The sequence below is a fragment of the Gaoshiqia sp. US2 genome, from assembly GCF_059705485.1.
The window spans coordinates 1,787,383-2,248,755 of sequence record NZ_AP048550.1; the positions used below are offsets into that span (position 1 = coordinate 1,787,383).

Sequence of the window (461,373 nt, forward strand, 5' to 3'; positions counted from 1 at the left end):
TGGATTTCGAGTGCGGCATTCCACAGCGATACAGGTGAATTCTGCAACAACTCTTCCGTCATTTTCCAGTTTGGCAGTCCTTCAAAGTTTTGCATGCCCGAATTGTAGTCAAACAGGTAGTGTTCCTTCCCGTTCAGATTGATATACCCGGCGATCATGTGATCGGATATGGGGCGTCCGGTGCTGATTTGGGGCGGCTGCATGCTAAAAGCGTCAAGTACCGCACCGGTCGGGATATCCCAAATGAAGAGCCCGCTGAATGAGCCGACCAGGTACCTGCCTGGCGCCGTTTGTTCCAGTACATTGCAACCCATTACGCTCACCGGAGGTTGTATATTTATCCTTTTCAGCGGTTGTGTCAGCGATTCGTCAGCTATAAAGAAGCCGTCGGACGCGGAGATCAGGTAACTGTTCAGTTTTTCATCCCAGCTGGCCCGGCGAAGCTTGTCGAACCAAGGATTGGGATTGTCCAGGTGAGTGCCGGGTATCAGACCTACTTTTTTATGGGCGATAGGGATCAGCAACGGGGGCCTCAAAAAGATACCGGCCGTGGTGTTAATGATCAGAAAAGCAATGAAGATATAGCCCACTACGTTGTGCCATCGCAGGTTCAGCCGTCGTGTGGCCGTGAGGCGGCTGTTATCTTTTTGCCTGGCCTTTCGTCGTCTGGCTATTTTTGGAAAAAAGAAATGCAGCAAACCGGTAACCGAAAGCAGGATGGTAACCAATCCAAGCAGGTCGACAATTAATTTGCCTGTCAATCCAAACAATTCGCCGCTATGCAATTCCCACAGCGTGTTAAACAGCCCGGTTTCGCGGATATAGTTTTCAGGCTCCGGCAGCTGAATCGTCGTAAAGTTTGACCCGTCGGCCGATTTCAAAAGAAAATGACGGCTGAGGACCATCAGGCTGTCCTGTTTGATAAACAGATCTGTAAGCCGTTCTTCGCTCAATGGAAGAGGGACTTTTGCCCATCGATCGCCGGAGAGGGAGCGCTGGTATAAACCAAAATGGGTAGCGGCAAACAGCGATTTGTTCTGAAACGAAACGACCGTGTAAATTTTACGCTGATCGATGCCTTTCGGGAACCCCTGGTTGAAGTCGCTGATTTCGTCGCCGTTCTTTTTCCAGATGCCAATATTCCCGTAAATCAGGTGATTGACCGAATCGAGCGAAATTCCTCCCCGGACGGCGCTCATGTTCCAGTTTTTATACTGATAGCCGGGAGGCATCAGTTTCCGGCTGACATCGACTCCTGAAAATAGACTCCGGTGGTTTAAAATGATACCGGAAAATGCAAACAATATGGCCAAAAAGGCAATGACAATACCCGGCCATTTGTGTAGTTTGCGAAATAATTTTAACGATTTGTTTTCCACAATTATCCTTCCAATCATATTCATCTTCCGGCAATAATCAATCCCCCGCAATACGATCAGAGAGCCTGCCAGGTACTTTTTTTAAATCAATGATCTTGTTTGTTTAACAAACGGTTATTTGATAAAATTTGGCGTTACGCTAAGCATCAACCAACCCCAATAATTGGCCGCCGATTTGTCGCCGCCTTTGAGCAGTTCCATGCTGTCTCCGGCAAACATGTACGAGAAACCTCCGGTAATCATGGCTTCGGGACTGATTTTCCAACCGGCGCCCAGGTCAAGTTCGGTTCCCAGGTAGTTTTCAGCATCGGCATTTATTTTTGCCGCGGCCGAGAGATAATGGAGTTGGGCATTCAGATTCAGTTTCTCTTTGGTGTAGTCGTAACGCAGGTAAATATCATTTAACCCGACATTATTGAGATGATTTCCGACATAAAAATAGTCCATATGCCCGTTGAACTTATGGTTGGTGCCATACAAGGGGTTGAACGACTTATTTTTGTCGTCGTTGTAAGCTGTCCCGGATAAACGCTCATATCCCCAGGTTATCCCTCTTGGGCAGGTGGCTTCGAGCAGGAGGTTGTAAGCGCCGAGATCGTTTCCGGCAGCATCCTTCCCGGTTTGCAGGTAAGCGTTGGCCGCCAGTTTGTATTTTCCGATCATAAAATTGCCGTGCCCGCCCAGGGTTTGGCTGTAATTCACTTCTTGTCCGTCGGTCGTATTCAGGGGTACGCCGTTATTCAGCGCCAGCAGGCTCAGGCTTACTTCTTCCCACTTCTTGTTAAACCAGACAAATTGCATGTCTTTGTAAGCATCGTCTCCGTCGAACAGGTTATTGGTGATGTCGTTGTTCTCGTGATGGGCAACGGCCAGATGGAGATCAAAATCTTTCCGGTACTTCAGGATCGCCACATCGTGCGACCGGGCCTGTTGGGCCCAGGCTACATTGCCGAAAATGCGCTGGTCGTCGTACACCAGTTCCTGTCGTCCGGCTTTTAACGAAAGTTCGGTAGTGAAAAATACTTCGGCCCAGGCCTGGTGTACAGAGGTGGCAAAATCTTCGTTACCGACCAGTTGGGACTGGCTTCCCCAAATCCGCACGTCTTGTAATACCAGTCCGGTTTCAATTTTTTCAGACTTGTACAGCGCATTTAAACGGGTGCGTTGCGAAGTGAAAACAGAAACATCCTGATCTTTCAGGGCCAGGCTTTTGTTGGCGTGGCTTATTTCTGTCCGGGGACGGAACTCGCCGCTTAACGAAAATTGTGCCAGGGCGCTCGAACCGCTCATTGCGAACAGAATGACCAATAAGAATATGATTGTTTGTTTCATTTTTAACCCGATTAGTTGATTGAAATCTCCCAGGCCGATTCCCGTTCGTTGGCTTCTCTCAGCCATTCGGGAACAATGGTTCGTTTGAATTCTTCTTTTTCTTTGTTCCGGAACTCCATGTCCAGCCCGATAAATTGCTGGGCTTTGGCTTTTGTTGAAATATCCGGGTAGGGGAGTTCTTCATTAAAACCTTTTGATGCCAGCAGGCGGGCCAGTTTGATACGGGTTTCCTGCGCAATGGTCAGTCCTGTTGAAATAATACGTCCGGTTTCAATGGGGGCGTGGAATGCATTTCCGTGACCTGCTGCCGAATAATCCCAGCGCCATTGGGCATGACGGATACCGGTGAGGATGTCTTTCATTTCAGTTTCGGTAGCTCCCAGGTCCCAGGCTTTTTTTGCTTCCAGATGGGCGCGAACCAGCAGTTTCTCCAGTTGTTCGCGGTTTTCGATGATTTTATCCTGCCGTTCGTACACGCTTTGAACCAGTTTCATGGTTTCTTCGCGGTGGCAAACCTGGCACGAGTTGGCCACATTATTCAGAGGCGACTGGATATGGTGGTCGGTGAATTTCTGGCCGCCTTCCGATTTATAAGGCATGTGGCAATCGGCACACGAAACTCCGCGTTGCGCATGGATTCCCTGGTGATAAACTTCGTAATCGGGGTGCTGAGCTTTCAGCATGGGCGCTTTGCTCAGGGCGTGGGTCCAATCGCTGAAATTAATGGCATCGTAATATTCTTCCGCTCCTTCCACGGTCATGCCGTTTACCCAGGGGAAGGTGAGGTATTGGGCGCCCTCCACCTTATTTTTATCGAAATAGTATTCGACATGACACTGGGCGCAAACCAGGCTGCGCATTTCCTGATGACTCGCTTTGTTGATGTCCCTGCCCATCGCTTCGAAAGCTTCAACCAGCGCCGGCCGGGTAATCCGCAGGTTCATCGTGTTGGGATCGTGGCAATCGGCACAGCCAATCGGGTTAACTACTTCGGCGCCCAGACCGGCCCATTTCCCCTTGTAAAATTCACTCACGCCATTTTCTTTCATCAGGCGGGGAACATCCGGACTTTTACAGGTCCAGCAGGCCGATGGTTGAGGGCCTTCATTTTTATTTTTTGGACCGCCGGTACGTAAGGTATTCACAACATCCTCAATTGAATAATAATGACCTCTTCCCTGGTTGTAATCCCACGAGAATCCGTATCCGGCCCAAAGCACCACGAGTTCGGGAGCCTCTTCCAGCATATCTACTGTCGCGCTGCCGTTATATTTGCTCCTGAACGTCGTGTCGGCTGTTTGGTAGTACGACTGAAACTCGCGGGGGAAATTGGTCCCCCAAACAGCATTCCGGGGTTCAAAGTCCGAAAGTTTTACCTTGGGGATATTGACAAAACTGGCTTCAGCTCTTCGTTCCATAATCGACGAGGCTAACAGTCCGAGTAAAAATACGACAATGAGCGTACCCAGAAAAAGTAGCCAGCCAATAATGGGTTTTTCTTCGATGGTGGTTTTTAATGGTTTCATATTTTTGAGCGTTTAGTTGTTTCTGAAATTCTTGATCCAGTCGGGTACCGGGCTTTCCGGCAGCGGAACCCGGGCATAAGGTGTGCTCGACAGGCTGTTTACCCGCCCGTGGGGTACTTCGCGGTGGCAATCCCAGCATTTACGCGAGGTCCGGTTTTCTTTGTAATTGGCGATACAGGCCGATTGCCTGGCGTCCATCAATTGATTCTCGTGGCAGCGCACACAGTTCTGATGCACGACTTCAGCGCCTTCTTCCTTGATGAAAATAACCTGAGGCTCTTTTCTTAAGGTGAATATGGTGGCATGACGCAAACCATCCTTTGCTTTAAAATAATAGGTATTGAATACGTTGTCGTGCGGCACATGACAGTCGTTGCAGGTAGTGGCCTCCCGGTGCGAACTGTGGCTCCAGGTGGCATACTGCGGCGCCATGATATGACAGTTGACACAGGTCGCCGGATTATCGGAAATATAGGAATGGGCTTTGGACAAATAAACTGACAGGGCGAATAATCCGGAAAAAATTCCAAGTGCAATAATGACCGGAATTCGCCAGATTCCGGGAGGATGAAATTTTCGAATCATATCAGGTTGTTAATTGATTATATAAAACTACAAGGTATAATTCGTAAAAAATGTAATTGATGTTACAAAAACGGAAGATTTTTATAAAAAAAAACACTATTATCCGACTAACATGCAGATTTGAGATTTTTGATCTTTAATTGCATGATAATCAATTGTTATTATTTCTATTTCAAAAGTCACCCCCTGCTAAAAAGCAAGACTGGTTTGCATATTTGATATTGGTGACCCTCTTTGTTTCAAGTATTCTCGGTTAGTACTTCGAAGCAATTCAAATACATCAAGCAAACTAATCAGATGTATGCGAACTAACGAAGCCACAACTGAAAATGCTTTTTTTGTTTGGGCCATCTTTTGAATCACTGTCATTAGCAATTGTGCAATTAAGGTGCACCAAACCTGTGTGCGAATGGCATTCTCGTTTTCCCCGTAAAAGTAATGAAGCTGAAAGTTCTGTTTCATTTTTTTGAACAGCAGCTCGATGCCCCACCGTTTTTTGTATAAGAACGCTATTTCTTCGGCCGTACTATCCATGCTATTGGTGATAAACTCATAATACCGGTTCTTTTCATCCTGATAGCATACTTTTTTCAGGCGAAGGGTTTTCTTCTGCTTTGTTTGTTTTTTGCCATTTTCATCTTCAGGAGAGTACTCAATTTCTATGATTTCCTCCCGAAGTACCATTGCTTTTCCTTTCTGTTTTTGATGTTCCTGCAACACTTCAATGACCGTATAAAGGGCATTTTTCTTGATCCGGGTAACAAAAAAGACCGATTTACTTGTCCACAAGGCAAACTGATGGTAATAGTTATAGGCCCGGTCGAAAACAACCATACTGTACGAGATCAGTTCCAGTTCCTTCAAAAAGTTTTTGTCGTGTACTTTGGCTTCGGTTATTTTAATAAACCGTCCAACCGATTGTACTGCATCAATGAGCATATGAACCTTTAGCCCGCCTTTCTTTTTGCCATCGTTCTTGGGATTGCGTCCAACTCCTTTCAGAATATCACTGAATAACCGGATCGTGGTCGAATCGATCAGTAAGACTTCTTTAAAGGTGAGGCCAAAGGTTCGGCTGTCCGACAAAAAACTTTGATAATGGTGTACCAATTTAAAATAAACATCTTCAAAGAACTTGTTGTCCCGGTTGCGCATCCCATCGCAAGCGGTACTTTTGGCTGGCGCTTCTTCAAGCCCCAAATGGTTCAGCTTTCCGCCCAAAGCCCGCAGCCCTTCACATATCTCGGTCATCGAGTCGCACCGGCTAAAGATGCCAAAGAGAACCGTGATCAAATGTGTCTTTGCCTTAAAAGCTTTATAGTAATAATCAGCATTGTGCTTCTTTACTATACTGGTCAAACTGATGCCCTCTATTAAACTAATCACTTGTTTGAAAATCGGCTGTCCGACAAAATTTATTTCTGTATTTTTGCTCATGTTGAAGTTTTTTCGCAAAACAAACTTACAACATGGGGCCAAACCTTCGGGGAGTAACCCCTATTTATTTTTTTCCCCGTTCAGTAGTGAAAAAAAAACGGAAGATATTTCAAAAATCGATTCCCTTGTGTTTATTCAAACTGATTATAAATTACAACAATTTCAAATTATTAAAAATTGAGGCAGGCAGCTTACAATTGCTTGTTTTTTCGGCCCTTTTGCTTGTTAAATATCGTTGGTTGACATCTGTTTATAACCGATTGATTTTTTGAAACGCTTGAACAAAGCTTGTTTTGTTATATTTTTGGTTCCCAATCAACTAAAATGACGCTGACTAACCTTTGAATACCTTTCTTTTTGAACTGTATTTTAACTTGGGAGCGCAGTTGCCGCCATTTTGTTTTAGTTGGATATTGTTACTCATAAAAAACCGAATATCAACATGTTAAAAACTTTTTTGGGCGTGCTCTGCCTGCTCGTATGGGTTCATGGTTTATTTGCTCAGGAGAAACCCGCCAATAACCTGAACCTTAATTTTTATGGTTTTATTCGCAACGAATTTTTTGTGGATACTTATAAAGGCCTTGATGCGGCGTATGAAGTATTTTATTTGGTTCCCCTGTATGTCGGTCAGGACGCCAATGGCGAGGATATTAATCAACAGACAAGTTCCTATTTGTCTGCGCTTGCCTCCCGCCTTGGTGTAAAAATTGACGGCCCTGAAATTTTAGGGGCAAAAACCAGCGGAAATATCGAGTTTGATTTTGGGGGTATTGTAAAATCAGAACCAACCTTATTTCGTATCCGGCATGCCAACATGGTTTTTTCATGGGAGAAATCGCGGCTGTTGCTTGGACAAACCTGGCATCCGTTCTGGGGGGGAGGTGTTTTCCCGGCTGTTGCCGGACTGAACACCGGCGCGCCGTTTCAGGCATTCAGCCGAGCGCCGCAAATCCGCTACGATTTGTTAGCCGGCAAGTTCACCTTAAGCGCCACGGCTGCTTATGAAAATCAATATACGACCAAGGCGCTGGAATCCAGCAACTATGTTTCGCCTAACCAGGCTCAGCGAAACGGGGTTTTGCCCGAGTTCATCCTGTCAGCCGAATACCGCAGCAAAGCGCTGACCCTGGGGGCCGGAGCATTGAGCAAACGCATTAAACCGGCGATGACAACAACCGGTACCGCCGGGCTTTATAAATCGGATGAATACCTGACCAGCACCGGTTTTATGGCTTATCTGGCTTATAAGGCAAATAAACTGAACGTAACCGCCAAAGGATATTACGGACAAAATATGACCCATCTGACTTTCCTCGGAGGATACGGGGTGGCCTCGAAAGATGAATCAACCGGCGCAATGACTTATACCAATTTTACCAATTATACCAGTTTGCTGAATATTGTATATGGTAAAAAGTGGCAAGCCGGACTGATGCTGGGATATGGCGGGAACCTGGGAACAGGCGATCGGTTGTACCAGGACGAGGCGACCGGGAAAGCCATTACGGCAGGTTTGTTGCCCAATGTGATGGATATGGCCCGTGTTACACCGAATCTGGCCTTAAATATTTCCAAACTCCGGTTTGTGGCTGAATATGAAATGACCACGGCGAATTACGGGGCAGGAAGCTTTGATTTTTCCGACGGGTTGTATCGTGAAAAACACCGGGCAACCAACCATCGTGCCATATTGATGATGATGTACATGTTTTAATCAGGATGCTCATGTATTGGGAAAGAGAGATAGAGACCTTACCGAAAGGCGATTTAAAAAGGCTGCAGGTTGAAAGGCTGAAGGAAACCATCAACAGCGCGATCAGATCGCCGTTTTATAACCAGGTATACCGGCAGAAAGGGATTTCTGCCGACCGCATATCCTGCCTGGAAGATATTCGCGAGTTGCCCTTTACAACCAAACAGGATCTGCGCGAACATTTTCCGTACGGGTTTTTAAGTATGCCGAAAAAAGACATTATCCGCTTGCACAGCTCGAGCGGTACAACCGGTAACCCGACAGTCATTTTTCACAACCGGCACGATATAAACAGCTGGGCCAATCTGATGGCCCGCTCGCTTTATTGCGCCGGGATTCGCGATACCGATGTCTTTCAGAATATTTGCGGTTACGGCCTGTTTACCGGAGGTTTAGGATTTCAGTACGGTATCGAACGGTTAGGCTGTCTGAGCATTCCGGCCGGCGCCGGGAACAGCCTTCGCCAGATCAAGTTGATGCGCGATTACGGAACCACTGCTATTCATGCCATTCCCAGTTATTTGGGCCGTTTGTACGAGGTGTTTCAGGCCGAAGGGCTTGATCCTCGAAAAGACACTGATTTGCGCATCTTCGTGATTGGCGCCGAGCCCCATACCGAGGAACAACGCCATCGCATTGAAGAGATGTTTGGCGTAAAAGCATTCAACTCTTTCGGCTTATCCGAAATGAACGGGCCGGGTGTGGCTTTCGAGTGTACCCAACAAAATGGGTTACACATCTGGGAAGATGCCTATATCGTTGAAATCCTCGATCCGGATACCCTGGAGCCGGTACCCGACGGCGAACTGGGCGAACTGGTGATGACCACCCTGGACCGTCAGGCGATGCCATTGATTCGTTACCGTACCCGCGATCTCACCCGCATCATTCCCGGACCATGCGCCTGTGGCCGTACCCATGCCCGTCTCGACAGGATTGCCGGCCGCAGCGACGACATGTTCATCATTAAAGGATGTAATGTTTTCCCGATGCAGATTGAAGGCGTGTTGCTGCGCATCCCGGAAGTTGGTTCAGATTATCGTATTATTCTGGAGGAAATTAACGGATCCGATGAAATGATTGTTGAGGTAGAGGTGAAAAAAGACTGGTTTACCGGCGATATCTCACGGCTGGATAAGCTCAGCCGGACCATTACCAACCAGATCCGGGATGAGGTTCTGGCCAAACCCCTGGTGAGGTTGGTCGAACCCGGTACGATTCCTAAAACCGAGGGAAAAGCCATTCGGGTGGTGGACAACCGGAAACGATCATCGGCAGCAATCAAGTTATCTTAAAAAATACGATCATGGCCTATCATGTATCCATCTTTTTAGAAAATAAAACCGGTCATTTTGAACGGGTTACCCGCGTATTGAGAGACAATGGCATTAATATCCGTTCCATGACCCTGACCCATACCGTAAGCGGATGGGGCATTCTGAATCTTTTGGTCAATAAGCCCGAAATAGCATGTGAGGTTCTGAACAATGCCGGTTTGTCGGCCGCTTTGCGTAAAGTGCTTGCTTTTGGCATGGAAGACCATCCGGGCGGGTTGGACGAGATTCTGATGAAAGTGGCTTCGGCCGGGATCAATATCCTGAATGCCTATGGTCGCGTGATCAGGCAAAACGAACAGGCCCTGTTATTTATTGATGTGGACGATTACGATCAGGCGTTGGCGACTTTGGCCGCCGAAGGGCTCTATCCTTTAGCGGATAAACTGGTTTACGGCGAATAACAGGAATCTGAGACTAAAACAGAATCGAACTAAAACTGATAATATGCTTGGAATTGACGATCCCGGAATTTACCTGGGCTATTTGCTGGCCCTGTTCAGTTTGCTGGCCTGCGTGTGGTACGGGGCTAAAAACTGGAATAAAGGAGCAGAACCCGGTCCCGACGAATTGAAACGCGACATGGATTGGGAAGAACAGGAAGAAAAGATCAACGAACAACTTTAAATCTGATTTATGAACACATTTACACTCGGGCTCATTGTTGTTATTTATCTTTTACTCATCGCCTACCTGGGCTATGTTGGATTCCGAAAGACTAAAACAGCCAAAGATTACCTGTTGGGCGGTCGCGAAATCCATCCATTTGTGATGGCTGTTTCGTATGGCGCCACCTTTATTTCAACCTCGGCCATCATCGGTTTCGGCGGCATCTCAGCCGTATACGGTATGGGAATGATCTGGCTGACCTTTCTGAATATTTTTGTCGGGGTGTTTATCGCTTTCATCTTTTTCGGACGCCGTACCCGTAAAATGGGCCATAACCTGGATGCCCACACCTTTCCCGAATTTATAGGCGCCCGTTTCGGGTCGAAAGGCATCCAAATGCTCAGCGGAGCCATCATCTTTGTGGCCATGCCCTTGTATGCGGCGGTGGTATTGATTGGCGGCGCCCGTTTTATCGAAAGTATTTTCCAGATTGACTTTGGCATTGCCCTGACTTTCTTTTCCGTGATTATTGCCGCTTACGTGGTGGCCGGGGGTTTAAAAGGGGTGATGTATACCGATGCGCTTCAGGGAGGAATCATGTTTTTGAGCCTGTTCTTCCTGCTCATTATGACCTACATTAAACTGGGAGGAGTTACCGGGGCGCACGAAGCGCTGACAAGCATGGCCAACTTAGTCCCGGACGGATTGAGGCAGCAGGGTCACCAGGGATGGACTGCTTTTCCTGCCCTGGGTTCGGTCTGGTGGTGGACCTTAACCACCAACCTGATCCTCGGTGTCGGTATCGGGGTATTGGCCCAGCCGCAGCTGGTCGTTCGTTTTATGACCGTGAAAAGTAACCGCGAGTTAAACCGGGCGGTGCTGATTGGCGGTATTTTTATTTTTGTGGTGACCGGCTTTGTTTATACCGTCGGGGCTTTGTCGAACCTGTATTTTTACCGCGAGAGCGGTCAACTGGCCATTGCTTCGGCCGGGGGCAATGTTGATCTGATCATCCCGAAATACCTGAATGCAGCCATGCCCGAGTGGTTTGTTTACCTGTTTATGCTGGCTTTATTGTCGGCAGGCATGTCAACCTTAAGTTCGCAGTTTCATACGATGGGAACATCCATCGGTCGGGATTTATTCGAGAACCTGTTTCCTGAAAAACAGATGAACAGCATGCTCATTACCCGGGTGGGCATTATAGTGGCCATCGTGGTGAGCATCCTGATCGGGTATCAGTTGCCCGAAGGCGTTGTTGCCCGGGGAACGGCCGTTTTCTTTGGCATTTGTGCCGCTACTTTTCTTCCGGCCTATTTTGCAGGTTTATATTGGAAAGGCGCCACCAAATCAGGGGTTAAGTGGAGTATGTGGTCGGGTTTGCTGTCGAGCCTGTTCATGCTGGTTTTTATGCACCAGAAAGAGTCTCAGCCGCTTGGGATCTGCCGCGCGTTGTTCAGAAAAGATGTATTGTTTGAGCAATTTCCGTGGATGATCATCGATCCCATTGTGATTGCCTTGCCTGTTTCAGCTGTCATCCTGGTTGTTGTCAGCTTATTCACCGAAAAGATTGATCAAAAACAGTTGGACGCCTGTTATGATGGCGTCCGGTAAAAAGATATCGTTATGATTTGGAATGAGAAGATTGAATGCGCGGGCCGCGACGAAATGAAGGCAATCCAATCGGAACGGCTGAAAGAAACCGTTCAGCGGATTTATCACAATGTGCCCGGTTACCGGAAAAAAATGCAGGAAGTGGGTTTGGTGCCTGCCGACATTAAATCGGCAGATGATTTGTCGAAACTACCGTTCACGACCAAACAGGACTTGCGCGATAATTACCCCTTCGGCATGTTTACGGTGCCTATGAGCGAAATTGTGCGTATCCATGCTTCGTCGGGGACAACCGGAAAACCAACCGTAGTTGGTTATACCCGGAAAGATTTAAACAGCTGGTCGGAAGTGGTTACCCGGTCGTTGTGTATGGCCGGCGTCCATCAGAACGATATTGTACAGGTGGCCTATGGATACGGACTGTTTACCGGGGGATTGGGACTACACTACGGATGCGAAAACCTGGGGGCTTCGGTAATCCCGATCTCGGGAGGGAATACGCAGAAACAGTTGCAGCTGATGGAGGATTTCGGGACCACGGTAGTGGCCTGTACGCCTTCGTATTCCTTATATCTGGCTGAAGCCATGCAGGAGGCCGGGATTAAAAAAGAAGACCTGAAACTGCGCGTAGGTATTTTTGGCGCCGAACCGTGGACCGAGAATATGCGGAAAGAAATTGAAGCCAAGCTGGGATTAAAGGCCATCGATATTTACGGTTTGAGCGAAATCATCGGACCGGGTGTTTCGTGCGAATGCGAACATCAGTGTGGAATGCACATCAACGAAGATCATTTTATCCCGGAAATTATTCACCCAGAAACACTGGAACCGATGCCTGCCGGCGAAGTGGGTGAGTTGGTGTTTACGACCATTACGAAAGAAGGGATTCCGCTGATTCGTTACCGGACCCGCGACCTGACCCGTTTGATTTACGATACATGCGATTGCGGAAGAACGCTGGTTCGTATGGAGAAATGCAAAGGGCGCAGCGACGATATGCTGATTATTCGCGGGGTGAACGTCTTCCCGTCGCAAATCGAAAGTGTACTGTTGGAAATGAGCGAAACCGAACCCCATTACCTGCTGATCGTTGAACGCGAAGGCAACCTGGATACGCTGAACCTCATGGTAGAAGTGCAGGAACAGTTCTTCTCCGATGAAATTAAGCAATTGGAATCGCTTCGCAAAAAAATCACACACAACATCCAAAGTACGCTCGGCATTTCGGTGAACGTAAAATTGGTTGAACCCAAAACCATCGAGCGTACCGCGGGAAAAGCCAAACGTGTTATTGATAACCGTAAATTATAGGAGAGCATTGTCATGATCATCAAACAATTATCGGTATTTCTTGAAAATAAAACCGGAAGGTTAAACGAAGTGGCCGGGATCTTAGGCGATGCCGGAATCAATATGTCTGCTTTTAGCGTGGCCGATACCTCCGAATTTGGTATTCTGCGGCTGATTGTATCCGATCCGGATAAAGCGCTCGATGCACTGAAAAGCGCAGGTTTTGCTGTCCGCCTCACCGAGGTGGTTTGCCTCAGCAGCCCGAATGCTCCCGGGGCGCTGGCCAGGGCATTGAATATTTTATCTTCCGAGGGGGTGTTTATCGAATATCTGTATGCTTTTTCGATGGATAAACAGTCGGCCAACATCGTATTGAAACCGGAGAATATTCAAAAATGTATCCGTGTTCTGCAGGAACATCAGATGGAGCTGGTAAAAGCAAGCGATTTGTATAAACTGTAAGCGCATTCGCTTGCCGGTTAAAATAAGGTGTATGTCAGGGTCGGAGCTGGTTCCGGCTTTTCTGAAAACAACATCCGAACGGCTCAAACTGTCGGCGAAGGCAGTTGCCCTTTTTGTTCGCTCAGGCAAAAAATGGGCGAATACTTGTCTTTTCGTTAATTTTAGGGAAGCGATTGTTCAATCGTGAAACAGGCAGCCCGATTTTTGTGTAAATTGTCCCGGCTTAATCCCCCGGGATTTTAATTTTAGAAATAAAGGTATGAAGAAGATTGCTATTCAGGGAATTGCAGGTTCCTTTCACGAAGACGCTGCACGGAAATATTTTGGTGACGAAGAGATTGAAGTGGTGGAGTGTCGGTCTTTTCAGAGTGTTTGCGAATTAATTGATGCCGATAAAGTGGATATTGCCGTAATGGCCATCGAAAATTCCATTGCCGGAAGTATTCTTCAAAACTATTCGCTCATCCGTGATTTTCACCTGCGTGTGATCGGCGAAACTTACGTTCATATCCAGATGAACCTGATGATGGTGCCCGGAGGCAAAAAAGAAGATATCAAAACAATCTACTCTCACCCCGTTGCGATCCGTCAGTGTGTGGAATATATCGAAAAGTATTTCCCCAATGCCAAGATTATTGAAAATCAGGATACTGCCAAGTCGGGTAAGTTGCTGATTGAGGAAAACCTGACAGATGCTGCTGCCATCGGCAATTTGCGTACAGCCGAGATTTACGGGCTGGATGTGCTCGAAACCGGTATCGAAACCAATAAGAAGAACTACACCCGTTTCTGGATTCTGGCCAAACAAGCCCGGGCGAACGGCGCCACCAACAAAGCATCGCTTTGCTTCGAGGTGGGCCATTATTACGGCGCTCTGGCCCGCGTTTTAAATATTTTTGCCGATAACAAGATCAACCTGAATAAAATTCAGTCGGTTCCGATTGTGGGAAAACCAAACGAGTACACCATGCACGTGGATGTCGAGTACGATTCGGAAGAAAATTATGAACGCGCCATCCATTTAGTGTTGAAAAATGTTTCGAGTTTGTCTATTTTAGGGGAATATGTTCGCGGAGAACTTGATATCACTAATCAGTAAAACATACAATTATGGATAAGATAGGATTGTTTTTTGGTCCGGAGAAAGGATCAGTTCATCGTGTTGCTGAAAAGGTAAAAACTGCCATTGGTGACGATCTGGTTGATCTTGTTTCGGTGAACGGAGCAAGTGCGGCTACCCTGGAAAAGTATACGAAAATCATTTTTGGAATTTCAACCGTGGGAAAGGAAACCTGGGATTCTGAATACTCCAATACCGATTGGGCCCGGTTTTTCCCCGAGATCAGCAAAGTGGATTACTCAAACAAAACCATCGCCGTTTTTGGTTTAGGCGATCATGTGACTTATCCCGAACATTTTGTGAATGCCATGGGGGTTTTAGTAAAAGAAATTCTCAAAGAAAACGAAAACGTGAACCTCATCGGACAAGTTGATCCGGCAGGTTACGAATTTGAAGACTCGGAGGCGCTGATCGATGGAAAATTTGTTGGCTTAGCCCTTGACGAAGATTTTGAGCCGGAATTGACAGACGAACGTATTGCCAACTGGGTTAACTCGGTAAAAGCCGGTTTCGGCTTCTAAACGGCCCCGATACATAGCAAGTTTAATCATGAAAAATACACCCATCAATCAGGAGCTGGTAACAAAAAACCTGAAACGCCTGAGGATTGAAGATGCCGGAAATGCGTCGATCCGCGAAATCGTTGCCCTTGTTAATTTAATTGAAGAAGAAAGCCCCGAAAAGTTCATCCGGATGGAAATGGGCGTTCCCGGACTGCCGCCTGCTTCGGTGGGGGTCGAAGCCGAGATCGCCGCCCTGAAATCGGGTGTGGCATCGGTCTATCCGATGATTGACGGGATAAAACCGCTGAAGGAGGAAGCCTCCCGTTTTGTAAAACTGTTCATGGATGTCGATGTGTCGCCGGCCGGTTGTATCCCGACGGTCGGATCGATGCAGGGCACCTATTCGGCTTTGCTGGTGGCCTCCAACCTCGATGTGAAAAAAGATACCGTGCTGTTTATCGATCCCGGTTTCCCGGTGCAGAAACAGCAAATGATGGTGATGGGCTCTAAATACGAAAGCTTTGATATTTTCAACTACCGGGGCAAAAAACTTCGGGAAAAGCTGGAAAGCATCCTGAGCAAAGGGCATATCAGCGCGCTGATCTATTCCAACCCGAATAACCCGAGCTGGATCTGCTTTACGGAAGAAGAATTGCAAATTATCGGAGAAATGGCCAACAAGTACGATATCATTGTGCTCGAAGACCTGGCTTACTTCGCGATGGATTTCCGGAAAGACTTGTTTACGCCCGGAAAACCGCCCTATCAGGCAACCGTGGCCCGTTACACCGATCAGTTTGTCCTCTTTATTTCAAGTTCAAAAATATTCTCGTATGCCGGACAGCGAATCGGCATCATGGTCATTTCCGACGCGTTGTATAACCGCGATTACGAAAACCTGAAAAGCCGCTTTCAGAGCAACAGCTTCGGAAATACCATTACCCTTCGTGTGCTTTATGCCATTTCGTCGGGAACCGGTCATTCCGGGCAATATGCTTTGGCGGCCATGTTTAAGGCAGCAAACGACGGCCTGTTCAATTTTGTGGAAGAAGTAAAAGAATATGGCGAAAAGGCCAAAATCATGAAACGCTTGTTCGTCGAAAACGGTTTCGAAATTGTTTACGGCAAGGATGGAGACGAGCCGATTGCCGATGGGTTTTACTTCACCATCGGATATCCGGGCATGACCGGCGGCGAGTTGCTGAATCGGTTACTCTATTACGGGATCAGCGCCATTACCCTGAAGAACACGGGAAGTGAACTCGAGGGCCTGAGGGCTTGTGTGTCGCATGTAAAGCGCAGCCAATTCGACGAATTGGAGAAACGCCTGAAACAATTTCATGCTGACTTTTCATAACGACAGAAAAATTTTGACATGAATGGAAACAGTCTGGATTCGGGATATCAGCAAACGCTTGCCCGCTTGAAGGAATTTTTTGCGGCCCGCGAACCCGTTGTGCTGAAGAAGGGGGAAACCTTCATCGATTACGGCGAACAAAACCGGAAACTGGGTATTTTGCTGAGCGGCTTGTTGTATGCCAGTTATACCGCCGAGAACGGGCAGGAGTGGATTTCCCGCTTTTATTACACCCCCGAAAACAGCATCGTGAGCAGTCATGAAACCTTTATGACCGGCAAAAAATCGGCCGAGTCAATCCGGGCCTACGAGGATTCGGAGCTGATTTGGATCGACCGGAGCGAGTACGAGGAATTGCTCGAACAAAACCCGCAACTGGAACGCATGGTGCGTATTATGGCCGAAGAAAGTTACGTGCAGGCGATCAGGCGGGTACATGCCCTGCAATCGCTTTCGGCTTCGCAACGGGTGCGTAATTTTGTGAAGGAACACAGTAAAATCGTGTCGCGGGTACAGCGTCAACACGTGGCTTCTTACCTGGGGATACACCGGAATATCTTCACGCGCATCCTCAATAAACTTTGATTTCGCAACATTTGTTGCAGGCATCCTTTGATGATTGGGATAGTTTTGTGAGGACCTGAAAATGTCGGCGCATGAATTCAGGAAGTTCTGAGAAGGGAAAAATGGAGATTGGTCATTAGTCATTGGTTATTGGAAACAGGAGAATTTGCCTTAATCCGCTTACCGCATCTTAAAACGTTAAAAAGTCATTTTTTGGCTGAAGGACTATCTTTATCTTGGAACGCCTGAGTAAATAATATAACAACAAAAAATTAAAACGAACCATGGCAAAAGTTATTGGAGCAGTGGTGGTTGACACTGAAGAATGTAAAGGTTGTGCCCTCTGTGTGGTGGCATGCCCGCAACAGGTACTTGGACAAAACAAGCAAGTGAACAGCCGCGGATATCATTATTCCTTTATGGAAAATCCGGAGGTCTGTATTGGTTGTTCAAACTGCGCGGTGGTTTGCCCCGACAGCTGTATTACGGTTTATCGGGTTAAATTGTAGTTTCTTGTAATCATCAAATTATAGATAGATGGGAGAATTAAGATTAATGAAGGGGAACGAAGTCATTGCCGAAGCAGCCATCCGCTGCGGATGCGATGGCTATTTCGGCTACCCGATCACCCCTCAGTCTGAGGTAATGGAAACCCTTATGGCCCGCGAGCCCTGGGACGAAACAGGCATGGTTGTTTTGCAGGCCGAAAGCGAAGTCGCCTCTATCAACATGGTATATGGCGCTGCCGGCTCAGGAAAAAAGGTGATGACTTCGTCGTCGAGTCCGGGTATCAGTCTGATGTCCGAAGGAATTTCGTACATCGCCGGCGCCGAGTTGCCTTGTGTGATTGTGAATGTACAACGGGGCGGCCCTGGTTTGGGAACCATTCAGCCTTCGCAGGCCGACTATTTTCAGGCAACAAAAGGAGGCGGACACGGCGATTATAAATTAATTGTGCTGGCCCCTGCATCAGTCCAGGAAATGAACGATTTTGTAGAGCTGGCTTTTCAGCTGGCTTTTAAATACCGCAACCCGGCCATGATCCTGTCTGACGGGGCTATCGGGCAGATGATGGAAAAAGTGGAACTGAGCGATTTTCAGCCCCGTCTGACCGACGAAGAAATTGATGCAGCATACGGATCGTGGGCAACTACCGGACGAAAGCCCTCCCGAAATTACAACATTGTGACTTCCCTCGAAATGGATTCGGCAAAAATGGAACAGAATAACCTGCGTTTCCAGGAGAAATACCGGCTGATGGAAGAACAGGAAGTCAGGTACGAGATGATTGAATGCGACGACGCCGATTATGTGTTCGTCGCTTTTGGGTCATCGGCTCGCATTTGTCAAAAATCGGTCGATATTGCCCGGGCAAAAGGACTGAAAGTGGGCTTGCTTCGCCCCATTACCCTGTATCCTTTCCCGAAAAAACCCATTGCCGCACTGGCCAAACGGGTGAAGGGATTTATGACAGTTGAGATGAATGCCGGGCAAATGATCGAAGACGTGCAGTTGGCTGTCGGTTGTTCGGGTTGCCAGGTCCCGGTGACCTATTTTGGACGGATGGGTGGAATTATTCCGACTCCCGGCGAAGTGGTAAATGCATTGGAACAAAAATTAATCGGAGGGCAATAAAATGGATATCGCGGAAATCATTAAACCGGAAAACCTGGTCTATCAGAAACCCAGTTTGCTGACAAACAAAACCATGCACTATTGTCCCGGATGCAGTCACGGCGTTGTCCATAAACTATTGGCCGAAGTGATCGAAGAACTGGACATACAGGAAAAAACCATCGGCGTTTCGCCCGTTGGCTGCGGGGTTTTTGCCTATAACTACATCGACATTGACTGGCAGGAAGCGGCACATGGACGGGCGCCCGCCGTAGCAACCGGCATCTCCCGGACCAACCCCGGCAAGGTGGTGTTTACCTACCAGGGCGACGGCGACCTGGCTTCGATCGGGACAGCCGAAATTATGCATGCCTGTAACCGGGGCGAAAATATCGTCGTCATCTTTATCAATAACGCCATTTACGGAATGACCGGCGGACAAATGGCGCCAACAACTCTGCTTGGGCAGGTCACTTCAACCACGCCCTGCGGACGCGACCGCGACCGGAACGGCTACCCGCTGAAAATTACCGAATTGATCGGTCAGTTACCCGGAACATCCTACGTGACCAGGCAGTCGGTTCATACGCCGGCCTCCTCGCGTAAATGTAAAAAAGCCATTAAAAAGGCCTTTGAAAATGCACTGGCCCAAAAGGGAACTTCCTTTGTCGAAGTGGTTTCGACCTGCAACTCAGGCTGGCGCCTGTCGCCGGTTGATGCCAACAGTTGGATGGAAGAGAACATGTTTCCCTTTTACCCGGTTGGCGATATTAAAGATGCCGAAAGAGATGCCCCGGAGGCCTATTTAAAAAAGAATTAAAATTGAAGATCATGACTGAAGAAATCATCATAGCCGGTTTTGGCGGACAAGGGGTTCTTTCGATGGGTAAAATTCTGGCCTATTCGGGCGTTATGCAGGGACAGGAAGTCACCTGGTTCCCTTCGTACGGACCCGAAATGCGCGGGGGTACAGCCAATGTTTCGGTCATCCTGAGCGACAGCCGGATCAGTTCGCCTATTCTGCACGAATTTGATACCGCCATCATCCTGAACCAACAGTCGATGAACAAGTTTGAGAAGGCGGTAAAACCCGGCGGGGTGTTGTTGTACGACCCCAACGGCATTATTCATCCGCCGACGCGTACCGATATCAATATTTATAAAATTGAAGGTACCCGGATTGCGGCCGACATGGGGAACGTTAAAACCTTTAACATGGTGGTGCTGGGCGCTTACCTGAAAGCCAAACCGGTAGTTAAAATGGAAAGCATCAGAAAAGGGTTGGAGAAATCGCTGCCGGAACGTCATCATAAACTGATTCCCTTAAACCTGCAGGCCATTGAGGCGGGGCAGGCCAACCTCGAAGCCATTCACGAGCTTTGACTTAAGGAATTAATTGTGTACAAATACCTATTTGCCAGTAGCGGATACGTGAGAAAGGCGGATGGCAGGGCTATAATCCTGCCAGCCGCCTTTCCGATTAAGATACGTTATTATTATTCGTGTCAAGTCATCAGTAACCAGGCAGAAGGCAGAAGTTTAATTTTCACGACAGGGAGAATCTCTTGTTCTGATTCAGACCGTTCGTTAAAACTTGACATTAGTTGTCATTTAGTTCAAGTAATGCTTGAAGCGGGAGGATCTTTTAGAATAACCGGATAATACGATTGTATTTCCCGGATAAATTAATCTGGTATCAGTATCCCTCCGTTGTGGCGACAACCGCACTCTCCCTCGTGCCGCTATGTTCAAACGAGGGAACCGTCGGCCGTCGTTTGTAACGACCTCCACAACAGGCGTATGAATGCGTCGTCCCGTTCGGCAGTTGCCGGAAACCGCTGTATATGCGCCCGAGTTTAAAATGTCCGGTGGACATTTTGACCGAAGAGGAGGAGCGTAGCTCGCGTACGTACAGTGGAGTGAGAGGCTCACCCCGTCAGTATCCACTGGCGGGGCAGTCTACCCGATTGTCGTGCGTTTTTCTTTTTTCTCCTGTTAATTCCCTTACCCCTTCCTTCGCTGCTCGCTCTCTTCAATCATGGCAGTCAGGTCGGCAGCCGGCCGGATTTCCCAACTGCCCCTTTCGCGCAAGAGCCGGAGTGAAGGATGATTTGACAGCAAGCGGATGGCATGATTCAGGTCCGTGGCTTCAAGTATCATGATGCCACCAATTTGTTCTTTGGTTTCGGCGAACGGACCATCGGTCACCGAGACTTTGCCGTTGCGCCATTTCAATGTGGTGGCGTTTTGAGAGCCCTGCAGTGCTTCGCCACCCACAAAGTGTCCATTTTTTTTCAGTTCGTCATCATAGATGAAGCATTCATCCATCATGTCCAGTTGCTCCGCTTCGGCGGCGGATTCCCATTCATTTTCATTAATGTATCCGAGGCAAATGTATTTCATAATTATCCTTTTATGGTTTTTAATAAATTTTCCTGTTTTTACTCTCGTTCACTCAAACTTAATTGAAGTGTTTAAAGTCATTAAATAGGATGTAAGGCTGTTGATTTTTCCGTTGTTCATTTCAAATACATCACAAAATACCGCATCAAGTGAATTTCCGTTTTTCATCTTCCCCAGAACAGCACCTTCTGCAATAACAATATTATTTTCTTCAATGAGCCTTTTGACCTGGATGGCCGGACTGCCCACAAAGTTGTCGTTTTCGATTTCCCTGTCGAATTCTTCTTTCCCATGGTGTGCATACACGCCGGGCATTTTCCAGACTACATCATCCGTAAGACAATCAAGGATCATTTGATGATCACTCCTGCGGAATCCTTCCATGTATTTCTCAACGGTTTTTTTATTTTCGGTCATGTTTTATTTGGCTTGTTTTAGATGAAGACTTGTTTAAAGTTTTTTAGCGAGTTTCAGCACGATACCTCCGGGCGAAAGCTGTTGTGTAGAAATAAGAGATAAATTCCTGGACGGTATTCCCTGTTTGAACAGAGGTCTGCCACTACCCAAAATAACCGGGGCTATTCCAATGCGATATTCATCAAAAAGGTCATCGTTGATAAATGTTTTGGAAAGGTCCGCACTTCCAAATACATACATATCTCCGCCGCCTTGAGCTTTTAATCCAGAGATTTCGGCTGAGGCATTCCCATTGATCAAGGTTGAATTGTTCCAGTCAACTTCTTTCAATGTTTTGGAGAAAATGAGTTTGGGAATGCTATTCATTAATCTGGCAATTTCGTCATTTTCACTGTCCGCCTTCTTCCAGTAAGCAGACATCCCTTCATAGGTTACCCTGCCGAAAACAAGATAGTCAGCCGAGCGTAGCTGCTCAAGGCTAAGGTTTTCCAGTTCTGGTCCCCAAACAGAATTGTGAAAGGATAGGTCCCAATTTTTTTCTCCTTCAAAATAACCATCGAGCGTGATTACATTCCACATTATTAATTTTCTCATGTCTGTTGTTTTTAGTGTTTTAAAATTGAATTGTCTATGTGTTACCAGGTAGTCGAACAACTGAGGACGAAATCGACAAACAATTCTATTTTTTTTACCATCCGGAAATTACGTGTCCAGTTCTCTGAGCTTTCGTTCGATAAATCGCCGTTCGGGGTCTTGTTGTGCGAGGGCAAGGGCACGTTCCCATGACGTCCGTGCCTCACTGGTCCGGCCGGTTTTCCGGCACAGTTCTGCCCTTGCCGAGTAAGCCAGGTGATAATCTTTTAATTCCCCACGCTCCAGAATTGCGTCGATGCGACTTAATCCCGCCTCTGGACCATGATGCATGGCTATGGCGACAGCGCGGTTTAATTCAATTACAGGAGAGGGATTTATGCGCAGCAACAGCGTATAGAGTCCTGCGATCTGTGCCCAGTCTGTGGCATCGGGACTCTTCGCTTCAGTATGCAGCGCCGCGATGGCGGCCTGCAAGGCATATGGGCCTGGCCGTTTGGATGAAAGGGCCCGCTTTACCAACGATAACCCCTCGCTGATCATGTTGCCATCCCAAAGCGACCGGTCCTGATCTTCCAAAAGAATAAGGTCTCCTGCCGGTGTGGTACGGGCTGACCGGCGGGATTCGTGTAGTAACATAAGGCCTAACAATCCGGTAACCTCAGGGTCAGGCAGCAAATCGTGCAGCAGGCGCCCGAGTCGAATCGCTTCTCTTGAAAGGTCAACACGGGTTACCAACTCGCCGGACGAAGCGTAATAGCCCTCATTGAAGACCAGGTAAACTACCTGTAGAACCGACCCGAGCCGGTCCGGCAGTTCGTGCGGTGGTGGAACCTCGAACGGTATCCTGGACTCGCGAATTTTGGCCTTGCCACGGACAATTCGCTGTGCCATGGTAGATGGCGTAGCAAGAAATGCGCTGGCAATCTCTTCGGTAGTCAGATTGCAAACCTCGCGCAAGGTCATGGCCGTGCGTGTATCGAGCGCCAGTGCGGGGTGGCAGCAGGTGAAGATCAGCCGGAGCACATCGTCTTCAATCTCTTGATCAATCTGCTTCGAAGGATCGGCAATATCAGCTTTTATTTGCCGGACTTGCTGTACCTGCAACGGGTCAAATTTTGATTGACGCCGCATACGGTCGATTGCTTTAAACCGGCCGGTGGAAACAAGCCACGCCCGCGGGTTGGAAGGAATGCCATCTTCGGTCCATTGCTCAAGCGCAGCCTTGAAGGCATCATGCATGGCATCTTCGGCAAGGTTGAAGTCTCCAAGCAAGCGAATCAGCGTGGCAAACACCAGGCGCGACTCCTTACGATAGATCCCGTCCAGAAGTTGAGTAATATGTTCCGGAGAATTTTGCATGGTCGTTTGGTTTGGTTCTCATATGGGTTAAGCGACGAAAATTCTGCATCAGGCAGGTTTATAAGAAAATACCCCCTGAAACCCTTGTGGCAGATACACTTTATTGGGTATAGTTGAGTGTCAATTCCAACATGTCTTATGAAGTTGAATGTCTTTGTCATGAGAACCTGTCTTTGAAAAGAGAATCTCGAATTTATTTTTATGTGCTCACTCATAAAATGCCCTAAAGAAATGCACGGAATATGACCTATATTCTTTTTGCTCGCATCTCCTGCATTAGTTTCCAATTATTTCCACGATCAACTGTCTTTTCATTACACCACCTGAAACTGTCAGAGGTGATATCGCGGTAAACCCAGCGAGATTGGTGCCCATTATCGTCAATCTCTCCAATTTGTATAATCTCATTTCCAATTTGACGCCCAACTTGACGAACAATGATCCCATTCGGTGGATTTATCCATAGAATATGCCATGCATCAATTTTGGGGTCGTACATCCTAATCGTAGTACTGTAGCGATTCCCTGGCTCATGCCAACCAATCTCACTATTTTCACGAATAGGAGTAATCCAAAGATCCTGTATTGCACGTCCTTCTAAAATCCAGTCGAAACAGATATCCCATTTTGAATGCTGAATACTTCCGTCTTCTGAATACTCAATGGTATCTGCAACCCAATCGCCGACAAATTGACCATAGAGCATTAGCTTATCTAAGTATTCTATGGCTGGTTCTTTTGATATTAAACCTTCAGCGAAATGACTTTTTATATAATTTATCACTACTGAACGGGGAAAAAAATAAATAGGGGTTACTCCCCGAAGGTTTGGCCCCATGTTGTAAGTTTGTTTTGCGAAAAAACTTCAACATGAGCAAAAATACAGAAATAAATTTTGTCGGACAGCCGATTTTCAAACAAGTGATTAGTTTAATAGAGGGCATCAGTTTGACCAGTATAGTAAAGAAGCACAATGCTGATTATTACTATAAAGCTTTTAAGGCAAAGACACATTTGATCACGGTTCTCTTTGGCATCTTTAGCCGGTGCGACTCGATGACCGAGATATGTGAAGGGCTGCGGGCTTTGGGCGGAAAGCTGAACCATTTGGGGCTTGAAGAAGCGCCAGCCAAAAGTACCGCTTGCGATGGGATGCGCAACCGGGACAACAAGTTCTTTGAAGATGTTTATTTTAAATTGGTACACCATTATCAAAGTTTTTTGTCGGACAGCCGAACCTTTGGCCTCACCTTTAAAGAAGTCTTACTGATCGATTCGACCACGATCCGGTTATTCAGTGATATTCTGAAAGGAGTTGGACGCAATCCCAAGAACGATGGCAAAAAGAAAGGCGGGCTAAAGGTTCATATGCTCATTGATGCAGTACAATCGGTTGGACGGTTTATTAAAATAACCGAAGCCAAAGTACACGACAAAAACTTTTTGAAGGAACTGGAACTGATCTCGTACAGTATGGTTGTTTTCGACCGGGCCTATAACTATTACCATCAGTTTGCCTTGTGGACAAGTAAATCGGTCTTTTTTGTTACCCGGATCAAGAAAAATGCCCTTTATACGGTCATTGAAGTGTTGCAGGAACATCAAAAACAGAAAGGAAAAGCAATGGTACTTCGGGAGGAAATCATAGAAATTGAGTACTCTCCTGAAGATGAAAATGGCAAAAAACAAACAAAGCAGAAGAAAACCCTTCGCCTGAAAAAAGTATGCTATCAGGATGAAAAGAACCGGTATTATGAGTTTATCACCAATAGCATGGATAGTACGGCCGAAGAAATAGCGTTCTTATACAAAAAACGGTGGGGCATCGAGCTGCTGTTCAAAAAAATGAAACAGAACTTCCAGCTTCATTACTTTTACGGGGAAAACGAGAATGCCATTCGCACACAGGTTTGGTGCACCTTAATTGCACAATTGCTAATGACAGTGATTCAAAAGATGGCCCAAACAAAAAAAGCATTTTCAGTTGTGGCTTCGTTAGTTCGCATACATCTGATTAGTTTGCTTGATGTATTTGAATTGCTTCGAAGTACTAACCGAGAATACTTGAAACAAAGAGGGTCACCAATATCAAATATGCAAACCAGTCTTGCTTTTTAGCAGGGGGTGACTTTTGAAATAGAAATAATAACAATTGATTATCATGCAATTAAAGATCAAAAATCTCAAATCTGCATGTTAGTCGGATAATAGTGATAATTTATCATAGCCAAATTATTTTATCAATTGTACTCAAGGTTTGTTGTAAGTTGTTGAAAAAGTTTAAAAATACAAATAAGCTTTACATAACCGCTTATTTCAAGTGTCATTTTTTTCAGAGGATGTCAGGCCGTTGCCGGACAATGCCTGATTTTGAGAACCACAATTACGTTGGAGAGGTTGCGAAAGAAAGGCTATTATGCGTGCTCACGTATTACGGGAAAGTTGCCTTATCTGGCAGTTGCCGGAAACCGCTGTATATGCGCCCGAGGTGGTTTGTGGTTTTCATTTCATCCTCCAAATTACAAAACTTGACGTAATTAATTTTACCAACCAGCTAATTTGGAGTCAATTTAAAAACAAGCGGTTAACAAGTGGCATCTCCTAATCGGGTGCGGCGGTTTCCGAACCGCCGGTTCATGAATTGCCTGTCAGCAGACGAATTGTAAATTGGGGACAGCGGAAGGATCTTTCAGAGTCGTTAAACGCCGGGGCCACAAACGGCAACAGATGCTGAGGCCAGTTCAGCATGACAAACCCCGGGCTGTTTCCCGGATATAAACCTTATTTTATAAGGCCATCTTCGTGGAAAAATCATCGCCATCAACATTCACCTTATTACCTTATTCTGTGTTAAGGCAAAAAAGTAAATCCTGTCCGGAAGGACATATTTGTAAAAATGAATTAAAACCTTCAATAAGTGTATAACTTCTGACTGGCGGAATTCAAGGCCGACTCATCGCCGGGTCTTGCAGACCGCTCAGAGTCCTTTATTAACGCCTGGCATCCATCTAACGGAAGTAAAAATCCTTTCAAAACGAAGCCTCAGCCGGGCGTTTTGGCGGCCTGCACACCGTTTCGGCGGGCGTTTTACTGAACTTGAAAGGCACTGAGCCAAGGGCCTGGAGCTTGCTTTCGGCGAAGTTTTGCGCTTCCCGCCATCCAATGCGGTGAAGAAGCGTCTGAGTTCATGAGCTCCAAAGTTCCTGAGTTTCGCGATACATCTTTCGGTCTCCGGTCTCCGGTAATCAGCTCAGCTTGTTTTTATAATCCTCGTAGCCAAATTGACGGATCAGTCGGAATTCGCCGTTGGAGGCAATCATACCGATGGATGGGTGTTGCACGCCGTTAAAAAAAGTGGTTTTCACCATCGTGTAGTGGATCATGTCTTCCAGAATGAGGTTGTCGCCTGTTTGCAAGGCTTCGCCGAACGACCAGTAGCCAAAATAATCGCCGCTGAGGCAGGTGTTTCCGCCCATGCGATAAGTCGGTTTCCCGGCTACCGGTTGCGAACTGGCATAGCGAATGCGGGGTTGATATGGCATTTCGAGGCAGTCGGGCATATGGGCTGCAAACGATACGTTGAGCATGGCCGTTTTGATGCCTTTGTTTTCTACCACATCGAGTACAGTCGCTTTCAGAAAGCCGGTTTCCCAGGCAAAAGCGCTGCCCGGTTCCATGATGATGTGCAACTGAGGGTAACGTGATTTCAAATCCTTTAAAAGACGGATTAAATGTTCGGTATCGTATCCTTTCCGGGTCATCAGGTGCCCGCCGCCCATATTCAGCCATTTTACCTGTTTCAGGAAAGGGCCGAATTTTTCTTCCACAGCCGCCAGCGTTTTTTCCAGATCGGTTGAATACGATTCACACAAGGTGTGGAAATGCAGCCCGTCGATGCCTTCGGGCAGTTTACCGTCCAGTTGTTCGGCAATGATGCCCAACCGCGAACCGGGGGCACAAGGGTTGTATAACTCGGTTTCCACTTCCGAAAATTCGGGATTAATACGTAAGGCTGTCGAAATCGCTTTGCCGGATGCCTTAATCATCGGGTAAAAGCGTTCGTACTGGCTCAGCGAGTTGAAGGTAATATGACTGGAAAGCCGGATGATCTCGGGAAAAGTTTCCAGATCGTACACCGGGGCATAGGTATGTGCCGGGCTTTTCATCTCCTCTGCACAAAGTTTGGCTTCGTGCAGCGAACTGGCTGTAGCTCCGCTGATGTATTCCCGTACAATAGGAAACGCGCTCCACATGGCAAACCCTTTAAAGGCCAGGATGATTTCGACTCCCGAACGATTGGCAACCGATTTGATTAATTCCAGGTTTTTACGCAGCAGGTTTTCTTCAAGCACAAAGCAAGGGGAGGGAATTTCCGGATATTCAACACGCATGATGACGATTCTTTAATTGTTTGTCTTACGACAAAACGCGTTTCAGTTCTTCTTCCAGATCATTTCTTAATTCGCGGCTTGCCGGGCACAAAGGCAGACGCACAACGCCGGTTGATTTACCCATGATTTCCATCAGCGATTTGACGCCAACCGGGTTTCCTTCACGGAAAATCAGCTTGAGCAGATCGACCAGTTGCAGGTGTAGTTCGCGTGATTCGGCAAATTGTCCGTTATTGGCCAAATGAACCAGCCGGCTTAGTTTTTCGGGCAGGGCATTGGCGACTACCGAAATAACGCCAATTCCGCCCACGGCAATCACCGGCAAGGCCAGCACGTCGTCTCCCGAGATGACCGCAAACTGTTCGGGGCCGTGTTTGACCATCCGGGCCACTTGCGACGATTCGCCCGAAGCTTCTTTAACGGCGACGACGTTGGGGCAGGCATTGGCAATAGCAACCGATGTTGACGCCTCCATATTCACTCCCGTACGCGACGGAACGTTGTACAAGACTACCGGCACCGGACTGGCTTTGGCCACCAGTTTGTAATGTTCAATTAAACCCTGTTGCGACGGACGGTTATAATAAGGCGTAACAGACAGGATTCCGGCAATACCTTCGAAATCGGTATCTTCAATATTTTTGATGATTTTATAAGGATCGTTTCCTCCCATTCCCAGCATGACGGGTACCCGCTTGTTTGCTTTTGATTTAATGCATTGAACGACTTCTTTTTGCTCACCGGCAGAAAGAGTAGGGGTTTCGGCTGTTGTTCCCAAGGCCACTAAATAATCCATTCCTCCGGATATCTGGTCTTCAACCAGTTTTTCCAGTGCATTAAAATCAATCGAATAATCTTCTTTAAACGGAGTGATCAGGGCAACCCCTGCGCCTTTAAAAAGGTGTGTCATGCTGTATTTTCTTTATTGTATTTCGGTTAAATAATGGGTAATCTGATCAACCAGAAAACCGGATTCCCTGCGTTTGCTGACATCAATGCTGAGATCAAAAAAATCGGGCCTGGCATCCGACCAGCCTGTTTTAAATGAAGCCATTGAAAGCGCCCGGATCACCTGTGCTTCCCTTCGGGATGACATACTGATATCGATCAGCAGATCAAAAGGCGAATTCAGGAAGCCGGTTAACTTGTCGCTTTTGGGCATACCCCAGAAACTGAAATCATGTTCGCTGATACAATTGGCCAGGTTATCGGCCGATCCGGCAATGAAACAAAGGTCTGTGCACCGGATTTGTTTTTGCGACAGGGTTCTTTTCAGGCGTTCAACAGCGGCGCGGTCCTCACAATTAAAGATGATACCGGCTGTTTTTGCTGATTCCAGGTTAAAGAACTTTTTTGTTCGCTTTAAGGATTTTATCCTTCGGTTGACCTGCCAATTAACCAATTGATCTTTTATTCCCATAAGTTGGCGCAAAAATAAGAATTTGTTTGTGAATAAACTTCGAACTTTGAAAAAGTAATCTTAAGATTCGTTAATCCGGTTTGATTTGTAATGAAAATGCCTTTAAAAACTGGATTCTGTAAAAATATTGCTCCAAAATCTTTTATTCTATCATTTTTAGAAAATCATCTTCCGAGATGACTGGAATACCTAATTTCTCAACTTTTTCGAGCTTCGACGGGCCAATGTTGCTTCCCCCCAACAGGTAGGAGGTGTTTTTTGAAATTGAGCCGACGTTTTTTCCCCCGTTTTTTTCAATCAGTTCTTTCAGTTCATCGCGCGAATGGTTCTCGAATGTGCCGGAAATAACAATACTCAGTCCTTCCAGTTTATTGCTTCGTTCTGTTACGATCGATTGATCAAGCTCAAACTGCAGGCCTTTTTCCCTTAATCGGTTGATTGTTCTGAGGTTGTTTTCGTCCTGAAAATAGGCCAATACGCTTTCGGCAATTTTACCTCCGATTTCATCAATATTGGTCAGTTCGTCAAGGCCGGCCGATTGGATCTTTTCGATATTGATCAGCTTTTGTGCCAGTTTTTTGGCTACTGTTTCGCCCACGAAGCGAATGCCGAGCGCGAACAAAACCCGTTCAAAAGGCACAGTCTTCGAGTCTTCAAGACTTTTCAGAATTCGTTCGGCCGATTTTTCGCCCATTCGTTCCAGCGGAATGAGCTGATCCGCAGTGAGATCGTACAAATCAGCGCTGTGATGAATTAACCCCTGGTTATAGAGTAATTCGATGGTTTCTTGTCCTAATCCGTCAATATTCATCGCCTTACGGCTGATAAAATGTTCAATTTTGCCTTTGATTTGCGGAGGACAGCCGGTTTCGTTCGGGCAGTAGTGGGCAGCTTCGCCTTCGCGGCGAACCAGGGCGGTACCGCATTCGGGGCAATGCGTGATGAATTCGACTTTTTGCGCCAACGGATGCCGTAGCGAGTCGTTCACATCGACAATTTTGGGAATAATTTCACCTCCTTTTTCTACGAAAACCACATCGTTGAGGTGTAAATCCAGTTTGCCGATGATGTCGGCGTTGTGCAACGAGGCCCGTTTAACAACAGTTCCGGCCAGGAGCACCGGGGTGAGGTTGGCCACCGGAGTTATTGTGCCGGTGCGTCCCACCTGGAAGCTGACCGATTCGAGCGTGGTGCTTACCTGTTCGGCCTTAAATTTATAGGCAATGGCCCAGCGTGGCGATTTGGCCGTGAAGCCCAGGTTATTCTGCAATCGGCGGGAGTTTATTTTGACGACGATACCATCGGTGGCCACAGGCAGTTTAAACCGCTCGGTATCCCAATCGTGGATAAAATTGATCACCTCCCGGATATCGGCGCATTTCCCGGTGTGTTCCGATATTTTGAAGCCCCAGCGCTGCGCATGTCCGAGGTTTTCGAAATGACCGTCGTCGGGGAGGTTTTCACCTAACAGGTAATAAAAATAAGCGTCGAGCCGGCGTTTGGCAACTTCGGCCGAGTTTTGCATTTTCAGTGTTCCCGATGCGGCATTGCGCGGATTGGCAAAAGGCATTTCCCCGTTTTCTTCGCGGGCCTGATTGAGTTCGGTAAATACGGCAAAGGGTAACAACACTTCACCCCTGATTTCAAATTTCTCCGGAAAACCAGTCCCCGTCAACTTAAGCGGAATACTGCGTATGGTTCGGACATTGGCTGTTACATCGTCGCCTTTTTCGCCGTCTCCGCGGGTTACAGCCCGCACCAGTTGCCCGTTCTCGTAGCTCAGGCTTATTGAGGTCCCGTCGAATTTCAGTTCGCAGATAAACTCGTAGGGCTCGTCAATCAGCTTTTTAATCCGTTGGTCAAAATCAACCAGTTCACCCTCAGAATAACTATTTGAAAGAGAGAGCATCGGGTATTGGTGCTTCACCTGCACAAACTCCTGGTTGATATCGCTGCCGATCCGTTGCGAGGGCGAATTGGGATCGAAAAACTCCGGATGTTCCGTTTCCAGCTTTTCCAGTTCTTTCAGCTTCATGTCGAATTCGTAATCGCTGATGGTGGGCTGAGAAAGCACATAATACTGGTAATTAAAAGTTTCCAGCTCTTTTCGGAGTTTATCAATTTGTTGTTTTGCCAATTCCTTGTCCATAGCTTTAAATTTGCACTAAAATACGAAAACAGTTCAGAAAGAAAATTGGTTTATTTGCATAAATATGGACGGAAATGTCCAGGTGAGTATGATCAGTTATCAGAATCGATTGTAAAAACAGACAGAAAATGAAAAAGATTATTTCAACCGAACAGGCCCCGGCGGCCATTGGTCCGTACAGTCAGGCTGTAGAAGTAAACGGGACCTTGTATATTTCAGGTCAGGTGGCTATCGACCCGTCGACCGGTAAGGTGGCGGAAGGCGGAATCACCGGACAAACCACGCAGGTGATGAAAAATATCGGAGCGATCTTACATGCTGCCGGTTATGGTTATAGCGATGTGGTAAAATCGACCTGTTTGCTGAGCGATATGGCCAACTTTAAGGCGATGAATGAAGTATATGGTTCGTATTATCCCGAAAATCCGCCGGCCCGGGCAGCTTTTGCCGTGAAAGAATTGCCACTGGGCGTATTGATCGAAATTGAAACGATTGCTGTAAAATAAGGTATTACTATCGGCTATAAACGGGAGCTTCCTGCAGACATTAGGCTCTGACGGTTGTCGTCGGTCAGAAAAAAAGTTTGAGAGAGGCTTTCGTTCCTGGCATTAGTTGACAACGGTCAGGAGTCGGTTATTTTTTCGCTGCAAGGTAAGACCAGGGTAAACGTACTCCCTTTTCCGACTTCAGATTCCAATTCAATCCGGCCGTTCAATGCTTCGGCCAGCCCTTTGCAGATTGACAGTCCCAGACCAAAACCGTTACGGGTGATGGTCGCATCCAGGCTTTGTTTAAAACGTTCAAATATCAGGGTATGTCTGTCCTTCGGAATTCCCGAACCGGTGTCCTGTACAAAAATGCTTACCTGGTCGGGGGAGGATCGGAAGCCGATGCTAACCGAGCCTTGTTCGGTATATTTGATGGCGTTCTCAATTAAATTAGCCAGAATCTGATTCAGACGATCCGGGTCGGTTTCAATAAAAAAGGGTTTTTGTTCCGTTTCGTTCAGAAACCTGAATTCGAGGTTTTTTTCCTGTAAAACAGAACCGGACGTCAGGTACGACCGGTACAAATTATCGATCAATTCATACAGATTGGTCTGTTTTATATTGACGGAAATCATGTTCTCCTGTATTTTGGAAATCTCTATGATGTCATTGATAATTTTTAAAAGCATCTGGTTGTTCCGGTTAATCAGTGCAATGTACTGTTGTTTTGTTTCGGGTGGTAATTCCTCCTCGCACAACAGGTTGCTGAATCCGAGGATTCCGTTTAAGGGTGTCCGTATTTCGTGAGACATGTTCGACAGGAAAGCCGTTTTCAACCGGTCCGATTCTTCCGCTTTGATTTTTGCTTTCCGGAGCTCGTCCTGAACTCTATTCTTTCGTCGGAGCTCGTTATCGATCAGTAAAAACAAAAAAACAGAGGTGATGAAAATAAAAAACCATCCTTTGTAAGTTTGCAGTTTTGACAGGTAAATGATGTCGGAGGTGAAGGTTTGTACAAATCTGTCGGAAAACAAAATCCATAGAAAGCTAACAGATAGATAGATGAGGGTGATTTTTAAGGAACTCTTCATTTGGATTGGCATAATATGATTAATTGTATGACTACCTGCAAACAAATTTTCATAACCCACTGCTAAAATCAGACAAAACAGAACTTCGTTCGTATAAATACTTCGGCGTAAATCGTTAATTTCGGTTTCGGGAACAAAATTCAGATCAAGCCATATTTGGTTTATCCGAAGATTTTGTTTGTTAACATGTTACGAATGAGTAACGCAAAAGTTATGGAAATGTTTTACCTCGAGAACGATAGCTTGACACCTGTTGAAAAAATGAAACCACCCGAAGGGGTGAAAAAACAGGTCTACGAAGTTTTACGCGTGATCGGCGGAAAACCCCTGTTTTGGGAAGACCATTTTGCCCGGTTTATAACGTCCTGCAAGCTTTCGGGGATCGAAACCCTTGAAACGAAAAATCTGTTTTATAACCGGCTGGTTCGGTTGATCAAAGAAAATAAGTTGAACGAAGGGAATATCCGGCTCGACTTGTTTCAGCAGGATACGCGAAACACGATCCGTTACGCGTTTATTCCTCATCAATACCCGTCGGGCCTTGATTATCAGCAAGGCGTACCGGTCGGATTGTTTCATGCCGTGCGCGTGAATCCGCAGGCCAAAGTGGTTTTGCCCCCGGTACGGGAACGCGCCAATCAACTCATTGCCGAAAGGCAACTCTACGAGGTGCTGTTGGTTGATCAGCGTGGTTTGGTCACCGAAGGGAGCCGTTCGAATGTGTTTTTCATTAAAGAAGGAAGGTTTTATACGCCGCCGGCATCGCAGGTATTACTGGGAATCACCCGGATGAAAGTGATCGACTGTATCGGGCGGATGCATGCTGAATTGGTGGAAACGGTTATTCAGGTCGATGAATTAAACCGGTACGAAGCCGTTTTTCTGACCGGAACTTCAATTGGTGTGTTGCCTGTTTTTGCTGTTGAAGGGAACCGGTTTAGCATTGAAAACGAACTTTTGTGCCAGCTAATGGTCGCCTATAAGGGGTATGTTGATGATTACCTGTTCTGTTCTCCGGCGGTGTAAATCCTTTGTGAAGAATTCAGTTTGCCGGGCAAAATTCCGCTTAGCAAAAAGGTCATTTAGCCGTTTATGCCTATCTTTGTTTTCGTTGAAACCCGAAACTCAAAAACTAATAATGATAATATGTCTGAATTTTTCTATCAAAAGCCATTTCCCATTAAAAAAGATACAACCGAATACCGGTTGCTGACTAAAGATTATGTTTCGACCATAGAGGTTGATGGACGCAAAGTCCTGAAGATTGACCCGGAGGGGTTGGAATTGCTGGCCCGGGAAGCCATTGCCGATGTCTCTTTCTACCTCCGTTCTTCCCATCTGGAAAAAGTGAGGAGTATTCTGGATGATCCGGAAGCAACGGATAACGACCGCTTTGTGGCGCACACCATGCTGATTAACCAGGTAGTTGCGGCCGAAGGCGAGTTGCCAACCTGCCAGGATACCGGAACAGCCATTGTTATTGGTAAAAAAGGAGAGAATGTGTGGACAGGCAGCAACGATGCCCTGCACTTATCGAAGGGCGTTTACGATATCTACAAGGAACGTAACCTGCGTTATTCACAGGTCGTTCCGCTCACGATGCTGGATGAGAAAAATACCGGATCGAACCTGCCTGCGCAGATTGATATTTATGCAGAAGAAGGAAATCAATACGAGTTTCTTTTTATTACAAAAGGAGGCGGTTCAGCAAACAAAACGTTCCTTTACCAGCAAACGAAAGCCTTGTTGACCGAAGAAAACCTGACCAAATTTGTAAAGGAAAAAATTAAAGATATCGGTACGTCCGCTTGTCCTCCGTATCACCTGGCCCTGGTAATTGGCGGAACATCGGCCGAATCGACCCTGGCCGTCGTTAAAAAAGCGTCTGCCGGTTATTTCGATCATTTACCCACCGAAGGGAACGATGGCGGACAAGCATTCCGTGATTTGGAATGGGAAGAAAAAGTGTTGAAAATCTGTCAGGAAAGTGGTGTTGGCGCCCAGTTTGGAGGAAAATATTTCGTGCACGATGTCCGTGTCATTCGCTTACCGCGGCATGCTGCTTCCTGTCCGGTTGGTTTGGGAGTTAGTTGCAGCGCCGACCGGAATATTAAAGCAAAGATTACTGAAGAAGGTATTTTTGTTGAACAGTTAGAGAAGAATCCGCGTAAGTTCATGCCCGAACGGGCGCCCGAACTGGCAGCGCCGGTTGATATCGACCTGGATCGTCCGATGGATGAAGTTTTAGCAGAATTGTCGAAATACCCGGTTAAAACCCGGTTAAACCTGCGCGGAACCCTGATTGTAGCACGCGATATTGCCCACGCGCAAATCAAAGAAATGATTGACCAAGGCAAGCCGATGCCCGAATACTTTAAAAATCACCCGGTATATTATGCCGGCCCGGCAAAAACACCGAAAGGGATGGCATCGGGAAGCTTTGGCCCAACGACTGCCGGACGTATGGATTCGTACGTCGACCTGTTTCAGAGCCTGGGCGGATCGATGGTGATGGTGGCTAAAGGCAACCGGTCAAAACAAGTCACCGAAGCCTGTAAAAAACATGGTGGTTTCTACCTGGGTTCAATCGGTGGACCAGCAGCTATTTTGGCCAAAGAAAGCATTAAGTCGGTTGAAGTAGTCGACTTTCAAGAGCTGGGAATGGAAGCTGTTCGCAAAATACAGGTAGAAAACTTCCCGGCCTTCATTATTGTTGATGATAAAGGGAACGACTTCTTTGAACAACTATAAAAGTAAGAGAGCTTGTATCAGAACACAGTGGCAGGGTTATCCCGAAATAAGTTCGGGATAACCCTGCCCTGATAAGCAGATTCAGAAATAAATTCGGGATGACTTTAACTGATTTGGCGTTTTGATAGAAGCTCGATAAACGCCCTTATTATTTGAACAGGAACCAACACATAATTGTGACCTGGTTTGGGTGGAGTATCCATAAAATTGGCTGGCGGAACGGGCTTTTCGGGCACAACAATCTGCGCTGATGTTTCGGTTTCGCAGAACAGCAGCGCCGTGATCCCGATTGCTACGATGTATATGAATTGTTTCATGGTGGTATCATTTCTGTTTATTGTTTGCCAATAACAATGCCAACTGTTCATGCCGGTCATCATTGAAAGATTTTATGATCCAGTTTTTCAATCTCCGTTTCATTGATTTGGTTAAACCAGCTTAAAAGTTGCGTGCGGGCTCTCTCCCTGATCTCCGGTGTTATGTTTCCTCTGATTTGTGTCAGAACGAAAATCAGCACGCCCAAGTCATCGCTGAATCCAAGCAGGGGAGTGATGTCGGGAATGGCATCCGCCGGCAGAATAAAGTAACCCAGCGCACCGGCAATCATCAATTTTATTTTTAGTGGAGTTTGCCCGTCTTTCATCAAAAAATACAGGAGCAGGGCAGCATACACAACCTGGGTGCCGGCTGATTTTGCATACTTTTTCAGTTTTTCACTGAATGATCGTTCCGAATAATATTTTTTGTATTCGCTTTGATTCATTTTAAACTCATATCGGTATAATCAACCCGTATGTTACCATAGTGTTCAATTATTTCGGCCATAATTTGCTCTACTTCTTCCATTTCAGTAGCCTGTAACAGTTTAATCCGGTGGTTTCTGAAGTTGGGTAAACCCGGAAAATATTTGGCGAAATGCCGGCGCATCATTAAAATACCCGACCTGACATTGTCTTTCCATTCAATGGACATGTGCAGTTGGTCGAGCACATTTTGAACGATCTCGCCAACAGCAGGAGCGGGAAGCATCTCCCCGGTTTTCAGGTAATGTTTTATTTCTCTGAATATCCAGGGCCGGCCGATGGCTCCGCGCCCGATCATGAGGGCATCCACGCCGCTTTGTTCCAGAAAAGCGGCAGCTTTTAGCGGCCCGTTTATGTCGCCGTTACCAATAATGGGAATGGTCATGCGCGGATTATTTTTCACGGCTGCAATCAGGCTCCAGTCGGCTTCGCCGGTATACAATTGTTTCCGGGTTCGCCCGTGAATGGCCAGGGCCGCCACTCCGGCATCCTGCAAGCGTTCAGCGGCTTCGACCACCACTTTTGAATTCTCGTCCCAGCCAAGCCGGGTTTTGGCTGTTACCGGAACCGAAACGGCTTTTACAATTTCGGCGGTCATCCGTTGCATTTTGTCCAGGTCCTGCAACATGCCCGCCCCCGCGCCTTTGGCGATAATCTTTTTCATCGGGCAGCCGTAGTTGATGTCGATAAAATCGGGTTGGGCTTCTTCGGTCACTTGGGCTGCATGGACCATCGACTGAATGTCGTGCCCGTAAATTTGGATTGCTACCGGTCGGTCGAAATCAAACAGGTGCATTTTTTGCTTCGTTTTTTTTACATCACGAATCAATGCCTCCGACGAAACAAACTCCGTGTACATCACATCGGCTCCATATTTTTTGCACATGTAGCGAAATGATTTGTAGGTGACATCTTCCATCGGCGCCAGAAAAAGCGGCATCTTTCCCAGTTCTATCGTTCCAATTTTCACGGTTATTCAGTATTTTACTGCACAAAGATAACAGTTTGCCTGGTTTCGGGAATTCCAATTTTTGGTTTGAACGGATGCTTTCTGAAAAGTTAAGGTACTTTCGGCACTTGATTGGATATTTGTTTCGCGAACGCGCAGAAAGGCTTATATTTGAGTTTTCAAAATTGAAATAACATGGCATTTACCGCTTTTCGGGGGATGAAACCCTGGCCTCAGTTTGTTCTGACTGCTTTTGTCGTTGTGATTTGTTTTCTGATTTTGTTTGTGATTTCCCTTCTGATCGCCGTTCCTGTTTTTGGTTTGAATGAGATGCTTGCTTCCCTTACCGGCGGTAATCTGGATGATCCGCAGACGATTGTCATTCTGAAGTATTTTCAGGTAACGCAATCGCTCGGGCTTTTTGTTATTCCGCCGCTTGTCATCGCCTGGTTGCTGGAGGGGAACATGGCTGCTTATTTGCATCTGGATCGGCCGGTTTTGTGGAAACCTGCCCTCCATGCGGTCTGGATTTTGCTGGTATTTGGCCCTTTTGTGAGTTACATGGGGCAGTTAAACAGCGAGATGTCTTTCCCGGCTTTTCTTTCAGATCTTGAAAAATGGATGCGTGGCATGGAAGATCAGGCCGAGAGTTTGATTGACCGTTTTATCCGGGTGGAAACAACAGGCGGTTTGCTGTTCAATTTGGTGATGATTGCTGTTATTCCGGCGGTGGGTGAGGAATTCTTGTTCAGGGGTGTAATCCAGAAAATTTTTACCAACATGACCCGTAATTATCATTGGGGGATCTGGATTTCCGCGATCCTGTTCAGCAGTCTGCACATGCAGTTTTACGGCTTTATTCCGCGCATGTTGTTAGGCGCTTTGTTTGGCTATATTTTGGTTTACAGCCGATCGCTATGGTTACCGGTACTTTGCCATTTTGTGAATAATGCGCTGGGTGTTTTGGCTCTATATGCCGGAACAAAGGGACAGGAAGACGTGGAGAAAATTGCCAATTATGAATTTGGCGCCTCCGCACCAACCATGTGGCTGATTGCCCTGATCAGTTTGCTGTTTACGATTGTATTGCTCGTTTGGATGAAAACTTTGAATATGGCCCCAAACCGCTCAGCATAAAATCAATCTTTCAGCCCAATTTAAAAGAGGTTTATCTGATATTTTTCCGCCTGCATTTTTTTCAGTTCAGATGGGCGATATATGTAGATTACCCCGTAGTCTGTGCATTTTTCCCGTTTTAGGTCATCGGGTAACGCGCTGAACTTTTCCTCTACCTCATTCCATACATGCTGAATCAAGGCGTCGGCATCATCGCGTAAAGTCGTCATTTGACTGGAAGCCCGATTGGTAATATTTTGGAGCATTTTCTGGTGGCGATAGGCATCGATGAATGATTCGTAATGGACTTTTACCAGGGCGATAGACGGGCTGTAAATCGGGCTGCCGCCATTCATGCACCTTTGTTGTTCTCCTTTGATGATTTTTTCGCCCCATTCGATGACATCTTTTTCCAGATTCAGAACAGGTATTTTTTGAGAGTCTGCATCCAGGTCATAAAATTTACGTACCTCCGGTTTTATTTCTTCCCGGATGATTGCAAAGGTTAAGACCTGTACAAAATGGGATAGGTAGAGTTTTGCTCTCCTGAAAATATCGCTGTATTCTTTTGATTTATCGAACTGATTTTGTTTTGCTGCATTCAGATTGCGAATGGCTGCTGAAAACCGGGGATAAAAAAACTGTAGTTTCTCCAGGCTTTGCTGACTGAAAGCCAATTCGCTCAGCGCTTTCCGCTTCCCTTTTTCCAGAGCGGTCTCAATCGCCCGCATCCTGGCCTGATCTGTGTTTGGCAACCTTCTGTACGGCATGAGAACTTGTTTTTAGGATTATTACGAAGTTAAGAAATCGAAAGCTCGCTTTGGATGCCTTGCTCAAAAACTAATTAACAAATAATTGTTTATAAACACGGGTTTCCCGGGACTGGCCGCTTTATGCTTTCGGCCAGTTTAATTCGTTCACACATAGAAACTTATTGCCGTTTAAAGAACAGTTTACTTCGAAATTTCCATCATACGAAGGATTGGCTTCTTCGCCAGGTCAATCACCTCTGCCGGCAACTGAATTTCAGGCAGTTCGTATTTCATGCAGATGTACAGCTTTTGCAGGCTGTTTAATTTCATGTACGAACAGTCGTTGCATGCACAGGTGGAATCATTGGATGGGGCGGGTATGAAAACTTTATCAGGACAGACTTTTTTCATTTGGTGCAGGATACCGCTTTCAGTGGCTACAATAAATTTTTGGGCGGCGCTTTGCTGCACGTAATTCAACAGCGATGAGGTTGAGCCAATGTGTTTGGCTAATAGAAGTACCGGACCTTCGCACTCGGGGTGTGCAATAAATTCGGCATCCGGGTATTCGTCCATCAGGTTGATGATTTTTTCGACCGAATATTGTTCGTGTACCATACAGGCTCCATCCCATAATACCATATTGCGGCCAGTCAGGCTGTTGAGGTAGTTTCCCAGGTTTTTATCCGGTGCAAAAATCAATTTTTCATCCGCAGGAAAGCTTTCAATAATCTTCGCTGCATTCGACGATGTGCATACCACATCTGTTTCCGTTTTCAGGTCGGCCGTGCAGTTAATGTACGAAATAACCTTATGATCGGGATACTTCGCCTTAAATTCGCGGAATTTTTCAATCGGAGCAGATTCGGCCAGGGAACAACCGGCTTTCAGGTCGGGCAAAATTACTTTTTTCGAGGGATTGATGATTTTGGCGGTTTCGGCCATAAAGTGAACGCCCACAAAAACAATCAGATCGGCTTCGGTGCTGGCCGCTGCCTGGGCAAGCTGCAGGCTGTCGCCAACAAAATCGGCTATATCCTGCAATTCCGCATCAACGTAATAATGACTCAGGATGACAGCATTCTTTTCTTTCCTCAAGCGGTTTATTTCGTCTTTCAGCTTAACTGTCGGGTCAACCTGCTCAACAAGGTACCCGTTTTCTTCCAACATAACCTGAACCTGTTCTCTTTCCATCTGCATTCTGTTTATTCCTGAAAAAGCTGACCGCAAAATTATAAATTCCTTTTAAGAAAAACACATGTTTGTCTGAATTGTTTTCTCCGGCAGACTCTTGGATAAATTCGAAACTCAAAGCATTGTATTCTGTTAACGAGGTTGTTGGAGGAAAACAAAGGTCGTTTTTGTTTGGGATTTACGTGGCAGAAAAATCCCCGGCAAATTGCTCTGCCGGGGATTCGGGAGTGAGTTAGTATGAATAAAGTAGTTGTTTTGCCAGTTGTGCCGGTTTATCGTTTCCGCTGATTGCTTTCATGCGGAACGAATAACTGTATTGTTTGTCGGTCAGCCGGTACTGATCGTGTGTCCAGGCGCCCCAGCTGTTGTCGCCGCCAACGCCCATTTGTTTGTAATTGATGTTGACCGAAGTCAGGTCGCGCGGTTTTACATCGGTGGTGTGACGCTGAACCGGTCTGATGCCGTCTTCATGGCGGCCGTCGGTCCGCTCAGGCGATTCAAAATCTTCCATGATGTTGTGGTGAGCGCTTACTTCCAGAAGTGGTTCCCCGACAAACAGGAGCCCGGTCCCGTTGTCATCGGTTATCGTCATCCAGCGGACATCGGTTTTATTTCCGTTTTCCTGAGGACGCAGGTAGGCCCAGTACTGGTCGGCTACTGTTCCGGAATAAAGTCCGACGAAGGCGCTGGTTTTTCGGTCCTGGTACGATTCGTGCGGGCCGCGGCCCAGCCAGCTCATTTGGCCGAACCGGCGGGGCATCACCAGGTTCATGCCGAACAGCGGGATTTCGGGCAGCTCGGTTTTGGCCATGTTAAATTTATTGGCAACCTGAATGTCTCCGTTTCCAAAAACAGTATAAATTGAGCGGTAATCGGCTATTTTCTCTCCCTGCTCGTCAAACAGGTCGAACGTGAAGCTGATGGTTGCTTTGTTGGATGCCATCAGGTTCAGGACGGCGTTGGTCACTTTACGCTGTTCGCCGGCTTTTCTCCAAACCCGGCTGCGTTTATGTAAGTTATTGCCGTAATCATTATCAATCGGGGCGCGCCAGAAGTTTGGCACAGGGCCCGAAATTAACAATTCTGTGTCGCCTGATTTGAAGCTTTTCAGTACGCCCGCGGTTTTATCAAAAACCAGTTGAAATCCTTCGCCCGAAATGCTGATTTCGCTGTCGGTTTCCGAAGTTTTTAGTTCGGGGAACGATTGGACATTGGTTTTTACGATGGGCGTATACACCGGGAGCTTCATTTGTTCAGCAGCCAACTCTGTGCCGGCAGCGATCAGGCCTTCCTGTTTTTTTGTTTTTGCCGAGAAGTTGAGGAAATATTCAACGCCCGGTTCGGCAGTAAGTGCGATGTCGGCTTGCACCTGGCGGCTTTCGCCCGGCGCAAGTTCAAATCCTTCCAGTTTACCTTCTTTTAAAATCGTGCCTTCGGCGGTAATGGTCCAGCTGATGTCGTAATTCGAAAGGTTGGTGAATCCGTGTTTATTTTTTATTTCAACCTGGCCTTTTTTCAGGTCGATGGCGACGAATCCAATGTTCTGATAAACTTTTTTCACTTCCAGCAGATGGGGTTTAACTCCCCGGTCGGGGTCAACCAGGCCGTTCAGGCAGAAGTTCCCGTCGGATGGAACGGTGTCGGGCCCGAAATCTCCTCCATAAGCCCAGAACGCTTCACCATCTTCATTGGTAGTTAGCAGGCCCTGGTCAACCCAGTCCCAGATACATCCGCCCTGCAGAATATCGTAACGTTCAATTAAATCCCAGTAATCCTGAAGATTGCCCACGCTGTTGCCCATCGCATGGGCATATTCGCACTGAATGAGCGGTTTCTCCGGATTGCTTTTGGCATAGCGTTCCATGTGTTCGATGGTGGCATACATGGGGCAATTGATGTCGGTGTTTGCTCCGCCGTGTGCCTGTTCGTACTGAACCGGGCGTGTGCCGTCAATATCTTTCAGGTATTGGTAGGTTGCTTCGAAGTTAATTCCGTTGCCGGCTTCGTTGCCCAGCGACCAGATGATAACAGAAGGCTGGTTTTTGTCGCGTTGGTACATATTTTCGGTGCGGTACAGGTGGGCATCTTTCCATAGCGGATCTTTTGCCAGCGATTCGGGTCCGTATCCCATGCCGTGCGATTCGACGTTTGCTTCGTTAATCACATACAAACCGTAAATATTGCATAGTTTGTACCATAACTCCGGCTGGGGATAGTGTGAGGTACGCACGGTGTTAATATTATGCGATTTCATAGTCAGGATATCCTTCAGCATGGTTTCCTGATCGACAACGTGGCCTTTCACGTCGTGGTGTTCATGCAGGTTTACCCCTTTTACACTAATGGGTCTGCCGTTTACCATCAGTTGTTTGTCTTTGATTTCAACTACGCGGAAACCAACATCCTGGCGAATCACTTCGATGATTTCGCCACTTGCATTTTTTAGCGTGATAAGTAATTGATACAGATTGGGAGTTTCTGCCGTCCAGTGTTTGATATCCGGAATCATGTCGTAGAGGGTGATGTTCGCTTTTTCCAGCAGGTCAACTTCCTGGCTGAATTTCTTCATGCTTTTATCTTCGTCAAATAACTCTGCATCAATCGTTACCATTGTTTGCGTGTCGAAGTTCACCAGTTCAACATCCAGCGCAAATGTGCCGTTGGTATAGGCTTCATCCAATCCGGCAACCAGTTTGAAATCGCGGATATTTTGTTTTTCGCGGGCCATCAGGTAGCTGTCGCGTGTAATGCCGCTCAGTCTCCAGAAATCCTGATCTTCCAGGTAACTGGCGTCGCTCCACCGGTGGATTTCGACTGCCAGGGTGTTTTTTCCTTTTTTCAGGTATTTAGTGACATTAAATTCGGCGGGTGTTTTGCTGTCTTCGCTGTACCCGACGTATTGCTCATTGACCCAAATATTTAAGCAAGAGCTGGCAGCTCCGAAATGCAGGAAAATCTCCTTGTCCGACCAGGTTGGGGGGACCGTAAATGTCCGTTTATAAGAACCTACCGGGTTATAATGCTCCTGGATGAGGGGCGGAGTTTTGGCGTGCGGATATTTTACATTGGTATAAATGGGGTAGTCGAAACCCGATGTTTCCCAGTTTGAAGGAACTTCGATGTCAGACCAGTCCCTGATGTCATAATCATCCTTGAAAAACCAGTAAGGGCGTTCGCCCGGGTTTTGTGCCAGATGGAATTTCCAGGTTCCGTTTAAGGACTGGATAAATGATGACGACCAGATCTCATCAGTCAGCGCCTGTTCGGTGGTCGCACAGGGCACAAAAGTGGCTCTTGGCGCTTCTCTGTTAATCTGGTAAATGGTGGGGTCTTCCCAGGGTTTGGGATCCATTTCTTCGAACGGAACATTTGCGTACTTGCTGGTGCAGGCCGCAAAGGCGGTAATTAGCAATGTAAGGAATAAATACCAATTGTTTTTCATGATGTGATTAGTTTAGATTTACTGCCTAACTGGTTGGTACTGGTAGGTGTGCAAAAATCAAAAAAATAATCATGATTTCCAAACCTGTTTGTACGTTTTAGTAAAAACAGGACGAAATTGGTTGACAGGGATACAGCTATTCGGCTAAGAGAAATGGTGTATTGAAAGGTGTGAATAGATTGTGGACAACTTCTTTGAAAATAAATGGATTTAATAAAATAAGAGTTGTAAATTATTATTCTTTTAACCTGAATAATTCATAAACTTTAAAAAGGTGAATATTTGATTTTTTCAGCCGTGGGATTTAATAACCCATATGCTGAAAAGAAAATTTGTTGTCTGCGATTGTTTTCGATTGGTCATTTTAGAGGTTGGCCTGTTTAGTTTTAGACCAAAAATTGTGTGTATTTTCTTCACAGAACATAGGTATTTTATCTTGTGCTTTGCAAGTGCCTGATTAATATGTATTTTTGAATATAGTTGGGTTGTTGCTAACGGCGCAACTGTCCGATTTCGAGGAAGTAATTCTCAAGCAGTTTGGCTTGCGGGCATGAAGCTGGAAATTCCACTTTTATTTTTGTCTTCATTTGTCTAACCTGGGCAGCAATTTTAATGAACCTTTCACGTAATGTCTTCATCGTAACAGCTGCCAACCCCTTTGTTTTTAGCATGTTCTCCTGCAACGAGTGCATCAGCACATAAGCGGCTGAATGCAAGAATAACCTGAACTGATTGGCATAAAAGCTATTGCACGACATCCGGCCTGATTGCAGGTAGTTTTTGTGGTCTTTGATATTGAGTTCCATCCTGCCCCGTCCGCAGTACCCTTGTTCGTAAAGTGCCTTTGTCCGGTATTCCCAAAGGTCGGTTACAATAAAACGAATATTGGATCCTTTGCTTGTCACTTCGATTTTAACAATCACGCGTTGCTGGTTTTCCCAACTACCCGCTTTGTAGCCAAATGAGTGATAACGCTTTATGGGTTTGGCATATCTGGCAAATTCATTTTCGCAACTCTTTACAAGAGTTTCAACACTCGAATTCAATACGCTGTTTCCGGTCAAGCCAGTTATAAAATGGATATTGGGTTGTCCAACGCACCAGTCCATCAACTCTTTGCTGCAAAAGTGGCTGTCGCCCCGAACAATGATCACCGTATTTTTCCACGATTTGCGCAAATGGGCAACAAGCCTTTTGAGTATCCCAAAAACATTGGCACTTTTGCTGCGCCTGCCTGGTTTGAGTATGGTGGTAATCAGTTTTCCCGACAAGCCTTCATAAATGTGAAGGGGCATGTAGCAATACTCTCCGTAATAGTTATTGAACAGGGTTAACTGCTGCCCCCCGTGGGTATCAATGTTGGTGTCATCGCAATCGATAATAATCACAGGAGGTTCCGAAGGGTAGGATTCAATAAACTTATTGGCAAAGGCATACGCGATGTTGTACAGTTCACTGGCTCTTGGGGTGTTCTCAAAACGGGTCATAGTTGATTGAGATGCCAAGGCATTCCCTGTCATGGGCAAACGTCCAACACTCATTTTCAGGATCGTGTCATCGCGCAAGGTATTGCAATCATTGGCATCTTCATATCCAGCAACAATCTGATATACCCGCTGTGCAGCAATCTCTTCCAAAGAGTGGTCAACATAGCTTTGATGCCGGGTGTCCTCAATACAAGTAACCAGCGACTTGATGATGCCAATCCGGCTCTCGATATCTTTGACCAACAGCAAACCACCATCTGAAGAAATCTCAGATGCAGTAAAACTTACCTCAATACGCTTATTGTCAATTGGTTGTAAATCGAAGAGTTTTCCCTGGCAAATTGCAACGTCTGTTTGCTTGTCCAGAGTTTTTTCGGTAATTTTATTTTCTGAAGAGCTCATGGAAATACGGTTGTAAGACGCTGTAAGATAGTAATTTATCTTTAATTTTCGTGAGCTTTTCTTCGTTTTTGTGAATTATTCAGGTTAAAATAACCGGATAAAACAATTGACCTGTTGTTTTATGACAGAAATATTTTAGCATTAAATTCTTTCTAAAATCTGAAACAATGGAATACAGGGATATTTCAGCGGATCTGCCTGTTCCTTAACGTAAAGGTTAAAAAAGATTAATTTTTGCAAAATATAAGATGATGTTATTTGTTGAAAATTTAAATCAATCTGTTTTATGAAAACAAAACTGAAAAATTACGCTTTACTGGTTTTTCTGCTTATTTCATTTATGCCTGTTTTTTCGCAGGTGACCACTTCAAGTATTAGTGGAATCGTCACTGAAACAAGCGGAGGAAAACTTCCGGGAGCTACCGTTGTTGCGGTACACCAGCCTTCGGGCACACAGTATGGTACGATTACTAATAGTGAGGGACGGTATATCATCCAGGGTATGCGCCCCGGAGGACCTTATACGGTAAATATATCCTTTATTGGTTATTTAACGGCTACTTATACCGGGGTCAACTTAAGTTTGGGTGACAATTATTCCTTAAATTCAGGACTTACAGAATCGAGTATCGACTTGGAAGATGTTGTTGTTACAGCAGCCAGGGCGGTTGAAAAAACGGGAACCAGTACAAATATTTCTTCCCGGCAGATTCAAACGATGCCAACGATTTCGCGAAGTATCAATGACTTTACCCGGGTTTCGCCTTATGCAGGAAGCGGGAATAGTTTTGCCGGTCGCGACGGACGATATAATAATATTACGATAGATGGCGCTGCATTTAATAACAATTTTGGTCTTAGCTCAAAGAATCTCCCGGGAGGAGACGCCCAGCCAATTTCGTTGGACGCCATTGACGAAATTTCGGTAAATGTTTCTCCTTTTGATATCCGGCAATCGAACTTTACAGGAGCCAGTATCAACGCAATCACCAAAAGCGGGGATAATCAGCTGAAAGTATCGGCATATACCTATCTGCGTCCGGAGTCATTTACCGGAGAGAAGGTGGGTAAATACATCGTGCCCAACGCACGGGAAAGATCTCAGAATACTTACGGATTGAGTATTGGCGCTCCGATCATTAAAAATAAGTTGTTCTTCTTTGTGAACGGAGAACTGGAAAAAGAAGAGTTTCCCGGAATTGAATGGCGTGCCAGTAAAACTGATGGATCGGATGCCAGTTCGGAATTGAAAATATCCCGGACAACAACCAGCGATTTGCAAACTGTTAAAAACCATTTGCTGAATGAATACGAATATGATGCCGGTGCCTATGAAAATTTTGGAAAATTTGAGAGCAAAAACCATAAGCTGATGGCTCGTGTCGACTGGAACATTAACCGGGATCATAAATTTACGGTACGTTACAACGATGTAAAGTCTACCAATGATCAACCCGTAAACACAAATAGTGCGCCTAATCCAAGAGGCGCTGCCCGGATTGGTTTAACCTCGATGGCTTTTTCAAACTCAAACTATAATTTTACCAATATTGTTCGCTCAATTACAGGAGAACTCAACAGCAAGTTCAGTCCGGCTATCTCCAATAAATTACTTCTGAGCTACACGCATATTCAGGATACACGTGGAAGTAACAGCAGTTTGTTTCCATTTGTTGATATTTATAAAGACGGCAATCAGTATATGAGTTTTGGGTATGAGTTGTTTACCTATAATAATGATGTGGTAAACAATACATTCAATGCCACCAATAATATAACGTTCAATTTGGGCAAGCATGTTGTCACCGGTGGTATTTCATTTGATCGTCTTTATTTTAAAAACTCTTATTTACGTTATGCCCTGAGTTATTATCGTTACGCATCTATGGATGCTTTCCTGAATGACGATGCTCCGGCAGCATTTGGTTTAACCTATGGCTATCACGGAAACGATGCTCCTGGCGCCGAACTCAAATTTGGTTTGGGAGCTGTTTATGTCCAGGATGAGTTTATGGTGAATGAAAATCTCAGATTAACCGGAGGTATCCGTTTTGAGCGTCCGTTTTATTTTGATGATCTGGAAGGGAATGACGGTATCAGCGCCCTTACATTTGCCAATGATCAGAAGATTGATGTTTCCGAGTGGCCTTCACCCAAAGTGGTTGTTTTGCCACGTGCCGGATTTAACTGGGATATAAAAGGCGATCATTCCATGATTTTGCGTGGGGGTACCGGTATCTTTTCCGGCTTGTTGCCATTTGTCTGGTACACCAATCAGCCAACCAACTCAGGTGTAATTCAGAATACTGTTGAAATTACCAATGCCGCAACATTGGCTAATTTTTCGTTTGAAAAAGATTGGAGAGCGCAGGTGGAGGCACATCCGAATTTGTTCCCCAACACACCGCAAGATAATGCTCCCGGAACGATCAATGTCGTTTCTCCCGATTTTAAGCTGCCGAAAGTATGGCGGTCAACAATTGGGTTTGATTACCAGTTACCCTGGAATATGACTTTTACGGGAGAAGTCATGTACTCGAAAGATATTCAGGCCATTGTGCAGAAAAACATTAATGAAAAAGAAAAAGAGCATTCCGGGAATTTCTCAGGCAGTGATAACCGGGATAGCTGGCGCACGCTTCCGACAGATGGTTCTTATCTGGCGTTTGCCAATAATTTAAGTTCTGATTACCGGATTAACAGTGGTGTTTCAAATGCGATGGTACTTGATAATGCCGACGAGGGATATCAATATTCAATTATGACACAATTGACCAAGAAATTCGAAAACGGACTTTCAGGCATGCTTGCATATACTTATAGCGGAGCAAAAGACCTGACAACAAATCCGGGATCTTCGGCAAACTCTGCATGGTCGAGTAATACGGCTGTAAACAGCCTGAATGATCCGGGACTCAGTTATTCCGGATTCAACCTGCCTCACCGGGTAGTTGGTTCGGTATCTTATCGTGTTGAATACATTAACCATCTGGCATCTACGTTTACTTTATTTTATTCCGGAAGCAATCAGGGACGCATGTCATTCACTTATTCAAATGATTTGAACGGCGATGGCAATACGTCTGATTTAATCTATATTCCGAAAGATAAAAATGATATTCAGTTTGCAGATCTCGGTAGTGGAGAGAGCTTGGTAACGGCAACTATCCAACGTGAGGCGTTCTGGAATTTTGTAGAGAATGATGACTACCTGAGTGGACGAAAAGGCAGATATGCAGAACGTTTCGGGAAAGTTGAGCCGTGGTTGAACCGTTTCGATTTCAAATTTGCACAGGAAATTTTTAATGATTTTGGAAGTTCCCGAAGAGGAACCTTACAAATCACGCTGGATATTCTGAATGTGGGTAACTTGATTAATAAAGATTGGGGCGCTTATAAAAACTTTGGGATTACCAATGGCTATGATAACATTCAGTTGTTGAAAGTTGCCGGCTTTCAGAACGGTCAGCCCGTTTACCAGTTGAATGCTGCAAGCATTGAAGCTTTCGAAGAAAATGCACGATTTGTCGATGATGTTAGTACTTCGTCAACTTGGGGAATGTTGCTTGGAATTAAGCTGACATTCTGATACGATTGCCTATAACCTGTTAAAAAGAGCTTATTCCGTTGTCCCGGAATAAGCTCTTTTTTGTGATCCTTTTCATATCGGGTTAAAAAAATCTTTGCGGAGACCGTCTTTATATTTTTTGCAAGCACTTCTGATCTAATTATAGCCCGAGCAGTGTGAAAACGAGAAGGCATTGTTTTGTCTGGTTGTCATTAATTGCCTTTCTGATCATTCGTCTGAAAATAATTCCAAAAAATTTAGTTATTAATCGACTGTTAATGAGTAGTATATAAAAATGTTTTGCAATATTTTTAAAAAATACACTACTATGCATTGCATAGTTCCATTTAATGTTTGTATATTTGTATTGCCTAATTCAGGGTAAAGAATAGAAATAGTTTAAAAAAAGTTCTATATAAATGTAACGAAAGCAAAAATCAGTCGTCTTAAAAACGAAAACAGAAAACAAACAAGCTCTCGAAGCGAACAGAAAACAATTAAGCAACAGAAAACAGAAAACAGAAACAAAAAACAAACAGGAGACAAAGTCATGAAAACAATGAACAACAAACAGGGAAGAAAAAACAATCAGGTATCCAATTTCGTGTTAAAAGGTGCAGCCGTCATCGTGAGTGTCGTATTACTGAGTTTTACAGTGAGCGCCCAGGGATTATGGAAGCAACTGTTAACCTACAATAGCTTTGGCAAAATGGCCATGTTAATGGTTCATGAAACCGAAGCCGATTTGTCGAATGCTTCCGGTGTTATGGATACCAGTTTGCCGGCCAAAGCTGAATCATTCAATTTCGAAGAGACAAGCGAAGAATCGCTCGAAGTGGAAAACTGGATGACAAACGAAGCCTATTTTGGCGTCCACAATACTTTTTACGATGTGGCCACCGATGATGCCCTGGACCTGGAAGGCTGGATGACGGATGAATCGTATTTTAGCAATCGCTTTACAGTTGAAAAAGACGACGAACTTAAGCTGGAGGACTGGATGTGTGATAATAGTTTCTGGACCCTGTAAAGTCGTTTGCTTGCGAGGTGGAAATTGCTGAAATTTACAGACTATGAAAGGGGAATGTTATGAAGATTGAAAATACAAAAGCACAGATGCGTAAAGGGGTTTTGGAATACTGTATCTTATTGGTACTGGATGGGAAGCCTCTTTATGCCAGCGACATCATCGATGAATTGAGACACTCAAAGATGATTGTTGTTGAAGGTACCCTTTATCCCTTGTTGACCCGGCTGAAAAATGACGGACTCCTGGGGTATCGCTGGGAAGAATCGACTCAGGGGCCTCCGCGCAAATATTACGAACTGACAGATGAAGGGAAACAGTTTCTGACCGAACTGGGAGGATCGTGGGATGAGTTGGTTGAGGCGGTGGATACCATTAAATCCAGAAAATCATAAAAATCAACGGGAATAAAAAACGCAAATGCACAAAATAACACGACCATGAAAAAGACATTTACAATAAATATAAGCGGGAGCATTTTTCATATCGACGAGGATGCCTATGAAAAACTTCGCGGATATCTGCAAATGCTGAACCGCCACTTCAGCCAGATGGAAGAAGGTGTTGAGATTCTGCAGGATATTGAATCCCGTATTGCCGAATTATTTCTTGAAAAAATGGGAGAAGGGCAAGATGTTATAAACGACTCATGGGTGGATGAGATCATTTCCCGAATGGGAAAACCTGAAGACTTTATGGACCCGGAAGCAGAGGAACCGAAGGCTGACGAAGCGGCTGCCGCCCCGGCGAAAAAAATTCGCCGCCGTTTGTACCGCGATCCTGACAGCCGGGTTTTTGGCGGTGTTTGTTCCGGTCTGGGGGCCTACTTCAACATTGATCCGGTTATTCTCCGGGTATTATTTGTATTGATTCTTTTTCTTGGGGTAGGAGCTTCGTTGTTGGTTTACCTCGTGTTGTGGATTGCCGTGCCCAAGGCAAAGACCACCGCGCAACGCCTCGAAATGAAGGGTGAAGAAGCAACTGTTTCCAATATCCAGAAATCGTTTCGGGAAGAAATGAAAGATATGGAGGAAAGTTATAATAAGTTTATGCATTCTCCCGCGTATGAAAAGGGTTATAACCGGATGTCCCGTTTTGGCGACTTCGTGGGGGATGTCTTCAAAGTATTGTTAAGGGTTGTAACGGTATTGTTTGGCGCGGTCCTGATCCTGATCGGTTTTCTTGGATTGGTTGGTTTTATGACGTCTATGGTTGTCGGACACTCTGTATTCAGTACGGCTCCCTGGTTCGGGCATTGGGGTCCCGAGTTTTCGATGCCTGAGATCGCCAATTATTTTATCTCTCCCGGGTCATTTACCATCATTATGATCGCGGTTGCATTTCTGATCGGAATACCGCTTCTGGCGATTCTGTACATCGGCACCAAAATCGTTTTCAATTATAAATCAAATAACAAGCTGATATTTTTGAGTGGGCTGGCAGTCTGGCTGGTGGCGCTGATTGTTGTGATCAGCGTTTCCGTGGGCCAGGTAAAGGAGTACAGCAAGCGGACAACTGTTAGTGAAAGCCAGGTGATCGATTGCCAAAATTGCGAAACCCTTTATCTGAAACTTGGCGAAGACCACTATAAAACCAATTATCAAAGCAAGATAGACCTGCAACGGATGAAGGTGCTGTCGGAAAACGGCGAATCGATTTTGTTGGGAAGTCCCCGGCTGGATATTGAGAAAGGGAATGCCAACGAGTTTGTTATACTGATCCGCAAAAAATCGCGCGGAAGCAGCGTCGAAGCTGCCAGAGACCACGTGGAAGAGATTGTATACCAGATCACACAGAAAGATTCTGTTGTATTTTTCGACCCGTATTACACTCTTGGTGAAGGGAAACGGTGGTTGGACCAGGAACTTGATATTACGGTGAAAGTTCCGGAAGGAAAGTCTGTTTTCCTGGACGAAGGTATGGTGAAGATTATTTATGATATCGAGAATGTATCCAACACCTGGGATGGAGATATGGTGGGTAAATTCTGGAAAATGACAGAACATGGGCTCGAAGAGCAAAAACCTTAAATTAAGGAAAAGGTCTTACGAACACTAATCCGGCAAGATACAAATCCGATTTGGTCCGGATTAATTCCCCGATTGTCGATCTTAGAAGTTCAGGTGAAACCAGCGAATCATTAACTAAGCAGTCGTCTGAATCGGCGATTCTTAGTTCGATGATGTTTTGATGTTTGATTCGTTCGCCATACTTTGCGTTCAGGTCAAATGCTTCAGAATCCGGGTTCTGTATCCGGCTTGAAAAGTACAGGCCTTTTTGACAGACTCCGTCGCTGTATTCCGGTTCCTGAGGGATAACTGCGTAGGCAATCCGGACTACGCCCGCTTTTAACAGTTGATCTTTTACCTGATTGACGAAATCCATTTTAACGGTTTTATGAATATATAACTGGCAGATCATAAACGGAATGTCCACTTCATCTCTTTCCGATTGCCATTCGTCGATTTTTTTTGGGATATCTTCAAAGGCTATTTCCCGGGTATCCGCCACAATTACAGGTCCGGTGTCTTGTTTCGGATCCTTCCTTTCGACAAGGTAAATTTTTTCGATTAACGAAAGCTTTGCGGGTCTCTCATAAATCGGGGATTCCGGTAATTCAAGCAGGTAGTTGTGGTGAATGTTTTTTTGCAGAATGTGATTGTTTATTGTCTTGTAATCAATCAGGTTGATTTTTGACAGACCAAATGAACAGGCAGACACGATGATCATGGACGTAAAAAACCATTTTAGGCTTTTTTTCTTAAAAGTCACCCGGATGGTATTCCAGGTCTGAAAAAATAAAACGGCGATTATGAGAATGAAAATAGGATTGTAATCGGGATAAAAACTAAAATAACGTGAGTTTTGGGTTAAGCGACTAATGGTAAACAGTTCAGGAATAAATACTCCCGGAACCTTATATTCTTATTTTTAACCGATGGTTTATGGTCAAGGAACGAGTATGCAGCAAGGCCTGCCAGGACATTGACCATCGCATTTACCGGGCTTCTGTGTCTTGAATGCTCTATATCACAGATATGCTTTAGCAGATCGATGACCGATTCGATCACCCCCCGGCTTTGCAGCCACCTCTTGTCTTCGAAAAACATTAACTTATTTTTCATGTTCTTTTTGGTTTTTGTAATCAACAGGAGCCCTTGTCTTGCCAATGCTTCCCGGAGCTTTTCACTAATGTAGCCTTTGTCCCCGAAAAGCTTTCCGCACAGACCTTTACATAGCTTGACGCCCAATTCAAGGTTGTTGTCCGCCACATTTCCGGGGGTTATAATGAAGGAAACAATCTCCCCAAACTGGTTGATGGCCAAATGCAGTTTCAAGCCAAAAAACCAACCTGTCGAGGTCTTCCCCCTTTTGGCCAGCCCTTTAAAAACCTTGTGCGAATGTATCCGCAGGTTATGGCAAACCACCAGTTTGGCCGAATCAATGTAATAAGTTCCGGTAACTGCCCCCATCCTGCAGGCCAGCAAAAAACAAAAAAGGTATAGCAGCATCCTGGGTTTGAGTTGGACAAAACGGTTGTAGGAAGGCAAGCCTGGAAAATAGCCTTTCAGGTGTACCTCTACAAAGTACCTGTAATAATATTTGAAACATTTGCTCCCCTGTAAATGGTAAAACATTCCAACGGCCATCATCTCACTCATTGATAACCCGCAGGGGACTTTGGATTTTTTGTTTTGCAATACCACGGGTATTAATTTATGCTCTATTTCTTTCTCAAATTGTTGGCAGAAATCATCGGCACAACAAAAAATTTCAATTAATTTTAGTTCCAAATTTTCTGTCATGGGAGCTTTGTTTTATGTTTTGCACTTAAAAGCTCCCATTTTTTTAAATACAATCTCTATTGAACTATCATAAGTTATTAACTAATAGCTGTTTATATCCAAAACTCACGTTAAAATAAAGGTACCCGTCATGAAAAGCTAAGCCGAACATGATGCCGAATACAACCGCCAATTTCGAAAACCAGCTTAGGAAATACCAGTTTAAAACCCGTTGATCATTCACGATCGCTGTCTTTCGGCGATTCTCTTTCCCGAACATTCTTTGCGGTCGATCAATCCAAAACGTAAAGCAGACAGATTGACCCATAATGAAGGCAATGAATGCAAAGATCAAATTGTAAAAGGCAACTTCCTGGTCTGCCAGGATCCAGAGATCATAGTATTCGTCAACAGAAAGTATCCTGAATGTTTCCCGCGTCAGGTACAAGAGCGAATACAGGGCAACTGAATAAAGCAGCCCGGTTACGACTCCGGCGATCAAACGGAATCGCGACAGCCCGGGAAACCCGGGTTCGCGATTCAGAGAGTTCTTATCCGGCGTTATTGACATTGCATTTGTTATCCGGAGACCGGTTACACCAATATTTCATCGGAAATAATGTGTTTGTATTTGTTATATAAAAACGAGATAATTAAAAGAAGGATGCCCAACGAAACAAACACAATCGTTTTTGCCAGGGTATCGAGGTGAGCAATGTCGTAGAAAAAAAGTTTTACCAGCGTCACTCCAAACAACGCCATCGCGCCGACTCTTAAATGCTTTTTCTTTCTCCAGATTCCTAAAACAACCAGCAGCAGGGAGTAGGTACCCCACCCGATGCTTAATCCGAGTTTATAGGATTGTGTTGATCCTGCCAGATCCATCCAGTTGATGATTTCGCTGCTTGCTATCCACAATAATGTGCCGTATAACAAAAAATCGAAGGCGGTCCTGAAATCCTGCCTGATAAAATCGGTGCGAATGTATTGATAACAAGCCGCAAGTGTCAGTATCACGAAGCCTCCCGACAGGTACCTGATTCCGATGTTGAAAACACCTCGCGGATAATATTCAGACAGACTTTGCGTCAAATAGCTTTCGCGTAATTCGCTCAGGATATAAAGCCCTTGCGTTAAAAAAATGATGATGGCCAATACATTTAGCCCAAGGTTGATGTATCCAGACTTTTCATCTCTTAACTTTTTGATGTTAAAAAATGAAAGAACCGATACGAAGAGCAGCGAATAGTTGATCACCCAGATTGTTTTAAAGCTTTCCAGATCATGGTTTCGGTAATAATTCTGCTGATCCCCGGTATCAATGGTCAGAAAAGAGTCGGTATACAATTGGTTCCAGTAGTTCGAAATTTCTATCCGGAATGAATAATAGAGCGTAAAAATGAAAATGGCGGGGAGTGCAATTGAAACCATTTTCGAAAACTCTTTCCGGGGCGTTAATGGCGACGGATAATTTTTATGGCGATGGAGGATATTGATAAAGGCGAAAGCTCCTGTAACCAGCATCGAAGAAAGAAAATGAATATTGAGCAAGGGGGTTATTTTTGTTCCCGGGTTTGCACCATCGTAGCCGCCATACCCGGTTGCCCAGTCGTGGATGATACTGAAAAGAACCAAAAGCATTAACGGATATGACAGCTTTTCATAAACGGGGGCATTCTTCGTCCGGCCGATCCCGAACAACAAAGCCGCTTCGCCAGCCCATAAAAGCGTTACCTGGTTCCCGTCCAACTGCACCGGAATGGCGATTGTGATAAATACCAATACCAAACCGGCCACCAAAAAGAACAAATTTTTATCGGGAAGTTTCTGCCGGTATATCACTGCGCCAACGATCAAATGAATGAGTGCATTGACAAGCGTGAACAAACCCAGTAGATCTTCTCCGGCGGGGTGGCGGTTGAGCGCCGAATAGCCAATGGTGTAAAAGATAAATGAATTGGACAGCAAAAGCAGGATGTCGCTGGTTTTAAATGTTTCTTTTTTAATCAGTTTGTAGGCCAGAAAGATCGTGTAGAAGGTGATAAAAAACAGGGACACGAATGTCAGCGCAGGGCCGAAGTGTTCGCTGGTTTGGTATTTTGTTACATACCACAGGATATAGATGAGCCAGGTAAATCCGAAGGATGAATAGTACAATGGTTTCCAGTATTTTTTTAATGAAAGAACAAGAATTCCGGCATTGATTAAGGTCATATAGCTGAAAAGGACGGTCACTCTTCCCGAATCTTCGCTCAGCAAAAAGGGAATGGCATAAGCGCCAACCAGGCCGATGTGGGCAATCACCTGCCTGTTGTAAACGATGGCAGCCGTAACGGTAAATACGGTGAAAATGACCATCATCACAAAGGCCGGGACTTGCGGAATCAAATCATAAACGGCGCAGGCCGAATAGGTAATAAAGTACATGATGGCCATAGCGCCGCTTACCAGGACAGCGCTGAAGTTTTCATATTTCTCCCTGAGCTTTAATCCGAAAACCAGTAGCCCTGCTCCAACCAGGTAAGCCAGAATAATCCGGGTCAACGGGCTGAGCAGGTTGTGTTCGATGGAGTACTTGACGCCAATGGCAACGCCAATAACGGTAATGATAATTCCGATTTTATTGATCAGATTTTCCCCGATAAATTTTTCCAGGTCCGATTTTATTTTTGGCGTTTTGCTCACCGTTGTGGGGCGGTAGGTTGCCTTGCCGGTTATTAACGGTTGTTTTACGGCGACGTCAGCTTCTGCTTCCTTTTCGTGTGGCCTGGTCGGTTCAACCGGGATTACAGATTTCTCCGCTTTCGTTTCTTCCGCCGGTTTTAGCCGGTTTATTTCAACTCGCAGCTGATCAATCTCTCTCGAAAAGTCGTTTTGTTTTCTCAAAAGTAATTCCAGCTGGTCACGGAGTTGGTTTATTTGATTGTCATGCTCTGTCATAGTCTGCTTTATTACCGGGTGAAAAGATGAGGAATACGCTAAAATAAGGATCAAATTTTTCTTTGTTAAATATATAGCTCTGAATTTATATTCAGAATATTTTTGCCTGATTTTTTAAGGCGTCAAACTATTTTTCTTGTATCTTGCCATCAAAAAAATTATGAAACGTATTATAGCTGTTTCTGTCCTTTCCGCATGGTTGTTTTCAGGTTGTGCTGAGATGCAACAAGTCGCCAAATCCATTTACAATGATTCCCTGCCTTTATCGCAAACCGAAATTATTGCCGGATTAAAGCAGGCGTTAACTGTTGGCGTTGACAGTTCCGTATCGCACCTGGCCGTCAATAACGGTTATTTAAACGACCTGGCCGTTAAGATTTTATTGCCGCCCGAAGCCGAAGTGATTACCAGCAACCTGGGTAAATTGCCCGGCGGACAACAATTGGTCGATAAGGTAATTACCAGCATCAACCAGGCGGCATCGGATGCGGCCAAAGAAGCGACTCCCATCCTGGTCAACAGCATCAGGTCGATGACCATTCAGGATGCGGCAGGTATTCTGACCGGCGGAGACCATGCTGCTACCGACTATTTGAAACGTACCAATTACGACGCCTTGCTCAAACTATATCAGCCAAAAATTGAAGGTTCGCTGGACAAAAAGCTGGTTGGTAACCTCTCCGCCCAACAGTCGTGGGACGAACTGACCGGAAGCTGGAACAAAGTAGCCGGTTCGGCTGTCGGCCAATTGACAAATCTGCAGAAGGTGGAAACCAACCTGAGTACTTACCTGACTCAACGTGCGTTGGACGGACTCTTCCTGAAAATAGGAGAAACAGAGAAAAACATTCGCCAGGATCCGGCTGCAAGGGTTACCGACCTGCTGAAACGGGTATTTGGCAAAGCCAACAGCTGATTTTCATCTATTTGTTTGCTGCCGGAACTTTTAAACGGTCTCCGGTTCCCTGGATCATGATTCGCTCCCATTCCTTACCGTATCCCGGATGGCGTGGTCGCTGAGGAATGTTTTTGCCATTCCCGTTGTCCAGTAATTTCCCGTTTTCGGTGATTTTCAGGTTTCCGTCCATGTATTTCATAAACAGATACTGATAAAATATTTTCCAGTCGCTCACTAACTTATTCCCGGTGAACACGGAATAAGCGGTCAGATAATCCAGGGCCTTGGCCGGGTCATCCTCATATAAGGCGGAAGCCTGCCGGTCGATCACCTGGACTTCCAAAAGAAACTGATTTTCCAGTTTAGCCTGGTAGGCCTCAATTTCGGGATGAATCAGGTTGTAGCGGGTATAGGCCCAATTGTTTACCTGGTTGAAGGTCCAAAATCCGGAAGTTTCGGACCAGCTGATCATCGAGCCGTTTCCGATCGCAAAACTTTCGGGCACTTTCTTAATTCCGCAATACATGGGGGCATATACGCAGCCGTCGGCATCGTCGACACCAAACCAGAAAATGCCTCCAATTGGCTCCGGAAGCCAGCTCCGCGACTGGGCCACGAAACTGTAACCGGTTTGTTGGGTGGCAACGGCCCGTTCGTTCAGGTACATCACGCTGTCAACTTCAAATTCCATCGGACGCCAGCGGTATGGCAGTTTGAAAGGGCCGGCGCCGGGATCGTTGCGCATATCCAGCGGGCTGTCTTCGTAGTGGTCGCGCATGCCGGCCATCACCTGTTGAAGTGTAACCGGCGAATCCGGTTTCACCCACAAGGGCAAGCGGTTGGAGACATAACCATTCGGGTTCGGGCTGTTGTCCGTCAACCGGTCGTCGTATGAAAAACCACCTTGTGCATACCTGGTGTAATCTGCATTTTCGCGTATTTCCCGATTGATTGCGCGAAAAAACGACCACACCCGCGCGTCGCAGTAGCGGGCGCCGCCAAAGTTTAACGGGTTGTAAACATCCGAAAAGCTGAACGATGCATTGTTCCCTTTGTAAAAGCCATGCTTTTTTGCGAAGCTGATCACATCGGGCGAATGATAAACCGTTTGTTTCGGATCAGTCCAGTCATTTTTTTTCTGAAAAGGGAAAGTGGTAATCCGGGCCTGGTTGGCATGGCCGCTCACATAGCCGTCGGGCACCAGCCGGGCCACCCAAACAGCTCCTTTTTCATATTTTCCTTTCCCGATCATTTCCAGAATCCAGGCTTCATTCGCATCGGAGACCGAGAACGACTCGCCGCCCGAGGCATAGCCGTGCAAAGCCACCAGCTCGGTCATCACCCGGATCATTTCGCGGGCTGTTTTCGATCGTTGCAAGCCGATCCGCATCAGCGAACCATAGTCGAGAATAGCGCCGGGCTGTGAACTTAGCGAATCAAGCCCGCCAAAGGTGGTTTCGCCAACAGCAACCTGATGTTCGTTCATAAACTGGATCACCGAATAGGTATGAGCGACTTCGGGAATCGTTCCTAAAAGCTTTCCGTTCTCGTAATGGTAAACTTCGCACAAATCGCCGGGCTGATGGTCGGCAGCCGGGTAAAAAGCAATTGCTCCGTAACGGGTATGCGAATCGGCTGCATAGGTAATCATCACGGATTGATCGCTGCTGGCTCCTTTGGTAACAATCAGGTTGGTACAGGCAAGAGCGGCAGACAGGCCTGTTGCCAAAATCAGGATCAGGCTAAAAGGGATTATTTTGAAGTTCATGGGTTTACATTTTGGGTAAAAATAGGGAAAAAGAGAAAACTCCAGCATGATGAAAGTACTTTGTCCGTAACAACAACTGTCAGGTAAAGCAGTTCCGGATCATCGATCGGCTTAGTCAAAATTTAACAAGCGGCTAAGCCTTTTCAGGTTAACCGCTTGTTTGCTGTTTAATTTAGAACTAATCTGTTAACCCGCTCAAATCGGATTCCACAGATATCTTGCCGTTTCCGGGAACGATGCGCGCCCGGAAATCATCATGGTATTCAATGCTTGACGATGTTTTTAGCAGCACTTCTTTGCCGTCAATGCTGTTGGTCAGTAAGTCCATGACTCCCTGATGATTAAAAACACAACCCACCAGGTTGATTTTGGTTTTAAAATAATCCGGCATCTCCTTGTTCCCGTGGAAACTGATCCGGTTGTTCTTAAAACTTGAATTGTAGATGGTCAGTACGTCGACAGGCGTGGCAATTGACAATAAGCGGCTGGGCTGGTCGTAATTTACCCGGATGTTGTCGAAAACGAGTTGTTTCTGCCTTGGAACTTCCGCTCCCGGATAATAAGACCGGCTGTACTTGTCGTTATCGAAATGCACGGAGAATCCCGTCCGGGGTTTTTCGAGAAAAATATCGCGAAAAACAACATTCCTCACGCCGGCGGTGTAGGTCACATCATTTTGCACTACTCCCCAATTGATGCCGTCCAAAACCTGGCTGCCGCTTTCGTGCGTGGGTTGTGTCACCGATTTGTAAACCTGACCGTCGGGTTGGGTCTGAACCCGGTAAATCTTTCCGTTTGACACCACGGCATCCGATTGTTGCACCTCCATGCCCAGCTGCCAGTCTATCCAGGCGCCGGCTAAAATCCGGCAGAAATAACCGATCGGCTCTTTGCCGTCGTTCAGATCATGACAGTTTTCCACCACGCCGTCTTCGATCCACCCCAGTTCCGGGTTCCCGACAGCGTAGTCGTGCCCGTTCAGTGCGATGGCGTCATCATAGGTTTGAAATACGCCGTTGCTGATGGTAAAACGTTTGCCCCGTCCCAGGTGGACTCCGTCTTTATCTCCCTTGATGATCACATCGTTGATGATGATATCTTCAAAGGTGCAAACATGAATACCATACTGCGCTTTACCCAGATCCATGCAACGAAAACGGTCGATGCGCAAATCCTTGATATAAAAGAAGGCCAACTGACCGTGAAGCCCGTACGCTTCCTCAAACCGGCGTACATCCATCCCGTTGACGATGATTTGCAGCCCTTCGACGGTAATATGCTGATCATAGGTTTTGGTGAGCGCTCCCTTGTTCACCAGCACATGAGAGAAAGCGCCTTTTTCATCAACTTTTTTGAGATATACATGATTGCCAAAAATAAGCGATGTATGGCTGCCGACGTACACGGTTCCGGCCATTTTGTAGGTGCCCGGACGGCTTACCACAATAGTCCCGGTTTGATCAACCGCTTGTTGCAGCGCTTTGGTGTTTTCAATGCCGCTTGCATCGGGCGAAAAACCAAAACGGGCGGCATCGGTAAATCCGCTCTCTGCCGGTTGCTTGTTTATCGCAGTTAATCCGGCGCGTTTTTGGGCCAGGCCCGGGTTTGTTATCAGGAGTAAGGTGAATATTAAAATCACCGCACGTTTACTGCTCAGTATGATTTTTTTTCGCATGTTCCGTATGTATTTTGATTGTTTCTACTCCCGCAAAATAAGACCTTCCGAATCATCGGGTGTATGAAGGCGGGAGCAGAAAACTCGTTTTAACAGATCATCCCGTGTTTCAGACTTAATTCAATAAATTTCAGAACCCGTTCCGGGCTCACATCGTTCTGGATGATATGGGCCGGGGCAATCATGTAACCACCGTCTTTTCCAAGAATTGAAATCTTTTCGAGGATGTCTTTTTCTAGCTCTTCATCGGTGCCGTTAGGTAATAGGTCCTGCTGATCGATAGCTCCCCAGAAGGCGAATTTTTGCCCGAAGTTACGTTTCATCTCTTCCGGTGAATGTCCGGGAACGCCCGGCTGAACGGGGTTGAACACTTCGAACCCGATATCGCGGATGTCATCCAGCAACTCGGCCACGGCGCCATCGCAATGCAGAATGGGGATGATGTCCGGTTTGGCTTCCTTAAAACGGTCAACCATTCGTTTGTAATGCGGTTTGAGCTGTTCCCGGAATGTTTCGGGCGGAAGGATCAGGCTGTTTTGTGTTCCGAAATCATCGCCAAACCAGATGGCATCTACGCCGCGTTTGATCAGTTCGAGGCCAATGCGGGTTTGAAAATCGGCGCAGGCTTCAAACAGCGGGACCACATATTCAGTCTCCATCATCATATCAATCAGCAGTTTTTCCATGCCAACCAGTTGATGAGCCAGCGAAAAAACCGTCACCTCAATATCGCCGAATATTAAATAGTCGTCGCGGTATTTCTCAACCAGGGCCTCTGCATCGCGATAGCGCCCCGGGGCCAGGGGATCGGGAAACTGAAACGCGTCGATGTCGGCCTTTGTCTCAGCCTGGGCCAGCGGATAATCGACTACTTCCACGTAAATATCGCCTTGCCGCATTTTCATGCCATACTCGTTCAGCCAGTGGCCGTTTTGGTCTTTTACAATTTTGAAATTGTCGGAAACCGAAGCACCGGTAACCACCACATCGCAGCCCATGGCCACCCGCAGTTCGTTGGCGCTGATGCGGTAGGTAACATCTTCGTATAAATTGTCGGTATAGCGGACCGGGATACCCAGTTTGTTGCCAAAATGATCGGCCAGCTGACGGCATAAATCGAACTGGACAGGTACCCGGTCGGGCGCTCCCGGTATTCGCTTAAATGCTCTTAAAACACGTTCTCTTGGTTTCATTCCGTATAGCTTATCGGTTAATTTATTCATTCACAGATTGAATTTGACTTGCCCGTTTCTTGTTCGGGCGATTGCTCATTTCAAAAATCAGTTCGCCGCCGTTGGTCAAATCGCGGTGCGAAAGGAAACTGGTGTCCACCGTCTTTCCGTTCAGGCTTACCGAATTGATATAGATGTTTTTATCGGAAAGCTTGTTGGCTTTCACGGTCAGCGTTTTCCCTTCCGAAAGTTGAATAACCGCTTGTTTTACCGAAGGCGAGCCAATGGCATATTCACCCGATCCGGGACAAACCGGATAAAATCCGAGCGAGGAAAAAATGTACCAGGCCGACATTTGTCCGCAATCGTCGTTTCCGCACAGCCCGTCGGGTTTGTTCAGGTACATCGTATTCACAATCTGATGAATGCGTTCTTGTGTTTTCCAGGGTTTTCCGGCCCAGTTGTACATATAGGGCACGTGATGGCTGGGTTCGTTCCCGTGCACGTAGCAACCAATCAGACCTTCGCGGGTCACATCTTCGGTTTCGGCAAAATATTCATCGGGCAAATACATCGAGAACAGCGAATCAACATGCTCGCAAAACCGGTTATCTCCGCCCATTTTCCGGATGAGCGCCGGAATGTCGTGAGGGACGTACAGTGAATAGTTCCATGAGTTTCCTTCAATAAACCCTTCGTTGGCCGTATGCAGCGCGTCGAAGGGGGTTTTCCAGCTTCCGTCGGCGTGTTTGGCGCCCACAAAGCCGGTTTGTTCGTTGAACAGGTTTTTCCAGTTGTGCGAGCGTTTTTCAAACTGCGCGGCGATTTCGGTTTCACCCAGCGATTTCGCTAATCGCGAAATGGTGTAGTCGTCGTAAGCATATTCCAGCGTCATGGACGAACCAACAGCATTTTTATCGTAAGGAACATAACCCAGTTCCATGTACTCGCCCAGGTTCCCGTATTTTTTGTAGGTGGCCGACGAAATGCAGGCTTCAAGCGCATGTTTGGCATCGAAACCGCGGATGCCGTTGATCCAGGCATCGGTAATCACCGGCGCCGCATGATAGCCGATCATGCACCAGTTTTCGTTTCCGAAATGGCTCCATACCGGAAGTACTTTGTGAACGCTCTGATCATAGTGAGCCAGCATCGAATTGATCATATCCGAGGTGCGGTCGGGCTGGATCAGCGTCAGCAGCGGGTGAAGCGCCCGGTAGGTATCCCATAGCGAGAAGACCGAATAGTTCACGAATCCGTTGGCCTGATGAATGTTGTGGTCAAGTCCGCGGTAGCGGCCATCCACATCCATATACTGAACCGGGTTGATAAAGGTGTGGTAAAGCGAGGTGTAAAATGTTGTTTTCTTTTCAGGCGACGCCTCAATGCGAATCCGGCTCAGCTCATTTTGCCATTTGCTTTTTGCTTCGGTTTTAACTTTTTCGAAGTCGAAATGGGGTGCTTCGGCCTGTAGATTTTTCAATGCACCCTCGGCGCTGACCGCTGAAAGTGCAAACTTGATTTTTATTTTTTCGCCTTCCCTGGTTTTGAAATTGAAATAAGTTTTCAGTTTTCTGCCGGCCATTTCCGGAAAATTGTTTTCCTGGTCGAATTTGCGCCAGAATCCTTTGTAAACCAGTTCTTCCTCGTTTTTACTCCCGTAATTCTCAACGGGTTTTGAGAAAACCATCGCAAAATACAGGTAGTTGGTCCGGGCCCAGCCGCTGGTAATGCGGTATCCGGTCACCAGCGTGTCGTTTTCCACCCGCACGTGCGACCACAGCACTTTCCCGTCGTAATTATATATGCCGTGGGTTAAATCAAGAATGATACGGGCCTCGTCGCTTTCAGGGAAGGTATACTGATGAAAACCGATACGTTCGGTGGTGGTCATTTCCGCGGTAATGTTGTAATCTTCCAGTTTTACCCGGTAGTAGCCGGGTGCGGCTGTTTCGGTTTTATGGCTGAACCGCGAACGGTAGCCGGTTTCGGGTTTATCGGCAGTTCCGGGGTTCAACTGAAGTTTCCCGACAGTTGGCATGATCAGAAAATCGCCCAGGTCGGAGTGCCCTGTGCCGCTGAAATGGGTGTGGCTAAACCCAACGATGGTTTGATCGTTGTACTGGTAGCCGGCGCAGTAGCGGTAAACCGTTCCGGTATATTTACCATCCACGGCATAGGGAATGGTATCGGTATCGGGACTTAACTGTACCATTCCGAAGGGCACACAGGCGCCGGGGAAAACATGTCCCATTTCCTGTGTTCCGATCAGGGGATCGACATAGGCGGTGAGATCCTCGGTTGGCTTCTGTGCGGAAAGCAATAATCCTGTAGCGTAAAAACCTGCAAAAAGTATAAGCTTCTTATAATCAAAAGAAATCATAATTAAGTATTTTAGATCAATTCATTTTTTCGTATAAACGGGTAAAACCTCAGTTTTTTATTGGTAACAGAATACCGCATCCGATTACAAAGCGATCCGGTTTTCATTGATGTTATCACTCGATGATCCCGGGAACCGGAGCAATAAATTTTTCATGGACACAATCAGCGCATTTTGATAATTCGCAATATCGGTTACATGAAAAATGTAACGGTTCCGGGAACTCAGGTCGATTTTCCAGTCAACATAGCCGATATCATCGCAACTGGCTTTTACCGGAGAGAACGTGAAAACCGATTCTTTTCCGGAGTTCAGCGGAACCATTTCACCTTCGGCTGTCACTTTTTTCCCGGCAGCATGGATAAATCCGGCGGTACACCACATGTGCCTCACCGATTCGCCAAATTCGGCAAGTAAATCCGTTTCCGGTTTTCCTTTCAGATACGAAAACCATTCGTGGCTCTCCTTTTTTCCCAGCATAAAAAGGAAAAAGTTCTGCAGCTTTTCAGGGAGATCGGCGAGAATATCTTTCTGAATAAAACGGTAGTAGGTTCCAAATTCGCCCACTTCGCCAATGTTGGTGCGGGTGGTGCAGGGCATCCAGTACACCGGACAGGGAGCGTCGAAAATGGCGGCAAAAGCCAGCGGGTTCAGTTTGACATTGTACTCCAGCTTTTTGTCTTTTAGTGAGTTGGCCGAGCCGGCATTCAGGTAAATGGCTTTGCATTTTTTACGGAATAGTTCCGGTTCTTTTTTCAGGGCAACCGCTACGTTTGTTGCCGCGCCCACAATGTTAATCACCACAGGAGTTTCCGATTTCCGCAAGGTATCGAGCAACCAGTATACACCCTGATGATCAATCCAGCTTGCTTCCGGCTGGATATCGTTGCGGCTGTTCATTGGCAAGGAGCTGCCAACCACAACCGGGACGACCTTGCCTGTGAGATAATTCATTTGGGCAACTCCCATCACATCGGGATCGCCCAGCTCGGGTTTGGTGGGGTAATCGATCAGAATTCCCAGCAAATCGATGTCGCCCAGCCAGGCCAGCGCATAAATGACAGCCAGATCCCAGTGATCGTCGGGATCGCAATGAAAATGGTACAAATCGGTGGCATGAATGACCGGTGTTTTTCCGTTTGAGTTCCGGCGATTGACGCTGGTCTCGCCTGAAAAAGCATAACCTTTGACCACTCCCGAAGCGAGCGCCAATAAGCCAAGTTTTAAAAAATCACCTCTTTTTACCTTCATGTCCATTTCTTTTTTGGTTAATCGAGAGCGCCGCGATGCATTTGTTTTTCAGATGACATTTTCAGGACTCCGGTTTTTCCTTTCAGTTTCAGTTGAACCACCGTGGCCATGGGATCGGGAGCAGTTTGCGGAACTAAAATTTCCAATCCGGCGGCAGTTTCCGTTGTTTTCAGTTTTTCACCCGTTGAGAGTAGCTTAACCGATACGATTTTATTCCCGACACCGGGGGCGATGAGTTTCCCATTTTCCGGCCAGTCGAAAACGAAAAGATAAAGCATCGTATTCTTTTTCACCATTTTCATGGTACATTCTCCCCAGGGCAGAACCTCCAGCGGACTGGCCTGTGTTCCGTAAATGGCCTCGCTGTTTACATCCATCCAGCGGCCGATTTCTTTCAGCCGGACAATGCTTTCTTCGGGAAAAGAGCCGTCGGGTTTCGGCCCGATATTCAGCAGGTAGTTTCCTCCACGCGCAGCAATTTTAATGAGGTTCCGGATCAGGGTTTCCGATGATTTCCAGTTGTTATCGAAGCTTTTGTACCCCCACGAACCGTTCATGGTCATGCAGGTTTCCCAGTTTTGGCCAGCCACGGCATCGCGGTCGGGAATGGCCTGTTCGGGTGTTTTGGTGTCGCCGGGAAAGTCGGGGTGCAGGCGGTCGTTGGTCACAATCTGAGGTTGCAGCATGAGGAGCGCTTTCAGTTTTTCAGCACCTTCCACGGTTTTCATCTGGGCGTCGTAATCCCACCACAAAACAGCCACTTCGCCGTAATTGGTCAGTAATTCGCGAACCTGCGGAACAGCCACCTGGTCGATGTATTCATCAAAAGTGGCCGTACTCTGTATCGGGTCCCAGCGGCCGTCATGTTCCAGTGTGTATTGGTCGATTCGGGTGGAATCGGGATTGGGCCAGCCCTGCCACATGGGCCTGCGGGCTGCCGACGCCCCTGGATTCGTCCAGTCAACGGCCTGGGAATAATAAAATCCCAGTTTGATGCCCTGTTTTTTACAGGCTTCGGCCAGCGGTCTCAGCAAATCCCTGCCGTAAACCGTGGCATCCACCACATTCCAGTCGCTGGCCTTGCTTTCGAAGAGGGCAAAACCATCGTGATGTTTTGCGGTGATGATCAGGTATTTCATTCCGGCATCCTTGGCCATTTCTGCCCAGGCTTCGGGATCGTAATTTACCGGGTTAAACTGACGGGCATTTTCGCGGTATTCGGCCACCGGAATTTTACAGCGGTTCAAAATCCAGGCGGCATCGCCATACGCCTGGTGATACCCTTTGTACACTCCGCCATACAAGGAATAAACGCCCCAGTGGATAAACATGCCGAATTTGGCTTCGTGCCACCAATTCAGCCGTTCATCGCCGGTGTTTTTTTGCTGGGCCCAGCTTCCTGAAACCAGTAAAAACAAAATCAGCAGGATGACTATTTTCTTCATTTTCACTTTTTAAACCGTTTTATTTTTTTCCGCTGAATAATAATTTCTGCCAGACGGTCCATGATTTCTTTATCCAACGGATTGGTTGAACAATAGAAATCCCAGATGGTTCCGCCGCCTTCGTAATAGGCGATGGAAGCTTCCTTAAAAACGCCGTTTTGTTCAAAAGCGTCGATATAACTCACGAGCCTGTCGCGTTTGTTCTCGGGCGAACCGGCCAGCGCTCTGCGGTCGAACTCCAGTTCAAGTCCCATGCCGGTGCCTTTGGCAAAGGCGCACACGGCATCGAGTCGCTCGTAACTGACCTCGTTTTTGAAAAAGTGGTTGGGCTGAATATAGGCGAAATCGAATTTATCGGTTTTCCAGTTGTCAAACCCAACTGCCGTCCAGTACGGAATCCAGAACAGACGCAGGCCTTTCGATCGGATATAATCGCCTACGGGCACGAGAATATCGCGGTAAGCGCCATCCTTTTCCGAAACCCAGTAAAAACCTTCGAGGTCGAAATGCTGATATCCTTCGCTGTTGTATTGTTCGAGAAACCGGTCGATGTACCATTGGCAGGCTTCAATCCGGTCTTCATCGTTCGAAAAATCCATCGGGCGATTGAGGCCGCTCCAGTTTTTCTGATCTTTTTCGGGTACCGGCATCACCACCACCAGTTTGTGGCGGAACGGCGGGTTTCCCATTTCCCTGATCTGGTCGCCGATGCACTGGTCGAGCGCCGAGAAACCACGGTCTTTTTCAAACTGGCGTTCCATGAGCCACTCCCACTCAGGGCGGGCGGCCAGGGTGGTATTTTCGTTTCCGTGGGCAAAATGGTGACCTTTCCCGTCGATAAATTCAATAAAAAGAAATCCATCAAACAACCAGTTTTTCCGGCCTTTTTGATCCACATGAACCACATAAGGCGTAAATTGCTCCTTGTTCCACTCCAGCTGACGATGCAGGCCGCCATGGTAAATCAATACCATATCGGCCATGTTGGTTTTTCCGTACCGCGGAGATTTGCCCTTACCGGCTGCCAGACAGGATGAACTGCCGGCCGCCAGCAAAATCAGAAAAAGAATGGCCCCGATACGTTTCATTATTGTTTCACCTGAAGATTTTTCCCGGAAGCATTTTTAACATGGACGACCGAAAGATTCTTTGATGTTCCGGCCGAACTGATTTCAATTCCGCTTGTATCAAAAAACAAATCCGAAAGTTTCGCCCCGTCGCAGCCCGAGAGCAAAAGGCCTTTACTTCCGGCAACTGCTTTGCTCTTGATTGTTGCTTTGCTGACGGTCAGGTTTTTACAGCCTTTGTACGACTGTACATCGCCGCAGGCATCGTGCAGATTTATCTCTTCGATGTTTACATTGCTGCAGTTGTTCAGGCAAATGAGTAACGGACTGATTTGTGCAACCGAGCCTTCCAGGTATCCTTTCTGCACTTGTTCCCTGATGTTGTTCTCCAGGGCAGCTCCCTGACCTTCGATGACGCCTTTCCCGGTAATCCCAATGTTTTCCTGCCCGCTGGCGGTAATCAAAGCATTGCTCCCGTTCAATCCGAAATAGTCGTAAATAGAAGGGACGCCCACCAAAACGGCTCCTTCTTCCAGTTGGATGGTTACATTCGATTTCAGTTCGACGGTGCCGGTCAGGTAACGCCCCACGTAAAACACGAGTCGGCCGCCGCCATTTTCGCTGATATAATCAACTGCCTTTTGAATGGAACGGGTGTTCAGGCTTATCCCGTCGGATTTCACCCCAAACAACGAGGCTTTGTAATCTTTGGCGGAAAGGCCCAAAGAACAGAGTAAAATGAGAATGATGATGAATATTTTATACGTTTTCATGATTTACATTTTGTTTGTTGCTGAAACATTAATTTTGATGCTGCATTGATTCAATCGGCGATAATCTCATTGGACTTGTATTGAAACAACTGCCGTTTTCCAGCGTCTTCGGGTTCGTTGTATTTCATTCCCTTAAAAACGGCGCCATTCACATCGTCGATCACAATGGCTGGGCGATAATCTTTTTTCTCAGCCGTCAGGGTAACGTTTTCAAATTCGATTCCTTCGGCATGGCGGATGTAAAAACCCCAGGCCGGCAGTTCCTTGAACTGGGAAAACTCAGGATAAGCTGCTGGCATTTCAGGAATGCTGTCAAGTTCGGCAGGTTCCAGTCCCCGTTTGGCATACAGCGGGTTTCCGGCGCCGGGATATACAATTTCAATGTTTTTCAGCCTGACATTCTGAATTTTGTATTCGGGCAGGCCGATAATGCTGGCCGGCGAAATGTTTCGGGGCAGGTCTTCAATCGGTCCTTCGTAATTGTAGCCGGCGTCGGGTTTTCCAAACGGAACTTCAGCATACACATTCCGGATTTCGATGTTTTTCATGCTCGGTTTTTTGCCCTGGCTCCAGCGGTCGCCGATACGCAGGTAAATCACGTTTCCGGTGTTGATGGAACGGACTCCGTCAACCAAAATGTTTTCAATCAACCCACCATCGACTGCGGCAAAGGTGATGGCCGAGCGGAAGGTATCGAAAATGGTGAGGTTGGTCACTTTAAAGTTACGGAAACCACCACGCGAAACGGTTCCGAATTTCAGCCCGTTGGCGCTCGAGCGGCCCACGCAGTTGTCAACCACCACATTCTGACAAATGCTGTTGGCATCGTGCGATTTAAAACAAATCACGTCGTCGGCCGCATCGAAATAGGAATTTTTGATGACCACGCCGTCGCAGTCCACCACGTCGATGCCGTCGTTGTTCCAGTACGATTTGCTGTCGACATAGATGTTATCGACATAAAGGTTTTTGCACTGGTCGTAGGTTTGGTTCCAGCTGGCCGGGTCGCGCAGGGTAATGTCGGTGATGGTTACATTTTCGCATTCGCGGAAATAAATGTTCTGCGGGCGGTTGGTCTCGTTCGGGCGGTCGAGTTTCATCGGATCGGTATAAATTCCGCGGTGAATGTAATCGACCATGTTGTTGGCCGTGATAAATCCGCGCCCGTTGATGGTCCCTTTTCCGGTAATCCCGATATTTTTCTGGTTCACGGCAAAAATCATCGACATCCATTTAATTTTAGGGTCTTTCACATAGTCGAAGGGATTGGTCGAGCCCAGCATAGTTGCGCCGTACTCGAAGTGGAGGATTACGTCCGATTTCAGGTAGATACTGCCGGTAACATAATTTCCCGGGCCAAAAACCAGCCGGCCGCCGCCGTTTTCGCTCACAAAATCAATGGCCTTCTGAATGGTGCAGGTGTTGATGGTTATCCCGTCGGCCTTCGCGCCAAAGTCGGAAACGTTGTAATCCTTTGCCGACACGGCCAGCGTGAGAAGCAGCAGGAAAGCGGATATACAGATTTTTATTTTGTTCATTGGTCTTATCTTTAAGATTTTACAATTCATTATCACTTATTTTCCCTGAACAATTCCGGTTGACTGATAAACGTGAATCTTTTTCCCGCCACCGGGGACATTGTATTTCATTCCGGAGAAATCAGCGCCTTTTACATCGTCGAGCACAATGGCCGGACGGTACTCTTTTCCTTTGGCTGTGAGCGTGATATTTTCGAATTTGATGTTTTTGGCGTGGCGCACATAAAATCCCCAGGCCGGAAGTTCCTTAAATTGTGAGAATTCGGGATAGGCATCAGCCATTTCGGGGATTCCGTCCAAATCAGCCGGTTTAATGCCGCGAAAAGCGTAGTTCGGGTTGCTGTTTCCGGGATAAACAATTTCGATGTTGCGCAAGGTCACGTTGGTAATATCCTGTCCGGGCAGCCCGACAATACTGGCCGGCGAGGTATTCCGGGGCAGGTCTTCGATGGGGACTTCGTATTCGTAACCGGCGTCGGGTTTGGTTTCCGGAATTTCGGCGTACATATTCTGAATGGTAATGTTGCTCATGGTTCCGGCACGGCCTTTGTTCCAGCGGGCGCCAATACGCAGGTAAATGGCGTTTCCGGTGTTGTAGGCATACAGGCTGTCAACCAGTATATTATCAATCACTCCGCCGTCGGGAGTGGTGATGGTGATGGCCGAGCGGTAGGTGTCGTAAACCTTGTTGTTGATGATTTTGAAATTTTTGTAGCCGCCCGAAGTAACGGTGCCGAATTTAATCCCGCTGGCGCTCGACCGGGCCACACAATTCCTGACCTCAACATTTTCGCACATTTTGGAGGCATCGTGCGATTTAAAACAAATGGCATCGTCGGAGGCATCGATAAACGAATTGGTCAGCAATACATTTTTGCAGTCTACAATATCCAGCCCGTCGTTGTTCCAGAATGCTTTGCTGTCGACGGTAATATTGTTGATTTTCAGGTTTTCGCACTGATCGTACACCTGAACCCAGTCGGCTGTGTTTTTAATCACAATGCCGTCGATTTCCACGTTCGTGCATTCGCGGAAATAAATTCCCCGCGGGCGGCGGCTTGCCGGACGGTCGTGTTTCAACGGATCTTCAATAATTCCTTTATGGACCTGGTCGATTAAATGATAAGCCACCTCGCGGCCCTGGCCGTCGATCACTCCTTTTCCGGTAATAGAAATGTTATCGGCGTTTTTTGCAAAAACCAGCGAACTGTAAGGGGTATTGATGTTGTAATCGTAAATATTTGTTGAACCAACCAAAATAGCGCCTTCGTTCAGCACGATGTGTACGTTCGATTTCAGTTCAATGGTGCCGGTCAGGTAACGTCCGACATAAAAGACCAGCTTTCCGCCGCCATTCGCATGGATCTGATCGATGGCTTTCTGGATGGCTGTTGTATTTAACGTCGTCCCGTTCGACTTGATTCCGAACACCGAGGCATTGTAGTCGACAGCCAAAAGTTGCTGCGACATTAACAAAACCAGGAATAATAAAATGATTCTAAACTTATTCATACTACTGTTTTAATTTGATTTGTTATTACGAATAAAGTGTCACCGGCCCGACGAGTCCCATCGGCTGTATTTCCTGCGGGCCGTTCTTCCGGTTGATAAACCGCTCCACCACTTTGTTGTCGGTGAGGTTTCTCATGTAGTTCCCCATAATGGTGGTAACGTGGATTTCAATTTCATTGGAACCGGGTTTCAACTGTTCAGCAATCCGGTAGATGCGGTTTCCGTACCATTTCACGCCGCACGATTTCCCGTTAACGAACAGTTCGGCCACTCCCCATACTTTACCCAGGTTCAGATAAACCGGTTTAACCGGCCCGACTTCCACGGTTTGTTTATAAATAACAGTACCGGTAAAATCGACAAATTCGGTATCTTTCAGGTCTTTCAGTTCATCCATCCGGGTGGTTTTCACCCATCCTTCGCGGCTGTGGCGTAATTCCACATCCCAGCCATTGCTGAGCGTTAAGTTCTCAGTACCGGCAGCCGGAACCGGCGACCACTCCTGACCGTTTTTCTCGTTGCTGAAAACCACGATGCACGATTGGGCGGGCCCCAATGTCAGGCTGAAAACGCCATCTTTCAGGTTAATGCGGTAACGCTGCCCGCTTTCCGCATCCCAAATCCAAGGATAACGTCCTTTGGTGATTTCTTTCGAAAAGGTGATGTTCGTTTGGTGTCCGTTGTGCATGTGGGCATTGGCAAACAGGAAAATTTCGCTTTTATCGTCCGACTGATACCGGTTTTGCATAAAATAGCGGTCTGGTTTTTCAATTTCCAGATAGTGCGGAATTTTATACTGAACCATGATATCACGGTACCATTCCAGAAAACGGTTGTCTTCCGGTTTTTTAATCAGGACAAAGCGGTCGGGGAACGCCTTGAGTTTATCGATCCACGCGGTTACCTTTTGGTCATTTCCCTTTAAGCCGGTTAAACCCAGTGATTTTTCGGGGTACTTTTCAATACAGAAAATCCGGCCTCCGGTAGCGACAAAGTCATACAATTTTTGCAGCGTTTCGGGATAAAGGCTGGTTACTTCGGCCAGGAAAAGCGTCCCGTACTTTTTGGGGCCGTAACACAGTTTTCCGTTTTTCACCTGCGATTCGTTGATGATGATCTCGGTGGTATAATCGGCAGCGCCCCCGTTTTTATTGATCGATTCCCAAATGATTGAGGTATAGGGAATATTCAGTTTTTCGGGGAACGGGTCGGTTTGCACGCCCATTTCGCCCCACATATCGTAATTTGCCGGCAGAATGGCCATGTCGGTGTACATGTCGGTATGTTGCAGCAGCGACGAAATCCGGGCTTTGTAATCGTTTAGGTATTTGAAATAGGGCCACCAGTTGTTTTTTTCGTTGTAGTACGAGCCATACTGCACCCAGCCGGGGAACGGCGCATCGGGCGGCGAGTAGTTAAACCCGTGCCACACGCTGTGGGTAATGCCCGACATCAGGCTTTGGTCGGAACCGATTTTCAGCAGTTCGAGGGTGGTGTTGAACACCAGGTAGGTATTGGTCATTTCTTCGCAGCTGACGATACGTTTTCCGGTGAGGTGGGCTGCCGATGACACGTATTTGTTGATCATGGTGTAACCGCGTCCGCGGCGGTAATCTTCGTCCGACATTTCTTCGCCGAGCCGGTGCCGCAGCCAGTTGGTTGTCCACGATTCGCCTTCGGGAATGTCGTAGCCCAGACTGGTTTCCAGCGGGAAAAATCCACGCCCGTAGGCCTGAGCCCGCGATTTAACTTGCTGATCATTACACCACTGCAGGTATGTTTCCGTAAAACGCTCTTTCAGCAGTTCAGCCTTGGTCAGTTCAAAATCGAATCTGACCCGTTTAAGAATTTCTGCCAGCTCCGGAGATTTTACAGCGCCATACTTATCGTCGATAACGCCGCCCAGACGGCCTACCTTAAAAAGAAGGAAAGGCAGGTAGGGCATCAAATCGTACCCTCGGCGTTTCTGAAATTCTTCCGGCAAATCATCGGTCCAGTTACAGCCTTCCAGTTCCATCGAATCGGTAAAGAACGCACGCAGATGATTCGACAATGGCCCGGTTTTTTTCTGAATGGTATCCGACATGTGATCGAGATATTTTCTGACTGCCGCTTTGTCCATGTGATTGAGGATTGGGCCGGCGGCGCCGGGGGCGCCGTTGATCACACTGGCGAATGAATCTATTTTTACCAGGGCATACAACACCTGTTTTCCCTCGGGCACTTTTATCCGGATAATTTCATCGGTTCGCCGATCGGAGAAGTCGATTACCTGCTCCAGGCTGCTCATTGGGTCGGGCACCAGTTTGAGAGAAAGAATTTCGAAAGTACGTCCCGGAAAAGGATGCGTTACCCCCGGATTTACAGCATGAGAAATATGATATTGCGAAACTTCATATTCAGTTGGGCCTTCAATCGTTTCGGCATTGATAATCACCACCTGGGCTCTTTCATCCCGTTTTAGTGTTTCGGCGCCAAAAGGCCATCCCGAACCGACAATCAAATCGCAGGTCATATCCAGTTTTTTGGCTTCGGCGAAGGTCACTTGCAACATGTCGATCCACTCGTCGCTCAGCCAGGTCAGTGATTTTTTACCCAAATCGTCTCCGGTTGAGGGAAACGAAATCGGGTTGATTTCAACGCCGCCAATACCGGCTTCTTTCAGCAAATTTAACTCACGAACCAGCTCGTCGGCTTCCACCTTGTCGCCGTTCCACCACCACCTGACAAAGGGACGGTAAACCGGATCCGGGTTTTTAAATACATTGAACAGGTCTGCATTTTTTTTGCTGTCTGCGGGATTTAATAACGGATTTCCCAATGCGGGAATGGTATGTAAAGCAATAAGTCCTGCAGAGAGTGCTGAGCTTTGTTGTATAAAAGTTCTTCGTTTCATATTTGTTTGATTTATATCGTTTTGTTGGTTGTCTGGTTTCCTTTTCGTTGCGCGCCAGGATTAAAAATATCCGTGGGTCCCGACGTCTCCGTATTTTAGTCCCACTTCCAGGCGTTTAACCCGAAATGAACCGGCTTCAGCCTGAAACCGGATGGTGTTGTATCCTTGTTTTATCATGGATACAGGAACCCGAAAAGCAAAATGAGCTTCTGTTCCCGATAATCCTCTGTCCCGGTCGTAAAGCGCCACATCGTCGGGTTTTTCAAGCGTCAGTTTCTGCTCGTTGAAATACAGCCCGAACAAGGCCTCACGGTTTAAACGGAAAAACAATATTCCCTCGAGGGGGACTGTTTTCTTAGGATTATCGCCAATAAAAATTTCAGCTATGGCCGTTTGTTTTTCATCAACGGTTAAAGGCAACGGCGAAACCGGATTGATGCCATACTGGCCGGAACTGTCGCACAAACAGTAAATTTTGTTGCGGTATTTCAGCGTTTCAAGCGAGCCCAGCTCCTGTAATAAACGGGGCATCATCACGCGGCATACGTAACCGCCGTCTTCGAGCTTTAGTTGTTGGTGATGTTTGGACAGGTATTCCGAATAATATTGATTGAAAAGATAGATTCCGTCGGCTCCCTGCGAAAGGATGTGCGAGGCCATTCCCCGGAGCATGCCGTGCGAAAAAGGTTCGCGGGGACGGTAGCCTCCGTCGTCGATGGATGCATAAACCGGGATGTGGGGCGCATTCAAATCTTCGATAAATTTGGCCACTGGAAGCGACGGGTCGCCCAGCCAATGAACGCCAATACTTACAAAATCGATGAGTCCCAGCTTAATCCATTCCTGTACATCCAGACCTTTATCCAGGCAGGCATCTATTGTTGGAGGAACACGGACCGATAGCAGGATTTTCTTTCCGCGCCGGGCAGATACTTCATCTACTTTCGCGCGGATCTCTTTGACCAGTTGGGTCATGAGCGGGGCATTTTGGCGGCCTTCGCCCATTTTGAAATAAACAATGAAGCGCATGAAGTCCAGATCGAATCCATCGATCATCTCATATTTTTCGAGTTGTTCCGAGATGATGGCCAGTTTATGGTGGCGAACCTCCTTGTGCGCAAAATCGAGCGCCCGCGAAGCGTTCCATCCCGGAGTTTGGTCGTTCAGCCAGAATTCGGGATGGCTGTACCAAAAATCGGTATATACAATGGGGCAGTGTGTGGTAGTATCGTTAAAATGAAGGTCGTTCATGCGGTAGGTAATAAAGGCTTCCAAACCGTTTTCTTTGGCCCGGTTCAGTGAAGCTGCAACCAGGTCGGTTCCTTCTTTTTCGAGGTTCAGGAAGTTTTGATAAAAGCGGTGAATGTGTTTATAGGTGGCGGTATCGCAGCCGCAATCAAGTGTTCCGCCCAGGTCGTCGCCAAAAACACGGCCGTATTTGGAACGGTAATACAAAAAATCGCTTCCGCTGCACATCATAAAAGTGGTTACCTGCGAACCGGAAACCTTATCGACATAAGCGTTGATGTCGGCCACACTCAGAGGCCGTTTGTGAAACCAGTAATTTCCGAGGGCATCAGTACCGTCGTTGTTGTGAATCAACCGGTGTTTTAATTCTGTTTTTTCCGAGCAGGAGCTAATGCCCGACAAAATAAATATCAGGATACAAATTAGCTTAATGCTTGATTGTGAGTTTATTTGGTTTGGTTTCATTGGCATAATTATGGCAAAAACGGTTACTGACACAGGGCCTTATGTATTAAGCCGGCGTTGACCGACTCAACAAAAAACATTGTGAAAAGGGAAAAAAAGGGCGGGGCATAGGCTCCGCCCTTTATAATGAAATTGATAACAGCATTCTCTTAGTTCTGTACGCAAAGAGGATTATACAACATTTCTTCTTCGGGAATCTGAAGTGTCATTTTTGAAACGCTGTAAGTACCTTTATCAATGTGGTTGGCAGAGTTTGTCCGGTCAACCGGGATCCCCCAACGTTTGTTGTTGAAGAATTCGCGGCCACCTTCTCCCCACAATTCAATGCGGGTTTGCAACTGCACCATTTGTAAGGCGGTCATTCCGGTCATACTTGAATAAGTATCGCAGGTTAAGGGTGTTTCACCTGTTTTGGTGCGGGCGGCCAGGAGGATATTCAGGGTTGTTTTGGCATTGGCTTCCGTAGCCGGTTGCTGGGCCTGGGCTTCTGCTTTCATCAGTAATACTTCAGACGAACGCATGTAGTAACAGGTAACTGTTCCCACATTTTTCTTATCATCGGTACCAATACCGTGGGTAGCAGCGAATTTCAGGTTGGTATAAGCCGGAATAAACCGGACAGTGGCATTGGTCGGATAGGCATAATCGCCAAAGTCGGTTGCCATAAAACAATTTTTACGATAATCCCGGCTATCAATTTTTTCATACAGCCGGTTGTCGATCCGGGCATAACCTTCGCTCAAACCTCCGTAGCCTTCGCCAAACGGGTTCATCCAACTGTTGTGTGCTGTTAATGCCTGACCGACCGGCCATCCCAGGATCACTTCGGGGTTGACATTATTGTACAGGAATCCATTGGTTTCGGGGCGAATTTCCGGGTTGGCGGCCGTGCCCACATTGTTGACGCCGCCATAAACGCTTTGTCCCATCAGCGTGGGGTATTTGCTTAAAATAGCGTCACAACTCGAAATGGTGGTTGTCCAGTCGCCGGTTATCAACGACACGCGTGCCAGGATAAAATGAGCAACAGACAAATCGATATCAGTCAAATTAGAGGTATATCCAACGCCGGCTTCCTGAAATAATCTGATGGCAGTTTTCAGGTCGTTTTTAATGAATTCGTAAGTGTCGGCTGATGAAGAACGCGGTTTATTATCTTGCTGCGGCGAATAGTAATCATACTGCATCAGACCCAGTTTCTGTTGTCCACCCTGCAAAAAGGCATCCTGATAATTCTCCATCAAATAGCTGTAGGCATGAGCACGCACAACTAATCCTCTTGCTTTGAATTGTTTCAGTTTCGGAATATCTCCCACCGTGGCGTCATCGAGGTAAAACAGCATTTTATTGGCAGTTGTGATAATCGACCAGTAGTGGTGCCAGTACACGGCATTTTTATCGACAGCCGTAGAGGTGAAATCACGAAGATAATATTCGTCGGAACCAAAAATGGCGAGGTTTTTTCCACCAAAAACGATATCGTTTCCTTCGAGGTTACGCATGGCATCCAATCCCTGGCACGAACGGTAACGTCCGTCGGCTGTTCCGGCGCCGCTGATTCCGCTGGCATTGAACTGTAGGGGCATTGCATTGGCCATCCCCGACATAATCAGGTTGATCTTTATAGTATCTCCCGATGCCAGTATTTCTTTGATTTGTTCTGTCGTAATGGCATTTGGAGGTGTAATATCCAACTCATCGGCACACGAAAAGAAAAGCATGCCTGCCAGTAATACGATTCCTATTATATAGTTTTTCATATGAATTGTTTTTTAATGGTTGTTATAAATCGAAGTTTACACCGAATGAAATGGTACGCATAGACGGGAAGGCATAAGCGCCTACATCCAGACCACCAACCAGCGACATACGCGGATCAATACCCGAATGTGAGGTAATCATAAACAGGTTGTCAGCTGATACATACAGGCGTAAAGCGCTGATGTTGTATTTTTCCAGCAAGTTACCGGGAAGGGTGTAACCCAGCGTTACGTTTTTGAAGTTCAGATAGGAAGCGTTAAACAAAGCCATATCGGTATACAGCCAGCTACCAAAGGTGGATCCGTCGCCGTAAGTATTTCCGTACATGACCATCGGGAATTTTGCATTGGTGTTTTCCGGCGTCCAGGTATTTCCAATTAGTTCGGCCGACAAACTTCCACCGACGTTGTCGCTGCGGTACATGCCGTTTCCATATTCGTTGCTGTAAAATTTACCGCCCAGCTGGAAGGCAAACATTCCGGTAAAATCGAAGTTTTTATACCGGAGCGTGGTGCTGAAACCACCCAGTAAATCAGGTATTGCGCTGCCCAGTTCGTAACGCGATGCGATGGAATAGTTGGTTGTTTTTGCATCACCACCAACTGCGATGTCGTTGTATAAACCGTTGGTGTGGTCAGCTTCGGTAACTTTGTGATAAAAAAGCGGAAGCCCGGTATTCTGATCGACTCCGGCATATTTGAATAAATACAGGTTGTAATAATCTTTCCCCACACCACGCAGATAAGTCACATTGGAAGATGTACCCGAACCGGCGATTGCCCATGCATCAGCATTGGCTGTCCAGTTTCCATCCAGCGCTTCCGAACCTACCCCCGGGGGAACTTCTTTCAGCGTTGTTTTGAAATGCGATGCGTTTACAGAAATTGACCAAAAGAGGTCCTTTTTCTTTATAATGTCAACACCCAGTTCCAACTCATATCCCCGGTTTTGGATTTTAGCCGAGTTTTTATCCAGGCTCGACTGTCCCAGAGAGTAAGCAATCGGCTGAGGCCAAACGGCATTTTTGGTTAGTTTGTTGTAATAATCGAATGTTGCGTGAACGCGATTGAATAAACTGAAGTCGATACCGGCGTCAAGCGTCCAGGTGTTTTCCCAGCTCAGTGCATCGTTGGGGAAACCACCCTGAGTAAGTGTATATGAAGCCGGAATGCCGTTACCACCGGTGGTCGAAGTATAGGTTGCCCCATAGCCCCAGGTTTGATATCCGGAATAGTTTGGAATACCGTTTTGGTTCGCGATGACCCCATAGCTGGTGCGGACTTTCAGGTTATCGAGCCAGTTTTTCGTGTTCTCCATGAATGGTTCGGCAGTGACACGCCATCCACCGCCGACTGACCAGAAGGTCCCCCAGCGGTTTTCTTTGTATTTGAATTTGGATGAACCATCGCGGCGCAGCGAAGCTTCGGCGTAATATTTACTGTCGTAGTTGTAGTTGACACGGCCAAGGTAACTTTCCAAGGCGTTCTTCTGTTCGTTCCCACCAGGCGACGAGAAGGTACCCCCGGTATAACGCCCGACAAAGTTGGCAAAGGTGGCAAATCCCGGAATCAATTCGTAAGCCGAGTTATAGTACAAAGTTTCGAAATGATATTTATTGAATTCGTGGCCAGCCAAAGCATCTACATGATGTTTGTCAAAATCATGGCTGTAATTCAGCAATTGCTGGGTATTGAGAATGGTTACGTTTTGATATACTTTACCAAAAGCGCCCACGCCGGCAGCCTGTCCGGTTTCACTCTGCCAGTAACGGGTACGGGTTTCGTGGTATTTTTCCAATCCCAGGTTGGTGGTGAATGTTAAGTCTTTCAACAACTTCACTTCAGCATACGAACGGGTGACGATATCGCTCGATTTTCTTATATCCATATCGGTATCCAACATGGTCAGAATATTCGTAGAAGACAGAGACGTTGCGGTTAAACCAAGCGGTGAATAAGTATCACCTGCTTTTACATGTACTTTACGTTCGCCGTTTTCGTAGATGTAATTTCCGTTTGCATCGTGGGCATACAGCTGGGTCAGTTGGTTCTGTCCGTTGATAAAACGGAAGGGGTTGGCTACAGCCGAGCCTGGGTTACGTCCGTAACGGGTGGCGGGCGATTGGGTTTCGCGCCACGAATAAGCGACGTTACTGCCAACTTTCAGCCAGTCGTACAATTGCGCGTTAATATTTGAACGCCCGTTGTAACGGCCAAATTTCGACCCGCGGATATACGATGGATCTTCGAGATAACCTAACGAAAGGAAGTAATCCACCTTGTCGTTGCCACCGGTTGCTGAAATATTGTATTCCTGACGAAACTTGTTTTCCAATAAATATTTGTCGTAGTTATCGTCGAAGAGCAGTACGGCATTTGGGTTTAATTTGCCGTCGGTATTGACCAGGTAGGCGCCGCTCATGGTTGAACTGGCAGTGGCACCCGTGCCTGATGGCGTGTAAACGGCTCCCGGAACATTATATAACATCCAGTTGCCCAGAGCATTTCTGGTGAAGGCGGTGGTTGATCCCGTGTAATCAAACAAATGCTGACTGGCAAATTGAGCGGCGGCTTCGTGTGACATATTGGGATTTTGTACATTGGTGGTGTAATTTTTTGAAATCCCCGAACCGTCAACGCCAAAACGAACCGAGTTGTAGATGGCTAACCAGGCATGCTCATAAATGTCTTTCGGGTCCGACATCTTATCATACTGATAGGGACCTACCTGGTTGACGCCCCAACGACCTTCAAAGGAAATTTTTGTTTTACCGGTTGAGCCTTTTTTGGTGGTAATCAACACAACACCGTTGGCGCCGCGCGAACCGTACAGGGCGGTTGAAGCAGCATCTTTTAATACGGTAACGCTTTCGATATCTTTGGGATTGATGGTGGATAAGGGGTTGTCGTGCAGGGCAGGTACACCGTCGATGACTACCAATGCATTTGAATTGTTTTGGCTGGCCGTGCCGATACCACGCAAACGGATACCCATATCCAAACCGGGCTGACCGTCAACAGCAGCCACCTGCAAACCGGCTACCGCACCTTCGAGCGCACGGGTAACTGTTGAGTTTGCCTGCCTGCTGATTGTGGTGGCGTCTACAGTACTAATAGAACCTGTTAAATCCTTACGCTTCATGGTTCCGTAAGCGACAGTCACAACCTCTTCAATGCCTACCGTTTCTTCCTCCATTTTTGCATTTATCGAGGCTCTTCCTTCTACGGCTACTTCGATGCTTCTCATTCCCACAAACGAAAAAACAAGCGTAGGATTTCCGGCGGGAACCGACAGCGTATAATTACCGTCAAAATCGGTTACCGTACCTATCGTCGTTCCTTTTACCAATACGGTTACCCCGGGTAAAGGCTGGCCGGAAGAGTCGGTTACTTTTCCGGTTATGCCTCGTTGTTGCCCGGAAAACGAACTAACCGTTTGACCGTTTGACGACAGCACAATCTGGCGGCCTTCAATCGTGTAATTCACGTCTGTTCCGGCAAAAACGACATCCAGAATATCCGGGATCCGTGCTTTATCCATATCAATGCTTACTTTCCGGTCGGCATCGATCACCTTGCTGCTGTAGAGAAAGTAAAAATCTGTCTGGTTTTCGATCGTGAGCAAAACGTTCTTCACCGAACTGTTATTCAATCTCAGGGAAACAGTCGCTGTTTGCGAGTAAGTGACTCCGGCAAACGATTGGAGTATGGCCAGCAAAAAGATCACACAAGTTAGTTTCATGTGCATGAATGTTTTTTTCATTTCCGATGACAGGCGCCAGGAAATGATGGGATTCAACTTTTTTTTCATAAATTTACGCGGTTTACATTATTAAACTATTGAATTGACCGGCAGAGAATGGACCAGATTCCTGCCGGTTATTTTGTTATAAAATAGACCTTATTGATGTTATCCGGAGAAGGACAGGGCGATCGTCCGTGATATGGTTTTTTAATCGTGTTCATCTCTTTTTTAGATAAAAGGTTTTTATCAGTTCATGTCCGTTTTGCCTGGTTTTCACCGAATAGTCAACCGGAAGAGCAAATGAGATCAGTCTCAGTGTTTGCTCGGGTTTTTCCTGATCAATGGTTGCCGTTAAGAGGTAATTTTCCAGTTCCGGATCCTGCACAATAATTTCGATATTATACCAGCGGCTGATTTTCCTCAAAGCAATATGCAATGACTCGTCCTCTAAAATCAGCTTGCCATTAATCCAGGCCGTTGATGAAGAGGAATTTACATTCATCTGATCTACTTTGCCGGTTTGCCTGTCGTACTGAATTTGTGTGCCCGGTTCGAGTTGGAAGGTTTGCTGATCTTTCAGCAGGCGTATTTTTCCTTCAAGCAAAGTGGCTTCGAAATATTCATCGGCCGAATAAGCATTGAGGTTAAACCGGGTTCCGGTAACGATGGTTTTCATCATGGGATTATCTACAATGAAAGGGCTTTTGGGATTTGCCGCTACTTCGAAATAAGCTTCGCCGTCAACAAATACACGCCTTTCCTTTTGGTCAAATTTACCCGGATATCTAAAGGTTGTTCCATCGTGTAACCACACCACCGTGCCGTCCTCCAACGTAATTTTGGTACGGGTGCCCGCTTTGGTATGCAATTCATGTTCAAGAATGGCCGATCCGGTATTCCGGGACAGATCGTTGTTTTTGAGATATAAAAAAAAGGAGAGAACAATCAGCGGGACCATTAAAACAGCAGCAATCCGTGAAAACGACAGATAAATCTCTCTCCATCGAACCGGTCGGAGCCGTTTCGTTTCGCGCGCATTGATTTGTTGACGGACCTGTTGCAGCAGAAATTCGAAATCAGGCTTTTCGCCTGTCAGTTTAATCGTGGCATGTGTCCAGATATATCCCAGAATTTTTCGGATTTCAGGTTCGTTCGCGTGATCTTTCATCCATTTCAGAATCTGTTCCGACTCTTCAGCCGGGGTTTCTCCTTTCACATACTTGATGATGTCGGGATGTTCCATGTATGAGTTGTTATTTTAATCTAATACGAAAGCCATCCCCCTCAACCCTTAGCGCTGAAGAAAATATTTTTCAAAAAAATAAATTCGGGAAAGCCAAAGTGCTTGTTACGACTTTCTTTTGTCGGTATGCGACTGGGAAATAAAAAAGATGGAGAAGTAAAGGTATCCGGGGAAGGAGCTGGTTCCCAGTTTCTCCCGGAGAGTTTTCAGAGCCGAAGTGATGTGGGCTTCTACCGTTTTTACCGCGATGTTCAGTTCCCGGGCAATCTCTTTATTCGAAAGCCCTTGCTCCCTGCTGAGTTTGAAGATTTGTCGCCGTTTTTCCGGGAAATGATCGATGATCTGATTGGTCAGGTGTTCAAGATTTTTAAACTCGATGCTAACCTCCGTTTCTTCGCTCGAAAAATTTATCGATGTCAGAAAGTTTTCAATTTTTCGTTTCTCCGACTTTTCTTTGCGTAACCAGGAGATAATTTCATGGTAGGCCACCGAAAACAAAAATGATTTAAACGAAAAATGCTCTTCGATCAGACGCCGCCGTTCCCAAACCTTCAAAAAAACAATTTGCGTGATTTCTTCCGCTGCAAATTTTTGTTTGGTGATTCCCAGCGTGAATGCATAGATCCGCTCGGTATATTTTCGGAACAAGATATCAAACACCTCGTAATCGCCGTTTTTTAAGGCCCTCACATAGATCTTGTCTTCTTCCATAAACGGAGTAAAAGTTAATCGATTTCAGCAAATGTAGAAATTTTCTTGTTCCTTAGGTGTCGTTCATTCCTGTTTCACGCAAAATCGGATAACATGTAAACTAATTGCTAAAAATCTCCTGTTTTTCTGAACCAGTTTTTTAAATAATGAACATAAGTTTCTAATTAGTTTGTTTCAAACAAGAAGCAGTACGAGGTCGGCGTAACACGATCTGAACCGGCAGGTAACTTCAACCGACAAAAAAAGCCGCTTCCCTTTCGGGGAGCGGCTTTCACTTATCTGGTATTTTCAGAATTACTTCTTGTATACTTTTTTATATCCGTAGATTGCTGATTCGCCCAATTGCTCTTCGATACGAAGTAATTGGTTGTATTTAGCCATCCTGTCGGAGCGGCTCAACGAACCGGTTTTGATTTGACCGGAGTTGGTAGCAACGGCGATATCGGCAATCGTTGAATCTTCGGTTTCGCCCGAACGGTGAGAGGTTACTGAAGTATACCCTGCACGGTGGGCCATTTCAATGGCGTCTAATGTTTCGGTTAAGGTACCAATTTGGTTTACTTTGATCAGGATTGAATTGGCAGCGCCCAGTTCGATTCCTTTTTTCAGGTATTCGACATTGGTTACGAACAAATCGTCGCCAACCAACTGGCATTTGTGACCGATAGCGGCATTCAGTTTCACCCAGCCATCCCAGTCGCCTTCGTGGCAACCATCTTCGATGGAGTCAATCGGGAATTTTTCAACCAGTCCGGCCAGGAAAGCGACTTGTTCTTCGCGGGTACGTTTTGCCCCGTTAGCGCCTTCAAACTTGCTGTAGTCGTAGATTCCGTCTTCGTAAAATTCTGAAGCAGCGCAATCCAAAGCGATCGAAACATCGCCGCCGTCTTCTTTACGGCCAGGTTTGTAGCCGGCATTTTTGATGGCTTCGATGATGCTGTTTAACGCGTCTTCGGTGCCATCCAATGCAGGAGCAAAACCACCTTCGTCGCCAACCGCAGTGCTCAAGCCACGTTTGTGCAATACTTTTTTCAGGCTATGAAATACTTCAGCGCCCATGCGTAAACCTTCGCGGAATGAAGGTGCGCCAATTGGGCGAATCATGAATTCCTGGAAAGCGATCGGAGCATCTGAGTGAGAACCGCCATTGATGATATTCATCATCGGAACAGGCAGTGTTTTGGCGTTTGCCCCGCCGATATAACGGTATAAAGGTAAACCAAGAGCATTGGCAGCAGCTTTGGCGGCAGCCAGTGAAACGCCCAACATGGCGTTGGCGCCTAATTTTGATTTGGTTTTGGTTCCGTCAAGTTCCAATAATTTTTTATCAAGAGCAACCTGTTCAGAGGCGTCCATGCCAATAATTTCTTTGGCAATCACCGTATTTACGTTTTCAACAGCTTTCAAAACACCTTTTCCCAGGTAACGGCCTTTGTCGCCGTCACGCAGTTCCAGCGCTTCGTTTTCGCCGGTTGAAGCGCCTGAAGGCACAGCAGCCAAACCAACAGCACCACACTCCAGTGTGATTTCAACTTCCACAGTGGGGTTACCACGTGAATCCAGAATTTCTCTACCAACAACGTTATGAATTAACATGATTTATGGTTTTGAATTAAACTTAATGTATTTCTTAACACTTTGATTTTTAAAAGCTTTCGGAAAAGCCGCAACAAAGATAATAAATCCGGTGTATAAACATCGGATTTTAAAAAGAGGCATAACCTAAATTTAACCCGAAATTTTTGTGTTGTACAAATGTCAAAAATACCGGGAAAAGAACAACAAGAACCGGATCTTCTCCGTTTGTTTTATACAGGACAAAATGACACCCCCAAGTCTGGTTGCTTTTAAACAGAACATATTTCCAACAAACTGATTGATTGTTAATGCCATGAATGCAGAAGAAAGAATACTGGAATATAAACTGAAAAAGCTCAGTGATTTTGCTTTAGGAGACCCGAAAAGCCTGGAAGTGATTTTAGTTTCCTTCCTGAAAACAGGAAAAGAAAATATGTCTCTTTTCCGTCAATATCTGGATGAGAAAAACGCGATTGCCGTTTCCGGATTATCCCACAAAATGCTTCCCTTGTTTCGCCAGCTGGAAGTGGTTCCGATTGTGGAAATACTGGATCGTCTGGCACACGAAGACCGGGAAAAACTGGATGACCGACAGTTTTTTGTTTTGGCCGAAACGGTGCAGAAATGGATAACCAGGCTGCTTCTTCACATCGAAAAACATGAGATGTAGCTTAAGCACGGTTGTCTGTACCTGCAGGGAATCTACTCAGCAGATTGTTCCCGGCAAAGAAGTGTCAAGTCAACGGTATTGGTCAGATCGGCCTTTGCACCCCGTTTTTAACCGGTACCTCCATTTGGTACTGTTTTAGTTTGTTATACAGGGTTTTACGGTCAATTTTTAATAAACGGGCCGCTTCGCTCTTGTTGTATCCACTGGTTTTTAGCGCCTTACGGATCAATTCCATTTCGTTCTCTCCATTGTACAAACCCATGTTGTTGTTTTTCCGTTGCATCTGCCAGATTTCAACCGGTATTTCATCCATGCCAATCCGTGATCCTACCGAAAGTAAGGTGGCGCGTTTTACCACATTTTTCATTTCCCTCAGGTTTCCGGGCCAGTCATAATTCAAAAAGGCAGTTTCCACTTCCGGGCTAAAACCTTCAACAGATTTATTCAGGTAAACATTGGCCTGAACTAAAAAATGCCGGGCAAAAAGCATAATATCTTCCCTGCGGTCGCGGACGGGAGGAACGTTAATTTGAAACTCATTCAGCCGGTGAAACAGATCTTTTCTGAACGTTCCGTTTTCCTGGCCCTCAGTCAGATCTTCGTTGGTGGCTGCTATAATACGCACATCAACATGCAGTTCACGGCTGCTACCCACCGGTTTGATCGTTCGTTCCTGCAATGCGCGTAAGAGTTGAATTTGGGTATTATAAGAAAGGTTTCCTACTTCATCCAAAAAAAGAGTACCCCCGTTGGCGGCTTCAAAATGGCCGGTTTTATCAGCAATAGCCCCGGTAAACGAACCTTTCAGATGGCCGAAAAACTCGCTGGCTACCAATTCGGAGGGAATGGCTCCGCAATCAACAGCAATAAACGGTTTTCCTGACCGGGCGCTCTGTTTGTGAATGGATCGGGCAATGTATTCTTTTCCTGTGCCGCTTTCGCCGGTAATCAGAACCGACATGGGCGTTGGCGCTACCAGGCGAATGTGGTGTTTCAATCGTTTCGACACCTTACTTACCCCATCTAAAAAATCATTTTTGTGAACCTGATTGTTCCCGCTTTCGGGATTCGCTTCCGGCTCCTTGGTAGTGGCCTCACGAATCATGCTTAAAACTTCTTCGGGCTGAAAAGGTTTCGGAATATAGTTAAACGCGCCGCGTTTGATTGATTGAATTGCCGAAGCGATATCGGCATACCCGGTCATCATAATGATCCGGGTTCCGGGCGAGTTTTGCTTTATCGGGCGGATCAGGTCGATGCCGCTGATGTCGGGCATGCGTAAATCGGTGAGTACAACATCGTAAAACCGTTCTTTCACCAGCTTAAGTACGTCGGTTAGCGTACAAACCGTATCAACCCGGTATTGGTGTTTCTCCAAAAGCGTCTTCAACATCAACCCAAAAGTTACATCATCATCTATCACCAGTATATTTTCCATCTGCATCTGACTGTTTAATCGAATCGTAAATAAAACGCCTGCCAATGGAGCTTAGTATGATGGACCCCTGTTACAAAATGTTAAAAACACTAAAAAAAACCTCTGTCATTTGTGGTTACCCACTCATGACAGAGGTCGTGTGACACCTAATCTCATTAAGTAATAAAACCCTTAAAATGAGACACAGTCTGGTTTGGTGCTATATGCTGGTGAAATTTGTTTTCAATTATTACATGGGAGCTTCGGATTGTTCTACTTTAATAATTTCACCTTTTTCAGTGTAAAACAGAGCATATTTCACATCGTCTTTGCTCACTACAATTTTGTAGGATCCGTCATCGCCTTTAAGCGCTTTTTCAACTTTAAACCCGGAATAGTCTTTCCCCAAGGCTTCACTTACAGCATCCGGAATATCTTCAACGGCAATTTCCTGGTATTGCACCTCTTGTTGCATGACGATGGTTAAATCGTTATCTGACTGATTGGCAATTGATGTTTGAGGAAATGCAAAACCAACCATCACTGCGACTGCTAATAAAATTAATCCATTTTTCATAACTACTTCTTTTAAGTGTATTTATTAATTCATTGTCATGACCTATTCTATATAAAAGCATGCCAAAGTCAGAGCCTATAAGCCGGGAAAGGGTGTAAATATCACGTGTTCAATTAATTAGAAAATATTTGATTCGTGAAATGCCGATTTATTTTACTTCTGAAAATTGTGGAATCCGCATCACAGTTGTGGAAAGAATCCACAGAAACAGACGGGCTGGCTGGCTTCGCGTGGACAGGATAAGGGGCTGAGATGGAGGTTTCAGGATTATTTTTTATTTTTCAGGTGAAAACAATACCTTAAACAACAATTTCTCTCGACATATAAATTTACCGACATGAAGACAATTAACCGGTTGCTCGGCTTGCTTTTTCTTTTTTGTTTCTCTAACGGAACCGCGCAGAATGCTGCCGGTGAACAAATCATCCTGAACCAATGGATCGGGGAAATTCCTTCGCACACCGGTATTGGTGTTTATTTAAAGGATGCTCAAACCGGGGATGTTCTTGCATCGAATAACGCGCAGTTGAGCCTGGTTCCGGCGTCAACGCTGAAACTGCTTACAACAGCTACCGCTTTGGAAGTTCTCGGTCCCTACTATACGTTCGAAACCAAACTGGCTTACTCGGGCGAAATCAGAAACGACAGTTTACTGGGTAATCTGATTATCAGGGGAGGGGGAGACCCCGCGCTTGGTTCAAGCTATTTCAAAAAGAATTACCTGGAACCTCATTTTCTTGATAAGTGGGTGGTCAGCCTGCAAAACCTGAACATTCGCCATATCGCCGGAGATATTATAACCGACGCGACTATCTATGAAGAACAAACGATCCCAAATACCTGGATCTGGGAAGATATGGGGAATTATTACGGCGCCGGCGCCTGCGGTCTTTCGGTGTATGACAATTTGTATGAAATACACCTTTCGTCACCGGCAGAAGAGGGAAAGCCAACCCGGATCACCGGCACCGTCCCGGTAATTCCCGGTTTGAAATTCGAAAACCAGGTACTTTCTTCCAACATTCAGAAAGACCTGGCCTACGTGTTTGGTAGTCCGATCGGCGAAAAACGGATATTGAAAGGAACGATCCCAAAGAACCGGGCCGATTTCGTTATTAAAGCATCGGTTCCCAATCCGCCTTATCTGTTGGGATCTCAATTAAAAGACAAGCTCGAAGCTAAAGGCATCGTTGTTGACGGCCAGGTGAGAGCCCAAAAGCACGATGAAGAAACGCTGTTTCCCACCTTCCTGGCAACAACCGTTTCGCCTCTCTTGATCGATCTCATCAGCTTAACCAACCACGAAAGCGTGAACCTTTTTGCCGAGCACCTTATGAAACACCTGGCCCTTTATCATACCGGGTTGGGTAGTACCGAAGCAGGAACAGCGTTTATGACCGACTTCTGGAAAGAAAAAGGATTGGATACAGCGGGTTTATTTCTGGCCGATGGCAGCGGCCTTTCCCGTTTCAATGCCATCAGCCCCAGGTTTATGGTCGACCTGCTTTATTACATGAAGCATAAAAGTCTTTACGGCGAACAGTTTTTTTCGACCCTGCCGGGTGCGCCCAACGGAACGCTCTGGTATTTTCGTGCGGAGAAATTCCCCGACAACAGCCTTCGCGCCAAAAGCGGCAGTATGACCCGCGTTCGCTGTTTTGCCGGATCGTTAAAAACCAAATCGGGGAGGGAAATTTTATTTTCAGTCTTTATGAATAATTTTTCAGGAAGCCAGGCTAATGCAACCCGTAAAATTGAAGATTTGCTGATAAAACTGTCGGCCAGGTAAGGCAGAAAACCTATTTTTTGATTTTTCGTGTCACCCCGCGTAAAGGGTGCACGAAAAATCATTCAATGAGGGTTTTTGCATATGCGTTAATTTCCTTTAATCAGGCGTCCCAAAGCAAAACGACCGCTCCCGTAAACCAGGATGGTGATAAAAATCAGCAGGTAAAGCAGCGCCATTTCTTTCCCGGCAAACGGATCATTTGCATGGACATAAAAAGCGGCCACGCTCATGGTTACAATCAGCGGGATGGAAGCCAGCCGGGTAACTACGCCCAGAATTAACAACACCGAACAAATCACTTCGGCAAAGATAGCCAGTATCAGCGATATGGTTGGCCCCAATCCAAATGGGTCGGCAAAAGCGATTTCGCTCCCGCCTAATAAGAGCTGAATTTTGGGAATCCCATGTGTCAGCATAAATGCGCCGCTCCCCACACGTAAAATCAACAGCCACAGATTTTCTGCAAACTCATTTGTTTTTGAACCTAACATTTTCTTTCCCATTGCAATAAATTTTAATTTTTTAACTATTCAAAATTACAGTTTCCGAAAATAGGAAAATACTTGCTGCCGGAAAACGGATTGCAAAATATTTAACAAATACATGATGTATTTCTTTCATCATTAGCTGGTAGCGCATCAGCGAATTAAGCAGGTTACTAAAAAATGAAAAATACTGAAAACCATCGATCTTTTTTTCGGTTTTAATGGATAATTACTTTTTTTAAGCAATGATCACGAAAAAGGGATTCTAAATGAGGAAGATTACCGAGGGAATTTTCAGGAACGTATTAAACTGGACCGAACGGGTGGGTAACGCTTTGCCGCATCCCGCGACACTTTTCGCATTGTTTGCTTTGACGGCCTTATTGCTGTCGGCAGTGGGATATTATCTGAGCTGGGAAGTTGTTCACCCGGGAACCGGGGAAATTGTAAAACCGGTGAACCTGTTGTCACACGACGGCATCCACCGGATCCTGCTCGATATGGTTGAAAACTATACCGGCTTTGCCCCCCTGGGCATTGTGCTGGTAGCTATGCTGGGGATCGGTATTGCCGAACAAAGCGGCTTAATTGATACCATTATTCGTTTACTCGTGCTGAACTCACCCAAACACCTGCTCACTTTCGTACTGGTTTTCTCCGGTATTTTATCTAACCTGGCATCCGACGTGGGTTACGTATTGCTGATTCCGCTGGCCGGAGTGATCTTTCTGGCTGTCGGGCGCCATCCGATTGCGGGAATGGCTGCTGCCTTTGCCGGAGTGTCCGGCGGTTTTAGCGCCAACCTGGTGATCGGGACGATCGACCCTTTACTGGCAGGACTCTCGGAAGAGGCCGCGGTGATTCTTGACCCGGCATATGAGGTTAATGCCACGGCCAATTACTATTTTATGGTGGCCTCTACTTTTATTATTGCCATAACAGGCACCTTTGTGACCGAAAAAATTGTTGAACCCCGATTAGGTGATTATAACGGAGATGTGAAACACGACGAGCATTCATTTACCAGCCTGTCAAAAATTGAAAAGAAAGGTTTATTGATGGCGCTTCTGGCTTTTGCCGGTATTTTTGTGATCACCCTGATCGGCATCATTCCCGAAAACGGGTACTTCAGGGGAACCGACGGGGGACTGTTATCTTCGCCCCTGGTTAAAGGCGTGGTGGCCATGCTTTTCATTAGCGCGGGAGCTATGGGACTGGCTTACGGTTTTACCACCGGTGTTTTTAAGAACGATACAGATGTGATGGACGGAATGGCCAAATCGATGAAAACATTGGCCACCTATTTGGTGCTGGTATTTTTTGCTGCCCAGTTTGTCGCTTATTTTAAATGGAGCAATTTGGGGATTATTCTGGCGGTAAAAGGGGCTAACCTGCTGATGGCTGCCAATATCGGGCTGATCCCGCTCATGATCCTGTTTATCATTCTTTCGGCCACCATTAACATGCTGATGGGAAGCGCATCAGCCAAGTGGGCGATTCTGGCGCCGATTTTTATTCCGATGTTTATGATTATGGGATACTCGCCCGAACTGTCGCAGGTGGTTTACCGGATTGGCGACAGTGTAACCAATGTGGTTTCGCCCATGATGAGTTTTTTTGCCCTGATTATTGCCTTTGTTCAAAAATATGATTCGAAAGCCGGCATCGGCACCATCATTGCCACCATGATTCCCTATTCGGTGATCTTTTTTATTGTCTGGACGACCCTGTTGATTGTTTGGATCCTGTTGGGTATTCCGCTGGGGTCAGGGGCAGGAATTCATTATACCTTGCCGGGATAAACAATCAGACAAACAGCTGTCAGAAACCGGCAAAATAAAAGCAAGGAACAAGACAAAGCAATCCGGTATTCCTAAACATTTTTCTTATTTTTGCGGGTATATTAAGGATCTTAAACTCATTTATGTTTGAAAAACTAATTCTACTGGAAGGTGTTGACCCACTTGAGTTTTACGGGGTAAACAATGCTAAAATCGATCTGATCAAAGCATTTTTTCCAAAATTGAAAATTATCAGCCGGGGCAATCAACTCATTGTGCAAGGCGACAAGAAAGAAAGTGTAGCTTTTGAACACAAATTGCAGTTTTTACTCGATCACTATCATCAATTCAATATATTACCTGAAGAAACCATCCGGCAAGTCATGAATAATGATCCGTTGGCTACTGATAGTCAGGTAAATCCGTCTGATGTGTTGTTGCACGGCAATACCGGAAAACCCATCAGGGCCCGGACGCCCAACCAGCGTATTTTGGTTGAAGAATGCCGGAAATCGGATCTGATTTTTGCCATTGGTCCGGCCGGAACAGGAAAAACATACACCGCCATTGCTCTGGCTGTCCGGGCCTTAAAGAACAGGGAAATTCGGCGGATCATCCTGAGTCGCCCCGCTGTTGAAGCCGGTGAACGCCTTGGTTTTTTGCCCGGCGATTTGAAGGAGAAGATCGACCCTTACCTGCAACCGCTGTACGATGCCCTGCTGGATATGATTCCGGCAAAAAAACTGGAAGAATTCATGAAAGACGGCATTATCCAGATTGCACCGCTGGCTTTTATGCGCGGACGTACCCTGAGCGATGCCTTCGTTATTTTAGACGAAGCGCAAAATACCACGCTTAACCAGCTGAAAATGTTCCTGACACGCATGGGAATGAATGCCAAATTTATCATCACCGGCGATGAAACACAGATCGACCTGCCATCGGTGAGCCAGTCGGGCTTAATTCAGGCAAAAAAAATTCTTCGCGACATAAAGGATATTTCCTTTGTTCAGTTTAACTCGAACGATATTGTCCGCCACCGGCTTGTCCGCGAGATTGTTGATGCATACGATAAACACCATCAAATGCAACTGGCAAAAAAAGAAGAGAAGAAACAAACAGATAAAAACAACGAAAATGATTAAAGCGTTAACCCGAACGGATTTTAATTTTCCGAATCAAAAACAGGTGTATCATGGCAAAGTGCGCGATGTATACAACATCAACGATGAATACCTGGTGATGGTCGTGAGCGACCGCATCTCGGCTTTCGATGTGATCCTGCCGGAAGGTATCCCTTACAAGGGACAGGTTTTAAACCAGATTGCATCTAAATTTCTGGATGCAACGGCTGATATCGTTCCAAACTGGAAACTTGCCACCCCCGATCCCAATGTAACCGTTGGTCTTCACTGCGATCCGTTTAAAGTGGAGATGGTTATCCGCGGTTACCTGACCGGCCATGCCTGGCGTGAATACCGCAGCGGGAAACGTAGCTTATGCGGCATAACGCTTCCTGAAAACATGGTTGAAAACCAGAAATTCCCGGAACCGATTATTACCCCAACTACAAAAGCTGCGGAAGGTCATGACGAAGATATTTCGCGAGAAGAAATCATCGCCCAGGATATCGTGAGTAAGGAAGATTATGAACTGATGGAAGATTATACCCGCAAACTTTTCCGGCGCGGAACCGAAATGGCGGCAGAAAAAGGTCTGATTTTGGTTGATACCAAATATGAATTCGGCAAAAAAGACGGTAAAATTTACCTGATCGATGAGATCCACACCCCGGATTCATCCCGCTATTTTTACGCCAACGGATATGAAGAGCGCCTGGCGAAAGGAGAGAGCCAGAAACAACTTTCGAAAGAATTTGTACGTCAGTGGCTGATCGAAAACGGGTTTCAGGGCAAAGAAGGACAAACCGTTCCGGCGATGGATGAAGCTTTTGTCAATTCAGTGTCGGAACGTTATATCGAACTTTATGAAAACATCACCGGCGATTCATTTGTGAAATCCGAAATCGATCAGATTCAGGAGCGGATTGTCAGGAACGTCACAAACTTTTTAAACTCGTTTTAAAAGGGATAATTTTTCTGTCTAGTTATTAACTTCCGGCAATTAACAGCCGGGAGTTAATAACTATTTCGCCATTTACATTCCGTTTTTACTTTTATGTACAGGAATAATTTTTATCTTGCTGTTGTTTAAGTCATAACTGACATGAAAGCACTCATTCTGTTTGCCATTCTTACGGTTACCAATTTTGTTTTTGCACAAACGGAGGAGGACGAATCGACCATCGTCCGGGTCGGGCAACAGGCGCCGGCATTTATTTTTGTTGACTCAGCAGGGAAGAGCCATGCCAGTAGCGAGTTGAACGGTAAAGTGGTCATGATCAATTTTTTTGCAACCTGGTGTGGTCCGTGCTTAAAGGAATTACCTCACATACAGAAAGAGATTTACGAAAAATACAAAAACCGCAATGACTTCCGTTTGCTGATTGTTGGACGGGAACACAAGCCGGAAGAATTACAAAAATTCAAACAGGCCAGAGGGTACGAATTTGAACTGCTGGCAGATCCGGAACGGGAAATTTATTCAAAGTTTGCCACCCAGTTTATTCCCCGGAATTTCCTGATAGATAAAAGCGGAAAAATCATATACAGTTCTGTTGGTTTCGATGATCATGAATTTGCCAGGCTTATTCAACTCTTAAATGAACAGCTTTAAAAAATGAAACGGACTCTTTTACATCTGCTTTGGGTGGCGCTGGTCTGCATAACCTCTGCCGGGCATAGAGTTTCAGCACAGGAGACTACCGACTCCACCGCCGGGATTAAAGAGAACATCAGTTCTTTAAATAAACTGGCAATAATCGAAGCCGACAAAGAAAACTATCCAACCAGTTTTCAGTTAAGCAATGCCGCGCTTGAGTTGTCACTCAAATACGGTTTACTCGAAGAAGCCATTACGGCTTACGAAAATCTGGGAAACTACTACCTGACACAACGAAATGTCGGTCAGGGGTTGAGAAACCTGCAGGAAGCCATTCGCCTGTCTGAGAAATTAGGCAAAAACGAAAAAACCTTACATCTGTATAAAAAAGTATCCGATTTATTCGGTCAGAATTTTGATTTTAAAAATTCACTGGAACACTACAAGCGCTACCAAACGATAAAAGACAGCTTAGCCTCATTAGAGAGTAACCGGCAACTGGCCATGCTGGAAGAAAAGTTTGAACAGGAAAAGGCAGAAAGTGAAAAGCATTTAATGGATGTGCGATCTGAACGGCAAAAAGCCACCAGTATCTTTCTGATTATTGCTGTTATCCTGTTAATATTGGTTGCCTTTGCACTGGTTGTTGCACTGAAAAAACACAAGCAGGTAAAACGCTACTTAGTCAAACTGAATGAGCAAAAAGACCGGATGTTTTCCTTAATCAGTCATGGTTTGCGTGGTCCCATCGGAAGTGTGAAGGGCATTTTCGATCTGATCGTGGAACAGGACCTGGAAGATCCCAAAGAACTGAAAAGTATTTTGCACGAATCGCGCGAAGTGGTCGACAGTTCTTTCAACCTGCTTGAAAACCTGCTCAACTGGTCGAAAAGTCAAACCGGAAATTTAAAAGTAAATCCGCAAAAAATAAGCATGGCCAGCTTAGTAAAAGAAAATCTGTCGTTGTTCACCAGTTCCATCAAACATAAAAATTTCACAATTGAAAATATGGTGGATGAAAATCATTTTGCCTGGGCCGATCAGGAAATGATGAATGTTGTGATCAGAAACATACTTTCGAATTCGGTAAAATTCACCCGGACTGAAGGGCGGATCAGCCTCGATACAAAAATTACAAAAGACAAGTTACTGTTGACTGTTGCCGACACCGGAGTTGGCATGACGCGGGAAATGATCGATGACATCATGGAAAACGATACAATTGGCATGGGAAAGGCTGATGCAAACTATGAAAAAGACCGGGGAATTGGCTTGAAAATATGCAAAGAGTTTCTGGAGAAGAATCAAGGTAAACTCACGATTGAAAGCTCGCCCAATAAAGGCAGCAGGTTTATCATTTATCTGCCGCTTAGCGCCTGATCAGTTGTTTGCTGTGTTGCATCAATGTAGAAATAAAATTCAGATCCTTCACCTGCAGTTGACCTTACTCCGATTTCGCCGCCTAAGCGGGCGACAATATTTTTCGAAATAGCCAGGCCTAATCCGGTTCCTCCGTAGTTTTTAAGAACATGGTTACTGGCCTGCACAAACCGGTCGAAAACCGAGCTCAACTCTTCTTCAGGGATGCCGATTCCATTGTCGTACACATGGAAACAGACCTGCTCTTCGCGCGCATAAACAACCAGTTTTACCACACCCGCCGAGGTAAATTTAATGGCATTCCCGATCAGGTTATCGAGGACTTGCCTTAAGCGAAACTCATCGGTGTAAACTGAAAAATCTGCAGGCAGGCTGCTTTCGATTTCGAAACGAAGCTGATCGAGTTCCTGATTGCCGGAAATATACTCGCGATAATACAACTGAATACTTTCGAGTAAATTTTCCAGTCTGAATTCTTTTTTGACAATATTTAGCTGGTCAGACTCAATCTTCGCAATATCAATAATATCATTGATCAGGTTCATCAAAAATTTGCCATTGACTGAGATCATTTTAACGAAGGTTTTCCGTTCGCTGTCCGACAGGCTTTCATCATCAATCAGTTCCGAAAAGCCCAGGATCGCATTCATCGGAGTCCGGATTTCGTGAGACATATTTGCCAGAAAGGCCGTTTTCAAACGGTCGGATTCCCGGGCCTTCTTCTGTTCTTTCACCAATTGGGCATGTACTTTTTCCCGTTCTTCAATCATCTCATTGGCTACAATACCCATTTCCCTGAATTCGTTGAAGTTAAGTTTGTCCACATCAATTTTCGCGTGATTTCCTTTTCCAAGCTTGAAGAAGCGGGCAAATCGAAGAAAGTCAGCTTCATAATTCCGGTTGAAACGGATCAGGATATAAACTTCGATGGAAAGAATAATGAAAAGCACGATAAAAATCTGAACCAGACTAATCCAGAGTCCCTGTTTCAGTTCAGCTTTTTGCGCTGCCAGTTCCGCGTCCACTTCATCGACATAAAAACCGGCGCCAATTAACCAGTTGCACTCGGGGTACAACTTAACGTAGGAGATTTTTGAAGATTTCGTTTCCTCGTCAATTTTATTCCACTCATATGAAAAATATCCTCCATTTTCGGCCGAGGCCGACACTTCAAGTTCTTTCATAAACACGTCAAGCCGCCCGGGATCAGTTCCGTCAAAAAAATTAAACGGGCCGTCATAAACCTTTCCATCCATAACCACAGGAGTTCCGTTCGTTTCATTGATAAAAACGTAACCTCCGTGCCGAAACCGTTCGGAACTGACTTTTTTCGCTATTTCCTGCTTGAAGTCTTCGTAGTAATCGTCCAGATAGCATTTGGACCCAAAGTACCAGTTAAACGGTTTAAATTCTTTCACAAAAGTGACCTTGTTATGTGGTAAGGAAGAGTGTTCGTGCTTGTGACCATCGTCGTACCAAATATATCCTTCCCCGTCATTTTTCAGCAATTCAATTTCGCGTTGAATGACCAGGTGCCCATTGATGTCTTTCAAGCCGGATAAATCTTTTCCTGCAAGCTCCGGCCGTCCCGAGTAGTAAACTCCTTGCCCGTCCATCCCGTTGATAAACACGCGGGCATAAGTTCCCGAACACTCCAGGGAGGAAACAGCTTCGACGATAATCTGTTTCAGCTCAGCAACAGGCAATCTGCTACTGAATTGCTGATGGAGCTTTTCGGCAACCTGGTGGGCATTACACACATTTTCTTCGAGTTCGCGGGCAATACGTTCATTGAACAATGTTTTTTGATTGGCGATATAATCTACTTCAATGGCAATCAAATCTTTAATAAAATCCTTTTGCTTTCGGATGTTATCTTCCCGTTGCTGCGTGCTGATCCGCTGAAAAAGTAGAAATTCCTGAATCGAAATAAGCGCAGCCACGCCTACCGTAATAATGATGGTTGAGAAAATAACGATACGACGAATGTAATTCGTCACATTTCGCGTGTCTGTCCCTCTTTTAAATGCGTTTCGGAGCGCTGCCATACCTATTTGCTAGCCGGTTAATTTCTGCTAAAATATACAAATAATGGAACGATTAGATTGGTTTTGCCTAAAAGAAGATTGAAAATGACATTCAGTCAGCGCTTAACCTGTTCGTCCAAATAAACGGTATCTGAACTTAGGGATGAAAAAATGACAAGGAAACCTGCCGTCTTCTGCCATTTTTCGAAAAAATCAGTTCAATAAAGCTGATTTGCTGTTAAAACATGTTAAACATTATAAACGATCTGCAAAATCGGAAACTCTGGCACTTTTTATGCGTTATCATACCGTAAAAAAAACATTGAAAAAACTGATAAATTTTGATGCTATGAAGAATTTTGGAAAAATAGGCTTAACCCTGGTTATTGCTTTATTCAGCGCATTTATCGCTCTTTGGGCCTACACCCATTATTTTGAAAAACCACAATTTGTAACGATAACCGAAAACCAGGCCATGCGATATGCCGGCTTGCCTTCTGCACCTCAGGGCGAAGCTCCTGATTTGACCTATGCTGCCGAAAGTTCGGTTCACGCCGTGGTACACGTTAAAGTATCATCCCGCGAAAATGTACAGATGTACAGCAACCCGTTTTTTGACTGGTTTTACGGCGATCGTTATCAGCGGCAACAACCCCAGATCAGGCAAGGAGCCGGTTCGGGCGTTATTATTTCGTCTGACGGCTATATTGTGACCAACAACCACGTGATTGATAATGCCGATGAAATACAGGTGGTATTGAATGATAAACGTGAATTTACCGCTAAATTGATTGGCGCTGACGAAACAACCGACATCGCCTTGTTGAAAATTGATGAAAAGAACCTGCCAACCTTGAAGTTTGGAAACTCCGATGCGTTGAAATTAGGTGAATGGGTTTTGGCAGTTGGCAATCCGTTCAATCTCACATCAACGGTTACTGCGGGAATTGTGAGTGCGAAGAGCCGCAATATCCGGATTAACCCGTCGGACATGAGTATCGAAGCTTTTATACAGACCGATGCCGCCGTAAACCCCGGCAACAGTGGTGGTGCATTGGTGAATATGAACAGCGAACTGGTTGGAATTAATACGGCTATTGCCTCCCGCACAGGTTCTTATACCGGTTATTCATTTGCAGTGCCTTCCAGTATCGTTGAAAAAGTGGTTAGCGACCTGAAGGAATATGGCTATGTACAGCGGGCCTTACTGGGTGTAACAATCCAGGATATTGATGCGAACCAGGCCAAAAAATATAATCTTGATAAAATTGAAGGTATTTACATTGCTGGTGTTAATCCGGGCAGCGGAGCTGAAGAAGCCGGAATTAAAGCCGGAGATGTTATCCTGAAGATTGACGGAGTTACGGTCAATTCGACGGCCGAATTGCAGGAACAGATCGGAAAACGCAGGCCCGGGGATGTGGTAAAAGTTTTAATAAAAAGGGATAACAAAGCGAAACCCTTTGACGTAACACTCCGTAACATGCACGGAGATACGGAAATCCTTACCGGGAGCAAGACTGAATTTCTTGGTGCAAAATTTGACAATGTTTCAGAAAACGAGAGGTACAAACTTCGCATCAGTCAGGGAATTAAAGTAGCAGAACTATCAAATGGTAAGCTTAAAGATGCCGGACTTAAAAAAGGATTCATCATTACCCACGTGAACAAGCAGGAAGTGAACGCGGTTAATGATTTGGAGAGAATTGTAAAAAAAGCTGAAGGGGGCATTTTAATCGAGGGAATTTACCCCAACGGTGAGCGTGCTTATTTTGTTTTTGCCGCAGGAAACTAAATAATGTTTACTAAAAATTAACAAATTAGGGTCGCAGGCCTGTTACAGCTTTTTGGTTTGAATAATTGACTTCAAAAGTCTATATTTGCACGATTTTTTAGAAGGGTATATGAGACAATTAAAGATCACAAAATCTATTACCAACCGTGAGAGCGCCTCTTTGGACAAGTATTTGCAAGAAATTGGCAAAGAAGAACTTATCACTGTTGAGGAGGAAGTAGAATTAGCGCAACGCATTAAAAAAGGCGATCAGGCTGCATTGGAAAAACTGACTCGCGCTAACCTGCGTTTCGTTGTTTCTGTGGCGAAACAGTATCAAAACCAAGGCTTAAGCTTGCCCGACCTGATTAACGAGGGGAATCTTGGATTGATCAAAGCTGCAGAAAAGTTTGACGAAACACGCGGGTTCAAGTTTATTTCATACGCAGTTTGGTGGATTCGTCAATCGATCCTTCAGGCCTTGGCTGAACAGTCGCGTATTGTTCGATTACCGCTTAACCAGGTAGGGTCCTTGAATAAAATCAACAAGGCTTACTCTAAATTCGAACAAGAGAACGAACGCAAGCCATCACCGGAAGAGTTGGCAGAGTCGCTGGAATTGCCGGCTGAAAAAGTTGCAGACACACTCCGGGTCTCCGGCCGTCATATTTCGGTGGATGCCCCCTTTGTGGAAGGAGAAGACAACAGCCTCCTCGACGTTCTGGTCAATAACGATTCCCCCAATGCTGACCGCAGTTTGATGATGGAATCGCTTGCACGGGAAATTGAACGAGCTCTCGCTACCCTTACAGAAAGAGAAAGTGACATCATCAGGATGTTCTTTGGAATTGGTTGCCAGGAAATGACCCTGGAAGAAATTGGAGAAAGATTTGGGCTGACCCGCGAAAGGGTCCGCCAGATAAAAGAAAAAGCAATCCGCAGATTGCGGCATACATCCAGAAGCAAATTGTTAAAAACATATCTTGGATAGTACGAAAAAAAACTTTTTAACCGCCCTGTGAGGCGGTTTTTTTTTGCCTTTCCTTCTCCTAACTGTTCGATAGGGGAGTAAATATCAATCTGATTTCGTCGTAATATAGCGTCGTAATACCTTCAAATCCGGACCAGGTTCCGGTTATCACCCAGGTTTTTCCGTGATGATCAGCCTTGCAAAGAATAGGTTCGTTATTTTTCCGGTCAATTAAAGTATATACGAAATCGTCACCGTCAATGCCAACAGTCCCCAAATCGGCTGTCGATCGTTCTTCCTCAATGTCAGGATCCGGTAACAAATTAAAAAGGAGCATTACTTCTATTCCATTCTCCTCTTCAATTTCAAAGCCCTTAGAAGAAGCATATGCAATCAAATGATTTGCAGCACCCGGACTTCCGCCTGCCCCGGCGCTGTTTTCGGGGTATTTGGAAGCCAGTTTTAACTCGACAATGAGCTCGTAATGTTGCCCGGGAACCAATCCGCCTACTTGTTTTGCCAGTAACATTCTCAATGCATCGCTGTGATTATTTCCATGCAGCATGAACCCTTTTTTTGATCTGTCCAATGGTTCAGGAAGGGAGGTAATTCCCGAATTAAGTTCGTAGTTTTCTTCTCCGCCTTTCGGATAAGATGCAAAAACTGCTTCCCATCCGTTTTTCCCATTTTCAAAAGTTTCGGTAACCGTTACCAAAACGGGTTCCGGGTAATCGCGGTCTTTTTTACAGCTGCTAAAAGCCAATAAACCGGCAATTAACATGAATCCTAATTTTCTGCTCATACAAACAATTTTATTCATAAAGATGTACAAGATCTGTTTTCGGTTGCGTCTTTTAAAGATAAATGACTCTTAAAATAGTCAGAAGGATCGTTTGAGTTTCTTTTTTGCCGAATTTATAAAACAGGAAAAGCCACCAGATCTCGTTCTGATGGCTTTTGCATATTATTGTGTGGCGTATATTAATTGATCAACTCGACGCTGCGGCGAACAAACTTGTCGAGGTCTTCGCCTTTCAGCAGACCATTCGCCAGTAAAGCCAGATCGACCATCTGTTTGGCCAGTTTGTTGTTTTTTCCGAAAGCGTTTAGTTTATCGCGTTTTTCATCTTCCAGACCGGAGATTTTGGTCCGTAATTCGTCCAGTTTTTCTTTGTCAGCCTGAGGTACTTCTTCATCTTTTTTGCCTTCTTTACCCTTTTCCAGCGATTCTTTTTCGGCTTTCAACAAAGTCAGTTCATCGTTTAACTGCGTTAAATCCGAATTCAATACTTCGTCTTTTTCAGCCAGGACTTTCTTCACCAAGGGATGATCGGTATTGACCACCAGGTTCAGGCTTTCAGGAAGATCGCCATAAAAATTCATTCCTCCCTGCAATTTGCTCATGTCTTTCATCCGGCGCATAAATTCATTCCTTGTAATAACCATTGGTTGTGCCTGTTCTCCCATGGCCTTAAAATCGATGATATAATTTACACCACTCGATTCAGGGCAAACCGACTGGAAAACGGGACTCAGTTCCTGGCGTTCTTCAAAGGTCAGGTGGTCGGTATGATCTTCTTTCTGAATGAGGTGGTCCACCACATCGGAGTCAATGCGAACAAAGCGTTTGTCTGTGTCCTTTTGCTCAAATTTATTGATCAGGTGAGTCGATAGAATATCATCCAGTACCAACACATCATATCCTTTGTTTTTGGCATCCTGTATAAAGGTATATTGTTCTTCCTGATTACTGGTGTACAAATAAACCAACTGATTTTCTTTGTTGGTCTGGTTGTCTTTAATCAGCGTTTCGTATTCTTCAAAAGTGAAATACTTATTGTCCGTATTTTTAAAGAGGAAGAAACTGTTTGCCTTTTCGGCAAATTTTTCATCGGTCAGCATACCGTATTCGATGAAAACTTTCAGATCGTCCCATTTTTTCTCAAATTCATTCCGGTTGTCTTTGAACAACTGGCTTAAGCGGTCGGCTACTTTTTTGGTAATATGGCTGCTGATTTTTTTTACGTTTGAATCGCTTTGCAGGTACGACCGCGAAACGTTCAGCGGAATGTCGGGAGAATCGAGTACCCCGTGCAGTAAGGTCAAAAACTCGGGGACAATACCTTCGACAGAATCGGTAACAAAAACCTGGTTGCAGTATAACTGAATCTTGTTTTTCTGTACCTCGATGGTATTTTTCAGTTTCGGAAAATACAAAATACCGGTCAGACTAAACGGGTAATCTACATTCAGATGAATATTAAACAGGGGTTCTTCCGAAAAAGGATAAAGTTTCTGATAAAAGTCGGCATAATCCTCATCTTTCAGGTCGGCCGGCATCCTGGTCCATGCCGGATTGATGTCGTTAATTTGATTATCCTCTTCGGTTTCAACTTCTTTTCCTTCCTTCCAAGTGGTCTTCTTCCCAAAAACAACCGGAACCGGTAAAAACTTACAGTATTTATTCAGGATTTCAGAAAGACGCGATTTGTTCAGGAATTCCTCCGACTCTTCGTTGATGTGCATGATGATATCGGTACCAACTTCAGCCCGTTCAGCGTCTTCCAGTTCAAATTCCGGGCTTCCGTCGCATGACCAGCGAATAGCCTGAGCCCCATCCTTATACGACTTACTGACAATTTCAACCTGGTGTGAAACCATAAAAGACGAGTAGAAACCAAGTCCGAAATGTCCGATAATGGCATTCGCGTCATTCTTATACTTATCAAGGAATTCATTTGCACCCGAGAATGCAATCTGATTGATGTATTTTTCCACCTCTTCAGCCGTCATGCCAATACCGTTGTCCGAAACGGTGATGGTTTTTTTGTCTTCATCCAACGATACACGCACCTTGGCATTCTCAACCGAAACCGTTGTTTCGCCGCGCGAGGCCAATGTTCTCAGTTTCTGGGTGGCATCAACGGCATTCGAAACGATTTCACGCAGAAAAATATCGTGATCGGAATACAGGAATTTTTTAATAATCGGGAATAAATTGTCACTTGATACGCCAATTTTACCTTTTTGCATTTCTATTTGATTTTTTAGTTCAACATCTGTTTCAACAGCAGCTCATTTTTCAAAGTTTGTGCCATTTGTTATGAATGACGAAATGTCATAAAATGCGAAGATAAGAAGCGTTAAAATTGTCTGTTAAAAAATGTTAGCAAGCTTTCTGTATCGAATGAATCATTACCTTTGTCGCATTGAGGTAGTATAAAAGCATGATTATGAAGTCATTGGAGGTGTATTTTGATAAATTTAGAAAACAAATAATCGGGAATGAGCAGTATTTCGTAAGTCCTTATGGAAGAAAAAAGATTTGTTATGCTGACTGGATTGCCAGCGGACGTTTATATCGCCCGATTGAGGAGAAAATCAGGGACGAATTTGGGCCGTTTGTGGCCAATACACACAGCGAGACAAGCGAAACGGGCGCATGTATGACCTGCGCGTATCAGTTGTCTCATCAAATCATTAAGCAACATGTCAATGCAGGCCCCAATGATGTGATCATCACTGCCGGTTTCGGGATGACAGCTGTGATCAATAAGTTCCACCGGATTCTCGGCATCCGTTTGTGTGGTAAACAATTTAAAAAGCCACCGATGAATGAACAGGATAAGCCCGTGGTTTTCATTACGCACATGGAACATCATTCCAACCACACCTGTTGGTACGAAACAACAGCCGATGTGGTGTTGATTGAACCGGATGACCAGTTAATGGTCAATCCGGAAAATCTCCGCAAGAAACTGGAGGAATACAAGGACCGTTCGTTTAAAATAGGTTCATTTACGGCTTGTTCCAATGTAACAGGCATACGTACGCCTTATTATGAGCTGGCCAGGATTATGCACGAGTATGGAGGTGTGGTGTTCATTGATTTTGCCGCATCGGCGCCTTACGACGACATTAACATGCACCCCGACGATCCCATGATGAAATTGGATGCCGTGATGTTTTCGCCACATAAATTTCTTGGCGGACCCGGCTCGTCAGGGGTGTTAATCTTTGATAAGTCGATGTACCACAATGCTGTACCCGACCATCCGGGCGGAGGAACCGTTGACTGGACCAATCCCTGGGGAAAATATAAATATGTTGACGATATTGAAGCGCGGGAAGATGGCGGTACGCCTGGGTTTTTACAATCCATCCGCGCAGCGCTCTGTTTTCAATTGAAAGACCAGATGGGGATCGAAAATATCCGCAAGCGGGAAGAAGAACTGCTGCAACTGGCTTTCGACGGACTGGACCGTATTCCCGAAGTGGTCATCCTGGCCAATCATCAGTGCGACCGGCTCGGTATCATTTCATTTTATGTGCCCGGTATTCATTATAACTTGCTGGTTCGCCTGTTAAACGATTTGTACGGGATCCAGGTGCGCGGGGGTTGCGCTTGTGCCGGAACTTACGGACATTTTATACTCGAAGTGAGTTATGAACGTTCATCCGAAATCACAGAAATGATCAATATGGGCGACCTGTCTGATAAGCCGGGATGGGTGCGCTGGTCATTACACCCGACGATGACCAATGCCGAGGTTGAATTATTTATCACGGGTTTAAAAGATATTATTCAGTATATTGAAGGTTATCGAAAACAGTACGTTCCGGTTCCGAGGACAAATACCTACCGGCATCAGGAAGAAAAAGACTACCGGGAAAAAACAAAATCGTGGTTTATCTTATAAAATTGCTTCTGATACACATCCTTTTGATGTGAAGAATACATAAAATCTTCATAACTTACAGATCAGAAATGATCAATTGGAATAACTATTAAATTTATTATTTATGAAGATTTTTAAACCTTACTTAAGTTTAGGCAAAACCACGGAGAACTACCTGCTCGAAGTCGTCTTCAGCACGCTAAGAACAAAAAACATTGTGAGTATCGAGCAAAAAGAAGTTGTCAAGGAAGAAAAAACCTACTGGGGTGTGATTATTACCCTCTCGTCGCAAATTCAGGCTGTAAATGCGCCTGAGCCACTTGTTTTATCGGCCTCCGTGAATATTGATCTGAATATTCCGACAGAATACAAAACGATAAAATGCATGATCCAACAAGCTGACGAACCCGGGGAACTTGCAAAAACATCCTCAGTCCGTGAAGAAACGGATATCGATTTTGAAGATTGGGGTTAAGCCCGGTGGCTCCAGGTACCGAAACGGCGTCGAAATCGGGTGACGGTGTTTTCCCAAAATACATCTGACGATTCAACGCGGAAAGAAGGCTAAGGCTACCGGGGCAAGCGATTAAGACTGTTGAATCAAATACAAAGGTGCAATTTAAAAACTGCACCTTTGTTATGATTAAGCCAGTTGTTTTTTGTAATTTACTGCCACAAAATAAGTCTTCAACCGTAGTCCGTATGTGTAAACAGCTTGTAACAACTCTCATTGTTCTCTCAGGTTTATCCCTGACATATGCAACAGGCTTTATTCCGTCCAAAACCGGAACGGATAACATGAGAATAGATCAACTGGTGCACGAGTTGGAGTTGTTGATTGCCAGGGATTTGGACAGCGCTCTTGTTTTGAGCAGAAAAATACAGGACGATTCTCAACGAATCAATTACCTTTCGGGGACTTGGGAAACCATGCTGCTTCAGGGAAAGATATACAACGCAATTGGCAAAGCGGATTCGTCGCTTCTTGTGCTGAACCAGGTATTAGACCTTTCGCGGGAACAACAAAATCACGTTCTGGAACTGAAAGCCCTAATCGGGCTTGCTACCACCTTTCAGAAAAACTTCAACTTTGAATCTGCCATAGTCAACCTCATACAGGCCGAAAAGCTTTTACGCGACGACGATCCCTTCGATTTAAGATTGCAAACCCTTAACCAGTTGGGGATTGTTCACCGAAAATTGAAAAATTACCCGGCAGCCGAAGCTTATTTCAATCAGTTGGAAGAAAACTATTTTTTTCAGTTAAACGAAGAACAACGCTTCGGTTTATATATGAATAAGGGGAATGTTTATGCTGACCAAAAAAAGTTTGATGAAACGGAAGTCAATTTTAATAAAGCCTATGCTGAAGTAAAAAAAACAGATCATCCCGAGAATTTGGCCCTGATTTCGTACAACCTGGGAGCTCTGTATTACCGGAAGAAGGACTATAATAAGTCCCAATCCTATATTTTTGAAGCGCTGCAAGCCTATAAAAAGATTGGTGCACTCCAGTATATCGAGGGTTGTTACCGGGTATTGGGAGCGATTAGTTACGATCTGGAAAAGTACCGGGAAGCTGAAAATTATTACCAGAAAGCATTGGAAATTGCCCGGGAAATTAATAATCCGAAATCGATCCTTGGGAATTACAAGAACCTTTATTTAAACAACCTCAAATTGGCCGAACAAACCGGCCGGGTAAGCTATTACGCCAACACCGTTGAATACCAGAGTAAATGGTCTGCCCTGAAAGACAGCCTTTACAACGCCGAAATGGCGGATAAAATTCTCGAACTGGAAAAGAAATATGAAACTGAAAAGAAAAACTCCCAGATTAGCTTGCTTGAAAAGGAAAACCAGATTAAAGCCGATGAATTAATTATAAAACGCTCTCAACAAAACATGCTTCTGATATTGGTCGGATTTATCCTGATCATCCTGTTTGTTTTTATTTATGCGTATGTTTATGCCAAACGCATCAACAAATTGTTGCAGGAACAAAGCCGGAAAATATTGAGCCAGCAAAGTCAGATTCAGCATCAGAATGAAAAACTCCAAAAATCGGTAAATACTCAAAATAAACTATTCAGTATCATTGCCCACGACCTGAGAAGCCCGTTAATCACGGTATCCAATTTTTCAAAGCTGATCAATTTTTACCTGAAAGACAACCGTTTTGATTCCGTTAAGGATATGGCCAAACAGATGGATCAGAAAAATGATCATGTACTGGAGTTGACAGATAATTTGTTGAGCTGGGCGAAAAGTCAATCAGACAGTCTGACTCCGGTTTGGGAGAAAATTAGCATCAATGAAGTCATTGACGAAAGCCTGGATATTTACGAATCAGTGGCCAATAACAAGGAAATCAGCATGGTATACACCGAACAGGAAGATTGCCTGTTGTGGACAGACCGTAACATGCTCAAAACCATTTGCCGCAACCTGATGAATAATGCGATTAAATTTACCCCACGGCACGGCATGGTTGAACTTTACGTTGAGAAACAGGATAGGTTTTCAAAAATTTGCATCAGGGATACCGGGATTGGTATGTCAGAGAAAATGATGGATTCGCTCTTTGACATGGGGACTTCCAAAGAAACCCATACCGGCACCGAGGGTGAGAAATGCACCGGGCTTGGACTTTCTGTCTGCAAAGAGTTTACAGAAACACTTGGCGGACAAATAACTGTACAAAGCGAACCAGGTAAGGGTAGTACATTTTGCTTTACCATACCGCTTTTTGATCCGCTTTTGCTGCCCGATTCAATACATGATCCCATAGAAACAGATCCTGTACCGGCATTTCAGGCATGAAAGCCAGCAGCCAAAAGAAATTTCAGGATGCCAGGAATCCGTACGTCTCCGAATAATTCAACATCTGTTCTGTATACCCCATCGAATAATCAACGGCAACATCGACCACTTCGCCTGATGAATTTCGGACCAGCGAAAGCTCCGGGTTGACAAATCCGGAATAGGGGGCAAGATCAAGCTTTCCAAACCGTTCAAGAATTTCGGTATGTAAATCACGTTCAACCTTCACGCCGTAGGTTTCAATCAACTGTCGGGCCGCGGCATAATCGCCTTCCGACTTTATCCGCTGAACTTCGTTCAATAATTGGCCGAACAATTTCCGGAGTTGCACATAGTCATTTATTTTGACGAAAGTTTTATTATTCCGACGAAAAAAGACGATGACGTTTTCGGCTTTTCCATGCTCAAAGGCCCATCGGGCAATAAGCTGGCGATTGCGCATATGAGACTCTTCCAGGTCTTTTCCGGATTCGATCCGGGTGAGCTGCGTAAGCAGGCCGTTCCGGATATAGGCATCATATTCGGCCATACCACATTGTTTGGAAGGGACAAGACCTAATTGCAACAATTGATCATCGGCAATGTAATATAAGGCAAATAAGTCAGCACGGGTTTCCTCAATCGTCGAATAATAATTTTTCAGGTCCTCCGAGCTAACCCCCGGGAGCATTAAGCCGGAACCATGCCCCAGGCATTCATGCAAATCGGTGTGAAGGTTGCCGGCTAACTGTCCGTATGTTTTGGTTCGCTTAACTTCTTCGGCCGATGCGGCAAACTCTTCGAGCATACCGTTTCCCAGCGAATCCAGAAAGTAGGCGTGGGTAATATTCTCGATTGTCACCGATTTTGATCCGTAAAGCTCCCGGATCCATTCGGCATTGGGTAAATTAATTCCGATCGGCGTATGCGGGTAACAATCGCCTCCAAGCATGGCTACGTTAATTACTTTCGCGCTGACTCCTTTGACTTCCTTCTTCTTAAAAAGCTCATTCACCGGAGAATTGGCCTCGAACCAGGCTGCATTTTCCGACAATACCCGGGCCCGTTCACTCCCTTCCATGTCTTTATAGTTAACAATCGACTCCCAGCTTCCTTTTATTCCAAGCGGGTCGCCGTACACTTCAATAAAACCATTCACAAAATCAATCATCCCTTCATTTTCGGCGACCCACAAGATGCTGTATTCGTCGAATAATTTGAGATCACCGGTCACGTAAAACGCGATCAATTTTCGGATCAGCTCCTGCTGCCGGATATTCTCAGCAAACGGCACTGCTTTTTCCAGCCAGTCAATAATTTTCCGGATAGCCTTTCCGTACTTGCCATCTGCCTTCCAGACCACTTCTTTCAACGTTCCGTCTTCCTTTACCAGTTGTGAGTTCAAACCGAAAGAAGGAGCCTGCTTTCCGGCAACTTTTCGTTTATCTTCATAAAATTGCTCCGCCTCTGTTTGATTTACCGATCGATAATAATTCATGGCCGATTCGTCGAGTAAGTCTTTGCGGCTATCCTGGCTCACCCGTTTGGCCTCGCGCTGCGGATTAAATATAACATCAAGAATATCTTCCAAATCAGTGTCAACACGAACAGATTTCAGGTCTGATTGCTCCATCATTCTTTCAAAAATCGAACGCTCAAATCCGGGTTTAAACTTGTCCATCGAGTAATGATGATGGATTCCGTTGGCGAACCAAACCCGTTTCAGGTAAATCAGAAAGGCTGAAAATTCGTCGGAATGCCGGTTTCCGCGGTAAGTTTTGTAAATGGTTTCGAGTAAACTCCGAATCTGTAAATTGTACCTGTTATTTTGATCCCACAGGATATCGCGGCCGCAACGGGCTGCCTTGCTCAGATAATACACATATTGTTTTTGTTTCAGGTCCAGTTTCTCAAAACCTGTCAGTTCGTAACGCAAAATTTTAACATCCGCGAATTTTTCGATAAACACATTCATGATTCTTTCAGCTTATTTCTGATGTCAAATTGTTCTTCAATGAGCTCTGCTGTTTTTATTGTACGACGCAACCATTCCAGTTTTATTTCTGCACGCTCTTCAGCCGTCAGTTTCCAGTCGATATGGGAATGAAACCGTAGCTGATGCGTCAAATAGTGCAAAATAATGGCTGCCGAAACCGATATATTCAAGCTTTCGGTAAACCCATACATGGGAATCTTCAGAAACTCATCGGCTTCCTCTTTGATCACGTCCGAAATTCCTGTGAGTTCGGTGCCGAAAAACAGGGCTAATTTTCCTTTATTCAGGTCGAAATCTTCAAGACTGACGTCTCCTTCATGCGGGGTAGTCGCTACGATCCGGTAGCCCTTATTCCGCAAATAGTTAACAGCTTCGAGGCTATTATTTTCCTGTTTGTTGAATTTTTTCACATTTAACCATTTTGAAGCGCCCATGGCTACTTCCCGGTCAACCTCAAAACGGTTACCGTTTTCAATGACGTAAACATCCTGTACCCCGAAACAATCAACCGACCGTAACACTGCGCTGGCATTTTGCGGCTGATAAATGTCTTCCAACGCGACGGTCAGGTATTTTGTCCGCTGATCCAGCAGACGTTCGAACAATCCGAGCCGTTCGGGTGTGATAAATTCAGATAAATAGTTTATTCGTTTTTCATCCATAGCTTCACCAACAATTAATGGATGGATATGATGCCCGGCGATTATTTCACATAATCAGGTTCGTTTCATACGACAAAGCATCTCTCCGAGATTTAAACCGGCATCCGATTTCACTTACGAATGATTTTTGTGCCGGTTTTCAGGCAAAATTAAAAAAGGGAAGCTTAACCGGCTTCCCTTTTTTAATTTCTTTTCCAAATAATCCTAGATTGTATCTGCAAGTTCTGCACCAGGTTTGAACTTAACTACTTTCTTTTCAGGAATTTCAATAGGAGCTCCTGACTGTGGATTTCTACCTGTTCTTGCACTACGGGATGAAACCGCAAAAGAACCAAATCCGATCAATGCGACACGGTCGCCATTTTTCAATGCATCAGTTGTTGCTTCAACAAATGCATCAAGAGCTTTTTTAGCATCAGCTTTAGTAAGGCCTGCTTTTTCGGCAATGGCGTCAATTAATTGAGCTTTGTTCATAGGAAAACATGTTTAGGGTTTAAAAATAAACTGATTATTATTATTTGTTTATTGACATAGTTTTATTATTAATCAGATAATTGCGGCATAATTTTATCAAAACATCAGTAAAATCAATACTTTTAGTCGCCTCAATTTTAAGTTTTATAAAATTCTAAAATAAGATTTAAAAAAGCAAACCTTATCTCACTTTTTTTTTGCCGGTAGATTTTTTTTTTCATTTTATTTTGTGTTTAAAAAAAATCATCTACTTTTGCCGCCACATCACGGAGAGATGGCAGAGTGGTCGAATGCGGCGGTCTTGAAAACCGTTGATCTTCACGGGTCCGGGGGTTCGAATCCCTCTCTCTCCGCAAAAAGAGCTGGTTACCTGGGGTGCCGGCTCTTTTTTTTAGCAATTTTTTGGACGTGGGGTAACGTGTTTCAGTGGTTCTGAGGGATCAAACTGTCCCCTGTGCTGTCCTCTGAAAAACACAAAATCCTGTAAATTATTAATTTACAGGATTTTGTGTTTTTATTCAGTAGTCCCACCGGGAATCGAACCCGGATTTACAGTTTAGGAAACTGTCGTTCTATCCGTTGAACTATGGAACCATGTTGAAGCGGTGCAAAAATAGAAAAAAGCTGGCTTATTCAAAAAAATAGCTGAGCTTAGCTCAAAAAATATACTTTTTTGTACGATTGAACATGTTTGAGGAGTTTTACCGGCATAACCGGAGCTGCTTTTTCCCGTTTTATTGATCATTTTCGGTTATTCCCGGCTGATTTCATCCTGTTTTCATCCGTGATTTCTTAACAGAAATTTTACAAGCATTTTTCAATCAAATCACTGGATCTCAATAGCTTGTTTTTTTTTACGGCGAATTGTGCTTAGAAACATTTTAAATTATTTAATTTAGACATGCTTTAATTGGCTGAAAAGCCGCTTAAGCCTACTTTTGCGGTGCTTTTAAATAATAAGTTTTAATGTATAAATATAAATCAGTTATCCTATGAGCAATTTTCTGACTGCCTCTATCGGAAGAAAGTTTATCATGAGCATCTCGGGACTTTTCCTGATCATGTTCATTTGCGTGCATTTGGGAATTAACCTGCTATTGATTTTTGATGACAGCGGACGGTTATTCAATTTGGGCGCAAACTTTATGGCAACAAATCCCCTGATCAAAGTGATGGAACCACTGCTTGGCCTTGGATTTATTGTCCATATTATCTGGTCTTTTATAATCAGTTATCAAAACTACAAAGCCCGACCGGTTGGCTATGCACAATCCAATGCATCGTACTCAAGTAGTTGGGCCTCGCGTAACATGTTGATTATTGGTGCCTTAGTACTCGTGTTCCTCGTGATTCACGTGATGAACTTTTTCTACGTCATTAAATTTGATCCGCATTCGTTGGATGCAGTCGTAATTGATGGTATTGAAATGCACGATTCGTACACCTTGGTTGCCGGTTTGTTTAAATCAAGCGTTGTTTATTGCATCGTTTATGTGATTGGAGGCGTTTTGCTGGGGCTACACCTGGGACATGGGTTTTGGTCGTCATTCCAGACAATCGGACTGACCAATAAACATTGGCTCACACGTTTGCAGTTTGTTGGTAAAATTTACGCCATCGTTGTAACGGTTGGTTTCTCCATCATTCCCTTGTATTTCCTGATTAAATTTTAATCGAAAAGAAATTGAATTATGAGCGTATTAAATGCAAAAATACCTGAAGGGCCTTTAGCCCTGAAATGGACAAATTATAAAGATCACCAGAAACTGGTTAACCCGGCAAACAAACGTAAGCTGGATATCATTATCGTTGGCACCGGTTTGGCGGGAGCTTCGGCTGCTGCGTCGCTTGGTGAAATGGGATTCAATGTAAAGAACTTTACCATCCAGGATTCGCCCCGCCGTGCTCACTCCATTGCTGCGCAAGGAGGTATTAATGCCGCAAAAAACTATCCAAACGATGGTGACTCGGTTTACCGCCTGTTCTACGATACCATCAAAGGAGGAGATTACCGTGCCCGCGAAGCCAATGTGTATCGTTTGGCTGAAGTAAGCAACAGCATCATCGACCAGTGTGTGGCGCAAGGCGTTCCCTTTGCCCGCGAATACGGGGGTTTGCTCGATAACCGTTCATTTGGGGGAGCACAGGTTAGCCGTACCTTTTATGCAAAAGGCCAAACCGGACAACAGTTGCTGCTGGGCGCTTACCAGGCGTTGATGCGCCAGGTGAATGCCGGAACTGTAAAAATGTACACGCGTACGGAGTTAGTTGATATTGTGATTGTTGACGGCAAGGCTCGTGGCATTATTGCCCGCGACCTGGTAACCGGCGAATTGCAACGCCATTTCGGACATGCCGTGGTACTGGCCACCGGTGGTTACGGAAACGCCTTCTTCCTGTCGACAAACGCGATGGGATCGAACGGTTCGGCAGCCATTAAGGCTTTCCACAAGGGCGCTTTCTTTGCCAATCCATGTATGGCCCAGATTCACCCAACCTGTATTCCGGTTCACGGCGAGTTTCAAAGTAAACTGACCCTGATGTCGGAATCGCTGCGTAACGATGGTCGTATCTGGGTTCCTGCAAAAAAAGAAGATGCTGAAGCCATTCGTGCCGGAAAACTGAAACCAACCCGGATCGCCGAAGCAGACCGCGATTATTACCTGGAGCGGCGTTACCCGGCTTTTGGAAACCTCGTGCCACGCGACGTGGCTTCGCGTGCTGCCAAAGAACGCTGCGATGCAGGCTATGGCGTGGGTACCGGTTTGGCCGTTTATCTCGATTTTAAATCGTCGATTGAACGTTTGGGTAAGGACGTGATCGAAGCCCGTTACGGTAACCTGTTCCAGATGTACGAAAAAATTGTTGACGAAAATCCATACGAAACTCCGATGATGATTTACCCGGCCATCCACTACACCATGGGAGGTATTTGGGTTGATTATGAACTTCAAACAAACATTCCCGGTTTGTTTGCTGCCGGCGAGGCCAACTTCTCCGATCACGGAGCCAACCGGCTGGGCGCTTCGGCATTGATGCAGGGATTGGCTGATGGCTACTTCGTATTGCCTTACACCGTTCAGAACTACCTGGCCGACGACATCCGCACTCCGCGAATGACGACGGATGAAAAAGAATTTGTTGAGGCCGAAAAAGCGGTAAAAGCACGTTTCGAAAAGCTGATGAGCATAAAAGGTAACCGCTCAGTCGATAGTTTGCACAAAGAGCTTGGTCTGGTGATGTGGGATTTTGTTGGCATGGGCCGTAACGAGGAAGGTTTGAAACATGCCATCGAACGTATTGCCGAAATCAAGAAAGAGTTCTGGAGTAATGTCCGCATTCCGGGAGATATCACCGGAATGAATATTGAATTGGAAAAAGCCAACCGCCTGGCCGATTTTATCGAAATTGGCGATTTGATGGCCCGTGATGCGTTGAACCGCGAGGAATCCTGCGGGGGACACTTCCGCGAAGAGTATCAAACCGGAGAAGGTGAGGCCCTCCGTCAGGATGATAAATTCGCTTTCGTTTCGTGCTGGGAATACAAAGGCGACGATGCTGAACCCTTACTTCATAAAGAAGAACTGGTTTACGAAAGCGTGAAGATGGTTCAACGTAATTACAAGTAATGGCTTTTTAAAACGAGATCAATCATGGAAAAAATAATAAATCTCACATTAAAAGTGTGGCGTCAGAACGGTCCCAAAGAGAAAGGTCGTTTTGAAACCTACAAGGTAAATAACATCTCAACCGACAGCTCGTTCCTGGAAATGATGGACATCCTGAACGAGCAGCTCATCAGCGAAAACAAAGAACCGGTTGCATTTGACCACGACTGCAGGGAAGGAATCTGCGGGATGTGCTCGTTATACATCAACGGACGCCCGCACGGACCTGACGAGGATATCACCACTTGCCAGTTGCACATGCGTAAGTTTAAAGATGGTGAAACGGTAACCATTGAACCATGGCGTGCTGCCGCTTTCCCGATTATTAAAGACCTGATTGTTGACCGTTCGGCCTTTGATAAAATTATTGCAGCCGGAGGTTATGTTTCGGTCAACACCGGAGGGGTACCCGATGCCAACGCCATCCCCATTCCGAAACAGGATGCCGACGAGGCGATGGACGCGGCATCGTGCATTGGTTGCGGGGCTTGTGTTGCTGCCTGTAAAAACTCATCGGCCATGTTGTTTGTTTCGGCTAAAGTCAGCCAGTTGGCCTTACTGCCGCAAGGACGGGTTGAAGCTGCCCGCCGCGCCAAAGCGATGGTAGCTAAAATGGACGAACTGGGTTTTGGCGGTTGTACCAACACCGGCGCCTGCGAGGTGGAATGCCCCAAAAACATTTCTCTGACGAATATTGCACGGTTGAACCGGGAGTATTTGAAAGCAAGATTTGCCGAATAAGAGCTATTCAAAATTGAAATAGGAGCCCCGTCAATTTTTTTGGCGGGGTTTTTCTTATGAAGAATCGGACAAGCAATCATCAATACGATGAATTTATTTGGCTTGGTTTTAACGTTCAGCGACGGAAAAAACAAAGCCTGCCCAAAAAATCATTCACGGGTCAATCCGCGATGTATTTTTGGGCAGGCTCATTTTCAGGTGTAAAATAAATGACCGTTATTTTTTAAACGATAAAGCCAGCAAATAAAGCGCCCAGGAATGCGCCAAATAAGGCCGGAAGGATCTTTGACAGAGACGTTTTATTTTCCACTTTATTTCAGTTTTTAGTTGCCGGCAAGTATGGAAAAATAACGTTGAGGCATTAATAACTAATCCGGTTTTACCTTTAATTCGGCTACGGCAATTTTTGAATCGGCTGTGCCATAGTATAGTAGCCATCTGTCTTTAAAAAATGCCAACCCTTCCACGAAACAAACATTGTTTACCTGACCGGTAATTTCGAATGGCTGGTCGGGAGTAATAAACCATTGATCGGTCCGGTGCAGAACTTTTGCCGGATTATTTTTGTCGAGTATCACTTGCCCGGCTGCGTAAGTTCCGTCGGCCAGGTTTTTGTCGCCGAACGCAGGGCTGTTTTTGCTGTTGTAAATAAACAAAATACCCTCTTCGGTAATCACGGCAGGCGGCCCGGGTTCCACCAATTCGCTGTCAAATTTTCCTTCACGTGTAGAGAACAGGATTTGAAACGACGTAGTATAATTGCGCATGGTATCCGGTTTCATCTTTTGAGGATCGGTCTCCAAAAGGGGAGTCCAGTCAATCAGGTTATCGGAGGTGGCCATATAAATATTTGATTCGCCCCAGTACATCCAGTATTTCCCGTTGATTTTTGTGGCGATCATTCGCCCGTTTTCCTGGCGGCACACAATTGATCCGGCTTTCGACCACATGGCCACATAGTCGTCGCCTGCTTTTTTAAATACAGAACCGTGTTTGGTCCAATGTCTCAAATCGGTGGATGTTGCTGTGAAAAGCCGGGCCTTATCTCCGTCGTAGGCCGTGTAAGTCATAAAATAAACGCCGTTTTCATCTTCAACCAGGCGGGGGTCTTCACATCCGCCTTCCCATTCATAGTTCTTGAATTCGTCTTCGTCGGGAAATAAAACCGGAGCCGGTACTTTTTGAAAATGGTACCCGTCGAGGCTATAGGCCAATCCGATTCGTGATGTGCCGTTGTATTTACCGATAGTATCTTCGGCCCGGTAAAGTAAAAATACCGTATCACCTTTTACTGCGCTGGCCGGATTGAAAACATCTTTCTCTTCCCAACGAACTTCGTGCTGACGCACCGGGCAATAAAACCAAAGGCTGTCGGAAGGAGTTAAGCAAGGGTTAATCTCCGGGTTTTTAGAAAAAGGGATTAAAAACCGGGCGGTTTGTTCCGTTTTCTGAACCTGGCATTGCACCAGTAAAAAAAGGCATGTCAATAAAACTAAAATTCTCATCTTTTCTGTTTTGAAATTATTTTTAATGTGTTGCAAATGAGGTTGTATCAAAAACTGTTGTCCGAAGCCTGTTGTTTGCCGGTGTTGCGCCGGAATAAGTTCTGACTGATCGCGGGAACAGTTTCCAATACAGCCTCATCGCTGAAATCAAGTTGTGCTTAAGCAGGACGGCACCACATCCGGTTGCTTAATACCCTGAATTTTGGGTAATACTTCCACCCGATTTGTCGATTTCGCCCTGCGGTATCGGGTACAGCATGTGATGATTCTGAAAACCGCGCGGCCCAAGTACATTCTGTGCTATTCCCCATCGTTTCAGGTCGTTAAACCGGTGCGACTCAAAGCCTAACTCGACCCGTCGTTCATGAATCAGCCAGTTCTTCACCACCGTTTTACTCGTCTCGTTCACGTTGCGGTCGGGCAGGGTACCTGCCGGCGGAGTAGAGCCGTTTGCCGTTACGGAGTTTCGCGCTCTTTGCCTGATGCTGTTGATCACGTTTATGGCATCGTTTGTTTTATCGGTTTCGAGTAATGCTTCGGCTTTCCACAGTAAAACATCGGCCCATCGGATATAGATCCGGTTGCTGGGGGAATCGTCATTCCCTTTATTGGTTCCGTCCAGCGTGCCCAGCAGTTTGTTGACATTTCTGGAGCCGGTATCAACCGTGTAAAGCAAACGCGGGTCATTGGCTTCAAATGCCTGGATGAAGTTTGTTTCAGGAGCAACAAATCCCCAACCGAGCAAGGCGCAGAGTCCGTTTCCTTTTTGCGGCGTTTGCGACGACTGATGATCGTAGGCAAAAATGACTTCATCGTCAGCAAATTCTTTCGTGACATCAAAACTGTCGAAATAGTTGGTATTTAGCTGGTAGTAGCCCAGGTTTTCCAGTTCGGCAACCAGGGTGATGACCTCTGTCCAACTTTGGTTGAAGAGGGCTACTTTGGCCTGCATGGCAATTACGGCCCCTTTTGAAGCCCGCCATCTTTCGGTATCGACCGGATATTTGCCGGCGGGCAAAAGATCTTTGGCATTCGTCAGATCGCCCTTGATTTGGCTCCACACTTCAGCTTTTGCCGTTCTGACGGCAACTTCATAAGCTTCTTCGAATGAATTCAGCGGACGAAGCAATAAAGGCACATCGCCAAAAACAGTAACCAGATCAAAATAATAGAAGGCTCTCAGGAAATAAGATTCGCCTAACAGCCGGTTTTTTAGCGCGGTTTCCATGTTCAGCTTACTCATCATCTCCGTGTCGGTCAGGTAACTGATGGCCGTGTTGGCCCGCGAAATGCCTTCGTAGTCGTAGCTCCAAATCCCGTTTAACCCACCGTTTGAGGCGATAAAGCTAAAATTCTCAAACTGGTCCATCCAGGCCTGGTCGCCATCGGGGTTCCATTTTTTCTGCATATCGTCTGAAGCGATATCCTGTAAAATAAAATCATTCCGGGTCACGGTACCATCGTCCCAGGCCCAGTTGCCAATGATGTTTAAGGTGCCCGAGAACAATTGATACGACGAACTGACGGAGTACCTGACACTGGTTACTGTCGGGTCCAGGTTCACCTGTTCCGGGGTCAATAAACCAATAGGATCTTCATTCAAATAATCATCGCAACTTATAAAAAGTAAGAAGAATGCGGTGAGAAATAAATTATATCTGGATTTCATATCTGTTTGATTTTATCGTTTAATTAAAAAGTCAGGTTAATACCCGCGATGAATGAACGGGATTGAGGATAAGTTCCCATGTCCATTAGGTCGGTTGATTCCGGATCCAGACCACTGTAGTTGGTGATGGTAAACACGTTTTGGGCAGAGAGGTAAAGCCGGATATTCTGCAAGCCAAACCGGCGGATGTTGGTAAATGAATAACCCAGCTCCACATTTTTCAGGCGGAGGAACGAAGCATCTTCCACGAAAATACTCGAAATCTTACTGCTCCCGTTATCGGTAAAACTTACGCGGGGCCTGCTGTTGGTCGAACCTTCCCCGTCCCAGCTGTCGAGTATGCCGGTGGTGTAGTTGAACGGCCGGGTATCGTAATCAACAATTTTTTTCGAATCGTTGTAGCGGTCAACTCCGCCAACGCCCTGGAACAGAAAAGACAGATCGAAATTTTTATAACTGCCTGAGAACGTTATGCCGTAAAGAACTTCCGGATTTGGATTGCCGATGAAATCGCGGTCGGTATCATCGATCCGGCCATCCGAGTTTAAATCCTTGAAGCGAATATCACCGGGAACAACAGTCGGGTTGGTGGTATTAAAAAGATGACTGGTAATTTCTGCGTTATTCTGATAAATTCCTTCAAACACATAGCCGTAGTAAGCGTTCAACGGTTGGCCGACTTCGGTGCGCGTTACCTGCCCGATAATGCTTGGCAGGTTTGGGTGTAATTTTTCCACTTTATTTTTGATGGCGGCAATATTGGCGTTGATGCTGTATTTAAATGCTTTATCACTGTTTCTGAAACTAAGCCCGAATTCAATTCCTTTATTGCTCACTTCGCCGGCGTTCACGATGGTTGGCTGAACGTCTCCCACAAATTTGGGAAGGGAAATCGGCAACAAAATGTCGGTCGTGTTTTTTTGGAAATAATCGGCCGACAGGTACAGCTTATTCTTGAAAAAGCCGGCGTCAATTCCATAGTTGTATTGCGTGGTTGTTTCCCATTTCAGATCCTTGTTTCCGTAACGCGAAGTCAAATACCGGTCGCCGTCTTTTCTGATCAGCGTGAGATAGGCATAATTGTCAATTTCCTGGTTTCCGAGCTGGCCTACGCTTACGCGAAGTTTTAGGTCGGAAAGCCAGTCATATGGCTTCATGAAGTTTTCTTCGGAAATTTTCCATCCGGCCGAAACCGACGGGAAATAGCCCCATTGGTTGTTTTCGGCAAAACGCGAGGAGGCATCGGCGCGGAAGTTTGCGGTAAGCATATACTTCGAATCGTACACATAAGTCGATGAGGCAAAAAACGACAACAGGGCCCATTCCGAACCGGTTCCGCCGTTCCATAAATCCTGCTCCGTACTGCCAAAGTCGATGTAGGTAAATTTTTCGGTGTCGTATTCGTAGCGTCGTCTGGAGGCACTGACAGATGATGCATAATTTGTGATGAACTCGCTTCCGATCAGTGCATTCACCGCGTGTTTACCGATTGTTTTCTGTAAGTCGAGGGTATTGTTCCACGAAAGCGTGAAGGCTTCGCCGCGGTCCTCATTCAAGCCGTTGGGCCGGTTTTGGCGGCCTGTTCCCTGATCCAGTTCATTGCCGCCGCCGTCGTCATCGCCAAAATTGCGGTAAAAGGCTTTGTTATGGGTGAAGTTCAAATCAATCCCTACATTGGTCCTGAATTTCAATGATTTGTCTTTCAGAAAAGCCACTTCGCCGAAAAGGTTTCCAAACGTTTTGAAATGCGAACGTTTATCATCGGTGAAATAGGCCAGGGCAACCGGGTTTTGCGTCCATTCGTATTTGTCGCTCTCCCAGCCTCCGGCGTCGCGGTTGTTGTGCAGGTAAAACGGCAAATCGGTAAACGGATCACGTTCAGTATAGGTTGGATCGCTCGTTTTTTTGTAAACGGAGATAACCGGCGGACGCAACAAGGCATGACGGATGATACCGGGGGTATCGCCCTTCGAGGACAGTTTATCCTGAATGGCGTAAGAAAGCTGCACATTGCTTCCCACTTTGATCCGGTCGGTCAGTTCGGCAATGATATTGGTCCTGAAGTTATACCGCTGGTACTTGTCGTTATCAAAAACCACGATTCCGTCCTGATCGTAGTAGCCCGTCGAAATCAGGTACTGCAATTTCTCATTTCCGCCGCTGGCTGTTAACTGAATATTCTGTGAGTAACCGGCTTCAAACACTTCGTCGAGCCAATCGGTGTTGGCAAAATCGGCCCGGCCTTTATCGGCGGTGTACGGGTTTACACCTCCGTATCCGGCATTGTTCCAGGCTTTTTCAACTACATTCAGGTATTGTTGCGTGTTGAGCAGTTTGGGAAGGTTAACGGCCTGCTGAACGCCACGGTAATAATTTACATCAAGCAAGGATTTTCCTTTTTCCCCGCTTTTTGTGGTGATAATAATCACCCCGGCCGACGCGCGTGAACCGTAAATGGCGGCTGCCGATGCATCTTTCAGTACGGTCATCGACTGAATGTCGGAAGGATTTAAGAAGTTCAATTCGCGGGTAGGAACTCCGTCAACGACATACAGGGGGTTGTTATTTCCAATAGTCCCTTCGCCCCTGATCCGGATGTTGATTTCGTCGCCGGGTGCGCCGGTACTTTGCGTTACCTGCACGCCGGCCACCTGGCCCTGCAGGGCCTGCGACAATTCGGCCACCCGGCGTTTTTTCATATCATCCACGTTCACCGGCGATACAGCTCCGGTTAAGGTCGACTTTTTCTGTACGCCGTAGCCTACCACCACCACTTCATCCACCCCGATGGTTTCTTCTGAAAGAGTAAAGTTCAGGTATTGCTGACCGGTAAACCGAACTTCCTGTTCTTTCATTCCCACGAATGAGCAAACCACGACGGCATCGGGCGGCACATTTCTTAAGGTAAACCTCCCGGAAAAGTCGGTGATGGTTCCAATGGTCGTTCCTTTGACCATGATTGTTGCACCCGGTATTGGTTCACCTTGTTCATTCGATACCAGACCCGAAACCGTGGCCTGTTCCTGTAACAGACTGTTTCCGGTTGGAATCGATTTTTCTTTCAGAATGATTTGGCGGTTGTGAATTTCGTAATTCACATTGGCTTGTTCGCAGACAACTTCGAGGATCTCGTTAAAATTCCTGTTTTCAAAGTCGAGCGACAGTTTTTTGCTGAAATCGAATATTTCATCTTTATACAAGAAGATGAAATTTGTTTGATCTTCAATCGACTGCAAAACTTCCCGGATGTCGGCGTTTTTGAAAGTGAGCGACAGGTTGGTCACCTGGGAATACGAATTGCCCAAAGAGACTATAACCAGCAAGGTAAAGCTTAGCGTTAGTTTCATTCTTCTGTAAATTTTTCGCCATCCCTCTTCCGGGGGAAAATGCGTTTTCAACTTTTTTTCCATAAATTTGATTCGTTAAATAATTAGCAATATTTAATTTAACCTTGAAGCCGGAGGGTGTGGGGACACCAGCCGGCTTTTTTTATTTTCTCAGCTCATAGCGGTTCTCCGTTTTTTTAATGATATTGACTGAAGTTGTTGCTGATAAGGTTTTAATCACGTCCTCTTTGGTGTCGTTTAAGTCCAGCTTTCCCGAAATTTTCGTGCTTAGCAGGGAGGGATCATCACTATCAAAGCGAATGTTGTAGAAACGTTCTATTTTTCGCAGCACCCCGCTCAGTTCGCTGCTTTCGAATTTAAACATGCCGTCTTTCCATAGGGTGTAATTTCCTACATCAACAGCATGCACTTCTGTTTCTTTACTGAAGCGGTTGAACGTAGCCATTTGGTTGGGCGACAGGTCAATACCCTGTTCGAAAATTCCGCTTCGGTTTTGTCTGATTTTTACTTTTCCTTCGGTGAGAACGGTTTCGAAATATGGATCAGATTCATAAGCCGATACATTGAAACTGGTGCCTTTCACTTCAATGTGAAAATCAGAGGTCAGTACGATAAACGGGCGTTCCCGGTCTTCGTGAACTTCAAAAAACGCTTCACCGGTTAAATAAACTTCGCGCTTCTTTCCGGTAAAATGTTCAGGGTACATCAATTGGCTGCCTGCGTTCAGGTAAACGGTTGAACCATCGGCTAGTACAACTTTCGAAGTTTTCCCGAAGGGGACATTCAGCATGCTCATGGCATTTTCACCGGAAGCAGAAGTTTTGTCGACCTTTATCGAGTCGTTGATGGTCAGCTTATGATCAGTCGATTGATAAGAAAAGACCGATTTCCGGTCGCCGACCTGAATGTTTTCTCCGTTCGGCCGCGAAAGGGTGGTGAAGGTTTCCGAGGTGGGATGAATAAACGCGGGCATGCCAAGCTCTGGCAGATCATATTCGCGCTGATAAAACAACAAGGCGCCCACGGAAAAGAAGATGAGGGCGACGGCCGCATATTTGGTCATGATCAATAAATGTCGTTTCAGGCCGCACAGCTGCTGTTTTTGTTCAATTTCCTTCAGAATTTTGGCGAACAGCCTGATTTTTTCCTGTTCAGTCAGCCTCCGGTCAACGGTACGAAATTTTTGAAGGACCTTCCGGGCCAATAACAGGTTGGTTGTCTCTTCCGGATGATCTAGCTGAAACTGGTGCCATTTGGCATCCAGTTCGGATGTTGGCTGAAAAACCCAGTTGACGAAATGCGGGTTCTCAAGAAACTGACTGATTCGGTCCATGTTCGCTGGTGTTGTTTCTATAGAAGGACATCAACTGGCAAAACATGGACGGGGGGAATCGTTTTTTTTTCATCTAATCGTAAAAAAAATGGTTATTTGGGTGTTAGTTGATGAAGTTTTGGTTTGTCAAAGGTTCTTTCTCCCAAACCGAAACTGTTTTTTAAACAGCGAGAAAAGAATCAACCCGTTTCCGCCGAAACAATCGCGGACCGATTTTACGGCGCGGTAAACCTGCTTTCGGACCGATTCGACCGAAATGTTCAGCATCGCGGCAATCTGGTCGTATTCAAGCGATTGGTTATAACGAAGGTAAATGGCTTCTTTTTGGCGGGGAGGCAACTGCGCCATGGCCTCCTGAATTTTTTTGTTCACCTCGCGATCCGATTCTTCAGCGATTAATTGTTCTTCAAAACTGTATTGGGCGTCAAAAAGATCGGCCTCTGCCACGAAACGGTTTTCGGTTTTCCGGGTTTTCTGAAGTTTCCGGATCAGGTTTCGTTTGATTGCCAGAATGAGATAAAATTTCAGGTTGGTGGCGAATTTTTTTTTGTTCCGGCGGTTCAGGTACAAGTCCATAAAAACTTCCTGAATGGCGTCTTTTACCATTTCCTCGTCCGGGCATATTTTAGTCCCGTAACGAAAGAGGTCATCTACAAATGTGTTGTAGATTTCAGCAAACGCCTCTTTATCATCTTCCGTGAATCTGGACCAGGCCCTTGCTATTCGTTCAGGATTCTCTGCCGGCATTTTGGGTGAAATGATGAGTTTTAAAATTAAACAAATAAAGGCAAATTCGCCGACAGAAACAATCAGAATGCAATGACAAGAAAATGACTGGCCGGAGTACAAATAGATGAAGATGAAAAAGGAGCCGACTGCTAAAAACAATAAATCGACTCCTTTCTTGTGTCATCCGGTTGGTTTAACCTGGAAAATCCGGCTAAATGATTTTTTGAAAACGCAACAGGGCTTCGAGAAAATAATAATCGGCATAGCTTAGCGGGACATCCACCTCCGATTTTCCCGGTTTGTGGCCAACACTGTGTTTGAGTATAAAATTTCCGTTTGTCCCGGGTTCGGCCAGGTATTCGGGCGAGGCCAACGTTCTCAATTGTGTTTCAGCAACCGAAAGGTACTGCTCTTTCCGGTTTTGATCCACATATCCGCTTAGCTCAATTAAGGCCGAAGCCATGATGGCAGCAGCAGAAGCGTCGCGCTCTTCGTTTGGAATTTCAGGCGCCAGGTAATCCCAATAGGGAATCTTGTCGGCTGGCAGATTGGGGTGGTTAATCATCAGACCGGCAATGTGATTGGCCATCTCCAGGTAACGTTCGTGTCCGGTTTCGCGGTACATCATCACATAACCGTACAGGCCCCAGGCTTGCCCGCGGGCCCAGATGGATTCGTCGGCAGCTCCCTGGTGGGTTTGTTTGATATGCGGCATACCGGTTATGGTATCGTACGAAACCACGTGATAACAGCTGTAATCCGGACGGTAATGATTTTCCATGGTTTTATCGGCGTGTGAAACCGAGATGTTGTAAAAGGCAGAATCTCCGGTATGTTTGAAAGTCCACATCAGCATCTCCAGGTTCATCATGTTGTCGATAATCACAGGAAATTGCCACTTGTCGTTGTTGTGGTCCCATGATTTGATCAAACCAACAGTTGGATGATAACGTGTGCATAACGATTCGCTTCCGGTAACCAGCACTTCTTCGTAGGCTTGCTGGCCGGTCAGGCGTAATCCGTTTCCGAAACTGCAATAAAGCATAAAACCCAGATCGTGCGTGGTGGTGGTATACTTCTCCTTTTCGATGATGGCGGTATATTTTTCGGCCAGCGTTTTCAGCGAAGGGTCCTGATTGAATTCGTACAGGTACCAAAGCGATCCGGGATAAAAGCCGCTGCACCACCAGCGTGAGTTCGAAGTAATGAGCTCGCCGGTCTGAGGATTGATACTTCGGGGCAGTTTACCCTCCTGCAGGGCTAATGCCTGATCCATCGCAACCAGCTGTTTGGCGGCGACTGCCATGCTCCGGTCGATCAGATCCGGCATGGGCTCCGGTTTCGGTGTACATGACATCAGCGCCATAAAAATGCTTAACAGGAAAAAGAAGTTGTGTTGTTTTTTCATGAATTCTTGTTTTATGTTGAGTGTTTCGGTTATTTATACCAAAGGTTTAATTTCGACGTCAGAATTCCAAAAAAAACAGAGGCTGTTCCAAAAAATAAAATAAAATATCATGGAGTCCGGTTTATTAACTCCTTTGGTTTTGGAACAGCCTCGTGTTGAGCCATACAGGCACAATGATTTTATTTATAAGCCTGGTTTTGCTCTAAATTTGGGTTTACATCCAATTCATCCTGAGGAATAGGGAACACATAATGTTTCTCGGTCGCGGTAATTCCAAGCGGAACCATCCGCTTGATGATCCCGTTCATTCGTTTCAGGTCAAAGTAGGCCTGTCCTTCTTCACAGAGCTCCCATGTCCGTTCTTGTAAAATAGCATCCCGGAGCGTTTCTTTGGTATAATCCAAATGATTTAATGCTGTCAATCCGGCTCTTCCCCTTACCCGGTTGATTCCTTCGACCGCGGCCAGACTTGGTCCGTTCACTTCGTTTTCGGCTTCTGAATGCATCAGCAGCACATCAGGAAACCGTGCGATTGGCAGATTCATCGCATAATCGGCAGTTCCGGTAGCGTTAATGTCTGTCATGTCGATGAATTTGTTATAATGGGGAATAGTAATATTTCCCGGGTAAGTGTACAGGTCGCCTGGATTAGCATAGCCATGATACGATAAAACAAAGGTTTTCTCGCGTCGCAAATCGCTTGTAGCCATCGAATTAAAGAAGCGTTCGTGAACAGTCAGCGACGACCAGCCTCCTAATTTAATCTGATCGCCGTTTCGGATACCGGTGAAGGTTGGAAAATCTCTTCCACAACCCATCTGACTTTCGCACTCGAGGCTGAAAATGTATTCCGGTCCGTGTTCGTTTTCGAGTAAGAATACACGTTCATAGTCCTCTTCCAGATCATATCCGTAGGCGGTGTTGGTCATAATTGCTTTGGCTTCGGTTGCCGCTTTGGCCCAGTATTCGGTCTTATTCCAGGGTTTGCCACCCAGGGTGAGATAAGCTTTCGCCAGCATCGTTTGTGCTGCCCCTGCCGTAGCCCGGCCAACATCTTTACCTGTATTTCGCGGTTTAAGTACCGATTTGGCATAGCTAAAATCATCGATGATTAGTTGCCAAACCGCATCATCAGTACCCACATTGGTTGGGTTAAGATCCTGCATATTTTCTTCGGTCATTAACGGAATATGGTCGAAGAAACGGATCAGATAAAGGTAGGCGAGTCCTCTCAGAAATTTGGTTTCGCCAATGATTTGCTCTTTAAATCCGTTCGTTTCAAAAGTTACCTGGTCAATGTTATATAAAACTGTGTTTGCCCGGCTGATCATCTTGTATAACTGTCCCCAAATCTGGGCAAAGCCCGTGGAGCTTGTTGTCCAGGTGTACTGGTCCAGTTCTGTACGCCAGGCTTCACCCGAGTTGTTTGGCCAGGAGGCCTCGCCCGGGTACTCGGCGGCCAGCCATACTTGACGCCCCCAGCCATTCTGGGCCAACATGGCATTGTAAACCGAAGTTAAGGCGGCTTCGGCATCGGCTTCTGTTTTATAGAAATTGAGCGGGGTCATGCTGCTATGAACTTTCTCTTTTAGAAACTCATCATGACAGCTATTCAGACTGAAAACACTAAGGAATATGATGAAATATTTTTTGATTTTCATAATGATCTGATTTTAAGGATTAAAAAGAAGCGCTTACTCCAAACATGAATGCTTTGGCCGCCGGATAGGCATTGTAGTCAACACCCATTTGCAGGTTGCTGTTACCTTGCGAATTCACTTCCGGATCAAATCCTGAATAATCGGTCAGAGTGATCAGGTTTTGGCCGGTTACATAAATCCGAAGCGATTCCATCAACTTAATTTTATTGAAGGTATATCCCAGCGTCATGGTTTTAACACGTAAATAGGAGCCATCTTCAATTAACCAGGAAGACTGGAGCAACAGCGGATCTACCGTAACGCGGGCCCGTGAAATATCGGTATGGGTATTGGTTGGCGTCCAGCGGTTCAGAATTTCCCGGCGTTGATTTCCCCACGGGCCCGATACATTGGTTTCGGCGCGTTGCACATTGATGATGTCGTTGCCATAGGAGCCTTGCATGTAGATGGAAAGATCGAATCCCTTGTATGAAAAATTATTGGACCACCCGAAGATGAAATTCGGATTGGGGTCGCCAACAATCATTCGGTCATCGGTATAATTTATCTTGCCATCATTGCTCTTATCAATAAACCGGGCGCTGCCTAATTTATCGTTTGTTGACGAACGGGGACCTGCATCCAGTTGTGCCTGGTCCTGGAATACGCCGTCATATTTCAGTAAATTCCATACGCCAATCGGTAATCCGGGCTCAAGCCAGCTACCATTCACTTTTAAGTGACCCGAAAGAGATCCCTGAACGGAAGGTGTGTAGCCGGGAATTTCCAAAACCTTATTCCGGTTCCGCGACCAGTTGGCCTGTGTGTTCCAGGTAAATTTCCCGGTAAAAATGTCGCCGCCGATACTCACTTCCAGTCCTTTGTTCTCCAGACTTCCAATGTTTTTGAAGATAGACGGGAAGCCGATAGTCTGCGGGGTACTGATATTCCACAGCAAATCAGTGGTTTTCTTATAATAGTAGTCGACAACTAAGGTCAGCCGGTTGTCAAAAGCGCCTAAGTCGAATCCAATGTCAGTGGTTGAGGTGGTTTCCCATTTCAAATCAGGATTCGGGATGTTATTTGGTCCGACACCGGCATTCAGTATGCCGTTAAAGGCGTAATTCATCGTTCCAAGCTTTGCCAGCGATTGGTAACTCGAAATATCCTGGTTTCCTGTTTGCCCGTAACTGAGACGTAATTTCAGGTTGTTGACGGCGCTGACTGAACTCATGAAGTTTTCTTCCGAAATTCGCCAGGCTGCAGCTACCGACGGGAAGAAGGCCCATTTATTATTTGCACCGAATTTTGAACTGCCATCGGCCCGACCGGTCAGGGTTAACAGGTAACGTCCTTTGTAGATGTAATTGATACGGCCGAGGTAGGAGGCTAACTGGCTCTGGTTTTTATCGGATGAAGGCTGAGAATAGGCAGTTCCGGCCCCCAGGTTATTTGCCGCGTAAATATCGGTGGGGAAATTGGTTGCTCCGGCGCTGAAGTATTGATTGTGAAATGTTTGCCAGGTGTAACCTCCTAAAACATTTAACGAGTGGTCGCCGACCGACTTGTTATAGGTCAGAATATTTTCATTCAGATAAGAGACCATTTTCCGGTTTGCCTGAGAAGCTGATCCGTTGGCATTAAAGCCATTCACGGTTTCTTTTGGCCAGTAAACCTGTCGGTTGGCGCTCGACATGTCTGTTCCGAATGTTACTTTTAATGAAAGGCCGTCGATAATTTCCCAATTGGCTTCTATGCTACCCAAGATACGTTCAATTTCCTGGTAATTGGTAGCCAGTAGTGCAATTGGAACCGGATTTTGAATGGTTGATCCTCCGGGTGTTGGGTTCATCTGGGTATAGCTGCCGTCTTCCTGTTTAACCGGGACGGTGGGAGGCATCAGGATGGCTGAATTTACTACGCCGGCATTATTTCCGCCATCGCCTTCAGATGTACCGATACTGCCCCAAACATGGCTTGCTGTAAAGTTTGTTGCGACAGTTAAATTTTCAGCCAGTTTGGAATCGATGTTCGAACGGAATGAGGCCCGGTTGAAATCAGTTCCTTCAACAATACCTGTTTGTCCGAAAAAGCTACCGCCAACGGCATAGCGTACGGCATCGTTGCCTCCTGAAATTCCCATGTTATAACTGTGAATAGGCGCCGAACGAAAAATTTCATCCTGGTAATCCACTCCTTGTCTCAATGTTGACGGATCGGGAAAATTGTACAGATTGCTGGCGTTCGGAAATGCCGGGCTTAATCCGTCATTCGCACGGGCTTCATTCACCAGTTCTGCAAATTCCCGGGCATTCATCATGTCCAGTTTATTGGCAACTTGCTGTACTCCCGAATAGCCGTCAAAAGTCACCTGGGTTTTTCCGATTTGGCCTCTTTTGGTTGTAATCAGGACAACTCCGTTTGCGCCGCGTGCCCCGTAGATGGCGGTGGCCGATGCATCTTTTAAAATTTCGATGGACGCAATATCGCTGGTGTTCAGGGTGGCCAGCGGATTTTGTCCAGCCCCGCTACCTCCGGCCGAACTGCCTGCTGAAATCGGGTAACCATCGACTACATAAAGGGGTTCGTTACTGCTGCTTAACGAGTTGCCCCCACGAACACGGATGACAACCCGGCCACCAGGAGCCGATGATGCTTGTGTTACCTGCACTCCGGAAGCCCGACCCTGGATTGCCTGGTCGAATGAAGTGACCGGTACTTTTTTCAGATCTTCGGTTTTTATCGAAGATACTGAGCCGGTTAAATCACTCTTTTTTACAGTTCCATAGCCAATAGCTACGACTTCTTCAATTCCGATTGTTTCTTCTTCCAATGATACGTTAACAACTTGTTGACCGGATAACGTGACTTCCCGTGTTTTCATTCCGACAAACGAAAACACCAGGACGGCATTTGCAGGAACATTGGAGATGGTATAATTTCCGCTGAAATCGGTAATGGTTCCCAATGTTGTCCCTTTGATGACCACGGTTGCTCCGGGAATCGGCTCTCCCATCGAGTTTGTAACCCTTCCGCGAATTGCGCCTTGTTGCATGGATGAACTTTTTTCTTCCTGACCGATTAAAATAATTTGTCGATTATTAATCACATAATTCACGCCACTTTCCCGAAACAACTGATCCAGAATGGTCTCAATTTTTTGATTTTCAACACGCACATTAACTCTTCGGTTAACGTCAATCAGATCCTGGTTGTAGAGAAAGTAGAATTCGGATTTGTTTTCAATTTCATTCAAAACTTCGGTCAGACGTGCATCTGCAAAGTTCAGGGATAGTCGGGTTTGCTGCGAATAACTGCTGATCGCCGAAACCTGAAAAATACCCGCCAATAGAAAGAAAACGATTAATCTCATAAGTACGAAGATTTTTTTTAAGGCATACCTGTGGTCTGCCTCACTTTTTTGAGTTTTTTTCATAAATTTACGCTTGTAGGGTTATTAAAAAATTGCTGTTTTGGCCCTGCATGTTATCAGGGAAGTGGTACCAACACTTCCTTGATTTATTAACGGCCTTCGATAATAATTTTTTTCTTCATATAAATTCCATTATAGTTTGGTTTACGTTCTTCAATCCGGTATTTCATCGGGGTAGTCAGCGCAATCATACGCAGGATTTCTTCCAGTTGGTCATTTTTGAACGTGGCTTTAAAGTTATAGGCCCGCAGTTGTTCGTCCCTGATTTCGAAGTCGACGTTGTACCAGCGGGCCAGTTTTTTCACGACTTCGGAAAGCGGTTCGCCGTTAAAGCGTAAGATGCCCTGTGTCCACAAGGTCAGTTCGGCTGCGTTGACTTTGCTGATTTGGGCCTGGTGCTGAATCAGGTTAAGATTGAATTTTTCGTCGGGCTGCATGGTATACGAGTTGGCGATCAGAGAGCTAAGAATTTGAACCTGGCCTTCTTCCAGAACCACATTGATTTCCTTGTCGTCGGGGTAGGCTGCCACGTTGAAGACTGTTCCCAGTACCTGGACGGTTAACCCCGGCGTTTTTACCCGGAATTTTTCGCCATCCCGGCGGACTACCCGAAAACAAGCCTCCCCGGTGAGTTCTACCTCGCGGGATTTATGAAATGTTACCGGATAGCTGAGTTTTGATCCGCTGTTTAACCAGCCCGTGGTCCCGTCGGGCAAAACAAATTCGGTTCGTGCGCCGTCGGGCGAGTGAATAGTTGCCATCGCTTCTGCTTGTTCGGGTTTTGCCGGCAGCAACCAATAGGCGGCCATGGCCAGAGCCAACGGAATAAACAGGATTGCAGCCACGCGCTGATATAGGGCAAAAACACTTGTTTTTTTTGTCGGTTGTCGGCCGGTTAGCTGTGCCAGGAGCGAGTTGAGTCTTTGCTTCATCCGGTTGTTTAGCGGTTGATTCGCCGGAATCTCATCCCAATGTGTTTGCATCGCTTCTTGCAGGGTGGTGTCCGGATCCTGCGCAAACAGTTCTTTTACCCGCCGGTATTCTGTCCGGCTGTAATGGCCTTCGACAAACTGATTCAGCGTTTTTTTATCGGTACGGTTATCTTTCATAAAAGGAACAAGTTCATGTTGATGTTCCCATGTTATATCCCGCTTTTTGGAAAACCCCTATTGGGAAACGAAATTTTTTCCGGATTTTTTTGCAAACAACATCAGGAACAATAATCCGCCGGGATGTTCTTCTTCAAAACGCTTTTTTAGGTATTTCATGGCTTCGGTAATCTGGTTTTCAACGGTTTTGACGGAGATATCCAGCTTTTCGGCAATTTCTTTCAACGATTTACCTTCTTGTTTCCGTTGCATAAAAATGACTTTTCGTCGTTCCGGCATTTCTTCGATGAACAGCGCAAGCTTTTTCGTCAGCAACTGGTAGTTTTGCTCAAAATCGCAGGTTTCCTGTTCCGAGTCGAGTTGGTCGATAATTTCGAGTTTAAACTCATCGTCTTTGGCTTTTCGGTTAAACGATTTTTTGATGGCATTGAAAGCGATGGTAAACAGGTACGACTGAAATGACGTGTCGGTTCGGACCATATTCCGGTTGTGCCAGATCTTCAAAAAAACATCCTGCACAATTTCTTCGGCTTCATCTTCATTTTTTAAATACGACAGGGAAAAAGCGAATAATTTTTGGCCATACCGTATGAAAAGCTTTTCAAAGGCAGCATGGTCTCCCTGCTGAAGCAATTTTAAAAGAAGGAGGTCGATATCAGGTTTGTGAGTACTCAACTGGTTAGGTTTATCGTCACAAAGAAATAAAAAATATAGGAAAAACATAATTCAGTGCGTGTTAAAACCGGGAGTAGGCGAGGAGGACAGATTTATGGAGAGACCGGCTGTTTTAAGCGCATTTCCTTGTGTTACAATCAGAACAGACCGGAATCCCCTTATTTCATTCATATAAAATTACTTAACTGAAAAAATAAAGCCTGTAAAAATTCAGGATGCAGTAGTTTTTGTAAAATGTCATTGTATATTTGTTCAAACAATAAACCTAATCTAAAAATCTAAATTCAAAATTTATGGAGAACGTAAAGCAAAAAAGGCTTTTTATTGCCAGTTGCCTGGCTCTGTTGGTTACAGCGATTACTTTTGCGATCAGGGCGAAAATTGAAGGCGTTTTTTCAACCGATTACGGATTGACGAAAGAGCAGATCGGCTATGCTTTTGGTCCGGCTTTCTGGGGTTTTGCGGTTGCGATGTTTTTTGGCGGTTTTGTTATCGACCTGGTAAAAACCAGGACCATCATCTGGTTGGCTTTCGGAATGCACTTAATCGGGATTATCCTTTTGCTTTTTGCCAAAGACATGACGTCACTTTTTATATCCAATGTGTTTATTGGTTTTGGCAACGGGAGCGTCGAAGCTGCCTGTAATCCGCTTGTTGCCACTTTGTTCCCGAATAATAAGACAAAAATGCTGAACCGGTTTCATGTTTGGTTTCCCGGGGGAATTGTGATCGGAGGCGTATTGGCCTGGCTGGTGATGGATACCATGGACCTGCGTTGGGAAATATTGGTCAGTCTTCTGTTTATCCCCTTAGCCATTTACGGATTTTTGTTTTTGGGGCAGAAGATTCCTGAAACAGAGCGCGTTACCAGCGGCGTAAGTTACAAGGAAATGATGCGCAACATCGGTGCTCCGTATACCATCATTGCCACTGTTATCCTGATGATTTTTGTTGCTTCGGTTCCATCCCTAAGTTTAAGTTTCGACAGCCTTTTACCCTTTATTATAGTTGGTGCTATTGTTCTGCTGGTTATTGTTGAAGGCCGTCTCGTCAATAAAATAAGCCTGTTGTTTCCTTTTGTCCTGTTTTGTATGTTGCTGACTGCTTCAACCGAATTGGGCACCACCCAGTGGATCAATGCCCTTTTGATGACCAACGGCATCAATCCGATGATTATTCTGGTGGTTGTTACCGGAATTATGGCCGTTGGCCGTTATTTTGCCGGCGGATTAATCCATCGATTAAACCCGATCGGTGTGTTGTTGGGTTCGTCGGTGATTGCCACCCTTGGCCTGTTGTTGTTAAGTATCTCGGGCGGGGCTGTCACCACACTGATGTCGGCCGCTGTATTTGCTGTTGGCGTTTGTTATTTCTGGCCGACCATGATTGGGGTGGCGTCAGAATATATCCCGAAAAGCGGGGCATTGGGAATGTCGATTCTTGGAGGCGCCGGTTTTGTGGCTACATCGATGGTGCTGCCCATTATGGGCAAATCAATCGAAACTTCCGGTCCGGAAATCACCCTCCGCAATATGTCGGTTTTACCGCTGATTTTGATTGTGTCTTTTGTTGTGATGTATGTGATTATCAATAAGAAAAAAGCTACGCACAAATAATAGGCAGGCGGAAGTTATTTGAAAAGTGAACTGAAGAGGTCGTTTCAGCGTCGGGTTGAAACGACCTCTTAGTTTAGTACTATTTCTCCAAATGGAAGAGCACCGGGGTTAGTGAGCAAATCCATGAGGTGCTCCGTGACCGGGTACGCCAGCAAGCGGGAAAGAGCGAATCTCCCGGTTTGGGATGCATTGACAGTCAATCTGTCAAAACAACCAGGCTTGGGGGTAAAGACCGTGACGTTGACGGGGAAAAAGATCAAATTAGACTAATGCTTAATAGAATCAAAAATTAAAATTTAAACAGTTTCTGAATGTTTTAGGTAGGTTAGGGCAGGGCCGTGTTGGGTTTTAACCGGCGGTCGGTTTTGAAATAGAGATCATATTAAATTTCGGTAGAGAACACGAATCATAGCGGTTGGTGAAAATCTGAGCGTTTCGTTACCCATAAACAACTTGTTTTGGGAATCTACCGGAAAAATATCAATTGATCGGTAATCTGCTTCAGAAATTTCTTTTTATCACCGGTCAATAATCCGGAAAGTTCCTGGTAACACCATTGATGATAGTCATTAATCCAGTCTGTTTCTTCTCGCGTCAGTAATTTCTGATCGATCAGCTTAAGGTCAATCGGGCATAAAGTCAAGGTTTGAAATCCGTAAAACCGGCCAAATTCGTTTCTTTCGGTTTCCACACACACCATCATATTTTCGGTACGCAGACCATATTCGCCTTCGCGATAAAAGCCCGGTTCATTCGACATCACCATGCCGGGCACAATCGCATGCTCATTGTATTCCTGACGGATACTCATCGGCCCTTCGTGCACGTTTAAGAAATAACCGATGCCATGAGCCGTGCCGTGTCCGTAATTCATCCCTTGCTCCCACATCGGTTTCCGTGCCAGAACATCGAGATTGCACCCCTTGGTACCCGCCGGAAACCTGGCCGTTGAAAGGCCAATCATTCCTTTTAATACTAAGGTGAAATCCGTTTTCTGTTGTATGGTCGGCTCCGAAAGGGTCACGGTCCGGGTAATATCAGTTGTTCCGGTCAGGTATTGCCCGCCCGAATCGAACAGCAGGATGCCCTCGGCTAAAACAGGCTGTGCCGTCTCCTCCGTGACCGAGCGGTGCACAATGGCCCCGGCTTCTTTATACCCAATAATCGGGAAAAAACTGGAGCCTTTGTATCCTTTCTGAAGTGACCTGAAATAAGATAGTTTTTGTGCAATCTCCCACTCGGTAACCACTCGTTTACCGAGTGTCTGATCCAGCCAATAGAGGAATTCGATCATTGCCACGCCGTCTTTTCGCATGGTTTCGCGAATATTTCTCAGTTCGGCTTCCGATTTGACAGCCTTCAGCATGGCCGGTACCGATACCTGTTTAATGATCTCCACACCGGAAGGAATAGATTCCATCAAGGCCTGATTGGTCCGGTTCTGATCAATCAGAATGACTCCGCTGAAGGATTTCAGGTCGTCAAAAACGCTTTCATAAGGTTTTAACTGAATGCCTTCATCGTTCAGTTTCCGCGTAAGTTCTTCGGTTACTTTTTTCGGGTTGATGTACAGAAATACCTGCTTGTCGGTAATCAGCGCATAGGCCACAAAAACCGGGTTAAAATCAACATCCTGCCCACGCAGGTTGAAGGTCCATGCTACATCATCCAATGCCGTGATCAGGCTGGCAACAGCGCCGCTTTTTTGCATCTCCTCCCTAATCCGGTTGATTTTTGTTAACCGGTTTTCTCCTGCATACCTCAGTTCATGTTCAAAGACGGGCGTAATCGGCAATTCAGGACGTTGGTCCCAAACTGATGCCAATAAGTCGCCCGTATTTTTCAGATGCAGCTTTTTTTGCTTCAGCTCATCCCGAAAACTGGTATAAGCGGAAACTGACAGGCATGCGGCATCGGTCCCAACCAGATCGGCTTTACCGAGGATGGATGCAAGCCATTCCGCATGAGTCGGAGTACCTTCCATCCGCATTTTCATCAAGCGGATACCAGTTCCCTGAAGTTGTTCTTCAGCTTGCAGGAAATAGCGCGAATCGGTCCAAAGTGCGGCATCGTCCTCCGTAATGATCACCGATCCGGCAGAACCCGTAAAGCCGGAGATAAATGCTCTGTTTTGCCAATGCAGGGGCAGATACTCATCCTGGTGAGGATCAGTTCCCGATATGTACCAGGCTTTCACTCCGGCCTGATGCATCTGCTCGCGAAGTTTTGCCAGTCGGTCCTTAATCAACGTTCTCATAGGTTAAATTTAACAGTTCGCTTATTTTACCGGTTCTTCAACTAACTTCCGGACGATTTGCTTCATCGACACTGAAGGAAGTTTATCCAAATCAACCTGATCCGGAAAATGAAATTCATAACCGGAAATGTCGTCCATTGGTACCAGTTGATCCAATGATTGCACCTTTACCCGGAATGCCAGGTCGAGGGTAAAAACAACAATTCCCGAAAAAGGATATTCATTTGGAAACGAACCGAAATACTCCGGTTCACTGACCACCACACCGAGCTCTTCCTGAAGTTCGCGGCAAACAGCCTGCTCTGCGGTTTCCATTGGTTCAATGAACCCGCCGGGAAGATCGAGCATCCCCAGGTGTGGCTGAATAGCCCTCCGGGTAAATAAAAGCCTTCCTTCCGTATCAAAAATCAGGGCAGCTACGGCAGCCGAGCTGTTAAAATACCAGACAAACGAGCATTTTTTACATTTTTTTGCGCGATCGCCCACCGGGTGAAACTCTTCGGAGCCGCATACCGGGCAGAAATTAAGAACATTTAAGGGGTGAATATCCGAATACATCATTCCTAAAATTCGTATCTAAAACAATCTGAAAAAGTTAAACACTCAGCATGGGACCAGGCTAAATAAAACCCATTTCCCTCATCCAACTGAGAAATAAAACCGGCCACTGTTCAACAGGTTTATCAATTTTTCTCATTCCAAAGCCATGACCTCCTTTGTTGAAGATGTGTAACTCGGCAGGAATGCCGAATTTTTTCAGGGCCATATAGAAACGGATTGAATTTTCAGGTACAACCGTTTTATCGTCATCTGCCAAAATTAAAAAAGTGGGCGGCGTATTTTCAGTGACCTGTAATTCGTTGGAGTATAACGATGCCAGTTTCCAGTCGTTTGTTTCGCCAATCAGGTTTTTGCGTGAACCCATATGCCCGATTTTTTCATCAAAACTGATAACCGGGTATAGCAACAACATAAAATCGGGGCGACTGCTGATTTTTGCCAACGGATTTGTCGATTCAGACTTACCCAAATCAAAATGGGTCCCGGCAGTTGAAGCCAGATGTCCGCCGGCCGACGAACCGGCTATGCCCACTTTCGCGGGGTCAATCGCCCAGTCTGCCGATTTCGACCTGACATAGCGAATTGCCTGTAAAGCATCCGAAAGCGGGACTTCATGTTGCCCGTATGGAAGGCGGTATTTCAGCACAATACCGGCAATGCCATTTTCTTTCAGGTATTCGGCGATCATAAAGCCTTCATGTTCAATCGCTTCGACCCAATATCCGCCACCCGGACAAATGACAACAGCTGCCCCGGTATTTTTTCCGGCTTCGGGTAAATAAACGAATAACTCAGCTTCAGAAATATTATCGTAACGCCCGGTCTCCCGTTCAACATAAAAATGCTCTTCTCCGGGAGGAGTATTTTGGTTGGGAGCCCCTGCAGGCCATAATTTTAAACGGTAATCTTGTGTCATACCCTGAAAGAATATTAGGGTTAATGTCAAAAATAAACTGATTTTCTTCATAAGTATAAATTTTTCGTAGGATGTTGATTACAAATATACCTTCTGTATTTTTGATTTCCGAAAAATACAGGAATATAGTTCGGTAATCAGGGATAAATACAAAATCTGTTATTTTTGTACCATGTCTTTCGCATTTTTCATAAAAGGGATTCTGATCGGCCTGGCGGTTTCCATTCCGCTGGGACCAATTGGCATTCTTGTTATTCAAAGAACTGTTAACCGGAACAGGACTTCGGGCTTTTTTTCGGGCCTGGGAGTTTCACTTTCCGATACCATTTATGCTGTTGTTGCCGGATACAGCCTGACCTATATTATTGATTTTATCAGGCTTCACCAGGTCAGTTTTCAAATTATCGGCGCCCTAATCGTACTCTTCCTGGGGATTCATATTTATTTTAAAAACCCGGTACGCGATTTAAGGAAATACCGGCGAAAAGGAAGTTCGTATTTTCAGGATTTGGCCTCTACTTTTCTGATTACTTTTCCGAATCCCATGGTCATTTTTATTTTTCTGGCCGTTTTTGCAGGTGCGGGGATCGCTTTCCAGATCGATCAACCCTACCAGGCTGTTTTTGTGATTCTTGGCGTATTTACAGGAACGAACGCATGGTGGTTAGGTCTGACGGGAACAGTCAGCATATTCAGACACAAATTCAATCTTCGCGTATTGTGGTGGTTCAATAAGATAGCCGGCGCAGCAATCATCCTGTTAGCTGTTGGCTCGCTGATCTTTTCTTTGCTGTAATAGCTAACCGTTAAAATACTTTTTCAAGGCTCCGATAAATCGTTCCGGCGCCCGGCACGGCTTATTGGTTTTGCTGTTGAAAAAAACAAGGACAACTTCCCCTTCGTTCAGCAGTTCGCCATGCTGGTTGTAAATTTCGGTTTTAATCAGGAACTTCACTTTGGGTATTTGATCTACAATCGTCCTGACGGTTAACAAATCATCGTAATAGGCCGATTTCAGGTAATTTATTTTCAGGCTTCTGGCCGGAAGTAAAATACCCGACTCTTCAATTTCCCTGTAGGTTAATCCCAAATCCCGGATCATTTCCGTACGGCCAATCTCGTAATACCTCGGGTACACTCCGTAATAAACAACGCCCATTTTATCGGTGTCTTCGTAGTAGACCCTTACTTTTGTTTCGCTAACAAACATCGCAATTATTTAAACGGTGAATCCGGCTCTTTGGCCATATGTTTATAGGTAAGTTTGTCGAGCAGCCGTGGGCAGAATTTCCCCAGAAAAACGGTTAATTTGCCTTCAACAAAAGTAAGAATCAATTCCCGTTTCCGTTTTTTCACTGCATTTACGATACATACAGCGCATTGTTCGGCCGACATCATTTGCGCCTCGTTGCGGGGCGTTTCACCTTGCTTTGAGCCATCGGCAGTCAGGGCGACCTGCCTCACCTCCGAAGCAGTAAAGCCGGGAGCTGCTACCAGCACATGAAGCCCTTTTTTCATATTTTCGATACGCAGGGTATCCAAGAACCCGCGAACGGCAAATTTTGAAGCAGCATAGCCCGTACGTCCGGGCAGACCGACATAGCCGGCAATGGAAATAATCCCAACCACCGACCCCTTTGTTTTCAATAAATAGGGTAGCGCAAACTTGGTGCAATAAACCGTCCCCCAAAAATTTACATCCATCAGTTTCCGGATAACATCAAGCTCCAGTTCTTCAAAAATCGCGCGCATGGAGATACCGGCATTATTTACGAGGACATCAATCCGGCCAAATCGGGCAATCGTATTTACAATCAGCGCCTTACAATCTTCTTCCCGGCTGACATCTGTTTGCTGAATCAACACTTTCCCGGGTACAAGTTCTTCTTTTAACTGCTCCAGTAAATCGATACGCCTGGCCCCCAACGCCAACTTCGCTCCTCTTTTTGCGAACTCAAAGGCCAGAGCCCTACCAATCCCGGATGAAGCGCCGGTTATAATGATAACTTTGTCCTTCATAATTTTTAATTGCGAAAAACAAAAGTAAACTTTTTTTGTTTTCGTACCGGACAGGCATTTAATAAGTCGTTATTAACTGTTGAAAATCGCTTTTTTTTCATTTTTTGCCATCCGGAATTTGCAATTAATGCCAGAGTTTTTACCTTTGCACCGCCTTTAAACAAAAAGGCTACATCAATAAGGATGACTCAGTAGCTCAGCAGGTAGAGCACATCCCTTTTAAGGATGGGGTCCTGGGTTCGAATCCCAGCTGAGTCACACCAAAAGACATCAATTGACACTAAAAGCGCTTAAATCAAAGGTTTAGGCGCTTTTTTATTTTCGACAGGGAGTCAAAATATGCACTAATTCGCAAAATAAACGAGACTATATCGAGACCTATTCTTTAAAAACATCAAATAGGTCTCGGTAATCGATGTAAGATTCTGATAATTAATTCATTTTGATTGAATTTGGTTCGTTTTGACGCTTTGAATTATGACCCACAATGGCTAATTTTAAACTGGAAAACGAGACCATTTTTTTAACTAAAAAATGAGTCTAATAATGAGAGTTACTGTAAACTTCTCTTTAAAGAGATCAAAATCCCGCACTGACGGGAAATGCCCGGTTTATGTCCGGTGCACAATGAACAACCAACGTTTTGAATTATCTACCGGAATTCTTATTGTTCCGGAGTCATGGAATGAAGAGAAGCAGCAGATTGCCGGGAGGACGGAAGAAGCTAAAATTCTGAATAATCGATTGGATAAGATTACTGCCCGTGTGCAGGACATTTATAACCAATTGGAATCGAAAGGAGAACATTTTTCTATTTTAAATGTGAAAAACAAATTACAGGGAGTAAGTGATGAAAAAGGCGTGCTGGAAATAATGGATGGTATTATTAAAGGTATAGAGGTTCGGGTTGGGAATGATTATTCTGAAGGAACGTTAAAGCATTACAAAACAACCAGGGAACGATTAGCTGAATTCTCTAAAATCAAGTTTGGGAAAGACGATTTAACCTTATCAATGGTTGATTACAATTTTCTGAACTTATTTGACATCTACCTGAAAACGAAATACCAATTAAAACCAAACACGGCTTTAACTTACCATAAACATCTGAAAAAGACTTTGAACACCGGCATAGCCATGAACATGATTTCGAATAATCCTTACAATTCGTTCAAAGTTACACGTAATGAGACTCATCGCGATTACCTGACTATTCAGGAACTGGAACAAATTAAAAACAAGGTGATAGGTACACTCCGAATGGAATTCATCCGCGATGTATTCGTCTTTGCCTGTTATACTGGATTAGCTTACGCCGAACTCAGCAAACTTTGTGAAGCCCATATTCATCAAGGCGATGATGGCGAAAAATGGATCATCATTGACCGAACCAAAACTGATATTAGGTGTCGGGTTCCATTGTTGCCGCAAGCTAAAGCTATATTGCAGAAATACGAGAACTTTCCGGTGAACCGGAGTAGAGGGAACCTACTTCCTGTACATTCAAATCAAAAAATGAATGAATACCTTAAAGAATTGGCAGGAATCTGCGGGATAACCAAAAATCTCTCTATGCACGTTGCGCGCCATACCTTCGCCACTTCGGTTACCTTAGCTAATGGGGTTCCGATTGAAACGGTTTCAAAAATGTTGGGGCACACGTCTTTGAAGACTACGCAGATTTATGCAAAGATTGTTGACTCAAAGATTTCTGAAGATATGAAAAAGTTGAAGAAGATTTTATAGCTAACCCTCTTGTCTCTATTTTGTCGCTTTTAGTTTTATATTGGATGTGGCAATATGGATGTCTGTTATGAAAAAAAATAGAAAGAATAATTGTATTTGAGTTAGGTTGTATATAATTGATATCCTTGTTCTGAACAGAACAAGGGCATATATTATAATGCTATTAGGCTTAAATTCAAGCTGTTATCGACTATTTATTTTTGCTGGTCTCGATTTTGTCACGCCAACGAAATTGAAGAACTATTCATGCGTTACAAAGGTAAATATTATTCTATTTTAACTCAAAATATACTGAATCAATTTCCATTTTTTCCTTACTCTCAAATCCGGAAATGAATATTAGTCCGATAGAATTTAACTCAACAAAAAGCCGTACCACCAACGGGATTCCCCTTGAGATGGTTTCAAAATGTTAGAAAACACTCTCTGACAACCACTCAAAACTATAAACGATTGTGTTTCCGAAGATATCAAAGGATATGGAAGCATCGAAAATGCTATTGTGATTTTTCTGCGTCAGCTTCTATATAAAAGTCTAGATTTTCTCACGCAATGTATCATTTTTTTAGAATTGAGTTATTTGCTAATATTGTAAAACTTTTCGTGCATTATATGAAGGTACTTTCAAACGATATCGTAACTCTCCTAAATAATAAAAATGAGGCCGCCTTCAACATTACATTTACGGCCTATTATCCGCGTTTAGTTGCTTTCGCAAAAGAATACGTACCAGAAGAGGATGCCATGAATTTTGTACAGGATGCATTTATTACATTCCTTGACAAAGCCCTCACATTTTCAAACGAAAACCAGTTGCAATGCTACTTGTACACCAACGTTAAAAACAACTGCCTGATGTTCTTGCGTCACGAAAAGGTAAAAAAGAAATATTCTGATCAAAAAATTGCAGCTAATACACAACTCAACTTGAATGTAGAAGCGCTTGAACGATTGGATACTACTCCAATAACATTTATGGAAATTGAACGGCTCATAAATGATACGCTGAAAGGACTGCCTCCGCGATGCCGTGAGATATTTATTTTGAGCCGGTTGGAAGGTAAGCGGAATGCAGAGATTGCCGGCATGTTTAATATCAGTGAAAAAGCTGTTGAGGCTCAAATTACCAAAGCGCTAAAAGTCTTTAAAATCGCACTGAAAGATTATCTGGCTTTACTTATTTTCATGTTTTAACATGTTCTCTTTCGGATAAACTTTTCGCGGAGAATAATTTTTCCCATTTTTATTTATTTTATCTGGTGTTTTAACTGACACATATTAAGGGCATTAAAATACTTTTAGAGAAAATTACAGCCAAACCGACAATTTTTTTCTAAAAAATGAGATAGGGTAAAGGGGGTACTTAAACATTCTACATATAGAAATTAAAAAATGGAAAAGGAAAAGCTCATATCATTTATTACTTCACATCAGTCCTTCAGCAATCATCCTGAAGTTATTGATTGGGTCAACTCTTCTGAAGAGAATAAAGAAGAATATATTCGATATAAAAACCTGTGGGCGATATTGCAACACGGTAACGATATGCCGGAAGTAAAGATTAAAGATGGTCTTTTAAAAGTCAGGAAAAATTCAAAACGAATGAAGCGCCCGTTTCGGCTATGGAACTTCATGAAGTATGCTGCAATTATAGTGTTAGCGCTATTCTGCGGCTATATGATCAGCACTGTGAATTTCAATAACGAAATTGCGATGAACGAGATTTATGTGCCTAACGGGAACAGGTCGTCGGTTGTTTTACCGGATGGCACGAAAGTTTGGATAAGCAATGGGACAAAGCTTACCTATCCGGAAGAATTCAAGGGAAAAGATCGTATTGTTGAATTGGAAGGAGAAGGCTTTTTTGATGTTACTCACGATAAGACACATCCGTTCATTGTAAAAATGGGACAAAACCGGATTAGAGTTTTGGGGACCAGGTTTGCGGTCACTGCATATCCGGGTGATAAAATAATAAAAGCTGAACTTATCGCAGGACAAATCCAATTCGATATTAATAAAAAAGGCCAGAGCGAAAAGTTTCAATCTTACCTAATGACCCCATTTCAAAGTCTGACTTTTGATAAGTCTTCGGGAAAAGTAACAGAAGCCCAAATAACAAACAGCTTTTACAATTATTGGCTGAACGGAGTGTACCAATTTAAGGAAGAAACATTTGAAGAACTTGCAAAAAAGCTTGAGCGAATCTATAACGTTGAAGTTACATTCGAAGATCAATCATTAAAGAAAATCTTATTCAGCGGCAGTTTGAACGTCAACGACAATGTTTACACGCTTATGGAGGCATTTGAACGTGCAAGTAAAGAACCTTTTACATATACACACGAAGGATCCCTTATTTACATTAAAAAGAAGCATTAATTGAACCTAACTTTTGAAAAACTGCCTATGTGATAAAAGACCTTTGAAATTTAAAACGGGGTACGCCTGCCAGCGCCCCCGCTTATTTTGGAAACAGGACATTGTTTCCAAATTAAAAAATCAATAAAAGCCTCCAGGCTCGTATTATCAATTTTTTAACACCGTAAATTTATGAAAAAAACTAACGTGTATCATGGAAAGTTTAAACTTCTCCATGTGAAAAAAATTATTAGAGTTATGAAGATTACTTCTTTTCTTCTTTTGCTCGCGTTTGTTCAGGTTTCTGCTGCGTCTTATTCGCAGGCCACAAAATTGAACCTGAATTACGAAAACGTAAAGCTTTCCGATTTATTTGATAAAATCGAAAAGGCCAGCGATTATCGTTTTTTTTATGATAGTCGATCGGTTGATTTGTCAAAAACAGTCAGTGTAAACGTTCAGGATTCGGATCTTAAAGATGTATTGAACAGGGTGCTAGGCTCTGGTTTGACCTATGAAATGGTTAACAACAACATCATTGTAATAAAAAGTGTAAAGAGTGGTGCGGAAAGTACATCTGTTTCCCAACAGCAACGCACCATCTCCGGCCGTGTCACCGACTCCTCCGGCGCTCCGTTACCCGGGGTTACAGTGGTTGTCAAAGGCACGACCACCGGGATTATTTCCGATGCTGATGGGAAATATAGTATTGCAAATGTTTCTTCCGATGCTACATTGGTTTTCTCTTTTGTAGGAATGAAGGCCCAGGAAATATCGGTTGCCGGAAAAAATCAAATCAATGTGACAATGGTTGAAGAATCCATTGGATTGGATGAAGTCGTTGCAGTAGGTTATGGTACACAAAAAAGGGCATCTATCGTTGGTTCCATTTCCAGCGTTCAAAACCAGGAACTGACTATTTCCCCGGTTGCCAGTACTTCCAATGCATTGAGCGGACGTTTGCCCGGGTTGATTACCGTACAGCGGGAAGGCTTACCGGGCAGGGATGCTGCTGATTTGAATATCCGTGGCTTTGGGAGTCCTTTGGTCATTGTAGATGGTGTTGAAGCTAATTTAGATATATTGAACCCTAACTCGATTGAATCGATCTCGATCCTGAAAGATGGAGCAGCCTCCATTTACGGTGCCCGGGCCGGTAATGGGGTTATTCTTGTGACGACCAAACGCGGGGGCCTGGAAAAACCGACGTTTACATTAAACACTTCATATACTGGACAAAGTATGACAAATTTTCCAAGGAAAACAAGTGCCGGGCAATATGCAGAAATGGAGAGAGAAGCATGGATACAGTCAGGTAAGCCAGAAGATACAGCTCCTTATTCGTTGGAAGAAATCCAGAAGTACTTTGATGGGAGTGATCCCCGGTATTTTCCGAATACGGATTGGTATGATGAAGTCGTGAGGAAATGGGCGCCCCAGCAGGAGCACAATTTATCTGTCCGTGGCGGCTCTGAGAAGATTAAATATTATGGTTTCTTGGGTTATCTGAAGCAGGAAATGATGTGGAAGAAGAATGGCGGAGATTATCAGAAATATAATATTCAGTCCAATGTTGATATGAAGTTGACTGATAACCTGGACCTTCAGATGGATATATCTTCCATAGTAAGAGATATTAACTATCCTTATCGTTCAGAAATCCTGGAATATCCATATTTATGGCAAGACTTGTGGTTGGCCAACCCAACATACCCCGCCCATTTCCCGGATCCCAATAAATTAGTATATATAGGGAGTAACGTGCCGATTTATGGTGTGACCAACAGAGAGACTTCAGGCTACGATGATTCCGATATTCAAAGATTAAGTGGAGCAATGACATTGAATTATAGGGTTAAGGCTGTTAAAGGTCTGTCAGCAAAATTATTGATCAATTACAGAAAAGATTATTCAACTGAAAAGCTCTTTAATAAAGGATATCAAATGTGGGATTATTCTTATGAAGATGATATCTATACTTTAAGGGCAGATACGCGAGGAGAGACAGGACTGGAAATCAGGGATACCCGGAACCGGAATATGACCAACCAATTATCCCTGAATTATGATCGGACATTTAAAGGAGACCATCATTTAACTGCTTTGGCACTTTACGAATCAATTGATTACCGGTACGATCATGTCCGGACAAAAAGGACTAATTTTTTAACTTCAGCGATTGACCAATTGTATGTTGGTGACGGAACTACTGCTACCAATAGTGGTTCAGCAAGTGAAATGGGGCGAAAAAGTTATGTAGGCAGGCTGAATTATTCTTATAAAGATAAATATTTACTCGAAACTTCCATCCGTGCTGATGCTTCGGCTAAATTTCCTCATCAGAAACGATGGGGATATTTTCCCAGTGTTTTAGTGGGATGGCGAATGTCTGAAGAAAGTTTTATAGCTAATATGGGATTCTTTGATAACCTGAAATTAAAAGCTAGTTATGGACAGTCTGGTTTGGATAATGTTTTGAACTTTCAATACCTAAGTGGTTATCAGTTAAAGAATACTTACGGTACATATTTATTTGGTAGCACGTATAGTTCAGGCTTATATACTACAGGAATGGCAAATCCTGGCCTGACCTGGGAAGAGGTCACCTTGTACAATGCCGGGCTGGAATTTTCAATGTGGAAAAGGAAGTTGTACGGTGAAGCAGATGTTTTTTACCGTGAACGGAATGGCATACCGGCTACCCGGAATATATCTCTACCTACCAGTTTCGGGGCAGACCTGCCAACCGAGAACCTCAACAGCCTCAATAACCGTGGGTTCGAATTAAAAGTGGGCACTTATGGGCATTCCGGAGACTTATCCTGGGATATCAGCGCCAATGTTAACTGGTCGAGGGCAAAATGGATGCACTATGAAGAACCGGAATACGAGGATCCGGATCAATTGAGGCAAAAGAAACGTTCAGGAAGATGGACCGATGTCGCGTTTGGCTATGTGTCTGACGGGTTGTTTACCAGCCAGGAGGAAATTGATAACCTCGGGTTTGACCAGGACCTGCAGGGGAATGTCAGCCTGAGACCCGGCGATATCCGGTATGTGGATGTGAACGACGACAAAAAACTGGACTGGAAAGACCAGGTTGAAATCGGGAAAGGAACATTTCCTCACTGGACAGTGGGTTTTAATACCAATCTGACCTACAAAAATTTTGACCTTTCTGCTTTGTGGCAAGGTGCGATGGGTTTTTACAACAATGTCGAAATTATAAGGCAGATGACAGTATATTATGATTTGAGATGGACAGAAGAAAATAATAACCCGAAAGCCTTGGTGCCAAGGTTAGGCGGAGCTTCCACCAATGGGCTTTACTCTGATTACCGGTATAAAAAAGCCGATTACCTGAGGCTAAAAACAGCTTCAGTAGGATATAACCTGCCTAAAAGATGGATGAGCAAAGTAAATATCTCTAAAATGAGGGTATATGTTGCAGGAACTAATCTGTTGACATTTAGCGGGCTGAATAAGTACGATCTGGACCCTGAAGTCCCTCCTACACCAGCATCTTATAGTCAGGCTGGCTCTGCCTGGGCTTATCCTCAGCAAAAGACCGTTACTTTAGGTGCAACTGTTACATTCTAAATCTAAAAAAGTAAGTTATGAAAAAAATAATCTATAGTTTGTCGATTATCCTGGTTTTTATGGTTTCGTGCCAGGAAGATATCTTGGATAAAAAACCCTTAGACCTGATTACAGATGCTGTGGTTTGGAATGATCAGACACTGATTGATTCATACCTGACGGGTATCTATACAGATATGGTGGTATGGGATAAAGATAATATAAAAAGGTCGAATTCACGTACTTGGTGGTATGTTGATATTGATAAGATTGCGGATGAATGCCCGGGTACCGGCTACAAGCAAGGAGGCATTAAGATTGACTCGAACCCGCTGCCATGGTGGGATAATTTGGGTGATAATTCTGCGACTGGAAACGTATCTGCTTATAAAGTTATCAGGGATTTGAATATCTTTATCAAGCGGGTTCCAGAGTCAAAGGTTGAGGAAGATTATAAAAAGTCCCGGGTGGCAGAAGCGAGGTTTATCAGAGCTTATAATTATTTTGCTATGGTTATCCGATATGGCGGGGTACCCCTGATTACACAGGCACAAAATATTGACGACCCGGATGAAGAGCTTTTCCGTGCTCGTAATTCAGAAAAAGAAATCTATGATTTTGTGATTTCAGAATGTGATGCCATATTTAACGATCTCCCTTCAGTCAGGACAACAGATTACGGTAGGCCGACTAAGTGGGCGGCCGCAGCTTTAAAATGCCGGGCAGCTTTGTATGCCGGCAGTATTGCCCAGTTTGGCACACAACAGTTAAACGGGCTGTTAGGATTCCCTGCTTCTGATGCACAGGGGTATTATCAAAAATCGTATGACGCCGCGAAGGTAATTATAACGGGTGGCGTTCATTCGTTGTATAATAAATACCCGACTGATAAAGTCAAAAATTTCAGGCAGTTGTTTATTGAAGACGGCAATGCTGAGGTTATATTTTGTAGACCACATGACGAAAAAGAGTCTTATCCCACTGCAGGACAGGGTTGGCCGCTAGATTTTTTCCAGGGGCCAAGGCCCAATGGCTGGGGAGGGGGTAAAAACCTTGATCCATATTTGGAGATGGCAGATGAGTTTGAAACTGTGGACGGTACCCCGGGGGCCCCGGCGCCGCTTAACAGGGTGGCCATCCAGCAGGGGCTATGGTCAGGCCAGGATTTGTTTGGGAACAAAGAACCCCGGTTTCATGCCAGTATATTCTACCAGGATATGGTATGGGGAGGTACCCAGTTTTCTCAACCGACTCCACTTACCTGGTACAAAGGTATTATCAAACCTGACGGATCTGTTCAGACAACAGGCAGCTATGGGGGTATAAATGTTCTGGGAAATCAAGTTACATCTACTGCCTTAGGCACCGGGTTTGGCATCCTGAAATATCTCAGTGAAAGTACAAATGTCAAAGGCGCCAGGTATGTATCGCCCCAGGACTGGAAATTGTTCCGTTACGGGGAAGTTTTGCTGAACCTGGCCGAGGCAGCCTTTGAACTCAACAAACCTGCCGAAGCGCTGGATGCCCTTAACCAGGTCAGGAGCAGGGCAGGTGTAGCCGCGTTGACAAGTATCGACAGGGCGAAAATCAGGCATGAACGGAAAATAGAACTGGCCTTTGAAGGCCACCGTTACTGGGATTTACGCCGTTGGAGAACAGCTGTGACTGATCTGACCAGAGGCTTTAGCGGATTAAGGTTTCAGCTGGATTATAATACCCGCAAATACAAAGTAACAGTTGTTAATGATATTGATGGAACTGTCAACCCTCCACGGTTTTTTGAGTATAATTATTACTTCCCGATAACGACCAGACGGACAGGAAATAATCCTAGCCTTGTTGAAAACCCGGGTTATGAGTAAGCCTTAATATGAATGAGAATTTTACAAGTTCTCATTCTCATATTTCATAAAATAAAGAATAACAACTCCAGGTTGTGTTAACTTACAATCTGGAGTTGTAAAATTTATTGATGTTCATCCAGTAATTCTATCTGCATTCTTTGTATTTATATTAAGAAATGCCGGGGGTATTGCCTTTTATTTCTATTACAATTCCGAAAATTTCAAATACTTTTTTTACAGTGTAAAAGAAAGAGCACACGTGTCCCAATTCGGAGACAGGAAAAGTTCTAAAAAAGCAGAAATATAGTGCTTTTACCAGACTTTTTGCTTTTTCAGAACAGAGCTTAAATAAATAAGAAAGCTGGAGATAATGAGGTTCAATAATTAAAATATGATTAAACATGAAAGAAACGAATTTTCTTTTTTCAACTATAAAAAAAGCAACACTTTTTTGCTCTTGCATAACTTTGTTAACAACAGTAGGTTTTAGTAAATCGTATCATGTAGCAAAAACTGGAAGTGACACAAATAACGGAACGTTTGAAACTCCTTTCAAAACCATTCAAAAGGCTGCAAGTTCTATGACAGCAGGCGATACCTGTTATATTCATGCCGGTACTTATTATGAGATAGTCCGCCCTGCAAATTCCGGAACAGCAGGTAATCCGCTGGTGTTTACAACCTATCAAAATGATGACGTGATAGTTCATGGAGGAGAAGTGATAACAGGATGGACCAAATATAAAGGAAATATTTATCAGGTGTCTGCACCGAACGAGGTAAAAGATCTATTTGTCAACAGGCAGTACATGCTTTTGGCGCGTCATCCGAACATGCTTTATGATCCTGAAAATGGATTTGATATGTGCCGTCCTACGCTTGGAACAGCCAATCCCCCTGCTGATGTTGACTGGACCGGGGTTACCGTTGTTCAGAACACGAATAAACAAGCCTGGTATAATAAGTTCAGCAAGTCAAACTCCCATGTTTTATTTCCTGATGACCTTGTGGAAGGAGGGTACTTGATGGGCGTACCGGGTTTAATTGACTCGGAAGGAGAATGGTGCTGGAAGGGTGGTATTCTCTATCTTTGGGCTCCCGGGGGAAAAGATCCGTCAACTCTTCTTATTGAAGGCAAATTTCGGGATTGTGCCTTTGATCTGACAGACCGTAATTACATTGTTCTTAGTAAATTGACAGTGTTTGGTGCTTCCGTCAATATGTATGGTTCCACGCATTGTATGATGGATTGGTGTAAAGCGTATTACGTCAGTTCGTTATTTGACCCATTAACATTTAATACAAAATCGGACGACAAATATGCACCAATGACTAATACCCTTCCAGGAAAAGGAATATTGGCAGGCGGTTCATACAACACCATTCAAAATTGTGAAATAGCTCATTCATGGGGCAACTGTGTTTCTTTACTTGGATCGCATAATACCGTGTATAACTGCCATATGTATGATGCCAATTGGGCAGGTTGGGAATGCGCGGTAATTGCCATGAATGGGGGAGGCCATGTTGTTCGTCAAAATACTTTGCACGATGCTCAACGTTCAATTGTAACATGTTCAAACAAGATTAGTATGAATCCACCGACTCAACCGTGGACTATTGAATTGAATGAAATGTATAATGCAGGGCTAGCAAAAACGGATAACGGCGTTATATACTGTTTTTTGACCGATGGAGTTGGATCGGTGATTGCATACAACTGGGTTCATGACAATTTTAATGTTAACAATACAGAGGTGCATAGCGGCATGGGAATTTATCTGGATAATTACTCCTCAAATTTTGTTGTCCATCACAATGTGATATGGAATTGTAAGACCGGAAAATCTGCTTCTGGCATCAGGGCGAATAATCCTGAACCACAAATTTATTCTCATGGATTTTGGCCTAATAGTCATCAGATATACAATAATACCATATATAACTGTAAAGCATCAATCAATTCACCTTATAAGGATTGGAACGGGAATATCGGGGTGCCTTACTGGTCAGAAACGAAAGTATTCAATAATATTCTTTTACAGTCGTTGTCTTTTGGAAATGCAATGGTAGCAGGCAATTACTATGGGAATAACCCCATGTTTGCCGATACGGCCAAACATGATTTCCGGTTGATAGCCGGTTCTCCGTGTATAAACGGTGGAACAGCAATTCCCGGGATTACGGATGGCTACGTTGGCTCTGCCCCAGACATCGGAGCTTATGAATATGGTGGAGAATACTGGATACCTGGACAGGTTTTGGATGGGGTACCAACAGGTATCTTGCTTTTTGACAATCTGAAGGATTCTCCCATTAAGGTTTTTCCCAACCCGGCCAGTGACAAGCTGAAATTTCAGGTACCTGAACCGGTGGAAAGCTTAGAAGTTTACAACATGGCCGGGGTATTGGTACTTCAAAAGCAGGACACAGGGCAACAAGAGGTTGATATAAGAGGCCTGAAAAATGGGATGTACCTGCTAAGAATCAAGAGCGGTGATAATATATATATCGAAAAATTTATTGTGGCCAAACTTGATAAATAGAAATTAATATGAAGCCGGAACTAACCATTTTATTGTTTGCGTTATTGTTTTTGGAAGTAGCGAGTGGATGCGCAAAGGATGGGGACAATGATCCTGAAAAAGAAGTAGAAGAGGATTACAGCGTATCTTCGGCTTACTTTATTGGTAATTCACTTACCGGGGATTTGAATAACGGTTTTCCTTCTATTGCTTCGGGATACCAGGCTACATTGGGAAAAACCTACAACTGGGGAACCCACTTTAGGCCAGGCACAACATTAACTTACATGTACCTTTATCCCGATTCAACGGCCAAGGCAACACCTTCAAACTGGATCACTGCATTGCCTTCTTCCCATTGGGATGTCGTGTCGGTGCAGCCATATCCTGGTAATCAGGGAGTACCTAATAGCTTGACAGATAATATAAATGCAATCAACAATATAATAGCAAAAGCAAAACAGAATGCAAGTAATAAAAATACCCGTTTTTTCATTTATTCGCCGTGGCCGCAAACTTCTGCAACCGATCTTAATTATTCAAGCAATTCATTTATTGCTTCTACAATAGTTGAAACAAATCCCGGTAGCACGCGCTGTTCCTTATCCCGGGATTTTATGGAGTTGCTGTGCGATAGCGTGCGAGAAACCAATCCTGACATTTGTGTAATCCCGGTTGGGGAAGTATTTTATGTGCTTGACCAGATGATGCACCAGGGGAAGTTTAATTCGCTGACCTCTATCAACCAGTTTCACCGCGACGCTTATCACCTTAATTCGGCAGGCATAAACGTAACAGGCTGGGTTGCCTATGCCACATTCTTTAAAAAATCGCCTGTGGGTTTGGCCTACAACAGAATAAATATAAGCTGGGCGGTTAAAGCCCCTTATCCCGACCAGCATATCACCGGCGCCCATGATTTGCAGCTCATACAGCAAACCATTTGGGATGTTGTAAAGGAAAAGAACAAATACACCAGGGTGGTTTCTGAGTAGACCGTATAGTACAATGCAAAATTCAGTAGCAATGAAAAAAATAATTATCCTTTTAATAACCGCAGTATTTACATCAAACAATGTTTTTGCTGCTCAGCGGGTGTATGTTTCCCCGACTGGGAACGATCTGAATATAGGAACAAAAGATCGGCCTCTTGCTTCGCTCGCAGGCGCCCGCGACCGCGTACGGCAACTCCGCGAACGAAACCGGGTAACGGACACGGTTTTCGTTCATGTTTTACCAGGAGATTATTACATGCTCGAACCGCTCAGGCTTGACACGGAAGACGGAGGGAGCATGCAGGGCCCCGTGGTTTACACGGCTGACCCCAATGCCAGGCCAGTATTTTATGGCGGGATGAAGCCAGGTAAATTTGAAGATGTCAGCAAAAACCTGTGGCGGGTATTTATTCCGGAAGTTGCCCGTTACGGATTTTATTTTGAGCAAATGTATATCAACGGCAAACGCCGGTTCAGGGCGCAAACCCCCGATCGGGGAGGATTTTTCATGGTAAAGGCAGCCGAAGAAATTCCGTTGGACAAAGCCGGGTCCAGATCCTCGCTATTTGTATCGCATAAAATAAAATTACATGCCCCCGATGCCGGGTTCCTGGAGGGTTTAAAAGGTGAAGATATAGGCCATGCCCTGGTAAACTTTCACCAGAAATGGAGCGAAACCCGAAGGTATATTCAGCATATCAGTAAAACGGATACTGCGTTTTATATAACGGGAAGCGGTATGGCTCCGTGGATTAAAATAGACAGCAAGACTCGTTTTTACGTTGAAAATTATCGCGGCGCATTAGATTCGCCCGGTGAGTGGTTCCTGTCGCGCGACGGATATTTATATTACATCCCACTGGAGGGTGAAACCGTTGACAACACGGAATGTATTGTTCCGGTTACTGAAAAGTTCATGGAAATATCCGGTGATGGGAAAACGGGGAAACGGATAGAGCATGTCCGGTTTGAAAACCTGAGTTTCAAGGTTGGCGGGTATCGGACACCCTTGTCAGGCAACGAACCCGGGCAGGCGGCAAGTACCATAGATGCGGCCGTGATGGTTGATTTTGCACGGCACATCGACTTTGTCAATTGTGAAATTGCCAACATTGGCCTGTATGCCATCTGGTTCCGCCGGGCTTGTTCTGAAAGCATGGTGAGCCATTGCCATTTACACGATCTTGGCACCGGCGGGGTGAAGATTGGTGAAAGACAGATACGGGCTGACAGCGCCGAACTGACCAACCATATCACCGTCGATAACAACATCATCCAGCATGGCGGCTATATTTTTCCCGATGGGATGGGCGTGGTTATTTTCCACGGGAGCGACAACGAGATAACCCACAACGATATTGCCGATTTCCGCAATTCGGGTATCTCTGCCGGCTGGGTCTGGGGGTATGCAGACAGCCCTTCCAAGCGGAACAAGATAGCGTTCAACCACATCCATCACCTGGGCTGGGGCGAACTTTGCGATATGGGCGGGGTCTATACCCTGGGCGCATCGGAAGGCACTGTGGTCAACAACAATGTGATCCATGATATTTATTCATTCGAATATGGTGGCTGGGGCCTGTACACTGACGAAGGCTCGACCGGCATCGTGATGGAAAACAACCTGGTCTATCATTGCAAAGACGCCGGGTTTAACCAGCATTTCGGGAAAGAGAACATTATTCGGAACAATATTCTGGCTTTTAATGAGAAAACACAGGTTTCGCTCGCCAGGCCCGAAGCGCACCAATCGTTTTCCTTTACAAATAATATCCTTTATTCGGATAAAGGCGATTTGTTTCAGGAACGATATGTAAAAGATTCGTGGATAAAAGCCATTACCGAAGTAGATTCCAATTGCTACTGGGATTTAAGGACAGCCAATCCGGTTTTTTACGGAATGAGTTTTGCCGAATGGCAAAAAGCCGGGAAAGACCGGCATTCGCTCATAACCGATCCGTTGTTCGTTGATGCGAAAAACCTCGATTTTCATTTCAAAAGCCTGAAAGTGGCCAAAAAAATAGGCTTTGTGCCATTTGACTACATGAAGGCAGGCGTTTACGGCGATGAAAGTTGGAAGAACCTTGCAAAGTTAGAACCCGGGCTGATCAAAAAATTTGATGAAGCTGTGGTAAAAAACAGTTATCAGGGAAAATAGGGTAATGAGGAAAATAGTTATGAAAACATTTTTAGAGAAAATCTCAGCGTTTTTGAAAAAGCGGGCTACAAAGCCAGTGGCGGGAAAAATGTTGTTTATCGGTATGGGTATTGTGTCCACAATATGGTTTCTGATCCGGGTCATCCCCAAGCCATCAAGAGCTGCCTATCCATGCATGAGGACTGCTTCGCCAATGATGGCTTCGTTTGTGATATACCTGCTGAGCCTGACCGGTGCTTGGGCAGCCTGGCGGAAGTCCAAATCAAATTTCGTGCAGGGAAAATATTCCTATGCCATCGCTTTCCTGGTTATCGCGATAGGCATTTCCGCTGTTTTTCTGGCACAGGATTCGGGAAAGGTATTTGCCAATCCCGCGGCAGAATGGGTTATTACGCCGAATCAGCCCATGGGCGAAGCCCGGGGGATATTTCCGGGCCGGGTAGCGTGGGTGCACGACCCGAAAGTTGCGAGTTGGGATGAAGAAAACGGCTTTTGGTGGGAAGATGCCAACACTTCCCAAGCCGGGGTTGACAAGATGGTGGACGAAGCTTTGTTGTCGTTGACGGGTGAAAAAAAACCTGAAAAAGCATGGAAGTCACTCTTCATTTATTTCAACCAAACAAAAAAAGGGAAAAAAGAGGGCTATCAGGCAGGCCAGAAAATAGCTGTCAAAATTAACATGAACAACAATTCGTCGCAGTCCTCAACAAATCAGATCAACGCCTCGCCCCAGCTTACGCTGGCGTTGCTGAGGAGTTTAATCAAGGATGCAAAAGTCCCCGAAAAAAACATTACTGTTTTCGATGCCAGCCGGTTTATACCCGACGAAATTTTTGACCGTTGCCATAAGGAATTCCCGGAAGTCGTTTTTCTGGATAACGTGGGGGGGAACGGCCGGGCAAAAGCAACCTACATTGATAACGCCATTCCATACTCGGCTGATAATGGCAAACTGGCTAAGGGATTGGCAACCTGTGCGGTTGAAGCCGATTACCTCATCAATATGGCCTTGCTGAAAGGTCATGGTGGGACAGGCGTAACGCTTTGCGGCAAGAATTATTACGGGGTGACAAGCATCGACAATAACTGGAGGAAAAATTTCCACAATAACTTCAACCAGGATAAGGAAGGCAAACCCAAATACCTGACGTTCGTTGATTTTATGGGGCACAAGGATCTTGGCGAAAAAACCATGCTTTTCCTGATTGACGGGTTGTACGGGTGTAAGTTCGTAGCCGGGAAACCCGGGCCAAAATGGCAGATGGCGCCCTTTAACGGCAACTGGCCCTGCAGTTTGTTCGCTTCGCAGGATGGGGTGGCAATCGATGCCGTCGGTTTGGATTTTTTCCGCACTGAGTTTCCGGATGCCCCGGATATGCCTTTCTGCGACCAATTCCTGATTGAAGCGGCTCTGGCCGGTAACCCTCCCTCGAAGACATTTTATGACCCGGAACGAGACGGTATCCGTTGCAAAAGCCTTGGTGTGATGGAACACTGGAACAATAAGGAAGAAATGAAATACAACAGGAACCTGGGGAATAATACAGGCATTGAACTGATAAAGAATATAATCCAATAAATATATGGAAGCAATCCAAAGACTAACTGAAAAAATCAAATTGCCTTATAAAAACATACTGATTAAGGCAAAAATGATTGTTCCGCTATTGGTAGTATGCACATCATTGTCAGCCAAAACCTGGTATGTTTCACCGCGTGGAAACAATAATAATCCGGGAACAAAAAACCGGCCTTTCCTTACTATCCAGAAAGGCGCCGATGTTGCACAACCCGGTGATACTGTTTTTGTATTCGAAGGCATTTATCGCGAAAGGGTAACGCCCCCGCGCGGGGGCATCGAAAATAACCCTGTTGTTTATATGGGTGAACCGGATAAAAAGGTAGTTATTAAGGGGTCTGTCATCTGGAAGCCCAAATGGACTGATTATGACAGCGGGATTTACGGGGCCACACCGGACAGTACGCTTTTTGATGATATCCCGGCTGATTACACCGACCATCACAACCCGTTTAAAGTCAACTTGTCCTCATCTCCTTACGGCAGGGCCGGGAGGCAGGAATTCCTGCGGGGGTTTGGCGGCGATTCAACGATGTTGTTCACCTGTGGACAGGTTTTTGTTAACGGGAAGGAGTTAATAGAGGTCCCGTTCAGAAAAGAACTGATTCCCGGTACCTGGTATTATGAACCGTCCGGTGGTGAATTATTTATCCATTTTGGCAATAAAAAGCCAGAGGAACAGGATGTTGAAATTACCACCCGAAGACGGATTTTTGCCCCGGTCGCGAAAGGGCTTGGGTATATCGTTGTCGAAGGTTTTTTAATGGAGCATTGTGGCAACCAGTACCCTACCAATTTTTGGGTGAACGACGACTGGGCGCAGAAAGGGGCGTTGGGCCTTCAGGCAGGGCATCACTGGATCATCAGGCGAAATGTCATCAGGCGTGCCAAAACCTGTGCAATCGATGCAGGGGTCGGAGGCAGATTACGAGGTGAAGGCAGATCAGGCCCACGCGTTATTCCGCATGATAATATAATTGAGGAAAACTACATCATTGAAAATGGTTCTGCGGGTATTCTTTCCAATAGTTCCGAGAACATGGTTATCCGCAACAATGTTATTCTCAGGAACAACACGTACCCTTTCAGGGGAAATAAACGCTGGGAGCAGGCCGGCATCAAGTGCCACGGCGCCAGTAAGACCTATATCCACAACAATTATATAGCCGATAACAATACCATAGGAATCTGGTTCGATAACCAGTTTCCCGATGCCAGGATATCTGCCAATGTCATAGTCGGCAACAACGACCCGGGCATAATGCTTGAGATGAGCGATTATGGTTTCGACCGGGTATTTGTGGATAACAATATTATTGAGGGAAACCTTCGGGGAGGGATATGGTGCTCGGATGCTTCCGGGGCAACTGTGATGCACAACCTGATCGCCAACACTCCTGAAAATGCCAGGTATGGAAATGGGTATTATATTATGCAGGGCAATGCGCGGACAAAAACCTACCATCATTCTTTGTACAACAATATTTTTGTTGTGGGCTCGCCAATGCTTGATATGAATTATCCTTCACACAGAGGCGGGGAACAACGAAGCGATTACAATGTCTTTAACGCCCCGGCAGATAAAGCAGTGTTTGCCGTGAACAAACAGGTGGATAAACCTGATCCCTGGACGAACCGGGAATTTTATGAACTGATAAAGAAAGAATTATCAGATAAGTATCAAAATGTCGAAGAATTTAAAGATACCATCCGGATTTGTCTTACACCCGGTCAGTGGCAGCATTTCTGGTCGAAACATGACCTTGCCAATGAAATGAACAGCACGATGGCAGAAGGTATTAAAGTGGATTATCATCCCGAAACCCAGGAGTTGGACGTTTTTGTCCCTTTCAGTCCTGACAAATGCGGATCTCAAAATCACAGGTTTGTTGATAATGATTATTTTGGGAATACAATTCCCCAGAATAATAAAGCAATCCCGGGGCCATTTCAAAACCTGAAAAAAGGCAAAAACACCTTTAAAGTTTGGAACGGGCTAAAAATATTGGGAGAAGGCGAACTTCCGGATTTCGCTCATTTTTAAGTCCGTAATTATTTATGGATGAATTAGATAATGTAATCATTTAATTATTTCAAAATAGAACAACCATGAATTTAAAACTTTTTTTATGCCGGTTAATGGGTGTAACCACGGCTTTTGCCGGGTGCGCCCAAAAGGAAGTGAAAAAAACAAATATCCGTCCCAACATCATTTTCATCATGAGCGACGACCACGCCTACCAGGCCATCAGCGCTTACGGGCATGGCCTGAACAAAACCCCGAACATTGACCGCATTGCCAAAGGCGGGGCCATTTTTACCAGGGGGTTTGTGACTAACTCGGTTTGCGCCCCGAGCCGCGCGGTGATGCTTACCGGCAAACACAGTTTTGTGAACGGAAAGGTTGACAACATCCAGCCTTTCAACTGGGAGCAGGACAACTTCCCCAAACAACTTCAGAAAAATGGCTACCAAACCGCCATGATCGGCAAGATACACCTCGACGGCATTCCGCAGGGGTTCGATTTTTCAATGGTTTTGCAAGATCAGGGACAGTATTATAATCCCGATTTTTACATTAACGGCGAAAAGAAACAGTTGCACGGGTATTGCACCGAGATTGTTACCGAAACAGCGCTCGACTGGCTGAAGAACAAGCGTGACCCCAATAAACCCTTTTGTCTTTTGTACCACCAGAAGGCGCCACATCGGGAGTGGCTGCCCGCGCCCAAATATTTCAGGCAATATACCAAAATGCATTTTAAAGAACCGGAGACCTTTTTTGATGATTATGCAGGCAGGGGCACCGCCGCCCGCTCGCAAGAGATGAGTATATTGAAGGATATGACATGGGCGGCAGATTTAAAGATTTATCCGGAGGTGATGGAAGAATTGGGCATAAAGGAAGAATCAAACTGGGGGATCAATCTGTTCAGAAAAGATGTGGGTCGGATGGATGCCGCCCAAAAGGCAGCATGGGATTCGGTTTACGGTCCGCTGAATGAGGAATTTAAAAAGTTGTATCCATCGATGAGTTGGAAAGAAAAGATGCTTTGGCGTTACGAGCGTTACATGCAGGATTACCTGGCATGTATCGCCTCGGTTGACGACGGGGTGGGCGAAGTGCTGGATTACCTGGATAAAAGCGGGTTGGCTGAAAATACCATCGTGGTCTATACTTCCGACCAGGGCTTTTACCTGGGCGAGCACGGCTGGTTCGACAAACGTTTCATGTACGAAGAATCGTTCCGCACCCCGATCCTGATGAAATATCCGAAAGAAATTAAACCAGGGACTGTCGTTGACAAACTGATACAAAACCTCGACTTTGCGCCGACATTCCTGGATTATGCCGGGGTTAAGGTTCCGGCAGATATGCAGGGTGAGTCGTTCCGCAAGATTGTCAGCGGTGAAAGCGGCAAATGGCGCGACGCGGTTTATTACACCTACTACGAGTACCCCTCGACCCACATGGTCAAACGGCATTACGGGGTAAGGACCGACCGCTACAAACTGATCCATTTTTATTACGATGTGGATGAATGGGAAATGTATGATCTGGAAAAGGATCCGATGGAAATGAAAAGCGTTTACGATGATCCGGCATACGCCGATGTGCGCAAGATGATGCACCGGCGCCTGGACGAATTGCGCAAACAGTACGGCGACAGCGACGAAAACGACCAGCGGATATTGGAAGAATACCTGAAGGCAACTAAAAGATAATTTTCGGTCATGAGAATTTACCATAAAAGATAAAACTAAAATGATACAAAAATTGATTAAAGGGAAACTGGCCATAAGTAAATTGTCAGTCCAGAAAATGAGTGTATGTCAGGTTTGTCTGGCAACAATTACGTTTTTCTTTCTTGGGGTATTTTCGGTTTCATCTCAGGAAGCCGGTGTTACCAGTCCGGACGAGGCGTTTTCCGACCGTTTTCTTCCGGTGCCGCTGAACAGCGGTTTCCAGATGCCGGGGTTTGTGACCTGGTGCGGTTCTGTGATCAAAGGCGAGGATGGACGTTATTACATGTTTGCCTCCCGTTGGCCCGAGGGCAAAAGTTATAGTTGGGCACTCGATTCGGAAGTTGTGCTTGCCTCATCCGATAATCCTGTTGGCCCCTATCAGTTTGAAGATGTGGTTTTACCGAAGCGTGGTACACGGTACTGGGATGGACTGTGTACCACCAATCCGACAATTCACAAATATAAGGATACATACCTGTTGTACTATACCGGGACGACATACACAGACAGGAATTACAATGTAGCATGGGCCAACAAGCGTATCGGCCTGGCTACGGCGACGTCAGTAAAAGGGCCGTGGAAGAGGTTGGACGAACCGATCCTGGAGCCGCGTCCGGGACGCTGGGACAACCAGATCACATCAAATGCCGCACCTTGTGTGATGCCCGACGGAAAAGTGTTCCTGGTTTACAAAAGCACCCGTTCCGGGCATGCCAAAGACGGTACTTTTCCTGGCCCTGATTTTCGCCTGGGAGTGGCGGTGGCCGATAATTACATGGGGCCTTACAAACCCGTGAGCGAAGAGGCGATCCTTCCGTTTACCGGAACGAAGAACTCGAATGTTGAAGATGCCTGCATCTGGTACGACAAAGAAGGGTTTCACCTCCTGTGCAAAGTGTTTGATGCGGGAGTCCAGCTGATCGGGGAAAATGGCGGCGGCATCCACGCTGTTTCCTCGGATGGGATTAACTGGAAACTGGCAGACAACCCGAAGGGATATTCGCGCACGATTACCTGGGCCGACGGGCGCAAGGAAACGATGAAAAGGCTTGAGCGCGTCCAGTTATTGATTGAGGACGGCGTTGTTACCCATGCCATTTTTGCCATTATCGACGAAAAGGCAAAAGGAGGTTCGGGTCGTAATATCGTTATCCCAGTAAAGCGTTGAAGAAAAGGACTTAACTCAAACTGAAATGACGAACACACGCAGACGAAATTTATCAACAGTAATGGAAAGTAGATATGAATAAATTAAATATAATTCTGCTGGCAGCTTTCCTGACAGGAAAAGCCGTGTCCTTGGTTGCAGCGGTTAATGGAGTTACAACTCTGTATGTCGATCCGGTAAGAGGATCGGACTCGAACTCCGGAAGTGTGAAAGCTCCGTTCCTGACCATTGAGAAGGCGCGCAACGAGATCCGCCAAAACCGTCAGTCAATGCCAGGCGATATTACCGTTTACCTTCGTGGGGGCGAATACAATTACGCCGACAGATATACTGTCAGGCAGGTTGGCACCGACGAAAAGGCATATACGGTACGGACAAGTGTATTGACTTTCGACGAACGCGATTCGGGCAAAGACGGGCACAAGATCAGCTATAAGGCCTATCCCGGCGAATGCCCGGTGGTCAGCGGCGGAAAACGCATCACCGGCTGGCAGTTGCATGATACAAAGCTGAACATCTACAAAACCAATATTGGTAAAGGTGTTGACACACGGCAACTTTACGTTAACGGGCAACGGGCGATAGTTGCCCGAAGCGAAAGTATTCCTGCCAATTTAACCATCGAAACAGATTATGGGCATACCACGACCGATACGTTTATGGCAAACTGGAAAAATATTCAGGATATTGAATTCATCTATCATGAACAATGGACGGAACACCGTATGAAGGTTAATAGCATTACCATTGGGAATAATAAGGCAAAAATTGAGATGTACCCTGCTGCCTGGCAATTTTCTACTGCTAGCGGGTTAGGGACGAGACTTAGGTCTCCATCCAACCTGAAATACATGGAGAATGCGTATGAACTTCTGGATTCGGACGGCGAATGGTATTTGGACCGCAGTACAGGCGATTTGTTTTACAAGCCGCGCAGCGGAGAAGATATGTCAGCTGCCTTGGTAATTGTCCCTGTTGTGGACGAACTTCTGACTGCAACGGGAGGCAGCCCGGACAAACGGTTTGAAAACGTCAGTTTCGAGGGAATAACATTCGAATATGCCGGTTGGCTTCGTCCAAACATGGTCAAATGTCACATCGCCAATCAAAACAACACCATACGGGATGATGGTTTCCGGTTACCTGAAGCGGCAGTTACAGTTAAAACTGCTCAGGAGATCATGTTCATTCGGAATACATTCACCATGCTCGGTAGTACGGGGCTGTTCATGCGCGACGGGATTAGTGATATAAAGGTCACGGGGAACAAGTTTGTTGATCTGTCGGGTAGCGGAATGAATATTGAAGAGAGTGGTGGTCATCCCCTGGACCTCGAGAATGTAGTGATCAGCAATAATTATATCCGAAAGATTGGTGTTGAATACCGTCCTTCTACCGCTATCTCGGCTGCACAAGGCAAGAATATATCTATCGGGCACAACGAGATAGGTGAGATTCCTTATATAGGAATTCACATGTCATGGCACAGTCACGGAACTAATAATGAGCATATTATTATAGAAAACAATTACATCCACGACCTGGGGATTACGACTATTTACGATCTGGGGGCTATTTATGCACTCGGGGCAAATCCGTTAGGGAATGAAGAAAACCCTGCCTACACGGTTCAAGGGAATTACATCCTTAATCAGCTTACCCATGCCGGGGCGATATATCCTGACAACTATTCGACCTGGTGGCTGGCGCGGAATAATGTGGTGGACCTGAAAGACAGCCCTCCGGTTTGGAACAAGGGCAGGGCTCCCACCGTCCATCATACCAATGCGGGTGAAAACCTCCGGTTTATCAACAATTATGTGACAACCGATAAGACTAATCATTGGGTGCCGGGTGATATGATTGGCAAGTGGAGGCCAGAAACCAATACCTACCAGTGGAATGTTTTCCCAGATGCCGTATGGCCGCGCGAAGCGGTCAAAATTATAGCTAATGCCGGGTTGGAGGAGCCTTATCGCGATCTCTGGGATTGTGAAGAACGTTTTAACCTTATCCGGAACCCCGGTTTTGAAACAAGGCAGGAAAATGTGTGGATAACCGAGAATGCCAGGTGGAACAGGGTTTGGAAAGAGCATTACCGGGAAGGCGCTTCTGCCGAAATAACGCCATCGGTTGCCGCGGGACATGTTTTTCAGGTCATTCGTGCCTGGAAAGGAATGCACTACCGGGTTTCTGCATGGGTAAAGCTTGGTTCGGGAAAAGATGGTGAGGCCTTTTTATATGCGAAAATGGGCGAGGGGGCGAATTCAAAACTGATAAGGTTGGAAGAGGAGGATGTCTCTTCGGATGGTTGGAAACAGCTTGAAGGTGAATTTGACTATTCCGGCGATGAACCATCAATGATGGTCAAATTGTTTGTCCAGACCGACAGCCCTGCCGGTACGCCCTATTACCTCGACGAGTTCCGGGTTATTGAAGATAGTGGAATAAGCAACAGTGCTTTACGCAAAGCGGTTGTTTCAGCAAAGAAACTTTACAGTAGCGCTGTCGAAGGTGCAGATGCAGGCGAATATAAACACGGCTCGAAGGCCGAATTCCTTGCCGGGATTGAGGATGCCGAAAAGGTTGCAGCATTAAGCGCTTCTGCCCAAAACCTGTATTTTGCTTTAAAGGCGCTTTACGCCCACCAGATATGGTTCCAGAGCCAGAAAAAATAAAAATAAAAAGAAATGAGAAAGAAACTGATAATCTATATGTTCTTGTTCGGTTGTTGTTCCGGATTTTTAATTCCGGCATTTACTTTTGCAAAATCATACCATGTTGCCACTATCGGGAACGATGCCGCCAACACAGGCTCGTTAGCCAACCCTTACCAAACCATTCAAAAGGCTGCTGAAGTCATGTCTCCCGGCGATACCTGTTACATTCACGCAGGGATTTACTATGAAATGGTGCGGCAGGCCAATTCGGGTGTTGAAGGCAAACCGCTTATATTTACCGTGTTCCGTGGTGGCGAGGTTATCGCTCACGGCGGCGAAGTAGAGGAAGGATGGCTCAGGTATAAAGGGGATATTTACAAAAAGGCAGGCAAAGATACGGTCAAAGACTTGTTTGTCAACCGGCAATACATGCTGTGGGCCCGCCACCAAAACATTACGTACGATCTGGTAAAGGGGTTCGATATGCTTCGCCCTAAGCTTGACACAGCCAATCCCTCTGAGAATGTTGACTGGACCTGCGTTACGGTATTCAAGGATGATTCAAGGGGGAACGGGTGGTGGAACAGTGTTTGGGAACAGGACAAATATATAGAAATGCCGGATTACATTGTGGATGGAGGCTGGTTGATGGGTGTTCCCGGATTAATTGATTTGGGAGGTGAACGGTGTTGGAAAAGCGGTACTCTTTATTTCATGTCGGTCGGAAAAAAGTATCCCAACCAGTTTCAGGTGGAAGCCCGGGTACGTAATTGCGGATTTGACCTGTCTAACCTTAGTTATATCTATCTGAAGAAGATAACGGTGTTCACTGCCAAAATCAATATGGATGATTCCACATATTCTCTGGTAGAGGACTGCAAAGTCCATTGTTCTGGTTCGGTATATCATACTGTGCCGGGGAGACCCTCGGCACTTCCTCTTGGATTACAAAGGAAGGGAATTCTTATTAGTGGTTCACATAATGCCATGAAAAACAGCGAGATAGTGCACTCGTGGAGCAACGGCTTTTCACAAATGGGGGAAAATAATAAGGTATACAATTGTGAATTCCATGATGTTGGCTGGGCTGGTTCCAATTACACCTTAGTTATCGTGAACCACGGCAATCACCTGATCAGGAGAAACACCCTGCATGACTCGCAGCGCCATGGCATTGATATCAAGAGAACACAAGAGCCATCAGTTATTGACTCGAACGAAGTATATAATGCCGGACTAGCAAGGATGGATTGCGGATTGATTTATTTCGACGGTCAGACCAATGGCGAAGGAACGGTAGTTGCCTACAATTGGCTTCACGATCATTATAACGGGAACAACAATAAATTACATGGCTGCGGAGCTGTGTACCTGGACGATTATTCATCAAATTTTATTGTTCACCACAAGGCGATCTGGAATGTAAAAACCGGAAAATCACCGAAAGGCATAAAATTGAATAATCCTAAACCAGGCTTAAGTCCCAATCATCACCAGATATATAACAACACGTTATGGAATTATACCATATCCATTAATTCAGCCGACAAGGATTGGAATCTAAGTATATGCCAACCATACTGGGCAGATACAAAAGTATACAATAATATTTTTCTTATGCCCGATACATTCGGTCCGGCAAAAACAGGAAATAACTTCATGGAAGAAAATGTCATGTCTGCCTGTACGATAAATCATGACTTTCGTTTGAGGGTAGGCTCTCCGTACATCGATGCAGGAACTGTCATTCCCGGTGTTACCGAGTGGTTTAAAGGTTTGCCCCCCAATATTAGCGCTTACGAGTATGGGGGAAATTATTGAATACCCGGAAGAATGGCCAACTAAACTTAAAATACCATGAGAACGTTTTTAATTTTTTGCTTATCGATTAACCTTTTTTCCTGCACTCTCCAAAAAGTGTCCGATAGCCAACGGGCTGTAGAGTCAAAAATCAACTCAATCATCGGGCAAATGACCCTCGAAGAAAAAATTGAAATGATCGGGGGGCTCAAGGACTATAATATCAGGCCGTTGCCACGGCTTGGCATCCCGGAAATCATGATGCCCGACGGGCCGACGTTTGTCAGGGAATACGGGAGGCTCACGTCATTCCCGGCGCCGATTAATTGCGCCTCGACATGGGATACAACCCTGATTAAAAGCGTTGGCAAAGGGATCGGTATGGAATTCAGGTCAAAGGGGGCGCACGTGTGGCTATATCCCGGCATGAACATATACCGGGCGCCCATGTGTGGCCGCAATTTCGAATACTGTGGCGAAGACCCGTTTCTTTCAGGACAAATGGCTGCTGCTTACATCCTTGGAATCCAAAGCGAAGGCGTGATGGCAACTGCCAAACATTTTGCTGGAAATAACCAGGAATTCGCCCGTAGCCGCGTAAGTTCTGATATTGACGAACGTACCCTGCAGGAAATTTATCTTCCGGCATTTAAAACTTCTGTTGAGAAAGGCAAAGTTGCCTGTTTTATGACGGCATACAATCTTTTGAATGGCGTTTACACCTCGCAGAGCGACTACCTGATCAACCAGGTTTTGAAAAAGGACTGGGGTTTTCAGGGATTTATCATGTCAGACTGGGGCGCCACCCACAACGGGGTGGCTTCGGCAAATGCCGGTCTTGATTTGGAGATGCCGTCTGCCGCCCACATGTGTAAAGATACGCTGGCAGGCGCAGTAAAATCAGGTGTGGTCAAAGAGTCGGTTATCGACGACAAAATCAGGAGGATACTCCGGATGTATTACCGTTTCAAGTTCATGGACGACACCGCGAAACTTCACAACCAATACGAGATCGATCACCAGGTTCCGCTCCACATCGCCCTTGAGACCGCACGAGAAGGGATTATTCTCCTGAAAAACAAAGAAAAGGTACTGCCTTTGGATGCCGGGAAAATCAAATCTGTTGCCGTGCTTGGGCCTAATTGCGAAATTCCGGTTACCGGCGGCGGGGGAAGCTCATACTTATTACCTTACGAGCCAACCTCTGTTTTGAAAGCAATCACGCAGTTCGTTGGCGACAAGGTTAAAGTGCTTTCATCGCCGGGCGCGTTTGACCGGTTACCGGATGATTTTTACGCGAATACCGTGTTTGAAGGCGAAGGACTGAAAGGGGAATTCTTTAATAATACCAAATTTGAAGGTAATCCTGTTGCAACCATATACAGCAAAACCCTCAATAATATATGGAGAAAAGGCACGCTCCCGGTTGGGGTACGGCCGCACAATATTTCTGCCCGATGGACCGGAAAATACAAAGCGACGGGAACCGGCGACTATGTTATTGCGGTACGGGGATGTGACGGGTACCGGTTGACTTTTGACGGAAAGCCATTGTTGGATGAGTGGCGGTACCAAAGCGATAAAACTGCATGGAAAAAAGTTTGGCTCCGGGAAGGACAACTATATGATATTGGCTTTGAATTTTTTGAAGGGGGTACCTGGGCCGATATGGGCATTACCTGTATTGGGATTGGCAAGGAAAAGAAGAATCTGGTTGAAAATTCGATATCGCTTGCGAAGCAGTCCGACGTGGCGTTGGTTTTTGCCGGTTTCGACAACACTACCGAAGAAGAAGGTAAAGACAGGCCTTTTGGGCTGCCCGAAGAGCAGGTTGATTTTATTAAATCGGTTGCCGCGGCGAATAAAAATACGATTGTAATCGTGAATGCCGGAGGAAATGTTGGCATTGCCGACTGGATCGATCATGTAGCAGGGCTGTTGCACGCCGGTTATCCGGGCGAAAAAGGGGCACAGGCTATTACCGAGGCGCTTTTCGGGAAAGTAAACCCCAGCGGTAAGCTTCCGTATTCCGTCGAAAAGAAATGGGAAGACAATGCGGTTTACCGGAGTTATTACGATGACGACAACGACAAACGGGTGCAATATTCCGAAGGTATTTTTGTGGGGTACCGGCATTTCGACAAAAGTGGCATCGAACCTTTGTTCCCCTTCGGGTTCGGCCTGTCGTACACCAGTTTTGAGTACAGTAATTTGCAGGTAAAAAAGGAATTTACGGCAAGCGACACGCTGGTAGTTTCGCTGGATGTAAAAAACACAGGGCCGGTTGCCGGGAAAGAAGTGGTCGAACTGTATGTTTCTGACAAGCAAAGCTCGCTGCCACGCCCGGTAAAGGAGTTGAAAGCTTTTTCAAAAGTCGCGCTTGGAGTTGGCGAAACTAAAACAGTTACCATGAAACTCGGACGCGGCGCTTTTTCATTTTATGACCCTGAAAAGCATCAATGGGTGACAGAGCCTGGAGAATTTGAAATCCTGGCAGGCAGTTCTTCAAAAGACATCAGGCTGAAGGAAACAGTAACGTTAAAGTAGGGGGCATGATGGAAAAATCGAAAAAAATATACAGTATCGCCTTTGTTGCCGTTTTGGGCGGCTTCCTGTTCGGGTACGATACGGCGGTGATTTCCGGGGCGGTTGAATCGTTGAACCGCTATTTTATCGTTCCGATGGGGCTTCCGGAGAAAGCGGCCAATACGCTGCTCGGGTTTATTGTTGCCTGCGCCCTGATTGGCTGTGTGATAGGAAGCACAATGGGCGGATATTTCAGCCGGAAGTTCGGACGGAAGCGTTCGTTGTTGCTGGCAGCCTTGTTGTTCCTGGTTTCGAGCCTTGGTTCGGCTATCCCTGAAATGGGGGTCATCCCTGCGGGGAGCAAAGCAGCGATGCTTTCATTTATCTTTTTTCGGATTATGGGAGGGACCGGCATCGGGCTTGCTTCGGTGCTTTCGCCCATGTACATTGCGGAGGTTTCGCCTGCTGGCATTAGGGGCAAACTGGTGTCGTGGAACCAGTTGGCCATTACCCTGGGCATACTGGTTGTGTACATTGTGAATTACCGGATCGCCCTCATCGGCGACGAAGCCTGGGACACCGCTTCAGGCTGGCGCTGGATGTTTGCCTCGATGGCTTTCCCGGCGGCCTTATTTTTTGTTTTGCTCTGGTTTGTGCCGGAAAGCCCGCGCTGGATGGCGATTTCGGGGAAAGAGGAAAAGGCGCTTGACATCCTTTCACGCTTAAACGGACAGGAAGGGGCGAGAAAGGAGTTCGACGAAATTAAATCGTCGCTGGAGCATCATCATTCCGGCAGACTGCTTTCGTTCGGGAAGAAAGTGCTGATCATCGGGATACTTTTGTCTGTTTTTCAGCAACTGACCGGTATCCAGGTGATGATGTACTATGCCCCTGAAATTATCCGGAACATGGGAAGCAGCGCCGATTCGTCGATGTTCAGGGCCATCCTGGTAGGGACAGTGAATGTACTGTTTACCATTATTGCCATTTCCACCGTCGATAGGGCAGGCCGTAAACCTCTGCTGCTGGTCGGTTCGGCTTGCATGACACTTTTCATGTTTATACTGGGGTTTACTTTTTTTACTAATCACTTGGGGATCATGTCGCTGGTAGCCGTTTTGGGCTTTGTGGCAGTTTTTGCCTTTTCGTGGGGCCCGGTTACCTGGGTGTTGCTGTCCGAAATTTTTCCGAATGCCATCCGCGGCAAAGCAATGGCAATCGCCGTGGCCGTGCAGTGGATCATGAATTACGTGGCTTCTTCCACTTTTCCCTTACTTGACCGAAGCCCCTGGCTGGTCGAAAAGTTCCACCATTCCCTTTCGTTCCTGATATTCGGGGGAATGGCCCTTCTGTCTTTCTTTTTTATATGGAAGATGGTTCCTGAAACTAAGGGAAAAACCCTGGAACAAATGGAAGAAACCTGGAAACAGGATATGTTGACAACAAATAAAGAAGAATAGTATGAATGGATATGAAAGAACAATGGCGGCGCTGAAAGGCGAACCGCACGACCGGGTGCCGGTTATGCTGCATAATTTTATGCTGGCAGCCAGAGAAATAGGCATTTCTATGAGGGAATTCAGGGAAAATCCTAAAATAATAGCAGAAGTTTTTATTAAAGCAATTGAGAAATATGGATATGACGGCATCCTGGTTGACGTGGATACTGTAACGCTGGCCGGTAGCCTCGGGGTTCCGGTCGATTTCCCGGAAGACGAACCGGCCAGGCCGCTTCGCGGGATACTGGATTCATTGGAAGATATCAAAAAACTAAAGCTGCCAAAAGTTGAAAATTACAGGTACATCCAAAACTGGCTTGAGTCGGTCCGTTTGTTAAGGGAGCATTTCGGAAATGAAATACTGGTCAGGGGTAACTGCGACCAGGCGCCCTTTTCACTTGCCAGTATGGTAAGGGGGATTGACGCCCTGATGCTGGATCTTTATTTGGCTCACCCAGAGCAGTTGGGCGAACTGCTGGATTACTGCACGGATGCCACCTGTCAGTTTATCCGGCTAATGGCACAGGCAGGCGCGCACATGGTATCAAACGGCGACAGTGTGGCCGGACCAGCCATGATTTCGCCTGAACAGTACGAGGAATTTGCTATTCCATACGAAAGTAGGGTTGTTGACGAAGCCCACAAAAGCGGGTTGCCATACGCGCTGCACATTTGCGGCAATACCGACCTGATACTGGAACTGATGCTTAAAACCGGCGCCGACGCTTTTGAGATTGATTACAAAACAGATACCCATAAAGCATTCGATATCCTGCACGACAAAGCGACATTTATCGGGAACATCGATCCAAGCGGGGTTATTGCACTGGGTACGCCTGAACTAGTAAAACAGAAGACAACCGAACTGCTGGAAATATTCGGAAAAACAAACCGCTTCATTTTAAATGCGGGGTGCGCGATTCCTCCAACTACGTCAGAAAAAAACATTTTTACATTCATTGAAACTGTCAAAAAATACAATCATGAAAAAATTTAATGCGATGAAAAAAGTAAATATGCTTATAGCGATTGTCCTGATTTTTGTAACGACTTTTTGTACCTCAAAAGACGTAAAAAAAACAACAGACGGTGACCGTATGCAATGGTGGGCCGATGCCAGATTCGGAATGTTTATCCACTGGGGTGTCTATTCGGTGCCAGCCGGAATCTACGATGGAAAGGAAATATCGTATGTTGGGGAATGGATTATGAACCGTGCAAAAATCCCTGTTGCCGAATACCGTGCGTACGCGGCTAAGTTTAACCCGGTTAAATACGATCCTGAGGCCTGGGTGCGGTTGGCAAAAAAGGCCGGGATGAAATACATCGTTATTACAACGAAGCACCACGACGGGTTTGCATTATTTGATTCCAAAGTAACCGACTGGGACATGGTTGACGCCACTCCTTACGGAAAAGATTTGCTTAAACCTCTTGTTGAAGCTTGCAGGCGCGAGGGGATAAAAATAGGGTTTTATTATTCTCAGGCACAGGACTGGGTGCACCCGGGCGGTGCAGCATCTCGGAAACTGATGCGGGTTGGGTGGCCCAACCCCGATTCGACAAAAATTGACCAATACTCTGCCACGCATCGCGGACACTGGGATCCCGCACAGGAAGGGGACTTTGATGAATATCTTGATAAGATCGCAGTTCCTCAGGTTAAAGAAATACTTTCAAACTACGGGGATATTGATATTTTGTGGTGGGATACTCCCCAGGAAATGACTCCCGAGCGGGCGAATAAATTCCAATCCATTCTCGAAAAATACCCGAAGATAATTACAAACAACCGCCTTGGTGGCGGTGTTGATGGTGACGCGGAAGCCCCGGAGCAATTTATCCCTGCAACCGGTTTTCCGAACCGGCATTGGGAGGTGAACATGACCATGAACGACACCTGGGGATATAAATCAACCGACAATAACTGGAAATCGACCAAAGACCTGATACTGAAACTTTCCGAAATCGTTTCGAAAGGGGGCAATTTCTTACTGAATGTTGGTCCAACCGCTGAAGGGGAAATTCCTTCGGCCAGCGTCGAACGGTTAAACCAAATTGGCAATTGGATGAAAGTCAATCAGGAAGCTATTTATGAGACGAAGGCAAGTCCTTTCCCGTATTTGCCTTGGGGAAGAGCAACACAGAAAGACCAAAAACTTTTTTTGCATGTAATAAAATGGCCGGAAGACGGTATTTTGAAAGTGCCGATGCAAAATAAAGCGTTAAGCGCCTGTTTACTTGCCGATCCAAAACCTAAACTTGAATTGAAGCAAAATGGAGAACGAATTGAAATAAAAGTCCCGGCAGAAGCTCCCGACAGTATTCTCTCTGTTCTAGCCCTACAGTTTGAAGGCACACCCAATGTAAAACCAATACCCAGCGAAGGGAAGACCGGCACGGCATCCTCGGTAGATACCGGTGTTTCAGTGGCCGACCTATTTGACGGAAACCCAAAAAATGCGTGGAAACCTAAACCGGATGATAGTAATCCCTGGGTTGAAGTTGACCTGGGGGAAGAGGTCAGTATTGAAAATTTTTCGATAGTTGAACCCTGGCATCCCTGGGATAACCACAGTCAGAAATTTACACTTCAATGCAGGAAAGGAGATAAATGGGTAGATGTAATCAGCGGAAAGACTACCGGTTGCGGACATACGCAAGATTTTGAGCCGGTGGCAGCGCGTTATTTCCGATTATATATTAAAGGGGCGAAAGGAGAATTGCCTGTCTTAAATGAATGGATATTAAACAGGTCGTTATAGCTGTAAACATGCAGCCCTGATGTTTTTTTTAAACAATTTTAAAAAATGGAAAAGAAAAAATATTCCGCAGAAAAATCTGACAAAACAGGTAGCCCAATGAATGTGAATGAAATTTCCAGGCGCCGGTTTATGCTTACAGGAAGCCTTGTTGCAACGGGCATGTCAGTTACGCCTATTCTGGCCGGCACAACCCCGGGACAAGAAACTGGTGAAGGAAATTTGAAAAAGGATAAAAAAGATGCCATTCCTCAAAAATCGCTGAACGGCGTATATAACGTGAAAGATTTTGGAGCGACAGGCGATGCCGTAATTCTTGATACCGATTCAATTAATAGAACGGTTGAGGCCTGCAATGCAAACGGGGGAGGAACAGTTGTTGTCCCACCGGGAACTTATCTTTCCGGAACAATTCATCTGAAAAGTAACATGGTGTTTCATATTGAAGCAGGCGCAATGATATTGGGCAGCAAAAATATGGACGACTATCAGGATGTCCTGGATATGGAACGTAAAAACAACAGTCAATGGCATGCAGCCCTGATTGAAGGACATAATATCAGCAACATAGAAATATCCGGACGGGGTGTCGTCAACGGGAACAACGTGTTCAATCCGCACGGAGAAGAAAAGATGCGCGGGCCGCACGCCATTTTTTTCGATAAATGCGAAGGTATATCCGTAAGGGACATTTTTGTGAAAGACGCGGGTAATTATGCCCACCTCATGGACGGGTGTTCCAACGGCAGTTTGCGCGGAGTCACGGTAACCGGCGGCTGGGATGGCATCGACCTGTTCGATTGTAAAAACTTTCTGATCACCGACTGCCGGTTTATGACCGGAGATGATTCGATAGCCGGTGGCGGCTGGGAAAAGGTAGTGGTTTCCAACTGCACGCTGAATTCATCCTGCAACGGGATGAGGAACTATAGAGGAGGACTGAAAGATGTGGTTTTCTCCAACCTTACGATTTCGGGCCCCGGCCTTTACAAGCACCGCACCCATGAAACACCTTCAAAAGAACAGTACCTCCTTACCCACAACCAATGGCATGGCACAAACGATTCGCTGTCGGGTTTCTGGTTTGCAGGGAATGGCGAGATTGACAACCTGGTTATTTCGAATGTGGCGATCAGGGGGGTAAGATGTCCGATATGGATGAGCGTACAAGGCAGCAAAGCGGCGATCAGAAATGTGCAGATAAGCAACCTGAGCGCTGTTGAAGTAGGAAAGCCGAATGTTGCTTCGCTTATACAAGGTAATACAGGAAAACCGGTTGAGAATATAATGCTTTCTAATATTACCATTCAATCTGTGGGCGGGGGCAAAAAGGAGATGGTTGACAAACCGGTTCCTGAAAAGGTTGGCGACCCGATAGAATTATCAAACTGCTCTGGTATATACTGCCGTTACATAAAGGATATGACTATGAATAACATCCGGTTTAGTACGCAGGAAGAAGATGAACGCCCGGCTCTGATCTGCGAAAACATTGACCGATTGGAAATAAACGGAGTAAAAGGTCCTCAGGGAGTTGATGAACAGGCAGTAATAATATTACGTAACGTTAAGATGCTAAAAGCACATGATACACTAAAATGATTATCAGGTTAAAATCAATTAAACCAGGGAAACTGTTGTTGCCGATTCTTGTTGTGATGACATCTCAGTTAAACGGTCAAATACAAAAAAGACTGACTTCCCGGTAGGCCCTTTGTGATTTGTATTTACCATTAAAAAACAAATTATTATAGTATGAAAAATGTAAAAATGCTTATGGTGATTGTCTCGGTTTTTGGATTGACTTTTTGCGTTCCAAAAGATGCGAAAATGTCAACGGAAGCCAATCGTATGCAATGGTGGTCCGATGCCAGGTTTGGAATGTTTATCCACTGGGGTGTCAATTCAGTTTCAGCCGGGATATGTGATGGGAAGGCAATACCCTGTATCGGAGAGCGGATTCTGAGCAGTGCAAAAATCATGGTGGATGAATATACTGAGCTTAACCCTGTCAAATACGACCCGGAAGCTTGGGTGCAGATGGCGAAAAGAGCCATTGTTTCTACAACGAAGCACCATGACGGGTTTGCCTTGTCTGATTCAAAAATAACTGGTTGGGATATAATTGAAGCCACCCCTCGCGGTGAATACCTTCTTAAACCTCTGGTCGAGGCGAGCGGTCGTGTGGGGATGAAAACAGGGGTTAATTATTCTCAGGCACAAGATAACGGGCATCCCGGAGGGGCGATGTCGCGAAAACTGATGGGGGTCGGATGGACCAATCCTGATTCAACAAAAATAGACCAGGACTCTGCCGCGCAACCGGACTCTGGGGCGCATGCTGTCGGAAAGCAGTTTGATCTGGCGAAGGAGGGGAGCCAGACGATTCAATTGGGGCGATTCCCCTTCGAGCCGCGCAAGGCGGGGCGGATATCCTGCCAAGTGACGCAGGACCAGGGAGAATTGAACGGCACCTTGGTGCTGCGGATGCTGGGGCGTGACGGCACCGACCTCGGCGTCCAGAGCCGGCTGCTGGGGGGATTCGATCTGACGCGTGAAGTCGAGTTGAACGGGCTGAGGTCCGGCGCTGCGCTCCAAGTCGCCGCCGATTTTATTAGCGCCGAAGGCACGGCCATGGTCGGCGTTGAACTGAAGGCCGAGGTCCGGAAGGCGCCCTGTTCGCTGCAGATATCGGGGCTGGCGTTGCAGGAGCGCAAAGGCGGGGAGAGTGCGGAAGACGCAGGCGGACGCCTGCTGACCACCCCGGAGGCCGGCTTTGCCTACGGTCGCAACTTGTTGCCGGCGATGGATTCACAGGAGTGGGTCTCCGCCGGTGCGGGTGCTGAGCATAGCAAGGGACCGGCCGGCCAAGCGGTGCTGGCGTTGCGTGAGCAGGAGGACGGTACTTGGAAAAGTCCGCCGTCCTGCCTGAAGAAAGGCACAAAGGAGTTGTGTTTGCAGGGATTTGTGAAGTTCGACGCCCAGGCGACCCCCTATGAGAGTCCCTTCATCGTCGAATTCCAGAATAGCAAGGGCAAGGCGCTCCCTCCTGCCGGTCAGGCCAGGTGGCCTTTTGGCGATTGGGTCAACAGTCACGGAGAGTGGTTCCCTGTCGCCATGCGCTTCCCGGTGCCGGATCAGGCCACGGCGGCGAGGCTGGTGGTAAAGCTGGGCAAGGGGAGGGCAGCGGACGGCCATCTCAAGGGCAAAGTGGAGAGGAACAACTTCGTTGTCTTCCAGATGGCCGGACTGCGGCTGTGGGAATCGGACCAGGTGTCGCCAGCCGGTCGTCGGCCGTTCAACTATACCGCCCTGGCGGGCGGTGTCGTTACCCCCGGGCCGTTTGTGCCTTGTAGCGCGCAGCAGGCGAACACGATTTCATTGTGGGCGAGCGTCAATGACACCAACAACCTGTATTTCGCCGAAGATGGCTGCTGGCCGTCGCCAAAGGCGTGGGTGGAGAACTACCTCCCTGTCGCCCGAACCGTCGAATTGAAGGGCGAAGTGTTCGACTGGGCCGGGACCTCGCTCGGCAATGTGTCCAGCGGCGTCACACTGAATCCCTATGAGGCCAGGATCATCGAGTTGCCGATCGCGCCGATTAAGTTCTCCGGCTGTTATTCGATCAACCTGGAAGCGGTGCAGGACGGCGCCGTCGTCGGCAAGGGCGTAATCCGCTGGGCCTGCTTGCGGCGGCCCAACGACCGCGCCGACCGGCGTAGCCCGCTTTATCCGTTTTGCTTCCATCCACGCCTCTCGGGTCAAGGTGCTTTTAGCCAAGATGCCGACGAAGCCCGCTATACGGAGCAGGAGTTGCGGACCCTGCGGGCGATGGGGGTGCGGGGCTTCCGGCTCCAGTGCAGGCTCTGGGCACTCGATGGAACAGACACCGCGAAAGCCATCGCCCATGTCCGCAACTATAGCCAACGCTTCCATGATCAGGTCTGGCCGGGGATGCAGAAGTACGGCTTCGAGGGTTACATCACCTTCTTCCCCAAGCCGTTTGGCAAGGTGCCGGAGAACGGCACGCCGGAGATGGCTGCGTGGAAGGAATATGTTGCGGCGGCAGTGAAGGCCTATCCCGAGATATCCGTCTTCGCCTTCGGCAACGAGGAAGTGGGACGTCGGAATCAGACATTGGATGACAAGCCTGCGGTGTGGGGCTACCAGGGCTCGATGCGAGATTACACCCGCGAGTTTCTGGCCGCGCGCGAGGCGGCGCTGGCGGCACGCCCCGAGGTGACTTTCTTGGTCGGACAAGCGACCGATCCAGACGCAAACGTGGTCAAACTGTTTTTTGAGGCCGGCGGCACCGCGGCCGAGGTTCAGGGCTGGGCGATCAATACCTACATCAGGCACGCCCTCACGTGGAAGAACATTTCCGATGGGCTGCGCCGGAACAATGTTGATCTGTCAAAGTGCATCGGCCTGATTCCAGAGATCGGTTATGGGGCGCCAACCCGTGCAGACCGCTTCAACGTGGAGAAAAAAGAGGCAATCAATTTGGTCGTCAACCAAATCGAAATTCTGGCTACGGCGCCGTGGGTCCGCGATATCAACTGGTTCACCACGATTAAGAGCGGTTTGTTGGTGAACAACTATGTCTATGATATGGACTGGTCGCCCAAGCCGATGGCGGCAGCCTATCACACCATCAGTTCCACTCTGGGCGCCGGGCGTCCTGTTCAAGTGCCGTCGAAATCCGACGCGAACCTTTATGTCTGGGACCGTCCCGACGGCACCAAGGCCGGAATAATCTGGCAATCGAAAAGCCATCCAGCGAAAACCCAACCGTTGCGCCTGCGAGTGTGCCAGACGAGCGGAACGGTGACTGTGCGTGACCTCATGGGCAATGACACCATGGTGCCAGCACGAGAAGGCGTGGTGTCGGTCGAGGCTTGCGACTCGCCGATTTACCTACTAGATATCGAGACATTAACTGAAGAGTGAGGAATAATTCTGTATGAACAGGAACATCACCCTGCGTTGCTTTATCGCCAAAACTGGCGCCATCACGCTTCGACAACCAGCAGCCGGATATGAACGGTGGCCTCCATTTTTGCCTGGTCAATAACCTGACGGGCACCAATTACACCATGTGGTTTGGGGAGGACATGCAGTTCAGGTTTGCCCTGAAATTTGGGTAATTTTTTTATCAGAGATATCACAACAATTTAAAAAAATCAATTATGAATTCAAGAGAACGTATTTTATCAGCAATCAATCACCGCCAGCCCGACCGTGTTCCAGTTGACCTGGGGGCAACCGGCAGTTCGGGGATATCGGTAGTAGCCTACCATAACCTGTTGAACTACTTAGGCAAAGGCCACCTGAAAAATCATGCTCACGATGTGGTGCAGCAACTGTCGCAGCCCGACATGGAAATACTTGATTTGTTCGGGGTCGATGTGGTCGACGTGGGCCGCCATTTCAATACCGGTGAAAATTACTGGCACGAGTTGGGACTGATCAAAGGTAGCCCGGCGCTGTACCCCCACTGGTTCAAACCCGAACAGCAGCCCGACGGGAGCTGGCTGGCCGCCGGAAAAACCGGCGAGTATATTGGCAAGATGCCATCGGGCGCTACTTTTTTCGACCAGTTGATCTTTCCGTATGTTGACGGCTATCCCGATAATTTCAGGGATTTAGGCCGTGATTTGTCGCGAGTGGTATGGGGCGGCCTGGGGTTTACTCCCTACGACTGGGCCGACGACCCCAATTTCTGGGAAATGTTGAGGGAAAAGACCATCGACCTTCGCTCGAAAACCGACAAGGCCCTGCTGTTGGGCGTGGGCTGCAACCTGTTTGAATGGGGGACTTTCCTGCGGCGGATCGACAACTTTTTGATGGACCTGTACATGGAGCCTGAAAATGTCAATCGTTTGCTTGATGCGTTGATGGAAAGGCATATGGCGTTTCTGGCCAAAGTTTGCGAGGCCGTTGGCGACGTGGTCGACATCCTGAAATTCGGGGATGACCTGGGCACCAACACCGGGCCATTTTTTGCGACCGAGACCTACCATGAATTCTTTTTCCCGCGGCACAAACAATTGTGCGATTTCGTAAAAGCCAATTCAAAAGCGCACACCATGCTTCACTGTTGTGGCGGCATTTATGAGCTTATCCCTGAATTGATTAACGCCGGATTTGAGGTAATCAACCCGGTGCAGATCAATGCCATCAACATGGAACCCGAACGGCTCAAGAAAGAATTTGGCCGTGATTTGACCTTCTGGGGCGGCGGCTGCGATACGAAAAGCGTACTGAACAGGGCCACGCCGCAGGAGATCAAAGACCATGTGAAACACAACCTTGAAGTTTTCAACAAGGGCGGAGGCTTTGTCTTCAATACCGTGCACAACATCATGCCCGACGTGGCTCCTGAAAACGTTGTCGCCCTGTTCGAGGCGGTCAAGGAGTTTAATAACGGGCAATAGGAACCTGAGAAATTTTGCCATTGCGGCGAGAGAAAGAAAAATCGTTAACCAAACATCCTGAAAAAGTTTTAAGTCTGTAAATTATGGAATTAGAAAACAACAAGGTATTGCTTCGGGTAAATTTGATGGGGGGATCCTATTTTGATTTTCATTTTAAAGATTTGCCTATAAACCCGATTAATTTTCTGACCAAGCACCCTGACCAGCCCGGTGTAATGGGCCATTTGCTTTGTTTCGACCGTTGGGGGCCGCCCACAGATTCGGAGAGGGCCAATGGGTTTCTCCATCACGGAGAGGTTAATTCCCAGGAATGGAAAATATTGCAAGGGCCACAAACCAAAGACGGTTTGACCGTTTGTTCCATGCAGTGCAGCTTGCCAATGGGAGGCCTGCAACTGACAAGAAAAATTGAGATGGCCGAAAACGAACCGGTGTTTTTCGTGACCGAGGAAATCAGGAACCTGAATAAATACGGCCGCATGTTCAATATTGTCCAGCATGTTACCATTGCCCCTCCGTTTCTCAACCGGTCGACACTGATTGACAACAATACCGAGAAAGGTTTTGAAGATAAGATGGATGGCAGCCTCGATCAGGAAGAACCTGTTTTGAAATGGCCTGAAGCAACTCACAACGGAGGAACGGTGAACTTTCGGCAGTTTCAGGATGAATGGCCATGCGTATCGTCTTTTGTATTCAGCCAAAATGACAAATACGGTTGGGTAACCGCTTGTAATCCTGAACAAAAACTGATGCTGGGGTACTTGTGGAAAACAGAAGATTATCCCTGGATTAATTTTTGGCGTTCGATGGAGAATGGCGTTCCTGTGGCTTACGGGATGGAATTTGGAACCACCGGGCTTCACGAAACTTTCCCGGTGGTTGCTAAAAAGGGGAAAATATTTGACCGGAATATCTACGCATTTATTGATGCCGATGAAGTTATCCGTAAATCTTTCACAGCTTTCCTGGCCAAAATACCTGAAGATTACAGCGGTGTCGGGAAAATTGAAGTCGGGAATGGCTCAATTGTCATCAAAGAAAAAGGCAGAACTTTACGGGACATAACCTATCTGTTTGGCAACCAGTATCTATAGCGATTAAAGACTATAGGTAACGCGTTATTTTATTTTGGAATTTTGCCACATTGTAAAAAGCATGGCGTTTCGGAGTTTATTTCTCCATGAATTAGTGACTGTTTAAATTTCATAAAATGGTTCCGTCAGGAACCATTTTATGAAATTTAAACAGTCATCTACAAAGCATATCCCGGCGAATGCCCGGTGATCAGCGGTGGGAAACGCATTACCGGCTGGCAGTTGTACGACGCCAAACTGAACATCTTTCGCAAAAATAGTACAAGGGCTTGCAAAAATGGTATTGGATAAGGTGTCGTGTAACAGGTACATTTGGGGTATTACATGCAAGAAGCTGTTTTTGAGTGTAAATAACCTAAAATGCTTATGATGAAACTGACAAAAGACATTATTTTACTGATCCTCGTTACAGGATGGTCCTTATTGCCATGTAACGCCCAGGAAACAGAAACCCCCGCCGACCTGGCCAATCCTTTGATCAATACTGTCGGCTGCCGGTTCGATTTCTTTGCTTCGGCCACAGTCCCAAATGGCATGGTAGCCCTAAGCCCGGATACCAAACACGGAGACTTATGGAGGTCGGGATACCAGTATGACGAGAAATTCATCTTTGATTTTTCACATGTCCATGATGCACAAACCGCCGGTATTCCGGTGATGCCGGTAACGGGAGAATGCAAAGGGCACCTGGGGCTGGAAGCCGGCAAGTCCCGGTTCAGCCACGAAAAGGAAGTGGTTAAACCGGGCTACCATAAAGTTTATCTTGAAGATTATGGCATAACAGCAGAACTGACGGCCACCTGCCGGGTGGGGATGCACCGCTACACATTTCCTGCTGCCAATGAAGCCCACATCCTGTTTGACCTGGGCGTGACCCTCGGGCCAACAAAAATGGATTACGCCTATGCCCGCCAGACAGGGCCTAATGAGATTGAAGGCTATTCGGTACTGGCCCCGACATTTAGGCGCAAAAAACCGTTCATCATCTACTTTGTAGCCCAGGCAAACAAACCGTTTGACGGCTTTGCCGGCTGGACGAGAAAGGATGAAAACAGTGTAGCTGAACTTGTAAAACCTGATGCGGGAATTGTTCAGGGTAAAGGAAGCGGCGTTTACCTGAGCTATCGTAACCTGAACAAAGGGGACCAGGTACTTTTAAAAGTAGCCATATCCCATGTCAGCGCCCAAAATGCCCGTTTGAACCTGGAAACAGAAGTGCCACACTGGGACTTTGACCGGGTTACCCAAGAAGCAAAGGAGGCCTGGAATAATTACCTGGGGAAATTTAGAATTGAAGGTGGCGCCCACGCCCAACAGGTGAAATTTTATACCGACCTGATGCACACCGCCGTTGGCCGGAGAGTGGCCAGCGACGTGGACGGCTCGTACACCGACTGGACCGGGCCGTTTCCTATAGTCAGGCAGGTGTCAGTAAAAAATGGTAAGCCGCAACGACATTTCATGGAATGGGACGGTTTGTGGGGAAGCCACTGGAACCTGAATATTTTGTGGTCGCTGGTTTACCCTGAAATCGGGAACTGGGTTGCCGAATCGGCGCTGGATTATTACCGCAATGCGGGAACGATGTCGCGCAGTTCCTGGGGGGGGAATTATTCATTCGTGATGGTGGGCGACCAGGTAGTGCCACTGCTGTCGGCGCTGATGTCAACCGGCAGGGCGACTTTTGATCTCGGATTGGCTTATGCAGCAGCCCGGAAAAACGCATTTCCGGGAGGAATACGCGACCGTTCAGGTTACGAAGTTGGTCCGAACCCTGTGGGCGGGGGTATGGACTGGTACACCACCCTGGGTTACGTTCCGGTGGAAGTTGCCGGGCGCAAAGGGGGCTGGCACCAGGGCGGAACGTCCATGACGCTTGAGTATGCTTACCAGGACTGGTGCCTGGCACAAATGGCAAAAAAACTTGGGAAGACAGCAGATGCTGACTTATTTTTTAAGCGGGCCGAAAACTGGCGTAATGTTTTCGACCCTTCGGTGGGCTGGGCCCGTCCGCGGCACGAATCGGGAAAATGGATGGACCCGTTTTCGCCTGTGGCAGAAGGCAAGGAAACAGGCAAGGCTTTCAATGCGCCGGGCTTTATCGAAGGAACTTCGGCCACTTACACATTTTATGTGCCGCAGAACGTGGAAGGCTTAATTCAGGCTTCGGGAGGAAGAAAGCCATTTGCCGATAGACTGGAATCAAATTTTATAAAAGCACAGCCTTTCAGGTTTGTCACTGATCACGGAGACCATGGCAGCGGTTGGGTCGATTACGAGAACCAGCCCTCCTGTGCAATGGCCCATCTGTTCAGCTATGCCGGTGCGCCCTGGAAAACGCAGTATTGGGTCCGGCAGGTGAAGGACCTGGCCTTTGGCGGAACCGATCCGTACAGTGGCTACAATGGCGATGAAGACCAGGGACAGATGGGGGCGCTTGGCGTATTGATGGCAGTCGGACTATTTGATGTACACGGCTGCGTTGGCGAAACGCCCATGCTGGAGATAACCAGCCCGGTTTTCGATAAAACAGCAATCACTTTTCCTTCACCTGAAAATCCCGGAACGGAAAAAGTTTTCGAAATGGTTGCAAAAAGAAAAAATCCCGGGGATATGTACATCCAGAACGTAAAATTAAATGGCAACACCTGGAACAGCTTTCAGTTTCCTGTTTCAGAATTCTTTAAGGGAGGCCGCATGGAAATTGAACTGGGTCCGAAACCCAACAAAAAGTGGGGAATCAAATAGAGCTGCATTAAAAACTTAATTTATAATAAAAGGTTATGGGAAAGAAACCATTCATAGTTTTGGTGGCCTTGTGTGCATTAATCGGCGCCGGTTGTTCACCAAAAAACAAACCTGCTGCCGCAGACCCATTCACATACAACCTCAACATGGTCCATCACAATCCGGGGAGAGCTCCTTTCAATACAAAATACAATGACCCGTATTACTTGAAAAAACAAGGCTTTAACGGACAGGTACCGAGGATATTCCTTCCCTGCGCTGTCACCTACAACTCGTTCGATCCGGAAATCATGCCCGAAGGTTCAAAAATCCGCATGGAGACCGAAGCTTACGCCCAACACCTTGATTCGATGTTCCACAGAGCAAAAATGGCAGGAATACCGGTATACCCGTTTACCGACCTGTTGGTAGTGCCTGGAACGATCAAGGCAAAGTACGGGAACGAAATGGGCGCGGAAAAGAAGGTAGACGATGAAAATGTTCTGGGAGGCACACGCCTGCAGTCAAGCATCCTCCGGCCCCGCACCGAAGAGATATTAAGGGTCCAACTGAGAGAAATATTCAAACGTTTTCCTGATCTTGACGGCCTGACCGCCCGCTTTGGCGAGACCTATATTCACGAATTCCCCGACTATGCCGGCGGAAGCCCTGCCGACACCAGGGAGGAACATATAAAGCTGATCAATATTCTTCGCGATGAAGTATGCGTAAAGCTGAATAAAAAAGTATTCTACCGGACATGGGGTTACGGAACGACAGGAAGCTTTCATACCGACACATCTTTTTACCTGGGAGTAACCAACGCCGTGGAGCCTCACCCTAACCTGATATTTTCGGTTAAGCATGTGAAGGGCGACTACATCCGTCTTCACGCTTTCAACCCCTGCCTGGGCATTGGCAGGCATAAGCAGATTGTAGAAATATCGTGCAATCCCGCCGGCTTATATGGCAAAAATGCCCATCCTTATTATATCGGGCAGGGAGTTATTGAAGGTTGGGAAGAATTTGCCTGGATAAAGAATGAAGGTCCCGCAGCTTGTTTACGCAACCTTATAAACCTTCCCCAAATGGCCGGAATATGCACATGGGCGCGTGGAGATGGATGGGAAGGCCCGTATCTCACTAACGAGCTTTGGGTTGACCTGAATATTCAGGTGTTTGACCGTTTTGCACGTGAACCCTGGCGTTCGGAGGAAGAATTATTTAATGAAGCTGCACAGGCGCGTTTTGGCGTTAAAGGTGAAGATTTGAAGAAGTTGCGCGAGCTTTGCCTGCTGTCGGCAACAGCCGTTATGCATGGACAGGCCACTGTTTACGCACATGTTTCGGATTGGTGGTGCCGTGATGAATACCTGACAGCCGTCGACCTGAAGCCGGTTGTAAAAGCAGGGAAAATAAAGGAAGCTCTGATGGAAAAGGATGAAGCTATAACAATGTGGAAAAAGATCGAATCACTTTCCCGCGAAATCCGTTTGCCCGACCCGGCTGATCAGGAATACCTCGAAGTATCGTCCACATACGGGCGTATCAAATACCAAATCATCGGGCAAATATGGAAAATGCAGTTGCTTGCTGCTGAATCAGAAATTACGGGAAATCCGTTTGACAATGCTACTATGCAAACCTACATTGCTGATTACGACAGGCTTTGGGAAGAATGGAAACAGTTGAAGGCAACACGCCCTGCCTGTCCCACGCTTTACCGCGATGATACGGCTGAGCATTGCCCATACCCCCCATTTCATGAAGTCCTTGAAAAATACAGGGAGAAAGTGGCGCTTGTCTTGTAAAAATCCAAATAAACTAAGTTTCAATAAATTAGTTTTAAAATGTAAGACACATGAACAGCAGAGAAAGAGTTATCCGTGCCATCCAGTTTGAGAATCCGGATAGGTTGCCGGTATCGCATGCCATCCTTCCGTCGGCTCAATACCATTACGGGGAGGAACTTTCCAAAGTCATCAACAAGTTCCACGAGGATTTCGGCTGGGGCCTTCTTCCCGACTTGCCCCGCGAGAAACTCCCGCCCTTGTATAAGCTGGGCAAACATTACGATGACTGGGGCACTTTGTGGTATGTTACCGAAGAAGGCCGTTGCGGCATCCCGGTCGAATTTCCGATAAATGCCGACTTATCCAATTACAATGATTATCAATGGCCGGAAATTTTTTCCGCAGGTGTGCCAAAATACAGGCTGTACAGCGGCCACATGACCGGGAAAAGTGATGACTATTACGCCCGGGGCGGCTGGATCGTGTTCTTCGAGCAAATGCAGCAGTTGGTTGGATTCGAAAACCTGCTTATGGCCTTGATGATGGAAACACCCGAAGTTTACCGGTTGCGCGACGACCTGTTGAAATTCAACCTGGCCTGGCTCGACAACTGGCTCGAGAAAGACTACCAGGGTCTGCACTTTGCCGACGACTGGGGCAGCCAGACCAACCTGCTGATCTCTCCCGAAATGTGGCGCTCGTTCTTCAAACCAGTTTACCGTGAAATGTTTTCGAAGGTAAAGGCGAAAGGTTCGCACGTGTGGTTTCACAGCGACGGCAACATCATCGACATCATCCCCGACCTGATCGAACTTGGAGTGGATGTGCTCAACTGCCAGGCCTCGGTGATTGGTATGGACAAAATGGGCCAATTTGCCGGCCAGATAGCCTTCCGCACCGACATCGACCGCCAGACGGTCTTGCCATTTGTGACGCCCTCGGAAGTGAAGGAATATATTTTTAAGCTTTTTCAAAAGCTGGGCACCCCCAACGGCGGGATTATCGCCTGCGGCGAGATTAGCGAGGACGTCCCGCTCGAAAACATCCAGGCGATGTACGAAGCATTCACTGAATTTAAATGGTAAAGCGGTGGATTTAGTTTCACACATTAATATTTAGTATTATGGATCGAAGAATTTTTTTAACACATGCAGGCGCTGTTCTCGGAACAGCATTGATAGGCCCCCGGCATTTGTTTGCAGGGCAGTACCCGGCTGGCGAAACTGTTGAGCGGGTGCATGTAATTTTCAAGACCCACCTGGATGTCGGGTTTACCGACCTGGCTGCCAACGTGGTCAACACCTATTTTGAACAATTTATTCCCCATATTTTGTCGTTGACCGAGCGGATAGCCTCAGAAGGAAAAGAAGACCGCTATCAGTGGACTATCGGTTCGTGGCTGGTTTACCGCTACCTGGAAGAAGCCTCGCCGGAGAACCGGCGCCGGATGGAACGGGCCATCGAACGGGGCGATTTCTTCTGGCACGGGCTGCCTTTTACGACCCATACCGAAATGATGGACCAGTCGCTTTTGAAGCTGGCAACATCCTATTCTTCTGTTCTTGATCAGCGTTTTGGCCGTAAAACGATAGCTGCGAAGATGACCGATGTACCCGGGCATACCCGTGGAATGGTACCTATAATGGCCGAAGCGGGCATCCAATTGTTTCATATCGGATCGAACCCTGCAAGTTGTATTCCTTCAGTGCCATCCCTTTTTATCTGGAAAAGCCCTGAAGGATCGGAACTGGCGGTGATGTACGACCACGACTACGGGGAGGTGTCGTTGCTTCCTGGAGGTAAAGTGGCGGTAGCCATCAATTTCACCCAGGACAATGAAGGCCCTCATACCCCTCAACAGATTTCGGCAATTTATGCTGACCTGAGAAAACAGTTTCCCAAGGCACGAGTCTATGCCTCCAATCTGAACGCAGTAGCAAAAGAAATCAGCCTCATACGCGATGGATTGCCGGTAGTAACTCAGGAAATTGGTGACACGTGGATACACGGGCCGGGCGGCGATCCGTTCCTGGTGTCCCGTTTCAGGGAATTGGCGCGGCTTCGGCGGGAATGGATCGAAAAAGGGGCGCTTACCGCGAACGGGGACGTGGACAGGACTTTCGGCAAATCACTGCTCTGTGTCCCGGAACATACCTGGGGGCTGGCGGTCCGTTATCTGAAACATTGGGATGTTTATGACATGCCAAAATTCCGTGCATCGCGCGATTTGCCCGAGTTTAAAAGAATGGAAAGTTCATGGATGGAAAAAAGGGGACTCATCGATCAGGCAATTGGCGCCCTTCCCCCTGAACTGAAAGCCGAAGCCAATGCCCGGCTGAAAACCCTGCGCCCCGAACGCCCCGGTACGCAGAAGATGAAGACAACCGATCCGCAAAAAGGAACATTTGATACGAAACATTTCAAGATCGGGTTTGACCCAAAAACCGGTGCAATCAACCTGCTCGAACACAAAAAAACGGGCAGGCAGTGGGCCGGGTCTTCACAAAATGCAGGGCAGTTCTCTTACCAGACTTTTTCTTCGCCTGATTTCGACCGGTTTATGAAGCAGTATACAACAGAGAAACTGCGCAACGAAGACTGGGTTCTCCGAAGCTGGGGCAAACCGGGATTGGAAAATTCGTCGGCCCAAAGCGGACTGTATTTTACCAGCCTGAAACAGTTGTGGCACGAAAGGCGAAAAGACGGCGATTTTTTCCTGGCCCAACTCGAAGTTCCCCAAACCGGCGATTCGGGATGCCCGAAGGAAATCATTGTTGAAACCTTCCTTCCCGACAGAGAACCAACAATGAATATTACTTTGAAATGGTTTAACAAGGCAGCTACTCGTTTGCCCGAAGCCTGCTGGTTTTCTTTTATACCTCCGGTATCGCCCGACGGGCAGTTCCTGATGGACAAAATGGGGCAAAAGGTATCGCCAATGGATGTGGCAGAAGGCGGGAACCGGAACATGCACGGGGTGATCAGCGGTGTATCCTACCAGGATAATCAAGGTAGCTTTCAGTTGGAAACCCCGGATGCCTTTTTGGTCGCACCGGGCAGGCGGTCATTGCTGGATTTCGACAAAAGCCAGCCCGACATGAATGGCGGACTTCATTTCTGTCTTTACAACAACGTGTGGGGCACTAACTTTACCATGTGGTACGAAGACGACATGCAGTTTAGGTTTGCAATGAACTTCGGATAATTTATAATTCAATTTTTAGGACGTATGGACAGGAGAATTTTTTTAACAAACACAGGTGCTGCGTTAGGGGCGGCATTAATCGCTCCCCGGCATTTGTTTGCAGGGCAGGGGCAGATTAACGAAGCCGTTGAGCGGGTACACGTTATTTTTAAAACTCACCTGGACGTTGGTTATACCGACCTGGCAGCCAATGTTATTAAAGCTTATTTTGACGAATTTATCCCCAATGTATTATCACTAACCGAGCAGATTGCCGCCGAAGGCAAGGAAGACCGTTACCAATGGACCACCGGTTCGTGGCTGGTTTACCGCTACCTCGAAGAAGCATCGCCGGAAAACCGGCGCCGCATGGAAAAGGCCATCGAACGGGGCGACTTCTTCTGGCATGGGTTGCCATTTACCACCCACACCGAACTGATGGACCAGTCGCTTTTCAAACTGGCAACCTCTTACTCTGCCGATTTGGACCGGCGTTTTGGCCGCAAAACGCTGGCCGCAAAAATGACCGATGTGCCTGGGCATACCCGGGGGATGGTTTCCGTATTGGCCGAATCGGGCATCAAACTGTTCCATGTAGGTGTCAACACCGCGAGCGCCATGCCTGAAGTCCCGTCTCTTTTTACCTGGAAAAGCCCGGACGGGGCAGAGCTTGCGGTAATGTACAGCCATGATTACGGGGGCATAGCCGTGCTCCCCGGGGGAAAAGCGGCCATATCGATTAATTTCACTTCCGACAATCATGGGCCTCATAAACCTGACCAAATGTCGAAGATTTATGCCGGTTTGCGGGAACAATTCCCCCAGGCAAAAGTATTTGCCTCCAACTTAAATGCAGTGGCCGGGGAAATACAGTTGTTGCGCGGCCAATTGCCGGTGGTGACGCAGGAAATTGGCGATACCTGGATTCACGGCCCGGGCAGCGACCCGCTTTTGATGGCCCGTTTCAGGGAGATATCGAGGCTGCGGAGAGAGTGGATCGGGAAAGGCAGCCTCCAGGCAAATGGGGAAGTAGACATGGCTTTCGGGAAGCATTTGATCAATGTAGCCGAACACACCTTTGGTTTAGCTGCCCGTTATCTTCAGCATTGGGATGTTTACGATATGCCAAAGCTTCGGGCATCGCGTCATCTTCCTGAATTCAGGAGATTTGAAGCGTCGTGGGCCGAAAAGCGCGCCAACATTGATCATGCAATTGCTACCTTGCCAGCGGGACTGAAAGCTGAGGCAGAATTGCGCATAAAATCACTCAAACCGGAAAAGACGGGCACAGCGAACCTCCGGCAGGTAAATTCGAATAAAGGTGTATTCAGGACAAAACATTTTAAAATAGGGTTTGATCCCCAAACCGGGGCATGTAATTTCCTCGAAAATAAACAAACGGGTAGGCAATGGGCATCTGTTTCACAAATGCTTGGATTGTTTTCGTACCAGACTTTTTCTACCCCTGATTTAAAAAGGTTTATGGAACAGTATGTTGTTGCAAATGTGATTCATGAGCAATGGGTTGATTACAGTTGGAACAAACCGGGATTGGAAAACTCTTCGGCCAAAAGCGCCCTGTACTATACCAGCCTGAAACAATTGTGGCATGAAAAGCGGGATGACGGGGAATTTTTCCTCGCCCAACTGGAAATTCCCGAAGCGGGAGATTCGGGTTGCCCGAAGGAAATCTTTGTTGAAACGTTCCTCCCGGATAGTGAACCAGTCCTGCAAATGACGTTAAAATGGTTTGGAAAACCTGCCATGCGAATGCCCGAAGCCTGCTGGTTTTCCTTCATTCCCGCGGAAATTTCCGACGGACAGTTTTTGATGGACAAGATGGGCCAGCCTGTTTCGCCGCAGGATGTAGTAGTTGGAGGCAGCCGAAACTTTCATGGAGTGATTGACGGCATTTCGTATAAAGACAGTCAATCAGGATTTGAGTTGGAGACGCTGGATGCTTTCCTGGTTGCACCGGGCAAAAAGGCCTTGCGTGAATTTGACAAAAAGCAACCTGACATGGCAGGAGGCTTGCACTTTTGTTTGTCCAATAACCTCCGGGGCAACAACTACACCTTGTGGTTCGAAGACGACATGCAGTTCAGGTTTGCAATGAACTTCGGATAATTTGTAATTCAATTTTTAGGACGTATGGATAGGAGAAATTTTTTAACAAACACAGGCGCTGCGTTAGGGGCGGCATTAATCAGTCCCCGGCATTTGTTTGCAGGGCAGGGGCAGGTTAACGAAACCGTTGAACGGGTTCACGTGATTTTCAAGACCCACCTGGACATCGGGTTTACCGACCTGGCATCTAACGTGGTAAAAACTTATTTCGACAAATTTATCCCCGGGGTTTTATCGCTGACGGAAAATATCAGGAAAGAAAACAAAAGCGACCGCTATACCTGGACCACCGGCTCATGGCTGATCTACCGTTACCTGGAAGAAGCTTCGCCCGATGACCGCCGCCGGATGGAACAAGCTATCGAGCGGGGCGATTTCTTCTGGCACGGGCTTCCTTTCACGACCCACACCGAACTGATGGACCAGTCGCTGCTTAAACTCGCGACTTCTTACTCTGCCAGTTTAGACCGGCGTTTCGGGCGCAAAACGCTGGCCGCGAAAATGACCGATGTACCCGGGCATACCCGGGGAATGATTCCGGCAATGGCAGAGGCCGGGATTGAATTGCTGCACGTTGGAATGAATGATTCGAGCGCCGTCCCGGATGTCCCGCCCCTGTTTACATGGAAAAGCCCCGACGGAACAGAGCTTACGGTAATGTGCCAGTCAGGCTACGGGGGTGTCCTTGTCCTTCCCGGGGGAAAAACGGCTGTTTCAATCAGTTTTACGCAGGACAACCTTGGCCCTCATACCCCGGAACAAATAGCGGGTATTTACTCAAAACTGAGGGCGCAATTTCCAAAAGCAAAAGTTTTTGCGTCCGATATGAATTCTCTGGCCCGCGAAGTTAGCTCACTGCGCGCCCATCTGCCTGTTGTGACCGGCGAAATTGGCGACACGTGGATGCAGGGAACAGGCAGCGATCCCCTAATGATAGCCCGGTTTCGCGAGCTGTCGCGTTTGCGGCAGGACTGGATAAGCACGGGAAAGCTGGCGGCAAATGGCGATATTGACATGGCCTTTGGAAAGCATTTCCTTTGCATTCCCGAACACACCTGGGGGCTGGCAATCCGGTTCCTGAAACGCTCGCCTGTCTACAACATGGACGATTTTCGCGTTGCCCGGAAGAGCCCGGAATTCAAATTGCAGGAAAAATCGTGGGAAGATAAGCGGGCTTTTCTTACTGATGCCATCCATTCGCTGCCCCCGGCACTGGCCGTTGAGGCCAACCTCCGGATCAAATCTCTTGTTCCGCTACGAACCAGTCCCAACAAAATGAACGAAACCGCTTCCGGCGGCGCCGTGAAGAAAACCAGGCATTTCAGGATTGGATTCGATGCAAAAACCGGCGCTATTTGTCATCTCGAACACTTGAAAACCGGCAGGCAATGGGCCGGCGCCCAACAATTGCTGGGCTTGTTTTCGTACCAGACTTTTTCGCAGACCGACTACGACCGTTGGATGGAGCAATATGTCAATCCTGAAATCCGTCATTTAGACTGGGTGATCGATAACCGGACCAAGAGGGGACTTGATAAATCGAATGCAAAAAGTGCGTTATACCTGCCGGTTCTTAAAAAATCATGGCGCGAAAAACGCGACGGCGGCGAATTTTTCCTTTCCCTCCTCGAAGTCCCCGGAACAGGCGACTCGGGCTGTCCCCGTGAAATCATGCTGGAAACCTTTTTGCCCGGCGACAAGGCGGAAGTGCAGTTCACCCTGAAATGGTTTAAAAAAGAAGCCAGCCGGTTGCCCGAAGCGATGTGGTTTTCTTTCACTCCGGTCGTGGATGCGAACGACCAATGGGAAATGGATAAAATGGGGCAGAAAATCTCTCCGCGGGATGTGGTTAAAAACGGCAACCGGAACCAGCATGGCATAATCAGCGGCGTTTCGTGCCGGAGCGGAAAGAACAGCCTTGAGTTGGGGGCGTTGGACGCTTTCCTGGTGTCGCCAGGCCGCAGGTCGCTGCTTACTTTCGACAACCGGCAACCCGACCCCACAGGAGGAATGCACTTCAACCTGTACAACAACGTGGTTAACACAAACTGGCGGCAATGGTTCGACGACGATATGCAGTTCAGGTTTACACTGAGTTTCGGATAATTTGTTCAATGCTTAAAATGATCGGAATGAAATCAACTTATTTTAAATGGATTTTGTTTTTTGCTTTAAACAGTTCGCCTTTTTTGAGCGCAACCTATGCTCAAAATCAAATGGAACAGCCTGTCCGCCCGCAAAACTGGAAGCAGGTAAAGTACAAATACTCCATAGAACAGCTTCGCGACCGTTACTCGGAGAGCATGATGAAAAATGCCCAAGCTGATGTTAAAAATCTGGAGGAAGTCAATAACAGCGGCAAATGGAAACCCACGTACGAATCACTGAACAACCGCGCAATCCCGGAATGGATTGCCGATGCCAGGTTCGGTATATTTCTTGACTGGGGTCCGTGGTCGGTTGCCGGGTACAACAACCGGAAAGGGACGCATTATTACCCGGACTGGTACGAGTGCCACATGCGGAAGGATTCTGTGGTAAGGGCCTATCACGATAAATTCTGGGGCAACGATTTCCGCTCCGATGATTTTTTGCCCCTGCTGACCGGTAAAGATTTGGATGCGGAAAAATATGTACGCCTGGCCCGGGAATGCGGGGCAAAATACTTTATACCTTTTGTACGCCACCATGCCGGGTGGACGTTGGGGAATTCAAAATATACCTTCCGCAATGCCGTTGAGATGGGTCCCCGCCGCGACATCTACCGGGAATTTGCAAATGCCTGCAAAGCAAACGGCCTTAAAATGGGACTCTACACTACTCTGGCCGAATGGGAATATCCGGTGATCATGCCCGACGGGAACCTCGGCGTTTGCGAATGGGGCATCAACAAACCAGGGTTCGATTCCGATAAGATGAACGGCATCTGTTCGGGCAAAATTCCGGTAAAAGATTACGTGAACGACTATTTGCTGCCCGTCACCAAAGAAGCCATTGACAACTATGACCCCGATATCCTGTGGTTTGACGGGGAATGGAGCCGGTCGAAAGAATTCTGGAGAAGCCTCGACCTGACCGCCTATTTCTTCAACCAGGCCGAAGGGCGGAAACCGGTTGTGGTAAACGACCGGCTGGGCGAAAAAACCAGGGGCCGGGAAAAAGATGCCGGCACTACGGCCCCGAAGTTTTCGGTGTGGAGCAGCGAATATCTTGAAATACTGAAACCTACGGCCCATTTATGGGAAGAGAACCGGTCGATAAGCCCGGCATACGGATACTATTGGATGGATAATGAAGAAACGACCTTGTCAGCCCGCGAACTGGTCAGATTACTTGTCGCTACGGTGGCCAACAACGGAAACCTGCTTTTAATCATAAACCCGACCGGCACAGGCTTCCTGCCCAAAATACAGGAGAAAAGGCTGCGCGAACTGGGCGACTGGCTGAAAGTAAACGGCGAGGCCATCTATTCGTCGCGGCCATGGACCAAATCTGTTGATGGGGAGCAGCATTTTACCCGGAGCAAAGACGGCGGTTTTGTTTATGTTACCACAATGGTTTGGCCAGGCGAAACATTTAAAGTAAACGGCCTGACACCGGTTCCGGGATCGAAAGTTACCATGCTTGGCGTTGACAAACAATTGGCCTGGAAGCAGGAAGGCCCCAATGTAAGCATCGCGGTCCCTGCTGCTTTGCAGGACGAAAGCAAAAGGCCGTGCAAGCACGGGTGGGTTTTCAGGGTGCAGGTAAAATAATCTGGCGCCAATTACTTTTCAATACATCAAATAAAAACTATATGGAGTATAATTTAATCCGGTCTTCCGGTTTGAAATTGTCAGTTATTGGTACTGGCTGCTGGACATTCGGAGGAGGTGACTATTGGGGAGCCCAGGACCAGAAAGATGCTACTGATGTTGTTCATGCCTCGGTGGCCAATGGTATCAATTATTTCGACACGGCCGAACTTTATAACGAAGGGCGGAGCGAATCTTCCCTGGGGATTGCTATAAAAGGATTGTCGCGCGATAAGCTGATCATTGGCTCCAAGGTATCGCCATCGAATGTTTATAAGGGCGTGCTGGAACAACACTGCGAAGCGTCGCTGAAACGTCTTGGCATTGATTACATCGATATCTACATGATCCATTGGCCGGTTCATCCGCAATCAATCAGGCATTTTACAACCGATGAAACGGTAATCAACCATCCGCCCACAATCGATGAAGCCTTGGAATCGATGCTTAAACTTCAGAAGGATGGCAAAATCAGGCACATTGGCATCAGTAATTTCAGCAAAACCCGTATGGAACGTGATATTCCGGCGAATGTAACGATTGCTGTAAACGAATTGCCGTACAATTTGCTCTGCCGGGCGGTTGAGTATGACACCTTGCCCTACTGCACACAGAACGGGATTGGGGTGATTGGCTACATGACTTTGCTCCAGGGAATTCTGACCGGCAAATATGCCTCGCTTGCGGATGTTCCGGAATGGCAGCGCCGTACCAGGCATTTCAACAGTGCACGAACCCCCAAATGCCGTCACGGCGAGCCGGGTTTTGAACAGGAAACTGCCGAAGCGCTGAAAGGAATTGAAATGATTTCACGGAAATACGGTATAAAAATGTCGGAACTGGCCACCCGGTGGGCCATTCATTCCGGACTTACCTGCGCGCTGGTTGGCGCCCGAAATGCAAAACAGCTCGAAGAAAACGTAAAAGCGCTCGACGCCCCGGTCTTTCCTGAAATCATTCAGGAGATGAACGAAGTGACTGAAAATCTGAAAGAAAAGCTCGGTAATAATTTCGACTATTACGAAAGTGCCGGCAATGACAGAACGATATAAAAAATGATTTTATGGGTTCAACCCTTCCAGGGTTGTTGCTTGTTTTTTCATTTTCCACGGGTTAACACCCGCGGTTATTCAAATTTAATCCTTTCAGGATTTTTTAAACCACGAAGGTGGTTTAATCTGAATTAACCCCGTACGAAGTGCGGGGTATGACAAAAAAATACAAAAAGAACCCCGAAGTACCCGCCTGCCGGGCGAGGCAGGGGTTCAACTTGAATTAAACATTGTAAAAACAACCATACGATGAAAGCATTAGTTTTAACCGAATACAAAAAATTTGAATTGCTCGATGTGCCCGTTCCGGCCATTCAGCCCGACGAGGTGTTGGTGCGCGTGAAGGCCGCGGGAATTTGCGGAAGCGATGTGCACGGCATGGATGGCAGCACCGGGCGGCGCATCCCGCCCATCATCATGGGGCACGAGGCCGCCGGGGTCATCGAAACCGTTGGTGCGCACGTCGACCGGTGGAAGGTTGGCGACCGGGTTACGTTCGACTCGACCATTTACCGGCTCGACGACTGGTACACCCGCAAAGGAATGTACAACCTGAGCGATAACCGCATGGTGCTGGGCGTTTCGTGCGCCGAATTTAAACGCGAGGGCGCTTTTGCCGAGTATGTGGCCGTTCCGCAACATATTTTATACAAATTGCCCGAAAAGGTGAGCTTCGAACAGGCTGCCATGGTCGAGCCGGTTGCCGTTGCGCTTCATGCCGTTAACCTGACCCAAATTTCGGTAAACGATACCGCTGTTGTTGGAGGTACGGGGATGATCGCACTTTTCGTTATCCAACTCCTGAAACTGGCAGGCTGCGGACAGGTCATCACCTTCGACATTGATCAGGACCGACTCGATTTAGCCTTGAAACTTGGGGCGACCCATGCTTTTAAAGTAGATGAGATCAATGTTTCAGAAGAGGTTAAAAAACTGACCAACGGGCGTGGCGCGGACATTGGTTTTGAAGTGGTTGGCATTACACCGATTTTAAAAACCGTGATTGAATCCGTACGAAAAGGGGCTCAGGTTACTTTGGTGGGAAATTTATCGGCCAATGTAGAGCTACCGCTTCAGCAGGTAGTAACCCGGCAGTTGAAAATTCAGGGAAGCTGCGCCATTTGTGGCGAGTACGAACCGGCGCTCGATTTAATCAATCGGGGTTTGATCGAAATTGATCCATTGGCCAGCGCTGTTGTTCCGCTTGACGAAGGGGCCGAATGGTTCAACCGTCTGCACAATCGCGAAAAAGGCCTGATGAAAGTAATTTTAAAACCATGACCGAATGACCAGCCGAAAAGTAAAAACCGCGATTATTGGATGCGGAAAAGTGTCGCACCTTCATGTAGCCGCCCTGAAGCAGGGAAATAATACCGAACTCACGGCCATTTACAGCCGTTCGATTGAAAAAGCGCAGGAATTTGCCGGTAAATATGGAATTCTTGCTTTCAATGATATGGAAAAAATGATCAGGACAGCCGGAATCGAGTCGGTAGTGATTTGTACCCCGCATCCTTTTCATGCCGAAGCAGTGATTTCGGCGGCTAAAGCCGGAGCGCATTGTTTGGTTGAAAAGCCATTGGCTTCATCGCTTCAGGATTGTGATGCCATGATCCGGGCCTGCAGGGAAAACAAGGTTAAGCTTGGGGTTGTAAGCCAGCGCAGGTTTTATGCGCCGGTACAACGTGTGCGTAAAGCGATTGACGGAGGCAAAATAGGCCAGCCGTCTTTCGGGACAATCAATATGCTTGGCTGGCGCGATAAAGCCTACTACGACAGCGATGAGTGGCGCGGCACCTGGAACATGGAGGGCGGGGGAGTCCTGGTGAATCAGGCGCCGCACCAACTCGATATTTTTCAATGGCTGATGGGGCCGGTTGACGAGGTTTACGGCGTTTGGCGAAACCTGAACCACCCATACATCGAAGTTGAAGACACCGCCGTAGCCATCGTAAAATTTAAAAGTGGGGCCATCGGTAATATCATTGTGAGCAATTCACAGAAACCGGGGATATATGGTAAAGTACATGTACATGGCAGCAATGGAGCTTCGGTAGGCGTTCAAACCGATGGCGGGGCCATGTTTATTGCCGGGATGTCGTCGATTGCCGAGCCGCCGGTAAACGATCTTTGGACTGTGCCAGGAGAGGAATCCATGCTGGACGTATGGAAAGATGAAGACTCCGCTTTTTTCAATTCCATCAATGCCATGGAATATTACATGATGCTTCAGCATGAAGATTTTGCAGAGGCGATCGTTGACGACCGGAGCCCTATGGTTTCGGGAGAAGACGGCCGCGTGACCGTAGAGCTTTTTACTGCGATCTATCGGTCGCAGCGGGACAACAATTCCATAAAGTTCCCGATCGAACCGGAATATGAACGTAACGATTTTGATGGAAGATTAAAATAAACTAAACTGACTACATTATGAGCAACAAAACTAAAAGAAGAAATATTCCATTCCTTTTGGCACTATTGATTTTAGTTGGTCTTCAGGAGGTGGCATATTCACAAACCAAGGCCGATTCGCTGGAGAGAAGCAGGCACTACCTGCCAAAGAGCGACCGTGTATATAGTTACACCAGCGGGTATGTTGAAGACGACCCCGTTCCTGAATACCAGTGGGCTTCGCCGAAGGCTTACGAAGATTTTAACGACATGAAGTATGGTATCCGCATCCATTGGGGAATTTATTCCATTACGCAGCAGCCCAAAGAATCGTGGCCGTACCTGAAATTGCCCTATGCCGAAAAGCAGGCCTACAACGAGCTGTACAAGACCTGGAACCCGCAAGGCTTTGATGCCAACGAATGGATGGACTTGTTTGCCGAATCCGGAATGAAAATGTTTGCTTTCACAACCAAGCATCACGAAGGGTTTTCCATGTTCGATACCAAAACCAGGGTGAAACGCCGGGTAAACTACACGGCTCCCGGTGGTCCGGTTATTGAAGATTGTGACCTGGCATACAGCATCATGGAAACACCTTTCAAACGCGATGTGGTGAAGGAACTGTGCGATGCCGCCCACAAAAAGGGAATAAAGATTGACCTCTATTTTTCGCATCCCGACTGGTATGACGCCGATTTCAGACCATACATCTGGCACCCCGTACAAGTGCCCTCGTCTGATAAGTTAACTGCCCGCTTTATTGATCTCAAGCCCCAGGGAGGGTTTAACTGGGGCGATGGACCGGTCGTGGCTCCCGACCCTACCCCGGAAGAAGTTGACCGGATGATGAAACGGCATCGCGACCAACTGGTGGAACTTCTTACAAACTACGGCAAAATTGACATGGTTTGTCTCGATATGTGGTTCGGCCCTTCAATTTGGCCCAAACTACGCGAAACGATGCTTGAACTCCGAAAAATTCAGCCCGACGTGATGTTCCGCGCCCGTGGAATTGGCAATTATGGAGACTATTACACACCCGAGGGATTTGTTCCGGGCGATAAAGAGAACACTCAAGTTCCGTGGTTTGTAATTTACCCGCTGGGGCGTTATTTCTCGTATGAGTCCGATTCAGCGCATCATAAAGGGGCTAAATGGATTGTACAGAATATTATCGATTGCGCCGCGAAGGGTGGTAATTTCATGGTTGGGGTCGGCCCCGATGGAAACGGAAAATTCCACCCGACAGCTGTTGCACAGCTTAAGCAGGCGGGAAAATGGCTGAAAGTAAACGGAACATCCATATATGCCACAAGGGCACGCGAGTCCGAATTCTGGAAAGAGGGTGACAACATCCGTTTTACCCGGTCGAAGGACCACAAAACCACTTTTGCCCATTGTCTGGAATGGCCCGTGGAGCAACTGGCGCTCAAGACTGTGAAACCTAAAAAGGGGACGACAATTTATTTCATGGGTTCCAACACTCCGGTAAAATGGAAATACGATGAGAAAGCCGGTCTTACCATAGCAACTCCCGCCACACTTCTGAACAGTATCCCAGAGGCAGAACGGCTGGCCTTCACGTTCAAAATAGAATGTCAGTAAAAAATGTTGAGGAAAAATTCATTTAATACACCGGGGGAAAAGCTCAGCCGCATGCGTTGGGTAATGATTTCTTTTGCCTTTGTGGCAACTGTTTTGAATTACCTTCACCGCTTGTCTTTCAATTACCTCACGGCCAAAGGGCCGCTTCACGATTTGATTCCTGATGAGGCTTTCGGGTATATATCAACAGCTTTTTTTATTGCCTACATGGTTTCCAACGCCTTTTCCGGATTTATTATTGACCGCCTGGGAACAAAAATTGGCTATTCCTTGTCCATGGCATTCTGGACAACCGCCGGATTGCTGCACGCCGTGGCGAAGGCTCCCTTTCAGTTCGGGATATTCCGTTTTCTCCTGGGCTTGGGCGAAGCCGGAAACTGGCCTGCTGCCATCAAGCTATCGAGCGAATGGTTCTCTCCGGAAGAACGGTCAACAGCTACCGGTATTTTTAACAGCGGGGCGGCAGTTGGCGCCATTGTTGCGCCACCCCTTATCGCCTGGCTGGGGATTTCGTTTGGCTGGCAAACCACTTTTTTGGTAATCGGGGTGCTTGGGTACCTCTGGCTGGCCGCTTTCTGGTTTACTTATTACACTCCTGAGAAGGCTGCCAATGCCCCGAAATTAAAGCCTGTTCCCGCGTTGAAACTCTTAAAGTCGAGATTTGTTCTTTCGCTTACCCTTTCAAAAGTATTTATCGATCCGGTGTGGTATTTCATTACGTTCTGGATTGGCCGCTACCTGGCCGATGTTCACGGCTGGAACCTTGCTTCCATTGGAATGTTCGCCACCATCCCGTTTATTGTTGCCGACCTGGGAAATATTCTCGGAGGGCTTTTCACTCAGTACATCATCAAAATGGGAATACCAATTCCCAAAGCGCGCAAAATGGCTGTGGGAATATTTGGCTCGGTAATGGCGCTGGCGCTTATTTCGGGCCCCTGGGTAATTGTTTCCCCAACCTCCGCGCTTGTTGTTCTGGCCATTGCCGGGTTTGGGTATGCTTCGTATACCGCAAATACGATGGCATTCCCCGGCGATGTGGTTCCTTCGGGCGCTACAGCTTCGGTATGGGGCGTGGCGAGCGTGGGAGCAGGCTTGGGGGGAGCTCTGTTTCAGGCGTTATCAGGGGTGGCTGTAAAAAACATATCGGCCGTTCATGGTTATTCGGCGGCCTATAATTCTGTTTTTCTGGGTTATGGCATTATTGCGTTTGTTGGCCTTTTTATCGTGCTGTTTGTAATGGGGCCGCTGGTCAGGAATCCGGAACTGAACGAACTGGTGGAAGAAGTTTCAGAAATCAGATGATATAACTGAAATATATTAACAACATATTAAAATGTAGACAGAAATGAAGAATACCAATTGTTTAGCAGGAAAACCTACGCACCGGCGTTCGTTTGTTGCCTCGTTGTTTACAGGGATTCTGTGGGGAACGTTTTTCCGAAAAGGAATGGCTGCCGCAAATCTTTCCGCAGAACCGGAATTTCCAAAGTTTGTTTCGCCTGAAGGCCCCAATAACCCCTTTGGGGTCGCACGGGGCATTGCACCGGGCAGGGTGGTGTGGGCTTACGACCCCCTCGCAGTGCTATGGGACGGAACTTCGGGGCATTGGTGGGACGAAGCTTCGAACGATCTTTCGCGGATTGCCAGCATGTTCTCAAAATCGATCAGGGGTGTCTCCGGCGAAAAATCGGATAAAAAAGCCTGGAATGCCCTGTTTGTTCATTTTAACAAGAACCGGGAAAAAGGGAGCGTGGGTTATTCAGAAGGAGAGAAAATTGCAATAAAAATCAATCTCAACAACGACCGCACCAGTTATGACGATACCCCTTGGATCAACACTTCTCCTCAAGTAATTTATGCTGTATTGGAGGGGCTGGTAAAAGATGCGGGTGTGGACGAGGAAGATATTACCATTTTTGATGCTGTGCGGTACATTACCCCGCATTTTTACGATTACATTCACCGGGCATTCCCGGGCGTGAAGTTTGTCGACGGCTACGGCGGCCTGCCAGGAAGGTCCAAATGCCAATGGATAGCAGATAAAATCACGTATGCGGTAGAAAATAAGTGTGGTCGCGGTATCGCCGCCTGTGCCGTTGAAGCCGACTACCTCATCAATATCTATACGGCCAAGGGGCATCCGGCAACCGGCGTAACCCTCAGCGCCAAAAACCATTACGGGAGTATCAACGGGCGCGACCACAATTTTATCAAAGGTTTCAAAATGGGCTATGACCAATATAACCCCTTAGTTGAACTAATGGGGCACAAAGACCTTGGAGGGAAGACCATGCTGTATGTTTGCGATATGCTTTATAGCTGTTATCATTCGGATGCGCTGCCCATTAAGTGGAAAATGGCCCCGTTTAACGATTCATGGCCGGCGAGCCTGATTGTTTCACAAGACCCCATTGCCTGCGATTCGGTTGCCACCGATTTCCTGACCGCCGAATTCGATTCGAGGACTGATATCCCGAAAGGTGTCAATACCGGCTTTAAAGTGGACATGAGCAATTGCGATACGCTCTTGCACGAAGCTGCCCGGGCCGATAATCCCCCCTCGAAAGTGGCTTATGCCCCTCATGGCGATGGGATACGCATGCAAAGTCTGGGCGTTCACGAACATTGGAACAACGCTGCCGATAAAAAGTACTCCGGAAATTTGAGGAAAGACCAGGGAATTGAATTAGTGCAAGTATAAAATTTCAATAGCGCCAAAATGTTAAAAACAAAACTGTTACACCCGGAAATATTGGCTGCGCTCGGAAGCAACGGGCACGGGGCCAAAATTTTACTGGCCGACGGAAATTATCCGTTTTCCACCAGCGTACCGTTTTCTACAAAAAAGGTATTTCTGAACCTGGCACCGGGCATGCTTTCGGTGGTAGATGTCTTATCTGTTCTTGCCGAGTATGTTCCGGTTGAAAAAGCGCTTGTAATGGTTCCGCCGGATGGAACGCCCCAGCCTGTTCACCAGGAGTTTGCCAAAATACTTGGAGATGGCGTTCCTGTTGAAAAAGTAATGCGTATGGAATTTTACGGCGAGGCAAAATCGCCCGATACCTGCCTGGTGATTGCAACCGGCGAGATGAAGCGGTTTGCCAATCTGTTGCTTACCATTGGCGTTGTGAAATATTGAATTGAGAACATGATGTGCTAACCTGAAAATTTATATTTATGAAACGAGCATGTAAATTACTTACATCCAAGTCTATGTGAATGTTTGACATGCGAGTTCCATACGACAACTAAAAAACAAATTATTCACGTATGAAAATTCTAACGGTCTTTTTTATCGTTTTTTTGCTATGTTCCGGCCTTTCAGCAAAAGAGTATTACGTTGCTGTCGGCGGGAATGACAACAATCCAGGCACCCGCAAAAATCCTTTTCAAACTATTCAGAAAGCGGCTGACATCATGCAGCCGGGCGACGTTTGTATTGTTCGCGAGGGAGTTTACCGCGAATGGGTAAAGCCTGTGCGCGGAGGTACCTCCGAAGCGCAGCGGATTGTTTTCAAAGCAGCTCCCGGCGAAAAGGCGATCATCAAAGGGTCTGAACGTGCAACGGGTTGGGCCAGGTACAGCGAAAAAGTCTGGCGGCTGAAACTGCCCGATTCTTTTTTCGGGAACTTCAACCCTTTTAAACTGAACCTGAGCGGAGGCTGGCTCCGGTATGGCAAGGAATATCACCTGGGAGACCTGTACCTGAACGGCAACTCTTTTTGCGAGAAGTTTAGCCTTGACACGGTTGTTTCCAGAAAGGCTACTTACCTTATAAAAGCCTTACCCGATACGACCGTTATTTATGCCAACTTTGGGAAAAGCGACCCCAATACTGAACTTACCGAAATCAATGTGCGCGAGTGCGTGTTCTTTCCGGAAGTAAAAGGGTTGAAGTACATCACCGTCGATGGATTTACGATGATGCATGCAGCCGCCAACTGGGCTTGTTTCAGGGCGTTCCAACATGCATTGATCGGCACGTATTGGGGCAAACACTGGATTATCGAAAACTGTGTTATTTCCGATGCCCGTTGCACCGGTATCGTGTGTGGCAATGATCCGTCGCACGAGGACGAAGGGTTTGACGTGGAAGAAGCCGGTTATCATATCATCCGCAACAACGAAATCAGGCGGTGCGGCGAGGCCGGGATTCACGGTTTTAAAGGATGGTCGTGCAGCATTATCGAAGGCAACCTGATCGAAGAAATCAATGCAAAAAAAGAATTTGGCGGCTTTGAAACCGGGGGTATCAAGCTTCACGATGCGGTGGACGTGATTGTGCGCAACAACATTGTGCGCAAGGTTTATGTCACGGCCCCGGGGCAGTACGCCGGGATATGGATCGACTGGGGGGCACAGGGGACAAGGGTGACCGGCAACGTGGTTTACGACATGGAGGCTCGTGCCCTTTTCCTGCAAAATGCACATGGCCCTGTTTTAGTTGATAATAACATCTTTTCGGGCGATATTCGTTCATCAATGGCGAATTGTGTGTATGTGCATAATTTATTTATCAACTGCAAAGTGATTTACAAGATTGAAAAATTATCGCCGGTTTACTGGAAGCCGCATACCGCCGTTGCCGTAAAAACGCTCCCGACAAGTTTTCAGAACGATAAAATTTATAACAACATTTATGTGGCCAAAGGGACTGAAGGAATCCCTCAATATCCAGGATTTCACATCGACTGGAATGTCTATTACGACGGCGCCGGCAAGAGTACGTTCGGCGACAAAAGCGGCTTTGCCGATAGCAGTTTTCAGGCTGAAGCAGTTATCAAAACCCTGCCCAAAGGGGTGGAAGTGGTATTCAATAACCACAAAGATGCCACTGGCATCAATGCCCCTTCAATAACCAACGCTTTTATCGGGAAATTCGAACTCACCGGGCAGGGGTTGGAAAAACACGACGGGACGCCTTTTTCTGTGGATGCAGATATGTTTGGCAACCCACGCAACAATAAGCCCAATCCGGGGCCAGTTCAAAAACTGGTGGCAGGGAAAAACCTGATCACTTTAACGGCAGGCCCGAAGATAAACGGAAAATAAGCCAAAACCTGTGTTACAAAACAGTATAACCAATAATATCACGTCACTGCAAGAAGGGAAATAATTTTGCTTACTTTGAATTTGTCAGGATTCCTTAGAAACTGTTTAAATTTGGTTTTCTTGTTCCGATAGGAACGAAAGGTCGGTAGAATGATTGAAAACCGGTATGCCTGTTGTCCCGTACGGGACAACACATCGCTTATGAATCGGCATTTCTACCGACAGATTTTCCCCACGGGAAATTTTTAAACAGTTTCTTAATTAATAAAATACAAGGTTTCAAGGTCAGTAATATAGAAACTATTTTAAAGATGAGACATCACTAGTGTCTACTAAAAATTAAAGCTAAGTTGAAAGCCGAAGTCATTACATATTTCAGGTCCTTCGTCGACCGGTCTTTCGAACAGTTCCCTGATGGGCGTTCTGTCAATGAGAGAGCCTCGCAAGATGCGGAGTACATCGAACATGCTCCTGTTGAGAAGGTAGTCATGTTCGGCGACTGCAACAAGGCAGTAAGCGGATATGGCACAATAAATCTGTATCCTGACAGCGTTTTCAGAGTTGCCCCAAAAGGATTTGATGTACAGGTGCTGCTTGATCCATTTGAAAAACAACTCCACCTGCCAACGCTTTTTGTAGAGCATTGCAATATCTTTTGCGCTGATATAAAACGCATTGGTAATATATGTAAACGTGCGTTTGAGTTCATTGGGGTAGTACACGATTCTACGCAGTCTGCCAGGATATTTCTTTTTGGACTGATATCCGGTAAGTTCGATAGTCTGATCGCTGATAACTCCGTCAGAACCCTCGATAAGGTCTTCTCCGTCAACGATCTTATACTGAAGCTTGCCTTTCTGGCGGATGATAAAGTAAGAGTCGATGATGTTGATTTTATACAGTCTGGCCAAATCAAAATAGCCTCTGTCGAAGATATAGTATGCATTGGGTTCATACGGGATATCATCCATCGCCTGAGTATCGTGAACGTTGGCATTGGTGATATTGATGTATGCCGGAATTTGTGTAACGATATCAAAAAGCGTATGAGCCTTGATTCCGCTTTTTGTGCTGCGGAACTTTGCCCACCAGAAAAGGCTGAGGCAGAGGTCAATTGTAGTGGAATCAAAAGCATAAAACTTCCCGTTAAGGTCAAATGGTGCATCAATTCGTTTATTTTGCGCAATCCCGATGAGTTTTCTGGAAAACTCCTCAAATATGCGGTAATCCCTGTTCGCGTTTGTCTTGGCAAGGTTCGCCAGCTTTATCTCTTCTTTGCCAAATCCAAGATGGTAGGCCTTTCTGGAATGAGCGGATACCACGCTGACGAGTTCTCTGAGTCTTTCGCAGCCGTACAGTTGGCCGAACATCATGACAAGCAACTGGTTCCAGCAGGTAAAGTGCTTGACATACTTGTCTCCGTTATACTGTTTGACTATCCAATCAAAGGCTTCCTTTGGCAGAAGCTTGATGAGTTGTGTAAATACATAAGATCCCGTGTTCATATTGCTTTGAAGCTTGGCCTCAGGCAATATATGAAATCAAATGTAGATGTTGGATTTATTGCTGTATCTTATTGCATATAAAACAATTATAAGAGTTAAGGAAAAAGTTTAGTAGACACTAATGATGAGACATATGAAATTTAAAATCACACGGGTTCTCAGGGAGATGCTTGTTGCGATACTCGTTTTTTTCTTCATCCAAACGTTCGCGGGAACCCCCAGCGGGACTTCCCCGACATCAAAAAAATCTTATACTTCGTTCGTCAACCCATTTGTTGGTACTTCGGGTCACGGCCACACGTTCCCGGCGGCCTGCCTCCCGTTTGGGATGGTGCAACTGGGGCCCGACACGGGGGTAGAGGGTTGGGACTGGTGCTCGGGTTATCATGCCAGCGATAGTTCCATCATGGGCTTTTCGCACAATCACATGAGCGGCACCGGGCTCCCGGCCTTGGGTGATGTGCTTGTCATGCCCTTCACGGGTGAACCCCGGTTTATGCCTGGCTCCAAAGAGAAACCCAATGAGGGATACCGTTCGCGGTTCTCGCGCGAAACGGAAATTGCCAGGCCGGGCTATTACGCGGTAAAGCTGGAAGATTGCAATGTTTATGCCGAGATGACCGCCTCTCAGCGGGTTGGTTTTCACCGGTACACGTTCCAGGGCGATTCTCCCGCGGGCTTAATCGTTGACATGGGTCATGGCATTGGAGACAAGATTGTGAAAAGTTCACTCAAACTGGTCGATGAATACACCCTGGTAGGCTCCCGGAATTCAACTTGCCACCTGATTAAAGACCATCTGATTTATTTCTGTGCCCGGTTTTCAAAACCTGTCGTCCAGGTTGTTTCCTTTGCCGACGGAACCAAAGGCGACCAAAAATCAATTGAGGGGATCGTTTCAAAGATGGCCCTGTCGTTTAATCTCAAGAAAGGGGAAACGCTGCAGGTGAAAGTAGGCTTGTCGTATGTCAGCGAAGACGGGGCTAAAATTAACATTGAAAAGGAAATACCAGCATGGGACTTTGACCAGGTAGCGAAGATTGCCAATCAGGAATGGGAAAAAGAATTGTCGAAAATTGAGGTGGAAACCGATAATGCGGAACAGAAAACAACCTTCTATACCGCCCTTTACCATTCGCTGGTTTGCCCCAACCTGATTTCCGACGCCGACGGAACTTACCGGGGGTGGGACAACAAAATCCATCAGGACAGCACCCGTGACTATTACACCAACTTTTCGCTGTGGGACACTTACCGGGCACTGCACCCGCTTTTCTCGCTATTGTACCCCGACAAAAACCTTGATTTTATCCGTTCGATGATGGAATGCCTCAACCAGACCAACTGGTTGCCCATCATGGATTTTGGGATACGGGACATGAGGGGGATGATTGGTTATCACTCGGTCCCGGTAATTTCGCAGGCCATCCTGACAGGCGAAAAGGGGTTTGACCATGAAAAAGCCTTTGCCGGGATGAAAGACCTGGCCATGCGCGATGAGGTAGGGATAGACCACTACAAAAAACTGGGTTTTATTCCTTCTGAGACGGAAAGAAATTCAGTGTCGAAAGTATTGGAATATGCTTATGACGACTGGTGCATTGCACAAGTTGCCAAAAAACTTGGGAAAAAGGAAGACTATAATTATTTCATTGAACGTGCCAAGAACTATAAAAATCATTTTGATGTTTCCACTGGTTTCATGCGTGGCCGCCATGCCAACGGCCGATGGTGCGAACCTTTCGACCCCAAATTTACCACACCTGTGGGAAGGGGTGATTTCACCGAAGCAAATTCCTGGCAATATACGTTCTACGCTCCGCAGGATGTAACAGGATTAATAGACCTGATTGGAGGCGATAAGGCTTTTGCTGAAAAGTTGGATTCTTTGTTCAGTGTTAAAACGGGTGACGAAGAGCCTGGTGTGCATGATGTCACCGGGCTTATCGGCCAGTATGCCCATGGAAATGAGCCAAGCCATCATACAGCATACCTGTATAATTTTGCAGGCCAGCCTTGGAAAACCCAACGAATGGTACACACCATCAAAAACACGCTATATAACAGCACCCGGGACGGATTGTGTGGGAATGATGATTGTGGGCAAATGTCTGCCTGGTATGTCTTTAGTTCGCTCGGACTTTATCCCGTCACTCCGGGAATGGATTATTATGTGATTGGTACGCCTTCATTTAAAAGTGCCAGGTTACACCTCCCTGATGGGAAACGCTTCACAATTGACGCAAAAGATATTTCCAGGACTAATTATTACATTCAAAGTGCCAATCAAAATGGGAAAAACTATTCCAAATCATTTTTATTGATAGAAGATATAATGAAAGGGGGAACCCTCGAATTCAGGATGGGGAACAAACCTCAGACCGAATGGGGGAGCAAACCGGAAGAAAGGCCCGTTTCAGCAATAAAAGATTAACTCAAATACAATTTTTATGATAACATTAATAGGCATCGACTTGGGGGGCACCAAATGTGCAGTGATCCTTGGACAGCTTGATGAAAGCGGCCATCCGATAATTGTAGACAAATCCGTGATACCGACCAAGGATTATCCAGACCCCTACCGGATGGTTGAAAGGTTGCAGCAGGAAATGGAGATATTGCTCCAATCGTATCAAACAGACATTCAAACCGTGGCTTCGATCGGAATCAGTTGTGGGGGCCCGCTGGACAGCGTCAGGGGAGTGATCCTTTCACCCCCGAACCTCCCGGGCTGGAATGAAATCCCGATTGTAAGGTTGTTTGTTGAAAAGTATGATATTCCCACCGCTATCCAGAACGATGCCAATGCCTGCGCCCTGGCCGAGTGGAAATTCGGGGCGGGCCGCGAAACGAGGAACATGATTTTCCTGACTTTTGGCACCGGTCTTGGCGCCGGTCTGATCCTTGACGGGAAACTCTATGCCGGGACTAACGACAATGCCGGGGAGGTCGGTCATATCAGGCTGGATAATTATGGCCCGGTTGGGTATGGCAAATCCGGTTCGTTCGAAGGATTTTGCAGCGGCGGCGGTATTGCCCAATTAGCCCGGCTGAAAGCGATGGAAAAACTCCAGATGGGCGAAAAAGTTTCGTGGTGCGCCACTGCTTCTGAATTGCCGGACATTACTGCGCAAAAAGTGGCAGAAGCGGCTAATGAAGGCGATATCCTGGCAAAGGAAGTTTATGATATTTGCGGAAATTATTTTGGAAAAGGGCTATCTGTGTTGATGGATATATTGAACCCCGAATGCATCGTGATCGGGAGTATATACGTCCGTGCCGGTTACCTGCTGACCCAATCGCTCGAAAAGGCGCTCCAGAAAGAAGCTTTGCCCCTAGCCCGTAAGGTATGCCGCATCGTTCCGGCTGAATTGGACGAGCAAATCGGCGATATGGCTTCCCTTTCAGTTGCAGCCAATCAACTCACATAAAATCAGTAAAAATGATAATCGAACAGATTAAAGTGAATTTCAGGGAGGCACAAGAAGTGCTTGAGCGTTTTGTATCAAACCCGACAACCTGGGAGAAACTGGAAAAGGCAGGAGAAATTATGGTTCAGGCCTTAAAATCGGGGAACAAAGTCATTGCCTGTGGCAATGGCGGTTCGTTATGCGATGCCGTGCACTTTGCCGAAGAGTTGACCGGGCGGTTTCAGCAAGACCGGATGCCCTTGTCTGCGCTGGCTATCAGCGATCCTTCCCACATTACTTGCGTGGCTAATGATTTTGGCTACGATTACATTTTTTCGCGTAGCGTCGAAGCGCTTGGCAAGACCGGCGATGTCCTGCTTGCTATCAGTTCAAGCGGGAATTCCCGGAATGTGGTCAATGCCATTGATTCGGCAAAGCGGGCTGGAATGAGAGTGATCGGGCTCACTGGCAAAACCGGTGGAGAGATGGCCCCGTTATGTGATGTTGAAATTCGTGCCCCACATAGCGGGTATTCCGACCGGATCCAGGAAATCCACATCATGGTGATTCATGCCCTCGTGAATTATATTGAACTGGGAATGGGAGAAGAATTATTCGGTACCAAATATCCAACCAAATAACCAACCGATATGGAACAAAAGATCAACATACAACACTATTTGCCGGTGATGGCCGGATTTTTCGTTATGGGATTCGTAGATGTGGTGGGAATAGCGTCCAATTATATCAAGCAGGATTTTCAGTTAAGCGACACCATTGCCAACCTGATTTTGATGATGCTCTACATCTGGTTTGTATTGCTGTCAATTCCAACCGGTCTGCTGATGGGCCGAATTGGGAGGAGGAAAACCGTACTGTTGAGCGTCGTCACAACAGCCGTTGCCCTGTTTATACCAATCGTTTCGTATAATTTTGCTACAGTACTCCTGGCCTTATCTTTATTAGGCATTGGCAACACCATGTTGCAGGTATCGCTGAACCCTTTGGTTGGCGACGTTGTTCCGGATTCAAAACTGGCCAGCAGCCTGACTTTCGGGCAATTTGTCAAGTCAATCTCCTCGTTCCTGGGGCCGGTTATTGCCGGGGGCGCTGCCCTTTACCTGGGAAACTGGCGTTATCTTTTCCCCTTGTTCGGCGGCATATCGATACTGGCAGCGCTTTGGCTGAATGCCGTTAAGATAACCGAAACAGGATCGACAAGGCAAAAGGGCTCGTTTATGGATAGTTTGAACCTGTTGGGCGACATGCGGATTCTCGGTTTTTTTGCAGGCATCCTACTTGTTGTTGGCATCGATGTCGGGTTAAATGTTTCCATCCCCAAATACCTGATGTTTAAGGGGAACATTTCTCTGGAAGAAGCCGGTCTGGGGATCAGCGTGTATTTTGCAGCCAAAACGGCAGGCGCTTTCCTGGGAGGTTTCCTCCTGTCGCGAATTAATGTCGTAAAATTTTACCGGGTCATAGTTATACTCTGCCTTATATCATTGTCCGTCACTTTGCTGGCGTCTTCGTTGACTGTCATCTATGTTGGAATTTTTATGGTTGGACTTTCCGTGGCCAATGTTTTTTCCGTCATTTTCTCCCTGGCGCTGGTCCGCAAACCGGAGTTCCGCAACGAAATCTCCGGGTTGATAATGATGGGTGTGATTGGCGGGGCGATTATAACCCTGTTAATTGGTATTGTTTCAGACAATTTTGGTCTTACTGCCGGGATGCTGGTATTGGGCGCCTGCATGGTTTATTTGTTGGGGAATTCGTTGTCAGTTAAATCAGGACGATAAGTACAGAAAATATTTGAACGGAATTATAGAAAGAGTAATGGAACAGGAATTATTACAGAGACTATCAGAATGTATAGAGTACGGAAAAATCAATATGGCATCACCATTTCCGCCCCAGATGAAAGGCCAGTCGGGAGCTGATGAATCGGTTTATCTTCGGAAATCACAGACTCAATGGCTGCAGTATTTAAAATAGAGACTCAATAGCAAGGCTTTTAAAGGAATTAAATCTCTGTGATTCAGGGGAGGCAGATAGGGTAAATAAATTGGGGCAAATGAGAAAGGAAACTGTCTTGGAGCAACATATTGAATGTTATAATAAGTTTTAATTGACATTGTTTGGTTTTGGTTCAAGTAAATCTTCCGTTTGGTTAAGAGAAAAGGAGGATTCCCCGGGAGTGTTTCGATGCTCCCGGGTTTAAACGTAATTTAAAGTTTTCAGTAAAATTCTTTATTAAGATGATAACATTGAGAAAATAAAAAATTGAGCGGTTGCAAAATCCGGTGGATGGGTTTAAAATATTAACCGGCCATACACTAAGGCCCAACTATTAACTGTTTAATTTTAGCTATGGAAACAATTAATAAAATCGTTTGTGATTTGAAAAATGAATTGTCCGGAGAAACGGAAATTCCCGGAAAATCTCCGGATAGAATGGAATATTTCATCGGTCAATGCACGGTCGTTTTGTACCGGATGTTCAGCTGGACATTTTGCAACAAAATACAGGGGTTTATCTATTATTTTGAGGTTAAATCCGCTCTTGACAGGATAATGCATTTAAATTGAATCCCTTAAGATTTGGTTTGCCATGAACGACAATTACACCCCGGAACAAACAGTTGAAGTACTGAAGAACAATTTACAGGAGTTAGGTTGTGACGGGACCAGCGACCTGCTGGTAATAGAAAAAGCCATCGGGTCCTGTTCTTCCGCTCTTTTGGAGCTACGGGAATACGTCAGTGGATATGACTTTAAAACACGGGAAGACGAAATCTATTTCTTTAAAGTTATCAAACCGTACGTCCTCGGAGAATACCTGTACTTCTCCAAACTGTTCGAGATAGAAACCCGGCGGCCGGTGACAACGGCGAGAGCCCAAAAGAAATATTTAAAGAAGATGATTTCACAGGCGCAGCGATTCTTCAATGAAAACCCGGAGTCGTACCAGTATTACCGGAGCGGGTCAACGCATTTCGACGAGAAGTGTTTTGTCAGGACAAAAACGATTAATTGCCTGAATGCGCATCATTTCGTTGTGGACCCATTGTTTTCAACAAGCCATGATTATACCCTGGCGGCTATAATGGCCAATGAAAAAATCATTGTTTACTGTAAAACTGAAGTCAAACAATTGGAAGAGCTTGGAAGGGCTGCTGAACTGCAAAAATTGTTAAAACAGGCAAAACTCAATTTCAAGTGGACCGGGAGTAAAACCGACCTGGTGGAAATGATTTACGGGGTCCGTGACACGGGCGCCATTAATAACGGGAAAGTGGAAATCATAGACTTGATTAAAGGTTACGAGATTTTCTTTAACATCAAACTCCCCAGGTTTTACCATACGTTTTCCGAGATGAAAGAGCGCGCCAATCGTACAAGTTTCCTGGACCTGATGAAAAAATGTTTGATCAAAAGGATGGACGAAAGCGATGAGAAATGAGAACAAAAAGGATATAAACCGAAATTATAAACAGGAATACAAACTATTGGAAATAATCTAACGATTCAAATTTTAAAAGATCATGTAGAGTGTTTAGAAAATAAGGACATATTAAAATTATAAAAGCGTTGGCTTTTATTCTTGTACCGGAAAATCGTCAAATCAATACACCACAGGAATATAAGTGAACGGCCCCCGTATGGCGTGGGCTGTGCTTATTTGTGGTGTGGGTGTTTGACGATACCTCTGGTACGAATAACGTGCAGTTCACGTTTCTTTTTGTGCCCGGGTATTTGACGATCTCCTGTCCAAAACATATAAATAAAGAAATGTATCAAACTGAAAAAAACAATAGAAATGCCGATCTGGTAAGCGCATTTCTCCGGTGCCCGTTCGGAGAAACGGTTTCGGATTGCCCGTTTATCCAGGCTTACCAGCTCAATAACCCGCAAAAACAAATCATGCTTTTAAACTCCCTTCCAGGACAGGAACTTGAGCAACTCCGTTCCCACCACCGGACGTGCATTGCACTACGCAGGGCTGATTTCCTGATCAATGGAGATCCACAAAAAAGATAAGATTTTTTACAATCCAATTCCATAATCAAAAAAACAGCGTCTGAATTGTAAAAAAAACAGACCGGAGTCCGGGTCAACGTTGGTTCAAAACTTAAGTGAAGGCTTCAATTTTGGGACATGTCAAAATGAACCATTCAAAATTAAAAGTTATGCCTTCAGAAATTATTACTACCGACGATCTTCGGGAATTCAAGCTCGAATTATTCTCTGAACTGAAAAAACTGTTTGACGAGCGCCAGGGACAACCCGCGAAAAAATGGTTAAAATCGTATGAAGTCCGCAAGATGCTGGGTATTTCCCCCGGAACGCTTCAGAACATGCGCATTAACGGAACCATCCCGTTTACCAAAATGGGCGGAATCCTGTTTTATGATTCCGGCGAGATCCAGAAAATCCTGGAATCCAATAAGCAGAAAGACAGGTTTAGTTTCACCGCCCGGCGATGAATTACATCCGGCACCTGAACGGATTCTTTGAACGTTTGGCAGAAGATGAGCGCCTGTCTTCCTATCACATCAGCCTGTATATTGCCCTGTTTCAATATTGGAACGCCAACCGGTTCAGCGACCAGTTTATCATTTCCCGGACGGAAGTGATGCAACTGGCCCGGATCGGTTCTGCCAATACCTATGCCCGTTGCATCAAAGAACTGGCAGACTGGAGATACATTGAATACTTCCCTTCTTCCAATTTGCATTCAGGAAGCAAAGTTACCTGTATCAGATTCGATATTGGAAGCGATACCGCATGTGATACCGGTATTAAAAGTGATACAGCATCTGACATTGCAACAGGTACAACTACTGAGATCAGTATTTCAGGCGATCTTAAAAGTGATACTGCATCTGATATTGCAGCCAATACAACAAATGATACCGGTACTTCAGGTAATCTTAAAAGTGATACCGGAGCTGATACGGCAAGTGATACCGGTATCATTACCGGTACCGAAAATGATACCGGAAGAAGTACAGCCACCGGTATAAATGAACCTGCCGATACTAAATCTGATACCGGAACTGATACAGCAAGTGATACACTTCTTATAAACATTACAAAGAAGAATAAACTAAAAGAAGAATCTTCAAAAAGAAATTCAAAAGAAAAAGTTTCAGAAGAAGAAGAAATCAGAAAAAGAGATGGAGAACCCAAAATTCAAATCCCGGGGATTGAAACCGTCAGAAACTTTTTTAAAAAGAACCAATCTTCAGCCGACGAAGCGCAAAAATTTTACTCCCGTTACCAGTTATCCGGCTGGAAAACCGGGGATATGAAAACCATTGTTTCCTGGCAGGCCCTTGCCCGGAAATGGATTGAAAACAATCAAAACAATAAAGCAGATGAACGAAAACATAATCAAAACAGGACCGGCCAGCTCAGTGTCACGGTCAACAAAAATTACGATGAACCCTTATGAGCAGATTGCCGATTTTAAGGGTGGAATATTCAATTTCAGCTTTTCTACCAGTGTGCAATGGATGGAAGAACACGGCAAAATCCTGTTTGGGGACCATTTCGCCATTTACCCGGACGATTTGGAATTGATCTACAAACTGCTGGTTTATGCCATCGGTGATAAGGAAAACGCAGAACGGCACGGGGTTAGTCTTCAGAAAGGATTACTTGCCTGTGGGCCAGTTGGTTGTGGAAAGTCATGTTTGTTGAAGCTGATCAGCTATTTCTTTCCCAGGGAAACACAGTACCAGATCAAGCCTACGCGGGAGATCAGCTTTGAATTCGAGAAAGACGGATTCTCCGTGATAAACCTTTACAGTAAAGGTTCATTCTTCAGGTACGGCGAAAGGTTTCTACCCAAAGCCTGGTGTTTTGACGATCTGGGACTGGAACAGACTCCAAAGTACTACGGAAACGATTGCAACGTGATGGCTGAAATCCTCCTTGCCCGCTACGATCTGTTTGTCTCCAAACGGATGATGACCCACATTACTACGAACCTTTCAGCCTCCGAACTGGAATCCATTTACGGGAACCGTGTCCGCAGCCGGATGCGCGAAATGTTCAATTTGGTGGCTTTTGACAGGGAATCCAAAGACAAAAGACGTTAAAAAGCCATTTAGAAAGGTATGCTGCGGCCTGTTCGCGCTTTGGCTCCGCCGGGCGCGAACAAGCCTTGATCCAATTGTGGAAGATTGGCCCCGTCCGGTTCAAAGATCAATCCCTGTCCTTTTCTGACCGGATTGCCTTTTCCCTTACAAAAGGCCACACTTCCTGTTTTTGCAGGTTTTTAATGAATTTTGGCATTAATGCAATTTTTGTCCGGCACTTTCCATGTCCCCCGGCACATTCGCTTCACTTCGCTTTACCCGCTCCCTAATCCCGTTCGCTGCACTCACCGGAACGGGTCGCTAAGTTCAGCTTGTTCATCTCATAAGCCGGGTTGCACCGCGCGGCAAGAGTAGCCCGGTTAACTTTGGCTTCGCTTTGTTAACGGGCTACACATGCCTTCCCCTGCCCGCATTCCAATAACTTTTAACAGGTTCGCTATTCCTGAACAAGTAAGGTAGCCAATCGTGTCAAAATCAAAAAGAAAAGCCAAGTTAGCCGGACTCCCCCCATTCCCATTCCGGTAAACGCGCAAGGCCAAAGCAAGTGTCCCGCTCTTTTAAACATTGGCAGAATTACATTTATTAATTTTTGGCCCTGATTTCGCGGTCCAGCCTTGCACGTTCGCCCCGTCCGTCACCTTTCCGGCTTTCTTTTTATTTTTTTGACTGTTTTTTCTTTTTCTTTTCGAAATATTTTTTCCAATCAAATTGAAATAAACCCTGTCAGGGTTTATTGAAAAATCACTTTCCCGGGAACTTTTCCAATCAAATCAATCCATAACGAACTAAATTATAGTCGGATAGTTGCGGGCATAATAAAAAAAAAACATACCCGGAGTCCGGGTCAACGTTGGCTTTTGCTATTTCCCGCTGTCCCATTTTTGCATCGGTGATCAGGCCCGACTACCGAACCGAGATCATACAATTTTTAATTAAAACGAAAAACCATGTTTGGAATCAATCAAATCAGCTGGGGACAATTTTCAGGTTTTATCCTTTTTATCCTTATAGTCTGGTACCTGTCAGTTACCTTGCTTGCGTTTATCCATCAAAAGAGAAAGCGGAGTACACTTTTTGAAGACGATTCGTTTACCCCTGTTCTTGCCGAATCCCTTCAAGCGATTGTAGTCTCCTCAAAAGATTATCCATCCGAATTAATCCCTGTCCGGCTTTCAGAAGACATTGTCCTGCCAGCTTCGCTATATGAAGAAACAGGGATTGATGACGGTTATTCCATCGACGCTTTTTCCAAACCCGGTCACCCGGAACTGCCAAAAATCCTGGAGAACGTCCAGGTTCAGTCATAAATCAATCACAATTATTCATTCTTTAAAAACTCAAAGTCCCATGAAAACAAAAGTTCAGTGTTTTTTCAAACGGGCGCAAGCCTTTGTTGCATTGCTCATTCTGGGTATTGCCCAAACGATGGCACAGTCAGCCTCTGGTATTGACCAGGCCACCGCCGAAGTCAGTTCGTATGTCGATCCGGTCTCCAACCTGATTATTGCCATTGGCGCTGTCGTCGGTTTGATCGGCGGGGTACGTGTGTATATAAAGTGGCAGAGCGGCGACCAGGACACCCAGAAAGCCATTATGGGCTGGTTCGGGGCCTGCTTATTCCTGATCCTGGTTGGCGTGGTGATCAAAGCATTCTTTGTGTGATGCAGACCTACCCAATCAAAAAGGTGGATACCCGGTTGTACATCAAAGGGCTTTCCGGCCCTTTGGTTTTCCGGGCGCTGTACGGCATTATTGCCACCTTTCTGCTGTTCTCCGCGCTTTACGTACTGGCCGGTGTTTTTCCTGCCGTTTTGATCGGAGTCCCCGCTTTTTTCGGGTACCTGTACCGGTTAAACACCATCCAGAAAAAATATGGTCCCGAGGGCTGGGGCAAGAAGCAGACCGCCCGGAAACTGCCCCAGTTTATCAGCTGCAAACGCCGAATTCAACAAACATTTTCCAATTCCAATTGAAAATCAAAATGAAGATCAAAAACCTTGAAACAGTCCTTCCGATACTGGGATTCAATGGAGACGTTCAGGTATCCAACAACCTGGATTTGACCATCGGTTTCAGGCTTCAGCTACCGGAAGTTCTTTCCAACAGTACAGAGCAAATCTACATGCTCCACGATACGTTCCAGAGAATGATCAATTTGCTCCCAGCCGGAAGTTTTATTCACAAGCAGGATTTCTTTCTGGTTAACGAATTCCATCCCAAAGAATCGGAATTGCAATCAAAGTCGACCAGAGCAAAAGCCAGCCTGAATGAATCTTATTTGGAGCATTTCGATGGAAGGCATTATTTGAAACATGAGTGCTGTTTTTACATCAGTTTGCTCAATAAAGGACTTCTGAAAAGCTACCTGGAATCCGCCCTGATCTTCTCCCGGAAAGAGCGAAACCTTGAAAAGTTGCAGTACGACAAGATCAACGAACTGAAAGGAAATGTAATAGCCATCTTTCAGCAAAACGGGATCGGCTGCCAACCTATTACTAAGGAAGAAGCCATTGGCGATCAGCATTCCCTGGGGCTGATCGAACGCTTTTTAAGCCTCAATTTTACCGACAACCACCCGGCATTGGGCGGAATTGATTTTCGGGACCGGTTGAAAGTGATGGACCAGTTTGTGGAAATTCTCTCATTAAGTGACTATTCCCATGTACCGGCAGAACTTCGCCCGGTATCGGAACACCCGCAAACAGGACTGCCCGTTTCGCTGGTTTACCCGCTGTGCTATCATTTACCGTTTTCGCACGTCACCAACCAGTTTATCTACATTCCCGATCAGCAGGAAATCAAAGCCTACCTGGAAGGAAGTTATAAGAAGATATTCAGCCTCTCGAAATTCTCCTCGGAGAACAAGGTCAACGCGGGGTTGATTGAATCCTTTCTGTACCAGGTACAGACTTCAGGAGAAAAGATTGTGAAGACCCACTTTAACGTGATGTTTTTCGATGCTTCGCTAAAGGATTTAAAGCAGCACAAAAGCGAAACCAGTTCCGCTTTTGCACTGATGAACTGTTTCCCGTACCAGCACACCCACGATCTGCCGATGTTGTTTTTCTCGTGTGTGCCATTCTCGACCCAACTTCCGGAGACAGAACTGTTCATTACCCAGGTACCGCAGGCCTGCTGCCTGACCAATTTCGAGGGAGAACTGAAAAATAGCGAATCGGATTTTGTGATCCGACTTTCAGACCGGTTGGAAGGTTGCCCGGTGAAGATTGACATCTCTGACGAACCGATGCACAAGCATTTGATCCATAACCGGAACAAGATCATTATCGGCGGATCAGGCTCCGGAAAATCCTTTTTCACCAACCATTTGCTCAGGCAATATGCTGAAAGCGAAAACTGTCACATTGTTCTATTGGACGTTGGCCGAAGCTATGAACTGCTGACCCGTTACCTGGATGAACGGTTAAAAAATCAGGGCGGTGCCATGATGGTAGAGTTTACAACCGACAACCCGATCTCATTCAATCCTTTTATCCTGGAAGGAGAACTGGACATCGAGCGAAAGCAAACCATTCTATCGGTGATCTACACCATTTACAAGGAAAACCTTTCGGAGATGGAGAAAGATGTGATTGCCCATTCGGTGACAGCGTTTTTTGAGTCCGACCAAACGAATGAATTAGGCTTCCTGATGGAACGATCATTTAACGGATATTACGAGTTCTGCCAGAGTTATATTCCGACACTGGTGGAAGAAAAATCCATCCAGTTTAATGCCAAAGAGTTTTTCTTTATCCTGGGCAAATACTATCGCGGAGGCGAATACGACTATCTGCTGAACAAGCAGATGGATACCGATGAGTTCTTCCATTGCCCGTTTATTGTCTTCGAATTGGACAATATTAAGGAGCATGCAGTAATTTTCCCGGTCGCCACCCTGATCATTATCGACATTTTTATGCAGAAGATGAGAAGGCTTAAGGGTGTCCGGAAAGTCATCTGCATCGAGGAAGCGTGGAAAGCCATCGCCACTCCGCAGATGGCCAGCTATATAAAATATTTCTACAAGACTATTAGAAAATTCTTTGGCGAGGCGATGGTGGTTACCCAGGAAGTGGACGATGTGATTTCTTCGCCGGTAATCCGCGATGCAATCATCAACAATGCCGATACGAGAATATTGCTAGACATGAGCAAATTCCGGAACAAATTCCAGGGCATCAGCGATACCCTTGGACTTTCCGAATTCCAGAAAGAACAAATCCTGTCGATCAACAAAAACCTTCCGGCAGGCCGCAAACTCAAGGAAGTGTTTATCAGCCTTGGAAGCTACTCGCAGGTCTATGCCCTGGAAGTCAGCAAACCCGAATACTACTGTTATACCTCTGAACAAAGCGAAAAGGAGATGATCCTGCAAAAGCTGGAAGGGAAACACGATCAAAACTTTATCGAAATCCTCAAGGGCCTCCCCTAACCCCTGCCTGGATGACGCAGTCAGACAGGCAGGCGAAGGAGGAGAATAAGAAAATTACAGAAACAAAAACAATTACAATTACAGCCATGAAAACAATTAGAACAATGACAACCGGCTCAATCAGAGCAACGCTTTTAATTGCTCTGGTGATCAATTTTTTTAGCATTCTCACCGCGAAATCCACCTTCGCCCAGGCACCGGTAACCGATGTGGGGGCAGGTATTCAGCGCGAAGCCTTATGGGAGCAGGAAAAGGGAATCCTTTCAGAAATTAACTGGTACAATGTGCTGATTAAAATCCTGAACGGCGACATTAAGGGATTAACCTCAGAACTGGTTGGGATCGATCAAAAGAAGTTGGCAAGCCTTCAAAAGGTGAGCTATCTGATCAAAGATTACAAGCGCATCAAGCAGACCAAGGAGATGCTGGATAAGATCATCTATATCTACACCACCAAACTGCCCTTGCTGGTCCAGGACGAAAACTTCACTACCCATCAGGCTGCGGTGATTGTCGAATCCTTTGACCTGGTATTGGATGACAGCCGCCAACTGGTCACTACCATCCTAAATACCATCGTGGAAGACGACCTGTTTATGATGGACGACAAACAGCGGTACGATACCATCAACGGGATTTACAACGAAGTGAAAAAGCATTACGGAACCATCTGTTACCTCTACAACAAGCTGGCCTGGGCTTCCTACCAACGAAGTTTCAATACCGGGCAAATCGAAAAGTTCGCCTTTTACTACACACTCTACGATTAACGGTTCTATGCTTCCATTAACAGGAACAATAGAAACCCGAGAAACAATCCCAAACAACAGAAACAAAAAATAAAGCTCATGAAAACACTACTTTTCATACTCCTCCTTCCTCTGGCAGCACTGCTGCCGGGGAAGGAATTGAAAGCCCAGATTTTTGACATCAAGTCGTGGAATGGCACCTACCCTGAAATGGAAGGGACTTACCCGCTTTCCTTTATAGCATTCAGAGGCTGGTTAATCCCGGTCCCCCATGTGTTTATACGCACCTGGCCGACACACTATTACATAGAAGTTGGAGCTTTGCCGGTGTCAGATACGGAAGAATACGCCGGAATGCTGAAAACCAACCTGCTGAAGATTATCGAAAAGCTGATTGAAAAATCGCAGATGCAGAAAAGGCACGAAGAAACCACCCAGATCAAAAGCAATACGGAAATGCAACGTGATATTGAAAAGAAGATATTCGATGCCGAGTCTGACCAGTTGCCCGATGTGTACAGCATTGCTTCCGGCTTTATCCGATTGTACATCAGCATTGATAACTTGGATAAACTACCCAACTGCAAATGGCTCAAACAAACCTATCAAAAGGAAGCAGATGAGTTATTGGTCCGGTTTATTTCTGTGAACCTATTCCTAACTGATCATGGTAAAAAGCTTGAAGCTTTTGCTGAGATCAAGGAAGAGCTTGCAAAACAGTTGGGAGAAACCGACTACGCCTATCGAAAAGTGCTTCACCTTCAGGCGTTCAATGCCAACATTCCGCAATCCTATGTTTTCCTTAAAGAATAAAACGGATTGACTATTGATTTATTTACGATTTACTATTCATCAATTTCCCTTTCCCTCTCCGGCATTTGCCGGAAGGTAAGGAGGGGCTTTTAAAACTTATTTGTTATGCTTTTACAAGTAATGAGTACCCAAAGCTTTTTTCAATTTACCGATGTTTTGGTCCGGGGAGGCCTGGACAATGCCCAACTGCTGGTCAACATGGCCCGCGCCATCGGCGGCATTGCAGCCTTCCTGTACATTGCCAAACGCATCTATGAACAACTGATTGCCGATAATCCGATCTCCCTGCTGCCTTTACTCAGGCCATTTGCCCTGGTGTTGGTAATTACCTTCTGGGCTCCGTTTGTACAACTGCTGATGGTTCCAACCAAAGGGCTGACCAAACTCTCGGAAGCGATTTATGCCGATAAAAAGCACATTGTGGCCGCCAAGCTGGAAGAAAAGCAGGATGCCATCCTGGCGGTGGATTTACCCGCTTTCCATGAAAATGAAGAGAAAGAAGCGGCACTCTGGGACAAAGGGGTCAATCTTTTACTGACTACCTGGAACATTGTCTCCGGCAGGGCATTGCAACACCAGATCAGCTTTTATTTTATGGACTCTGTCCGGCAGCTTCTGGAATCCTTTTTTGAGGCGCTGGTTTACCTGATCGCCTTTCTGCGAACTGTCTTTTGTGTGCTGCTGATCATTTTCGGACCTCTGGTTTTTGCCATCTCCATTTTCGATGGGTTCCAGGAGAACTACCTGCAATGGATCGCCCGGTTTGTGAACGTAAACCTGTATCTGCCCATTGCATTGATTGTCCTTTCGCTGGTCCAGGAAGTATTGATCTATGTGCTCGATCAGGAGATTGCTGCCACCAAAGCCTCGTTGATCTATCAACCTTCGCTATACTACGTTTCGAACTTGGTTGTGCCTGTTTGTGGGATTGTAGGATTGGTGATGGTTCCCAAAATCGCTTCATGGATTATCAGTGCATCGGGAACCGGATCAGGCGGCGGACGGCTGGTTAGGACGGTAGCCACGATGATGATTACCAAAGGAGCCATGAAATAGAACGCAAATGTCCAATACTGAATATCCAATAACCAATATCCAAGGACTCATCCAATCATTTATAACTCATCATTCATAATCCATAACTCAAAAGATGAATAAGATATTTGATATACAGCGCAAGTTCCGCTTTACGGTCTATGTTCTTTTGACGGTCAGTTTGCTGCTGATCGGGTTCAGCACTTTTGTGTTTACCCGATCCATCGGACTGGTTGAACGGTCACGCCAGAAAATCTACGTGCTGGACAACGGCAAATCCCTGCTTTTGGCCCTTCGTGCCGACATCACCGATAACCGGCAGGCTGAAGCCAAAGACCATGTGAAACGCTTTCACGAGCTGTTTTTTACGATGGAACCCGACAAACAGTACATCGAGAACAATGCCAAAGAAGCGCTCTACCTGGCTGATGGTTCAGCCATGAAGCAATACCAGTCCTACAAGGAGAACAACGTCTATAACCAGGTTATTGCCTCGGACATCAGCATGACCCTGACCACCGATTCGGTGCAGATCGACTTCTCAGCCTACCCATACCAGTTCCGGTTTTTTGGACGACAGAAAATTGTCCGTAAATCCAACATCACGATCCGTAACCTGGAAACTTCCGGCAGGCTTCGCAACATCTCCCGGACAGATAATAACCCACACGGTTTTATGATCGAGGACTGGCTGATTACCGACAACAAAGATTTGGAAACATTGAAACGAAAATCATTTTAACACTTTACAACCATTGCCATGAAAATCATTTACAACAAAAAAGAGGAAAACCAGAATAATACCACGGGAGAAAAAGAAACCCGCCTTACCAGGCTGATCAAAAGACTGGATAGGCAGGATGAAGGAATGGACCCGGATAAACGCAAACGCAAATGGAAGTATATCCTGACGCTTCTGTTCTTCCTGTACCTGGTTTCCTTTCTTATCCCAACGCCAAAAATTTCGCACCAAACCCTTCAAGTGGAAGAGGCAACAGAGAAGAAAGGCACTGTTTCTTCATCCGCTGCTGAAACTCAAAAGCCACTGACTTTTGGTATGCCAGTCGATTCATTTGAAACCATTTTAAAAAAGATTATCCATGAAAAACTTCCTGAAAAGAAATAAACCACTGTTATTCCTTCCGTTGATCCTGATCCCCTTTATAGTCCTGATCTTTTACATTTTGGGCGGGGGAACAAAGAAGGAAAAGGAAGAAGAACAGCAAAAGCAGCAACAAGCTGCCAAAGGAGCTAATTACACCCTGCCTGATGCGGATAAAAGTGTCGCCATTTACGACAAGATGGACAACTATTCCTCAAAAAAAGAAGTTACGACCAGTCATGATTATAACATTGACGGAGAAACTGATTCACTCGCAGCAGAAGAAAACTTGGAAGAAGAAACGCTATCTGAAGAACGCCTGCTTTCCGGTAAACGAAACCTATACCGAAATGACCCGGTCCCGGAAATGGAGCAGGAACCATCGGTTGACCTGCTGGCACATATCCGGCAAAAAGAACAAACGGTCCGGGAAGATTTGGAAAACAGCCAGTCAAAATATAGAAACAAAGAGCAGCAGCAACAACCCGAAGCAGTAAAAGAAACAACCGGTCAAAAAACTTCACCAGAACTTCCGGTTACCGGTATTGAAGAACTGGATAAGGTTTTCCGGCAAAACAGTAAACTGGCCAGAGAGAACGATTCATTGAGTATCTGTTTGAAAGAATCCACAGCAAAAAATGAAAAACTGGAAGCGGAAAAGAACAAACATTCTACCCTGGAAAAAAGCGGAAAGTCAGGTTTTAAACCCAAAGACACGGCAGTCCCGGTTATCGAAGCTGAAGTATATGAGACCACCACTGTTTTAACAGGCAACCGGGTAAAGCTGCGGCTATTGGAAGAAGCATGGCTTAATGGGGTGAAAATCCCTGCCAACACGTTCCTGTACGGAACATGTGAAGTCAGTAATGAACGGCTTCAAATCGAAGTGCAGCAAATACCGGTTGGAGAAAAGTTTGTCCCGGTGTCGATCACCGTTTGCGACCTGGACGGACTGCCCGGTCTGTATGTTCCCGATAATGCTTCGCGAAAAGTTGCCAAGGAAGTGGGCAGCAGCGCCAATACTTCCTCCATGTTCGGGGTAAGCAACAATCCTTTGACCTATATGGGCATGCAGGCCGCCGACCGAACCGCGCAATCCCTTTTGAAAATGATCCGGATCAAGAAAGTCACCGTCAAGAAAAACACCCTGGTCTATTTAGTCAATAAATCCAAATAATTGTAAAAACACAACATCCATGAAATCAATTATCGTTATCATTTTTAGCGCTTTGGCAGTACATTTATCTGTCAGCGCACAGCAGGGTCATCCAGCAAATACTAATAACTTACATGTAATCACCAACAACTTAAAAGTATCTGACACCAAAACCAGTCACCTGGTTTGCCCGGATAAAGTCAACTATGTTCAGTCCGGAGATTATTCCATTGTTCAAGCCGAAGTTGTTCCCGAACTATCCAATCTGGTTCGAATCAAAGCTGCCCAGCCTTTTGACAAACCCACTTCGCTGACCGTGGTTTGCGCCGATCACATCTATTCGTTTGAACTGACCTACGGCAATGATGCCCCGATCACTTACCTGATTGAGAGCTTTGAGTCGCAGCAGGCTATGACCTTTTCCGGCAAAGTGATGCCCGACTACCTGCTCAAAGACCTTTGCGACCAGGTATTGGAAAAGCACCGGCGCCAGTTTCATAAACGAAAGGCTAAAAAAGACGGGATCGAAGTTCGTCTGAATTCGATCAGCCTGAAAAATGATGCGCTCTTTTTTGAGCTTCAAGTGACCAACAAAACCAACATGGCTTACGATGTGGAAAGTTTTAATTTTTGGATCACAGACAAGAAGAAGGCCAAAGCGACCAACGTTCAGGAATATCGGATTTTTCCACAATTCCAGCGCAACAAGGTTCAGCGTATTCCGGGAGAGGTGACCGTTCGCGAAGTCTTTGTGATGGAGAAAATGACCATCCCGGATCAGCGAATCCTGAGAATTGAACTGGGAGAAAAAGCATTGGGCAATACGGGCCGCAAACTCAGCTTTAACCTGAAAAACAAGGACATTCTTAAAGCACGAAAACTCTGATTCCCGAAATAACACTCAATATTCTGATATTCTGATATTCAAATCTTCCAACGATGGAACACGAATCACACGAACTGGTCAAACTGCACGAAGGTTTTCGTTTTTTCAGCTATGTACTGCTTTTTACATCGCTGTATCTGACAGAGCTAAATTATTTCATGCTGAAAGGAATACAAATACCTGCGTTTCATTCGGTGATCGAAAAGATGCAAAACCTGAAGTTTATTGCCAGTGTGTATCCGTCCAAAGTGGTTTGCCTGGTTTTTCTGGCCATTACCTGTATAGGAACCAAGGCCCACAAAGACCGGGAATTGCTGGTTTCAACAATTGTCGGACAGACCATCGCCGGATTAATCCTCTATTGGGGAAGCCTGATCGTTTTCAAATCGTTCCCAGTAGTATACCTGGGGTTGACTTTTGCCGGTTTTGTTTTGCTGAATGTTGGTTTTGACAACATCTCCAAACTAATCAATGTCAACCTGATGAAAGACCGGTTCAATGTGGAAAATGAAAGTTTCCCGCAGGAAGAAACCCTGAAAGCCAATGAATATTCTGTGAACCTGCCAACGGTTTATTTGTACAAAGGCAACGAGCATCAGGGTTGGATCAACATTGTCAATCCCTTCAGGGCAACCATGGTTATCGGAACGCCCGGTTCAGGAAAGTCTTTTTCTGTCGTATTGCCTTTTATCCGCCAGCACCTGAAAAAAGGTTTTTCCATGTGCGTGTATGATTTTAAGTACCCTGATTTATCGTTGGTGACTTACAACCATTTCCTAAAAGCAAAGAAAGACGGGAAGTTGCCGGAGTCTTCCCGGTTCTATGTGATCAACTTTGAAAACATCCAGAAATCCTACCGTTGCAATCCGTTGGCTCCCGAGTGGATGGAAAGTCCGATTGACGCTTTCGAATCTTCCCGGACGATTCTGTATAACCTGAACCGGGAATGGATACGCCAACAGGGAGAGTTTTTCTCGGAAAGCGCCGTTTCCTTTTTCGCGGCAGTCATCTGGTTTTTGAAAAAGTATCAGGAGGGGAAATACTGTACCCTTCCTCATGCCATTGAATTGTTACAAATGGACTATGACGATTTGTTCGCTATCCTAGAACAGGAAAAAGACGTAGCTAATATCATTAACCCGTTTATCAATGCGCACAAACGCGGGGCCAGGGAACAACTGGAAGGCCAATTGGGAAGTTTGAAGATTGCCATCTCGAAGATCATCAGCCCGGAGATTTACTGGATATGTTCAGGCAATGATTTTTCCCTGGACATCAATAACCCGAAACAGCCCAAAACCCTTTGTCTGGCCAACGATCCGCTCCGGGTGGAAATGTACGGGGCAGTTCTGTCGCTTTACATTACCCGGATGCTGAAGGTGATCAACAAAAAGGAACAACAACCTTCGTCACTGATCTTTGATGAATTGCCGACGATTTACTTTCGGGGACTGGATACGCTGATTGCAACAGCCCGGAGTAACCGGATTTCGACACTGTTGGGAGTTCAGACCATCGACCAGTTGATCCGTGATTACGGGAAAGAGCAGGCCAACGCCATTACCAGTAATATAGGCAATATCTTTTGCGGTCAGGCAGCAGGTGAAACGGCGAAGTTTATCCAAAACCGGATGGGCAAAATTCTTCAGGAACGCCAATCATTAAACATCAACCGGAATGTACAATCGGCAACATTCTCCACCCAACTGGATTTTCTGGTGCCGGAAGGCAAGATTGCGACTCTACCGCAGGGCTATATGGTTGGGCAGGTGGCAGACAACTTCGGGGAAGCAATTGGGCAGAAGAACTTTAACTGCCTGGTGCATGTCGATGTGAAAGCGCAGCAGTGGGAAGAAGGCCGTTATAAGCCAATCCCGGATTTTTATCGTTTCGACAATATTCCTGAAGTTCTGGAACGAAACCGCAACAAGATACAGAATGACATCCGCAGAATAGCCAACCAGAGACCAGACCCGGATCAAAAGGAAAAACCTGTTTCAAATACCCAACAGCATGAAAGTCCCGATAAAAACTCGAACAATGCTCTGTCCAGGAATATAAAACCTAACCAAAAGTTTAACCAGGAGTCAAATCAAAAAACAACCCACAAGTCAAAATCAAAAAAGTAATTGTACGATGATTGAAAACACCACATACTTTAAATGCAGGCCGTCCCAACTGATGAACCTGCAAACGTTTTTACAGAGTATTCTCGCGATCCCAATTATAATTCTTTTGAAGATCATGTTGGAAGAACAGCAGGTAAGCTCGATTTTGCCTGAAAGACTGGCCGTTCATGTAGACCGGCTTCCAATCTACCTTTCGGTATATGTCCTGGTCAATCTGCTCTGGCAAATCGTAAAAGTTTGGTGTATTCGTTATGAGATTGATCCCGAACAGCTTCGGTATTCGTCAGGAGTATTACTCCGAAAACATGAATTTGTCGAAAATTACAGGATCAAAGACTTCCTGATAGAAAAGCCCTTGATCTACCGAATATTCGATCTGGGGAACCTGACCATTTATACCTCTGACAAGACCACACCAATTCTGCATTTATATGCTATCCGAAAGCCGGAAGAAAAATATCAAATCCTACGTGGACTGGTAGAAATCAGCCGAAAAGAAAAGCGTGTTTACGAAATTGACTAGCAATGCAATAGCATTTCTAAGAACGCAAATTACAGATAACGACCATTAGTATTAACCATGTAAATTTTAAAAGCTATGGAACAACAACAAAGTACACGAATGTCAATGGACCAGATTCCGTTTGACAAACTTGAAAAAGTAGGTATTAAAGCCGACCTGATCAAACAGATGGAAAAACAGGAAATGACCGATTTTCTGAACGGGTTCCGTTCGGATAAGCTTTACACGGTCAAAGCGCAGATCGGAAATGAGGAATACAAAATCCCAGCTAAGATCCGCTTGCAAAGCAAGGAAGACGGATCGGTGGACATCAAAATCCATCCGATTCAGCGTTTGAACGTCCCGGATGAATACATGGGTCACAAGTTTACCAAGGAAGAAAAGGGAGCTTTGCTGAATGACAAAAATCTGGGCAAAACGGTGGAACTGACAGGAAGAGATGGAAAGAAAGACAACTACTACCTGAGTATTGACTCCAAAACCAATGAACTGATTCCGCTTCGGACAAAAATGATCCAGATACCGGAAAAGATAAAAGGTGTAACCCTCTCGTCAGAACAAAAAGAGAAGCTTGGTGCAGGCGAGAAAGTAACAGTGGACGGCATGATGGGCAAGAATGAGAAGAAGTTCTCAGCCACACTCCAGGTTGATGCTGCCGGACGGAATATAAGTTTTTCGCAGTTCAAGCAGGAAAAATCGGAAGATTTAAAAACCGATTCCAAGCAGTCGGAAAAACAAGGGTCCAGGCAAAAAGTCCACTAAGTAAATAACAGGTCTCGTTTTCAAAACCGGAAGGGGAAATACTGAAAAGGTTTCCCTTTCTTTTTTGACAAGTGCGAAATAAAAAATGAGAGAAAATGAGGACGTAAGTTCAGGGAGAAAAAGCAGAAAATCAGAGGGAAACTCTTATTCAAAGTGGGGAGTGCAAGTTGTGTTTTTGTATGCACAAAAACCTTTTCACCTTGTCCCGGCTACGTCGGGAGATCGTCCCACCTGATAGCAGGTTGACCAAAATATTCCCCTCTTTGAATATAAAAAAGGTACTAAAAAACACTTTATGCGGCCACATTTACCAGATAAGGAAAAGCGAAACGAAATGCTGATCATCCGGATTACCCGGGAAGAAAAGATCAGGTTACAAAGTTTGACCAAACGGGGGAAGTTCGCCTGCATGAGTGATTTCATCCGGTCACGAGTTTTTAAGCAGTCGGACAGGAAGGTGATTTCGCTGGATGAAAATGCCAATGACCAGTTAAAAAATTTGGACTACGAGCTAAACAAGATTGGGGTCAACCTGAACCAACTTTCCAAGCGCATGAATTCCTTTGCCGGTTACCGGGTTGATGACAATGACCGGCAGCTTTTGAAACAGGTTTTTGAGATGATGAGAAATTGTCTGATTCTGCTTCAAAATTATCTGCGCTGATTTCTTCCATACCCTAAAAAAAAGGAAGATCATGGTTATTAAAATCCACCAAGCCTGCAGCACAAAAAATGCCTTGTTTTACAACGAGCGGAAAGTTGAACGGCACAAAGCCAGCTTCTATCACAGCCGAAATATGCCGGTTCTGAATCCGTTCCTGGGAGATAAGAACGATCGCTTCCGGATTTTTAAGGAGATTGAAGACCGGAATACCCGGGTTCTAAAACCGGGGTTGCATCTATCCGTAAACCCGACGGTTGGCGATTTGGTCAGGTTGGGAGATACCGGAATCCGAACGGAGATTGACAACCTGATGAACCACCTGGGATACGGAACCCAACCTTACTTTGTGTACAAACATGCTGATATAGAGCGGGTGCATTTTCATATCGTTTCCACTCGTATTGATTGTGATACCGGTAAGAAAATCAAAGACAGCTATGAAAAAGAAAAAACGCAGCGGTTTATCAAAGGACTGGAGCAGAAATACCAGCTTATCAAGGATGATCCACATGAAAGACTAAACTATCGGTTTTCCGGTTCCAGCAAAAACCTGAAGCAAAATCTGGAAAGCTTGTTTTCTCAGCTAAACCGGATGGATTTTATCACTTCCAAAGAAATGTATGACCAGGCTTTGGGACTGTTTCAGGTAGAAGTCAGAAAAGCAGGAAGGGGACATTTGGTTTTTGTGACGGATGAAAACGGAAATCCGGTCCGACATCCGGTGAGAATGGGAGATTTTGAGGAAAGACCGAAGTTTTATTTGGAGAAAGATGTAAAGTATGCTGAAGAAATAAGAGTGAATCGCAAAATTGGAATCCCGGAAAATTTCAAAATGGAATTATTGAAATCGTTGTTTTATCAGTACAACACAGATATGAAAAATCCCAACAGACGAACCAGGAAAGATGTATCCTCCATCCGTAAAAGAAGAGGAAAGAAGTACTGAAAAGTAGTCATTTTGCCTTTAACTATTTTCTCAAAAGAAACTCCTGTTTAAGCTGAATATTTTGTTATATTTGACAGTCTTGTCTAAACATACACTTCTAATGAAAAATACCGAGTTTGGAGCATATCTGAAAGCATTAAGGGAAGAAAAAAAGATTCCGCAACGGAAGGTGGCTCATGCAATTGACGTTGACACGAGCACACTGTCCAAAATGGAATTAGGCGAAAGACAAATCACGATTGGAATGATAAAACCTTGGGCCGAGGCTTTGTCTGCAGACTTTAGAGAGCTTCAAATCAAATATATCTCCGAAAAGATAATTCACGATTTTGACGATCAGCCTTTCCTGAAAGAGGCATTGCTATCAATTATTAAAGAGCTTTAAATATTATATGGCGAAAAAGAACGGAAACGGAGCTGAAGAAAAGCTGGAACAGAAGCTGTGGAAAACGGCTGACAAACTGCGAAAAAATATTGATGCCGCAGAATATAAGCATATCGTGTTGGGTTTAATTTTTTTGAAATATATCTCCGATGCTTTTGAAGAACTTTACCTGAAATTAAAAGCCGGTGAAGGAGAATACGCGGGAGCTGACCCGGAAGACCCGGATGAATATGGCGCAGAAAATGTTTTCTATGTTCCACCCTCCGCACGGTGGAGCACGATCCAGTCGCACGCCAAGCTGCCGACAATAGGAAAAGAACTGGACGATGCAATGGACGCCATCGAACGGGACAATAGCACCTTGAAAGGTATCCTGTCGAAAGTTTACGGAAGACAAAACCTGGATGTTCAGTCTCTTGGCGGATTAATCGACACCATCGGAACCATAGCACTTGGTGATAAAAAATCCAAAAGCCAGGATGTACTTGGTCGTGTTTATGAATACTTCTTAGGACAGTTTGCTTTGGCTGAAGGACAAAAAGGTGGACAATTTTATACACCGGAAAGTATTGTTAAACTTTTGGTTGAGATGCTTCAACCATATAAGGGACGGGTTTTTGACCCTTGTTGCGGATCCGGAGGCATGTTTGTTCAATCTGAAAAATTCATTGAAAGCCACCAGGGGCGGCTGGATGATATCTCGGTGTACGGACAGGAAAGCAACCAAACCACCTACCGCTTGTGCCGGATGAACCTGGCCATTCGCGGTATCGATGGTTCGAATATCAAATGGAATACCGAAGGTTCGTTCTTGAACAATGCCCATAAAGACCTGAAAGCCGATTTCATCATTGCCAACCCTCCTTTTAATGTAAGCGATTGGAGTGGCGAGTTGTTGCGTGATGATGCCCGTTGGCAGTATGGTGTGCCGCCTGCCGGAAATGCAAACTTTGCCTGGGTGCAGCATTTCCTGTACCATCTGAAACCCGGTGGTGGTCATGCAGGTTTTGTTTTGGCCAACGGCTCTTTGAGTTCCAATACCGGCGGTGAAGGTGAGATCCGTCAAAAACTGGTTGAAAATGATTTGGTTGAATGTATTGTGATGCTTCCCAAAGCATTGTTTTTTAATACGGGTATTCCGGCTTGCTTGTGGTTTTTACGCCGGGGAAAGAAACAACGTCATGGTGAAGTCCTGTTTATCGATGCTTCGGAATTAGGCTATATGGTCGATCGTAAAAACAGGGCTTTTACTACCGAAGACATCAGTCGCGTAGCGGATACCTACCACAATTGGCTCAACAAAGCAGAGGTTTATCACGATGAAAAAGGCTTTTGCAAATCGGCCAGCCTTGCTGATATCCGGAAGCACAAATTTGTATTGACTCCCGGACGTTATGTGGGCATACCAGATGAAGAAGACGACGGTATCCCGTTTGAGGAAAAGGTTTCAGAATTAACGTCCAGGTTACGGAAGCAGATGAATGAAGCACAAAATCTGGATGCGGAAATAAAAACGCAACTCGCGAAGATTGGCATTCAACTATAAGATCGTCACATTTTATGACGGGTTCGCAAAAGTGATTAAAATGAGTGGAGATATCATAAAACAAAGTGAAATAGAAGACCGGATATACACGATCCGGGGTATTCAGGTAATGATTGATCGTGATTTAGCTCAAATGTATGGAGTTACAACAAGCCGGCTGAACGAACAAGTTAAACGCAACATTGAACGTTTTCCTGAGCAGTTCATGTTTCAGTTATCGAAACAGGAGTTGGAAAATTGGATGTCGCAAATTGCGATATCCAATAAAGAAAAAATGGGACTAAGAAGACCTCCTTACGCATTCACCGAACAAGGCGTGTCCATGCTTTCAGGAGTATTGCGCAGTCCTGCGGCCATAAAAGTAAGCATTGCCATTATGAATGCCTTTGTTGAAATGCGTAGATTCATTGCTACCAATGCTGCTCTTTTTCAACGGCTCGACAAAGTGGAGCAAAAGCAACTGGAAGCCGACAAAAACTTTGAAATGCTATTTTCGGCCCTTGAAGCCAAAAGCCTGAAGCCCAAACAAGGTATCTTCTTCAACGGACAGATTTATGACGCTTATGCCTTGATCGCTGATTTGATACGCAGTGCCAAAGAATCCATTATTCTAATCGACAATTATATAGACGATTCCGTACTTACCCTGATTACCAAAAGAGGGAAAAGCGTTACGGCCACGCTGTTTACAAAAAACATATCCAAACAATTAAGCCTTGACATACAAAAACACAACCAGCAATATCCTGAAATCCAAATAAAGGCTTTTTCCGATAGCCACGACCGTTTTTTGATTATCGACCAAAAAGAACTGTATCATTTGGGAGCATCGCTAAAAGATTTGGGTAAAAAGTGGTTTGCTTTTTCAAGGATGGATAGTTTAGTGGATGACGTATTGAAAAAACTAAACGCATCGGATTTGAAAAGTCTAAAACATAATCGGCAATGAAACTGACTGAGCAAACACAAAAAGGTAATATTCTTAACGGACGTACCGAAGCCCGAATCCGGGTCATAGCAAAGGAGGGCAAGGAATGAGTGAATGGAAAGAATTTCAATTAGGGGAACTGTATAACGTTTCTTCCGGGCTCTCAAAGGCAGCAGATCAATTTGGCTTTGGAAATACATTCATCAGCTTCAAAGATGTTTTCAACAATTACTTTTTACCTGAAAACCCAGAAGGATTGGTTAACTCAAATGAAAAGGAGCAGATAAGTTGTTCCGTTAAGGCTGGAGATATACTCTTAACACGAACAAGCGAAACAAACGATGAAGTTGGAATGTCTTCAGTAGCCTTGAAAGATTATGAGAAATCAACCTTCAATGGTTTCTGTAAACGCCTTCGGATTAAAAAAGATGCTCCAATAAAAGTCTCACCATTGTATATTGGTTATTTGCTAAGAACCAGGTTCTTTAGAAAGTCTGTGGCAAATTTTGCAACGATGACTACCAGGGCGAGCATAAATTCCGAATCTATAAAAAGCATCCCATTATTATTTCCGTCTTTTTCACTCCAGGAAGAAATTGGCAAAACCTTGCACAGTCTGGATAAAAAGATTAATCTTTTAAAACAGCAAAACCAAACCCTGGAAGAACTGGCGCAAACCCTGTTTAAGCATTGGTTTGTCGAGTTCGAATTTCCCAATGAAAATGGCGAGCCTTACCTTAGCTCTGGTGGTAAAATGGTTGAAAGTGAATTGGGAGAAATTCCGGAGGGGTGGCGATTATCAACTATTGGAGAAAACATAGAAACTATTGGTGGTGGAACACCATCAACGACAGAATCAACTTTTTGGGAAGATGGTCAAATATTGTGGTACTCACCCACGGACTTGACTAAAGAGAACAGCATGTTTTCACATGGATCTGCCAAGAAAATTACTGAATTAGGATTACAAAAGAGTTCCGCAAAACTCTTTCCTGCATATTCCTTATTAATGACAAGTAGGGCCACAGTAGGCGAGTTAACAATCAATACTCATGAAGCCAGCACAAATCAAGGCTTCATTACTTCAATTCCGAATGATAAATTATCGATCTACTTCTTATATGATTGGTTAAAGTCAAAATTGAAAACAGTGCGAAATTTGGCTTCAGGAAGTACATTTCCGGAGATTAGCAAAACCGACTTTAGAAACATCGAAATATTATTGGCTACAGACGCTGTTCACAAACAGTTTGATAAAACGATGATGCCTATTTTTAGATCAATTGAAAATAACACCAAAGAAATCCAAACCCTTACCCAATTACGGGACACGTTGTTGCCAAAGTTAATGAATGGGGAGTTGCGGGTAATAATGGACGAAAAGCAAGATGCCAGTGAACGAGCTAGGGTATTTTAAAGATTTGTTTGATCGGGAACAAATTCGAAGGGGCGAATTGAATAACGAGGTCAATATTCCAATTGGTATTATCACATTAATATCAGGTGGAGTGATTTTGGTTTTCAAAGAAACAGTAACTTCTTTTTGTTCTTTCAATTTTGTATTGATTGTGATCATTGGTCTTTTGCTCTTGACAAGTATTCTATTCTTAGCAAAATCATACAATAATCTTTTCAAGGGGTTTACCTATAACTATTTACCCGATTCAAAGGAACTATATAATCATCGAAAGGAGCTCAAAGAATATAACAAGAAGGTAAAAAAGGGAGAGCGGGAAAGCTTCAGGAAATACCTGATCGAGAACTATGCCGAGTTGAACTCTGTAAACATGAAAATAAATCGAATTCGCCTGTATGATTTGTACGTTGCGAAAACTTTGGTTTTAATAGCACTGATTTTAACGATAATTCTGATTTTTTCATTTATGATAATAAACTTAAATCAATAAAAAATGAGCAAAGAACAATCTAAAAGACCGGCTTCAACGCCGCAACCAAAACCTGCAAAGCCACAGCGTCCAACAAACACAATCGAGAAAGGAATAAAACCAGTTGAAATTTCTTCGAAAAGGGATAAATGAAATAACGCAATATCTCGTAGCTGAAGGTGACGGCTTAAAAGCTGAGAGCAAATAAATAGTTAACCTAAAAACGGACTGTTATGAGTGATTTCATTGAAAATTATAAACTGAGAGTAAAAAAATACCTGGGATTGGAAAATGTAAGTCTTTTGGCTGGTGCAGGTACTAGCTTTCATCTAGGTGCTCCTGTCATAAGAACTATTCCAGCAGATTTAAAAGCTCAATGCGAAAGTGAAATTACGAATTACTTTGGGAAAGATGCAAACCCGTCCTATGAGGATTTATTTAACTGTCTGCAAGCAGATAGGTATATAAAAGAAAAAAAGGGCGTTTGTGTTTGTGAGATAAATAAGTCTATTGCGAAAATGCAACAATGGCTATTCACTAAATGCGATACCCAAAAAACAGAGATTCATGAGTTTTATAAAGCAGATAAAAAGTTAATAAAGAATCGTTATCACTACCATGAAGCATTGATAAAAAAATTGTTGCAGCGCCCAAATAATTTAAAGAGAGCAAATCTTTTTACTACAAATTATGACATGGCATTTGACTATGCGCTTGACAACCTTGGAGTTCACTATATAAATGGGTTTATGGGAGTGCATAATCGTTGTTTTAGACCGGAAGTTTATGACTATGATCTGTATTATCCAGGACAAAGTGTGACAGGCAAAGTACATAGAGCAGAGAAAGTCCTAAAATATTATAAAATTCATGGTTCCTTGTCATGGCTATCTACGAGACCCTCCGTTTCCAATACCTATGGAATCAAGGAGATACCATTAAACGATGAATTTAAACCTGATGAGAACAAAGAGCTAATGATTTACCCATGTGTTAGTAAAAAATCATATACTCTTGACTTGCCTTACTCCGAACTATTCCGGCAATTTTCTCAGGCAATTAATCAACCGCAATCCGTGCTGTTTTGTGTTGGGTACTCATTTTATGATGAGCACATTAATGATATTATCAAACAGGCATTATCAATTCCTTCATTTACTTTAATAATTGCGAATTATTCCTCGGATTTGGATGAAGAATCTCCAATTGAAGAGCTAAAAGCACTCGGGGATAAACGAATAATTATTTTAGAACAAGATAAGGCTGAAATCTCAACATTTACGGGGTTTGTTGAGAATGTGATGCCAGACTTATATGAGCAGGAAGAAATAGAGTCTGTTGCTGAGACTATATCGAAATTATATCCGGAGACGTCAGGTAGGATGGCTGTTGAAGTTGCAAAACCTAATAGGGGGGAACCAGAATATGAACCAAAATAGAACAATAGGTAGGGTCTTATCGGTTGACAACTTCCGGGTTTTTATAAAAATTGAGGACGATCTGAGAGGTGCCTACAAAAGTGGGGTAAATGACATTTATGAAATTGCGCGTATAAACTCCTATTTAATTATTCCGGTAGGTTCTGACAGGGTTGTAGTATTAATTACCCGTGTTACAATGAAGGAAGAAATAGAATTCGATAAAAATGCGACGAGCATTTCGCTTCCGACTTCTGCAAGATATATATCCGCTACTATGCTTGGAACAATAGCCAAACAAAATAACGAAGAAAGATTCATCCAGGGAGTTTACAATTTTCCAACACTAGACAACCCCGTGTGGTATGTTACCGAAAAAGATTTGCGACATATTTTTGATGACAAGCTAGACCTAAAAGATATTAACTATTCAAAAGATTTCTATCTTCCTATCGGAACCTCTCCTGCATTTAGTGAATACAAAGTAAAAATCTGCCCCGACCAATTTTTTGTCAAGCACGCTGCAATTTTGGGCAATACAGGGTCCGGCAAATCATGCACGTTTACCTCTATTATTAGAAACCTTTTTAAATACGATTACAACGGGAAGAAACTAGAAAATGCACATATTGTCATTTTTGATACGAACGGAGAATATAAAGATGCTTTTCTACCTGACGATTTCGACTTTGATTTACTAGATGAAACAACGCAAACTGAAATAGAACAGATAAATACATATTATTATGGCGGCGATGAGGAAGTAAAAGTTCCTTATTGGTTAATGAACTGGGAAGACTTTAAAGATTTATTGAGGCCCAGTGACGGGACACAAGCTCCAGTACTCAATAGGGCTATTGGCTTGGCTAAAAATGAGGAAGAAAGCCGAGAATATAACCTGATACCAAATAATTTGAGGTCCGATATCGAAAATATAATAAATGCAAATTCAGAAGAAATAAAAAAGAAAACTGGAGTTCAAAACTTTGGTAATTGGATATGGAAAGAAGATAATGAAATTCAAGGCATAGGTGAGGCGGTTTCTCAATTCAATAATGAACTTGGAAATGCCATAATAGAGCTGTCAAATGAAAGGAATTTCAACAACGCTGCAAATCAACAGCCCATAAGAGTAGAAATTGAAGAACTATTAAAATCATCGAATAGAGAATCAACCGAAAAACAAATAACAAGCGAACAAAATATTGACTTGCCAATATGGTTTAATTATCAAGAACTTTGTACTAAATTCATAGATTCTGCAATTAATCAGGAAGGAACTAATAATAATAGAATTACAGAATTTGTTTCTACGCTTCGTTTACGAATGAATAGCTTTTTAAATGATAAACGAATGGCTATCCCGTTAATGTTAAAAGACAACAATGAAGCCAATAAGAAAATATTAGCCCATTTTATTGCCTTCCTTTTGGGTGATTTTAACCGTCTTTTTGCCGAAGTTGATAAAGAGAGCTTTTTAAAAAAATACAACAAAACAGTAAGAGTTTCTGCCGAAGATAAGACAAGCCAAATCACAATTATTGATGTTTCTCAGTTACCATTTGAAGTTTTAGAAACGGTCACCGCCTTACTAGGTAGAATTATTCTGGAGTTTGTTTCCTATTTTATCCCGGACAACAGGGGAAAATATCCAATTGTGATTGTACTGGAGGAAGCTCAAAATTACATTGCCGAGAAAAATGATTCAATTGCAAAATCTGTTTTTGAACGAATAGCGAGAGAAGGACGAAAATATGGAATCTCTTTGGTTGTATGTAGCCAACGTCCTTCTGAATTATCGAAAACAGTTTTATCACAATGTAACTCATTTATAATTCACCGACTCCAAAATCCAGATGACCAGAAATATGTAAAAGGATTGATATCGAGTGCCAATGCTGACATTTTAGACCAACTACCTATAATTCCGCAGCAACACGCAATAATTACAGGAGATTGTGTCAGAACACCAATACAGGTAAGAATCGATAATGTTAATCCAACTCCTAACAGCCACAATCCGAAATATATTCAACGTTGGTTACAGGAAATTAAAATACCTTATGAAGAAACATGCAATAGATGGTTGGGAATAAAAAATGAGGCCACAAAATAATGAAACTAACCGAAAACGATATCGAACTCTGGGCTATTGAGGAACTGGAAAACCTGGGATGGAAATATCTGAACGGTGCCGTAATTGCACCAGACGGTGAACATCCTGAGCGCAATTCTTTTAGTGATGTTGTATTAAAAGGTCGTTTGCAGCAAGCCATTGCCCGGAATAACCCTGATATTCCGCACGAAGCACAACTGGAAGCCATAAAAATTGTGGAACGTGTTGCCTCTCCTGGATTAATAGTCAACAATCAACGATTCCAGGAGTTGTTTACCGAAGGCGTTCCGGTTGAATACCGAAAAGATGACATTCAGCGTGGCGACCGGGTCCGGTTGATCAATTTTAATAATCCCGGCGAGAATGATTTTCTGGTAGTCAACCAGTTTACCATCATCGAAAACAATAATCACAAACGCCCCGATCTCATCTTGTTCATCAACGGGCTGCCGTTGGTCATTTTTGAACTAAAGAATGCCGCCGATGAAAACGCCACCCTGCATTCAGCCTACAAGCAAATCCAAACCTATAAGAACACGATTCCAACGCTGTTCACCTACAATTCCTTTTGTGTTTTGTCCGATGGCGTTGATGCCAGGGCCGGTTCCCTGTCTGCTGAATTTTCGCGTTTCCTGGCCTGGAAAACCAATGATGGAGTGAAAGAAGCCTCACCGCTCTCCAGCCAATTGGAGATCATGATTAAAGGACTACTCAATCCGGTGACCTTACTAGACTATATCCGTCATTTTATTGTTTTTGAAGAATCAAAGCATGTTGATGCCAAAGGGATTGCCACTATTCAAACCATAAAAAAAGTAGCTGCTTATCATCAATATTATGCAGTAAATAAAGCGATTGAATCGGTTCAAAAGGCATCGTCGGCCAATGGCGACCGGAAAGGCGGGGTCGTCTGGCACACCCAGGGAAGCGGCAAATCGCTTACCATGGTATTTTTTACGGGCAAACTGGTACTTCAACTCAACAATCCAACCGTCTTGGTTATCACCGACCGGAATGACCTCGACGACCAGTTATTTGACACCTTTGCATCGTCGAAACAATTGCTTCGGCAGATTCCGGTGCAAGCCGCCAGCCGGGAGCATTTGAAAAAATTGCTTAGAGTGGCTTCCGGCGGAATTGTGTTTGCAACCATCCAGAAATTTCAGACTGAGAACGGAAATAGTGTGTACGAGCAACTTTCCGATCGTACCAATATTGTGGTGCTGGCCGATGAAGCACACCGTACACAATACGGTTTCAAGCCCAAGAGTGTCGAGGTAAAAGATGAACAGGGAGACGTGATTGGGCAGCGTTTGGTGTATGGTTTTGCCAAATACATGCGCGATGCCTTGCCTAACGCCACCTACCTGGGATTTACCGGCACGCCAGTAGAATCAACCGATGTCAATACTCCGGCAGTTTTTGGTCACTATGTCGATATTTACGATATTGCCCAGGCCGTTGAAGACGGAGCTACGGTGCCGATCTATTACGAAAGCCGATTAGTGAAAATCAACCTTTCCGAAGAAGGTAGAAAATTGATTGAAAAGCTGGACGAAGAACTGGAAAGTGATGAGCTGACCGACACTCAAAAAGCGAAGGCCAAATGGACCAAAATAGAGGCTATTGTTGGAAGCCCGGCAAGGTTAAAGAAAATTGCGGAAGATATAGTGTTTCATTACGAAGAACGGACCAACAGCGGGATTGAAGGAAAGGCGATGATTGTAACAATGAGCCGCCAAATTGCAGTTGATCTTTACAATGAAATCATCAAAATACGTCCGCATTGGCATAGCAATAATTTAGATCAGGGGACAATAAAAGTGGTCATGACAGCAGCTTCGTCCGATGGCCCGAAAATGATGAAGCACCACACCACCAAAGAACAACGCCGGACTCTGGCCGACCGGATGAAAGACAACACCGACTCATTAAGACTGGTAATCGTAAGAGACATGTGGCTCACTGGCTTTGACCTGCCGAGTCTGCACTCGTTGTACATCGATAAGCCGATGAAAGGACATAACCTGATGCAGGCCATTGCCCGGGTAAACCGTGTTTACAAAGATAAACCCGGAGGTCTGGTGGTCGATTATTTTGGCATTGCCTCTGATTTAAAGAAAGCCCTTTCTTTTTATGCCGATAGCGGAGGTAAGGGTGATCCGGCCCGAGCACAGGAAGACGCCGTACAATTGATGCTGGAGAAACTGGAAGTAGTTTCCCAAATGTTTTCTGAAAAAACAGTTCCAAAAAAAACGGAATTTGCAATAGCCGCAGAACCTGAACCCCGGTTTGGAAAGTCGTTCGCGTATGAGGGCTATTTTGATGCCACAGTCAAACAAAAGCTGGAAATCATACTTTCGGCTGTTGAGTACATTCTCAGTCTGAAGGAAGGGAAAAACCGGTATGTCCGGGAAGTGACAGCGCTTTCGAAAGCCTTTGCCATTGCATTGCCTCATGAACAAGCGATGGATGCTAAAGATGAAATTGCATTCTTTCAAGCTGTAAAAGCACGCCTGATGAAATTTGATTTTGGAAGTTCTCAAAATGGGGGAAAGAGCAACTATGAAATTGAAACAGCCATTAAACAAGTGGTTGATCAGGCCATCATCTCGGAACAGGTGGTCGATATTTTTGATGCAGCTGGCATCCGAAAAACCCGAATTGTCGGTTCTGGATGATGAGTTTCTCGAGGAGATGCGCGACATGAAGCACAAGAACCTGGCCTTGGAAGTACTTAAAAAATTGCTGAATGATGAGATTAAAATCAGGGCCAGGCACAACATTATCCAAAGTCGCACCCTGATGGAAATGTTGGAATCATCGATTAAACGCTATCAGAACAATCTGATTTCTGCCGCCGAAATCATTCAGGAAATGATTGATCTGGCCAGGGAAATTAAAGAAGCCGACAAACGTGGAGAGAAAATGGGCTTAAGCAAAGATGAACTCGCATTTTACGATGCTGTGGCTCAAAACCAAAGTGCCAAAGACCTTTTGGGAGATGAAGTCCTTCAGAAATTGGCCAGGGTTTTGGTAGAACGGGTAAAAGCAAACACCTCCATCGATTGGACAGTGAAAGAATCGGTGAAAAAGAAACTAAAGGTAATCGTAAAACGCACCCTTCGCCAATACGGTTATCCACCCGACATGCAAAAACTGGCAACAGATACGGTATTACAGCAAGCGGAAGCTTTAGCTGAGTTTTGGAGTGTATAAAATCACCAATAGATGAAGTTATACAGTGACATTTGACAATATAAATTAGTTGTCTCCCTTCTTTTTCTTGAAAAAAAGTTCTTTCTTTTTAGCCTGTTTCTTTATAGCTCTTTTGATCCTTTTATCAGTCCATTTTCCAGCAAAGTGAACTTCGTTATTGATAATCCAATAATGCGAGTGACAATCATAACTCCAATTACCAATAGAGGGAGTTAAACTAACCCCCTCTCCATTATAACATAATTGCCAATCATTTGGTGATAGTGGAGTAAATACCAAATTACCACATCCACAGGGGCATTTATGCCCAACGGCATTATATTTCAAACTGACATATAAAATGCCTTCCTCAAGTTCATGCGGTATAAACTCGACAAAATCAGGATGCAAAACTATCATTGATAATCTTATTTGTTTCTATGTGATACAGTGTGTGATGTTCTTTTTTCAAGTCTGCGTAGAAGCCTAAATGTCTTTTCCAACGGATTACTGCTAGAGCAGCATTCAAACAATTTAAATCGGCAATTTGAATGTTACTATTATATTCATTTTCATCCAATTCATTTGGACCTATGACTTGATTGATATGGTCCCGCATATCATTTGATGCAGATGTAACCCTAAGTGTACCGAGCAAACCACTATCCCTTTTTATGACGCCTAACCCAACATCCGAAAAAGCTATATTCATTTTTGAAAGTTCATTAACAATCATGAAACGGACCTCACTTTTATCGACACATACAAAAACATATTCAAAATCACTCAACTCAACAATATTCTTCTCATTTATCCGATATGGGTGAACTTTTATTCCAAGATGCATCCTTGAATAAACAGTATCATAATAATCAACTTTCTTTAAATTTTCAATTTGGTTAATGGTTTCTTCGGTCAATGTTCCTGGCGCCCTGAAAGTATTATGAAGCTCTAGATTATCATCATCATAGATATGGATTTCTTTAACTTGCGTCTTTGAAACAAGATCCAAAATATATGATCCGGTACCACCAACCCCAATGATTGCAACTTTATTGTTACGGAATTTGAGATTCTCCATGTCAATACTTGCTCTTGCTGAGCTCGTATCAGGATATTTAAATACGTCACTTCCCATCAGAATTGCATCTCGTCTTCCTGGTTTTTCCGTGACAGAAGGATCGATTAGTTTTGCATAAGACGACAGAAAGTGAGCGTATGCGGTTATCTTTTCATGAAAATCAACATAATGGCCTTGAAGGGGCTTATAGGAGAAAAAATGCCGTGCCTCAAAGTCGGTAGTAATTATAGGACTACCATTATCATTTATTATTGAGACCAATTTGTTTCCGTTTTCGTCACATGGCATTTCTCCACAAAAATTTGCAGTGTGACTATCTGGTTTGCCACCGGCTAACGTAGGAGTCCGAAAGGATAACACAGTCACTATACTACCATATTTAACTTCTCTTTTCGAATTAACATATGGGATTTCGTGAACAAGAAGGTGAGAACCTCTAATTTCAAGAATAAATCCCTCACTTTCTAGTCTTTTCAAATCTTCATTAAGACTTAATACCTGCGGTTGCATGGAAGATCATCTTATTTTTAATAAATACGACCTGTCCAACTTTCAACACGCCCTCTCTGTTTTCTTTTGGACCATCTTCATAGCTTACGGTGTAAGTTTTTACAGGATCGTATGTTCCGTAACGTAACTTGATAATTTCTTCGAAAGAAATTTTTTCTTCTCCCCATGGATAGGGGGTTCCTTCAATCAAAATAATTTTCTTGTCTTTGCCATGGTTCAGATGGTCTTGATTCTTTAAATTTTCCATAACTAAACTTGTTTAAAAGGTAATTAATTGTATTTTATATCAGGGAGGAAAGGGTTTGTTTCCATATCAGCCCCTTGCCCCTAATACGTCCGTTTTTTCATAAATATCACCCGGCCCTTTTGTGCCGCCATTGCTTTAGTCGCTTTTAGTCAATAGGATGCGTGTTACTCTTTTAGCCATAAATTGTCTTTTCTGGCAGTTATAGCAGAGAGGCAAATTGAGGAACTTTTTTAGCGATTTTAACCGCTATTTCGCCCAAACCTCTAATGTTCTCAATTAACTCCGCCTGACTTAAATTTTCTTTTGATGCTTGCTCTACAACCTTAATTAGCGCTAAATAGGTTTGTGAATCACTAGTTCCCGGAGTTAGGGCATCAATTTCTGATTTCGAGAGACCAAGCAAGTGGTCAAGTTCTTTTTTATAAGTTCCATTGAATGCGGAGTCGGCTTCCGCAAATAGTTTTGTAAATCTATTTTCTGCCATTGTATTTATTTTTTACTAGTTATTTCTTTGATTTGATTGGTAACTTTTTCCAGTTGCTGATAAGCATCATCACTTTGTATATCTATTTTTTTTCCTGCCTGAACTGCTATGTCAATTTGTCCAGAGAGTTTTACTAAAGAATCAGTTATCCGAGTATCAGTGCCTTCCAAACCTATTTTGGATAAGGCATCCTGCTGGGTTTCTTTAAGTTTTCTGATAGACTGCAAATAAGCGGTAATGGATGAATTTGCATAAATGGCATTTTCATAAGATTGATTCACGGCTTTGAGTATTTCAGCTTCCTGTTCTTCCAAAGGTGATAGCAATTCTTCTCGTTTACTCTCTATCTGGATACGTGCAGCTTCCTGAAATTCAAGCATAACATTTATAGCATCGTTGGCTTCTTTTTGCCCTTCCTTTTGACCGGCGAGTTCAATCGTGCCATATAAAGAAGTTTTTCCTGACTTATAATTTGCTAATTCAGATTTTAGGACATAATGGATAACAAAAGGCGCATATTTTTCATCAACAAAAGAATTGATCTCCTCCTTCATTTTCCCAAAATAAACGTCAATTGCGCTTACATGAGAATTGTGCAGAACTTTTAAATCACTGCCCAGGGTCTGAGAAAGTGTTACTACCTCTTTGGGAATTGAGACGCAGGCACTCATCAATAAAGTTACACACGCGATGATCAGATTTCGAATCTTCATAACTTGAATCTTTTATATTTTGACGTTACAAAGAAAATCCGGGATCACGCAATGGAATTTCGCGATTGAATTTTTTTTCGGAATTATTAATATTGTTCGAGTATTTGTCTCGATTTAATTTTTAGCTCATCAATAACCAGCTGAGGGGAAATGACTTTAACGGAGTTGCCATATCCCAGAATTTTCTCATAAAACTCCCAGGTGGGAATTACTTTAATCGAAATTCTGTATTCTGTTTCATTATCAATTAACGTTTTTTGCGTATGATGGATTTTGAGCGTTTTTAAGTAATTACCTTGAAATGAGGTAAAGGACAAGATAACCTCTACCGGATCAGAATCTGTTACTGTAATGCCAAATGAATAGGCAAAGTGCCGGTCAAAATCAAAATCTTCAGGAGTAAACTTTTCCTCGAGAATTCGCAGAGCGAGCATCCTGTCCAACGCATAAACAGTTGTTGGTTTGTAATGGACTTCGTTCCTTCCCACAATATACCACCGATGCCTGTCTTCTTTTAATAAATAAGGTTGTAACTTAACAACTTTCGGGGAAGAGTCTTCAAATTTTTGATATTCAAATTCAATTACCCTATTGCTATCCAACGCCTGAACAATTGTAGGAATCAGTTCACTTCCCGTCAATCTTGGAGTTTGTTCTGTTTGAACAATTGACCTGGCTTGTTCAACATTGGAAAGCCCTTTTCTGATCGTCACCGCATCCAGAACTTTTTCAATAGCGTTGCTGAAATCTTTGAAGACTTCGTACTCTCGGTATTGATTAATGGTTTTGGCATAAAATGATAAAGCGCTAATGTCACCTTCTCTCAATCCAAATGCTTTTATCGTATAGTTTCTGTCTGAATAATAGTAGGCTTTCTTTGTTTTGTTATATTCAATTGGAGCTTCATAACCCAAGAGGGGGTCATCCTTCATGGCATTAATATCTTCGTTTATCATCCTTTCGGAAACATTGATTGACAACTCACTTTCAATGATTTCTTTTAGTTCTTTAGTCTTTACCCAATCTTTTCTTCCCAACTCTCTATCGATAATTTGATACCGGCCAAAAGGGTGTTTGGATTTTGCCATAAATCGTTTAGTTAAGGTTGCTGATTTTGTCATAACAATTTTACGAAAAATAATCGTTTGTGATAAAAATTTGTTTAGCTAACCTGCTCATTTGAATTGGATTTGGTAAAGGTAATACAAGGAGTATGTGGGTTAAATTATAGATAACCGATTTTTGTTGGAAGTAGCTTGTTACACTCAAATTTCCGTCAAAGTTATTTCGCTTCCCGGAACGGTAAAGGGGAATTCGCTTTTCGTGGCTCGTTTCCTTCGGATGCGTTCATTCCGACTACATCGGAATGACATGCACCCCGTTGACCTGATCCGGGACAGCTCAATGTGGTACGCCAAAAATTTAAGTTTAACGGCGTGCCAGATAGTTCCTTTGTTTTTCGAAGGATGCCAAAATAAGTCCGAAAGGCATCGGCATTTTCCCATGAATTCTTCATTTGACATTTATGAAATGGTTACCAACCTGATTATCGAACGCCTTGAAAAAGGTGTCATCCCGTGGCAAATGCCCTGGAAAACTGAAACCGGGTTACCGCAAAACATGGTTTACAGGAAAGTTTACCGGGGTTTTAATTTCTGGTTATTGCTGACAGTGGCCGATCAATTCGGTTCCCCGTTTTTCCTGACTTTCAACCAGGTCAAAGAACTGGGTGGACATGTCCTGAAAGGTGAAAAAGGTTTTCCGGTGGTTTTCTGGAAAATCCTGGAAAAGGAGGAAAAAGATGGAAGCATCGAACAGATCCCGTTTCTCCGGTATTACACCGTTTTCAACCTGAAACAAACTGACGGGATCGATGAAAGTAAAATTCCTTCCATCGAAGCTTACGATCACGATTTTGACCCGATTGCTCAGGCCGAGCAGTTGATCGAGTGTTGGTCTGATTGTCCTGAGATCAGGCTGGACCAGTCTCACGCCTTTTATTCACCATCTGAAGACTATATCGGGATGCCCAATCCACGGACCTTTTTTCAGGATGAACAGTTCTATTTAACATTATATCACGAGGCTGTCCACGGGTGCGGGCATATCAGCCGAACCGGAAGACATGAAAAGCTGCTAAATCACAAGTCCGGCTCCCGGGATATGGAAGAACTCGTGGCCGAAATGGGTGCAGCTTACCTGTGTTACATGACAGGCATCCAGAATAACGCTACGATTGATAACAGCGCTGCCTACATCAAAAGCTGGATCGGCAAATTCAAAGAAGACAAGAAAATGCTTTTAACAGCTTCATCGATGGCTCAAAAGGCGGTGGACTACATCCTGGATCACCAGGTCAGTCCAAACCGGACGGCAAGTACAAAGAAGGCCGGGCAATTGGCGGAGGCAGTTTAGCCTTCGCCTTTTTTATTTCAAAAACTCACAGTTAATCACGATTAAACATTTAAAAGATGGAACAGTTAAAAAGTTTTTCCCAATATATTCTTCAAATCAGTTACAAATATGGATTGCATTCCGTTTTTGAAGATTTCCTTGAAATGGTAGTCTGTGCCTTATCCTTAGGGGCAAAAGAAGACCGCTACCATGAAATCGTCCGGAACTATGAAAAGCCGGACGCCTACTTGATGGCAGAAGCCTTTGGTGCATTGGTCATGGAGATGGACAACAACGGTGAAGGTTTGAAAGATTGCTTCGGTGACTTTTATATGGAATACATCAGTCACGGACATAACGGACAATTCTTTACCCCGGAACCAGTGTGTGAATTAATGGCCCGGATGCTCAATCCATCAGGTTTTGGTGAACGGGTGGCAGATTGCTGTTGCGGGTCGGGTCGGATGTTACTGGCCGCAGCGAAAATTAAAAGAGACTGCTTGTTTTTTGGGGCAGACATCGACCGGACCTGTGCCATGATGTGTTTGATTAACCTTTGCCTGAACGGACTTCTCGGGGAAGTTTGCTGGATGGATACGCTGATAAACCGATTTTATGCGGGTTGGAGGATTGAACTGCATCCAGAGCATGGAGTCCCATACATCAGGGAGATTGCAGAATCAGAAAGCTACTTGGTTTTAAGGTTGCCGGAAAAGAAAAAGGAGTTCGATGTCCAACAAACGCCGGTACCAAAAGTAACTCAGCAGTTGTTGTTTGAGTTTTAGGGGCAAAAAAGCCCCTTTTTTGCTCGTCTCGATATCGAAATATCCGCGTTTTGATAAAGATAAAGGCAGTGACTCTTTAAAAATATCTCGATATTAGTACTTGGAGTATAAATATCAGCATATAAATAAAGAAATCCTGTTGTTTGAATAGGGTAAAACCACTCCATTTAAAATCCCCGCAAAGTTATTTACGCTTCACGGAACGGTAAAGGGGCGCCCGGCAAGCCGGGACGTCCTCCGGATGCGTTCAGTTTTTTGCCTTGTTCATTTTAAATGGACAGGTTGGTCCAGTGAACAAGCAGGTTGGCAAAAAACAGACATGCACCCCGTTGACCTGATCCGTGAGAGCTCAATGTCCGGTCCGCCGAAATTTTAACCGGCGTGCCAGATGCCACAAAAAAGCCACAGGGCAGTGGAAAACAATTATGAATAATACAGTTAAAAAGGCCACTACTGAAAGTAATGGACAAAGCAATGCTTCTTTGGAAGTTGTGAAAAAGGATGAAAAAACAGTTTCTGAAGTCCCTTCGTTGGAAAAACGTATCCAGAAAGTGGAAGATTTGAGCATGCTTATTGAAAAGTGGCGCAAACTGACGGAAACCCGTAGGAACCTTCAGACCTTTTCGTTGGGCGCTGACGGAATGGGGGCAACCATTTTCCTTCGGGATGCATCCGGAAAGGAGTTCAAAACCTCCAATACCCCGGTTGTGTCAGCCGTGATGGAGGAAATCAAGTCAACCTTGGATGAAAAAGTCAAGGAGGTTGAAGACCAGATCAAATTCTGAAAAATGGGAGGCAAAGCCTCCTTTTTTGGTCGTTAGTCAGATGAATATATCGGCAATTCATTCGTTTTTAATATTTTTACCTGACCAATTAAAAACAATAAAAATGTCAGGTGGGCACTTTGAATATAATCAGTATAAAATCGGCTACATAGCCGATGAAATTCAGGCAGAACTGGATAAAATGGGCAAAGAAATTCCGGAAAGTGAATCAATGGCCTCACCTGGTTGGTACAAACGAAGTACGGAGAAAAGACTTTATACAACTTATCCTGATGAAATTGTCAAAGAATTCAAAAATGCCATCAGGTCTTTGCGGATAGCGAAGATTTATGCACATCGGGTTGATTGGTTTCTTTCTGGGGATGATGGTGAAGAAGAGTTTGTTAAAAGGCTGAAAGAAGATTTGGAAGAATTTAACGACTCAAAAAGATGATTGGTAATTTGTTGTTTTCATTCGTAAAGTATTGCGTTTTTAATAATAAATCGCAAATTAAATATGACGGACCATTAATTTTACTTGTCCGTTATACTTTCACCGGCATTTGTTCAGCATCTGAGAAGGCTTCTTAAATTGGTCAGTGAATTCTTGTTGTTTATTTAATACATTTAAGCTGCTTTTGCCGATAATAAACAACATTAAGTGAAGACAAAGAAACAAACATTCCTTCCGAAGTTTCAAAAGATACTGGACCAAATGGGCGAAAATGTAAAACTGGCCAAAAAGCGGCTAACTCAAACCAGTGAAATTATTTTCTATTTTTAAATTATGCATCAAAACTACAAAAAACTAAAATAGATGTTGATTTATGAATTCTATTTCGTATTTTTGTAAGTGAATTGCAATAGGAGGAAATAGAATATGATACTCGAATTAAAAATACAGAACTTCCTATCATTTAAAAATGAAGTGAGCTTCAGTTTTGAGGCCACTTCCGATACCACGCTCAGCGACTATTATGTGGCCGAGCAAAACGATGGGACACGAATCCTGAAAATGGCAATGGTTTACGGAGCTAACGCCTCGGGGAAAAGTAATTTGCTCGATGCCTTCGACTTTCTGAACTTTTTTACCCGTCACATTCCTGAGGAAAAGGAGGGAGGAACTAGCTTTCAGCCTTTCGAGTTTGGGGAAACGGCACAAAAGCCAGGTTCTTTCGAATTGCTCTTCTATGTAAAGGGCAAAAAACACCGGTATCAATTACTTGTTGATCGTAATACGGTATTGGAGGAAAAGCTGTTTGTTTATCCTGGTACGCAACCCGCGGCCATTTTTACGCGTGACTTCAACGCCGAAAAGAAAATTTCGGAGGTGCAGTTTGGTTCCAAAATCAAGATTTCAAACCAGGCTGTCGAGGCCATCCAACTGAAAACGTTGAAAAATGCTTCGGTGTTGGCTGCTTACAACCAGGTAAACCTGGCCATACCTGAGTTGGATGATGTAGTGAGTTGGTTCAGAAATCAGTTTATACAAGTGATAAATCCTTATACTGATCTCACCAGCTTTTCCGATAATTCGATCAAGGAGAGCGAAAAAATGAAGCTTCACGCGCTCCAATTTTTAAAAGAAGCTGATTTCAATATTACAAATGTGTTGTTTGAAGACCGGGTTCGAAAGGTTCCGGAAGAAATGCTGAAATATTTGGATGCCTTGCCAATGACCGAAGAAGAACGTACCAAAATTGAGAAAGAAAAAGCTTGGCATTATGATGAAACCATGTTTACTCATCGAGTGGTCAGCGAGGGACGCGAGGAATCCTATAATTTGTCTGAAAACAGTCAGTCGCAAGGTACTTTGCGTTATTACGGTTTGTCTGCACCATTTTTTCATGCCATTGAAAATAATGCCTTTTTGCCGATCGACGAGATTGGGTCGGCGTTACATCCTTTGCTGGTGATGCATTTCTTAAAGGAGTTTCTACAGAAGTCCAATCAGGCACAGTTGCTTTTTACCACGCACAACATGTCGCTTTTGAATGAAAAAGATATGTTACGGAAAGATGCTATTTGGTTCACCGAAAAAGGCGAAGATGGGGCGACCGAACTTTACTCGATGGCCGATTTCAATTTCCGGAAAGAGCTGTCGTTTTACAATGCTTATAAAATAGGGAAGTTTGGGGGGATTCCGGAATTGTAGCCTATGAGAAAGAATCGACCGAAACGAAACTTGAAACCGCGCTATGCGGTGCTTGGCGATGGCATCACCGAACAGTGGTATTTATATCATTTAAAGGACTGGAAGGCCTACAAGTATAAAATCAGTCCTTCGCTGTTTGCCGATGTTGGCATTGAAAAAGCCGAGGGCATTATCAATGGATTGTTAGCTGAAGGATATGACCAGGTTACCTTCCTGACTGACTATGATACCATCGTCTCGCAGGGAAAGAAAGAAGCCTTCCAAAAATTCGTCAGGAAATACGGGAGGAAAGATGAAGTATTAATTTGTGAAACGATGCCAGCTATCGAACTGTGGTTCCTGCTCCATTTCACTTATACCGCGCGTGAGTTTCCCGACTGTGCACAGGTTCTGCATGAGCTAAAGCGATATTTGCCGGAATACGAGAAACGAAAATCGTTTTTGGAGAAGAAAACCTGGTTTGAAGAAATGGCCAAAGGTGAACCCGAAGCGATTGAACGGGCCGAGCTGTTGTGGAAGCAAGTAGAGGGAGGTGATGTTGGAGCGCATTTCCCTTTTTCTAAAATTCCGCAGGCTTTGCGTGAGTTTGAACGACAGAAAGGAGATTAAAATGAATTTAAGCCCGGAGTTCCGGGTTATAAATATGACCCGGTGATAAATAAAAAAAGTCGCCTTCGTAAGCGACTTGGGAGTTTGGAAATCAGTGCTTGGTCGGCAGATCGGGGCTCACCACCCCGAGGATCATCCAAACGAGGCTGCTAATGTAATAATTCTTTTTTTACCCGCACAGCTTCTTTCCCGGATAATTGCGAAAATTCCAGATAGCTGGCCTGTAATGAGGTTTGCAGTGGATTGTTATGTCAAAATTTAAATGTTTTACAATGGGAAAGAACCAACATGTTGTTCCCCACAACGGAAAATGGGGCGTGAAAGGAGCCGGTAACAGCAAAGTTACCAAGATGGCGAATACTCAAAGCGAAGCAAATCAAATAGCCAAGGAGATCGCTAAAAATCAAAAATCAGAAGTGATCATCCACCGGCCGAACGGTGAAATTCGTGAGAAAAATAGCTATGGAAATGATCCAAGAGATATCAAAGGATGATGACATGGAAGAAGAAAGGCTAAGATTCTGCATCGAAAGATTCGATCATTACTACGATAGTATTAATAATAAAAGTGCGGTTTTTCTAGGCTTGGGAACTTTCTCACTTGGGGGCTTAATTGCGAGTTATCCGTATTTGATGGATCATGTAAACTGTTCCAAAACAATACTGGGGCTTCTATTAATTTCAAGCCTCCTTGCTCTTTCCGCTTTGATAATTGTAATAATCGTATCGACCCCTTATTTGTCGAGGGAAAAAAAATCGATGCTTTATTTTAATTCAATCGCGACGAAAGGGCTGGATATTTTTATCGATGAGACCAAGAACTATGATAGAGAAGCCGGTCTATCGGATTTGAGATTACAGGTATACGACCTTGCTTTAGGGCTGAGAAAGAAATTCAAACGCATCCGAGTTGCTGCGATTCTTTATACTTTGATGTTTGTGACGATAATACCACTGGTTTTTTTGATTTTACTAAACTTTAAGAATTAATTTATGAAGATATACGATGATTATTTAAAAACGATTGAAACTGCAATTTCAGCAGACAGAAAATACCGTTCGAAGTTTTCGGCATTTAGCGGTACAGAGGATATCATAAAAAGTGCTTTTAGATTCTCAGATTTGAACGAATCGGTACCACAAAAGCGATTGCTACCAAGCCTCGAAGATTTAGCCAATGAATTACAACTGAAACCTAATTTTGATCAACAACTTGGATTGCATCCCGATTTTGCTCACCTGAAAGGCACCGATCAAATTGAAAAACATTACATCGTTTCAGCTTTCATTGATATAAAGGGCTCCACAAACCTCTTTTCTAAGTACGAGCCGGAAACCGTTTTGATTATTAATACGACGATACAACGCGCTGCGATTCATACTTGCTTAATATTTGGCGGCTACGTACACCGGTTACAGGGAGACGGGTTGTTCGTATATTTTGGAGGAAAGAATCTGGATAAAAAAGAAGCTGCTTTGAGAGCATTGCAAAGTGCCAGTGTTTTCACATATTTTGTGAAACATGATTTGAAAAATGTTTTTCAGGAGCAAGGTATTGATAAGATATTCACGAGAATTGGTGTTGACTTAGGTTATGATGAAGACGTAATTTGGTCAATGGCCGGGATCGGTGAAATTAGCGAAGTAACGACTTGTAGTCTACATACGAGCTTGGCAAGTAAGATGCAAGCTTCCGCTGAAAGTAATGGAATAGTGGTTGGTGAAAATATAAAAACGAACACAGAGTTGCGATTTCAGAATTTAATGACTGTGGTTTCAAAACGGACAGCTAACGAATCCGACCGATACATTTTTAGAATCCCGGATGAAAACTTTTTCTATACTCAATATGATCTTGACTGGTGGAATTTCTTAAAAAGGCAAGATTTTATTGCGACTACATTAGAGGGTGATTTAAGGGTGAAAAGAAAAGCGACTCTCTCTCCCCATCGTGATATCCAAAACTTGCAGCCAATTGCTGCTCAAAACAAACCCTATTTGAATGGGAGTGGGAAGTAATTTCGAAAGAGATTTCCAGGAGACTATCCAATTTTTTCCAAAGCTAAAGTATCGTAGAAGTAAAAAGGAAAAAATTTGGATAGTTTCCGGCGATTTGGACATCTGTGATCAAGCTGGCGACTATTGGGAAACATTCATGATCGCAATATACCTGTCTTCTTCTTACCCTTATTGTGTGCCGGAAGTAAGGGAGCTAAGCAGAACTATCGAACGCGAAGACAACTGGCACATTGATAAGAATGGATTTTGTTGCCTTGACATTGAACATCGAATGTTGTTGTTGGCAAAGCGAGGAATAAGTTTAGCTGACTTCATCAAAAATAAGGTATATCCATACTTTGCAAACCAAATTTTCAAAAAAAACGAAGGCAACTATGCCTCGGGAGAATATCTTCACAACTTTGAGGGTATAAAACAGTTTTATCGCGAAGAGCTAAATATAAGGGAGACCAAATTCGCTATTGATATTCTTCAAAGGATCATTTCTAAAAGGCTACCATTGCGAAATGATCCTTGCCCATGTGGTCAAGACAAATATAAGCGTTGCCATATGAATAGTGTTGAACTTCTTCGTAGCCTGCCTCTTGAAAGAATTGAAAAGGATTTGGATGAATTTTCAAAAATTGACAGGTAACATTCCAACATTGTTGATCGACAAATGGATTTCTTTAGATGAGGGTATCCATTTTTGTATTTTTTGCGGAATATTAAAGTCTGCTTTTGTATTTAAATCAATATAATTTGCTTATATTTACATTGTAATGCATTGATTATCAATCGAGACTATATCGAGACCTATTGAAATAAGCACTTTGGAAAATATTGATAATCAGCTCGGAATAAGGATTAGTTCGAATCCCAGCTGAGTCACCAGAAACAAAGTCAAAAAGACTCAAAAGCGCTTAAATCAAAGGTTTAAGCGCTTTTTTATTTTGCGGCAGACACCAAAATATGCACCAATTCGCAAAATAATAATCTCCACAGAAATTTAAAGTGATCCAAATAAACGAGACTATATCGAGACCTATAAGAAGAATGAATCCCAGGATTACTTCAAAATTAAACTAAGAAAGCCGGCAAAACTGCCGGCTTTCCTTATTCATTGTGAGTATCTTTTATTCAAACTCGTTTAAGTATTCATCGAAATCAGGAATTCTTCAATTGAGTTGGTCTTCATTAACCGGTCTTTAATAAATTCCATGGCTTCCAGCGAGTTCATGTCGGCCAGGTAATTTCTCAGGATCCACACTTTGTCCATCATCGCTTTCGACAACAACAAGTCTTCGCGGCGTGTACTTGAAGAAACAATGTCCACGGCCGGGAAAATTCGTTTGTTGGACAATTTCCGGTCGAGTTGAAGCTCCATGTTACCGGTTCCTTTGAATTCTTCAAAGATTACGTCATCCATTTTTGAACCGGTTTCCGTCAGGGCGGTTGAAAGGATGGTCAATGAACCGCCTTCTTCGATATTCCGGGCGGCTCCAAAGAAGCGTTTGGGCTTATGCAGGGCATTTGCATCGACGCCACCCGATAACACCTTGCTCGAGGCAGGCGCTACCGTGTTGTACGCACGGGCCAGACGGGTAATGGAGTCGAGCAGAATAACCACATCGTGTCCGCATTCAACCAATCGTTTGGCTTTTTCGAGCACCATTCCGGCTACGCGTACGTGCCGTTCTGCCGGTTCGTCAAAGGTGGACGAGATGACTTCGGCATTTACGCTGCGGGCCATATCGGTTACCTCTTCCGGACGTTCATCAATCAGCAACACAATCATGTATACTTCGGGGTGATTGGCGGCAATGGCATTTGCAATTTCCTTTAGCAACATGGTTTTACCGGTTTTGGGCTGGGCTACAATCAAGCCACGCTGTCCTTTCCCGATAGGGGCAAACAAATCAACGACACGGGTTGAAATATTATCATGACCTTTTCCTGTGAGGTTAAATTTCTCATTTGGGAACAAGGGGGTCAGGTGATCGAACGGAACGCGGTCGCGAATATAGTCGGGTGTGCGTCCGTTGATTTCCATCACTTTGATCAACGGGAAATATTTTTCGCCTTCTTTGGGCGGGCGAATAGTACCGGTGATGGTATCGCCGGTTTTCAGCCCGAACAATTTAATTTGCGATTGCGACACGTAAATGTCGTCCGGCGAGTTCAGGTAATTATAGTCTGACGAACGTAAAAAACCATAACCATCGGGCATAATTTCAAGTACGCCGGTGTTGGTGATAATTCCTTCAAATTCGTATTGTTTTTCAGCGGCATTCCCACCGTTACCCTGTTTGGGCTTATTGGGGTTTTGCTGATTGTCCCATTTCGGGTGCTTTGGTTTACGCTGCTCTTGCTGCGGTTTCGGATCTTTTGAAAAATCGCGTTGAAAATCTTTTCTGACTTCGGGTTGTGCTTCTTTTTCCGTATTTTCCGGTTTGGCCGAAGTTTCGTTGATCTCATTTATATCGGCGGTCTTAATTTCTTCCTCAGCCTTTAGTTCTTCGATGCTCTCCATAGCCGCTTTTGCTTCTCTCTCTCTTTCTTTTTCCCGTTGTCTCCGGGTAAAATCAAAAGCGCTGGCCGCTTTAATAACAACAGCGGTACGACGGCGTTTTTGGGGCTGTTCCGGGTTATTTGACGCTTCTTCCGTCGAATTTTGATCTTTATTTTCCTGAGTATCTGGCTGTGCTGGAGTTGGAGTTTGTTTGGGCCGGGACATTTTTTCTTTCGAGCTTTCAGATTTGCGTTCTGAAGCAAGAATGGCCTGCGTGTCTAAAATTTTATAAATCAGATCTTGTTTCTTGTAAGATTCAACCTTTCTGATTTTAAGCTCTTTAGCTATTTCCCGCAAGTCGGGAAGCAACTTTCTGCTTAACTCAATAATATCATACATATTTTGAAAATTAATTTAAGTCCAAAAAAAATCTGGAGAAGAATTTCGATAAAGGATTAAGAAATTTGGATTTCGAATTATTTTGCAATTATAAGCAATAAGTACATATTCGCCAAAAAAAAATACTTTTTTCAGAATTCAGCACAAAACCAACCATAAAAACAGGTTATATTTTAAACAATAAACAAGGAAAATAGTTTGTTTATAAGCTGAAAAGCATGTTTCGTCAAGAATTTATAGTCGTTCATCAAAAATTAAAAAAGAATGTCTAATTTCAGGTGATTAATCATTATTTTCAGGCCCTGTAAGAACATTACGGGCTAGTGATGGTTAAAGTAAGAATATGCTCTTAATGATCTTTGAAAAACAAAAGTATTTAATCCAATGAGGCAGTTAAAGATTACAAAACAGGTGACGAACAGGGAAACCTTATCCTTGGATAAATACCTCCATGAGATTGGTAAGGTTGAACTTCTTTCTGCTGAAAAGGAAGTGGAGCTGGCAAAACGGATTAAAAAAGGGGACCGGGAAGCATTGGAAGAACTGATTAAGGCTAATCTCCGCTTTGTTGTTTCAGTATCAAAACAATATCAAAACCAGGGATTAAGCTTGCCCGACCTGATCAATGAAGGAAATCTTGGTCTTATTAAGGCAGCACAGCGTTTTGATGAGACTCGCGGGTTTAAGTTTATTTCTTATGCCGTGTGGTGGATCCGGCAGTCGATCTTACAAGCTTTAGCAGAACAGGCCCGGATTGTTCGCCTTCCGCTAAATAAAATTGGATCCATCAATAAAATAAACCGGACTTTCTCGAAATTGGAACAGGAATACCAGCGTGAGCCCACCCCGGAAGAAGTGGCCAATATCCTGGATACCTCTGCCGATCTGGTTGAAGATGCGATTAAAGTATCCAATCACCATGTTTCCATGGATGCTCCTTTACGTGATGAAGATGACAACAGCCTTTACGACGTCATGTTAAATAACGAATCCCCGAGTCCGGACGATGGTTTAATTACCAGTTCATTGAGGAAGGAGATTGAACGCACCCTGTCAACATTGGGTGAGCGGGAAGCTGAAATTCTGAAATATTATTTCGGTCTGAATGGCTATCGGCAGCATACGCTCGAAGAAATTGGTGATGTATTTGGTCTTACCCGTGAACGCGTACGCCAGATTAAGGAAAAATCCATTAAAAAGCTTAAAAATAATTACCGCAATCGTCTGCTGAAAGCTTACCTCGGACAATGAACATTTTTTTCATTCTGTTGCAGGTTCTGTCCTGAAAACCTTAATTTTGGGGCAAAATGTTGGTTATGACACAAAAAATGGTTGCCCCTTCAATTCTTTCTGCTGATTTTCTGAATTTGGCGGATGATATTAACCTGCTGAATGCCAGTCGTGCTGATTACATTCACTGCGATGTCATGGATGGGGTTTTTGTTCCCAATATCTCTTTTGGGATTCCGGTGATCGAACAAGTCAGTAAAATTGCTGAGAAACCATTGGATGTCCACCTGATGATTGTAAATCCCGATCAGTACATCGAGACGTTTAAAGCGGCTGGTGCCGACATTTTAACCGTACATTACGAAGCCTGCACCCATTTGCACCGAACGGTGGAGCGGATTAAACAGGCCGGGATGAAAGCCAGCGTTTGTTTAAACCCGCACACACCTGTCCACCTGCTCGAAGATATTATTTCAGACCTGGATATGGTGCTGATTATGTCGGTAAACCCCGGTTTTGGAGGGCAAAAATTTATCGGGAATTCTTACCGGAAAGTAAGCATGCTGAAGGAGTTGATTTTGTCGCAAAATTCGGCTTGCCTGATTGAGGTTGATGGCGGTGTGAATTTTGAAACCGGACGGAAATTATATGAAGCCGGCGCTGATATTCTGGTATCCGGAAGTTTTATTTTTAATGCCGATGATCCGGTGGCGACGATTAATCAATTTAAAGCCTTATAAGTTTCCTCTTTTCGGGGTGTTGCGCAACTTTTTGCAGCTGGCAAGCTTCGAATGGCACAATCAGCGCTGCACCCGCTACATTTACCTGAAGTATCCGGCTTTGTGGTATGCGTCAGCCGAGCAACAGATTTATAAAGGCCGAACAGGGCAGAGCCAGCGGCTATCGTGATCATCGTATAGGTAATTATTTCCTGAATCATACCGATATATAAAATGTTTTTTACTCCGGATTGTTTACAGATGCCCCAGAAGAAATGAACTGACATGTAAGGTCAAATAAGCCAAAAACCACGCCAGTAAAGTCGTATAACCCATCGTAAAAAGCGCCCAGAAAAGTTTCCCCGATTCATTTTTTATGGTTGCAATAACCCCAATACAAGGGAAATAAATCAGGACGAAAATTAAAAACGCCAGAGCTACCGGTACCGAGATCACCTGTTCTCCTTTTTTCGGACCGGATGTATACTGCTCTTTTCGTAATTTCTCCGGCAAACTCAGTGCGTCGTTCGCTTCTGCCTGGTATAAAACGCCCATGGTGCTCACTACAATTTCCTTTGCCGGAAGGCCGGCAAGTAAGCTGATGCTCATTTTCCAGTCGAAACCAAGCGGCTTCATCACCGGTTCAATGACATGCCCGATCCGGCCCAGGTATGAACTTTTCAGTCGCAAAGATTCCTGTTCGGTGACTAAGTGGGCGATCAGTTTTTCTTTGTCGGGCTGATTTCCCGCTTCGACAATTTCGATTTGCTGTTTAATGGAGTCTGTTTCTTTCGTATGTCTCGGGAAATAACCCAGCGCCCAAATAATAATCACGCCAATAAGAATCACCCCGGCTATCTTTTTCACGTACTGATAAGCTTTGTCCCACATGTGGATGACGATGTTCCGCAGGGTGGGGACCCGGTAAGGAGGCAATTCCAGAACAAAAGGAGTTTCTTTGTTTCTGAACAGCGTTTTATTAAAAACCTGGGCGACGATAAAAGCAATCAGAATACCGGAGAAATAGAGACCTGCCAAAACCAAACCCGGATAGCTGGGGAAAAAGGCCGAAATAAACAGGACGTATACCGGTAACCTCGCGCTGCACGACATAAACGGGATGATCAGCATCGTGAGCAGTCGGTCGCCCGGATTACGCAAGGTTCGGGTCGACATGATGGCTGGCACATTGCATCCGAATCCCATGATCATGGGAATAAAAGACCTTCCGTGCAGGCCGAAAAAGTGCATAATTTTGTCCATGATGAAGGCCGCACGGGCCATGTAGCCCGAGTCTTCCATCAGCGAGATGAAAAAAAATAAAATCAGGATGTTGGGGAGAAATACCAAAACACTCCCGGTTCCGTCAATAATTCCGTCTGTCAGCAGGTCGCGAAGCATACCTTCTGCCATGATGTCTGAAACGGTGTTGTTTAAGAGGGCCACGAATTTTTCGATCCAGGTCATGGGGTAATTCCCCAGGCTGAAGGTGGCAAAAAAGGCGCCGAATATCAACACCATAAAAATGGGAAAGCCCAGCACCGGATGGGTCAGAATGTGGTCAATCCGTTCGGAACCTGATTTCCGGTGATTGATTTTTTGCCTGAAAGTCTCTTTTAGGGCTCCGGCAATAAAACCGTATTTGGCATCGGTAATAATGGTTTCGCTGTCTTCGTTGTACAGGGTTTCAATCCGTTTACACTCTTCTTTCGTAATACTTTTTATCTCGTCAAAATTGGGATATTTCGACAGGTTAAAAAGTGTCTCGTTGTCTTTTTCAAGCAACTTAAGCGCCAGGAAACGCGACGAAATTTTATCGGCAATGGGTTTGTTTTTTTTTATTTTCGCCCTCATCCGTTGAATCGATTTTTCAATTTCCACCCCGTAATTGATGTGAATGTGGCGGACAATCGGATCGCGGTCTTCATATACCTCAATGGCCTTTTGAAGCAATTCATCAATGCCTTTTCCTTTTGAGCTGACGGTAGGAATAATCGGTATTCCGATCAGTTTCCCGAGCTTTTGATAATCAAAATGGTTTTGGTTTTTAAGCAGTTCGTCGTACATGTTCAGGGCACAGATGACCTTAATGTCCATGTCAATCAGCTGCGTTGTCAGGAATAAATTCCGCTCCAGGTTCGACGAGTCGATCACGTTGATGACAATATCCGGCGTTTCTTTCCAGATAAATTTACGAACGTATATTTCTTCGGGCGAATAGGCTGTTAGCGAGTAGGTTCCGGGCAAGTCAACCAGATTAAATCTGTAGTCGAATTTTTTAAACGAGGCTTTCTTCGCGTTAATCGTCACCCCGCTGTAATTGCCCACGTGTTCTTTTGATCCGGATAAAAAGTTAAACAGGGTGGTTTTTCCGCAGTTCGGGTTTCCAACCAGGGCAATGTTGATGATTTTTCCCTTTTCATGGGCCGAATGTTTGAGGATCTCTTTATCAATAACGCCTTCGTAACCGGAAATCTCATGCGATTTGAATTCGTGGGGAGAAATAACTTCAATTAAATTGGCCTCGGAGCGGCGTAAGGTGATGTTATAATCCAGAATCTTATACTCAATCGGGCCCTTGAAAGGTGTGTTTTTGATCACTTTCACCTCTTTCCCTTTCACAAAGCCCATTTCCGTAATCCTTTTTCTGAAGGAACCATGCCCCAAGACCTTGGTTATGACTACTGTTTCATTATTTTTAACCTCAGAAAGCCTCACCTGAAAAATCCCCTCTATGCTAATTTAATTTAAATAAAAATAGTCACGCAAAGATATCTAAGTTTTCAATATAACTTAAAAAAAACCTAAAAAGCCGGTTATACTTTGACCATTCCTTTATCTTTGTATGCTTATAAAATGATCATGGAAGGAAACAAGAACCTTAAAAAGATACAGGAAGCCATTGATTCTTTGCCGGATAATTTCAGTATTCTGGAAGAACAGATTGATGTGGACCTTCAGATGGAATATTTTGATTATGCGAAGGACAAGCGAAATAATGAAGTGATTGACGATTTCGCTGCTGCCGAGCAGGAATTGAATGCTCCGGGTGCATCTGTCGAGCAAAAGAAGCAATTGTTGGTACGCCTGGCCAGTCATGATCATGTGGACGCTTTCCGGATTATTGAGCGGTTTCATAAAAATAATGAGGATGTTTTAAGAGACTGGGCGGTTTTGGCTTTGCAGGAAAGCCGTATGATTTTGCAAAGTTCACTGCTGGGCGAACAGCAGGTTTTTATATCAACCGGTCTGGGTGGTAAAGGAAAAACAATCAGGTACTTCATCGCGTTAATGAAAAACGATGTTGAAGAAGCTTTTACCGACACGCAGCGGAAGGTAGTTTCGAACGAATTTCAGTTTTTTTTAAGTAAAGTTGAAGGCGAACTGGAAGAGATCAGTTTTCAGGAAGGCCTTGCTTTTGGCTTATTCCTCTTTCCTTTAAAAAAGAATTTACAGGAAATCTTTAAATCGTTTATCGACGAATGTAATCAATACGGTAATTTTTTGCGTGAGGATGTCATAATCACCAATGTGAAAAAACTGACCGTTCAGGAGATCAAGGATTTTTTGGATAACCAATCTGATGAAGAGGATGAGGATGAATACGAATACGAAGATGGAGATGATGAACAAGATGAAGAATAAGATTAACCTGGCTCTCCAGGTATTGCCGCAGGCTGAAGGGATCGACAGTTACGATCTGGTTGATCTGGCGATTGCCGAAATTGAAGCATCCGGTTTGAAGTATAAGGTTTGCCCTTTTGAAACAGTTATCGAAGGAACCTATGATGAGGTGATGGCTTTGGTGAAACGGGTTCACGAAGTTCTGGAAAAAAAAGGCACACAAAAATTAATGACGTATATCAAAATACAAACTGTATTTCAGTCAGATGTGACCATTGATGATAAAATGGCAAAATATGAGGCTGAAAAAAGTTGATTTTGTTTGATGTTTGTATTTGAAAAGTATTATATTTGCAGCGCTTTTGCAATGGCCCCGTAGCTTAATGGATAGAGCATCTGACTACGGATCAGAAGGTTGGGGGTTCGAGTCTCTCCGGGGTCACCAATAAAATAAATCCGCAATTGATAACCAGGCAATTGCGGATTTTTTTATGGATCAAACCCCCTAACACTATTTTCGGATCAATCGGAATTTCTGTGGGGCACGATTTTTATGCATAGATGTTTGCTAAGCGGAATTTTATTACAACAACCAGCCAAGATCATCGATATCGGCTTACCTATTTGATAGCGGTTATTGAGCGTTTCATCGGCCTTTTTATGCGCTTTTCAAAACCTCTGTTTTACTTTGTGATCGCCGGAATGAGGCAGGTTCGGATCATGTGCAGGTGTCGGTTGAACTCCATTTGGTCCACTTCCCCCTGTTTGCGAAAATCTATCAGGTATCAGTATTATCGATAGGAAATTAGAGAACTTATCCCTCAGCTTCCTGTTAAAAATGACAAAGCAGATTAAAAGCTAAAAAGGTTTTAAATTCTGTTTGTTTTTTGATAACAGTTGGGAGATCGTATACAGAAGAATGGGATGAGGGCTAATAGTCGTTTTATACAGATCATTAAATCGGAGAAACCGGTGTTGGTTGATTTTTATGCTGATTGGTGTCAGCCATGCAAACAAATACAGCCTGTTTTAAAAGATATGAAAAATGCGTTTAAAGAAAATATCCGCATTCTGAAGGTAAATGTTGATCAGAACCCATTAATTGCCAATCAGTTTCAGGTGAAAAGCATACCTACCCTGATTTTATTTAAATCGGGAAACATAAAATGGACAAACGAAGGATTTGTGCCCGGACCGGAACTGGCTGCTGTAATCAGTCGCTTTCTGGCTGAATATTGATCTCATCACGACTTTTCTTGTTTTTCCGGTAGTCGAGCGGATCGTAGCCGGTTTGCCGTTTGAAAAAAACCGAAAAATAACCGGCCGATTCGAACCGGAGTTGCCCGGCGATTTCTTTTACCGATAAGCTGGTTTGTTCCAATAATTCACGTGCCAGTTGAATCCTTAAATGGATAAGATACTGACCGGGTGAAACTCCCGTGTATTTTTTGAAAAAACGGCGGAACCAGGAATAACTCATGTTCAGTTCGCCGGCAACCTGTTCGGGCGCGATGTTTTGGCGGACTTTTTCTTTCATCATCACGCGGGCTTTTCCGATAAGCTGGTGCATGTAATCGTTTCGGATGTCTTCGTTCCTTTTTTCATAGTGAATGATACCCAGTATCAGGCTAACCAGTCCGGAAAGAAGTTGCTGACACCCAGGCCGTTCGTGCCGGGCAACGATAAGCGCTTCCTGAAAAAGGCCGATCAGCTTTTCCTGGTAACCGAGGTGGATTACCGGCGATGCTTTGGTGAAAAACCTTCCGCTCATTAGTTGCTCCATGTTTTCTCCTCTGAATCCGATCCAGAAGGTATTCCAGCCTGTTCCCCCTTCAGGGCGGTAGGTGTGCCATTCATCCGGGAAAAGCATAAACAAACTGCCTTCTTCCAGCAGTACCTCCTTTACCGATGAGGAACGAAACATCCCGCGTCCTTTACTGATATATACCAGTTGGTATTCATCCAGAATCCTCCCGTTGGCAACACTGAAAAAGTAAGCTGCCGAATGACCCCCGGTGGGATATTCGCTGTTTGGGGGAACTGCCTGATAGCCGGTTGTCGTCACAGTCAATCCCCATGGCAAATCGGTGGCCGACACCGGCGGATAGTAAATTTCGCGGACGGGCGGTACTTCATTCATACAGTCGGATTTTTAGTAATCAATTTGTGTCAAAATTTAAAGTTTTATGATCAGATTTCAAATTGATTTCGGTTTAAATAGTTTATAAATTGCCACAACCTGTTTGAAAGGATAAAATCAAAAATAGATAAAATGAGTAAAATTGGGTTATTTGGAATTGGTCTTGATGTGTATTGGGCACAATTCGACGGCTTAAAAAACCGGCTGGAAGGATATCTCTCGGAAGTGGAACAGAAGTTAACCAGGCCTTACGTGGAAATTATGAATTTAGGTTTGGTTGATACCAGCGATAAAGCCGAAGTTGCCGGTCATCGGTTTAGGCAGGCCGACGTGGATCTGATTTTCTTATACGTAACCACTTATGCCTTGTCGTCGACTGTTTTGCCGGTTGTTCGCCGGGCCAAAGTACCGGTCATCATTCTGAACCTGTCTCCGGAGCCTGCAATCGACTACGTCCGGTTTAATCAAATGCAGGATCGCCAAAAGATGACAGGCGAGTGGCTGGCATATTGCTCTGCCTGTCCTGTGCCCGAAATTGCCAATGTGTTTAAACGCGCCGGGATCAGATTTCACCAGATTACCGGCATGCTGCACAACGATCCGGTTTGCTGGGACGAAGTGTCGGAATGGATTGAAGCAGCCCGTGTGGCCGGCGTCATGGAGCACAACCGCATGGGACTGATGGGCCATTATTACAGCGGCATGCTCGATATTTATACCGATTTGACCTTGCAGATGTCAACATTTGGCGGTCATATGGAAATGCTTGAAGTGGACGAACTGGCGGCCGCCAGGCACGAGGTAACGGCTGCCGAGATAAAAGAAAGGCTTCGTGTGTTTAAACAGGAATTTGATGTACAGGAAGATTGCCTGCCTGACGACCTGGAAAGCGCCGCGCGGACGTCGGTAGCGCTCGATAAGCTGGTTGACGAAAAGAAGCTGGGTTCGATGGCTTATTTCTATAAAGGAACCGGAACGCCGGAAAATGAAGAAGTAATCAGCTCCGTAATTCTTGGAAATTCGCTGCTTACCGCCCGCGGAATCCCGGTTGCCGGCGAGTTTGAGGTGAAAAATGTGCAGGCGATGAAAATCATGGACAGCTTTGGCGCAGGCGGTTCGTTTACAGAATATTACGCGATGGATTTTAACGACGATGTGGTGCTGATGGGACACGACGGCCCCGGACATATCGCCATGGCTGAGGGAAAAACAAAAGTACGTCCCCTGAACGTTTTTCACGGGAAGGTGGGGAAGGGTTTGTCGGTAGAGATGAGCGTGAAACATGGTCCGGTGACCCTGCTTTCGGTTGTTGACGGCTGTCAGGGCAAATTATTGCTCCTGGTAGCAGAGGGGGAATCGGTTCCCGGTCCGATTCTCGAGATCGGGAATACCAACAGCCGTTACAAATTTCCCGTCGGGGCGCGTACCTTTGTGAATAACTGGAATCAGTACGGCCCGGCACATCACTGCGCAGTTGGGCTTGGTCATATCTCATCGAAGATCAAAAAACTGGGCGATTTGCTGGAACTGGAAGTGGTTCAGGTTTGCTGAGACTCTTCTTCTTTTATGAAATGGTAAAAAGTTTCCCGGATGGATTGAAGAAACTTTTCTTTCATCATGATTTTCATGTTCTTTGCTTCTGCATATCAAAAGCAAAACATGGTTCACACAGAAAAGGAACAAAAGAGAGGACAGCTTGGCTTAATCATTGGGATTATTTTAATCGCGTTCAACTTACGTCCGGCAATCACCTCGGTGGGGCCGTTGGTGACAACGATTCAGGACAGTCTGGGCATCAATAACCTGGAAGCCGGATTTTTAACGACGATTCCACTGATTGCTTTTGCTTTGTTTTCTCCCTTTGTCGCATTAGCCGGCCGTCGTTGGGGAAATGAACGAACTTTGCTGGTTGCCCTGGTGATTCTTTCGGTCGGTATATTTGTTCGTTATACTGAAAATATTTGGATACTTTACATCGGAACGCTGGTCATTGGTTCGGGTATTGCCGTTGTCAATGTACTTCTTCCAAGTATAGTTAAATCTGATTTTCCAGCTAAAATTGGTTTGATGACCAGCTTTTACACCACCGCGATGTGCGGAATGGCAGGTTTGGCCTCGGGGCTGAGTGTTCCCCTGGCCGAAAATGCAGGCTTAGGCTGGAAGAATACGCTGCTGGTTTGGGGGTTACTGGCTGTTGCCGGAGCCTTGGTATGGTTCCCCCAAATACGGGTAAAACATGGAACTGAGGCGAACCGGAAAAAACGCCAACCCGGCCAATCGGTATGGAAATCGGGTACGGCCTGGTTCGTGAGCGCTTTCATGGGACTGCAGTCGTTTGTATTTTATTGTCTGATTGCCTGGCTGCCTGCCATCCTGCACAGCAAGGGGATGAATAACCAGACAGCAGGCTGGATGTTGTTGTTTGTCCAGTTTATTGGCCTGCCTGCCACCTTCTTTTCTCCCATTATTGCCACAAAGCTGAAAAAGATGTGGCATTCGATTGCTGTTATCGTGTTCCTAAATTTGGCAGGTTTCAGCGGTTTGATGTTTTGTAATGGCGACACCTGGCTGGTTCTTAGCATAACCGTGGTGGGTTTATCCACCGGCGGGAGCATCAGTATCGCCTATATGATTATCAGCACCAAGGCCAGGGATTCATTTCATGCAGCCGAACTCTCTGGTATGGTTCAATCAGTGGGTTACTTGCTGGCGGCTTTCGGACCGGTTTTGCTGGGATTCTTTTTCGACCAAACCGGTTCCTGGCTGGTCCCGGTTTTAATCATTCAGTTGGCCAACCTGTTGATGTTGTACTCCGGGGTCCGTTCGGTAAATCCCCGGGCAGTGATTCGTTAAGCGACACCGGGAACGGTTGCTCCCGGGTAAATAATCGGCAAATCGACGCCAAATGGTCGTTCTTTTTGGTCCCGACTGCTAAAAATGGACGCACTTGTTTTTTCTAATTTTGCAAATGATTAGTTTTACACCTTATCAGACCAACACCAGATTAAACATGAAGTATTTAGTTTATCCTCTTTTTATTCTTTCAATCGGTTTTACCAATCTGAACGCACAGGAGCGTTACCTGGAAGAAATTACTGATTCTGTCGGATTTGAAACGTTCACCTACATCGAGAAGGCGGGTGAGCAGTTGAAACTGGATGTTTATACTCCGGCTTTTGACGGGGAATCGGGGCGTCCGGTGTTCTTTTATGTTCACGGTGGCGGATTTTCCGGCGGAACGCGCGATAGCGAAGGAATTAAGACTTTTTGCTCGAAGATTGCACGGCGCGGGTACGTGGCGGTTTCGATCTCTTACCGCCTTACCCGGAAAGATACGGAAACCAAGTTTGGTTGCGATTGTCCGGCCGCCGAAAAGCTGGCTACTTTTTCAGCAGCCGTTGAAGATGTCCAGGATGCCACCTATTTTCTTATTGAGAACCGCGAAATGTTTGGGATCAATCCGCAACAAATCATTTTGGCGGGAAGCAGCGCCGGGGCCGAAGCAATATTGAACGCCGGTTACGAGCCGCCTTATTGTTACGGGCTGGATTCGGGGCCGGTGTCGTACGCGGGACTTGTTTCTATGGCGGGGGCCATTCCCGATACGGCCAAAATCTATGACGACTCGGCCATTCCCTCCATGTTCTTTCACGGAACCTGCGATAACCTGGTGCCTTACGGTACGGCATCGCATCATTATTGCGATGAGAAGAAGCCGGGCTTCCTGGTATTAAACGGGTCGCAGGCTATTGCCGAAAAACTCCGGCTGCTCGGAAAACCTTACTGGCTGCATACCACCTGCGGAGGCAATCATGCGCTGGCCGGAACGCCCATGACGGCGTATTTTGAAGAAATGATGCAGTTCTGTTACGATTTTGTCTTGCAGGGACGAAAAGACCAGATCTATACAATTGTCCCCGGCGAACATGGCTGCGACTATCCGGCATTCAATTATTGCCGGGATGGAGACGAAACGAAAAGCAGTTCAGGATTATAAGCGAAGCAGTTCGGTATTCCTGTTTCAGCATAAAACAAAAATAAAACGGATGAAGAATAAATTATTCCTGATGATGTGTGCACTGACTGTCAGTATAATAAGCCCGGCGCTTGATATAACGGTTATGACCTATAATATCAGGTACAACAATCCCGGAGACGGAATTAATGTTTGGCCCAACAGGAAGGGCGATGTGGTGGAATTGCTTCGCTCGCGTAAGCCCGATGTATTTGGTTTGCAGGAAGCCTTGCTGGGGCAGATTAATGATATTGCCTCTTTTATGCCTGGTTATGACTGGGTGGGGGTAGGACGCGACGACGGTGTGAACCAGGGCGAGTATGCTCCGATTTTTTATAATTCACAACGTTATCAGTTGAAACTGCAAGGCTGGTTCTGGCTCTCCGAAACCCCCGATATCCCCGGCAAGGGTTGGGATGCCGCCTTGCCCCGTTTATGTACTTATGTATTGCTCGAAGATTATGACACCCGGACAAATTTCTGGATATTCAATGCTCATTTTGACCATCTGGGCGAAGAAGCCCGAAAAGAATCGGCCCGGCTGATCCTGAAAAAGATCCATGAACTGAATAACGATAAGCTCCCGGTAATCCTGACCGGCGATTTCAATGCCGCCCCCGAAACCGATCCGATCCGGATTCTCGAACGAAGGCTCAATGACAGCCGGCAGAAATCGGAAACTGAACCAGGCGGACCGGAGGGCACCTTTAACGGTTTTGATTTTAACAGCCCGCTGAAAGACCGGATTGATTACATCTTTGTCAACCGGAAAGTGACTGTCACAAAATACGAAGTATTAACCGACTCAAAAGACCAGCGTTATCCTTCCGATCACCTGCCTGTTTTGGCAGAACTCACGTTGAAATAGTTTTTCATGTCAGCCAACCGGGCTCATGTTTTGAACCCGGTTTTATTCAGGTTTCATCCCGGGAAGTTCACAAAATCGTTCATAAGCTTTATCCCAGAGATCATCCGATTCGGGTAAAAAATTCAGTACGTTAAATGAGTTGCGGACCAGCCGGCGCATTTCAGTCAGCGAGCTCAGGTATCCCAGCGCTTTGGCCTGCATCAGGATATTGCCCGTGGCCGTCGCTTCGGTTGGGCCTGCAACAACAGGCAATCCGGTGATGTTGGCAGTTAGCTGGTTCAGAAAATGATTGTTTGACCCGCCGCCGATAATGTGAATTTTTTCAATGGGCCGGTCGTTGATTGTTTTTACCTGATCGAGGATGTATCGGTATTTCAGCGCCAGGCTGTCGTAGATACAGCGGATGATTTCGGCATGAGTGGCCGGTTGGCCTTGTCCGGTTTCCTCGCAATAAGACGACACAGCCTGGGGCATATCTCCCGGGTTCAGGAAACGCGTGTTATCCGGGTCAACCATAAACCGGAACGGTACCGCCTGTTGCGCCATCTCTACGATTTCGGTCCAGGCATAGTCAACTTCTTTTGCCCAAATCCGGCGACACTCCTGGATCAGCCACATGCCCATAATGTTTTTCAGGAAACGGGTTGTGCCTTCAACACCGCCTTCGTTGGTGAAATTCAGGGCTGAGGTTTTTTCCGAGATGATTGGCCGCGGGGTTTCGATCCCGAAAATCGACCAGGTACCCGAACTGATGTAAGCGAAATTGTCATCATCGGCAGGAACCGAAGCAATGGCCGAAGCCGTATCATGCCCGGCAACGGCAATAACCGGAATTTGGGCTGAGCCCGTTTCTTCGGCGATGTCGCGGCTTAAGGGTCCAATAGGTTGTCCGGGTAAAATAATATCGCCGAGGATGGACCGGGGGATACCCGCTTTCTCGAGCAGGGAGCTTTGCCACTCGCAGCTCCCGGGTTTAATCATCTGGCTGGTGCTGGCAATCGAAAATTCGGTCCGGGCCTCGCCCGAGAACAGGTAATTCAATGCATCGGGCATAAAAAGGATGCGGTCGGTTATTTTTAGCAGCGGACTATCGTTTTTTACCATCGAAAACAGCTGGAACAAGCTGTTGAACTGCATAAACTGGATGCCGGTTTGCCGGTAAACTTCTTCTTTTGGAACCAACTGAAACAAATCGTCCATAGCCGTGTCGGTGCGCGAATCGCGGTAAGCAAAGGGTAGCGACAAAATCATGCCGGTTTTATCGAGGTGGACAAAATCCACCCCCCAGGTATCCACAGCGATAGATTCCGGCTGAATACCGTGTTCGGAGATACATTTTTTCAATCCTGTTTTCAGCTCGTTGAATAAACTGAAAATATTCCAGTAAAAATGACCGTTGATTCGTTCCATGCGGTTTGTGAACCGGTGAATTTCGGTCAGGTTTAGCTTATCGTTTTCGAGTGTTCCCAAAATGGCCCGGCCACTGGACGCGCCCAGATCGAATGCCATAAAATAGTGTTTCTTCATACAATTTTACCTTGTTCTGTTTCAAAATAAGCAGACCGCCGGTTTATTTTTATCCTGCTCTGTCCTGTTGCCCGGGGTGGTATTCTTATTTTTTCAGGTGTTTTTTTGCAAAATGAAGGTATTGTTGCCAGTCGAATGGCGTGATGTCGTGCGGGCCGGTGCGGATGTGGTAGCCCACAGTACCCCATACGGGTTCGTCGGGTCCGGGCATTTGTTGGGCCGGCAAACCCTCCAGCCCGTATAGTTCGTAAACTGCCGAGGCCAGTTTTGCCGACAGGAATTCGCCTTTCGGGTCGGCCCACAAGTCTTCGCTGGCGCTGGCTATGTAAAGCGGTCGGGGTGCAACCAGGGCCAGCAACATGTGCTGGTCAACCGGCAGTTCTTCTTCGTAATCGCTGTATTTTTTAAAGTTGCCGTTAAACCAGTGCGGGATTTTGGCATTGATGGCTGCCACGGTTTCGCCGAACTTCCGGCGCGACAAGGCTGCTCCCATGCAGCCGGAGTTATTGGAAATACACATGGCAAAGCGGGGGTCTGAAGCGGCTGCCCACAAGGCGGTTTTTCCCAGGCGGGAATGTCCGAGTACGATCACTTCATCCGAATTCACCCGGTCGTCGGTTTCCAGGTAGTCCATGATGCGCGAGAGCCCCCAGGCCCAGGCGGCAATCGAAGCCCATTCGTCGCTGCGGGGGCGCGTTTGCCCGTTGGCGTAAAAGAACGGATGGATACCGTCGGTAAACAGATCGCGGTCGGGGTCAACATCGCCGTAGTAGGCGGTGGCCAGCCCAAAACCGGCGTCGATAATCATTTCAACGGGCCAGCGCGATTCTTTGACTCCACGCGACTGTTCGGTAATCTGGTTGTGGATGATGCCCAGGGAGGGGTTATCACGCACCCAGGATTCGGTGAGGCGGATATTGGGGTCATTCAGGATGGTGTGGTTGCCCAGGAAGTTATAACCCAGGAATACCGGAACCTTTTCCTGACCGACAGGGCGATAGATCAGCAAGCCAATGCTTAATTCACGGTTGTTTTTTTTGAAGACCAGGTCGACTTGTTTGCGGACGGCTTTCCCGTTCAGGGCCATCGCCGAATCTTCAAATATCCTTACCTCTGTGATTTCGAGCTTGCCGGGAATTTTTCCGTACACCTCCTGCTCAAACAGCTGCAACAGTTCAGGTTTTCTTTTTTTCTCCCATTGGCTGACCCGTTTGATCTTTGCGCCGTTTTTGGTTTCAAGAATCGGAGGAAGTTTGTATTCCGGAACTTTTGCTTCGTCGTAATTGACATCGGGATTTTGCGCAACCACGAGGGTTGAGGCGAAAAGAAAAATAAGCGTGATCAGTTTGTTCATGGTTGGAAAAGATTGGTTTGACGTAGTTGGTTTTACGACATTTAGCTGTTTTCAGAAGATGAAATGTCAGTTCCTGTTTTTCATAAATCGGGTCATCAGGTTTTTAAAATCATTCAGGTTTTCTACCTGCCCCATCAGACGGGACATCAATGAAGGGGAGTTCAGGTTCAGCGTGTAAAAATCGGCCACGCCCAGCTGTATCGGATAAACCAGGATATAACTGTTTTCCTGAAAATATTTGTTCAGGTAAGCAGGTATCTGGGCCATCATTTCTTTATACGACGGGTGCATTTCCCGGCTCATGATGATCACCAGGTTATCATCTTCCCGCACGCTCCGGCTTAAAATCAGAAAGTCGTCCCAATTGGTGAAGAGGTTAAACTCGGCATCGATACTGTGTTGTTCCTGCATTTGTTTCATAAACGCGCTGGTGTTTTTGGAAGCATAAAAAACCAGTTTGGCCCCGGTATTGATGCCGATGTTCCAAACGCGCAGCAGCCAGAAGAAAAAACCGTAATCTTTCTCAGCGTTTTCAGGAACAATAATCATGTGTCGTTTAATGGTTGACAGGGGTTGATGAGGTTTGTAAATTAAGGTAGTCGTATTGCATTTGGTCAGGATTCCTTCGGTGAGGTTGCCCAAAAATGAATCGGAAATTCCTTTTTTCTCGTGAAGCCCGATAACCAGATCGGTGATTTTCTGCTCTTTCACTACGGCAGATATCCCGTTTACCACGTTCAGGTCGTAGCGGATCAGCGGTTCCATGAGGTTGTCGGATGCCGCGGCTGTTTTAACCGCCTGTTCGGTGATCTTCCGGGCTTCTTTTTCCGTTTTTTCATTTACCTGGCCGCTGGTAATGATGTTAAGGGCAACCAATTTCCCCTTTTTCTTTTTCGTTTTTACTGTCGTACTTAAGTGAACCAGTTCATCGACATTGGCGGCGTTGCTCAAGGGGATCAGGATCCGTTCTTCGGTGTCGTGCTGATCATCGTCTGTGCTGGTTTCGCTCGTGGCCAGGTTTTGCGCCCCTTTTTGGGTGACAACCGAGGCGATGGTACAGGTAACCAGGATCATCAGGATGGTCCCGTTCAACACGCTTTCGTTTAGCAGACGGATGGGTTCACCGGTTTCGGTTTCGCCAAGGATCACGTTATACCCGACCAAAATAGCCGCCAGGGTAGCCGCCGCCTGCGCCGAACTGAGCCCGAAAATTAACCGGCGCTCATCGGTGTTAAAATGGTATATTTTCTGGGTGATCCAGGCTGCTGCAAACTTGGCAACTATGGCCACCACGGTCATCGTTACGGCCACCAGGATGGTATCGAGGTCTTTAAAAAAAGTTTTGAAGTCGACCAGCATACCAACGCCAATCAAAAAGAAGGGGATAAACAGGGCATTCCCGATGAATTCAATCCGGTTCATCAGGGGAGATGTTTGCGGAATCAGCCGGTTGAGCGACAAACCTGCCAAAAAGGCCCCGATAATTGCTTCAATACCGGCAACCTCGGCCAGAAAAGCGCTCAGGAATACCATGCCCAAAACAAAAATATATTGCGAGACATTATCGTCGAAACGTTTGAAAAACCACCTGCCGATGATTGGGAATCCCAGCATCACGATTAAACCAAAAGCGATGATTGACAGGCTGAGCCTGATCCAGAAATGATTGTCGATAGTTCCGGTTGACATGCCTACAATCACGGCCAGTACCAAAAGGGCCAGGGTGTCGGTGATCATCGTTCCGCCCACAACAAAGCTCACTACCCGGTTTTTCACCACTCCCAGTTTGCTGACAATCGGGTAGGCAATAAGCGTGTGCGAAGCAAACATACTGGCTAACAGCACCGAGGTTAATGGCGAAAATTGAAGGATAAAGATTCCGACAACGATGCCTAATCCCATGGGGATCAGAAAGGTGAGCATGCCGAATACCAGGCTTTTCCCGCTGTTCTTCTTGAATTCGGCCAAATCAATTTCGATGCCTGCCAGGAACATGATATAAAGCAAGCCCACGGTGCCAAACAGCACTACGCTACTGTCTCTTTGCAGCAGGTTCAGTCCATTGGGGCCAATGATTGCCCCGGCCAGAATCAATACAATTAAATGAGGGATGCGGATTCTGTTTAGCAGAATAGGCGAAAAAAGAATGATAAAGAGTATCAGGGTAAAGATTAATACCGGATCTTCCAGTGGTAACTTTAGGTTAAATATGTTTGCTGGTATCATCTTTAGTTAATTTTGTTGAATTTATTATTTTCCGGAGCAGGCGCCTGTGCCGGAAAATAAACCCAGGCAAGGTACTAATTTCTTTTTTTACTTTAAATTTTGAAGCGGTCATAAATTCTGCCTGTCCGAAAACAGCCGGTCAAGAGCAATCGTATTTTAATTTTTCTAAATTTGCTGCACCAAAGATTGATTATATTGATAGTGACCCATTTATTAGCGAAAAAATTGGTTTCCGATCTTGCGATGCTCACGTTCATTACAACAATTTCTGGGTGTCAACTGCAGATAAATAAGGATGAAATTGATAATTGGATCAAATATTCGGGTTTTGCTTTTTCTGGTTTTGTTGTTAGCTGGAGGAGCAAGCGCCCAAACAAACCTGTCTCCCGATCAAATTAAATTTGTACGGCAGGGAGTGCGAAGGTTCATCTTCGATGACAGTCAGAAAATACTCCTGGCTGGTTTATACCCGGCAGAAATCATCGGGATGTCTGCCATGTATCCTACTACATTTTATTCCGGGTTTCACCCCGATATTCAGGTGAAAAATAAGCAGTTGCTTGTGATGTCGGGAGAAGAATCGCAAACCTCCGTTTGGTTTGGCGGGTTCAATCCTTTTGCAACCTATACCATCGACCTGGCATCGTGCACGGGGGAGGGCGAAATTGGGTTCGAGTTTACCGATCCTGAAAAGACGGAGCAGTTTTTTGTAACCCTTCGATATAACAACAAGCATATTTTGGATGCAACCCAAAAGTATGTTTACAATTCCAGGGAAATTGTAAAAGGGACAATACTTACAAACAGTAATGGACTGAGCAATATCGAAGGGAAAATCATCCTGCAAATGCTCGGGAGCGGGTTTACGTTGTTCATTCAGAACGACGGCCTGCCTGTACCCGTTGCGCAATCCGATTTTGCACAATTTGTCGATTTGCGGAAAATGCAATACATGCAGTCGTTCCAGTCAAATTTGTACCTGGCAATTAGCAAAGGAACTCTGTGCATCAATAAAGTTGAATCGGCACTGAGCCCGGGGATGGGGTTGGCCGACATCAGGGGCATCACCTGTGAAAACGGCGAACCCTTGCTCGACCAGGGGCGATTATGGTACACCATGAGCATCAGGGGCCGTGCGCTGCCCCATCATATTCAGGGGGTTTTCAGTTTGAACCCCACCGTGTTCGACCTTCGGTTTGAAGGGGTAATTTTGTTCGACCGGGAAGATGGCTTACTCCGAAACGAAGTTGCTTCTCATATTTTTTATGACCGGAATGAAAAATGCTGGAGAGGGCTGACGACAGGTTTCAGCGCTTACGCCAATCCGGATGAGAAGAAGCAATTGCTGGCTGTTGAGAGCAAAACTGATCCCCGTTTTGGTTTTTCGGTGATGCGCGCTACACCATTTGGAATGGTTGGCGATTTTGAAGATCCCCATATTTTATACGATTCGGATGCGCAAAAATGGCGGATGCTGGCATGTGAAAACAAAAATGGCTACAAAGCGATTATGCTTGAATCGGATGACTGGAATAAAAACTATCAGCAAATAGCAGGTCCGGTAGAAAACAATTCGACCGGGACGTCTATTCAGCAAATTGGCGACAAGCAGTATTGTTTCTCCGGCAGCCAAGACCGGAAAATCTACATTTATTCGTATCCCGATCTAAAAGAATCAGGCACTTTATCAATGGATTTACCTCCCTGGGACGAAACATCGGGAACAAGGGTCTGGCCCAATGTGGTTCAATTGCCCGAAGGTCACTCTTTTCGGTTCGTGGCGCTGATGATGGACCGGTTCAATTACCCCGGACTAAAAGGCCCCAATTGGACCTATGGAGCATTGTACCTTTATCACGGGTTTGAATAATTGCATCGGGCACTTAAACCAATGATTTATTCGTAAAAGAAATCTATTGATCCGTTATTGCCGCAGGATTGAAAATGATCCGCTCAATTGGCTTCCGGCAAAATACCCCCCGTCATTCATCAATTTGTAATCGGTTTGTTGTATGCGATGCAGTAATTTTATACCCGTATTCAATCAAACCAATTGCAATGAAATTACACCAACTGCTTATCGCTCTTTTGTTACTGATCTGTCTGCCTTTCGGGGAACTGCTGCATGCATCGATCCCTGTAGATGCAGAAAATGAAAACAAAGCGCTTGCTTTCCCGGGCGCTGAGGGCGCCGGTAAGTTCGCTACCGGCGGACGTGGCGGGAAAGTCGCTGAAGTAAAAAACCTGAACGACTCCGGCGAAGGAAGCTTGCGGGAAGCGCTGAAGCAAAAAGGGCCCCTCACCATCGTGTTCCGTGTTTCCGGGACCATCGAACTGAAATCGGAACTTGAAATCAAAGAAGATCATCTGACCATTGCCGGACAAACAGCCCCGGGCGACGGTATTTGCATCAAAGGATTCCCGGTGGTGATTAAAGCCGGCAACGTGATCGTACGGTTTATGCGGTTTCGCCTGGGCGACATCAATAACGTGCAGGGCGATGCCCTGAGTTGCCGGAACCAACGTAACATCCTGATTGACCACTGTAGTTTCAGCTGGGCTACCGATGAGTGTGCTTCGTTGTACGAACTGCATCAATCCACCATCCAGTGGTGTATGATTTCGGAGAGCCTGAACAGTTCGGTACACGAGAAGGGAGAGCATGGTTACGGAGGCATTTGGGGAGGCGATACGGTGAGCTTTCATCATAACCTGTTTGCACACAATACCAGCCGTAATCCACGGTTTAACGGGGGCCGCTACAATGTGCCCTGGACCGATCTGGTCGATTTCCGCAATAACGTGATTTATAACTGGGGGAGTAACAGCGTTTATGCCGGTGAACGGGGAATGCACAACCTGGTGGCAAACTACTATAAACCGGGGCCTGCGACCTCGGAAAAAACAAAAAGCCGTATTTTCAATGTATTCAGATCTTCGGAGCGATTCCCTTTTGGTCAGTTTTATATTGCCGGAAATGTTGTTGAAGGAAATGTGCCGGTGACTGCCGATAACTGGAATGGCGGGGTCGACCTGGATGAGGGCGCCGTGCTGGAAGAAGTAAAAGCAGCCGCTCCCTTCTTTTTTGTACCGATTGCTGAACAAACGGCCGAAGAAGCTTACGCGTCTGTGCTCGGGGCGGTTGGCGCCAGCCTGGTACGCGATGCGGTAGATCAGCGGATTATCGCGGAGGTGAAAAACGGAACCGGCACTTACATGGGGCCGCGCAGCCAAAAACCCGGCATCATCGATTCGCAGGATGATGTAGGCGGGTGGCCCGAACTGAAGTCGCTGCCTGCTCCCAAAGATCAGGATCGTGACGGTATACCCGACGCCTGGGAGAAAAAGAACGGATTGAACCCGAAAGATGCTGCTGACGGCCGTCAGTTCGGTTTAAGCCGGGAATATACCAACCTCGAGGTTTATTTAAACGGATTGCTTGAAGGAGTAAACGGCTATAAATAACCGAAATTTGACTAAAAATCAACGAACGGATTAACCCAATGTTTTCAATGAAATCAGTCATATTCATCAGCTTATTGCTGACGCTTTTTACCAGACTTGCGGTTGCTCAGGTCGGGTACGAGATGGTGGTTGCCGCCGATGGTTCAGGAGATTATCAAACGATACAGGACGCGGTGAATGCCACCAAGGCCTATCCGGACAACCGGATCACTATTCTGATCAAAAACGGCGTTTATCAGGAGAAAGTCCGGGTCTATTCGTGGAACCCCCTGCTCACCTTAAAAGGTGAAAGTGTTGAACAGACGATCATCACCTTCGACGATCATTTTACAAAGATCGGACTTGGACGCAACAGTACCTTTCATACCTACACTTTAAAAGTAGAAGCGAATGATTTTGTGGCCGAAAACCTGACCATCGAAAATACAGCCGGCCCGGTTGGGCAAGCCGTGGCCCTGCACGTGGAGGGCGATCGCTGTCAGTTCCGCAATTGCCGTATTACCGGAAATCAGGACACCTTCTACGGCGCCGGCGAAAAAAGCCGCCAGTATTTTCGCAACTGTTTTATTGAAGGAACGACCGACTTCCTGTTTGGCGAAGCAACCGTGGTGTTCGATTCGTGTACCATCCACAGTAAAAGCAATTCGTATATCACCGCTGCCAGTACGCCGCAGGGCAGGCCCTTTGGCTTTGTATTTATGAATTGCACGCTTAGCGCAGATCCGGGAGTCGATCGGGTTTACCTGGGCCGTCCGTGGCGCGATTACGCCCGGGTGGTGTTTCTGAATTGCGAAATGGGTGCGCATATTTTACCCGGGGGATGGGCCAATTGGTCGGGAACAGGACGTGATCGGACCGCCTATTATGCCGAATACGGAAGTACAGGAGCAGGCGCCCTGGTGAACGAGCGGGTGGAGTGGTCGCATCAGCTCAGTAAAAAAGAGTTGAAATCATATCGTCTTGAACAAATTTTTAGAGCCGGAAATCAATACCCGGACAAGGATAACTGGCTTCCCTGATTCGGAATATTGGATTTAGCGAGAAAAGATTATAAAATACAGATTAAATGTTGATCACATGAGAAGGATTACGTTTTTATTTCTGATGCAGTGCCTGTTTGTTTTTTTTACAGCCTGTAACCCTGAGTTGAAGGAGAAGCAGCCGGACCTGGACTTGCCGTTTGATATGCCCGAGGTGGAGAAGCCGGTGTTTCGTGCCGATACGTTTAATATTGTTGATTACGGCGCGGTAGATAACGGAAGTGTGCTGAATACCGGCGCTTTTGCGGCAGCCATCGATGCCTGTGCGCAGGCCGGAGGGGGAGTGGTGCTGGTACCGGGCGGATTGTGGCTAACGGGACCGATCACCTTAAAAAGTCATGTAAACCTGCACTTGCAGTCCGGAGCCCTGATCCAATTTACCGGCGATGCAGAAGAATATCCCCTCGTCGAATCATTTTACGAAGGAGTGCGTGCGATACGTTGTCAATCTCCGTTAACAGGAAGAAATCTGGAAAATGTAGCAGTTACCGGGCAGGGTATTATCGACGGGAACGGCCAGTACTGGCGTCAGGTAAAACGCGAAAAGCTAACCGACAGCCAGTGGAAAAAGCTGGTGGCTTCAGGTGGAATTGTGCATAACGATAACCGTTGGTATCCTTCCGAAGGTTCGTATATAGGTAATGAACGGCGGGAATTGCTCCCGCAAGAACAAACCATGGATAACATGGCCCCGTTCAGGCATTACCTGCGTCCGGTTATGGTCAGCCTGGTAAATTGCCGGAAGGTGCTGCTCGAAGGGGTGACCTTCCAAAACTCGCCGGCCTGGAATGTGAACCCGCTGATGTGCGAACATATTACTTTGCGAAACCTGACGATCCGTAACCCCTGGTATTCGCAAAACGGCGACGGGCTTGATTTGGAATCCTGCCGGATCGGGATCGTGGAAAATTGCAGTTTTGACGTGGGCGACGATGCGATTTGTATCAAATCGGGCAAAGATCAACAAGGCCGCGAACGCGGAATGCCGACCGAGTTGTTTATTATTCGCGATTGTGTGGTGTATCATGGGCATGGCGGTTTTGTTGTTGGCAGCGAAATGTCGGGGGGCGTGCGCAAAATGTTTGTGACCAACTGCACCTTTATTGGTACCGACTGCGGCCTTCGGTTTAAAAGTACGCGCGGTAGGGGCGGAGTTGTGGAAGACATTTACATGGAAAATATCCGGATGTCGGATATTCCGACAGAGGCGATCCGCTTTAATCTGTTCTACGCTTCCAAATCGCCCTCCGAAGATCCCCTGACGGGTGAATTGTTAGTCGAACCTGCCCCGGTGACCGAAGAAACGCCGGCATTCCGAAATATCTATTTCAAAAATATTGTTTGCGACGGCGCCCAGGTTGCCCTGTTTATCCGCGGACTTCCGGAAATGCCGGTGACCGGGATCCACCTGGAAAATGTACACATTAAATCAAAAGAAGGAATTTACAGCCAGTTTGCCGATCATATTCAGGCGAATCGTATTCACCTCGATATTGAAAGCAAACACGCGGTTTCGGTATATAAAACGACAAACATGACATTTACCGGTTTTAATGTAAAGGGAAATACCGGGGAGTTGGTTTTGGTGAGTGATGAAGATTCCCGAAACCTGCATTTTCAGGAGGAAGAAAAATCACCTAATTGAATCTGATTTCCGGATCTTTCCCGGTGAAACGGGCAAACAGGTTGGCTGAGTGTTCAATCAGTTCCCGTTCACCGGAACGAAGTGGGCGGAAAAGTTCGGTCTCAATAATCGTTTTATTTTTCTTTGTCGTTCTTTTCCACAAGCCGGTAACCTGTCCGTTGATGAGAATCACGGGTTTGAAAAGTCCGTTCGATGAAATAACTTTTTTCAGTTCGGCTGAAGGGAGGATAGCGCTCCGGTCTTTGTAGCTGATGATAAATTCGTCATAAGCAGGCAGTAAGCAGGCTACGTTTTTATGATTTTCAAAATAAGTTGCCGATTGATGAAGCCAGTACGGCTGTGAATGAATGGTTTCGGGGATGAGTTGCTTGTTTAGCATTTCGATTCCGCCTCTGGCATCTTTAACCGGTAAGCCCGACCACCAGACAAAATCTTCGAGCGTTGCCGGTCCGTGGCTTAAGAAGTATTTTTCGGTAAGCGCCGCAATGGCTTCGTTCCGGTCAAAGGGCTTCGTTTTCGGCGCCCTGTTTCTGAGCAGGGAATAGGTGGTTTTGTTTTCGTTGTTGGCGCCGTTGCAAATTAATCCGTCTAATTCGGCCGAAAGAAGAATATGGGCTGCCCGGTTGTTGTCCGATGTTTTGATTTGATGTCGGGTCAGTTCGGCAATGAGTTCTTCACGCGACAACGATTGATGTTCAGTCAGGGCATTTTCGATAATTCTGCAGCATTTGGCGATGCTTGCATCAGTGAGCTCCAGTTCTTTATGCCGGGACCTCATTTTCGCTCTAATTTGCGGGGCCGTAAGCTCAAGAATCCAATGGATGTCGTCGGCCGAAACCAGGTGCCAGGTAGGCCGGAGCAGGTGGGTGCGGATCAGTTCTCCACGATCGATGCTGTCTTCTACCGAACGTATGGTGGCATCGGGCAACCGAATGCCAACGGCCCACTTCACCATCGCGTAATCCTGCGCCTGCATGGCGCCCATAAAACCAACCAGTTCTTTAGCTGTTTTAAACCGGGCACTGGCAATTTGTTGATTCTGTAAACGGATTTTTGTGATCTCTGCCGAAGTATTCATCTTGGTCTGCATAAATGGTTTCTAACGATTTGTTACGTGGGTTTCGGTCAGAGATTTTTTTTCGGTGTTTAACCGGTTAACGGTTATCAACACCGTTGTACTTTTATTGTTCGCTCCATTTCTCTTTAATCAGGCCCAGGTATTGTTTTGCAAAAACCAGCCCGGTGCCGGTAATGGCCCCCAGGAACGTCCAGATAAACAGGATCATTGAGCGTTTGGGCGCTGATTTTTCCGTAGGAACACGTACCGGATCAATCACGGTTAAAATGGGCGTATCTTCTTTTACCTGAATTTGTGCCTGTTCGAGTTGTTTGGCCAGTTCTGAATAAACCGAATAAGCAATGTTGTACTGACTGAGCAGTTGTTCTTCCTCGGTTTGAGCGATGGCAGTTGATACATTTTTATTGCGGTCGCGGAAAAGCGCCAATTGTCGTTGGATGGTTTCAAATTCAGCCTTTTTCTCATCATACCGGTCCTGGATAAAACGCAGCTGGTCTTCGGCTTTTTCAATCTTATATTTTGTAATGTATTGCTGCAACATGGTCTGTGCCTTATCGGCAACCTGGGCGGCCAGGGCCGCATCGTGAAAGGTGACGCTCAGTGACAAATAACCTTCTTTATCGTTCAGGGCCAGGCTGATTTTTTCCTCCACCTTTTTTCTAACTTCGTTCTGTTCTTTGCTTAGCGATAATAAATTGCTTCCGGGAGCCAATCCTGTTGCCGACTGCTGGTCGGGTTTAAGCGCTTTGACGATCAGTCCGGGCAGACCTAATGTGTATTTTTTAAGATTCCCCAAAACACCGCCTTTTTCGTATTCCGAATAATATTCAAACAGGCTCACGGGCTCGTTTACATCCGGGCAGTCGAAGGGGGTATTCATCAGTTCGAGCTGGAAAGGAAGCGAGTTTAGTATTCGCGGGTATATCACCGGCGACAGCGCCTCCGATGTCCCCATGTTGTTCAGGTTAAACCCGGCCATGGCTGCCAGCGAAGAAAGCCCGCCCAGTTTGGACGACTGATTATTGGCGGTTTGAGGGACAAACGTTGTGGTCACGGTAAACTTGTTGGGCGAAAGGATCGCGATCAATAATCCAAGAACAGCGCCGATGAGGGTATATTTGACAATGGTCCGTCGTCCGTTCCACAGGCTTTTGGTCAGGGCAATCAGGTCAATCTCGTCATCGGTTACTGACTTGGATGATTGCGGTATTGTATTAGGTTTTTCCATGATTATTCAGTTAAAAATCCGTTATACTGTCTGAATTGGTTTGCCGGTTTACCGGAGAACAGCAGACATGGCTACCGCCAGAGACGAAAGGGCGCTTGTTATGGCCAGCCATTTGGCGGTATTGTCGGTTGCTTTTCGTTCCGGTTTCGCCGGAATAACAATCTGACTGCCGGGTTCTACCTGAGGGTATCTTTTCACGATGAAACTTCGGGTAACGTCTGTCGTTCCGTTGCTGTAGACCACGTAAATTTTATTTTTTTTGGCTTCAGAACTAAATCCGCCGCTGCGGTTAATATAATATTTTAAGCTTCTGCCTCTTTCCCAGGCAAGTCCCATCGGGTTCATAATTTCGCCATTCACCCAAATTTCTTCCGATTTCATCGGAATGTAAACCTGGTCGCCTTCTTTCAAAAAGTAATCATAAGAAGTACCCGGATTCCTTAAAATATGGGATAATTTTAATTCGAGATTCTCATAATTGGCCGACATGTCAATTTGTATGGTAGAATCTCTGGATTCTTTAATCCGTTGTATAACATCGAGTTGGCTTCTATATTGTTCATCGATTCGGCGTCGCAGTTTCGCTCCGCCGGTGAACGCGTAAGGCGTTAATCCGCCGGCCCGGCTGATTAAATCGGAGATGCGTTCATTTTTATCGCTGATGCTGTATTCGCCGGGAAACTGAACTTCGCCGGTAACCTGGACTGTTTTCTGAGCTTGGTAAGAGGGCGCCTTCCGAATGTAAACCTGGTCGAACGCTTGCAGGAGGAAGCCGGCATCTTCGTCAGACAGTTTCAGGTCCCGGTCAATCTTAAACTGGTACAAGGAAGCCATTTTACTATTAATGGTGCTGGCTTCTTCCTTGGTATTCCGGCGGGCTACTTCGATATAGGATTCACTGGCCGCTTCTTTCATTCCTCCCGAAAGAAAAACCAGGTCTTTCAGCGACATGTTTCGGAAAAATCCATATTCGCCGGGAAACATCACTTCGCCGAGGATGCGGATGGTTTGCTTTTCGCCCATGCTGAAAATATCCCGGATGATCACCTGGTCTTCGCGTTTCAGTAAGGGATCGTCGATTCCGCTAAACAGATCGCCCAGGTTGAAAGGGATGGTGGTTGGAAATAACTGTTCATCCAGACGGATAATCAGACCCCGCGGGGCATAAAAGTCTTCGCGCAGGCCACCGGCCTTCCCGATCAGTTGCGATAATTTCATATTTTCTTCGAGGGCGTAGGTTCCGGGGCGGAAAACAGCTCCTTCGATGCTGACCCGGTTTTCAAAGCGGTCGATTACTTTTTCGGACCTGACCTGGTCGCCGTTTTTCAGGGGAAAACTGTCAAAATGGTCTTTTTCGAGGTCGACCAATTGGTATTGGTTGTCGGTGTAGCGGGTGATTAATAACCTTGATGAAGCGGCTTCTTCGCTGAACCCTCCTGAAAAGCGGATTAAATCCTGCATATTTTCATCGTCTTTCAGTTCAAAAATAGCCAGGCGTTTAAAAGAGCCAAATGTTTCTACCCGTTTGTTGTATACCGGTATATAAATGATATCCTGATCACGCAGCGAAATATTATTCTTTGTATTGAAGTTAAGCAGGTAATCGTAAACATCGATTTCGGCAAAAAGCTTGTTGTCGCGGATCACGCGGATGTTTCGGAATGAGCCGTTTTCGTTCGGGCCTCCGGAAAGGTACAGGGCATTAAAGGCCGATGCGGTAGAGGGCAGGGTATAGGTTCCCGGGGCAATGGCTTCGCCGATCACATTTACTTTAATCGAACGCATGTTGCTGACGCTGACATCGGCAAAGGTGTTTGGATAGGCGCCACCCATGCCGTTATAGATCGCAGTCAACCTTCTTAGCAACAGGTCTTTAGCCGTGGAGTAGTTTAGGTTGGCCACATTGACAGGTCCCAGGTCAGGGATGTTTACAGCGCCGTTCGATCCTACCTGTAACAGGTAAGTCTGTTGGCTGGCTCCCCAAACCTGGATAACCACTTCGTCGCCGATCCCCAACACATAATCGGCAGGAACCGCGATGTTTACCGATGGTTCGAAGGTTAGATTTTCCTGGTTAAACAGTTGGTACCCAAAAATCTTTTGATTCTTCAGAGATACCTCCTTCAGATTCTTTTTAAGTTGATCGGTCGAATCAGCCTTACTGGTGGTGTCGGGCAACTCTGCTGTTTTCGGTGATATTTTTTGCATTTTGCCGGCAGAACCCTCGTCAGCGCTAAGTTTCATTTTTTGCATCCGTTGGTACAACTGATTAATTTGCTGTTGTGTTGCACCTCTTGCTTTTGCCAGTTCAACAGCCTGATCCATGGTCAGCCCGCGTGAATTGATTTCGTTCATGATTTGTTGGATCTGCTGATCGGATAGTTTTTCAACCCTGACCGAACTTACTTCGGTTTGCGCAAAAGTGAACGTTGAAAATCCACACAGCCAGACCAGCATGATTACACCGATAATTTTTTTTGACATGATGTTGTATTGTTTGAACATGGTTCTATCAGTTAACTGCATTTTTTTATTTTTTGTTGCAGGGCAAAGATACTTTATCACTATTATCCGACTAACATGCAGATTTGAGATTTTTGATCTTTAATTGCATGATAATCAATTGTTATTATTTCTATTTCAAAAGTCACCCCCTGCTAAAAAGCAAGACTGGTTTGCATATTTGATATTGGTGACCCTCTTTGTTTCAAGTATTCTCGGTTAGTACTTCGAAGCAATTCAAATACATCAAGCAAACTAATCAGATGTATGCGAACTAACGAAGCCACAACTGAAAATGCTTTTTTTGTTTGGGCCATCTTTTGAATCACTGTCATTAGCAATTGTGCAATTAAGGTGCACCAAACCTGTGTGCGAATGGCATTCTCGTTTTCCCCGTAAAAGTAATGAAGCTGAAAGTTCTGTTTCATTTTTTTGAACAGCAGCTCGATGCCCCACCGTTTTTTGTATAAGAACGCTATTTCTTCGGCCGTACTATCCATGCTATTGGTGATAAACTCATAATACCGGTTCTTTTCATCCTGATAGCATACTTTTTTCAGGCGAAGGGTTTTCTTCTGCTTTGTTTGTTTTTTGCCATTTTCATCTTCAGGAGAGTACTCAATTTCTATGATTTCCTCCCGAAGTACCATTGCTTTTCCTTTCTGTTTTTGATGTTCCTGCAACACTTCAATGACCGTATAAAGGGCATTTTTCTTGATCCGGGTAACAAAAAAGACCGATTTACTTGTCCACAAGGCAAACTGATGGTAATAGTTATAGGCCCGGTCGAAAACAACCATACTGTACGAGATCAGTTCCAGTTCCTTCAAAAAGTTTTTGTCGTGTACTTTGGCTTCGGTTATTTTAATAAACCGTCCAACCGATTGTACTGCATCAATGAGCATATGAACCTTTAGCCCGCCTTTCTTTTTGCCATCGTTCTTGGGATTGCGTCCAACTCCTTTCAGAATATCACTGAATAACCGGATCGTGGTCGAATCGATCAGTAAGACTTCTTTAAAGGTGAGGCCAAAGGTTCGGCTGTCCGACAAAAAACTTTGATAATGGTGTACCAATTTAAAATAAACATCTTCAAAGAACTTGTTGTCCCGGTTGCGCATCCCATCGCAAGCGGTACTTTTGGCTGGCGCTTCTTCAAGCCCCAAATGGTTCAGCTTTCCGCCCAAAGCCCGCAGCCCTTCACATATCTCGGTCATCGAGTCGCACCGGCTAAAGATGCCAAAGAGAACCGTGATCAAATGTGTCTTTGCCTTAAAAGCTTTATAGTAATAATCAGCATTGTGCTTCTTTACTATACTGGTCAAACTGATGCCCTCTATTAAACTAATCACTTGTTTGAAAATCGGCTGTCCGACAAAATTTATTTCTGTATTTTTGCTCATGTTGAAGTTTTTTCGCAAAACAAACTTACAACATGGGGCCAAACCTTCGGGGAGTAACCCCTATTTATTTTTTTCCCCGTTCAGTAGTGATACTTTATCTCATTTTTGCTGTAAGCACCCATGATGTCCTTCAGCCTGAGAAGATAAACCCGGTTTCGATTGCTTGCAACCTGATTGGGATCGACAAATTTAAAGAATTATTTGTTAAATATGAGAAGAAAAATTCAGCTTAAATCATATTTTTCAACCCCTTTAACGCTTTTTAAACAGAGTCATGCGGGGCTGAGTATTCCGGAGCTCCGGCAAAATCAACGGTAAAAACCGGCTTCATAGACGGTCTGGTTGTTTTTCGAATCGCTGACCACCAGTTTGAGCTGATGTTTTTTGTTGAACTCCATCCGGCCAGGATCAAACCGGTACTCCAGCAGGTTATTTTTTGCATCGTATTCAAATAAAACCCACTGCCCGTCAATTTCTCCGCGATAATCTGAAATCCCGGAAAAGTCGTCGCTGATGATGAAACTGATTTTGGTTTTGTCGGTGATTATGCTCCGGTTCTGGATGTTAAGCGGTCTGATCACCGGCGGAATGGTATCAATAGCGATGGCAAAGCTGCCCAGTTGACGTATGCTTGCTTCAACCCATCCGTGGCTGAACTGACCGCCAAGCGCCCATTTTTGTCCGGTTTTTTCATCAACAGCCGCGATCAGCGCTTTGCCTTCGAGCTGTTTAGGCAAATCAATCGCTTTGATACGCAGTTCGAAATACTGGTGCACCGGAATTTCTCCGTTGTGTAGTTTGTAGATGGGCGAGTAATACAGCTTATGGGATTGCCTGAGCTGGTAATCCAGCATAAAATCGTTATAAAATGTGCCTGCTTTAAAATTCGCTTCCAGGCCTTCCTGTTCAATATGAAGAGGTTTGTCGTAATGTGCCGGAATACCCGGCCGTTGGATTTTACTCACGTTCGATTGTTTGGATTGGATTTTAAATGAAAACCTGCTTTCGTTGCCGTTTACATCTTTTACCCGGTAATCGACCGTATGGATTTTTCCATCGTCAAGACGGCTGATTCCGCGGTTGACCAATACCGGGTAATTCGTCAGCTTGTTTCCCGGTTCAACCCAGTTTTTGTGCAGTCTCCGGTTATTTCGCTGAAAGTGCCCGTAATCGATGTGGCTGTTCAGGTACCGCGTTTCATCAAAGCTCAGTTTATCCATTTTAAACAGGTACACGGTTTTGTTGTCGATGGCTAATTCGATCGAATACACGCCGCATTTGCTCCAGCTTCCGTTCAGGTAATCGAGCGTTTGGAGGCCGAAACCAATTTCTCCGTAAACCGGGATGACCGGATTATTTTTTAAATGATAGGCGCCGTTGTAAAAAACAGTTTCCACCCGAAAGGGATCAGTTTTGCTGTAAACGTGGGCATCGTCGGAGAGCGGGTAAAGTATGACCGATAGGATTTTTGGCGCGGTATCGTCGTGAAGCCGGAAATGTTTAAGCAAAGGATTGACCGGTTGTTGTGTTTTGGTGTCCCTGATTTCAAAATGCAGGTGCGGCCCGCCCGAACTCCCGCTGTTGCCGCTGTACGCGATCAACTCGGTCTTGTTTACAGCAAATTTTCCTTTGGGAACCGCGATGTCAACCGGAAACGATTCTTTTTCATATTGAACGGATTTGGTATAAGCAGCCAACTCGTCATTTAGTTTGTCAAGATGTCCGTAAACGGTTGTTGTACCGTTGGGATGATCAATATACAAGGCCAACCCGAAGCCGGAAGGAGATACAAGTATCCTCGATACCTCTCCTTGGGCAGCCGCATATACCGGCAAACCGGTCCTTCCTTCAGTCCGGATATCGATTCCCGAATGGAAATGATTCGATCGTAATTCGCCGAAATTACCGGATAAAGACAGCGGAATTTTCACCGGATCTGCATAATAAGCGGTTTCAGGCGCTTGCGGATATGCAATTTTGCATAGCATAACCGCGAGGATCAAAGTCCAATGTTTCATGGCAAGGGTATATTTTTCTGTTGTGTAATACAACCTGCGGCTTATAAGATTTGTTTAAGCGGGAGTACTATTCAACAAATAAAGTTATCTTCGTGTTAACAATTGGGCAAAAATATTAATTTTGTCGAAGAAAGCATGCGGTGATGACTGAGCAGGATCAAATTTTACTGGAAGATATCAAGGCAAAACTCAGGCTGTTAATCAAGAGGCACGACAGTGCGAAGGCTGAAAAGAAACAGCTTCAGATGCAAATTGCTGATTTACAAAAGGAAATTGCCGGATTGAAAACGGAAAATGAATACTTGGTCAAAAAGTATGAAGATTTAAAAGTTGCGAAAATTTTATCGGTATTAGACGGCGAAAAGAAACAGGTAAAACAACGCATCAACAAAATAGTGCGGGAAATTGATAAATGTATTGCTCAATTAAATGTGTAGCTGATACATCGGATAAATGACAGACGAGCTTTCAATAAATATTAACATTAACATTAACGGAAGGGTTTACCCGTTAAAAATTGAACGGAGAAACGAGGAGAGGTATCGGAAAGCTGCTAAAATGATTAATGATATCGTTCTTGCATACAAACAAAAGTACGTTAACCAGGATGCACAGGATTTTTTGGCGATGACTGCTTTTCAGTTTGTATTGAAAAATCTGGAAATGGAAGAAAAAGTAGACGAAACCCCGCTTATTGAGGAGTTGAAACTACTTGACGAACAATTGAACGATTATTTGTCATTAAACGAATAAAAATACAATATATCGGGCCCGCTTTTGATTCAGTGTTTGTTTGAGGTATTGACACTGAATTGAAATGCTGGCTTTTTTATTAATTATAAGTAACAATTAACCAAGATGGAAATAATATTATACGTGATTTCTGGTTTTCTCGGTGGTGGGGTAGCTTCCTATTTTTTATGGGAAAAAGCCATTCGGGGGAAGAAAAGAAAGATTCTTCGCGAAGCTGAAGCGGAAGGAGAAGTGATTAAAAAAGATAAGATGCTTCAGGCCAAAGAAAAGTTCCTTCAACTTAAGGCCGAACATGAAAAGTATATCAACGAAAAGAACAATAAAATCGGGCTCCTCGAAAATAAACTGAAACAAAGGGAAACCGGTTATTTGCAACGGAAAGAAGAGTTTCAGCGTAAGGTGAAGGATTTTGAAACGGAAAAGAAAGAGGTGGATATCATCCGGGAGAACCTGATGCTTCAGATGAACATGATTCAGCAAAAAGAAGATGAGCTGGAGCGTTTGCACCGGCAACAGGTGGAGCAACTGGAAGCCATTTCCGGTCTGTCGGCCGAAGAAGCCCGGGCCCAGTTGGTCGAGTCGCTGAAAAGTGAAGCCAAAACCGAAGCCATGTCTTACATCAACGAGATCATGGAAGAAGCCAAGCTGACGGCAAATAAAGAAGCGAAAAAGGTGGTGGTTAAAACCATTCAGCGGGTAGCTACCGAAACGGCTATTGAAAATGCCGTAACCATTTTCCACATCGAAAGTGATGAGATTAAAGGCCGGATTATTGGTCGCGAAGGCCGTAATATCCGCGCTCTGGAAGCTGCAACAGGCGTTGAAATTATTGTTGATGATACGCCCGAAGCAATCGTATTGTCAGGCTTCGACCCGGTTCGCCGCGAAATTGCCCGTTTAGCCCTGCACCAGTTGGTGACCGATGGCCGGATTCACCCGGCCCGTATTGAGGAAGTGGTTTCAAAAGTGAAAAAACAGGTTGAAGACGAAATCATTGAAACCGGTAAACGGACAACCATCGACCTGGGTGTTCATGGCCTGCATCCCGAGCTGATCCGCCTGATCGGTAAAATGAAATACCGTTCGTCGTACGGACAAAACCTGCTGCAGCACTCGCGCGAAGTGGCGAACCTGTGTGCCATCATGGCATCGGAACTGGGGCTGAACCCAAAATGGGCAAAACGCGCCGGATTGTTGCACGATATCGGGAAAGTGCCCGATGACGAGCCGGAATTGCCGCACGCTGTACTGGGGATGAAACTGGCCGAAAAGTACAAAGAGAAACCGGAAATTTGCAATGCCATCGGGGCTCACCACGACGAAGTGGAAATGCAAAGCTTGCTGGCCCCTATTGTTCAGGTTTGTGATGCTATTTCAGGCGCCCGTCCGGGAGCCCGCCGCGAGGTGGTCGAATCGTACATCAAACGTCTGAAAGCCCTTGAAGACCTGGCGCTTTCTTATCCGGGCGTGTTGAAAACCTATGCGATCCAGGCTGGTCGCGAATTACGCGTGATTGTGGGCAGCGACAAGATTTCGGATAAAGAAACCGAACAATTGTCGTACGATATTGCCAAACATATTCAGGACGAAATGACTTATCCCGGACAGGTTAAGATTACCGTTATCCGCGAGTTGCGTGCTGTAAACTATGCAAAATAGAAATATGACTACCGTAGCATAATATAGAAGAGGCTGAACTCATTTGAGTCAGCCTCTTTTTTTCACTAAACTAACCCAACCAACAACCTGCTTATGAAAAGAAATTTACTCTTTTCTTTTTTCTGTTTTTTTCTTTCCCTTTCAATTAACGCCCAAACTTACGGCGGGTTCGTAGCTTCAAATTTGCCGCTGGTCTCCATTTATACCGATGGATGCGATATCCCCGATGACCCTAAAATTGAAGCCCGGATGGGGATTGTCTGGAACGGTGCCGGGCAAATGAATGCACCCTCCGACGATTTTAACCATTATAACGGAAAAATTGCCATTGAAATCCGTGGCTCGTCTTCACAAATGTTCCCGGAAAAGTCATATGGTTTTGAACTGAAAGATGAAGCCGACGAAGATCTGAACCAGGCCTTGCTGAATATGCCCGAAGAAAACGATTGGATCCTCTATGCCCCATACTCTGATAAGACCCTGATCAGAAATGTGCTGACATTCACGCTCGATGCTTCGTTGGGGCATTATTCGCCGCGCTGTCGCTATGTCGAATTGTTTCTGAATGATGAGTATCAGGGGGTATATGTGCTGATGGAGAAAATTAAACGGGATAAAAACCGGGTAGATATTGCCAGGCTGTTGCCCGAGGAAATATCGGCCGAAGAGATCAGCGGGGGCTACATCATCAAAATTGATAAAAGCACAGGCGGCGGAGGAGAGGGATGGTATTCGAAGTATATCAGTAAAAGCAATAAATACACCTATTTCCAATACGAGTACCCCAAATCGGAGACCATGGCCTATCAACAAAAGCTGTACATCCGAAACTATGTCGATAAAACAGAAAAAGCCTTATTCGATAATAACCTGGATGGAGAAAACGGCTTCCGGAGTCTGGCCGACGAATCCAGCTTTATTGATTATATGCTGATGAATGAGCTGTCGAAAAATATTGACGGATACCGTTTAAGTACGTTTTTGTATAAAGATAAGGGTGAAAAGCTGAAACTGGGGCCTATCTGGGATTTTAACCTGGCCTACGGGAATGCCAACTATTACAGGGGTGAATATGCCTCAGGCTTTCAGTTTCAGGCCGACCTGGGTGATGATTACTGGCAGAATCCGTTCTGGTGGAAAATTTTGTTTGCCGACAACACCTTTCGCCGTAAGTTGAAAGAACGTTGGCAAAGCTTACGCCGCCACGAGCTTTCGGATCAACGGATTACTTTTGTGGCTGATAGCCTGACTGCTTTGCTTCATCAGGCCCAAACCCGTAATTTTTTGCGTTGGCCCGTTTTGGGCGAGTGGGTCTGGCCCAATGCCTATGTGGGGCCTACTTATCAGTCGGAGGTGAATTGGATGAAAAACTGGATCGGAGACAGGCTGGCCTGGCTCGACAGAGCGATTGACGATTTGTACGTGGCGCCCGTGGAAGAAGAGTTGGCCGAAATATCCGTTTACCCCAACCCGTTTTGGGAGAAATTGCATGTTCAGCTTAACGACGAATTTACAGGAAATCTGATCTTACAGCTTTTTAACTTGCATGGCTCTCTTCAAATAACGCGGGAACTGGACAGCCAAATCAATCCTGTGCTGATTGAAGGGCTGCATATTTTGCCTGCCGGCGTTTACCTGATCCGGCTGACTTCAAACGACCGCGTTTACTATTCGGGCAAGCTGGTGAAGTATTGATTTTGATAAATGAATGTAAATATTCAGGGACGGGTGGATTTCAGGCTTCGGTACTCAGGAGTATTTTTCTATCTTTGCGCCATCAAAAAACAGATTCATGCAAGAGAAAATCCTAATCCTTGATTTCGGTTCCCAATATACGCAGTTAATCGGACGGCGGGTGCGCGAACTGAATATCTATTGCGAAATTCACCCGTTTAATCATTTCCCTTCCATTGACCAAAGCGTTAAAGGAGTGATATTAAGCGGAAGCCCCTTTTCTGTTCGCGACGAGAATGCCCCCCGACCCGACCTTTCGGCCATTAAAGGGAAATTGCCTTTGCTGGGCGTTTGTTACGGAGCACAATACCTGGCCCATTTTTTTGGCGGCGAGGTGTTGCCATCCAACTCGCGCGAGTATGGCAGGGCTAATTTGGGATACATCGATCAGGAAAACGAATTATTCAGGCATATGACCCTGGATACGCAGGTTTGGATGTCGCATGGCGATACCATTGAATGTCTTCCTGAAAATTATAAAGTGATTGCCTCGACGGCTGATGTGAAAAATGCAGCCTATAAAATATATGGCGAAACGACTTATGCCATTCAGTTTCATCCCGAGGTTTACCATACCACCGAGGGCACACAGTTGCTGAAAAACTTTGCCGTGGATATTTGTGGTTGTAAACAGGACTGGACGCCGGATTCGTTTATCGAAACAACCGTCTCCCAATTGAAAACAAAGTTGGGAAATGACAAGGTTGTACTGGGCTTATCGGGTGGGGTCGACTCGTCTGTCGCAGGGGTTTTGCTGAATAAAGCCATCGGTAAAAACCTGACCTGTATTTTTGTTGATAACGGCCTGCTTCGGAAAAATGAATTCGAAAGCGTGCTGGACTCATACAAGGATATGGGCTTGAATGTGATTGGAGTAAATGCCAGGGAGAAATTCTGGAACGACCTGAAAGGCATTACCGAGCCGGAGCAAAAACGCAAAATTATTGGCCGCGATTTCATTGAAGTGTTCGATGAAGAGGCTCACAAAATAAAGGATGTCAAATGGTTGGCGCAAGGAACGATTTATCCCGACGTGATTGAATCGGTCTCGGTGAACGGGCCATCGGCAACCATCAAGTCGCACCATAACGTGGGCGGCCTTCCCGAAAAAATGAACCTGAAAGTTGTGGAGCCGCTGAACCTGTTGTTTAAAGATGAGGTGCGCCGGGTTGGCAAAGCGTTGGGCATCAAAGATGAACTACTTGGCCGTCATCCCTTCCCCGGCCCCGGATTGGGTATTCGAATCCTGAGTGATATTACACCCGAAAAAGTTCGGATACTGCAGGAAGCCGACGCGATCTTCATTAACGGTTTGAAAGAATGGAAACTTTACGACCAGGTGTGGCAGGCCGGTGTGATGTTGCTGCCCGTTCAGTCGGTTGGCGTCATGGGCGATGAACGTACTTACGAAAACGTGGTCGCTCTCCGGGCGGTGATGTCAACCGACGGGATGACAGCCGACTGGGTCCATCTGCCATACGAGTTTCTGGCTAAGATGTCAAACGAAATTATCAACAAAGTGCGCGGAATCAACCGTGTCGTATACGACATCAGCTCAAAACCACCCGCAACCATCGAGTGGGAATAAAGGTACAAAGGGAGGTCGTTGACTTCCCTTTTTTAGTGGATTTCAGCAAGCAAATTCTTGTTAACATTTATTATCGGTCGGGTTTTTGTATCTGCCTGATATTGTTTTATCTTTATCGGTTCATGAAATTTAAAATGTGAGAGGATGAGCAGTCGAATAAAATTAACCGGAATCAGTTTAATTTTCATTTTTGGTTTGTTTGTATTCAGTCCGGTGGTGCAAGCACAGGATATGCAGGCCAATATGATGAAATTCGGACGTTTATTACGCCTGATTGAAAGCTATTATGTGGATACGACCGATATCAATAAGTTGACCGAAGTGGCCATTAACGAGGTTCTTGAAAAACTGGACCCTCATTCCGTTTATATATCGAAAGAGGAAGTGGAGAAGATGAACGAACCGCTGAAAGGAAGCTTCGAAGGAATTGGGATCTCATTCAACATCATGAAAGACACCTTATTAGTCGTATCGATCATCCCTGGAGGACCTTCTGAAAAAGTAGGCCTTTTCCCCGGCGACCGGATTTTGGTGGTCGACGGGAAACCAATTGCCGGCGTTGGTCTGAAAAACAGCGACGTGATGGATATGCTTCGCGGGGATAAGGGAACCAAGGTTAGCCTGAAAGTACAGCGGAAATCAAGCGCCGACCTGCTTGATTTTACCATAATTCGCGATAAAATACCGATCAACAGCCTCGACGCGTCATACATGATCAATGATGCAACAGGCTACATCAAGTTAAACCGGTTTTCGGCCACCACCTCCGATGAATTTTTAGCGGCGATTAAAGATTTAAAAAAGACTCCCGGCTTTAAAAACCTGCTACTTGATCTGCGGGGAAACGGCGGCGGCTATCTGACCGCGGCAATTGAGCTGGCCGATCATTTTTTGATGGCTTCGCGTTTGGTGGTTTATACCGAAGGAGTCCATGATAAGCGTAAAGAATACCGGTCAACGGCTCTGGGCGAATTTGAACAAGGCAAGCTGATTGTTTTAATCGATGAAGGATCTGCGTCGGCGAGTGAAATTGTGGCCGGAGCAGTTCAGGATTGGGACCGCGGGATCATCATCGGTCGCCGGTCGTTTGGAAAAGGACTGGTCCAGCAGCCATTTCCGCTGAACGATGGTTCGATGATCAGGCTGACCACGGCCCATTATTATACCCCAAGCGGACGAGGGATACAGAAACCCTATCAGAACGGCTTGGAAGAATACCGCAAAGATTATCTGACCCGTTTTGAAAACGGGGAGCTTTTCTCGCAAGACAGCATTCATTTTGATCAAACCCAAGTGTACGAAACGCTGAAGAGTAAGCGAACCGTTTACGGCGGCGGTGGTGTGATGCCCGATATTTTCGTCCCGATGGATACTTCTGCCAATTATGTGTATTATAACCAGTTGGTCCGCAGGAATATTTTAAATACGGTGGTATTGAATTACCTGGATGCCAACCGGGATAAGCTAACAAAACAATACCCCGAATTTAAATCGTTTAAAGATAAATTTGTTGTGTCGGATGACTTGATCACCACGATGGTGGCCGAGGCAGATAAAGAAAAAGTCGAAAAAAATACGGAAAGCCTCGAATTTGCCCGGCCCATCATTAAAAAGCAGGCGAAGGCTATCCTGGCACGCAGTATGTACGGCTCCGGATACTATTATCAGATTATCAACCAGGATGAAAAAATAATTGAAAAAGCGCTTGAGGTGCTGGTAAATAACTCGGAATACGATAAGCTCCTGGTAGAAAAGTAATGACATGACTGATATGATCCTAAATTGGCTGGAAGCTAATTACATTGAGGTACTGGGCTCGGTACTCGGGCTGGTGTATATCATCTTGTCAATCAGGCAAAATATACTGACCTGGCCAATTGGACTGATCACTTCTGCCTTGTACGTGTATGTATTCTTTGTGTCGAAGTTTTATGCCGATATGGCCTTGCAGGTCTATTATGTTATTGTAAGTATCTATGGCTGGTATTTTTGGTTGAAAGGAAGTCCTGACAGGAAAACGCGCCTGCAGGTGAGCTTTACGCCACGAAAACTTTGGATAGCCCTGGCATTGGCTTCCCTTTTGTTTTTTCTGATAATTGTTTTTATTCTGAAAAATTATACCGATTCGCCCATCCCGAACGGCGATGCACTGACCACTGCGCTCAGCCTGGTAGCGACCTGGATGCTTGCCCGGAAATACCTTGAACACTGGTTAGTCTGGATTTTTGTCGATTTCCTTTCAGCCGTTTTGTACGCACTTAAAGGCTTGTGGCCCACTACGATTTTATTTGTCGTGTACACCGTCATGGCTGCTTTGGGTTATATCAGTTGGAGAAAAAATCTGTTGAAAACAAGCAAAACCGGCTTGGTTAGCTGTGTTTAAAATCTGATCAGAAACAGCGTATACCAGGTAATTTAAAAATGAATGAAGAAAATAATAGTGATCACCGGCCCCGAATCGACAGCGAAGAGTACGCTTACCAACGAATTATCCGTGTATTTTAAAGCGGCTTCCTATCAGGAATATGCCCGCGAGTACCTGGCCGCCAAAGGATCCCGTTATACCTGGGATGATGTGGTTGAGATTGCCCGGGTTCAGCTCCGGCAGTATCATGAAGCCCGGAATTCTTCCGAAGAGCTGGTCTTTTTTGATACCTGGCTGATCATCACCAAAGTTTGGTTTGAATGGGCTTACAAACAGTTACCCGATTGGCTCGAACAGGCCATTAGCGAGAATCCGGTTGATTTGTACCTGCTTTGTAAACCCGATCTTCCCTGGGAGCCCGATCCGCTTCGCGAGCATGGCGGCGCTGAGCGGGAACAATTATTTCAAATCTACAAACAGGAACTGATTAATCGCGGGTTCCCGTTTGTCGAAATCGGAGGATTGGGAGGGGAGCGCGTTTTGAATGCTGTTAAGGCGGTGAAATCCATTCTTTGAAATTAATCGGGTCGTTAAAGGAATTTAGGGCCCGGCTGACTTGTATTTCAGATAGAAAAAGATGACTTTTGTTAGTGTTTTACGAAACTGTGGAACAATGAATATAGCTTCTGATATCACCCAACTGATTGGCCGAACGCCAATGGTTAAGCTGAACCGGGTTACAACCGGTTGTTGCGCGCATGTTTATGCCAAGTTAGAATCCCAAAACCCAGGCGGTTCGGTCAAAGACCGTTTAGCCCTGGCGATGATCAGAGCTGCCGAGCTGAAAGGTTTAATCAGGCCGGATACGGTTATTATTGAACCTACCAGTGGAAATACCGGAATTGGGCTGGCGCTGGTTTGCGCCGTTCGTGGATACAAATTGCTGATTGTTATGCCCGAAAGTGTTTCGGTTGAGCGCCGGCTGATCCTGAAAGCATACGGGGCCGGGTTGGTGCTGACTTCGGCTAAAGGCGGGATGAAAGAAGCCATCGCCCGGACTGAAGAATTGGCTCAAACGATTGAAAACTCCTTCGTACCCATGCAATTCGAAAATCCGTCGAATGTTGAAATGCACCGTATCACCACGGCCGAGGAAATCTGGGCGGATACCGACGGGCTGATTGATATTTTTGTGGCGGGCGCCGGTACGGGTGGAACCATTACCGGTGTTTCGGAAGCGCTAAAGCATAAAAAACCAGCTCTTTACAGCGTAGTTGTCGAACCTGAAGGTTCTGCCGTGCTGTCGGGCAAAGGAGCCGGGCCGCATAAAATACAGGGAATTGGTCCGGGGTTTATCCCGAAAATTCTGAATACAGAGATCTACGACGAGATTTTTCCGGTTGAGGATGACGTGGCCTTTGAACAGGCTCGCGTATTGGCAAAAGAAGAGGGAATTTTTTGCGGGATCTCTTCCGGCGCCAATGTGTATGCGGCCCTGCAAATCGCCAAACGTGAAGAGAACAACGGCAAACACCTGGTTGTTGTGATCTGTGATACGGGCGAACGCTATTTAAGTACCACCTTATTTAATGACGAGAAAAATGCAATTTGATCATATCATAATCAGTAAAATCAACCGGGCTGTTGATCAGCTGGCTGATGCGGCAACCTACAGTATGGTTTGCCACGAGCACCGTCTTGGAGAACCGATCCCTTCAACGGAAAAATTGACCAGGATTGTTAACATGTCGCGCGAAATTTTATTTCCCGGCTATTTTGGCAACACCAGTTTACGTCAGGATGCGATTCGCCACTATATGGGGGTTTATGTGGATGAATTGTTTGAACTGTTGTCCGAACAAATCATGGCAGGTCTGTGCTTTACCTGCGACGACCCGAAAACATTCGATATGCAGGAACGGCAGCGGTTTGCGCAGGGCCTGGCATCCGATTTTATATCCTACCTTCCCGAGATACGCCGCTTGCTGGTGACCGATGTGGAGGCCGCGTTCCTGGGCGATCCGGCAGCCAAAAGCCGCAGCGAGGTCATCTTTTGCTATCCCGCCATCCGGGCCATCTCAAACTACCGCATTGCTCACCGTTTGCTCGAGCTGGGAGTTCCGCTGATTCCGCGTATTATCGGTGAAATGGCCCATTCCGAAACCGGGATTGACATTCATCCCAAAGCCCAAATTGGCGAATCGTTTACCATTGACCACGGAACCGGCGTGGTGGTTGGTTCGACCTGTATCATCGGGAACAACGTGAAGCTGTACCAGGGGGTCACTTTGGGAGCCAAAAGCTTTCCGCTGGATGAGCAGGGTAACCCGATTAAAGGGGTGCCACGTCATCCGATTGTGGAAGATAACGTGATTATCTACGCACAGGCCACGATCCTGGGCAGGATTCGCATTGGTAAAAATTCGGTGATCGGGGGCAACGTTTGGGTGACCAATAATGTACCTCCCGACTCCAAAATTGTACAGTTTAAGGCCCGTGAAACTTCGTTTCGTGACGGTGCAGGCATTTAATTTCTTAAAAAGATGACGGAAAAAAATCAACTGGTAGCGACCACCTATGCCGGACTGGAAGAGGTGCTGGCCCAGGAATTGCTTAGCCTGAATGCCGACGAAGTTCAGGTGGCCCGCCGGGCTGTTTATTTCTCGGGTGAACTGGATTTGGTTTACCGGGCCAATTATTCGCTGCGAACAGCATTAAAAATTCTGGTTCCTTTAAGGACATTTAAAATACATAAAGCCGACGACCTTTACCATCAAGCGTCAAAAATCAGGTGGGAAGATTATTTCTCACCTGATAAGACATTTGCGGTACAAAGCAATGTGTTCAGCGAACTGTTCCGGAATTCGATGTTCGCTTCTTTAAAACTAAAAGATGCCGTGGTCGACCGCTTTCGACGGGCGCTCAACAAGCGTCCTTCGGTGGATACAAATTCTCCCCAGGTATTGATCAATCTTCATATTGCCAGTAATGAATGTACTGTTTCGCTCGACAGCAGCGGCGAATCGCTGCATAAACGGGGATACCGCACCGGTAACCACGAGGCGCCGATCAGCGAAGTGCTGGCTGCCGGTATGCTTAAACTGGCGGGATGGAGCGGGAAAGAGCCGCTGACCGACCCGATGTGCGGATCGGGAACCATTGTGATTGAAGCGGCCATGCTGGCCAAAAACATACTGCCCGGTGAGTTGGGCCGAAAGTATGCTTTTCAGAATTGGAACGATTTTGATCAGACGTTGTTTGAGAAAATCGAATCAGAAGTCGTCCATGAGCCGGTTAATTTTAAGCTTTACGGGTTTGATCTTTCACGGAAATACATTGATCTGGCCTCCCGGAATGCCGAAAAGACCGGGGTGGGGGACCTGGTGAAACTCGAAATTGCCGATTTTCGTTCTCTTGAAAAGAAAGATGATTCAAATTTCCTCCTGTTCAACCCGCCATACGGCGAGCGAATTGAGGCAGGTGATGAATCTTTTTATTCCATGATCGGCGAACGGTTGAAACACCATTATCCGGATACCGAGGTCTGGATCATCAGCACGAATGAATGTCTGAAATCAATTGGATTAAAACCCGCGAAAAAAATTCCCCTGTTTAACGGGGCCTTAGCCTGTAGCTTTCGAAAATACGAGCTTTACAAAGGTTCGCGCAAGTAAGGTGAGAAGAGAGGGAAGGCGTTCCACCGGAGCGCCTTCCCTTTTTTTAAAATGTATTTTTTACCGGTTAAAATCAAGCTGGTATTTAAATCCGACGCTGATCCACCGGCCCGGCTGAGCCAGATTCCCGATATCAACATACGATTGATCAAACAGGTTGCTGACTGTCAGGTAAATCGAGGTAGCGTCTTTTTTGTAATAAACCTTCAGGTCGGTCAGCCAGAATGGTTTGTAGGCAGTCATGCCAACACTTTGCGTATCCTCAAAGCGCTCGTAGTTTCCATTTCTGTCCTGATAACGCAGCTTCCAGGAAGCATGAATATTTCTCCATACCGAATGGTCGAGGTTAAATACCAGTTTGTGCTTCAAGTTGTCCAGAACATAATTCGACAGGTAATTGCTTTCACCCTTATCCAGTTTATTGTAGGAATAGTTGGCGCCAAGGTTGCGGATAAAGAACTTCCGGCCGGTTAAGCGGTTCAGGTTCAGCTCGGCAGCCAGTTCAATACCGTCGGAAATAATTTTGGTCAGGTTGCGGGTTTCCCAGTTATAGTCTTCGCTTTCCCTGACCCAGTCAATCAGGTCTTTTCCAACACGGTGGTAATAAAGAGACTGGGCTGTTAACCAGTTGTTTCTGAATTTCAATCCACCTTCGGCGGTAGTTGATTTTTCGGGTTTCAGGTTGGGATTTCCCTGGTTGTTTGGTCCGCTGTAATACAGGTCGGTATAGGTTGGCATCCGCAGCGATTTGTTCAGGGAAGCATAGGCTTTCAGCTGATCGGTCAGTTGATAGCTCATATCGATGCCCGGGTAAACGTTCCAGTCGAAATTCAAATCCGAAATCCAGTTGGCCATCACTCCTGCCGAGGCGGTGAACCGTTGTATGTAAAAGGTGTGTTCGGCAAAATACGATACGGTGGTACGCGAATGCGACCGGGTGAACTGCCTGCCTTTTTCTCCGGGCACATCAAGCGGTTCGTCCATGGGTTCGCCCAGAACGTTGCTCCAGATGTTTTCGGACCGGAATTCGGCGCCCAAAGCCGTTTTTCCCAAATGGCTGCTGAACCAGCTGTTCAGGTTGGCGCTATATACATCGGTCATGTGATAATTGTGTCCCGTGTACCAGCTCGCCGGGTTGTCGCGGAAAAGCTCAAAGCGGTCGTGGTGGCGTCGCCAATACAGGGCCGGCGTGATATGCAGTTTGTCGCCGGTTTCCATTTTTACCGAAGCAAAGGTCGTTCTGGTTTCCTCAAACTGGTTGGGGAACCTCGGGGTGTAAAAACTGTTTGCCCCGAATGCTTTGTTTGAATGACCGATTTGAACATCCAGTTTACCGGGAGACGTTTGAAGCTTCCCGTGGTAAAAAATGTTGTAGGTCTCAAAATCGGTGTTTTCCAGGTATCCCGACGAGGCGGTCTGGTTCACAGCGATAAAACTGTTCATTTTTCCCTGCCTGAGCTTACCTGAAACATTGAGATCCCGCAGCCCGTGTTCTCCAAAAGCTACGTCCATTTCCAAAGCATTGGCATCATCGGTGTCGGTCACAATGTTGATGGCGCCCGAAAAAGCATTGGGACCATAAACACGGGCCGATGGACCGTTTAAGATTTCGATACGTTTGATACTTTTTAAACTAACCGGCAAATTCAGGTTGTGGTGGCCGGTTTGCGGATCGGAAAGATTGATCCCGTTGAGGAGAATGAGGGTTTGGTCGAACGAACCGCCTCTGACCGAAACGTCAGCCTGGATACCGTAGGTCCCTCGTTGCCGGATGTCGACACCTAAGGCATATTCCAGGAGGTCCTGAATACTGCCGGCGGGGGCCGCCTCAATTTGTTCACGTTCAATCACGGATACAATCCGTGCCACCTGCGAATAACTGACAGGTGCTCTCTGGGCGCTGACCTCGATCTCATCAAGATCATACTCCATGTTTACATCCAAACCGGTGGTTTGTGCAAAGGTTTCATCGGGCAGGGCAACTGTAAGATAAGCCACCGCCAGTACGGCGATACGGACTTTTCTTTTTAATGCCCGGAACAATGAATATCCATGTCCTCCCCATTGTTTGAATGTAATCACTTCAGCCCGTTTTGGGTTGTAATTACATTTTTTCATTAAAAATAAATTGATCTAAAAAAAGACGGGCGTAAATGTAAGGAATTATTTGGATGAAGTTTAAAGCGGATGAAAAGAGCCCTTCTTTTTAAAATACTAAAAATTCAACGATTTTGAAATACGAAGAATCCAATTTTGTCTTGTTTGAGAACATATGGTCATAGGTGAACAATTTTATGTAAACCCCGTAACACCTCAAAGCCGTGAATAATTCGGGTTCATCAATTTTATTTATTCATGATAAATAAAATCGAATAATAAAAGACCTGAAATTCTTTTTTAAGAACCGATCCTTATTTATATTTGTTCTAAACAAAAAAATCGCTGCCATGACACAACTACAGTTTAATAACGCGCTGCTCAGCTTGCAGGATAAATTACTTTATTACGCGCTGAGCCTGACGTCTGATCAGGAAAAAGCACAGGACTTATTGCAGGAAACTTTTCTGAAAGCGTTGACGTATCGTGACAAATTTGCCCAAAATACAAACTTCAAGGCGTGGATTTACACGATCATGAAAAACACATTCATCAATAACTACCGGAGAAACGTAAAAGCTAAAAATACGTTTGACGGGTCGAACAACGATTTTCACTTAAAGTTTTCAAAAGACAAAATTTATCCTTCTCCGGATTCATTTTTCAGTTCAAAAGAAATTTTGAAAAATATTCATGCGCTTGAAGATGAATACAAAGTGCCGTTTACCATGTTTTTGGATGGTTATAAGTACAAAGAAATTGCAGAGCATTTGAATTTGCCCTTAGGAACGGTAAAGAGTCGTATCTTTTTCACCCGCAAGAAACTGGAAAAGGCATTAAAAGATTACGCTAATTAAGCGTGAGTTTTAAATAGATTTGATCATATCGGGTACAAAAGTGGTTCGCGTTGCGAATCACTTTTTTTGTGTTTATACTTGTATGGAACAAAAAATCGGGATAACATGAAAAAAATAGCAGTTCATTTGGCAACCGGCTTCGAGGAAATTGAAGCGATCACGATTATTGATGTGCTTAGGAGGGCCGGAATGGAAGTTGTTATGGTTTCGATGAATGAGGAAAAAACGGTTAGCGGTTCTCACCAAATCCCGGTGGTGGCCGACAAACTTTTTTCGGAGACTGACTATAAGCAGGTTGATATGATTGTGTTGCCCGGCGGTATGCCCGGGGCGAAGAATCTGGATCAGCATGAAGGCTTGCGGGCTCAGATTTTAGAATTTAACGAACAGGGGAAACCGCTTGGAGCGATCTGTGCCGCCCCCCTGGTTTTGGGACATTTGAATCTGCTTAAGGGGAAACAGGCGGTGTGTTACCCGGGTTTTGAAAAAGAACTGATTGGTGCGACGGTGAAAAATCAACCGACCCTGGTGGATAAAAACATCGTGACCGGGCGAGGGGTAGGGGCAGCGTTAAACTTTGCCCTGCAAATTGTCGAAATGCTTGCCGGTAAACAAAAGGCCGATCAACTGGCCGGGGCAATGCTGGTACAAACCAGGTAATCACGATGGATTTTTACCGAGCGGAATGGTAAAACAAAAAGTACTTCCTTTTCCTTCTTCACTTAATGCCCAGATTTTACCCCCGTTAATCTGGACAAATTCGTGACAGAGGATTAAGCCTAAGCCAGAGCCGTCTTCGTTGTTTGTTCCCCTTCGCTTTACCTTGGGATCGATGCTGAACAGATTTTGAAGCTCCCGTTCGCTCATCCCGATCCCTTCATCTTTTACGCAAACAGTGATATCTGTTTCCTGATAGCTGATCACTGTTTTTACAGCGGAGCCTTCGTTTGAGAATTTGATGGCATTATTGATCAGGTTGCGAAGTATGGTGCCCACCATCATGGGGTCGGCGTAAACAAACAGGTTGTCGGGAATATCCGTCTCAAGCCGGATGCTTTTTTGTTCGGCCACCGGTTTCATCAGACTGTGGATCCGGTCGTATATCTCACTTAACTCTATCCGAACCGGCTCGTATTGTATCCTTCCGGTTTGAGAACGGCTCCAGTCCAGTAAATTTTGCAACAGGCGAAACAGGTTATTGGTTGCCTGGTAGATGTCTCCGGCATACTTCTTCCGTTCCGTATCGTTAAACCGGTCATACTCCTGATTCAACAGGTACGAATAGCCCATTATGGTGTGCAGGGGATTTTTTAAATCGTGGGCAATAATGGAGAAGAGTTTATTCTTTGAAACATTCATGATTTCAAGCTCATTTTTTTGTGTTTCAATCTGCTTGTTCTTCTGGTTCAGTAAGATATTGACCTTCTTTTTGTTGTAGTTGCTGAATGAGATATAAACGATCACCACCATCAGCAGCAGAATGACTACGATGCCAAACAGACGGATTACTTTGTCTTTTTGAATTTGCAAGTGAGCAATCTCCCGTTCTGAGTTGAGATGAGCGATCTCTGCTTCTTTTTTCTCGATTTCGAATTTCTTTTCCAGTACGGCTATCTGCTGGAGTTGATTCTCCTGCCTCATGCTGTCGCGATAAACAATGTGCTGCCGGTAAGCGTCAAAAGCCTCCCGCGTCCGGCCCAGCATTTCGTAGGTGACCGACAGGTCTTCGTAGTATCGTTGGCGGATGAAATGCCCGAGTTTATTGGCGATGGCCATATTCAAACCTTCGCGGAATACCTGCAACGCTTTATTCAGGTTTCCCATAGCCCGGTAAACGCAGCCCGTGCCTTCCAGGACAAAGGTTTTGTTTCTGACATCTTTCAGTTCGTCAAATACGGTATAGGCCTCTTCGTAATAGCTCAGCGCCTGTTGCAGGCTGTCTCCTTCATCGACATAGATATTGGCGATGTTGTTCAGAGCAATCGCTATCCTGCGTTTGTCGTCCAGCTGCCTGAAAATTTGAAGAGACCTGCCGTAGTTTACCTTCGACGAATCCAGCTGCCCCAGGTTATAATATCCTACGCCCATTCCGTTGTGGTTGACCGCAATACTGTACAGGTCGTTGATTTCCCGGTTAATGACAGATGCTTTCCGGTAGTTCTCGATGGATACCTCGTAATACCCCAGCCGTGAATACACCATTCCCATGTTGGAATAAACATGGGCCAATTCGTGCCTGTCCGAAACATTTTCCAGGCATTTGAGCGCTGCAAGCTGGTTTTCAACGGCCAAATCGTATTCACCTTTGTAATAATGAACCAAGCCAATTGAATTATAGGTGTCCCCCATGCGTTCGTTGTTCCCCAGTTCGGAATAAATGGGCAGGGCTTCTGTGTAATAATGAAGAGCCTGCCCGTATTGGTCGTGGTAATAATAACATTCGGCCAGGTTTGAATACGCGTTGGCCGAGATTTCGCGGTTGGGAATGCTTTGTCCCAGCGATAAGGCCTGCCTGGCAAATTTCATGGATTGGGCGCTGTCTGACTGGTATAACATGAATGAGAGCTGATTCAATACCGCTGCCTTAGCTTCACCCTGAAGTTCAGGTAAAACTGCTTTTAGGCTGTCAACATTCTGCTGCGCAAAGAGGTTGAAGTGAACAAAAATCAGATACAACAGTATAATTCTTTTCATAGGCACATTGCATCATTACAAAGATGTTGAATTTATTCGAAAACCCGATTGCTTTTTTTGAGGTGAAGCTGCGGATTGAACCGAAAAGAAAGTAGAATTTAGGTTGGTTTTATTTTTCAACGTGACGGATGATCCATTTTTGTCAAAGAATTTTAACCGTTTTGAGAGAAATATAATTAATTTGCTGGGTGTTGGGTTAAAATAAAGTGCAAAATGAATAAAATACCAGAAGTTTTTTTATTCGTAATGGTTTTTCTTTGTTTATGGCTAAGTGTTTTAAACCTCGAATTTTATACTTATGGATATGAAAAAACTACCTTCCATATTTACCGCCTTTCTGTTCCTGGTTACGAATTCCATTCTTTTTATTGGTTGCGATAATCGCGAACATCAGCCGGAGTATCGGGTTGAGTCCTTATCGACGGGATGGAAAATGCAGCCTGAAGACCAGTTAAGCGGGACGGAAGAAAAATCGATTTCAGAAAATGAATTTGACGCGGCATCCTGGTACGAAGCCATTGTCCCCGGAACGGTGCTGGGCAGCATGGCTACAACCGGCGTGATTGAGGATCCGTACTTTGGGATTAATATGCAGGATATTGATCCGGAACAGTTTAAACAACCTTGGTGGTTCAGGACAACATTTCATTTGAGTGCCGGTGACCTTCGGAAAAATATATCGCTTCGTTTTAACGGAATAAACTATCGCGCCGATTTATGGATCAATGGCCTGAAAGTAGCCGGAAAAGACAGTTTTTCCGGGACTTACCGGATGTTCACCTTTCCCGTTAACGACTTCGTCAGGGAAGGGGAAAATACGCTGGCCCTGAAAATGTGGCAGCACGAAGACGGAGAGTATTCGATTGGCTTTGTCGACTGGAACCCGCTCCCGCGTGATCGGAACCTGGGGATATTTCGGGAAGTATTTCTTGAGGTGAATGAAGGAATTAAAATACGGAGTCCTTTTGTTTATGCCAAAGTGAACACCGAATCCAAAGACGCCGCCCAACTATTCATTCAAACCGAAGTGGAGAACCATACCGGTAAAGCGGTGACGGGAACCGTGCGGGTTGATTACGAATTGGGTGTAGTTGAAAAAAAAGTAAGTCTTCAACCCGGCGAAACCTTATCGTGCCGGTTTACACCAGAGGAGTTTAAACAGCTTGCGGTGACAAACGTGAAACTTTGGTGGCCCAATGGAATGGGCGAACCCAGCATGTACCGGTTGAACACTGAGTTTTTGACCGGCAACAAAGTGATCGATCAGGTTGAGAAACCATATGGAATTCACGAAATCCGAAGCTACCTGGATGAAAATAAAAACCGGGCCTTCGAAATTAACGGCAAATTTGTTTTGCTGAAAGGCGGCGGCTGGACGGATGATGTGTTGCTTCAGGATACCCGTCAATCGGTTGAAGCCCAGTTGCGGTACGTCAGGCACATGAACCTGAACAGCATTCGTTGCGAAGGTTTTTGGGGGAAAGACGAAACCTTGTATGATTTGTGCGATGAGTATGGAATCCTGGTCATGATTGGCTACAACTGCCATTGGGAGTGGGAAGAATACTTGTTGAAGCCCACGCACGAAAAATACGGAGGCGCTGTCACCCCCGAAGATATTGATTTATTGGCCGAATCGTGGAAAGACCAGATGCTGTGGCTGCGGAATCATCCCAGCATTTATGTTTGGATGCTGGGCAGCGACAAACTTCCCCATCCCGATCTGGAACGAAAATACATCGAACTGTTCAAACAGTACGATCCCTCGCGCAGTTACATCACATCGGCAGGCGGGGCCGGAACCGAAAACAACAATGTGGTGGCGGAAGTTCCCCTGGTGAGTGACATCAGCGGCCCAACCGGAATGAAAATGATGGGACCTTACGCCTGGACACCCCCGCATTACTGGTTTACCGACACGATTCTGGGCGGTGCGTGGGGCTTCAATACCGAAACCTGCCCGGGAGCCAGTATTCCGCCCGTGGCCTCGCTGCGCAAAATGCTTCCTGAAGAAAGTTTATGGCCGATCGATAAAACATACTGGGAATACCACACCGGCAGAAACGAGTTTACGAGCCTCGACCGCGACCGTGCCGCCATTGACCAACGATATGGAAAATCATCCAATGTCGAAGAGTTTTCGTTTAAAGCGCAGGTGAACAACTACGAGATCATGCGCCCGATGTTTGAAGCTTTTGTAGCCCATAAACCCAAAAGCACCGGACTGGTGCAGTGGAAGCTGAACTCGGCCTGGCCCGAACTGATCTGGCAGTTGTACGATACTTACCTGCAACCGAACGGCTCTTTTTACGGGGTGAGGAAAGCCTGCACCCCGGTCCACGCGATTTACCGCTACGGATTCGACGATATTTACCTGGCCAACGAAGATTTGCAGGATCAAACCGGGTTAACGGTTAAAATCAGGATCTTGGATATTCATTCCAACGAAATTTTTGCCGATCAGTGGGAAGGAGGTATTTCTTCCAATATTTCGAAGTTCATTTACAAACTTCCTGAAATTAAAAACCTCACACCGGTGTATTTTCTGGCCCTGAATGTGTTTGAAAAAGGCGGGCGCGAAGTGGATAACAGCATTTATTGGTTATCGGTAAAAAAAGATGTTTTGGATTATGAAGCGTCCAAAAAATTATCGTGGCCGTTTTATACGCCGACTAATCAATTTGCTGATTTTACGGCGCTTGACCGTTTGCCAAAAGTCAAGCTAACGTTTGACTACCGGTTTTCGAAAGAAGATCAGTTTGGGAAGGTTTCGCTGACAGTTAAAAATCCTTCGGCGACCATCGCCTTCTTTAACTTTTTTGACCTGCTTGACCCGCAAACCGGCCTGCCGGTGCTACCTGTTTACTGGGACGACAATTACGTGACCCTTTTGCCCGGAGAAGAACGCGTTTTCGATGCCGCTTACTTCCTTTCTGATTTCGACGGTGAAAAACCCATCATTGAAGTTAGAGGATGGAATGTGGAGAAAATCACTTTAAACTAATTGACAGATGAAAAGAAACTATTTTGTGGTCGTACTGATCATGTTTGTGTTCTTTATCATTTCATTTCTTACCAATATTTTAGGACCACTGATCCCTGATATTATCAAGGATTTTGAAGTGAGCAAAGCAATGGCGGCATTTCTGCCTTTTTCATTTTTTATTGCCTACGGGGTTTTCTCCATTCCCTCGGGTATTGTCATCGAAAAGTTCAGCGAAAAACGGATTATGGTATCGGCTTTTGGGGTTTCTTTTCTGGGCGCATTGCTGTTTTCGGTGCTTCCTTCCTTTCCGGTGGCGATGCTCTCGCTTTTTATGATCGGATCGGGAATGGCCATGCTGCAAGTGGCGATCAACCCGTTGTTGCGCGTTGCCGGTGGCGAAGAACATTTTGCCTTTAATTCGGTGATGGCACAGCTTGCCTTTGGTATGGCATCGTTTCTTAGTCCGCAACTGTTTTCGTATCTGGTACTGAACCTGGAAAAATATTCAGAAACCGGAAACTTCAACCTGTTGATCCGGACACTTCACGGGCTTGTGCCTTCCGGCTTACCCTGGGTGTCGCTGTACTGGATTTTCGCACTCATCTCGCTGGTTATGGTCGTGCTGATGGTGGCGGTTAAACTTCCCGAAGTAAAACTTTCGGAAACAGAAAAAGCAGGGGCCTGGTCGAAGCATGTTGACTTATTCAAAAATAAAACGGTGATCCTCTTTTTTGTTGGCATACTGGCCTACGTGGGAACCGAACAGGGGGTTGCCAACTGGACCTCTCAGTTTTTATACGAGTATCATGGTTTTGACCCGCGCCTCGAAGGGGCCGATGCCATTTCGTTGTTCTGGGGATTGCTTACGGTCGGGTGTCTTTTGGGTCTGATCTTATTGAAGTTTCTGGACAGTAAGTTGGTGTTGAAACTTTTCTCCGGCGCGGCGATCATCAGTTTGACCGCCGGGCTTTTTGGGCCGGCCCAGGTGGCCTTGTGGGCTTTCCCTGCCGTTGGCTTCTTTGCTTCGGTAATGTGGTCGGTCATCTTCTCACTTGCCCTGAATTCCGTGAATGAAAATCATGGCGCTTTCTCCGGGATCCTGTGTTCCGGTATTATTGGCGGCGCCATTGTTCCTTTAATCATTGGAGCCCTTGGCGATCTCATCGGACTCCGGGGCGGAATGACTTTTATTTACCTGACGCTCGGTTTTATTTTCAGCATTGGTTTTTGGGCTAAACCACTGATTAATAATAAAACCGTCAGTTTGAAAAAAATCAATAATTAGACTAAACGATGGCAACGCAATTGGCAATTTTGGGTGGTTCCCCAATTCGGGACACAAAAACAAATCCCTGGCCCAAATGGCCGGCTTGGGACGAAAAAGAAGAAAGGGCTTTGCAGGAGGTGCTGAACAGTGGTGTATGGTCGTACAACGGACCAAAAGAAACAGCGTTTAACAAACAGTTTGCTGAATATACCGGAACCAAATATGCCGTTTGTGCAGCCAACGGAACTGTTACCCTGCAAATGGCGCTGGAGGCTTGCGGCATCGGTATCGGCGACGAGGTCATCCTGCCGGGATTGACCTGGCAGGCAACCGCGGCAACCGTGCTTGATGTGAATGCTGTTCCTGTTTTGGTTGATGTTTGTGAAGATACCTGGTGCATCGACCCGAAAGAAGTAGAGAAAGCAATTACGCCACGCACAAAGGCGATCATCCCCGTTCATCTATACGGCAGCTTTGCCGATATGGATGAAATTTTACGGATTGCAAAAAAATACAAACTGTGGGTGATTGAAGACTGTGCCCATAAACACGGGGGAGAATGGAACGGTAAAAAGGCCGGAAGCATTGGCGATATCGGCAGTTTCAGCTACCAGTTGTCGAAACATTTAACAGCAGGTGAAGGCGGTTCGCTGACGACCAGCAACTTTGAGTTGTACGAAAAGCTGGATGCCTTGCGTAACTGCGGCAGACGGCCCGAACCGGAAAGTTTGGCGAAGGCCGATAAAGGCGAAGGCGTTTATTTCGATGCCGGAAATTTTATTCAATCGGGAAATTACCGGATCACCGAATTCCAGGCTGCTATTCTGTTGGAAGGTTTGAAACGATTGCCCGAACAGAATCGCGTGAGGGATGAAAATGGCATTTACCTGAATTCGCTTTTAGCCGATATTGCGGGGGTGATGCCCATGCGAAGGGATAAACGGGAAACAAAGGAAGCCTATTTCAATTTTGCATTCAGGTACAACAAAGACGAATTTAAAGGATTGCCCGCCGAAAAGTTCAGGGCGGCGCTCACGACCGAATTGGGCATCGAAGTAACAGCCAGTTATATTCCGTTGAATAAATGCTCGTTGTATTCGCCATTGACTAAACCAGCGCGTCATCAACTGAACGATGCCTATTGGGCGGCGATTGACCCTGCCCGGTTTAATTTGCCTGTCTGCGACAAAATCCATTTTGAAAGTTCGGCCTGTATCCATCACAAAATATTGTTGGGAACAAAGGCCGATATGGATCTTATTGCAGCTGCAATCTGCAAAATCTATGGCCATGCAGAGTTGCTGTTTTAAATTTTCAAATAAAAAATGCGATGGACGAGATTAACGTAGCGCTCATAGGAGCCGGTTATATTGCCAATTATCATGCCCGCGGGCTTCAGTCAATCCCTGGTGTGAAAATGGCAGCTGTCGTGGCCATTCCCTTGCAGACGGCTCAGGATTTTGCCGGCCGTTATGGAATTGCTGAGGCATTCGACAGCATTGATCCGATTGTCTCCCGACCCGACATCCATGCGGTGGTTATTGCAACACCCAATAAATTTCACGCTCCTTATGCCATCGGGTTTCTGAACCACGGGAAAGATGTATTTCTTGAAAAACCCATGGCGATGAATGCCGGGGAAGGCCTGCTTGTTAAAAAGACTGCCGACGAAAATCATCGGTTAGTAATGGTTGGGCACATGTGGCGTTTCGACACCGATGTGAATTTTGTGAAAAACGTTGTTGATTCCGGCCAACTGGGGAAGATTGTCAAAACGAAAGGATACGGCATTCACGAGAGTTGGGGACCTGCCGGTTGGTTTACACAAAAAGAACTTGCCGGGGGCGGCGCGTTGGCCGATATGGGCGTTCATGCCATCGATACCGTCCGCTACCTGCTTGGCGACCCTTTACCGAAGAAGGTTTATGCGAAAATCGGTACGTTTTATGGAAACTATGACGTGGATGATTCCGGAATGATCCTGATCTCGTGGGATAACGGGACCGAATCGATCATCGAATGCGGCTGGTGGCAACCTCACATGGATGGCCCCGAAGCAGCTACAGGCATATACGGAACAAAAGGTTACGCCAATGTATTTCCTACTTATCTGAAATTTAAGATTGAAGGGGCGCCGGGAAAATTCGACGCCAGATTGCCCGGAAAGAAAGAACATTGCGACCAGTCGATGTACAACCGGCAAATGGAACATTATGTCGATTGCATCCGATCGCGGAAACAACCGGTACCTGGTTTAGCTGAGGGACAAATAATCCTCGGAATTGTCGATGCCGCTTATCTGTCCTCTCAAACGGGAGAAGTGGTAAATTTGTAAAACCTGATTGAAATTTTTAATTCCTGAAGATGCAGATACGACTGTTAATCCTGATATGTTTGCTATTTTCAGTCATCCATGGTTCGGTGCATGGGCAACGGGCAAACAAGGTGGTAAGAATCGGTTTGTGCACCGATGCCCACCTTCCAACCATGCATGACGCGGAGTTTCGGATAAACGCTTTTATGGATTACATGAAAGCTGAAAAACCCGACTTCATCATCGAATTGGGCGATTTTGCAGAAGCTTCCGAAAAATTTGTCAAATATTATGAAATCTGGAATACCTTTCCGGGGGATAAATATCATGTGATCGGGAATCATGAGATGGACGGCGGCCATTCGCGGGAAGAAGCCCTGGCTTACCGGAACATGAAAAGTTCGTATTACTCATTCGACAAAAAAGGTTTTCATTTTATTGTTCTCGACGGGAACGACAAAAAGGATGAAAATGCCAAAGGCTATAAACAATACATTGGCCCAACGCAACTGGAATGGTTGCGGAATGACTTGTCGGGGACAAAATTTCCGGTCGTGATTTTTTCGCACCAGGGCCTTGTGGTCTATAAAGGTGTGGATGAAAATTACGGAGTTGAAAATGCCGCCGAAGTTCGTCAAATTATTGACAAACATAACCTTTCTTATCCCGACAGGAAGGTAATTGTCTGTTTTAACGGACATACGCATTGGGATTATGCCGAAAAAATAAACGAGGTCTGGTATATCCACATTACTTCCATGTCGTATCACTGGCTGGGGGAGCACTATGCCACCACCAGGTACGGCGGGGAGGTGGATAAAAATTTCAAGTGGATTAAATACACGGCGCCATTTAAAGACCCTCTGTTTACGATGATTGAAATTTCGGATAAAGGCGGGATTAAAATTGAAGGTAAAAAGTCGGAATGGGTTGGTCCGTCGCCTTTTGAAGTCGGTTACCCGGAACAAATGAAACAATTTATGCGCCCGGCGATTACCAAAAGAGCCTTGAAGTTTTAATAAACCGTTGAAAACGATCTTTGAGATAACTGTAAATCCAACACGAAACCGATATGAAAACATTTTCGATTACCGTACTTACTGTTATGTTGTTTGCAACTGTTGCCCCCGCTTCGAAAAAAGAGAAAGTGGAATTCAGGAACGATGATCAGGGTAAAAAAGTAGAAATTTTTGTCGGAGGCAAGCTGTTCACGGCCTACGTTTATCCTGATGATATGGAAAAACAGGCACTTTATCCGATCATGAGTGCTTCGGGTAAGTTTATCACCCGCGGTTACCCGATTAATCCCCGGCCGTTTGAACGCACCGACCATCCGCACCACGTGGGTTTGTGGCTTAACTTTGGCGATGTAAACGGCCTCGATTTTTGGAACAATTCCTTTGCTGTTAAGCCGGCCGACAAACCAAAATACGGTACGGTGAAATTCAAAAAGATAGTTTCGCAGGACCCAAAAAAGGGTGAACTGGTTACCGGTTCCGACTGGGTTGATGTGAACGGCAACGTTTTGCTGAACGAAGAAACAACTTTTGTTTTTTCAGGCGGAGGAAATCTCCGTACCATTGAACGAACGACAAAACTGACTGCGGTGCAGGAGGTTACTTTTACTGAAAATAAAGAAGGCCTTCTTGGTCTTCGTCTTGACAGGGCTTTTGAGGAACCGGCAACAAAGCCGGAAAAATTTCTGGACGCCAACGGAATTGAAACGGACGTGCCGGTGTTGAATAACGAGGGTGTGAACGGGGTTTACCGCAATGCCGAAGGCGCTCAGGGAGGAGAAGTATGGAGCAAACGCAGTCCGTGGGTGGCTTTACGTGCTGTTAAAGACGGGGAACTGATCACGATCGTCATTCTTGATAACAAAAATAATCCGAATTATCCGGCCTGGTCTCATGCCCGCGGTTACGGATTGTTTGCTACCAATAACCTGGGCGGCCGTGCTTTCGACAAAAACGCAAGTCCTGTTAAAATTGTGCTGAAACCGGGTGAAATCCTCGTGTTTAAATATAAGATTCTGATTGGGAGTGACTTATTGGATGCTGAGATAAACGACATGTCCGCGAATTTTAATTAGCCTTGGTCTGTGACAGGCATTCCGAACAAATTTGTATAAATCAAATCAATATTTCTGCGCGTGTGGCAAGGTGCAACTTAAAACCTTAACTTTCAACGAACAAACACGAACCCAATAAATCTGAAACAATGGAGAACAAAGAGAATAATTCGAGACGGACTTTTCTCAGAAAAGCAGCTACCGGAGCCGTTTTAGCCGCAGTTACACCGGCTGCCCTTGCCGGCGAACAGGTAAAAAAGCCGGTCATAATTCCTGCAGGTGCGAAAGGCGCCAACGACCGCATCCGTGTGGCTGTTTTGGGGATAAACGGTCGCGGAAAATCACACATTGAAGAGGTCATGAGCCTTGCAGGAAAGGCCAATGTCGAAGTCGCTGTTTTGTGCGACCCTGATATGGATATCCTTTTGGAACGTGCCAGCGAGTTTGAAAAGGCATACGGCAAAAAGATCAGGATTGAACAGGACTTCAGGAAAACTTACGAAGATAAAACCATTGATGCCGTGACCCTGGCAACGCCAAACCACTGGCATGCCCTGCAAACCATCTGGGCCTGTCAGGCCGGAAAAGATGTCTATGTCGAAAAACCGGCTACCCACAACATTTACGAAGGCCAAAAAATGATTGAGGCCGCATATAAGTACAATCGTATTGTCCAGCACGGGGTCCAGTTGCGCAGTTCGCTTGCAATCCGCGAAGCCGTAAAACACCTGGAAGACGGACTGATTGGGCGTGTTTACATGTCGCGCGGTCTGGTTTACCGCTGGCGCCCCGATATTGGGGACAAAGGTATTTCGCAAACGCCTCCCGGATTGGATTACGATTTGTGGTGCGGGCCGGCCCCGATGCGGCCCTTCAGCAAAAATCTGGTCCATTATAACTGGCATTGGCACTGGAACTATGGGAACGGCGATGTGGGCAACCAGGGAATTCACGAAACTGACCTTTGCATGTGGGGACTTGGCGTAAACAGCTTGCCTGAACGGATTACCTCGATGGGCGGTAAATTTCTGTGGGACGACTGCAAAGAAGTGCCTGAAATTCAGACCTCAATATATCATTATCCGAAACAAAAGAAAATCATCCAGTTTGAAGTACGCAACTGGTGCACCAACCTTGAAGACGGCGCGGGTGTCGGCAATATTTTCTATGGCGATAAAGGGTATATGGTCATAAAAGGGTATGGTTCTTATGAAACTTATTTAGGTGAAAAACGCGAAAAAGGGCCAAGCCGCGCGGAAGGCGGAGAATTGACCCTGCATTTTCAGAACTGGTTTGATGCCATCCGTGCCCGCGATATGAGCATTCAGAACGGACCAGTGCAAACCGGTCATTTATCTTCGTCGCTGGCTCATTTGGGAAATATTTCGTACCGTTTGGGCCGCCAGCTCGAATTTGATCCGGTGGCCGAGCGTTTTATCGGCGAAGGCGAAAACGAAGCAAATTCGATGCTTAGCCGTGATTACCGTGCACCTTATTTGTTGCCCGATATTGTATAACTGATTTAAACCCGGACCAACGCTTGTTTCAAGGCTGAAATGAAATCTGAAGGATTAAATAAACATCAATAGCTTGCAAATCAAATTAATACTTGGAATGTTAATTTTAGGATCCTGTGCTTTGCCGGAAATGCCGGTCAGGGAGATCCGGATAACCTTTGACGGGGCGAAGAATCATGATCTGGACAACAACGACAATTTTTCGCCCGACGGCAAGTGGCTGGTTTACGATACCCGAACCGAAACCGGCGGCATTGGCGCTAACCCTTCCATCGAACGGGTGAACATTGAAACCGGTGAAGTCCAGGTTTTATACCATCTTCCCGGCAACCGGGATTTTGGACCGGGCGTTGGGGCAGTTAGCTATCATCCAACAGAAAATAAAGTGATTTTTATTCATGGTTTACCTTCGTGTTCCGAAGAAAATCCATACGGGCAGTGGCGCCGGACGGGTGTAATTGTTGATACAGACCGGCCAAATGTTGCCATCCATCTGGATTCGAGAGACCTGTCGTACCCGTTTACGCCCGGCGCTTTGCGCGGCGGCACACACCGCCACGAATGGAGCCGCGACGGCAAATGGATCGGCTTTACCTACAACGATGCCATCATGAAACAGCTGGAAGATTCGACCGGTGTAAAATGGAACCTTCGCACGATCGGCGTATCTTGTTCGAATCATCCGGTAAAGGTGGATGCTGAAAGGGAGAACGTACAGGGTAGCTGGTACAGCGCGCTTGTTGTGCGGGTAGTTCCCGATCCCCGGCCGGGAAGCGACGAAATCAGTCATGCCGCTTCGGATAGCTGGATCGGAGCAAGCGGTTATCAGACAGCCGACGGAAAGAGACAGCTTGCCCGGGCGTTTATCGGAACGGTCAGGGATAAAAGCGGGAACCCGGTTGACGAACTGTTTGTAGTTGATATTCCCGATTCAATCCATGTTCCCGGAGAGTTTGGACCTCTCGAAGGAACCTTAAACAGCTTTCCGATGCCTCCCAAAGGGACGGTTCAGCGGCGCTTGACCTTTACTGCCGGGAGCAGGTTTCCCGGATGCGGGGGAGTGGTCCGTTCATCGGCCGATGGTAAGCAGATTGCCTATTTAGCCAAAGATGAACATGGCGTTCAGCAGGTTTTTTTAATTTCCCCTGGCGGTGAAAATCCTGTTCAGTTAACAGCGCACCCATCGGATGTTCAAAGCGGGGTGAGGTGGAGCCCCGACAACCAATCGGTTATTTATGTTTGGGACAACAGCTTGGTGATTTGTAAAGTTTCGGGTCGTGCATTCAAAAAACGATTTCGAAGGTTAACAGCTCCGACCGACACGCCCCCTTCGAACCTGGTGTGGTCGAACGACGGGAAAACAATTGCATTTAACCGCTTGGTTGAAACAAAAGAGGGGAGAGGCCGCTCAAAACAAATATTTATTATCGGGGTGGACTGAAAGTAGGTTTGCAGGTTTTCTTCTGAAAAAAATAAAAAAGATGAAAAGATTTTTGAGAATAAGCGCGATTATTTTACTGGCTGTGTTGATTGTATTTTTGGTTCGGGCAGCCGTCAATCTGAAAGATCGTCACCCCGGCTACACGGCTGATCTGAAAATCATCAATGAACAATCTTCGGCGCTGGTTGCCGGATTTGCCGCAGTTCCGATTACACCCGAAGTGCCCGACCGCTGGACCGATCATAACGGCGATGCAAAATATCGTCCGAAAGACGGCGATACCTTTACCGATGGCAACGGAAACGGCGTTTTCGATCCGGTTTGGATTGCCGGTTTCAGCAACAGCAAACCTGCCAACGGAATTCACGACGATATCTGGGCGCGTACGGTGGTTATTGACGATGGCACCACGAGGCTGGCGGTTGTGGCGCTTGATGCCATTGGTTTTATGCACGACGATGTGCTTGATGTACGGAAAATGATTCCCGGCTCGTTGGGGATTACGTACACGGTGATTGTTTCGACACATACTCATGAAGGGCCCGATCTGATGGGGATCTGGGGTAAAAGTCCTTTTAGAAGCGGAGTTAACAGCGACTACATGGCCTATGTGAAAGCGCAGATTCTGAATTCGGTGATCACTGCTTTTGAAAACAGGCGCCCGGCGCGGCTTGAATTTTCGGAAGACCTGACCGGCGCCATTCCTTTGGTGAAAGATACCAGGGCGCCGGAAGTTTTTGACTCGGGCATGAGGATGATCCGTGTGGTGGACCGGGAATCGGGGAAAACGCTTGGGAGTCTCGTTGCCTGGGCCAATCATCCGGAAACGCTGTGGAGCAAAAACCTGCTGATTTCCTCCGACTTTCCGCATTTTGTACGGGAGGATGTCGAAAAGGGGGTATTCAAGGGCGACAGCCTGGCCCAACAGGGGATTGGCGGCATTGCCCTTTACCTGAATGGCGCGCTCGGCGGGTTGATGTGTACCCATCCTACACTGGCTGTAACAGATCCGTTTACCGGCGAAGAATTTTTGGAACCCTCGTTTGAAAAAGCGGCTGCACAGGGAAAACAACTTTCGTTGCTGGCGCTTCGGGCCATGGAAGATCCCGTTGAAACGATTGATTCGGCAGGTATTTCGTTGTTGGTCCGCACCATCCGCCTGCCAATAAAAAATAAGCTGTTTAAGCTGGCCACTGCTTTGGGCGTTTTAAACAGGGGAACAACCGGCTGGATGCAGATGCGTTCCGAATTGGCAGTTTTTTCCATCGGCCCGGCCACTTTTGTAACCATTCCCGGCGAAATTTACCCCGAAATCATCAATGGGGGTGTTGAGGCTCCCGAAGGGCGCGATTTTAGTATCGATCCGGTTGAAACTTCTCCTGTCAGGGAAATGATGCCGGGAAAGTACAAATTTGTATTTGGTCTTGCCAACGATGAAATTGGTTACATCGTCCCCAAAAGCCAGTGGGATGTGAAGGCTCCCTATACGTATAACCGGAAAAATTCGCCTTATGGCGAAGAGAATTCACTGGGACCCGAAACCGCGCCGATCATCCACCGGAATTTAAGGGAGATGCTGAAGGGATTGAAGGATAGAAGGGTTGAATGATAGAATGATAGAATGGTTGAATAATTAGAATGAAAGCGTGATGAAAATCAGATTTTTAAAAAGTTTACTTTATTTTTTAGCCCGGGCATTTGTCCTTTTTTGTTTCCTGATGCTCATACCAAGCTTATGGTCGGTCATTTATCCTGAAAAACCGCCGGTGGGTTATCATTTTGTGGCGCTGGATTACCTGGCTGTCGGCGTTGGGTTGGAAAGTCTGATTGACAGGACTCCCGAAGTTCCGGCCAATATGGAAGAGATCAAAAATATCGAGTATAAAAATGTGGACGGCAAATCGCTGCAACTGGATCTTTATAAACCGAAAGACCTCGGCAAACCCGCTCCTTTACTGGTTTTTATTCACGGCGGAGGATGGAGGGGAGGTAAACGGTCGGATTACCTGGTTTACCTGCTCGCCTATGCCCAAAAGGGATATATGACGGCGACCGTATCGTACCGGCTGTTGAAAGATGCCCCTTATCCGGCAAGCGTGGAGGATGTGACCGATGCTGTCCGCTGGCTTTTCAACAATGGCGATGCCTATGGTTACGATCCTGACCGGATTGCTTTGGTCGGCGGTTCGGCGGGGGCTCACCTGGCCATGCTGGCGGCTTATGGCTGGGAAGAGGGGCGAATTCGCCCCGACTGCGTTGAAGCAGGGCAAAAGCGCCGCGTGAAGGCTGTGGTCAATATTTACGGGCCGGTTGATTTGACTACGCCTTATGCCCAAACACAGTCGCTGGTAACCAATTTTTTGGCGCACTCCTACCAGGAACGGCCCGAACTGTACCGCGAAGCATCTCCTATTCAGTATGTGAGCCACGACGACCCACCGACCATGATCCTTCACGGAACCTCCGATAGGCTGGTTCCGGTAAGCCAGTCAGACCTGTTAAAAGTCCGGCTCGACAGCCTGGGCGTTCCCTGCCGGTATTACCGGCTGCCGCTTTGGCCGCATACCATGGACATTGTTAAACGGGTAAATGAATTTTCGCAGCAGAAAATGGATGATTTTTTTAAAGAATATCTGAGCAAATAATCAAATAAATGGCTTAAAATTAATGCGATAGAGGTAAAAAAGAAGCTACTTCTTGTATCGGTCAAAAGAATGACGATAAATTACTGGCATAGCAGTATTTTTTTGATCGTTACTTCAACACTTCTGCGCCCGGACTTTCTTCGATCAATTTCAGGGCTTCACGCGTGAAAATATCACCGGTTTTTTCGCCAAGCGAGGTACGGGTGATGTAATTGTACCGCTCAAAACTGTCGAAATCTTCTTTGGTCAGGATGTATCCGAAGGCGTCGTTGGTAAGACCAAAGAGAAAGGGCTGATCAGTTTTCATTTTTCTTTTCAGATAAAAACCGATGTTTGGCAGCGCTTCCCCGGGAATGGTAATCACCTGCGCTTCTCCGATATTCACGAGGTTGATGCGGGTTGAAACAGATGAAAAATCATTGTCGTTCCTGTCGTTAGCGGCAACGGGCGAATTTTTGAATACAGATCTCATCGCCTGCGATTCTACAGGGAACCGGATTAATTTCCAAGTGCAATAAAGTTCGGGATTTTCTTTGGCGCCGGCCGGCTCAATGATCCGCAGGGCTTCGTCGGCCATCAGGTTTCCAATCCGGATACATTCGTTCCAGTCGTTGGCTTCCCTGCCGTTTTCGAGCCGGTTATCGGCGGTAACCATTCCTCCCTGGGCGCTGTTCATAAAAATAGCGATCCCGCCGGCTTTTGATTCAATACGTTCGTAAAGAGGGCCGCATATGTCGGGACTCATTGTTTTGCGGGCAGTTCCCAGAATTTCGGGATGCGTAGCATAATTCACCAGTGTGGCAATGGTTTTGCCTTTGTTTTTCCCGGAAGCAGAAATTAACTGGATTACACCCATCCGCGGGTCATACAGTTGCGGTGCATAGTAATTGTAGGCTATTTTTCCTTCAGCCTTAGCGACGGCCGTTTTTAGCAGGGCCGGTTCCAGTTTCAAAACGGCATCATTTACCGCATCGGCAATTTGGGTAACGCACCAGTCGAGGTACCTCAGGTCGGCGCCTGTATTCCCTTTTTCATCGGTAAAGCCATAAGCATCCGGGCAACTGTGCGCATGCGTGGCGCCGATCAGGATGTTTTCGGGTGCAATCCCTTCGATCAGTTTTCGCGAACGATCGGCCAGGTAGGCCGGCCAGCCCAGGTTGTCGATACCGACCACGGCGATCCGGGTATCGCCTTTCTCGAGCACAAGGGCGCGCACCGTCAGTTCGCCTGCCTGATCGGTCGGCATCACCGGTATGCCCATTCCGCCTGAAATCGGGATCAAATACTCCGGTGTAATATTTCGCATGGCCGCGCCTGCTTTAAATGTTTGTGCACGAATATACCCGGGGAAAAACATCAAAATAAGGAGGGCCAGTTTCAGAAAAGTCGTTTTCATGATCGAGTGGATTTGCGGAATTGGTTTAATAAATGTAAATCGGATTTGAATAAAGCCAGGGAACATAGTTGTTCTTTAGGCGGATATGTATTTCGATGCGGTAGGCTCCTTTTTCAGGCGTTTCCAGCCAGCTGTACCGATAGTCGTCGGCCGGGGAAATGTTGATTGTCTGGCCATCGTGTATCAAACGGAACTGCCCGGGCAGGGGAGATACCACATTCAGCGATTTCACCTGTACCGCCGCGATGGAGTCGCCTAAAATGGCACCGATGCTGTCTTGTTTATTCATCGCGTAATACAGGAACCCGTTGGCATCTCCCAGGCTTTTAAATGCGGTATACAGGTGCCCTTTTTTCAAATGTTCGGCCAACGACTGTACCGACAGCGAATCGGCCAATACATAGTTTGTGATGTAGTTAAACCCGGAAGCGTAAGTATCGATCATCCATTTCATCACCCAACCGTTTTCATCAGGTTCGTTAAAAAGCCACCGGTTCCAGAAGTTTAAACGAAATGTATCAATTGGGTTGGCGTTTGGTCCAAGTAGCTCAATTCTTCCGTCCGCCAGTTTTCTCGCGCGGATGTTTTGGTTTTCGTGAGTATCGACAGCCGAGAAACCGACAATCTTCCTGGTGGTGTTTAGCGAATCCCAAAGGGCCAGGATGTTTGTTTGTTCGTCAAACAGTTCGCGCAAGGCCCAGTGCCGGTATTTTTTCCCGTTCACCAGAAAATTAAGGAGATGGGGCATCCATTTTTCATCTTTGGTGTCGGTATGGATGTTGTAAATTTCCATGCCCTGGTAATACGGATTGGCCCAGTTGTGAGCTTCTTCGGTGTGTGCGTAAAAGAGAAGTCCCCCATTGGAAACAATATTTTTGGCAATGGTATCTTTGTTTTCTTTCCAGTCAATAACAACCGAATCAAGCGGCCAGACAGCGAATCCCTGTTTTTCGCTTCCCGGTTCAACCAGCACGCCGTCGTAAAAACCCTGGTAGCCCCGGGGGATGGTATCCAGGTTTCCGCGCGGATGATCGGTGAGAAAAATGAAGTCGATGCCGTTTATTTTTGCTGCCGGAATCAGGTCGTGTAATGTTCCTTCACTGTCGTGCGACCAAAAGCTGTGAGCGTGCATAACGCCCCTGAATACCTTAAGTTCTGACAGTTTAGCAGGTTCTATTCTCCGATTTCGAAATTCGGCTATCTGTTTTTCGAGCCGGGGATAGCTAAACCAATACCGCCACAAAGGCGGAATAAATGACGGGATCAGGGCGAATAGCATGAATGCAACAACAAAAAACAGCAGGTATTTAAATAATCGTTTTGCCATGGCAGGAGCTTGATTTAATGATGTTGCGGTTTAGTCACAATCTCAGTGATGCGGTGGATCAACCCCATCGTGTAGTCGCCCATGTACGGTCCAAACCAGCCCATTGTTTTCGGTTCATACTTGTCAAGATAGAAATAGCGCCCGGGAATGATATATCCGACGTAACTTCCGTTAAATCCCGAAACATTGGCGTCAAATCCTTTTACGGCCAGTGAATTTTTAACCTGAAGGGCATATTCGCCGCTAAAGTCAGCAGGTGTGCTGATCCAAACCATGTGGCCGATCCGGACAGCCTGCAAATAAACATTCCCGGGAACCGGCATCAGCCTGTTGCTTAGTGTGGTTGACAGGGTTAATTTGTTTGTCAGCCGGATGTGGTAGTCGGGAAGTTGCATTTTTAACGAGACGGAAGTAAGAGTAATCTGATCGGTGAATGCTGTCTGCAGAAGGTGTATGTTCAGGCTGTCGGCCAGGGCTTCGCCGATCATCCGGGCTTTGTCGAAGCCGTTACCTTCGCCATCCGGGCTTTGGCTACCCACCGAGCCGGCAAAAAATAATGCCAGATCAGCTGTTGTTGCTTCCATTTTTCGTTGCCAATAACCCGGATAGTCGGCGCTGATTTCCATGTTACCGGCTCCCAGTGTGGTTGCATGCGCCGAAAATGAACCGATCACTGCTTTTTTGAATCCAGGCTGCTCAACCATCAGGTAGCTGAAGTCGTCATTCTTTGTGCCCAATTCGCCGACCAAACGGTTCCGGATAAAAGCCCCGGCCTGAAAGGTTCCGCTACCGGTCTGTGCCGGTTTTAAATCGGCTATGGCTGAAACAACAGCTTTCGAAATTTGGGAAACCAGCCATTTTTGAAGGTTTTTATTTTCGGCTCCGGCGAACTGCTCGCCGACATATCCAGGGCCCCAGGCTCCAATGCCCGAATGGGTGTGTGTTGCCGAAAAAACCAGTTGTTCGCGGCTGATTCCTGTTTTTGAAAGAAATGCACTTACCGAATCGATGACTGTTGGCGGCATAATCAGCAGGTCGGCGCTGACAAAAACCAGGGTTTGCTGCTCCACTTTCAGGGCGACAGCCTTCACAAAAAGACTGTCGTGAATTCCCGCTGCGGGGGCGCCTTTACGGGCACCGTAACCGGCGAGGGGTACCTCAATAAATTCCCCTTTCGAAGGATCATCCTGATCGTTGTTTAGCGAAGGGGTGATGCTGATCCTGGCAAAACCCGCCTGTAAGCTGCCGTTTACGGCAAATGTGCTTCGTTCAAGGCTGTCAGCAGCGGCCAGACTGTTTTTGAAATATGCGCTTTCAAAATAGGCTGTGTGATCAACAAAGTCGGTGACGATAAAAAAAAGTAGAATGAGCGCACCCAGAATGATCCCTGCAACAAGGCTGAATTTCTTCATAAAACAATCTCTTTCGTATTATTGATTTTTTAGCAACAAGTTTTTGTCGTTCGTCACAAACATCCGTGTACTTTGGGTATAATCGTCGCCAAAAGGAGCCTGGTATTCCAGATCGACATAAAATGCCTTGAAGCCCGATTGCGGGTAATCGATTTCAACAGTTATTTCTGCTTTTCCGGTCGCGTTCAGGCTTTGGCCGGCCCATTCTTCGTCCCTGAAATCCTGGTCTTCCGACGTGGAACTCCAGAGAACGGCGTCGCGCAAAACTTCAGGAGTAGATTTGACAGTCAGCCTAATTTTTCCATTTTCTTCTGAGATGACATAATTGCAAACCGGATAATCGCCGTTGGTGATGGTGATGCCAAAAAAGGCGCTCAGCGTGGTAAACGCTTTCTTTTTGTCGCCCAGGTTGTGCGCGGCATTGGGCGTGTAGCAAATGTAGTTTTTACCCGGAATGCTGTCGATGTAGTTTTTTACGGCATCTACCGGCCAGTAGGGGTCGTTGGTCCCCATAAAGATCATCTTGGGCATGGTCAGCGATTTTCGATACGAATACGGATCAATCATTTTCACCAGTTCATTTCCGCCGGGCGAAGAAAGTTGCTGCGCGATACCGAGGTTGACATAGTCCTGAATCTCAATGCTGTAATCGCCCCATACTTCTTTCTGGTAATCGACGTTGACCGGCATGTTCAGCACATCAATCACCATCGGGCCGATGGCTTTGACCCGTTCGTCGTTTGCACCTGTCAGCCAGGTGGTCCAGCCCCGTTTCGATGCTCCCGAAACAACGAAGTGATTTACTTTTTTCTTCAGCTCCTTTTTTGCAAAGCGTTGAATTACATCCATAGCGCCGATGGCGCTTTTGGTCATCGGGAATAACAAGGGCCAGGTGTAATCCTTGTCGTTCAGGTAATTATGCAGAGTGTGTGAAATTAAAGCGTCTTCGGTAAGATTGTCGTATAAGGGTTGATTGGGTACCTGCCAGACAATGGCAGCGATTGCTTTATTTGTTTTGGCCACATGTGAAAAGGCGCTTACCAGATCGTCAGTCCATTGGTGAGTCGATGGTTGTCCGTCGGTTACCCGGCCTCCGGTAATGAATAATAAAGCATCTTTATATTCTACGATATCAGGAACCAAAATCATCATTTCGTGAATCCAGTCGATTCCTCGCCATTGTTGTGAGGTGAACAGGATGCGATAGAGGCTTATGCCGTCGATAGTGGTCTGATCCTGAATTTGCCATTTGAGTGCTTTGTCGGCCTGTCGCAGATACGACTGAAGCGCTGTTTCGGGAGTTACAGGTTTATTCCCACCGGCAGCTACGGTTGTGAATGAATAAAAAAGGATCAGAAATACCCAAAAAAGCTGTTTCATTTTGTCGTTTGTTAATTCAGTTCATGTAAAAGCATAAAAATAAGCAGGCCATACAGGGATTTGCCTGCTTATTTTTATAGTGAAATACAATTAATAAGGTTTTCCAGTGCCCTGAAGCAGCCATGTCCGCGACCAGGCGCTGTTATTGCTCACATCGCTGCCTTTGTATTGGGTTGGTTCCAGTTTTTGGATAGCGGCCTCGGCATTTACCGTGTTTTTGGATATCTCATTTGTAAAGTGATAGTAAAAACGAATTGGCAATGCGGTTCTTTTGGCCGATTCACCGGTTTGCAGAGCCGGGAACCCGGTGCGTCGGTAATCAAACCAGGATTCAGCTGCGGCTGTCCAGCTTGCTATCCATTTTTGCTGAATAATACTTTCGAGGCCCGAATAGGGGGCGCCGCCAATGTAGCCGCTAAAGCTTGAGCCAACTCCCCAGGCATTAAACGATTGTTGAATTCCTGCAGCATAATGGTCTTCAGGAGTTCCGGGGGCCCAGTTGTACAATGCGGCTTCAGCCAATATCAGATGAACTTCGGCAGCCGACATGAGCCTCATCAATAATAGCGAACCGCTGCTTTGCTTATACATATCCTTGAGATGGGAAGCGTGCGGGTTGAATACCCCCTGGTCCAGATTTGGATTCAGGTTATATTGCGAAGCTGCAAAAACAGAAGGCGGAATGCCCACATATTCCTGGTCAAAATCAATGTCGACTCCCCAGGCCGCTTTATAGGCATCAACAATGTCCTGCGAGATTTCCCGTTTGCCGTCCACAATCCGGTCGACATTGGTGCCTGATACCAATACTAAGGGGATGCTGATTTTATTTGCCCAAACGCCTAGTCTCGGATCATTTAATTGCTGAAGGGCATCCACAAGCGTCGCACATAATTTTACCCTCATGTAGTTTCCGCTTGGGTCGGGATTGAAAGCCATCGTGCTTGGCCAGGAATTGGCCGCTGAATTTCCGGGATAACCAACATTTGCATCATCGGTTGCCTGCGTGATTAATGGATATTTATCGGTATCCGAGGTAATTTTTTTGATGCCTTGTTCGGCCATGCCCGGTTCTTTGGCTGATAATCTCATATAATAACGGAGAGCCAGTGAATTGGCCAACTTTCTCCATTTCGACACGTTACCGTGGTAAAGTACGTCTTGCGTTGAAGAGATATTTTGATACTCGCCGGCGCTTTTTGACAAAAGTGTGTTCGCGGTTTCCAGGTCGGCAAGAATTCCCGTGTAAATATTTTTTTGAGGGTTGAATACCGGTTTATAAAATTCGGAGCCCTGCTCCGCTTTTAGGGCATCTGTATAAGGGGCATCGCCCCAAAGGTCGGCAATTAGTCCAAAAGTATAGGCCTTCAGAACCAATGCAACACCCTGGTGAAACTCAAATCCTCCCTGAACGGCTTTTTTATGAAGCTCGTCGGCGTTTCTTAAAATGCCGTAATACCCGGCCCAACTGTGGCTTTCGTTGTCCCAGTCATAATCGTTATGTCCACCCGACCAGCCGTCGTGCTGGGTATGTTGCATCACTCCGGCAATACTTCCAAATCCCAGATTGACCACTGTTTGTCCAAGGTTGGTAATAATAGTCGGCATCAACAGGTTCAGGTCGGCAATTTCCGGGTCGACATCATTGGGGTTAATATTCAGTTCGTCCAGATCTTTACATGAGATAACCAAAGCCAGGGTCAGGGTTAAAGCCATTGTGAAGCTATTTTTTATTTTGCACATGATTCCAGATTTTAGTTTGTTAAAAAGTAAAGCTTAATTTAAATCCAACCGGAACAACCCAGGGTTCAGCATTGTATCGTTCAACGCCCTGAAGAAATCTGCCGCTTCCTTCTGCCTGATAGGCTCTTTCCGGATCGACTCCCAAATCAGAATCTTTTGCCCAAAGCATGATATTTCGGCTGTAGACTGAAAAATTCACATCTGCCATTTTCATTTTTTGAGAGATTTTATCCGGCAACCGGTAGTTTAGCGAGATTTCCCGTAGTTTAATATAGTCGGCATCAAACAGGTTGGCCTGGCCAATATCCCAGGGATAACTGACAACATAAGGCAGAAATATGGTTCCGGCATTCCCCAGATTTTCTTTTTCGAGGATAAACTTACCGTTCTCGTCATGATGTCCCATCACGCCCGGGGCAAAGGTGCCGTCGTAAACGGTCACACCGCTAAAATTCTCAGGGAATCCTCCAAAATCGGGGGTTGGTCCGCCAACAGGCCGTAAGCGGTCGCTTAACAACAATTTGTCGGCGTTTGCCACCACCCAATCGCGAAGCGCCTGGCTGGGTGCGCCTCCCAATTCTCCAGGATGTACCAGTTCATCGAGCCAGGTTTGCGTATGCACCGATTCGGATAAATACCGGTAGGTTTGCGATACATATTGTCCTCCCGATCTCCAGTCTATCGTCATGCTCAGGGTAAAATTCCTGTATGAAAGTGATGATTGCATGCCGAGTATGAAGTCCGGGTTGTAATTTCCGACTTTCGAATAGCTTTCTTCGCCTTTCCATTCGGCATCAAGCCCGCTGCCAAGCACCGGGTATCCGTAATAGATCGAAGTCGGATCGGTTACCCGTTTCACTTTACGGGAATACAGATTGCCGATCCGTCCGTCGTGACCTTCGTCTTTGTTTTTGGCATAGCCGATGTTTTTCACCCTTGCCTGGTCCCAAAAATCAATAAAATCAACATCATCTGCCAGTTTGAGGATCCGGGTGTCATTTTTTGTGAAGTTAACGTTCACATCCCAGGTCCAGTTTTGCGTTTTAACAGGTACAGCTCCCACTAAAAATTCAACCCCTTTGCTTTGGAGCAGCCCCGCGTTGATGACAATGGTGCTAAAACCGGTTGATCCGGCTAAGGGAATATTTGGCAGGATTTGATTTTTGTTGTCTGATTTGTAATAGGTGCCGTCGAATCGTAAACGGTTTGAAAGCAGCCGGATATCGGCCCCAATTTCATAAGATGTGGCTATTTCCGGCTTCAGGTTAGGGCTTAACAAGCCGCCCGGTTTGGTCAACTGGATGGCATCTCCCCATTGGCCTGCATTTCCGTATGTTGCATAAAGCCGGTAAGGGTCAGTGTCGTTACCTACCTGGGCCCATCCTCCTCGTATTTTAAACAGGTCAACCGACTGGCCCATGTCTATGATCTGGTCTACCATCACACTTAGCGATGCCGATGGGTAAAAATAGGAACGATTCTCCGGCGGTAAAGTACTTGCCCAGTCATTCCGTGCCGTCAGGTCGAGATACAGGGTCTCTTTCCATACCAGATTTGCGAGTGCATAAATACTGTTTATACCCCTTTGGCTTCTTGAATTGCTGTAATTCAATGCTCCTGAGCTAATATTTTGAATGGTGTATAAGTTTGGCACCGTTAAACCGGCTCCCGGTTTCGACGAATTACTGGTGCCGGAAGATTTGGCGTATAATACATTTCCTCCGGCTGAAAAGGTGAGTACGAAATCTTTCCAGCTATTATTGGTGTAAGTAAGCAAGGCATCCGTGTTCCGTTCGAGCCTGTTGCTGTTTGAAATCCCGTAAGCTCCGTTATTGGGTTCCTGGCTGTACCCGGGAGCAATTTTTGTTTCACGCACTTCGTCTGTTTTATCCAGAGCATATCGCAGCATGAGGTTAAATGAGGGAGAGATCTTCCAATTTGCGACGATATTCCCAAATACCCTGTACCGGTTAAAGCTGTTATTTACATCGTAAGCCAAATAATACGGATTTTCGTGATTTCCGGATACCCGTTTGATATTGTTGCCCGAACCATAATCCTTCAATTTCCGGATATCAATATTGGTTGGATGATTATAGGCCCATTGCATGGGGTTTGTTCCCCTGTTTGAAGAAGGCCGGTTGTCGGCCCAGTTGTTGATAAAGGTCAGATCGGTGCTAACCGTAAGATTATCGCGCACCTTTGATGTGGCAGCCAACGATAAACTGTTTTTGTTTAGGTCCGAATTGGGAACCAATCCGCTGTGAGTCATGTTGGATAAGCCAAAGCGGTAATTAATGTTGTTGTTGCTGCCTGAAACAGATACTCCGTTGGTGGTGGTCACAGCAAAATCGTGAATGAAATTTTTAACGTTATTGGGGTACGATACCACTTCTGTTGGCACAGGAACTCCATTGGCATCCAGTGGAGCATCCCACTGTACGGCCCAGTAGCCTTTATCATTTTCAGGTCCGGCCCCGGTTCCGTCGCCGGCGCTAATGGTGGGTAATACGCCTCCTCCGACATTTTCGGGCCTGAAGGAGAAAAAACCGGTGGAAAACCGCGTTTGAACGTTCAAAAAGCGGGACGGAATGTCCAGTACCGTGTTGGATGTCACGGTTACTTTCATCTTTTCCTTATCTTTTGCTTTTCTGGTGGTAATCAGTACGACTCCGTTACCTGCGCGCGAACCGTAAATGGCTGCTCCGGCACCTTTCAGTATCGTTACGCTTTCGATATTCTCAGGGTCCAAATCCGAAATCGCGTTTCCATAATCTACCCGGTTGTCACTACCAAAACCGCCAACATTGTTAATCGTATTCGCCAATGGTACACCGTCGACAACAAACAGCGGTTGGTTGTCGCTACTCAGTGAGGTTGCCCCCCTGACAATCATACTCACACTCGATCCTGTTCCCCCGGTTGAATTGATGGTCACCCCGGAAACCTTTCCTGCCATCGAATTCAACACGTTTTCACGCGCTACCCGTGATAAATCTTCGCCGTCAATTTTCCCGACGGAAAAGCCCAGTGATTTTTCTTCACGTTTGATACCCAGTGCTGTAACGACGACCTCTTCGAGCGCCTCAATACGTTCCTCCATGACGATATCAATCAAAGTCCGTCCCTGTATGGCGACTTCCCGGGGCACAAACCCGATAAAGGAAAACAGGAGGCTTTCATCACCCGGAACGTCGATGCTGTATTTACCATCCGTGTTGGTAATGGTTCCGGCGCCGGTTCCCTTCACAACAATACTAACACCTGGGAGAGCTATCCCGGTTGAAGCAGAAGTAACCGGAACGGTTACTTTTAGAGTTGCCTGTTCCGCCGGTATCGGGCCGGAAGTAGGCGTGGCAAAAACAGTCCCGCCGGAAAATACCAGTACAAAGGCCAATAGGATCAAGGGAAACAGATGCCCTTTAATATTTTGGAATGAATATTTCAGTTTCATATGAATCAATTTGGGTTAGTTTTATCGGACAACTTCGAAACTAAGGATAAGGGCATGTGTATTCAATGGCAAGTTAGGGGCTGAGGCGGCCATGAACATGATTAACTGCATCCGGGTATCCGAGATACTTCTCAAAATGACTTTTCGCTGAAAATCTCTGAATCCGACAAATTCAGTACCCGAAAAATTGAGCGTACTTACATTTTCAAACGTTAAAACACCACCCGGACCGTAAACTGAAGGGACCGCAAAGTCTTCTTCTTCCACATAGGAGAATGTTGCTGAAGCATCTGGCGTATATCGGGCAATACAAAGTCCATATCCGGCTCCGTTGGGATTGATTATACCTGCCTGCCCGCCTCCTGCAACCAATTGATAAACATATCCGCTAAAAGCGCCGCCATCGGCTTTAACATCATGGACATACTTGCCGTCATAATGAAAGGTATAGGTGTCATCATAAATAGCGCCCATGCCAAATTGTGTACTGAATATTCCGGACGGGAGCGGTCTCGGGGTGCCCGAAACCGTAGTAAGGCCAGCGTTAGCATTCGCAAAATAGTCACCTCCGGTAGGATGATCGCCGCTTAACTTCCAGGTTTTTCCCTGATACCCCGGCGCCGTGTGATCGCCTGTGAGCATGGCATAGGGCGTAAGTGCAACGGCTACGGTAACCGATTTGGTAACCGAATTGCCGTCCTGATCTTTAGCGGTTAAGGTAGCCAGGTAATAACCGCCTTCGTCATATACATGTACCGGGTCTTTTTCGGTGCTGGTGTTCCCGTCGCCAAAATCCCACGACCAACTAATGGCGCTGTGGGTTAATGCGGTGAAAGCCACTTGTTTGTTCTGGATGCTGTGAAAAATCAAGGCCGACAACGGCCATGTCGGCCTGTCGGTTTCTTCGGTACACGACTGAAACAGCATAATTACAGTCATGAATACCATACAGATGAAATGTAACAGTTTTTTCATAGTTCAAAGCTTTGTTTAAGTTAATGATATTGACACAGAAATGCTTATGGAATTTTAGTGAAAACTGAATATATCTTCACTTAGTCAGTTTTTTATCACGTATTATGGTTGAATATTTCAACGGCATATACGCAAAGAATCCGGCCGGCAATTTTAAACGCGTCTCTTGCTGGCAGTTTTCCCGGGACTGTCCGGTTACTTTGACCGGGATTTGGCGTTGAACTTTCCCATGACCTCTCTCCAGGTCGTCAGGATGACGCCGTTATCCCGGAAATAATTGATCACAACCGGGTCGGCAAACAATTGGGCTTCCCAAACGCGTTGCTGCCACGATCCGGTGATCGATTTCAGGTTGTCGGTTTCTACCGAAGGGTGAAAAATAATTTCGGTAAGCCCCTCATTCAGCGAGTTGACCAGGGCCAGAAAATTGGCCCTTTTCAGTTCATAGGTTTTTCCGTCGGGTATGCTGGTGAAATTATCGAGCTTGGGAAGTTGATAGGAACTGAGCATGCCAATTACTTCTTCGTTTACCGGATAACCAACATCCCGGTACTTTTGGGCAACTTCCGGGTTCGACAAGTCAATGGCGTTGGCGGGAATGCGGTAGGCTTCGGCTGTTTTCAGAAAAACTTCGACAAATGCGGGCGATCCGTACAGAGTTCCCATATGAGTGTCGATGTGGGTCGGGTTCAGCCCCAGGGCCAGCATGCGGTCAATTTGAGCACGTATTTCAATTTCAACTTCACGGGGAGAGGCATTCATTACCACTTCCTGCACGCTTCGGTACATTTTCCCTTCAGAATCGTTTAGTCCGGGTACTTTTTGGGGATCGGTAAGCGTAGGCCAACGGTACGATTTCCATTCGCTGGTCAGGGTGAGATGGACGCCGATGTCGGCGCCCGGATGTTTTTTAGCCCATTCAACAAATTCGTTTGCATTCGGGCAAGGCATCATAACCGCCCCCGAACTGACGTACCCGTTTTCGATGTAGTATTCGCCTGCCTGGTTGGCTTCGGGACACATACCCAAATCGTCCATATGCAGCAGCAGGATCTTTTTCCCTTTCGGGAAGCCCAGCTTTTCGGCATTGGTTATCCCGGCGGGGTTCTCTTTTATCCAATCCGGCGCAAAGGCAACGTGTTTGATCGTTTTCCCTGTTTTCAGGTGGAAGGAGTAAGAAATATGGATTAAACCATCTTTCGACTGAATGGCAGTGGGGTACGAAAATCCGCCTTCCGGATTGTTTTCCAGGTGTTTTGTCCATTTCCATGTTTCGCCTTCATCATCCGAAAGGCTCACGGCCAGGCGGTGACGGCCATTTTCCAGGTCGTTGTAAACCATCAGCAGGTTCCCGTCGTTCAGCGTAATGGCGTCGATACTCGCCCCGGGATTCGGGAGCGACGTTTTCCGGGCCGCGCTCCAGCTCATTCCTTCATCAATGGATTCACTTACCATGATCCTTCCGGGCGAGTCGCCGTTGTCGCGCATGAAGGCAAGCAGCGAGCCGTCTTTTTTGCGGATAATGGCGGGCTGAATATTTCCGCGCCCGACGATCGGCAGAGACGGTTTCCAGCTGTCGCCGTGATCATCCGAAATAGCGATCAGTGAAAGGTTGTACCCGTCCGAATACAAGGGCAGCAGGATTCTTCCCGAGGGCAAAATCAGTGGTTTTATCCGCGGCATCCAGCCTGTTTCCCTTTTCAAGGGGTCGCCGGCTGCTTCGTTGATTTGTTTTTCATATTTGGGCGCGTAGGCTGCCCAGGCGAGTTCGGGCGTTTCGGCCTCTTTAAATTTATCTTCCACTGTTTTTGCAAATGCTTCTCCGGGTTTTAACAGAATAAGGTCCTGCCATTCCCACCGGGGCGGTCCGTCATTCAGGTAATCCGACGAAATCCTGGTTTTCAGCAGGCTGTTTTCCCACTGGTTGGCCACGACCACCACCCAAACCAGGTGCAATCGGCCCTTCCCGTCTATAAACAGGGTCGGGTTACAATCCGGATTATCAGGCGTATCGGCCAGTATAAAGGGTTGGCTCCAGGTTTGCCGGCCTTTCTTCAAACGGGCGCCTTTAATTACAACATCGTTGGCCGTACGTTCGCCGGAACCTTCGAACCAGCAACTGAGCAGGTCGCCGTTTGAAAGCTCCACGATGGCGCTGCTGTGTACATGTTTATTTTGTTCAGGGAAAATAACTTCGGATTGAAAAACTGGTTTTGAACCGGTTTCCGGAGGCATTTCTGCCGGTGCAACGAGAAATTGAATAGAGAAAATGACTGTCAGACAGGTTGTTTTGAGAATTTTGCCAAACCAAAGGGGTGAAAAGCATTGCAACGAATTGTTTTTCATAGGTTATAAGTTATTAGGTTGATTCTCTTTTATTCCATATAAACAAAGGAACAATTTTGAAGGTTTGATTACATATCGTTTTTTAATCAGGTTACATGGTTTTTTAACCCGGCTTGATTTGTCATCCTGTAATGGGGCGTGGTGTTTTTATGATTTTAATGTAATTAAGGCTTGTTAATCAATTATGAAGGACTGTTGTTTTTTGATTTGTTTACCGGATGTGTTTTGGGTTGAGGTGAAAAAATAATGTAACTTGAATAAAATACCTGAAGCGGTTGAGAAACATTTGCCGTTATTTTATTTAGATTTTGAATTGATGTATGAAAAAGCAATGGATTGGTATTTTGATGATCGGAATGGCGTTGGGCACAGCATGGGCTGTCAGGGGGCAGTTTGGCCATGAACAGGGCGCAGCCTGGGCCGGTGGAATCGGGGCGCTGGCGTTGGTGGTTGCCGCACGGCGAAAAGATTGGTATCAAAAGGTACTGGCTGTTGTTTTGGCTTCAGCCGTTGGCTGGGGCATGGGCGGGATGATCAGCTACGGAATGATTGTGGGTTACGGCCGGGCCGATGATTTTTTAAATGCCTCGTACGGTTTGTTGATGCTTTTTGTGATCGGTGGTCTGTATGGATTGCTGGGCGGCGGATTGACCGGCTTGAGCCTGAGTTCGTCGAAACAAAGAAAGGTGGAATGGGCCCCTTTGATCGTCGAGATGACGGCCGGCGGGGTGATTGCCTATTATTTGCTGATTCATCAGCTCGAAATATGGATGACTCCGCCGCGATCGGAAGCCTGGGCGGTATGTTTCGGCGCCGGCGCCGCTCTGGTCTGGTTTATGGCCCGGCATAAATATCATTCGGCCTTACGGGTTGCCTTCTATTCTTCGATTGGAGCAGGCTTTGGATTTGCCTTTGGAAATTTTTTACAGATACTTGGAAATGTGCTCGAAATTCAGTTCAACATGTGGAATGTGATGGAATACTCGATTGGCTTTTTCGGAGGAAGTTTTATGGCCTATGGTGTGTTCAGTTCCCGATGGCCTGAAGAAAACGAATCGGTAACGCCCAAAAACTGGGAGAACCGTTCTGCTTTTCTGTTGGTTTTTGTCCTGATACCGCTGATCGTATTTCAGCAATCCTCTTCCCTGTCAGACCCGCTTTTTAGCCCTTCGGCAGTTGGTTCTGATCCGGGCAAAGTGACTTTTATCGGCAGCCTGGCTGCTTTGGCCGTTTTAGCGGCCATGATCCGGTTTTCGTGGAGCAAATCCTTATCCAGAGAAAATCGAGTTGGTGAAAAACGTGTAAAGCGCATGTTTCTGGCGTATTTCATGGCTTACATTGTTTTTAGTTATCTGGTGAGCGGAGCATTCTCCGGTGTCTTTCTGCTCAACCATCACTTATATATTGTTAATATTGTACTGATTATTTACTTGTTGAGCAAACAGTTCCCTGTTTTTCTGAATATCCCCGATCCGGAAGTTAACGGGCCTGTCTGGATGAAAATTCTTATTGTGTCCTTATTACTCGTTTTCATGCTGGCTTTGATTTCAATCTACATGCACGGAGAGATGGCCGGATCTCAGCTCCGTTTTTCCTGATTGGTTTTTGGGGAGGCCAATGATTCTTTATGATCGTAATATCTTTTAATTGAATTTTATTACTATTATAATTGAATATTAACATCTGTGTTCTTTTGAATCGCTTTATTCGATTTCTTAGGGTTAAAATGTGATGTAATATGAATAAAATTCCATAGGCTTTGTCATGTTTAATTCTCGATATTTGTATAAGTGAATATTCAACTTGACCTAATAGGAGTTTGTTTTTGCTTTGAATATTGTTATAAATAACTAATTCTATTGTCTATGAAAAAGAAAATCGTTCAAATGCTCTTCTTGGGGATGTTAACTTTTTTGTCAGGCGCTGCGTTCGCTCAGTTTAGAGTGAATGGCGTGATCAAAAGCGCTGACGGAGAATTTCTTCCCGGTGCAGCGGTCATGGTAAAGGGGACCACCATTGGCGTGTTAAGCGACGTGAATGGTGAATATACCATTAGTCTGCCAAATGCGCAGTCTGTTTTGGTTTTTTCTTTTGTAGGAATGCAGACGCAGGAAATTCAGGTGGATGGAAGACCTGAAATCAACGTGACACTGAAGTCATTAGATATTCGTGTGGACGAAGTGGTTGTGACTGCATTGGGCATCTCGAGGGAAAAGAAGTCGCTGGGATACTCGGTTTCGAGTGTTAGCAGCGAGGATATGAGCCAGGCTGGGAATGTGAATATGTTGAAGTCGCTTGACGGTAAGGTGACCGGGGTCAACATTGTTAGTTTAAGTTCAGACCCGACTTCGTCTGCTTTAATTACCATCAGGGGAGCCACTACCATTGCCGGTATTTCAAATAAAGACCAGTCCAACAGATCCCAGCCGCTCTATGTAATCGATGGTATTCCTGTTGGTAGCGGGCAGGTTGGAAGATTAGGAGGGGTTGACATTGGAAACAAAATGTCGCAGCTTAATCCGAGCGATATTGAAAGTGTTACCATTCTGAAAGGCGCCAGCGCCGGGGCGCTTTACGGATCAGAGGCCGGTAATGGTGTTATTTTGATTACGACGAAATCAGGAGCGAAAGGCAAAAAAGGCATCGGGGTGGAAATTACCTCCTCTTTAGTTTTAGACAATGTTTACAAAACGATGCCTGTTCATCAGGATTATTTTCAGGGAGAGCGATATGGCAGCGATTATTATTCCATGGAGGCGAATTCGGCCTGGGGTGCCGCTGTTGGTAGTCCTGAAGCAGCTAAAAACTATACTCAATGGGATTTGCTGGAACAAAAATATTACAGCGGTCCCTTGGTAAAGAGGACGAATGAAGACCGGATTAAAGCATTTATGGAGACAGGGACCACCCTTACAAACAATGCCAGTATCACAGGTAATTACGACAAGAGAAATTATCGGCTTTCGTTCACAAACCTTAAAAATACCGGTGTAATCCCGAATAATTCCACCACCCGTAACACGGTTAACTTTTCAGGAACGTATAAGTTAACCGATAACGTTTCGGTAACGACCTCTTTTTCTTATACAAAAGGTTATACACCAAACAAATCTGTTGTTGCCGGACGGGATGTTCGCACCGGTATCATTGAATTGTTGTATTCCATGTCTCCCAATATGGCGCCAATGAGCGAATGGAGAAAAGCAAATACCTGGATCGACGGGTACGAAGGTATTTATCAGAATACCCCGTATATGAGGCAGGCGGGCAACCCGGATGTCCGGACAGACGGCGACCAGGTAAGAAATAACAACCCGTATTGGGTTACTGAAAATAATATCCGCGAATTTGTGACAAGTGAGGTGTTTGGAAAGGTTGAACTTAACTGGCAAATTATAAAGCCTCTTAGTTTCCTGGTACGTACGGGAGGAGATTTATACACGGTCGGTTTTGAAAAAAGAATACCTTACGATAACCGGGATCGGACCAAAGGAGAATTTGAAGCTTCCAATAATCAGAATGAACGGATTAACACCGATTTGATTTTAACGTTCAATAACTCTTACGGCAAGTTTGATCTTATGGCCAATGCCGGATACAACTACCGGTTTACCTATAATACTGGCTGGTCTTTTCTTGGTCGGAACTTGTTGAAACCAAACGATTTCAGGCTGGATGGTTTGAATAAGCAAACGCTGAACGCTTTAAATTACAGTGGTTTTGGAACCGGAAGATATCAGAGTGTTTACGGAACAGCGTCAGTAGGTTTTAATAAAATGCTTTACCTGGATATTACCGGGCGGAATGACTGGTCGGGGATAACGGAGCAGGAAATACAAAAACATTTCTATCCTTCGGCATCGTTAAGCTGGCTGCTATCTGAAACCTTTGACCTGCCTGAATCGGTTTCGTTGCTGAAACTTCGCGCCGGATGGGCACAAGTAGGGTTCGGCTTGGGGGTTCAGCAAAACAGGAATACCTATGATTTTAAAAACTATTCATGGGGTAGCGCCAGTCTGGGTACCGTTGGCGGTAGTTTAGTCGACCCGAATATTAAACCCGAGATCAACGAATCATTCGAATACGGTATTGAAACATCGTTGTTTAAAAACAGGGTGTTATTTGACTTCACCGTTTTCACCGAAAAACACTTAAAACAAATCAATACGATACCGGTGGTTTCGTCAACAGGTTTTTCAAATTTAATGACGAATGTCGGTACTGTTGAAGCAAAAGGTTGGGAAGGGTCATTAACGGTTGTTCCCGTGCGAAACAATGACTGGACATGGAGCCTCTCCGGGAATATTTCAACTGCTGAATCTGAAATTACCTACATGCACCCGAAATTTACATCGGCCTGGTATGATTATGCCGACAATTCCATGCAGCGCCTGGCTGTTGGCGAGAAGATGGGAAACCTGTATGCCAAAGAAGGCTGGTGGGTCGTTAAAGAGGGCGAGTTTAAAGGAATGAAATTGTTGAAGTGGAGTTCAGGTACGCCGATTGAAAACGATGAGGCGTCGAACCGCGATTTCCTTGGTAACTGGAACCCGGATTATATCATGGGATTGAGTACGAATATCAGGTATAAAAGATTTAGATTGAGTATGGTCGGAAGTCTCAGAAAAGGTGGCATTTATGTGTCAGAAACTACAAAGATCTTACGTGACGACGGTAAAGCGCCCTTCTCGGTTTCCGGTGATCATCATTATTGGGAAGGCGGACGTGTTGGAGCCGGTGGTTTTGCATGGCCAAATCCTGATAATATACAAATTTCGGAAGTTAGAAACAGAATTGAAGAAAGTTATGTTGAATATAATGACGCCAGTTATTGGATTGGCGTGTATGTTGATCCGCGAAGCGGAGCTGGTGTTGAGGATCGGGATTTAGGCAACCAAACCTGGGATGATAACGGCGTACAAAGGCCCTACTATATTTTGAATGGCGCCGACCCCAACGCGACTCTTTACAACGATCCGTACTCTATTGTAGGAAATACATGGGATTTTCCTCAGACCCGTACCTTCGATGCAACAAACTTTAAACTGAAAGAAGTGACACTTTCTTACGATCTTCCGGTTCGCTTTACACAAAAATTTATGTGCCAGGGCGGTACTTTCTCTCTTGTTGCCCGGAACGTTTATTTCTGGACAAAAAGTGGCCAAAACGAAGACCCGGAGTCTGCTTTTACAGGAACACTCGATAACCAAGGTGTTGCCCGGTTCATTATGCCGCAGGTTCGTTCTCTGGGATTTGAACTATATCTGAACTTTTAAAAAACGATAATAGATTATGATTATGAAAAAAATATTAATCGCCTGTTTGGGTATTTTTTACCTCGTTTCGTGTACCGACCAGTTGCGGATTGACGAAAGGCAAATGGCAGAGGATGTTACCTATGGAACAAGTGCAAAGTATTTGCTCTCCGGATCAATCGACGGCATTGCACAATGGTATCAACGGGCCGGAATCAGGGAAGACCGGCACAACGCTGTTGTTCAGTATTATCAGCAATTATTCTCGGTGAAGTCCCAAACGTATGAAGAGTTTTCAAAAGCTCCCGAAAACTGGAACACCGAGCTGGAATTACTGAAACCGGTTAAAGCCGGGTTAGAGCTGGCCGTTGAGGAGGGTGAACCGTTTATTGAGGGCGCTTTGTTGGTTCTTAAGTCGTTTATGTTTGCATACCTGACCAATCAATGGGGAGATGTCCCTTACACCGAAGCGCTTAGAGGAAGAGAAGGTATCTTCTTTCCTAAATTCGATCCTCAAAGGGAAATTTATGATGGTATGCTGGCAGATCTTGACCGCGCCATCATGCTGATGGAAAGTACTTCCAATTACAAAGAACCTCAGTTCGACCTGATTTATTCAGGGAGCACAGAAAAATGGGTAAAATTTGCAAACTCTTTAAAAATTCGGCTGCTGGTTAGCTCTTACGAAGCGTATAAAAAGAATGGCGTGGATAATGGCCCCAAGATCGGTGCAATTGTCAGTGGCGGTAAATATTTCACCAGCGTCAGCGATAATGCCGCTTATTTATACCTGGGTACGGCTAATTTTAACTCATGGCCTTTGGGGAACTATAATGATAATTCAGGAAATGAACTGACCCGGAGAAAACCATCGACCACGTTTGTTAACACCTTGAAAACCCTGAATGACCCGCGTCTCACGGGATGGATCGCTCCTGCTTTAATTCCCTGGGCCAATGCTGAGGCAACTTTTGATGTTACCGACAGGTATGATTTTACCTATGAAGTTCAACAACAGGACATTAATGCTGATACAAATGGCGATGGTGTTCCTGATGGTCAGGGAAATACGGAAGGTTATCCGGTAGGAGACCTGTATGTTGGTATGCCCATTGGATTTGGCGAAGGTAATCCGGTTCGTTACGGGGGAACGGTACCTGCCGCCGGAGCATACGATAATTATCGCACCTCATCGTTTGGTAAATTATTTGTCAAGGATAAATTCCCGCTGCTTAAGTTGACCTTGCTCCAGGCGTGCGAAACAAATTTATCACTGGCCGAAGCGGTTCAAAGAGGCTGGATCACCGGAAATGCCAAAACCTATTACGACAATGGGGTGACACTGAACATGCAGCGCTGGCAAATTCCAGCCGCCGAAATAACTGCATACCTGGCCAATCCACTGGTTGTTTTGGATGGGAATAATAACCTTGAAAAGATCGCTACTCAAAAGTGGCTGGCGCTGTTCACCGTCGGCATTGAGGCCTATTTCGAGTACAGAAGGACAAAATTACCTTCTGTGATTGGTGATGCAGTTCCAACGGGCTTGGGAAACAATTTCCCGGAAAGATGGCGTTACCCAACGGCCGAAAAGGATAATAATACTGAACAGTACGATGAGGCTGTTGCCCGCCAGGGCGTCGACGACCAGTACACCAAAATCTGGATTCTGAAGTAACCAGGGTAATAACCGGAGTTTGATATGGGTGCTGTTTTTTGCAGAACAGCGCCCATTTTTTAAAACGATCATTTTTAACACGTATTAATTGTGCCGTATGTTCCCGGTAATTCGCATCTGTTTTCTTCTTTTCTTTTTCCCTGAATTTATTTACGGGCTTGAGGGGGAATTTATAAAAGGAATTGTTTTCCTGGATAAAAACAACAATGGCGTTTTTGATCAGGAGGAGCAAGGGATCGGTAAAATTGCCGTATCCAACGGGAAAGAGGTGGTGTTGACCGGCGATGACGGGAGATGGATCCTTCCGGTAAATGATGGCTCCGGGGTATTTGTGATCAAACCGGCAGCGTACCGGGTACCGGTGGACGCCAACATGATTCCCCGTCATTTTTTTCTGTATCCCGACAAAACGGACGAATTGCCTGAATCAATCAATTTTCCTATGCTTCCTGCCCCGGTTCAGGATAAATTCACCGCTCTCTTTTTTGGCGACACCCAGGCCCGCGGATTGAAAGAAGTCAATTACATCAATCACGATGTGGTTGCCGAATGCATCGGGACCGATGCGCTTTTTGGCCTGTCGCTGGGCGACATTACGGCCGATGGCCCCGACCTTTTTAACGAAGTGGCACAGGGAATTGCACAAATCGGCATCCCCTGGTACAATACTTTTGGAAATCACGATTGCGACCGCGATGCAACAACCAATGCCGAAAGAGATGATTCGTTTGAACGGCTTTTCGGACCAAGTACCTATGCTTTCGGGTACGGGCAGGTTGTTTTTATCACCCTCAACAATATATTTTTTAAACCCGACGGGAAGTATATCCCGCATTTTACCGACGATCAACTCACTTTTGTAAAAAATTACCTGGCGATTGTGCCCGACGACCGGCTTGTTGTCCTTCTGATGCACGCCCCGGTGGTGGCCTGCGACAACCGTGAAAAATTGTTTGAACTGATCCGGGACCGGAAATACACCTTTTCAATATCGGGCCATGTGCACGAACAAATTCATGTTTTTGCCGGCAAAGAATCCGGGTGGAGCGGCCATAGTCCGCATCATCACCTGATCAATGCAACGGTTTGCGGCAGCTGGTGGTGCGGGTTGAATGATGAAACCGGAATACCTCACGCCACGATGAACGATGGCGCCCCAAACGGTTATTCGGTCATTACTTTCGACGGAAACAGGTACAGCATCCGTTTTAAAGCGGCCCGCCGTCCCGAAAATTACCAGATGAATATTTATCTTCCGGATGAAATTGCCGTTCAGGCGGCAGATACAACCAAGGTTCTGGTGAATGTTTTTGCCGGTTCCGAACGTTCGCTTGTCGAAATGAGACTTGATCGCCAGGAAAGCTGGATTCGCCTTGAGCAGGTTAAAACAGTTGACCCGGAATGTCTCCGGATGCACCGGTTGAGCCCGTATCTGAAACAACAGGTGGAAGGTGAACTGTTGGAAGATGTGTTTGGCTATCGGATGGACGAACCAAGTATATCCACACATATGTGGACAGCAAACCTGCCCGAAAACATTCGACCCGGAACACATACCCTGACCGTGAAAACAACCGATATGTTCGGGCAAACCAGCCAGGCAAGCCGTGTTTTCAGAATACGTTAAACTTAGTAAACCAAATGAAAATGAAAATCTTTCACCAGTTTATTTCTGTTTTTTGTTTTTTGCTCCTCTTCGGATCATGTATGAATTCGCCTGAAGAAGCAAAACCTGTTCACCGGGATATGCCTTTTGTGCAGGATTACAGCATTAAATACTATTCGAACGACGAGGGTCAGCAACTTCTCGGTGTAGTTTCAGACCGTAACGAAAATATCCAGGTACTTTCGACCAGCGGATTGTTGAAACCGCATGACGGGCAGTTCCTTTATCCGGGGACGCTGGTTTCTGACCTTACCTACCGACCAATGGCAGATAAAAAAATCGCCGGCATCGCCTCGTATCAGGATCAGTTTGTTTATCTCGACGATGTGGCGGTGTTAAGCAACGCATGGGCGGGGAAATTGTTCTCGAAACATGGCATGCCCCATGCCCGGTGTTTTGCCGGAGGCGATGATTTTGCATTTCTGGTTTCCGATGGAACAGTTTTAAACTATGTGAAAGATTCGGAGACACAATGGTCGGATAAACTTGAGGGCGGGATCATCGACATACGCTATGCGCCTGAAACGAAAACTTTTTGGATACTTGGCAGTAGTTCGTTGGGTTCTTTTTCCCCGAAAGAAAAAAAATTGGCCAAAATTTTTGAAGGCACCGGTTTTACATCATTTGACGTAGTTGAAGAAGGCAGGAAGATGATTATCGGGACAAAAAATGGGTACCTTGAATTGAATACCGGCACCAAAAAGCAAAACGGAGCCATCCAAAACAGACTTCCCTGTCCTGAAATTACTTATGTGAAAGCGATAAACGGCAACATCTGGTTTGGTTCGCCTGAAGGCGCTTTTATGCTGCGGAACGATGGGAAATTCAATTATTACAATGGCGAACGTTGGCTTCCGGGAAACAAGGTTAGTTCAATTGCGCCGGGGCCAAATGGATCGGTTTTGATTCTGACCGACAAAGGACTCGGGCAAATCTGTTTTAAAAACATGACTTTGGCCGACAAGGCGGCGTATTTTCAGAAACAAGTCAGGCAGCGGCATATCCGAAACGGATTCAATTCATCGCTTGACGGCATGAAAAAAGGTGACCTTTCGACCGGATACCTGAGCGACTCGGACAATGATGGTTTGTGGACTTCGATGTACCTGGGCGCCGAAATTTTCAGGTACGCTGTTACCCGTTCGGAAGAAGCGTTGCAAAATTGCCTGGAATCACTCGATGCGATGGAACGGCTGTATAGCATCAATTCCAACCCTGTTGGCTTCCCGTCGCGGTCGTTTGAGCGGAGCGGGTACATCAACATCTTATCCGATCCCGAAAGGTGGCAACACGCCAAAGACCCCGAATGGGACTGGAAAGCCACCACCAGCAGCGACGAGGCTATCGGCCACATCTTCGCTTTGGGCGCCATGGCTGAACTGATTGACGACGAACCAATGAAAAAACGGGCTATCCATCTGATTGATATTTTGATGCAGCACATCGTCGATCACGATATGTACCTGATTGATTACGACGGCAAACCAACAACCTGGGCGCGGTGGAACCCCGAATATGTGAATGCCAGGCCAGTGATGGTAGGCGATCGTAAAATCAATTCTTCCAACATTATCGGCATGTTGCAGACGGCCTATCATTTCACCCAAAAAGAAGTTTTCAGGGAAAAAGCCTTCGAACTGATGCGCGAACATGGTTATTTTGAAAACCTGATGCGACCCATGAAAGAGATTGGCGTGGCACCCGCCGACGCCGACGAACTGAGCCGCGACTTGTCGGAAAGCTGGAACCACTCGGACGACGAGATGTACTTTCTCGGTTACTGGGGCTTGTACCGGTATGCGTTTAATGACACGCTCAAAGCCCGTTACCGCGAAGCCATCATTGACCATTGGGAAATCGAACGGCCTGAAAAAGAAGGGGCCTGGAACATTTTCACGGCTATGGTCAGCAACGGGTTCGATCTGGATGAAGCCATTTGGTACCTTCAGGAACATCCGATGGATTTGATCAACTGGGACATCAAAAACAGCCACCGGAACGACATTGATTTGATTGCTCCGAACTTCAGAAACCAAACCACCAAAGAGGTGCTTCCCCCTGATGAAAGACCGGTACAGCGGCATAACGGTAACATGTTCCGTCTCGACCGCATCGGCGGTAATGGCAACGGCGAACACAGCGCCGGCGATATCTGGCTGCTGCCTTACTGGATGGGCAGATACCTGGGGGTGATCAGCGGGCCAACCAATACGGACATTCCGGTTTCTGACTTATAAATTTTATTCCCGTGAATACAAACCGCTTATTTGCAAATTTGGTGATTCTCTTCTGGCTGGCAGGCTTGTTGTCCTGTACCCGCCAAGAGAAAACAGTTGACGAGGTGATGGACCGGGTGGTCAGCCATTTGTATGAGAACATGGACATCAGTGAGTTGCCGGCATTGGACCAGGAACAGGTGATGTCGTTATTTTCAGAAGATGAGTTGAAAACGCTGGCTACCCGTCATTGGACCTTCCATGTAAATGTGCCCGTGGTGGTGTCGGTTATGCGGAGTGTGAAGCAGAAAAATCAGCCGTTTTGGTTGGCTCAAGGCGGGTTCGTAAAAACGGCGATGACCATGAAAAACGAGCAGACCACCTACGAAGTGTGGCAGAAACCGTTTGGCGCGGGAAAGGTTGGTCTGGGCATCAACGGCTTTGAAAATTACGGCCTTCATTATTTTGTTTCAGTGGCGCCTCAGAATCAAAATGACCACCTCGAGTTGAGCAATTTTTTCCCTGAAAATCAATACGTGGGTAATTTGAAAAACGGGGTTTTTATATATCACGACTGGGATGAACTGGTGTTATCAGATGTTCCGGAAGAGATGAAAGGGCAGAAGTTGTTGACCACCATCCGGGGCAGAGGCGCCGAATCGCATCTGATCGGTGCGTTTCGGACCAGTTCTTACCCATCGTCTCAAACCGCCGACCAGGTGATGCTGACCTGGAGCTCCGATCCTTCAACCGGCGTGGATATCCAATGGCGGACAGACACAACTGTTAACGCAGGACTGGTTGTGTACCGGGAAAAGGGCAGCGACCGGGAATTCTCCGTACAGGCCGAAAAATACCGGATGGAGGACCGGCTGTTGGCAAACGACCGCTTTATCAACCGGTTTACGGCTAAGTTGATTGATCTGAAACCCGGAACAGTGTACGAGTATCGGATTGCTCCCGAAACAATCTGGAATGAAACCCACACCTTTTCCACAGCGGCCAACGACGATCTGTTTTCATTCGTTTGGTTTGGCGACACCCATTATTCCCCAACATTCGAAAAGTTAATAAATACAGCAGATCAAACTTATCCGGATGCGGCATTTTATTCGATCGCCGGCGACCTGGTCAGCGATGGTTTACACCGCAACCAGTGGGACGAGCTGTTTGAATACGCGAAAACAGTAATCTGCCGGAAACCATTGATGTCGGTTCCCGGAAATCACGACAATCGTTATGGACTGGGTGCCCGGATGTACCGCGATCTTTTCAGTTATCCCGAAAACGGCCCCGCAGGTGTGGAAAAAGAACAAACCTATTCCTTTGAATATAAAAATGCGTTGTTCCTGATGATTGACGCTACCTCGCCTGTTGATGCACAAACCGCGTGGATTGAGGAACAATTGGCCCAAACAAAGGCTTTCTGGAAATTTGCGGTGTTTCATTTTCCGCCATACAATTGGGAAGAACCCTATTTGGATATCCAAAAGGCCTGGGTGCCGCTTTTCGATAAGTACCAGGTCGATCTGGTCATGGGAGGGCACATTCATTATTACATGCGTTCCAAACCCATGAAAGCCGGCCAGGTGGTTGAATCGTACAACGAAGGGACGGCTTATCTCATTTCGATTGCCCTCCCGACAAAAAATCATGCGCTTGCCGACGAACCTTATGCGGCAGTCAGGAACACGGAAGGCCATCTGTATCAGTATGTGAAGATTGACGGGCGTAATTTGTCATTTTCTGCCCTGAATGCGGATAACCGCTTAATCGACTCGTTTACCATCAAAAAATGAAGCTATGAAACATTTTTTTCTCCATACAGCTTTTATTCTGGTCCTGGGTATTTTTTTCGGTCCTCTTTCAGCTCAAAATCTTTACAAAATCACACAGCCACTGTGGAAGCCGCAACCGGACCAGGTTTACTTGCAGGAAGTTGCCGAAAAGATTCCTTTTGACCGTCCGGTTCAGGCAGTCGCGATTTTTGATCAAAAATGTTTTGCCGTGGTTGATCAAAAAATCTTTCGTCTCGAAAACGGCCGCTTGCATGCAGACAACGAGTCGCCGGACGGAGTTACCCGGCTGATTAACGGAAGCGGCAACCTGTGGGCGCTGACCCCCGGAGGAATTTACAGGCTGGCGGGAGCAATTTGGACGAAAACAGATGACCGGGACTATGTGGATATGTGTATCCATCAGGGACATTTACATGCGGCCACCCGGGAAGAAATTTTTCGGTTCGAAAACGACAGGTTTGTGTCCCTCAAGCCCGAAGGAGGCTACCATTCGAGCGATGCGACGATGCTGATGGAGGACGGGACCCGGATTCATGCCGAACCGGTTCGGCTGGGGCCAATCATGCGGATTGAGTCTTACGGCGAAACGCTTCATGTCCTTCGACCCGGCGAGTTGGTTTTATTTGATGGTTTGGTGGTTAACCGCGATTTTATTGATTGGGGCAGACTACCTTCAAAAACCACGACTGATCTGCTCAGTTTTGGAAGTCGTTTGTTTATTTCTACCGGTAAAGGATTGGCGGTGTTGCGCGGGGCGGCCTTATCAACATTTAAAGGAGCAGACGGCCTGCCGGTTGAAGATGCAACTTGTTTGGCAAAAGGTTTTGATGACGACATTTGGATTGGTACAAAAAGAGGCGCTGTTCGTATGTTGAATAACGATTGGCATTACTTTGGCGCCGCCCACTGGTTGCCGGGAAACGAGGTGAACGACATTGCTGTTGCCGACAAGATGGTTTGTGTTGCTACCGATAAAGGAATCGGAATCATCAGGTATGAACCGTACACGCTCCTGAAAAAAGCGGCTTATTACGAGGATCATCTGGAAGCCTGGGGACATAAACGGCTGGGATTTGTTCATACCCTGTATAAAAAAGACGGCGAATGGATCAGGCATATCAGTGACAATGACGGCGGGCACACAGCTACCTGGTTGGCGGCCATGTGTTTTAAATACGCGGTTACACGCGACCCGGCAGCCCGGAACGAAGCCGTGGAATCGTTTAAAGCCATGCTCTGGTTGGAACGGATTGTGCCGGTTGAAGGTTTTTTTGCCCGCTCCATCTGGTCGGTCACCGCCGATAAAGATGAAAAAAGCAGCCAGGGATCGGGTGGACTGCCTGCAAAATGGTACCCAACGGCCGATGGAAAATGGTTTTGGAAAGGTGACACGTCGAGCGATGAGGTTACGGCTCATTTTTATTCGGTATCGCTGTTTCACGATCTGGTAGCCGAAGGCAAGGAAAAGGAAATGGCCAAAGATCATTTGGACCGGATTGCTTCCTATATTTTGGAAAGTGGTTTCGTTTTACCCGATATGGACGGTAAACCTACTCGCTGGGGACGATGGAATCCTGAGTACCTGCTACGGCCTTACGGTTACGCCGACCGTGGACTCAACGGACTGGAAGCCCTGATGTTTATGCAGACGGCTCTGTCGCTTACAGGTAATCAAAAATACGAAAAAGGCTACCGACAGTTGGTCGACTGGGCTTACCCGGCAAATACCATCCGTCAGAAAAACGTATTTCCGCCTGAAACCCTGGCGCCTTGGGACGACGACCTGGCATTCGAAAGCTACAATACCTTGCTCCGTTACACCGATGACCCCAATTTCAGATCGGTTTACCTTCGCAGCCTCGAACGTACCTGGGAGGTAAAACGCATGGAACAGATGCCCTGGTTCAATTTTAGTTATGGAGCTATAACCGGGAACGATTGTGAAGCCGAAAAAGCCGTAAAACACTTGCGCGAATGGACACTGTACTGCACGGTCCATGATTTTCAGAATTCGCATCGCGACGACTTGTTTACCGAACCCGGATATACGGCTTATGAAGGCGCTCCAAGGGCGGTCTCTCCGCGCGAAACGGCGATGATGGCTGGCAGCCATGCCACTCTTTTGGATGGCGGTTCAGGCGGAAACGTGGTGAAAGAACCGACTGCCTTTCTCCGGAATTACTGGATGGGCCGGTATTTTGGTTTTATACAGGCTCCCGAAACCAATGCCCCGGAATTAATATCAGTGGGAAAATCAAGGTCCGGAAGCAAAGGGGCAAAACCTTACGACAGGCCGAAAAGGCCTGATTTATAAGAATAGAGTGAAAAACTAAACGATGAATGAAGAATGAATGAATTTGAAATTCAGGATTGTAAAGTGCAATTGTCAGAATTCAGTTGGATTAACCAGCCCCGCGTATTTTGGCTGGAAGAAGATGGCCTGGCGTTGATCACCGATCCTGAAACCGATTTATGGCAACGTACCTATTATGGCTTTGAAAACGACAACGGACATACTTTTGTCAAATCGGTGGAAGGTAATTTTACCTTCTCAGTAAGAACCTGGTTTGAGGTTAAAACCCGCTACGATCAGTGTGGAATTATTCTTTATCAGGATAGTGAAAATTGGATGAAGGCGGCTGTGGAACACGAAAATCACAACTTTGCCCGACTGGGATCGGTGGTTACCAACCTGGGGTATTCCGATTGGGCTACGACCGATATTCCGGCAACCCTTGCTTCGGTTTGGTACCGCTTAAGCCGGCGCGGACAGGATTTCTACCTTGAATTTTCAGTGGATGGAAAAAAGTACCGGCAGATGCGGATGTTTCACATGCACAAACCCATTCCGGTTGCCCGGATCGGCGTTTACGCATGCAGCCCGTTGAAGTCAAGCTTTAAAGCTGTTTTTTCTTATTTTGAATTGGGCCGGTGTAAATGGAGGAAATTCCATGAAAGTTAAGCTTGATAATAAAAGAACGTACCGATGGGTATATACCGCATGGATCGAAGTTAAATTGGAGTTGATAAATTTTTACACTTTGGTTAAATTATATGACTCAAATCAATCAGGAAGAAGATCATTATTTAGGTCTCGATATTGGAGGGACAAAATGCGCTGTCGTATTGGGAGACTCTTCTTTTTCCATCAAAAGGAAAGTTTTTTTCGAAACCCGGGTTGAACGTGGTTTTGAAGCGATTCTCCTTGAATTCGGGCAGCATATCGATTCAATTCTGGCCGAATTCCCCGATGTCAGGCTGAAAAAGATCGGGATTAGTTGCGGAGGGCCCCTGGATTCGAAAACGGGGATGATCTGTTCGCCTCCCAATCTTCCGGGTTGGAACCGAGTGCCGGTTACCGAAATATTCAGGAAAAGATATGGGGTTGAAACAGCTTTGCAAAATGATGCCAATGCCTGTGCATTGGCTGAATGGATGATGGGCGCCGGAAAAGGGACACAGAACATGATTTTCCTGACTTTCGGTACAGGCATGGGCGCCGGCCTGATTTTAAACGGTGAATTATACAGCGGAACCAATGATTTGGGTGGCGAAGTCGGGCATATCCGCCTGGCGCCCGATGGCCCGGTAGGATTTGGAAAAGCCGGCTCGTTCGAGGGATTTTGCAGTGGGGGAGGAATTGCTCAACTGGCAAAATCAATTGTCACTGAAAGGCTGGCAAATAACCAGGCCGTTGCTTTTTGCCCGTCGCCGGAGCTAATTAAGACAATCGATGCAAAGATGGTTGCCCGGGCAGCACAATCAGGCGATCCGGTTGCCCTCGAAATTATTCAGATATCTGCTGATTATCTTGGTCGCGGACTTGCCATCCTGATCGATTTATTCAACCCCGGATGTATAGTTATCGGAAGTATTTATGCCCGGAACGAACTGCTGTTTAAACCGATTATGGAAAAAGTTTTGCAGCAGGAAGCGATTCCAGCAGCCCTGAAGGTCTGCCGGATCAAACCGGCAGCGCTGGGTGATTCGATCGGCGACTATGCGTCGCTGTGTGTGGCCATGTACGAAACTTTAAAAGGTCGTGGAAATGAAACATCCTGATTTTTTGGATCAGCTAACCGAAAGATACCCGCAGTTGACACCGCTTCAAAACGATATCAAAAAAGCGGCTGAAGCGCTGATCGGCTGTTATCAGCAGGGCCGGAAAGTGTTGATTTGCGGAAACGGCGGAAGTTGTTCCGACTCCGGTCACATCGCCGGCGAGTTGATGAAAGGCTTTGAACATCGGCGATCGCTCGGAGATGAGCTGAAAAGTCGGCTGACGACAATCGGTTCGGATCGTGGCGCCTATCTGGCCCGAAAACTTCAGCAGGCCTTACCTGCTATTTCGCTTGCGGCACACAATGCCCTGATAACGGCCGTATCGAACGATATGGATGCTGATCTGATTTTTGCCCAGCAGGTCGTTGGTTACGGAAAGGCAGGCGATATTTTAATCGCCATCAGTACCTCCGGAAATTCCCGCAATGTGATTGACGCCGTCATTACGGCAAAAGCCAAAGGATTATTGGTTATTGGCTTAACCGGTGAAACCGGCGGACAGATGAACACATTCTGCGATATCCTGATCAAGGTTCCCGGAAAAAATACGGCTTTCATCCAGGAGTTGCATCTGCCTGTTTATCATACGCTTTGCCTGATGGTGGAGAATCACTTTTTTGCCGATAAGCATAACCATTAACTGTCAAAAACCTATAAATCCAAAAACTTGTGAAACATTCAACAATCGGACTTCAAAAAACACTGCCTGTATTTATGTCCTTCGTGGTGATGGGCTTTGTTGACATCGTTGGCGTTGCAACCGGTTTCATCAAAAAAGACTTCGGGTTGACGGATGATCTGGCTCAGCTGATTCCCTCGATGGCTTTATTCTGGTTCTTTGTATTATCGGTTCCTTCGGGAATTTTGCAGGATAGATACGGTAAACGGCGGATGCTTAACCTGGGTATGCTCTTAACGGGTGTGGGAATGGTCATTCCATTCATTCACTATTCGTTCCCGGCGATGCTTTTTGCGTTTATTGTATTGGGAATCGGGAATACGATTGTTCAGGTATCGGCAAACCCCTTGCTCCACGACGTTTCTCCTCGGGAAAAATATGCCAGTTACATGAGCCTTTCCCAGTTTATTAAGGCAATCGTTTCCCTGTTGGGACCGGTAATTACGACCCTGATGGCGACTGCTTTTGGTAACTGGAAACTCGTTTTTATGGTGTACGCCTTCACCTCGGCGTTAGCGGTGCTCTGGTTGTATGTCACAAAAATTGAAGAAACCAAAGGCGAAGCGCCTGCAACATTTAAACGTTGTTTCAGCCTGCTGAAGAATCCTTTTGTCGCGGTGATGGTGTTGGGCATATTTATGCTGGTGGGATCAGATGTCGGTATGAACTCCAACATTGCCAATTTCCTTCAAAATCAGTTCGGACTGACACTCGAACGGGCCTCGCTGGGAATCAGCCTGTATTTTGCAGCGCTGATGATCGGGCGGTTATCCGGAGCCATCATGTTAAACTGGATTCCGGCCCGGCGGTTCCTGTTGTTAACGGCTATTGTGGCATTGGCCAGCCTGGTTGCCATGTTGTTGGTGAAATCGGCCCTGGTTGTACAAATAGCCATTTTTATGGTTGGGTTGGGCTCGGCCAATCTTTTCCCGCTCATTTTTTCCATCACCCTCGAAAAAATGCCCGAACGGGCCAACGAAGTTTCGGGTTTAATGATTATGGCCGTTTCGGGAGGTGCATTTCTTCCTCCTTTAATGGGACTGGTTAGCGCCAATATTGGTGTGAAAGCCAGTTTCGGGGTGTTGGTTTTGGCGATGATTTATATGGTGAGCGCCGGACTTTATGCCTTAAAGAGATAACATTTCAGGCTATGGATAAGGAACAGCTAAAAAAAGTACTTGAGGACATCAGCCGGGTGAGAATAGCCGTTTTGGGCGATTTTTGCCTCGACTCCTATTGGTTCATCGATGAGTCGAAAAGTGAGATTTCCATTGAAACCGGCCAGGCGACCAGGCCTGTACGTCAACAAAAATATTCGCCGGGCGGGGCCGGAAACGTGACCAACAACCTGGCGGCGATAGGAGTCAAAGATGTTCGGGCCTTCGGTGTGATCGGAACCGATCCATTTGGCGACAAAATGCTCAGAATGATGCAACAGACAGGCATCAAAACCACGAACTTACTGGTTCAGCATGAGGCCTGGTCAACCCATACGTATTCAAAACCGTATATCGGCGATCACGAGCTAAACCGCATCGATTTTGGAAACTACAATGTACTTTCCAACGAAACAGCCGATCGGTTAATTGCCGGTCTCGTCAATGAAATCCCTGAAGTGGACGTGGTCCTGATCAATCAGCAGGTTCCTTCGGGTATCCACACCGATTACTTCAAACAGGAATTGCTTGGGCTGATCCGGCGTTTTCCCGGGAAAATATTTATCGTTGACAGCCGGAACTTCAATGATTTTTACGACGGCGCCATTCGTAAGATGAACGACATGGAAGCTGCCCGCCTGTGCGGATTAAATAAACAACCGGGTGAAGTTGTGTTGTATCAGGAAGTAGTTGACTGCGCCAAACAATTATTTAAAAGATACCGAAAACCCTTATTCATTACACGAGGAGAAAAAGGTTCGATAACCATTAGTGAAGAAGGAATTTCCGACATCCCGTGCCTCATGATCATTTCGCGGGTCGATCCGGTTGGAGCGGGAGACAGTTACCTGGCCGGCGCAGCCTCCGCTTTAGCGGCGGGTTACGATCTGGAACTTGCCGCCCGGATCGGCAGTTTTGTGGCCGGGGTCACGGTTCAGAAACTTTTTCAGACCGGTACGGCAACGCCGGAAGAAATTATAGCGATTGGCAGCGATCCGGATTACCTGTATGCTCCCGAGCTGGCCGGGAATATCCGTTTGGCCGTCTATCTTCCCGATACCGAAATCGAACTGATTAACCCGTGGATGGGAGAACTGGCTGTCGAATATGCCATTTTCGATCACGACGGAACCATTTCAACCTTACGCGAAGGCTGGGAACACCTTATGGGACCGATGATGGTAAAAGCCGTTTTGGGTAACAAATTTCGCGACGCGGATGACGCGCTTTATCAGAAAGTCCGGGAGCGGGTGAATGATTACATCGACAAAACCACCGGTATTCAAACCCTGGTGCAGATGAACGGTTTGCTGGCGATTATCCGCGAATTTGGCTGCGTGCCCGAAAACGAGATGCTTGACGAATTCGGCTACAAAAAAATCTACAACGACGAGTTGTTGCAAATGGTGAACCATCGTATCGCCAAGTATGAAAAGGGAGAACTGTCACTGGACGATTTTACGGTGAAGAATGCCGTCCCCTTTCTTCAGAAACTTCGGGATTCGGGGGTGAAACTTTACCTGGCCAGCGGCACCGATGAGGAAGATGTGAAAAATGAAGCGCGGACGATGGGATACGATCATTTATTTGAAGGACGAATTTACGGCGCAGTAGGCGACGTGACCAAAGAGGCCAAAAAGATGGTGCTCGACCGTATTCTGGATACGATCGGGGAGGCGGCCTGCAATAAGTTGGTCACCTTTGGCGATGGTCCGGTTGAAATACGGGAAACGCGCAAACGGGGCGGGCTTACCGTAGGAGTTGCCAGTAACGAGTTGAAACGTTTTGGTTTGAATGAGAGTAAACGGACAAGACTGATCAAAGCCGGGGCCGACCTGATCATCCCCGATTTCGCGCAGTCTGCAAGCTTGCTGAACTTGCTAAATCTTTAATCTATAATCTATAATCGAATAAAGATGCCTTACCCAAAATTTAACCGGGACCTGTTATCGATCAGGAAACTGAGCGATCGGAAAAACAAGGTATATATTGAAAAAGATCACATCCCGATTGCACAAAAACCGGAAAATCTGTCTGAACAGGCGAAAACACTGATTCAAAAAACAGCAGAGCGCATCCGCCTTGCCCGTACAAAAGGCCGGTCGGTGATGTTGGTTTTTGGCGCCCACACCATTAAAAACGGCATGTCGCCTGCTTTAATCGCATTCATGGAGGAAGGCTGGATCAGTCATCTGGCTACAAACGGGGCGGGCATTATTCACGACTGGGAGTTTGCTTTTCAGGGAAAATCGAGCGAAGATGTTCGCGAAAACGTCAGGCTCGGGCAATTTGGAATCTGGGACGAAACCGGTTTTTATATCAACCTGGCCCTGATCGTCGGTGCATACGAAGGATTGGGTTACGGCGAATCGGTGGGTAAAATGATTTCGCGGGAAGGACTGCAAATTCCGGACGTCGCTACCTTGTACGATGAAGCAGCGGCCAACATGAAAACCAGGCCTGGGCTGGCGGCAGCGGCAATCGACCTGGCCGGGGTGATCCGGAAATTTGAACTGAAGGCTGGTTTCATAAATATTCCTCATCCGTATAAAAAATATTCGGCACAAGCCCGCGCATTTGAGCTGGGAATCCCGTTTACCGGGCATCCGATGATCGGGCACGACATCATTTATAATCATCCGATGAACCACGGCGCTGCACTGGGACGCGTCGCCCTGAACGATTTTTTGTGTTTTGCAGAAGGTGTGCGTAATCTGGATGACGGAGTTTACATGTCAGTCGGCTCGGCCGTGATGTCGCCCATGATCTTTGAAAAATCGCTTTCCATGGCACAAAACCTGGAGATACAACAGAACAACCACCTGGATCATCACTACATGCTGATTGTCGATTTGGCCGGGTCGGACTGGGATTGGCAAGAAAACGGCGAACCGCCGGCCGATAATCCGGCCTATTACCTGCGTTACTGCAAAACATTTAGCCGCATGGGCGGCGAAATGGATTACCTGACGGCCGATAACCGCGATTTTTTACTGGCTCTTTGCCACGAGTTGCTTGCGAAACAGCATTAAGACTTTAATAAACAGGATATGGACAGAAATGAAATTTTGGAATTAAAGAAAGAGGCCGAGAACCACTTGATTAACGAATTGCTTCCATTCTGGACTAGCCGTATGAAGGACGAAGTTAACGGGGGATTTCTGACTCACTTTGACAAAAACGGAAACGATTCGGGTGAGGATGAAAAGTCGTTAATTGCCCAAACCCGCTGCCTGTACACCATGGCGTCGGCTCATCGCGCCGGTTACGGCGAAGGGAAATGTGCCGGACTGGCTAAACATGGGGTCGATTACCTGATCGGCCATATGTGGGACAAGAAATTTGGCGGATTCTACTGGATGACGGACCGGAAGGGGCAGGTGAAAATTGATCAAAAAATCATTTACGGGCATAGTTTTGCCATGTATTCGCTTAGTGAATATACGCTGGCAACCGGCGACCCGAGAGGAATCGAATATGCTGAAAAGGTGTTCGACCTGCTTCAAAAATATGGCGTCGATTCGATGTACGGCGGCTATTGGGAAATGTTCCGGCGCGACTGGACGCTTTGCGGACCGGGAAGCCAGGGCGGAGACCGGAAAACCCTTGATGTGCACATGCACCTGATGGAAGCGTTCACCACGCTTTATGAATGTACCGGGAAAGACGTCCATAAGCGGAAGTTGATCGAAGATATCGACCTGTTGGTCAAGCGTATCATCCATCCGGTTTATAAGACAGGCATTCCGCAGTTTTTTAAAGACTGGTCGGTGGCTCCGCAAATCAAATTCGACATGATCTGGGGTTGGGATCGTTTTTCGGAAGAAGGGCAAAAGGGCAATGCGACAGATAACACCTGCTACGGCCATAATGCCGAGTTGGCCTGGTTGCTGATCCATGCGCTTCAGATCCTGGGAATTGACCCGAAAACCGATGCCGCACTGTTTCAAACGATTTTCGAACACACCGTGAATCATGGTATCGATACCGAATTTGGCGGCGTTTATGTGGAAGGGCCGCATTCGGGAGGCGTTTATGACCGGGAAAAAGAATTCTGGCAACAGGCCGAAGTGTTGATCGGTTTGCTTGACGCGTTCATCCTGTTTGGCGATGAAAAATACTGGGAGGCCTATAAAAACGTGCATCGTTTTGTATTCGATAAAGTGGTCAACAAAGGGGTAGGCGAGTGGTTTCCGCTGCTTACCCGTCGCGGCGAACCGATTTGGACACATATGGGTCATTCCTGGAAAATTAATTATCACACCGTCAGGGCCATGATCCAAAGCATCCGGCGAATGGAGAAAATTCTGGAGAAGCTTTAGAACATGGGACATGGAGCATGGAGCCAGCAACCAATGACCAATAATTTAATCAACAATCAGCCGTAAATCATCAGCTTATGGAGCTTACCTTAACTATTGTCGATTGGATTGTGTTGTCGATTGTAATGGGCGGGAGTCTTTCGTTCGGATTGTACATGGCCTATCTTAAAAAAGCAGGACAGAGCAGTTCCAATTTCTTTCTCGGTGGAAGGTCGATCAAGTGGCCGGTCATCGGGGCATCCCTGTTTGCCACAAACATAGGCGCCGAGCATTTGGTTGGCCTCTCCGGAGATTCGTACCGTTACGGTCTCTCTGCCGGTTCAGTCGAACTGACTTGTGCGATTACGCTTGGTTTTGCCTGTGCGGTTCTGTTTCCTTACTACATGAAAAACAAGATTTATACGATCCCCGAATTTCTCGAATTGCGCTATAACAGACGGGCCCGGACCTTTTTTTCCGGATTGATGCTCGTGATCAGTATCATGACCAAACTGGCTTTTACCTTGTTTGCCGGGGCGCTGGTTTTAAACAGCATTCTGGGTTGGGATGTGATGATCACCGTGTTTTATATTGCCATTGCCGCTGCTGTTTTTACCATCATCGGGGGATTTACGGCTGTCGCTTATTCAGATGTGATCCAGGTGGTCGTCATGATTGTCGGGGCCATGATTATGCTTGTGATCGGACTCGACAAGGCGGAAGGATGGAACGGGTTGATCGCTAAGGCGCCGGAAATGATGAAAATCGGTAAACCCTATGATGATCCGGTTTATCCCTTTTGGGGGATTTTAGCCACTGCCTTTTATGCCGGTATTTTTTATTGGGGAATCGACCAGGTGAATGTTCAGCGGGTACTTGCTGCCCCCGACTTGAATCACGCGCGCTGGGGAGCTATGTTTGCCACCCTGCTGAAACTTTTCCCCATCTTTATTTTTGCATTGCCGGGAGTCATTGCTTATGCGCTGTTCCCGGGCGAGTTGCAGGGCGAAGCCACCAAACAAACCTTTGTGTTGTTGCTGAATAAGTTGCTGCCAAGCGGTTTGCGCGGGCTCATGCTTGCCTCGCTGATGGCGGCCCTGGTAACATCGCTGATTGCCGTGCTGAACTCCGTTTCAACATTGATCGTACGCGACTTTGTCGTTGAATTCCGTCCTGGCATGAGCGAAAAGAAACAGGTGAAACTGGGCCGGTATTTCATCCTGCTGGTCACTTTTTTGGGAATTGGTGCAGCTTACCTGGTTTATAAAAATGAGGAGGGTTTGTACAAATACCTGCAAACCATTACGGCCTACCTGGTATTGCCGGTGTTTCCGGCGATTTTTTTCGGCATTGTCAGTAAAAAAGTAACCATGACGGGAGCCACTGTTTCTGTACTCGTCGGGCTTATTCTGGCTTCCATTTTTGTCATCGACCAATTGCTCGGTCCCGTTACTGCCAAAGCAGTTTTCCCGTTATTGCACCATAAACTGACCTTAAACTTCGGGTACCGTGGCCTTTGGGCCGAAATGCTGATCACCGGGGTACTTTTTGGCGTTTCGGCGTTTACTAAAAAAACAGATCAGGAAAAGCTGGCGAAAACAACGGTCAATTTTTCAAAGGGTATTGCCCGCTTCGAAGGATTTTCGGATTGGCGCTTGCATTTGGGAGTTCTTTCACTCATCACCTTGTTCCTGTATATCTGGTTGTATTGACGCTTCATGAAAATTGAAAGAAAGAAATTGTATTACAGAAGTATAAATAAAAGAAAACAGAAAGATGAAGCATTTGATTGAATTGCTGGTCGTTTTATTTTTGTGCCACTGGATGCCGTATCACCTGAATGCACAAACCGATGATCCGGTTGATCATGTCAACCCGTTTATCGGAACCGATTTCTTTGGACATACTTTTCCCGGACCTTCATTGCCGTACGCGATGGTCCACGTAAGCCCCGATGTAAATACGCAGGGCTGGACCTATTGCGCCGGTTATCTCTATTCCGAAACTTCCATCATGGGATTCAGTCATACGCACTGGAGCGGCGTGGGCATGGTAAACGGCGGCGAAGTGCTGCTGATGCCGACGGTGGGAAACAAACTTCAGACCGTTCCCGGGTCGCCCGAAAACCCGGATGAAGGATACCGGTCGCGGTTTGACCACGACAACGAATCGGCATCGCCGGGATATTATTCGGTTCTTTTGAAAGATTACCAGGTGAAGGTTGAACTGACCACCACCCAAAGAGCCGCCTTTCATCGGTACACCTTCCCGAAAACGGAGAATGCCCGCGTCATTCTTGATTTGGGGCACCAGATCGGGAACAACTTTTCGGACGAATTATCGGAGCTGAGCATTTTGAATAACAACCGGGTTGAAGGCGTGAAAAGCGCCGGTTTGGGAAAGCTTTATTTCGTGGCCGAATTCAGCAAACCCTTTGTTTATTACGGAACGTTCGACAATGATTATAAAACCCCGGAATCGGGCGGAAGCATCTGGCCATACAAAAACGGGGAAACCGGTAAAAACATCGGGGCCTTTGTCACCTTCAGAACGTCGGAAAATGAACAGGTGTTGGTGAAAGTGGGTATCTCGTACACCAGCGCGGAAGGGGCCCGCAGGAATCTGAACGCCGAAATTCCCGGCTGGGATTTTGACCGGGTACGAAACGAGGCCCGTTCGGTTTGGCAGAAAGAATTGTCGCGCATCCGGATTGACGGCGCTACCGATGATCAAAAGGAAATTTTTTATACCGCCATGTACCATTCATTGCTTGCCCAGTATATTTCGCAGGATACGGATGGAAAGTACCTGGGGTCGGACAAAAAGATCTACGAAGCCAAAGGATACGATTTTTATGGTTCCTTCTCGTGTTGGGATACTTACCGTTCACAACATCCGCTGTTAACCATTATTGCCCCTGCCCGCGTGAACGATTTTATCAAATCGATTGTTTCGAAAACAAAAGCGTATGGGTGGCTTCCGGCTCAACATTTTCTGAATGTGTACGGCGAATCGATGGTGGGCGATCACCTGGTCCCGGTGATTGTTGACGCGTACCGGAAGAGTTACCGCGATTATGATGTGAAATTTCTGTACGAAGCCATGCGCAAAAAGGCCCTGGAAGAGCCAAAGCCGCCGGTTCCGGCGCAAGCGGGACGCTCGGGACTGCGTTATTACATCGACTTGGGCTATACCCCGGTTGACCGGGTAACCGAATCGGTTCCGAATACGCTGGAGTTGGCTTACGACGATTGGTGTATCGCGCAGTTGGCCCGCGAACTCGGGAAAGAAGAGGATTATCGGCTGTTTATGAAAAGAGCCGGCAACTATAAAAATCTGTGGGACAGCCAAACCCGGTTTATGCGGCCGAAAAAAGCCGACGGTAGCTGGCTGGAAGAGCTGAACGGGCGTGAACAGGAAATTGTCGCCGAAGGCAGTCATGCGTATTACCGCTATTTCGACCCTTTGCTGGTTGGCCGTCGTCCAAACCGTCATTATACCGAGTCGAATGCCTGGCAGTACATCTGGTCGGTTCAGCACGATGTACCCGGACTGATCAACTTGTTTGGCGGCAACAAGGCGTTTACGGCGAAGCTGGACACTTTCTTTGAAATGAGCCCGAACATCACGCCGCCCAAGTATGTGGGCGTGGTGGGGACAATCGGGCAGTATGTTCATGGAAATCAGCCCTCGCACCATGTGGCCTACCTGTATAACTATGCCGGGCAGCCCTGGAAAACACAAGAGCGCGTGCGGCAGGTGATGGACGGGCTTTACCGGACAGGCCCCGGCGGTTTGTGCGGGAACGACGACATGGGATCGCTTTCTTCGTGGTACGTGTTGAGCGCTTTAGGCTTTTACCCGGTCACTCCCGGAGACCCGGTTTATGCTATCGGGAGCCCTTTATTTGGCGAAGCGGCCATTCAACTGGAAAACGGAAAGGCTTTTACGATTGAAGCCCGGAATAACTCAGCAGCCAACAAATTCATTCAATCAGCTGTTTTAAATGGCAAACCGTTGAATAAACCCTGGCTTTCTCACCGGGAGATTATGGAAGGCGGGAAATTGATTTTTGAAATGGGACCCAATCCCAATAAAAAATGGGGAACGGATAATCAGATATAATTTAAAATACACGGATGAAACGAAGAGATTTTTTAAATTTTGGAGTGATTGCGGCTGCCGGAGGAGTTGTTTCCTCCTCGGCCCTGATCGGATGCAGTAACGAAGTAAAGAACAAAAGCCGGGGTAGAACCAAAAATATCATTTTCCTGGTAAGCGACGGGATGAGTTCCGGAACGCTCACCATGGCGGATCTCCTGTTGCAGCGGAAAACCGGAAACGGGAGTAACTGGATTAACCTGTACCGCGAAAACAGGGTTTCGCGAGCCTTAATGGATACCGCGTCGGCGAGTTCGCTCGTGACCGATTCTGCCGCTGCCAGTTCGGCCTGGGGCGGTGGGCGCAGGGTAAAAAACGGATCGTTGAATATGGGCGCCGACGGCACGATGTATAAACCGATTTTTCAGAAGTTTAAAGAGGCCGGTAAATCGGTGGGTTGCGTGACTACCTGCCCCGTCACCCATGCAACTCCCGCCGGTTTTTGTATCAATAAAAAAGACCGGGGCGAACAGGGTCTCATCGCCGAAATGTACTTGCCCCTGCGTTTTGATGTGATGATGGGCGGCGGGACCCAGTATTTCAGTCACGAAACCCGGGCCGACGGGAAAGATCTTTTCTCGGTATTTGCCGATGAAGGATATACGGTGGTCAGAACAAAACAACAAATGAATGCATCTGCAGGCGACAAGCCGCTGTTGGGCGTTTTTCATAAAGACGGACTGCCTTACAGCATCGACCAAAAAGAAGACAAGGGGCTGTTGGAAACAGTTCCTTCCTTAGCCGAGCTGACACAGCGGGCAATTGATCAGCTCAGCCAGAACCACAACGGGTTTGCCCTTCAGGTTGAAGGAGGGAAAGTAGATTGGGCTTCTCATGCCAATGATACAGCCGCGGTATTGTATGACCAGATTGCCTTTGATGAGGCCATTGGCGTGGCAATTGCTTTTGCTGAACAACGCGACGATACCCTGGTGATTATCACCACCGACCACGGTAACTCAAACCCGGGATTATTCGGAAACATCGAAGGCTTCGATTTGATTCAACATTACAAACACAGCAATGAATGGATCTTAAGGAATATTACGAAGAACGACTCACCGTCGAAGCTGATTGAACAAATCCATTTCGCCCAGGGGTATGCCATAACCGATGGCGAAGCGCGTGAAATTCTGGCTCATTATGCAGATCAGGCTAACGACGGACTTTATAACAATTATAAGCTGCCGTTTAAACTATTGGCAGGCATTCAGCAAAAATATAACGGGGTGGGCTGGGCCGGAACCGACCATTCGGCCGATTTTGTTGAGCTGGCCATGTTCGGACAGGGAAGCGAACTGCTGAATCCGTTTGTTAAAAATACGGATCTTCACTACCTGATGCTCGCGGCGACAGGTGTAAATGCGGAATCTGCGGTTCTTTTTCCCGCGTAATTGACCTTAATTTTTTTTGCCTGGCCATGTTGTTTGTTTATTAAAATGACTGACCTGAATTGATCCCTGACGGAGGCGCCGCTTCGGGCGCTGATCCCCATTCTTTATTTGGAAGCGGGCCCATCTCGAGTTTGAGGACGGCTCCGTTTATCAGGTCGGCATGGGTGAACCACGGCCGGTTTAACGGTTGCCCGTTTAGTTGGGCCGATTGGATGTACTTGTTGGCTGCTGAGTTATTCCGGGCTTTAAGGGTGAAGGTGTTGCCGTTTCCGAGTTTGATCTGCACTTCTTCAAAAACCGGACTGCCAATGGTATATACCGGTATGCCCGGCGTAACCGGATAAAAGCCCATGGACGAAAATACCACGAAGGCTGTCATTCCGCCGCCGTCTTCATCACCCGGGATACCGAAAACATGGTCCTTGAACCACACATCAAGCAGAAACCGGATTCGTTTTTGTGTTTTCCAGGGCTGCCCGGCATAGTTGTACAGGTACGGAATGTGAAAGCTTGGTTCGTTACCCATCGAAAACTGCCCGACCAGACCGGTTGCATCGGGAAACTTTGCCCAGAACTGGTATTTCGGCCGTCCCAGGTTTTCGCGGAAAAGCTGGTCGAGGTTTGCGCTGAAGTTTTCCGGCCCGCCCATCAGTTGTATCAGCCCTTGAATATCGTGCTGTACCTGCCATTGGTAGGTATAGGCATTGTTCTCGTCGTAGTAGTCGCGTCCGCCCATGCCCCCGTCAAATTTCGGATCAATCTCAATCCATTCTCCTTGGGCGTTTTTGGGCCAGAAAAGTTTTTTTTCCTGACGGTATAAATGGCGATAGTTATCTGCCTGTGCTCCGAAATATGCCTGATCATCGGTGTATCCCAGCTCTTTGGCCAACTCAGCAAGCGCCCAGTCGTCGTAACTGTGGCCTAAGGTAATGGCTACGCTCTGTCGCTTTTCGAAATCGTGAACCGCTCTTACGGTTTCCGTTTCACCCGGAGCCAGGGCCGGGTAGAAGCCATGATCGCGGTAAAACGAGTCGAGCTCACATTTCGGGCCATTTCGCCAGGGAAGCATGGTAGCTTCGTAGCCGTTTTTTCGCATGCCTTCGTAAGCTTTAGTCATGTCGTAGGAGTGAATGCCTTTTCTCCGGGCATCGAGAAAAACGATGGTCGAATGAAAGCCGTTCATGGCCGGGTCGTCCTGGTAGATCAGCGGAAACTGGGGCATCCATCCGCCTTGTTCGTACATATTGACATAGGATTGGAGCATGTCTGCCTCCTGATCCGGATCGAGGATCATCCGCAGCGGGTGATGGGCCAGGTAGGTGTCCCACACCCAGTCGTCGACATAAAAATCGCGGTCGCATTCGTGTACCTGGTGATCGTATCCACTGTAATACCTGCCATATTCGTTGATATTGACCATGCGTTCGTAGCAGCGGTAAAGCGAGCTGTAGAAGGTCCTGCGTTGGGCTTCGGTTCCGCCCTTTACCCTGATCTGGTCCATCTTTCCGGCCCAAACCTGTTCGCCCTTGTTTTTGAATGACTCAAAATCCCGGTTCCGGATTTCGTTTTCGAAGTTGGCTTTGGCCTGTTCGTCGCTGATGAATGACACCGCGTAGCTGAACCCGACCGGCTCGTTCGAATTGAATTGAACCCACATTACCGGCGTCGCTTGTTTGGCGCCGGCGTTCACGGCTGGTTCAGCTTCTGTGAATGATTCCGCTTCCCGGTCGAATTCTCCGTAAACAAAGGCTTTCATTCCGTAGAACTGTTCTTCGCCCTCAAATGAACGCTTCGAAATAACCTTCCAATGGCCCTCGTGGTTAATTTGAAACCGCAGTGTTTGCTTGCTTTTTTCAGGAAAGGTGAAGCGGTAATACCCGGTTTTGCTGCCGGGGGCAAATTCCACGCGGATATCTTCGTCGATCAGGTAAGTGGAAAAGTAATAAGGCCTCACCACTTCAAGCTCGTGATCGTAAGTCTGTCGTTTTTTCCAGTTTTCGGCATTCACCTCTCCTGCGCCGGGCAGTACTCCGAATAATTCGCCTTTTCGGTGAGAAATGATGGTCAGCGGGAAAAAGCTGATCTGATCATCGAGGTAATCGGTCCGCACCGGGTGCATCCTGATCAGTTGATTGGGCAAGTGAACGGTGGGCCTGGTCGGAACCAGTAAATGGCCCACATTCCCGATTGTCGGGTCCACATAGCGGAGGTTTGTTTTTTCGCTTTGCCTGTTTGTGCATCCGGTCATCAGCAGAAACAGCAAGGCCGGAATGAATATGGATTTTACCCGGGTGGTGCTCATCATACGATTATTTTTTAGGCCAGGAGCCGTTTACAATGACTTTGGTTTTGATCTTTGCCGGATCAATCACTACCTGTTTAACCAGCTCGCGGTTCCAGGTGTACGTGATGTGTACCAGTCCGTCGCTTGATTGAATGACTGCCGGGTAGGAATATTCGCCTTTCGGATTCGGGTCGTTTTCGAGCAATACGGCGGCTTCCCATGACTTTCCGTCGTTTGAAACGGCAGTTCCCAAAATGTTCCTTCCTTTTTCCGTCGGGGTGAAAACCAGAAATTGCCGGCCATCGGAAAGTGTTACAGCATCAATCCCCGAATTGTTGTTGGGCAAGGCGGTCGGTTTCAGCGCCGACCAGCTTTGTCCCTTATTGTTTGACCAGGATTCGATAATCGCTTTGTTTTTGCTTCGGCAAAGAAGCTGGATCGCGCCATCCGGATAAAAGAGCAGGGTGGGTTGGATCGTTTGGTAATCGCCGTTATCCACATCAATCTTTTTCCAGTTTTTCAGGTCCTGGTCCGAAGTTTCCATGTAAATGTTCCATGTTTCAGGCGTTTCGAAGCTTGTCGGATAGAGGATCGTTCCATCGGTCAGTCGTTCGGGTTTGTTTTTGATGGGGCCAAGCAGATCGCCTGGTATCTTTTCTGCTGCGGACCAGCTTTTACCGTTATCGGCCGAAATTTTATAGAGTCCCCACCAGCTACGCGGGTTCGGGCCTACTTTGTAGTATAAAATCAGGTCGCCGTTGTCCCGGCGGAACAGGACCGGGTTCCAGCAGGGATATCTTTTCCCGTCCTGGATTCCGTCGGCGGTCAGGACCGGTTTTTCCCACTTCCCGTTAAGCTGGCGGGCCGTGTAAATGCAAACATCCGGGTGTCTTTCTTCTGTTCCGCCAAACCAGGCAGCTACCAGTCCGGCGGGGGTTTCGACCAGCGTTGAAGCGTGGCAACTCGGGAAGTCAACATCTTGTTTCTGGTAAATAAATTCTGAACGGACAAGGGCTTCCGATCCGTTAAACGGATTTTGCGCCTGCGTTGACATGGCTAAAAGCGCCGCCGTGGTTAGTGAAATCAATTTAGTCATCGTTGAAATTTGAAAGGTTAATCGTAGCTAGTCCATCCTAATATCTGGTATTTCAGATACTGAAAGATAAACAGAGAATTAAATAACCGGCTGTTTTTTTGAAAAAAGTTTAGCCAATAAAAAGCCGGTAAGCGAAATGGCCAATGTTCCAAAAACAATGGTGAGGTTACTGTGGAACGGGCTTCGGAAAGCAAGCAAGCCGGCGTCGTTAAAAAATACCGGCGAAATACTCATCCAGACGATCAGCAACGCCCCGATGACGGCCCCGATGGCCGCATCGATGTTTCTGACTTTTTTCGACAGGTATCCCAAGAGGAATAAGCCGAGCATGCCACCGCTGAAAATAGAAGCAAGCGCCCACCAGGCATCCAGAACGCTTTCGACGCCTACCAGCGTCAGGGCGATCAGGATACCCAGGAACCCGAAAATAAATGAGGATATATACAGCGTCTTCATCGACGATTTTTCGTTTGCATTTTTGTTGATGTACCGCCGGTAATAGTCAGACAGAACAATGGTGGCGGTGCTGTTTATACTGGTTGATACGGTGCTCATTCCGGCAGAAAAAATGGCCGCGATCAGCAGGCCGGTTACTCCGGGAGGCAACCCGTTTACAATAAAATGCGGAAAAACTTTATCCCCGGCGCCCTCAAGCCGGAGTTCGTCGGGCAATAAACCGGGTTGTGCCGTGTAATACGAAAAAAGCGCCGTTCCGATGTAGAAAAAAACTGCCGATACCGGCACGTAAAGCAATGATCCAAACAGCGCCGACGATTTGGCTTCCCTGTCGGAACTGGTGGTCATGTATCGTTGAACATAGTTCTGGTCGATGCCGTAATTCTGAAGGTTGATGAATAAACCGTAAATCAGAACGACCCAGAATGTTGAATCAGTGAGGCTGGCTCCGAAGCTTCCCAGGCTAAACTTTTGATTGGCCGATGCGATTTCGAATACCTGTCCCGGCCCTTCGGGCATCGAAAAGGTTAAGGCCAGGGCGCAAACCAGGGCCCCGGCAATCAGGATAATCCCCTGAATGGCGTCGGTCCAGATCACCGCCTGAATGCCTCCAAGCATGGAATAAACCGTGACCGCGATGCCGGTGACGATGATAATTGTTTTCACATTCCACCCGAACAAGGCATTCAGGGGCAGGGCCAGCAACAGGAGGATGGCGCCGGTACGCATTAACTGGGTAAACAGGTAACAGACCGACGCATATGTTCGTGCCCAGGCCCCGAAACGGATTTCGAGGTAATTGTAGGCAGAAATGCTTCCGATTCCCCGGTAAAGCGGGATGAAAAATTTAACGGCCAGGATGGAGGCCACCGGGATGGAAAGACTAAATACAAATGCATTCCAGTTCGACGAATAGGCCTTCCCCGGCAAGGCCAAAAAACTGATACTGCTTACGAATGTGGCGAATATTGACATGCCGACAACCCATGCCGGCAACTTTCCCCCTCCCGAGGTAAACTGATCGGAGGTTTTGTTCCGAAAGAAAAAACTGCTGCCAAAAATTACGTTTCCGATTACCAGGATGATAAAGACGATGAGGTCGGGAAGAGGAAGTTTCATTTAATTCAGTTTCAATGTTAAACGTTTTTTAGTTACCAATATCTTGTTCCATAACGGCGTTCAATTCGCTGATATACTGTTCTATTTTTTTCCGTTCTTCTTTGCCGTGCCGACGGAGCGGCATCAACATGTAATCACTGCAAATATTCATCACCGACAAGGCACATTTAATTCCTTTTGTAATCCGGGAATAATGTTTCCCGACGTTGTAAACCGTGTTGTTGAGCAAAATGACTTTTTCCCGCAGAACGGCTATCCGGTCGAAATTCCGGTCAACAGATGCACGGTATAAATCTACAAATAATCCCGGATAAAGGTTGGCGCCTCCGGCGACAGATCCGTGCCCACCGTTTAAAATCGTTTCGGGCAAAAATAACTCGGTGCCGGCAATGATGGAGAAGTCGGGCGAATCTTTAAATTGATCGATAAGCGCATAGGTATATGACAAATCGCCCGAACTGTCTTTGACGCCGATGGCCCCCAGTTCCTTTGCTTTGCGGATGGTTTCGACCGACATGTGTAATTTTGTGCAGCCGGGCATATCATACATCAGAAATGGCAACGGTAATTTTGGCGCAATGTTTTCCAGGTAATCCCTCATCTCTTCCTGCGAGATGGGCAAATAATACGGAGGGGCGATCACCAGTCCGTCTATGCCGGCGCTTGCCGCGTATTCGGCCAGGTTCAGCGACTCTTCGAGCGAGGTGTCTGTAATACCCGCTACAATGGGAATCCGGCGGTTTACCAGCTCGCCGGTTCGTTTTAAAAGCTCTTTCCGAAGATGGTAACTTAAGCTGGTTGCCTCGCCGGTAGTACCCAGCATAAATAATCCGTGTACTCCTCCGGATATCAAATGCTCAACCAGTCTTTCCAAACCTGCCACATCCAGTTCCCTGTCGTTTAACAAGGGCGTAATCACCGGAGGTATAATCCCTTTTAATATCAGCTTCATGACGTTTTATCTGTTATCAAATAATGAATATTCACCTTATCCGGAAACATACATTTCCTAATATTCAAAGGAAACAGATTGCGCAAAACTTTGCTTCGGCTATTTTGTTCTGTTTATGTAGTATTTTAACTGAATTTTAATGATAAATATTTATATTTGAGAGGATGAGTTAAAAAAGAATGAATTATGGAGTTTATCTACGAAAAAATTTTACTTCCCTATAAACGGACTTTTATCACCCGAAAATTACAGATGGATCCCAAATCCAATAAAATTCATTCGCATAAAAATTTTGAGCTTAACCTCATTACATCGGGCGCGGGGCGACGAATTGTAGGTAATCACATTTCAAGTTATACCCGGGGCGACCTGGTCCTCTTAGGGCCCAACCTGTACCATTGCTGGGAAATTCAGGAAACAGAAGATCAGCAGGTAGGCGAATGTATCGTTACGCACTTTTCCGAAAACATCATCAATTCCGATTTTTTTAACATCCCCGAACTCGAACCGGTGGTCACTTTACTGAAAGATGCCGGGAACGGGATTTTCTTTAAGGGGCGGAAGGCCGAAAAAGTGGCGGTATCGATTGGACGAATGGTTAGTTTATCTGGCCTGGAGCTGTATATTGAATTACTGAAAGTTTTTAATCTCCTGCTTCAGATTGAAGATCGCGAATACCTGGCGCTTCCGTCAACCCAGCCGCATATTCATGAAAAGGATACCGATCAGATCAACAAAATATACGAATACGTGTTTCAGAACATCCGCGAGGGGGTTAAACTCAAGGAAGCTTCAGACCTGGTTTGCATGGAACCGGGCTCGTTTTGCCGCTATTTTAAAAAGAAAACCAACCAAACCTTTATGGATTATGTGAAAAATGTACGGATTGGCATTGCGGCTAAATTGCTGGTCGAAACCGATAAGCAAATTACCCAGATTTGTTTTGAATGCGGCTATAACAACCTGGCCAATTTCAATCATTACTTCAAAGACATCATGGGGAAAACGCCCTCGGAATACCGGAAAAATTTTAAATAATGGAGCCTGCCACGAAACGTCTTTTCGCGGATGTAATTGAAGCGGGAAATTGATACCTATATTCCGTGATGATTCATAATCGGATCCATCTGATCACTATAAATTGAAAACCATGAACAAAACTTTTTTGTCGTTATTAATGGCTTTTTTGCTGAAGATCAGCTTTATTTCTGCTCAGACCGGAGAGGCCAGGTTGATGCGTTTTCCGGCGATTTCGGGAGACCGCATTGTGTTTAGTTATGCCGGCGATTTGTACACCGTCGATGCTGATGGGGGAATGGCCCGTAAGTTAACAGCCGATGTCGGTTACGAAATGTTTGCTAAATTTTCGCCCGACGGAAGCCGGATTGCTTTTACCGGCCAATATGACGGGAATACCGAAGTGTTTACCATCCCGGTTGAGGGTGGTATACCCAAACGCCTGACTTATACAGCGACGCTTGGGCGCGATCTGGTCTCGGACCGCATGGGGCCAAACAATGTGGTGATGGGCTGGACGTCTGACGGCAAAAACATCATCTATCGTTCGCGTAAACAAAGTTTTAACGACTTTAAAGGTCAGCTGTTCAGTGTGCCGGCCGACGGAGGAATGTCGGCCGAATTGCCTTTGGCCGAGGGCGGTTTTTGCAGCTTTTCTCCCGATGGCAGCAAGCTGGCTTTTAACCGTGTTTTCCGCGAGTTCCGAACCTGGAAATATTACCGGGGCGGTATGGCCGACGATGTTTGGGTATTTGATTTTAAGACCAAAGAAGTTAGTAAAATAACCGACCATGTTGCCCAGGATATTTTCCCGATGTGGGCAGGCGACGAGATTTTCTTCCTTTCCGACCGCGACCGGATCATGAATATTTTCGTTTATCATACCAAGACCGGAAACACGGATAAAGTGACCAATTTTACGGAATACGATGTGAAATTTCCTTCAGTAGGCGGCGACTATCTTGTTTTCGAGAATGGCGGTTACATCTACAAAATGAATGTAAAAGACAAAAAACCGGTAAAAGTTCCGGTATTTGTTCAAAACGATTTTATTTATGCCCGTAACGAATGGAAGGATGCTTCGAAACTGATTAACGGGGGCGATTTGTCGCCAAACGGCGAGCGGGTGGTATTCAGCGCCCGGGGCGAAGTTTTCAGTGTTCCGGCCAACAAAGGAATTACCTATAACCTCACGCAAACATCCGGCGTGCACGAACGTGAAGCAAGCTGGTCGCCCGATGGTAAATATATTGCCTGGTTATCTGATGAGTCGGGCGAATTTGAGATTTACATGAAAGAGGCAAGCGCTGAAGGAAAAGTGACTCAACTGACAACCGGCGCCGATACCTATAAATTCAGCATCAGCTGGTCGCCCGATAGTAAAAAAATTCTGTGGGCCGACCGGAAACTGCGCCTTCAGTATGTCGATGTGGACAGCCGGAAAGTGACCACTGTATTTCAGGGTGAATACGGGCAGCCCGGCTCGTATGCCTGGTCGCCCGACAGTAAATGGATTACGTTCAGCAAACCAACCGATAACCAGTTTTCGACCATTGCCCTGTATCACCTGGATGATAAAAAGCTGGTTGAGCTGACGGATAACTGGTATTCTTCGGGCTCTCCAGCCTTTTCCGACGACGGCAAATACCTGGTTTTTGTTTCGGCCAGAGATTTTAACCCGACCTACAGCCAAACCGAATGGAACCACGCGTACAACAATATGTCGCGCGTTTACCTGGCCGTTTTATCCAAAGAAACAGCATCGCCTTTTGCCCCCGAAAACGACCTGGTGAAAACGGAGCCTGACGACAAGGCCAATGATAAAAAGAGCGGTAAGGCGGAAAAATCGGGCGTGGAGACGCCAACTGTGAAGATTGATTTGGATGATCTTGCCGGACGTATTGTTTCGCTGCCGGTTAAACCGTCGGGTTATTTTAACCTGGCCTGTGTGGGCGACAAAGTGTATTACGGCGAAGCATCCGATAACGGGCATGTAACCAAAATGTATGATCTGAAGGAAAAGAAAGAAACCGAACTGGGTAAATTCGGCTTCACCCTTTCGGCCAACAATAAAAAAATGCTGATTCGCGAAAACCGGAAATGGGCGGTGATTGATTTGCCAACAAAACAGGTTAACCTCGACAAAGAGTTGAACTTGTCTGATCTGAAAGCCTGGGTGGACTACAGCCTGGAATGGAAACAAATTTACGATGAAAGCTGGCGGCAGATGCGTGATTTCTTTTATGTGGAAAATATGCACGGTGTAGACTGGCCGGCCATGCACCAAAAATATGCGCCCCTGGTGCCGCATGTTCGCCATCGCGATGACCTGACCTACATTATCGGCGAGTTGATTGGTGAACTGAGCGCCGGGCATGCCTATGTTTTGAGCGGCGAACGCCCGGAACCAACGCGTATCAATACGGGTTTGCTCGGGGCGAAAATCAGCGCCGACGCTTCGGGTTATTTTAAAATCGACCAAATTTTGAAAGGCGCAAACTGGAGCAGCAAGTTGCGATCACCGCTCACCGAGCTTGGCGTAAATGCCAGCGAAGGAGATTATATCCTGGCCGTAAACGGAATCAGCGTCCAAACAACCAACGACCTGTTTTCGTTGCTGGTAGGTAAGGCCGGTAAGGAAATAGAGTTGAAGGTCAATTCGAAACCGGCTGCCGACGGAGCCCGCACCGTGCTGGTGACGCCCATCGCCGACGAGTCGGCCCTGTATTATTTCAATTGGGTACAGGCAAATGTTGAAAAGGTAAGCGCTGCCACAAACGGCGAAGTGGGTTACCTGCATATCCCCGACATGGGCGTAGACGGCTTGAATGAGTTTGCACGCATGTACTACCCGCAGTTGAACAAAAAAGCCCTGATCATCGATGACCGGGGGAACGGCGGGGGCAACGTGTCTCCCATGATCCTGGAACGTTTGCAACGCGTACCCCAGCGCGCCAATATGCGGCGTAATGTGCCGCATCCTACGCCGGTACCAACAAAAACACTGCTCGGTCCGCAGGTATTGCTGATTGACCGCTATTCGGCTTCCGACGGCGATTTGTTCCCCTATGGCTTTAAATATTACGACCTTGGAACCGTGATCGGTACCCGAACCTGGGGCGGGGTGGTCGGGATTACCGGCTCTTTGCCGTTTATTGACGGAGCCGACCTGAGAAAACCGGAGTTTGCATCTTTCTCGGCCACCGAAAGCGAATGGATTATCGAGGGCTACGGAGTTGATCCGGATATCGTTCTGGATAATGATCCCTACCAGGAATATATGGGAAAAGATGCCCAGCTCGAAAAAGCGATTGAAATCATCAAAGAAAAACTAAAGACCGGTTATAAACCGTTGCCCGACATTCCCGACGCCCCGGATAAGTCAAAATAAGCGGGCTTAAAACGGGGAAAGGCTGTTTAGAAGCAGATCAGATCACATGAAAAAGCGGTCTCAACGGTTATGAAATAACCTTATTTTACCTTTAAAACCTTAGTAGCCTGTAGTAACGAGAACATACCACCTTATTAACCTTATTCAATAAGTTAAAAATAAGGTTGGAGATAAATGATCCGTTATGGGGCTACTAAGGTTGAAAACAGGGAATAAGGTTTTTAAGATCAACTCAAAAGGTTTGCGTTTGCAGGAAAGGATAGTCGGTATATCCTTTTTCGTTTCCTCCGTAAAAGGTGTCTCTGTCGTAGGGGTTTAAGGATGCGCCTGCTTCAATTCGTTCGGGCAGATCGGGATTGGCAATAAAGTTACGGCCAAATGCGATGGCATCAGCCCATCCGTTTTCAACATATTCCAATGCGGTATCCGGGGTAAAACCATCGGCAGCAATAATGGTTCCGGGGTAGTTTTTCCAGAGTTCCTTTTCGTTGGCGAATACCGCGGGGTCTTTAATCTCAGCCGGCCTCGCCCTGATCAGGTGGATGTATGCCAACTGGTAAGCGGCAAGCTTTGCGGTAAGATATTCATAAACAGGAAGCGAGTCCGGGTCGTAAATACCATAGACGAACGTGAAGGGAGACAAGCGGATGCCGACCTTTCCGGCGCCCCAAACCGATACGAGTTCGTTAATAACTTCCAGGGTAAGCCTGGCCCGGTTCTCCACCGAACCGCCATATTCATCGGTGCGTTGGTTCGTTTTTTCGTGCAAAAACTCGTTCAGCAGGTAGCCGTTGGCCGAATGCAGTTCAACCCCGTCAAATCCGGCTTTTTGCGCGTTAATGGCAGCTCGGTGGTAATCTGCGATAATCGATTTGATTTCTTCAGTTTCCAAAGGTCGCGGCGTTTCAAAAGGAACCTGTTCCCAGTTTGCCGTGAGGGTCATACCTTCAGCCGGAATGGCTGAAGGAGCCACCGGAAGTCCCTCTTCGGGATGTAAGGATGAGTGAGACACCCGGCCAACATGCCACAGTTGCATAAAAATACGTCCACCTTCAGCATGAACGGCATGGGTAATTTTTTTCCATCCTTCAACTTGCTGATCGGTATAGATTCCGGGAGTAAACGGGTATCCCTGACCTTGCTTCGATATTTGCGAGGCTTCGGTGATGATTAAACCGGCAGACGAGCGCTGGCGATAATATTCCACATTCAGGTCGGTTGGCGCCAGTTCGGCATTGGCCCGCATCCGTGTCAAGGGCGCCATAACAATCCGGTTCTTCAAGGTGTAATCTCCCAGCCGGAGCGGCATAAATAACTTGTTTTTCATTGTTTTCATTGTTTTTAATAGACCGATCGGTCTAATTCTGGTTAAAAAAATTTATAAACGATACGAATTAATTTCTTCTTTTATCAGTTTTGTAATTTGTTCCATTTCGCTGCTGTTGTCCGAGATCCGGCTGATGAGCACGGCTCCTTCGAGCATGGCGTAAAACTTCAGGGATAAGCTATTCGCATCCATATCCGGATAAAATTCGCCCTGAGTGATTCCCAGGAGCAGCATATCTTTCAAATTTTGTTGAGATGACCGGATCGCTTGCATGACCCGCTCTTTGATGACCGGGTTGGTATCGTCAGATTCTGCTCCGAAATTGAGTATCGGGCAACCTCCGTGCTCCTCCCTGAATTTACCCTGTCGGTAAAAATCGAGGTAAGCAAACAGCTTTTCTCTGGCGCCGGAGTAATTTTTGAGCAGATCGTCCATTTCAGAAGCATATTTCTTCACGAGGTAGTTAAATGCTTCGAGGCAAATCTCATCTTTATTTTCAAAATTGCCATAGAGACATCCCTTGGCCAGTTGAGTCGCCTCCATGATATCGCTGAGCGAAGTGCCGGCCATTCCTTTCTGGTTGATGATCGGAGCCGCTTTTTCAATGATGTACTGCCTTGTTCGTTCTGCTTTTCTCATAACGATACAAAAATAGACCGTTCGGTCCAATTAATAAGATCATGTTGTCTGAAACGTGATGGATTTAAAGTAGAATTAACAAATGCGAATTTAATCCTTAGTACCCGGATTGTTCAGTTGTCGTGTTATAATCTTTAAATCCGCTTAATTGATAAATAAAGAACGGGGACTTCACTTCGCTGTTCCGGTATAGCCGGCTCTGTATTTTTACCAGCTTTGTTTTTTGAAATGATTGCTCAAGCCAATCTGGGATCGGATTATAACTAACATAAATGGCTCCGTAACCTTTCTCTGAAAATTGTTCGATCCCGGGCCACAAATCGAATTGGTTCATGCGTCGTCCGTCGTTTATACAATAGGTTTGAGGCTGATTGTCGACATAAAAAGCCAGTTCGCTGGAAATATGATAGTTGTCGCTGAATATGAATGTGCTGTCTGTTCCGGTTTCTTTCCATATGTCTGATACATGCCCTCCCAGTTCTTTCCAGCCGGTTTGTTTATGGGCAGAATGAATCCGATAAGAATGGCGTTGATACGGATGCCAATTTCGGTATGGCCCAGCAGGTAAGTCGAAAGGTAATTTACATAGGCGATCATTGGTGGTTTCGAGTAATAGGAAAGATCGGGGTATCTGGACCAAAGCCAGTACTGTGCTTCGTCGCTGTTTAACTGAATATTCCCGAAAAGGACCCATGAAACACGAAAAACCAGCAGGAGGATGTTTATCCCGGTCAGGACATGCAGATCGTTTATTTTTAACCGTTTTTTTATCATCATGTGTTTTTCTATGTGAATTGAAGGAATAAAAAGAATAGCGAAACCGGTCGTCGTCAAACCACTTGTCGGTTAAGCTCCGGGCAGCATTAAGCCGGATGATTTATACCTGTTTTTTCCAGCAACAACCTGCCCGATGGGGTGGCTACAGACCATAGCGCATAATAAACCAGGTCTTTAACCAGAACTTCCTGATCGATACGGTGTTCATGCAGAACCGATGTGTTATTGGTAATATGAAATGAAACATGATACAACAGATGGCCATATGATTCTGTGTCTGATCCTGGAATAAATATCCCTTCATTGATCCCCTTTTCCAGTTGTTCGCTTGTTTTTTCGTGAACCAGTTTTTCGATCGTATAACAGAAAAGACTATATTGGATTGGATAGTATTTTTTTAAGGACGGAAAGATTGTATTTTTCTGGTTGAATTGTTGCATGAATATGTAATGGTGTATATGAAAGAACGCCACGATTGGGTTTTTGGACCCGGAAAGAAGGCGATCCAATTGTTTCCTGATCTTTAGCTCCAATTCCTGAAGCACTGCGGAAATGAGTTGTTCCTTACCCGGGAAATGTTGGTAAATTGTTTTTTTTGACAGCCCCTCGTGAGCAATGTCATCTATCGTCACATTTTTAAATCCATACCGGAGAAAAAGTGTTGTTGCTGTGTTAACGATCTTAAGTCGTGCTGTTTCCATATTAGTTATCATGATTTGGTGTTTTTGTTTTCGTATTATCAATACACTTCAGTTACCGTTTGGTGGACTGTAGCCCACGGTATCGGCGGACTACAGCCTGTTATTCCGGCGGACTGCTGTCCGCCGGAATAAGGAGCAGGGACGCGAATTAAACCGTCAGCTTGTCTTTCAACAAACCTTTTTTCACTGTTTTATTTCCTTTTGGCAGTACGCGCACTTCCAGGGTATATTCCCCGGCAACAAGTTCAGGAGGGATTATGAATATCACCTGCGAATTCGTCAGGGTAATAATTTTGCTTACCCGGGCGACCGTGTTGTCGGCAGCTACGAAAAAAATACCCTGTTCGCGATCATCCACGTTAAACTTAAGGCGTAGCCCTGTTAGTACAGCCGCCCTTCCGGGAGTAAGAATTTCATTAACCGTACCCGAAGTAACATCTCCAAGTTCTTCCGGTTGGGGATTGTTGCTCACCGGTTCTACTTTTTCAATTTTTACGTCGCGTGCAGTCTGGTTGTAATATTTACCAAGCTTCACGTTAAACTTAACCTGGTGACGCGAAGGGTCAAACAGATCGCCTTTTCCCCGAAATGCACCCTGGATAAAAGGGCGGGCATTGATAAACTCGGTATTGATTCCGTAGCCTTGTTTCAGAAAATATTCGTGCGCTTCAATAAATTCCTGGTAGTTGACCTTTGCTTAGGCGGTTGTAATACCCGAACCTTTGCGGGTCATATATTCAAAAATTTCATTTTCGGTTACCGCTTCGTAGCCGGTTACCTGGGCGCGATAGTCGTTCGGATCTTCGGTCATCGGATTGTCGATTAAATAATACTTGATTTTCATAAGGCTTTAATTTTATGGTTTATAATTAAAAAGTGAACTGTATTTCTAAGTTTTAGTAAACTGGTTGTGCAATGGCCTGTTTGTAATACACCTGCCTGATTTGGTAGACGCTTTTGGCATTAATCAGTCCATCCTGCGATTCCTGAAAGATGGCTTGCGCTTCCAGTAAGTCGGACGTTGAGAGGATGCCGGCCTCGTAATTGTCGGTGATTACCTGGAGGTGTTCGCGGGATTGTGCGACCAGTGATTGGGCCACGCTGATCTGCTTATAACTCTCGGTCAGTTCTTTGTAGGCCTTCTCCATTTGCAGTTCCATTAATTCCGATTTCTCGTTCAGGTTATTCCTGGCCACATCAATTTTAATTTCGTGTTCCTTTAACTTGTGCGAACCTCCCCACCAGTCGGAGATCGGGATAGACAAGCTTGCAAAGGCAATATCCTTAAAAACTGTATTTCAATTTAAACATGAACATGTTGTAGTCTTTCAGAATAGCAAACAGATTGTCGCCTTTACCGTCAAAAAATACTGTTGATAGGGTTATTTCGGCATTATCCGTAGCCTTGTATGCAACCTCCGGCATGTAAACAAGGGCGTAGTTATTTTTAACATCATCCCAATTGGTTACAATAAAACCGCCCCCAATAGGCAAAACTTTAAGTTTTTCGTTTAAAATTTTTTTCTCATATCTCATAAAGAAGTAATTATTCAGGTTTTCAGCCCCTCGTTCGTGAACAAATCCGCGCATATACTGTACATTAAGATATGAACCATCGGAAAAATTGTAATCGCCACCAACAACAAATTTCAGGTATGGTTTTGATTTGTCCAGGATTACGGAATCTTGTGTAACAGGCACAGGTGATTCCGGGTAAAAGGCAGATAAATCATTGGTCATTACGACATCTTTATCGGGTACAAATGTTGCGGCCTCAGCCCAAAATCCAATTCCGGCAATACTTGTTGCCCAATCGGCTCCAATGATATGGGTCCGGGCAAACGAAAGTTCTGACGCAATGCTTATACCGCCCGACAAATCAACAGGAATGAATGTGTTTTTTGTAGCAAAAGGTAAGCCATCGTACCCCCAAACATAACTAACGGAAAAATTAACTCCTTTTGCAAAGCCCTTAAATTTAAAACCTGCCGTAGAGCCTTCGCCCAAATTATAGCGTGGCATCAGGATAGTGTCTGACAAAGTTTGTAACACCATACCTTGCGGTAATTCCATTTTGGGGTTGAGCGCATTGGCAAAAATCCCGACAGGCATATTTGCCGGCTGGAAAAACGGGACAAAAACGCCCTGCAACGAGAAGTCGCTGTTTAAATAGTAATTAAGGTTAATGGCATCTGAGCCCCGGTGGCGGCCAAAGTCGAGAATATCCTCCAGATCGTAAGGGTTGAGATTGTCGGTGGGGTTCAGTTTATCGGCAGTTCCCCAGACAATACGTTGACGGCCAATGCTTACATCTAAATTTTTGGTGAGGAAATCATTTAGCTGGACATACGCCTCCCTGATCTCGAGGTTGTAAGGGTCAACAATTCCCTTGTTGTATAAATCGGCCGATTGAGAAGCATTGGGTAACCCAATATTACGCAGCCAAACTTCGCTGTAGAATTTAGAATTGCCAGCTATTCGTTTGTCCAATTTTAAGGTCAGGCGGTTCTCGTTCCATGCCCAGTCATTCTTTTCATTAAGCAGGATACGCTGGTCGGTTAGCAGCTCCCCGCTTATCTTCAACTGATTCTCTTCCTGGGCATTTGTTGTACCTGAAACCCCGATAATTAAAACAATTGAAAAGATGAAATATTTTATTCTCATAATGCTAAAATTTTATGTTTCTGATTTGATTTTTAACAATTTTTCTCACCATGCTAAAGCTCTTGTAGGCTGTCTGGGCGATTTGATGTCCTTCTTTAATAAACTCCTCAGTGGCTTTTAGCTTAGTTGTTTTCTCGAATTTAGTGGGATGCACAAGACCATTAAGCATGATATATTTCTCATAATTTAACCCCCTTTTTTACTTGCCTTTCAATAGCTTTTAGCAATAAATCATAATTCTTCATAGCTGTATAGGCAATTTCCCAACCCTCGTTGATATAGCTTGTTGTGGCTTTTAATGTAGTCATTTTCTTATATTTATCGTTATGCTTCATTTCAGCCAGCCGAAGGAATTTTAATGTTTTACCCAGAGATATGTAGAAGAAGTAAAGGAGTGTTTCGACACCGAAACGCGATTCCTTCATTTTATCGAGAATTGGGGCTATATCCTCTTTATATAAAGCCCTTTCGCCCGTTAGGATTTTTAATGGATTTACTTCCTGACTTAAAATATTTACGGTAGAATAACCCAAAACCATATCGCACTCATTGTTTAATAAAGGTGATACCAATTGGGTAATGTAGCCGGAGGGTATAGTTCTTTGGTCGGCATCAACAAATACCATAATGTCAAAAATAGCATTCTCAACACCGACAGCCATTGCATGACCCTTACCCATATTTTTATCAAGATGAATTGCTGTAATCTCAAGCTCCCTTTTTATTGCTTCAATTATTTCCTTTGTTTTATCCGTTGAACCGTCATTTACAACAACTATTTCGCTGGTTATTAGTGCTTCTGAAACAGACTTGATCACATCTTCAATGGTCTTCTCCTCATTGTATGCACAAATAATTACCGATACCTTTTTCATTTCGTTGATTTTAAATTGTAAACCTGCTCTTTCACAAATTGTGCCCAGTCAGAATGCGATTTCGCTTTATCAAAAGTCTGGAAAGGAATAGGTTTTCCTATTCTCACCTTAATTGTTTTATTCTTCTTATTGAAAATTTCATACGGCAAAAGCGCCAATTCCAGTGTTATTTTTATTCCCATTCGTTTTCTTCCAACATCGATAAAATAGAATAAACGGGAATTACGACCATAAAAAAAGATTGGAACTACATCGCGGTGATGTTCAATTGCCTTAGTGACAAATGCTTTCTGCCAATCCCGGTCTACAATTTTCCTTTTATTTATTCGCGAAACTAAACCGGCAGGGAAGTGAGTGATTGGCAATTCAGATGCGAACACCTTTTCCAGTTCCAATAGGTAATGCCTTGGATTGGTACCAAAAACATTAACAGCAGCAACAATTGGTTTAACATGTGGAATAAGGGTAAATACCTCGTTGCCAATAGCCCTAAAATCTCCATACTTTTCGGCAATCGTGTTTGTAAGGATTAGGCCATCGATGAAACCATAAGGATGGTTTGCAACAAAAAAGCAATTTCTGTTTTCCGGTAAATTTTCTTTACCTTCAATATCTACCTTGATATTTAGCTCTGAAATTATTTTTGGCAAAAAATCAACCCCTTTATAATCAGCATAAACATTTAGAATGCGGTTTATCTCATTTTCCTTTATGATTATTTTAATTATGCTGACCATAAAGGAAGGCAACCGTTTTAAAAACTTTGAGTGGCTTTCTTTTACTAATTTGTGAATATTTATGTATTCTTCCATGGTGTTAAATAAAAATCAGATTCATTTTATTTTCATTAATGCCTTCTTCGTCTCATTTTCACCCAGCTCCATTAATTCCTTTGCCATGTAAAAATCAAAGGTATTCGCCGAATCGTGAGGTATGTTTATTACCAAATCGGGTTTGTGCTGTTCAATGCTCATTTCTGCAATCCGGCGTATCATCGATGATGATGTCCTGCTTAAAAGGGAGTAGTACCCCAAACTATGCTTGTCGCCCGTTGAGATGAGGGTTGTCATTGTTTTCATCAACCCGTTTAAGTAGCCTTTCTCCTCATTTTTTTCTTTGGGTTCACCGGCTGTCTTTTTACCGTACAGGTTCACCACAACGAGTAGATCTCCGCTTTTTCTCGCTACATGTTCAATAGGTACAGGGTTAAGTATTCCCCCATCCACAAGTATGGTATCTTCATATTCTACAGGCGTAAAAACTGCCGGAATGGCAATGGAAGCCCGGACTGCTTCATAAAAACTTCCCCTGTTAAAAACAACCTCTTTCTCGCCGATTATATCCGTGGCAACAGCGGTAAAGGGGATGGGCATGTCTTCGATGTTCATATCAGGGATAAACGATTTCATCTTGTCGAAAACACGTTCCCCCTTCAGTAGCCCGTGAGTTGTAAGGGTAAAATCCATAAACCCCCAAACATCCCTCTTGTTAAAGGCGCTTACCCATTTGGCGTATTCGTCTAATTTCCCCATGGCATAAAGCCCTCCGATAACCGACCCAATAGAAGAGCCAGAAGCAGAAGTTATTTGAAAGCCTTGTTTCACCAATTCGTTGATAACGCCGATATGCGCAAGCCCCCTGGAGCCCCCGCTTGATAGTACCAATGCCACATTCTGTTTCATAGTTTATCTATTTATTTCAAGTGAAAACTTTTCAGGATATTTTGCTGTAACATCAGAATATAGTTCAGCAATCTCATTGCTAACTATACCAATATTTGTTGGGTTGTAAATCACTTTTTTAATCCCGATTTCTTTCTTCTTATAATCAATAAAACTGACGACTATCGGAATATTTGCTTTTTCTGCCATATAGTAATATCCTTTTTTCCAACGTGTGACTTTCGCCAAATGTCCTTCCGGCGATAACACGATATGCAGCTCTTTGCTATTGTTAACTAATCCGGCAACATAATCAATAAATTCTTTTGTATTATCCACTGGAATTGAACCAAAAATCAGGAAGAAGTATTTCAATGGAAATTTGAAAAATTCTTTTTTTGAAAGAAATTTATATTTTATACCTAACTGCATCAAATAAAGCTTTCCATAGAAACCATCCCAGTAACTTGTGTGTGGTGCAAATATTATAACAGACTTTTTAATTTCAGGAAATTCACCAATTATTTTCCAACCTAAGATATTTGAAAGAATATATTTGGGACCACCCAAAGTTTTCACGAGTATAACCAAGCACCCAAAGAATAAACATAATATAGTTATCATTATCATGGCTGATGTTTATAATTTTTTTAAAATATAAAAAACATACTTATATTGTGCAGTTAAAAAGGAGTTATATGTTGAAGACCCTTCCATAGCAGCAAAATTCCGACCCAAATTTTGAAAGAACTTAGGCAATATCTCTCTTATTAATTCTTCTCTATCTGGTGTAACTAATTTCAATGCTTCAATAACACTATCGGTAATATTTTCAAATTTGATTAATTGAAAATTTGACTTCACAAATTGAGTGTGGAGTTTATGAATCTCCTTATTATCCCCAAAATCTGCAAAGAGGAAAAAACCTCCCGGTTTCAAAACACGATAGACTTCATCGACGAACAACCCGATTTGAGCATATCGATGCGCTGACTCAATATTAATTATTACATCAAAAGTGTTATCCTGAAAGCAAAGTTTTTGTGCATTTGCCTGTAAAAATTTAACTCGTTCATCTGAGTATTTTTTATTACAAAACTTAATTGCTTTCTTATTCAAATCAATACCGATTGCTGAATTGGGTGCGAATGTTCTGTTTATGTACGATAAGCCTCCACCACGGCCACAACCAACCTCCAAAATATCTTTCCTTTTAATTTCTGTACCTGTTGCAACCAAATGATACAGTTGTATTGAATACCTATTCTTTTCATCAGTTTCGTCAAGTTCAATCTTCTGGTTATCTTTTGAGTAACCATAATTCATGAAAATAATTTCTGCATTTTTATCAATCGCACTTACATACCAGTACCAGAATTTGAAAAAGATATTTTTTAGTTTTTCTTTCATAGGATTATCATAATTTTTTAAGTAAAACGGCCCCACTTGAATACCCACCTCCAAAAACAGAAATTACAATCAAATCGTTTGTTTTAAAATTTCTCATATTTTGGGATAGCACGATTGCCGTACTTGCCGAACCTGTATTGCCAAATTGTTCAATATTTGTAAGAATTTGTGCGGTGTCTAATTTTAATTTTTTTGCAACAAAATCTGTAATTCTGGCGTTTGCCTGATGAGGGATGAAATAATTCAACTGATTGACAGAAATATTGTTTTTGCATAATATTTGCTCTGTTTCCTGTACCATGTAAGTACAGGCAAATTGAAAAACATCTTTTCCAAAAGGCATTTTTATACCTCCATTACCGGGTCTTAGATAAACGCCTTCTATACTTTTGCCAATGTTGCCTAAGCCGGTGGTATTTATATCAATCACTTCAATGTCTTCATCAGAGTATCTTTCGTTGGATAAAACCACTGCTGCTGCACCATCGCCCCAAAGAAAGCCCGATTTGGGGTCGGACGGGTTGCTGTAGAGGCTGTTGTTTTCAGATATCACCAGCAAAGCCTTATGCGCTTTGCCGGTGGTAAAATAGGCTTCAACTACTTCCAATGCATTAATGAAGGACGAACATGCAGAGTCTATGTTGAAGCACCTGGTTTTATCAATCTTAAAATATGCCTGGACAGCATGGGCAATTGTGCCAACCGTGTCAAAAGGCGTATAGGTTGCACCAATAATCAGGTCAACTTCGCCAATACGGTACGGCAACCTGCCCTCTGCATTCTTTACCGCCTCAATTGCCATCGTGTTCGTGTTTTCATCGGACCGTGTGTGCCTTCGGTACCTGATTCCACTTTTTGCAATTATTTCAGCGTCGGTAATCCCACAATTATCAAAAAAGTAATCGTTCGGAATTATGGTGTCGGGCAAATATTCAGATATAAGGTTTATGAACATGGAATTAGCTTACTGTAGTAATTTTCGCACTGTAAATTCATCATCCGAAAGGCCGGTGTCGTACTTCACGTCCGACATTTGCATTTTGGTTTTGTGGCTTTTCTTTAAGTCGGTCATTTCAATTTCCGCGGCATTCCAGTAATTCCCAATCTTTTTGAAGGTATATTTTGCCTCTTTTGCCTTATTCCCTGCTTTGTCGTAATACTCCATCAGCTCGGGGTAATAGTTTGCCTTGTTGATGTGTGCAATAACTTTTGAGTAATCCGATTTCCCTTTGGGAGTGAGTTCAAGAACGAAAATAGAGGCATCGGTCCTTGCCAATACAGGGGTGTACTTTACCGAAAACAGAACAGACTCCATATCATCATAAGAGAAATCTGTACCTGCAAAGTTTTGGTTTTTAGCGCTTGTCGCAATTCTTCTTTCTTTGCCAAAAGCGGGCAAATACAAATACATCACATCGTTGGGAAGCGACAATACGGCAATGCCGGCCTGTGATGCAGGTGATGTAAACCGGAACATCCGCTTGTCGGTCCCTTTTTGCTGAATGGTTGCTTCCCGGGTTTCTTCTTTCCCGTTTTTGTCAATCAGGACAATTTTATTTTTCCCAGTCATGTCTTTGGGTGAGTACATCACATCGTCCATTTTTTTAAGAATGGATGTGGCATCTTGTGCATTGGCAGAAAAAATACCTCCTGCTACGATAATGGCGGTTATTACCGCTGTTTGAATTCTTGATTTCATACTTTTTATTTTTAATTGTGAATGATTATCTGCTATTATTTTACGTTTTCGGTTCACAAGGATTAAAATAACCGGTAATAGCGTTAATGCCCCAAACCCGGAACCAAACATGCTTATGGCAACCAGTAAGCCGAAGTTTTGCAAGGGCACGATTTGCGAAAACAGAAGGACCAAAAATCCGGCTGATACCGATATGACATTGATAATTACAGCCTTGCCACTATGCAACATAGTTTCTTCTATGGCTTTTTCAGTATCCCCGTTGCTTATCAAATGCTTATTGAAACCGATAATTACATGGATGGAATAATCGATGCCGATACCCAAGGCAATGCTGGCCACAAGTACGGTAGCAATATCGAGGGGGATACCGGTTATGCCCATGAACCCGAATAACACGATGATTGTTGCAACAACGGGTATGGTGGCAAAAATCCCTTTTGTAGCGGAGCGTAAAATCAAGCCTACAATTAATGCAACCATAACAATGGCTATTAACAAGCTGTTATACTGGCTATTTATCAAGCTGCTGTTGAGCTTAACGTACACAGACGGCATCCCGGTCAATTCAATTTTACAATGTTCGTTCGGGTTTTCCTCGATGAACCGGTTCATTTTTGCAGTGAACACCTCCAGTTCTTTACTGTCAACCGATGCAAATCTCGATTGGATAATTCCTTTGGAAAGGTCATCATTCACGAGTTGGGGCATAACTTCCTGCCCATCGAGCAGAAACCATAATTGTTCAATTTTTGCCTTGTCGTCAGGTATTTTTTCACCCTCGCCCATGGCATCGTTCATTTGTTCAATCAGGTCTGCTACCGACTGTGTTATTTCAATATTCGCGTCTTCCTTCATGAAATGTTCGGTACCAATCATCATCTTCAGCACCTCGGGGCTTTGCATATCACCTTCAAAAACAACAAATACCGGTAATGAGCCGCCAAATTTTTTCTGCATAACATCCTCTGCAACCCTTGTTGGATTATCTTTCTTAAAATAGTCGGCCATGTTTACACTGGTTTTTATCAACGATATGCCACCAATACATAGCATTAGCAGAACTCCCCAACCTGTTAGTGTATATTTGGGATGTTTAAACAGAAATTTCACTAAGGGCAGCAGAATTTTGTGGGTTAATATGGTTTGCTTTTCTTCGTTTTCGATAACGGTTTTTTTGCTGTACATTGCCAAACCCGAAATAAGTGCGGGAACAAAAAACAGGGATAGTATTAAAGCGATTAGTGTACCGACCGCAGTAAATATCCCGAAGTCTTTTATCATGGTGAGGTATGCCCCAAAAACAAATGATACAAACCCGATGGCCGTGGTTACTGCTGCCAGTATTACAGGAACCAGAATGTATCTAAGCGCTTGAAGTAATGCTTGTTTTCTGTCTGCAAGTTTATTGTGGTTTATACTATTGAGCACATGAATTGTATAAGCACTTCCTACAGCAAGCAGCACAACCGGAATTATATTTGAAATAATGGTCAGCTCATACCCGGTTACTGCCATTAAGCCTATTGTCCAAATAACGGCCAAACCTGCTGTGAGCAACGGCAACAATACCCCTCTAAAAGATTTGAAACTCAACAATAAAATAATGGCTATTACAAGGAAAACGATGGGAACAAGCCAAACAATATCCGAAACAATCAAATCGTTAATGTCGTTCATCATCATGGGCAGACCGCCAAAGTAAATTGTTTCGGGCAAATCCAATGCTTCAATTTTATCCTTAATTTCTTTCGCAACAGCCTGTTTATCTTCGTCAGGGAGAAGTGTAACCATAATTGCGGTTGCCGTTCCGTCCTCTGAAACAACAACTCCCCTGTACATCTCTTTAGAGAAAACATAGTTTTTTAGGCTGTCTAACTGCAATTGCTCAACGGGCAAATCATACTCATCAACCAGCTTGCCGATTTCAATACCCCATTCAGAGCTTTTAATATCGAGAATATTGGTTAAGCTTGTAACGGTTGAAACACCATTGGTATATTTAAGGCTGTCAGTAATTTGCTTTATATGCTGAATGACTTCCACGTTAAAAACATCATCGGTTTCAAGAACAATCATTCCCATATCGTTTCCGCCAAACTGTGTGCCTATCTCCTTGTACAACCGGGCAGCAGGGTCATCATCGGGCAAAGAGCTTATTATATCAGCGTTTATATGCAGGTCTTTTGCCTGGTAACTAAAGAATACAGTTAATCCTGCAACGGCTATAATTATAAGCCATTTAAATTTCACTATGCCTTCTGCGAATCTGTTCATCTTTTGTTGTTTTGAAAAATATTTATACTTTAAATGTTTTTTAGTCAGTTTTGGTGCAAAAAAATTTATGTAGACAAACCTTTTGTGAGTATTCCAATTAAACCTTCAAAATGAGGAGCGTATTTCACATATTTGTTTTGTAGAAAGAAAGGTATCTCAAGCCCTTTTATAACCATAATGAATACGTCTAACAAAACATCAATATCTCCAATTATTGCAAATTCACCCTTTTCAGCGCCTTGTAGGATTATCTTTTTCAGGTTTTCTTTTTCCCATGCATCTAATTCGGATCGCAAATCATCAATGAAATGAAAATGCTCAAAAAAATCAGCTTTTAGCGTTTCATGATAATTTGCAGCAGAATTGAGAATCTCCATTCTTTTAACGAGATATTTTTTTACCTTTTCAGAAGAAGTCAAATCAGGATTATTAACAATAAAAGACAGCTGATTTTTCAGGTTTATCATTTCTATTGATACTACCTCCTTAAATAGCTCCTCCTTGCTTGCAAAATGATAGTATAAGGAACCTTTGGCTTTCCTCGCGATTTTTGCTATTTCGTCCATTGAGGTTTTATGGAATCCAAAGCGACTGAATAGCCTATTCGCAACGCTTAAAATTGATTCTTTGGTATCGTCAATACTCATGTTCTTTTTGTACTAAAATTGTTTTACGGTACAAATATGCGTTTGATTTTTTGATTTTCCAAATTTTTCAGTGTAATTTTAACGGTTTGTCATCGGTCAAATCGACTGATTTTATTATTTTCGGAGCCGCGATGTAAATGCTGCCGCATTCACAAACATCATCAAAAAAACTTTTTTAATGTCTTTTTTTAGATCAAGAATGATGAAAACAAAACAACTGAAATTCAAAATGCTTTTGGTAAAAACTTACCTGCCTTTTGCGTTATTCTTATTGGGTTTTTCTTCGTGCTCAAAAAAAAGAACCAATAGCCGGATTGTTTTAAATGTTCAATACAAAGACGAAATCCTGGCGGGACGCGAAGATTTGAAAGTCCATCTGATCACCTCTTCTCTGCCCGGCTTGTCGGTTTCGGTGTCGGTTGACGGCGAAACAGTCTGGTCGGAAGGTATGGGGCTTGCCAATAAAGAGTTACGTGTGCCAGCAGGCCCCGAAACCAAGTACCGTATCGGGAGAACGACGCATATGTTTACCGCCTTTCTGATGGCCAAATTGCAGGAAGAAGGCAAGCTGAAGATGACGGATTCTTTTTCCGCGTATATCCCGGAATACCCGAAAAAACAGTGGGACTTTACCTTGTCGCAGCTGGGTACCTATTCGGCCGGGTTTCCGGAAGATGCGCCGGCCAACCTGCTCAAAATTAAGGACACCGGCAGCCTGAAAGAATACATCAAATTGTATAGTACCGACAGCCTGGCTTATCCGCCCGACGAGTATTACGCCGTATCCGATTACGGGATTTCGATGCTTGGTATTCTGGCCGAAGATGTAACGGAAACCCGTTTCTCGAAATTGATGAAAGATCTGGTATTGGATACGCTCGGCTTAACGGAAACGGTTTTTGACAATACTTCGATGATTATTGAAAACCGCGCGGCGCCTTATTATCAGAATTATATCGCCCAACTGATCAATGCCCCCTGTATCGATTTTCAGTTTTGCGCTCCTTCACTCGGGCTTTTATCCACGGCCGATGATCTGAATAAGGCCGGGCAGGCCATATTGAAAGAAGGATTTTTCAAACAGGAATCGCTCGACCTGTTTTTTACCAGGCTGGTGTTGAAAAACGGGTACGAAACCAACCGGGGATTTGGCTGGTGGATGACTACCGACCGGGAAAACCGGACGATTTATATGCAGATGGGGTCGACCATTGGCGGAAGCTCCATGTTAATGGTTTATCCCGAACAAAAACTGGTGGTGAGCGTTTGCAGCAACACCGCCGATGAAACAGGAAGTTTACCGGCTCCGCAAATTGCCGATAAATTTTTGGCCAGGATTGATCCCCGGGAAAAACCGGAGAACAGTCCACCGGCAACCGGCGAAAAGAATGAAGAATAACCTTCAAAATATTTCAGGGCCTGGCTTTTTTGCCGGGCCTTTTTCTGATCGATCAGGAAAAATGGGGGAGACGACTCTGTTTTCGAAATTCTGCCGCAACAAATTCAATTGATCCTTGAATAATGGCAGCGGTGTCAGGAAGAAAAAAGGCTGTCCTGGAAATTTTGAACTTTCCGGGACAACCTCTGTTGTGTAATTTTGTCAGAATGAAATTTACCAGGCAAACAAGGGCAAATCCTTCATCAGTATATTCACTTTTGTTTTAACCGCTTTGATCAGCTCTTCGTTTTCGAAATCGCTCAATACTTCGTCGATTAAATCGACAATAACCGGCATTTTGTCTTCTTTTAAACCACGGGTGGTGATGGCCGGAGTGCCTACGCGCAGACCGGAAGTGGTAAACGGCGAGCGGCTGTCAAACGGGACCATGTTTTTGTTGATGGTAATATCGGCTTTTACCAGCGCATTTTCGGCAGATTTACCGGTTAATTCAGGGAATTTGGTGCGCAAATCAATCAACATACTGTGATTATCGGTGCCGCCGGAGATCACTTTGTATCCTTTATCAACAAAGGCCTGTGCCATGACAGCCGCGTTCTTTTTCACCTGGGCCTGGTAAACTTTATACGAAGGGTCGAGCGCTTCGCCAAAAGCAATGGCTTTCGACGCGATGACATGTTCCAGCGGTCCGCCTTGCTGACCGGGGAATACGGCAAAATCGATTACGGCCGACATCATTTTGGTTTCACCTTTGGGGGTCTTATAACCAAACGGATTTTCAAAGTCTTTCCCCATCAGGATGATGCCTCCGCGCGGGCCGCGTAATGTTTTATGTGTTGTTGAGGTGACAATGTGGGCATGTTTTACCGGGTTTTCGAGCAGTCCGGCAGCAATTAAACCGGCCGGGTGAGCCATGTCGATCATCAGCATTGCTCCTACCTCGTCGGCAATTTTACGCATACGAGCATAGTCCCATTCGCGCGAATAGGCCGAAGCGCCGCCGATAATCAGTTTGGGCTTATGTTCTTTGGCCAAAGCTTCCATCTCGTCGTAATCTACCAGACCGGTATCTTCTTTTACATGGTAGGCAACAGGTTGGTACAAAATGCCCGATGAATTTACCGGTGAACCGTGAGACAAGTGGCCGCCGTGCGAAAGATCAAGTCCGAGGAATTTGTCTCCGGGATTCAGGATAACGCTTAATACCGCGGCGTTGGCCTGTGCTCCCGAGTGTGGTTGAACATTGGCATATTCAGCGTCAAAAAGTTCCTTCAACCGGTCGATGGCCATTTGTTCTGTCATGTCGACGTACTGACAGCCTCCGTAGTAGCGTTTTCCGGGATAACCTTCGGCATATTTGTTGGTCATCACTGAACCCATCGCTTCCATAACCTGTTCGCTGACAAAGTTTTCCGAAGCGATCAATTCAATTCCGCTTAGTTGGCGCTGGCGTTCTTTTTCAATAATGTCGAATACAAGTTGATCTCTTTTCATTTTGTATATTCAGATTAAAGCGCAAAGGTAAAATTTTTTGCCACTGATCGGAAGGAATAGAAATCAACAAAATGTGAATTTTTTAAACCGAAAAGAGAATAGCTGATGAATATGTGCCTGTGAAATTTATTGCTTTCCATCGTCAATTTTTGTAAATTAGATCATCCTCTTCCATACCAGTTAACCAGTGTGCCGGAACCAGGGCCCGTTACGGGCAGGCAGCGGTTAATTGAAATACGCGATGTCTGAAACATCTGATGTTGGATAAAGAAAAATAACCTGTCATGCCAATTAAAACACTGAAAGAATTTCTGGACAAAAACAACATTGAGTATATTACCATCCGCCACTCACTGGCTTACAATGCCCAACGGATTGCTGCAACAACCCATATTCCGGGCAAAGAACTGGCAAAAACGGTCATGGTAAAGCTCGATGGCCGAATGGCGATGGCTGTATTGCCGGCCTCGTACCTCATTAATCTCCGGCTGCTCAAAGAAACTACCGGCGCAAAAAAAGTTGAAATTGCCAATGAGATGGAGTTTAAACACCTGTTCCCGGAGTGCGAGGTAGGGGCCATGCCTCCGTTTGGAAATCTTTACGACATGGAGGTTTATGTGGCCGAAAGCCTGGCCGAAGATGAAGAAATAGCCTTCAATGCCGGAACGCATGTTGAACTGATCCGGATGGCCTATGCAGACTTTGAACGATTGGTAAAACCGGTTGTTCTGCGTTTTTCAACGGCCCGGACAGCATGAAGAACGATGCTTTTTTTGCCCGACAATTTTTTTCGAAAGAAACCTCCGATATGTTGGAGGTTTCTTTTATTTAGTTGAAATTTGGAAGCTGTTACCATCCGTAAAATAAAAAGAAATGAAACAGCAGGACCGTCCGTTGTTGCTTGTGGCAGCATTGACCCTTAGCGCCGTCGGAAACAGCATCGCCATTTTAACCTTTTGGGGTATTTCGCTTTTTTACAGCCGGGCCATAACGCTTATTGAACAGTTAACCAATGTGCAAAATGCACAGCAACTGAGCCCCTTGTATTTCGCTGTTTTTGGCGCACTGTACCTGGGTTCGCTTACCGGAATTATATACATGTGGAAATGGAAAAGGACCGGTTTTTATGTATACCTTACAGCGCAGATTGTCATCATGCTGATGCCGATGTTCTGGTTGTCTGCCAATGCATTCTCATCAATCAATTTGATTTTTACCCTGCTGTTTGTCGCTATTTATGCACTTTACCTGAAGAGCTTCCGCTGAAACCGGCCCGGCTTAATCGTGCGATAACGAACGCATGGTATACCGGTAACTGGAGAAAACTCGCGCCCTCGATATAAAACCGATGTATTTGCCATCGTCGATCACCGCTAAATTGAACCGGCCGCTGCGTTCGAATTTTTCGGCCACTTTGTGCATGGTATCTTTGGGCGAGATATAGTGTTCGGGCATATACATCAAATCCTTTACGAATACCTTGTCGTACAACTCATGCTTAAAAATAATCTCGCGGATGTCATCCATTTTCACCATGCCATGTAAGGTTCCGTCGGGCCCGACAACGGGAAACAAATTTCGCTTTGAGCGGGCGATGACCCGGGTCAGGTCGCCCAGGGTCGCGTTGGGAGGCAGGGTTTCAAAGTCGGTTTCAATGAGTTTTGCCACTTCCATGAAATGCAGGGCCGCTTTATCTTTGTGGTGTGTAACCAGCTCCCCTTTTTGGGCCAGCCGTTTGGTATAGATCGAATATGGTTCAAAGCGCATAATGGTCAGGTACGATGTGGTGGCCGAAATGATCAGCGGGAAAAATAACTGGTACCCTCCGGTAATTTCGGCGGTGAGGAAAATGCCGAGTAAAGGCGCGTGCATGATGCCGGCCATCATGGCTCCCATACCGGCCAGGGCGAAATTATCGGTCGGAAGGTTTGTTCCCAGGGTCAGGTTCGCGAAGCTGGCCACAAAATAACCGCCAATGGCCCCTACAAACAAGGTGGGGGCAAAAATGCCGCCAACTCCGCCACCCGCGGTGGTTGCCGTCATGGCCAATACTTTAAAGAATATCAACATGAACAGGAAGGTAATGATAAACCAGGGATCATCTTTCAGATTGAAAAAGAGCGAATTATCCAGCAAATCGGGGCCCAGCCCGTTAAATATTTTATTGACAGAGCTGTATCCTTCACCCCAAAGCGGAGGGAAAATAAAAATTAAAAGCCCCAGGATCAGTCCGCAAAGGGCAATTCGAAAAAATTGGTTTTTAATTTTTTTGTACTTGGCCTCCAGGTACATGGTCATCCGGGTAAAATAAAGCGAAACGAAACCGGCAAAAATACCCAGTAACAGATAAAACGGGATATTGGAGGCATCGAAGGTATTGACCAGGTGAAATTTAAACAAAAGGGCGTCGCCCATAAAATAATAGGCCAGTACGGCGGCTGTAATACCCGAAATCAGCAGCGGAATCAGGGAAGCCATTGTCAAATCGAGCATTAACACTTCGAGTGTGAAAATAATTCCGGCCAAAGGCGCTTTAAAAATACCCGCGATGGCCCCGGTAGCCCCGCAGCCCAGCAACAACATGGTTTCGGGGTAGCTCAATTTAAAGAAGCGTCCGATGTAGGAACCAATTCCTGCACCGGTCAGCACCACAGGCGCTTCAGCGCCGACCGATCCGCCAAAGCCGATTGTAAAGCTACTGGTGATGATGCTTGAAAAGGTATGATGACCTTTCAGCTTTCCTTTGTTTAAACTGATAGCCGCCAATACTTTTGTGACGCCATGCCCTAAGTCGTCTTTAATAAAATACCTGATGATCAGGACGGTAATTAAGATCCCCGTTACGGGAAAAGCGAAGAACAAAATACTTTCGGCGGTTATATTCAGGTTGCCAACCAGGCTTTCGCTGACAAAATGGATCAGATTTTTCAGGATTAAAGCGGCTGTTCCGCTAATCAACCCAATAACCAGGCTCAACCAGTAAATTTTATGGTCGCCGGCTGTTTTCTTCAAAAATACTCTCAATTTTTTTTTAAATTTTGCCATTTCAAATTATATTATTCATGCGAGAAGTAACTCATGGTTTTCCGGTAGGATGAAAACACGCGGGCCCTGGATATAAACCCGACATACTTTCCATGATCGATGACCGCCAGATTATACCTTCCTGTACTTTCAAATTTTTCCACCACCTGTTCCATCGAATCTTCGGTCGAAATAAAATGCTCCGGCGGATACATCAAGTCACGAACCAGGACCTGGTCGTACAACTCACTTTTAAAGATGAGGTGACGGATATCATCCATTTTCACCATGCCTTTCAGATAACCATCCTGGTCAACAATCGGGAACAGGTTGCGGTGTGCCTTCGCGATGGCTTCGGTTAAATCGCGCAAAGTCGCCTCCGGCGATAAACTGACGAAATCTGTTTCGATCAGTTTTCTGACTTCCATCAGCTGAAGTACATTTTTGTCTTTGTCGTGCGTCATCAGTTCTTTTCGGTTCGCAAGCTGAAAATGATAAACCGACCTGGGAGCAAAGGCTTTAGCCGTCACATACGAAAAGGTAGCCGTAATCATCAGCGGAACAAAGAGCTGGTATCCGCCTGATATGTCGGCAATCAGGAAAATGCCGGTCAGAGGGGCCTGCAGTACGCCGGCAATCAGCCCCGACATGCCGATGAGTGCAAAATTATTCTTATCAATATGCTGAATGCCAAATGTATCCACAATCAGGGCAAATAACATCCCGGTGTTCACCCCGATAAACAAGGTTGGGGCAAAAATTCCCCCGACACCCCCGGCGCCGAATGTAATGGCCGAAGCAACTACCTTCAGCAGAATGATCGCGATCATGATGGCAAACACCCACCAAAGGTTTTCCTGCATATGAAAGAAGACCGAATTGTTAAACAGGTAACCCACATCGCCTGCCAGACACGAATTGATGGATTCGTAGCCTTCGCCGTAAAGCGACGGAAAGACGAAGATGATGATGCCAAGCAGAAGTCCGCCGGAGATCCACCGGCTCCAAATATTCCCGGTTTGTTCAAATTTGGCGGAAATGTAGATGTAAATGCGGGTAAAGTAGGCTGATACCAATCCGGCAACAATCCCGAGCAGGATGTAATAGGGCAGGTCGGCAATGACAAAGGTATTTTCAACTTTAAACGGGTAAAGAACATCGTGTCCCATGAAAAAGTAAGATGTAACCACCGCCGAAGATGAGGCCAGCAACAAGGGTACCAGCGAAAATGTGGTCAGTTCGATCATGATCACTTCCACGGCAAACACAATCGCGGCAATAGGCGCCTTAAAAATAGCGGCCATGGCTGCCGCCGAGGCACAGGCCAGCAGCAGAATGGTATGTTTGTAGTTCAGCCGGAAAAAACGCGACAACCAGGAGCCATAAGCAGCCCCGGTAGCTACCGTTGGGCCTTCCAGTCCAACAGAACCGCCAAAACCAACCGTGATCGCACTGGTAACAACCGACGAAAAAAGGTTGTGCCTGCTTAGTTCCCCGCGCCGGCGCGAGATGCTGTGCAATACATTCGGAATTCCCGGCCTTACCGGATTCCGGATGATAAAACGGACAATAAACACAGTGATAAAAATACCGATCGAAGGAAGTATCACGTAAATGTAGTTGTGTACTTCCTGATCGATTATTTTATAAATAACCGATTGGGTAAGCCAAACCGAGTTTTTAATGATGGTTGCCAAAATGCCGACAACGACGCCGATCACAATACTGAGCAAAACAATGAGCTTACGCTCACTGAGATGTCGTAAACGCCAACGGTGAAAACGGACAATAAATGGTAAATTTCGTTTCATTTACCTTAAAGTTACGGATACATCGGGTGAATAAGTTACGGATCTATTTTTTCTTTTTAAAGATATCTTTGAACGTTTCCCAGATTTTTTTTGTTTCCGGTTCCTGTGAGCCGGGTCTGGCAGGTTGCGTTTCCGGCCGGTTCTTTCCACGGGCAAAGATTTGCTCAATCAGCTTGCCGATATCTTCTTTTTCCGGTTCGTCGCGGTACCCGGGGATATCCAGGGCTGCCAGGACTTCGGGCGAGGGCTGGCGGAACGAAGCGAACTGCTGATTGCGGTATCGTTGGTCGCTGTACATTTTATTATAAAATTTTCCGACAATGGGTAAAGCCATGTAAGCTCCCTGTCCGTAATTAATTGTTCTAAAATGAATTCCGGGATCGTCGGCGCCTGCCCAGCAGCCGGTTACCAGCCTCGGGTTCATCCCGATAAACCAACCGTCGGCATGGTCCTGGGTTGTTCCTGTTTTTCCGGCAAAGTCGCCCGGAATACGATAAACAGAACGAATGGCCGATCCGGTACCACCGTCAATCACCGACTGCAGCATATGCAACAGGATCCGGCAATTTTCTTCGTTTAAACCGGTATACCGGGGCAAAGGCGGTTCAAATCCGGTCAATACTTTTCCCTGTTTGTCTTTAATGGCTACCAGGTAATTGGGCGGATAGTAAATTCCTTCATTTAAAATAGTTCCGTAGGCCGAAACCATTTCTTTCAGGCTGATGGACGCCACGCCCAGCGCCAGTGACGGAAATTTAGGCAGGTCGCGGCTGATTCCCAGTTCATGCGAGGTTTCAACCACCTCGTCAATGCCGGTTTGCATCAATACATCAACAGCCACGGTATTGATTGATCTGGCCAGGGCTTCCTGCATGCTGTAATAACCTTCGTATTCTTCATGCGAATTTCGCGGAGACCAGTCCTGGTAATCTTCGTAAATTTTCCGCTCGTTGGCGTAGTAGCTATACGGACTTAATCCCTGTTCAAGGGCAGCCAGATAGACAAAAGGTTTAAAAGACGAACCCACCTGGCGGGCAGCTGTCACATGGTCGTATTTGAAATACCGGTAATCAATTCCTCCAACCCAGGCTTTTACTTGCCCGTTGGCCGGATCAATCGCGATGAACCCGGCATTCAGTATCTTCAGGTAATGTTTCAGCGAATCGAGCGGGCTAAGCTGAAGGTGTTTGTCGCCTTCCCAGGTAAACAGGGTGGTTTCAACTTTCTTATTGAAAGCTTCTTTTATTTCCTCTTCGCTTTTGCCCGAAGCCCGCATGTTTTTGTACCGCTCGGTTTGCCGGATGGCACGTTGCAGGATGGAAGGATCTTTTGCCCACGGGTCTGTATTTTTCCAGTGATTGTCGAAAACTCCCTGCAGATTGTTCATGTACTCGACGACCGATTGCTGAGCAAAATACTGATAATCGTAGTTGATGGTTGTTTCAATTCGTAAGCCGTCGGTGTACAGGTTATAAGCCTCGCCTTTCTCGTTGAGGTTATTTTTACACCAGGCGATCAGCTCAGGTCGTAACATTTCAAGAAAATACGGCGCCGGCCCTTCATTATAGGAAATACGGCGGTAACGGAGTTTGAGCGGCTTTTCCCGGAAGATCCGGCCTTCTTCTTCGGTTAAAAAATCGTTTTTTACCATCTGCGCGATGACCACATTCCTCCGTTCGGTTGATCTTTCAGGATGGATACGCGGGTTATAGGCATTGTTTGCTTTCAGCATACCCACCAAAACAGCGGCTTCGTCAACCGTCAGGTTTTTCGGTTTTTTACTGAAGAATCGCTCGGCGGCCACCTCGATGCCAAAAATATTTTCGCCAAACGGTACCGTATTCAGGTAGAGCGTAAGTATTTCATCTTTGGTGTAAATCCGTTCCAGGCGATAAGCGATGATGGCTTCACGCAGTTTATTAACAGGCATCGAAAATACCCAGAGGTTATTTCGGGGAAACAGGTTTTTGGCAATTTGCTGACTGATCGTGCTTCCTCCTCCGGCGCTTCTTTCCTGCAGCATCAGGGTTTTTATAAAGACCCGGAACAGAGCGATCTCGTCAATTCCACGGTGTTCATAAAAACGCGAATCTTCGGTGGCAATAAGGGCATGGATGATGTTGGGCGAAATCTCATCAAACGTGACGTTGCTCCTGTTTTCGATATAATAACGGCCCAATAGCTTTCCCTCTTCTGAATAAACCTCTGATGCCTGAGGGTTTTTAATGTTCTGTAATTGTGCTGCAGTTGGCACCACTCCCAGGAACCCCAGGTAAACAGCTGTAAAAAACAAGGCAAATAAAATGATACCGGCCGCCAAAATCTTTAACGCCAGCCAACCGACCCGTTTGGATGCAGTATGAGATTTTTTCGATCGGCGTTTTGTTTTCGGTTTCGTATTGGATTTGGTTGTTGCCTTTTTTACAGGAGTTTTCTTTTGCGGCATTTTACTCTAAATTTTCACCCAAAACTAAGGAATTAAATGTTAAAAATCTCCTCTCTATTTTTGAAGGGTCAAAAACTTTTAAAAAAATTAATTGTATATATACATTTAAAAAGGTATCGCGCTGTTATGAAGATTGCAATCACCGGATCACATGGTTACATTGGGCAGAAACTGGCAACAAAGCTGGAGAAACAAGGCCATCGGATGAAGCCGCTGACCCGCTTGCTGATTTATGGTAACGCTGAAGCGCTTGCAGCCGAGTTGACCGGCTGTGACGCTTTGATTAATCTGAGTGGCGCTCCGATACTGAAACGCTGGACAAAACTCAATAAATCGGTTATTTATAATAGCCGGGTGGTTACAACGGCAAGATTAACGCAGGCCGTTAATCTGATTTCCGGCGGAAAGAAGCCCAAGGTGTTTGTCTCCATGTCGGCAACCGGTATTTATTCGTCGTCAGGAAGTCACGATGAAAACAGTTTTGACTTTGACGCCGGCTTTATTGGCAAATTGGTGAAAGACTGGGAATCGGCAACCGATAGGCTCGATAGCGACGTTCGTAAGGTGATATTCCGAACGGGTGTGGTGTTGGGGAAAAACTCACAAACGATTCAGAATTTGTTACCCGTTTTTAAAGCCGGCTTTGGCGGAAAAATTGGTCACGGAAAGCAGGCATTCCCTTTTATTCATATCGATGATCTGATTGCCGCTTTCACTCAAAGTATCGTTGACAGTGCGTTTAGCGGCCTGTATAACTTAACGGCGCCGGAGCAGGTTACCAACGAATACCTGACAAAGCTGCTGGCTGAAAGGCTCAAAAAACCGGCATTTTTTCGGGTACCGGCATTCCTGTTAAAGCTGGTGTATGGAAACGCGGCTCAACTGATGCTGCAAAGTCCGTTCGTCGTTCCCGACAGGTTACTCAGGCAGGGATTCCGCTTTCAGTATCCCACGCTGGCCCAAAGTTTACAGGAAATTGTGGGAGAGGGCTAAAATAAAAAACCCCGCCGGAAGCAGGGTTTTTGCTATGTTGCTGTAAAAAATTACAATTGAGGACCGGCAGCTTTCAATGCAATAGCCGCTTCGTTATCGCAATATTGTTCGAAATTCGCGATGTATTTGGCAGCCAGTTGCTTGGCTTTAACTGTCCAGTCAGCTTCTGTCGGATAAGTATCGCGGGGATCCAGAATTCCTTCAGAAACGTTTTTCAAGGCAACCGGAACGGTCAGATTCAATACCGGAATGTGTTTGGTTTCAGCTTCCAGAATTGATCCGTCGATGATGGCATCAATGATGGCGCGGGTGTCTTTTAACGACATCCGTTTGCCGGTTCCGTTCCATCCGGTATTAACCAGGTAAGCTTTAGCGCCGTGTTGCTGCATTTTGGCAACCAGTGTTTTTGCGTACATGGTTGGGTGCAAGGTCAGGAACGCTTCGCCAAATGCAGGAGAGAACGACATTTGGGGTTCAGTGATCCCGCGTTCAGTTCCTGCGAGTTTCGATGTGTAACCGCAAAGGAAGTGATATTGAGCCGATTGATCGTCCAGAATAGAAACCGGAGGCAATACGCCAAATGCGTCTGCACTCAGATAAATAATTTTGCTCGCGTGGCCTGCACGTGAAGGAAGAACAATCTTGCTGATGTGATGAATCGGGTAAGAAACGCGGGTGTTTTCGGTTTTTGAAGCCTCTTTTGAGTAATCCGGAGTTCCGTCTTCTTTAACAGTAACGTTTTCCAAAAGAGCATCGCGTTTGATGGCGCGCCAGATATCCGGCTCGTTTTCTTTACTCAGGTCGATTACTTTTGCATAGCAACCACCTTCGTAGTTAAATACGCCGTGGTCGTCCCAGCCGTGTTCGTCATCACCAATCAGGTAACGTTTTGGGTCGGCCGATAAGGTTGTTTTACCGGTTCCCGACAAACCGAAGAAAATAGCGACATCGCCATCGGTACCTACGTTAGCCGAGCAGTGCATCGAAGCGATGCCTTTCAGCGGAAGGTAGTAGTTCATCAAGGCGAAAATACCTTTTTTCATTTCACCGCCGTACCAGGTACCGCCAATCACCTGCATTCTGCGGGTCAGATCGAAAAGGGTAAAGTTTTCAGAGTGAAGTCCCTGTTCTTTCCAGTTTGGGTTGGTTGTTTTTGATCCGTTCAAACAAACGAAATCGGGTTCGCCATAATTGTCCAGTTCATAGTGAGAAGGACGAATGAACATGTTGGTTACAAAGTGAGCCTGCCAGGCTACTTCCATGATGAAACGTACTTTCATCCGGGTATCTTCGTTTGTGCCGCAGAAGGTGTCAACAACGTATATTTTCTTTGCACTCGACAATTGTTTAGTCACCAAGTCTTTACAGGCGTCGAAAACTTCAGGGGAAGTCGGGCGGTTGATGGTGCCGTCCCACCACATGGTATCTCTGGTTGTGTCGTCCAGTACGATGAATTTGTCTTTAGGTGAACGACCGGTAAAAATGCCGGTATCAACAGCTACCGCACCGGTATTGGTTAATACGCCTCTTTCAAAACCCTCGTTGGCCGGATCAATTTCGGCCTGGAAGAGTTCTTCGTAAGACGGATTGTGAACGATTTCTATGTTTCCGGTAATACCATACCTGGATAAATCTAGATTTTTCATAGTCAACAATTAAAAAATTAATAATTCCAACAAAACCATTTTTTTCTCGACTCACAAAAATAATTTTTTTTCAAGACCGGGGGGGACGGCCATTTTTAAATTGGTCTTATTCGCGAAAATACGATATAAAAAAAAGACAGCGTGTTGTTCAACACGCTGTCTTACAGTAAGGTGTATAAATAATTCTTTAATTTTTAAATGTTAAGAAATTATTATCAAAATTACCGGTAACTCTTATGAACGCGGGTGAAAATGAGTCAGGGTATTTTTCAAATAATCCCTGTCCAAATGGGTATAAATTTCGGTTGTCAGGATTGATTCGTGCCCAAGCATCTCCTGAACGGCACGCAGGTCGGCGCCTCCTGATATCAGGTGCGTTGCAAATGAATGCCTGAAGGTGTGCGGGCTGATCTTTTTGTTCAGTCCAACTTTTTCTGCCAGGTTTTTGATGATCGTAAAAATCATCACCCGGCTTAATTTCTTCCCTCTGCGATTCAGGAAAAGTACATTTTCACTTTCCGGGCTGATTCTTAATGTTTTGCGGTAGCCTTGCAGGTACTTGGTAATTTCTTCAATCGCTTTTGAACTAACAGGAACTAATCTTTCTTTTTCAGATTTTCCTTCAATTTTAATAAAGCCCTGATCGAAGAACAGGTTGGTTACTTTCAGGTTAACCAGCTCTGAAACACGCAGGCCGCAGCTGTAAAGCGTTTCAAGCATCGCTTTGTTCCGCTGCCCCTCCGATTTGGCCAGGTCAACGCCGTCGATGATTAAATCGATTTCTTCCATGGTCAGCACATCAGGCAATTTACGCCCGATTTTCGGAGATTCAAGGAGCGTTGTCGGGTCGCTGTTGATTTTTCCCTCCATGAGCAGGTACTTGAAGAACGATTTAATCCCGGAGATGGTACGAGCCTGTGTTCGCGGTGATACACCGCGATCATTGATGTACTCGATGAAACTTCTCAGGTGATTTAACCTGACTTTCTCAGGCGTTAGCCGTTTAAAACTTTCGTCTAAAAATGCCATCAGTTTGTTGATGTCATTAATATACGCTGCAATTGAATTCTGAGATAATGATTTTTCAAGTCTCAGAAAAATTTCGAACCCTTTTTTGCTATCTTCCCATTTCATAATTAAAAACAATTAGATTTTTTTCTAAAAACAATTTAAATAATTTTGGTTCTCTTTGTTTCCACTCAATAACTCCGAAATGTATTGAGATTAAGTTTCTCCCCAAGATTACATAATTTTCAATACGTAGGAGCGTTGTTAAAGTTACTAGTTATTTTTTAAAAAATAAAGTAAAAATGAAAATATTGTTAATAAATGGTCCAAATTTGAACTTATTAGGCAAAAGAGAAAAAAATATTTATGGTGATCAAGCCTTTGAAACATATTTTATAACATTAAAAAATAAATATCCGGCTGTTTATCTGGAATATTTTCAGTCGAATATCGAAGGAGAGATCATAAATAAAATTCACGAAGCCGGTTTTCACTACGATGGGATTGTCATAAATGCGGGCGCTTATACACACACCTCCGTTGCGATTCGGGATGCTATTTCAGGCATTACGACCCCGGTTGTCGAAGTTCACATTTCCAACATTCTCACCCGCGAAAATTTCCGTCACGAATCAATCATTGGCCCGGTATGCCGTGGCAGTATTATGGGATTCGGTCTGGATTCGTACCGCCTGGGGATAGAAAGTTTTATGAAAGATTAACGTTTAGCTATTTTATCCGTATCTAAAACAAAGTTTTTCTCGTCGTAAAGAAAAATATCTATTTTCGTGGCCCCATAATTTTATTTAGTTTGAAATGAAACATACGAAAATTGTTGCTACGATCTCAGATCTGAGGTGTGAACCTGAGTTTGTTGAATCGTTGTTCAAAGCAGGAATGAATGTTGCCAGGATGAACACCGCGCATATCACAAGTGAGAGCGCACTAAACGTGCTCAATAATATCAGATCCGTATCTGATTCGATTGGCATTCTGGTAGATACAAAAGGACCTGAAATAAGGACAACTGAGTTGGAGAAGCCCATACAGGTGGTGTATGGGCAATTTGTGGAGGTGTCCGGAATTTTGAGAGCAAGTCAGGAAGGCAGAGAGGTTTTGACGGTGTCGTATCCGAAATTCCACGAGGAAATTCCTGCTGACGGAAGAATTTTGATTGATGACGGAGAAATTGAATTAAGCGTAGTTGAAAAACACAAGGACCATGTTCTCTGCAAAGTTGAAAACCGTGGGACCATTAAGAATAAGAAAAGTGTTAATACTCCGGGTTTCAGTGTTCAACTTCCCTCCGTTTCGAAAAAGGACGAAGAATTTATTGAGTTTGCTGCAAAAAATAAGGTTGATTTTATTGCCCATTCATTCGTTCGTAATAAAGAAGATGTATTGAAAGTGCAGGAAATACTCGATAGGTTTAACAGCCCGATTAAAATTATAGCCAAAATTGAGAACCTGGATGGAGTAAATCATATTGACGAAATTCTGGATTATGCCTACGGTATTATGGTTGCACGCGGTGATTTGGGAATTGAAATTCCGGCCGAAAAAATTCCGGGTATTCAACGTCTCCTAATTAAAAAGGCAGTTCAGCGTAAAAAACCGGTGATTGTTGCCACGCAAATGATGCATAGCATGATTGACAATCCACGTCCGACACGTGCCGAAGTGAGCGACGTGGCAAACGCTATTTACTCCCGGGCCGATGCCATCATGCTCAGCGGCGAAACAGCTTACGGAAACTATCCCGAACAAGCGGTTAAATATATGAGCCGTATTGCTCAGGAAATTGAGCTGAGTAAGGACAAACGGAACGATATTACCATCCCTTCGGTCGAAAATGAGGTGGTCGCATACCTGGCCGAAGCAGCCATCCAGGCATCGAAGGAACTGAAAACTACAGCAATTGTTACCAACACGCTTACCGGAAGAACGGCCCGCTACCTGGCTGCTTTCAGAGGCGATAACCCGGTATATGCGCAGTGTTATGATGCCACAGTTGCCCGCCACCTGTCCTTGTCGTATGGTGTGCGTACAAGTGTGATTGAGCCAAAGCGCAATAAGTACAAAATGATCCGTACATCCCTGAAATCGTTGCTGGATGAACGAAAACTGGAACCCGAAGATATGGTTGTTTATATTGGTGGTAGTTTTGGTATTGGAGGAGGATCTTCTTTCATGGAGATCTCTACGGTCGACAAACTGACTCACAAGGATAACGAATAAGAATTTCAAACTATATTCAGTCGAAGAGACTGTTCTGTGTATTTACGGGACAGTCTTTTTTTTAATTAATCAGCTGCAAACGGCATCACATTTTGTTTCTTTCTTTAGTTGAACTGGTATTGTTTTTTAAATTTGCCCAAACAATTCAGTAAACCGGATGAAAAATATTTCCATTGGACAAGATTTGGGTGATCGCTGCCCTGATGTGTTTTTATCGTGTATTGAATGCGATGTGCAGGTGGAGCCGTCCTGCCCTGAGCTGTGGCAGTTGATTGAGGATACATGTGGTAAGCTTGCCCAACGGTACGACACCGAAGATATCCGTCATATTCCGGCTATTGCATCGTCGCGCGAAGCCTACAAGGCCTGCGGAAAAGACCCGGCCCGTTACAGGCTCTCAGCCGAAGCTTTGCTCAGGCGGGTGGTCAGCGGCAAAGGCCTTTACCGGATCAACAATGTGGTGGATTTGTTGAACCTGGTTTCGATTAGTTCCGGCTTTTCGATTGGGGGATACGATGCCGACCGGATTGAGGGGAAGGTGGTAATGGGAATCGGTAAAACCGACGAATGGTACGAAGGCTTAGGTCGCGGCGAATTGAATATCGAAGGGATGCCTGTTTTCAGAGACAGGAAAGGCGCTTTTGGTACGCCTACTTCCGACTCCGAACGAACCGGGGTAAGAGAAGATACCAGTCGTTTTCTGATGATGATTATCTCATACAACGGCGGTTACCAGTTGCACGATGCCAGCCAGATGGCTGTGCGCCTACTGACCGAATTCGCGTCAGCTTCCCGGTTCGAAACCTATCAAATTACTGTTTGAATTATGAAATCTGTTTGTAGCTTCCTGTTACGCTTGTTGGGCTGGAAACCGGTAAACGGAGTCATGCCTCATAAGAAAGCAATCATCATTGGGGTGCCTCATACCAGCGCCTGGGATTTTGTAATCTCTTATTTATATTATACATCGCAAGGAGGAGTCGCCAACATTGTCATCAAAAAGGAATTTTTCTTTTGGCCTCTGGGTTTTTTTCTGAAAAAGATGGGTGCCCTTCCGATTGACCGAACCAAAGGCGTTTCGGTGGTCAAGCAGATCATCGAAGAAATGAATAAACGGGAAACGATGCATTTGGCCATTACGCCCGAAGGAACCAGGGAACTGAATAAAAAGTGGAAGGCCGGTTTTCATACCATTGCCAAAGCCACCGGAGCTGTTGTTTACCTTGGTTTTTTCGATTTTGGCAAGAAAGAAATCGGGTGGATTGACACCCTTGAATTAACAGATGACCCGCAGGAAGATATCCGCCGGATGAAAGCCTATTACCGGGCAAAAGGTGTTGTAGGAAAACATCCCGGCCAGTTTACAGCGGAAGATTGAACAGGAGAATGGCTGATAAGGATAATAAAACAAGCAAATTTTAAGATGATGAATTTCTGGGACGAACGATATGCGGCAGAAGAATATGCCTACGGAACCGAACCAAACCTGTTTTTTAAACAGGAACTGGAAACGTTAAAGCCGGGAAAGATACTGCTACCGGGAGAAGGAGAGGGGCGTAACGCCGTATATGCGGCCCGGCAGGGTTGGCAGGTTTTGGCTTTTGACAGTAGTGCGGAAGGAAAGAAAAAAGCAGAAAAGCTGGCCGGCTGTCACCAGGTCAGCATTAACTATGTGATTCAGAATTACGATGAGATCGAACTTCCTGGCAGTGAATTTGACTGTCTGGCCCTTATTTACACGCATATGCCGGCAGCCAAACGCCGCGAGTGTCACCGGAAACTTGCTGCATCGTTAAAACCGGGAGGGACTTTGATTCTTGAAGGATTCTCAAAAGAGCAAATCCACAACGACACCGGTGGCCCGAGAGATGAAGCGATGCTTTTTTCCGAAGCGGAACTGGAAGCTGATTTCAGTGAATTTTCCAAGCTTTCGATACGCCAGCTTGACCTTGATATCCGGGAGGGACTCTATCATAACGGGAAAGCGTCGGTAGTCCAACTGGTGGCCGTTAAGTAGGTGTTTCGGATAACTTTTGTCATAAATACATGTCGGGCTTTAACTGAGGAGTTTCACCTGCAGAATTTCCCTTTAAAAAAAACAACTTTTCCAAGAACTATCGGCTTGTTCTGTTGTTTTTCACTGTGACGAGCGAGATAAAAGAATTGTTGAACGGAAGCATAAAGCTTGTTTTTATATTAAAATTCAATCTGTAAGGCGATTAAGTTGACAAGTGTCAATTATTTTTATTTCCTTTTAGCAGTCTTTTTTATAACAGATTATTAAATTTGCATAAAAATCTGGTATTATGTTTTTTCTCGGATTTGCCGGACCAATTGTACCTTACCTGCTTCTGACAGGAATTATGCTTGTTCTCACACTTGGGACGAGTAAGGATGCATTGGCCAAAGTGACGCCGGATCCGGAGGAAAAGAACATTCTATTCGATACCGGACAAATTAACCATACAAATCATTTCTCTTGTTATCAAATCAGCTTTCAGGATGATGAGCCGGATCAATCAGTAGTTTCGGGATCAGCGCTCCCTTTAGCAACAACACATTTGATACTTCCGCACACGATCAATAATTTTCAGCATGCTGTTGGTATCCCGTATTTTAAGGAATACAGTTCAGTTTATTTCGGACTTTCTCCACCCTGTTTGGTATAATACCCGGTTTTAAAAAGTACCCGAAATTTTATTTTTACAGCCATTATGATTGGAATTATTGGTTTAAGCCACAAGTCGGCGCCTGTACATATTCGCGAAAAGTTTGCTTTAAACAAAGATGAATGCTCCAGCTTATCCAAAAGCATTGCAAACAACCAGTATATTGAAGAATTGGTTATCCTGTCAACCTGTAACCGCACCGAGATATACTTTAAGGCCGATAAATGCTGTTCAACGGGAGCATTTACCATCATCATCAGTTACCTGAGGAAATACGCGGGTGTTGGAGAAGAAATGGACAAGCATTTTTACCGTTTTCAAAACGATGAAGCGGTGAAACATCTTTTCCGGGTGGTCTCCAGCCTCGAATCGATGGTATTGGGCGAATACCAGATCGTTTCGCAAATTAAAGAAGCATACAGCCAGGCAAAAGAAAACGGAACCGTTCGTAAGGTGCTGAAGCGGTTGTTTCATAAAGCGTTGGAAACAGGCAAGCTGGTGCGTACCAACACCGAAATGAGCGCGGGCGCTTTTTCGGTCAGTTATGCTGCCGTTGAAAAATGCAGTGATCAGTTTCGTGATTTGCAGGATAAAAAAATATTATTGATCGGCGCCGGGGAAACCGGAGAGCTTGTTATTAAAAACCTGTACAAAAAAGGTTGTAAAAACATCATAGTGACCAACCGGACCGTTGTTAAGGCAGAAGAGCTGGCTGCACGTTACCAGGGAGAAGCGCTTCCGTTCTCAAAATTAATGGACGGAATCCATGAAGCCGAAATTATTGTCAGCTCCATCTCAAGCAAAGAGCCAATTCTCGATGCTGAAAAAATCAAAGCTCACCTGAACGGTCACCCGCACGTGATGATGATCGATCTGGGAGTTCCCCGGAATATTCACCCGGATGTGAGCGAGATACAAGGAGTTTCACTCCTTAATGTTGATGATCTTGAAGAAGTGGTTGCGGGAAACATGGAGAAGAAAAAAGCCTATGTTTCGGTGGCCGAAGGTATTATTGGCGAAAAAGTGATCGAGTTTTCAGACTGGTTAAGCATCCAGAACCTTTCACCTGTCATTCAAAATATGGTTTCTACCATCAGTCAGATGAACAGCGATGAACTGGCGGTATTCCGGAAATTTCATTCTGAAGAAGAGGTCCGGAATATGGAGAAGTACGGAAAACACATCACAGAAAAGCTGACCAACTTAATGATCAAAAACCTGAAAGCCATGAGCAATAACGGTCGGCAAACAGAATTTCTGAAAATCATCAACGATCTTTTTTCTTCCTAAAAAATGAGCAATAAAACCATTAAGATAGGCACAAGGGGAAGCAAACTGGCCCTTTGGCAGGCAGAACAGGTGAAAGCGGCCATATCAAGCGCTTTTCCCCGGTTGAATGTGGAAATCATCGTGATCAAAACCAAGGGTGATATTATTCTCGATGTTTCTCTTTCGAAAATTGGAGACAAAGGTCTGTTTACAAAAGAAATTGAAACGGCGCTGATCAACCAAGAAGTGGATCTTGCCGTGCACAGTCTGAAAGACCTGCCTACCGAATTACCGGAAGGTTTGATCATTGGAGGCATGTTGCCGCGCGGCGAAGTACGGGATGTATTCATCTCGCGCGACGGTCGAAAACTGGAAGAAATGACCGGGAACGACCGGATTGCCACATCGAGCCTGCGTCGGAAAGCCCAGCTGCTTCATTTTAACCCCCGCCTGAATATTGTTGATATCCGGGGGAATGTAGATACCCGTTTGCAGAAATTGAGGGATGGCTATTGCGATGCCCTGATTATGGCAGGCGCCGGAATCATCCGTCTGGGTTATGAAAAATTGATCACGGAGTTTCTGGATCCGAACCTGATATTGCCGGCGGTGAGCCAGGGGGCCGTAGCCATCGAAATTCGCGAAGACGACGAGTCTGTTCAACGAATTATTGATGCCGTTTCGGATGAAACCACCTGGCAAACAACTATGGCCGAACGTTGGCTCCTGCGCACCCTCGAGGGTGGATGCCAGGTGCCGGTAGCCTGTTTTTCCGAGGTCGACGGTTCGAACATAAAATTAACAGGACTGGTTTCGGCGCTCGACGGCTCAAACTATATCCGTAAATCGGTCGAATGCCCCATGGAAGAAGCGTCGGAAAAAGCCATTGAATTGGCGCAGGCGATACTGGACGGAGGAGGCAAAGACATTCTTGATCAGATTCGAACTCTTTTGTGAATCATGGATAAGCGGCAGGAGCCAAACATATTGGACGGCAAAATCATCATTTGCACCTATTCGCAAAAAACACCGGATGACTTCTTTAATATCATCAGCAATCTGGGCGCAGAAATTCATTATCTGCCAATGATTGAGGTGAAGGAGCTTCCGGTTCAGCTGCCTAAAGATATTTCGCACTATCAGTGGCTGGTGTTTACCAGCAAAAATGCAGTCTCTGCTTTTTTCAGTCAATATACGCCTGTGCGGGAGAACCGGATTGCAGCGCTTGGTGAAAGCACGGCAAAAGAACTGGACCGTTTCGGGCTGAAAGCTGATTTTATCGGCAGCGGAAAATCGGCAGTCGATTTTGTCACCGAACTGGCAGGGGTGATTTCTCCGGGCGAAGCCATGCTTCTCGCGCTGGGAACGCTGGCCCCGGATACCATACAAAACAGCTTTTCATCTCAAAATCCGGTCGACCGTGTGAATGTTTATCAAACCGTCATGCCTGAAATCATCGACCGGGAGTTGCTGGAACAGATTGAACAGGACCGGTATGATTTGTTGGTTGTGACAAGTCCGTCGGCCATAAAAAACCTGCATGCCCGTCTGAAAAGAACCAGCTCTGATTTACGGATCGTCAGCATTGGAGAGACCACAACGGCTGCAATTCGGGAACTGAATCTGGAACCGTTGGCAACCGCTGCCACTCCCGGTTACAGAGGACTGGCAGAAAAAACGATTGAAATAGCCCTGAAAAATTACGGTAAATCCGGCAGAAAATAATAAATTGGCTGTTCCCGTTTTTTGCCGGAGGAAACCGGCAGTGATTATTTTTTTTTTTAAAAAAAGACCATCAAAATATTGAACTATGAGTTATCCGATCACACGATTAAGAAGACTTCGTAAAACATCTGCAATCCGAAATATGGTTCGTGAAACAGAAGTCAACAGGGACGATCTGATTATGCCTTACTTCGTTTGTCCCGGAGAAAACGTAAGCAACCCGATAAAATCGATGCCCGGCAATTACCAGTTGTCCATCGATCGTTTGGTGGACGAAGTAAAAAGTCTGGTTGAAAAAACAGGAGTGGATAAGGTATTGTTGTTTGGCATTCCTGAAAAGAAAGACGAGGACGGACATGTTGCATGCAGTCACGATGCAATTGTGCCCCGGGCGATCCGCGCCCTCCGGGCCGCTGTGCCACAACTCGTTATTGTGGCCGATGTATGCAATTGCGAGTACACCACGCACGGGCACTGCGGTACCATTATCGACGGCGATGTTCATAACGACAGTACCTTACATACGCTGGCAGCCCAATCGGTTACCCTGGCAAAAGCCGGCGCCGATATCATTGCGCCCAGCGATATGATGGACGGACGTGTTGGCGCCATCAGAAAAGCATTGGATGAAAACGGATTTGAGAATACGCCCATCATGGCTTATTCGGCGAAATATGCTTCCGGCTTTTACGGACCCTTCCGTGATGCCGCCGAAAGCGCCCCGAAATTCGGCGACCGCAGCACCTATCAGATGGACCCGGCCAACAGCGATGAGGCTCTGCGCGAAGTGGAGCAGGACATCATTGAGGGGGCAGATATGGTCATGGTAAAACCTGCACTAAGTTACCTTGACATCATCAACCGGGTAAAAACAAGTTTTAACATGCCGGTGGTAGCCTACAATGTAAGCGGCGAATTTTCGATGGTAAAAGCGGCAGCAGCCAATGGCTGGATTGATGAAGAACGTTTGATCAAAGAAATTCTGACTTCGATTAAACGCGCCGGCGCTGATGTGATCATCACCTATCATGCGAAAGAATTTGTACTGAGTGAATTAAAAAAAGGAAACCGGGTGTAAATTAGTTATCGGACCAGTTGAACAGTCATGAACAATTGCCTCGCACCCGTTTCATTTGGTCACCATTTTTCAGAAACTCAAAACACAAAACACAAAACATGTAACGATGAACTACAATAAAAGCATAGAAGCATTTAACCAGGCACGACAACTGATCCCGGGCGGGGTAAACTCGCCGGTAAGGGCCTTTCGCAGCGTACAGGCCGATCCGTTGTTTATTCAAAAAGCAAAGGGGGCCAGAATCTGGGATATCGACGGGAATGAATATCTCGACTTTGTAGCTTCCTGGGGGCCGCTGATCCTGGGCCATGCACGCGAAGAGATTATTGACGCCGTAAAAAAGACGGCCGAACTGGGAACCAGTTACGGCGCTCCAACCCTGATCGAAACCGAGATGGCCGGACTGATTACAGCGATGGTCCCGTCGGTAGAGAAAGTCCGCATGGTTAATTCCGGCACCGAGGCTACCATGAGCGCTTTACGCCTGGCCCGGGGATTTACAGGAAGGGATTTGGTGGTTAAATTCGCCGGCTGTTATCATGGACATGCCGACAGCTTTTTGATCAAAGCCGGTTCGGGCGCCATTACCTTAGGCCTGCCCGACAGTCCGGGGGTGACGAAAGCTGCTGCTCAAAATACGCTGATCGCCGAGTATAATAACCTCCCGTCAGTAGAGAAGTTGTTTGAAGAGCGTGGCAATGAAATTGCAGCCGTTATTTTGGAACCGGTCGCAGGGAATATGGGAGTTGTTTTGCCGGAAGCCGAATTTTTACACGGGCTTAGAAATTTGACCAAATCATACGGTTCCCTGCTGATTTTTGATGAAGTGATTACCGGTTTTCGTTTGGCTCCGGGAGGTGCGCAGGAGCGCTTCAATATCAAACCCGACCTCACCACGCTTGGGAAAATTATCGGTGGCGGTTTACCCGTGGGAGCTTATGGCGGTAAAGCCGAAATTATGGACCAGCTGGCGCCGGAAGGCCCTGTTTATCAGGCCGGAACTTTGTCCGGGAATCCGCTGGCAATGGCTGCCGGTACCGTGATGCTTAAAATACTGAAAGAAACCCACTCGATTTACACCGAACTGGAACGTAAAGCGGCCAAACTGGAATCCGGTTTGATCAGCAACTTGCAAAAAGCAGGTATACCGGGAGTAATTAACCGCATTGGCTCCATGATGACGATGTTTTTTACTGACGAACAAGCGGTGAAATCATTCGATCAGGCGATGAAATCGGATACTGTTCGTTATGCCGCCTATTTCAAGAAATCATTGGAAAATGGTATTTATATGGCTCCGTCGCAGTTCGAGTGCCTGTTTGTATCAGACGCTCATACCGACTCCGATATCGACCGGCTGATCCAGGCAAGCGAACAAGCGATGAAAAGCCTTTAAATTAAAAAAGAACAGGAATGCAGTCAATTTTTTTGGATAAGTTGAACGGGAAAAAAACCGAACGTCCGCCGGTTTGGTTTATGCGCCAGGCCGGAAGGGTATTGCCCAATTACAATAAGCTGAAAGAAAAATATACCTTCCACGAATTGATGGAGGATGCCCGCTTAGCGGCCGAAGTTACCTTGATGCCTGTTTACGACCTCGGGGTGGATGCTGCCATTTTATTTTCCGATATTCTGGTTATCCCGAATGCCATGGGAATGGATCTCGAATTTACTGATCACGGGCCGGTTTTTAATAAACCCCTGAAAGGATTGAGTAATCCGGCCGGTCATCTAAACCCGGAACCGGACAAACTGGAATATATTTACCGGAATATTGATGAGATTATTCGTCAGCGACCGGAAAATACCCCGTTGATTGGTTTCTGTGGCGCTCCACTGACCACCTTGTGTTACATGGTGCAGGGGATAAGTTCCAATCCGAATTTTCCCGAAGCTGTCAAATTTCTTTTTCAACATAAAAAAGAAGCCAAAAAACTGATCGATGCGATTGCCGACCTCTCGGCGCATTATGCCCAAAAGCAAATTGAACATGGGATTGATGCTTTTCAGTTATTTGAAACGCATGCAAACCTGGTTCCGGCCGATATGTACCGGGAGTTGTTTATGCCTGCTGTTCAGAAAATCGGAAGGCTTGTCCGGGACTCCGGAACGCCGTTCATATTTTTCCCGAAAGGATTAGGTACCGGATTGAAATACATAACGCCCGATCTGGCCGACTTTGTCAGCATCGACTGGCAAATGCCGTTGGAACATGCCCGGGAACTGGTACATCCGGCGATTGGACTGCAAGGTAATCTCGATCCCCGGTATCTTTACGGTACGCCGCAGGAAATCGAACAGGTTTTGGAAAGGTATAAATCTTTTTTCCGGGAAAATGAAAAATGGATTTTTAACCTGGGGCATGGTTTTCTGCCCGATATTCCTTACGAAAATGCCCGGTTTGTTGTTGATTGGATTAAGAGCACAAAATGGGCCTGATTCCGGCTTGTGGCCGTCTCGATTACAGGCGCAGGAAGCTCACAAAAAATCCCGAAGATTCAGAATTTTCGGGATTTTTTTTTATCGGATGAGTTCGTACAGCTATAACGGAATGTTCCCGTGTTTGCGCGGAAGGTTGGATTTACGCTTATTGTGGGTCATATCCAACGCATTGATGATTTTTACCCGCGTATCCTTCGGGTAGATGATTTCGTCAATATATCCCAGCGCTGCTGCCCGGTAAGGGTTGGCAAAAGTGTCGCGGTACTCTTCAACGGCTTTTGCTTTTTCTTCGTCATTTAATTTATTCCGGTGCAGGATGTTGATGGCGCCTTCGGGGCCCATAACCGCAATCTCTGCGGTAGGGTATGCGTAATTGACGTCGGCGCCAATGTGTTTGCTCGACATCACATCATAGGCTCCGCCGTATGCTTTACGGGTAATTACCGTAATTTTTGCGACCGTAGCCTCGGCAAAAGCGTAAAGCAGTTTCGCGCCGTGTTTGATAATCCCGCCAAACTCCTGTTGGGTGCCCGGTAAAAATCCGGGAACATCCACCAAGGTCACCAGCGGGATGTTGAACGCATCGCAAAACCGGACAAAACGCGCTGCTTTTGCCGACGAATTGATATCTAAAACACCGGCCAGGTGGGCTGGTTGGTTGGCCACAATGCCGACTGATTTTCCACCAAAGCGAGCAAAACCAACAATGATGTTTGCTGCATAGTGGGGCTGCACTTCCAGAAAATGTTCATCATCAACAATTTTGTAGATGATGTCTTTCATATCGTAAGGTTTGTTGGGATCAACGGGAACAATCTCGTTCATCGATTCATCTACCCGGTCAACCGGGTCGGTCGGAATTTTCTCCACCGGTTCTTCCATGTTGTTCAGGGGCAAAAAGCTCATTAGCTCCCGCACCATCATCAGGGTTTGTTCTTCGTTGTCGCCGGTAAAGTGAGCGACCCCGCTTTTCCCCGCATGCGTCATTGCGCCTCCAAGGTCTTCTTTGCTGACATCTTCGTGTGTCACTGTTTTGATTACATCGGGTCCGGTTACAAACATGTGGCTCGACCCGTTCACCATAAAAATAAAATCGGTGAGGGCAGGGGAATACACAGCGCCTCCGGCACAAGGTCCAAGAATGACGCTGATTTGCGGAATAACCCCGGATGAGATCACGTTGTTGTAAAAGATATCGGCATAACCGGCCAGGCTTTGTACCCCTTCCTGGATTCGGGCGCCACCCGAGTCGTTTAAGCCGATCAGCGGTTTGCCCATTTTGACGGCCATTTCCTGGATTTTCACAATTTTATCAGCATTGGCGCGGCTCATGGTTCCTCCAAAAACGGTGAAATCCTGGGCAAATACATAGACCAGACGACCGTTAATTTTTCCGTAACCGCAAACAACGCCATCGCCGGGAATTTTTGTTTTATCGATGCCAAATTCGGTGCTGCGGTGTGTGACTAATTTGTCAACTTCGTTGAATGTCCCCGGATCAAGTAAGTCGAGAATCCGTTCGCGGGCTGTTTTTTTGCCGGCAGCATGTTGCTTTTCAATACGTTCGGCTCCGCCCCCGATTTCGGCGGCTTTATTTATTTTTTCAAAATGTTCAAATTTTGCCTTTAAGTCCATTTTTGATCGTTTTTTATTCAATTTCGATTAATACCTGGTTTGATTCAACCGTGTCTCCTGCTTTGATGTTTATTTTTTTAACCACGCCGTCAACGGAGGCTTTATATTCGCTTTCCATTTTCATGGCCGAAATAATAACAGCCGTTTGGCCTTTGGCGATGGCCTGCCCCGCGTCAACCAATACCCTGACGATTTTTCCGGGCATGGGCGCCGTGATCTTCTTATCGCTTTGCGAAAGACCGCCTTCGCCGCGGCTTCGGATATAGCGCATTTCGGCATCAATGACTTCCAGTTCGTAGGTATTGTAAAGCGTGTACGCCGTGTACGTTTTTGGTTTGTTCGACGGCACCAGGGAAATGTTGAATGAACGGTTGTTCTCGAGGATTGAAAAAGTCCCTTCATCATTGTGCATCAGGTCAACATGGTAAACCTTGTCGTCGACCATAATTTCCAGTAGATTTTCGTTTTGATTCAGCACTTTTACTTTGGCAATACGATCATCCAGTTTTATTTCTATCGGCATAATTTATCAGATTAAAGTCGGTCAAAGTTTTTTTGGTATGTATATTTCTTCCAGCGGTTTTCAACCGGGTTGAGCTGTTTTGTTGGCAGGACCTTATTCAGCCGGTTGTAATAATCAATGTATGTGGCAATCAGAACCATGTCCTGGCATTCTTTGTCGCAACGGTTTTTTTCATGCAATGTTTCTTTATTCTTCTCAATGTAATTGGTGTCGTATTTTCCTTCCCTGAAGTCGTTCGAATCCATGATCCGTTCCAGAAATTTAATCGACGTTTTTACTCCCGTAATTTTATATTCGTATAGCGCCCTTCTCATCCGTTGGATGGCTTCCTGCCGGTTTTCGGCCCAAACAATCAATTTGGAAATCATCGGGTCGTAATGGATCGGGATTTCATAGCCTTCATACACATACCCATCGGTGCGGACACCCAGCCCCAGGGGCTGCGTGATGGTATGAATCCGACCAGGACAGGGCATAAAATTGTTATCTGAATCTTCGGCATATATCCGGCATTCAATGGCATGTCCCTGTTGCTTCAGGGTTTCCTGCTTAAGTGTCAGTTCATGTCCTTCGGCCACCAGGATTTGCTGTTTTACCAGATCGACCCCCGTAACCCGTTCGGTAATCGGGTGTTCAACCTGAAGGCGGGTGTTCATTTCGAGAAAGTAATAGTTAAGTTGGTCGTCAACCAGGAACTCAATGGTCCCGGCGCCGACATAGTTAACCGCTTTTGCCGCATTCACGGCATGTTTACCCATTTGTTCACGCAATTCGGGGGTCATCAGGGGCGAAGGTGTTTCTTCTACCATTTTCTGGTGGCGGCGCTGGATGGAGCATTCCCGCTCAAACAGGTGGATCACATTTCCGTGCTGATCTCCCAATACCTGAAATTCGATGTGGTGAGGCGAGCTCACATATTTTTCGATATAAACAGCATCGTCGTTAAAGGCATCCATGGCTTCAGAACGGGCCGCGCGAACCGACGGGACGATTTCAGGCTCTTCCTTTACCAGCCGCATCCCTTTACCGCCACCTCCGGCAGATGCTTTTATCATGACCGGCAACCCAATTTCCCGGATGGTTTTCAAAGCACCTTCTTCCGATTGAATCGCTTCGGTGGTGCCGGGAACAACCGGTACCCGCGCCGCAATCATGGCTTTGCGGGCCTCAATTTTGTCGCCCATCTTTTCAATAACTTCGGGTGAAGGACCGATAAAAATCAGCTGATTTGTTTGACAAAGCCGGGCAAATCCGGCATTTTCAGATAAAAAGCCGTAGCCTGGATGAATGGCGTCGGCTTTTGATTGTATGGCAACCTCAATGATTTTTTCGGCCTTTAAATAGCTTTCTTTGGAAGGAGATGGTCCGATGTACCAGGCTTCATCAGCATATCTGACATGCATTGACGTTCGGTCGGCATCAGAAAAAACAGCAACCGTAGCGATACCCATTTCACGGCAAGTACGCATAATTCGGACGGCAATTTCTCCCCGGTTGGCTACCAGGATCTTGTTAATTTTTCTCATAAACAGGTTTTAACACGAGTAAATATGTAGATATTTAAAGGGAATAAAACTATTATAATTCTACATTAAAACCATATTTTTGGGAAAAAGTTTGAAGTTTCTGTTTTTATCTGCTTCCGGTTTCGTAATCTCAGTGAAACTTCGTCTAATTTTGCAGTTTTGTCTGAAAAAATGATAGCAACTTATTTACCTCTTTATAAAAAAAACCTGAACCTGGCTTTTCCGGTGATTCTTTCGCAGGTAGGACAGATCACCGTTTCGCTGGTCGATAATATGATGGTTGGCCATGCCGGGACTACCGAATTGGCTGCCGCTTCGTTTTCGAACAGTATCTTTCATGTCGGGATGCTTTTTGGAATTGGGATTACCATGGGAATAACACCGCTGGTTGGAAAAGTATTCAGCCAGCAAAAGGAGCAGGAGGTAGGGGAATATTTGAAAAACGGATTTTTTCTTCATGTGCTGTCTGCTTTTGTTATCCTGGTCATCATGACCGGTGTGAGTTTTTTTCTTGGCAGGATGGGTCAGCCTGCAGAGGTTTCACAAAAGGCATTTTCATATTTTTTATTGTTGGTGGCGTCTCTGCTGCCGCTGCTGTTTTTTTATTCATTTAAGCAGTTTTTTGAAGGGATCGGTAATACCAAAATTGCGATGGCGATTACTCTGACCGCCAATCTGGTGAATGTCGTCCTGAATTACCTGCTTATTTTCGGAAAATTCGGATTTCCGGAAATGGGACTGACTGGTGCTGGTGTTGCGACTCTGATTTCAAGGATAATTATGCCGCTTTTGCTCATCCCGGTGGTGATGAAAAATAAACGATACAAACATCTGTTCAGCCTGGCCCGTCAGGCGAAACTTCAGGCGAAAAAAATCCGCGAATTGCTGGCCGTGGGCTTGCCAATTGGCTTACAGATTATCGTGGAAGTGCTGACATTCAGTCTGGGGGCGGTGATGATGGGCTGGTTAGGCAAGGAGCCGCTGGCTGCTCACCAAGTAGCTCTGGGCATGGCCTCGTTTACGTACATGATCAGCCTGGGAGTGGGAGCGGACACGACCATTCACGTCAGCCATGAATACGGAGCTCAAAATTATCCTTTGCTGAGGCAGACCATCTTCGCGTCCCTGCACTTAATTCTGTTGTTTATGTCGCTTATGGGCATCCTGTTTATTTTGTTACGGTTTCAATTGCCACATTTGTTTACCGAAGATGTGTCGGTTATCCGTATTGCGGCATCGTTGCTGGTTATTGCAGCCCTGTTTCAGGTGTTCGACGGGACCCAGGTTGCCTTGTTATCTGCCTTGCGTGGCCTGTCGGATGTAAAGGTGCCCATGTTGATGGCTTTTGTTTCATACTCGCTTGTAGGGATACCGGTCAGCTATGTTTGTGCTTTCACTTTAAATATAGGCGCTCTGGGAATCTGGATCGGATTCCTGGTCGGATTGGCCGTTGCTGCCGTGCTTTTCTCCCTCCGGTTAAAAAGATTGGTTGGAAAAATGAGCCGGAATTAGAATCAGAATGACTGCTATTGTCAAGTCAACAGTAAACAGGCAGAAGGCAGAAGTTTAATATTCACGACAGGGTTAATTTCTTGTTCTGATTCAGACCGACAGTTTAGACTTGACATGACACTATAATAAAAATAAAATAATTCGGCCGGTGCGTATAAAAAAAGGCGGGTTACCATCGTCATGATAACCCGTTGTCCATAATTTAGCTTAGTTAGATCAGAAAATAGATATTGGTTTAAAGAGAAAAGGTATCAACTAAAGATTTAATTCTAAAGCATTTAATTTTAAATGCTCCGCTAATATAGCACATATTTCAAAGGTTCGTTAAAAAATCCTTAAAATTTCTTAACGATTGAAAATTTGTTTGCCGGATGGATTTTCTAAAAAACTGGAAATCAAGATTTAAAAATGAAATATATGTTGTAGAATATATTTCCTGTCTATCGATATTTTTATGCTTTTATGTAAAATAATGGCAATTTGAGCAATAAAAAGAACCGGCAGACGATAAAATAATAGGAGATAATGGTCTTTAAATCGGAATATTTATCTTTGCAGGCAAAAGTTTATATGCAACTCTATAACCGATATCATAAAGAAGAGCTGAAAAAGAGGCTGATGGAGGAGGATTTTCAGCGAACGACAATTTCTTTTTATCGATACGTTCGCATAGACGACCCGCAGCGTTTCCGGGATTTGCTTTATCTGGAATGGTCTGCCCTGAATTGTTTTGGGCGAATCTACGTGGCCCGCGAAGGGATTAACGCGCAAATGAGCGTTCCATCCCAATACCTGGATGATTTTCTTGGAAAATTAAATCAACATGGCGAGTTGAAAAATATACCAATAAAATATGCAGTGGAAGATAATGGTAAATCGTTTTACAAGCTAACCATCAAAGTGCGGCCTAAAATTGTGGCCGACGGGCTCGATGATCAGGCTTTTGACGTGACAAATGTCGGACGCCATTTGTCGGCGGCCGAGTTTCATGCATATGTCGGGAATCCGGAGGTGCTTGTCGTGGATATGCGGAACCACTATGAATCGGAGATTGGCCATTTTGACGGCGCTCTATGTCCGCAAGCTGATACTTTTCGTGAAGAGATTGAGTTGGTTGTCAATCAGCTAAGCAATGAAAAAGACCGGAAAATACTACTGTACTGTACGGGTGGAATTCGCTGCGAAAAGGCCAGCGCTTACCTGAAACATCATGGTTTCAGCGATGTCAATCAATTGCATGGCGGAATTATTGAATATGCGCGTCAGGTAAAACAATTAAACCTGAAATCGAAGTTTATCGGTAAGAATTTTGTTTTTGATGAACGGCTGGGAGAGTCAATTAACGGTGAAGTGATTGCTCATTGCCACCAGTGCGGGCAGAAATGCGACACCCATGTGAACTGTGCGAACAAGCTTTGTCATATTCTTTTTATTCAATGTCCGGAATGTGCTGCCAGGTACGAAGGATGTTGCGGCGATGAGTGCAGGGAGGTGTTGCATGCTGCTGAAGAGGACCGTTATTTGCTTGTCCAAACATTTCAGCGTAAGTTTGGCAACCGAAAAGCATTCCGAAAAAGTATAAACCAAAAGTTGAGTTTGATCCGTACAGGCAATGAGTAATTTCTGGTGCGAAATACAAGGTCCGCTGATGGCGCTGGCGCCGATGGAAGACGTAACGGATACTTCTTTCCGTGAATTGGTGGCGCGTCTCTCGGCTCCCGGCTGTTTGCATGTGCTGTTTACCGAGTTTACCGCGGTGGATGGCATGAACCATCCCGTAGGGAAAAAGCGGGTGTCGGAGCGCCTGGTGGTTAGTCCGTCAGAAAAGGAAATCCTGAAACAGAAAAATATTCGGTTGGTAGCTCAGATTTGGGGAAACAAACCGGACGTGTTTCATAAAATTGCCCGCGAATTAACCGAAGAATATGATTTTGACGGTCTGGATATCAATATGGGCTGCCCGGTGAAGAATGTGGTCAAACAAGGTTCATGCAGCGCGCTGATTGATCAGCCCGACCTGGCTAAAGAGATTGTTTTTGCCACAAAAGAGGCCACCTACTTACCGGTTTCGGTAAAAACACGAACCGGCATCCGGAAACATGAAACCGAACGCTGGATTTCTCAATTGCTTGAAACGAAGCCGGCAGCCATTACATTGCACGGGCGTACGCAAAAGCAACAGTCGGACGGGGTGGCCGACTGGGATGAAATCGGGAAAGCCGCCCGTTTGCGCGATCAGCTGGCGCCGGAAGTACCGGTTTTAGGAAACGGCGATATCCTCTCGTATACGCAGGCGATCGAATATACCGATCGTTTCGGCCTCGACGGGATTATGGTCGGCCGCGGCATTTTTCACGATCCCTGGTTTTTTAATAAGCAACCCGGGGAAGCGTCGCCTGAAGAAAAACTGGAGCAGTTGCTTTTCCATACCCGCTTATTTGAACGAAACTGGGGAGGGAAGAAGAATTTCAACATCCTGAAACGTTTTTATAAAATTTATGCCAACGGTTTCTCAGGGGCGTCAGCCATGCGGGCGAAACTGATGGATGCCGCCACATTCGACGATGTCTATCAATTGGTCAATGGCCGATCCGAACGCGGTTTGGCCGGTTAGAGCGAACAATCATGATGTTCGGTGCAAATGGTAAAGCCGGTCTGGTAATCTTTGCGTTTCCATTGCTCCAGCACGTTTGCAATCTCTCCGCTGAAGCCTGCAATTACCTCAATTTCTTGCTCTCTCAATTTTCTGACGGCGCCTTCGCCAATACCCCCGGCCAACAGCAACTTAATCCCTTTGGCTGCCAGTTCTTCGGCCAGGTTCGATTTGCATCCGCACTCTTTTGTCGTTTCTATTTTCTCCGACGAAATCACTTCAAACCGGTCATTTAACTCATAAACCGTGAAAAAATCGCAGTGCCCGAAATGATTGTCAACCATACTTTCTTTGGTTGGAATAGCTATCTTCATCATGCTAAAATTTTATATTTTTATCAAAACAATTGTTCACATATCCGACACAAATATAACGAACAATTGTTCATAAATAAAATACCAAATGAAGTTTAGAAAATTACTAAGGAACCTGCACCGCGACTTTGGATATCTGATTGCCGGAATGGTGCTGATTTATGCTGTTTCGGGGATTGCGCTGAATCATAAAAAAGATTGGAATGCCGATCACATTGTTGTCCGCGAGACGGTGGAGTGGGGAGAACTGGAACTTGCCGGGCTTGACCTGGAGCTGATAAAAAACAAACTGGAACTGTTTAAAAAGATTCCTGTTTATAAGAAACACTATGTGGGGAACGACGGGGCGTTAAAGATTTTTGTGGAAAACGGGATGGTGGTTTATCGTCCGTCGGATGGTTATGCCGAAATGGAGTTACTGGAAAAACGCCCCTTGTTTTACCACATCAACAAACTGCACAAAGTAGCAACTACGCGTATTTGGGTGTGGGTTTCGGATATTCTGGCGGTCGTTCTGGTATTTGTGGCAGTGTCGGGTTTATTTTTACTGAAGGGAAAATACGGCATCACCGGTCGCGGTTGGTGGCTGACTTTACTGGGTTTTTTAATTCCGGGAATTTTCTTATTTTTTTACATCATATAAAATCAGCTAACAATGAAAAAAATATCCTTGATCGTGCTTGTATTTGCTGCCTTATCGGCCTGTCAGTACACGGCCAAAAAACAAATTGTTATCGAAGAAGTCTTCCTGATGACGGTGGATCAGGTTCAGGAATCGGGAAGTGATTTCGTTGGAAAAACCGTAGCGGTAACCGGAATCGTGTCTCATGTATGTCAGCATGGCGGAGGCCGTTGCTTTTTGATGGGAAGTACCGAAGATATCACCCTCCGTGTTGAAGCCGGTGGTTCTGTCAACTCATTCACACAGGAACAAATGGGCAGCAAACTGGTTGTAACCGGTATTTTGGATGAAATACGCATTGATGAAGACTACCTGCAAAAGCAAGAAGCTGACATCCTGGCTGAACAATCAGAAAACGGCGATCATGTTTTGGGGCACGATGGCGGCGGTAATCACGAGATAGACGGCGGCAACCACCAAAGCGATCAAATGCAAAAAATCGCTGATTTACGGAAGCAAGTCGAACAGCGTAAAAAGGGTTACTTGTCGGTTTTCTTTCTGAGAGCCGAAAGCATGGAAGAAGCAGACGAATAGAAAAGGTTTTTATGGTGATACGGGAGTTTCAGTTTCTGATCGTTTTTTGTTGCAGCGAGTGATCTCCCGTTTCCGTACATACCGTTTGGATGTTACTTTGGCGCTTCCGGTAAAAAATCGATGGATACCGAATTAACACAGTGTCGCGTATTTTTTTGGGTAAACCCTTCATTGTAAAAAACATGGCCGAGATGACCGCCGCAGTTGGCGCAGGTGATCTCTGTCCGTCGTCCGTCGGCATCCACCGATTTGCGAACAGCGCCCTCCATTTCGTCGTCAAAACTGGGCCAGCCGCATCCGGCGTCAAACTTATCCGACGACTTGTATAGCGGGGCATTGCAGCGTTTGCAAACATAAGTTCCGGTGTCGGCATGGAGGTAATACTTCCCCGTAAACGGCGGTTCTGTGCCCTTGCGGAGGATCACGTATTCTTCAAATTCGTTTAAACGGTTGTAGTTCATACTTTCATCTGCTTTATGTGTTTTTTGGCCGCAGGCGCTCAGGCTGAAAATGGTCAGCCCAATCCAAACCAATTGTTTCATCGCTTTTTTCTATTAGGACAATTGATCGGGCTTTTTTGTTTTCGGGCCGCATTGAAAAGATCAGATGGGCAGCAGGAAAAGAACAGCAAAGAAATGACAAACAGAACCGCCTAAAATAAACAGGTGAAAAATCAGGTGGAAAAACGGAATGTGATGATGCAGGTAAAAAGCGACACCACAGGTATAACTGATGCCACCTGCAAGAAAAAACCAGAGGGAGGTGCCGGGAACATTGCGGACCACCGGAACAATAGCCAGAATGACCAGCCAGCCCATGGCTACATACAGGTAAGTTGACAGGTTACGCCAGCGGGGCGAGTAAAACCAGATTTTGTAAATAACGCCTGCAATGGCCAGGGTCCAGATTGATCCGAAAATAGTCCAGCCAACCCAGCCGCGAAGCGAAATCAGGGAAAGCGGGGTATAGGAGCCGGCAATCAGAATGTAGATGGCCGAGTGGTCGAACTTATTCAGTTTGGCTTTAAGCCGCGGCTTTTTTACGCCATGATAAAGGGTGGACGCCAGGTACAGCAAAATCATGCTGGCCCCGAAAACAGAAAAACTCACGATGTGCCACACGGTTCCGTAAAGGACTCCAAATACAACCAGCAGGACAACGCCGGCCACAGCCAGGGCGATCCCGATTCCGTGCGAAATGCTGTTTGCAATTTCTTCTGCCTTCTTCAGTTTTAGTCGCTTTAATCTCATCTTTTTGTAAGAACAAATAAGCCGGATGCCAGATCAATTTGTCTGCAAAGTTACAGAAACATTCAGAAGAATTGTTTGGGATAACCGTAAGAATATATTTTCCGGTATACGAAAAACCACTTAATATCTAAAAAAGGCGTTTAGCAACAGAGTAAAAAAACTTACTTTTTTGCATTGATTTAAAGCGCGAAGCACGCGTACGTTCAGTGGTGCGAAAGACTCTCCCCGTCAGTAGTCACTGGCGGGGCAGTCTACTCGATTAGCAGCTGGCAATTATTCATCTCTATTTGTGTGAAATTCTATATCTTCTCCTCTTGCTCTAGCATCTCTGACCATTTGTTGCAAATCATCAGGCAAAGTATCAATCGGCACAATAAATCCATCAACCATAACCATCTTGTTAAAAGGATTTGATTCAGTCATCCTTTGTGTAGAAAACTCTGGACTAAAATGCCACATATCAAACATATCTTTTATCTCACGTGCTTTGTTTGATACTGTTGAATTTTTTGTTCCAAAATAATCACTAATCTGGTCAGCAGTCATATATGGTTCAAATGATTTATCAAACAAGAAGTTTATTGACCCGATAGCATAAACAATAGCTGCTGCCCAAATCTCAAGTTTACCTCTCTGAAAGGGAACATCTCTTTTTCTTCCAAGCTTTTTAATAAGCTTTTCACATAACTGATAATAGTCATCATCTAATTTTTGAGCGCAAAAGGCTCCTGTCATTTCAAGAAGTTTCTCCTCTTTTTGCTTTATTTCTTGTTTAGTCATAATGTCGTTGCTCAATCGGAATTTTCTTTATTTTCTCAATATTATCGATAATTTTTTGAAGTGTGAATTTCAATTTTTCTTTTTACGGAGGATTTCCCCAAAACAAATCGTCTAATTTCGAATCCTCCACTTGCATTATTTCTCTGGTTAGTTTCTCTGCTTTGTCAATGTATTCGGTCTCATTTTTACAATCACTTGATAATAAACCAAAATGCAAAGTCAACTCATGTGTTAATTTCTCTGCCTCTATTAAAATTCCATCGTAAGATTCCTTTGATAAATCATCTGTATCCATATGCAGTATGTTTTTCTTTACGACTTAAAACCGTGTCATAAAGGCCAACTTCTTCACCTTCATGCTTATTAATCCCAATATACTCCAAACTCGAATCTTCGTAACGTTTGAATTTGTATACCGCATCATTCATTAATGCAGAATTGAAAACGCCAAGACTTACCAATAGCTCAAAGTCTCTAACTGTTAAGCCCGTTACTTTCTTAAAAAGACCTGGCTCCAATTGAGTAATCACATCTTTCAAACTTCTTTCACGGTAGTCAGTCAAGTACATAAACACTGGAATACGGGTAGCAAACTTGATTAGTTTGTCCTGTATTTGCTTTCTAAGGCTTTTGTATTCTTTCTCCTGCTCAGTTAATTCTTGTTTTTGCTTTTTAGTAAGTTCCTTGTCGTTAGCTTCTTTCTTAGCTTTTTTAACCGCTTCCGATTTATTGATAATTGTTTCAATATCCTGATTTAAATTTCTAAAGCCTTCAATGCTCATTAGAGCTTTCATTGCTTCCTCATTAGCCATCAATCGGGCAAGCGTATTGTTGTCTACATTTACGAGCAATGCACTTTCCCAACGTCTTGCCAAGAGCGTTGCAGTTGTGCCACTCATTGCCATATCTAAAATTCCTGCGGCATCCACTTGCTTCATTGAACTGCCGTCATAAGCCAATACTGGCAGGAAGTTTATAAACTCTGCAACCTTCGCTTCTGGGTTTGATCCGTTTACATTCAAACGACAACTATAATCGGCTATTTGCCGTAATGCCCGGTCGGGAGCAAAGTCGAAAACGTAACATTCTTCTTTTAGGATTTCTTCTTTATTAGGAGATTTGCTATCGGGATTTTTAATTACCCAAGGTGTTTGCACTCTAAATGCGGCTTGAAAATAGGTTTCAGGACTGGAAGAATTACGAAGCATAAAAATTCCTGTCCAAGGCTTAACAGAAACGCCTGTGGTGAGTTTACCACATGATAGCGTTATGGTTTTAGATTCTAACGGATTATCGGTCATTGCATCCAGCACAGGTGGCAATGCTTCTATGCCAATACCTGCTTGCGTTCCTGCGGCAACCACCACTTTGTAATCGTGGTAAAATGTATTTTGCCTTCTTTCAAGCAACAACGCCATTGCGTTACATGCTGCTACTGTGGGCAAAAACCAAAAGGTATGATTCAACACTTTGAGCAATGGAGCGTGTGAAAATGGCAACGGCGGTTTTTTTGCTCCCATTTTCAAATGGTCAACGGTGGTTTCGCTGAACGAACCCCGTATTAAATCTAACCATTTTTGTACTTCATCTTCATATTCGAAACGGGCTTTTCGGCCTTCGCCTTCGGCTGAAAAGAATATGTTTAAATCAAATCCGTCAAACTCGCCTTGCATAGCAATTTGGCGAATGGAGTCGGGCAATTGATACGTAAGCATTACCATTCTTGGCAAGGCAGCATACGGATTATTTTCGCCTGTCCAATTCTCTTTGGCTCGCTGTTCATCTGAATACGTCCAATTGAAAATTTGTTCTTCGATAAACTCGCCCGAACTAATTGCCCGAAATGGAGTGCCCGACAAATACAAATAGTGATTGGTGCTGATTGGGATAATTTTCTCTAAGTGTTCTACTTTGTCTTCTTCAGCAAATCCTTCTTTTTCTATCTTTTTGTATTCCTCAATTTCTTTTTCGGCCTCTAAATCCTTGCCGAATAAATCTTTGGCATTTTCTCGCCAAGATCCAAAATGATACTCGTCGAAAATTATACAATCCCAAACGGTGGCGTGTACCCATTCGTTTTTGGCTTTTATTCCGCCAGTATTGGTGTTCTTTCCTAAATAATCCTGAAACGAACCAAAGCAAACCAAAGGTTTTTTCAGGTCAATATCTTGGCTCGATAATTCAACTGCGTGTTTGGAAATGAATTGCCAACCTTTAAAATCTACGTGAGATTGTAAATCTTCTTTCCAGGCATCTTCAACGGCTGGCTTGAAGGTAAGCACCAACACTTTTTTCCACCCCATTCTTTTTGCCAATTGATAACTGGCAAATGTTTTACCAAAACGCATTTTGGCATTCCATAAAAAATGGGGCGTTCTGTCTTTATTCTCTTTTTTGAAACTCTTGAAATAAGTAATGGTTTTGTTAACGGCTGCGTCCTGTTCGGGTCGCATACCAAAAGTGAGGACACGATTCTCTTCTATACGTTCGCCTGTTTTTATTTCCCAAATGGCTTTACGTAAATCGTTTAGGGTGCATTTGAACCATTCGCCTTCGGGATTGGCAAAGCCTTGTTTGCGTAAATGACGGTGAATATCGTGGTCGGTAAAAGAACTGCCGTCGCGATTCATGGCCGATTCTTCAAATACAATTTTGTATTGAATGGCAGCCGTTCCCAACTGCTCTTTGATACGTGTTTGTGCATCACGGTCGGTATAGCCGATTTTGAGCAACCCCTTGTGCGTATCAACACCAACCAATTCATAAGCATAAATGGTGGGGTTGGTAGAAGGTCGAGGTGGGAAAAATTCTTTTTTAGTCATGCTTCTTGTTTTTAGGCTTTTCGATGCCCAATGCAACTTTAGCGTTTAAGGGGCTTACTACTTTTTTCCCTGTTTTCGATTCCAATTCTTTAAGAGCTACTTTGGCTACATTGCCACCTTGCCTGGCTACTTTTTTACTTTCTTCAAAATCTTTTGGGTTTGTAGCTGCCGAAATATCTTTTGTCGAAGCCTCAGCCAACATATTCAATATGAGTTCGGTATTGGTCATATTGTCTCGCAGGTTTTCTTTTTTCAAACCCTTTAAAAACCGTGTATTCTTTGGTGGTTTTACCTGCCCAAGCCTTGGTTATAATATCCGTAAGTGTTGCAAATTGCTGTCCTTCTTTCAAACCTCGGTTTTTCCATTCGTTAGTAAGCTCTTTGCGGATTTCTATACTTTTTAGCCGCTGATTGATCCAGTTTTCTGAATAGCCGAGTTTCAAATATTGCTCCAAAGCTCTGTCAATGCTGAGTTCAGGGTCTTGCATCTCGTCTAATCGTTCGGACGCTACTTGTGCCAGCCAAAGTTTAAAGGGTTCTGCTTTTGGCGAGGGGATTGATTGAATAAGCCGGAACAATTGCTCTGTATCAGCCACATCGGTCATACGCATTTTACCATCTTCGGCTTCCATCTTCAACTGGTTACAATTTGTAACCGTTTCATTGCCTTCTTTTAAAAGCCTGTGCTTCATCACTTTCCAGTAATTTCGTGCACCCTGGTAATTTACCTGCTCTGTAAGAATGGCAATCACATCAACAATTGAAACGTACCACTTCTCTTGGTCCGCATCCCAAACAGTTCGCACCTGTTTGTCTTCAAAAATTTGTATAGCTTCTTTTTTACTCATCTACTTCAGCATTTTGTGATAAATCCATTGGACGTATCATTGAATCAATGAATGCGATTTCATCTTCTGATAAGCCATATTTCTTATAAAGTTTTTCGTCTGACCAAGGTTCTGAGAAGTTCTGGAGTGGAACAAACTCGTAAACTCCACGTCTAGCTTCTTGAGTGATTTTTTTTAAAGAAACCATGAAGTGGAAAAATTTGGTTTCAATATATGAGAGGACATTTTCTAAAGTCTGTCTAGATTTAAAAGGTCCAATCACAAGGTAGGTTTCACTCGTACAAGAGGGATTTTTTGGCACAAAAGGTCTGATAACATCTGTTTTACTATCGCCAGTTCCAATTGCTTTCGCCACAAATAACTTATGTTCATTTAACCAATCTGAGTTCTTTTGTACATATTTCTTGTCAATATAACCAACGCCATCTTTTCTCCAGCCATTATAGTAAAATTTGACACTTCCTTCGAAATAACTGAGTTTAAATTGAGGTTTAACTCGTTTCATACTTCCTTCAACCCTAACATCAAATCCAAAAGGGTCATTTGCGCTGATAAAATCTGAAAAACTCTTCTCTTTCTTTGTTTGAACCTTCTTCAATATAGGAACTGCTTCATTGTATCGAATAAACGTTGAAGCCCCATCTTCAAGTAATGCACGTTCAGTTTCAGATGTGATTTTATTTCCAGAATGAGTACAGACTTTACAAAGACCTTTATTATCCCTGTCCCATAAAAAATAGTTTACACCACCTTTTATTTCAACACCTGGAAAACAATCTCTTGCATCTTGAAAATCATGAATTATTCTTAATCTTTTATCTTGTAGCATCTTTTCCCTAAACTCAGTAAGTTCGCCAACCCTTCCACCAGCAAACCATCTGGCTGGAATAATCATAGATATATATCTAGGGTTTAGCTTTATTGCTTGCTCAACAAATTTATGGTAGATAGGTTTTGCACTAGCACCATGTCCACCATCACTCAATTGATAAGGAGGATTTCCAACGATAACGTCAAATTTCATTTCGGTATCTTTTATTTTTTTATTGTGAAATGGATTCTGCATTGCAGAATTCATATTGAATATTTTTCTAGGTTTGTCTATGTGAATAAAATTGTAAGCGTAGGTTTCCAAGTCATCTTCACGATCGTACACTTCTTGACTTGCTCCGCAATAGGTACACTTGCCGCTTTGCCAAGTGTGTTTCATTCGTTTGTAACGAATGTTTCCTTGCTCGTCATCAAAAGTCTCGCAAATGGAGTATTTGCCATTGGCCGTTTTGGAGCAATACACGCTTCTGCGGCTGAGTAAACTAGTGAGTTCGGTAATGGCAATACCATAGAGTTGTTTACTAAAAATGTGGTTTATGCGTTGTTGCTTGTCGGGTATTTGGGTTTCTAAACCTTTCATCAGTCGCTTTGCCATTTCACGTAAAAACACGCCACTTTTAGAAACAGGGTCTAAAAACCTGGCGTTTGGGTTGCTCCACAATTCGGCAGGGAGCGAATCTAAAATATCGTTCACCAAATTGGGTGGAGTAAATACTTCGTCATTGCTCAAATTAGCGAGGCAGGAGAGTACATCGGGGTTATAGTTGGTTTGCATCATCTTCACCAAGTTTTAAGAAATGAATAATCGGAAAATCCTTTACAGGTTCGTCAATGGAAGCAGCATTACCTTCATCGTTAAACAGCGAGAACTGGTGCGTTTTCTCTACCAAAAATTTAAACATATAATCTCTGCGTTTGAGCATAGAGCCGTTTACGGCACTCCATTCAGAAAATACAATAGGTTGTTTGGTTTGAGGATTGGTAAAGTCCAACGCATCACCCCAAAGTATGTTTCTGCTCAATAAAAACCGAACAGAACGAATACATTCATTTTTAGCTTGTTTGAATACTTTAGAATACCAATCGGTGTAAATGCCAAGCAATCTGTCTCGGCATTCCTGCGCATTATCTTCTAAAATGTCCACTCCGTAAATGCTCGATACAGCTATTACAGAATAGCGTTCCCATTCAACTTGGCTTTTTCTATATCGGCTGTCAACCACCGCCAATTTTCTTCTCAATACTTCGGCTAAAAAATTTCCATTCCCGCAGGCAGGTTCAAGAAACCGAGAGTCAATCCGTTCAGTTTCGTGTTTTACCAAATCAAGCATAGCATTTACTTCACGTTGGTTTGTAAAAACTTCACCATGGTTGGCGACCCTTTTTTTTGATTTTACTTGTTTGTTCTCAGTTATATCGTCTTTTAGATCAGTCATATTATAAATCACTATCAATAATCAATACGCTACAAATGTATCAATTTCCTACGGTGCGTCGGCAAGTAAACAACTCTTTATCCGCAATCAAACGCGGAGTCTTTCGGTTTTTTCCTTTCGCGTCAAATCAACCAACCGGCCGGAATTTTCCGGTTTCGCTCTCCAAATTACAAAACTTGACGTAATAAATTTTACTGATTGGCTAATTTGGAATCAATTTAAAAACCATGCGATTGAAGGGCGCCATCCCGTCCGGCAGTTGCCTGATTGTCCGGGGCTACTGATATTTCACCCTGTCGGGGAGTTGGCTCCGGAGATTTGGATCATTGGTCATTGGTCATTGGTCATTGGGTCATTGGTCATTGGTCATTGGTCATTGGTCATTGGTCATTGGTCATTGGTCATTGGGTCATTAGGCATTGGATAATTGGTTATTGCGGCTTGTTCTCTGCGAACTTTGCGCTTCCTGGCGTTCTCTGCGTTAAAAAAGTACCTGAGTGCCTGAGTGACAAAGCGCCAAAGTAAAACTGCATCTGTATTCCGTTCTCCTGTCTTCGTTCTCCCGCCTTCGTTAATTGTCCTTGCTCTTTGCCCCATGCCCCATGCCCCATGCGAATTCCAGTCGTCGTACGCAGGGACCCGTTCGGCGGCTGTTTCTCTGATTTTACTGAACTTTAGGTAAATCAATCCGGTAAAGAAACTTGTCGCTCCGCATGATCAGCGAATTGCGTAAAATGGCAGGAGTCGCTTTAAACGTGCCTTCCAGTTTATTTTGGGCAACGATTTCGTGTGTAGCAGAAGCTTTTATGATGGTTGTTTCGCCGTTGGTATTGGTAAAATGCAGATTTCCTGCCGCGTAAACGGGCGAAATATTGAAATGTCCTTTCAGTTTCTCCTCCCAGTATATCTGTCCGTTTCCGGGATTCAGGCAAGTGAGGTTGCCACGTTCATCGATCATAAACAGCAGACTGTCTGCAATGATCGGGGTGGAAGTTTGCGGCACATGCAGATCGGTTTGCCACACGATATGACTATCGGTAACATTTCCTTTTCCGGTAGGATCAACTGCAAAAAGCCGGGCGAAATACGGAGCGCCTTGCGAAAGTACCCAGCCCGAATTGACCAGGACCAGACCATTGTAAAAAAGAGGCATACTTACAGCCGAGTCTTCGCCGTAGTAAACGCGCCAGTTTTCTTCGCCCGTGTTCGGATCGTATGAAATGGCATACAACGAGCGGTTGGTGATCAACTGGTCTTTCCCGTCAATCGTTATGACAACCGGTGTTTGGTATGATTTTCGGTAAACAGGCGCAACTTCTTCATAAACTTCCGGGTCGGGACAGCCAACCTGCCAGACCATTTCACCCGTATGTTTGTTCAGGGCGTATATGTTTTGAACGTCGGTTCCTTCGAGGTGGACAATCAGTAAATCGTTGTATAAAACCAGCGAAGATGCCGGTCCCTGTAAATGATCACAATTCAGGTCGGTGCGGCTCCAAACGGTTTTAAAACTTTTGGTATCGATACAGGCTGTTCCGAATGTTCCGTAATGAACGTATACAAAGCCGTTTTCGATGCAGGGAGTTGGCGTAGCATAACTGTTTGTCGCATGGATACGCTGGGCCGAATCGGTATGAAACAGTTCGAGCTCTTTGATCAGCTTTCCGCTTTCGAAGTCAACACAAAACGCCGAAAACCAGCTTCCCTCATGGTCGGCGCTTGTCAGCCATATTTGATTGCCAAACACCACCGGCGACGACCATCCCAGTCCGCGAATGGCTGTTTTCCAGCTGATGTGATCGGTTTCGCTCCACTTTACCGGCGCTTGTTTACTGGCAGAAATGCCGTTGAGCTGGCTTCCGCGCAAATGAGTCCAGTTTTCAGATTGACCTGTACATGAAAAAAATAAAAATATGAAAGGCAAAAAAGCCGCGAACAGGGGAGGGTTGACAGTTATTCTCACGTTAGTTGTTTTTAGGGAATCGTTTACCTGCCGAATATACGAAGAATCGGCCTGAAAACATTCAGGGGGCGGAAATCTTACCCAAGGTTGGAAGAAGATAAATCCGAAAGAATTTTTTTATCAGCAGACGGGGCATCGTTCAGCAGGTCCTGGAGGGTGACACTGTTAAAATAATCGAAAATGAGGTTATTTAATTTGCTCCAAAAACCGATGGTCCGGCAAACATCTTTCATGGGGCAAGGCACTAATGCCGACAAACAATCGATAACACAAATGCCCGGTTCAAAAGCGTTATGGATATCCAGCATGGAAATTTCGGAAGCTTTACGGGTCAGGATATATCCGCTTTTTTTTCCGCGGACATTGATAATCAGGCCTTCCGATTTTAAGGCATGAATAATCTGATCGAGATATTTCACCGAAATCTGTTGACGTTCGGCAATATCTTTTTGAAGTACGCCACTTTGTGTTGTGTCTGATGCAATTTCGAGCATCGCACGTATACCATACCGGGTTTTAGTGCTAAACTTCAATTTTTGGTTTCTTTTTTTTCTGTTGAGAATAAGATTTTAAAGCTAATAAATACTTCGTTCCCAACCTTAACAATTCCTAAAAATTTTCGGGGAGGTTCAATGCCAAAGTCGGTGAGCAAAACGTCCATTTCGCCGTTCAGCCGCCATTGATCCTGATAACACTTTTCAATTTCGGAAGTACAGGTGTAGGTATTCGTGATGCCGTTCATGGTTACCCGGATTTCATGTTTCAGGTCCGATTCGTTCATCAGTTTACCGGTAATGTTTTCGGCCATCGAGATATTAATGGTCGGATGCTGGCGGGCATTAATCAAATCCAGGAAATCATCCAGCATTGTTTTTGATTCGGCCTTAATTTTTCGTGCCGGTATGGCTATTTTTAAATTTCTATCCGAAAATCCGCGTGTATCCGGGATGGGGGTATAATGATCTTCACGGTAAGAAAGCTGGAACTGGTTCACATTGGTTGTCCCTTTAATGATGACCTGGTCGAACAGGTAGCGTTCGATCCGGCCTTCGCCCGAAGGAACTGCGCCATTGAGATCAGGAATTCTCATCAGCAAAAGTAAAATCAGGAAGATCAACCTCGTGTTCATTTGTTCAGCAAAAAGAAGGAAGAAAGGCTATCCGGCCATCGCCGGACAACCTTTCAGTTAAAATGAGTTAAAATGAAATTGCGGCTTCGAGAACGAACCCGTTGAATTTTCCGCCGTTAATTGCTCCGTGGGCAGGGCCGCTGTACTTTTGGTTTACATAGTCGAGTTTCACCAAAACATGCTTCACCATGTTCCATCCGCCACCGATGTTGGTGCGGGTAACTTTAGAGCCATCATTGTTCGATACCTTATTTAACCGGGTACCGAGGTAGAAACTGCCGACCGGATAAATGGCCTGTATTGCGGTTTGGGTGAAATGCTGATCGTTTTCAGCTCTCACGCCTTTCATGTCTTCGTAAATTCCGAACAATTCCAATCCTCCAAATGATAAAGGATACAAACGGGATAATTTGTATTTAGACTGATTTTATTATCCTATCAACAAAGTAGGATAATGGCTGAAAATGAGCAGATCAGATGGAAACGGGTCGTAGAAAAATCAGGAAATATTTTTTAAAATATCGGTCAGGTGCAGCCAAAATTTGCCGACGGTATCTATCTGAATGCGTTCGTCGGGCGAATGGGCATTCCGGATCGTTGGGCCAAAGGAGACCATATCCAGTTCCGGGTATTTTTCGAGAAAAAGGCCGCATTCCAGTCCGGCATGAATTGAGCGGACGATCGGATCCTTGCCAAACAACCGTTTATACGATTCGGCAGAGATCCGCAACAGGTGGCTGTTGGGGTTGGGGGTCCAGCCCGGGTAGCCGTCGGAGTTTTTTACCTCGGCGCCGGCCAGCTCAAAAACCGAGCGTACCATCTCCGACGCAAAATATTTACGGCTTTCAATTTCGCTGCGCTGGCTGGTGGTAACCAGCACCCGGTTGTCGTCGATAAATTTAACTGAAGCCATGTTGGTCGAGGTTTCCACCATATCTTTCATGCGGGTACTCATTTCCAGCACGCCGTGCGGACAGGCATAGAGCATGTTCAGTAAATTTTCCTGACTGGCCTGGGTCAGTACTTTTTCGGGCAAAATTGTGGAGCTGTGGTCGAGTACCAGGTTGGGCTCGGTCCGTTCGTATTCAAATTCCACGTCACCCGAAAACATGTTCAGTTCGGCCACCAGTTGTTCTTTCTGAACATGGGGAACGATAACTACTGCGTAGGCTTCGCGGGCGATGGCGTTACGCAGGTTGCCCCCGTTAAAGTCGGCCAGGCGAACTCCGAACTTCCGGATGGCCTGCCAGAGAAAGCGGGCCAGAATTTTATTGGCGTTTCCGCGTCCTTTATTGATATCGTCTCCCGAATGGCCGCCCCACAGTCCGCGGACCATAATTCTCAGGGCAAACGAATTTCCGGGGACGGGTTCTTTTTCGACTTCCAGCTCGCCTAAGGTATCGATACCGCCTGCGCAGCCAATAAACAATTCACCCTCGTCTTCCGAATCCAGGTTAATCAGGATTTTGCCGGAAAAGAAGCCCGGTTTAAGGGCAAAAGCGCCGCTCAGCCCTGTTTCTTCGTCCACGGTAAACAAACATTCAACTGGTCCGTGTTCCAGTTCGTTTGCCGATAGCACTGCCAGTTGTGCGGCAATACCAATCCCGTTGTCGGAGCCGAGGGTGGTTCCGTCGGCCTTTACCCAGTCGCCGTCAATTACCGGAACAATGGGATCGGTGTCAAAATTGAAGTTTTTGTCGCTGTTTTTTTCACACACCATATCGAGGTGCGATTGCAGTACAACGACCGGTTTGTTTTCGTATCCGGGAGTTGCCGGTTTGCAGATCAGCACGTTTCCTGCTTCGTCCGTCTTATTTTTCAGTCCGTATTTTGCCGCAAAATCGAGCAGAAATTGCCTGATTTTACCTTCTTTCTTCGACGGGCGAGGAACCTGGCAAATAGCTTCAAAATAATTCCAAAGTGGTTGTGGCTGCAGCTTTTCCAATTTTCCCATGATGTCAATCCGGCTTTTATTGATGATCAAAACTTCAGGTGGAACCTGTTGCGTAAAGTTAGTCTTTTACATGATTTCTTAATTGTACCGGCGAAAGAAAACGGTTAAACTTTCTGTCAGCCTTGAATAAATCGGGCGGGTAAATTCGAGGAACATATCCTGGGGCCCGGGGGGTAAAATCGCCTTGTTTTGGATGATCTTCCGTTCTTCAGCCGTCAGAATGGCTTCGTCGCCTACAAAAATACCATATTGGTTACGCCACATAAATTCTCCGGGAACTTTGTTCTCCAACAGTAGTTTCCGCGTTTGGAAATCTTCGATCTTGAGGTCGAGCAGGCCTCCGGAAGCCACTTCATCTGCAATAATGCGTATTTTGCCGGTTTTAACTACTTTCCGGGTTTCGTAACGCACCGAATCTCTCGATACTTTCACTTCAATTTTTTCTTCAATTTCCCTGGATAAATCGTGCGTGGCTTCCGAATGGGACGGCTTACCGATATAAAAATCGAAGAAGGCCAGCCGCACCAGCATATCGGGGTATTTTATTCCGACTTGTTCAGCTTCGGCGGGAGAATAAAAGTTGATAAAGCTGTCGGACGGGAACCGGTTGTTCATTTGGGTCATCACCTGGTTGTAAAAGAAGTCGGCGGTCAGTTCATAGGTTAACGAAGGGGCCGGCAGGTTTTCGACAATAACGGTGAGGGTGGCTAAGTCTTTTGCTTCGTTCATTTTTTGCAATACATCCTGGTAGCCCGGAACCAGGCGGTCGGCTTCTCTGAACTGGAGGTAAGCCTGCTTGGCATCTTCCCGGTTTTGCCGTTGCAGTAACATGAGGCCTTCGGCATACCGTTCTTCGGCGGCCCTGTTTTTCACATCGGTCAGCTCGGAGGTATATGTTTTTGGCGAAGGAACCAGGCTGCGGGCCGCCGGTATCCTGCGGATCTGATCCGACAAATGGTTTACCTGTTCCATAATCTGGAGGGTCTTGCTCCATTTTAACCGTTCGTTACTGTTCAGTATTTGGTCAATCTGCTCCTGGTAATATTCCATGGCGATGGAATAACCTTCGGTGATAACCTGTTGGGCCTTCCGGTTGTTCGGATCGTTGCTTAAACGGCTTACTGCCTTTTCAATCGCATCGGGATAATTGCCTTTGTTTAATGATTTTTTACCTGAAGAACAGGCATTTAGCACAAATAAAGCGGTCAGGATGTAAAGTAGGTTTCGCATGAGTTGGATTTAATTTTTGAAGTTCATCTGACAAAACGGGTACATGATTTTTTTTATGTCCGATCAAAATTATGCTATTTTTTTATTCGCACAAGTAAAATTGACCGACAGAACAGGAATTTGTAAAAAGCCGATTTATTTTTTCGGGAGGCGTGAGTATCTGATCGGGCGAATTCGTATAACAGGTAAAATTTCGGACAAAAAGGATGAAGGAATATTTGAAAGACCGGCTTGAAAAACTGAACTCGGATACGCTGACGGAGCAGGAGAGAAAGGAAGCGTTGGCCATGTTTCATCAGGCGGAACTGGAGTTTGATGTAAAAAAAGAATTATTTAGCCAGCTCGAAAACGATCCCGGATCACCGGAAGGGCTAAACACGGTTTCCGGTTTCGACCGTTTATGGAGGCGCATCGAATATAAAGAAAAGGCCCGGAACCCTAAGATTTTCAGATTGAGCCATGCTTATTGGGCGGCAGCAATTTTAATACTGGGTTTTGTTCTCGGGAATCTATTGCATCCCGATACCGGCCCGGTAAATGCCGGTCAGGACTGGTACACGGCCATCGCGCCCAAAGGTTCTGTTTCTGAAACGATCTTACCCGACGGAACAATTATTTTTTTGAATGCCGGTTCGGAACTGAAATATACTTATAACAGCCACAGCAAAACCCGCGAAGCCTATCTGGAAGGCGAAGCCTGGTTTGAGGTCGAAAAATCGGACGAAATACCGTTTATCGTTCATACGCCTTATTATAATGTACGGGTAATGGGAACAGAGTTCAACGTAAAAGCATACCCCGACGACCAGGAAATTATTACAACCCTGGAGGAAGGTTCGGTGCTGGTTGAACCGGGCAAAAGCTTTAAAACGGGTGAAAGCATTGTTTTGAAACCGGGAGAACAATTGGCTTTTCACAAGCAGGAAAGGTCGTTGCACATCAGTCAGGTTAAGCCCGAAATTTACACATCGTGGAAAGACAATAAGCTGATATTCATTAATATGAACTTTGCCAGCCTGATGACTTTGCTGGAGCGAAAATTCGGAGTTGACATTGTGGTTGCCGACCCAGGTCTGCTGAATTACCATTACGATGGGACGATTAAAAACGAAACCATTCTGGAGGTTTTAATGATCCTGGAAAAAACACTTCCGATCGAATACGAGATTAAGGATCAGGAAATCAGGATTTTGAGAAAATAAACAAGTAAAAGGAGGATGCTTATGGATCATACCTGAACAAGCTGTAACCAAAAGCCGGAAGATGCTGTCACACCCTCCGGCCTGTAAATTAATAACCCGGTGCTGTCACACCAATTAATTATTAATCAACAACAATTCAAATTTATGAAAAAAAGTGAATTAACCTTCCTTGTAGAACGAAGGCTAAAACAAAAGCTATTACTGAAAATGAAGTTGACCTTAGTTGCACTACTGGTTTGCATGATGCAGGTTTCGGCATCAGTATATTCGCAAACAACCAAACTTACCTTCGATTTTCAAGGTAAGAAGATTTCTGATGTTCTTAAGGACATTGAAGAAACGACAAATTTCCGGTTCTTTTATCAACGCGAACAAGTTGATGTTGAGCGCAAAGTAAATTTACAGGTCACCAACAAAAGCGTTGAAGATGTCCTGGCCGCCTTGTTCCGCGACGCGGGAGTCTCTTACCGGTTTTTGGAAGACAATTTGATTTTGTTGACATCCGATCAAAGGGTTTTTCAGCAACAAAGTACGGTGAAAGGCCGGGTTTCGGACAGTAATAACCAGCCTTTGCCTGGCGTTACGGTTCTTGTGAAAGGAACAAGCGTCGGGACAATTACAGATATCGACGGTTACTATTCCATCTCGAATGTACCTGCAAATGCCGTATTGGTGTTCTCGTTTGTGGGTATGAGAACCCAGGAATTGCCGGTATCCGGAAGACTAACCGTTGATGTGGTTTTATCGGAGGAAACAATTGGTATCGACGAGGTTGTGGCCATCGGTTATGGTGTGCAAAAGAAGTCTGATGCAACAGGTTCGATATCTGTGGCAACTGCTGACGATATTCTGAGGGCGGCGCCCTTCAATGCGCTGGCCGGTTTGAAAGGTAAAGTGTCCGGGGTGAATATCTTTACCAATTCGGGTCAGCCGGGGGGAGCAACCCGCGTGATGATCCGGGGGATCGGCACCATTAATTCCTCTTCCAACCCGCTGTATGTGGTAGACGGGGTTGTTATGGAAGATTTTCAGTTTCTGAATCCCAATGATGTTGAGCGGATCGACGTGTTGAAAGATGCTTCAGCAACAGCTATTTATGGCGCCCGTGGTGCCAATGGCGTGATCATGGTAACAACCAAACGTGGCCTGAATAAAGAAGGGGTTTCGGTTACCTATAATGGCTATGTGAGTATGAGCCATAAAGCGAGCAAAATGGATGTGATGAATGCCGCCGAATTTATGGAGGCCATGGAAGTCAGTTTCGAAAATAACCGGAAATGGTATGGCAGTACGAGAACATTTAGCGTAAGCGACCCGAAATTATTTGATTCGAGCGGAAATCCGCTTTACGACACCGACTGGCAGGATGAAGCTACACGCACCGCGGTATCTCACAGTCATCAATTAAGCATTCAGCAGGGAGGCAAAAGCTCATCGGTGGGCGCCTTTATCAACTACACCGACTACCAGGGCGTGATGCTTAACACCTATATGAAACGTGTAAACACCAAATTGTCGTACGATGCCAATCCGTTAAAATGGTTATCGACCGGAATAAACCTCTTGGTGAACCATACCTGGCAGAACGATACGGATGAAGGCGGCGGCAGCCAGGTAGCCCGTCGTACCATGATTGAAATGCCTTCTATTTTCCCTGTAAAATGGACCGATGGAAGCTGGGTGAACTCCCAATCGACCAACGACTTTAGCTTTGAAGCGATGGCCAACCCGGTACACTTGCTGGAAACACAGGAGCGTATGCGTTACCGGACACAAATCTTTGGAAATGCCGCGCTGACATTCCATCTTCTTCCCGGCCTTGATTTAAGAACGCAGTTCGGGGTGGATGCACACCTGCGTAAATGGAGAGAATATTCGCCAAACGACCTGATTAATATTTCTTCGCCAAACGGGTACGCGTTTATGAGCGATACACAACAGTTTTACTGGCAGGAAGAAACCTACTTAACCTACAACAATGTATTCGGGAAACACCGGATCAATACCGTTGCCGGTTTGTCGTGGCAGGAACGGACTTTTAATTATATGAGTGTTTCGGCTACCGGTTTTAAAGATAATTTCTATGGCTACAACAACCTGGGCGCTGCTACCAATCCGGGAGCTCCTTCTTCTACCTACAACCGCTGGGCCATGAACTCTTATTTTGTGCGGGGCGCTTATACCTACAACGATAAGTATATGGCTACGGTAACGGCCCGTATCGATGGTTCGTCCAAGTTTGGGAAAAATAATAAATATGCTTTCTTCCCCTCCGTAGGTTTGGGCTGGTTAATTTCCAACGAAGATTTTATGGCCGATGTTAAAGCCATCAACCAGTTAAAACTGCACGCCAGCTACGGGGTAACCGGTAACAGCGAAATTGCCGCTTACCGTTCGTTGGCCACCATTACTTCCGGAACTTATTTGATTGATGGTGCACGGCAGGCGACATCCTATGTTTCGCGTTTGTCAAACCCGGATCTGAAATGGGAAAAGACCAACCAGTTTGATATCGGCGTTAACCTCGATATGTTTGGAAACCGCCTGAATTTTGATGCATCCTGGTATTATAAACTGACGACAGACTTATTGCTCGACAGCCCGGTTCCGCACAGCACCGGTTTCAGTTCGGTGATCGACAACATTGGCGAAGTAGCCAACTACGGGGTCGATTTTATGATGAACTCGGTGAATGTGAAAACCAAAGACTTTAGCTGGAACTCAACCCTGAACCTGAACTTCAACAAGAATGAGATTAAACAACTGGGTGAAAATAACGAAGACATCCTGCCTGGCCCGAACTGGGTGTCAGGGAGCCAGACGATCCTAAGGGTAGGCGAATCTCTGAGTTCATTCTGGGGTTACGAACGTTTAGGCGTATGGACAGAAGAAGAGCGCGCTGAGGCTGAGGCTGCCGGCGCGAGGGTTGGACAGGCAAAACGTTCGGCAGAAAAGAAAATCCTTGGAAAAGGTATTCCCGATCTGACCGGTAGTTTTATCAACACGTTCAACTATAAAAATTTCGATTTCACGGTAGACCTGCAATTTGTAACAGGAGTTGAGATTTTGCAGCAGTTTTACCACTCTGCCGAAGACCGTTTCGGATACACCAGCGGTTTGGCGTCGATTTTACACGACGGGTATAACGGAACCAACCCGAATACCATGGTACAGGCCGTGCGGAATGCCAACTTGTCGGGCCAAAGTTCGGAGGTGGATTCCCGCTGGGTTTGCGACGGATCTTATCTGCGCGGCAACCTGATCCAACTGGGCTATTCGGTCGATACCAAATCGATGCGCGGAATGAAACTGGAGGCCCTTCGTATTTATGCAAGCGTGAATAATGCCTTTGTTCTTCATTCTAAAGATTTTCAGGGATACGATCCTGAAGGAACATCGCAGGGCGATAATCAGTGGGGACAAAATATGTTCTTCTACCAGTATCCAAAGCCAAGAACCTATACCCTTGGTGTGAATGTTACATTTTAATAACCTTTGAATATAGCAGAAATGAAAAGAATAATATTTGGATTAATTTTTACGGTTACACTGGGCATTCTAATGTCATGCAGCGATTTTCTGGATGAGGAACCCAGAAGTGAAATGAGTACTGACCAGTATTTTTCGGCTCCGGCTCATGCAACCAGCGCCGTGAACGCTCTTTACCGGACAGGCGCCCCTTCTTTTTATGCCAACGGAGGTGTTTATATGCCTCAAACAGCATCGCATGGCGGATACCTGTCAGGCTTCTTCGATAATGAATACAAGGGGCAGGAAGTAATTGCCGACTACAGCCAGAAATTATCAATCACCAGCAAGAATATAGCCGGATCGATGGATGGCGTGTGGGATGGCGCCTACGGGGCAATTTCAAGAGCAAATACCGCGATTAAATACATTCCGTCGACACCCGATTTAACCGATTCGCAAAGAAGCTCACTGATGGCAGAAGCCAAATTTTTCAGGGCCTTCAACTATTTCTACCTGGTGAAATTTTTTGGAGATGTACCCTTAATCCTCGAACCCTACGAATCGATGAGCAATTTGTATGTTGCCCGCGAATCGGCTTCGGCGGTGTATGCTCAGATTGTCACCGACCTGAAAGATGCCATTACCGGATTACCTGATGGAGCATTCACCAGCAACGGGCATCGTATTACTAAAAATACGGCTGAAACTGTTCTGGCTCATGTTTACCTGGTGATGAGCGGTTACCCGGTTTTGGCCAATAATTATGCCGACGCAGCTACTGCCGCCCGGAACGTGATTAACAGGGGAAAACATTCCCTGCTGACCCACACCAATCAGGCGCTTGGGAGCGCATACAACCAGATTCGTACACAGGACAACAACGCAGAATATATTTATACCTACGAGTTCGAATCGAGTATTGCTGCGAACAACGGTCGGGTACAGACCAGCTTGCCGAATGTGGCTTCTACCTGGGGCGTACTCAAGTATTCGATTACCAACAATGCCTATCGTCCGGTTAAGAAATATATGAATGTGTATGATCAAACCAAAGACTTACGCGCTCAACATCAGCAGTTTTTCCAGTATTCATATACTTACGAAAAAGACGGACAGCAAATCACCCAGGTATTTGCCGACGATAAAACGCCGGGCGCATGGGTGTGGTATGACGAAGATGCGGCGCTAAATACCGGCCAGTGCGGGAAGGCCTTCACCATCTATCGTTATGCCGAACTTTTGTTGATTGCAGCCGAAGCAATTGCCCAGTCTGAAGGGGTGACATCGGAAGCGATTAAATATCTGACCGACGTGCGCGTGAGAGCTTACACCACGACGCCGCGCGCTGAGATTGAAACTTCATTGGGGGCTTTGTCTAAAGATGCCTTCATTCAACAGGTTTGGATCGAAAGAATGCGGGAACTGGTGTATGATTTCCGTACCTGGGAAGACATTCAGCGTACCCGGAAATACCCGGTTACCGCCGATGCTAACCCCGGAGTAGTTTCATTTGTTGATGTGGTTGGGGCTACAAATCCCTGGGGACAAACATTCCAGGAGAAACATTTGGTATGGCCGATCTCAGATAACGAAATGCAACGGAATCCGTCGCTGGTTCAGAATCCAAACTATGAATAATCCTAAACCAATTAGATAATTCGAAAGCCCGGGAGCATTGAAACTTTCGGGCTTTTTTTGTTTTTAACCATCGTTGAAAAAGTAGAAATGCTGATTTTTCCGCTTGGCGTTGTCAGGAAAATTTTCCTCTTTGTGTGAGTTTTCCACCTGTTGGTTGTATATGAATAAAGGGATAAATGACTTTCCGATGCGATGTGCCGAAAATTTTTTGAACGTGCTGAATGAATCAACCAGATGAAGAAAAACAGAACTTTGTGTATATTGTGCCTTCCTTTCAGTGAAGGAAACTCATCGCCTGCGGAGGGATTTTTGTGTTTTTAACTTCCTGATTAAAATCTGATATCGTATTAAAATTAAACTATATCAACGAACAACCATGAGTAGAAAATTAAACTTCCTATTTGTATTTCTTTTTTGTATAGCCTTTCGAGGTGTTCAGGCGCAGCAATTAACGCCTGTCGATTATGTAAACACGCTGATGGGCACTGATTCAGAGTTTAAGCTGTCGAACGGGAACACATACCCCGCCATCGCCTTGCCCTGGGGCATGAACTTCTGGACACCGCAAACCGCAAAAATGGGCGACGGTTGGGTGTATGGCTACGACGCCAATAAAATTCAGGGTTTCAAACAAACCCATCAGCCCAGCCCGTGGATCAACGATTACGGGCAGTTTTCGCTGTTCCCGATGACTGGTGAATTGAAAATCAAGGGAGAAGACCGCGCCAGCTGGTTTTCGCACAAGGCCGAAACAGCCAAACCGCATTATTATAAGGTGTACCTGGCCGACTACGATGTCGTCACCGAAATCACCCCGACCGAACGGGCGGCCATGTTTCGCTTCACCTTTCCCGAAAATCAACAATCGTGGGTGCTGGTTGATGCCTTCGACCGGGGTTCGTATGTGAAACTAATCCCTTCCGAAAACAAAATCATTGGCTACACCACCCGTAACAGCGGCGGAGTGCCCGAGAATTTTAAAAATTATTTTGTGGTTGTTTTCGACAAACCCTTTGTCAGCAGCGAAGTTTGGAGTTCGGGCGAAGTGGTTTCCGGAAAAACGGAATTGCAGGACAACCATGTGGGCGCCGCGATTCAGTTTAAAACAAAAAAAGGCGAACAAATCCACGCGCGGGTGGCGTCATCGTTTATCAGCCACGAACAGGCCGAACGCAACCTGAAAGAATTGGGCGGCGATCCGTTCGACCTTGTGAAGCAAAAGGGTGAGGACACCTGGAACAAAGAACTTTCGCGCATCGCGGTGGAAGGCGGAACCGACGACCAGATCAAAACGTTTTATTCATGCCTCTACCGGGTATTGCTTTTCCCGCGCAAGTTTTACGAGTTCGACGAAAAAGGTGAAGTGGTTCATTACAGCCCTTACAACGGGCAGGTGTTGCCCGGTTATATGTTTACCGACAACGGTTTTTGGGACACTTTCCGCGCCGTGTTCCCATTTTTTAACCTGATGTACCCTTCGCTGAACGAAAAAATACAGGAAGGTCTGGCCAACACGTACAAAGAAAGCGGATGGCTTCCCGAGTGGGCCAGCCCCGGCCACCGCGACTGCATGATTGGCTCCAACTCGGCCACTATTGTTGCCGACGCGTACCTGAAAGGCCTGCGTGGTTACGACATTGAAAGCCTGTGGGAGGCCGTGGTGAAAAACTCGCAAAACGCGGGACCGCTGCATTCGGTGGGGCGTTTTGGCGTTGATTATTACAATGAGCTTGGATATGTGCCATACAACGTGGGGGTTAACGAAAATGTAGCCCGCACGCTCGAATATGCGTTTGCCGATTATTGCGTTTACCAGCTTGGAAAAGCGCTGGGAAAACCCGAAAGCGAGATCAGTATTTTTGCGAAGCGGGCGATGAACTACAAAAATGTGTTCGACCAGGAGAGTAAGCTGATGCGCGGACGCAATGAAGACGGCAAGTTCCAGTCGCCTTTCAGCCCGTTTAAGTGGGGCGATGCGTTTACCGAAGGGAACAGCTGGCACTACACCTGGTCGGTATTCCACGATGTGCAGGGTTTAATTGATTTGATGGGAGGAAAAAAAGAATTTGTGACCATGCTGGACTCTGTTTTTATCGTGCCACCGGTTTTTGATGAATCGTACTACGGGCAGGTGATCCATGAAATCCGCGAGATGCAGATCATGAACATGGGCAATTACGCGCACGGCAACCAGCCCATTCAGCACATGATTTACCTGTACAACTATGCCGGCCAGCCGTGGAAAACGCAATACTGGCTGCGCGAAGTGATGGACCGGCTGTACACCCCGCAGGCCGACGGTTACTGCGGCGACGAAGATAACGGACAGACTTCGGCCTGGTACGTGTTCACAGCGATGGGTTTTTACCCGGTGGCGCCGGCAACCGACGAGTATGTGATCGGGGCGCCGCTGTTCAAAAAAATCACCGTGAAACTCGAAAACGGCAAAACCATCGAAATCAGTGCGCCTAAAAACAATGCGGCGAACCGCTTTGTGCATGACGTGAAACTGAATGGCAAAGCCTGGAGTAAAAACTATTTCAAATACCCCGAACTGATGAAGGGTGCGAAAATCAACTTCAACATGAGCGATCAGCCTAACAAAACCCGGGGGATTAATGAAAGCGATTTTCCTTATTCGTTTTCAAAAGAAAATAACCGATAACTTGAAATCAAACCTGGATCATAAACGATAAACAATGAATATAAAAAAGATTGCCATTGGCGTTGATGTTGGCGGGAGCCACGTCAGCAGCGCCGCTTTCGATTTGGAAACACAAAGTTATTTAAAAGAGACCTTTGCCGAAAATGATCTGGACAACCACGCCCCGGCGGATGTCATTATTGAATCGTGGGGAAAAACAATCCAAAAGACAATTGATTTGGTTGGAGTTGAACAGCTGGCAGGGATCGGTTTTGCGATGCTCGGGCCGTTCGACTATGAAAAAGGAATACCGCTTTTTACAGGCGAAAACAACAAGTATGAAAATATTTACGGGCTGGATGTTCCTAAAGCGTTACGCGAATATTTGAAGTTGCCGGCCGGTCTTCCCGTCCGTTTTATCAACGATGCGACAGCGTTTGCCATTGGCGAAGATTGGGTGGGGCAGGCCAAAGGGTCATCGCGCTCCCTGGCCATCACGCTTGGAACAGGTTTTGGTTCGGCCTTTCTGAAAAACAGTTTGCCGGTAACAGCCGGAGACGAAGTGCCCGATCAGGGGTGCGTTTGGCATTTACCTTTTGAGAAGGGTATAGCCGACGACTATTTTTCAACCCGAGGCCTGGTGGCGCGGTACCGCGAAGCAACCGGCAAAACGGCAACAGGAGCCAAAGATGTGGCTATGGCCGCGGCCGGTGAACCCGAAGCCAACGCGATTTTCGACGACTTTGGGCGAAAACTGGTTGAACTGCTTCAACCCTGGTTTATGAAATTTAAAGTGGAAGCGCTGGTAATCGGCGGAAATATTTCCAATGCCTTTCCTTTGTTTCAACCGGCATTAAACGAAGCTTTGAAAAAAGAAGGTCTGGACATCAAGGTCGAACTGTCGGCGCTTAAAGAAACTGCTGCGATCATCGGCAGCGCACGTTTGATTGAACCTGGTTTCTGGGAGCGGGTGGCGCCCTGCCTGGCTAACATGTAAGGCCCTGATTCCTTTGATTATTATTAATTTCTAATCTGTCATGATCATGCGTATTCCCGTTTTAATCGTTCTGTCGGCCTTCTTTTTGGCGGCTTGTCAGTCCGCGAAAAAGTCAGGCTCAACGGATGAGCTGGCTAAAAAAATAAAAGAAAATGAGTCGGTCGCATTTACGAAACAAAAAGCCGTTGAGGTGATCAAAACCGGCTTCAATGCAGGCGATGGTTACCGTGAAGTGTGGATACGCGACTACAATACTTTTATTGAGTTGGCGGCAGAAGTGTACGATGCCGCCGAACTGAAGGAAAACCTGCTCGTATTTTTTCGCATGCAGGAACCCGACGGGAATATCATTGACGGGTTTACGCCCCGCCAGGATACGGTGATTCAGTATGATTTCTCCTATTCGGAACTGGCGCCGGAATATGCCGGGCATAAAAATACGGTAGAAACCGACCAGGAAAGCTCGCTGGTGCAGGCGGTTTACAAGTACATTAAATGCACCGGCGACCGAACCATCCTGGATGAAAAAATCGCGGATGCAACCGTGGCGGAACGCTTGGAACAGGCGATGGATTTTTTGATGAACCACCGCTATGCTTCTCAGTACGGTTTGTTGTGGGGAGCCACTACCGCCGATTGGGGAGATGTTCAGCCCGAACACGACTGGGGAGTCGATCTGGATGAAAACACCCACCGCGCCATCGATATTTACGATAATGCCATGTTTATCATTGCCTTGGATAACCTGACGGAAATGATTCCGCAAGCCAAAACCAAATGGGCTCCGGTGCGAAACGCTGTTTTTGAAAATGCGCGCAAATACTTATGGGACGAGAAACAGCAGAAATTCAGGCCGCACATTTACTTGGAAGGTTCGCCTTTCCCCGACGATTTTAACGAAGATGAAATTTACTATTTCGGCGGTACCGCCATCGCGATCGAAGCAGGCCTGCTTTCGAAGGCCGAAATTAAAACTTCGCTGGACGAAATGATCCGGCGGGTTGAACTGGCCGGGGCAGCCTCCATCGGGCTGACGCTTTATCCTCCCTATCCCGAAGGTTTCTTCAAAAACAAAGGAATGTACCCCTACGGCTATCAAAACGGCGGCGACTGGACCTGGTTTGGCGGGCGAATGGTTCAGCAACTGGTAAAAAATGGTTTTGTTGAAGAGGCGTACGAGCAATTGCTGCCCATGACTGAACGCGTGATGCGAAATGACGGCTTTTACGAGTGGTATTCCGTCAACAACGAGCCCCGCGGATCCGGAACCTTCCGGGGAGAGGCCGGTGTTTTGTATGTGGCCATTAAACGGTTGGAAGAAGCGGTTGGAAAGAAATAATCACAAATAATCGGGAATTTTTGTTTGGATTAAATCCTGAAAATCTCCTATATTTACCAACCAGAACAGAACAGACAAAACCAGCTATTATGAAAAACCTATTCCTGATTTTTGCCTTAATGGCAACCATGAGTTTTCAATCACGGGCTCAATACGAATTTCCTTTTCAAAATCCTGATTTGCCTGTGGCGCAACGGGTCGAAGACCTGGTTTCGCGCTTAACCCTTCAGGAGAAAATAGATCAGTTATTGTACGAATCTCCGGCCATCGAACGTTTCGGCATACCAAAATACAACTGGTGGAACGAATGTTTGCACGGGGTGGCGCGCGCCGGCTATGCCACGGTTTTCCCACAATCCATTTCGATTGCGGCCTCCTGGAATGCCGGGCTGGTAAACCGGGTTGCATCGGTTATTTCGGATGAAGCGCGGGCCAAGCACCACGAATTTGTTCGTCGCGGAGAGCGGGGAATCTATCAGGGACTGACTTTTTGGTCGCCCAACATCAATATTTTCAGAGATCCGAGGTGGGGCCGCGGTCATGAGACTTATGGCGAAGATCCTTTTCTTACCGGCCAGTTGGGAAAAGAATTTGTGCTGGGTTTGCAGGGCGATGATTCGGATTACCTGAAGGTGGTTGCTACCGCCAAACATTACGCCGTACATTCGGGGCCTGAACCGCTTCGGCACGAGTTTGACGTTGATGTCAGCGAACGCGATCTGCACGAAACCTACCTGCCGGCTTTCCGCACATTGGTGGTCGATGGAGGCGTATATTCGGTGATGGGAGCGTATAACCGGTTTCGGGGCGAAGCGGCCTGCGCCAGTACCGAACTGTTTGATATCCTGCGTAATCAATGGGGTTTTGACGGTTATGTGGTGTCCGATTGCGGGGCCATTGCCGATATCTGGAAATATCATAAAATTGTTCCTGATGCTGCATCAGCTGCTGCCTTGGCGGTAAAAGAGGGCTGCGACCTGAACTGCGGGAGCACCTACAAGGCTCTTGGAGAGGCAGTTGAGAGAGGCTTAATCAGCGAGCAGGAAATCGATATCGCCGTAAAACGCCTGTTTATGGCCCGTTTTAAACTGGGAATGTTCGATCCGGTTGAACGGGTAGCTTATGCCCAAATTCCGTATTCGGCGAATAATAATCCGGCCCACGATAAGCTGGCGCGCGAAGCTGCCCGCGAGAGCATCGTTCTGCTGAAAAATGCCGGACAAACACTGCCGCTTTCAAAGGAGTTAAAAAGCATTGCCGTGATCGGGCCGAATGCCGATGATGCGCAGTCGCTTTGGGGAAATTACAATGGCATTCCGGTCAACCCGGTAACGGTGCTGCAGGGGATCAAAAACAAGCTTGAACCACGGGCAGAAGTGTTGTATGCCCAGGGGACTGATTTAGCTGAAGGTATTCCGGCCATGAAAACAATTCCGTCTGTTTATCTCGAAACAGAAGAAGGAGAACAAGGAATTTACGGCGAATATTTTGCCAACAATAACCTGGAAGGCGAACCTTTATATACACAGATCGACGACCGGATCAACTTTGTGTGGGATATGGGCACACCCGATCCGCGTTTGGAAACCGGCAGTTTTAGCATTCGCTGGACCGGTTATATCACCGCGCCGAAAACCGGGATTTATTATTTCAGCGACTGGGGCAAGCCATTCATGAAAATTATAATTGATGGCAAGCTGGCAACCGGTGGAAACCATGAGCATCACGCCAACATCATGCCGGTGAAAGTGGAGATGAAAGCCGGGGAGCGTTATCACATCGAGGTGCAATATAAAAATTACTACGGCGATGCCACCGCCCGTTTGCTATGGGCAGTTCCGCAGGAAAATATGCTTGGTAAAGCTGTTGAAACCGCAAAAAATGCCGATGCTGTTGTGTTGGTTTTAGGCCTGAATGAGCGGTTGGAAGGCGAAGAAATGAAAATTGAACTCGAAGGTTTTTCCAGCGGCGACCGGACCAGCCTCGACTTGCCCAAAAACCAGCTTGAGCTGATGCAGGCAGTGGTTGCTGCCGGTAAACCAGTCGTTTTGGTGTTGATCAACGGAAGCGCTCTTTCGGTGAACTGGGCGGCCGAACAGGTGCCGGCAATCCTTACCGCCGGTTACCCCGGTCAGCAAGGCGGAAACGCCATTGCCGATGTATTGTTTGGCGACTATAACCCGGCCGGACGACTTCCTGTAACCTACTACAAATCGGTTGGGCAGTTGCCTGATTTCGAAAACTATGACATGGAGGGCCGCACCTACCGCTATTTCCGGCAGGAGCCCCTGTATCCGTTTGGTTTCGGCTTAAGTTATACCACCTTTGCCTATTCAAACCTGAAAATCCCTTCAAAGGTGAACGCAGGGGAGCCGGTTACCGTTTCGGTTGATGTGACCAATACCGGCGACCGCGATGGCGACGAGGTGGTCCAGTTGTACCTGAGCGACGAAAAAGCAACCACGCCCAGACCCATACGCCAGTTGGAAGGCTTTGAGCGGATTCATCTGAAAAAAGGTGAAACCAAAACGGTGAGTTTTACCTTGCAGCCGCGCCAGTTGTCTGTAATCAACAAAAAAGACCAACGGGTGATTGAACCCGGATGGTTTACCATTGCCGTAGGAGGCGAACAACCCGGATTTTCGGGGCGTACTGATGCTGAAACTACCGGAACTGTATCCGGACGTTTTCTGGTTTTAGGAAAAACCATCAGCATAAAATAAAGCTTATACTTGTTTGCTTTCCTTTGCGGAATGTTTAATTTGCACGATTGTTTCCTTAGTCGTGTAAGATGAACATTCATGCAGATTATCATGCAGAACAAATCAGAAACGGGAGTAAATCTGAATTTGAAAAGATTTATTCCGGTTTTTTTGATGTGTTGTACGCATTGGGATTTCAATACACCGCAGATCAGTCTGTGGCCGAAAGTATTGTTCAGGATGCTTTTCTGAAATTGTGGGAAGTGCGTGAAACGCTGGTTCCGGGAACGAATGTCAAAAATTTTTTGTATACGGTCACCAAAAACTTATGCCTGAACCACCTGAGAAGTCAGAAAACAATCTGGAAACACCTGAGCCGGGTTCGGCATGATGAGTATGATTATGCGATCGAATCGTTAAACAGCCTGGGTGAATCATACCTCGAATTTGAGGAGTTGCGGACAAAAGTGGATCAGGCCATTGAAAATTTGCCCGATGAATTGAAAATAGTTTTCAAAATGAGTCGGTTCGAGGACTTGAAGTACCGCGAAATTGCTGAACGGCTACACATCAGCGAGAAAACCGTTGAAGCCCGCATGACGAAGGCGCTCAGGCTTTTGAGAGCCCGATTGAAAGAATATTTACCGCTGTTTTACTTGTTAACACATCATTTTGTAGAAAAAAATTGATTTTTCGATAGGGTATGCCCGGGTTTTGGTGTTTACTGATAAAATTTAATCAGATGAACCACCAAACTTTCTTTAAAATACTCCTTGGGCAGGTATCCGAACAGGAGAAGGAAGTATTTTTTGAAGAGTTAAGTCAGAATCAGGCAGACAGGCAGGAGTATATTCGCTTAAAAAGCCTTTGGGATTTACAGCAGATCAGTGAAGGGAAAAAACTGTCTGAGCAACGAAAAACCGAGTTGTTTCACGAGTTTTGGCATTCTGTCCAACCAACGCCAAAAGCAAAATCCAAAAAACTGTACCCAGGCTGGTATAAGTATGCCGCTATTTTGATCATGGCCCTGGTCAGCGGATTCTTTTTAAACGAACTATACAGGCCTACTCCGGCCGGAACCTACAAACAATTTTATTCGGAACGGGGAAGTATCTCCCGTGTAACCCTGGACGATGGTTCGGTGATTTGGCTCAATTCGGGCACCACGCTGTCGTTAACTGAGAAGAAAGGCGAAGTTCTGGCCCGGCTGGAAGGCGAAGCCTATTTTGATATCAGGCACGATGAGCGACGGACTTTTATCGTCGACATCAACAACATCAAAATCCGCGATTTGGGAACACGCTTTAACGTGTCGGCTTATCCGGATGACGAAACGAGCCGGACCACCTTGCTCGAAGGCGCCATTGCCGTGCTGGATGAGCATAACCGCGAAATCCGGTCGTTGAACATTAATCAAACATTCAGTTACCGGAAACCGGATTCTTCGTATCAGCTTGAAGAGATTGATCCGGGTTTGGTTACTGCATGGACCGAGAATAAATTTGTTTTTATCGATAAACCATTAGCAGAGATTTGTAAGGAGATCGAGAAGTGGTATGGCGTTTCCGTTATCATTAACGATGAGGCTTTAAGGGAGGTGAAATACACGAGTGTCATCCGCCGTACAACTACCGTGAAACAATTGCTGGATATGTTTAAACTGACAACAGAGCTTAATTACACGATTGATGATCAGGAAGAAAAGGGAACGACCATTTATCTGAACAAATAAAAAAGTGCACCGGGCAGGGTGCACTTCATGTTAAATTTTAAAAACTGTCTGGTAAACAGTTAAATGTTGAACTTAACACACAAATGTATGAAAAAAAATCACTTGGTTTCGGGCCGGAACAGGCATCGATTCCAAAAAATTGTACGAATTATGAAACTAACGCTTAGTTTGTTACTCGTCTCAATCATCTCAATGGCAACCGACGTTTACAGTCAAACTGCCAGGATTAATCTGAAGGTGAATGAGTCAACCATTATCGAGATTTTCAGGCAAATTGAAGAAACCAGCAACGTGGGCTTCTTTTTCAAGAATGATCAATTGGACCTGACCAAAAAATACACGGTAAATTTCGAGAACAGTACGGTTGAAGACATTCTGGATACCTTGCTGGGCGATGGCTACAGCTACCGGTATATTGGTAAAAACGTGGTCATTACAGCCAACGACCCATTGGTAAACCCATCCAGCCTTCAGCAACAACAAAAGCGGACGGTTAACGGAAAGGTAACCAATACACAGGGCGAGCCGATCCCCGGGGTTACGGTTATTGTAAAAGGTTCCACCATTGGCACCATCACCGACTTCGACGGGAGCTTTTCTATTGCTAATGTTTCGGGCGACGAAACCCTTGTTTTTTCGTTTGTGGGAATGAGGAGTCAGGAGGTCCCGGTTGACAACAGGAGTAATTTCCAGATTGTACTTGAGGAAGAAACAATCGGCGTGGGCGAGGTGATTGTGACCGCCCTGGGTGTGCGCCGGGAAGAAAAGGCGCTGGGATATGCCGTTCAGAAAGTGGCGGGCGAAAGCCTGGCAACCGTTAAAGGGGTTGATACGGGAACTTCGCTTACAGGTAAAGTGGCCGGTTTGCTGGTGAAAAACAGCTCCGAGTTTACTGCGGCTCCCGAAATCCAGCTTCGCGGCGAAACTCCCTTGCTGGTTATCGACGGGGTGCCGTACGAATACATGACCTTGAGAGACGTTCCTTCGGATGATATCGAAAACATCAGCGTGCTGAAAGGCGCTACTGCCTCCGCGCTTTATGGTTTTAAAGGACAGGGCGGGGCCATCATGGTCACGACAAAAAAAGGGAATGGTAAAAAAGGGTTAAGTGTATCGGTTAACAGCGGTACCATGTTTACGGCGGGCTATTTGGCGATTCCTGAAACCCAGTCTACCTTCGGACGCGTGGTTAATACGGCTACCAACCAGTATGTCGGTTCGGGCGACGGCGCCTGGGGACCGCCCATGGAAGGGCAACAGGTGATCCAGTGGGATCCCGTTTCAAAAACCTATCAATCCATGCCTTACCTGCCAATCGGGAAAAATAACTTTGAGAACTTCGTGGAACAGGGCTACATTCTGAACAACAACATTAGCGTGGTGCAACAGGGAGAATACGGGAGCCTTCGCTCATCGGCCACCTGGGTACGCAACAAAGGGAATTACCCCAATTCGATGTTCGACAAGATTACCTACAGCCTCGGCGGCGATATGAAACTAAATAAATTCACCTTGTCGTCTACCCTGTCGTACAATAAACAAACCTCGCCCAATGTTGGTTTTAGCGGCTACACCGGTTACGACCCGATGTATAACATCCTGGTTTGGGCTGCGCCCGATTACGACATCCGGCAATATAAAGATTACTGGCTGGTGAAAAACGAATCGCAAAACAGCAGTTTCACATCCATCAATAACAACCCTTATTTCGATCGTCATGAACGCATTCACAGCGTCGACCGGGATATCTTTAACGGGACGGTCGCTTTAACTTACGATTTTACTCCCTGGTTAAAAGCCACTTTCCGTTCAGGATTTGATACCTACAGCGATCGCCAGGTCGTCCGTGTTTCCATGGGCTCGTTCCAGGGAGGCGGTACCTCTACGGTCATTAAAAACGGAACACAAATCTGGGGCGAGTCTAAAAAAGGTTCGTATAACACGGGTATAGGCCGTGGTTACAGTATCAATAACGACTTTATCCTGTCGGGCGACCGGAAATTTGGCGATTTTACCCTGGATGCTTTGTTTGGAGGAACCATGAATTACATCCAGGACGAAGGCATTGAAGCCAGGACACAAGCCGGTCTCTCTATTCCGGGATATTATTCGCTGAAAGCCTCGGTGAACCCGGTTGCGGTAAGTTCACGGATGTATAAACGCCAGGTGAACAGTTTGTTTGGCCGTTTGTCGTTATCGTGGAACAATATGGTTTTTGTGGAAGGGACTTTACGAAACGACTGGAGTTCGACGCTGGCGAAATCGGAACGTTCGTACCTGTACCCCTCGGTGGCAACGAGTTTTATTGTAAGCGAACTGCTGCCTGAAACCGATTGGCTTTCGCTTTGGAAAGTGCGCGGGTCGTGGACCACAGCGAGAAAACCGTCAGATATCTACGAAATTAATTCGGTTTACTCGGTAACCAACAATGCCTGGGGAAATATGAGCTCGGCTGCCTATCCGTCTACCATACGGGGAACCGATGTCCATGCCGAAGGTTCCGAAACCTATGAAATCGGTACCATTCTCAGTGTTTTGCAAAACCGGGCATCAGTCGATTTTGCCTATTATAATCACCGGATATACGACAAAATTGTATCGGCGCCGATCAGCCCGGCATCCGGTTTCTATTCAAATTACATCAATACGGATGAAGAAATTACCCGCCGCGGAGTGGAATTAACAGCCAACGTAACACCGGTAAAAACGAATGACTGGAAATGGGACCTTAGTTTTAACTGGACCAAATACGCCCGGTATTACACCAAGTTAGATGATGAATTCTCGGTGGATAAACCTTGGGTAAAAGTGGGGGAACGGGCTGACCATTATATCCTGAACGATTTTCAGAAAGACCCCAATGGTCAGCTTATTCACAGCGCCGGCCTTCCTCTTTATTCCCCTTACACCTCGGTGTTTGGATATTCCGATCCCGACTGGATCTGGGGGCTGGCTACTTCATTGAGGTATAAGAATTTCACCTTTAACATGTCGGTCGACGGTCGGGTGGGAGGTTTGGCCCAAACCACGACCGAGATGTACATGTGGTTGTCGGGCAACCATCCGAAATCGGTTACCAATGAGCGTTACCTGGATGCTACCCAGCCCGGAACCAGTAATTACCTGGGCGATGGCGTAAAAGTGGTCTCCGGAACCGCTACCTACGATACGTATGGTAATATTACGAGCGACACCCGTCAGTATGCGCCAAACGATGAGAAGGTTACGTACAAGAACTATACTGCCCGTATCCATAAAGGAACAGCCTGGGGAGGTTCCCCTTCGCCATTGGACGCTTACAGTACCACCTTCTTCAAAATCCGTGAACTGTCGGTTACCTATGATGTGCCCTTACGGATATGCAGTTTGATTCATGCAAAGGGAGCTTCTGTTTCGGCCATCGGGCAAAACGTGTTGTTGTGGGCGAAACAGTTTAAATATTCAGACCCGGACGGAGGCACTGAGAATTTTGTCGACCCCGCGCAACGGTATTTGGGTGTTAACCTGAAAGTTAATTTCTAAACCGGCAAATCAATGACGATGCTGAAAAAACCGTTAAAACGAAATTTTCAAGGATTAGTAATTCGAAAAAAATAGGAAAATGAAAAATAAAAGCAAACATATAGGACTATTAAGCATCCTGATTTTATCGTTGCTTTTTGGCTGCAACGACTTTGAGGATATGAATACCAATCCCGATACCACCACCCAGGTAAGCGCTTCCATGCTATGTACCAATGTGGTATTACGGGTGGTCAAATTCGGCGGAATCGACGCCAAAGCGCTGATTTCGGAGAGCGCCTTGCCCAAGTACGTCGGTTATGCCAACGAAGGGCAGATGGATGCGCAGTACAATAAAATCGGGAGCGTTGGTTTTGATGCCCTGGTTGCCCTGCCGAATATTGAAAAGATGGTGGAATACGCCACCGGCGACAACACGGAGAACTCGTACCGGGGCGTGGCCAAATTTGCACGGGCCTATCTGTTCTACCGTTTAACGATGCAGGTGGGCGACATCCCCTACAGCGAAGCCGGGAAAGGTTCCGGTGATTTGTATAAACCGGCTTACGATACCCAGGAAACGGTATTGATCGGTATTCTGGATGAACTGAAAGAAGCGGAACAGTATTTTGCCAACGGCATTACCTTTACCGGCGATCCGACCCCGTATAACGGCAATCCCGACAAATGGCGCAGGGCAACCAATGCCCTTGCCCTAAAGGTGCTGATGACCTTAAGTGCCAAAGAAAATGCAACGTCGTTAAACGTGAAAACACGTTTTGCCCAGATTGTAAGCGGAGGATATCTGCTGGAAGCCGGCACCGGATTTTTCGGATTGAATTATTCATCGTTAAACAGGCAGCCGCTGTACAGTACCAGCCCGCTGTTTACCGGCAGGACGATTCCCAGTTCATTACTGGTCGATTCGTTAAAAAGCTTAAACGACCGGCGTCTGTATTATTTTGCCGAGCCATCGGCAGCCGAGGTCGCCGCCGGGAAAAGCGCAGCCGATCCGGATGCCTACGTTGGCGTTGATGTAGAAATGGATTATGCCATGATGAATGCCAACCACAGCGCCAATGTGTATTCGTTGATCAACCTCCGGTACCAGTTGGAAGAAGTGAACGAACCGCGCAGGTTGCTGACCTATGCCGAGCAGCAGCTGATTTTGGCCGAAGCCCGCATTCGCGGATGGATTACCACCGGAACGGCACAGGAATATTACGAGTCGGGCGTGAAATCAGCCTTGGCAGCCATGATGAGCATCCCGGCGGGTTATGCCCACGGAAATGTGATCGATCAAAGCTATATCAACGGCTATTTTACAGGCAATGCTGCCTTTAAGTCAACGACCGATGACCAGCTCAAACAAATCTGGATGCAGCGGTATATTCTCAATTTTATGCAGGATCCTTATACGGCCTATTTTGATTACAGGCGGACCGGCTACCCGGTGTTTCCCATTAATCCGTTAACCAGCCTGAATGAGAACAACAAAAACGCGGTTCCGGTGCGGTGGCTGTATCCCGGCTCCGAAACCAGCTACAACCGCGAGAACCTCGAAGAGGCGTTGAATCGTCAGTATGATGGATACGACGAGATCAATAAATTGATGTGGCTGCTAAAATAAGTTTTAAACTGATTTCAATAGGGGGTGTGGATTGATTCGGAACAGTAAGTTCTGATCAATCTGCACACTCTCTTGTATCTAAAAACACACATGATATGAAAAAAATCCGGTTATTTTCATTGGCGCTGATCTGGTTTTTACACTCCGGCAGTCTGCTTGCTGAACAAACCGCCTTTTGTACACCTGCTGAATCTTCGCCGGAAAGTAAGGCAGTTCCCGGAATGACTGATGGACAGGACGGATCGGTGTCAGAATCAGCGGAGCCCGGTCGGGATAAAAACCGGAAGTTAGTGTGGAGCGATGAGTTTGATTACGACGGTTTGCCCGACAGCGCCCGGTGGGATTATCAGGTCGGCGGGCACGGATGGGGAAACAATGAACTGCAATATTACACCAGGGCCGATACCAACAATGTACAGGTAAAAAACGGGCAGTTGGAGCTGATCGCCCGCGCTCAGTCATTTGAATCTAAAAAGTTTACCTCGGCCAGGCTGGTTACCAAAAATAAAGGCGACTGGAAGTATGGCCGGGTGGAGGTTCGGGCTCAACTGCCGAAAGGACGCGGATTATGGCCTGCCATCTGGATGCTGCCAACCGAAAACAACTATGGCGGTTGGCCAAAAAGCGGCGAGATCGACATCATGGAACACGTGGGTTATAATCCGGATTCGGTATTCTTCACGGTGCATACGGAGCATTTCAACCACATGATTGGCACACAAAAAGGAAAATCGGCTTATCTGGCCGAAATGTACGATGCTTTTCATGTGTATGCCATCGAATGGGATGAGCATCAAATTGACTTTTTTGTCGACGACCAGTTACAACTTACATTTAAGAACAGTAGAAACGGTTCGGGCGACTGGCCGTTTGATCAACGCTTTTACTTGCTGTTAAATGTAGCTGTCGGCGGCAATTGGGGCGGCCAACACGGGGTCGACGACCAGGTCTTTCCGGCCGCTATGCTCATCGATTATGTGCGGGTATTTCAATAGCCCGACGGAGAACATAAAGGTCCGGTAAGCTCTGGTTTTTCTTTTCATTCAAAAATTGATCAGCCATCAGAAACACCTGTTTTTACCGGATTGTTAGGTCAGAATCAGATTAAGAGTCAGGGAAATCGCCTTTAACGATCTAATGGTTATAGAAGCATCGGGTTCCCCTTCCATACCCACCCGGTTCCGGTTGGCCGGAACCACCCTCTCTTAAAAGGCTACTCTTTAATACACAAATATCCTTCATATTTTTCTTGCCCTGTAGGGGCAAAAGATTGGTAGCCCAGGGCAAAGTTGAGGGAGGAACGAACCGAAACGTCGCCCTGGGTAAAGAATGCAAGAGGAATACCGTCCGCGAAAATTCGTTGAACGAAGCAAACAAAATCCTTTCGGACGGAATTGCGCCGCGTCATTTTGGGTAAAAAAAACCACCTCTTTTTCGTCCGGAGAGAGAACATTTCTTTTATGAACGACATCGCGCGGACGATTTTCTTTCTTCCCACTCCAACCTGGGGCGCCACTCCTTCGTCGTTTTGCCCCAGGCTACCAATATTTCGTCCGGCAACTGCCGGACTTTTGTTCTCGTTACTATCTGTTTTCATTTCTAAAAGATAAGTATAAAGAGTAGCTTAAAAGGGAGGGCAGGGGAGGGTTTCACATCAAATAAGTTAGAAAGACGCTCATAATAGAAAGCAAAATATTCTAAAAGCGATTTCCCTGGATTAAAAGTGAGGTTTTGTTTGAATGTGGTTAAAGCTCCCTGAAACTCAGGGGGCTTTTTTTTGTTGAGGAACATTAAAATGAATTCGGGAGGTTTTTGATTTTTATATTTGAGCAATTATTTCGTTATTTTACGTGCCCGAAATCCTAATCCATGTCAGACTTTGAGCTAATATTCCGAAAGTATCATGCCCCGCTGTTTTTGTATGCCCGGAAATTTGTGCCCGGCGAGGCTGCAGCGCTCGACCTGGTGCAGGATGTTTTTGCGTTGATTTGGGAGAAGAAAAAAACCGGGCTGGACGAAGAACACCTGAAAGCTTATTTGTTCAGCTCGGTGCGAAATGCCTGCTTAAACTATTTAAAGCACCAAAAAGTGGTACAGAAGCATCAGGATAGCTGGTATGCGGAAGTGGCTGAACTGGAAATCATCCATTATCAGAGCGGAGAAAGGTCGCTGATTGAACAGGAGGAAATCGACCGGATTCATCAGGCCATCGATTCCTTAACGGCGATTCACCGCGAAGTGATTGAATTGAGCCGTTTTGAAGGACTGAAAAATAAGGAGATCGCCGAACGCCTGGGTGTTCCGCTGCGTACCGTCGAGACTCGTCTCTTTCGGGCCCTGTCGGAATTAAAGCAAAAACTTTCCGAAAAATTATTCCATATCTTACTGAATTTCTGTCGTCTAAAAAACAAGTAGAAAATTTTCGGTTTTTTATGACGTAGTTTCTTTTGCTGAGTTGTGTTGAAAGTAAATAAGCTAAAAAATCTGCTTATGAGCACAACCGAAGATAAAGAACGATTAATAGCCCGTTACCTGAACGGGGAGCTTTCGGACGGCGATGCTGCCGCATTGCTGGACTGGATTCGGTCGGGAGAAGAGCCTAAAAAACTGTTTTTCGGACTGAAAGATGTTTGGGATGGCAGCATGTCCACCTCTTTCAACGAGTCGGAACAACTGCTCCGTTTTTACAGGAAGCAGGCCGCCACAGCCAAACGCCGAACTTTGCCGGCCTGGGTATCGGGTTGGGCGGTTGCCGCCGTATTGATGTTTGGCCTGCTGATTGGTCACCTGGTTCGTTTCGACAACCCGGTTCCGACCAGCCAGCTTGAGTCATTTCATGTACCGATGGGATCCCGATCTCAAATTGTGTTGGCCGATGGCACACGGGTTAACCTGAACTCGGGCAGCCAGCTGCAACTCAATGCCGGTTTCTCGGCAAAAAACAGGGTGCTTACCTTACAGGGGGAGGCTTATTTTGAAGT

357 protein-coding genes, 4 tRNA genes and 1 pseudogene (2 of these 362 cut by a window edge) are annotated in these 461,373 nt (G+C 45.8%); 217 read left to right on the forward strand and 145 right to left on the reverse strand.

The features are described 5' to 3' along the window. The 5 genes from AC6H3C_RS07070 to AC6H3C_RS07090 form a co-directional block, all read right to left on the reverse strand. A protein-coding gene (locus tag AC6H3C_RS07070) for a PepSY domain-containing protein (protein WP_497520011.1) crosses the window boundary here: on the reverse strand, window positions 1–1,403 show its 5' portion. The gene continues 157 nt to the left of window position 1, outside the view; the window shows 1,403 of its 1,560 coding nt (coding positions 1–1,403); it begins with the start codon at window positions 1,401–1,403; its stop codon lies beyond the left edge, outside the window. Window positions 1,404–1,493: 90 nt separating this feature from the next. Further along, window positions 1,494–2,711, reverse strand: a complete 1,218-nt coding sequence (locus AC6H3C_RS07075) for an alginate export family protein (protein WP_497520012.1) — start codon at window positions 2,709–2,711, stop codon at window positions 1,494–1,496. Window positions 2,712–2,722: 11 nt separating this feature from the next. Continuing rightward, a complete protein-coding gene (gene nrfA / locus AC6H3C_RS07080) occupies window positions 2,723–4,237 on the reverse strand; it encodes an ammonia-forming cytochrome c nitrite reductase (RefSeq protein WP_497520013.1) in 1,515 nt (504 codons plus the stop codon). A 12-nt stretch (window positions 4,238–4,249) separates the two neighbouring features. Next, the gene (nrfH, locus tag AC6H3C_RS07085; protein ID WP_497520014.1) at window positions 4,250–4,822 is read right to left on the reverse strand and encodes a cytochrome c nitrite reductase small subunit; all 573 of its coding nucleotides are present in this window, start codon (window positions 4,820–4,822) and stop codon (window positions 4,250–4,252) included. A gap of 189 nt (window positions 4,823–5,011) precedes the next feature. Then, the gene (locus tag AC6H3C_RS07090) at window positions 5,012–6,259 is read right to left on the reverse strand and encodes an IS4 family transposase (RefSeq protein WP_497517007.1); all 1,248 of its coding nucleotides are present in this window, start codon (window positions 6,257–6,259) and stop codon (window positions 5,012–5,014) included. Window positions 6,260–6,701: 442 nt separating this feature from the next. On the opposite strand from AC6H3C_RS07090, the gene AC6H3C_RS07095 reads away from it, so the two are divergent. The 15 genes from AC6H3C_RS07095 to AC6H3C_RS07165 all read left to right on the forward strand — a co-directional run bounded on the left by AC6H3C_RS07095 (window position 6,702) and on the right by AC6H3C_RS07165 (window position 19,865). Continuing rightward, window positions 6,702–7,976, forward strand: coding sequence for a hypothetical protein (locus AC6H3C_RS07095; protein ID WP_497520015.1), 1,275 nt, complete (start codon window positions 6,702–6,704; stop codon window positions 7,974–7,976). An 11-nt stretch (window positions 7,977–7,987) separates the two neighbouring features. Further along, a complete protein-coding gene (locus tag AC6H3C_RS07100) occupies window positions 7,988–9,310 on the forward strand; it encodes a phenylacetate--CoA ligase family protein (RefSeq protein ID WP_497520016.1) in 1,323 nt (440 codons plus the stop codon). Between the two features lie 11 nt (window positions 9,311–9,321). Then, window positions 9,322–9,753 carry an ACT domain-containing protein gene (locus tag AC6H3C_RS07105; protein WP_497520018.1) on the forward strand — a complete coding sequence of 144 codons (432 nt, stop codon included), beginning with the start codon at window positions 9,322–9,324 and terminating at the stop codon, window positions 9,751–9,753. 43 nt (window positions 9,754–9,796) lie between these two features. Continuing rightward, window positions 9,797–9,976, forward strand: coding sequence for a symporter small accessory protein (locus AC6H3C_RS07110; RefSeq protein WP_497520020.1), 180 nt, complete (start codon window positions 9,797–9,799; stop codon window positions 9,974–9,976). A 9-nt stretch (window positions 9,977–9,985) separates the two neighbouring features. Beyond that, window positions 9,986–11,572, forward strand: a complete 1,587-nt coding sequence (locus tag AC6H3C_RS07115) for a sodium:solute symporter family protein (protein ID WP_497520021.1) — start codon at window positions 9,986–9,988, stop codon at window positions 11,570–11,572. A gap of 12 nt (window positions 11,573–11,584) precedes the next feature. After that, window positions 11,585–12,883 carry a phenylacetate--CoA ligase family protein gene (locus AC6H3C_RS07120; RefSeq protein WP_497520022.1) on the forward strand — a complete coding sequence of 433 codons (1,299 nt, stop codon included), beginning with the start codon at window positions 11,585–11,587 and terminating at the stop codon, window positions 12,881–12,883. A gap of 12 nt (window positions 12,884–12,895) precedes the next feature. After that, complete coding sequence (locus AC6H3C_RS07125) at window positions 12,896–13,324, forward strand: ACT domain-containing protein (RefSeq protein WP_497520023.1); 429 nt, start codon at window positions 12,896–12,898, stop codon at window positions 13,322–13,324. 259 nt (window positions 13,325–13,583) lie between these two features. Beyond that, on the forward strand, window positions 13,584–14,423 hold the full coding sequence (locus tag AC6H3C_RS07130; protein WP_497520024.1) for a prephenate dehydratase: 840 nt from the start codon (window positions 13,584–13,586) through the stop codon (window positions 14,421–14,423). Window positions 14,424–14,434: 11 nt separating this feature from the next. Then, on the forward strand, window positions 14,435–14,965 hold the full coding sequence (locus AC6H3C_RS07135; RefSeq protein WP_497520025.1) for a flavodoxin: 531 nt from the start codon (window positions 14,435–14,437) through the stop codon (window positions 14,963–14,965). 28 nt (window positions 14,966–14,993) lie between these two features. Next, window positions 14,994–16,304, forward strand: a complete 1,311-nt coding sequence (locus AC6H3C_RS07140) for an aminotransferase class I/II-fold pyridoxal phosphate-dependent enzyme (protein WP_497520026.1) — start codon at window positions 14,994–14,996, stop codon at window positions 16,302–16,304. 18 nt (window positions 16,305–16,322) lie between these two features. Then, a complete protein-coding gene (locus AC6H3C_RS07145; RefSeq protein ID WP_497520027.1) occupies window positions 16,323–16,889 on the forward strand; it encodes a Crp/Fnr family transcriptional regulator in 567 nt (188 codons plus the stop codon). Window positions 16,890–17,152: 263 nt separating this feature from the next. Next, the gene (locus AC6H3C_RS07150; RefSeq protein WP_497520028.1) at window positions 17,153–17,377 is read left to right on the forward strand and encodes a 4Fe-4S binding protein; all 225 of its coding nucleotides are present in this window, start codon (window positions 17,153–17,155) and stop codon (window positions 17,375–17,377) included. 28 nt (window positions 17,378–17,405) lie between these two features. Beyond that, entirely contained in the window at window positions 17,406–18,503 is a 1,098-nt protein-coding gene (locus AC6H3C_RS07155) for a 3-methyl-2-oxobutanoate dehydrogenase subunit VorB (RefSeq protein WP_497520030.1), read from the forward strand. Between the two features lies 1 nt (window position 18,504). Further along, window positions 18,505–19,302 carry a thiamine pyrophosphate-dependent enzyme gene (locus AC6H3C_RS07160; protein ID WP_497520032.1) on the forward strand — a complete coding sequence of 266 codons (798 nt, stop codon included), beginning with the start codon at window positions 18,505–18,507 and terminating at the stop codon, window positions 19,300–19,302. A gap of 11 nt (window positions 19,303–19,313) precedes the next feature. Continuing rightward, complete coding sequence (locus tag AC6H3C_RS07165; protein WP_497520033.1) at window positions 19,314–19,865, forward strand: 2-oxoacid:ferredoxin oxidoreductase subunit gamma family protein; 552 nt, start codon at window positions 19,314–19,316, stop codon at window positions 19,863–19,865. A 621-nt stretch (window positions 19,866–20,486) separates the two neighbouring features. Here AC6H3C_RS07165 and AC6H3C_RS07170 read toward each other — a convergent pair. The 5 genes from AC6H3C_RS07170 to AC6H3C_RS07190 all read right to left on the reverse strand — a co-directional run bounded on the left by AC6H3C_RS07170 (window position 20,487) and on the right by AC6H3C_RS07190 (window position 24,093). Continuing rightward, window positions 20,487–20,885 carry a YciI family protein gene (locus AC6H3C_RS07170; protein WP_497520035.1) on the reverse strand — a complete coding sequence of 133 codons (399 nt, stop codon included), beginning with the start codon at window positions 20,883–20,885 and terminating at the stop codon, window positions 20,487–20,489. A 48-nt stretch (window positions 20,886–20,933) separates the two neighbouring features. Continuing rightward, the gene (locus tag AC6H3C_RS07175) at window positions 20,934–21,302 is read right to left on the reverse strand and encodes a nuclear transport factor 2 family protein (RefSeq protein WP_497520036.1); all 369 of its coding nucleotides are present in this window, start codon (window positions 21,300–21,302) and stop codon (window positions 20,934–20,936) included. A gap of 33 nt (window positions 21,303–21,335) precedes the next feature. Then, window positions 21,336–21,896: a dihydrofolate reductase family protein gene (locus tag AC6H3C_RS07180; protein ID WP_497520037.1), complete on the reverse strand. Its 561-nt coding sequence runs from the start codon at window positions 21,894–21,896 to the stop codon at window positions 21,336–21,338. A 108-nt stretch (window positions 21,897–22,004) separates the two neighbouring features. After that, complete coding sequence (locus AC6H3C_RS07185) at window positions 22,005–23,255, reverse strand: RNA polymerase sigma factor (protein WP_497520039.1); 1,251 nt, start codon at window positions 23,253–23,255, stop codon at window positions 22,005–22,007. Window positions 23,256–23,502: 247 nt separating this feature from the next. Beyond that, on the reverse strand, window positions 23,503–24,093 hold the full coding sequence (locus tag AC6H3C_RS07190; RefSeq protein WP_497520041.1) for a hypothetical protein: 591 nt from the start codon (window positions 24,091–24,093) through the stop codon (window positions 23,503–23,505). 32 nt (window positions 24,094–24,125) lie between these two features. Here AC6H3C_RS07190 and AC6H3C_RS07195 point away from each other — a divergent pair, with 32 nt between their 5' ends. Then, entirely contained in the window at window positions 24,126–25,373 is a 1,248-nt protein-coding gene (locus AC6H3C_RS07195; protein WP_497517007.1) for an IS4 family transposase, read from the forward strand. Window positions 25,374–26,500: 1,127 nt separating this feature from the next. Here AC6H3C_RS07195 and nspC read toward each other — a convergent pair. The 4 genes from nspC to ligA all read right to left on the reverse strand — a co-directional run bounded on the left by nspC (window position 26,501) and on the right by ligA (window position 31,215). Beyond that, entirely contained in the window at window positions 26,501–27,646 is a 1,146-nt protein-coding gene (gene nspC / locus AC6H3C_RS07200; RefSeq protein ID WP_497520043.1) for a carboxynorspermidine decarboxylase, read from the reverse strand. Window positions 27,647–27,671: 25 nt separating this feature from the next. Further along, window positions 27,672–28,556 (reverse strand): 4-hydroxy-tetrahydrodipicolinate synthase, encoded by an 885-nt coding sequence (dapA, locus tag AC6H3C_RS07205; protein WP_497520044.1) that lies wholly within the window; start codon window positions 28,554–28,556, stop codon window positions 27,672–27,674. Between the two features lie 12 nt (window positions 28,557–28,568). After that, entirely contained in the window at window positions 28,569–29,066 is a 498-nt protein-coding gene (locus tag AC6H3C_RS07210) for a DUF6913 domain-containing protein (RefSeq protein ID WP_497520045.1), read from the reverse strand. A 142-nt stretch (window positions 29,067–29,208) separates the two neighbouring features. After that, window positions 29,209–31,215 carry an NAD-dependent DNA ligase LigA gene (ligA, locus tag AC6H3C_RS07215; RefSeq protein WP_497520046.1) on the reverse strand — a complete coding sequence of 669 codons (2,007 nt, stop codon included), beginning with the start codon at window positions 31,213–31,215 and terminating at the stop codon, window positions 29,209–29,211. Window positions 31,216–31,343: 128 nt separating this feature from the next. On the opposite strand from ligA, the gene AC6H3C_RS07220 reads away from it, so the two are divergent. Beyond that, on the forward strand, window positions 31,344–31,721 hold the full coding sequence (locus AC6H3C_RS07220) for a RidA family protein (RefSeq protein ID WP_497520047.1): 378 nt from the start codon (window positions 31,344–31,346) through the stop codon (window positions 31,719–31,721). Between the two features lie 116 nt (window positions 31,722–31,837). Here AC6H3C_RS07220 and AC6H3C_RS07225 read toward each other — a convergent pair whose 3' ends face one another. After that, on the reverse strand, window positions 31,838–32,794 hold the full coding sequence (locus AC6H3C_RS07225) for a sensor histidine kinase (protein WP_497520048.1): 957 nt from the start codon (window positions 32,792–32,794) through the stop codon (window positions 31,838–31,840). 195 nt (window positions 32,795–32,989) lie between these two features. On the opposite strand from AC6H3C_RS07225, the gene AC6H3C_RS07230 reads away from it, so the two are divergent. Both AC6H3C_RS07230 and AC6H3C_RS07235 read left to right on the forward strand, forming a co-directional pair. Further along, window positions 32,990–33,820 (forward strand): aminotransferase class IV, encoded by an 831-nt coding sequence (locus tag AC6H3C_RS07230; protein ID WP_497520049.1) that lies wholly within the window; start codon window positions 32,990–32,992, stop codon window positions 33,818–33,820. 120 nt (window positions 33,821–33,940) lie between these two features. After that, a complete protein-coding gene (locus AC6H3C_RS07235; protein ID WP_497520050.1) occupies window positions 33,941–35,545 on the forward strand; it encodes a fumarate hydratase in 1,605 nt (534 codons plus the stop codon). A 104-nt stretch (window positions 35,546–35,649) separates the two neighbouring features. Here the strand turns inward: AC6H3C_RS07235 and AC6H3C_RS07240 are convergent, their stop codons facing one another. From AC6H3C_RS07240 to dusB, 3 genes are read right to left on the reverse strand one after another with little or no spacing between them, the layout of a single operon-like run. Beyond that, a complete protein-coding gene (locus tag AC6H3C_RS07240; RefSeq protein WP_497520051.1) occupies window positions 35,650–35,862 on the reverse strand; it encodes a hypothetical protein in 213 nt (70 codons plus the stop codon). A 59-nt stretch (window positions 35,863–35,921) separates the two neighbouring features. After that, entirely contained in the window at window positions 35,922–36,308 is a 387-nt protein-coding gene (locus AC6H3C_RS07245) for a YkvA family protein (protein WP_497520052.1), read from the reverse strand. After that, window positions 36,305–37,318, reverse strand: coding sequence for a tRNA dihydrouridine synthase DusB (gene dusB, locus AC6H3C_RS07250; protein WP_497520053.1), 1,014 nt, complete (start codon window positions 37,316–37,318; stop codon window positions 36,305–36,307). Before dusB ends, AC6H3C_RS07245 begins: the two co-directional genes overlap by 4 nt. Before the next feature lie 174 nt (window positions 37,319–37,492). Between dusB and AC6H3C_RS07255 the strand changes: the two genes are divergently transcribed. After that, window positions 37,493–38,434, forward strand: coding sequence for a CPBP family intramembrane glutamic endopeptidase (locus AC6H3C_RS07255; RefSeq protein WP_497520054.1), 942 nt, complete (start codon window positions 37,493–37,495; stop codon window positions 38,432–38,434). A 20-nt stretch (window positions 38,435–38,454) separates the two neighbouring features. Here the strand turns inward: AC6H3C_RS07255 and AC6H3C_RS07260 are convergent, their stop codons facing one another. The 4 genes from AC6H3C_RS07260 to AC6H3C_RS07275 all read right to left on the reverse strand — a co-directional run bounded on the left by AC6H3C_RS07260 (window position 38,455) and on the right by AC6H3C_RS07275 (window position 45,690). Then, window positions 38,455–39,183, reverse strand: a complete 729-nt coding sequence (locus AC6H3C_RS07260; protein WP_497520055.1) for a hypothetical protein — start codon at window positions 39,181–39,183, stop codon at window positions 38,455–38,457. Between the two features lie 183 nt (window positions 39,184–39,366). Then, on the reverse strand, window positions 39,367–40,359 hold the full coding sequence (nadA, locus tag AC6H3C_RS07265; RefSeq protein WP_497520056.1) for a quinolinate synthase NadA: 993 nt from the start codon (window positions 40,357–40,359) through the stop codon (window positions 39,367–39,369). 232 nt (window positions 40,360–40,591) lie between these two features. Continuing rightward, on the reverse strand, window positions 40,592–43,801 hold the full coding sequence (gene lacZ, locus AC6H3C_RS07270; protein WP_497520058.1) for a beta-galactosidase, LacZ type: 3,210 nt from the start codon (window positions 43,799–43,801) through the stop codon (window positions 40,592–40,594). Between the two features lie 491 nt (window positions 43,802–44,292). Further along, the gene (locus tag AC6H3C_RS07275) at window positions 44,293–45,690 is read right to left on the reverse strand and encodes an IS1380 family transposase (RefSeq protein ID WP_497515887.1); all 1,398 of its coding nucleotides are present in this window, start codon (window positions 45,688–45,690) and stop codon (window positions 44,293–44,295) included. Window positions 45,691–45,976: 286 nt separating this feature from the next. On the opposite strand from AC6H3C_RS07275, the gene AC6H3C_RS07280 reads away from it, so the two are divergent. From AC6H3C_RS07280 to AC6H3C_RS07295, 4 genes are all read left to right on the forward strand, one after another. After that, window positions 45,977–49,279, forward strand: coding sequence for a TonB-dependent receptor (locus AC6H3C_RS07280; protein WP_497520059.1), 3,303 nt, complete (start codon window positions 45,977–45,979; stop codon window positions 49,277–49,279). Between the two features lie 529 nt (window positions 49,280–49,808). Further along, the gene (locus AC6H3C_RS07285) at window positions 49,809–50,288 is read left to right on the forward strand and encodes a hypothetical protein (protein WP_497520060.1); all 480 of its coding nucleotides are present in this window, start codon (window positions 49,809–49,811) and stop codon (window positions 50,286–50,288) included. Window positions 50,289–50,347: 59 nt separating this feature from the next. Then, a complete protein-coding gene (locus AC6H3C_RS07290; protein WP_497520062.1) occupies window positions 50,348–50,680 on the forward strand; it encodes a PadR family transcriptional regulator in 333 nt (110 codons plus the stop codon). A 45-nt stretch (window positions 50,681–50,725) separates the two neighbouring features. Next, window positions 50,726–52,315: a PspC domain-containing protein gene (locus AC6H3C_RS07295; protein WP_497520063.1), complete on the forward strand. Its 1,590-nt coding sequence runs from the start codon at window positions 50,726–50,728 to the stop codon at window positions 52,313–52,315. 1 nt (window position 52,316) lies between these two features. Here AC6H3C_RS07295 and AC6H3C_RS07300 read toward each other — a convergent pair whose 3' ends face one another. The 4 genes from AC6H3C_RS07300 to AC6H3C_RS07315 form a co-directional block, all read right to left on the reverse strand. Continuing rightward, window positions 52,317–53,015 (reverse strand): hypothetical protein, encoded by a 699-nt coding sequence (locus AC6H3C_RS07300; RefSeq protein WP_497520065.1) that lies wholly within the window; start codon window positions 53,013–53,015, stop codon window positions 52,317–52,319. Window positions 53,016–53,155: 140 nt separating this feature from the next. Then, window positions 53,156–54,091 (reverse strand): IS982 family transposase, encoded by a 936-nt coding sequence (locus AC6H3C_RS07305; RefSeq protein ID WP_497518786.1) that lies wholly within the window; start codon window positions 54,089–54,091, stop codon window positions 53,156–53,158. A gap of 67 nt (window positions 54,092–54,158) precedes the next feature. Then, window positions 54,159–54,641 (reverse strand): hypothetical protein, encoded by a 483-nt coding sequence (locus AC6H3C_RS07310; protein ID WP_497520066.1) that lies wholly within the window; start codon window positions 54,639–54,641, stop codon window positions 54,159–54,161. Between the two features lie 23 nt (window positions 54,642–54,664). Further along, a complete protein-coding gene (locus tag AC6H3C_RS07315) occupies window positions 54,665–57,010 on the reverse strand; it encodes a DUF2339 domain-containing protein (protein ID WP_497520067.1) in 2,346 nt (781 codons plus the stop codon). A gap of 160 nt (window positions 57,011–57,170) precedes the next feature. On the opposite strand from AC6H3C_RS07315, the gene AC6H3C_RS07320 reads away from it, so the two are divergent. Beyond that, a complete protein-coding gene (locus AC6H3C_RS07320) occupies window positions 57,171–57,926 on the forward strand; it encodes a DUF4197 domain-containing protein (RefSeq protein WP_497520068.1) in 756 nt (251 codons plus the stop codon). Window positions 57,927–57,933: 7 nt separating this feature from the next. Here AC6H3C_RS07320 and AC6H3C_RS07325 read toward each other — a convergent pair whose 3' ends face one another. The 17 genes from AC6H3C_RS07325 to eno form a co-directional block, all read right to left on the reverse strand. Beyond that, entirely contained in the window at window positions 57,934–59,676 is a 1,743-nt protein-coding gene (locus AC6H3C_RS07325) for a dipeptidase (RefSeq protein WP_497520069.1), read from the reverse strand. 178 nt (window positions 59,677–59,854) lie between these two features. Continuing rightward, the gene (locus AC6H3C_RS07330) at window positions 59,855–61,351 is read right to left on the reverse strand and encodes a glycoside hydrolase family protein (RefSeq protein ID WP_497520070.1); all 1,497 of its coding nucleotides are present in this window, start codon (window positions 61,349–61,351) and stop codon (window positions 59,855–59,857) included. A gap of 89 nt (window positions 61,352–61,440) precedes the next feature. Continuing rightward, window positions 61,441–62,574: a uroporphyrinogen decarboxylase family protein gene (locus tag AC6H3C_RS07335; RefSeq protein ID WP_497520071.1), complete on the reverse strand. Its 1,134-nt coding sequence runs from the start codon at window positions 62,572–62,574 to the stop codon at window positions 61,441–61,443. Then, window positions 62,567–64,906 (reverse strand): GH92 family glycosyl hydrolase, encoded by a 2,340-nt coding sequence (locus AC6H3C_RS07340; RefSeq protein WP_497520072.1) that lies wholly within the window; start codon window positions 64,904–64,906, stop codon window positions 62,567–62,569. Before AC6H3C_RS07340 ends, AC6H3C_RS07335 begins: the two co-directional genes overlap by 8 nt. An 84-nt stretch (window positions 64,907–64,990) precedes the next feature. After that, complete coding sequence (locus AC6H3C_RS07345) at window positions 64,991–66,157, reverse strand: nucleoside hydrolase (RefSeq protein WP_497520073.1); 1,167 nt, start codon at window positions 66,155–66,157, stop codon at window positions 64,991–64,993. A gap of 17 nt (window positions 66,158–66,174) precedes the next feature. After that, complete coding sequence (locus AC6H3C_RS07350) at window positions 66,175–67,602, reverse strand: alpha-L-fucosidase (RefSeq protein WP_497520074.1); 1,428 nt, start codon at window positions 67,600–67,602, stop codon at window positions 66,175–66,177. Between the two features lie 2 nt (window positions 67,603–67,604). After that, window positions 67,605–68,690, reverse strand: coding sequence for a DUF4855 domain-containing protein (locus tag AC6H3C_RS07355; RefSeq protein ID WP_497520075.1), 1,086 nt, complete (start codon window positions 68,688–68,690; stop codon window positions 67,605–67,607). Then, complete coding sequence (locus tag AC6H3C_RS07360; RefSeq protein ID WP_497520076.1) at window positions 68,690–69,442, reverse strand: glycosyl hydrolase family 28 protein; 753 nt, start codon at window positions 69,440–69,442, stop codon at window positions 68,690–68,692. The genes AC6H3C_RS07355 and AC6H3C_RS07360 overlap by 1 nt, the downstream gene beginning before the upstream one ends. A 50-nt stretch (window positions 69,443–69,492) precedes the next feature. Beyond that, complete coding sequence (locus tag AC6H3C_RS07365) at window positions 69,493–70,980, reverse strand: glycoside hydrolase family 28 protein (RefSeq protein WP_497520077.1); 1,488 nt, start codon at window positions 70,978–70,980, stop codon at window positions 69,493–69,495. A 36-nt stretch (window positions 70,981–71,016) separates the two neighbouring features. Beyond that, complete coding sequence (locus AC6H3C_RS07370; protein ID WP_497520078.1) at window positions 71,017–72,492, reverse strand: glycoside hydrolase family 28 protein; 1,476 nt, start codon at window positions 72,490–72,492, stop codon at window positions 71,017–71,019. Between the two features lie 25 nt (window positions 72,493–72,517). After that, a complete protein-coding gene (locus tag AC6H3C_RS07375) occupies window positions 72,518–75,388 on the reverse strand; it encodes a glycosyl hydrolase (RefSeq protein ID WP_497520079.1) in 2,871 nt (956 codons plus the stop codon). A gap of 60 nt (window positions 75,389–75,448) precedes the next feature. Continuing rightward, on the reverse strand, window positions 75,449–77,101 hold the full coding sequence (locus tag AC6H3C_RS07380) for a glycoside hydrolase family protein (protein WP_497520080.1): 1,653 nt from the start codon (window positions 77,099–77,101) through the stop codon (window positions 75,449–75,451). A gap of 149 nt (window positions 77,102–77,250) precedes the next feature. Then, complete coding sequence (locus AC6H3C_RS07385) at window positions 77,251–78,861, reverse strand: RagB/SusD family nutrient uptake outer membrane protein (RefSeq protein WP_497520081.1); 1,611 nt, start codon at window positions 78,859–78,861, stop codon at window positions 77,251–77,253. Window positions 78,862–78,883: 22 nt separating this feature from the next. Next, a complete protein-coding gene (locus AC6H3C_RS07390) occupies window positions 78,884–82,672 on the reverse strand; it encodes a TonB-dependent receptor (RefSeq protein WP_497520082.1) in 3,789 nt (1,262 codons plus the stop codon). A 151-nt stretch (window positions 82,673–82,823) separates the two neighbouring features. Beyond that, entirely contained in the window at window positions 82,824–83,849 is a 1,026-nt protein-coding gene (locus AC6H3C_RS07395) for a FecR family protein (protein WP_497520083.1), read from the reverse strand. Window positions 83,850–83,954: 105 nt separating this feature from the next. Continuing rightward, window positions 83,955–84,560, reverse strand: a complete 606-nt coding sequence (locus AC6H3C_RS07400) for an RNA polymerase sigma factor (protein WP_497520084.1) — start codon at window positions 84,558–84,560, stop codon at window positions 83,955–83,957. 294 nt (window positions 84,561–84,854) lie between these two features. Further along, on the reverse strand, window positions 84,855–86,156 hold the full coding sequence (eno, locus tag AC6H3C_RS07405; protein WP_497520085.1) for a phosphopyruvate hydratase: 1,302 nt from the start codon (window positions 86,154–86,156) through the stop codon (window positions 84,855–84,857). 295 nt (window positions 86,157–86,451) lie between these two features. Between eno and AC6H3C_RS07410 the strand changes: the two genes are divergently transcribed. Then, on the forward strand, window positions 86,452–86,808 hold the full coding sequence (locus AC6H3C_RS07410; protein WP_497520086.1) for a hypothetical protein: 357 nt from the start codon (window positions 86,452–86,454) through the stop codon (window positions 86,806–86,808). 82 nt (window positions 86,809–86,890) lie between these two features. On the opposite strand, the gene AC6H3C_RS07415 is transcribed toward AC6H3C_RS07410, so the two are convergent. Both AC6H3C_RS07415 and AC6H3C_RS07420 read right to left on the reverse strand, forming a co-directional pair. Then, window positions 86,891–88,246: a sigma-54-dependent transcriptional regulator gene (locus tag AC6H3C_RS07415; protein ID WP_497520087.1), complete on the reverse strand. Its 1,356-nt coding sequence runs from the start codon at window positions 88,244–88,246 to the stop codon at window positions 86,891–86,893. A 229-nt stretch (window positions 88,247–88,475) separates the two neighbouring features. Continuing rightward, entirely contained in the window at window positions 88,476–88,802 is a 327-nt protein-coding gene (locus AC6H3C_RS07420; RefSeq protein ID WP_497520088.1) for a hypothetical protein, read from the reverse strand. 337 nt (window positions 88,803–89,139) lie between these two features. On the opposite strand from AC6H3C_RS07420, the gene dacB reads away from it, so the two are divergent. Further along, a complete protein-coding gene (dacB, locus tag AC6H3C_RS07425) occupies window positions 89,140–90,591 on the forward strand; it encodes a D-alanyl-D-alanine carboxypeptidase/D-alanyl-D-alanine endopeptidase (protein WP_497520089.1) in 1,452 nt (483 codons plus the stop codon). Between the two features lie 86 nt (window positions 90,592–90,677). On the opposite strand, the gene AC6H3C_RS07430 is transcribed toward dacB, so the two are convergent. Then, on the reverse strand, window positions 90,678–91,094 hold the full coding sequence (locus AC6H3C_RS07430) for a DoxX family protein (protein ID WP_497520090.1): 417 nt from the start codon (window positions 91,092–91,094) through the stop codon (window positions 90,678–90,680). 251 nt (window positions 91,095–91,345) lie between these two features. On the opposite strand from AC6H3C_RS07430, the gene AC6H3C_RS07435 reads away from it, so the two are divergent. The 5 genes from AC6H3C_RS07435 (at window position 91,346) to AC6H3C_RS07455 (ending at window position 96,958) form a co-directional block, all read left to right on the forward strand. Continuing rightward, on the forward strand, window positions 91,346–92,878 hold the full coding sequence (locus tag AC6H3C_RS07435) for an AbgT family transporter (protein ID WP_497520091.1): 1,533 nt from the start codon (window positions 91,346–91,348) through the stop codon (window positions 92,876–92,878). A 122-nt stretch (window positions 92,879–93,000) separates the two neighbouring features. Continuing rightward, window positions 93,001–94,002, forward strand: coding sequence for a PhoH family protein (locus AC6H3C_RS07440; RefSeq protein WP_497520092.1), 1,002 nt, complete (start codon window positions 93,001–93,003; stop codon window positions 94,000–94,002). Further along, window positions 93,995–94,942 (forward strand): phosphoribosylaminoimidazolesuccinocarboxamide synthase, encoded by a 948-nt coding sequence (locus AC6H3C_RS07445; protein WP_497520093.1) that lies wholly within the window; start codon window positions 93,995–93,997, stop codon window positions 94,940–94,942. The genes AC6H3C_RS07440 and AC6H3C_RS07445 overlap by 8 nt, the downstream gene beginning before the upstream one ends. 141 nt (window positions 94,943–95,083) lie before the next feature. Continuing rightward, complete coding sequence (locus AC6H3C_RS07450; protein ID WP_497520094.1) at window positions 95,084–95,593, forward strand: TlpA family protein disulfide reductase; 510 nt, start codon at window positions 95,084–95,086, stop codon at window positions 95,591–95,593. A 3-nt stretch (window positions 95,594–95,596) separates the two neighbouring features. After that, window positions 95,597–96,958: a sensor histidine kinase gene (locus tag AC6H3C_RS07455; protein ID WP_497520095.1), complete on the forward strand. Its 1,362-nt coding sequence runs from the start codon at window positions 95,597–95,599 to the stop codon at window positions 96,956–96,958. Here the strand turns inward: AC6H3C_RS07455 and AC6H3C_RS07460 are convergent. Continuing rightward, entirely contained in the window at window positions 96,937–99,006 is a 2,070-nt protein-coding gene (locus AC6H3C_RS07460; protein WP_497520096.1) for a cache domain-containing protein, read from the reverse strand. The two genes, AC6H3C_RS07455 and AC6H3C_RS07460, sit on opposite strands and share 22 nt — an antisense overlap. 328 nt (window positions 99,007–99,334) lie before the next feature. Here AC6H3C_RS07460 and AC6H3C_RS07465 point away from each other — a divergent pair, with 328 nt between their 5' ends. Next, window positions 99,335–100,780, forward strand: a complete 1,446-nt coding sequence (locus tag AC6H3C_RS07465; protein ID WP_497520097.1) for a Do family serine endopeptidase — start codon at window positions 99,335–99,337, stop codon at window positions 100,778–100,780. Between the two features lie 109 nt (window positions 100,781–100,889). After that, complete coding sequence (locus tag AC6H3C_RS07470) at window positions 100,890–101,750, forward strand: sigma-70 family RNA polymerase sigma factor (protein ID WP_282592331.1); 861 nt, start codon at window positions 100,890–100,892, stop codon at window positions 101,748–101,750. Between the two features lie 58 nt (window positions 101,751–101,808). Here AC6H3C_RS07470 and AC6H3C_RS07475 read toward each other — a convergent pair whose 3' ends face one another. Together AC6H3C_RS07475 and htpG are read right to left on the reverse strand one after the other, a co-directional pair. Next, window positions 101,809–102,531, reverse strand: coding sequence for a hypothetical protein (locus AC6H3C_RS07475; protein ID WP_497520098.1), 723 nt, complete (start codon window positions 102,529–102,531; stop codon window positions 101,809–101,811). A 179-nt stretch (window positions 102,532–102,710) separates the two neighbouring features. Then, window positions 102,711–104,762, reverse strand: a complete 2,052-nt coding sequence (gene htpG, locus AC6H3C_RS07480) for a molecular chaperone HtpG (RefSeq protein WP_497520099.1) — start codon at window positions 104,760–104,762, stop codon at window positions 102,711–102,713. Window positions 104,763–104,962: 200 nt separating this feature from the next. Here htpG and AC6H3C_RS07485 point away from each other — a divergent pair, with 200 nt between their 5' ends. The 3 genes from AC6H3C_RS07485 (at window position 104,963) to AC6H3C_RS07495 (ending at window position 109,231) form a co-directional block, all read left to right on the forward strand. Next, the gene (locus tag AC6H3C_RS07485; RefSeq protein ID WP_497520100.1) at window positions 104,963–106,429 is read left to right on the forward strand and encodes an aminotransferase class V-fold PLP-dependent enzyme; all 1,467 of its coding nucleotides are present in this window, start codon (window positions 104,963–104,965) and stop codon (window positions 106,427–106,429) included. A 103-nt stretch (window positions 106,430–106,532) separates the two neighbouring features. After that, on the forward strand, window positions 106,533–106,883 hold the full coding sequence (locus tag AC6H3C_RS07490; RefSeq protein WP_497520102.1) for a hypothetical protein: 351 nt from the start codon (window positions 106,533–106,535) through the stop codon (window positions 106,881–106,883). Between the two features lie 323 nt (window positions 106,884–107,206). Next, window positions 107,207–109,231, forward strand: a complete 2,025-nt coding sequence (locus AC6H3C_RS07495) for a tetratricopeptide repeat-containing sensor histidine kinase (protein WP_497520103.1) — start codon at window positions 107,207–107,209, stop codon at window positions 109,229–109,231. Between the two features lie 22 nt (window positions 109,232–109,253). On the opposite strand, the gene AC6H3C_RS07500 is transcribed toward AC6H3C_RS07495, so the two are convergent. The 3 genes from AC6H3C_RS07500 to AC6H3C_RS07510 form a co-directional block, all read right to left on the reverse strand. Beyond that, window positions 109,254–111,185, reverse strand: coding sequence for a dipeptidyl-peptidase 3 family protein (locus AC6H3C_RS07500; protein WP_497520104.1), 1,932 nt, complete (start codon window positions 111,183–111,185; stop codon window positions 109,254–109,256). Beyond that, the gene (locus AC6H3C_RS07505; RefSeq protein ID WP_497520105.1) at window positions 111,182–111,868 is read right to left on the reverse strand and encodes a TrmH family RNA methyltransferase; all 687 of its coding nucleotides are present in this window, start codon (window positions 111,866–111,868) and stop codon (window positions 111,182–111,184) included. The genes AC6H3C_RS07500 and AC6H3C_RS07505 overlap by 4 nt, the downstream gene beginning before the upstream one ends. 204 nt (window positions 111,869–112,072) lie before the next feature. Further along, window positions 112,073–112,342 carry an HU family DNA-binding protein gene (locus AC6H3C_RS07510; protein ID WP_423128548.1) on the reverse strand — a complete coding sequence of 90 codons (270 nt, stop codon included), beginning with the start codon at window positions 112,340–112,342 and terminating at the stop codon, window positions 112,073–112,075. Window positions 112,343–112,610: 268 nt separating this feature from the next. Here AC6H3C_RS07510 and AC6H3C_RS07515 point away from each other — a divergent pair. Further along, a tRNA-Ser gene (locus AC6H3C_RS07515) sits at window positions 112,611–112,695 on the forward strand. 169 nt (window positions 112,696–112,864) lie between these two features. Here AC6H3C_RS07515 and AC6H3C_RS07520 read toward each other — a convergent pair. Further along, window positions 112,865–112,936, reverse strand: a tRNA-Arg gene (locus AC6H3C_RS07520). A gap of 398 nt (window positions 112,937–113,334) precedes the next feature. On the opposite strand from AC6H3C_RS07520, the gene AC6H3C_RS07525 reads away from it, so the two are divergent. Genes AC6H3C_RS07525 through AC6H3C_RS07535 form a run of 3 tightly spaced genes read left to right on the forward strand, consistent with a single transcriptional unit; the run spans window position 113,335 to window position 116,751 of the window. Next, window positions 113,335–114,015: a succinate dehydrogenase cytochrome b subunit gene (locus tag AC6H3C_RS07525; protein ID WP_497520106.1), complete on the forward strand. Its 681-nt coding sequence runs from the start codon at window positions 113,335–113,337 to the stop codon at window positions 114,013–114,015. An 18-nt stretch (window positions 114,016–114,033) separates the two neighbouring features. After that, window positions 114,034–115,971, forward strand: coding sequence for a fumarate reductase/succinate dehydrogenase flavoprotein subunit (locus tag AC6H3C_RS07530; RefSeq protein ID WP_497520107.1), 1,938 nt, complete (start codon window positions 114,034–114,036; stop codon window positions 115,969–115,971). Between the two features lie 24 nt (window positions 115,972–115,995). After that, window positions 115,996–116,751, forward strand: coding sequence for a succinate dehydrogenase/fumarate reductase iron-sulfur subunit (locus AC6H3C_RS07535; protein WP_497520108.1), 756 nt, complete (start codon window positions 115,996–115,998; stop codon window positions 116,749–116,751). Between the two features lie 368 nt (window positions 116,752–117,119). Here AC6H3C_RS07535 and AC6H3C_RS07540 read toward each other — a convergent pair whose 3' ends face one another. The 10 genes from AC6H3C_RS07540 to AC6H3C_RS07585 all read right to left on the reverse strand — a co-directional run bounded on the left by AC6H3C_RS07540 (window position 117,120) and on the right by AC6H3C_RS07585 (window position 133,599). Next, window positions 117,120–118,256: a glycoside hydrolase family 130 protein gene (locus AC6H3C_RS07540; RefSeq protein WP_497520110.1), complete on the reverse strand. Its 1,137-nt coding sequence runs from the start codon at window positions 118,254–118,256 to the stop codon at window positions 117,120–117,122. Between the two features lie 187 nt (window positions 118,257–118,443). Continuing rightward, window positions 118,444–119,925 carry a RagB/SusD family nutrient uptake outer membrane protein gene (locus AC6H3C_RS07545; protein ID WP_497520111.1) on the reverse strand — a complete coding sequence of 494 codons (1,482 nt, stop codon included), beginning with the start codon at window positions 119,923–119,925 and terminating at the stop codon, window positions 118,444–118,446. Window positions 119,926–119,948: 23 nt separating this feature from the next. Next, on the reverse strand, window positions 119,949–123,272 hold the full coding sequence (locus AC6H3C_RS07550) for a SusC/RagA family TonB-linked outer membrane protein (protein WP_497520112.1): 3,324 nt from the start codon (window positions 123,270–123,272) through the stop codon (window positions 119,949–119,951). Between the two features lie 142 nt (window positions 123,273–123,414). Next, window positions 123,415–124,605, reverse strand: a complete 1,191-nt coding sequence (locus AC6H3C_RS07555; protein WP_497520113.1) for a FecR family protein — start codon at window positions 124,603–124,605, stop codon at window positions 123,415–123,417. 126 nt (window positions 124,606–124,731) lie between these two features. After that, window positions 124,732–125,352 carry an RNA polymerase sigma factor gene (locus tag AC6H3C_RS07560; protein WP_497520114.1) on the reverse strand — a complete coding sequence of 207 codons (621 nt, stop codon included), beginning with the start codon at window positions 125,350–125,352 and terminating at the stop codon, window positions 124,732–124,734. Window positions 125,353–125,545: 193 nt separating this feature from the next. Further along, window positions 125,546–126,742 (reverse strand): glycoside hydrolase family 88 protein, encoded by a 1,197-nt coding sequence (locus tag AC6H3C_RS07565; protein ID WP_497520115.1) that lies wholly within the window; start codon window positions 126,740–126,742, stop codon window positions 125,546–125,548. A 179-nt stretch (window positions 126,743–126,921) separates the two neighbouring features. Then, the gene (locus AC6H3C_RS07570; RefSeq protein ID WP_497520116.1) at window positions 126,922–128,403 is read right to left on the reverse strand and encodes a RagB/SusD family nutrient uptake outer membrane protein; all 1,482 of its coding nucleotides are present in this window, start codon (window positions 128,401–128,403) and stop codon (window positions 126,922–126,924) included. A 19-nt stretch (window positions 128,404–128,422) separates the two neighbouring features. Further along, window positions 128,423–131,755 (reverse strand): TonB-dependent receptor, encoded by a 3,333-nt coding sequence (locus AC6H3C_RS07575; RefSeq protein WP_497520117.1) that lies wholly within the window; start codon window positions 131,753–131,755, stop codon window positions 128,423–128,425. A 149-nt stretch (window positions 131,756–131,904) separates the two neighbouring features. Further along, a complete protein-coding gene (locus AC6H3C_RS07580; RefSeq protein ID WP_497520118.1) occupies window positions 131,905–132,924 on the reverse strand; it encodes a FecR family protein in 1,020 nt (339 codons plus the stop codon). A 57-nt stretch (window positions 132,925–132,981) separates the two neighbouring features. After that, complete coding sequence (locus tag AC6H3C_RS07585) at window positions 132,982–133,599, reverse strand: RNA polymerase sigma factor (protein ID WP_497520119.1); 618 nt, start codon at window positions 133,597–133,599, stop codon at window positions 132,982–132,984. Between the two features lie 293 nt (window positions 133,600–133,892). On the opposite strand from AC6H3C_RS07585, the gene AC6H3C_RS07590 reads away from it, so the two are divergent. Further along, window positions 133,893–135,215, forward strand: a complete 1,323-nt coding sequence (locus AC6H3C_RS07590; RefSeq protein WP_497520120.1) for an MFS transporter — start codon at window positions 133,893–133,895, stop codon at window positions 135,213–135,215. A 466-nt stretch (window positions 135,216–135,681) separates the two neighbouring features. Here AC6H3C_RS07590 and AC6H3C_RS07595 read toward each other — a convergent pair whose 3' ends face one another. Genes AC6H3C_RS07595 through AC6H3C_RS07605 form a run of 3 tightly spaced genes read right to left on the reverse strand, consistent with a single transcriptional unit; the run spans window position 135,682 to window position 139,000 of the window. Further along, the gene (locus AC6H3C_RS07595; RefSeq protein WP_497520121.1) at window positions 135,682–137,472 is read right to left on the reverse strand and encodes an aminopeptidase P family protein; all 1,791 of its coding nucleotides are present in this window, start codon (window positions 137,470–137,472) and stop codon (window positions 135,682–135,684) included. 21 nt (window positions 137,473–137,493) lie between these two features. Next, the gene (locus tag AC6H3C_RS07600; RefSeq protein ID WP_497520122.1) at window positions 137,494–138,033 is read right to left on the reverse strand and encodes an NUDIX hydrolase; all 540 of its coding nucleotides are present in this window, start codon (window positions 138,031–138,033) and stop codon (window positions 137,494–137,496) included. 58 nt (window positions 138,034–138,091) lie between these two features. Next, a complete protein-coding gene (locus AC6H3C_RS07605; protein ID WP_497520123.1) occupies window positions 138,092–139,000 on the reverse strand; it encodes an alpha/beta hydrolase in 909 nt (302 codons plus the stop codon). Window positions 139,001–139,121: 121 nt separating this feature from the next. On the opposite strand from AC6H3C_RS07605, the gene AC6H3C_RS07610 reads away from it, so the two are divergent. Next, complete coding sequence (locus AC6H3C_RS07610) at window positions 139,122–139,745, forward strand: LysE family translocator (RefSeq protein ID WP_497520125.1); 624 nt, start codon at window positions 139,122–139,124, stop codon at window positions 139,743–139,745. Window positions 139,746–139,748: 3 nt separating this feature from the next. Here the strand turns inward: AC6H3C_RS07610 and AC6H3C_RS07615 are convergent, their stop codons facing one another. Together AC6H3C_RS07615 and AC6H3C_RS07620 are read right to left on the reverse strand one after the other, a co-directional pair. Beyond that, window positions 139,749–140,159, reverse strand: a complete 411-nt coding sequence (locus AC6H3C_RS07615) for an acyl-CoA thioesterase (RefSeq protein WP_497520126.1) — start codon at window positions 140,157–140,159, stop codon at window positions 139,749–139,751. A 5-nt stretch (window positions 140,160–140,164) separates the two neighbouring features. After that, window positions 140,165–140,968: an SDR family oxidoreductase gene (locus AC6H3C_RS07620; RefSeq protein ID WP_497520127.1), complete on the reverse strand. Its 804-nt coding sequence runs from the start codon at window positions 140,966–140,968 to the stop codon at window positions 140,165–140,167. A gap of 185 nt (window positions 140,969–141,153) precedes the next feature. Between AC6H3C_RS07620 and AC6H3C_RS07625 the strand changes: the two genes are divergently transcribed. From AC6H3C_RS07625 to AC6H3C_RS07725, 21 genes are all read left to right on the forward strand, one after another. After that, a tRNA-Lys gene (locus AC6H3C_RS07625) sits at window positions 141,154–141,226 on the forward strand. A 288-nt stretch (window positions 141,227–141,514) separates the two neighbouring features. Beyond that, a complete protein-coding gene (locus tag AC6H3C_RS07630) occupies window positions 141,515–142,714 on the forward strand; it encodes a site-specific integrase (RefSeq protein WP_497520129.1) in 1,200 nt (399 codons plus the stop codon). A gap of 612 nt (window positions 142,715–143,326) precedes the next feature. Then, a complete protein-coding gene (locus AC6H3C_RS07635) occupies window positions 143,327–143,908 on the forward strand; it encodes an RNA polymerase sigma-70 factor (protein WP_497520130.1) in 582 nt (193 codons plus the stop codon). Between the two features lie 198 nt (window positions 143,909–144,106). After that, the gene (locus tag AC6H3C_RS07640; RefSeq protein WP_497520131.1) at window positions 144,107–145,096 is read left to right on the forward strand and encodes a FecR family protein; all 990 of its coding nucleotides are present in this window, start codon (window positions 144,107–144,109) and stop codon (window positions 145,094–145,096) included. A gap of 237 nt (window positions 145,097–145,333) precedes the next feature. Beyond that, the gene (locus tag AC6H3C_RS07645; protein WP_497520132.1) at window positions 145,334–148,675 is read left to right on the forward strand and encodes a TonB-dependent receptor; all 3,342 of its coding nucleotides are present in this window, start codon (window positions 145,334–145,336) and stop codon (window positions 148,673–148,675) included. Window positions 148,676–148,692: 17 nt separating this feature from the next. Next, on the forward strand, window positions 148,693–150,516 hold the full coding sequence (locus AC6H3C_RS07650) for a RagB/SusD family nutrient uptake outer membrane protein (protein ID WP_497520133.1): 1,824 nt from the start codon (window positions 148,693–148,695) through the stop codon (window positions 150,514–150,516). 383 nt (window positions 150,517–150,899) lie between these two features. Beyond that, entirely contained in the window at window positions 150,900–153,044 is a 2,145-nt protein-coding gene (locus AC6H3C_RS07655) for a T9SS type A sorting domain-containing protein (protein WP_497520135.1), read from the forward strand. Between the two features lie 8 nt (window positions 153,045–153,052). Continuing rightward, on the forward strand, window positions 153,053–154,018 hold the full coding sequence (locus tag AC6H3C_RS07660) for a hypothetical protein (protein WP_497520137.1): 966 nt from the start codon (window positions 153,053–153,055) through the stop codon (window positions 154,016–154,018). A 31-nt stretch (window positions 154,019–154,049) separates the two neighbouring features. Further along, window positions 154,050–156,176, forward strand: a complete 2,127-nt coding sequence (locus tag AC6H3C_RS07665) for a right-handed parallel beta-helix repeat-containing protein (RefSeq protein ID WP_497520138.1) — start codon at window positions 154,050–154,052, stop codon at window positions 156,174–156,176. A 19-nt stretch (window positions 156,177–156,195) separates the two neighbouring features. Beyond that, complete coding sequence (locus AC6H3C_RS07670) at window positions 156,196–157,755, forward strand: DUF362 domain-containing protein (protein WP_497520139.1); 1,560 nt, start codon at window positions 156,196–156,198, stop codon at window positions 157,753–157,755. A 4-nt stretch (window positions 157,756–157,759) separates the two neighbouring features. Then, window positions 157,760–159,799, forward strand: coding sequence for a right-handed parallel beta-helix repeat-containing protein (locus AC6H3C_RS07675; RefSeq protein ID WP_497520140.1), 2,040 nt, complete (start codon window positions 157,760–157,762; stop codon window positions 159,797–159,799). A gap of 65 nt (window positions 159,800–159,864) precedes the next feature. Next, a complete protein-coding gene (locus tag AC6H3C_RS07680) occupies window positions 159,865–161,481 on the forward strand; it encodes a sulfatase family protein (protein ID WP_497520141.1) in 1,617 nt (538 codons plus the stop codon). A gap of 40 nt (window positions 161,482–161,521) precedes the next feature. After that, a complete protein-coding gene (locus tag AC6H3C_RS07685; protein WP_497520142.1) occupies window positions 161,522–162,670 on the forward strand; it encodes a glycoside hydrolase family protein in 1,149 nt (382 codons plus the stop codon). A 74-nt stretch (window positions 162,671–162,744) separates the two neighbouring features. Then, entirely contained in the window at window positions 162,745–165,348 is a 2,604-nt protein-coding gene (locus tag AC6H3C_RS07690) for a right-handed parallel beta-helix repeat-containing protein (RefSeq protein WP_497520143.1), read from the forward strand. Between the two features lie 12 nt (window positions 165,349–165,360). Beyond that, window positions 165,361–167,151 carry a right-handed parallel beta-helix repeat-containing protein gene (locus tag AC6H3C_RS07695; RefSeq protein ID WP_497520144.1) on the forward strand — a complete coding sequence of 597 codons (1,791 nt, stop codon included), beginning with the start codon at window positions 165,361–165,363 and terminating at the stop codon, window positions 167,149–167,151. A 36-nt stretch (window positions 167,152–167,187) separates the two neighbouring features. After that, window positions 167,188–169,677, forward strand: coding sequence for a glycoside hydrolase family 3 C-terminal domain-containing protein (locus tag AC6H3C_RS07700; RefSeq protein ID WP_497520145.1), 2,490 nt, complete (start codon window positions 167,188–167,190; stop codon window positions 169,675–169,677). A gap of 5 nt (window positions 169,678–169,682) precedes the next feature. Continuing rightward, window positions 169,683–171,116 (forward strand): D-xylose transporter XylE, encoded by a 1,434-nt coding sequence (xylE, locus tag AC6H3C_RS07705; RefSeq protein ID WP_497520146.1) that lies wholly within the window; start codon window positions 169,683–169,685, stop codon window positions 171,114–171,116. A 1-nt stretch (window position 171,117) separates the two neighbouring features. Further along, on the forward strand, window positions 171,118–172,152 hold the full coding sequence (locus AC6H3C_RS07710; RefSeq protein WP_497520147.1) for a uroporphyrinogen decarboxylase family protein: 1,035 nt from the start codon (window positions 171,118–171,120) through the stop codon (window positions 172,150–172,152). Then, window positions 172,139–173,920, forward strand: coding sequence for an alpha-L-fucosidase (locus tag AC6H3C_RS07715; RefSeq protein ID WP_497520148.1), 1,782 nt, complete (start codon window positions 172,139–172,141; stop codon window positions 173,918–173,920). The genes AC6H3C_RS07710 and AC6H3C_RS07715 overlap by 14 nt, the downstream gene beginning before the upstream one ends. A 45-nt stretch (window positions 173,921–173,965) precedes the next feature. Beyond that, window positions 173,966–175,519 carry a glycoside hydrolase family 28 protein gene (locus tag AC6H3C_RS07720; protein WP_497520149.1) on the forward strand — a complete coding sequence of 518 codons (1,554 nt, stop codon included), beginning with the start codon at window positions 173,966–173,968 and terminating at the stop codon, window positions 175,517–175,519. A gap of 153 nt (window positions 175,520–175,672) precedes the next feature. Then, window positions 175,673–178,867, forward strand: a complete 3,195-nt coding sequence (locus tag AC6H3C_RS07725) for an alpha-L-fucosidase (protein ID WP_497520150.1) — start codon at window positions 175,673–175,675, stop codon at window positions 178,865–178,867. 62 nt (window positions 178,868–178,929) lie between these two features. Here the strand turns inward: AC6H3C_RS07725 and AC6H3C_RS07730 are convergent, their stop codons facing one another. Continuing rightward, on the reverse strand, window positions 178,930–179,085 hold the full coding sequence (locus AC6H3C_RS07730) for a hypothetical protein (protein ID WP_497520151.1): 156 nt from the start codon (window positions 179,083–179,085) through the stop codon (window positions 178,930–178,932). A gap of 21 nt (window positions 179,086–179,106) precedes the next feature. On the opposite strand from AC6H3C_RS07730, the gene AC6H3C_RS07735 reads away from it, so the two are divergent. The 17 genes from AC6H3C_RS07735 (at window position 179,107) to AC6H3C_RS07815 (ending at window position 205,182) form a co-directional block, all read left to right on the forward strand. Beyond that, complete coding sequence (locus AC6H3C_RS07735; protein WP_497520152.1) at window positions 179,107–180,354, forward strand: uroporphyrinogen decarboxylase family protein; 1,248 nt, start codon at window positions 179,107–179,109, stop codon at window positions 180,352–180,354. A gap of 83 nt (window positions 180,355–180,437) precedes the next feature. Then, window positions 180,438–181,451, forward strand: coding sequence for a hypothetical protein (locus AC6H3C_RS07740; protein ID WP_497520153.1), 1,014 nt, complete (start codon window positions 180,438–180,440; stop codon window positions 181,449–181,451). Window positions 181,452–181,817: 366 nt separating this feature from the next. Beyond that, window positions 181,818–184,199 carry a GH92 family glycosyl hydrolase gene (locus AC6H3C_RS07745; protein ID WP_497520154.1) on the forward strand — a complete coding sequence of 794 codons (2,382 nt, stop codon included), beginning with the start codon at window positions 181,818–181,820 and terminating at the stop codon, window positions 184,197–184,199. A 35-nt stretch (window positions 184,200–184,234) separates the two neighbouring features. After that, entirely contained in the window at window positions 184,235–185,989 is a 1,755-nt protein-coding gene (locus AC6H3C_RS07750; RefSeq protein WP_497520155.1) for a hypothetical protein, read from the forward strand. 50 nt (window positions 185,990–186,039) lie between these two features. After that, on the forward strand, window positions 186,040–187,056 hold the full coding sequence (locus AC6H3C_RS07755; RefSeq protein ID WP_497520156.1) for a uroporphyrinogen decarboxylase family protein: 1,017 nt from the start codon (window positions 186,040–186,042) through the stop codon (window positions 187,054–187,056). Between the two features lie 38 nt (window positions 187,057–187,094). After that, on the forward strand, window positions 187,095–189,176 hold the full coding sequence (locus tag AC6H3C_RS07760) for a DUF5054 domain-containing protein (RefSeq protein ID WP_497520157.1): 2,082 nt from the start codon (window positions 187,095–187,097) through the stop codon (window positions 189,174–189,176). A 24-nt stretch (window positions 189,177–189,200) separates the two neighbouring features. Continuing rightward, on the forward strand, window positions 189,201–191,282 hold the full coding sequence (locus AC6H3C_RS07765) for a DUF5054 domain-containing protein (RefSeq protein WP_497520159.1): 2,082 nt from the start codon (window positions 189,201–189,203) through the stop codon (window positions 191,280–191,282). Window positions 191,283–191,306: 24 nt separating this feature from the next. Beyond that, a complete protein-coding gene (locus AC6H3C_RS07770; RefSeq protein WP_497520160.1) occupies window positions 191,307–193,388 on the forward strand; it encodes a DUF5054 domain-containing protein in 2,082 nt (693 codons plus the stop codon). A 26-nt stretch (window positions 193,389–193,414) separates the two neighbouring features. Continuing rightward, the gene (locus AC6H3C_RS07775) at window positions 193,415–195,037 is read left to right on the forward strand and encodes an alpha-L-fucosidase (protein ID WP_497520162.1); all 1,623 of its coding nucleotides are present in this window, start codon (window positions 193,415–193,417) and stop codon (window positions 195,035–195,037) included. A 41-nt stretch (window positions 195,038–195,078) separates the two neighbouring features. After that, window positions 195,079–196,128 carry an aldo/keto reductase gene (locus tag AC6H3C_RS07780; RefSeq protein ID WP_497520163.1) on the forward strand — a complete coding sequence of 350 codons (1,050 nt, stop codon included), beginning with the start codon at window positions 195,079–195,081 and terminating at the stop codon, window positions 196,126–196,128. Between the two features lie 249 nt (window positions 196,129–196,377). Continuing rightward, the gene (locus tag AC6H3C_RS07785; protein WP_497520164.1) at window positions 196,378–197,409 is read left to right on the forward strand and encodes a galactitol-1-phosphate 5-dehydrogenase; all 1,032 of its coding nucleotides are present in this window, start codon (window positions 196,378–196,380) and stop codon (window positions 197,407–197,409) included. 4 nt (window positions 197,410–197,413) lie between these two features. Next, window positions 197,414–198,541 (forward strand): Gfo/Idh/MocA family protein, encoded by a 1,128-nt coding sequence (locus tag AC6H3C_RS07790; RefSeq protein WP_497520166.1) that lies wholly within the window; start codon window positions 197,414–197,416, stop codon window positions 198,539–198,541. Between the two features lie 17 nt (window positions 198,542–198,558). After that, window positions 198,559–200,127, forward strand: a complete 1,569-nt coding sequence (locus tag AC6H3C_RS07795; RefSeq protein ID WP_497520167.1) for an alpha-L-fucosidase — start codon at window positions 198,559–198,561, stop codon at window positions 200,125–200,127. 3 nt (window positions 200,128–200,130) lie between these two features. Continuing rightward, window positions 200,131–201,432, forward strand: a complete 1,302-nt coding sequence (locus AC6H3C_RS07800) for an MFS transporter (protein WP_497520169.1) — start codon at window positions 200,131–200,133, stop codon at window positions 201,430–201,432. A 43-nt stretch (window positions 201,433–201,475) separates the two neighbouring features. After that, window positions 201,476–202,831 carry a DUF362 domain-containing protein gene (locus tag AC6H3C_RS07805; protein WP_497520170.1) on the forward strand — a complete coding sequence of 452 codons (1,356 nt, stop codon included), beginning with the start codon at window positions 201,476–201,478 and terminating at the stop codon, window positions 202,829–202,831. A gap of 18 nt (window positions 202,832–202,849) precedes the next feature. After that, the gene (locus AC6H3C_RS07810) at window positions 202,850–203,269 is read left to right on the forward strand and encodes an RbsD/FucU family protein (protein ID WP_497520171.1); all 420 of its coding nucleotides are present in this window, start codon (window positions 202,850–202,852) and stop codon (window positions 203,267–203,269) included. Window positions 203,270–203,400: 131 nt separating this feature from the next. Then, window positions 203,401–205,182: a right-handed parallel beta-helix repeat-containing protein gene (locus AC6H3C_RS07815; RefSeq protein WP_497520172.1), complete on the forward strand. Its 1,782-nt coding sequence runs from the start codon at window positions 203,401–203,403 to the stop codon at window positions 205,180–205,182. A gap of 332 nt (window positions 205,183–205,514) precedes the next feature. Here AC6H3C_RS07815 and AC6H3C_RS07820 read toward each other — a convergent pair whose 3' ends face one another. Then, a complete protein-coding gene (locus AC6H3C_RS07820) occupies window positions 205,515–206,687 on the reverse strand; it encodes an IS4 family transposase (RefSeq protein WP_497520173.1) in 1,173 nt (390 codons plus the stop codon). Between the two features lie 133 nt (window positions 206,688–206,820). Here AC6H3C_RS07820 and AC6H3C_RS07825 point away from each other — a divergent pair, with 133 nt between their 5' ends. The 9 genes from AC6H3C_RS07825 (at window position 206,821) to AC6H3C_RS07865 (ending at window position 216,207) form a co-directional block, all read left to right on the forward strand. Next, the gene (locus AC6H3C_RS07825) at window positions 206,821–209,121 is read left to right on the forward strand and encodes a GH92 family glycosyl hydrolase (RefSeq protein ID WP_497520174.1); all 2,301 of its coding nucleotides are present in this window, start codon (window positions 206,821–206,823) and stop codon (window positions 209,119–209,121) included. A 16-nt stretch (window positions 209,122–209,137) separates the two neighbouring features. Continuing rightward, complete coding sequence (locus AC6H3C_RS07830; protein ID WP_497520175.1) at window positions 209,138–210,118, forward strand: ROK family protein; 981 nt, start codon at window positions 209,138–209,140, stop codon at window positions 210,116–210,118. An 11-nt stretch (window positions 210,119–210,129) separates the two neighbouring features. Continuing rightward, entirely contained in the window at window positions 210,130–210,738 is a 609-nt protein-coding gene (gene gmhA, locus AC6H3C_RS07835; RefSeq protein ID WP_497520176.1) for a D-sedoheptulose 7-phosphate isomerase, read from the forward strand. A gap of 9 nt (window positions 210,739–210,747) precedes the next feature. Further along, window positions 210,748–211,899 (forward strand): MFS transporter, encoded by a 1,152-nt coding sequence (locus AC6H3C_RS07840; protein WP_497520177.1) that lies wholly within the window; start codon window positions 210,748–210,750, stop codon window positions 211,897–211,899. A gap of 812 nt (window positions 211,900–212,711) precedes the next feature. Beyond that, window positions 212,712–213,563, forward strand: a complete 852-nt coding sequence (locus tag AC6H3C_RS07845) for an RteC domain-containing protein (protein WP_497520178.1) — start codon at window positions 212,712–212,714, stop codon at window positions 213,561–213,563. 329 nt (window positions 213,564–213,892) lie between these two features. Beyond that, window positions 213,893–214,141: a hypothetical protein gene (locus tag AC6H3C_RS07850; RefSeq protein ID WP_497520179.1), complete on the forward strand. Its 249-nt coding sequence runs from the start codon at window positions 213,893–213,895 to the stop codon at window positions 214,139–214,141. A 149-nt stretch (window positions 214,142–214,290) separates the two neighbouring features. Further along, window positions 214,291–214,587 (forward strand): helix-turn-helix domain-containing protein, encoded by a 297-nt coding sequence (locus AC6H3C_RS07855; protein WP_497520180.1) that lies wholly within the window; start codon window positions 214,291–214,293, stop codon window positions 214,585–214,587. Further along, window positions 214,584–215,558, forward strand: coding sequence for a hypothetical protein (locus AC6H3C_RS07860; RefSeq protein WP_497520181.1), 975 nt, complete (start codon window positions 214,584–214,586; stop codon window positions 215,556–215,558). Before AC6H3C_RS07855 ends, AC6H3C_RS07860 begins: the two co-directional genes overlap by 4 nt. Continuing rightward, window positions 215,545–216,207 carry an ATPase gene (locus tag AC6H3C_RS07865; RefSeq protein ID WP_497520182.1) on the forward strand — a complete coding sequence of 221 codons (663 nt, stop codon included), beginning with the start codon at window positions 215,545–215,547 and terminating at the stop codon, window positions 216,205–216,207. The genes AC6H3C_RS07860 and AC6H3C_RS07865 overlap by 14 nt, the downstream gene beginning before the upstream one ends. 8 nt (window positions 216,208–216,215) lie before the next feature. On the opposite strand, the gene AC6H3C_RS07870 is transcribed toward AC6H3C_RS07865, so the two are convergent. Further along, on the reverse strand, window positions 216,216–216,365 hold the full coding sequence (locus AC6H3C_RS07870; protein ID WP_497520183.1) for a hypothetical protein: 150 nt from the start codon (window positions 216,363–216,365) through the stop codon (window positions 216,216–216,218). Window positions 216,366–217,154: 789 nt separating this feature from the next. Between AC6H3C_RS07870 and AC6H3C_RS07875 the strand changes: the two genes are divergently transcribed. The 25 genes from AC6H3C_RS07875 (at window position 217,155) to AC6H3C_RS07995 (ending at window position 242,905) form a co-directional block, all read left to right on the forward strand. Continuing rightward, window positions 217,155–217,514, forward strand: coding sequence for a hypothetical protein (locus tag AC6H3C_RS07875; RefSeq protein WP_497520184.1), 360 nt, complete (start codon window positions 217,155–217,157; stop codon window positions 217,512–217,514). A 40-nt stretch (window positions 217,515–217,554) separates the two neighbouring features. Further along, window positions 217,555–217,869, forward strand: coding sequence for a DUF4134 domain-containing protein (locus AC6H3C_RS07880; RefSeq protein ID WP_497520185.1), 315 nt, complete (start codon window positions 217,555–217,557; stop codon window positions 217,867–217,869). Then, on the forward strand, window positions 217,869–218,180 hold the full coding sequence (locus AC6H3C_RS07885; protein WP_497521256.1) for a DUF4133 domain-containing protein: 312 nt from the start codon (window positions 217,869–217,871) through the stop codon (window positions 218,178–218,180). Before AC6H3C_RS07880 ends, AC6H3C_RS07885 begins: the two co-directional genes overlap by 1 nt. A gap of 8 nt (window positions 218,181–218,188) precedes the next feature. After that, on the forward strand, window positions 218,189–220,642 hold the full coding sequence (locus AC6H3C_RS07890; protein WP_497520186.1) for a TraG family conjugative transposon ATPase: 2,454 nt from the start codon (window positions 218,189–218,191) through the stop codon (window positions 220,640–220,642). A gap of 86 nt (window positions 220,643–220,728) precedes the next feature. Further along, window positions 220,729–221,412 (forward strand): hypothetical protein, encoded by a 684-nt coding sequence (locus tag AC6H3C_RS07895; RefSeq protein ID WP_497520187.1) that lies wholly within the window; start codon window positions 220,729–220,731, stop codon window positions 221,410–221,412. Window positions 221,413–221,490: 78 nt separating this feature from the next. After that, window positions 221,491–222,204, forward strand: coding sequence for a hypothetical protein (locus AC6H3C_RS07900; RefSeq protein WP_497520188.1), 714 nt, complete (start codon window positions 221,491–221,493; stop codon window positions 222,202–222,204). A 105-nt stretch (window positions 222,205–222,309) separates the two neighbouring features. Next, window positions 222,310–223,260 carry a TraJ family protein gene (locus tag AC6H3C_RS07905; RefSeq protein ID WP_497520190.1) on the forward strand — a complete coding sequence of 317 codons (951 nt, stop codon included), beginning with the start codon at window positions 222,310–222,312 and terminating at the stop codon, window positions 223,258–223,260. Between the two features lie 94 nt (window positions 223,261–223,354). Then, the gene (gene traK, locus AC6H3C_RS07910) at window positions 223,355–223,981 is read left to right on the forward strand and encodes a conjugative transposon protein TraK (RefSeq protein ID WP_497520191.1); all 627 of its coding nucleotides are present in this window, start codon (window positions 223,355–223,357) and stop codon (window positions 223,979–223,981) included. Between the two features lie 18 nt (window positions 223,982–223,999). Then, window positions 224,000–224,365, forward strand: coding sequence for a hypothetical protein (locus tag AC6H3C_RS07915; RefSeq protein WP_497520192.1), 366 nt, complete (start codon window positions 224,000–224,002; stop codon window positions 224,363–224,365). Beyond that, on the forward strand, window positions 224,340–225,518 hold the full coding sequence (gene traM, locus AC6H3C_RS07920) for a conjugative transposon protein TraM (RefSeq protein ID WP_497520193.1): 1,179 nt from the start codon (window positions 224,340–224,342) through the stop codon (window positions 225,516–225,518). The genes AC6H3C_RS07915 and traM overlap by 26 nt, the downstream gene beginning before the upstream one ends. Window positions 225,519–225,537: 19 nt before the next feature. Continuing rightward, window positions 225,538–226,383 (forward strand): conjugative transposon protein TraN, encoded by an 846-nt coding sequence (gene traN / locus AC6H3C_RS07925; RefSeq protein WP_497520194.1) that lies wholly within the window; start codon window positions 225,538–225,540, stop codon window positions 226,381–226,383. Window positions 226,384–226,436: 53 nt separating this feature from the next. Beyond that, window positions 226,437–228,512 carry a type IV secretory system conjugative DNA transfer family protein gene (locus tag AC6H3C_RS07930; RefSeq protein WP_497520195.1) on the forward strand — a complete coding sequence of 692 codons (2,076 nt, stop codon included), beginning with the start codon at window positions 226,437–226,439 and terminating at the stop codon, window positions 228,510–228,512. Between the two features lie 7 nt (window positions 228,513–228,519). Beyond that, window positions 228,520–229,035: a PH domain-containing protein gene (locus AC6H3C_RS07935; RefSeq protein ID WP_497520196.1), complete on the forward strand. Its 516-nt coding sequence runs from the start codon at window positions 228,520–228,522 to the stop codon at window positions 229,033–229,035. Between the two features lie 75 nt (window positions 229,036–229,110). Next, on the forward strand, window positions 229,111–229,797 hold the full coding sequence (locus tag AC6H3C_RS07940; RefSeq protein WP_497520198.1) for a DUF3945 domain-containing protein: 687 nt from the start codon (window positions 229,111–229,113) through the stop codon (window positions 229,795–229,797). A 295-nt stretch (window positions 229,798–230,092) separates the two neighbouring features. Further along, window positions 230,093–230,461, forward strand: a complete 369-nt coding sequence (locus AC6H3C_RS07945; RefSeq protein WP_497520200.1) for a plasmid mobilization protein — start codon at window positions 230,093–230,095, stop codon at window positions 230,459–230,461. Window positions 230,462–230,492: 31 nt separating this feature from the next. Beyond that, window positions 230,493–231,407, forward strand: coding sequence for a relaxase/mobilization nuclease domain-containing protein (locus AC6H3C_RS07950; RefSeq protein ID WP_497520201.1), 915 nt, complete (start codon window positions 230,493–230,495; stop codon window positions 231,405–231,407). Window positions 231,408–231,507: 100 nt separating this feature from the next. After that, window positions 231,508–231,792 (forward strand): helix-turn-helix domain-containing protein, encoded by a 285-nt coding sequence (locus AC6H3C_RS07955; RefSeq protein WP_497520202.1) that lies wholly within the window; start codon window positions 231,508–231,510, stop codon window positions 231,790–231,792. A gap of 7 nt (window positions 231,793–231,799) precedes the next feature. Continuing rightward, on the forward strand, window positions 231,800–233,338 hold the full coding sequence (locus AC6H3C_RS07960; RefSeq protein WP_497520203.1) for a class I SAM-dependent DNA methyltransferase: 1,539 nt from the start codon (window positions 231,800–231,802) through the stop codon (window positions 233,336–233,338). Window positions 233,339–233,378: 40 nt separating this feature from the next. Further along, window positions 233,379–234,287, forward strand: coding sequence for an ORF6N domain-containing protein (locus AC6H3C_RS07965; RefSeq protein ID WP_497520204.1), 909 nt, complete (start codon window positions 233,379–233,381; stop codon window positions 234,285–234,287). Between the two features lie 85 nt (window positions 234,288–234,372). Continuing rightward, window positions 234,373–235,683, forward strand: a complete 1,311-nt coding sequence (locus AC6H3C_RS07970) for a restriction endonuclease subunit S (protein ID WP_497520205.1) — start codon at window positions 234,373–234,375, stop codon at window positions 235,681–235,683. A gap of 493 nt (window positions 235,684–236,176) precedes the next feature. After that, on the forward strand, window positions 236,177–236,305 hold the full coding sequence (locus AC6H3C_RS07975) for a hypothetical protein (protein ID WP_497520206.1): 129 nt from the start codon (window positions 236,177–236,179) through the stop codon (window positions 236,303–236,305). 80 nt (window positions 236,306–236,385) lie between these two features. After that, complete coding sequence (locus AC6H3C_RS07980; RefSeq protein ID WP_497520207.1) at window positions 236,386–237,591, forward strand: SIR2 family protein; 1,206 nt, start codon at window positions 236,386–236,388, stop codon at window positions 237,589–237,591. Further along, a complete protein-coding gene (locus AC6H3C_RS07985) occupies window positions 237,578–239,686 on the forward strand; it encodes an ATP-binding protein (RefSeq protein ID WP_497520208.1) in 2,109 nt (702 codons plus the stop codon). The genes AC6H3C_RS07980 and AC6H3C_RS07985 overlap by 14 nt, the downstream gene beginning before the upstream one ends. Further along, window positions 239,686–242,367: a type I restriction endonuclease subunit R gene (locus tag AC6H3C_RS07990; RefSeq protein WP_497520209.1), complete on the forward strand. Its 2,682-nt coding sequence runs from the start codon at window positions 239,686–239,688 to the stop codon at window positions 242,365–242,367. Before AC6H3C_RS07985 ends, AC6H3C_RS07990 begins: the two co-directional genes overlap by 1 nt. Next, the gene (locus tag AC6H3C_RS07995) at window positions 242,324–242,905 is read left to right on the forward strand and encodes a DUF3387 domain-containing protein (protein WP_497520210.1); all 582 of its coding nucleotides are present in this window, start codon (window positions 242,324–242,326) and stop codon (window positions 242,903–242,905) included. The genes AC6H3C_RS07990 and AC6H3C_RS07995 overlap by 44 nt, the downstream gene beginning before the upstream one ends. A gap of 45 nt (window positions 242,906–242,950) precedes the next feature. Here the strand turns inward: AC6H3C_RS07995 and AC6H3C_RS08000 are convergent, their stop codons facing one another. The 6 genes from AC6H3C_RS08000 to AC6H3C_RS08025 form a co-directional block, all read right to left on the reverse strand. After that, the gene (locus AC6H3C_RS08000) at window positions 242,951–243,304 is read right to left on the reverse strand and encodes a ubiquitination-like system serine protease family protein (protein WP_497520211.1); all 354 of its coding nucleotides are present in this window, start codon (window positions 243,302–243,304) and stop codon (window positions 242,951–242,953) included. Further along, on the reverse strand, window positions 243,285–244,475 hold the full coding sequence (locus AC6H3C_RS08005; RefSeq protein ID WP_497520212.1) for a ThiF family adenylyltransferase: 1,191 nt from the start codon (window positions 244,473–244,475) through the stop codon (window positions 243,285–243,287). Before AC6H3C_RS08005 ends, AC6H3C_RS08000 begins: the two co-directional genes overlap by 20 nt. Then, a complete protein-coding gene (locus AC6H3C_RS08010; RefSeq protein ID WP_497520213.1) occupies window positions 244,450–244,722 on the reverse strand; it encodes a multiubiquitin domain-containing protein in 273 nt (90 codons plus the stop codon). The genes AC6H3C_RS08005 and AC6H3C_RS08010 overlap by 26 nt, the downstream gene beginning before the upstream one ends. 199 nt (window positions 244,723–244,921) lie before the next feature. Next, window positions 244,922–245,206, reverse strand: a complete 285-nt coding sequence (locus AC6H3C_RS08015; RefSeq protein WP_497520214.1) for a hypothetical protein — start codon at window positions 245,204–245,206, stop codon at window positions 244,922–244,924. A gap of 5 nt (window positions 245,207–245,211) precedes the next feature. Further along, on the reverse strand, window positions 245,212–245,919 hold the full coding sequence (locus AC6H3C_RS08020; protein WP_497520215.1) for a hypothetical protein: 708 nt from the start codon (window positions 245,917–245,919) through the stop codon (window positions 245,212–245,214). Between the two features lie 86 nt (window positions 245,920–246,005). Beyond that, window positions 246,006–247,040, reverse strand: coding sequence for a helix-turn-helix transcriptional regulator (locus tag AC6H3C_RS08025; RefSeq protein WP_497520216.1), 1,035 nt, complete (start codon window positions 247,038–247,040; stop codon window positions 246,006–246,008). A 382-nt stretch (window positions 247,041–247,422) separates the two neighbouring features. Between AC6H3C_RS08025 and AC6H3C_RS08030 the strand changes: the two genes are divergently transcribed. From AC6H3C_RS08030 to AC6H3C_RS08080, 11 genes are all read left to right on the forward strand, one after another. Further along, window positions 247,423–248,334 (forward strand): ArdC family protein, encoded by a 912-nt coding sequence (locus AC6H3C_RS08030; RefSeq protein ID WP_497520217.1) that lies wholly within the window; start codon window positions 247,423–247,425, stop codon window positions 248,332–248,334. Window positions 248,335–248,390: 56 nt separating this feature from the next. Continuing rightward, window positions 248,391–249,098, forward strand: a complete 708-nt coding sequence (locus AC6H3C_RS08035) for an N-6 DNA methylase (protein WP_497520218.1) — start codon at window positions 248,391–248,393, stop codon at window positions 249,096–249,098. A 425-nt stretch (window positions 249,099–249,523) separates the two neighbouring features. Next, window positions 249,524–249,883 (forward strand): hypothetical protein, encoded by a 360-nt coding sequence (locus AC6H3C_RS08040; RefSeq protein WP_497520219.1) that lies wholly within the window; start codon window positions 249,524–249,526, stop codon window positions 249,881–249,883. Next, window positions 249,861–250,316, forward strand: a complete 456-nt coding sequence (locus AC6H3C_RS08045; protein ID WP_497520220.1) for a hypothetical protein — start codon at window positions 249,861–249,863, stop codon at window positions 250,314–250,316. Before AC6H3C_RS08040 ends, AC6H3C_RS08045 begins: the two co-directional genes overlap by 23 nt. 207 nt (window positions 250,317–250,523) lie before the next feature. Beyond that, window positions 250,524–250,646, forward strand: a complete 123-nt coding sequence (locus AC6H3C_RS08050) for a hypothetical protein (RefSeq protein WP_497520221.1) — start codon at window positions 250,524–250,526, stop codon at window positions 250,644–250,646. A 96-nt stretch (window positions 250,647–250,742) separates the two neighbouring features. Then, window positions 250,743–252,017 (forward strand): AAA family ATPase, encoded by a 1,275-nt coding sequence (locus tag AC6H3C_RS08055; RefSeq protein ID WP_497520223.1) that lies wholly within the window; start codon window positions 250,743–250,745, stop codon window positions 252,015–252,017. A 3-nt stretch (window positions 252,018–252,020) separates the two neighbouring features. Next, a complete protein-coding gene (locus AC6H3C_RS08060) occupies window positions 252,021–252,626 on the forward strand; it encodes an RloB domain-containing protein (RefSeq protein ID WP_497520225.1) in 606 nt (201 codons plus the stop codon). A 272-nt stretch (window positions 252,627–252,898) separates the two neighbouring features. Next, entirely contained in the window at window positions 252,899–253,120 is a 222-nt protein-coding gene (locus AC6H3C_RS08065) for a DUF2188 domain-containing protein (protein WP_497520226.1), read from the forward strand. After that, window positions 253,095–253,616, forward strand: a complete 522-nt coding sequence (locus tag AC6H3C_RS08070; protein ID WP_497520227.1) for a Pycsar system effector family protein — start codon at window positions 253,095–253,097, stop codon at window positions 253,614–253,616. The genes AC6H3C_RS08065 and AC6H3C_RS08070 overlap by 26 nt, the downstream gene beginning before the upstream one ends. Before the next feature lie 3 nt (window positions 253,617–253,619). Further along, the gene (locus AC6H3C_RS08075; protein ID WP_497520228.1) at window positions 253,620–254,645 is read left to right on the forward strand and encodes an adenylate/guanylate cyclase domain-containing protein; all 1,026 of its coding nucleotides are present in this window, start codon (window positions 253,620–253,622) and stop codon (window positions 254,643–254,645) included. Next, a complete protein-coding gene (locus AC6H3C_RS08080) occupies window positions 254,629–255,279 on the forward strand; it encodes a hypothetical protein (protein WP_497520229.1) in 651 nt (216 codons plus the stop codon). The genes AC6H3C_RS08075 and AC6H3C_RS08080 overlap by 17 nt, the downstream gene beginning before the upstream one ends. Window positions 255,280–255,774: 495 nt before the next feature. On the opposite strand, the gene rho is transcribed toward AC6H3C_RS08080, so the two are convergent. Continuing rightward, window positions 255,775–257,535 carry a transcription termination factor Rho gene (rho, locus tag AC6H3C_RS08085; protein ID WP_497520230.1) on the reverse strand — a complete coding sequence of 587 codons (1,761 nt, stop codon included), beginning with the start codon at window positions 257,533–257,535 and terminating at the stop codon, window positions 255,775–255,777. Window positions 257,536–257,919: 384 nt separating this feature from the next. Here rho and AC6H3C_RS08090 point away from each other — a divergent pair, with 384 nt between their 5' ends. Together AC6H3C_RS08090 and rpe are read left to right on the forward strand one after the other, a co-directional pair. Beyond that, window positions 257,920–258,786 carry a sigma-70 family RNA polymerase sigma factor gene (locus AC6H3C_RS08090; protein ID WP_423126997.1) on the forward strand — a complete coding sequence of 289 codons (867 nt, stop codon included), beginning with the start codon at window positions 257,920–257,922 and terminating at the stop codon, window positions 258,784–258,786. A gap of 65 nt (window positions 258,787–258,851) precedes the next feature. Continuing rightward, complete coding sequence (gene rpe / locus AC6H3C_RS08095; RefSeq protein ID WP_497520231.1) at window positions 258,852–259,505, forward strand: ribulose-phosphate 3-epimerase; 654 nt, start codon at window positions 258,852–258,854, stop codon at window positions 259,503–259,505. Between the two features lie 234 nt (window positions 259,506–259,739). On the opposite strand, the gene feoB is transcribed toward rpe, so the two are convergent. After that, window positions 259,740–262,202, reverse strand: a complete 2,463-nt coding sequence (feoB, locus tag AC6H3C_RS08100) for a ferrous iron transport protein B (protein ID WP_497520232.1) — start codon at window positions 262,200–262,202, stop codon at window positions 259,740–259,742. A 144-nt stretch (window positions 262,203–262,346) separates the two neighbouring features. On the opposite strand from feoB, the gene AC6H3C_RS08105 reads away from it, so the two are divergent. From AC6H3C_RS08105 to trxA, 4 genes are all read left to right on the forward strand, one after another. After that, a complete protein-coding gene (locus AC6H3C_RS08105; RefSeq protein WP_497520233.1) occupies window positions 262,347–263,129 on the forward strand; it encodes a hypothetical protein in 783 nt (260 codons plus the stop codon). Beyond that, complete coding sequence (locus AC6H3C_RS08110; RefSeq protein WP_497520234.1) at window positions 263,083–263,424, forward strand: thiamine-binding protein; 342 nt, start codon at window positions 263,083–263,085, stop codon at window positions 263,422–263,424. The genes AC6H3C_RS08105 and AC6H3C_RS08110 overlap by 47 nt, the downstream gene beginning before the upstream one ends. A gap of 53 nt (window positions 263,425–263,477) precedes the next feature. After that, window positions 263,478–263,553: transfer RNA gene (locus AC6H3C_RS08115), tRNA-Arg, on the forward strand. 479 nt (window positions 263,554–264,032) lie between these two features. Beyond that, window positions 264,033–264,347, forward strand: a complete 315-nt coding sequence (trxA, locus tag AC6H3C_RS08120; protein ID WP_497520235.1) for a thioredoxin — start codon at window positions 264,033–264,035, stop codon at window positions 264,345–264,347. On the opposite strand, the gene AC6H3C_RS08125 is transcribed toward trxA, so the two are convergent. Then, window positions 264,322–265,248: an AraC family transcriptional regulator gene (locus AC6H3C_RS08125; RefSeq protein WP_497520236.1), complete on the reverse strand. Its 927-nt coding sequence runs from the start codon at window positions 265,246–265,248 to the stop codon at window positions 264,322–264,324. The two genes, trxA and AC6H3C_RS08125, sit on opposite strands and share 26 nt — an antisense overlap. A gap of 132 nt (window positions 265,249–265,380) precedes the next feature. On the opposite strand from AC6H3C_RS08125, the gene AC6H3C_RS08130 reads away from it, so the two are divergent. The 4 genes from AC6H3C_RS08130 (at window position 265,381) to AC6H3C_RS08145 (ending at window position 270,131) form a co-directional block, all read left to right on the forward strand. Next, window positions 265,381–266,799 (forward strand): hypothetical protein, encoded by a 1,419-nt coding sequence (locus tag AC6H3C_RS08130; RefSeq protein ID WP_497520238.1) that lies wholly within the window; start codon window positions 265,381–265,383, stop codon window positions 266,797–266,799. Window positions 266,800–266,907: 108 nt separating this feature from the next. After that, the gene (locus AC6H3C_RS08135; protein ID WP_497520239.1) at window positions 266,908–268,101 is read left to right on the forward strand and encodes a CynX/NimT family MFS transporter; all 1,194 of its coding nucleotides are present in this window, start codon (window positions 266,908–266,910) and stop codon (window positions 268,099–268,101) included. 157 nt (window positions 268,102–268,258) lie between these two features. Beyond that, window positions 268,259–269,245 carry an alpha/beta hydrolase gene (locus AC6H3C_RS08140; protein WP_497520240.1) on the forward strand — a complete coding sequence of 329 codons (987 nt, stop codon included), beginning with the start codon at window positions 268,259–268,261 and terminating at the stop codon, window positions 269,243–269,245. After that, entirely contained in the window at window positions 269,211–270,131 is a 921-nt protein-coding gene (locus tag AC6H3C_RS08145) for an endonuclease/exonuclease/phosphatase family protein (protein WP_497520241.1), read from the forward strand. The genes AC6H3C_RS08140 and AC6H3C_RS08145 overlap by 35 nt, the downstream gene beginning before the upstream one ends. Window positions 270,132–270,173: 42 nt before the next feature. Here AC6H3C_RS08145 and AC6H3C_RS08150 read toward each other — a convergent pair whose 3' ends face one another. From AC6H3C_RS08150 to AC6H3C_RS08160, 3 genes are all read right to left on the reverse strand, one after another. Continuing rightward, a complete protein-coding gene (locus AC6H3C_RS08150) occupies window positions 270,174–271,658 on the reverse strand; it encodes a rhamnulokinase (RefSeq protein ID WP_497520242.1) in 1,485 nt (494 codons plus the stop codon). Window positions 271,659–271,743: 85 nt separating this feature from the next. Then, window positions 271,744–273,012: a glucuronyl esterase domain-containing protein gene (locus tag AC6H3C_RS08155; RefSeq protein WP_497520243.1), complete on the reverse strand. Its 1,269-nt coding sequence runs from the start codon at window positions 273,010–273,012 to the stop codon at window positions 271,744–271,746. A 66-nt stretch (window positions 273,013–273,078) separates the two neighbouring features. Continuing rightward, complete coding sequence (locus tag AC6H3C_RS08160; protein WP_497520245.1) at window positions 273,079–275,238, reverse strand: cation:proton antiporter domain-containing protein; 2,160 nt, start codon at window positions 275,236–275,238, stop codon at window positions 273,079–273,081. A 295-nt stretch (window positions 275,239–275,533) separates the two neighbouring features. On the opposite strand from AC6H3C_RS08160, the gene AC6H3C_RS08165 reads away from it, so the two are divergent. The 4 genes from AC6H3C_RS08165 to AC6H3C_RS08180 all read left to right on the forward strand — a co-directional run bounded on the left by AC6H3C_RS08165 (window position 275,534) and on the right by AC6H3C_RS08180 (window position 281,388). After that, window positions 275,534–277,108: a hypothetical protein gene (locus AC6H3C_RS08165; protein WP_497520246.1), complete on the forward strand. Its 1,575-nt coding sequence runs from the start codon at window positions 275,534–275,536 to the stop codon at window positions 277,106–277,108. A 188-nt stretch (window positions 277,109–277,296) separates the two neighbouring features. After that, window positions 277,297–278,703: a pectate lyase family protein gene (locus AC6H3C_RS08170; RefSeq protein ID WP_497520247.1), complete on the forward strand. Its 1,407-nt coding sequence runs from the start codon at window positions 277,297–277,299 to the stop codon at window positions 278,701–278,703. A 47-nt stretch (window positions 278,704–278,750) separates the two neighbouring features. Further along, window positions 278,751–279,722: a pectinesterase family protein gene (locus AC6H3C_RS08175; protein ID WP_497520248.1), complete on the forward strand. Its 972-nt coding sequence runs from the start codon at window positions 278,751–278,753 to the stop codon at window positions 279,720–279,722. 58 nt (window positions 279,723–279,780) lie between these two features. Then, complete coding sequence (locus AC6H3C_RS08180; RefSeq protein WP_497520249.1) at window positions 279,781–281,388, forward strand: glycoside hydrolase family 28 protein; 1,608 nt, start codon at window positions 279,781–279,783, stop codon at window positions 281,386–281,388. On the opposite strand, the gene AC6H3C_RS08185 is transcribed toward AC6H3C_RS08180, so the two are convergent. The 5 genes from AC6H3C_RS08185 to AC6H3C_RS08205 form a co-directional block, all read right to left on the reverse strand. Continuing rightward, window positions 281,381–282,478, reverse strand: coding sequence for a winged helix DNA-binding domain-containing protein (locus AC6H3C_RS08185; protein ID WP_497520250.1), 1,098 nt, complete (start codon window positions 282,476–282,478; stop codon window positions 281,381–281,383). The genes AC6H3C_RS08180 and AC6H3C_RS08185 overlap by 8 nt on opposite strands. Window positions 282,479–282,569: 91 nt before the next feature. Further along, window positions 282,570–283,694: a Wzz/FepE/Etk N-terminal domain-containing protein gene (locus AC6H3C_RS08190; RefSeq protein ID WP_497520251.1), complete on the reverse strand. Its 1,125-nt coding sequence runs from the start codon at window positions 283,692–283,694 to the stop codon at window positions 282,570–282,572. Between the two features lie 48 nt (window positions 283,695–283,742). Further along, window positions 283,743–286,220 (reverse strand): SLBB domain-containing protein, encoded by a 2,478-nt coding sequence (locus AC6H3C_RS08195; protein ID WP_497520252.1) that lies wholly within the window; start codon window positions 286,218–286,220, stop codon window positions 283,743–283,745. A gap of 131 nt (window positions 286,221–286,351) precedes the next feature. Continuing rightward, entirely contained in the window at window positions 286,352–287,599 is a 1,248-nt protein-coding gene (locus tag AC6H3C_RS08200) for an IS4 family transposase (protein WP_497517007.1), read from the reverse strand. 308 nt (window positions 287,600–287,907) lie between these two features. After that, complete coding sequence (locus tag AC6H3C_RS08205) at window positions 287,908–289,617, reverse strand: M23 family metallopeptidase (RefSeq protein WP_497520253.1); 1,710 nt, start codon at window positions 289,615–289,617, stop codon at window positions 287,908–287,910. 143 nt (window positions 289,618–289,760) lie between these two features. On the opposite strand from AC6H3C_RS08205, the gene AC6H3C_RS08210 reads away from it, so the two are divergent. The 11 genes from AC6H3C_RS08210 (at window position 289,761) to AC6H3C_RS08260 (ending at window position 301,390) form a co-directional block, all read left to right on the forward strand. After that, a complete protein-coding gene (locus AC6H3C_RS08210) occupies window positions 289,761–290,054 on the forward strand; it encodes a coiled-coil domain-containing protein (RefSeq protein WP_497520254.1) in 294 nt (97 codons plus the stop codon). 16 nt (window positions 290,055–290,070) lie between these two features. Next, the gene (locus tag AC6H3C_RS08215; RefSeq protein ID WP_497520255.1) at window positions 290,071–290,370 is read left to right on the forward strand and encodes a cell division protein ZapA; all 300 of its coding nucleotides are present in this window, start codon (window positions 290,071–290,073) and stop codon (window positions 290,368–290,370) included. Window positions 290,371–290,475: 105 nt separating this feature from the next. Then, window positions 290,476–292,029: a ribonuclease Y gene (gene rny / locus AC6H3C_RS08220; protein WP_497520256.1), complete on the forward strand. Its 1,554-nt coding sequence runs from the start codon at window positions 290,476–290,478 to the stop codon at window positions 292,027–292,029. 93 nt (window positions 292,030–292,122) lie between these two features. After that, entirely contained in the window at window positions 292,123–293,724 is a 1,602-nt protein-coding gene (locus AC6H3C_RS08225; protein WP_497520257.1) for a CotH kinase family protein, read from the forward strand. Window positions 293,725–293,821: 97 nt separating this feature from the next. Beyond that, a complete protein-coding gene (guaA, locus tag AC6H3C_RS08230) occupies window positions 293,822–295,351 on the forward strand; it encodes a glutamine-hydrolyzing GMP synthase (protein ID WP_497520258.1) in 1,530 nt (509 codons plus the stop codon). A 144-nt stretch (window positions 295,352–295,495) separates the two neighbouring features. Beyond that, on the forward strand, window positions 295,496–297,109 hold the full coding sequence (locus AC6H3C_RS08235; protein WP_497520259.1) for a S41 family peptidase: 1,614 nt from the start codon (window positions 295,496–295,498) through the stop codon (window positions 297,107–297,109). A gap of 4 nt (window positions 297,110–297,113) precedes the next feature. Continuing rightward, entirely contained in the window at window positions 297,114–297,734 is a 621-nt protein-coding gene (gene pnuC / locus AC6H3C_RS08240; RefSeq protein ID WP_497520260.1) for a nicotinamide riboside transporter PnuC, read from the forward strand. A gap of 42 nt (window positions 297,735–297,776) precedes the next feature. Next, window positions 297,777–298,292 (forward strand): AAA family ATPase, encoded by a 516-nt coding sequence (locus tag AC6H3C_RS08245; protein ID WP_497520261.1) that lies wholly within the window; start codon window positions 297,777–297,779, stop codon window positions 298,290–298,292. Window positions 298,293–298,389: 97 nt separating this feature from the next. Beyond that, the gene (cysK, locus tag AC6H3C_RS08250; RefSeq protein WP_497520262.1) at window positions 298,390–299,328 is read left to right on the forward strand and encodes a cysteine synthase A; all 939 of its coding nucleotides are present in this window, start codon (window positions 298,390–298,392) and stop codon (window positions 299,326–299,328) included. Beyond that, entirely contained in the window at window positions 299,318–300,247 is a 930-nt protein-coding gene (gene epsC / locus AC6H3C_RS08255) for a serine O-acetyltransferase EpsC (protein ID WP_497520264.1), read from the forward strand. The genes cysK and epsC overlap by 11 nt, the downstream gene beginning before the upstream one ends. Window positions 300,248–300,259: 12 nt before the next feature. Further along, window positions 300,260–301,390: a THUMP domain-containing class I SAM-dependent RNA methyltransferase gene (locus AC6H3C_RS08260; RefSeq protein ID WP_497520265.1), complete on the forward strand. Its 1,131-nt coding sequence runs from the start codon at window positions 300,260–300,262 to the stop codon at window positions 301,388–301,390. A 60-nt stretch (window positions 301,391–301,450) separates the two neighbouring features. On the opposite strand, the gene AC6H3C_RS08265 is transcribed toward AC6H3C_RS08260, so the two are convergent. Continuing rightward, window positions 301,451–303,508: a TonB-dependent receptor plug domain-containing protein gene (locus AC6H3C_RS08265; protein WP_497520266.1), complete on the reverse strand. Its 2,058-nt coding sequence runs from the start codon at window positions 303,506–303,508 to the stop codon at window positions 301,451–301,453. A gap of 329 nt (window positions 303,509–303,837) precedes the next feature. Here AC6H3C_RS08265 and AC6H3C_RS08270 point away from each other — a divergent pair, with 329 nt between their 5' ends. Both AC6H3C_RS08270 and AC6H3C_RS08275 read left to right on the forward strand, forming a co-directional pair. Further along, a complete protein-coding gene (locus tag AC6H3C_RS08270; RefSeq protein WP_497520267.1) occupies window positions 303,838–304,344 on the forward strand; it encodes an RNA polymerase sigma factor in 507 nt (168 codons plus the stop codon). A 105-nt stretch (window positions 304,345–304,449) separates the two neighbouring features. Beyond that, a complete protein-coding gene (locus tag AC6H3C_RS08275) occupies window positions 304,450–305,004 on the forward strand; it encodes a DJ-1 family glyoxalase III (protein ID WP_497520269.1) in 555 nt (184 codons plus the stop codon). Here the strand turns inward: AC6H3C_RS08275 and AC6H3C_RS08280 are convergent, their stop codons facing one another. Continuing rightward, a complete protein-coding gene (locus AC6H3C_RS08280) occupies window positions 305,005–307,038 on the reverse strand; it encodes a tetratricopeptide repeat protein (protein WP_497520270.1) in 2,034 nt (677 codons plus the stop codon). 304 nt (window positions 307,039–307,342) lie between these two features. Between AC6H3C_RS08280 and AC6H3C_RS08285 the strand changes: the two genes are divergently transcribed. The 10 genes from AC6H3C_RS08285 to AC6H3C_RS08330 all read left to right on the forward strand — a co-directional run bounded on the left by AC6H3C_RS08285 (window position 307,343) and on the right by AC6H3C_RS08330 (window position 321,279). Next, window positions 307,343–310,042, forward strand: coding sequence for a glycoside hydrolase family 2 protein (locus AC6H3C_RS08285; protein ID WP_497520271.1), 2,700 nt, complete (start codon window positions 307,343–307,345; stop codon window positions 310,040–310,042). Window positions 310,043–310,049: 7 nt separating this feature from the next. Further along, window positions 310,050–311,309, forward strand: coding sequence for an MFS transporter (locus AC6H3C_RS08290; protein WP_497520272.1), 1,260 nt, complete (start codon window positions 310,050–310,052; stop codon window positions 311,307–311,309). An 8-nt stretch (window positions 311,310–311,317) separates the two neighbouring features. Continuing rightward, window positions 311,318–312,601 (forward strand): DegT/DnrJ/EryC1/StrS family aminotransferase, encoded by a 1,284-nt coding sequence (locus AC6H3C_RS08295; RefSeq protein WP_497520273.1) that lies wholly within the window; start codon window positions 311,318–311,320, stop codon window positions 312,599–312,601. Between the two features lie 20 nt (window positions 312,602–312,621). After that, window positions 312,622–313,626, forward strand: coding sequence for a Gfo/Idh/MocA family protein (locus AC6H3C_RS08300; protein ID WP_497520275.1), 1,005 nt, complete (start codon window positions 312,622–312,624; stop codon window positions 313,624–313,626). A 29-nt stretch (window positions 313,627–313,655) separates the two neighbouring features. Continuing rightward, complete coding sequence (locus tag AC6H3C_RS08305) at window positions 313,656–314,624, forward strand: metallophosphoesterase family protein (protein WP_497520276.1); 969 nt, start codon at window positions 313,656–313,658, stop codon at window positions 314,622–314,624. Between the two features lie 53 nt (window positions 314,625–314,677). After that, entirely contained in the window at window positions 314,678–315,697 is a 1,020-nt protein-coding gene (locus AC6H3C_RS08310) for a DUF6807 domain-containing protein (RefSeq protein WP_497520277.1), read from the forward strand. Between the two features lie 128 nt (window positions 315,698–315,825). Beyond that, the gene (locus AC6H3C_RS08315; RefSeq protein WP_497520278.1) at window positions 315,826–317,193 is read left to right on the forward strand and encodes a Gfo/Idh/MocA family protein; all 1,368 of its coding nucleotides are present in this window, start codon (window positions 315,826–315,828) and stop codon (window positions 317,191–317,193) included. Between the two features lie 97 nt (window positions 317,194–317,290). After that, window positions 317,291–318,634: a DUF3748 domain-containing protein gene (locus tag AC6H3C_RS08320; RefSeq protein ID WP_497520279.1), complete on the forward strand. Its 1,344-nt coding sequence runs from the start codon at window positions 317,291–317,293 to the stop codon at window positions 318,632–318,634. A gap of 40 nt (window positions 318,635–318,674) precedes the next feature. Continuing rightward, window positions 318,675–320,243: a hypothetical protein gene (locus AC6H3C_RS08325; protein WP_497520280.1), complete on the forward strand. Its 1,569-nt coding sequence runs from the start codon at window positions 318,675–318,677 to the stop codon at window positions 320,241–320,243. A gap of 40 nt (window positions 320,244–320,283) precedes the next feature. Then, window positions 320,284–321,279, forward strand: a complete 996-nt coding sequence (locus AC6H3C_RS08330; RefSeq protein WP_497520281.1) for an alpha/beta hydrolase fold domain-containing protein — start codon at window positions 320,284–320,286, stop codon at window positions 321,277–321,279. Window positions 321,280–321,388: 109 nt separating this feature from the next. Here AC6H3C_RS08330 and AC6H3C_RS08335 read toward each other — a convergent pair whose 3' ends face one another. From AC6H3C_RS08335 to AC6H3C_RS08370, 8 genes are all read right to left on the reverse strand, one after another. Beyond that, complete coding sequence (locus tag AC6H3C_RS08335; protein ID WP_497520282.1) at window positions 321,389–322,675, reverse strand: hypothetical protein; 1,287 nt, start codon at window positions 322,673–322,675, stop codon at window positions 321,389–321,391. A gap of 25 nt (window positions 322,676–322,700) precedes the next feature. Beyond that, the gene (locus AC6H3C_RS08340; protein ID WP_497520283.1) at window positions 322,701–324,002 is read right to left on the reverse strand and encodes a CehA/McbA family metallohydrolase domain-containing protein; all 1,302 of its coding nucleotides are present in this window, start codon (window positions 324,000–324,002) and stop codon (window positions 322,701–322,703) included. A gap of 14 nt (window positions 324,003–324,016) precedes the next feature. Next, window positions 324,017–325,414 carry a neutral/alkaline non-lysosomal ceramidase N-terminal domain-containing protein gene (locus tag AC6H3C_RS08345; RefSeq protein WP_497520284.1) on the reverse strand — a complete coding sequence of 466 codons (1,398 nt, stop codon included), beginning with the start codon at window positions 325,412–325,414 and terminating at the stop codon, window positions 324,017–324,019. Window positions 325,415–325,432: 18 nt separating this feature from the next. Beyond that, complete coding sequence (locus AC6H3C_RS08350) at window positions 325,433–326,794, reverse strand: PhoPQ-activated pathogenicity-related family protein (RefSeq protein ID WP_497520285.1); 1,362 nt, start codon at window positions 326,792–326,794, stop codon at window positions 325,433–325,435. A 90-nt stretch (window positions 326,795–326,884) separates the two neighbouring features. Continuing rightward, complete coding sequence (locus tag AC6H3C_RS08355; RefSeq protein ID WP_497520286.1) at window positions 326,885–328,537, reverse strand: SusD/RagB family nutrient-binding outer membrane lipoprotein; 1,653 nt, start codon at window positions 328,535–328,537, stop codon at window positions 326,885–326,887. A gap of 19 nt (window positions 328,538–328,556) precedes the next feature. Further along, a complete protein-coding gene (locus AC6H3C_RS08360) occupies window positions 328,557–331,991 on the reverse strand; it encodes a SusC/RagA family TonB-linked outer membrane protein (protein WP_497520287.1) in 3,435 nt (1,144 codons plus the stop codon). Between the two features lie 21 nt (window positions 331,992–332,012). Beyond that, a complete protein-coding gene (locus AC6H3C_RS08365; protein ID WP_497520288.1) occupies window positions 332,013–332,966 on the reverse strand; it encodes a PKD domain-containing protein in 954 nt (317 codons plus the stop codon). A gap of 195 nt (window positions 332,967–333,161) precedes the next feature. Beyond that, complete coding sequence (locus AC6H3C_RS08370) at window positions 333,162–335,312, reverse strand: exo-alpha-sialidase (protein WP_497520289.1); 2,151 nt, start codon at window positions 335,310–335,312, stop codon at window positions 333,162–333,164. A 320-nt stretch (window positions 335,313–335,632) separates the two neighbouring features. Here AC6H3C_RS08370 and AC6H3C_RS08375 point away from each other — a divergent pair, with 320 nt between their 5' ends. From AC6H3C_RS08375 to AC6H3C_RS08455, 17 genes are all read left to right on the forward strand, one after another. After that, entirely contained in the window at window positions 335,633–336,910 is a 1,278-nt protein-coding gene (locus tag AC6H3C_RS08375) for a hypothetical protein (protein WP_497520290.1), read from the forward strand. A gap of 267 nt (window positions 336,911–337,177) precedes the next feature. Next, entirely contained in the window at window positions 337,178–340,588 is a 3,411-nt protein-coding gene (locus tag AC6H3C_RS08380) for a SusC/RagA family TonB-linked outer membrane protein (RefSeq protein ID WP_497520291.1), read from the forward strand. A 22-nt stretch (window positions 340,589–340,610) separates the two neighbouring features. Next, window positions 340,611–342,245, forward strand: a complete 1,635-nt coding sequence (locus AC6H3C_RS08385; RefSeq protein WP_497520293.1) for a SusD/RagB family nutrient-binding outer membrane lipoprotein — start codon at window positions 340,611–340,613, stop codon at window positions 342,243–342,245. 97 nt (window positions 342,246–342,342) lie between these two features. Continuing rightward, window positions 342,343–343,872: a calcineurin-like phosphoesterase C-terminal domain-containing protein gene (locus tag AC6H3C_RS08390; protein WP_497520294.1), complete on the forward strand. Its 1,530-nt coding sequence runs from the start codon at window positions 342,343–342,345 to the stop codon at window positions 343,870–343,872. A gap of 14 nt (window positions 343,873–343,886) precedes the next feature. Then, window positions 343,887–346,148 (forward strand): hypothetical protein, encoded by a 2,262-nt coding sequence (locus tag AC6H3C_RS08395; RefSeq protein WP_497520295.1) that lies wholly within the window; start codon window positions 343,887–343,889, stop codon window positions 346,146–346,148. Between the two features lie 11 nt (window positions 346,149–346,159). After that, on the forward strand, window positions 346,160–347,926 hold the full coding sequence (locus AC6H3C_RS08400) for a purple acid phosphatase family protein (RefSeq protein WP_497520296.1): 1,767 nt from the start codon (window positions 346,160–346,162) through the stop codon (window positions 347,924–347,926). 4 nt (window positions 347,927–347,930) lie between these two features. Further along, a complete protein-coding gene (locus AC6H3C_RS08405; RefSeq protein WP_497520297.1) occupies window positions 347,931–350,240 on the forward strand; it encodes a hypothetical protein in 2,310 nt (769 codons plus the stop codon). A gap of 33 nt (window positions 350,241–350,273) precedes the next feature. Further along, window positions 350,274–350,888 (forward strand): DUF1349 domain-containing protein, encoded by a 615-nt coding sequence (locus AC6H3C_RS08410; protein ID WP_497520298.1) that lies wholly within the window; start codon window positions 350,274–350,276, stop codon window positions 350,886–350,888. A gap of 92 nt (window positions 350,889–350,980) precedes the next feature. Then, on the forward strand, window positions 350,981–351,988 hold the full coding sequence (locus AC6H3C_RS08415; protein WP_497520299.1) for an ROK family protein: 1,008 nt from the start codon (window positions 350,981–350,983) through the stop codon (window positions 351,986–351,988). Then, entirely contained in the window at window positions 351,975–352,628 is a 654-nt protein-coding gene (locus tag AC6H3C_RS08420) for a D-sedoheptulose-7-phosphate isomerase (RefSeq protein ID WP_497520300.1), read from the forward strand. Before AC6H3C_RS08415 ends, AC6H3C_RS08420 begins: the two co-directional genes overlap by 14 nt. Before the next feature lie 29 nt (window positions 352,629–352,657). Beyond that, on the forward strand, window positions 352,658–353,806 hold the full coding sequence (locus AC6H3C_RS08425; RefSeq protein ID WP_497520301.1) for an MFS transporter: 1,149 nt from the start codon (window positions 352,658–352,660) through the stop codon (window positions 353,804–353,806). A gap of 11 nt (window positions 353,807–353,817) precedes the next feature. Beyond that, window positions 353,818–355,716, forward strand: a complete 1,899-nt coding sequence (locus AC6H3C_RS08430; RefSeq protein ID WP_497520302.1) for a PfkB family carbohydrate kinase — start codon at window positions 353,818–353,820, stop codon at window positions 355,714–355,716. A 24-nt stretch (window positions 355,717–355,740) separates the two neighbouring features. After that, window positions 355,741–356,856 carry a GSU2086 family protein gene (locus tag AC6H3C_RS08435; RefSeq protein ID WP_497520303.1) on the forward strand — a complete coding sequence of 372 codons (1,116 nt, stop codon included), beginning with the start codon at window positions 355,741–355,743 and terminating at the stop codon, window positions 356,854–356,856. Window positions 356,857–356,874: 18 nt separating this feature from the next. Next, a complete protein-coding gene (locus AC6H3C_RS08440) occupies window positions 356,875–358,146 on the forward strand; it encodes an AGE family epimerase/isomerase (protein ID WP_497520304.1) in 1,272 nt (423 codons plus the stop codon). Between the two features lie 77 nt (window positions 358,147–358,223). Then, entirely contained in the window at window positions 358,224–359,837 is a 1,614-nt protein-coding gene (locus tag AC6H3C_RS08445) for an SLC5 family protein (RefSeq protein ID WP_497520305.1), read from the forward strand. A 64-nt stretch (window positions 359,838–359,901) separates the two neighbouring features. Beyond that, complete coding sequence (locus AC6H3C_RS08450; RefSeq protein WP_497520306.1) at window positions 359,902–362,250, forward strand: GH92 family glycosyl hydrolase; 2,349 nt, start codon at window positions 359,902–359,904, stop codon at window positions 362,248–362,250. 14 nt (window positions 362,251–362,264) lie between these two features. Further along, window positions 362,265–363,680 (forward strand): alkaline phosphatase, encoded by a 1,416-nt coding sequence (locus tag AC6H3C_RS08455; RefSeq protein ID WP_497520307.1) that lies wholly within the window; start codon window positions 362,265–362,267, stop codon window positions 363,678–363,680. A 40-nt stretch (window positions 363,681–363,720) separates the two neighbouring features. Here the strand turns inward: AC6H3C_RS08455 and AC6H3C_RS08460 are convergent, their stop codons facing one another. The 4 genes from AC6H3C_RS08460 to AC6H3C_RS08475 all read right to left on the reverse strand — a co-directional run bounded on the left by AC6H3C_RS08460 (window position 363,721) and on the right by AC6H3C_RS08475 (window position 369,587). Continuing rightward, a complete protein-coding gene (locus AC6H3C_RS08460) occupies window positions 363,721–365,985 on the reverse strand; it encodes a GH92 family glycosyl hydrolase (RefSeq protein ID WP_497520308.1) in 2,265 nt (754 codons plus the stop codon). A gap of 4 nt (window positions 365,986–365,989) precedes the next feature. Beyond that, window positions 365,990–367,060, reverse strand: coding sequence for a sialidase family protein (locus AC6H3C_RS08465; RefSeq protein ID WP_497520309.1), 1,071 nt, complete (start codon window positions 367,058–367,060; stop codon window positions 365,990–365,992). Window positions 367,061–367,138: 78 nt separating this feature from the next. Next, window positions 367,139–368,635 (reverse strand): sodium:solute symporter family protein, encoded by a 1,497-nt coding sequence (locus AC6H3C_RS08470; protein ID WP_497520310.1) that lies wholly within the window; start codon window positions 368,633–368,635, stop codon window positions 367,139–367,141. A gap of 28 nt (window positions 368,636–368,663) precedes the next feature. Continuing rightward, window positions 368,664–369,587 carry a dihydrodipicolinate synthase family protein gene (locus AC6H3C_RS08475; protein ID WP_497520311.1) on the reverse strand — a complete coding sequence of 308 codons (924 nt, stop codon included), beginning with the start codon at window positions 369,585–369,587 and terminating at the stop codon, window positions 368,664–368,666. Window positions 369,588–369,773: 186 nt separating this feature from the next. Between AC6H3C_RS08475 and AC6H3C_RS08480 the strand changes: the two genes are divergently transcribed. Both AC6H3C_RS08480 and AC6H3C_RS08485 read left to right on the forward strand, forming a co-directional pair. Then, window positions 369,774–370,625, forward strand: a complete 852-nt coding sequence (locus AC6H3C_RS08480) for an AraC family transcriptional regulator (protein WP_497520312.1) — start codon at window positions 369,774–369,776, stop codon at window positions 370,623–370,625. Between the two features lie 112 nt (window positions 370,626–370,737). Beyond that, entirely contained in the window at window positions 370,738–373,995 is a 3,258-nt protein-coding gene (locus tag AC6H3C_RS08485) for a S41 family peptidase (RefSeq protein WP_497520313.1), read from the forward strand. 232 nt (window positions 373,996–374,227) lie between these two features. On the opposite strand, the gene AC6H3C_RS08490 is transcribed toward AC6H3C_RS08485, so the two are convergent. The 16 genes and pseudogenes from AC6H3C_RS08490 to AC6H3C_RS08565 all read right to left on the reverse strand — a co-directional run bounded on the left by AC6H3C_RS08490 (window position 374,228) and on the right by AC6H3C_RS08565 (window position 388,672). Further along, on the reverse strand, window positions 374,228–375,322 hold the full coding sequence (locus AC6H3C_RS08490; RefSeq protein WP_497520314.1) for an alkene reductase: 1,095 nt from the start codon (window positions 375,320–375,322) through the stop codon (window positions 374,228–374,230). 51 nt (window positions 375,323–375,373) lie between these two features. Further along, window positions 375,374–375,961, reverse strand: a complete 588-nt coding sequence (locus AC6H3C_RS08495) for a TetR/AcrR family transcriptional regulator (protein WP_497520316.1) — start codon at window positions 375,959–375,961, stop codon at window positions 375,374–375,376. A 348-nt stretch (window positions 375,962–376,309) separates the two neighbouring features. Beyond that, a complete protein-coding gene (locus tag AC6H3C_RS08500; protein WP_497520317.1) occupies window positions 376,310–376,738 on the reverse strand; it encodes a hypothetical protein in 429 nt (142 codons plus the stop codon). Between the two features lie 86 nt (window positions 376,739–376,824). Continuing rightward, on the reverse strand, window positions 376,825–377,451 hold the full coding sequence (locus AC6H3C_RS08505; RefSeq protein WP_497520318.1) for a TetR/AcrR family transcriptional regulator: 627 nt from the start codon (window positions 377,449–377,451) through the stop codon (window positions 376,825–376,827). Window positions 377,452–377,587: 136 nt separating this feature from the next. Continuing rightward, window positions 377,588–377,911: a DUF4469 domain-containing protein gene (locus tag AC6H3C_RS08510; RefSeq protein WP_497521257.1), complete on the reverse strand. Its 324-nt coding sequence runs from the start codon at window positions 377,909–377,911 to the stop codon at window positions 377,588–377,590. 21 nt (window positions 377,912–377,932) lie between these two features. Beyond that, window positions 377,933–378,283, reverse strand: a pseudogene (locus AC6H3C_RS08515) (DNA-binding domain-containing protein); the annotation flags it as partial. Between the two features lie 52 nt (window positions 378,284–378,335). Then, window positions 378,336–378,704 (reverse strand): TolC family protein, encoded by a 369-nt coding sequence (locus AC6H3C_RS08520; protein WP_497520320.1) that lies wholly within the window; start codon window positions 378,702–378,704, stop codon window positions 378,336–378,338. A gap of 19 nt (window positions 378,705–378,723) precedes the next feature. After that, the gene (locus tag AC6H3C_RS08525) at window positions 378,724–380,103 is read right to left on the reverse strand and encodes a DUF1302 family protein (RefSeq protein WP_497520321.1); all 1,380 of its coding nucleotides are present in this window, start codon (window positions 380,101–380,103) and stop codon (window positions 378,724–378,726) included. Between the two features lie 179 nt (window positions 380,104–380,282). After that, window positions 380,283–380,978 (reverse strand): glycosyltransferase family 2 protein, encoded by a 696-nt coding sequence (locus tag AC6H3C_RS08530; RefSeq protein WP_497520322.1) that lies wholly within the window; start codon window positions 380,976–380,978, stop codon window positions 380,283–380,285. Continuing rightward, window positions 380,975–381,790 carry a lyso-glycine lipid O-acyltransferase GlsA gene (glsA, locus tag AC6H3C_RS08535; RefSeq protein WP_497520323.1) on the reverse strand — a complete coding sequence of 272 codons (816 nt, stop codon included), beginning with the start codon at window positions 381,788–381,790 and terminating at the stop codon, window positions 380,975–380,977. The genes AC6H3C_RS08530 and glsA overlap by 4 nt, the downstream gene beginning before the upstream one ends. A gap of 21 nt (window positions 381,791–381,811) precedes the next feature. Then, window positions 381,812–382,660: a patatin-like phospholipase family protein gene (locus AC6H3C_RS08540; RefSeq protein WP_497520324.1), complete on the reverse strand. Its 849-nt coding sequence runs from the start codon at window positions 382,658–382,660 to the stop codon at window positions 381,812–381,814. 3 nt (window positions 382,661–382,663) lie between these two features. Next, entirely contained in the window at window positions 382,664–383,269 is a 606-nt protein-coding gene (locus AC6H3C_RS08545) for a 1-acyl-sn-glycerol-3-phosphate acyltransferase (RefSeq protein WP_497520325.1), read from the reverse strand. Between the two features lie 9 nt (window positions 383,270–383,278). After that, on the reverse strand, window positions 383,279–384,049 hold the full coding sequence (locus tag AC6H3C_RS08550; protein ID WP_497520326.1) for a class I SAM-dependent methyltransferase: 771 nt from the start codon (window positions 384,047–384,049) through the stop codon (window positions 383,279–383,281). 7 nt (window positions 384,050–384,056) lie between these two features. Then, window positions 384,057–385,004 carry a 3-oxoacyl-ACP synthase III family protein gene (locus AC6H3C_RS08555; protein ID WP_497520327.1) on the reverse strand — a complete coding sequence of 316 codons (948 nt, stop codon included), beginning with the start codon at window positions 385,002–385,004 and terminating at the stop codon, window positions 384,057–384,059. 9 nt (window positions 385,005–385,013) lie between these two features. After that, entirely contained in the window at window positions 385,014–388,025 is a 3,012-nt protein-coding gene (locus AC6H3C_RS08560) for an efflux RND transporter permease subunit (protein WP_497520328.1), read from the reverse strand. Between the two features lie 65 nt (window positions 388,026–388,090). Next, window positions 388,091–388,672: a TetR/AcrR family transcriptional regulator gene (locus AC6H3C_RS08565; RefSeq protein WP_497520329.1), complete on the reverse strand. Its 582-nt coding sequence runs from the start codon at window positions 388,670–388,672 to the stop codon at window positions 388,091–388,093. A gap of 229 nt (window positions 388,673–388,901) precedes the next feature. Between AC6H3C_RS08565 and AC6H3C_RS08570 the strand changes: the two genes are divergently transcribed. Further along, window positions 388,902–390,071 carry a serine hydrolase domain-containing protein gene (locus AC6H3C_RS08570; RefSeq protein ID WP_497520330.1) on the forward strand — a complete coding sequence of 390 codons (1,170 nt, stop codon included), beginning with the start codon at window positions 388,902–388,904 and terminating at the stop codon, window positions 390,069–390,071. A 213-nt stretch (window positions 390,072–390,284) separates the two neighbouring features. Here the strand turns inward: AC6H3C_RS08570 and glyA are convergent, their stop codons facing one another. Then, the gene (gene glyA, locus AC6H3C_RS08575) at window positions 390,285–391,565 is read right to left on the reverse strand and encodes a serine hydroxymethyltransferase (RefSeq protein WP_497520331.1); all 1,281 of its coding nucleotides are present in this window, start codon (window positions 391,563–391,565) and stop codon (window positions 390,285–390,287) included. A 284-nt stretch (window positions 391,566–391,849) separates the two neighbouring features. Here glyA and AC6H3C_RS08580 point away from each other — a divergent pair, with 284 nt between their 5' ends. Next, complete coding sequence (locus AC6H3C_RS08580; RefSeq protein ID WP_497520332.1) at window positions 391,850–392,323, forward strand: aminoacyl-tRNA deacylase; 474 nt, start codon at window positions 391,850–391,852, stop codon at window positions 392,321–392,323. A 115-nt stretch (window positions 392,324–392,438) separates the two neighbouring features. Then, on the forward strand, window positions 392,439–392,831 hold the full coding sequence (locus AC6H3C_RS08585) for a hypothetical protein (RefSeq protein WP_497520333.1): 393 nt from the start codon (window positions 392,439–392,441) through the stop codon (window positions 392,829–392,831). Between the two features lie 12 nt (window positions 392,832–392,843). Here the strand turns inward: AC6H3C_RS08585 and AC6H3C_RS08590 are convergent, their stop codons facing one another. From AC6H3C_RS08590 to AC6H3C_RS08600, 3 genes are read right to left on the reverse strand one after another with little or no spacing between them, the layout of a single operon-like run. Next, complete coding sequence (locus tag AC6H3C_RS08590) at window positions 392,844–394,610, reverse strand: chloride channel protein (RefSeq protein ID WP_497520334.1); 1,767 nt, start codon at window positions 394,608–394,610, stop codon at window positions 392,844–392,846. An 11-nt stretch (window positions 394,611–394,621) separates the two neighbouring features. Continuing rightward, window positions 394,622–396,400 carry a chloride channel protein gene (locus AC6H3C_RS08595; RefSeq protein WP_497520335.1) on the reverse strand — a complete coding sequence of 593 codons (1,779 nt, stop codon included), beginning with the start codon at window positions 396,398–396,400 and terminating at the stop codon, window positions 394,622–394,624. 43 nt (window positions 396,401–396,443) lie between these two features. Beyond that, a complete protein-coding gene (locus AC6H3C_RS08600) occupies window positions 396,444–398,846 on the reverse strand; it encodes a penicillin-binding protein 1A (RefSeq protein WP_497520336.1) in 2,403 nt (800 codons plus the stop codon). 126 nt (window positions 398,847–398,972) lie between these two features. On the opposite strand from AC6H3C_RS08600, the gene AC6H3C_RS08605 reads away from it, so the two are divergent. Beyond that, the gene (locus tag AC6H3C_RS08605; protein ID WP_497520337.1) at window positions 398,973–399,839 is read left to right on the forward strand and encodes a TIGR01777 family oxidoreductase; all 867 of its coding nucleotides are present in this window, start codon (window positions 398,973–398,975) and stop codon (window positions 399,837–399,839) included. A 50-nt stretch (window positions 399,840–399,889) separates the two neighbouring features. On the opposite strand, the gene pckA is transcribed toward AC6H3C_RS08605, so the two are convergent. After that, window positions 399,890–401,485, reverse strand: coding sequence for a phosphoenolpyruvate carboxykinase (ATP) (gene pckA, locus AC6H3C_RS08610; protein ID WP_497520338.1), 1,596 nt, complete (start codon window positions 401,483–401,485; stop codon window positions 399,890–399,892). 234 nt (window positions 401,486–401,719) lie between these two features. Beyond that, the gene (gene xerD, locus AC6H3C_RS08615; protein ID WP_497520340.1) at window positions 401,720–402,619 is read right to left on the reverse strand and encodes a site-specific tyrosine recombinase XerD; all 900 of its coding nucleotides are present in this window, start codon (window positions 402,617–402,619) and stop codon (window positions 401,720–401,722) included. Between the two features lie 176 nt (window positions 402,620–402,795). Here xerD and aroQ point away from each other — a divergent pair, with 176 nt between their 5' ends. The 12 genes from aroQ (at window position 402,796) to hemE (ending at window position 413,911) form a co-directional block, all read left to right on the forward strand. Next, window positions 402,796–403,215 (forward strand): type II 3-dehydroquinate dehydratase, encoded by a 420-nt coding sequence (gene aroQ, locus AC6H3C_RS08620; RefSeq protein ID WP_497520341.1) that lies wholly within the window; start codon window positions 402,796–402,798, stop codon window positions 403,213–403,215. Between the two features lie 94 nt (window positions 403,216–403,309). Next, the gene (gene pyk / locus AC6H3C_RS08625; protein WP_497520342.1) at window positions 403,310–404,731 is read left to right on the forward strand and encodes a pyruvate kinase; all 1,422 of its coding nucleotides are present in this window, start codon (window positions 403,310–403,312) and stop codon (window positions 404,729–404,731) included. Between the two features lie 157 nt (window positions 404,732–404,888). Continuing rightward, window positions 404,889–405,554, forward strand: coding sequence for a B3/B4 domain-containing protein (locus tag AC6H3C_RS08630; RefSeq protein WP_497520343.1), 666 nt, complete (start codon window positions 404,889–404,891; stop codon window positions 405,552–405,554). A gap of 3 nt (window positions 405,555–405,557) precedes the next feature. Beyond that, window positions 405,558–406,109, forward strand: a complete 552-nt coding sequence (locus AC6H3C_RS08635; protein WP_497520345.1) for a 1-acyl-sn-glycerol-3-phosphate acyltransferase — start codon at window positions 405,558–405,560, stop codon at window positions 406,107–406,109. Window positions 406,110–406,154: 45 nt separating this feature from the next. Beyond that, window positions 406,155–406,748, forward strand: coding sequence for a class I SAM-dependent methyltransferase (locus tag AC6H3C_RS08640; RefSeq protein WP_497520346.1), 594 nt, complete (start codon window positions 406,155–406,157; stop codon window positions 406,746–406,748). Window positions 406,749–407,037: 289 nt separating this feature from the next. Beyond that, a complete protein-coding gene (locus AC6H3C_RS08645) occupies window positions 407,038–407,400 on the forward strand; it encodes a hypothetical protein (protein WP_497520347.1) in 363 nt (120 codons plus the stop codon). Window positions 407,401–407,445: 45 nt separating this feature from the next. After that, on the forward strand, window positions 407,446–408,690 hold the full coding sequence (gene hemA / locus AC6H3C_RS08650) for a glutamyl-tRNA reductase (protein ID WP_497520348.1): 1,245 nt from the start codon (window positions 407,446–407,448) through the stop codon (window positions 408,688–408,690). A 3-nt stretch (window positions 408,691–408,693) separates the two neighbouring features. Next, window positions 408,694–409,626: a hydroxymethylbilane synthase gene (hemC, locus tag AC6H3C_RS08655; protein WP_497520349.1), complete on the forward strand. Its 933-nt coding sequence runs from the start codon at window positions 408,694–408,696 to the stop codon at window positions 409,624–409,626. A gap of 3 nt (window positions 409,627–409,629) precedes the next feature. Continuing rightward, the gene (locus AC6H3C_RS08660; RefSeq protein WP_497520350.1) at window positions 409,630–410,394 is read left to right on the forward strand and encodes a uroporphyrinogen-III synthase; all 765 of its coding nucleotides are present in this window, start codon (window positions 409,630–409,632) and stop codon (window positions 410,392–410,394) included. Window positions 410,395–410,479: 85 nt separating this feature from the next. After that, window positions 410,480–411,472, forward strand: a complete 993-nt coding sequence (hemB, locus tag AC6H3C_RS08665) for a porphobilinogen synthase (protein WP_497520351.1) — start codon at window positions 410,480–410,482, stop codon at window positions 411,470–411,472. Between the two features lie 106 nt (window positions 411,473–411,578). After that, the gene (gene hemL, locus AC6H3C_RS08670; RefSeq protein ID WP_497520352.1) at window positions 411,579–412,868 is read left to right on the forward strand and encodes a glutamate-1-semialdehyde 2,1-aminomutase; all 1,290 of its coding nucleotides are present in this window, start codon (window positions 411,579–411,581) and stop codon (window positions 412,866–412,868) included. 17 nt (window positions 412,869–412,885) lie between these two features. Then, window positions 412,886–413,911 carry a uroporphyrinogen decarboxylase gene (hemE, locus tag AC6H3C_RS08675; protein ID WP_497520353.1) on the forward strand — a complete coding sequence of 342 codons (1,026 nt, stop codon included), beginning with the start codon at window positions 412,886–412,888 and terminating at the stop codon, window positions 413,909–413,911. Between the two features lie 102 nt (window positions 413,912–414,013). Here the strand turns inward: hemE and AC6H3C_RS08680 are convergent, their stop codons facing one another. Genes AC6H3C_RS08680 through accC form a run of 3 tightly spaced genes read right to left on the reverse strand, consistent with a single transcriptional unit; the run spans window position 414,014 to window position 417,598 of the window. Beyond that, window positions 414,014–415,549 carry an acyl-CoA carboxylase subunit beta gene (locus AC6H3C_RS08680; RefSeq protein ID WP_497520355.1) on the reverse strand — a complete coding sequence of 512 codons (1,536 nt, stop codon included), beginning with the start codon at window positions 415,547–415,549 and terminating at the stop codon, window positions 414,014–414,016. A gap of 13 nt (window positions 415,550–415,562) precedes the next feature. After that, window positions 415,563–416,072 (reverse strand): acyl-CoA carboxylase biotin carboxyl carrier protein subunit, encoded by a 510-nt coding sequence (locus tag AC6H3C_RS08685; protein WP_497520357.1) that lies wholly within the window; start codon window positions 416,070–416,072, stop codon window positions 415,563–415,565. Window positions 416,073–416,083: 11 nt separating this feature from the next. Then, entirely contained in the window at window positions 416,084–417,598 is a 1,515-nt protein-coding gene (gene accC / locus AC6H3C_RS08690) for an acetyl-CoA carboxylase biotin carboxylase subunit (protein WP_497520358.1), read from the reverse strand. A 171-nt stretch (window positions 417,599–417,769) separates the two neighbouring features. On the opposite strand from accC, the gene AC6H3C_RS08695 reads away from it, so the two are divergent. From AC6H3C_RS08695 to AC6H3C_RS08705, 3 genes are all read left to right on the forward strand, one after another. After that, the gene (locus AC6H3C_RS08695) at window positions 417,770–419,110 is read left to right on the forward strand and encodes an MATE family efflux transporter (RefSeq protein ID WP_497520360.1); all 1,341 of its coding nucleotides are present in this window, start codon (window positions 417,770–417,772) and stop codon (window positions 419,108–419,110) included. Window positions 419,111–419,635: 525 nt separating this feature from the next. Beyond that, a complete protein-coding gene (gene trhO / locus AC6H3C_RS08700; protein WP_497520361.1) occupies window positions 419,636–420,730 on the forward strand; it encodes an oxygen-dependent tRNA uridine(34) hydroxylase TrhO in 1,095 nt (364 codons plus the stop codon). Beyond that, window positions 420,723–421,724 carry a tRNA dihydrouridine synthase gene (locus tag AC6H3C_RS08705; protein ID WP_497520362.1) on the forward strand — a complete coding sequence of 334 codons (1,002 nt, stop codon included), beginning with the start codon at window positions 420,723–420,725 and terminating at the stop codon, window positions 421,722–421,724. The genes trhO and AC6H3C_RS08705 overlap by 8 nt, the downstream gene beginning before the upstream one ends. Here AC6H3C_RS08705 and AC6H3C_RS08710 read toward each other — a convergent pair. Next, window positions 421,721–422,080: a NifB/NifX family molybdenum-iron cluster-binding protein gene (locus AC6H3C_RS08710; protein ID WP_497520363.1), complete on the reverse strand. Its 360-nt coding sequence runs from the start codon at window positions 422,078–422,080 to the stop codon at window positions 421,721–421,723. The genes AC6H3C_RS08705 and AC6H3C_RS08710 overlap by 4 nt on opposite strands. Window positions 422,081–422,165: 85 nt before the next feature. Between AC6H3C_RS08710 and AC6H3C_RS08715 the strand changes: the two genes are divergently transcribed. Further along, window positions 422,166–422,720, forward strand: coding sequence for a PepSY-associated TM helix domain-containing protein (locus AC6H3C_RS08715; RefSeq protein ID WP_497520364.1), 555 nt, complete (start codon window positions 422,166–422,168; stop codon window positions 422,718–422,720). 12 nt (window positions 422,721–422,732) lie between these two features. Beyond that, the gene (locus tag AC6H3C_RS08720) at window positions 422,733–423,293 is read left to right on the forward strand and encodes a hypothetical protein (protein ID WP_497520365.1); all 561 of its coding nucleotides are present in this window, start codon (window positions 422,733–422,735) and stop codon (window positions 423,291–423,293) included. Window positions 423,294–423,385: 92 nt separating this feature from the next. Here the strand turns inward: AC6H3C_RS08720 and AC6H3C_RS08725 are convergent, their stop codons facing one another. The 16 genes from AC6H3C_RS08725 to AC6H3C_RS08800 all read right to left on the reverse strand — a co-directional run bounded on the left by AC6H3C_RS08725 (window position 423,386) and on the right by AC6H3C_RS08800 (window position 437,536). After that, complete coding sequence (locus AC6H3C_RS08725) at window positions 423,386–423,835, reverse strand: methionine-R-sulfoxide reductase (protein WP_497520366.1); 450 nt, start codon at window positions 423,833–423,835, stop codon at window positions 423,386–423,388. A gap of 60 nt (window positions 423,836–423,895) precedes the next feature. Further along, complete coding sequence (trhA, locus tag AC6H3C_RS08730) at window positions 423,896–424,543, reverse strand: PAQR family membrane homeostasis protein TrhA (RefSeq protein WP_497520367.1); 648 nt, start codon at window positions 424,541–424,543, stop codon at window positions 423,896–423,898. Between the two features lie 273 nt (window positions 424,544–424,816). Next, on the reverse strand, window positions 424,817–425,323 hold the full coding sequence (locus tag AC6H3C_RS08735; RefSeq protein ID WP_497520368.1) for a DUF6398 domain-containing protein: 507 nt from the start codon (window positions 425,321–425,323) through the stop codon (window positions 424,817–424,819). An 82-nt stretch (window positions 425,324–425,405) separates the two neighbouring features. Further along, window positions 425,406–425,618, reverse strand: a complete 213-nt coding sequence (locus AC6H3C_RS08740; RefSeq protein WP_497520369.1) for a hypothetical protein — start codon at window positions 425,616–425,618, stop codon at window positions 425,406–425,408. After that, entirely contained in the window at window positions 425,605–428,145 is a 2,541-nt protein-coding gene (locus AC6H3C_RS08745; protein WP_497520370.1) for a GIY-YIG nuclease family protein, read from the reverse strand. Before AC6H3C_RS08745 ends, AC6H3C_RS08740 begins: the two co-directional genes overlap by 14 nt. Next, on the reverse strand, window positions 428,138–428,374 hold the full coding sequence (locus AC6H3C_RS08750) for a hypothetical protein (RefSeq protein WP_497520372.1): 237 nt from the start codon (window positions 428,372–428,374) through the stop codon (window positions 428,138–428,140). The genes AC6H3C_RS08745 and AC6H3C_RS08750 overlap by 8 nt, the downstream gene beginning before the upstream one ends. Continuing rightward, window positions 428,337–428,993, reverse strand: a complete 657-nt coding sequence (locus tag AC6H3C_RS08755) for a BRO-N domain-containing protein (protein ID WP_497520373.1) — start codon at window positions 428,991–428,993, stop codon at window positions 428,337–428,339. Before AC6H3C_RS08755 ends, AC6H3C_RS08750 begins: the two co-directional genes overlap by 38 nt. Beyond that, window positions 428,986–430,602: an Eco57I restriction-modification methylase domain-containing protein gene (locus AC6H3C_RS08760; protein ID WP_497520374.1), complete on the reverse strand. Its 1,617-nt coding sequence runs from the start codon at window positions 430,600–430,602 to the stop codon at window positions 428,986–428,988. The genes AC6H3C_RS08755 and AC6H3C_RS08760 overlap by 8 nt, the downstream gene beginning before the upstream one ends. Further along, a complete protein-coding gene (locus AC6H3C_RS08765; protein ID WP_497520375.1) occupies window positions 430,583–431,260 on the reverse strand; it encodes a hypothetical protein in 678 nt (225 codons plus the stop codon). The genes AC6H3C_RS08760 and AC6H3C_RS08765 overlap by 20 nt, the downstream gene beginning before the upstream one ends. 387 nt (window positions 431,261–431,647) lie before the next feature. Beyond that, a complete protein-coding gene (locus tag AC6H3C_RS08770) occupies window positions 431,648–431,947 on the reverse strand; it encodes a hypothetical protein (protein ID WP_497521298.1) in 300 nt (99 codons plus the stop codon). Next, window positions 431,925–433,223: an outer membrane protein assembly factor BamB family protein gene (locus AC6H3C_RS08775; RefSeq protein ID WP_497520376.1), complete on the reverse strand. Its 1,299-nt coding sequence runs from the start codon at window positions 433,221–433,223 to the stop codon at window positions 431,925–431,927. The genes AC6H3C_RS08770 and AC6H3C_RS08775 overlap by 23 nt, the downstream gene beginning before the upstream one ends. A 77-nt stretch (window positions 433,224–433,300) precedes the next feature. Continuing rightward, the gene (locus tag AC6H3C_RS08780) at window positions 433,301–433,756 is read right to left on the reverse strand and encodes an RrF2 family transcriptional regulator (protein WP_497520377.1); all 456 of its coding nucleotides are present in this window, start codon (window positions 433,754–433,756) and stop codon (window positions 433,301–433,303) included. After that, window positions 433,753–434,352 carry a YceI family protein gene (locus AC6H3C_RS08785; protein ID WP_497520378.1) on the reverse strand — a complete coding sequence of 200 codons (600 nt, stop codon included), beginning with the start codon at window positions 434,350–434,352 and terminating at the stop codon, window positions 433,753–433,755. The genes AC6H3C_RS08780 and AC6H3C_RS08785 overlap by 4 nt, the downstream gene beginning before the upstream one ends. A gap of 67 nt (window positions 434,353–434,419) precedes the next feature. Next, window positions 434,420–434,752: a hypothetical protein gene (locus AC6H3C_RS08790; RefSeq protein ID WP_497520380.1), complete on the reverse strand. Its 333-nt coding sequence runs from the start codon at window positions 434,750–434,752 to the stop codon at window positions 434,420–434,422. A gap of 99 nt (window positions 434,753–434,851) precedes the next feature. Then, window positions 434,852–436,306, reverse strand: coding sequence for an aminoacyl-histidine dipeptidase (locus AC6H3C_RS08795; protein ID WP_497520381.1), 1,455 nt, complete (start codon window positions 436,304–436,306; stop codon window positions 434,852–434,854). A gap of 78 nt (window positions 436,307–436,384) precedes the next feature. Beyond that, a complete protein-coding gene (locus tag AC6H3C_RS08800) occupies window positions 436,385–437,536 on the reverse strand; it encodes a hypothetical protein (RefSeq protein WP_497520382.1) in 1,152 nt (383 codons plus the stop codon). 206 nt (window positions 437,537–437,742) lie between these two features. Here AC6H3C_RS08800 and AC6H3C_RS08805 point away from each other — a divergent pair, with 206 nt between their 5' ends. The 12 genes from AC6H3C_RS08805 (at window position 437,743) to AC6H3C_RS08860 (ending at window position 459,387) form a co-directional block, all read left to right on the forward strand. Continuing rightward, window positions 437,743–438,738: a FecR family protein gene (locus tag AC6H3C_RS08805; RefSeq protein ID WP_497520384.1), complete on the forward strand. Its 996-nt coding sequence runs from the start codon at window positions 437,743–437,745 to the stop codon at window positions 438,736–438,738. A gap of 207 nt (window positions 438,739–438,945) precedes the next feature. Continuing rightward, entirely contained in the window at window positions 438,946–442,227 is a 3,282-nt protein-coding gene (locus AC6H3C_RS08810; protein WP_497520385.1) for a TonB-dependent receptor, read from the forward strand. Between the two features lie 21 nt (window positions 442,228–442,248). Then, a complete protein-coding gene (locus AC6H3C_RS08815) occupies window positions 442,249–443,847 on the forward strand; it encodes a RagB/SusD family nutrient uptake outer membrane protein (protein ID WP_497520386.1) in 1,599 nt (532 codons plus the stop codon). Window positions 443,848–444,223: 376 nt separating this feature from the next. Continuing rightward, window positions 444,224–446,512: a GH92 family glycosyl hydrolase gene (locus AC6H3C_RS08820; protein ID WP_497520387.1), complete on the forward strand. Its 2,289-nt coding sequence runs from the start codon at window positions 444,224–444,226 to the stop codon at window positions 446,510–446,512. Between the two features lie 34 nt (window positions 446,513–446,546). Continuing rightward, window positions 446,547–447,488, forward strand: coding sequence for an ROK family protein (locus AC6H3C_RS08825; RefSeq protein WP_497520389.1), 942 nt, complete (start codon window positions 446,547–446,549; stop codon window positions 447,486–447,488). Between the two features lie 46 nt (window positions 447,489–447,534). Next, the gene (locus tag AC6H3C_RS08830) at window positions 447,535–448,827 is read left to right on the forward strand and encodes a GH36-type glycosyl hydrolase domain-containing protein (protein ID WP_497520390.1); all 1,293 of its coding nucleotides are present in this window, start codon (window positions 447,535–447,537) and stop codon (window positions 448,825–448,827) included. An 89-nt stretch (window positions 448,828–448,916) separates the two neighbouring features. Beyond that, on the forward strand, window positions 448,917–451,550 hold the full coding sequence (locus AC6H3C_RS08835; protein ID WP_497520391.1) for a glycoside hydrolase family 3 C-terminal domain-containing protein: 2,634 nt from the start codon (window positions 448,917–448,919) through the stop codon (window positions 451,548–451,550). A 68-nt stretch (window positions 451,551–451,618) separates the two neighbouring features. Beyond that, entirely contained in the window at window positions 451,619–452,218 is a 600-nt protein-coding gene (locus AC6H3C_RS08840) for an RNA polymerase sigma-70 factor (RefSeq protein ID WP_497520392.1), read from the forward strand. Window positions 452,219–452,271: 53 nt separating this feature from the next. Continuing rightward, entirely contained in the window at window positions 452,272–453,261 is a 990-nt protein-coding gene (locus AC6H3C_RS08845) for a FecR family protein (RefSeq protein ID WP_497520393.1), read from the forward strand. A 150-nt stretch (window positions 453,262–453,411) separates the two neighbouring features. Then, window positions 453,412–456,783 carry a SusC/RagA family TonB-linked outer membrane protein gene (locus AC6H3C_RS08850; RefSeq protein ID WP_497520395.1) on the forward strand — a complete coding sequence of 1,124 codons (3,372 nt, stop codon included), beginning with the start codon at window positions 453,412–453,414 and terminating at the stop codon, window positions 456,781–456,783. Window positions 456,784–456,862: 79 nt separating this feature from the next. After that, a complete protein-coding gene (locus AC6H3C_RS08855; RefSeq protein ID WP_497520396.1) occupies window positions 456,863–458,392 on the forward strand; it encodes a SusD/RagB family nutrient-binding outer membrane lipoprotein in 1,530 nt (509 codons plus the stop codon). Window positions 458,393–458,487: 95 nt separating this feature from the next. Continuing rightward, a complete protein-coding gene (locus tag AC6H3C_RS08860) occupies window positions 458,488–459,387 on the forward strand; it encodes a glycoside hydrolase family 16 protein (RefSeq protein WP_497520397.1) in 900 nt (299 codons plus the stop codon). Window positions 459,388–459,605: 218 nt separating this feature from the next. Here the strand turns inward: AC6H3C_RS08860 and AC6H3C_RS08865 are convergent, their stop codons facing one another. Next, entirely contained in the window at window positions 459,606–459,989 is a 384-nt protein-coding gene (locus tag AC6H3C_RS08865; RefSeq protein ID WP_497520398.1) for a hypothetical protein, read from the reverse strand. 272 nt (window positions 459,990–460,261) lie between these two features. Between AC6H3C_RS08865 and AC6H3C_RS08870 the strand changes: the two genes are divergently transcribed. Next, window positions 460,262–460,807, forward strand: a complete 546-nt coding sequence (locus AC6H3C_RS08870; RefSeq protein WP_497520399.1) for an RNA polymerase sigma-70 factor — start codon at window positions 460,262–460,264, stop codon at window positions 460,805–460,807. A 75-nt stretch (window positions 460,808–460,882) separates the two neighbouring features. Continuing rightward, window positions 460,883–461,373 carry the 5' end (the start) of a FecR family protein gene (locus tag AC6H3C_RS08875; RefSeq protein WP_497520400.1) on the forward strand. Its footprint extends 493 nt past the window's final position, so only the first 491 of its 984 coding nucleotides appear in the window; its start codon is at window positions 460,883–460,885; the stop codon falls past the right edge of the window.

Coding starts and splice junctions, on each gene's coding strand:
- AC6H3C_RS08685 (WP_497520357.1), bottom strand. CDS start 416,072: ATGCCGATAGAAATAAAACTGGATGATCGTATTGCCAAAGTAAAAGTG.
- epsC (WP_497520264.1), top strand. CDS start 299,318: ATGCAATTTGATCATATCATAATCAGTAAAATCAACCGGGCTGTTGAT.
- AC6H3C_RS08335 (WP_497520282.1), bottom strand. CDS start 322,675: ATGAAAACGACTTTTCTGAAACTGGCCCTCCTTATTTTGATGTTTTTC.
- AC6H3C_RS07820 (WP_497520173.1), bottom strand. CDS start 206,687: ATGAACACGGGATCTTATGTATTTACACAACTCATCAAGCTTCTGCCA.
- AC6H3C_RS07465 (WP_497520097.1), top strand. CDS start 99,335: ATGAAGAATTTTGGAAAAATAGGCTTAACCCTGGTTATTGCTTTATTC.
- htpG (WP_497520099.1), bottom strand. CDS start 104,762: ATGCAAAAAGGTAAAATTGGCGTATCAAGTGACAATTTATTCCCGATT.
- AC6H3C_RS08810 (WP_497520385.1), top strand. CDS start 438,946: ATGAAGTTGACCTTAGTTGCACTACTGGTTTGCATGATGCAGGTTTCG.
- AC6H3C_RS07640 (WP_497520131.1), top strand. CDS start 144,107: ATGGAAAAGGAAAAGCTCATATCATTTATTACTTCACATCAGTCCTTC.
- AC6H3C_RS07075 (WP_497520012.1), bottom strand. CDS start 2,711: ATGAAACAAACAATCATATTCTTATTGGTCATTCTGTTCGCAATGAGC.
- AC6H3C_RS08325 (WP_497520280.1), top strand. CDS start 318,675: ATGAAAAGATTTTTGAGAATAAGCGCGATTATTTTACTGGCTGTGTTG.
- AC6H3C_RS07415 (WP_497520087.1), bottom strand. CDS start 88,246: ATGGAAAATATACTGGTGATAGATGATGATGTAACTTTTGGGTTGATG.
- AC6H3C_RS07550 (WP_497520112.1), bottom strand. CDS start 123,272: ATGAAACTAACGCTAAGCTTTACCTTGCTGGTTATAGTCTCTTTGGGC.
- AC6H3C_RS08800 (WP_497520382.1), bottom strand. CDS start 437,536: ATGCGAAACCTACTTTACATCCTGACCGCTTTATTTGTGCTAAATGCC.
- AC6H3C_RS08125 (WP_497520236.1), bottom strand. CDS start 265,248: ATGAATGAAGTACCGCCCGTCCGCGAAATTTACTATCCGCCGGTGTCG.
- AC6H3C_RS08630 (WP_497520343.1), top strand. CDS start 404,889: ATGAAAAATATTTCCATTGGACAAGATTTGGGTGATCGCTGCCCTGAT.
- AC6H3C_RS08635 (WP_497520345.1), top strand. CDS start 405,558: ATGAAATCTGTTTGTAGCTTCCTGTTACGCTTGTTGGGCTGGAAACCG.
- AC6H3C_RS07375 (WP_497520079.1), bottom strand. CDS start 75,388: ATGAAACGAAGAACTTTTATACAACAAAGCTCAGCACTCTCTGCAGGA.
- AC6H3C_RS08155 (WP_497520243.1), bottom strand. CDS start 273,012: ATGAACAAACTGATCACGCTTATTTTTCTTTTCGCCTCAACCCTCGTG.
- AC6H3C_RS08135 (WP_497520239.1), top strand. CDS start 266,908: ATGGTTCACACAGAAAAGGAACAAAAGAGAGGACAGCTTGGCTTAATC.
- AC6H3C_RS08235 (WP_497520259.1), top strand. CDS start 295,496: ATGAGCAGTCGAATAAAATTAACCGGAATCAGTTTAATTTTCATTTTT.
- AC6H3C_RS08410 (WP_497520298.1), top strand. CDS start 350,274: ATGAATGAATTTGAAATTCAGGATTGTAAAGTGCAATTGTCAGAATTC.
- AC6H3C_RS07670 (WP_497520139.1), top strand. CDS start 156,196: ATGAAAACATTTTTAGAGAAAATCTCAGCGTTTTTGAAAAAGCGGGCT.
- AC6H3C_RS08215 (WP_497520255.1), top strand. CDS start 290,071: ATGACAGACGAGCTTTCAATAAATATTAACATTAACATTAACGGAAGG.
- AC6H3C_RS07310 (WP_497520066.1), bottom strand. CDS start 54,641: ATGTCAATAACGCCGGATAAGAACTCTCTGAATCGCGAACCCGGGTTT.
- AC6H3C_RS07410 (WP_497520086.1), top strand. CDS start 86,452: ATGAATGCAGAAGAAAGAATACTGGAATATAAACTGAAAAAGCTCAGT.
- AC6H3C_RS08845 (WP_497520393.1), top strand. CDS start 452,272: ATGAACCACCAAACTTTCTTTAAAATACTCCTTGGGCAGGTATCCGAA.
- AC6H3C_RS07450 (WP_497520094.1), top strand. CDS start 95,084: ATGAAAGCACTCATTCTGTTTGCCATTCTTACGGTTACCAATTTTGTT.
- traK (WP_497520191.1), top strand. CDS start 223,355: ATGAATAAGATATTTGATATACAGCGCAAGTTCCGCTTTACGGTCTAT.
- AC6H3C_RS08415 (WP_497520299.1), top strand. CDS start 350,981: ATGACTCAAATCAATCAGGAAGAAGATCATTATTTAGGTCTCGATATT.
- AC6H3C_RS07400 (WP_497520084.1), bottom strand. CDS start 84,560: ATGGAAGAAGACAAGATCTATGTGAGGGCCTTAAAAAACGGCGATTAC.
- AC6H3C_RS08065 (WP_497520226.1), top strand. CDS start 252,899: ATGGGAAAGAACCAACATGTTGTTCCCCACAACGGAAAATGGGGCGTG.
- AC6H3C_RS07795 (WP_497520167.1), top strand. CDS start 198,559: ATGAGCAACAAAACTAAAAGAAGAAATATTCCATTCCTTTTGGCACTA.
- AC6H3C_RS08295 (WP_497520273.1), top strand. CDS start 311,318: ATGGCAACGCAATTGGCAATTTTGGGTGGTTCCCCAATTCGGGACACA.
- AC6H3C_RS07360 (WP_497520076.1), bottom strand. CDS start 69,442: ATGAAAACGTATAAAATATTCATCATCATTCTCATTTTACTCTGTTCT.
- AC6H3C_RS07760 (WP_497520157.1), top strand. CDS start 187,095: ATGGATCGAAGAATTTTTTTAACACATGCAGGCGCTGTTCTCGGAACA.
- AC6H3C_RS07535 (WP_497520108.1), top strand. CDS start 115,996: ATGGAAAAAATAATAAATCTCACATTAAAAGTGTGGCGTCAGAACGGT.
- AC6H3C_RS08870 (WP_497520399.1), top strand. CDS start 460,262: ATGTCAGACTTTGAGCTAATATTCCGAAAGTATCATGCCCCGCTGTTT.
- AC6H3C_RS07680 (WP_497520141.1), top strand. CDS start 159,865: ATGAATTTAAAACTTTTTTTATGCCGGTTAATGGGTGTAACCACGGCT.
- AC6H3C_RS08725 (WP_497520366.1), bottom strand. CDS start 423,835: ATGAAACAATTGGTTTGGATTGGGCTGACCATTTTCAGCCTGAGCGCC.
- AC6H3C_RS08245 (WP_497520261.1), top strand. CDS start 297,777: ATGAAGAAAATAATAGTGATCACCGGCCCCGAATCGACAGCGAAGAGT.
- AC6H3C_RS07790 (WP_497520166.1), top strand. CDS start 197,414: ATGACCAGCCGAAAAGTAAAAACCGCGATTATTGGATGCGGAAAAGTG.
- AC6H3C_RS07130 (WP_497520024.1), top strand. CDS start 13,584: ATGAAGAAGATTGCTATTCAGGGAATTGCAGGTTCCTTTCACGAAGAC.
- AC6H3C_RS08385 (WP_497520293.1), top strand. CDS start 340,611: ATGAAAAAAATATTAATCGCCTGTTTGGGTATTTTTTACCTCGTTTCG.
- AC6H3C_RS08350 (WP_497520285.1), bottom strand. CDS start 326,794: ATGAAACAGCTTTTTTGGGTATTTCTGATCCTTTTTTATTCATTCACA.
- AC6H3C_RS08500 (WP_497520317.1), bottom strand. CDS start 376,738: ATGATGATAAAAAAACGGTTAAAAATAAACGATCTGCATGTCCTGACC.
- AC6H3C_RS08205 (WP_497520253.1), bottom strand. CDS start 289,617: ATGAAACATTGGACTTTGATCCTCGCGGTTATGCTATGCAAAATTGCA.
- AC6H3C_RS08660 (WP_497520350.1), top strand. CDS start 409,630: ATGGATAAGCGGCAGGAGCCAAACATATTGGACGGCAAAATCATCATT.
- AC6H3C_RS07490 (WP_497520102.1), top strand. CDS start 106,533: ATGAAGATTTTTAAACCTTACTTAAGTTTAGGCAAAACCACGGAGAAC.
- AC6H3C_RS07715 (WP_497520148.1), top strand. CDS start 172,139: ATGAAAAAATTTAATGCGATGAAAAAAGTAAATATGCTTATAGCGATT.
- AC6H3C_RS07470 (WP_282592331.1), top strand. CDS start 100,890: ATGAGACAATTAAAGATCACAAAATCTATTACCAACCGTGAGAGCGCC.
- AC6H3C_RS08560 (WP_497520328.1), bottom strand. CDS start 388,025: ATGAACAGATTCGCAGAAGGCATAGTGAAATTTAAATGGCTTATAATT.
- AC6H3C_RS07950 (WP_497520201.1), top strand. CDS start 230,493: ATGGTTATTAAAATCCACCAAGCCTGCAGCACAAAAAATGCCTTGTTT.
- hemC (WP_497520349.1), top strand. CDS start 408,694: ATGAGCAATAAAACCATTAAGATAGGCACAAGGGGAAGCAAACTGGCC.
- AC6H3C_RS07155 (WP_497520030.1), top strand. CDS start 17,406: ATGGGAGAATTAAGATTAATGAAGGGGAACGAAGTCATTGCCGAAGCA.
- AC6H3C_RS08495 (WP_497520316.1), bottom strand. CDS start 375,961: ATGAGAAAAGCAGAACGAACAAGGCAGTACATCATTGAAAAAGCGGCT.
- AC6H3C_RS07430 (WP_497520090.1), bottom strand. CDS start 91,094: ATGGGAAAGAAAATGTTAGGTTCAAAAACAAATGAGTTTGCAGAAAAT.
- AC6H3C_RS08390 (WP_497520294.1), top strand. CDS start 342,343: ATGTTCCCGGTAATTCGCATCTGTTTTCTTCTTTTCTTTTTCCCTGAA.
- AC6H3C_RS07995 (WP_497520210.1), top strand. CDS start 242,324: ATGCAGCTGGCATCCGAAAAACCCGAATTGTCGGTTCTGGATGATGAG.
- accC (WP_497520358.1), bottom strand. CDS start 417,598: ATGAGAAAAATTAACAAGATCCTGGTAGCCAACCGGGGAGAAATTGCC.
- AC6H3C_RS07140 (WP_497520026.1), top strand. CDS start 14,994: ATGAAAAATACACCCATCAATCAGGAGCTGGTAACAAAAAACCTGAAA.
- AC6H3C_RS08525 (WP_497520321.1), bottom strand. CDS start 380,103: ATGAGAATAAAATATTTCATCTTTTCAATTGTTTTAATTATCGGGGTT.
- AC6H3C_RS08010 (WP_497520213.1), bottom strand. CDS start 244,722: ATGGAAAATTTAAAGAATCAAGACCATCTGAACCATGGCAAAGACAAG.
- AC6H3C_RS07240 (WP_497520051.1), bottom strand. CDS start 35,862: ATGAAACAATTCATATACATCGTAGCAATCGGGATCACGGCGCTGCTG.
- AC6H3C_RS08595 (WP_497520335.1), bottom strand. CDS start 396,400: ATGAAACGAAATTTACCATTTATTGTCCGTTTTCACCGTTGGCGTTTA.
- AC6H3C_RS07335 (WP_497520071.1), bottom strand. CDS start 62,574: ATGAATAAATTAACCGATAAGCTATACGGAATGAAACCAAGAGAACGT.
- AC6H3C_RS08540 (WP_497520324.1), bottom strand. CDS start 382,660: ATGAAACAGAATGTGGCATTGGTACTATCAAGCGGGGGCTCCAGGGGG.
- AC6H3C_RS07745 (WP_497520154.1), top strand. CDS start 181,818: ATGATGAAACTGACAAAAGACATTATTTTACTGATCCTCGTTACAGGA.
- AC6H3C_RS08490 (WP_497520314.1), bottom strand. CDS start 375,322: ATGAAAAACAAGTTATTTATGCCGCTCCGGCTGGGAGATTACACCTTG.
- AC6H3C_RS08030 (WP_497520217.1), top strand. CDS start 247,423: ATGAATTCTTCATTTGACATTTATGAAATGGTTACCAACCTGATTATC.
- AC6H3C_RS08130 (WP_497520238.1), top strand. CDS start 265,381: ATGAGTAAAATTGGGTTATTTGGAATTGGTCTTGATGTGTATTGGGCA.
- AC6H3C_RS08320 (WP_497520279.1), top strand. CDS start 317,291: ATGTTAATTTTAGGATCCTGTGCTTTGCCGGAAATGCCGGTCAGGGAG.
- AC6H3C_RS07510 (WP_423128548.1), bottom strand. CDS start 112,342: ATGAACAAAGCTCAATTAATTGACGCCATTGCCGAAAAAGCAGGCCTT.
- AC6H3C_RS08460 (WP_497520308.1), bottom strand. CDS start 365,985: ATGATGAGCACCACCCGGGTAAAATCCATATTCATTCCGGCCTTGCTG.
- AC6H3C_RS07120 (WP_497520022.1), top strand. CDS start 11,585: ATGATTTGGAATGAGAAGATTGAATGCGCGGGCCGCGACGAAATGAAG.
- AC6H3C_RS08570 (WP_497520330.1), top strand. CDS start 388,902: ATGCTTTTGGTAAAAACTTACCTGCCTTTTGCGTTATTCTTATTGGGT.
- AC6H3C_RS08605 (WP_497520337.1), top strand. CDS start 398,973: ATGAAGATTGCAATCACCGGATCACATGGTTACATTGGGCAGAAACTG.
- AC6H3C_RS07750 (WP_497520155.1), top strand. CDS start 184,235: ATGGGAAAGAAACCATTCATAGTTTTGGTGGCCTTGTGTGCATTAATC.
- AC6H3C_RS07635 (WP_497520130.1), top strand. CDS start 143,327: ATGAAGGTACTTTCAAACGATATCGTAACTCTCCTAAATAATAAAAAT.
- AC6H3C_RS07160 (WP_497520032.1), top strand. CDS start 18,505: ATGGATATCGCGGAAATCATTAAACCGGAAAACCTGGTCTATCAGAAA.
- AC6H3C_RS08825 (WP_497520389.1), top strand. CDS start 446,547: ATGAATATAAAAAAGATTGCCATTGGCGTTGATGTTGGCGGGAGCCAC.
- AC6H3C_RS07170 (WP_497520035.1), bottom strand. CDS start 20,885: ATGAAATACATTTGCCTCGGATACATTAATGAAAATGAATGGGAATCC.
- AC6H3C_RS07975 (WP_497520206.1), top strand. CDS start 236,177: ATGAGCAAAGAACAATCTAAAAGACCGGCTTCAACGCCGCAACCAAAA.
- AC6H3C_RS08545 (WP_497520325.1), bottom strand. CDS start 383,269: ATGATAATGATAACTATATTATGTTTATTCTTTGGGTGCTTGGTTATA.
- AC6H3C_RS08735 (WP_497520368.1), bottom strand. CDS start 425,323: ATGACTAAACAAGAAATAAAGCAAAAAGAGGAGAAACTTCTTGAAATG.
- gmhA (WP_497520176.1), top strand. CDS start 210,130: ATGATAATCGAACAGATTAAAGTGAATTTCAGGGAGGCACAAGAAGTG.
- AC6H3C_RS08405 (WP_497520297.1), top strand. CDS start 347,931: ATGAAACATTTTTTTCTCCATACAGCTTTTATTCTGGTCCTGGGTATT.
- AC6H3C_RS07940 (WP_497520198.1), top strand. CDS start 229,111: ATGGAACAACAACAAAGTACACGAATGTCAATGGACCAGATTCCGTTT.
- nrfH (WP_497520014.1), bottom strand. CDS start 4,822: ATGATTCGAAAATTTCATCCTCCCGGAATCTGGCGAATTCCGGTCATT.
- AC6H3C_RS08275 (WP_497520269.1), top strand. CDS start 304,450: ATGAAAAAAATAGCAGTTCATTTGGCAACCGGCTTCGAGGAAATTGAA.
- AC6H3C_RS08420 (WP_497520300.1), top strand. CDS start 351,975: ATGAAACATCCTGATTTTTTGGATCAGCTAACCGAAAGATACCCGCAG.
- AC6H3C_RS08395 (WP_497520295.1), top strand. CDS start 343,887: ATGAAAATGAAAATCTTTCACCAGTTTATTTCTGTTTTTTGTTTTTTG.
- AC6H3C_RS07090 (WP_497517007.1), bottom strand. CDS start 6,259: ATGAGCAAAAATACAGAAATAAATTTTGTCGGACAGCCGATTTTCAAA.
- AC6H3C_RS08855 (WP_497520396.1), top strand. CDS start 456,863: ATGAAAAATAAAAGCAAACATATAGGACTATTAAGCATCCTGATTTTA.
- AC6H3C_RS07830 (WP_497520175.1), top strand. CDS start 209,138: ATGATAACATTAATAGGCATCGACTTGGGGGGCACCAAATGTGCAGTG.
- AC6H3C_RS07330 (WP_497520070.1), bottom strand. CDS start 61,351: ATGCGAAAAAAAATCATACTGAGCAGTAAACGTGCGGTGATTTTAATA.
- AC6H3C_RS08070 (WP_497520227.1), top strand. CDS start 253,095: ATGATCCAAGAGATATCAAAGGATGATGACATGGAAGAAGAAAGGCTA.
- traN (WP_497520194.1), top strand. CDS start 225,538: ATGAAATCAATTATCGTTATCATTTTTAGCGCTTTGGCAGTACATTTA.
- AC6H3C_RS07600 (WP_497520122.1), bottom strand. CDS start 138,033: ATGATGTATTCGGATATTCACCCCTTAAATGTTCTTAATTTCTGCCCG.
- AC6H3C_RS08200 (WP_497517007.1), bottom strand. CDS start 287,599: ATGAGCAAAAATACAGAAATAAATTTTGTCGGACAGCCGATTTTCAAA.
- AC6H3C_RS07125 (WP_497520023.1), top strand. CDS start 12,896: ATGATCATCAAACAATTATCGGTATTTCTTGAAAATAAAACCGGAAGG.
- AC6H3C_RS08380 (WP_497520291.1), top strand. CDS start 337,178: ATGAAAAAGAAAATCGTTCAAATGCTCTTCTTGGGGATGTTAACTTTT.
- AC6H3C_RS07860 (WP_497520181.1), top strand. CDS start 214,584: ATGAATTACATCCGGCACCTGAACGGATTCTTTGAACGTTTGGCAGAA.
- AC6H3C_RS07955 (WP_497520202.1), top strand. CDS start 231,508: ATGAAAAATACCGAGTTTGGAGCATATCTGAAAGCATTAAGGGAAGAA.
- AC6H3C_RS07365 (WP_497520077.1), bottom strand. CDS start 70,980: ATGAACAAAATAAAAATCTGTATATCCGCTTTCCTGCTGCTTCTCACG.
- AC6H3C_RS07280 (WP_497520059.1), top strand. CDS start 45,977: ATGAAAACAAAACTGAAAAATTACGCTTTACTGGTTTTTCTGCTTATT.
- lacZ (WP_497520058.1), bottom strand. CDS start 43,801: ATGAAAAACAATTGGTATTTATTCCTTACATTGCTAATTACCGCCTTT.
- AC6H3C_RS07460 (WP_497520096.1), bottom strand. CDS start 99,006: ATGGCAGCGCTCCGAAACGCATTTAAAAGAGGGACAGACACGCGAAAT.
- AC6H3C_RS08765 (WP_497520375.1), bottom strand. CDS start 431,260: ATGACTGATCTAAAAGACGATATAACTGAGAACAAACAAGTAAAATCA.
- AC6H3C_RS07320 (WP_497520068.1), top strand. CDS start 57,171: ATGAAACGTATTATAGCTGTTTCTGTCCTTTCCGCATGGTTGTTTTCA.
- AC6H3C_RS08330 (WP_497520281.1), top strand. CDS start 320,284: ATGAAAATCAGATTTTTAAAAAGTTTACTTTATTTTTTAGCCCGGGCA.
- AC6H3C_RS08565 (WP_497520329.1), bottom strand. CDS start 388,672: ATGAGTATTGACGATACCAAAGAATCAATTTTAAGCGTTGCGAATAGG.
- AC6H3C_RS08340 (WP_497520283.1), bottom strand. CDS start 324,002: ATGGCAAAACGATTATTTAAATACCTGCTGTTTTTTGTTGTTGCATTC.
- AC6H3C_RS07385 (WP_497520081.1), bottom strand. CDS start 78,861: ATGAAAAACTATATAATAGGAATCGTATTACTGGCAGGCATGCTTTTC.
- AC6H3C_RS08470 (WP_497520310.1), bottom strand. CDS start 368,635: ATGAAACTTCCTCTTCCCGACCTCATCGTCTTTATCATCCTGGTAATC.
- AC6H3C_RS07475 (WP_497520098.1), bottom strand. CDS start 102,531: ATGAGCAGAAAATTAGGATTCATGTTAATTGCCGGTTTATTGGCTTTT.
- AC6H3C_RS07190 (WP_497520041.1), bottom strand. CDS start 24,093: ATGGGGCCAAACCTTCGGGGAGTAACCCCTATTTATTTTTTTCCCCGT.
- xylE (WP_497520146.1), top strand. CDS start 169,683: ATGATGGAAAAATCGAAAAAAATATACAGTATCGCCTTTGTTGCCGTT.
- AC6H3C_RS07735 (WP_497520152.1), top strand. CDS start 179,107: ATGAATTCAAGAGAACGTATTTTATCAGCAATCAATCACCGCCAGCCC.
- AC6H3C_RS08840 (WP_497520392.1), top strand. CDS start 451,619: ATGAACATTCATGCAGATTATCATGCAGAACAAATCAGAAACGGGAGT.
- glyA (WP_497520331.1), bottom strand. CDS start 391,565: ATGAAAAGAGATCAACTTGTATTCGACATTATTGAAAAAGAACGCCAG.
- AC6H3C_RS07355 (WP_497520075.1), bottom strand. CDS start 68,690: ATGAAACGTATCGGGGCCATTCTTTTTCTGATTTTGCTGGCGGCCGGC.
- AC6H3C_RS08055 (WP_497520223.1), top strand. CDS start 250,743: ATGATACTCGAATTAAAAATACAGAACTTCCTATCATTTAAAAATGAA.
- AC6H3C_RS07390 (WP_497520082.1), bottom strand. CDS start 82,672: ATGAAAAAAAAGTTGAATCCCATCATTTCCTGGCGCCTGTCATCGGAA.
- AC6H3C_RS08285 (WP_497520271.1), top strand. CDS start 307,343: ATGAAAAAACTACCTTCCATATTTACCGCCTTTCTGTTCCTGGTTACG.
- AC6H3C_RS08505 (WP_497520318.1), bottom strand. CDS start 377,451: ATGATAACTAATATGGAAACAGCACGACTTAAGATCGTTAACACAGCA.
- AC6H3C_RS08315 (WP_497520278.1), top strand. CDS start 315,826: ATGGAGAACAAAGAGAATAATTCGAGACGGACTTTTCTCAGAAAAGCA.
- AC6H3C_RS07615 (WP_497520126.1), bottom strand. CDS start 140,159: ATGTTTGTTAGCGAAACAAAAGTAAGGGTCTACTACGAAGACACCGAT.
- guaA (WP_497520258.1), top strand. CDS start 293,822: ATGCAAGAGAAAATCCTAATCCTTGATTTCGGTTCCCAATATACGCAG.
- AC6H3C_RS08075 (WP_497520228.1), top strand. CDS start 253,620: ATGAAGATATACGATGATTATTTAAAAACGATTGAAACTGCAATTTCA.
- AC6H3C_RS07695 (WP_497520144.1), top strand. CDS start 165,361: ATGAGAAAGAAACTGATAATCTATATGTTCTTGTTCGGTTGTTGTTCC.
- AC6H3C_RS08720 (WP_497520365.1), top strand. CDS start 422,733: ATGAAAAAAATATCCTTGATCGTGCTTGTATTTGCTGCCTTATCGGCC.
- AC6H3C_RS07845 (WP_497520178.1), top strand. CDS start 212,712: ATGAACGACAATTACACCCCGGAACAAACAGTTGAAGTACTGAAGAAC.
- AC6H3C_RS07260 (WP_497520055.1), bottom strand. CDS start 39,183: ATGCCGTACAGAAGGTTGCCAAACACAGATCAGGCCAGGATGCGGGCG.
- AC6H3C_RS08000 (WP_497520211.1), bottom strand. CDS start 243,304: ATGATAGTTTTGCATCCTGATTTTGTCGAGTTTATACCGCATGAACTT.
- AC6H3C_RS07350 (WP_497520074.1), bottom strand. CDS start 67,602: ATGAAGAAAATAGTCATCCTGCTGATTTTGTTTTTACTGGTTTCAGGA.
- AC6H3C_RS07900 (WP_497520188.1), top strand. CDS start 221,491: ATGAAAACACTACTTTTCATACTCCTCCTTCCTCTGGCAGCACTGCTG.
- AC6H3C_RS07110 (WP_497520020.1), top strand. CDS start 9,797: ATGCTTGGAATTGACGATCCCGGAATTTACCTGGGCTATTTGCTGGCC.
- AC6H3C_RS08370 (WP_497520289.1), bottom strand. CDS start 335,312: ATGAAAAACAATTCGTTGCAATGCTTTTCACCCCTTTGGTTTGGCAAA.
- nrfA (WP_497520013.1), bottom strand. CDS start 4,237: ATGAAACCATTAAAAACCACCATCGAAGAAAAACCCATTATTGGCTGG.
- AC6H3C_RS08110 (WP_497520234.1), top strand. CDS start 263,083: ATGAATACGAATACGAAGATGGAGATGATGAACAAGATGAAGAATAAG.
- AC6H3C_RS07720 (WP_497520149.1), top strand. CDS start 173,966: ATGGAAAAGAAAAAATATTCCGCAGAAAAATCTGACAAAACAGGTAGC.
- hemL (WP_497520352.1), top strand. CDS start 411,579: ATGAACTACAATAAAAGCATAGAAGCATTTAACCAGGCACGACAACTG.
- AC6H3C_RS08150 (WP_497520242.1), bottom strand. CDS start 271,658: ATGAAGAAACACTATTTTATGGCATTCGATCTGGGCGCGTCCAGTGGC.
- AC6H3C_RS07345 (WP_497520073.1), bottom strand. CDS start 66,157: ATGAAGGTAAAAAGAGGTGATTTTTTAAAACTTGGCTTATTGGCGCTC.
- AC6H3C_RS07595 (WP_497520121.1), bottom strand. CDS start 137,472: ATGAGAACGTTGATTAAGGACCGACTGGCAAAACTTCGCGAGCAGATG.
- AC6H3C_RS08035 (WP_497520218.1), top strand. CDS start 248,391: ATGGAACAGTTAAAAAGTTTTTCCCAATATATTCTTCAAATCAGTTAC.
- AC6H3C_RS08270 (WP_497520267.1), top strand. CDS start 303,838: ATGACACAACTACAGTTTAATAACGCGCTGCTCAGCTTGCAGGATAAA.
- AC6H3C_RS07965 (WP_497520204.1), top strand. CDS start 233,379: ATGAGTGGAGATATCATAAAACAAAGTGAAATAGAAGACCGGATATAC.
- pnuC (WP_497520260.1), top strand. CDS start 297,114: ATGACTGATATGATCCTAAATTGGCTGGAAGCTAATTACATTGAGGTA.
- AC6H3C_RS08745 (WP_497520370.1), bottom strand. CDS start 428,145: ATGACTAAAAAAGAATTTTTCCCACCTCGACCTTCTACCAACCCCACC.
- AC6H3C_RS07850 (WP_497520179.1), top strand. CDS start 213,893: ATGTATCAAACTGAAAAAAACAATAGAAATGCCGATCTGGTAAGCGCA.
- AC6H3C_RS07780 (WP_497520163.1), top strand. CDS start 195,079: ATGGAGTATAATTTAATCCGGTCTTCCGGTTTGAAATTGTCAGTTATT.
- AC6H3C_RS07675 (WP_497520140.1), top strand. CDS start 157,760: ATGGAAGCAATCCAAAGACTAACTGAAAAAATCAAATTGCCTTATAAA.
- AC6H3C_RS08815 (WP_497520386.1), top strand. CDS start 442,249: ATGAAAAGAATAATATTTGGATTAATTTTTACGGTTACACTGGGCATT.
- AC6H3C_RS08680 (WP_497520355.1), bottom strand. CDS start 415,549: ATGGACTTAAAGGCAAAATTTGAACATTTTGAAAAAATAAATAAAGCC.
- AC6H3C_RS07935 (WP_497520196.1), top strand. CDS start 228,520: ATGATTGAAAACACCACATACTTTAAATGCAGGCCGTCCCAACTGATG.
- AC6H3C_RS07875 (WP_497520184.1), top strand. CDS start 217,155: ATGTTTGGAATCAATCAAATCAGCTGGGGACAATTTTCAGGTTTTATC.
- AC6H3C_RS07710 (WP_497520147.1), top strand. CDS start 171,118: ATGAATGGATATGAAAGAACAATGGCGGCGCTGAAAGGCGAACCGCAC.
- AC6H3C_RS08160 (WP_497520245.1), bottom strand. CDS start 275,238: ATGATACCAGCAAACATATTTAACCTAAAGTTACCACTGGAAGATCCG.
- hemE (WP_497520353.1), top strand. CDS start 412,886: ATGCAGTCAATTTTTTTGGATAAGTTGAACGGGAAAAAAACCGAACGT.
- AC6H3C_RS08755 (WP_497520373.1), bottom strand. CDS start 428,993: ATGAGTAAAAAAGAAGCTATACAAATTTTTGAAGACAAACAGGTGCGA.
- AC6H3C_RS07180 (WP_497520037.1), bottom strand. CDS start 21,896: ATGAGAAAATTAATAATGTGGAATGTAATCACGCTCGATGGTTATTTT.
- AC6H3C_RS08445 (WP_497520305.1), top strand. CDS start 358,224: ATGGAGCTTACCTTAACTATTGTCGATTGGATTGTGTTGTCGATTGTA.
- AC6H3C_RS07685 (WP_497520142.1), top strand. CDS start 161,522: ATGATACAAAAATTGATTAAAGGGAAACTGGCCATAAGTAAATTGTCA.
- pckA (WP_497520338.1), bottom strand. CDS start 401,485: ATGAAAAATCTAGATTTATCCAGGTATGGTATTACCGGAAACATAGAA.
- AC6H3C_RS07810 (WP_497520171.1), top strand. CDS start 202,850: ATGTTAAAAACAAAACTGTTACACCCGGAAATATTGGCTGCGCTCGGA.
- rpe (WP_497520231.1), top strand. CDS start 258,852: ATGACACAAAAAATGGTTGCCCCTTCAATTCTTTCTGCTGATTTTCTG.
- AC6H3C_RS07255 (WP_497520054.1), top strand. CDS start 37,493: ATGGCATTTACCGCTTTTCGGGGGATGAAACCCTGGCCTCAGTTTGTT.
- AC6H3C_RS08530 (WP_497520322.1), bottom strand. CDS start 380,978: ATGAAAAAGGTATCGGTAATTATTTGTGCATACAATGAGGAGAAGACC.
- AC6H3C_RS07765 (WP_497520159.1), top strand. CDS start 189,201: ATGGACAGGAGAATTTTTTTAACAAACACAGGTGCTGCGTTAGGGGCG.
- AC6H3C_RS07300 (WP_497520065.1), bottom strand. CDS start 53,015: ATGATCATCGTGTCTGCCTGTTCATTTGGTCTGTCAAAAATCAACCTG.
- AC6H3C_RS08365 (WP_497520288.1), bottom strand. CDS start 332,966: ATGAAAAAACTGTTACATTTCATCTGTATGGTATTCATGACTGTAATT.
- AC6H3C_RS07135 (WP_497520025.1), top strand. CDS start 14,435: ATGGATAAGATAGGATTGTTTTTTGGTCCGGAGAAAGGATCAGTTCAT.
- AC6H3C_RS07895 (WP_497520187.1), top strand. CDS start 220,729: ATGAAAACAATTAGAACAATGACAACCGGCTCAATCAGAGCAACGCTT.
- AC6H3C_RS08475 (WP_497520311.1), bottom strand. CDS start 369,587: ATGAAGCTGATATTAAAAGGGATTATACCTCCGGTGATTACGCCCTTG.
- AC6H3C_RS07340 (WP_497520072.1), bottom strand. CDS start 64,906: ATGATTTCTTTTGATTATAAGAAGCTTATACTTTTTGCAGGTTTTTAC.
- AC6H3C_RS07230 (WP_497520049.1), top strand. CDS start 32,990: ATGAGTAACGCAAAAGTTATGGAAATGTTTTACCTCGAGAACGATAGC.
- AC6H3C_RS08190 (WP_497520251.1), bottom strand. CDS start 283,694: ATGGAAAAACCTAATACAATACCGCAATCATCCAAGTCAGTAACCGAT.
- AC6H3C_RS08225 (WP_497520257.1), top strand. CDS start 292,123: ATGAAAAGAAATTTACTCTTTTCTTTTTTCTGTTTTTTTCTTTCCCTT.
- AC6H3C_RS07505 (WP_497520105.1), bottom strand. CDS start 111,868: ATGGATGAAAAACGAATAAACTATTTATCTGAATTTATCACACCCGAA.
- AC6H3C_RS08280 (WP_497520270.1), bottom strand. CDS start 307,038: ATGAAAAGAATTATACTGTTGTATCTGATTTTTGTTCACTTCAACCTC.
- AC6H3C_RS07690 (WP_497520143.1), top strand. CDS start 162,745: ATGAATAAATTAAATATAATTCTGCTGGCAGCTTTCCTGACAGGAAAA.
- AC6H3C_RS07545 (WP_497520111.1), bottom strand. CDS start 119,925: ATGAAATCCAGATATAATTTATTTCTCACCGCATTCTTCTTACTTTTT.
- AC6H3C_RS07115 (WP_497520021.1), top strand. CDS start 9,986: ATGAACACATTTACACTCGGGCTCATTGTTGTTATTTATCTTTTACTC.
- AC6H3C_RS08020 (WP_497520215.1), bottom strand. CDS start 245,919: ATGAAGATTCGAAATCTGATCATCGCGTGTGTAACTTTATTGATGAGT.
- aroQ (WP_497520341.1), top strand. CDS start 402,796: ATGAAAATATTGTTAATAAATGGTCCAAATTTGAACTTATTAGGCAAA.
- AC6H3C_RS08375 (WP_497520290.1), top strand. CDS start 335,633: ATGAAAAAGCAATGGATTGGTATTTTGATGATCGGAATGGCGTTGGGC.
- AC6H3C_RS07885 (WP_497521256.1), top strand. CDS start 217,869: ATGCAGACCTACCCAATCAAAAAGGTGGATACCCGGTTGTACATCAAA.
- dacB (WP_497520089.1), top strand. CDS start 89,140: ATGAAGACAATTAACCGGTTGCTCGGCTTGCTTTTTCTTTTTTGTTTC.
- AC6H3C_RS08360 (WP_497520287.1), bottom strand. CDS start 331,991: ATGAAACTGAAATATTCATTCCAAAATATTAAAGGGCATCTGTTTCCC.
- AC6H3C_RS08015 (WP_497520214.1), bottom strand. CDS start 245,206: ATGGCAGAAAATAGATTTACAAAACTATTTGCGGAAGCCGACTCCGCA.
- AC6H3C_RS08170 (WP_497520247.1), top strand. CDS start 277,297: ATGAAATTACACCAACTGCTTATCGCTCTTTTGTTACTGATCTGTCTG.
- AC6H3C_RS07100 (WP_497520016.1), top strand. CDS start 7,988: ATGTATTGGGAAAGAGAGATAGAGACCTTACCGAAAGGCGATTTAAAA.
- AC6H3C_RS07650 (WP_497520133.1), top strand. CDS start 148,693: ATGAAAAAAATAATCTATAGTTTGTCGATTATCCTGGTTTTTATGGTT.
- AC6H3C_RS08600 (WP_497520336.1), bottom strand. CDS start 398,846: ATGCCGCAAAAGAAAACTCCTGTAAAAAAGGCAACAACCAAATCCAAT.
- rho (WP_497520230.1), bottom strand. CDS start 257,535: ATGTATGATATTATTGAGTTAAGCAGAAAGTTGCTTCCCGACTTGCGG.
- AC6H3C_RS07805 (WP_497520170.1), top strand. CDS start 201,476: ATGAAGAATACCAATTGTTTAGCAGGAAAACCTACGCACCGGCGTTCG.
- AC6H3C_RS07295 (WP_497520063.1), top strand. CDS start 50,726: ATGAAAAAGACATTTACAATAAATATAAGCGGGAGCATTTTTCATATC.
- AC6H3C_RS08210 (WP_497520254.1), top strand. CDS start 289,761: ATGACTGAGCAGGATCAAATTTTACTGGAAGATATCAAGGCAAAACTC.
- AC6H3C_RS08785 (WP_497520378.1), bottom strand. CDS start 434,352: ATGAACACGAGGTTGATCTTCCTGATTTTACTTTTGCTGATGAGAATT.
- AC6H3C_RS07485 (WP_497520100.1), top strand. CDS start 104,963: ATGAAGTCATTGGAGGTGTATTTTGATAAATTTAGAAAACAAATAATC.
- AC6H3C_RS07980 (WP_497520207.1), top strand. CDS start 236,386: ATGAGTGATTTCATTGAAAATTATAAACTGAGAGTAAAAAAATACCTG.
- AC6H3C_RS08455 (WP_497520307.1), top strand. CDS start 362,265: ATGAAACGAAGAGATTTTTTAAATTTTGGAGTGATTGCGGCTGCCGGA.
- AC6H3C_RS07105 (WP_497520018.1), top strand. CDS start 9,322: ATGGCCTATCATGTATCCATCTTTTTAGAAAATAAAACCGGTCATTTT.
- AC6H3C_RS07285 (WP_497520060.1), top strand. CDS start 49,809: ATGAAAACAATGAACAACAAACAGGGAAGAAAAAACAATCAGGTATCC.
- AC6H3C_RS07235 (WP_497520050.1), top strand. CDS start 33,941: ATGTCTGAATTTTTCTATCAAAAGCCATTTCCCATTAAAAAAGATACA.
- AC6H3C_RS07165 (WP_497520033.1), top strand. CDS start 19,314: ATGACTGAAGAAATCATCATAGCCGGTTTTGGCGGACAAGGGGTTCTT.
- AC6H3C_RS07815 (WP_497520172.1), top strand. CDS start 203,401: ATGAAAATTCTAACGGTCTTTTTTATCGTTTTTTTGCTATGTTCCGGC.
- AC6H3C_RS07495 (WP_497520103.1), top strand. CDS start 107,207: ATGAGAATAGATCAACTGGTGCACGAGTTGGAGTTGTTGATTGCCAGG.
- AC6H3C_RS08715 (WP_497520364.1), top strand. CDS start 422,166: ATGAAGTTTAGAAAATTACTAAGGAACCTGCACCGCGACTTTGGATAT.
- AC6H3C_RS08185 (WP_497520250.1), bottom strand. CDS start 282,478: ATGCAGACCAAGATGAATACTTCGGCAGAGATCACAAAAATCCGTTTA.
- AC6H3C_RS07840 (WP_497520177.1), top strand. CDS start 210,748: ATGGAACAAAAGATCAACATACAACACTATTTGCCGGTGATGGCCGGA.
- AC6H3C_RS07985 (WP_497520208.1), top strand. CDS start 237,578: ATGAACCAAAATAGAACAATAGGTAGGGTCTTATCGGTTGACAACTTC.
- AC6H3C_RS07855 (WP_497520180.1), top strand. CDS start 214,291: ATGCCTTCAGAAATTATTACTACCGACGATCTTCGGGAATTCAAGCTC.
- AC6H3C_RS07195 (WP_497517007.1), top strand. CDS start 24,126: ATGAGCAAAAATACAGAAATAAATTTTGTCGGACAGCCGATTTTCAAA.
- AC6H3C_RS07455 (WP_497520095.1), top strand. CDS start 95,597: ATGAAACGGACTCTTTTACATCTGCTTTGGGTGGCGCTGGTCTGCATA.
- AC6H3C_RS07150 (WP_497520028.1), top strand. CDS start 17,153: ATGGCAAAAGTTATTGGAGCAGTGGTGGTTGACACTGAAGAATGTAAA.
- AC6H3C_RS08310 (WP_497520277.1), top strand. CDS start 314,678: ATGAAAACATTTTCGATTACCGTACTTACTGTTATGTTGTTTGCAACT.
- AC6H3C_RS07530 (WP_497520107.1), top strand. CDS start 114,034: ATGAGCGTATTAAATGCAAAAATACCTGAAGGGCCTTTAGCCCTGAAA.
- AC6H3C_RS07755 (WP_497520156.1), top strand. CDS start 186,040: ATGAACAGCAGAGAAAGAGTTATCCGTGCCATCCAGTTTGAGAATCCG.
- AC6H3C_RS07370 (WP_497520078.1), bottom strand. CDS start 72,492: ATGAATAAGTTTAGAATCATTTTATTATTCCTGGTTTTGTTAATGTCG.
- AC6H3C_RS07315 (WP_497520067.1), bottom strand. CDS start 57,010: ATGACAGAGCATGACAATCAAATAAACCAACTCCGTGACCAGCTGGAA.
- AC6H3C_RS08835 (WP_497520391.1), top strand. CDS start 448,917: ATGAAAAACCTATTCCTGATTTTTGCCTTAATGGCAACCATGAGTTTT.
- AC6H3C_RS07420 (WP_497520088.1), bottom strand. CDS start 88,802: ATGAAAAATGGATTAATTTTATTAGCAGTCGCAGTGATGGTTGGTTTT.
- AC6H3C_RS08550 (WP_497520326.1), bottom strand. CDS start 384,049: ATGAAAGAAAAACTAAAAAATATCTTTTTCAAATTCTGGTACTGGTAT.
- AC6H3C_RS08830 (WP_497520390.1), top strand. CDS start 447,535: ATGCGTATTCCCGTTTTAATCGTTCTGTCGGCCTTCTTTTTGGCGGCT.
- AC6H3C_RS08195 (WP_497520252.1), bottom strand. CDS start 286,220: ATGCAGTTAACTGATAGAACCATGTTCAAACAATACAACATCATGTCA.
- AC6H3C_RS07395 (WP_497520083.1), bottom strand. CDS start 83,849: ATGGAACATCCCGACATCATCAAGTATGTGAAAGGAGAAACCCCGGCT.
- AC6H3C_RS07540 (WP_497520110.1), bottom strand. CDS start 118,256: ATGAGAATTTTAGTTTTATTGACATGCCTTTTTTTACTGGTGCAATGC.
- dapA (WP_497520044.1), bottom strand. CDS start 28,556: ATGACACACCTTTTTAAAGGCGCAGGGGTTGCCCTGATCACTCCGTTT.
- AC6H3C_RS08795 (WP_497520381.1), bottom strand. CDS start 436,306: ATGGGAAAATTGGAAAAGCTGCAGCCACAACCACTTTGGAATTATTTT.
- AC6H3C_RS08165 (WP_497520246.1), top strand. CDS start 275,534: ATGAAATTGATAATTGGATCAAATATTCGGGTTTTGCTTTTTCTGGTT.
- AC6H3C_RS08040 (WP_497520219.1), top strand. CDS start 249,524: ATGAATAATACAGTTAAAAAGGCCACTACTGAAAGTAATGGACAAAGC.
- AC6H3C_RS07555 (WP_497520113.1), bottom strand. CDS start 124,605: ATGGACCGAATCAGTCAGTTTCTTGAGAACCCGCATTTCGTCAACTGG.
- AC6H3C_RS07785 (WP_497520164.1), top strand. CDS start 196,378: ATGAAAGCATTAGTTTTAACCGAATACAAAAAATTTGAATTGCTCGAT.
- AC6H3C_RS08645 (WP_497520347.1), top strand. CDS start 407,038: ATGTTTTTTCTCGGATTTGCCGGACCAATTGTACCTTACCTGCTTCTG.
- AC6H3C_RS08740 (WP_497520369.1), bottom strand. CDS start 425,618: ATGGATACAGATGATTTATCAAAGGAATCTTACGATGGAATTTTAATA.
- AC6H3C_RS07645 (WP_497520132.1), top strand. CDS start 145,334: ATGAAGATTACTTCTTTTCTTCTTTTGCTCGCGTTTGTTCAGGTTTCT.
- rny (WP_497520256.1), top strand. CDS start 290,476: ATGGAAATAATATTATACGTGATTTCTGGTTTTCTCGGTGGTGGGGTA.
- AC6H3C_RS08435 (WP_497520303.1), top strand. CDS start 355,741: ATGCCTTACCCAAAATTTAACCGGGACCTGTTATCGATCAGGAAACTG.
- AC6H3C_RS07440 (WP_497520092.1), top strand. CDS start 93,001: ATGTTTGAAAAACTAATTCTACTGGAAGGTGTTGACCCACTTGAGTTT.
- AC6H3C_RS07700 (WP_497520145.1), top strand. CDS start 167,188: ATGAGAACGTTTTTAATTTTTTGCTTATCGATTAACCTTTTTTCCTGC.
- AC6H3C_RS08140 (WP_497520240.1), top strand. CDS start 268,259: ATGAAGTATTTAGTTTATCCTCTTTTTATTCTTTCAATCGGTTTTACC.
- AC6H3C_RS07570 (WP_497520116.1), bottom strand. CDS start 128,403: ATGAAAATCAAAAAATATTTCATCATATTCCTTAGTGTTTTCAGTCTG.
- hemB (WP_497520351.1), top strand. CDS start 410,480: ATGAGTTATCCGATCACACGATTAAGAAGACTTCGTAAAACATCTGCA.
- xerD (WP_497520340.1), bottom strand. CDS start 402,619: ATGAAATGGGAAGATAGCAAAAAAGGGTTCGAAATTTTTCTGAGACTT.
- AC6H3C_RS07445 (WP_497520093.1), top strand. CDS start 93,995: ATGATTAAAGCGTTAACCCGAACGGATTTTAATTTTCCGAATCAAAAA.
- trxA (WP_497520235.1), top strand. CDS start 264,033: ATGAGGGCTAATAGTCGTTTTATACAGATCATTAAATCGGAGAAACCG.
- AC6H3C_RS07825 (WP_497520174.1), top strand. CDS start 206,821: ATGAAATTTAAAATCACACGGGTTCTCAGGGAGATGCTTGTTGCGATA.
- AC6H3C_RS07655 (WP_497520135.1), top strand. CDS start 150,900: ATGAAAGAAACGAATTTTCTTTTTTCAACTATAAAAAAAGCAACACTT.
- AC6H3C_RS08750 (WP_497520372.1), bottom strand. CDS start 428,374: ATGACCAATACCGAACTCATATTGAATATGTTGGCTGAGGCTTCGACA.
- eno (WP_497520085.1), bottom strand. CDS start 86,156: ATGTTAATTCATAACGTTGTTGGTAGAGAAATTCTGGATTCACGTGGT.
- AC6H3C_RS08640 (WP_497520346.1), top strand. CDS start 406,155: ATGATGAATTTCTGGGACGAACGATATGCGGCAGAAGAATATGCCTAC.
- AC6H3C_RS08585 (WP_497520333.1), top strand. CDS start 392,439: ATGAAACAGCAGGACCGTCCGTTGTTGCTTGTGGCAGCATTGACCCTT.
- AC6H3C_RS07620 (WP_497520127.1), bottom strand. CDS start 140,968: ATGAAGGACAAAGTTATCATTATAACCGGCGCTTCATCCGGGATTGGT.
- AC6H3C_RS07970 (WP_497520205.1), top strand. CDS start 234,373: ATGAGTGAATGGAAAGAATTTCAATTAGGGGAACTGTATAACGTTTCT.
- AC6H3C_RS07630 (WP_497520129.1), top strand. CDS start 141,515: ATGAGAGTTACTGTAAACTTCTCTTTAAAGAGATCAAAATCCCGCACT.
- AC6H3C_RS07770 (WP_497520160.1), top strand. CDS start 191,307: ATGGATAGGAGAAATTTTTTAACAAACACAGGCGCTGCGTTAGGGGCG.
- AC6H3C_RS07380 (WP_497520080.1), bottom strand. CDS start 77,101: ATGAAACCAAACCAAATAAACTCACAATCAAGCATTAAGCTAATTTGT.
- AC6H3C_RS07740 (WP_497520153.1), top strand. CDS start 180,438: ATGGAATTAGAAAACAACAAGGTATTGCTTCGGGTAAATTTGATGGGG.
- AC6H3C_RS08105 (WP_497520233.1), top strand. CDS start 262,347: ATGGAAGGAAACAAGAACCTTAAAAAGATACAGGAAGCCATTGATTCT.
- AC6H3C_RS07960 (WP_497520203.1), top strand. CDS start 231,800: ATGGCGAAAAAGAACGGAAACGGAGCTGAAGAAAAGCTGGAACAGAAG.
- AC6H3C_RS08555 (WP_497520327.1), bottom strand. CDS start 385,004: ATGTTCATAAACCTTATATCTGAATATTTGCCCGACACCATAATTCCG.
- AC6H3C_RS07890 (WP_497520186.1), top strand. CDS start 218,189: ATGAAGATCAAAAACCTTGAAACAGTCCTTCCGATACTGGGATTCAAT.
- AC6H3C_RS07220 (WP_497520047.1), top strand. CDS start 31,344: ATGAAAAAGATTATTTCAACCGAACAGGCCCCGGCGGCCATTGGTCCG.
- AC6H3C_RS07665 (WP_497520138.1), top strand. CDS start 154,050: ATGAAAAAAATAATTATCCTTTTAATAACCGCAGTATTTACATCAAAC.
- ligA (WP_497520046.1), bottom strand. CDS start 31,215: ATGGACAAGGAATTGGCAAAACAACAAATTGATAAACTCCGAAAAGAG.
- AC6H3C_RS07565 (WP_497520115.1), bottom strand. CDS start 126,742: ATGAAAAAACAACACAACTTCTTTTTCCTGTTAAGCATTTTTATGGCG.
- AC6H3C_RS07930 (WP_497520195.1), top strand. CDS start 226,437: ATGGAACACGAATCACACGAACTGGTCAAACTGCACGAAGGTTTTCGT.
- AC6H3C_RS08345 (WP_497520284.1), bottom strand. CDS start 325,414: ATGAAGAAATTCAGCCTTGTTGCAGGGATCATTCTGGGTGCGCTCATT.
- AC6H3C_RS08300 (WP_497520275.1), top strand. CDS start 312,622: ATGGACGAGATTAACGTAGCGCTCATAGGAGCCGGTTATATTGCCAAT.
- AC6H3C_RS07905 (WP_497520190.1), top strand. CDS start 222,310: ATGCTTTTACAAGTAATGAGTACCCAAAGCTTTTTTCAATTTACCGAT.
- AC6H3C_RS07500 (WP_497520104.1), bottom strand. CDS start 111,185: ATGAATGTGTTTATCGAAAAATTCGCGGATGTTAAAATTTTGCGTTAC.
- AC6H3C_RS08705 (WP_497520362.1), top strand. CDS start 420,723: ATGAGTAATTTCTGGTGCGAAATACAAGGTCCGCTGATGGCGCTGGCG.
- AC6H3C_RS08860 (WP_497520397.1), top strand. CDS start 458,488: ATGAAAAAAATCCGGTTATTTTCATTGGCGCTGATCTGGTTTTTACAC.
- AC6H3C_RS07305 (WP_497518786.1), bottom strand. CDS start 54,091: ATGACAGAAAATTTGGAACTAAAATTAATTGAAATTTTTTGTTGTGCC.
- AC6H3C_RS08430 (WP_497520302.1), top strand. CDS start 353,818: ATGGATAAGGAACAGCTAAAAAAAGTACTTGAGGACATCAGCCGGGTG.
- AC6H3C_RS08025 (WP_497520216.1), bottom strand. CDS start 247,040: ATGACAAAATCAGCAACCTTAACTAAACGATTTATGGCAAAATCCAAA.
- AC6H3C_RS07580 (WP_497520118.1), bottom strand. CDS start 132,924: ATGAAAGATAACCGTACCGATAAAAAAACGCTGAATCAGTTTGTCGAA.
- AC6H3C_RS07185 (WP_497520039.1), bottom strand. CDS start 23,255: ATGCAAAATTCTCCGGAACATATTACTCAACTTCTGGACGGGATCTAT.
- AC6H3C_RS08710 (WP_497520363.1), bottom strand. CDS start 422,080: ATGATGAAGATAGCTATTCCAACCAAAGAAAGTATGGTTGACAATCAT.
- traM (WP_497520193.1), top strand. CDS start 224,340: ATGAAAAACTTCCTGAAAAGAAATAAACCACTGTTATTCCTTCCGTTG.
- AC6H3C_RS08090 (WP_423126997.1), top strand. CDS start 257,920: ATGAGGCAGTTAAAGATTACAAAACAGGTGACGAACAGGGAAACCTTA.
- AC6H3C_RS07775 (WP_497520162.1), top strand. CDS start 193,415: ATGAAATCAACTTATTTTAAATGGATTTTGTTTTTTGCTTTAAACAGT.
- AC6H3C_RS08355 (WP_497520286.1), bottom strand. CDS start 328,537: ATGTGCAAAATAAAAAATAGCTTCACAATGGCTTTAACCCTGACCCTG.
- AC6H3C_RS08465 (WP_497520309.1), bottom strand. CDS start 367,060: ATGACTAAATTGATTTCACTAACCACGGCGGCGCTTTTAGCCATGTCA.
- AC6H3C_RS07660 (WP_497520137.1), top strand. CDS start 153,053: ATGAAGCCGGAACTAACCATTTTATTGTTTGCGTTATTGTTTTTGGAA.
- AC6H3C_RS08175 (WP_497520248.1), top strand. CDS start 278,751: ATGAAATCAGTCATATTCATCAGCTTATTGCTGACGCTTTTTACCAGA.
- trhA (WP_497520367.1), bottom strand. CDS start 424,543: ATGAGATTAAAGCGACTAAAACTGAAGAAGGCAGAAGAAATTGCAAAC.
- hemA (WP_497520348.1), top strand. CDS start 407,446: ATGATTGGAATTATTGGTTTAAGCCACAAGTCGGCGCCTGTACATATT.
- AC6H3C_RS07560 (WP_497520114.1), bottom strand. CDS start 125,352: ATGCCGGCAGAGAATCCTGAACGAATAGCAAGGGCCTGGTCCAGATTC.
- cysK (WP_497520262.1), top strand. CDS start 298,390: ATGAATATAGCTTCTGATATCACCCAACTGATTGGCCGAACGCCAATG.
- AC6H3C_RS07590 (WP_497520120.1), top strand. CDS start 133,893: ATGGAGAACGTAAAGCAAAAAAGGCTTTTTATTGCCAGTTGCCTGGCT.
- AC6H3C_RS08850 (WP_497520395.1), top strand. CDS start 453,412: ATGAAACTAACGCTTAGTTTGTTACTCGTCTCAATCATCTCAATGGCA.
- AC6H3C_RS08480 (WP_497520312.1), top strand. CDS start 369,774: ATGGAGTTTATCTACGAAAAAATTTTACTTCCCTATAAACGGACTTTT.
- AC6H3C_RS08305 (WP_497520276.1), top strand. CDS start 313,656: ATGCAGATACGACTGTTAATCCTGATATGTTTGCTATTTTCAGTCATC.
- AC6H3C_RS08440 (WP_497520304.1), top strand. CDS start 356,875: ATGGACAGAAATGAAATTTTGGAATTAAAGAAAGAGGCCGAGAACCAC.
- AC6H3C_RS08145 (WP_497520241.1), top strand. CDS start 269,211: ATGGAGACGAAACGAAAAGCAGTTCAGGATTATAAGCGAAGCAGTTCG.
- pyk (WP_497520342.1), top strand. CDS start 403,310: ATGAAACATACGAAAATTGTTGCTACGATCTCAGATCTGAGGTGTGAA.
- AC6H3C_RS08290 (WP_497520272.1), top strand. CDS start 310,050: ATGAAAAGAAACTATTTTGTGGTCGTACTGATCATGTTTGTGTTCTTT.
- AC6H3C_RS08260 (WP_497520265.1), top strand. CDS start 300,260: ATGACGGAAAAAAATCAACTGGTAGCGACCACCTATGCCGGACTGGAA.
- AC6H3C_RS07990 (WP_497520209.1), top strand. CDS start 239,686: ATGAAACTAACCGAAAACGATATCGAACTCTGGGCTATTGAGGAACTG.
- AC6H3C_RS07725 (WP_497520150.1), top strand. CDS start 175,673: ATGAAAAATGTAAAAATGCTTATGGTGATTGTCTCGGTTTTTGGATTG.
- AC6H3C_RS08865 (WP_497520398.1), bottom strand. CDS start 459,989: ATGAAAACAGATAGTAACGAGAACAAAAGTCCGGCAGTTGCCGGACGA.
- AC6H3C_RS08450 (WP_497520306.1), top strand. CDS start 359,902: ATGAAGCATTTGATTGAATTGCTGGTCGTTTTATTTTTGTGCCACTGG.
- AC6H3C_RS07325 (WP_497520069.1), bottom strand. CDS start 59,676: ATGAACTTCAAAATAATCCCTTTTAGCCTGATCCTGATTTTGGCAACA.
- AC6H3C_RS07225 (WP_497520048.1), bottom strand. CDS start 32,794: ATGAAGAGTTCCTTAAAAATCACCCTCATCTATCTATCTGTTAGCTTT.
- AC6H3C_RS07175 (WP_497520036.1), bottom strand. CDS start 21,302: ATGACCGAAAATAAAAAAACCGTTGAGAAATACATGGAAGGATTCCGC.
- AC6H3C_RS08005 (WP_497520212.1), bottom strand. CDS start 244,475: ATGCAACCGCAGGTATTAAGTCTTAATGAAGATTTGAAAAGACTAGAA.
- AC6H3C_RS08060 (WP_497520225.1), top strand. CDS start 252,021: ATGAGAAAGAATCGACCGAAACGAAACTTGAAACCGCGCTATGCGGTG.
- AC6H3C_RS07800 (WP_497520169.1), top strand. CDS start 200,131: ATGTTGAGGAAAAATTCATTTAATACACCGGGGGAAAAGCTCAGCCGC.
- AC6H3C_RS07095 (WP_497520015.1), top strand. CDS start 6,702: ATGTTAAAAACTTTTTTGGGCGTGCTCTGCCTGCTCGTATGGGTTCAT.
- AC6H3C_RS07245 (WP_497520052.1), bottom strand. CDS start 36,308: ATGAATCAAAGCGAATACAAAAAATATTATTCGGAACGATCATTCAGT.
- AC6H3C_RS07605 (WP_497520123.1), bottom strand. CDS start 139,000: ATGAAGAAAATCAGTTTATTTTTGACATTAACCCTAATATTCTTTCAG.
- AC6H3C_RS08580 (WP_497520332.1), top strand. CDS start 391,850: ATGCCAATTAAAACACTGAAAGAATTTCTGGACAAAAACAACATTGAG.
- AC6H3C_RS07610 (WP_497520125.1), top strand. CDS start 139,122: ATGTCTTTCGCATTTTTCATAAAAGGGATTCTGATCGGCCTGGCGGTT.
- nspC (WP_497520043.1), bottom strand. CDS start 27,646: ATGCGTGTTGAATATCCGGAAATTCCCTCCCCTTGCTTTGTGCTTGAA.
- AC6H3C_RS08080 (WP_497520229.1), top strand. CDS start 254,629: ATGGGAGTGGGAAGTAATTTCGAAAGAGATTTCCAGGAGACTATCCAA.
- AC6H3C_RS07880 (WP_497520185.1), top strand. CDS start 217,555: ATGAAAACAAAAGTTCAGTGTTTTTTCAAACGGGCGCAAGCCTTTGTT.
- AC6H3C_RS08485 (WP_497520313.1), top strand. CDS start 370,738: ATGAACAAAACTTTTTTGTCGTTATTAATGGCTTTTTTGCTGAAGATC.
- AC6H3C_RS07435 (WP_497520091.1), top strand. CDS start 91,346: ATGAGGAAGATTACCGAGGGAATTTTCAGGAACGTATTAAACTGGACC.
- nadA (WP_497520056.1), bottom strand. CDS start 40,359: ATGGAAAGAGAACAGGTTCAGGTTATGTTGGAAGAAAACGGGTACCTT.
- AC6H3C_RS07915 (WP_497520192.1), top strand. CDS start 224,000: ATGAAAATCATTTACAACAAAAAAGAGGAAAACCAGAATAATACCACG.
- AC6H3C_RS07865 (WP_497520182.1), top strand. CDS start 215,545: ATGAACCCTTATGAGCAGATTGCCGATTTTAAGGGTGGAATATTCAAT.
- AC6H3C_RS08695 (WP_497520360.1), top strand. CDS start 417,770: ATGATAGCAACTTATTTACCTCTTTATAAAAAAAACCTGAACCTGGCT.
- AC6H3C_RS08805 (WP_497520384.1), top strand. CDS start 437,743: ATGAAGGAATATTTGAAAGACCGGCTTGAAAAACTGAACTCGGATACG.
- AC6H3C_RS07575 (WP_497520117.1), bottom strand. CDS start 131,755: ATGAGATTAATCGTTTTCTTTCTATTGGCGGGTATTTTTCAGGTTTCG.
- AC6H3C_RS07210 (WP_497520045.1), bottom strand. CDS start 29,066: ATGGGAATAAAAGATCAATTGGTTAATTGGCAGGTCAACCGAAGGATA.
- AC6H3C_RS07945 (WP_497520200.1), top strand. CDS start 230,093: ATGCGGCCACATTTACCAGATAAGGAAAAGCGAAACGAAATGCTGATC.
- AC6H3C_RS07290 (WP_497520062.1), top strand. CDS start 50,348: ATGAAGATTGAAAATACAAAAGCACAGATGCGTAAAGGGGTTTTGGAA.
- glsA (WP_497520323.1), bottom strand. CDS start 381,790: ATGGAAGAATACATAAATATTCACAAATTAGTAAAAGAAAGCCACTCA.
- AC6H3C_RS07275 (WP_497515887.1), bottom strand. CDS start 45,690: ATGAGCTCTTCAGAAAATAAAATTACCGAAAAAACTCTGGACAAGCAA.
- AC6H3C_RS07525 (WP_497520106.1), top strand. CDS start 113,335: ATGAGCAATTTTCTGACTGCCTCTATCGGAAGAAAGTTTATCATGAGC.
- AC6H3C_RS08820 (WP_497520387.1), top strand. CDS start 444,224: ATGAGTAGAAAATTAAACTTCCTATTTGTATTTCTTTTTTGTATAGCC.
- AC6H3C_RS08265 (WP_497520266.1), bottom strand. CDS start 303,508: ATGAAAAAATGTAATTACAACCCAAAACGGGCTGAAGTGATTACATTC.
- AC6H3C_RS08180 (WP_497520249.1), top strand. CDS start 279,781: ATGAGAAGGATTACGTTTTTATTTCTGATGCAGTGCCTGTTTGTTTTT.
- AC6H3C_RS08590 (WP_497520334.1), bottom strand. CDS start 394,610: ATGGCAAAATTTAAAAAAAAATTGAGAGTATTTTTGAAGAAAACAGCC.
- AC6H3C_RS08760 (WP_497520374.1), bottom strand. CDS start 430,602: ATGATGCAAACCAACTATAACCCCGATGTACTCTCCTGCCTCGCTAAT.
- trhO (WP_497520361.1), top strand. CDS start 419,636: ATGGTCTTTAAATCGGAATATTTATCTTTGCAGGCAAAAGTTTATATG.
- AC6H3C_RS07145 (WP_497520027.1), top strand. CDS start 16,323: ATGAATGGAAACAGTCTGGATTCGGGATATCAGCAAACGCTTGCCCGC.